The organism is Photobacterium sp. TLY01 (assembly GCF_021432065.1).
GTDB lineage: Bacteria > Pseudomonadota > Gammaproteobacteria > Enterobacterales > Vibrionaceae > Photobacterium > Photobacterium halotolerans_A.
Genome location: NZ_CP090365.1, coordinates 57,672 through 519,044 on the forward strand (window position 1 = coordinate 57,672; position 461,373 = coordinate 519,044).

Sequence of the window (461,373 nt, forward strand, 5' to 3'; positions counted from 1 at the left end):
TTTTCACACCATGCTTGACGATTTGTCACAATTTGATTTCTCTCTGCAATGAATACGGAGAGATTAACACTCATAAGTAGCTGAATAATTGACTTTGGCTATGAATAAGCAGCTAACTCATGCCCGGCCAGCCTACACGCTGGTTTTAAAGCACCAAATATTGACGAAACGTCACTCATGGAGATTGTGATGAAAGACAGTATCTACGCTTTACCGATCAAACGTGCTTATATCGTCCTGGCGATAATTACAGCACTGTTGATCGCCGCCACTATCGGCGCCAAAAACCTTTATTTCCGGGGGGATTACAACATCTTCTTTGACGGAAATAACCCTCAGTTGCAAGCCTTTAACACTATCCAGAACACCTTCAGTAAAACAGACAACATCAGCTTTGTCATTGCCCCCAAAAACGGCAATGTCTTTACGCCTGACACCTTGTCTCTGATCCGGGATCTGACCAACGACAGCTGGCAAATTCCTTTTTCAAGCCGCGTCGACTCACTGGCTAACTATCAGCACACAGAAGCCATTGAAGATGATCTGCTGGTCGAAGATTTGCTGTTAGATGAATATCCGCTAGATGCGAACCGCATCGCGAAAGTGAAATCAGTCGCCATACAAGAGCCTTTACTCCGTGATTCACTGATTTCATCCAGCGGTGATGTTGCTGTTGTTAACGTCACTTTACAGATGCCTAAAGTTGACGAAACGACAGAAATTACTACGGTTACCGATTATTCCCAAAACTTACTGGCAAAATACCGGGCAGAATTTCCTGAGGTTGATTTTTATCAGGCCGGCATTGTCACCATGAACCGGACTTTCATGGACATGGCGATGAAAGACAGCAGCACACTCGTGCCGACCATGCTACTGATTGTGCTGGTTTTTCTGATACTTATGCTGCGCACTGTAACTGGTGTGCTCGCCACACTTATTGTGATTATCGGTTCAGTGGCGGCTACTATGGGTTTGTCCGGCTGGGCGGGCATGTTCCTCAGCACAGCCACAGTTAATGTACCAACCCTGGTTCTCACGCTCGCCGTTGCTGACTGTGTGCATGTTATCGCCACTATGCGGCAAGGTATGCAGAGGGGCATGCTCAAAAATGAAGCCATAGGCTATAGCATCAGGCTCAATGCTATGCCGGTCCTGATTACCTCGGTAACAACGGCGCTTGGCTTTTTAATGATGAATGCCTCTGATTCACCGATTCTGCGCGATTTAGGTAATCTGGCCGCTCTGGGAATCATGATTGCCTGCTTCCTGTCAGTCTCCCTGCTGCCGGCTTTGCTGTCTGTACTGCCTTTACGTGCCCCGGCCGTTAAAACGACCGACCAGCACACCTGGACAGATAAATTAGGCAACATAGTGGTTAACCACCGTAAGATCATCTTGCCTTTGTCCGTCATCATTCTGAGCGCCGCCACCCTGCTGCTGCCTCGCAATGTGGTCAACGACGAGCCTGTCAAATACTTCGCCACAGACAGCCAATTTCGCCAGGCAGCCGACTTTATGGCAGACAATATCAGCGGTATGACCACCATCAGCATTGCGATTGATTCAGGCCAGCCCCAGGGGATCGCGGATCCTGGCTTTCTGAACATCCTGAATCAGTTTACCGACTGGTTGCGGGAACAGCCGGAAACCGACCATGTTGCCAGCCTGAGTGATGTTTACAAACGCCTGAACAAAAACATGCATGGTGATGATGACAGCTGGTATCGCCTGCCGAACGACAGAGAACTGGCCGCACAATATCTGTTGCTGTATGAGATGTCCCTGCCCTACGGCCTGGACCTTAACAACCAGCTCAATGTGGATAAATCATCCGTCAAACTGACGCTGACCACCAAGAATATCGGCAGTAAAGAACTGGTAGCCCTGGAAGCTCGCATTAATGACTGGTTTGATGCCAATGCGCCGGGTTACGCCATTATGGCGTCCAGCCCCAACCTGATGTTCGCTCATATTGGCGAAACCAATATGGCCAGCATGTTATCAACATTACCGGTGACGCTGGTATTAATCTCCGTATTGATGATTTTTGCTTTGCGTTCACTGCGACTGGGCGTGATCAGTCTCATTCCCAACATCGCCCCGGCCATTCTCGGATTCGGACTCTGGTCACTTTTGTCTGGTGAAATCAATCTGGGCCTGTCAATAGTGGTCACTCTCACACTCGGTATCGTTGTCGATGACGCCGTGCACTTCCTGAGCAAATATCAAATCGCACGCAAAGAAGGCCGCAATGCGGAAGAAGCGGTTCGCTATGCCTTCAGCACTGTTGGCCGCGCGCTATGGATCACCACCGTCGTTCTGGTTGCCGGCTTCTCGGTACTGGCCAGCTCCAGTTTCCGCCTGAACAGTGACATGGGCCAGCTCAGTGCCCTGATCATTTTCATTGCCCTGGTGGTGGACTTCTTGCTGCTGCCCTGCATGTTGATGCTCTTTGACCGTCAGCCGGTGGAACAGGCTGACACTGAGACAGCCAGAGCGGAGACCAAGAACCCAATGAACCCAAAACCATTGGCTCAATAACCATTTAGCCAAAGATGAAGGAGAAAGCTCATGACAGATAAAACAGCACGAATCACACAATGGCTAGCGTCTATCGGCATGATTACCGCACTGGGTATGGCGGTCATCCCGGCGGTATGTTATGCGGGTAACGAGCAGGGATTAGAGATTGCCAAGGAGCGAAAACTGCGTGATACCGGTTGGGGCGACAGCGTGGCAGTCATGACCATGCTGCTATCCAACGCACAAGGCGAAAGCAGCACCCGGAAAATGCGTATCAAGACACTGGAAGTGGCTGACGACGGCGATAAAGGCCTGACGATTTTTGATCAGCCACGCGATGTACAAGGCACAGCCTTTCTGAATTTCGCCCATACAACCAAGCCTGATGACCAATGGCTGTATCTGCCAGCGCTAAAGCGGGTCAAACGAATTGCTTCGCGCAACAAATCGGGCCCTTTCATGGGCAGCGAGTTCGCCTACGAAGATTTGAGTTCATTTGAACTGGAGAAATACGACTTCACCTATCTGGGTGATGAAACCATGCAGGATCAGACTGTTTTCAAAGTTCAGCAAATCCCGACGGATGAGTACTCCGGCTATACCAAACAACTGGTCTGGTTGGATAAAGAGCATTACCGTCCTTTGAAGGTGGAGTTCTATGACCGGAAAGACAGCCTGTTGAAGACGCTGACCTTTGACGACTATCAGCAGTACCAGGACAAATACTGGCGTGCTCACACCATGACGATGAATAACAGCCAGACCGGTAAAACAACGGTGCTGACCACCCATGAACTGACGTTCAATAACGGCCTTGATGAAAGCGATTTCAATAAGTCCAGCCTCAAACGCGTCAAATAATCTCAGGCAGGAGCAAGCATGATATACCGATTTTCTGCATTGCCCCTGCTTCTGGCTGCCTCAGTCGAGGCAGCTGGCATCAGCGGCCAGATAAACCTTGAACAACGTCAGTTTCTGCACCCGGGTCTTGAGGGCCAGGACAAAAGCCAGACCTCTGTGGTGATAGAGCCCGAGTGGTACACAGAATGGCAGGACGGTGACGCCCGGCTGACCATTCAGCCCTTCTATCGCTGGGACAGCATGGATGATGAACGGACCCATTTCGATCTTCGTGAATTCATGTATCTGCAGCTGATCGATGACTATGAACTCAGAATAGGCGTCGGAAAAGTTTTCTGGGGCGTGACTGAGTCCATTCACCTGGTCGATGTGATCAACCAGACCGATAACGTCGAATCTGTCGACGGCGAGCAAAAACTCGGCCAGCCAATGATCAATCTTGCAGCCGTCAAAGACTGGGGCACAGTGAATGCCTTCATCCTCCCCTATTTTCGTGAACGTACTTTCGCAGGCAAAGACGGACGGCTGCGGCCGCCGCTGCCGGTAAATGACAATGCATTGTATGAATCTTCATCGGAGCAGGAGCATATCGACTGGTCATTGCGCTACAGCCACTATTTTGGCGACTGGGATGTCGGCGCCAGCTTTTTTCAGGGCACCAACAGAGATCCCTACTTTCTGCCGGGACGCACCAGCCTGACCCCATACTACGCCCAGATGGATCAGACCAGCGTGGATGTTCAGGGTATTTTTGGCAGTTGGTTATTCAAACTGGAAGCGCTTTACCGGGACAGCCTGGAAAATCACTCCGCCGTGGTCACAGGGTTTGAATATACCCTGGTCGGTGTCTTCGATACCTATTGGGATCTTGGCCTGATTGCCGAGTACCAATACGACTCCCGATCACTGAGTCTGAATCAGAATGACCTGTTTCTGGGTACCCGATTTGCCCTCAATGACATAGACGGCACAGAAATTTTATTCGGGATTAATCAGGATCTGGACCACAGTCAGGAATCGACCGGCAGAATTGAAGCCTCCGCACGGATCAACAATAACTGGAAATGGCGGGCGAATGCCTGGTGGTTCAATGCCAGTCAGCTTGACAGCCCACTGTATTTTGTCCGTAAAGACGACTTCATTGAACTGGCACTGGAATATTACTTCTGAGCCAATTTGCCATTTCATTGGAAAAACCTGCCGGAACAGGAAAATTCTGCGTTCCGGCTTTTACAATCGCCATTTCTGTTTTTCCGACTGGATATGCCCTGCCCTTACATCAGTGCTGTGTCTGTCATCAAACTTGGTGCCATCCAGTCTCTTATGATTCACCAGCCTGAATCAAACAATCCATCATGATTAAAAAAACAGTCGACACATTCAACAACCCAATCATTCAGGAAAATTAAAACGATTCCACGAATCATATGAATTGAATTAGGATCACAAGTCTTGAAAATATCAGAGACTTTTCAGCTGAGCCGCAGACATTAAATTGACGTTTTGACCTCGTTCACTTCAATCCCAACGACATTTTTCATAATAAATGAACTTGTTAGTAGCAGATAAGTTATTGAAGCCACAAATCGACAGAATATTAAACGCATTATTTAGCTTTTACTAACTTTTCAGATGCTCGAAAAATATCTCTTTTAAACATATTTCTCTGTTCTATATTCAGCTAGAGGGCATATATCGACAAGGACTGCGACATGTTCGGGTTATCTAACAAAAATAACATCACTCAAGACGCTTACAACACACTTCAGCAACAACTCCAGGAAGCCAGGCATACTTTAGCGGCAATCAGTGATTCCTTCGCATCCATTGAATTTACACCTTCAGGAGAAATCATTCGTGCCAACCAACATTTCCTGAACACCATGGGCTACAGCCTGAATGAAATCCAGGGCAAACACCACCGGATATTTTGCACTGATGAAACCAAAAAAAGTCAGGAATACCAACAATTCTGGTCTCAGCTCAGCCAGGGTAAACAGTTAAAAGGACTATTTCAGCGTATCACCAAGTCAGGTCAGGATATTTGGCTGGAAGCCAGCTATTGTCCGGTTTTCGACCATGAAGGGATCGTTTACAAAGTCATTAAAATTGCTTCTGACACCACAGCAAGGGTTGCAGACCACCACGAACTGGCCAGCCAGACACAGGCGGTTTCCCGATCAATGGCAGTGATTGAATTTGATCTCAATGGCACGATATTGCACGCCAATGAAAACTTTCTAGCGACAGTCGGCTACACATTGGATGAAATCAAAGGAAAACATCACCGTCTGTTTGTCAGTCCCGCCTATGCACAAACCAGTGAATACCAAAATTTCTGGTCTCAGCTCAATCAAGGGCAGTTCATGGGCGGTAAGTTTGAACGGGTGAATAAAGCCGGCCAGCCTCTGTGGCTGGAAGCCACCTACAATCCGATCTTTGATGCCAGCGGCAAACTCTATAAAGTGATTAAGTTTGCCACAGATATCACTCAGACGGTGATTCTCGGTCAGGAAAACAGCCAGCTGGCTTATGATATGTCGGTCAAAACCCGGCAGTTATCCGCCGAGGGCAGCAGTTCGGGGAATCAGGCGATCGAGCAGATGTCACAAATGGTCGAGGCGTTAAATTCAACTTCAGATGTAATATCCCAGCTTGAGGAACAATCCAAATCCATTACCAAGATGGTGGATACCATCTCCGCCATTGCCGATCAAACCAACCTGCTGGCGCTCAATGCGGCCATTGAAGCCGCCAGAGCGGGCGATCAGGGACGTGGCTTTGCCGTAGTTGCCGATGAAGTCCGTCAGTTAGCATCGCGCACCAATGAGTCGACTGTGAAAATTGATAATGTGGTGAAACAGAACAGTCAGTTTACAACCCAGGCCGTCACGTCCATGGCGGAAATTATTGCCCGCGCTGAAAGCAGCATGGAAAAAGTGAAAGAAGCCGGCACATCCATTCAGGACATTGAAGCCAGTATTAACGATGTCGTCATGGCGGTGCAAAAAATGTCTGAAGTCAGTTAACGCCACCCCCGCCGATATCCTGTCTCTTGGGCATCTTTCTCTGTTCAAGAGACAGGGGCTGGAAAAGCAGGTGTTCAGAGACATGCGCTCTGAAACAATCACCCGCCCCTGTCAACGATACGGATTAATGCGCCAGGCGTTTCGGATAATCAAAATACAGCAACTGGCAATTTTCCGGCCCGAACAATTCCCATGTTTCAGCCTCAATCGCAAACACCACCAGACCGCAGGTCGGCACATTGTCTGTCTTTAATCCCAAACGAACCACTAAATCATTGATGGCGGGATTATGGCAGACCACCATCAGCCGTTCGACCTCATCGGGTACCGACTGAATAATGCTGACCACTTCATGGGCAGAATCGGTGTACAAGCCCACTGTGGTGGCCAGCTCAGTCGGATGCGGATGCAGTGCCTGTTCAAAAAATTGCGCGGTCTGAAATGCCCGTTCAGCAGTACTGCATAAAATTCGCTGCGGCAGTGCCTGCCAGGCGGCAAACCGGCTGGCCATCTCAGCGGCATTTTTCAGCCCCCGTTCATTGAGTGGGCGATCATGATCATCCAATTCCGGGTCATCCCAGGATGACTTGGCATGACGAACGATATAAAGCAGTTTCATAGCCGCAAACTCCCCGTTAGTGTTGCATCAATCCTGTTTGTACTAATCCTAGCGCAAACAAAACGGCTTATCACAGGCGAGGCAAAAGTGCTTTATCGTGCTGATTTCACAGCTCTGGCTAACTGATTCGCGGCTTTTTCCGGATCAGCCTGCTTACTGTGGAAAAAGTCAGTGACCACATCAAAAATCGCCGCCTGCACATAGCTGGTACTGGCCAGCCCCTGAGAAATACTGGGGACTAATGTCTTGTTCTGCTGGTTGAGCTGAAACGCGGTCGATGACGCCAGTGAACAAGTGTCAAAACCCGTCAGATCCACATCGGTACGCACCGGAATCGAACCCTTCGCGAGATTGAATTCACGCTGGAAAGCAGGCGTAAGTATGGTCTGTGCCATCGTTTCCTGTGCCTGAATACTCAGGTCATCACTGTGCTTAAAAAAAGCAAAACTGTCGATGTTGTAGGTAAAGAAACCCTGGGTGCCCGGTGCAGGCACACACAGAATCTCTTGACCCGGCGCTTTCCCCAGTGCAGAAAACTCGCCCTTCGCCCAGTCTCCCATGAACTGCATCGCGGCTTTCCCTTCCACCAGCATGGCACTGGCGTCGCTCCACTCCAACGCCTTGGTTTTCACATCAATGTATTGGCGCATCCGCTCAAACTGGCGGAAAACATCCACCATCGATTCACCGGACAGCATGTCAGGATCTAAATCCACAAAGGCACGACGGTAACCCTGAGGGCCCAACACTGCCAGCGCCACGGATTCAAACAGAGTCACTTCCTGCCAGGGATCGCTGCCCAAGGCAACGGGCACAATATTGGCCTGCTTCAGCTTTTCTGCGGCGGCAAAAAATGACTCAAGCGAATCCGGCACCGTCGCTCCGGCTTTCTCCAGCAGCTCCGGGTTAATCCATAACCAGTTCACCCGGTGAATATTCACCGGCACGGCCACATAATGACCCTGATATTTCATGATCTGGCTGATCACCGGCGGCAAAAGCTGATCCCAGCCCTGAGTGTTTGCCACCGCATCCAGGTTGGTCAGAAAACCCAGCATGCCCCACTCTTGCAAGTCATAGCCTTTGAGCTGTGCCGCTGAAGGGGGGTTGCCCGACACAGCACGGCTTTTCAGCACTGTCATGGCACTTTCACCGCCACCACCGGCGATTGCAAAATTCTTCCAGCCGATATGCTGCTGTTCAAGGCTCCCCTGTAACACTTCCGCGGCTTTTATTTCACCTTTGGCCGTCCACCAATGAAGCACTTCAACCTCTTGCTCTGGTTGCTGAGCTGCATCCGGTGCACTGATGGCCGGCGCAGACATGAATGCCGAGATCGAAGCCGTGATGAAAACGGCTGCCAGCGACAGTGAGCGATTACAACCCGCGGAAAAACTTTTGTTCATTTAGGCTCTCTTACTTTACGCCGCACCTGCTGTGAGCAGAGGCGGCTATCATCAGTCCATCAGGCGAGGCAGGATCATCGTCACTTCCAGCCCCCCTTGCTCCATATTGCGGATAGACATTTCGCCGCCGTGGGCATGTAAAATGTTGCGCGTGATCCCCATACCAAGGCCATGGCCTTCGTCATCGGTCGCCAATCTGACATAGGGTTCATACACACTGTCCATTTTATCCTCTGGAATACCCGGCCCTCTGTCTTGCACCCGAATGACCAGGCTCTCTGCTGTGTCTTCGGCCAGTACCCAGACTTCGTGCCCGTATTTGACCCCATTATCAATGATATTGCTCAAACAGCGTTTCAGCGCCAGCGGTTTCCCCATCAGCGGCGCAATCTCTGCAACCGGCAGATGTACTTTCGTGCTGTTTCTGTTATGCCCTTCGGCAATACTGCGCATCACGTCAGCCACATCCACCTGAGCCAGATTTTCATGCAGATCAGTATCCCGCACGGTCTGCAGCGCGCCTTTGACCATCATTTCCAGTTCATCAAGATCTTTATTGAACTTGTCGATCTTCGTGTCATCTTCCAGCAGTTCAGCACGCAGCCGCAGGCGGGTGATCGGGGTTTTTAAATCATGGGAAATGGCGGAAAACAAATGCTCCCTGTCATCGATATAACGGCGCAGCCGCTGCTGCATCCGGTTAAAAGCCCGGGTCGCAGTGACCAGTTCACTGGCACCTTCTTCTTTGAGCTGCGGCTGATAAATATCCATGCTCAGGGCATTTGCCGCATCCGCTAACTGTCTGAGCGGTTTTGTCTGGCGCCGGATCATCGTATAAGTGAAGAACAGCAGTAAGGCAGTGATGAACAGCAGAAACAGCACTTGCTGCTTAGTAATAATTTCATCTTCCAGCGTGGAATAAGGCGCAGGCAGCAAAGCGGCGATATACAGCCACTCATTGTCCGCCAGTTCCAGCTGCACCACCAGAATCGGCGGATTCAGCGGCTCCAGGCTCAGCGTGTAATGCGCCCAGGAACGGGGTAAGTCACTCAGCAGAATGTCATTCTTCAGGACATGCAGGGTTTCGGGGCGAGAGAACTCTACCCGAATCACATCCAGGCGCGGCAGCTTGTCATGTAGCACTTCCTGTATCGCTTTGACCGCGGTGTTTTTCATGCTGGAGCCGGGAATCGGATCGATCAGTATTTCTTCTTCGTTGAATGAAACAAAAAAACGGGTGCCACCCATGTTCCGGATCTGATCCAGCACGATATGCCGGTACTGCAAAGGCAGGGATTCAAAAAAAGTGACCGTGGAAGCAAACATGGTGGCCATACTGGTGGCCGCCGATTCCAGCCCGGCCAGATCCCGACGTTTAGACTGCCCGTACCAAATCAGCGTCGCAATCATTTGTGCCAGAAACACAGCCAGCAAGGTAAACCACAACGTGCGGGCCATCAGTGACTTCGGCCACCATTTTTTCCAGTTCATCATCTGCCTGATTTTCCACTCAGTGATCCGTTTCGTAGGTGACGTCGGCATTAAACAGATAGCCGTTGCCCCGCACAGTTTTGATTAATCGCTGCTGGCGCCCTTTGTCACCCAGACGCTGGCGTAACCGGCTCAGCTGAACATCGACCGCACGTTCAGAGGGCTGTGCATCACGCCCGCGTGTTGCAAAGAAAATCGTATCCCGGTCGAGCACTTCATTGGGACGACTGAGAAACAGCAGAAGCAACGCATAGTCACTGTTGGTCATTTCATAGGTGCGCTGCGTCTGGGTATCCTGCAGAGACTGAGCAGCGGTATCCAGACGCCAGTGATCGAACAAAAAGGCTTTTGGCAACGACGGGTTCACAGGCTGGTTTGATTCTGTTGGCTGCACTCTTCGCAGCAGCGCTTTAATCCGCGCCATTAACTGGCGGGGGCTGAATGGCTTGGCAATATAGTCATCAGCGCCGAGCTCCAGCCCGACAATCTGATCCATCTCGTCCGAGACGGCAGTCAGCATAATAATCGGCACGGCAGAGGTTTTCCGGACATGCTGACACAAAGTGAAGCCATCTTCACCGGGCAGCATAATATCCAGCAAGATCAAATCCGGCTCACTGATGGTCAGCTCCCGTTTCATGGCCACACCGTCTTCTGCGGTGACCACCCGGAAGCCCTGCTTACCCAAATATTCGCCCAACAGTTCACGAATCTCCTGATCATCATCCACGACCAGTACTGACTTGTCCGCAACCATTCTGATTTCCTCACTGCGGCCGTATCCGGCATGGTCAACAGGTACGCATGACAGAGAAAGGCAGCATCTTTACACATATACGATTCAAAAATGTAAGATACCAGACTCCGGCCCAAAACGCTTGGGGTTCAATGTAACGCTAAAGTAACAGTCATTGGAATGACCGGCTCATCACAGTACATTGCACCAGTTGAATATGCCCCTTTGCCCGAAAGGCTCGAAAATTCATAAACTAACAGGCTACCCATACACATTTTGTGGATAAGGTTACATTTTTGGCTGGCCTGCCGTCATACTATAAACACCGGTATCTTTATGGGTCCGTTCTGTTTTATGCCGTCGCCCAGACCATGCAAGGAAGTCAATCACCATGACAGTGAAAAAGTACAAAGGCTCAGCCGGTGGCTGGGGAGCGCTCGCAAGCACCACCCGTCACCTGGTGAAAAGTGAAAATATCACCCGAAACATTCGCAACCTGCTGAAAACCAATCAGGATCAGGGTTTCGACTGTCCGGGCTGTGCCTGGGGTGAAACCGAAGAGCCGGGACATTTCCGCTTCTGCGAGAACGGGGCCAAAGCCGTGAACTGGGAGGCAACCAGCCGTCGGGTGACCCCGGATTTCTTTGCCCGGTACCCTGTCGGCTGGCTACGTCAGCAAAGTGATTATTTCCTTGAGTATCAGGGCCGCCTCAGCCATCCGGTGCGTTATAACCCACAAACGGATCATTATGAGTCCATCTCTTGGGACGATGCTTTTTCACTGATTGCGAAGCATCTGCAATCGCTGGACAGCCCGAATCAGGCCGAGTTCTACACCTCTGGCCGTGCCAGCAACGAAGCGGCTTTCCTGTATCAGCTTTTTGTCCGGGCTTTTGGCACCAACAACTTCCCGGATTGCTCCAACATGTGCCATGAAGCAAGCGGCGTCGCGCTCAAGCAATCAATCGGCATCGGCAAAGGCACAGTGCGAATAGATGATTTCGAAAAAGCCGATGCGATATTTGTGTTCGGACAAAACCCGGGTACCAACCATCCGCGCATGTTAGATACGCTTCGCAAAGCCGCCAGACGCGGCGCTGCTATTGTCACTTTCAACACCCTGAAAGAACGCGGTTTAGAGCGCTTTACCAACCCGCAGTCTCCTGCAGAAATGCTGACCGGCGGAGCAACAACAATCAGCAGTCATTACTTCACACCCAAACTGGGTGGTGACATGGCTGTTGTGCGCGGCATGGTGAAATCACTGATCGCCATGGATCACAGCGCAATTGAGCAGGGCAAGGGCTCTATTTTTGATCACGACTTCATTCAGGCCCACACCCAAGGCCTGGAGGCTTATCTGGCAGAAGTAGACGCTACAGACTGGTCTCTGATCACAGAGCAGTCCGGTCTGTCGCAACAAGATCTGGAGTATGCGGCAACTCTGTACCGGCATTCTGAGCGCGTGATCATCACCTGGGCGATGGGAATCACTCAGCACAAACACTCAGTGAATACCATCCAGGAAATTGCCAACTTACAGCTACTGTTCGGACAGTTAGGTAAACCCGGTGCCGGTCTTTGTCCGGTGCGCGGCCACAGTAATGTGCAGGGTGACCGGACCATGGGAATCAATGAGAAACCCACCTCTGCGTTTAATCAGACGATAGAAGCCACCTTTGGATTCACCCCACCGGTGCCGCACGGTCACAACACAGTGCAGGCGATCAAAGCCATGCTGGCCGGTGAGAGCAAAGTCTTTATCGGGCTGGGTGGCAACTTTGCTTCTGCCACGCCGGATACCCGGCTGACTCAGCAGGCGTTAGCCAGCTGTGATCTGACGGTCAACATTGCGACCAAACTGAACCGCAGCCATTTAATCACAGGGAAAGACAGTCTGATCCTGCCGTGTTTGGGCCGCACAGATGTCGATCTGCAACGCTCTGGCCCGCAGTCAGTGACCGTTGAAGACTCATTCAGCATGGTGCATGCCTCAGGCGGTGTAGTGGAAAGTGACACTGCAGAAATGCGTTCAGAACCGGCAATTATTGCCGGTATCGCCAAAGCGACGCTGGGCAATCATCCGGTCGACTGGGACTGGCTGATCGAAGACTATGACAGAATTCGCGATCTCATCGCCAAAACGATCCCTGGCTTTACTGACATGAACCAGAAACTGAAACAGCCGGGTGGATTTTATCTGGGCAACAGTGCGGCAGAGCGTATCTGGCATACCGACTCGCAAAAAGCCGCCTTTCGAGTGCATCCGCTGCCGACTCACTTATTGCCTGCCAATCTGCGTGAGCTGAGCGACGATCCTGTTTTTGTGCTGCAGACGGTCCGCTCACACGATCAATACAACACCACCATTTATGGGTTTGAAGACAGATACCGCGGAATCTCCGGCGAGCGCAAAGTCCTGATGATCAACCCCACTGATATTGAAGCACTTGGCATGGCGCCGGGTGACAGGGTTGATGTGACATCACTGTCAGCCGATGGCGCAAAGCGCACGGTTTATGGTTTTAAACTGGTGAGTTATGACATTCCCGCCGGCAATATTGCCGCCTATTTCCCGGAAACCAACCCATTGGTGGCATTAGACAGTGTCGGTGACCTGAGTGATACCCCGATCTCCAAGGCAATTCCCATTGTCCTCTCACCCAGCCAAATTGATGAAGAGCGTATCGATTTATCACCCTACTGATCCTGAATCTCGCCCTTGCATAACGGAAATCAAGGGCCATATCAGCCATCAATACACCGGGCACATAACAACGGCCCGGTTTGTTATTACTCGGATGTGTCAGGGGGAACTGAACACGTCCGTTACTGCAAATTACAATAGGTCGACTGGCAATGCGCATGCGACTGCAGTGCGCTGTATGTGGTTTTATCCCACTTATAAATGGTTTCGTAATCAGTGCTTTCCAGAGGCGGGATGTAACCCAGATCATATTGACTCAGATAAAACTCCTTAAACGAGTCAATTTTTTGCTGTTTATCAATCCAGAACGTCATTGGCGTGATAGCGTTCGCCGGCAAGCGAGCCTGAATGCTGTTCACCTCATCCATAGCATTGTCTGGATTCGAGCCTGTGTATGGCTGATCTTCACCAAAATAAATCTGACACTTCGCCTCTGACCCCAGATCATGCGCCGCTTTCATTACCGCTTCACGAACGATGAAATGATCGATGTGGCTGCCATTAGCCAACAGCACAAACGCGGCGCAATTCTCCTGTTTCAGGATCGGAGTCACGTCTGCTGCGATGCGCTCATAAATGCCGACTTCATCCTGACGGAAATCGGCAAAAGTACCGGCAGGGCCACCGCCTGCGGTCGGAGAACCTTCATATTTACGCAATGGTGCATCATAAAAACCAGCGGTCTTATAGCGGAAATGATCCCATTTGGAGAACATCTTGATATGTGCTTCAAAATCTTCTTTGTAACGCATGGTCGATACATCAAATACACGCTTGTTGGTCAGCTCATTTAAATGGTTGGTCGTATAGTTTGACAGTGAAAAGTACACCTCGGTGACATTTGTTTTTTGCGCCAGCGTCCCTTCTTTAGACAATTTATTAATCAAACCGCCAAAAGTAAGCAAAATATCATCCGGATGCGGACTGAGAAAATAAAGATTGTCCTGATTGACATCCAGTGGCGCCGCCTGAGCAACCGGAACCATGCAGCTTGCTGTTGCCAGTAAACCAGCCACCAGTGAAGTAGTTTTGAAACGCATTTTCTATTCCTTTTCTTCAACGAACAAAATTAAAAAGGGCGGAATCAACCGCCCTGACTTGTATCAGTTTGAAGCAACGAGAACGGCATTCATCTCAGTTTTAATGTTGTCTGACTGGGTACCGAAAATCGCCTGCAGATTATCGCCAACCACCAGCACTTCACGCGCCCCCAGTTGTTTAATTTTCGGAATATCGGCGCGACTGATATCGCGCACGCTGACACGCAGCCGGGTAATACAGGCATCAACATTTTTGATGTTATCCTTACCGCCCAGTGCCTGAATCAGCGTATGCGCCAGCTCATTGCCGATGTCAGACAGATGACTGACCTCAGACGCTTCACTTTCCCGACCCGGGGTCATTAAATTCAGCTTGGCGATCAGCACACGGAAAATGGTGTAGTACATCAGCGCCCACACAGGGCCAATGAGAATGAACAGCCACGCATTTTGCGACAGCGGGAAGTAAATCAGGAAGTCGATTGCGCCATGAGCGAAGGTTACACTGTGGTGAATATCCAGGCTGGTAATCAGCGCAAAACCCAAGCCGGTCAGAATACAGTGAATCACATACAGTACCGGCGCGGCGAACAGGAATGCGAATTCCATCGGCTCAGTGATACCCGTCAGCCAGGAGGTTAATGCTGCTGAAGCCATGATACCGCCAACCAGCGCGCGCTTTTCAGGACGGGCCGAGTGGTAAATCGCCAGACCAACCGCAGGCAGTGCCCACATAGAATACAGGTAACCACCTGCCAGATTGCCCGCCGTCGGGTCACCAGCCAGATAGCGCTGAATTTCGCCCTTAATGACTTTACCCGTTTCTGGATCGACATACTCACCTACTTCGAAGAAGAAAGGTACATTCCAGATATGGTGCAGACCGAATGGGATCAGCGAGCGCTCCACCAGGCCATAAAGGCCAAATGCTGTGGTCGGGCTCTGGTAGGCCGCCCAGTGTGAGAAACTGTCAATCGCATTTCCGATTGGCGGCCAGACATAGCTCAGGAAGATCCCCAGGAAGATGGCTGTGATACCGGTGATAATGGGAACAGAACGTTTGCCGGCAAAAAACCCCAGGTATTCAGGGAGTCTGATATTGTGAAAACGATTAAACAGATAAGCCGCCACGGCACCTATCATGATCCCGCCAAACACCCCGGTGTTCAGGCTTGGGATCCCGATAATGGTGGCCGGCTCAATGCCATGGAGTTTTGCCATCACGCCCATGGTCGCTGTCATAATCGCGAAACCCACTGTCGCTGCCAGACCCGCAGCGCCGTCATTATCTGACAGACCCAGTGCCACGCCAATGGCAAAGATCAGTGCCAGATTACTGAATACGGCATCGCCCGACATCGCCATAATGTCTGACACCAGGCCCGGCAGCCAGGAGAAGTTCGCTGAACCTATCCCCAGCAGTAAACCCGCGACAGGCAGGACAGCAACAGGCAGCATCAGCGACCTGCCTATCCGTTGTAATAACCCAAAGGTGCTACTTATCATTTTTCGATCCTTCATGTATTGGTAGAGGTACCAACACAAGATAATGAAAAACAGCGTGCCCAAGGTTACAAAAACCTATGAGTTTGTAAGTAGCCTGTTACATACACAGATTGCGCTGTGCGTGAAATTTGCGCTATACAAGTAGCCTTGCCATACGAAATGATGTATCAGATACAGTATTGAGATATGCAACTTGGTCAGGTATGAAAAACCTCAGGGAAATGAAAACCATACTCGTCGTCGACGATAATCAGGAACTCCGCGATGCGCTTACCGAATATCTGGGGCGTTCAGAATTCCATGTGCTGACCGCCAGTGACGGCGAAGAAATGTGGGAGCATTTCCATCGTGGCGAACCGAATCTGATCATCCTTGACATCATGATGCCCGGAGACGACGGGCTCACCTTATGCCGGCAAATCCGTCAACGTTCGAATGTGCCTATCATCATGCTCACCGCCGTCACCGACGAAATTGATCGCATTGCAGGTCTTGAAATTGGGGCGGATGATTACATCACCAAAACCTTTAGCCCCAGGGAGCTGCTCGCCCGCATTAAAGCTTTGTTGCGACGTACGCAACCCGCACAGGGTGAAACAGCGGCGCATCAGTTGCAGTTTTCAGGCTGGACGTGCGATCTGATCAAGCGGCGGCTCATCAGTCCGCATGGCGAAGTCGTACCGCTTTCAGGCGCAGACTTTAACCTGATCAGCCTGATGCTGGATAAACCCCATCAGTTACTGAGCCGGGACGACATCGCACGTTGTATCTGGGGACGGGACGCAGATCCGTTTGAGCGCGGTATTGATGTACAAATCAGTCGTCTGAGAAAACATCTGCACGACGAAGATCGCTCGCTGATTCTGACAGTCAGAAACAAGGGCTATATGCTGGCCAGCGATGTTCATAGTGTATGAATACGCCCCCTTTGCTAAAACTGACCAGCCTGCAATCGCTTTGTTCATCCATTACGTTTCGTATTGGGGCAACCTTGCTGATCATCATTATGATCGCCGAGCTGATTGCCGGGTTGATCTGGTATCAGTCCAGTGCCAAAAAAGAAGTCGAGAACCTGCAAAAGACCATGGTCAGCATGATGTCGAATGCGGCCGACACGTACAATTATTTTCATGCGCTGCCGGTCAATTATCGCTACCTGATTCTGAACCAGATCCGTGAAATGGGCGGTACCCGTTTCTTCATCTCGATTAATCAGCACCCATTACCGGTTGTGCCTCCTGCCAATAATGCACGCACTGATATTCTGCTGTCCGCGGCACATGACGTACTGAGCAAAAAAATACCCCATGCAGAGCAGGCCAGTGTCTCTCTGAGCCGCCGTCAGGATCTGCGGGTGTTTAACTCAGGCATCAAACTTGATGCCCTGCCGGAAATATGGGCAGGCTACAGTCTGGCGCTGGGGGATATGGATTTACCGATAGTCGTCATGCAAATCCAGATGTCAGAACAGGAATGGTTCTATCTGGCTGCGACATTACCTGTCCCCTTCTCAGCATTGTCACCTCAGTTTATCGATCAAAAGCAGTTAATGTTCCTCGGTATTTCCTCTTTGTTACTGGTGCTCTGTACCGTGTGGTTATTACGCCTGGAAATCCGCCCGATTCGCCGGCTGGCAAAAGCCGCCACGTTAATGAGCGGACAGCTCTATGTGCAGGAAGTCGAAGAAGAAGGCAGTAAAGAAACCCGGGCAGCGGTTCGCGCATTCAACAAAATGAACCGTCGGGTTCGCGCTTATATCCGGGACAGAGAAATGCTGTTCGGCGCAATTTCCCACGATTTGAAAACGCCTCTGGCCTGTCTCAAGTTACGCACTGAAATGCTTGATGATGAACACGTGAAAGCCAGATTCGAGAAAATACTCGATGAGTTTGATTTGATGTTAAAAGGTGCCTTGCAATGTATACGAGACACAGACATACACGAAGAACCTGAGTGGATTGATGTCAGTCAGATGATTGAGCAATGTGCCTGTTACTACAACCGGAATACCCCAAAAGTTCAGTTCATATCCGGAGAACCGGTTCACTACCTGGGCAAACCACTGGCGGTCAAACGTTGTCTGTATAACATCGTAGATAATGGGGTGAAATACGGTGATAAAGTCGATATCGAGCTGACATCCACAACTGACAGTATTGTGCTCAAGTTCAGAGATTACGGTCCGGGTCTGGACAAAAAATGGACCGAAAAGGTCTTCGAACCTTATTTCCGGGTGAACCCGCAAGATGAGCTGGGTTCCGGTCTTGGGCTCACCATCTCCCGCAGTATTGCACGCAGCCACGGCGGCGATCTCACCCTGCAGAACCACCCTGAACAAGGGCTGATTGTTCATATTCAATTGATGAGAGACGAATGAAGTTTTTCTTTTTCATGAGCTTGCTGGTGCTCACTGTCTCCGGCACAGGAATCAAGGTAAAAGCCGAAACACCTCACGCTTCCACTTTGCAGGAAGTGGAATTTCTGCACTGGTGGACCGCCAAAGGTGAAGTCGCCGCATTCAATCTGGCGACACAAGCCCTGCAGGATGCCGGCGTGTCGATTCTGGATCTGCCTGTACAAGGTGGCGGCGGCGACACAGCGATGTCTATCCTTCAGGCCCGCGCGATTGCTGGTACGCCCCCCGATATCGTGCAGCTGGAAGGCCCGTCAATTCAGTCTTGGGCCGCTCTGGGGTTTCTTCATCAACTGGACCAGGTGGCTGTTGACGAAAACTGGCAGCAGAACCTGCTGCCGATCGCACAGGACATTAACCAGTATCAGGGTCACTATGTGGCGATCCCCATCACAGTCCACCGGCTGAACTGGATGTGGATCAATCGCAAAGTCCTGCGCCAATACGGTTTAGCCGTTCCGACCAGTTGGGACGCATTGATTGACGTATTTACCCGGTTAAAACAAAACGGGGTCGAGCCACTGGCGCTTGGTAAAGACCCGTGGCAAGTTGCACTCCTATTTGAGAACCTCGCCTTTGGTTACGGCGGAGCAGACTACTATCGGCGTGCCTTTATCAATATGGAGCCACAGGCACTCAACAGCCAGACCACCTACGACATCCTGGCGCGTTTTCGTACACTCAGTCAGTTAGTCAAACCCGGCATGTCTCACATGCGCTGGGATGAGGGCACACAATTACTGATAGAAGGCGAACGGGCGTTTCAGATCTCTGGTGACTGGGTACTGGGTGATCTGCTCGCCAATAATATCGCGGTTCCTTCAGCCATTGGCTGCTATCCAACCCCATCCAAACAGACAGGCTTTATTTATAATATGGACAGTTTTGCCCTGTTCGACAGCCCGCGCACCCATGCGGACACAGCTCAAATCGTCAGTAAAACACTGTCTTCACCGCAGTTTCAGCAATCCTTTAATGCCTTGAAAGGCGCCATTCCGGCACGAAACGATATCAGTCTGAAGGGATATAACAGCTGCTCTGTGAATGCCAAAGCCGATATGGAAAAAGCGTCAAAATCTGGTCAGTTAATTCCCAGCATCGTGGATTCTATGGCCGTCAGTTTAATCGCACAGCGTGCCACTTCCAGCGAAATTTTTCGCTACTTTAATGATGAAACAATGGCTCCGGAAGATTTTATTCTCCATTTGCAGAATATTCCGCGTGGTGAGTCACTCTGAATGATACATGTATCAATCCTGCATTTGGGCTGTGTTGAAAAACCCGTATATAGTTATTCCAATAAGGGATGACCGTTGCCGGGAATGGTGAGATGATCAAGGTTCAGATTTGTCTGTTTGCATACAACCTGGAGGAAAGCATTGCCAGCTGTATCGAAAGCGTGATGGAAAACTGCGGCACTTATCAGTATGACCTGTTTGTTATGATCAACGGCTGCACCGATCAGACTTACGACATTGTGTCCTGTATCGCTGATACCCATGCCAATGTACACCCGGTTCATATCGCAATCGGTGATAAATCAAACGCCTGGAATACCTTTATTTATCAATATTATGACGGCCACTCGGTGGCCGTTTTCGCTGATGGCGATCTGACATTTGGCCAGAATGCCTTTCAACATATCGTGGACTGTCACCTCGCCCAACCACACTACAATGCCATTACGGGTTTCCCCTGGGATCGGGGAAGAAACAGTAAGCAGATGCAACACAGAATGCAGCAGAATCATGATTTAGCCGGTGGCTTATACTTACTTTCCCCGTTATTTATCCAAACATTAATCAGCCATACCGTGAAATTGCCCGTCGGATTAATCGGTGACGACAGCATGCTGGGATTTCTCTCAGCCACCAATATTTGCAGCGGGACTGATTTACCCAAACAACGCATTGGCGTTTGCGTGAAAGCTGTATTCATTTACGCCCACCTCAGTCCGTTACGCTGGCAGGACTACAAGCTCTATTTCAGACGCCGGGTTCGTTACTCACTGCGTTATTTCCAACAACTCAGTATTGTCACAGATCTCAAGCAACAAGGGATTTCCGCGATGCCAGCAGTCGCCATTCATGGTACGTCTGCATCCCTGCATCAGGTGCGCTGGCGCAGCAGTCATCTGATTTTTGACCTGATCTCCAAATGGATGATCGACAGACAAAAAATGCGTTTACATCCGGACTCAGAGAGTGCCAGCAAGTCGCTCAGCTAGCCGTCGGTTGCCGATCTTACCGACTATCTGCTGCTGAACCGCTCTGTAGCCACATGCCTTCAGCGGTGAACCAGAATGACTCTCTTGTCGCATTGCGCCCCCTGACAGGCTGTCAGAGTCACCTCTCCCTGATAGTGCGTCAGATTAAGCAGACTGCCGCTAAATGGCTGGTGATTGACATACCAGAACACCTCAGACGGTTTTTTGTTACTTTTCAGTGGGATCGCGTCTATTTGTGACAGGTAATAGTGCTGACCATGATTCACCGACATGATCCTGATACCTGCTTCTGGCTGCTTCTGATCAGATGACGACGGCTCAGAAAGTTCCTGGCTCATCCTGCCCTTGTGTTGCTGCCAGACACGCAGCGCTTCGGGCCAGCTATCCGTGACAACAAAATCACCATGACTTTCCAGCGTCGGCGGTGTCAGGCCATTGCGGGTATAGGCATATTTCTGATACGCACAACTGGCAGCTTCTGTGACAGCTTTCGCTCTGCCGCCAGGCCAGCAGATCAGCTGCCGCTTCACAGTGACCGGCTGGTTTACCCGACGGTTGTCTTCGGGTAGCTGATCAAACACATCAAACATGATGGGCGCAGCCTGTGTTGCCCCGAGATAACCGACCACAGGCGATGAATCCGGCCGGCCGACCCAAACCGCCACTGTGTAATCTGCACTGACGCCAACTGACCAGAAATCGCGGTATCCATAACTGGTGCCTGTTTTCCAGGCAACTTCACGGCGCACCCGCGGCACGACTCTGTCCGGCGCACTGATCGCACTGAGCGTATGAAACATCATCCAGCTGCTTTCAGCACTGAGGAGCGTTTTATCGGGATCTGCCGCTGGTTGATGATCGCTCACCATATTCAGTGCGCTGTATTTCCCCTCAGAGGCGAGCGAGCGGTACATTTCAGCCAGTGTCTGCAGATTGGTTCCTGTCCCGCCTAATCCAACGGTCAGATTGGCCTGCTGGTGCTGCAACTGCACACCCGCCTGGCGTAAATCCTGTTCAAATACAGCTGGCGTCAGCGCATGAAATACCTGAATCAAAGGTATATTTAATGATTGCTTCAGCGCATCGCTCGCACTGACGGCGCCCTGAAAGCGCTCATTCAAATTCTGCGGCTTGTAATCAGAAAAACGGGTCGGGATATCACTCAGCAGACTTTCGGTATGAATGATGCCGCGATCGATCGCCATGCCGTAGATAAAGGGCTTGAGTGTCGAGCCTGGCGAGCGGACCGCCTGAATCATGTCGACATGGGCAAAGCGGCTGTTATCCTGAAAATCCACCGAGCCCTGATACGCGAGCACATTGGCTGTTTGGTTATCCACCACCAATACCGCCGCAGAGGAATGCGCAGGCAGCTGGCGTTTTACTTTTTCCAGTAAGCGGGCGACCCGCTGCTGAATCACACCGTCCAGCGTTGTCTGAATCACATGCCTGTCCGGATACTGCGCTCTGAGCATGCGACTGAGCAAAGGGGCCAGCGTCGTGTTGTCCGAGCGCTTCAGTTCAACCGCTTCCTGCGTGAGATAAGCTGTGGCCTGATCACCCAGTAACCCGCTGTCGTGCAGACGATCCAACACTTTATTGCGCATCGCTCGTGCGGTGTCCGGGTATCGGTCAGGACGGTACAGTGACGGTTTTTGCGGCAAGACCACCAGTAAAGCGGCTTCGTTCTTCGTCAGGTGGCCGGCTGAGGTATTGAAATACCGCCGGGAGGCAGCTTCAACGCCGGCGATATTGCCGCCAAAAGGCGCCAGATTCAGATAAAAAGTCAGTATCTCGTCTTTACTGTAATACCATTCAAGCTGTAAAGCCCGCCAGAGCTGTTTCAGCTTGCCGGCAATGGAGCGCGCATGCGGATCAATCAGTCTGGCCACTTGCATGGTCAGCGTAGAGCCGCCAGACACAACGTAACCATTGCTCGCCCATTGCCAGGCGGCCCGGACAACGGAGACAGGGTTAAACCCCGGATGCCAGTAAAACCAGCGGTCTTCATAATTGAGCAATGCCTGAATATAGAAAGGATCGACATCAGTCAGTGTGACGTTGTAACGATGAACGCCCTGTCGGTCCCCAAATGAGCGCAGTATCTCACCATCCCGGCTGACAACCACTGTCGCGGGGCCGTCCGGGTACAACGGCGGCAGAGGCCACACTTTGTTCAGTACACAGACTGTCAGCCAAAAGAAAACAAACCACCCTGCCATTTTCACGGGCAGAGTGGCTCGTAGATTGGGCAATAATCGTTTCATCTGAAATGATTATCCTGAGTCTTCACGGTTACTTTTCCACTGTGATGGTTTGCGGCGTCTGCCAGTACGCCAGATGTTTTTCCGGACGATACATCGACTCAATAAAGACAGGCGGAACCGCGAACGTGCCCGGCACTTCGGCGCGCAGAATATAGCCATAACGGGATTGCTGGCCTTTGCGCATTTCATCGGACAGCACAAAACGATCATTGCGGTATTCCTGATGATCGGCAGCCTTGAGCTCAATCCCTGCCGGCAGTACCCGTTCAATCGGCAAACCTTGGTTCAGCGCCGGGTTCTCCAGCACAAAACCGGCCGGGATCTTATCAACCAGCAAGGCATCATTGACGCGTTCGTTTAATGCGACAGTGAGTACCACAACCACCCGCTCCCCCACTTTCACACGGTTCGATGCCAGCGGTTCGCCTTTCATGGTATAGAGTTTGCGCTCGACCTGGTCGGCATCCAGTGTATTAAATCGGTTCGCTTCATTAGCAATCCCACGATTTAACATCTGATAGCCTTGTGCCAGCACTTTCACATACACAGGCTTGTCATCCAGATTCTGGATGGTCATGTCACTCGCCAATGGCTGACTGAACATCCCTGTCTGGCTCAACGCATGACCGCTGAAAGACAGATTGAAAATCTGGTCGCGGTTTGCCGCGTTGGTCAGGGCGGATGCCTGCACCAGAGCCGCGCGTTCCTGGGTGCTCATCCAGGGTGTATTCGCCAGATCGATCAGCTGCTCCAGATACTTGGTCTGCAGTTCCTGTGCGATGGCTTTGAGTGAGTGATCACCGGCCATTTCCTGCAGTACCGTGACCGATTTCGCAACATCACGCAGGTTCGACCCGTAATCGCCGAAGTATCTGTGCCTGCGGTTGTAATCCCGGATGTCATCGAGCATGTCTTTCGCCTCATCACTGGCACCGACGTTGGCATAGCTGGCCGCCAGATGCAGATAACTGAGCTGGGTCGGCAGGCTCGTCAGTTTCATGCTGTCGAGATCACTCCACTTCAGCTTACCCTGCTTGCTCATCAGGTAGGCAGCATAGGCACGCGCCACTTTGGCTGATTCTGTGTCATAGGCCAGATTTCGGGTCACGGATTCATTTCGCACATACACCATGAGGCGATTTGTGGCTTTACTCAGCATAGAAGCCGGCACCACCTCCGGAAAACGTTTGTCGGCCGCGAGCAGAAAATCGGTCACATAGGCGCTGAGCCAGGGATTTTCCCGCCCGCTGCTGTCCCACAATGAGAAACCGCCACTATTTTTCTGCATGGTTTTCAGCCGCTGCACGGCTTTTTCGATCAGCTGTTTGTCTGTTGATGACGCATCGCTTCCGTCATCATCACTGTCATAACGCGTCTGATGGGCCTGCGCTTTAAAGCGCCGCAGTTCCGGCTCATCCAGCAGAAATGGCCAGGCTTTACTGGTGGTTTGTTCGGCGCAACCGTACGGATACCGAAACAGCCCGCGAGCATGCTCCTCGGTATTGAGTACCGGTGTCCGGCTGAAGTAAGCGTGCCCCATGCTGCCACGCACCACATCCAGGCCAGACCAAAGCTGCTCGCTGACATTGTATGTCTCTTTTGAATCCAACAGCACAGACTGCGCCTGTGTCACCCAGGGCATCACCGGGCGAACCGGAATCCCCCATGAGCGATCAACCGATATCTCCTGGTTGTTCACACTCAGTGTCAGCGAAGCGCGGTCGGTGATCGTGGTATCTGACACACCAAAACGATAACTCTGGCTCCAGTGTTCGCCATCTTTCAGCACCAGCTCAGTCGCTGGCTGCTGGTTGAAGTTCAGTGTTTCTGAGCCCGTAATCGCCACTGACAGTGTCTGAGAGTGACCACTCACATTGTGAAGATCAACGGTAATACTGGATTGGTCGCCAGGTACCAGAAAGCGCGGCACACTCAGTTCAGCCACCACAGGGGCGCTGATGGGTTTATCCAGTACCGCTTGCCCGACTTGCGAGCCGTTAAAGACGGTCGCCACAATCTGTGCTTCGCCGTTGTAGTCCGGGATGGCCATGTCGACCACCGCTTTGCCGTCGACCAGTTTCACCGGCCTGGTCATGAGAATGATCGACTTGCTTTCAACCAGGCCGTCATTTTTGTTGTCTGTGTCTTCGTTGGCATCACTGCCAAACCGCGACTGTGCAAACGGATCGGGCCGCAGATCATATAAACGCGAATACATGTCGATGACATCGGCACTGTAGCGGCGCTGACCAAAGAAATAGTCATGCGGATTCACCGGCTTGAAGCGACTCAGATTGATGATCCCCTTATCGACCATAGACAGGGTGACCCAGGTGTCGCCACCCTGCTGGGCATCAATGTTATCGACAGTTACAGGAACAGAAAGTGTTTCTGAGGGCTGAATCAAATCGGGCAGATCCAGCGCAACATTCAGTTGTCTGCTGCTGCGATCCAATTTAAGCGGTGTGATACCGAAGTAGCGCTTGGGTGTCTGTCCATCTCTTCCCGTCAGCGTGGTGGTCAAAAAGACATCGTGACGGGCCAGCGATGCCGGAACAGGGACAGTCACAGTAACCTTGCCTGCCTGAACCGGGTAGCTTTCCGACCAGACCAGTTGATCCGCTTCCAGTGTGACCAGCAAGCTTCCGGACAGCGGTGCAGTCACAGTGACTGTGGCCTGCCCGCCGGCGGCATAAGCCGGTTTATCCGTTTGGATCACCAGATGATCCGGTTTGGCTTTCAGCTGTTCATTACCCTCATACCAACCAGCATAAAAACTGTAGCTGGACGACACACCGGTTGAGACATCCGTTACTGTCAGCAGATAGTCGCCCCACTTGGTGGAAAACGCCAAGCTTTCCGGCTGCTCACCGACTTTGATTTTCTGGCTCGATACACGCTTCCAGCGTTCCTGTTTTTTGCGCTTCCAGCCAATGCCATCCTCATAAACCCAGTAATAGGGCCCCTGGTCATAATCCATGGTGACTTCCAGTTCACCGCTGGTCAGTGATTGTCCATCGGCACTAAGCAGTGCAAGCTTGAACAAAGCATCAGTATTGTATGGCACAGAGACAAATTCAGGTTTAATGCCGGGAACCGGCTGGTTTTTCCATGACACGTAACTGAGCTTACGCTGTACTGCTGCGCCGCCCGACTCCAGCAAACTGAAATTGGCCACGGTTTTGACCGGACTTTTGATCTGTTTCGGATCAGGCGTTGGGAGATTGACGGTTAAGCGTCCTTCTTCCGACAGGGCGGCCTCTTTCAGTTCCTGATAATTGGCATCCAGCGTAAAAGGCACGCCGACAGTATAATCGTCGAACTTGCCCGGAATATGAGTGACGGGCGCATAAGTCACCGCCGATTTCACTGTATTGCCAGCCGCCGGGCTGCCAAAAAGATAGCGGCCATTCAGCTCAACCTTATTCGCCTGGCCCGCGAACACAAATGGCGCGGCGTTTTGGAATGTCAGATCCATACGCTCAGGTACAAATTCTTCGAGCTGAAATGACAATTCGCTTATCGGGTCTGGCGCGGTCGGATCTAAACGGACTTCGATACGGTATCGCCCGGTTTTCCAATTCGCTTCTGTCTCAAGCTGACGGAAATAATACCCCTCGGCCTGAGGCTGTAATTGCTCCTTTAAAATTTCTTCATTCCAGGGATTCACCACAGACAAGGAAACAGGTCGCGAAGATAATGCCTTGCCGTCTTTATCACGCAGCAGAATGTTTACTGGCAGGCTCTCACCGGGTTTTACCAAATCGCGATTACTGTAGATATAGGCTTCTGTCGCCTGATATTTTCGTCCGCCAACAGCACTGTCTGCCAAATCCAGCGGCGCTTCTCGCAATGGTAGAATCGCTATTTCTTCTTTCGCCGTTCCGCTATCATTGCGGCTTGTCACCCGGGCGATCACAATATCTTTGCGCTGAGTCTGGATATCGAAACGGGCAACCCCGTGCAGATCAACAGGCTGGCTGTCGAGTAAGGCGTTGTTGCGGTAAATCTCTACCACACCTTGTGTCAGCGCATCGCCCGTTGAGAGCCTGGCAAGGCTAAAGGCGGCCTGTCGGGTATTGATTCTGGCCTGAATACCAACATCAGTCAGCAGCATATGCTTGGCTTTCACGCGGTAAAACGTTCCTGGCGCTTTAATCACCACTATGTACCAACCGGCATCCAGGGAATGCGGGATCGGCAGTCGGGCTGGAGTCTGGACGTCTTTCTCGCTGGGCGGCAGTGTATAGCGATCTGAAAACACACTTTTATAGGCATGCTTAATATTGTCCAGATCATAACTGGATAATTTGTCTTGAAGATAATGCCTGTTCAGCAATTGTCCCGGCTCCGTTACCTGTAATATCTCGATATCCACATAATCAAGATTGATAAAATTAACAGGAATTGATTGCTGACTGGATTGCGGAACCAATGGCCCGCTGCCAACAAATAACACATCCGGTGTTTGCTGTGATGTTTCGTTATCCGTTTCCGCATAACTGAATAACGAAAAGAGCGACAGACACAACAACAGCCAACCTTGCCGCCATTGCGCTAAATGAATTGATATAACCATAAATTATTATTCTGTCCTTACCAACGTGAGTCGTGAAATATTGCTTTTATGTTCGCTATGCGCGTTATTCTATCCCGAGCTGAATCAACAATGCTGCGATTAATAATAAAAACGACCACTGGCCCGCAAATACAAAGCCGGTCATTCGCAATCAGTTATGACGATCGAAAAAACGCTGGCACAGTGTCCAGCGTCTTTCGCTGTTTATGAACACGACCGCCATTTCAGCCCGGCCTGATGGACCATGTCGTCAAGTTCATTCAACACAACCGTCGCGTGAGGGTGAATGTCATGGAAAAGCACGATTCCCTTGCGCCATAACAACATCAATGTCATGACACGATCCGCAACCTGCCGGGATGACAGACGGGCATTCCAGTCCTGGCTGTCAATCGTCCACAGATAAACAGGTTTGCCCTGACGTTGTAACCACTGTGACAGCGCCAGGCTGCGCATACCATAAGGCGGGCGGAAAGCGGAGTCTGAAGGCAGGGAAGCCAATTGCGCCATGACCTGATCCGTGCTGTGAATGGAGTCTTTCGATTTATCCAGCACCTTGTGTGCATGGTGTCGCCACCCGTGCGAGCCAAGACACTGCGACTGATACCAGTGCTTTTGTTCAGCCGGAACCAACTTACTCCCCTGCACAAAGAAATAAGCCTGAATACCTCTGTAATTCAGCTGATGAATCAGTGTCTGGGTGCGGGTCGGATGCGGGCCGTCATCGTAGGTCAGCAGAAACTCGCCGTCTTCAAAGCGTTCACCCGTCACCTCATTGTCATTATGAGTCAGAATTTCACTGCTGATGCGGGGAAACAGTGCCGCCAGACGGACCTGCTCAAACAAATAATAGTGATAGAACTGCTCACTGGATTCACGCCATTTACTGTTAAAAACCGGCAGGCGTTCCTCCGCGATCCTGACCAGATCGTCCCAATGCTTCACTGACTGATTGTGAGCGGCTAAGCGATACCCTTGCAGCATTCGCAGCTGCGTTTTGGTACGCCATCTTGCAACAGAGTCAACACTCACCTGCTTCACACCGGTAAAACGAGAGATGTCCTCTTCGCTTGCCAGCGGTACTTTCGCCATCACATGGACAAACTGCAGTATCTCTGCGGCAGAAGCCCGGTCAAAGGCCGCTTGTGAGTGAATCACTTCAGGCCATAAGTTTCTGTCTGTTGTGGCAACTTTATTTGGCCCGGCAGCATAAAGCAAACCCGGCCATAAACAGACCAGCAACACCAAGCGAATAATTTTCATGAGATATCCGACCTAATTACATCATGACGACTTGCGCCGAAAAGCAGATCTGGACACGTTAGCCAGAAAGCACATCCCAAGCGACTTCAGCTCGCTGGGTATAATGGTATAAACGGCATAAGCATGCAGACACTTAAGAATTTCCTCAAGCAATGCGAGAAATTGCTCACGGCTCAATTCAGGCAACGCTGTTCAAGCGCTTCAAAAACTTCCTGGCTTAAACTTTGCCGGGTCATCCCGGAAGTGCCTGCATTTCGCTCGTAGTCAAAAATCACATGTTCGAGCCTGCCATTTTTCGTCAGAATCTGAATTTCATACTGAGTATTGCTGATACGGTGCAGACCGCACACCAGCTTTCGCCGCGGGTTCAGATGTAATCCCTTCATTTCCCAGTCCGCTTCCTGAGAAAACAACCGCGCTTTCGGATCATATAAGAACACTTCAGATAACTGATTGGCTCCCAGGTTATCGTCAATCACCAAATCAGGATGCCCGTCAAAGTTGATATCCAAAAAGCGGGCACTGTAATCCAGATACTCAATGTCGTGGGGCACCGGGATGGATTGCATCCGCCCATCAGCAAACTGAACGCTGACCGCATGCTCACCAATCTCGACTGACCTCACCAAAGCCACCGGTTGTTTCCCGGCTGTGGTTTCAGACCAGACAACAGCACTGAACATCAAACTCAGCGTCGTGAATAAATGCTTCATGGTGAACTACCTGCATGCCGATTCAAAAAGCCATTGTGATTGCAGACTGACCCGAAGCTGGTGCGCTTGCGAATCAATCTGGTACTTGTAATGACCGCGCTGGAACGATAAGTCAATCGCACCGGGACTGGTCAACGTTTTTGCCACTGTGAGTTCCTGCGTGCCCGCTTTAGAAAACCTGTAAATCAACGCCTGATCTTGCTCACAGAAACAAACGCTAGCCACACGCTCACGCCCGATCTCACACAGATAGACATAACTTTCCCCATCCAGACAACCTGCGTTGGTAGCATGCCCGATACGATTCAATAAAGAAAAATTTTGCTCGTCAAAGAGTTGGGCCGGAGAATAGCGGCTGATATCCAGAGGCAAGTTGTACAGCGTGGATAAAAGATTCACATCCCTTGTGGAACGTATTCGATCCAAATCCACAGCCAGAGGCTCCAAAACCTGCTGTTCAAGCATTCGGAAATCTGGCAGGAATGGATGCCGGGTGAAAGACACTTGTGCAGCAATAGCAAGCGGACCGGCCGTATTGATGTAATAGCCGGTTGAATACTTGCCCCGGTCATGCACCACAGTCAGCTTTTGCAGTTGATCACTGTCACGATACACCGCTTCTGTTTGAACACCGCCACACCAGGTTCCCCATAATTGCGTTTCAAGCACTTGTCCCTGTGAACTGAGCTGTATCGCACAATAGGGTTCGCCATTGTCGCGGCGATTCTCTGTTTGTACTTCCAGCGCTGACGCCGGCGCTGACAACAACACAATGCCCAGCCAGAAGATACGTAACATCATCCTTCGTCACCGAATTCACAGGCATCAAACAAGACTGGCAACAGGTAATCCTGTGCGCCTTCTGTCCCGCAAATCACGGCCATTCTTTAAATCCCTGATAGGCTTTTCCGTCAAATTTCAGTGTCTGTTCAAAACTCCAGGCTTTTTCATAAACATCTGAAAAATATTGATCGCTCATCTTATCTTTCACTTTTGTCGTCAGTTTTAAATCACGGTATCCATGGGAGATTTTATTTCCGATATTGATATAGACTTTGGCCTGATGAATCGGGACAGGCTCATCGGTCACTGAAAAATGGCCTTCCTGATTCGTCCAGTAATTCATCGGCAAACTTTTCAGTACAGGCTGTAACTTTTCCTGCTCGCGCACAAAGAGCGTCATATAGCCAGACGCCCCACCCTCTGCATACCGGGAAGCATGGCCAATATCTAACCGAACCCCGAAGGCTCTGGTCTCATCGTTCAGATAATAACGCGCGGTATCCAGCCAGATCTGATCACTATCAATCCGAATTCCCCCTTCATCGCCAACTGAACCGGTATAAGCAGAAACCACCTGATGCGTTGTTGTATCAACCAAGACAACGCGCCAGAGGTACTGAGATGAGTCATCGAGCGGATCCATAAAACGGCGCTGAAAATTTGACCCCAACATGATGTCTGGCTCTCCCGGTAAGCGCTTACACGCAACCGAGCTGAAATTATCCTCATTCCATTCAGAATCATTCTGATTGCGGGCATCAGACTTCAATACCGACATCATGGCATTACTGCATAACTGGGTTTGCGCGGCCTGTGCCGAACCCGCCCACACCGAAACAAAGAGGGGGGCAGACACCATCAATTTCAATCGTTTCATGATTTATTGACCTTCAAAGCTTGAATGTGCTGGTAGAGCGCAGTCACCCGCTTGATATCCGGCACATACTCGCATTCCAGAAATGCATCCTTCACGGTATCACCTTCTGTAAACACGTGATTCACCAAAAGCGCCTCATCATCGATAAAGCTGAATGTATAATAGTTATATTCTGCAGTTGCTATTTTCAGAAAACCTAAGGGATCCATGGTGACTGATTCGGAAGTCACCTTATTTTCGACGGCCAATGCATCATTTCTGTAAATCTGTAGCTCTTTTCTTTTCAAATCGAAGTGTCAGATCTGGTCTGAACTAGTACAACTAAGTCATGCTTTTGATTAATGGTAGAGCGAGTTTCTTCAACAACAGATAAATGTTCAATGAGAGTCATATTTGTGTAGGGGTTACTGCAAAAACCCATTAGATCAGTAACATGGCATGCTCTCAACTGGTATTAACGAAGTGTGATCCCACCTTGAAATTCACCGTACCACTTCACCGTCGAAATGACAGGCTAATAAGTAATTTAATCAGGCGGATTTCATGTGACTTAGCCAAAATCGACCAGGGCGAGAGCACTTATGCTCATTTTTTATCCAAACCTTGGATTCCCGCCAATATTACTTGCTCCAAATAGGCAATATTCATGGCAGCTATTTTCTGCTTTCGCCTAATACTCGCCTTTTTGCTTGTTACTAATCAAAGCATGTTAAGAGCCATGTGACGTACACCAGCCAGAAGTTCGGCGGCATTGCCGCGATAGATTTGGCAAGCATCTTCATTCATTGTGACATCGAGCACCCAGTGCAACCGATTTTCGATTTCCCAGTGACCTCGGACTGCATCGGCAAAACGCTCGGGGGTTAGCACCGCAGAGCTAATGTAGTAGCGGTACTCCAGCGACTCTTTCCCAGTTGAGTCAATACGATAGCCAATACCAACACCGATGCTTTGAAGCTCTTTCCAATCAGGGAAATCTGTCGTCAGCTCCTGCGCTGACATGACATGGTACTCGCGCGCTTCAATACGCCCATGTCTGCGCTTGATGTCACACGCTGAGCTTTTTTCGAGCAATGACGCCAATACTTTTTGTACCGCTTTAGCCAGGCTTTTTTGGGTGCCTTTGACTGCCAATAGGTAATCGCCACCTTGCTCAACTACCTGCTTGGCGATATCGGTTTGACAACCCATCGCATTGATAGAGACAAGACAACCTTTGATATCTAACAGCTTGAGCAGCTCAGGGATGGCGTTGATTTCATTGGACTTATCTTGGGTTTTAACTTGTCCCATGACAACGCCGTTGGCTGTCGCAAAAGCACTGACCATGTGGAGCGTTGATTGCCGATCTTCTCGGTTGTAGGAGCTGCGTAACACCTTGCCGTCAATAGCAATAAGCTCGCCATTCGAATGGACGTTGGTTGCCTGCATCCATTTTAAAAAGCAATCTTGAAACTGGTCAGGTTCAATGGAATAAACAACCCTGGCAATAGTGCCATGGACTGGGATGCCCTGGCGAAAAAGTCCTTGTCCTGTAGTCAATCGAGGTGAGCTTCGCCAAAGTCTTCGATATCTTCCCAGCCCTCCATGCCTGCAATAGTGGCGCATACGGTCAGAAACAAAATGTCGAACAGTGGGTACGATATTTTTGCTGACTGTCGTGGGTCTTGAATAACTGAAAAGAATTGAGAAAAAGCATCGATACGCATCAGGAACTCCCGTAAAAATGGGAGTATATGATCACAACCAGCCCTGATCGTCAAACTGATCTATTTTGTTCAAAAAACGTTCGTGATCTTGCCCTGCAAAATCGACACTTCTCAACGTCTATAAGCCCAGTAAAATGTCTTTTTAATGGCTATATTTGTGAGCTGTTCACCAAGCTTGTATACCGATAACTAATTTAGTGCAGAGTGCTGATGATAAATTCACCGTATCTGACGCGCGATCCACGATTCACTTCATCCTATCTGACAATATCCGGCTCCCGAATCAGGTTATTGATCCACTTTTTCGACTGAATGCGCTGGGTGGTCAGCCCTATCTTGACCACTTCTTCGAGCAAAATGACCGCCAGTACCCAGTCCAGCGACCAGCCCAGCACCAGACCTGTGTAATAGCCCAGTGGAATCCCTATCGCCCACTGGGCAAACAGATCGATAAAGATGCTGTAATTGATGTCACCGCCGCTGCGCATCACGCCGCCTATCCCTACCATGTTGAAGACTTTCAGTACCATGCCAAATGCCATCACCAGCGTCACATTGACTGCCAGGTCTTTGTGTTCGACCGGACTTAACCCGATCAGAAAAACAATGACCGGCTGCGCCAGCCAGCAGGCGATGGCCAGCAATAACGCACAACTACAGCTGATGATCACATACCACCAGGCTGTGCCTTCCACTCTTGGGTAATTATCTGCCCCGATGTCATTGCCTAAAATAATCGACGCGGCTACCGCAAAGCCCAAAAACGCCGAAATGAGCACGCTTTCAACCGGTGACAGCAGGGAAATAATCGCCAGTTCACTGACGCCTAACTGACCGACCAGTACGTTATAGACTACCAACCCGGCTGCCCAGCCAGTGTCGTGGACAAACATCGGCATCGCAACTTTAAAGTAGCGCCGTAAATGATGACGCTTCACCGCGTCAACCCAGTGAAAACGTTCAGGCAGCAGATGCGGATAGCGGCGAGCCACCACCCAGAAAAGCAGCGCGGTTTGCACCAATCTGGAGATGATTGTGCCAATCCCTGCGCCCAGCACGCCCAGTTCCGGCAATCCCCACAGGCCGAAAATCAGCAAGGCGTTCAGTAACGCATTGATGGCTATCGCAAAAATACTGATGGTGGTGGGCAGTCTCGCATCCCCGACTGAGCGCAACGCCGATTCCAGTGGCACAACCATTGCCGTAAAGATAATACTCGGCCCGGTGATCCACAGATAATCCGTTGCCAGCTGTACGTAGTGCGGATCGGAAGCAACCAGTGCCACCAAAGGCTCTGGGATGATCAGATACAGAACGACAAACGGCAGAACCACCAGCCCGGACAGCATCCATGACTGGGCCAGCGTGCGGCGAACGCCCTCCATATTGCCGGCACCAAAGTATTGCGAGGCTAGTACATTGACCGCCCCACTGGCGCCGACCACCATGATCAGATTAAAGAAGAAGATCCGGTTGCCCACACCAACGGCCGCTGTTGCCTGCTCGCCCAGCTGGCTGACCATGAAAATGTCCACAACGCCCAGCAATGAAAACAGCATCGCCTGCAGCGAGACAGGCAAACCAATAGTCAGCAATTTCTGCCAAAACGCGCGATCGATATACTGGGCTGAAAGCAACATCACAATTCTCCACCGGTGATTATGCACACAGTGTAAATCTCTGACTGAATCCCGTATTCTTTCAGCTCATCCAAAACCTTTGCCAGACTCTCAAAATGAACGACAAGCAAGAACGGTTTCTGATCTCTGAGAAAACGCAGCAAGAGTTCCTGGATCAGACCAAAGTGCTGCTGCTGGAAGAACATGGCCTGGTGCAATGCGGGATAGCGCACTGCCGCGAGCAGTTTTCCGTGTTCAGGAAACATCCGCAGCGACACATGCTGATCTACACGATCGGCGGCAAGGGATGGCTGGAAAGCGAAGGACGCCGCTGGCTGCTCGAGCCAGGGTCGTTGATCATCGTACCTGCCGGGATGGAGAACGGGTTCGGAATTGAAGAGGACGGCTGGCAAATTGCCTGGCTGTTTCTGGATACCACCAAAGATTGGTCGGCTTTGGTCACGGACGAGATCAGCTACCTGCTCACGCCGACTGCCGAAGTCATGTACGCCTGTATTCAGACGCTGCTCAGAAGCTTGTCGCTGCAGATGGATTTGAGCGCTGCCGTTATCGCACACAGCGTGCAGCAAATTGATTTACTGCTCCGTACGCCGGGCATCGCAAGCCAGCCGCGCCATCAGGTTCGGTTAAAAAGGGTTTTTGACCGCGTCCAGCGCCAGTTGCATAAAGAGTGGGATGTTCAGCAGCTGGCTGCGCTCTACCCCTGTTCCGAACCGCATTTGCATCGCTTGTGCCAGCAGTACTTGGGGCGCAGTCCCATTGCCCATTTGACCCGGATGCGGATGGAGTACGCGGCTCGGTTGCTACGCTCTTCTGAATGGTCTGTGCAACAGGTCGGGGAAATTGTCGGCTACCCGCTGCCGGCCAATTTCAGCACCCGCTTCAAGGCCTGGTCTGGCATGACACCGAGACAATATCGCCGGCAGCCGTCTCAGACTGATCAAAGCATCAACATCAAGAATTACTCTGTTTAAGGACAATCCTATGCGTGAATCACTGCGCCAAAAAATCATTCAGATCTGTCACAAAAAAATTGATCAGAAGGGCGACAATGTGGGCGTGTCTTTTTATGCCTTTTTCGCCAATAAAAACGATGACCCTGAGCTGCTGATGGAAGCCGCAATCTGGTGGATTCAAACCCATCAACTGGATCACTTTGAAAAAGCCTGGAAGATCATAGACATGGTTGAGGCTGGCAGATAGCCATTCAAACAGCTTTCATGTCGCGGATACCGTCGTAGACGGTAATTGCAGACAACAAAGCTGAGTTGGTATGACACCCGATAACAGGGGGGCTGGTTAGCATTGGCAGTCTGGAGATAACTGCCTTGCCTATTTCCTGGGCGGGCAAATGAATGGCTAACCAGCCATATGAGCAAAGGTAACAAGCGCACCTGGTGTCAAACTGTGTTCAGATCATTTAGCTCATCATCCACAAGGGTACGGTGGACTCAAAAAGCAGCTTCTTAGTGACGCCACCAAATACTTTTTGATGCAGCTTCTGATGAGCAAATGCGCCAGACACAATAACATCGGCGCGAATCTCATTGGCGATTTCAAGCAATTGCGTTCCAGTATTACGATTTCTGTGCTCAAACGTGATGCATTCCACTTCAACCTGATGCCGGTTGAGGTAGCAGGCCAAATCAAGCTGCGTGGGTTTTTTCGCGATTGAGCGTTCACTGGTGACAACCACCACCTGCTTTGTCCGTTTTAACAGGGGAAGTGCGCTGCTTACTGCATTTGCCGCGGCTTTGTCTCCATTCCAAGCGATCATCACGGTTTCTGGCGAAAAGTGCGTTTGCGTACGCGGCATGACAACCACTGGTTTACCGCCATCACTGATCGCAGATTCAAAGCTGACGCTTGTCTGCCCATTGAGCGACTTTGGAATGATGATCAGATCAGCCACTTTTCCCCATTCAGCGACAATTTCACCTCGATAACCAAAAATGTCATGCCAGCTGGCGCTCGCCTGTGGCGATGTGGATTCCCCCTCTACGATGTGGGAAGCGCGACACCATTGCTCAAAAACCTGCTTTGCCTGAGACATATCAGAGTGAATGTAATCTCTCACAATCTTATCGATTTGATCATAAAACTTTCTGGACACTAACTGTTTTTCAGTTGGCATTAGCTGCTCCGATCCCATCTGGGCATGAAGCACGTCTAAATGCGCACCAAAATATTGAGCAATGCTCAGCGCGCCTTGCAACCGCATTTCTCCATTTTCCTGCGAAGCAAAAGGCATAATGATTGTGTTAATTGACATTTTTCACTCCTCATTAGCCTAACGGCCAGGGTAAAGGCACGGTATCTTGCAAAATACCAAGCGGCAGATCCAACAACATGACATGGGTAAGCGCCAACAAAAAGCACGATGCCGCAGCGGTCAGGGTCAGTGATCGTCCAAGACTTAACCCGGCTTTTGACATGAGAAACGCACAGAAAAAGATCGTAATCGAGATGACATACCCCACCAGATAGCTGCCTACAATCAAACCCGCGAGCCAGTAAAGGTAGTGCATCATTGACGCTGTGTTGCTGTCGTAGGCATACCCTTGCACGTACTCATTGTCGAAACATACCGGTGCGTCGTTCGGGCTAGTTAACAATTGAATAATCACCACAGCCGACAGTATCCACATACCACTCGCGACAACGATGGGGAAAATGCCCCCCAGAAAGCTCTGCTGATAACCATCGTAAATCCCGTAGGCAAAAACGAGGTTCACCAAAAGTGCAAAAATCACCTGTGGCCGACGATGACCCGAAGGCGAGGATACGTCTTGTGCTGGCTTCGTTTTAAGAGACTGACGAATCATTAACGCCAGGGATACCAAGGTAATCATGCCAATGATGAGGACACCGGGACGGAGTAAAAACGCCACACCGTCAAACTGAATGGCTTGATACAAATACGTTTCCATTCCTGCTGACAGTACAAAGCCAATTAAGAAAGCCGGTCTTGGCCAGTCAAAGCGTTTCATCAGCACTCCCAGCACGCCAATACCAAGCAAAGTCACGAGATCCCCTAAGTCACGTGTTGCCTGAAACGCGGCAAAGCAGATCACCATCACCATAAATGGCGCCAGCAAGGCATAGCGAATGGTCGTCAGTTTCGCAACCCATGGCGAGATAAGCATACAGGCCGCGGCGCCAAACACATTCGCTAACGCAAGTGACCAAACGATAGTATAAGTAACATCTAAATCGGTACTGACCATTGCTGGTCCGGGTTCAAGGCCGACCAAGACCATTCCACCGAGAAAAACAGCCATACCACCAGAACCGGGAATCCCAAACAGCAGGGTTGGCACTAGTCCCCCGCCCTCTTTGGCGTTGTTTGATGACTCTGGTGCAATCACGCCCCGCACATCGCCATGTCCAAAGTCAGGCTTATTTTTGGTGGTTTGTACCGCATGCCCATAAGCAATCCAATCGACAACGCTGCCGCCTAAACCTGGCAGTGCCCCTATGATGCAGCCAATCACACTGCACCGCAGCGCAAGCCAGCGATGCGCGATAAAATCTTTGACTCCAGCCATCCAGCCAGACCCTAAGCGGCTCGCATTAGAAATCGGCTTGTTTTGTCTTAATAGATCGATAATTTCAGGCAGTGCAAATATGCCTAAGCCCACCACCACTAAAGGAATACCATCCATCAGATAAAAATTGTCAAACGCCATGCGATATTCGCCGGTTGCAGGCGCACTTCCTACACTGCCGAGCAACACCCCTAATCCACAAGCGGACAAGCCTTTCACCAGGCTTTTACCTGCCAGCGAACCTACCATGGTTAGCCCCAGTAACGTCAGCATAAACAATTCGCCTGAGCCAAAGGCCAAAATCACCGGTCTTGCCACTAAAACAAAGCCAGTCAGTACTACGGCACCGAACAAACCGCCAAACAATGAAGAGGTGAAGGCAGCCGAAAGTGCACGCGCAGCTTGCCCTTTTTTCGCCATCGGAAAACCATCCAGTACGGTCGCTTGAGAACCGCTGGAGCCTGGTATCCCCATCAGCACCGAAGTAAAGGTGTCAGAAGTTGGGATCACGGCGACAAGTCCAATCAACATCGCCAGCGCAGAAATCGGGTCCATGCCATATAAAAATGGCAGTAATAAGGACAGCCCAGCTATCCCTCCCAATCCAGGGAAAATGCCAATCGCAAGCCCAAGTAAAACACCCCCCATCATATAACTGATGTGCTGAAGCGTTAGTATGGTATGCAAGGCAGCAAGTAAATCACTAAACATCCTTGAGTCCTTGTGAATCATTGAAACCGGCTCTGGGTTTCAACCCGAAGCCCAGAGAGTCTGTAGAAATGAGAGAAGGGGGTGGCGGGTTTGTTTGCCGAGAACAAGAGCCCGCCACAGACCGATCGTGTTACAACCTGGTGTTGTATTTCTCTTTCAACCAACTGGTCACCCATGCTTTGCTGGTGTCGTCGAGTGACAAAATACTTTCAACCGCAGCATCGGCTTTTACACCCGTTAAAGGCTCGTAGTTTCCCAGAACGTCCTCGGCTCTGGCCTGAAATTCTGGTTGGGTGATAAGTTTGCTCATGGATTCTCGCCACGCCTGTTTGATCTTTTCTGGCGTAGACTTCGGCAAGAAGAAAACTTTTTGTGCGACAAATCCAGCGATAAAGAATGATCGCCAAACCTGAAAGCCCTGAGAGGTTGTCGTGTCACCTTTTGCCATGGCATACACTTCGCCGAAATGCGGCAAATCCGGGAAGTTAGGATCGCGCTGTATGCGGCCTTCATCATCAATCACACCAAAACTGAACAGTGGTATCGCCTTTCCTTCTTCAACCAATGGCGCGACCTTTTTTAAATAGGCCGAACTGGTTTGCGAATCTAAATTCACCTCTCCACGCTCGAACGCGAGACGCCCGGCTCCACGGCCTTTCATTCCAAATACAGCCTGAACGTCTGCACCGAGGAGATCAAAGGCCAATAATGGCACCAAATCGATCGAAGTCGCCCCCTGGCTCGCGTATTTGAATGATAAGGTATCCAGCTTATCAACAAATTCTTGTGCATTGGCCACCCCTACATCCTTGGACACATAAACCACGCCACCTGTAGGAGATGCCAATACTGGCGACCACTCGTGGTAGTCGTACCTCACTCGGCGATCATTCAACAAATAGGTGTAATGCGTTGAAGCAGAGCTTGCGAGCACATCCAATCCATCATCTTTCGCTTGTCTGGCAAACTGGTTAGCCCCCTTTGTCGACCCTCCGCCAGGTATATTTTTGATCATCACGATCGGCTCGCCCGGAAGCGCCTGAGTGAAATAAGGGCCAAAAAATCGCCCCCAAGTATCGGTACCTCCACCTTCTTTATATGGCACAGTCACTTGTATACGCTCTCCCTCAAAGCTCACAGACTGAGCATAAACAGGCGACATGAAAGGCATCGTCATCAGTGCAGTGGATACAAGCGGGCAGCTGAGGCATAACTTGGCTTTATTAAAAAAATCGTTCAGTAACATAGGATTTTCCTCAATTCTGTCATGGCAGCATCGAATTCAAATCGCGTGAGAGCGATGTTCACACCCTAAGACGCAAAACTGTCACCAAACTGACACGTCACTTTTTATTAACAAAAGTGTTACAGAGATCGCGTGGTAAGCATGTTTGCGGATGTAACAGCGCTGCAAACAGGCCTTATCCGATAAAAACTTCTCCTTTAAAGAGCGGGCGCGCTGTCCTCACCAGTGCAGCTTGCGCAATTATGGGTTCCTCACCCCCTGGTATCAGGGCAATTTTGACTTCGATTTTGCCACTCGGATGCTCAATGCAGACTGCACTGTCATTTGTTAGACTCGCCAATTGATGTGCAATGGTGTTTTCAATAAGCGCAGCCGCCCCTACGCAAATGGCACCGGTAACGGCATGACTGGCATGACAATTGTGTGGCACCAGGTAGCGTGAGGTGATAGTGCCGCCCTGTTTGGGCGCGGACAGAATCGCCACTTTTGGGATCACACTGCCTGAGACATCCCCTAGCCCCATGCGCTCTCCGGCAATCAAGCGAATGGCTTCAACTTTTTCCAAAAGCGGGCGGTTGTTATCGATGTCTTGCTTACACTCATCGCCATTGATGCCCAGTTCATGCGCGGCAATGTGTACCATAGGAACGGCTGCGTCCACGCAGCTGACCGTGAAGCCGAGAATGGTTTCTGTGGTGTAGCCGGTCGGGAACAACCTGCCCGTTTTTGCTCCGCCAACGTCTAAGAAGTTAAGTAATACGGGTGAAGCCGTTCCCGGTACGCCATCTATTGATGTCGAACCATCAAAACGCAACGTTCGGTTTGGTGTTTCTGCGGTCACTTCGATGATGGTGTCTGTATTGAGGTTTCTCACGCGTACGGTTGTGCTCGTTTCATCAAGTTGGATCAAGCCTTTTTCTACCGCAAACGCCAACACGCCAGACAGAATGTTTCCGCACGAAGGTTTGGTATCCACGACCTGTTCTTCAACGCCTACCTGGGCAAACAAATAATCGAGATCGACCCCCGATGCCGGTGAGGGCGAGATAATGCCAACTTTACTGGTGAGTGTCGTGCCGCCACCAATACCGTTAATTTGTTGAACATCACCGGAACCCATGATTTTGATGAGCATCTGGTCTCGCAACGTCGGCTCGTCGGGCAGATCGCGGGAAAGAAAATAAACACCTTTTGAGGTGCCACCACGAATCAGCATACAAGGGATAAATTGACTATCAAACATGATGAGAGCTCCTTACCATTTACCCACTTTCACCCTTGAAAGTGGTGGTAAGACGCTACAAAACGAACCTGTCATATCACTGACTTACTGACAGGAAGAGGAAGGAGTTGTTAGGCGTTAGTCGTAATTTTTAAGGGCGTTTTCCCACTCAGTGATCACTATCTCTTTTTTACTCTTATCAGCAAACACCAATAGCCGAACGTCCAGAGGCAGCGGCTTTAACTGATCTGCAAACGCTTCTCTCATATATTGGGCGGACTTCTTTCCCGTCACATCCAAACGGATAGGTGGCATATTGGTCTGCTCTGCCATCACCCATTGACCCGGTGATGAGAGCAGATAGCTGATGAACTGTTTCGCTTGCTCCGTGTTTTGGGTCGTGCGGTTAATGAATGCGGTACGCATAATAACCGGTGTGTAATCTTCCATCGGCACCACCACGATATCGTCGTGTAATTTTAACCAACTGTTGGCATAAGAGCCGACGACTTGGTAGGACATGGCAATTTGACCCAGGCTTACTGCTCTGAGCATACTGCGCGTACTGTCAAAGGTACGAGCATAGTGATAATTAAATAACTCGAGGAATTGACCATAATTACGCGCTTGTTGGCGTTCAAAGGACCACAATAAATAGCCAACTCCCACTTTTCTTATGTCAAACAATCCGATGCGCCCCATCAGTTCATCGCTGTGCTGCCGAATAAAACCGAGTAACTCAGTACGATTGGTGGGTAGCTCTTTGTCTTGCATAAACGCTTTATTGAACACCACGACAGCAGGTTCGAAGCTGAATCCAAACAAAGCGTTTCTCCATTGACTCCAGATTGGAAATGGGCTGTTTTCTGATGTCTCTTGAGCAAGGAGTTGATCATGCTCTAGCGCATAACCATCGTTTACCAGACGTAATTGCAAATGCATTACTGAGCTGATCGTAATATCAGGCTGTGGTTCGGCATTGGAGCGAATGTAGCTATCGAGATCTTCACTGCTCATCCAGCGGTACTGCACATTAATGTCCGGGTTTCGCATCGAAAAATCATCCAAAAGCGGTTTCATTTCCGATAAGTATGCAGCGCCAAATACCCTTAACGTAACAGGAGGGCTGTTGGTTGGTTTCGCATCCACCAGTGTGCTCGCAAAAAGCAAACACACCCCAATGATGCCCTTCAATAGCGTCATTCAGCCTCCTGCCATGTTTTGTAAGGAAATTGAATTTCCACTGTCAGCCCGTTCGGGACGGTGTCTTTAAGCAAAAGCAGAGCCCGACAATGCTCAGCGACATCCGCGGCGATACTCATACCCAGCCCAGTCCCCGATTGTTCACCGCCAGGAAGCCGGTGGAAACGCTCAAACACCAAAGACTTGTCTTTATCTGCGATACCCGGACCAAAATCCCGGATCACGATACTGGCTTTCGAACCTCGCCGTACCACTTCCACCTCCACTGACTTACCGCCAGGGGAATATTTGATCGCATTCTCGATAAGATTTAACAGCATTTGCTCGACACCAAAGGCATCACCGACAATCGTAAATTGAGCGTCTTGTTGCAAGCTTAATTCAATATCTCGTGCCAATGCTTGTATGGCTAAAGAACGGCACACGTTTTCAACCAATGCGTTTATGTGAATGGTCTGAGGTTCGATGCTGCGATATCGATGTTTAATGGTGGCTTGATTGAGTAATTGTTCGATCGTGCGTTCAAGCACATCACACGCCTCCAGCACACGGGCCAAAGCACGTTCCGTTTCGGCGGTCGTTTCCCGACTGTGCAGTAACTCAACTTGTACCCGCATTCCCGCTAATGGGGTTTTCAATTGATGCGCCGCTTCGCTGGTGAAATTTTTCAGATTAGACAGCGTTTCGTCTAACTGCCCCATGAATATGTTGATGCTTTTGACCAGGTGACTGACTTCTTCTGGCACATCCAGATCAATCGGTGTCAGATCTATGTTCGATCGCTTCATCATTTTTTGATTGAGCAATTTTACCGGCTTAAGCACCTGATAAATCAAAAGAACAATGACAATGATGGTGCAAAGAATCACAGCGGTGATCAATTTTAACGCGACGTCTGAAAGTTGGTGCTCCCACTTTGTACGCGCTTCAGCCGTCTGCCCCACCAGCACCAACACTTGTTGCGGACCATTTCGCGTGTAGATCACTCGCCCCACAAGTGCAGCACGTAAGTATTCGCCTCGAAACTTAAGATCAAAATACTCAGGTGACGTTTCCAATTGCATGGTATATGTCTGAATTTTTTGACGTACCGTGTCATTGGCCAGTAATTCTTGATAACCGGTTACATAGGCTTGCTGTTTGGTGGCGATCAGATAAAACACCTTGTCGCGAGGCGCATCAGCGAGTCCGCTAAACGCAGAAAAAGGCATATCAATAGCCAGCTCCCCACCTTCAAGCCGCACTTCTTCTAATAGTTGCAACGCAGAATTGGCCAATGGCCGGTCAAATGTGCTTTGGGCTGTTTCAAACGCAAAACGCTTTACAACCATCAATGCGAGCAGACCGATGACCAAAAGTAAGCCCGCTGAGTACACCAAGAGCTGAGAACGCAGCGACCTGGTCGAAAACCGAAATGGAACGGCAATCATGGTTGTTTCACAGAGAGAACATACCCTAAGCCGCGCAGCGTTTTTATTTCGACACGACTTGCACTGAGCGACTTACGTAACCGGCCAACGTACGTTTCAATGGCGTTCTGATTGGGAGGATTATCATAGCCGTACAAGTGATCGATGATTTCATCTTTACTTAAAACACGATTAGGATGACTCACAAACACTTCGAGTAGACGATATTCTCGGTTTTTTAAATCAATCTCCTGCCCTTGGATTTGCACACGGGCACTCGCGCTATCAAAGGTGATATCACCAATCTCTATCACGTTTTGATCGTTACCTTGACTACGGCGCACAATAGAACGACAGCGGGCTTCCAGTTCCCCCAAATCAAAAGGCTTTGTTAAGTAGTCATCGGCCCCTAAGTCGAGCAATTCAATCCGATCAAACACTTCATTACGTGCGGTCAATATGAGGATCGGCGTATTACCGTGCTGACGAATTTTTTTCGTGATCGCCTCTCCCGAACGGTTCGGCAAATTGAGATCCAGAATCACGAGATCATACCGTGTGTGTGCTACCAACGAATACGCAACTTGCCCATCATAGGCGGTGTCCACCCCATGGCCTAAGTCTTTAAAACGCTGTTCGAGGGATTCACTGATCAGTCTGTCATCTTCTACAATCAAAACTCTCATCATATCACCGTCTAACTGCCTGTTTTAATCACGATGAGTGCTTGGAAAGACTATCTGTATCTTGTACATACATTAAATCTGAAGCATTCACAGCCATACTTTGCATTATGAACCCTTCCCAATTTCCACCCCTTATGACTTTATATTACCTGATTAGTGGTGAATCCAAATGCCACACATAACAAGCCATTTGCAACATGTGCGAAACATAGATCGCAATCACGATATATGAATGTCTTTTTCTATTTACCTGCTTTTTATCGGTCATTATTGAATGCAAAGCTGAAGATCTCAAACAGGCGAGCATTGCCAGCTTCGCAGGACAAACAAAATAAGCCCCCGCAACCGGGGGCTGTAACACGTAAAGCGATACATCAATCAACACACGAACATCGCAGCTTAATTACTGGCGGCGACCTCTGCTGCCGGTTTACTTTGCGACTTTACGAAGTAGATACAACCCGCCAGGAACAACAGTGGTACAACCGGGTCGAACACACTGCCCTGGCTGCCGAAGATCAGGTTCAGAATCATCACCAGCGAACCGCCGATTGACCAGGCGATGGTCGTCGGTACCGTCCAGATCACCAGTTGCTTACGCACTTCGGTCACACCCATCAGACGGTTCACGATGTGGAACAGGCTGTCGTTGAAGTAACCGGCAAACAAACTGCCCATGGTCGCGGCAGATGCGGCAAAAAGCATGTTGATGCCTTCCATTTCAGCCAGAACCGGCGCAGAAATCGATGCTGCGGTGATCATGGATACCGTGCCGCTGCCCTGAATCACACGGACCAGAGTCGCGATGATGAACGGGATCATGATGGGTGAAATAGACAGTGCCGCAATCTGGTTGGCGATTTCAGTACCCGCACCCGATTCACGCAGTACGCTGCCCAGCGCACCACCTGCACCAGTCACCAGCAGGATAATCCCTGAGGTGGAAATCCCTTCTTCCAGCTTGCGGGTCGTGGTTTCTTTGTCCAGATACGGTGTCAGGGTATAAACCGCCAGCAGCGTACTGATAGACAAGGCAATCACAGGATGGCCGACAAAGTTGATCACCGCGCCCAGCGCGCTTTCCGACAACCCGTCAAATCCCAACTGTTTTTCCAGCAGGCTTGCCAGCGATTTCACCAGAATCAGCAGAATCGGCACCGCAATCGGCATGATAGATTTCATCAGCGAAGGCAGATTTTTCGTGGCTTTGGATGCCATGTACTCGTCATGCACTTTCTTCAGGTCATCAGATTCCTGCGGCAGAGAAACAGGTGTCGCATATTCCGGGAAGTGCTTTTCTAACCAGCGGGCATACATCACAATGCCGTAGATAGATGGCAGCGCAATCACCAGACCCAGACCCAGCATAGAGGCGATATCAACACCGAAAATACTGGCAACGCCCAGCGGACCAGGTGTCGGCGGAATACAGTGGTGCGCTACAACCAGACCACCAGCCAGGGCAACAGTCAGTGTCAGAATGGAACGGCCAGAGGTTTTAGACAGTGACTTCGCAATCGGATACAGGATGATCAGTGCACTGTCGACGAACACAGGGATACTGACGATATAACCGGTAATCGCCAGTGCCATCTCCTCTTTCTTCTTGCCCAGCCATTTGATGAAGTGATAGGCAATGGACTCACCGGCACCGGAAGTTTCGAGAATGGCACCCATCATGACACCCAGACCAATCACGATACCAATACCGCCCAGCGTACCGCCGAACCCTTTACTGATCGCCGACATGGTGTCGTCCACACTCAGCCCGCCAATCAAACCGGCAATACAAGCCGCAGCCAGCATCGCGATTAAGACGTGAACACGGGTTCTCAGCACCAGAAAAATCAGTACAAAAACCGCAATAATTAAACCTATAACAGAAATGGGTAACATTAGATCGCCTCCTCTTCGCGTACCGGATACTTAGCTAAATACGCCTTAAGTACCGACTGGAAATCCTTATCCGCTTTAAAACCCAACGTCAGTTCCGACGCATTATTAAACCCTTTCGGCCAGCTGCCGACAATCCGGGCAATCGCGGCATCCGCCTCGTAGCTCACACGCTCAGCAAACCCGGCGCCCACCGTCTCTGTCATGGCCGCGATCATCTCTGCAGGCGTCACCTGAATACCAGGCAGATTAAAGGTACGATAACCTTTGATGGCGTCAGCCGGTAACTGGCTGGCATGGATAATGTTATCGATCACTGTTTCCGGGCTGGAAATCCACAGTGGCAGCGTTGGCTCAACCGGGCAGTTTGACGTTTCGCCTTTCAGCGGTTCACGGATGATCCCGCTGACAAAAGACGACGCCGCTTTGTTCGGCAAACCCGGGCGAATACAAATAGTCGGCAGGCGCACAGTAATGGCATCGACAAAACCTTTACGGCCGTAGTCGTTAACCAGCAACTCACCGATGGCTTTTTGCGTCCCGTAAGAAGAGCTAGGTTGAGTCGCCGTCATAGGCTCAATCAGATCCGGCAGCTCGCCACCAAACACCGCCAGTGAACTGGAGAACACAAAGCGGATCGCCGGATTCACCTGACGGCATTTTTCCAGCAATAGCTGGGTGGCCAGCAAATTCACTTTCATACCGAGATCGAAATCTTCTTCGGCATGGCTCGACACAATCGCCGCCAGATGGAAAACATGGGTGGTGTCGGCATCAATCAGCGAATCAATATCTGCCGGGTGAGTAATGTCGCCCACAACCGCACTGACACGGCTGTCGAACTGACTCAGATCCGGGGCGATGCGATCCACTATCTTGATTCGCTCGATGTCGTCATAACGTTGTAGCAGGGTGTCGGTAAGCATGGCTCCTAAAAAGCCTGCCCCGCCTGTAATAATTATTTTCATAGGGGATGTCCTTGCTCTCTTCTATCTTGTCTTAAGTCTGTTGACGAAATTGTCGATGTCGGCTTCCGTTTACAAACAGGTCCGTTTATTCATTGCTCCGTTTACAGATAAGGTGTTACCCAGCCCAGGCCTTCTAGTGTGCCTTGTCGCGGGTTGTACTCACACCCGATCCAGTCCTGATAACCCGACTTGTCCAGCTCGCCGAACAGGAAGGGGTAATTCACTTCACCCTCGTAGGGTTCATTACGGCTTGGCACAGATGCTATCTGCACATGGCCGATGTAATCCGCGACCTCTTTGATCAGAACAGACAGATCGCCGTCCATGATTTGCGCGTGATACACATCGAACTGCAGTTTCACATTCGGTCGGTCGATAGCTTTAATTAGCGCGACAGCGTCACGCTGATGGGCCACGAAATAGCCCGGCACATCACGGCTGTTCAGCGGCTCAATCATCACGCAGATACCGTGTACGGCAAAGCGATCAGCGGCATAGCGCAAATTACGGATAAAGGTTTCTCTGTGTGCTTCAACCGAGAAGTCAGGACTGAGAATACCTGCCATGGCATGCACCTTTTTACAGCTCAGTGCCTGCGCGTAATGAAGGGCAATCTCAACACTTTGCTCAAACTCTTCAATGCGATCCGGCAGAGCGGCAATGCCACGCTCACCCGCCGCCCAATCGCCCGGCGGCATATTAAAGAGTGCCTGCTCAAGCTGATGTGTTCTGAGCTGTTCTGCCAACAATTCCGCTTCATATTCATAGGGAAACAAAAATTCAACGGCTTTGAATCCGGCTTTGCTGGCCTGACCGAAGCGCTCTGTAAAAGGCACTTCAGTGAACAGCATGGTGAGGTTGGCTGCAAATCTGGCCATTATTTGCCTCTCCCTTTCAGATCGCTGACTTCCGCATCGGTCAGATAACGAATGGCTTTGCCATCGAGCATCAGCGCCAGTTTAGCGGTTTCTTCCAGCTCTTCGGCGTTATCCACCGCATCACGCAGATCTGTCCCGGTAATGACCGGGCCGTGATTGGCTAGCAGGAATGCACGGTAGTCAGCCGCACGATTGGCCAGTTCCGTTGCAATTTGCGGATCGCCCGGACGCAGATAAGGGATCACCGGCAGCTGACCAACCCGCATCACGTAATACGGTGTGAAGGGTTTAATCGCATTGTCAGGATCCAGTCCTTCCAGACACGACAAAGCCGTCAGGTAAGTGGAGTGCAAATGCACAATGGCATTACAATCCGGGCTGTTGCGGTAAATCGCCAGATGGAATGCAATCTCTTTTGAAGGGCGATCTCCCGACAAATGATTACCGTCGATATCCACCACCGACAGACGTTCCGCCACCAAACGTCCGAAGGAAGAGCCTGTCGGCGTGGTCAGAAAATTGCCGTCAGGGAGTTTAAGAGACAGATTCCCTGCCCCACCGGTGGCATAGCCCCGCTCAAACATCGAACGGGCAAGCGTCACCATGTCTTCTCTTAACGCTTGTTCAGTCATGGAAAAATCCTTGTGCAGTCGTAAAAAATGATTCGTCACCAAAGTTGCCGGATTTCAGTGCCAGCGACAGCTCCTGATCGATTGCCGTCACCCAGGGCACCCCCGGAGCGATTTGCGGGCCAATATGGAAACCTTTCACGCCCAGACTCTGAGTGACCACCCCGGATGTTTCACCGCCAGCCACAATAAAGTTACGCACACCCTGTTCACGCAGCCGGTGTGCCAGCTGGCTGAAGAACTGCTCCACAGCCTGGCTGGACGCCTGTGCTCCGTATTCGGCCTGAATGATTTTCAGCATTTCAGGGTTGGCGGTCGCGAACACCATAGGCGCGTATTCACCGCCCAGGTTCTCCAGCACCCAGTCACACACTGTGTTACCGTAATTGTCATCAGTCAGGCAGGCTTTGACATCCAAAGCAAAGTGCGGCGCCACACGTTGATACTGTCCCACTTGCTTGTTGGTCATCACGGAACACGACCCCGACAGCACCACGGTTTTACCGGCTTGCGGATGACCAGCTGACAGTGCTTCGGCCTGCCCGGACTGCGCCGTTACCCAGTTTCGGGCGATACCGGCAGCCAGCCCTGAGCCACCTGTCACCAATTTGAGGTTTTTACAGGCTTCACCAATAGTGACCAGATGCTGATTGTTGAGCGTATCAAGCACAGCGTACTGCACGCCCTGAGCTTGCAGCTGGTCAAAGGCTGTCACTACCGCACTTGTGCCTTGATCTATGGTCTGATAATCCACCAGTCCGCTCACACCCTGCGCCTGGGCATTCATCAGTCGCATCAGGTTGGCATCCGTCATGGGGGTCACCGGGTGATGACGCATACCGGATTCGCTCAGCAGCTCTCCGTTGACAAACAGGTTGCCGTGACAGACGGTACGGCCGTTGACCGGAAGCGATGGACAAATCACAGTAAAAGATTCATTCAGTTCCGCCAGTAAGGCATCGGTGACCGGTCCAATATTGCCGTCGGCTGTACTGTCAAAGGTTGAGCAGTATTTGAAGTAAAACTGCTGACAACCGGCAGCTTGTAACCAGCGTAATGCCGCCACAGAATCGGTGACAGCCTGATCCACAGGGCAGGAGCGGGATTTCAGGCTGATGACCACGGCATCGGCGTCTGCGCTCAGCGCATCAGCAGGCACGCCATTGAGCTGAATGGTCTTCATGCCGTTGGCAACCAGAAAACCTGCGATGTCAGTGGCACCGGTAAAATCGTCAGCAATGACTCCGAGTAACATAATTAACGCTCCTTTTTCGGCAGTTCGATGCCCGAGAAAATCTTGATGACGGCGCTGTCGTCTTCCTGACCAAAGCCAGCATTACTGGCCTCGGTAAACATATTGAGCGCGGTGCTGGCAAGCGGCAGCGGGAAGTGCATCGCTTTTGCACTGTCGGCCACCAAACCCAGGTCTTTGACAAAAATATCGACCATTGAGGTTGGGGTGTAATCCCCCTCCACCACATGCTTCATGCGGTTTTCAAACATCCAGGAATTGCCAGCCGCGTTGGTGACCACGTCGTACATCAGATCCAGCGGAATATCGGCACGCGCTGCCATAGCCATGGCTTCGGCTCCCACCGCAATGTGAACGCCAGCCAGCAACTGGTGAATAATTTTCACCGTCGAGCCTTTCCCAATCTCCGGCCCCACGTTGTAAACCTTGGCCGCAACCGCATTCAGGACAGGTTCCAGGTGGTCAAACACACGCGGCTCACCGGATGCCATCACTGTCAGCTCCCCGCTGGCCGCTTTGGCTGCACCGCCCGACACAGGGGCATCGAGCATGCATAAGTCGTACTGTGCCAGTTTGGCTGCAATCGCTTTGGCATCGTCGGCAGAAATCGTGGCGCACACCATGACAGGCGTACCGGCTTTGAGTGAGGCAGCCAGTCCCGACTCAAACAATACAGCGTTCACCTGCTTCGCATTGACCACCAGCACAATCACGGCATCAAGCTGAGCGGCAAAATCCGTGCATTGGTGAGATGTGCCCTTTGCACCCGCAGTAGCCAGTGCCTGACGAGCCGCATCGCTCAGATCAATACCGTAGACATCAAACCCGGCCCGGATACAGGACGTTGCAACGCCCATCCCCATAGAACCCAGTCCGATCACGGCAACAGAATGCATTTTACTCATTGTGCAGGCCCTTTGTTATATTTTGTGAATTAATGTTCATGTTTGTGATTCTAGGTGCTGACTCAGGATCATTCTGCCGAGTTCGTCACAAAAATTAACACAGGCAGACACCTCCGATCTGATCTTCTCGATGAAAAAATCAATAAATTCACACCTAATTGATAAAAATCAGTCGGTTATGTTTCACACATTCTCACCATGACTAACAAAAATTCACACCAGTGACGTGCTAACGTGTTAGACTTGATGCCGTTATTGATCAGTGTGAGCGAAAAACCCCTATGATTCCTGCTGAACGTCAACGCGCCATCCTGGCCTTATTAGGAAACCAACAAGTCATCAGCATCAATGAGCTGACCCAACACCTGGATGTATCGCACATGACGATACGCCGTGATATTGCCAAGCTGGAGGCCGATGGCCGGGTGATGTCTGTTTCAGGAGGCGTGCAGCTGTCTGAATCGATTCACATCGAGTTGCCCCACGACGATAAAATCGCCCAGCAACGAGATGAGAAAGCCAGGATCGGGCAGCATGCGGCCAGCTATATCAAGCCGCACAGTACGATTTATCTGGATGCAGGCACCACAACGCTGGAAATCGCGCACCAGTTAAACCAAAGAGATGATCTGACCGTGATCACCAATGATTTCGCCATTGCCGCGTATCTGATGGCGCACTCGGATTGCATGCTTTATCACACTGGCGGAAAAGTCGATCGCCATAATCAATCCTGTGTGGGAGACAAAGCGGTGTCCCTGTTAAGGGAAATGAATGTAGATATGGCCTTCATCTCATCGTCGTCCTGGAATCAACGCGGCATCTCTACGCCCAGCGAAGACAAAGTCACGGTGAAACGGGCGATTGTGGCGGCAGCCAAAACCAATTATCTGGTTACAGACGCGTCAAAGTACGGCAAGGTGGCGACCTTTCATGCGCTGGACATCAGTAGCTTTGACAAAGTCATCACTGACCAGGCCCTGTCGGACAGCAGCCTGCATGATTTTGCCGAAAAAGGCATTGAGATAGACAGAGTTTAGGGTTCTTGCTCACACTGGCGGATTACGAAAAGTCAATTTCGTACAAAACAGCCCGCGGACAATTAAGATAAAGTGCCGGATAACACGGGTAGACAAAGGCAGGATCATGGGCAGGCAGAAAACGAAGATCACATACGGCCATGTGAATGAACTGGATGGTCTGGCATATCTGAATGCTGATTATATTGAACAGACTTTTTCCCGCCATGCTCACGAAGGGTATTGCGTCGGTGTGATCAGTGAAGGTGCTCAGGGCTTTTACCACAACGGCGCCGAACACCTGGCCCCGCAAAACACCATTATTCTGGTGAACGCAGACGAGATTCACACAGGCTATTCCGCTACGGAAACGGGCTGGAGTTATCGCGCCCTGTATCCGTTACCTCAGCATTTTGAACAAATCAGCCAGGATTTAGGACAGCCTGAATACGGCGCGCCTTACTTCCGGCAGTCCGTGGTGAAAGATGATGCATTAGCCGCCAGTTTACGTCACTTGTTCAATACGCTCGACCACTCTGAGGATACCCTGCTCAGAGAAACCCTGATCTACACCACACTGACGCAGCTGGTCCTCAAGCATGGCGGCTCCCGGCTGAACATCAAACCGACCAAAGGTTCAGCACAATCGCTGTATCTGGTGAAAGAATTTCTGGATGAGTACCCGCAGTGGCCGGTCAGCCTGACTGAGCTGGCAGCCCTGGCCTGCATGACGCCTTTCAGCCTGGTGCGGGCCTTCAAACGCCAATTTGGTTTACCGCCGCACGCCTATCAGATTCAGGCCAGACTCAGAGTTGCCCGGCAAATGCTCAAACGCGGATTGTCGATCAAAGATGCTGCCGCAGAAGCCGGGTTTCACGACCAGAGCCATTTTCACCGTCATTTCAAAAGTGCCATGGGCATCACGCCCGGCCACTATATGAAACACGTATAATTGTTTTTCCTGCTACATTCATGAACACCACTGACAAATTGATGTCGTTTTTCATCCGATCATTTGGCGTGGTTTTAGTCACCAACCAGTGAAAGTTTTCTCAGCAAGGAAGGCTGTTATGATCATTGCATCCGCGTTTTCCCTCGTCTTTCTGGTTCTGGCCTATACCCATGTGTTTGTCGAGACCATCGATGTCGATGCCATTACCATTGTCCTGATGGTCTTAGCCACCCTGCCCTGGGTATTTCCTTACCTGAAATCGCTGGAGTTGCCAGGGGGAATTAAAGTTGAAATGAAAAACGCGCTGGAAAAAGTAGAGCAGGCTGCTGCTGAAATCGATGACTCCGGGCAATCCAGTGGGTATCAGGGTGTGGATACAGCCCTTGCCTTTATCGCCTTACGGGTAGAAATAGAAAAAATCGTCCGCCGCTATCACCCGGATTTGCGCTCAAGCCCTTATTCTCTGCCTGCGAGGCTGCACAAACTGGCAAAAGAAAACGTGATTAATCAGCACTTGGCCGATGCCCTGCTCGATATCGTTAAGCTAGGCAACGCCGCCTCTCAGGGGCAATTTGTTCCCTCAGAAGAAGCAGAGTTGATCTTGATGCGATCCGGACCGTTACTGGACAAACTGGAACATAACCTGAGCCAGTCCAGTATGGCGCAGTCTGCAGTGATTTAACCGGTTAAGGCAGTTGGTCTATGTCTTCTTTCACCTGATAGCCCTTGTCGGTAATGATCTTCTCCAGTACCGACAGCCGCTCTCTGAGTTCGGTCATTTCCGCTCGCAAAGCTTCCGCTTCCTGACTGGCAAGACGCTCCCTGTCCTTCTGTTTCGCCTGCAGACGAAGGTATTGCTGGACAATCAGCGCACCAAAGATAATGGCAATAATCCAAACCGCTGTCATGACACCTCTCCTGATTCATTACCGACAACAGAACTGAAGTTGAGCGTAACACCCGTGATACGCTCAACTGTAGTACCTGATTTCCCTGGTGTGACACACAAGTACTAAAAAGCCGCCTTTTGAGAGGCGGCTCAATCATTTAGTGGCTCACGGCCATCGCTTGCTGCTGATCCGTCTGCGGTGGCAGACGATAACGCCCTTCCCGATAGAGTTTGCCGCCCAGCAAAGCATGGGCCAGCGCACGCTGGGATTCCTGCTCGGTAATGTCTGAAGGGAGTAACGTCTGCCGGGAAAAATCATACTGGTAGCCAATAGGCGCTTTACCCGGTTGCAGCACAACCAGTTTATCTCTGGTCAGATACCCGAAGTTTTTGTCGAACTGCATCATTGCACGCTGATATTCCGGCGCGATCTCTTTGGTCATGTCATGGCCAATCATCGGCGAGGTGTTATCTGCACCAATCAGTGACAGCAGCGTCGGAGCCATATCGATGTTGCTGGCCAGGCGGTCGTCCTGACGAGGCTGAATATCTCCACCCAGAATAACGGCCGGAATATGAAAGCGATCGACCGGAACCGGGACATTGCCTTCGGCACGGGCATCATGATCGGCAATCACAATAAATACCGTGTCTTTCCAGTATTCCGATTGCTTGGCTTTGGCGAAGAACTCGCCTAAAGCTTTATCGGAATACTTCACCGCATTATTGCGGGTATGCTCAGGTTGTTCGTACAGTTCGATTTCACCATCAGGAAATTCGTAGGGTGAGTGGTTACTACTGGTGAACACTAAGCTAAAGAAAGGCTGACCCGTTTGATGCAGCTTGGTGAATTGTTTATCTGCCATGTCATACAGATCCTGATCGGACGCGCCCCATGAGCCGACAAATTTAGGATTGACGAAGTCAGGCAAATCCACAATATCTTCAAAGCCATTACCCAGGAAGAAAGACTTCATATTGTCAAAATGGCTTTCTCCACCGTAGATGAACTGGGTGTGGTAACCCTGGCGATCCAGCAGCTCGGCAATGGTATAAAACCCAGTCTGGCTTTTGCTTAACTTCACAACCGCACGGGAAGGCGTGGGTGTAAAGCCGGTTGTCATCGCTTCAATCCCCCGTACTGAGCGCGTTCCTGTGGCATACACCTGAGTGAAATTCCAGCCTTCTTGCATCAGGGCATCCAGATTCGGCGTGAGCGGCAAGCCACCTAAGCCACCGACAAAACGTGCACCCAGACTTTCCTGAAGCAGAATCACCAGATTTTTCTGACCTTCAACTGTTGGCAGATTAGTATTCAGTGTTGGAATATCATCTGATAAGAAAGCCTCGGGACGGCCAGACGACGCACGCACTGTCGCAATGATGTCCTCAAGCGGCATGGATCCGTAAAACTCTTCCGCATTTTTTTCTGAGGCCATATTCTTGGCAGCAAAAATGACCGAATAAGAGGAGTTCAGTGTCAGATCGTTCAGCAGCGGATCGGTAGAAAACGCCACCATGGCCGGATTCAGCGGCCGGTGCTGGAAAGTTGAACGGGCGCCCATCACACCAAGAATGACCACAAAAACAGCCAGCACAGGACGCCAGTACCAGCGGGGAGCGTTCAAATCACGCACAGCATAGCCACTGAGCAACCAGCCAAGGCACAGGGTGAGTACTGAACCAATCAGTCCGACAGCCAATTCCAGCTTATAGCCCACCCACAACATGCTGAAGACTTCTTTCGGATAAACCAGGTATTCAATGAATAAACGGTTTGGACGCAAATTATATTCGGTAATAAAGCTTGGGGTCGCCAGTTCCATGTAAACCAGAATCCACAAGCCCGCCACCAGCCATAGCCGGAGAATAAACAACCAAATCTGGCCCAGAAGCCCTTTCGTCGGCAGCAATGCCAATAGCATCGAAGGAAGAATCAACAGCCAGCACAGTGTCGCGACATCGACTCTGATGCCGGATAAAAGGATTGATGGCCAATCTTGCCAGCTGGTAATGTGATCAACCTGCCAGAGAGTGAGCACAACGCGGGACACACTGAGCAGAATCAGAGACAGCAGAGCAAAGAGGACGATGGGAAACATCACCCCGGTTAGAGATTTAAGCTTTTGCATTACAGAAAGATCCAAATATTTGGTATCAGAGCAGGATTACCAAAACAACTTCAGGACGATCGCCAGCCAGATGCCACCGGCCAGCAGCAGAGAAACAAATACCGCCGCAGAGCCAATATCTTTCGCCCGGCCGCTTAATTCGTGAAGTTCACTGCCAATTCGGTCGACCACTGCCTCAATCGCTGAATTAAGCAACTCAACAATCACAACCAGAAACAGACTGGCAACGAGCAAGATGTGCTCGATAAAACTGACCGGCAGGAAAAATGAAATGGTTGTCAGTACAACAAGCAGAATAATTTCCTGTCTGATGGCCGCTTCATGCTGCCAGGCAGCTTTCAGGCCCTGTACAGAATAGCCCGTCGCTTTCACGATACGTACCAACCCAGTATTACCCGGTTTCATAGTGTTCCTTGCTTAATCATTAGGACGGCTGAAAGTAGTGAAATATTGCTCTGCCGACAATCGGCAAAAACCCAGTTATGATGTTGCTCCCGCTTCCAAACGGACAAGTTTTTCAATCTGTGAGGTTAAGCACTTTTCTGTCACCATCGCTTCAGAAAACCCTTGATATCAATACTAAAGATACAGTATGACTCGCGTTTCTTAAGAAAAACTTAAGAAATGCGAGCAATATATTGACTTTTGGGGTTAGAAAGCGCTGCTAGATAGGCAACTGCTGGCCGGTTTTGACGGTTCGGATCGCCAGGTTTGTATGAATATCTTTGACCATGGTCAGGGTCTGTAATTTGCGGATGAAGGATTCGTAATGAGGCAGATCTCTGGCGACCACTTCTAACAGGTAATCGTGTGCTCCGGAGATCACATGCGCGCTGATCACTTCAGGCATCCCTGACATCACCAGCTCAAACTCATCAATGGGTTGGTCCCTGTGATTATTCAGGCTGACATTGACAAAAAAGGTCATCATCAGTCCCAGTTTCTGTCTGTCCAGAGTCGCCTGATATCCCGCGATAATCCCATCGGATTCCAGCTTCTTTATCCGTCTGGCACAAGGTGACACCGACAAGCCAACCTTATCGGCGATTTCAGCGGTGCTTTGACGTGCATCGCGCTGTATTTCAGTCAGAATCTGCTTATCTTTTTTATCCATTACGCCCGCATCCCGCCTCTTTGTGACTCACCACTAAAACAAATTGGTAAAATAAGTCATCAATTTAAATAATGTTGGAAAAAATAACCAATAAATAATAGTTAGCCGGTTAACTTTGCCAACTATTATCACGTGCTTTTGCCGATACTAAAGTCACTTCAATCGCACGGATGACACTGATGCAAAAGAACACGCCCGCTATGCTGACCGGACTATTCGCCATGACGGTCACTTTACTGATCTGGTCCGGTTTTTTTATTTCACTGCGGGCCTCCAGCCAGTCAGATCTGACCATCGCCGATATTGCTCTGATACGCTTTGTGCCCGCCGCCCTGCTGTTTGGCTGGCTGTGCCGGCATAAAGTCAGACACATATTTCAGACCCCAAAGCGATACTTAGCCCTGATATGCTGGGGCGCCGGTCTGCCTTACCTGTTTATCGCCGGATACGGTTTGCATTATGTGCCTGTTGCCGATGGCGCTTCCTTAATTCCGGGCATATTGCCGCTCCTCGTATCAGGGATTGCACTTGTCTGCTACCGGGAATCGATCTCACCCATGCGGCGGACAGGTTTAGCATTGATTGCACTCGGGGTGGTGTGCTTTGTCGCCAAATCGCTGGCCTCCGGCCAGCCCGGTATGCTGACTGGCTATGCCATATTGATACTGGCCAGCTTGAGCTGGGCCTGGTTTACCATCGCCATGCGTGTTTCAGGCTTGTCCGCAATGGAGGGGGCGGCTGTGATTGCTGTATCAGGGGCAGCCTTGCTGCTGATAGGATTTCTCAGCCAGACCATGACGTTTCATTTAATGTCAGTGGATACTCAGGAAGTGATGTACCATTTTCTGGTGCAGGGGGTTGGCGTGGGGATCGTTTCCAGCCTGTGTTATACCTTTGCTATTTCACGTTTGGGGGCTGAAATGAGTGCCGCACTGGGGGCTTTTACGCCGGTTTTCGCGGCACTGATGGCCATTCCACTTTTTTCTGAACCGCTGAGCGGGCAAACCATGATTGCCATGGCGTTCATTGTGATCGGCGCGCTCACAGCCAGTGAAGTCATCGCCATGCCCGTCAACAGAAATAAGGCAGTGAAAAAAGCCATGCGTTGAATTGCGGATTGATCAGACAATGCCCATCTGGTTTTTGTATTTCTCAACGGCTTTTTCATAGAAAGCACGTTCGTCATCATCAGAAATACTTTGTGCCTGGTTCAAGAACACTTCAGGCCCGGCTTTGCCGTTTTTTAACTGCCAAACGGCGTAAGCCGCCTGCTTATCCAGCTCAATACGGTTTTTCTCGGCAGCCGATAATAAAGAAAGATTATGCATGGTTTTCCTTACAATTACGGAGTCAACGCTTGGATCTGGCGACATAGTAACGAATTCAGCGTTAAAGGAAAGGCCTGCTTGCTTTGCGCCGGTAGACGCGTCACGCTGAATATCTCGCCGTTCTGGTCAGAAACCCAGATGAGAGGTCACCACCCAGGTAAAGACGACGACCACCATCGCGATTAGCGTCACACTGAGGAGCGGATTCAGGGTACGCCGGTTAGGATGGCGGAGCGCATCAATGACACTTGGCTCATCGCTTTTGCTGTCCGGTTGCATGAACTGGTCAAAGTAAGCTTGCCCTGCGCTGACACAGTCCTGTTCGCCATCGATGACCTGCGCATCAAACCATCTGGGCCTGTCGACTAAACGTTCAGCAGGTACATTCCGTGGCGAACCAAATTGCCCGGTTCTGGGCTCAATGATACTGATCACCAGCAGTTGTTTTGACTCGCCCCACACCCAACAGGGAAGAAAATTGCCCTGAATATCAACCCGGCACGGAAAAGGATAAGTATCATCGTTCAATAGCTGAGAAACTGGCATCCCCGGAGACTGCAGCGTTTGCTGCGCATTTTCAAGCCAGGGAATCACCGCCTCTCTGAAGATATTTTGTCGTAAGGGTAATAAGCGGGACAGACCGCGCAAAATGAACGCCCGACAATCCGGCCGAATCTGATACGTTTGCCAGTAATCCTGCACCGGACCAAATTCAGACAGCGCCAGAAAAACAGCCCGACAGGTTTTCTCATATCGTTCAAAATTGGTCATGAACACCTCCGCCGCAATCGGGCGTTGCTTATCCTCACAGATCACCGGATAAACAACCCCATATACAGAACACAGTACTTGTTGCAGGCAGAACAGGTGTTGATCTCACGACTGTTTTCGCGCTGAATTTCGCCTTCACCAACAATTACAAGCCAAACCCTACGCTCAACAGAATCGCGTTACTGTCCACCTCGCCCATATCCCGGTATTCATAGCCGAGTGTCAAATCCAGCAAAGGGATAATCCCCAACACGAAACCGGCCCCGCCGGCAAATCCCCAGCCGTCATCCTTGTGTGTCACCCCGGATAATTTGCGATCAACATCGTAATAGTTCGTCCCGGCTCTGGCATAAACACTCCCCACCAGCAGTGGAATATCAGCCTGAAGTGTCAGCGGTACAGAGGTATAGTCAATGTCATTTTTTGCCGACGACAGCCTTGAATCCACTTCCGCGCTACCAATGGCTAATCCGGCGTTGACACTAAAAATACTGGTGACCTGATAAGACGCATTGACCCCATATTCATAACCATAATCAGAGTTACCGTCATACTCCAAGCGGGATGCTCCTGCATTAGCCCCGACAGATAAGCCCAGAATTTCAGCGCTGGCTGGCAGGCTTAACACTGCCAGCGCCGCGGATAGCATCAATTTCTTCATGTTCACGTTCCTTCGTAGCAAAAGAGTTCAAACTGTCGTTGCAGACTGTGCCCAATTAATCAATAGCCCATATCCTTGTTTTCGCCAACTAAACACATCTAAAAAACAAGCAGATACTTATCTTTGCCTGTGCTGTTCCTGCTTGCATTACCTCACCTGGATAAACGCTTCAAGCCATGATATCGATTACATTGATTTTAGCCCTGACAGCAAGAAAAAAACCCAGGCTGCATTCCTGAAAAGCAAAAACAATTCACTCAACGTACTGTTATATAAATATTTATACCAATACTCATTGCTTTATTCACCCTGTTGAATAATTCAGCACAACAATAAAAAGCAAACGATTAACCTCCTGTTTTCAACAGATTTAGTAAATAACACTGGATTGAGGGTCGAACAATCAATAAAATGTGACTCAGTTCAAAAGTTGCTCTGGGTTACTTCACTAGACTGGCCCCCTGATTCAGCAACAGCGCTTCACTGGCGCTCATTGAGTGTCTGCTGTGCTGGTGTTTTTTTCAGATAAGACGTACCGCTGAGTGCGACATACAGAGGGTAAACACATGAACGAGATTCTGCTTGCAACCATTGCAGGAGTCGTTGTCGGTCTCTTCTTCAGTGCAGTCAAACTGCCATTGCCTGCGCCGCCTGTGCTGTCTGGCATCATGGGAATTGTGGGTGTTTACCTGGGTGGTATGGCATACCAAGCAGTGGTTGAACGTTTCTTCTCGTAATTTTTTCAACGAATAACTTGTCAGGAGTCCGCTATGGCTACCCCGCATATCAATGCCGAATTTGGTGATTTCGCAGAAACAGTGCTGATGCCAGGTGACCCGCTGCGTGCGAAACTGATCGCAGAAACCTATCTGGAAGATGCCAAAGAAGTCTGCAATGTACGCAACATGTTTGGCTACACAGGTACGTATAAAGGCAAAAAAGTGTCTGTGATGGGCCATGGTATGGGTATCCCGTCCTGCTCTATCTACGTTCACGAACTGATTAAAGATTTCGGTGTTAAGAACGTCATCCGTATCGGCAGCTGCGGTACTGTGAGTGACGACATCAAACTGATGGATATTGTGATTGCGATGGGTGCATCTACCGACTCCAAAGTGAACCGTATCCGTTTTAACAATCATGACTTTGCCGCCATTGCCGATTTCCACCTGCTGGAAACAGCGGTAAACCAGGCGCGTGCGCAAAACGTGCCTGTCCGTGTCGGTAACGTGTTCTCTGCTGATCTGTTCTACAGCCCTGAAGCAGACCTGTTCGATAAAATGAACAAGCTGAACATTCTGGGTGTCGACATGGAAGCCGCCGGTATCTACGGTGTTGCAGCTGAGCTGGGTGCGAAAGCGCTGACCATTCTGACTGTGTCTGACCACATTACCCGTGGCGAGCACCTGAGTTCTGAAGATCGTCAGAAATCATTCCACGCCATGATGCAGGTTGCGCTGGAAACAGCGATCACAATCTGATGGCTCTGATCCGGCCTGTCACATACAAGCCGGATTGAACATTGAAGGCCGGCTTTCTTACCCGGCCTGACTAAAGGATTAGTCAGCTCAATCAGGGGATTTGCCTGTCGCAGCTCAAAAATTGGTAAAATGTGGCGTCTTACACAATTTGAAGCGGGTTTACCCGGGCGACAATGCGATGCCTGGCAGTTTGGGCCAACTAATGGGTGTCGGGTCATCGTATGCGGTCATGACTCGGCACCTTTTTCCGGATCTGTTTTCGGTATCGTCCGTACACGAGGAAGGTGGCAAGCATGATGACACATCAAAAACAGTCTGCAACCTTGCCGCCTGCCAGCGGGCAATGGCAGTTGAATCATTGCAAAACCGTCCATTGCCAAAATTTTGGTTCCCGCGATCCAGACGACTATATCATTCAGAGGGCCAATCCCAACCGCCCTGCCTTCATCTGTAAAGAATGCGGCGCCTTTCCCCCTCTGATCAGCAATCAGAATGTCATCGCAGAATGGCGTTACCTGAAATTACAGCAAAGTCACGGTTTACCGGCCTGCACTAATCTGGACTGTGACAATCTGGGTTTGCCTGTGCTGACACATCGCCATCTTTATCATGCTTTTGGCTACAGTGGTGATCGCCAGCGTTATCGCTGCAAAAATTGTCAGGCGACCTTTGTCGACAAATGGTCTGGTTTTAATCCTAAACACCAGATTCAGCAAAAGCTGCTCGCCCTGCTGTTTACCGGCCATCCCATCCGGGATATCTGCCGGCGGCTTGGGATGAATCCAAAAACGTTTTATGACCAGCTGAACCACATTGCCAGTCGCTGCCGCCGGCAACTCTCGGTTTTTGATGCCCGTTTGCTGCAAAACCGATCCCAGCTGGCCTTGGCCAGTACACTCAGTCCGTTGCAGCCCCATGCTGCGAATGGCGTTTACTGGATTGCCAGCTGCGAAGCGCATTCCGGGTATGTTCTCAGCCAGCATATTAACTATCACCCGGAACAGACAGGCACCTCAGAGACGCATCATGACCCTTACAGTCCCAATGCCCGTTTCCATGCCCGGCAGCTACACGCCGCAAAGCCTGCCGTGCAGACTGCCCCTCAGGGCTTGCTGGCAAAAGTCGATGCAAAATACCGCGAAGTATTATCAAGACCGCATCTGGAAGATCCAAGCAGTGATCAGAACATTGAGTATTTCCCGGCCAAAGGCAATCTGATCAGACCGCAATATGCAGTGTATGCTCATTTTTTACAGCTCAATGAACAAGTCAGTGAGACCAGTCAGCTGATGCTGTTCATGCCACAAGAGCCCTTATTACGTTCAGCTTGTCTGTCTGTATTTCTGGACAGAATTCGCGCAGGTACCATTGAGCCTGTGTATGTAGAAGAAGATCCGGACTGGCCACAGGGCAATGCCGCCGGACGTATCGACATCGTGCTGCTGGGATGGTGGCGCGACCGCTGGGCATTTACCCGCCATGGTGAGGTTGGCAAAGGCATCTGCCATTTAGGTGGCGAAAAAGACAATGAAGCCCGATGGCTGCAGCTGGCGACTCACAGAGCCGTCGATGAATACCAACAGCGGTTTTACCAACAGTTTGCGCAGTTGGTTGATGAACCCAGAAGAAAAGCCAGACCTGGCGGGTTACTGCCGCTGCTGGATATTTACCGCGCCTGGCATAACCTGTGCAGACAAGATCGCAACGGATTAACACCCGCCCAGCAATTGGGAATAATGAGCTCGCCATTCACATTGGAACAGTTACTGAACTAATTCAGCAGCCTCGTTTTTTTCAAGGCATAACACATCACGCAAAAAGGCATTTTTGTTAGCTCAGCGTCACTCACCTATCACACTTTGGCATATAATCTTCAGTGCGTAATCTTTATTGACAAGTTACACAAATTTCTGAGGTGATGTGGTGATACGGATTGTCCCCAATCGAATCAAACCGATTTTACTGGTGAGCATGCTTGCGGTAGGCATTCTCCCTGCCTATATCTATGGCTGGATCAGCAGCGAGAAACTGAATGACGTCGCGTTGGACAGAATTGCAGATGGCATTAACGCCCGCAATAATATCGTGGCCCAGAGCCTGGACCAGACACATACGCTGCGATTGAAAAACCTGGATTTATTAAGCCACTCCCCTATTTTTTCCCGACCACCTGAAGAGATTGGGCAGTTTTTTCATAACTTCGGGCAAACTGACCCTTCATTTTCAGCAATGCATCAGGTTCGCAACACAAACGGCGGTTATTATCTTAATGCGACCTCAGGTAAAGGATTTACTATTCATGAAATTGGTGCCCCGGATTTAGAGAATATCGAAAAAGCGTTGGCCAGAGATAATACCTACATATCCCATCCTTTAATCAAAAATGGTGACCTCACGGTATTTCTGGCAAAAAAAATCAAACAACAGCCTGATGGGTTTCTGCTGATTGAATACAAAATGGATGACATCAAACAGCAGCTTAAGCAATTAGGGAGTGAGGTTGCCCCAAGCGACGATGTGTATCTGACCGATATTGATGGCAAACTGCTGCTGAGCAGCCATACCACAGAACACTCCCTGCATCATTTCAAACAATTCTACAAAGCCAACCTGATCCCAGGGTCAGGTTCACTGTCCTCCTTTTTCCCGTTCAAACCCGGAATCAATAACTACATCGATGATGATGGCGAAGCGATGATTGCGGCGGTGGTCCCTTCACAGATCAAAGACACAGAAGGCATGCCGATCTGGTCGCTGATCACTGTGACCTCGCAAGACAGCGCCATCAGTGTTATTGATGAATTACACCATTTCCTTCTGCTTGCGCTGGCAATGATCAGCGTGTTCATCCTTTTACTTGCCATCGGCCTGACGAAGCGAATTACCGGCCCGATTGCCAAACTGACTCGGTTCGCCTCCCAGTTCCGTTTAGGAGATTACCAGCCAAACCCCTCCTTTGAAGGCCCTTATGAGTTTCAGTTACTCAATGATGCCCTTAATCAGGGGGCTGATAAGATTTCAGCTGATACTAAGCGGCTCAATCAGGCGCTGGAGAAAGCCAAATCGGCGGATAGAGCCAAATCGGCATTTCTGGCCAATCTGTCCCATGAGATACGCACCCCAATGAACGGAATGCTGGGTTTGTCGCAATTGTTGTTGAAAACCAAATTAACGGCAGAACAAGAACATCATCTCAACACCCTGCTCGATTCGGGCAAGCACATGATGTCATTGCTGAACGATATTCTGGATTTCTCTAAAATTGAGCAAGGCCAGCTAAAACTGGATAAAACGCACTTTTGCTTTAGCGACCTGGTCGGCACGATTGAAAGTACCTACTACTCGCTGGCGAAAGAAAAAGGCCTGGCTTTCAACATTGACTGTGGCTTTGATCAGGAAACCTGGTTCTATGCCGACAAATCCCGTATCCGTCAGATTCTGTTTAACCTGATCAGCAATGCCATTAAATTCACAGACAAAGGCCATGTCAGAGTGCGTATGAGGCGGGCGCTGCTCACAGGAGGGCAGCAACAGCAACTGACGATTGTGGCTGAAGATAGCGGCATCGGCATCGCACCGGAGCGTGTCGCCCTTGTTTTCGACCCTTTCGCGCAGGCGGAAGTCTCTACCAGCCGGCGCTATGGCGGCACCGGACTCGGGTTGAGTATTGTCAAACAGTTGGCAGAATTAATGGGCGGCAATGTCGAACTTAGCAGCGAGCCTGGCATTGGAACATCTGTGACCGTCAACCTCTGCCTTGATACTGGCACCCCTCAGGAAGAGCTGATCGAAGACATTGAGATCGACAGAGAAGCTTTTGCCGGATTACACGTCCTGGTTGTTGAAGACAACCACCTCAACATACTGATTATGGAAAGTTTTCTTAAGCAGTGGGGATTTCATACCCACACGGCAGAAAACGGCCTGGAAGCATTAGAAATGATGCAGCGCCAATCCTACGATTTGATCCTGATGGATAATCACATGCCGGTTATGGACGGTCTGGAATCAACCCGCCGCATTCGTTCCCTGCCGGAACCTTACTGCATTGTCCCGATCTTCGCTTGCACCGCAGATGCCTTTGAGGAAACACAGAAGAATATGCTGGATGCCGGGGTTGACTGTGTTATCACCAAACCTCTCGACGAGCGAAAATTACTGGATGCGCTACAACGCTTTCGCCACCGTATTGACTACATGGCCTATCTGCGCCGCCATACGCTCAAACAGCCTGATTTTCGGGATCCGTCTATTTTAGGCGATCACTCCCTTAATCAGATGCCGCTATCCGCAACACTTTCTGCATTCGACCTGGACCAAGTCACACAGATAGACATGGAAGAGTTACTGGAACTGCTGGATCAGGATAAAAATATGATTGCGCATTTCCTCACTATCTTTGCTGATGATCACCATGATTATGACCAAAAAATCCGTCAGGCCATTAAGGAGAACGATCTCGAGCAGGCAATGTTACTCAGTCATACCCTTAAAGGGGCCTCCGCCAGTCTTTGTGCGAAGCGGATCAGTCACAGTGCCATGATAATCGAGAAGCAACTGAAATCTGCGCAGATCCCCTCGGAATCTGAACTTGATGCGATGTCACAAGCTTTATCAGCACTTTGTCACGAAATTCGCAGCCAGCAACACACTGTCGATATTGGCTAATCCCTTTATGTTTATCAAACCAAGGATATCAGTATGAATGATCACCATGCCGCACTTTCCAACGTTCGCTGTATCCTTGGCGAGGGTGCCGAAAGAATGTTTGACAAAACCGTTCGAATTGGGCTTCGCGATTGACATCGACACAGAAAAATTTAATTATCGGGACATCAAATATTTTGCTTCGATCCATATGTTCAGAGCATCGGACATGGCTTCAAAAGAACAGTCAACAGACCAAACTTAAGGTTTGTACAAACACAGCAAAGGACAATAGATATGAGCACCAAACTGGAACAGCTGCGCGCACTTACTACTGTTGTTGCCGACACCGGCGACATCGAAGCGATTAAGAAATACCAACCGCAAGATGCCACCACCAACCCTTCCCTGATACTGAAAGCCGCAGAGATTGAACAGTACGCTCCGCTCATCGACGATGCGATTGCTTATGCCAAAGCGCAAAGCAACGATAAAGCACAACAAATCCAGGACGCGGGCGACAAGCTGGCGGTGAACATCGGTAAAGAAATCCTGAATGTGGTACCGGGCCGTATCTCCACTGAAGTGGACGCGCGTCTGTCCTACGACACCCAAGCCAGCGTGGCCAAAGCCCGCAAGCTGATCAAAATGTACAATGATGCCGGTATCAGCAACGACCGTATCCTGATCAAACTGGCCTCGACCTGGGAAGGGATCCGCGCGGCTGAAGTGCTGGAAAAAGAAGGCATCAACTGTAACCTGACTCTGCTGTTCTCTTTTGCTCAGGCCCGTGCCTGTGCTGAAGCCGGTGTCTACCTGATCTCCCCCTTCGTGGGCCGCATCATGGACTGGTACAAAGCCAAAGAAGGCCGTGACTTCGAAGCCTCTGAAGATCCGGGCGTGCTGTCAGTCACAGCTATCTACAACTACTACAAAGCCCTGGGCTACAACACTGTGGTCATGGGCGCAAGCTTCCGTAACACAGGTGAAATCCTGGAGCTGGCCGGCTGTGACCGCCTGACCATCAGCCCGCAGTTGCTGCAGGAGCTGTCTGAAGCACAAGGCGACGTGGTGCAGAAACTTTCTGCTGACGTAGCGTCTGAAGAGCGTCCGGCACCGATGACTCACGCTGAGTTCCTGTGGGAGCACAACCAGGATCCTATGGCGATTGAGAAGCTGGCGGAAGGGATCCGTAACTTCGCCATCGACCAGGGTAAGCTGGAAACCATGATCGAAGCGCGTCTGTAATCCCGTTTCAATTTGAGAGCAGCACAACGCTGCTCTCACTCGTTTTATGTCCAACCTGTATTGAGTAAGAAGAATTAATTATGGATCGTAAAGTATTAGCCAATGCTATCCGTGCCCTGAGCATGGACGGTGTACAACAGGCCAACTCCGGCCACCCGGGCGCCCCGATGGGGATGGCTGACATCGCAGAAGTACTGTGGCGTGATCACCTGAACCACAACCCGCAAAACCCGAACTGGGCTGACCGCGACCGCTTCGTGCTGTCCAACGGTCACGGCTCCATGCTGATTTACTCCCTGCTGCATCTGTCTGGCTACGACCTGGCGATTGACGATCTGAAAAACTTCCGTCAGCTGCACTCCAAAACCCCGGGTCACCCGGAGTACGGCTACGCGCCGGGTATCGAAACCACCACAGGCCCACTGGGTCAGGGCATCACCAATGCGGTGGGTATGGCGATTGCTGAGAAGTCTCTGGCTGCTCAATTTAACCGTGACGGCCACGACATCGTTGACCACTACACCTATGCATTCCTGGGTGACGGCTGCCTGATGGAAGGGATTTCTCACGAAGCCTGCTCCCTGGCCGGTACCCTGGGTCTGGGCAAGCTGATCGCCTTCTGGGATGACAACGGCATCTCCATCGACGGTCACGTGGAAGGCTGGTTCTCTGACGACACGCCAAAGCGTTTTGAAGCCTACGGCTGGCACGTGATCCCTGCGGTTGACGGCCACGATGCGGCCGCTATCAACGCGGCCATCGAAGCGGCAAAAGCCGATCCACGTCCAACCCTGATTTGCACCAAAACCATCATTGGTTTCGGCTCGCCGAACAAAGCCGGCTCTCACGACTGCCATGGTGCCCCGCTGGGTCACGATGAAATCGCCGCCGCCCGTGAATTCCTGGGCTGGCAGCACGGTCCGTTCGAAATCCCTGCCGACGTTTACGCGCAGTGGGATGCCAAAGAAGCGGGCGCAGCCAAAGAAGCCGCGTGGAATGAAAAACTGGCCGCTTATGAAGCCGCACATCCGGAGCTGGCTGCCGAGTTCAAACGTCGTGTAAACGGCGAACTGCCGGCACAATGGGAAGCAGAAGCAAGCAAGATCATTGCTGATCTGCAAGCCAACCCGGCCAACATCGCTTCCCGTAAAGCCTCTCAGAACGCGCTGGAAGCGTTCGGCAAGATCCTGCCTGAATTCATGGGCGGCTCTGCAGACCTGGCCCCTTCGAACCTGACCATGTGGTCTGGCTCCAAGTCGCTGACCGCGGATGATGCATCCGGTAACTACATCCATTACGGTGTGCGTGAATTCGGCATGACGGCCATCATCAACGGTATCGCCCTGCACGGTGGTTTCGTGCCTTACGGCGCCACCTTCCTGATGTTCATGGAATACGCCCGTAACGCCATGCGTATGGCTGCGCTGATGAAAGTGCAGAACATCCAGGTTTACACCCATGACTCTATCGGTCTGGGTGAAGACGGTCCGACGCACCAGCCAGTTGAGCAAATGGCGTCTCTGCGCCTGACGCCAAACATGAGCACCTGGCGTCCGTGTGACCAGGTTGAGTCTGCCGTGGCCTGGAAACTGGCGATTGAGCGCAAAGACGCGCCAACCGCGCTGATCTTCTCGCGTCAGAACCTGGCTCAGCAAGAACGCAGCGAACAGCAGGTAGCTGACATCGCCAAGGGCGGTTACATCCTGAAAGACTGCACCGGCAAGCCTGAGCTGATCCTGATTGCCACCGGTTCTGAAGTGGAGCTGGCGGTCAACGCTGCCGCTGAACTGAGCGCCGAAGGCAAGCAGGTGCGTGTGGTGTCTATGCCATCGACCGATGCATTCGACAAGCAAGATGCGGCTTACCGCGAGTCTGTACTGCCATCAGATGTGACGGCCCGTATCGCGATTGAAGCCGGTATCGCCGACTTCTGGTACAAGTACGTGGGCTTTGACGGCCGCATCATCGGCATGACCAGCTTCGGTGAATCTGCACCGGCTGGCGAGCTGTTCAAGCTGTTTGGCTTCACCACTGAAAATGTGGTCAGCACCGCGAAAGAACTGCTGTAAACCGATCGGAAACCATCATCACTATCATGGCGATGGTGCAATGATTCAAAGGCCTGGCATTCATGCCAGGCCTTTTTTATCACCCCGGTCATCATCGGATCTCTCTCCGCAAACCCAGCGAAAAAAAGCCGGCAGATTAATGCGGCAATAAGAAGGCTGAACAAAGTGCATGGCGGCTAACATTTGTTTAGCACTTCTGAATCCATTACACTGACGCCTCATCTGTGTATGGAACACCGCTATGACCACTTCACCGCCGACCGCTTCTTTTGATCCTCAGCTGGAAGATACAGACCTGCTCACTGAGATTGCCATCTTGTATTACCAGCAAAGTGCCACGCAGGAAGAAATCTCGAAAAAATTTGGGATCAGCCGTCCTAAAGTCAGCCGGTTGCTCAGAAAAGCGCGCGAAGAAGGTATCGTAGAAATTACCGTCAAGTTTCACCCGGTCCACAGCGCCCAGCTTGAACAGCGACTCATGGACAGATTTCACCTGAAACGTGCCTTGATTGCATTGGATCAGCCCAGTGCGCAAGAGCAGCGAATGCAAGTTTCGACGCTGGTTTCAGCCTATCTCGACGGTTATCTGAGAGACGATGTCGTTGTGGCCGTCGGTCAGGGACAAAATGTTGCGGCTGTCGCCGATCACCCCGGTATTGTGTCCCATCGCAATGCAAGATTTGTGTGTGCTATCGGCGGAACCCACCGCAGCGGTGATACCATCAATGCGGATCATATCTGCCGTCGGCTGGCCAAAAAATTTGGTGGCACCAGCGAAACACTCTACGCACCCGCCTATGTCGACAGTGAAGTCACCCAGCAGGTGTTTATCACGCATCCCAATGTCAGTGAAACCCTGAATCAGGCCCGAAAAGCGGAATTTGCGTTAGTCGGTATTGGTGATATGGACGAAAACAGCCATATGGTGAAGTTGGGCTGTTTTACGGCGAAAGAGTTTGTGGAAGCCAGACTCAATGATGGCATTGTCGGCGACATCGGCGGTTTTGACTTTTTCCGCCTGGATGGTCAACAGGCTGGGACGCTGATGCGGGGACGGGTTGTCGGGCTTGAGATGTCTGATTTGCGCCGCATCCCAAATGTGATCGCGATGGCCAGTGAAAGCCGAAAAGCACTGGCGATTCTGGGCGCGTTAAGAACGGGCGTGATTGATGTACTGGCGACCAGCGCAAGTTGTGCGATGGCATTGCTGAACATGTCAGATTCATAAGTACAGCAAACAGCAGATCCGCTCTGCAGGGTGAACAAAATTACATCTATACTATTTTTGTTCACCTTGAGCCTGATGCACTGAGACAGCCGATGCATCGTTCTCGCCTTCTCCCTGCGCTGAAAAGACGCCAAGCTTAACCTGAATTCTCCATCCTGCTGATAAATAGCAATTTTTCATTTCCCCTCTGTATCCTTACCGCTCAAGTGTATTGAATTCAGCACATTGACCTGCGTTCATCTGGGTCAGACGCTGTTACAAATCAGGCAAATTTCTCTGTGATCAACGGCAACGTAGGGTTTGACATTTGTATCAAAAAGCTCAACTATGAGCACTTCATTTGCTCAGGTGCATTACATTCGTTCATGAGACATGAACCGCAACAGAGCAGAAACGTCATTTCTTACCACATATCAAAAAGGTTTTACTGAGATGAGCACCAAACTGGAACAGCTGCGCGCACTTACTACTGTTGTTGCCGACACCGGCGACATCGAAGCGATTAAGAAGTATCAACCGCAAGATGCCACCACCAACCCTTCCCTGATCCTGAAAGCTGCTGAAATTGAACAGTATGCGCCGCTCATCGACGATGCCATTGCGTATGCCAAAGCACAAAGCAACGATAAAGCACAACAAATCCAGGACGCGGGCGACAAGCTGGCGGTGAACATCGGTAAAGAAATCCTGAATGTGGTACCGGGCCGTATCTCCACTGAAGTGGACGCGCGTCTGTCCTACGACACCCAAGCCAGCGTGGCCAAAGCCCGCAAGCTGATCAAAATGTACAATGATGCCGGTATCAGCAACGACCGTATCCTGATCAAACTGGCCTCGACCTGGGAAGGGATCCGCGCGGCTGAAGTGCTGGAAAAAGAAGGCATCAACTGTAACCTGACTCTGCTGTTCTCTTTTGCTCAGGCCCGTGCCTGTGCTGAAGCCGGTGTCTACCTGATCTCCCCCTTCGTGGGCCGCATCATGGACTGGTACAAAGCCAAAGAAGGCCGTGACTTCGAAGCCTCTGAAGATCCGGGCGTGCTGTCAGTCACAGCTATCTACAACTACTACAAAGCCCTGGGCTACAACACTGTGGTCATGGGCGCAAGCTTCCGTAACACAGGTGAAATCCTGGAGCTGGCCGGCTGTGACCGCCTGACCATCAGCCCGCAGTTGCTGCAGGAGCTGTCTGAAGCACAAGGCGACGTGGTGCAGAAACTTTCTGCTGACGTAGCGTCTGAAGAGCGTCCGGCACCGATGACTCACGCTGAGTTCCTGTGGGAGCACAACCAGGATCCTATGGCGATTGAGAAGCTGGCGGAAGGGATCCGTAACTTCGCCATCGACCAGGGTAAGCTGGAAACCATGATCGAAGCGCGTCTGTAATCCCGTTTCAATTTGAGAGCAGCACAACGCTGCTCTCACTCGTTTTATGTCCAACCTGTATTGAGTAAGAAGAATTAATTATGGATCGTAAAGTATTAGCCAATGCTATCCGTGCCCTGAGCATGGACGGTGTACAACAGGCCAACTCCGGCCACCCGGGCGCCCCGATGGGGATGGCTGACATCGCAGAAGTACTGTGGCGTGATCACCTGAACCACAACCCGCAAAACCCGAACTGGGCTGACCGCGACCGCTTCGTGCTGTCCAACGGTCACGGCTCCATGCTGATTTACTCCCTGCTGCATCTGTCTGGCTACGACCTGGCGATTGACGATCTGAAAAACTTCCGTCAGCTGCACTCCAAAACCCCGGGTCACCCGGAGTACGGCTACGCGCCGGGTATCGAAACCACCACAGGCCCACTGGGTCAGGGCATCACCAATGCGGTGGGTATGGCGATTGCTGAGAAGTCTCTGGCTGCTCAATTTAACCGTGACGGCCACGACATCGTTGACCACTACACCTATGCATTCCTGGGTGACGGCTGCCTGATGGAAGGGATTTCTCACGAAGCCTGCTCCCTGGCCGGTACGCTGGGTCTGGGCAAGCTGATCGCCTTCTGGGATGACAACGGCATCTCCATCGACGGTCACGTGGAAGGCTGGTTCTCTGACGACACGCCAAAGCGTTTTGAAGCCTACGGCTGGCACGTGATCCCTGCGGTTGACGGCCACGATGCGGCCGCTATCAACGCGGCCATCGAAGCGGCAAAAGCCGATCCACGTCCAACCCTGATTTGCACCAAAACCATCATTGGTTTCGGCTCGCCGAACAAAGCCGGCTCTCACGACTGCCATGGTGCCCCGCTGGGTCACGATGAAATCGCCGCCGCCCGTGAATTCCTGGGCTGGCAGCACGGTCCGTTCGAAATCCCTGCCGACGTTTACGCGCAGTGGGATGCCAAAGAAGCGGGCGCAGCCAAAGAAGCCGCGTGGAATGAAAAACTGGCCGCTTATGAAGCCGCGCATCCAGAGCTGGCTGCCGAGTTCAAACGTCGTGTAAACGGCGAACTGCCGGCACAATGGGAAGCAGAAGCAAGCAAGATCATTGCTGATCTGCAAGCCAACCCGGCCAACATCGCTTCCCGTAAAGCCTCTCAGAACGCGCTGGAAGCCTTCGGCAAGATTCTGCCTGAATTCATGGGCGGCTCTGCAGACCTGGCACCTTCCAACCTGACTATGTGGTCTGGTTCGAAGTCGCTGACCGCGGATGATGCATCCGGTAACTACATTCACTACGGTGTGCGTGAGTTCGGCATGACGGCCATCATCAACGGTATCGCCCTGCACGGTGGTTTCGTGCCTTACGGCGCCACCTTCCTGATGTTCATGGAATACGCCCGTAACGCTATGCGGATGGCTGCGCTGATGAAAGTGCAGAACATTCAGGTTTACACCCATGACTCTATCGGTCTGGGTGAAGATGGCCCGACGCACCAGCCGGTTGAGCAAATGGCTTCTCTGCGTCTGACCCCGAACATGAGCACCTGGCGTCCGTGTGACCAGGTTGAGTCTGCCGTGGCCTGGAAACTGGCGATTGAGCGCAAAGACGCGCCAACCGCGCTGATCTTCTCGCGTCAGAACCTGGCTCAGCAAGAACGCAGCGAACAGCAGGTAGCTGACATCGCCAAGGGCGGTTACATCCTGAAAGACTGCACCGGCAAGCCTGAGCTGATCCTGATTGCCACCGGTTCTGAAGTGGAGCTGGCGGTCAACGCTGCAGCTGAGCTGAGCGCCGAAGGCAAGCAGGTTCGTGTGGTGTCTATGCCATCGACCGATGCATTCGACAAGCAAGATGCGGCTTACCGCGAGTCTGTACTGCCATCAGATGTGACGGCCCGTATCGCGATTGAAGCGGGCATCGCCGACTTCTGGTACAAGTACGTGGGCTTTGACGGCCGCATCATCGGCATGACCAGCTTCGGCGAATCTGCACCGGCTGGCGAGCTGTTCAAGCTGTTTGGCTTCACCACTGAAAATGTGGTCAGCACAGCGAAAGAGCTGCTGGCATAAGCCCAAAACAGGCAAACCCCCAAAGCCAGTCGCAAGACTGGCTTTTTGTTTATGGGTATCTCCCGTCACTGCGTCTGAAAACAGACTCCGTTTCAATTCGCTGTCAGTATGCGCTGCATCTATTTGCTCCATCTATTTACCATCAGCCAACGCTTTTCGCAGTTCTGCTTCAACAATGTGCCTATCCAGCCCGATATCATCCAGCAAGTAGTCTGGCAACTCACTCAAATGACGCAAGTCACGCTCACGCTGCCGCCAGCGTCGATAGGAAGAAAAGCCAGACTTAATCAAACTCACCATGTCTTTGCGCCCGGTAAACGCAAGCTTCTCTGTTGTTATTCCCATGACCGCCCCCTATTATCATTCAAGTACAGATTTATCTTCGTTCAGCAACCGCAAGTGCTCAAACGATAGATCCTGACAGTCAGTTAAGGAAAACTAATGTCACAACCCAATGAACTCCGACACCGTATGCCACCACTGCAAGGCCTGTATTATTTTTATCAGGCCGCGCATTACGGCAGTTTTAAAGCCGCTGCCGAACACCTGCATGTCACTGCAGCTGCGATCAGCCAGCAGATCCGGCTATTAGAGGACTGGCTGGGCGCCGCCTTGTTTTATCGCCAGCACCGCCAAGTAGTGCTGACCCCGGAGGGACAAACGCTGTTTGAACACAGCCAGAAAGGCTTCAAACACATTCAGAATGGGGTTTGGCTGATTCACAATGACCCGGAGCCCCAGCGTTTATCCCTGTCGACACTGCCCTCTTTTTCCGTCCACTGGCTGGTGCCGCGCATGACAGACTTTCGTTCTGCACACCCCGATATTTCTGTGTTAGTCGAATCGAAAAATGAACTGGCGGATTTTGAGCAGTCTTCGTTAGATCTTTGCATTCGTTACGGTGAGGGAGTCTATCCGAACGTCACCAGCCAGTGGTTGATGGATGACTTGCTTTATCCCGTCTGCCACCCGATCTATCAAAAAGAACAGCAGATTTTTACCCTTGAGGATTTGCAACGTGCTCATCTGATTGGTGACCTTTTACCGGATATGGACTGGGAGCGCTGGATGTCGCTTGTTGGGGTTCAGGGCGGCTCCACCTCATTGGTTTACGATGGTGCCAGTTATGTGCTTGAAGGGGCGCTGGCCGTGCAAGGCGTGGCGCTTGCCCGGCACAGCCTGGCACACAGATTTGTTGAAGACGGCACCCTGGTGCGGATTGGCAACATTGCGGTCCGGCCCAATTACAACTATTACCTGTGCGCGCCGGAAGGTTATTTTAAACGTGAAAAAGTCAGGTTATTCAGCGACTGGATTCGCCGGCAGGCAGAAGCGTTTCAGCACACCCGGCCTGTCGATCTGATCATCAAAGAGGCGTGAAGGCAGCAAACAAGTGGTCGTACTGACAGTGTTCGCTGCCTTGGTCCGCACAGTTTGCTCCCTGCTATTTTTTCAGCGCCGCCTGGATCAGGTCTATGACCACTTCAGGGGCCGGTAACGAGGGATGGCCAACCATCCGATTGAGCGACGCATCAAAATTCTCATGCCAGACTGGTTCAACGACGTCATAACCGTCTTCACGCAGTTGCTGAACATTACGCTGCACCGCTGGCTTTTTCCACATTACAGCGCCCATCACAGGCAAAAAGTACACTGGGAAATCTGCCGTCAGAATTACAGTGGTGAGCCGGTTGGTCGCACCACCCTGTGCTGCAGTCGCGAGGGTGTTTGCTGTCGCCGGCATCACAAACAACACATCATGATCGGCAACGATCCGGGACGGTTTATCTGTCGGCCAGTCCCGGGGCTGCTCACCCTCAATCACCCGGTCACAATACAGTGCCATACTGGATGCCGGTATGAATGTTTCTGCCGTCGGCGTCATCAGAACGGTCAGCTCACAGTTGATCCCCCCTTTTATTGCCTGTAAATATTTTGGCAGCAGCATGATATCCACAGAACCTGATGCGCCGATCAGTATCTTTGGTTGAACCGTTTGTTGCAGAAGAACCTTTTCCATATTGAATTTCCTTATCAGTCACTAAATTTTCCCCTGGCACAGCGCCATGAACCAGCCGACACGACCTGAGCCGGAACGCTACATCAAAAGCGTATCGAGCACCGTCAACATGCAGTACGCATCGCGGCCTTGCCTGTCTTTTGGGTAGCCCAAAGACACTTCAACGTGCGGTATTCCGTCTAATACACTGTGCCCATGCCTGTGAAGATGTCCGTACACAACCAGACAAACCGGAAAACGGCTGAACCAGGTCTCAACCTGCCGTGTACCACACCAGATTGAAAACTCCTGCGGTTGCACCGATTCAGTCAGGGTCTGCAGCATGGGAAAATGGTTAATCAATATCATAGGAAGCTGTGCTGAGACGGCATTCAGCCGGGCTTCCGTGTACTGAACACGTTCACTACACCAGCTTCGGATATCCGGATAGGGATACGTTTTCAGAAAAAACTCGTCTGAGCACACCGCACCGGCCCGTCTTGCTCTTTCCAACCCCTGTTGCGCTGTGAAATCAGAAGGGTGTCGAAACGAGTAGTCATACAGTGTAAAAAGCGGGGCAAGCAAAAATGATTGCCCGTTTTCAGCGGTATACACCGGATATTCATCCTCCGGGGTCAGGACGCCATATTGGTGGCAAATTTCGATAAGCTGTCGATACCGCATCTCACCCGGCAATGCCATTGGCTCTTTGGGCGTACACCAGAGCTCATGATTACCGGGTACCCAGATGACCCGGTAAAACTGCGCAGCCACTGTTCGGATAACCCACTCGAAATCGTTCAGATCATCAGCCACATCACCGCCCAGAATCAGCCAATCACTGTGGTATTGCGTACACATTGCCTCAACTGCCCGTCGGTTTTCCGGGTGAGAGACATGCAAATCACTGACAGCCACCAACATGGTTTGTCTCCTAAAGTGTTCCCGGAGGCGCTTCTCCCCAGCCCCATCTGGGCACAGTATCCCGCTTGGAAGGCTTAGCATCCGGTTGTGAATTGGCCATGGCTCTGCGCGATCCCCACTCTATGTATGCCGTAAACGCGGAACGAAATTCCGGGTCGCTGGGTAATTCAATTTCATCGGCACTTTGCATCATCAAAGAGACCCAGCGTTCTCGCTGCTCCGCCTGAATCGAACGTCCTCTGTGCTTACGGATCATATTTTTGAATCCGCCTCTGTCATTGGTATACAGAGGCTCACCACCGAAGACCTCTTCAAACCACATCGCCACATGGACATGGTGATCTGGCGGCATATGCTGAAAAAGAGGCTGAAGTAAGTCATCTTTTTCGACTTTGGCGTAAAATACCTGCAGCAAATGGCGGATCGCATCGCGTCCCCCCATCCACTCCAGTAATGTGGGTGTTGATGGACTCGTCGCCTGGCCTTTTTCAACTTTCTCGACGTTCTCAGTCATGGTTTCTGTCATCGTTTCTGTCATCGTGTTTTCACTCATGATTAGCCAAGCTCCAATGACGCAATGCACCAAACCTTGTGTTCCTGCTCTTTCGGTGGTTCACCGCGATACATGCGAAGTGTCTGGAAGATGGATTCAAATCCATGGGTTTCGGCCAGACTGATCAAAGTGCGATCTGTCTTTTCAGGGACATCCAAGGTGACTTTCCCCCCCTGTGGCACAGCGGATAATGCCGCGATAAACAGAGGTTCCACCAGGTCTGGGGAACTGGCGAACAACGGACCAACCCGGTAACCCTCTTGCGACTGACGAACGCCGATAATGCCAGTCACTTCCTGACCACTCCGGCAAATGAAGCCGTAACGTGTTTCCCCGATAAACCAGTGTTTCAGTAAGGCACTGCGGTCGATACCCGTACAGCTTTGATCGTATGCGATGAGAGCGTCGATATCCGCAGCCTGTACCAACGCAATATGATCGGGGCAGTGGTAATCCTGTTGTACCTGGCCCACCATGCGCAGATTATATCTGTCCCCGGCAAACCCCCATTTTGCATAGTTATCAACCTGGGCCGGCATGCCATCCAGTCCCATGCAACGTTCCCCACCGTGGTAGAACGCACTTTGACATAACTTCAGGCCATAGCCTTGTCCACGGTACGCCGGGGAAACCAAGTAATGCCCGAGGAAACTAAAGCGGGACGAATAATTCACGACTGACATCGCAGCAACAGGCTCTTTACCCAGATAACCGATAAAGAAGCCTTGATCATCCACCTCAAAAAAGGCATTCGCATCACCGATGCCCATGTCCCAGCCTTCATCTTTTGCCCACGCAATCACCGCTTGCCACTCCGCCAGATTCGCGGATTCAACACGCCAGACGCTGTTTGATGTTTCCGTTTCCGTTTTGTTTTTGACGATATCCATCATTTCCTCTCTAAAGCCCCATGGATTTACTGACGACTTCCAGCATGATTTCACTGGTGCCGCCATAAATTTTCTGAACCCGGCTGTTGACCCACAATTTGCCGATCGACGAATCGCTCATATAAGCACTGCCACCATGCAGTTGCAGACATTCATCCGCCACTTTGTTCTGTACTTCTGTTGCCCACCATTTCAGCCGCGCCGCATCTTCCAGGCTGAGTGAGCCGGCATTAAAGCGCTCAATGGCGTCATTGAGATAACTGCGGGTCACTTTGATCTGGGTGTCCAGTTGCGCCAGCAAAAAGCGGTTGTACTGAAACGCCCCGATCGGCTGACCAAACGCCTTACGCTGTTTCACGTAAGCCAGCGTCTCTGCCATCATGATTTCAGCGCTCACCACAGCCACGGTACTGATACTTAAGCGTTCGCGTGTCATCCCTGTCATAAAGTAATAGCTGCCAAGATTTTCACGCCCAAGCAGGTTACTTTTGGGCACAACACACTGGTCAAACGTTAAATTCGCCGTATCGCTGGCATGCCATCCCAGTTTTTTCAGCGCTTCGCCCTGAGAAAAGCCAGCCATGCCTTTTTCCACCACTATCAGGCTGATTCCCTGCCCCCGTGGCCCGGCGTCAGTCTTCACCGCGACGATAAACAGATCCGCATTCACCCCATTGGTGATAAATGCTTTCCGGCCATTGAGCACATAGTTTTCGCCGTCTGCTGTCGCTTGCGTGCTCATCCCGGCCGAATCTGAGCCACCGCCTGGTTCAGTGATGGCAATAGCGGCTATTCGCCGGCCACTGCACAAGTCCGGTAACCAGCGCTGTTTCTGCGCTTCGGAAGCAAACTGGTTGAGATAACTGGCAATGACATCGTTGTGGGAAATCACGATTGGCGCTGTCATACCCACGGCCAGCATTTCTTCCGTGAGCGCCAGCGCAAAGCGGTAATCCGATTTATCTTGTCCGCCCAGCTCCTGGCTGACGCCCATCCCCAGCAAGCCATGCGCTCCCATGGTCTGCCAGAAATCACGATCCACCAGACCTTGCTCCTCCCATTTTTCAAGATGGGGCTTCGCGTAATGGTCAAAACATTCCCGGCAAGACAGCCGGAACTCCTTTATCTCATCTGTGGTTGTATTCACTGAAACACACTCCAACTGTCCATTTTGTTTGTCTCCGCAAGCCTGAACGAGGCTTCGCTATCCATTGCCTGCTGAATCACAGACCAGTGCCGGTAAACCGCAAAATGATCGCCATTCACCCGGATCATGCTTATCCGATCCACTGTGTGCCGCCGCCATTGCTGAAGCTGTTCCTCAGTGACATGCGGATCGTCCGATGCGGCCACCAGCAGCAGGGGCTGCAAAACGCGCAGATCCCTGAGTGAAGGAAACTGGCTGCGCACCAGAAAATCACTGCGTAACTGAGCCACATAGCGCCTGGCAAGCGCCGGTTCATTCAGCACCGTATTGGGTGTTCCCTGATCCTCACGCATTTTTTGCAGCAGGGATTCGTCCGACCACAAGTGCAAATCATCAATATCTTGCTCACAGGGCGGAACGGATCCCGAAACCATGCTGTACGCAGGTTTGATCCCATATTTTTTATGCATGACGTCTGTGACTGCCACACTGAGCACACCGCCAAAGCTGTGACCAAATGTCGCCCAACGCTGAATTCCCTGCAGCTGCTTTTGCCGAAAATCGCTACAGAGGGTATCTGCCAGTTTCTCAGCCAGCGTATGCAGGCAGGTCACCTCAGGTTCACGGCCCAGCACACCACGTCCGGGCATTTCAACCGGATGTAAAAGTGCCGTCCCCTTGTCCTGATGAAGCTTGCAGAAAGGTCGATAGACATTGGCACTGGCGCCGGCATGCGGGAAGGCATACACAACCAGATTTTTATTCGCTGACATCCAGACCTCCTGTTCTCAATGCGTGCGAGATACGCTCTGCCAGCATGATGGTGGTTAAATTGGTCGGCATGGAGGGGATCACAGGAAACAGCGAAGCATCGGCAACGGTCAGGCCGGTGACACCGTACACCCTGCCGTTCTGATCTGCCGCGCAATCCGGGTTGTGTTCAGGCCCCATCCGGACGGTTCCGGATGCATGCCAGCCCGGGTTGAGCATGTTTTTGACCGCGCTGTACATCACCCGATCACTGTTGATCATGGCCTCAGACCAGAACTGAATCCCATCCAGAAAGCAGGCAACCGCCGGGTCATGCAGTGCGCGCCACATTTGCCGTACCGCCCCGACCATGCGGTGAACGTCCTGCTCGTTTTCACGTAAGGGAAGCTGTATGGATGGCAGCACTTCGGCCTCGCGACTGGTGATAAAAACCTGACCCCGCGCAGCAGGCTGCATCAGCATGGCAGAAGCGCCAACGATCATGGGATACTCAAGCCTGTGCCTGAATTTGGGCACGGTATGACTTTCGACATTATTGAGCAGGCCAATCTGGACATCGGTTTCCTTGCCTGCACCACTGCAAATTCGGGCTGCAATCTGACGCCACGGCAAGCCGCGACGACAGACACCGGCTTTGGGAAGCGCCCAGATCACCAGCGAGGCATGATCCTGCAGATTGCGGCCAACGGCAGGCCGGTCGACCCGTACAGGAATATCCAGAGACTGCAAATGCGCCGGATCGCCAATCCCGGAGCGCTGTAACAAAGCCGGGGTGCCGATGGCGCCTGCCGCCAGGACCACTTCACCGGCTTCAAAGCGATGAAAGCGCCCCTGATAAATGGCTTCAATGCCTGAGACCGTCGTCCCGCTGAATGTGATGGCGGAGACAAGAACGTCAGTCAGTACCGTTAAGTTCGGCCTGTCCTGAACCGGTGCCAGATACGCCTGATAGACATCCAGACGCCGGGCGTGCTGTTTGACATTGGAAGGTACAGGGCCGACACCGGGTGCTTCTCCGGCATTCAGATCTTCGGTATATGGAATCCCTTGTTTCTGGCAGGCGGCAGAGAAAGCCTGATCTAACGGATGCAGACTGTCAGCATCAGGACGACGCAACACCATAGGCCCCTGATCGCCGTGCAAGTCATCGCCCGGAAAATCCGTATCGGTTTCCAGACGGCGATACCAGGGCAGGACGTGTTGCCACGACCACTGCGGACACCCCATCTCAGCCCAACGCGCAAAGTCCCGGGGAAAAGTCCGCAGTGCAACGGCGCCATTCACGGCGGATGAGCCGCCCAGCACTTTCCCCACTCGGTAATCAAAGGGAGGCGGATGTTTATCCTTCGGTTGATCCGCAAACAACTGACGAACCTGATCACTGGCCGGGCTAAGGCTGCCTCTTAACTGCGCCTGATACGACCAGTTATAACCTTCCAGTACCAAACGGGATGCATCAGCAAGCGGACTGTCAGCAAGGTGGGCATCTGACTCGGGCCCGGCTTCGAGCAACAACACCCGTATGTGACTGTCTTCCGACAGGCGGGCCGCGAGCACACAGCCCGCAGACCCGCCACCGACAATGATGAAATCAAACTGGCTCTGAGCCAGTGGTTCTTCGGCTAGCGCACTCATCCCAGACTGACTCCATCCAGTTGTTTCATCGATTCAATGATCTGGGCAAACTGACGGATGCTGGTATTCATGAAGAGACCTTCGATCAGATCCTGCTCCTGAACAGCCGTGACCTTGAATTCTTCACGCAGTGTGCTCAGCAGTGCCACAGCAATCAGCGAGTCGCCGCCAACATCAAAGAACCCGGCATTCACATCCAGATCATCGTGTTGTAACAGCTCCCGCCAGAGATTGAGTAACCGGCTTTCCGTAGCAGAAACAGGTTTGGTCTCTGCTGTTTGCGTCTGCTCTTCCGGCCAGGGTGCCGGTAATGCTTTTCGATCGATCTTGCCGTTTGCGGTAAGTGGCATGTAAGGCAAAATAACGAAGTAAGTGGGCACCATATAAGGTGGCAAAGTGCTTTGTGCCTGCTCCCGGCAGCGCTGTTTCAGGGTTTCATGATCACAATCAGCGTTCTCGTGCAGTACCAGATAGGCCACCAGTTGCCTTTGTCCCGATTTAGGGTGAACCGGCGCATCTATCACAACATGATTCACGGCTTGCAGACTCAGCAAAGCAAATTCCACTTCACCCAACTCCACACGGTAGCCATTGATTTTGACCTGGTTATCTTCCCTGCCCAGAATTTCTATCAAGCCATTTTGGATATACCGCCCTAAATCCCCAGTCTTATACAGACGTTCACCGGTTTTCGGGTGAGTGAAAAATCGCTGCGCCGTTTTTTCCGGATCGGCCCAGTAACCTTGAGCAACCCCTTCACCCGCGATATTGTAGTGGTCAACTAATTCCGGACAGTAAATTAGGTTGGTATTCTGCCTTTGCAGGCGGAATACCATCATTGTAGCTGTGTGGCCTTTCCCAGTTGTAGTAGTCCATCAGATAACGACTGATATCTTTGGTTGAGTCTGTCAACGATGTATAGCCTGTTGCTGGTATCCACTCCGATTTCAGACTTCTAAACAACCGCTCCATGGGTGCGTTGTCCCAACAATTACCACGACGACTCATACTTTGAGTCATGCGATAACGCCATAGATGTTGGCGAAACAGACGACTGGTGTACTGACAGCCTTGATCTGAATGAAACAGTACATCTTGTGGCCGGCCTCTTTGCTCATAGGCCATGGTCAGAGCCTTTGCGGCTAATGAAGCATCTGGTTTATCTGACATCGCCCAACCGACAACACGACGACGGAACAGGTCAATCACAGCAGCCAGATAGCACCACCGATTACCAGCCCAGATGTAAGTGATATCACCACACCAAGCCTGATTAGGTCCACACGCATGAAATTCTCGGTTGAGACGGTTCGGAACATCAAGCCGCTCAACGGTCGCATTCCTGTAAACATGTGGACCTGGCTGCTTACTGATAAGTTGCGCTTCTTTCATCAGCGCTCTGACTTTGAAACGACCGATGGAATAACGGCGTTCACGCATCATCCAGGTGATCGTACGACTACCGGCAGCACCTCGGCTGAGTGTAAAGAGTCGATTGACTTCGCTACGAAGTTCCATGCGTTCAACATCAACGCGTTGTTGTCGTTGCTTGTAGTCGTAATAACTGGATGAAGAAATATCGAATACTGAACAGACCAAGTGAACCGATTCATGCTCCCTCAACTGGTCTATCAGCGTGTACGTTCGAGTTCGTCCGACATTAAGAGAGCTGTGGCCTTTTTTAGAATCGCTTTTTCCCGCTCTAAGCGATTAATTCGTGCTTCAAGCTCCTGAATTTTTTGCTGTTCTGACGTGAGTGCTTTCGATGTTGGTGTTTGGCCACCGCGCTCAGCTCTGAGCTGATCAACCCAACGTCTAAGTGCCGTCTCTCCGACGTCAACGGAGCGGCATGCCTCAGGAATTGAATAATTCTGGTCGAGTACCAAACTTGCAGTATCACGTTTGAACTCAGGACTAAATGAGCGTCGTTTTTTGGTCATTGAACACCTCTTTCTTTGGTGGCTACTTTACCACCTTAAATGGTGTCCGGGTTCATTAAACCACTACATATACAGCTCACCGATCCCCCATTTGGGACAGTCTTCCAGCCACTCGTTCAGCACATGAAAGCGCTGGTTCGCCAGAGGTTTCCCATAAGGAATGCTGACCCAGTCTTTTTCCACATGCGCAATGGGATAGCAGATAGACCAGATGGAGCCTTCCGTGGCACCGCCCAGACTGATGACCTGAGCATCCGGCAGTGCGTTGCGGATCGCATCCGGCAAATCCACCGGAATCCAGTCGCCGCTCATTAAAATCAGTCTCAATTTGCTGCTGGCGAGCAGATCACTGGCCCGATCCACCATGACTTTGACCGGGGCAGGCACGCTATTCCAGATGGTGATGCCGTGATGAATCAGCGTCTCACACCAGATTTTGGGATCGTTTTGGGCATCTGCGGCCAGGAACACCAAACGGCCGCCTGCCCCCAACACCCCGAAGTAGTCATAAACCGATAAATCAAACCCTGCCGGCGCAATAGACAGGACGGCATCGTCGGCTGTCACCCGAAAGCGGCGATTGATGTCATCAAGGGTATTGACGGCATTGCTGTGACTGATCATGACGCCTTTTGGCTCGCCGGTTGAACCGGAAGTGAAAATCACATAGGCCAGATCATCAGCGCTCTGAATAGGTGACACAGTCTCTAAAGGCGCGTCATCCGGCAGGATATCCAGATCTACTCTTAAAAAAGGCTGATACTCTTCAGGATTGGTGTAAATCTCTGTGGTGGTCACGACCGCTTTGGCCTGACAGCGGTGCAACAATTGCAATCGTCTTTGCTGCGGTAACGCGGGATCGATCGAGACATAGGCGCCGCCTGACTGCAAAATCCCTAAAATACCAAGAATCAACTCCGGTCCTTGCGGCAAAGACACCGCAATGATATCTCCGGCTTCAATATGCGCAGATTCCCTTAGTTTCGCCGCCAGATGGGTAGATTTTGCGACCAGTTCACCATAAGTGAGGCGTTTATCCCCCTGTTCTATGGCAACCGCATCCGGACGATTTTTCGCCGCATCCAGCAAGCTGTCATGCAGCAATCTGGGGCGGATATCGACAAATGTATCATTCGCCGCACGCCGCTCTGCCTTATCTGACTCAGGTATGCTCACCACAGCACCGGTTTTCTGCCAGATGGTTTGCTCTGAGAGCGCTTCATCTGAAATCACCTGATTCAGCAAATCCAGATAAGCGTCCATCATGTCTTGTGCCAGATTGGCCGGGAATAAGCCATCCACATAATTAAAATGAATGCCCAGCCCTTGCTGTTCAAGGGTGATCTGGTTTTCCAGCCAGATCTGTGGGGTTTGATTGCTGGCATACACCTCCCTGCTGCCGGGTCCGCGCCAGTCGGGCACCCACTCTGCTAACTCAGGCGTCAATGTATTACTGAACACCACAGGCATTGAGATCGCGCGGTTTTCCTGTTTACGACTGGTCAGCTCGCGCAACACCTGAATACCATTAAATGAAGCATGCAACTTTCCCTGATAAAGCAAGGTTTGCACTTCTAACATCCGCTCTGAGAAAGTACTTTCCGCAACACAAGAGACTGGTAACAGCTGAGGCTGAAGAAAATTTCCTACCGTCTGATCAATTCCCTCTTCGTAAGGCCTGCGCCCCATTTGGGTCAGTGTCAGGGTGAAATCCTGCCGTTTTGACCACTGACGGATAACCTCGGAATAACACCCCAGCAGCAAAGCTTCCGCTGTCAGGCCATGCTTATCAGCCGCTTGTTTGAATGACACTAAGGTCTGCGTCGGTAACAGTCTGGAAAGGCGTTGAATATTGGGGTGTTCAATTTGTTGCGGGGAAATATTGAGTGGCAGTTCAGGTGCTGGGGGAAGATGATGAATACGTTCAAGCCAGTATTGCTGGTCGTTCTGGCCCTGTGCCTCCCCCTGAAGTATGCGCTCTGCGGCGACATAATCCAGGAAATCCGGTAACTTCACCGGTGTGGTATCTCCCTTCAGTTGATATTCACGCCAGATATCTTTCAGCACTAACCTGACACTGATCACATCAAGAAACATGAGATCGAAATGGCAGTGCAGCCGCCATGTGTTATCCGCTAACCGGGTGATTCGCATTTCAAATGATGGCGCTTCGTCTAGCGTCAGCCGTTGCTTTTCCATGCTTTGGCGCAATGTGGTGAGATAGGTGTCCTGATCTGAAGCTTCCCAGGCACGAATATCTTTTGATTTCATGCAATACAAACTGCAAGCCGGCACAATTTTTTGTTTGCCGCCAGCAACAGCCACAGCCCTGAGCATGGCATGCCTGCCAATGGTCTGATTTACCGCATATTTGAAACGCGCTTCATCCAGTGCGTCGACATCCAGTTCCAGATAGTAACTGCTGGATAATCCGCCGAGTTCCAGACCCGTGTTTCGCCCAATCAAATACGCATACTGAATATCCGTTAATGGCTGTTCATGGGGTTCAGATACAGCCGTCATTTGCTCGGCCAGTGGCTGATGCAAAGGCAACTGGCCACGATACAGGGCATCAAGCGATGCTTCGTCCTGGCCTGTTTGGTGTAACACCTCTCCTCCGTGTTCGAACGTCAGGCGGCCGTTTAACTTAACTATCTGTTTTTCAATGATTAGTTTGCCAACTTGATCACAGTTCATAATGGGTCATGTGTCCTTAGTTTGTCTTTCAATCATTTGCATTTAATAAAATTGTTATTATCTAAAACGCAAAAACCTGCCTACTCGTTACTATGCAACAAGTAGACAGATTACAAACTAGAAGGCGATATATTATTCGGTCAAGCGATCAATTGATTGTTTTGTATTCACCTTAGGCATATATGATCAAAGACAATATTTACAGCAACTCAAGATGTCGCTCTATAAGCAAATTGTTGCTCATTGTCACATTTATCCTGATTGCTCACTCGCTGTGCGTGCCGTTGCTTGATATCGATGCCTGGTGATCAACCAGGCCAGCAAAGCTGCCGCCACATAAACACCTGCAGCTGTGGCAAACGCCAGGCTATATCCACCGACCACATCAGAGGCAATGCCCGTAATGGCCATCAAAGAAGCCAGCCCGAATGTGGGACCTAATTCCATGGAAGTATTCATCACACCCCCTGCCAGACCGGCCTGATGCTGAGGGACATTCATGGTGGACAGCACAGCGGACCCCGAAAACATCAGCGACGTCCCCAACGTCAGAATAACAATGCCCGGCAGTAGTCCTGACACATAGGCGACCTCCTGATGAATGCCCGCGAGCAGACTTAACCCGACAGCGCCAACCACTAACCCACTGATTGTTACTTTCAACGGCCCCAACCACCCGACAATGCGACTTGCCGCCTGATTCATGATCAGTAAGGTTAAGGTGTAGGGCACAAAGGCACCTGCTGTTTCAAGCGGCGTCCAGCCTTGTTGGATCTGGAGAAACAAGGACAACAGAAAAGTGACCAGCCCCATACTGGCGGCAGCCAGAAGAATTCCCACCAGTCCCACGATACGATTCGGCTCTCCGATAAACCCTTTTGGCAGCAACGGATCACTGACACGTCGTTCAACCGCCAGAAACAGGACGATGAGGCAGAGACCCACCAGTACAGGAACGAGAACAACAGGGGTTGACCAACCCAGTTCGCCGCTGGCGATCAGCCCATAGCTACCAATAGAAATACCCAGTGTAGCCAGCAAGGCACCGAATGGATCCAGTCCAATCTTATGGCTGACCGCCTGGGCGTGCTCTTCTTTCGGTAAGACCCATTTCACGGCCATTAATCCGATCACGGCGATCAACACAGGCACAACAAACATCCAACGCCAGGAAACCCAAGTCGTTACCACGCCAGAGGCCAGAAAGCCCACGCCACCACCCAGCACGGACACTCCTCCCCAGGTTGCCATGGCTCTCATGAAAGCGCTCGGGTCCGGAAACAGTGTACGCAACACAGCCACAGCGGCGGGTGCTGTCAAAGCGGCGCCCACTCCCTGCAAAAAGCGCATCGCAACCATCATGTTGAAGTGGGTTGAAAAAGCCGCAATCGCAGAAGCCAGTCCAAAAACACACAGGCCTAGTGTGAATAATTTCAATCCGCCAAATCTGTCTGTCAACCGGCCGCCGAATAACAACAATCCGCTGAAAGGCAGCCCATATGCCGTGCTGACCAGAAGCAAATCTGAAGCCTGCAGGCCGAATTCTCGTCCAATATCCGGCAGCGGAATGCCAATCATCACGATGGTGAAAATCAGTGTCGCCTGCACCACAGCGAGCAGGGGGAAAGCAAGTTTAGATGCCGGCGACACCTGAGTACCCTGTGTCACCGGTTCATCCTGTTGTTCCTCGAGAGTCATCCCGGAATCCTTTTTATAAGTAGCCAACTAACATTGTTTGAATTTAAGAATAACATTCAATTGAATTATTGAATGTTGATTAGCATAGGATACGAATCACCTCTATGTCAACGTTAGACAGATATTAAAAATGCCTGATCCGAGCGCCAGAAAGAAAGGTTCCTCACAGATAGCAATCTGTGAGGAACCCTCGCAAAAACGCTGAACTTACTCAGAGAGCGTCGATTTTATAGCCAGCCGCTTTCCATTCGGGCACACCATCGTTTAAACGGCGGGCAGATAAGCCTTTTTCTTTCAGCGCATTCACCGCTGTAATCGATAAAGAGCAATAAGGGCCACGGCAATAAGCGACAATCTCCTGCTCTTTCGGCAGTTCTGACAATCGCGCTTCCAGCTCGCCGAGGGGAATATTGATCGCACCGGGCAAATGCCCTTGCTCGAATTCTTCTTCCGGGCGTACATCCAGTAAGGTCACACTGTTTTCCTGCATCCGGACCAGTAGTTCCTCCCGCGAAATGGCTTCCACATCCTGCTGATGATGCAAAGTGCCTTTTACCAGCTTTCGGATCTCAGAATGGTTGAACTCGGCAAACTGACGCAATGCCATCAAGAGCTCAACAACAGGTGCGTCTGCAAGACGATAAAACACATGCTTGCCTTCGCGGCGGGTCTGGACATAGCCATTTCGCTTGAGCTGCTGCAAGTGTTGGGACGTATTGGCCACTGTCAGAACCGCCAGTTCTGCCAGCTTTTCAACAGACTTTTCCCCTTGGGCGATATGCTCCAGCAGTATCAAGCGGTGGGCGTTTCCTAAAGGTCGGGCAAGATCAGCCAACTCCGAATAAATATGATACTGATTGTTTATTGTTGACATAGAAGATTAACTGCCCCATCATTCAATCGATTTATTGAATTATATAGCATTATCAGTGGATTGATACCGCAGCCGTCTCATTTGCTGACATTGTTATAGTTAACCGCATGATTGTCCGCGCAAAAAAAGGAGAGAACCAAGATGGAACCTGATTTCATACTACGCGCCATTGCTCTGGGTGTCGGTGCCACCCTGGTCATGGATCTGTGGGCACTGTTCCTGAAAGTCTGTTTCAAGATCCCTTCTCTGAACTATGCCATGGTTGGTCGTTGGATCGGTCACTTTCCTAAAGGGCAATTCACCCATGCCAATATCGGTCAAGCTCAGCCCGTTGCCGGCGAAACTTTGCTGGGCTGGACCGCTCACTATGCGATAGGTATTTGCTTTGCTGCCGTACTGCTGTGGGGCTGGGGATTAGAATGGGCGGCCTCTCCGACCTTACTGCCCGCGTTAATTGTGGGTGTGCTGACTGTGGTTGCACCGTTTTTCCTGATGCAACCAGGCATGGGAGCAGGCGTCGCAGCATCAAAAACCCCTCAGCCCAATACCGCCCGATTACGCAGCCTGCTGGCTCATACCTCATTCGGTGTGGGGTTATATCTGACGGGAATGATATTGTCAGTTTTTTGAATACCATTTCAGGACGAGACAGACAGAGTCAGCAAAAAGCCCCCGAACCATTCGGGGGCTTCTTCAATTTGAATCAAACGGTTGCATTTACGGTGTGACTATCCCGAAATCATTGGCGAAAGTATCGAAAACGCCCATCAGCTCATTCAGGGTCTCGCGGTTTGACACCTTGAATTTTCCGGCTTTGACCAGATCGTCAAGTGAGGCTTTCCGGGTAAGCAAGTCGGCCAGATCAGACTGACTGAACGTGAGCGTTAAATCGGCATGATCCAGTTGGCGATCCGGATATGTTTTCAACACTGAGTTCGACAGCAACATCGCGTATTCACCCGACTGCGTATTCTGATCATCCGCAACCTTTAAGTTCACTGCGATAGTTTTACCCGCGGCTTTTTCCGGGTTCACCCGAACGGTCAGGGACTCCAGCACAGAGCTTACCGGCATGTTCTTGGCGATAGCCGTGGTATCTGGCGTCGGTGCAGGTTTAAATCCTTCCCGTAACTCTTTTGCACCAATCAGGTAGTTATTGCGCCACGGACCAGACTCAGACTGATATCCCAGCTGCTCCATCGCATCGGCTTCCAGATACCGGGCTTGGGTATTCGACGGGTCCGAAAAGACCACGTGATTGAGCAAAGTCACCGCCCAGCGATATTCACCGCGATCCACCGCTTTTTGCGCAATCTGAATGACCTGATCAGCCCCGCCCATGGCTTCGACATATTTCGCGCCGGCTTCTTCCGGCGGCAGCGGATTCAGATTGGCCGGGTTGCCATCCCACCAGGCACCAAAATAGAAGTCGTACGTTGCGCGGGCATTATGCGATACCGTGCCGTAGTAGCCACGGTTGTACCATTCTTTATCAAGCGACTCTGGCAGCTGAATGCTGGCTGAAATCTCATTGGGTGTGTAGCCCATATTCGCCAGACGCAGCGTCTGATCATGGACGTACTGATACATGTCACGGGTTTTCTCCAGCTGATCTTTGATCTTCGCTTTACCCCAGGTTGGCCAGTGATGCGATGCAATCATGGTGTCGGCTTTTTCACCATACAGCTGGATGGTTTCATCAATGTAGGCCGCCCACTTGCTGGCGTCCCGGGTCTGCGCACCACGCAGAGTCGAAATATTATGGATGGTATGTGTCATCACCTCGGCCGCCAGCAGGGTTTTGTATTTCGGCATATACGCCATAAACTCTGCCGGGGCTTCTGAGCCGCTCGCCATCTGGAAATCAAACTCGATGCCGTCAATGGTGTGCTTTTCACCGGTTTTGTGAATCAGCAAGGTCGGCTCAACAATTCCCGGAACGCCGGTCGACGTCGTCTTGCCTAAACCGGCATCCACCAGACCCCGCGGTCCTGGCGCAGCGAGGTTACCGTACATGAAACTTGCACGGCGCGACATCAGATTCCCCGCAAGCACGTTTTCTGAAATGGCGTGCTCATAGAAACCTTCCGGTGCAACGACCTCAACCTGACCGGCCTCGTAAGCTTCTTTGGTCGTAACCCCCCAGATACCACCAAAATGATCAATGTGAGAGTGCGTGATCACAACGGCTGTGACCGGCAATTTTTCAACATGTTGATTCAGTAGTTCCAAACCCGCTCTTGCCGTTTCTTCAGAGATCAGTGGATCGATCACGATCCAGCCTTTTTCACCCCGGATAAAAGACATCACAGACAAATCAAATCCGCGTATCTGATATACACCGTCGCTCACCTGAAATAAGCCCGCTTTATTATTCAGCTGAGCCATGCGGTGCAAAGATGGATTGATCGTGTCGATCTGCTTCTGCGCATTCACAAACTGATAGGCATTAAAATCCCAGACGACATTGCCTGCTTTGTCGCGAATCGTTTTCTCCGGCCAGGTGGCAATAAAGCCTCTGCTTGCTGCACTAAAATCATCGCGATTCTCAAAATTCAGGTAATTCCTGAGTGCTTCATTTTTTTCAATGGTATAAGTGCTGGCAGGCTTACTGTCCGGCGTAATTTCCATGGAGGCCATGACGGATTGCGATATCAATGCAATCGACAAATAAACAACTGAGTTTTTCAACTTCATTTTTCTTTCCTTATTTCCAGCAGCGCTTCAATCGTCTTGCTTCAAATAGGTCGGACATCCGTATTTCCCGATTCAATACCGCCAGGAAATCACGGATTCAGCCGAGGTTCTGTTGACGCTCTTATGATGTCTGTTTAGTCTATCGGCTCTTCGTTGAACTGTCGGAAAGGCGTAATTGACTGAATGGAAAGTCATGTGGATTTAAACTTGTTAAGAACTCTGGTTCTGGTTTGCCAAGTGAAGAACCTGAAGCTGGCATCCGTCCGGCTGGGGATTTCTGAAAGCGCCGTCAGCAAGCAACTTTCCCGCCTGAGTGAACAGTTAGACGAAATGCTGTTTGAACGGACGCCGAGTGGACTGGAGCCAACCCCCTATACGCAGCAGCTTTTACCACAGCTGCAATCGTCACTGTCTGCCCTTCAGACAACCCTCCGGAAGAAGTCGTTTGATCCGGCACACTGTCACGATACCCTGACGATCGCCTTACCGATGATCACGCTGGATAAATATGGCCAGCAAATTTATCAAAGCCTCAAACGCGCTTTGCCGAACAGTAAGGTCGTGCTCTCAAGCTGGAATCCGACCACGCTTACCGCCATGGCTCAGGGTGAAATTACACTGGGCGTGCATTACTGGAATGCTGAGGTTTCGGGTGAGATTTATCAGCGGCAGATCACCGGGGATGAATTTATCGTGGCGATCGCGCAGTGTCATCGCACGGCAGATTTCGATGAGGTTCGAAACTGGCCGTTTATCATGCTGCGAAGCAGTGGCTGGAATGATTACAAATCGCCGTATTATGAAAAATTCGTGGCTTTGGGGCATCACTTTGATTTTGAATATCAACTCGATAGCCCGCAGCTTGCTTATCAGTTTATGAAGAATGAGCGTGTGGCGATTCTCACCACGCTGAAAAATCTGCCGGACGGTTTAAAGCGTATCCCGACACCAGACGCATCCCGTTTTCAGGTCAGGCTGTCCAGCTACACCCAACTCGTCAATCGTTCAAACCCTTTACACCTGTTTCTGCATCAGACGCTGGTTGATATTTTCACGGCAGCCGAGTGATTCCTCTTGCCGCGGGGCCAATTGCACTCACACCGAAAACATCGGAGACAGACCGGTATCCTGCCCGTTCATGAGCAATGCGCCGATCGCCATCAGCAACACGCCGCCAAGTAACTGAAGATAATAACCGGTTAGTTGCCAGCCTGCCTTGCTGTGACTGTTGTCTGTCATCAGATAGCGCTGCACCAATTGTTTCCCTGCTAGTGTCATGATTGCAATCACAGACGTTGTGAATGCAGTCCCTGCGGCCATCACGATGGCACTGACAATCCCTATCCAGTAAAGCCCGGCAAGGTTGGCAAACAACAGCACCATCACAGCTCCCGTACACGGCCGGATCCCAATGGATGCCACAATCCCGACATACTCCCTCCAGGTTGAGGCCCGGTTGATCGCTTCCGCATCTGCGACATGGGAGTGTCCGCATCCGCAGTCCGCATGGTGATCATGACCGTGTGCTGCTTGTCTTGGCGCAGTGGCAAGAATCACCGGGCGGTGAATCGCTGATGTGAATGCGGACTGGTGCGGCGTGGCTGAACGCACCACAGAGAACGCAGATGACACAGAGGACAAGGATGAAGCGTGACGCTGAGCACCACGTACTGAATGATAAATTTGCCTGATTGCTTTCCAGCAGATCAAGCCGCCCAGTACCGCAACCAACGTAAAGCTCAACGACACGAAAACGGTAGCCTGCTCATTCACAACGCGCATCGACGCCTGAAAGCCCCAAACCAGCACACTCACCAGAGCGACTGCGACCAGGGCCTGAAAAAATGCTGAAATGGCAGTCAGCATCAAACTGGCTTTCACCTTTGTCGGATGTGTCGCAAGGTAGGTTGTCACAATCACTTTGCCATGTCCCGGACCCAGCGAATGCAACATGCCGTAAAGAAAACTGAACCCTGCCAGCGATCCGCCGGCGATCAACGGGTTAGATTTCGCATCGTATAACAAGTCAGCCAGCTGGGCGTTGACTTCCCGCTGCCACTGAATGCTTTCCACCACCAGGGTTGGCCACACAGACCACAACTGATAAAAGATAAGAGCCATGACGCATACAAACGTTGCGCTGACATACCAACGACGCGGGTCTATTTTGCTTTGTGCCATTTACTTTATCTCTTCAACTGACTCAAGGATTTCACCTTGCTCTGTATCCGGCTGCTTGATGAATCGATTCATTTTCCGGCTGCAGTGTGCTCACAATGCATTTGCACGGTTTGCGTAAACAACTGCCCCAACGTGTTATCCGGATTCGCATCGGCTGGCAGAGACATGGCATAGCTCACCTGCTCCGGCGTCGGATTCGGCTCAATAAGTTCAACCCGGCAATCACGGGCAAGCGCATCGGACAACACAACATCCTCTGCACTATTCCATGTCATCCCGAGATAAAAACTCGGCTCAAACACTAACAGTCGCAATGTATCGGGTGTCATTCGCTGAGGACTGGACAGGGGAAGCACGAAACTAAGCACCAGTTTTGCCCGGTCACGCGTCAGTTGCCCGCTATGCGCCGGTTTGTAGTGAAGCGGCTGATCACCGTCATAAAAATTAGTGAAATACTGTTCACCCTGAATATTTTCCAGCATGGATGCCGCCATCTTCCGGAAGGTGTTCTGCTCGTTTTCAGGGGAAGTATCCTCACCGTCCAGCATATAAGCGGACGTCATCGCATCAAACGTCCATTCCATTTTAAAGCCGGTGATCACGCCATCCTTTCCCTGGATGTGCGTCTTCATATCCGCAAAAGAATGAGGGTGCGCCTGTACTGTTGGCGCGACCAAAAGCGCAAACACCCAGAAGCACCGCTGGATACCTTGCCTGAATCCATCAAAATGTTGCCGTAATAAGTGAATGTGAACCATGTGAGTACTGCTGATCGACCTAAAAAAATTGTCATAACATAACGCATGTGAATCACAAGATTGCCGAGGATGCATAAAAGGCACTGTCCACTTCGCCTTTAGCGAGACAATGCGCCAGACGCACAGCGTTTTCTGTGTTGATATGGGACTCGACCGCCCGGATCACCACGACGATATGCGAGATCCTTGCACGGAAAAAAACGTCATCACAATCTTTCAGTCAACTTCTGAAGAAAGGTAACAGATCGGGGGGGGATGTCGTGGGATTGGGAGCGTTCAAACGAATCAATCGTTTTTGGACATTTCCGAGTTAAAGCCTTAACTCTAACTCGTCAGTTTCGGATTAAAACGTTAACGTTGCCAACACGCGCCGCTTTAGCGGTCGCCGTGCTTGGCTTTGTTATGCGCTTCTTCGACTGCGATGTCAAAATGGAGGATATTTTCACGCACTCCGAGCTTCGTATAAAGCGCGATCGCGGGTTCATCTTCGATGCCCTGATCGGCCTGAACGAAGATCACATAGGCGCCACGTTTTGCCGCGACCCCTTTTAGGTTTGAGATTAGTTCTGTCGCGATACCCTCTCGTCGATGGCCTTCTAGTACAGCTAAGTCATAGATATAGACTTCGCTGCGCTCTTGCTCAAATTTTCTTAACTCATATGCGGCAATACCACCTACCACCTTCCCGCCCTTCAAAGCTGCCAGTGCGATGAAAGAGTCACCGCCCAACAGTCGGCCCAGGTAGCTCGCGCGTGGGCGATTCCCGGTGTAAGTATCCATATCGCCGAAGGCTTCACCGAACATTACCAACATACTTTCCATCAAGCCGATGTCGTCGGGGGCGAGATGGTGAATTACAAGCGACATGGCGCTCTCCTAATCCGCTTAACGAATGACATGGACTCCCCCTCATCAGGCTCTGCCACACTAGGTAAGTCTGACTACGAAATTACCGGAGGCCACCATGTCACATTCTATTTATGGCATTGATTTAGCCAAACATAGCGTCAGTGTCCACGGTGAAGATCATCAAGGCAAGGTGTTGATTCACGGACCACTTTAAAAGGACATCAATTCTTGCTGATCATATGTCGCGCTTGAGTTCAGTGCTTCTCTCATCATTGTCTGACGCGCGCCAGTTACTCTTTGCTGGCACAATGTATGGCGAAGCTTGGATCATCTGGTCGTGACTGAGAAATAATATTGAGTACCAAACGATTTAAAACGGAACATTTTTTCAACTGAGTCATTTGCTTCACCGGGTCATTGCAATCACCAATGATGATGTAAGGTTCAGTCCTTTTGCGGGAAAACCTGATAGCGCGGCGGGCACTTTCGATGCCGTCTAACGAATGAGGAACCGCAACCGCGTAGTGTCATCAGGGTCATGGCATGAATGCCAGTTAACAGACCGAATGTAGAGCGGCAGTCCCAAACCTTGCATTACCTGACGCTGTTGTTGACAACCGGGGGAGTCCATGTAGCTTTGCTAAGCGGCAATAAAATAGCTGGCTAAAATTAGCGAGGAACGAGCAAAAGCCAACTGTTTTTTGTCCATTTAAGCAACTTGTTAGCATTCAATGTTACTTGAACGGCATGTCGCCATAGCCCCAAATAACTGTACCTAAAACAATGAAAAATATAGCTACACTTTGTTTTTGACTCTTTTGTGTAATAAGTTCATGAATTTCAATAGAGAAGTTACGAGTTTTAGCAAGCTCTTGATATATGCCAGACATGCTAATGCCGTTACCTTGGGCTATTTTAGCTTCAAGCTCTAACATTTCTTTTTCTCTGCTTTTAGCTTTAGCCCAGTTACTCAGTATTGATGAGTATTGTAATTCAGCACCCGCTAGAACAATTAATGCACCTGAACGTTGAAACCAAAAATTTGGATTTGAAGTTATAAAGTCAGCAATTAAAGAAATAACCGCTATAAGTATCATTAAGAAAGAAAAAGACACTGAGAATCTATTGTTTTTAATTAATTCCATAGTCGAAAATATACTCTTTGAATGCTAACGCCCGCAACACCGGACAATTTGGAGCGTAGCGGAAAATTGTTCCGCGTGCTTGCGTTTGTTAGGCATGGATTGCCAGCTTTTCTTGAAGAGCTTGATCATCAATGCTCATAAGCTCCTGTTTTGTAATAATGCAAACTAGATCTTTTCCTTTTCGACCTTCTGACTCTCCAGACAGTCGATTTATTAACTGATTGTACTTTTCTTCATTGTAAGCCTCCGAATCAATAACGATCAGGAGAAGTGTATTGGGTAATCTATTTGTCACCTGATAATATACACTCTTCGCATATATGTTCTTCAAATATACTTCGCGAAGCCAGCCGAAGTTAAACCCCTTTCTTATATATTTAACTTCAACTATATAGTCTTTGGTTAAAATGGCCTTACCACGAAGTAATATATCCAATTCAACGTTAGCCACCATTTTGTTGTGACTGACGTCAAACTTATTCCCATACACCTTTGATAACTTGCCGTAGACAAGCTCTTCCACTTTTGAGTATTGCGATCTAAACGAATTAACAATGTAGGAATCCGAATTTCCAGACTCTGCAACCTGAAGACTCTCGTACTCTGACGTTTCTTTCTCTTCTATTTCATCTTTGGTTGCGTCGCGAAGTGATTGCTTCTTGATTTCGACATCGAGCATTGTTTGCTCGTCAAGATGAAGCTGGTTTTTCCGCCAGTTTTTCAGACCAAGGAAAATGAATATCATTCCTACAGCAGAACCGATAGAGGAGAACCATGGAATAAAGCTGACGATAAACGAAACTGCGTACTGCCTTTTAATTACCACTGCCTTGGCCACATCTGACAGTGCGTTTATCTCTGATTCTGGTCGGAATAGATCGAAAGGCTCCCTAAGAAACATCCAAGGAGCCAAAATAGATAGGGTTATCAATACTACACCCAGAGATACTATAAATTTATATAGATCTCCAAATTCAAACTTCATCCTCGCTCCTTTTGATGTCTAACATTTTATTCAACGACACCATGTCGTATAACTCTGTCATATAACTTTTTCAATCAGAAATAACTTAAGATATTGATTATATTTAATTAAATACGCTTAACCAGATGAATCTATCAGTAAGATACACGACATCATGTCGTGTATCTTACTCAATCGACTTAAGCTATCCAATTGATATTATTTGTTTTTTTATTTCATGACTTACACCAAAAATCAGCGACGCATAAGCTTGTGAGAAAAGCGACATCGGTCACTTACCCTGCACAAAGAAGCCTCAGCATATCCACCCAGCTACAGAAACTGCACTCGTTGTATGGATTGCCGCCTGCGCGGCAATGCCAGAAGTGAATAATGAATGCCTAGCTGAAAACACACTGTACAATAACAACTACAAGATCCAAGAAATCTTCTTCCCCAGGGAAAAATTCATGGACGAATTTTTAGGTTGTCGGCGCCGGGAGCGCCTACAACCGTCCCGGACCACACCAAAGAACAAAAAGGGCTTTCTGGGCACTCTTTGCCCCTGCAAAGAGTGTCTGGCGCGCATCCGGAAATGGTGAGATTGCTACTAAACGTAAGCGCGACATACCCGCAAAACCCTCAAAATTACCCCAAACCACGCTACCGCCAAAACGCTCTATCAAAACCCCCAAACATCCCGTTTCCAAGATGAAAACACGGTTTCAGGGTTGCTGTCTTGAATCACCACAGTGTGATTTCAGGCAAAAAATCAGTACAACGGCTTCGTTTTGCAATGTCTTCACCGCAAACGAACGACCTGAACGTACGCTCGTCTGGGTTAACTCAACCTGAAAGGTTTGCCCGCTTTGCCGGGCCACAAAAAAATGCCCGGACAAGCACTGCACTGTCCCTCTAAACCAACAATGAGGCAAAAGCCAGTCACACATTCCCTCCCCAATACATGACTTACTTCAACCGTTCAGGTTGTGCCTGGCACGGGACTCAGACCAGATGGAAAAATTTCGATTTTAATATCATGTAGTTAAGTCGTCATTCCCGCGAAGGCGGGAATCCATATCGCTAGGTATCAGAAGCAAACGAAGATCGGATGCATTCATCCACCGTCACTGGATCCCCGCCTTCGCGGGGATGATAGTTTCCAGATAAATATCAATCATTTAATCTTGGTCCATTGCAAGGAACGGATTCCATACGACTCAGCATCCAACGCTGGCCGCTAAGCCAGCTTAAAGCGGTTGATCATCTTCATCAGATCCGCCGACACATGCAGCAGTTCATCGCTCGCCTGCGCCATCTGGTTCGACTCCGTCGCCACCGACAGGGACATATCCTTCAGGCTGACCACATTGCAGTTAATGTCGTTCAGGGTCAGGGTTTGTTGCTCTGTGGCGGTGGCGACATGCTGGTTCATCGCCTGGATCGTCTGCACTTCAGCGTTAATATTATTGAGTGCGACGCCAGCTTCTGCTGATATCTTCGAAGCATTTGTGGCTTTTTCTGTCCCTGTTGCCATCACTTTCACCGCATTTTCTGCGCCGTGCTGAAGTTGCTCGACGATTTTCTGGATTTCCAGCGTCGATTCCTGAGTGCGCTGTGACAGCGTCCGGACTTCATCAGCAACGACGGCAAAGCCACGTCCCGCTTCCCCGGCACGGGCGGCTTCAATCGCGGCGTTCAGGGCCAGCAGGTTGGTCTACCCAGCTCTGCCCCGCCTTCATCGGTGACAGTAAACGGTGCATTGGCCAGCGGGGCCCCCGTTGGGTATCGGCAACTCAAGGTGACGTCAAACGTCGCTGCTTCATCTGGCGGTACTTCGACGCTGGCTTGGGAGACACCCGACAGACACATGGTATTGGCTTTGTTCATGGTCATCATGTCAGACAAGCGGGCAACCCCTTCGCCTTCGATTTTGACGGTTGCAGAAGCAGTAACGAAAGCCGCTTCACCCTGAATGACACCAGAGACGATGCCTTTTTTGTCTCCGCCTTCATCGCCGGTACTGGTCGAGAACTTACTGGGTTTGATCGCGATACTGTTACCACCGTCCATGGTCACCGTCGTCGTTCCATCCACCAGATCGGCTGATTTGGCTTCATTGGAATACGGAATCGGCACTACGGGTGGCCCACACTGTGTCATACAGACATCCGGAATATCGGCGTTGGCCACGCCCTCCGAGCCCTGGTGAACAATACTCAACCCATCTGCACTTACTGTTACCGGCATTACCCGTCCTCATCTCATCAATAATCTGACTATTTTATCAACCAGACCGGATTGCTTTCTCACTGGAATTTCAGTGATTCAGACGGATTTCCCTGTCGATTTAACGGTTTAGCCCGAAGTGAGAACCGGATTCCGTTTCTGCCCTGCTGGCTCGCGTGTCTTTTTCAGGTCATTATTCTCGGCTTTTACTTTGCTGCTCATAGCGCAAAGGATGGCCATGAAACAGCCCGGTTATCCAGTACTGAACCAGGTGAAACAGATTTTAATTTTGCAGTTATGGCGGCTAAGTAGCGTGATTTCCTGAACTGATATGAAACAATGTACTAATCTTGTATGTGAATATGCTCTGTCAGGGAAGGCGAGGCCTATGTTGTTATGCCACCACGCTTTTTTAATCATTGACGACAGCAATACCGCTATCGCACTGACGCGCTCCATGCTGAATAAAGCCGGTGTGTCCAACTCACACATTCAAACCACCACAGACAGCCTGAAGGCGCTGCGGCTGCTGCGAACTAACCAGTACGATGTGGTGCTTTGTGATTACAACATGCAGCACCATATTGATGGCGGACTTATTTTCGATGAAATCAAACATAACCATCTGTTATCACCCGGCAGCGTATTTATCTGTGTGACAGGCGATAACAGCCAGCAGGTCGTGACCCATTTTCTGGAACTGGAGCCCGACGATTACCTGATTAAGCCGTTTCGGTTTTCTGATTTTATTTCGAGGATCGAATACGTACTGGAGCGAAAAACGGCATTAAAAGTGTTGCTCACCGCCATTGACGAAAAACAGTACGAACAAGCTCTGCATCTTGCCTCGGCGCTGGCTCAGGACGTCCCCAAGTATAAAGGCTACATCACACGCTTACAGGGTGACTGCCTGTTGCGGTTGCAACGTCACCAGGAGGCTGAAACCTTTTATTTACAGGCCTGTGCGGAAACTCAGCATATCTGGCCCATGATTGGGTTCGGTAATGCACTTCAGGGTTTAGGCAAACTCAAGCAGGCAGAGGAGATTTTCCATGAAATTCTGGCAAAACATCCGCACCATCCCAAAGCCCGCCAGGGGCTGGCTAACTGTCTGATCAGACAAGACGAACTGCCGCAAGCCTTACAGCACTTTCTGATGCTGCATAAAATCAATCCGGCTAACCCGATCCGGGAACTGATCATTGCGAACCTGTACGCTCGCCAGCAGGACCATAACAAAGCCGCAACCGGCTATCAGCGTTTCACACGCAAAGTCACAGACACCAGCCAGTACAGTTACGGGGTGGAAGTGAACGCCTCCATCTCACTGCTGCTGGCCAGCATCTATTCCCGTGATGCAAAACACGCCACAAAGCTGATTGATGAAGCCCGTAACGCGCTTGTCCAGCTTAATCAGAAAGCCGCGAAAGAAGATAAACAGCTCGAAAATCATCCCAGTCTGCTGGTTGGGCTGGCGATACTCGCCTGTATGCGCGGGGAGATCCAGAATTGCTACAGCATCGCAAGCCAAATTGACATGGATAGCGTAGCAGCGGATGACTTTTACACCGCGCTGAACCTGGCACGTATGTATGGATTTTGCGGTATGCCGGACATGTATGAAGCAGCCATGGTCAAAGCGCGCAAAATCTGCGGCCAGACAGAAGACGAGGGGCTGATGCTCAGCCAGATTGAGCTGCTGAACGGCTTTCAGGATGAAATTTACCAACGGCTGAAACTGGGGGGCGCTCTGGTTAAGAAAGCGCAGTCATACCGGCAGCAGAACCTTGCCAATAAAGCCCTTAAACACGCTTATCGCGCCTTTTTCATTGTGCCGTTTCACCATGAACTGTGTTTTTTAATTCTGGAGCTCACCGCGCTGGCTACCCCGGCCTGGCTGCAACATGATGAAGTCAATGAGATTCTGAAATCCTGCTACTGGCTTTACTGCCATGATAAACGCCCGACTGAACAGCAGAAACGACGCGCGCTGGATCTGTACCGGTTAGCGACTATGCGGGTGGCGTAATCATGGCTATCGACACCTAAAGTGACGGTGAACTGTCCGAACATTCGCAGAAACCTCACAATTCCACACTGATGACCGCCTATGCCAGAAGACAGTCTGATGAAAGACACGTCTGATTACACGTTTTGGCAGACAGAGGTAAATATGCGAGTGTTAGCTATCCGGGCAATTCAGGGTTACCAAAGGTACCTTTCTCCTCACAAGGGTTTTCGCTGTGCGTATGCGGCGTTTCACAATGGACCCAGTTGTTCAGGGGCAGTCATCACGATTCTGCAAACCAGCCACTGGACAACAATCGGGAAAGAGATTTCCCAGCAATTCAAAGCATGCAAAGCCGCGTCGTTACAATTACAGGCCAGCAGATCCCGTCGCAAGCGCCGGCGCAAAGAGGATGACATTGATTGGTGCGACCCGATTGCCACGTCTTGTTTATGTTGGTCATGTTAACTGCGATGACTGCGCTTCAGTGGCTTGCTTATTCATCAACCTCTAGGGATCCAGGTTAAACACATTATTGTCGAACAGGGAGGTGACAATGTCTGTGGCGCTTGAGCTGATATCCAGTCCCAGACCACCCAGGTCCAGATTTTCCAGCACCACATTGTGTTCACCGTCCGCCGTGTTCAATGTGAGGTTAACGCTGTCGCTGGCATCAATACTGGCGTCAATGTTATCCAGCAGACGGGTGAGCTCATCAGCACCGTCGTCCGGCAACACATCCGACAGGGTCAGCACATCTTCACCGGGATTCAGATCTGTAATCACATCGGTGTTGGCCGGTGTAGTGACAGAGGCAGTATTGATCACAAAATTATCGGCGCCTTCCCCGCCGGTTAAGATGTCATCACCGGGGCCGGCTATCAGAGTATCGTCACCCGCCAGTGCGCTCAGGGTGCTGCCCGCCGTTTGTGCCGTCAGCACATCATTGGTTGCGGTGGCAAAACTGATATCCAGCAGCAGGGAACCATTGCTGAACAGGGTTTCCAGTTTTTCTCCGTCGGTTAATCCGGCCGGATCTTCCCCGAGTAAACTGGCCTGACTGACGCCTTCCAGCACTATGCTCTGCACAAGAGCGCCGCCGTCAAGAATATTGAGCAGCGTATCACTGCCACTGTCGGCCAGTTGGATCTGCGCAGCCAACTCATCAAAGGAGGTGCTGCCTGAGGTATCGACCGCTTCGGTCAGGTCAATCCCGTCAATACCGGATTCGAAATCTTTCACTGTATCCGTTGCGGCACTGCCCGCGCTGCCCAAATCCGCCGCTATCCATTTGAACAGGTCGCGTACCCCGTCGCCAGAGCCGCCCTCTTCACCGCCCCAGAGAATATCATCGCCTGCGCCGCCAATCAGAATGTCCGCACCTAATCCGCCGATCAGAATATCATCACTGTCACCGCCAAACAGGGTGTCGTCACCGTCACCACTGATCACCAGATTCGGCTCGCCGCCATCACCAGCACCAATTTCACCACCAGTGGTTGCCGGATCATCGATACGAATTTCAATCGCAACCGGAGCTGATTCTGCCTGACTGCCGTCGACTTCTTCCGAGACAGCCACCGCCTCCAGATTGCTCGTGCCTTCCGGTAAACCAGCCACAAACAAATCGGCCAGCAAATCTGTGGTCACTGTCCAGCTGCCGTCCCCGTTATCAGTACCAATCACGGCACCTGTGCTATCGACCAACTGACCGGCGCCCAGATTACGAATTTCAACGGTCAGGGTTTCATTTGGATCAGCCGCAACTGCTTCCAGCCCGACTAAGGGGATCATCACGCCAAGCGCACCACGCATGACTGCCGTTTGCGGCACAGCAAGCGTCAGTGATGGCGGATTCGCCACGGGCGACACACTGATATTGACTGTGGTTGAAGCCGATTTCGGGCCATCTGTGCCCACATTGCCATTGTCATTCACCGTCACGGTCACGGCGTCATCGCCATTGAAACCGGACTCGCCCTGATAACTGACCCCCGCCGCCAGAATGGCATTGATCTCATCCAGGCTGCCTTCCAGGGTGACATTGCCCGTACCGTTATCAGTCACGGATGCGCCTGACCCGCCTGGGACAGTCACGGATAAGGTGCCATTGGCCGCACTCAGGGTCACCGTCATCACGCCGGTTGATCCGGCGTCATTAAAATCAACGTCTGTCACCGACAGGCCGTTAATCATCAATGGCGTATCTTCGTCGACCGTCTGATCCGGGATCACTGGCAATTCAGGGGCATCGTTAATGGCCTGGACCTGGATGGTGACAGTATCCGTGTCTTCCAGCGCCCCGCCTGTGCCGGTATTGCCCTGATCATTGGTGGTCATCGTCAGGGTGACATCACCACTGAATTCAGCATCAGGAGTAAAATTGATGCCACTGCTCAGCAAGGCATTGATATCCGTGATAGAGCCTTCCAGCACTAAGGTACCTGAGCCGTCGCCGGAAATACTCAACGCGCCGGTATCACTGCCGGGAGGGATCGCCAGTACGCCGTCAGTCACAGTGAGGGTCACTGTCATCGTCCCTTCGGTGTCTTCATCGACATCGACGTCTGTCACCTGCAGGGTATTGATCAGCTGCGTCGTGTCTTCGTCGACGGTCAGCGGATCAGCAGGTACGACATTGACCGGCGCGTCGTTGACGCTGTCCAGTGTCACCGTAATGGTTTCAAATACCGCCAGCTCATCCGTGGCTTCATCGTCTAAATCGACAGCGCGGATATCCAGATCCAGCACACCGTTCCAGTTGCTGCTGTTGGCATCACCCGGCACGAAAATCAGGCTGTCCAGCGAGGAACTTTCCACCTGCACCGTCCAGCTGCCATCACCGTTATCCGTCACATTACCGGGTACACCCGGTGGCAGTTCAATGCTGCTGGAATCCGGCACGTTGGATACGATGATCTGCAGCATTTCAGGACCGGTTTCATTGACATTGGGTGCTTCTGCCACGCTGAGTTCATCATCAATGGCCTGAATATTCAGGAGCAGCTCGACATTCTGATCTTCCGTGCCTGTGGCTGTGGTTGTAATGTCCGTATCCACCCCGTCAGCCACCGGGATAATCACCAGATTAAAGGTATCCCGGAACTCCACCGGATCAGCCAAACTGTCTTCTTTGGTGAACACCACAATGTCGATATCCACCACACCACTGAAGTCTTTGGGAGGAACAATGGTGATATTACTGCCTTGTCCTGCCGCAAATGACCACTCACCGTTCCCGTTGTTCGCCGCCCCCAGCACGACAAAACCTTCCGGTACATTCTCCAGCTTGGCCGACACAAACTGCTCTGAGCCATCAATATCCAGCGCCGCCCCGGAGATCCCCCCCAGAATAATTTCAGTTGCGTCTTCAAACTGCACGATAGGGATATCGGTTCCGACGAATTCGACCTGATCGTTGACGGCAATAATTTCAAAATTCAAACTGCCATTCACGCTGGCCGTATCCGTTTCAGTCGGTGCGCCCGGGGTTTCATCAAAAACCGCCAGATCCTGTACATCGGCGCTCACCAATAATTCCACAGTACCGCTGTAATCTTCGGCGCCCTGGAACTGGACCGCACTGAGCTGGCTGGCATCGGTAATCGTGATGCTGGTCACCAGGTCGCCATCGGCATCCACCAATAAGCCCGTTGCCGGATCCGCGACCGTCACAGTGACCTGAGTAAAGGTTTCCAGGCCTTCTTCTGGTGTTGTGCTGATATCGCCGACCACCCCGCCTAAATCCAGCGTAATCAGGCCGTCTTCATAGGCCGTGCCTGAGACGATGACTTCCGGCTCACCGGATTCCGACACCGGTTGGCGATCGGCATCCAGTCCCTGAGTGTCGACCACCGAAATATTGGTGCTTGGATTGTCCACCACAGGCGAGACACGGATAGGAATGCTGTCTGTCACCTGGTTGCTGTCACCACTGACGATGTCTGTGTTGACGTAACGGACCTCCAGCATAAAATCACCGGCAAAATCCTGCGGCAGGTTGAGTGTTACGCCGGTCAAATCGACGGTTCCGTCCGGGCCAACTGTGGTTTTGATCTGGTACTGGCCTGTGGTGAAGTTGAATTCCATACCGGATATCGAGGCACCCGGCGGCAATAAACTGGCATCAATCACCAGAGAGAATTCATCGTCGTCCTGATCGCCGGATGCCGTGTCTACCTGCACAATTTGCAGCAGGTAGTCGCCTAGTTCGACCTGTGTGTCTTCCGTGCCCAGCACCACAACAGAATCATCCACGACAATTTCACCGGCGAACTTATCAAAATCCCCCTGACTGAAATTTACGGTGATCACATCAGAGACAATCACAATGGCACTGGGATCGCCGTCATCACTGAGATCCTGGACTTCGCCGGCGATTTCAATTTGCGCCGAGCCGACAAAATTCGGTGGCGCAACAATGCGAACCTGGTCAATATCCCCGGCTGGCACGACCCAGCTGCCGTCCCCGTTGTTAATCCCGCCGATCACCACAAATCCGGCATTGGGCTGATCTAAAAAGGTAATGACCACATTGGTGATCACCTCATCACTGCTGGGATCAAAATCTTCAAACGCGACGATGCCGACGGAATCCGGGCCGCCGGTTAGGTCCAGTTCGCCATCGACGGTAATTTCGTTGTCCTCAAAGATCGGATTGCCGCTGCCGTCCGTGCCAATCTGAACGCCAATGCCGGCATCCGGTTCGACAACCGCCCTGATATTCAAGGTGAGCGTGCCCGTAACCTGACCGGTTGCCACAGCAGGCGAGTCAACATCATCTTCCTGCAGGTCCACCACTGTGGTCAGGGTGACATCCAGATCTGAGTCTTCCGGTGCCAGCAGTTGCAGCTGTGCCCCGCCCTGCAACAACGCAAATTCTGCCGCGCTGAGTGTCACCGAGCCACTGCCATCCACAGTCAGAGTCGTGATGCTGCCGCCATCATTGATTTGCAGTGAATAACCCGGGTCTGTCGGAATGTTCTGAATCGTCAGACCGGTGGCAAACTCCTTGCTGTCTGCCAGCACCGGCTGCCAATTGATTGTGACCGCTTGATCTTCCAGGCCCTGACTGGTTCGGGTGTAATCACCGCTGTTGATGACAGGTTCAATATGAATAATCAGATTGGTGTCATACACCAGTTGATCGCCATCGTTTTCTGTCACCACATAACGCACATCCAGCACCACATCTTCAGTCGCATTGGGTGGCGGCTGAATCACAATTTCGCCAGCGGTCACTGTACCGTTCAGGCTCAGCTGATACCTGGGCAAGCCGGTGACCGGGTCTGTCCCGGCAAAAATCAGGGTTTGTTCATTACCCGAGGCATCAAAGATCACCGTACCTTCAGGAATGTTGGCCACCAGAACCGACAAAATCTCAGAGTCGTCATCCGGGGCATTGGGTTTTTCTCCCGACGACACCATGAAATCGACCGTAGCCTGACCGCCTTCCTCTATGGTGGTCTCAAGCGCATCCTCGCCGGGCACTTCAGTCCAGATGGAACCTGTGGTGTCAATGAACGGCTGATCAGCCACACCGGTGAGCGCAACATTGATGGTTTGCGCCGGGATCACCCGCTCATCGGTCGCCGTGGTGGTGGTGCCGTCTGCCAGCGTGATCGTCACTTCGTCCCGGACAACCCCTTCCACAGTGAAAGAAAAATCGACATTGCTTTCCGGCACCGGCTGTAACGCAATCTCGCCGATATCGGTGTAAGCAAATTCATAGACGCCATTGGCATCCGGGCTGAGGGGTGTACCGTTTTGCAGCAGGACAGCGCCATCCGGCAGGCCAGAAATACGGACAAACAGGGTTTCTACGCCAAAATCATCGGCGGTGTCGTCCAGCTCGGTCAGCGTAATATGATCACTGAGCGGAATCGGTTCATCTTCCAGCCCTTCCACCCGTGTCACTCTGAGCTGTGCATCATCAGCCACCGGCAGCACGTTGATCACCACTTCCTGAACCACAGACTGGGCGGTTTCCGAACCGGCCAGCGGGTTCAGGGTTTCCGTACTCTGGGCGATCAGTTCGAGGCGGATATCGCCACTGAAATTATCCGCCGGATCGACAGCCACAGTATTGATCTGGCTGACCGGGACTAAGAAAGACCCGTCGCCCTGATCAATCAGCCCTTCACCGACGATCTGGCCTTCCCCTTCGACAATACGCACGATATACACCAGCTCTTCGGAGCCGTCGGTATCTTGCAGCAAGGCATTGAATGACGGGCCGATATTGATGTTATCACCGTCTTCCTGCCCGTTGCCGTAATGAACCTGTGCCGCGCCGTCCCAGACAGGCACATCGGCAATCCCCTGCACATCAACGGACAAAGTACCGGTCAGTTGAGCCGGCGGCGTGCCTTCTGTGACATTTACCTGAGCGGTCACCGTGAAATCCAGCAAAAAACCAGGCTCGGCAGCCGTCGAATAATCGGGGTCAGGCACAAAGGTGACCCCTTCCAGCTCAAACACGCCGTCCCCGTCGGGATCCGTAAAGGCGCTGGCCGGAATTTGGACCTGACCGCCGGTCGGGGTAATCAGCACGCCATTAAGGTAAAAGTCCCCGTGCGGCTCAGCAGGCAGCACGATAAAAACATCCCCAATGGTTTCGCCTCTGTCCTGATCGCCCAGATCGATCGACATGGAGACAGGAATCCCCAGCGTCGGATCGGCCAGACTCTCGTCCGGGTCCGGATTGCGCCCCTGCTCTTCCACGCCTTGCGCAGGATCGACCGTGAGCACAGGGCTCTCATCTGTGATGGTCAGGTTGATCAGGCTGGTATCCAGATCGTTATCGCCATCCAGCACTTCGAACGTCAGCGTGCTGCTCAGGGCGGTGTCGGCATGATCGATATCAGGTTGCGAGACAAAAAACGCATCGCCTTCGGGATGCACGAATAGCTGGCCAATCAGCTGGCCGCTTTCAAATATATCGACCGCGATAAATCCGTTGGCATCCGGCGTCCCGCTGGCCAGCTCAGTCCGGTTGCCGTCTGCGTCAATGATAGCCGTCACTTGCGCATCATCGGCCCCTTCCTGACTGACGGCCAGCAGATCCAGCGTGCTGCTTGTCTGTCCTTCCACTAAAGTCCCGAAGGTGATATCAGTCGTGATTGGCGTATCATCATTGACAGTCACAGACAGCGTCACCGCAGCGCTGGGATCCTCATCCTGATCGACAGCGGTCACCGTGAAATCCAGTTGCAGACTGGTATCGTCATCCGGTTGCTGGTGATCAAGCGCCCCCGTCAGGGTAAAGGTATAGCTTGCTGTCGCTACATCAAAATCCAGAATGAAGACGGTGACGCCATTGGCCTGACCCAGATAAGTGTCTGTCCCGACATCATAGACCAGAGTCACAGGATTGCCGCCTGAGGTGAGTCCGGCATTGGCCGCATTGAAGGCATCGACATCGACAACAAATTGCGTCACTTGATCCGAGCCGGAATCGAGCGTGATCTGACCGGTCGCAGATTCGCCGTCACCGCCGGGATTGGTGCCCGGATGGACGCTACTGCCGCCATCCAGATCAGCTTCTGTCACAGTGACCGCTTCAATCGCAGTCAGCACCGGATCATCGCCGTCTTGAATTGTCACATTGACCGGCACCAGATTATCGAGAAAATCACCATCAGTGTCCTGCACCTGAACCGGTAACTGGAATTGGATCTGATCATTCTGCGACACCACCAGGTCTGAAGTGTCTGTCCCTTGATGATCCAAAGGAGCAAGCTGCTCAACCACCAGACTGACATCCAGCCCTGCGCCATCAGCGTTCTGGGTCGCCACCAGCGTCGCGGTCAGTACAGTCGCCCCACCGGCAGTCAGGGTCAGTACCTTGGTTGCATCGTCCCAGTTTGCCGTCACAGGCTGGCCGCCTGCGGTGATTTCAGCCTCCAGTTCACTGATTAGTTGTGCAAGCGTGGCAGTGTCCAGGGTGACTGTGGCCGGGTCGAGCCGGTCAACCCCCGGATTGATCGTGAACTCTGTCTGTCCCGAGACCGGATAACCATCGGCCGGATCAGCCGGGGTGAGATCGCCTTCCGTCAAGACGATGTCAGTTACACCAGTAAAGCTGCCGTCGGCGTTAGTCCCGTCGGCGATAGTGAGCGTGATGGTAGCCGGCGCACTGGTATCACTATCTCTGTCCTGCGCCAGGACCGTCAGAGTCAGGTTGTTGTTATCCGGCGCATCAAACTGATCGAGCGGCTGAGTCTGGTTCACCACATAATTACCATCGAGATCAATCGTGATGGTCAGCACAGTGATCGCAGGGTCATCAGTACGCGTGACAGTAATGGTATCGCCAGTCACGGCATACTCTGTCTCAAAGCCATTGCTGGTCAGATTGTCCAGCGCAGCCTGAACCGGATCGAAAAAGACACTCACCACATCGTCGCTGCCGGTATCGATCTCTATCGTACCGTTCGCTGATGCGATGCCGTCATCACCTTCATTGAGACTGGCGCCGGAATCGCTGCCGAATGCCGGCAGATCCCCGTCAATAATCGCAATCCGGGTCACATCCGGCGTGGCCAGTAAATCGCCGTCACTGTCGGCGACCTGCAACGGCACATCGATGCGAATATCGCTGCCATTGGCCAGCACGATCTCGCCATTGAGATCGACATGCTCTAAAGGACGGAACTGCTCCACGCTGGCGGTGACATCGACATCACTGCCATTCTGGCTGGCCGTAAAGGTCACGGTGAGTACCGGGTCATTCCCGCCCGCTGTCACCAGGGTAATCGTGACCACGCCATCGACGGATTCGTCGACAAGTGCCGTTAACGTTTCACCGTTTGAGGTCAGTGCAGCAAGTTCAGTTTGCAGCGTGTCTGCCGCACCGGCTTCCAGCATCAGGGTACTGGCGACTAAATCATCCGTAACCGCAGCAATCGCAAAAGTGGTGGTGTTATCCACCGGATAAGTCTCTGCCGGATTCGCGGTTTCCAAATCGCCTTCGGTGATACTGAGGGTACGGTTGCCGCCTTCCGCATCCGGACCGTCGGTGATATTAATGATCAGGTTGCCCTGATTGCTGCTGTCTCCATCCTGATCAACCGCAATCAGCGGCAGCACCAGCTCGGTGATATCGCCGTCATCCAGCTGCTCCAGCGGTAAATGCTGCACAACCGTGTAGGTGCCATCGCTATTCACGGTGACCGTCAGCACAGGCGTGCCGTCTGTGTCTGTCACCAGCTCAATGACATTGCCTGTCACCGTATAACTGGTGTTTACCCCGTTGGAGATCAGATCCTCCAGCGATGGCTGATTGTCGGCAAATTCCAGCGAGGCGATCGCATCACTGCCGATGTCCAGCGGTATACTGCCGTTGACTGTCTGTTCATCCAGAGTTTCGGTGAAGTTGGTGCCGCTGTCTGTCCCGAGTGATGGCAGAACGCCATCGGTAATGGTGACTTGTGCATTGACGGGCTGCTGCAGCGGATCGCCGTCCACATCTGCCAGCTGAACCGGAATACTGACCACCAGATCTGTACCGTTCACCGAGACCAGCCCGGTGTCATTGCCGGCTTGATCATGATCCAGCGGTAAATGCTGAGTGGTTGAAAAACTGACGGTTACATCCTGGCCGTTGGCAGCCTGCGCTGCGGTCAGGGTGATTGTCAAAGCAGGCGTACCGTCAGTCAGCGCACCGGTCAGTTCGCCCGTGGCGGCGTTATAAGTGAAGGTCAGTGCCTGTCCGCCGGATGTCAGCTCGGCTTCCAGCTCATCAATCAAATCCTGAAGCTGGGCAGGGTCGATTTCAATCGTAGACGGGTCAAGCCGGTCTTCCCCTGCCACCACATCTGCCGTGGTTGCGTTGGTGGCCGGGTAACCGCTGGGAGCCAGATCGGGCTCGGTCAGCGACAGGGCAATGGTGCCGCCACCGGCGGGATCATCGCCATCGGTGACCGTAATGGTGATAGTGCCGGTATTGGTGTCCCCATCTTGATCAGTAATGATGAGATTGAGCGGCAAATCAAGACTATTGCTGGCATCCTGATCCAGCGTGCCGGTCAGCAGTGTCTCGTAGCTGCCGTCTTCCGCAATGGTCACCGTCAGAATCAGGTTACCATCGGCATCACTGACTGTGATTTCATTGTCATTGACCGCAAAGGTGACTGGCTCGCCATTGCTGTTAATCCCCGTCAGGCCGGGCTGGTCAGGCGAAAAATTCAGGCTTGCCAGAGCATCAGAGCCAATATCCACACGGATGCTGCCCGCGTTGTTCACCACACCGCTATCGGTGGTTTCATTCACGGTCACCCCGATTTCGTCGAACAGTAGCGGGATCTCGCCATCGCTGATGGTGACGGTTGCCGCCACCGGTGCGATCAGGCTATCGCCGTCTGCATCGTTGGCCTGGACGTTAAAGTTGATGGCAATACTGTCACCGCTGACAGACACGAAACCGTCGCTGTTGCCAGCCAGGTTATGATTAAGCGGCAGATTCTGGGTGACGGCAAGATTGAGCGACACATCATTGCTGTCAGCGACCTGAGTGGCCGTCAACACAATACTGACAGCGACGGTGCCGTCAGCCAGTGCGCCCTGTAACACCCCCGTGGCCGGGTCGTACGTAAAAGTCAGCGGCTCTGTACCTGAGCCCACTTCTGCATTGAGTTCAGTGATCAATGCCTGCACGTCGGCCGGATCAATTTGTACTGATTCCGGCACTAACCGGTCGGCACCGGCGGTAATCACCACATCCTGGCTGTTGCTTTCCGGATATAAAGTCGGATCTGAATCCGGCTCTCTTATAGCAACAGCGACACTTCCGCCACCAGCGGCATCACCGCCGTCGGTGATATTGACAGTGATCGTGCCCGGCGTGCTGTCTCCGTCATCATCAGTCAGCAACACATTCAGCGGGATCACCAGCGGATCAGAATCGGTCTGATCAAAAGTGCCCGTCAGGGTGACATCGTACGCACCACTCTCGTCAATATTGACCGTCAAAATGACAGTACCGTCTGCGTCAAGCACCTGTAGCGTATCGTCATCGACCAGATTCACCGTGACATCTTCGCCATTGCTCTGTATACCCACCAGGCCTGGCTGAGTCGGCAAAAATGTCAGACTGGCAACCGCGTCACTGCCGATATCAATCCCGATGCTGCCGGGCAAAGTCGCACCCTGATCATCGGTTTCATTCACGTTCACCTGGGTATCGTCAAGAAAGGCCGGCAGCTTACCGTCAATGATGGTCACAGTCGCAGCGACCGGTACTGCCAGTGGGTCTCCATCGACGTCGCTGGCCTGAACAGGCAAGCTAATCAGAATCGTTCCCCCGTCGACCGCGACAAAGCCGTCGGCATTCCCGTTCAGGTGATGATCAAGCGGCGCATTCTGAATCACCGCCAGCGTCAGGCTGATATCATTGCTGTCCGCCACCTGCACTGCCGATGGCAAAATACTCAACACGACCGTGCCGTCTGCGAGCGCACCTTCCAATGCGCCCGTTGCCGCATTGACAGTGAAGGTCAACGCTTGACCGCCTGAAGTCAGCTCCGCATCCAGCTCAGTAATCAGCGCCGCCAACTGACTCGGATCGATTTCGACGGTTTCTGGGACTAATCTGTCTTCTCCTGCTGAAACCGCCACCGTTGAGCTACTTTGTGCGGGATAATTACTGGGATCCAACTCCGGCTCATTCACGGTCACCGCAATCACTTCACCGCCCGGAGGATCATCGCCATCAGTCACACTCACAGTGATCTGCCCCGTATCCTGATCACCGTCATTATCAGTAATGACCAGGTTCATCGGGATATCCAGCGAATCGCCGCTCAGATGATCTAAGGTGCCGGTCAACACCACGTTATACTGACCATCAGAGGTGATCGTGACCGTCATGATCACAGTGCCATTACTGTCTTCCAGCGTGATCTGATCGCCATTCGGAACCAGGGTCACCGGATTACCGTTACTGGTGATCGTTAAGGCTGGCTGGGTATCATCAAACACCAGCGAATCAATGCCGTCGCTGCCGATATCCAGCCCAATCGATCCGGTCAGGGTCTGGCCGTTATCCGCCGTTTCATTGGCCGTCACCCCGGTATCTGCCAGAAACGCAGGAAAATCGCCGTCATTGATCACCACAGTGATCGCTGCCGGTGTTACTAAGCTGTCACCGTCCGTATCCTCGGCATTCAGCGGCAGGGTTAATGCAATCGTCTCGCCGTTGGTGGTGACGTAAGGCGAGGTGACTGTGCTGTCAATATGATCTAAGGGCACATGCTGGGTTACTGTGATGCTGACCGCCAAATCTTTCTCGCCGGACTGCGCCGTGGTAAAGCTGACTTCTAACGCCAGTGAATTGTCGGGCAAACGGCCTTCCAGCACACCGGTTGCCGGATTAACCGAGAAAGTGATGGTCTGCGTATCCGAGGTCAGAACCGCGCCCAGATCAGCCAGAATCGCTGATAATTGCGCCGGATCCAGCGCCAGTGAATCGGGCACTAAGCGGTCAGCACCAGCCAGGATCACAATGTCATCCGTCCCGGTCTGCGGATAGTTATCCGGATCGGAATCCGGCTCGGTGAAGGTAATGCTGCCCGCTTCTCCGCCTGCGGCATCGTCACCATCCTGAATCGTCAGGGTGATCTGCCCCTGCGCTGTATCGCCGTCGTCGTCGGTTGCCAGCACATCTACCGGCAAGATAATCTGGTCATCGGCGCTCAGCTCATCAAACGAGTTGGTGATGGTTACTTCATAGCTGCCGTCTATGCTGATGGTCGCAGTCAGGATGACAGCGCCGGATGCATCCAGTATCTGCAGTTGGTTGTCACTGATGCTGTAAGTCACCGGATTGCCATTACTGGATAGCGCGCCGATTGCGTCAGCCAGTGCCTGATTATCAATGATGGTAACAGAGGCAAGATCATCACTGCCGATATCCAATGCGATCTGGCCGGTGACGGCATTACCATCGTCTGTTGTTTCATTGACAACCACCCCACTGTCATCCCCAAACGCTGGGAACACGCCGTCGGTAATCGTGCTGGTCACTAATACAGGATCATTGAGAAAATCGCCGTCTGTGTCGCGTGCCTGCACCGGGACAGTGATCACGATCGTGTCGCCGGACACAGCAACCAGCCCTTCGCTGTTACCGCTCTGGTTGTGATTTAAGGGAAGATATTGGGTCAGCGTAGCGTTCACCGTCATGTCCAGACCGTTGGGCGCCTGAACAGCAGACAAGGTGATTTCAAGGGCCAGAGTGCCATCAGGCAAACGCCCTTCAATCGCATCGGTTTGCGCGTTATAAGTAAAAATCAGGGGCTGATCGCCCGACTGCACTTCGGCGGCCAGTTCCGCCAGCAAGGCATCAAGCTGCGTGGCATCCACCTCCAGTGTGGTCGGATCCATGCGATCAGCCCCGGCGATCACTGTTACTGAATTGCTGTTGGAAACCGGGTAATCATCCGGGACCAAATCCGGCTCAGTCACCGCCAGGCTGATGGTTTCTCCGCCGGGAGGTGTATCGCCATCAAATATCCCGATCAGGATAAACCCCTGACTGCTGTCACTGTCGAAATCAGTCGCGGTGACACCTATCAGCAAAATCGCATCCAGCAACGATGCCTCATCAACGGCCAGAAACTGGGTCACGGTATAACTGCCGTCCGTATTGATGGTAATCGTCAGGACATCGGCGTCCGACGAATCGAGCAAGGTCAGTTGATTGCCATTGACCACCAGTGTGGTGGGATTCCCGTTACTGGTGACATTGGCGAGAAAAGGCTGCTCGGCATCAAACACCAGGGTGTCAATCGCGTCACTGCCGACATCCAGCCTGACCTGTCCGGTAAGCGGAATCCCCAGCTCAGAGGCTTCATCAATAATGGTGATGCCGGCACCCAGTTGCGGATCCGCACCATCCAGAATGGTGGCGGTTACGCTGATCGGCGCATCAAGCGCATTGCCGGCCACATCGGCCCCCTGAACATCGGCCCGTATCGACAGGGTATCCCCGACAATCGATACCCTGCCGCCCGCGCCGCCATCAAGGTGATCCACCGGGCCTGTCAGCACAGTTGTCACCGTCACCGTTACATCGCGGCCACTGGATTGCGCCGCCAGAGACAACGTAACAACCGTCTGCCCCTGACTTTCACCAACAATGGCATTCTGGCCAGCATCAAAACGGAAAGTCACAGGCTGACCGCCAGAGGTGACTTCATTTGCCAGTTCTGCCAGTAAGACATTCAGGGTGGCCGGATCAAAAGTAAATGCCGCAGGGTCAAGCGGTAAGGTGCCTGCTTCCACCAGCACTGTGGCTGTTGTTTCGGTTGGATACGTGGCAGGGGCTAAATCCCCTTCCGTGACAGAGACAGAGACGCTGGCGCCGCCGCTCGCGGCATAGATAACATCGGTTTCATCCTCGGTGTCTGCCTCGGCGAATTCGTACTCAGTATCAAAACCGGTTTCAGTCAGCACACTGTCGCCGTCATAATCAATCACCACAAAACCGCTGTTGGCAGCGACACTGGCACTGCTGCTGCCCAGGGCGGCCGCCTCAAACACTTCCGTCGGGTCTTCCCCGGCCAGGATCAGCGCCTGCAGCTGTTCAATATCCAGCGCAACCGGCGGTGGCTGCTCGCTGTCGGGCTGTTCAAACTGAACATTATCGGCCAGATCTGACACCCAAACCCCGGCGCCATCAAGCAAAACACAGGTTGGACAGGGACGATCGATCAGCACTGGCTCACCGTTTTGCATCATGACATAACGGGCATAGCCGTTCGCGACCACCAGTTCATCTGCCTGAACCTGGTAGGCGAAGTCGACCGGTTTTACCGATCCATCGGGTTTGATAACAAACACCACCCCGTTTTCAACGGTCAGGGTTGCAAGACCGCCTGAGACAGACTCTGCCATAACGCCTCACTGACGCAGGGAAGCAATGACCTCACCGTGAGCAACAAACATGTCGCATTTGCGTGTTCACCGGCGGTCATTGTTCCTCATCTGATAATTAAGAATTGTAGAATAGAAGTGATACACATCACCTTTTCTTGTTCTATCCTTGTCAATATTGGGCAATTCAGTGAGTTAGTCTCACTCTTTTAACGATCTCGAATCAGGACTGATCACCAAACTACTGAAGTCGAGCCGGAAAGTTGAGTGCTGAACCGGGTTAATGATTCCCAATCTTGCTAATGAGACAATTTCGCAGCGACAGCAAGAGCGCCGACAACTATGAAGACGCCGTCAGTGGATCGTAAACATCTTGATTTTGTGGATGATAAAACCGCCGCCCTGCTGCTCAACACACCGGGCAGCGCCAGAGTGATGCTCTGGGTGATTGTCATTTTCTTTATTGTGGCAGGCGTCTGGGCATCCCGCGCCCAGCTGGAGCAAGTCACAACTGGCAACGGCAAAGTGATCCCTTCCTCTCAGCTTCAGGTGGTCCAAAATCTCGAAGGCGGCATCGTTAAAGCCCTGATGGTCAAAGAAGGTGAACAGGTACTCAAAAATCAGCCTCTGCTGCTGATTGATGACACCCGTTTCCAGTCTGATTTCAATGAAAGGGCGCAAGAACTGGCCAGCGCACAGGCCGATGCCATTCGGCTGGATGCCCTGCTGGACAATGTCAGCGTGAATCAGAAAAACAAAGCCGTGTCTGTTTCCCGCACGCCCCTGGTTTTTCCTGATACCTTTCTCAGTGCCTATCCGGATTTGGTCAAACGTCAGCAGGCTGAATACAGCGATAATCTGTCGACCCTTGAAAGTCAGCTTGCTGTGGCCGCACAACAGATTCAGCAGAAACAGCAGGAACTGGTTGAAGCCCGCTCAAGGCTCAGCGGACAACGGCAGGGTTACAACCTTGCCAGCCGGGAATACAAGATCACCAAGCCGCTGGCCGATGAAGGCGTCGTCCCTGAGATTGAACTGCTGAAGCTGCAACGCCAGCTCAACGATACCCGCAAAGACATGCGCTCGACTGAGCTGCAAATCCCCGTGATTCAGGCAGCCATCCGGGAAGCCGAACTCAAACGGCTGGATGTCGCACTCAAATTCCGCTCAGACATTCAGGCCGATCTCAATCAGGCCACGGCTAAACGTGATGCCCTGAACCAGTCCAGCGTGGGTCTGGAAGATAAAGTCGAGCGAACTCTGGTGCGCTCACCGGTCAATGGCACAGTGCAGACCCTGTATGTGAATACCATCGGTGGTGTGATTCAGCCCGGCATGGACATCGTCGCCATCGTCCCGACAGAAGATAACCTGGTGATCGAAGCAAAAGTGCTGCCACAGGATATTGGCTTCTTACGCCCAGGTCTCAAGGCAATGATTAAATTTTCGGCTTATGATTACACAGTCTATGGTGGTTTAGAGGGCACACTGGAGCAAATCAGCGCCGATACGATTCAGGATGAAGAAGGCAATAGTTTTTATCAGGTAAAAATTAGAACAGAAAAAAACAATCTTGCGGATAACAGCGGTGAGCAGCTGCCGATCATACCGGGAATGACCGCGTCGGCCGATATCATCACCGGCAAACGTACCGTGTTGCAGTATTTACTGAACCCGATACTGAAAGCCAGCAATTCCGCCCTGAGGGAGTAAACCCATGCACTATCTGTACACCAAGGTATGTACTGCACTGACCCTGGCGCTGTTCACCGGACTGGCCTCGGCACAATCGCTGGAGCAGGCGGTTGCTCAGACTTTGTCTTCCAACCCGGAAATTAAAGGGGCCTATAACGATTTCATGAGTCGCTATGAGTCAATTCGGGCATCGAAAGGGCAATATCTGCCTTCTGTCGATCTGGAGGCTGGCATTGGCTACGAAGACTACGATGACACCACCAATAGCACGGGCGATTATAATCCGTCAGATGCCACCATCAGCATCAGCCAGCTCATCTGGGATGGCTCCATCACCTATCACGATATCCAGCGCAATAAGTCCGAAGCCGAAGCACAGCGCTACCAGCTACTGGCCGATGCACAGGACAAAGCGCTGCGGGTGGCTGAAGTGTATCTCAATGTGCTGCAGGCGCAGGAAGTGCAGTCTCTCTCGGAATCGAATTACCAGATCCACCAGCGAATTTACACCGATATCAAAAAACGCACCGATGCCGGTATTGGCTCGATTGCCGATCTGTCACAGATCGAGGGCCGGCTGGCCCGGGCAGAGTCCAACCTGATCGCTTCCCGTAATAACGTACAGGACAAGGTGACAGAGTTTTACCGGGAAGTCGGCGAACAGCCGGTCAATCTGGTTCAGCCGGAAGTGGATATCAATTTCCTGCCTCCCTCGCTGGATCGGGCCATTGAAATCGCCAGGGAAAATAACCCGACCCTGAAAACCGCCAGCAATGATGTTGATGCGGCCCATTATCAGTACAAGCAGGAGCGCGGTGATTTCTGGCCAACGTTCTCCATTGAAGCCTCTCAGGAATGGGGCGAAGATCTGGAAGGCACACCCGGCCATACTGACGAATTAAAAGCCGGGTTACGGATGCGGTATAACCTGTATAACGGCGGTACAGACATGGCCGAAAGCCGCCGGGCAGCCTACCAGATCAATAAATCCAAAGACATCCGCGACAGAGCGCACCGTCTGCTGGATGAAAGCACCCGGCTGGCCTGGAGCGCGCTGGAACTCTCTGAACGCCAGACCCAGTATTTACAAAAACATGTGGATGCCTCGGCCCGTACCGTGATCGCCTATGAGAAACAGTTTCAGATTGGGCAGCGCACCCTGCTGGATGTGCTGAACACGGAAAACGAGTTGTTCGATGCCCGTAAAGCCTATTTACAGGCCTTTTATGACGGGATTCTGGCAAGATACAGAGTCCTGAATGCCACGGGTAAATTGCTGGATGAAATGCGGGTCGATATTCCGGATAAATGGGCTGAGTCGGTACGCTGACGAGTAAGGAGGTGACATGCAACGACAAGTGATGTGTTTCTTACTGATACTCGTGCTGGCCAGCTGCTCAACCACAGTAGAGGATCCGCCTGTCGCCGAGCAATCGCGTGATCTGCTGGATCAGGATTCAGACGGTGTAATCAATGCGCGGGAGCGATGTGCTGACACACCGATCCCTGCGGTCGTCAACAACGATGGTTGCCCGCAACTCGTTGAAAGCAAGCGCACCAATCAGCTGCATATCCTGTTTGCCAACGATTCTGATGTGATCCCGTCCGGTTTTCGCAGCCAGATCCAAAAAATGGCCGCCTTTCTGAAAGCGTACCCGGAAACAGCGATTGAACTGAAAGGCTATGCCAGCCCGGTGGGAGCATCGCCACATAATCTGGATTTATCCAAGCGCCGCGCTGCAAATGTGCGCACACTGCTGATAGATGAAGGTATCGCGCCTGAACGGGTCAGAACGGTTGGCTTCGGTGATAACGAACCGGTACGGGGACAGACACGGGAACAGACCAATATTCTCAGCCGTCGTGTGACGGCAACCGTGACAGGCGCCGACGCCGGGGTACTGGAACGCTGGACTATCTTTACCACAAGGAATCAATAACAGTATGACACTAGGGTTCACTCAGACTCCCGACCGACAACGCCAGTGACGCGGTGGCTGTTGATGACATGGCTATTCCTTTCGCCCCCGCTGAGTGCCTTCAATGAACAGGAACAAGCGGCGTTTGATCGCGTCACGGCTTTTTATGGTGAGCGCGCAGGCAAGCGGATGATCGCCTGGCGGCAACTGCTGACTTCCGTATCCCATCAGCAGGAATGGCAAAAACTGGAACAGGTCAACCGCTTCTTTAACCAATTCACGTTTCTGAATGATATTGAAATCTGGGGAGAAAATGATTATTGGGCGACGCCCTCTGAGTTTCTCGGCGCGGCAGGCGGCGACTGTGAGGACTTTACGATTGCCAAGTATTTTTCGTTGCGGGAACTGGGTATCGACGATCAGAAACTGCGCCTTGTCTATGTGAAGTCGCTCAATCTGAATCAGTTCCATATGGTCCTGGCCTATTATGCCAGCCCAAGTGAGGTGCCTGTCCTGCTGGATAATCTGGTTCCTGACATCAAACCCGCGACCGAACGCGCCGACTTGCTGCCCGTTTACAGCTTTAACGGCAGTCAGTTATGGCTGATGAAACAACAGGGACAAGGGCAACTTGCCGGTCAGTCTTCACGCCTGAAACGCTGGACCAACCTGAGAGAGCGGTTTGAAGCGCAGACACTGGCGCGCCCTGTCATCAATCTGGACCAGCCATAGGAGGAAGGGACGCATGACACTCTACCGGCAACTCATTCTCTGGTTATTCCTGGTCTTTGTGCTGCTGCTGGTGAGCGTATTCTCGGTTCAAATCCACAATACCCGTGCCTATCTGCTCAACCAGCAAACCATCGAGACAGACAATGCCGTGAATGCCGCCGGACTGGCTTTAACCCCCTATCTGGCGATGAAGGATTTGGTTGGGGCGGAATCTGTCATTAACGCCATGTTTGACGGTAGTTTTTACCAGCGGGTTTCTCTGAGTATCATCACGCCTCAGAGCCAGATTCTGAGGGAATACCCGCCGGGTGCCTTTGCCGTACCTGAGTTTTTCCGCCGCTGGCTGCCTATCGAGCCGCAGTCACGTTCAGTGACACTCACCAGCGGCTGGATGCAAACCGCCGAGCTGTCGGTGACCAGTAATCCGGCTGCCGCTTACCAGCAGCTCTGGCAAAGCGCTGTTCAGTTGTTTCTGGTTCTGTCCGCCATACTCGGGCTGGGCGCAGCGGCTTTACTGCTGGGCCTGAATCTGATTATCCGCAAACCGCTGAACCGGCTTCGGACCAAAGCGCAGGCCATTTCCCGCAATGACTTCGGAGCGCCGCTGCCCTTACCGGCCACCAAGGAACTGCGCGATGTGGTGGACGCGTTTAACCACATGAATCAGCAGATACGCCACCATTTCAGACAGCAAGCCGAAGCTGCAGACAGACTTCGTATCCAGGCTTATCAGGATCCCGTTTCCGGGCTGGCAAACCGCCGTTTTCTGCTCTCAAAGCTCGCTGCGCTGATCCCGGATAAGGGCCACGGGGGGATTGTCCTGTTGCGGGTCGACCTCATTAAAGAGACCTATCAGCAGCAGGGATTCCGCGCTGGCGACAGCCTTGTCTCAGCCCTGTCGCGTCAACTGACAACATTGCTTGGCCCGAAGGCCACCCTGGGCCGGCTCAGTCAGTCAGAATTTCTCTATGTCGGACCGGTTCGGTCGCGAACAGACCTGACTGACATTGCCGGACGCATGCTCGCCATCACAGAGAAATGTCATCCGGTGCCGGAGGGCGTGGCTGAACACAACAGCAGCGTAGCCGTTGTCATGAAAGGAAAAATGCAGACAGTGTCTGATTTGCTGGCAGCGGCAGACAATGCCGTGAATCTGGCATCTGCCCAGACAGACTTTCCGCTGTGCGTTATCGGCGACGATACCCATTTACCCACTTTTGGCCGCCAGCAATGGCAGTCGCTGGTTGCTCAGGCAATCAAGTCAGATCAACTGACATTCAGTTTTCAAACGGCCATTGATCAGAAACACCAGCCTTTATTCAGAGAAGTGTTTACCAGTGTGGAACATCAGGGCCAGTCTTACCGGGCGAAATTTTTCCTGCACGCGCTGGATACGCTGGAGGATGGCGCCAGCCTTGACCGTTATGTACTGAGCAAGATGGCAAAACACTTAGGCTATCGTGACGATACCTCATTGGTGCCGTTAACCGTCAACCTCAGCCTGAGCAGCATTCGCGCCGCAGGTTTTCTCCGCTGGCTGGCAGGGTTTATGGCAATGCACCGTCACATTAGCAGCAAACTGTTGTTAGAAATTCCTGAGGCTGCTTTTGTTCATCATTATGAATTTTCCAGCCTGCTTTGCAGCATCATTCGTCATTACGGATTTCGTTTCGGCATTGATAACTACGGCCATCATTTTAGTACTTTAGGCTATCTGCAGCGATTTAAGCCCTACTATGTCAAGCTGGACTACGCCTATACCGGCCAGTTAGATCAGGAAATAAAAACCAATGTCCTTCGCGCGGTTACCCGGACCGCAGATAATCAGAATATTCTGACCATAGCCACCCGGGTTGAAACACAAGCGCAGATGAATAAACTGGCAGCACTTTCAGTCACGGGCTTTCAGGGTTATGTGGTCGACAGTCTGTTAAGGGCATCTCCATGACAGATCCTTTACTGCTCGCCCTGATTGTCGTCAGCCGCCACTATGGGGTGGCCAACACACCCGATGCGTTAATTGCCGACCTGCCGCTGCCAGACGGACAGCTCACTCCCTTTCTGCTGCCCAGGGCCGCAGAAAAAGCCGGGCTAGAAGCCAAAGAAGAAAAACTGGCAATAGAAAAACTGCCACCCATGTTGCTACCGGCCATACTGCTGCTCAAGGGCAACAGCGCCTGCGTAGTCGCCAGCATCGATCATGAAAAACAACAACTTGCTGTTATATCACCTCAGTTTGACAGTGAAGAGCGCTGGATATCTTTTTCAGAATTCAATGAGAGCTATACCGGCCATCTGTTTCTGCTCAAAAAGCGGTTTCGCTATGACGAGCGATCACCTGAGCTGCTCAAACCGACAAAAGGACACTGGTTCTGGGGAACGCTCTGGTTATCGAGAAATATCTACCGCGATGTATTTATTGCCTCCATTCTGATCAACTTGTTTGCTATTGCCACCCCGCTGTTTACCCGGCTGGTTTACGACAAAATTGTCCCTAATCAGGCCTTTGATTCACTCTGGGTGCTGGCAAGCGGCATCACGCTGATCTTTGGCTTTGACTTTGTGCTTAAGTTAATGCGCAGTTATTTCATTGATGTGGCGGGCAAAAAATCTGACATTCTGATATCTGCCAAGCTTTTTGCCAAGGTCATGGGCCTGCGGATGGAAGCCCGGCCACCATCAGTCGGTGCCCTGGCCCGGCATCTGCAAGAATTTGAAGCCATCCGGGAGTTTTTCACCTCAGCGACCATCACTTCCCTGATTGACCTGCCCTTTGCGATATTGTTTCTGGTGGTGATCTGGCTGATTGCCGGGCCGCTGGTGATCATTCCGATTGTCGCTCTGGCCTTTCTGATTCTCTACAGCCTGCTGGTGCAGCGGCCTTTGCGAAGAAGCATCGAAGAAGGCTCGCGCCTGTCGTCGCAAAAACACGCCAACCTGATTGAAAGCCTGTCCGGACTGGACACTATCAAACGGTTCGAAGCACAAAGCCAGTTTCAGTACAAATGGGAAGAAGCAGTGGCGCACATGGCCAACTGGAGTATCAAATCACGGCGCCTGACCGATTCAGTACAGAACACTGCCGGATTCTGCCAGCAGTTTGTCACAGTCGGCATGATCGTGTTCGGCGTGTATCAGATTGCCGCCGGCGAGCTCACCATGGGCGGTCTGATTGCGGTCTCTATGCTCAGCAGCCGCGCGGTCGGGCCCTTGGTGCAACTGGCGTTGCTGTCGACCCGCTACCATCAGGCAAAATCGGCCAAGACCATTATCGAGCAGCTCATGGCCTTACCGGTCGAGCAAGAAGCTGATAAGCGGTTTCTGCATCGCGCCGCCTTACAGGGCCGGATTCAGTTCAGCCAGGTCAGTTTTCAATATCCCGGCCAGCAGCGCATGGCGCTCAAAGATCTGGATCTGACCATAGAACCGGGTGAGAAAGTCGCCATCATTGGCCGGGTCGGCTCAGGCAAAACCACCATAGAGCGTTTGATCATGGGGCTCTATAAGCCCTCGGCAGGTTCGATCAGCCTTGATGACACGGATATCGGTCAGCTGCACCCCACAGACATCCGACGCAATATCGGCAGTGTGCCGCAGGATCTGATGCTCTTCTATGGTTCCGTCCGCGATAACATTGCATTAGGCCGCTCGCAAGTCAGTGACGAGGCCATTCTTCGTGCCGCAGAGCGGGCCGGTGTCACCGCCTTTACCCGGCAGGATGAAGCCGGGCTGGATCGCCAGGTCGGCGAAGGCGGGCAAGCACTCTCCGGTGGCCAGAAACAAGCCATCGCCATCGCCCGTGCCCTGCTCACTGAGCCCAAAGTCCTGGTGATGGATGAGCCCAGCAGCAGCATGGACAACAAAGCCGAACAGGTACTCAAACAGGTATTAAACAGGCTCGACAATGACGAAACCCTGATCCTGTTCACTCATAAAACCAGCATGCTGGATGTTGTCGACCGCATCCTGGTTCTGGAGCAAGGCCAGCTCGTCGCCGACGGACCCAAAGAGCAGGTGCTGCAGCAACTCAGGAAAGGCAATTTAAATGGCGGAAAAATGGGCGCTGGGTAATATTTGCTTGGGTGTGTGGTAGAGTACTGATCAATTGCCGGACACCAACATATTGAGAGAATGATGAATGACCTACAACGATTAATCTTATTATACAGGACGTTAGACAATGCACCTGAAGAGGAATTAATCAGTACATGTCGTCTCGCGAGTCATATTGAATCTCTGGTTACACTGATCCCTGATACACAAGATGATTTTCAGCAATCGTACTATCAATTGTGGGATGCACTGGAAGTGGCTTATGTTCAGCATACTGAGTTGGCAATACCATTCAACGAATCAGTCAAAATGGACTTAATACATTTCCTGGATATTTTCAAAGTTCACGTGCTGCATGAGATCAATCGACGGTTTTCTGTCTGTTTCAGAGTAATGAAAAATTGAGTGAGTTAATAGTTAACAACTAAAGCCCGCCATCTCTGCTGGGCTTTAGTTGCTAATTAGAGCGTACCCATTCACATGACCGGATTATCTATCCGACGCCAGAAACAAATTTTCTGATTGTTGCGCTGATCCACCAGCCAGGTATAGCTGCAGTTATCGTCGTAGCTGTAACGCCCGGTCTGAACCTGATATGGCCCAAAGCTGGTGCCTTGCATCGACTGGAAACGCCCCTGATACAGCAGTGAAAAATGCAGATGCGGCCCGGTTGACGAACCTCCCTCACACAAAGCGGTCGAGCGATTATTGGCGTAAGTACCCAGCTTGGTATTTTTGTTGACCCATTGGCCGTTGGAGACCTGAACACCATCCATGTGATAGTAATTGGTCGCCCAGCCATTCGGGTTGGTGACCCGCACCTGACAGCGTGATAACACAGTCGCATAGCCATCATGGGCTGCGGTGACGCTGTAGGTCGCTCCGCCCCAGGCCGGCCAGTCGTACGAGACATCTATCGAAGAAAGCGGAAAGCCTGATCCACTGTGCGCATGCGGCCCGTTGGGCACCCAGCTGTACCCCTGATACCAGGGCATCTGCATAAAGCCGGCAGGGGGAGCGAGCGTACTGGCGACACGAGATTCCGCACGGCTCTGGCGTGTTGACGCCGGTTCACCGAACCAGGCCACATAGTGCTGCGACCATTCTGCTGCACGCTGCGGATCATTGAGTGTACTGAGAATGGCCAAAGTAGACGTATTGGTCGGAATGGCGGTATCAGCCTCATACCGGTAAAAATACTGCGAAAGATGATTAGCAACGCGTTTGATCGCTTCTTTGAACTGAATGTCTTGCGCTTCGTTAACATCCGCGTCCGGTTGCCAGTCTTCCGTCAGCAGGACAGTGACCAGGATGACTCTGGGATCAACCCCAGTCGCGCCGCTCCAGTGCATCAGAGTTTCTTTCAAAGACGTCCAGTTCGGGGCAAAACTGTCAAAGAACGCCTGTTCATCAAACGGGTTCTGATAGGGTCTGAACACAAAGTTTTCGTCAGACACCAAAGGCTGAACGTCCGTCCCCTGATCAATGATTTGCTGAGTTACCGGTGAACTGGGTACCGCAGGATAAAGGTCATGAGCCAGCGCGACAGAACTGGCAATGAAAGGAAAAGCCATGAACAGTATCGATTTTTTCATCACTATTATCTCCAATTGCTTATATGCAAAGTGGAGTTTGGCAGGCTGAGTTTACTTCAGAAAAATAATCTGTCGGTTTGCGAGTTAACAGAAGATTGAATGTAAGTATGTGCAATTGACAGACAATACAATTTGACTCTGCGTGATTAGTAACCGCAAGTGCGGCCACGTTTCTGGCTGGACAACCGCGACTGGATCAGCCCTTACAAGCGCATTACCATTCGCAGTGTCCTTCTAATCATGCTCTCTATGGCAATTACAGACGCTCTTCAACCAGGAAGCGTTTGAAGAAGTCCGACAAATCGATTTTTGCCAGATCCTTGAACTCTCCGGCATCGTAAAAACGGCCTTTACAGGTCGGGCAGCTCTCAAACCAGATATGAGGCTGTTTCGGGTCGACCAGCCTTAGCAACTTATTGCTTGGACAGACAGGGCATTCGATCTGATCTATACCGTTAAAGGTTTTACCGATCCCGGCATCCCCGATATCGACGGCATCAGCCAGCGGCTTCATTTTTTCGATTTCATACGCATCCAGCCATAAACCTTTGCAAGCGGAACAGCGCTCAATATCACCCAGCGGGGTATTAATATGCTCAAACTTCGAATGACACTTAGGACATTGCATTCGAGACTCCTTTTATTATTGTCTTTCAATTCAGTTGCATACTACATTCATGCCGCAATTGAATCATAGACAATTTGTTTTATATCCTTCTGTTTTGTGATTCTCATGGAAATGTCACCGATTGAGAGCGTCAACGGTATGATGCTCGTCCGGCAACCACCCCAAAAAAAACCGCTCAGGCGAGCGGTTTTCACTGTCACTTTCCCTGTCGGGGCTGGAGAATTTGCTGCAACGCATCCGTCACCAGTTGATGATCTTCTTCCTGGGGTAAGCCAGATACTGTTACCGCGCCCACCAGCCCGCATCCTTGAATGCGCAGCGGAAAAGACCCGCCATGCGCACAGTATTCACGCGCATCGATATGGGGCTGGCTCTCAAACTCACGCTGCTTGCGGGCGTTGTACTGTCCAAGGTAATAAGAGCTTTTACCAAACCGCAGTACGCTGTTGCGTTTACGGCGAATCCAGTCCTGATGATCCGGGTTCGTTCCCGCCATTGCATAGCTAAACAGAATCTGGCCAAACGCGTACACTTCGATCGCAACAGAGGCTTGTTTCGCTTCTGCATGGTTTTTTAGCAACGATCCCAGCGCCCAGGCGGTCTCGTGATTAAACTGCTCAAGCTGCAAATCTGCTTCCTGTTGTACCAAAACGTCCAGTGTCAGGCTCATGCATCCACCTTCATGGTTTGCCCTAACCGGCTGCTTTCCAGCGCCAGTTGAATCAGCTTAATATTCAGCAACGCTTCCTGTGCCGGTACCGGATTCGGTGTGCCGAGGCGAATCGCGTCTGTTACGCCGGCAAAGTAATGCTGATAGCCACCCAATTCAGTAGGAATGATTTGCGAGCCGTCTTCCTGATGAAGCTGACCAGAATGGGCTGCGTCTTCTGCTGCCCATGCTGGCTGCTCGGGTTTTACGCCGGCTTTCAGGTAATCTTCTTGCGGATCGAGACCATATTTCTCGTATTTACCCAGTGAACCCAGCACTTTAAAGCGCAAATTCGGCTCAGGACTGTACAGGTTCGAATGCAACTGAACCAGATGCTCAGGGTACTGAAGGATCAGGTTGTAATAATCAATGGTTTTCGCACCCGGCCGCATAGCCATACACTGGGCCGTCAGGGCCTGAGGTTTGCCAAACAGTGCCAGGGCCTGATCCAGCAGGTGCGGCGCCAGATCAAACAAAATGCCGCCACCGTCTTCGGCCATTTCACGCCAGCGCTGACGGACTACAGGGCGAAAACGGTCAAAGTGTGATTCAAAATACTTCACCTCGCCCAGCCTGCCGTCTTCCACCAGCTTTTTCACGGTCAGGAAGTCGCCATCCCAGCGGCGGTTGTGGAAAACACTCAGCACCAACCCTTTTTCTTCGGCTAACGCAATCAGGGCTTCGCCGTCTTCCACTTTGGTGACAAAAGGCTTTTCGACGATGACATGCTTGCCGTTTTCCAGCGCCAGTTTCGCCAGACGGAAGTGAACATCGTTGGGCGCTGTGATGATCACCAGTTCGGCGTCACTGTCGGTCAGCAGGGAATCGGCATCGCTGAAACAGGTCACGTCAGGGTAATCGGCTGTAACCGCCGCCGTCTGGCTGCTGCTGATAGCGGTCAGCACAAGCTCATCCATCGCTTCAATGAAAGGCAGGTGAAAGGTTTTTGCAGAAAAACCGTAGCCAATGACGGCTGTTTTTACCGGAGAATATCGCATATCAAAGCTGTCCTTGTGTGGTGGAAGCCACGATCACTTGAATATCGTGGCTGTCAAAACGTTCGGCGTAAGTGTTTGTAAGTGGTTGGTCTGTGATTAATACATCAATGCCATTCAGGTCGCAGACATGATGAAAATTATTCTGGCCCAGTTTGTGCTGCTCGCACACCACAACCACTTGCTGCGCCTGCGCCATCATCGCCTTTTTCAGCGAGGCTTCCTGTTCATTATTGGTCGACAAGCCATGTTCTGATAAAGCACAGACGCCGATAAAAGCTTTATTCACCCGATAGTCAGCCAGCTGCTTTTCGGCCTGATGGCCTAACACGGCGCGGTGGAAAGCATCAAATTTGCCGCCCAGCAAATGCACGGCAACATGAGGGTTGTCCGCAAGTTGCTGCAAAATATCGACGGAGTTCGTAATGACAGTCGCAGGCCGGTGAATGTAGCGCGCCATTAATGTCAGTGTCGTGCTGGTATCGAGTAACAGATGATCATCGGCGTCAATCAGTTGTGCCGCGCACTGAGCAAGCTGTTGCTTGGCTTCACTGATCACTTTACCGGAATAGGGTTCAAGACGGCCCGATACCGAGGTTCTGACTGCGCCGCCACGGATACGCTGGATACCCGGCTGCTGAGTAAGCTTCACCAGATCGCGACGGGCAGAATCGCGCGAGACGGTAAATTGCTCGCAGATGTCATTGAGGGTCACCTTTCCTTGCTGTTCTATCAGCGAAGTCAGGTGAATAAGGCGTTCTTCCTGGGTCATACACTCAAAACCACTTAAGTAATTTTAAGTTATTCTGACAGAGACTCAGCCAAATGCCAATCAAATACTGTCTCGAGTCATGCGTCACTGCTCATTTTATCTGTGTTCTGTCACCTACGTTTCGTCTGTATTCATCCGGTGTAACGCCCATCAGGCGACGAAACATAGCGATAAAAGCTGACGCACTCGCATAACCCAGATCGTGTGCAATATTTTCTACTTTCTCGCCTGCTTCCAGCAGTGGCATGGCCCGAACGACCCGTAATCGTTGACGCCACTCCGACAAAGATATCCCTAAATCGCGCTGCGCACGGCGCATCAGTGTGCGCTCAGTGGTATGAACCCGCTTTGCCAGCTCAGCCAGCGAAGCGTTACAACCTGGAGCAGATTCCAGCCAACCCAGCACTTTTCGCAACAGAGGATCCGTCGAAGTTGGCAGATAGCTGCCCAGAGTCGTCGCCCCGTAAAGCTGATCCACTAGCACGGCCAGTAGCCGGCTCTGAGCTTCTGAATAAGGCAGCACTGTGCTGGTTACCCTGAGATGATCCAGCATTGCTTTCACCAGCGTACTGACCTCAAGTGCACAGGTCGTCTCAGGCATCTGACCACACAAAGCTGCGTCAAGATACAGAGAGCAATGCGTCGTTTCATAACGGTTCAGCCCCTGATGTTCCACATCTGGCGGCAACCATAATCCGTACTGAGAAGGCACTAAGTATTGTCTGCTGCCGATTTTCACTTCCATAATGCCACTGAAAGAATAGACAAACTCTCCCCACGGATGGCGATGTAAAGGATAAGCAGCATCCGCCGGCATGCAGGCGGTACGAAATACCACAGGCGCAGGTAATTCAGTGCTGTAAGGCGGAATATGAAGCTGTTTACCGGGAAGGCTCATTGTGCATTCTGTCGTTTCATCGTTATCGGTTGTCACATTCTAGCTATATGCAATATTCACGACAACGCATAATGTTAACAAGATGTCACAGCCTGTAGGGAGTAAGAGATGAGTGAACGCAAACCTGTCGATGTCACCGCATTAAGCATTATGGTGGTCTTTTGCTTTGTCATGGGGCTTCAGCAGATATTTCTGAAAGCGACAGGGGAAGACATCGCGCCGATCTTGCAGATTGGCATCCGCTCAGGGATTGCCGCTGTGCTGGTCTGTTTATACGTCGTTCTCCGTCGAAAACGCCTGTTTTTTGCCGACGGTAACTGGAAGCCAGGTATTATCGTCGGGATTCTGTTCGCACTGGAGTATCTGTTTCTCGGCGAAGCACTTCGCTACACTTCTGCGTCTCATGCCGTGGTGTTTCTCTACACCTCACCTGTTTTCAGCGCGCTGATGCTGCACTTTCTGATTGATTCAGAACGGCTGTCCAAAACACAATGGGCCGGTATCCTGCTGGCATTTTGCGGCATAGCCGTCGCGTTTCTTTTTCATTCAGACGACAAGAGTGCAGTCACTCAACCGGATCAGCTGTGGGGCGATTTTCTCGCCTTGTTGGGCGGCCTGGCATGGGCGGCAACGACCATCCTGATTCGCAGTACCAGACTGGCTCGGATATCCTCGGAACAGACTTTGCTCTATCAGTTAGTCATCGCGTCCATCGTCCTTATCACAGCAGCAGTTTTGATGGATCAATCTCATATCAACCCAACACCACTCGCCATTGCCAGTGTGGCTTTCCAGACGCTGATCATTTCCTTTGCAGGCCTGCTACTGTGGTTCTGGATGCTGAACACTTATATTGCGTCACGGTTGGGCGTGTTGTCTTTCATGACGCCACTTTACGGTGTCGTTCTCGGTGCCTGGCTGCTGGATGAAGCCATCGAACCCGGCTTCGTTTACGGTGCCGCCATGGTGATTACCGGCATTGTACTGGTGAGCGGACACAGTTGGATAAAACAGTGGCTGGCAGGAAAGCTGCTGAAAAAGGAACTGCCGGTTAACAAATGATGAGCAGGAGAAAAGGTTCAGGAAAACTCTTCCTGAACCTTATTGGTGACTCACAAAAATTACGCATTCGACATGGCCAGCCGGGCAGCAAAACCGATAAACAACGTCCCCATTAAGGCATTGCCTATCTTCTGCATACTTTTGCTGGCACGCACCAATTGGGTGATATAGGCGCCCGCAATAATCAGCACACTGAGAAAGATCAGGCTGATCATTTCAAGTACCGCAGCCAGAATCAGAAATGGCACCCCAGGGCTGGCGTAGCTCATATCAATAAACTGCACAAAGAAAGACACATAAAACAGAATGGCCTTAGGATTGGTCAGGCTGAGTATCAACGCTTTGCGAAACACCTTTTTACCCTGTAGTGCCGGAGAGATATCTGCCGATTCACGGGATTGAAAAGCGCTGTATACAATCTTGCCACCCAGAAACAGCAGATACACCGCGCCAAGATACCGCACCAGGGTAAACAAAATCGGCGTTGTCTGTATCAGGGTGGCAACACCGGCATAGGCACAGAAAATTAAAACGGCATCGCCAATAAACACGCCCGTTGCCGCCAGATAACCTTGTCTGATCCCCTGTCCCATGCCCGTTTTCAGCACAAACAATGAGTTAGGCCCGGGCAGCAGCACAATAAAGATAGCGCCGACCACATAGGCCCAAAAATTCAACACCCCGTATTCCGCAAACATTCCCCCTCCCTCTGAACGACTTCAGACCATACTGATATACCGCAATATATACGTTTTCATATTGTATGCAATCAGAGCATAAAATCGCCTGTTTGGAATTCTGAGCAGCAGGCTTTAAAACATTATGCCCAGTGTTGCCAGATTGGATTATCAACCAGCAGCCAGATGGCGACGATCACCAAGGATGCGAAGTAAATATAGCCTTGTACTTTCTGGTTCTTACTGTCCCCGGCCAGTTTGGCTAACAAACCGCCGGCCCAGATCCACACCAGATGCATCGAAATATTTAGGATGGCAAGCCACAGCACTAACACCCACACCGAATGTTCACCGTATTCCTGATATGCTTTCTCTGAAAACAGGGAGAACATCAGTAAGACCAGAAGCCAACCTTTGCTGTTGAGCAATTGAATGATCACGCCATCATAAAACCCTAAGTGCTTTTGCTGCCCGTTGTGCTCTAGCAGGCTGGTTTTCAGAAAACCGGCGGCCAGATAAATAATATAAAGGGCTCCCGCGCACTGTAGTAACTGCAGCGCCAGCGGATACTCTTGAATGAGTGCGCCCAGCCCCAGCCCAATCAGTAAGGACTTAATCAAAAACACCGTGTCTATTCCCAGCAGTAATGGCAGTGACCGCCTGACCCCGACACTGGCACCAGAGGCGGCAAACACGATATTGGCCGGCCCCGGACTGAACACTAATGGAAACATCACACCCAACCACAATAATAAGAAACTCATCGGTTTATCTCCGTTTCATTCAACACATGTATTTCCAGCAAATATCAGGAAACTGGAGACAGGTTAAACGTCGCAGAGAGCAGCTTCTTGTATGAAATTGCAGTTGCTAAGGTTGTATCGCGTAATGCTTGGGAGGAACGCCAAAAGCGCGTTTGAAGTTGCGGGTGAAATGGCTTTGATCAAAGAAGCCACAGTTCAGTGCAGTATCGACACAACTGTGACCGTCCAATAACAGTTTTTTCGCTTTCTGTACTTTTGTAAGAAGCAAAAACTGGTGCGGCGTCAGTCCGTAATGAGATTTGAATGCCCGGATGAGTTTAAATTTCGTCAGGCCACTGACAATTTCCAGCTCATCCAGAGTGACGTTAGCCTGCCAGTTATCGTGCAGGTAATCCCGGATAACGCCCGTATGCTTCTGAGTATGCCCGATCTTGCCAGCATCATGACCAGCATTGCCGTATTGAGAAAACAACGACTCCAGCGCCACAGTCAGTAAAGAGTGTTTGGTCAGATCAAAACTGGCGGCTTCAAATGCCATATGCAGTTGAAGCAGCAAATCAAACAGTGCCGGATTGTTAATCACAGAGCGGTCGATAACAGGATCAACGGCTTTCTCAGTGTCAGCAAAATGCTGTTCTATCATCTCAGGTGCGAAGTAAAACATCCGGTATCGCCATCCGTGTTCACTGCCCGCAAAACCTGTATGCACTTCAGCAGGATTAATAGCGACAATATGGCGCTGAGGCACCACAATATTGCTGCCACGATAAAATAACCCTTCTGCGCCAGCTTCTATCACCCCAATGGCAAGCTCTTCATGCCAGTGACGGGAGAATTCAAACTGAGTAAACGAGGCGGACAGCAGTTCGATACCGGAAAATCGCGCTGGCCGCCAAAGTGTCGAAAATTCCCTGTTTCCTGCGCCCAACGTCGCCCCCTACTTTGAATGATCGGCTCTTGCCTTTACGCAACAAACGACATAATCACACCAGCAAGATCAGATTACAATGACCGGCCATCAAAATGCTTCACCGGAATTGCATCGAGATCGATATCGTCAAGACAACGAATATTGATGGCCGCTATGGCGTTACCCTGCGGGTCAGTTCCTTCCCCATAAGGATGAATGCCGCACGTCGGGCAAAACCTGTGCTGAATAACATGCTGGTTAAAGGTGTAAGTACTTGCTGCGCTCTCTGCCGACAGCAGCTTTAATTCACTGCGGGGCACAAACCACAATAACGAACCTTTTCTCTGACAAATAGAGCAGTTGCAAGCCAGTGCTTCCTGAATATCGCCTTCGACCTCAAAAGCGACATTGCCGCAGTGGCAGCTTCCCTGGTATTTCATCATCTTTCTCCCATCGGTTTCATTTCATGCCCGTTTGACCGCTACCGCTGTTTTGCAATCGGTATGAGTATAGCTGGCTGAAATACGGGATTAGTCAAATCGCTTTTCCATCCAGAGCGAGCTGATGTACTCGCCCTGTTTTCTGGCATAGTTATGAAAAACACCGACCTCACGAAAGCCGAATTTCTGATGCAGCGCCACCGATGCATCGTTCGGCAAAGCAATGCCAGATAAGGCACAGTGCACCGGCTGAGTCGCTAAAGCATCAAGTAAGGTTTTCATTAATGCACTCCCCAAACCCTGCCCCTTCGCATCGGGGTAAAGATAGATGCTCACTTCAACGGTTTCTGCAAAAGCGGCGCTAGGCCGGTAAGGTTGGCTGCAGACAAACCCTATCACCTGATGGTTTTCCAGGACAACGAAAAGCTGATGCGGAGAATCGGACCGAAACTGCGTAAACCACTCATTACGATTACCCAGCGTCATCGGCTCGGTTTCAAATCTGGCGTTCGTGTGCTCAATGTAATGATTAAAAATAGCCTTGATCGCGGGGATGTATACACTTCAAAGACTTATAATATTTTATTAGTGCGCATGCGCATTTACTACGTTAGACCAGTGAAAACGAACACAGTTAACTATCTGTATGTAAAGAACTTATAAGCTTTCTATTAAATACACCATCTAGAAAAAACGCGCAAACTATTGAGGTTAAAAACGCAAAAAGCTACTTAAATTAGAATATGACTGTATACACATCCAGTTCCGCTCACTCATGAAGAGGCTCTAAAAACAGGGTTAATCAATAAGAACTGTCAGGGCAAGTAGTTCGTTAATTTTCGATTCACTAAACGAGTACTAGAAAGCTTTGGAGCAAAAGCCTGTCACACATTCCCTCCCCCAATACATGACTTACTTCAACCGTTCAGGTTGTCGCCTGGCACGGCGTTCAAAGAAGACGGAAATTTCTATTTTAATATCATCATGTTATGCCGTCATTCCCGCGAAGGCGCAATACTGTTCGATTAAGGAGATTCCTTCTTCTTTCGGCTACTCTTTAAAGGATATTTATTGGGCCTTATCTTGACCGCCCGTTGATAATTTGGGCGGTCTGGTTTGGGGAGAACTAAATCTTTCAGATCATCAGTTAAATCTTTGAGTCGTGCTGGTATCGACTGTAAGTTTCTCGTCTGACATATCGCTGTATAGTCATACAAAACCACCTTAAAACCGAGTTTAAAGCTAATTCTCAGGGGACTGACTTTCGCTTCCTTGGCCGCTCATTTCGTAGCGGATCAGGTTATAGGCAAGCAACAACCCATATACCTCCTGATAAACTAAAGTGATTTTCTTGCTTCTTAGGGCGATGGCTTTACGAAGCATCGTACATTTTATTTCACGATACCCAAGTTCAATTTCCCAGCGCTGATGGTAAAGTTCGACGATTTTAGCTGCATCATAATGATTTTTTGGCAATGATGTCGCAAGGAAACGTTCAGGGAAACCATCAACTGATAACGAATGACTCGAAAGTACCATTCTTTCGGTAACGATGGTGACTGCTTTTGCGCATGGGAACTCAGCTTTCGTTTCACAAGCCAGTCGTTATCATCGTATTCATCCACTATTTCATAGTTGATATCTTTCTTTAATGGTGTCACCGAATGGCGATTACTTCCTTTATTTTCAACGTGATGAAGTAGCTCTGCGCCGTGATAGAGTTTGTCCATTAGTAGCACTGAATTATCGTCGATGCTGTCCACCAACTGAGATGCTTGAGTAATTTCAGCCTCCCGGTAAGGGCCGGCCGCCGCTTTAAGTATCAATCGTGTGGCGGTATCCATTAAACAAGTCAACTGCATTACCGGATAACCGGACTGATATTCAGAAGCAGTGTTTGCAGAACCGAAATGTTCTCGGCACTCTGGGGTGTCTTCAACACGAAATTGAGTCCCGTCAATGGTATAGACTCTGAGACCTTCCCATTTATCCACCTCAACCTGTCCGGCCCAATGACTGGCACTTTGATGGAATAACCACTGTATAGGCTCAACACCCAACCGTTTACGAGCTTCGATGAGAGAGCTTTTAGCTTTTAGCTTTTAGCTTTTAGCTTTTAGCTTTTAGCTGATAGCAAAGCGTTGTCTAATTGCTTGGAATTTAACGCTAATTGTTCAGCAACAGTATGGATAGACTCCTGTCTCAGCAATGACATGCCAATCACGAGTCTGAGAACATCTTGCGGCTGAATTTTTCGACGTCGGACCGTCGCATGGGATGTCATACTCAATGCGTTGTTTACCCACTCAATAGGCAGGTGAGTATTCAAGACATGTAAGTAATCGCTCTGCAGTGGGTAGCTTGAAGAAAAGTCTTCTAATTCAGCAGCAAACATACGGGCTCCTTTCAGTCGAGCCTGTAGTTTGCTTGAATTTAAGGATCGTTCAAGTTCTTCATTTTCCTTAAACGATCAGCATTGCGCGAAGGCGGGAATCCAAAAGACTTAGAATCCACAGCTGGCCTCTAAGCCAGCTTAAAGCGGTTGATCATCTTCATCAGATCCGCCGACACATGCAGTAGTTCATCGCTCGCCTGCGCCATCTGGTTTGACTCCGTCGATACCGACAGGGACATATCCTTCAGGCTGACCACATTGCAGTTAATGTCGTTCAGGGTCAGGGTTTGTTGCTCGGTTGCGGTGGCGACATGCTGGTTCATCGCCTGGATCGTCTGCACTTCAGCGTTAATATTATTGAGTGCGACGCCAGCTTCTGCTGATATCTTCGAAGCATTTGTGGCTTTTTCTGTCCCTGTTGCCATCACTTTCACCGCATTTTCTGCGCCGTGCTGAAGTTGCTCGACGATTTTCTGGATTTCCAGCGTCGATTCCTGCGTGCGCTGCGACAGGGTTCGGACTTCATCGGCAACGACGGCAAAGCCGCGTCCCGCTTCCCCGGCACGGGCGGCTTCAATCGCGGCGTTCAGGGCCAGCAGGTTGGTCTGCTCGGCAATCCCGCGGATCACTTCCAGTACGGTATCCACGTTACGGCTGTCGGTCGCCAATTGTTCGACCACCTGACTGGCCTGCGCAATGTTGTCGGCCAGCTGATTCGCTTCTTCGACATTTCGGTCCACAATCTGCTTTCCGCTTTTGGTTCCTTTGGCCGCCGACAAACTGGCGTCGTTGGCTTCGACCGTGCGGCGGCTGACCTCTTCTACCGTCGCCAGCATCTCGTTCATGGCGGTTGCCAGTTGCTCAACATCATTTTGCTGCTGGTTCAGGTTATGGTCGACGGTATGGATCGACGATGAAACCTGATTCGCCGCAGTCGCCACCTGAGTGCCGGATGTATTGATCTGCTGCAAAATCGACTGGATTGAGGCGACAAACTGGTTGAAATACTTCGATAAGGTGGCCAGTTCATCCCGGCCAGATTCATCCAGCCTCTGTGTCAGATCGCCTTCACCCCGGGACAGTGCTTTCATCGCATCCACGGTTTGTTTTAATGGCGCAGTAATCGAGCGGATCATCAGTGCAATCAGGACAGACAGTACCACCAGCATGATACCAACATTGGTCAGGGCGATCATTTCCGCTTTCCGGACATCCGTCTGCAGCGCCTGCATATTCATGCCACTGCCGATTAGCCATTGCCACGGGCCAAATTCCAGCACATAACTGGTTTTCGGCTCAGAGGCATTGGTACTCTGGCCACTGTGCCAGGCATAATCGACAAAGCCCCCGCCGTTTCTGGCTTCGACATATAACTGGCGCACAAACCGGAAGCCTTCCGCATCTTGCAGATCCATCGTATTGGTGCCAACCAGAGACGCCACACCCGCCAGTTGGATTCCGTTGCGATCGTTGACAAAGATATAGTTGCCCTGATCAAAGCGCATCGCGGCAATGGCCGCAATGGCGTCAGACTTGGCCTGAGATTCGCTCAGAGTGCCGGACTGACTGAGCCCGTGGTAGTATGCAATCACGCTGACGGCACTCTCGACCAGATTCACCACTCCCCGTTCATAATTGTCTCGCATAAACTCACGCGATTTACTGGCATTGACAAAGGTATTCACCACTAATCCTGCGGCAAACAACACCAGCAGCATCCATATTCGTGCAGCAATACTGAAACCAGAAAACCAGGTTTTCATTCTGTCCTCTCCTTGTCCTGTCATGACTGACTGTCATCTGGGGTACTCAATTCCTGCTGACCTTCCAGACAGAGATGCGCTAACGAATACAGTTCGCGTAATTTGGCCTGAGTCAGTTTCAAGTCTTCACTGTGATTTGCGGCAAAATGATCCACAGCCTCTTCAAAGCTGGTCAGTAGAATGTGCGACTGCGTTTGCGCTTGATCAGCCGCTGTTTTTTCCGAGTGGTTCGTTGCTTGTTGCATGTCCCTGGCCTGCTGAAATACCTGATTCATAGAATTTCCTTGTGATGATAAGGTTCGAAGCAATCAGTACCCTTTCCACCTGCGTATGACGTGACCGGCTCCAATCCGCTGTTCTGCTCATCTCTTTGTATGAATAGATGAGCATAAATGGATTGGATAAAATCACTGTTCTAAACTTTGATAGTGTTCAAAATTCACACAAAAGGTCTCTGTTGGCAGGTAATTAAGCTGGTAATTCCCGGAATGATGAATATTGACCAGTGTCAATTTCCCGACAATGTAAGTCTTTGAATAAAAAAGCCAGCCATGAGGATTCCCCCTGGCTGGCTCGTGCCGCGTCACACCATGATGCGCGGCTTTTTTTATTTTTTGAGTGCGATACAGTGTGTCGTTTTTAACCGGGTACTGTTATGCGGTTGTGTTGACCCACACCTCCCCTTTCTCTACCTTCACTGGCCAGACAGGCACACTGACGTCGGGCTGTTCCAGACACTGGCCGGTTTGCAGGCTGAAATGCTGTTTATACAGGGGGGAGGCCACGCACACTTCCCCTTTGATATCCCCTACTATGCCTCTGGCTATTACAAACGCCTTGCCGATGGGATCCCAGTTATCCAGCGCAAAGACCGCTGGCTCTTGGGTTGGCAGATAAAAAAGGGCCAGTTGTCGTCCTTTTACCAATGCGCCCATGCCTGAATTGGCGATCAGGGCATCCAGATCGCAGACTCTGTTCCAGCTCATGCGCCCTCCTGTTCTGTGTGCTGAATGAATTCGGCCTTCGGATCCACCATCCGGACCGGAATACGCTGACCGCGTTCACGCCGGTAATCCGGTGTTGCAGCGGCATCACCTTCATTGACAAAGCGGCGGAAGCGGGCCAGTTTTTCCGGCGTTGACAAGGTGGTTTTCCATTCGCACTGATAAGTGTCCACCACATGATTCATTTGCGCTTCCAGCTCGGCGTTGAGGCCCAGGCTGTCGTCGACCACCACACTGCGCAGGTAATCCAGACCACCTTCCAGATTTTGCAGCCACACCGAAGTGCGCTGCAGCTTATCGGCCGTGCGGACATAAAACATCAGCACTCTATCGATCATGGTGACCAGCTCATCGGTCGACAGATCTGACACCAGCAGATCCGCATGGCGCGGACGCATGCCACCGTTGCCGCACACATAAAGATTCCAGCCATTTTCTGTCGCAATCACGCCGATATCTTTACTCTGAGCTTCAGCACATTCCCGGGTACAACCGGACACGGCAAACTTGAGTTTGTGCGGTGAGCGAAGCCCCTTGTAACGATTCTCCAGCATAATGGCCAGGCCCATGGAATCGTCCACACCATAGCGGCACCAGGTGGATCCCACGCAGGATTTGACGGTTCTCAATGACTTGCCGTAGGCATGGCCGGTTTCAAAACCAGCGTCAATCAGAGCCTGCCAGATATCCGGCAACTGCTCCAGTTGCGCACCGAACAGATCGACACGCTGGCCGCCGGTGATCTTGGTGTACAGGTCATATTTTTTCGCCACTTCCCCTAACACAATCAGTTTATCCGGGGTGATCTCGCCAGCCGGTATCCGGGGCACCACGGAATAACTGCCGTCTTTTTGCATGTTCGCCAGGAAGGCATCATTGGTGTCCTGTAACGGCTGATGTTTGGCATCCAGAACATGCTCATTCCACAGGGAAGCAAAAATCGAGGCGGCGGCGGGTTTGCAGACATCACAGCCCATTCCCTGACCATGGCGGGCGATCAGCTCATCGAAACTGCGGATTTGCTCGACCCGGGCCAGATGGAACAACTCCTGACGGGTATAAGCGAAGTGTTCACAGATGTGGTGATTGACTTCCATGCCCAGGGCGGCCAGTTCTTCATCGAGGACAGATTTCACCATGGTGCTGCAGCCGCCGCAGCCTGTGCCAGCCTTGGTACAGCTTTTTAATTCAGACAACTCGTGTGTGCCGGCCTGAACCGCGGCAGCGATATCGCCGCGTGTCACGTTATGGCAGGAACAAATGATGGCACCGGCGTCTTTACTGCCCTGCAAAGAAGAACAATCAAACAGCAGCTCGGCCGGATGCGCAGGCAGCGGCATGCCATTGAGGTAGCATTGCAGCAAGGCATCATAGTCCTGATTATCACCAATCAGGATCGCCCCCAACAGTTTGTCACCGGTGTCATTCACCACCAGCTTCTTGTACACACCGGCACGCATGTCCTGCAGCACCATCTCCTGACAACCTTCGCCCTGACCCAACGAATTACCGATGGCAGACACATCAACGCCCATCAGCTTCAGCTTGGTGCTCATGTCAGCCCCGCTGAACCGGCTGTCTCCGCCCAGAATCTGATCGGCTGTAATGCGCGCCATTCTGTAACCCGGTGCCACCAGCCCAAAGATTCGCTGCTGCCACAGAGCACATTCGCCGATGGCGTAGATATTCGGATCGCTGGTCTGGCAGGCATCGTTAATGACGATGCCGCCGCGCTCGCCAATCTCCAGGCCACACTGGCGCGCCAGCGTATCCTGTGGCCGGATACCGGCAGAAAAAACAATCACATCCACTTCCAGCGGCTCATGATCGCTGAAATTCATTCTGTGATATGCGGTTTCACCGTCGGTGATTGCCGTAGTGGCACGCTGGGTGTGAACCTGCACTCCTAACTCGGACACTTTGCTTTTCAGCAGCGCACTACCTGCATCATCAATCTGCACCGGCATCAGGCGGGGCGCAAATTCCACCACATGGGTTTCCAGGCCCAGCAAGCGCAATGCGTTTGCCGCTTCCAGCCCCAGCAGACCACCGCCCACCACGGCACCGGTTCTGGCGCCGGCACAGGCGGTTTTGATCGACGACAAATCATCTAACGTCCGGTAGACAAAGCAATTGTCCCGATCGCTGCCCTGCACAGGCGGCACAAACGGGAATGAACCGGTTGCCAGCACCAGCTTGTCATAGGCCAGCTGGGTATCACTGGCCAGGGTTACCCTTTGCTTGTCGCGGTCAATGGCCACAACCTGCTCACCGAGCAATAACTCAATGCCATTGTCCTGATACCACTGCTCACTGCTGAGCAGCAGATCCTGATGTTCACTACCGGAAAACAGCGATGACAGATGCACCCTGTCATACGCGACAAAACGCTCTTCCCCCAGCACGATGATCTGATAATGCTGATGGGCGTTCTTCGCCACCAGCTGTTCAATCAGGTGATGGCCGACCATGCCGTTGCCCACCACCAGTAATTTTTCTCTTTGCATCAACATAATACTCTCCTGCACATTCGCGATGTCACTGCTGCGCCCGATCAGGCCACTTTCTGGGTGCTTTTCTTGTCCGGGATCGGCGCCACTTTGCGTTGCTTCTCGTAAAGGAAACGCAGCACGCTCTGTCGCAGGCGCTGGTATACCGGATCATCGGCCAGCGCAACCCTGTCTCTTGGCCGCGGCAAATTGATATCCAGCACTTCGCCGATCGTCGCCGCCGGGCCATTGCTCATCATCACGATGCGGTCTGACAGCAGCACCGCCTCATCGACGTCATGGGTGATCATGATGACGGTGTTATTGAGCTCGGCCTGAATCGCCATCAAAGCATCCTGCAGATGTGCACGGGTCAGCGCATCCAGCGCGCCGAAAGGCTCATCCATCAGCAGTACTTTTGGCTGCATGGCCAGCGCCCGGGCAATCCCGACCCGTTGTTTCATCCCGCCGGAAATCTCATCCGGCCGTTTATCATGGGCGTGATCCATCTGCACCAGTCTCAGGTAGTGCATCACCTCATCGCGGATAGCCGCCGAGGCTTTACCTTTGCAGACTTGCTTCACCGCCAGTTCGACGTTCTGGTACACCGTCAGCCAGGGAAGCAGGGCATGGTTCTGGAACACCACGGCCCGCTCGGGTCCCGGCCCGTCAATTTCACGGCCTTCCAGGATCACCCCGCCGTCTGTTGCATCCAGCAAGCCCGCAACCAGATTGAGCACAGTCGATTTGCCGCACCCTGAGTGACCAATCAGAGAAATAAACTCCCCTTTATTGATGGTGAAGTTGACGTCTTTCAGCGCCACAAACTCGCCATTTGGCGTCGGAAAACGCATTCCCAGATAACTGAGCAATAAATATTCGCGTGACATGGTTCTCTCCTTGTCTTCAGCTGACTCAGCGCAGGCTCAGCTGTTTATTCCATGAAAAATGTCGTTGCAGGCTGAGCATGCCGCGATCGAGCAGCAAACCAATCAAACCGATGGTCACAACAGCCACCATGATTCTGCCCAGGGATGCTGAGCTGCCGTTTTGAAACTCATCCCAGACGAACTTGCCCAGCCCCGGGTTTTGCGCCAGCATTTCTGCGGCGATCAGCACCATCCATGCCACACCGAGCGACAAGCGCAGGCCGGTGAAGATCATGGGCACGGCAGAGGGCAGCACTATGGTTCTGACATGCTGCCAGCGTGACAGCTTGAGCACCCGGCTGACGTTGAGCAGATCGTGATCGACTGCTGTCACGCCGACTGCCGTATTGATCAAGGTTGGCCACAGGCTGCACATCGCCACGGTAAACAGCGAGTTGAGAAACGATTTCGACACCAGCGGGTCATCGCTGACATAGAGCGCACTCACCACCATAGTGACGATGGGCAGCCAGGCCAGCGGCGACACGGGTTTTAACAGCTGAATCACAGGGTTAAAGGCCGCGTACAGGCTCTTGTTCAGTCCCAGCACGATCCCGGCAGGTATGGCTAAAGCAGAAGCCAGCAGGAAACCGGCGGCTACGGTCAGCAAACTGGTACCAATCTGATCAAAAAACGTCGGTTTGCCTGTGTAATCCCGGGTTTTCACCTCTGCCTGCGGATTTTGCGCCAGTATGGCGGTATTGCGCTGTTCCTGACGTTCGTAGAACGCGGCTTCGCGGCTGCGTTCACGCTGATGTTCGTCCACCAGACCGGTGAATTGCTGCCAGGTCTGCGCCGGGCCGGGTAAGGTGCCCAGCGAGGTATTGACCTGACTGGCCGCCAGATGCCAGATCACCAGAAAAACCAGCAATCCCAGCGCAGGCAAAGCCAGTGCGCGGCTGAAGTGAATCACGTGGGCCGGTTTGGGGATCGCCGGTAATGTGAGAATCGATGCCATGAGCGGTACTCCTTACAATGTGTCGTCGCCTTTCAGACCAATCGCAAACTTGTTGAGGTAAGCGTTGGGCTGCTGGCCATCAAAAGTGATCTGATCGATAAATCCTTGCTGGGGCGGACGAAAACCGTCTTCCCGGTCAAAGTCAGGAAAATCAGCCGCAGTCAGCTTGCCTTCTTCGATTAAGGCTTCAGCGGCCTGACGGTAGATATCCGGCCGGTAGACTTGTCTGGCGATCGACATATACCAGTCATCGGATTTCGCTTCCGGGATCTGCCCCCAGCGGCGCATCTGGGTCAGGGTCCAAACGGCATCGCTGTAATACGGATAAGTGGCGTGGTAGCGGAAGAACACATTGAAATCCGGCGCCGGGCGGATATCGCCTTTCTCATATTCAAAGGTGCCCGTCATGCTGTTGGCGATCACTTTGGCATCCGCCCCCACATACTGGCTGCGGGCGAGTAAAGCCACCGCTTGCTGCCGGTTGGCATTGTTTTTTTCGTCCAGCCAGTGCGCGGCGCGGATCAGGGCTTTCACCACTCGGATATGAGTATTGGGATAGGCATCGGCCCAGGCTTTGCTGACCCCGAACACTTTCTCCGGGTTGTTCCGCCAGATGTCGTAATCGGTAATCACCGGCACGCCGATGCCTTTGGAGACGGCCTGCTGATTCCAGGGTTCACCGACGCTGTAGCCCTGAATGGTCGCGGCCTCCAGCGTCGCAGGCATTTGTGGCGGCGGGGTGACACTCAAGAGCACATCCGCCTGACGCTGGCCGCTGTTATCACCATGGGCCGGTGCGTAATACCCCGGATGGATTCCCCCGGCGGCTAACCAGTAACGCAGCTCATAGTTATGTGTTGAGACAGGAAACACCATGCCCATGTTGAACGACTTGCCTTGCGCCTGATACGAGGCAATCACAGGTTTGAGCGCACTGGCACTGATGGGGTGCCGGGGTTTGCCGCTGTCCGTTTTCGCGATGTTCGGCTTGATGGCATCCCAGACATTGTTGGCCACCGTGATGGCATTGCCGTTGAGATCCATGCTGAACGCCGTGATCACTTCGGCTTTAGTACCTATGCCTATGGTGGCGCCAATCGGCTGCCCGGCCAGCATGTGGGCACCATCCAGCTCGCCGTCAATCACCCGGTCCAGCAGCACTTTCCAGTTGGCCTGCGCTTCGAGTGACACGTACAAGCCTTCGTCTTCGAAAAAGAAGTTTTCATACGCCACGGCCAGCGGGGCCATATCAGTCAGCTTGATAAAGCCGAACTTCAGCTCATCTTTTTCCGGCGGGCCGACCTGGGCCTGTGCCTGCAGTGATATCAGACTGGCACTGGCGATGCCGGCTATCATCCATCGATTGATCGATTCCATATCCAAACCTCTTCCATAGATAAAAAACAAAACGTTAAAAACAAAAAACGCCGCCCTCCCCGAAAGGAGCAGCGACGTTGCTGTATTGATCAATTTTTCAGTGGCGTGTGACGTGGCGCCGAATCACATACGGTTCAGGCTCAGCAGCAGGTTTTTCGCTATCTGGCCTAAACTCTGGCTGTTGTGCATCGCGGCCTCACGAAGCAGGCGATAAGCCTGAGCCTCATCCAGCCCCTGATGCTTCATCAGCAGTCCTTTGGCCTGCTCGACCAGCCGCCTGTCTTCAAGGCGGCGATTCAGCGTCGCCAGCGCACTTTCCATCTGACTTTGGCTGTCCCTGACCTGGCATGCCCTTGCTACCCAGACACTCAGCGCCGTTGCTGAGTCTGCCGGTAAAAGCACATAGCCGTTTGGTGCGGGGAGCCTGTCAATATCCTGATGCTCAAGCTGTCGGAGCAGGACCACCAGCGGCCACCGTTGGCTGTCTGCATGGTCTGCCAGCATCCTCAGCTCAGCATCCGCTCTGGCCCAGCTGATCACCAGCACATTGTCCTGTGTCTCTGTGGTCAGTGCCGCAAGCTGGCTGAAGCCACAGCCGATCACGTTGTCATAGCTGACCGCCAGCTCGCCGGTCAGCTTTGCCTGTTCCCGGGTGCAGTCGCTGCAAACCAGTATCTGACGGGTGTCTTGATGGTTGGCGGCGACTTGCTTTCGATCTGACTTTTCTGGCTTTGCCATTGGTCTGTCTTCCCTGTACACAATGGTTCAACACGCATTCATCCATAAAGAAGCAAGCCATCAGCCACTTAGTCAAAATCAGCCGTAAAATACCTCTTTAGGGTTAGTCTCAGGAGCATCCTTGCAGTTAAGTGCTTGATTCAGCGTGGCACGCAGGGCAACCACATCGCCGATAATCAGCAATGCCGGCGACTGTCCTTTGAGTGCCTGCCCCAGTTTGGTGAGCTTGCCCAATGACGACACATGGACTTTCTCCTCCGGTGTGCAGCCTTTCACCACCACAGCCAGCGGTGTGTCTTTACTCAGGCCGCCCAGAGTCAGACCGCTTTGGATCTCTCTGGCCTGCTCAAGCCCCATATAAAAGACAATGGTCTGCCCCGCGCCAATCAGTTGCGCCCAGGCAGGTAACGCACCGGACACCACATGGCCGGTGACCAGAGTGACGGAACGGGACATTTCTCTGTGCGTCAGCGGTATTGAGGTGGATGCCGCGCAGCCAATGGCCGCGGTAATGCCGGGCACGAAATCAAACGGGATTGCCTCTGCCGCCAGCGCCAGTCCTTCTTCCCCGCCACGGCCGAAAATCAGCGGGTCGCCGCCTTTTAGCCGCACCACATAGCGGCCTTGTCTGGCCTGCTCAATCAGGACCTGATTAATGGCTTCCTGCTTCATGCTGGGCTGACCGCAGCGCTTCCCCACATAGATACGTTCGGCATCCGGGTTCGCCATTGCCAGAATCGCATCGCTGACCAGACGGTCATACACCAGCACTTCGGCTTGCTGAATGGCTTTGAGGGCTTTTAAGGTCAGCAATTCAGGATCGCCCGGCCCCGCTCCCACCAGACTGACGGAAGGGCGATGCGGCGCGGGCTGGAGCCGGGTGACCGTCGCTGCGCTGTGTGTCGATGTCATTGGTTTTACTGTACTCATCCCTGTTCTCCTTCCGTTACTGCTTCTTCCGTGTTCACTTGCGTCTGCTTGAGCAGTGCCTTGACTTCGCCAAGACAAGACCCACAGTTCGAGCCACATTTCAGTTGTGCTTGTAGTCCCGCCAGACTGGTCAGCCCGTGCTGTTCAATCGCGTGCATGATCTGTCTGTCCGTGACCCTGAAGCAGCTGCACACCAGTTTTGAGGGGGCCTGTCCCTGCATCGCCAGTGCCAGAAAAGCACTGACCGAAAACGCCTTGTCAAACAACGCAGTATAGGGCTGAGGATCAGATCGAAGTGGCTGCTCGCTCACCAGACACATGGCGGTTAACCGGGTGCCGGCTGTCATCAGCGCCGTCCAGCCGCCGTTGCCTGCATCGTCAATCACCAATGCCTGAGGGGTGAGACCGTACAGATGGGATTTAGACAGCGGCGTGCTGCAGGCAAAGCGCCAGAGATTAACCTTGTCTCCGGTCTGGAAACTGAGGAAATCTGTCTCAAACGGCGGTGGCTGATCGCCCATCCAGATCCCGTAACTGGCAGCCCGGGCCGGTGACAGCGTCACACCCGCCGATTTGAAGGCTGGCTGGCCCGACACAGGATCCACCTCTGGCGCCACCATCTGATTAACCCGGCTGGCAAAACCAAATGCGCCGGCCCAGTGCATCGACATGTAGAGCTGGTTTGACGACAGGCCATCATCAACCGCCAGCTTGGCCAGCATGCTGTTGCCGTCATAACCGAGTGACACCAACTGTCCTTCACTGAGCTGGGATTGACTGGCCGACAGCGGATGCATATACACAGTCGGCTCCGTTTCGCTCTCGGCCAGTCTGGCAATATGGCCGGTGCGCGTCATAGTGTGCCACTGATCGCGTTGCCGTCCGGTATTGAGCCACCAGACCCCGGGCCGGGCCGCTTGTTCGCGATGACGAACGGTGATCAGATTGGCGCGGCCGCTGGCGGTCGGGAACACCCCGTCACTGAACAGGTGTGACTCCCTGCCCAGCGGCCAGCGCTGCGGCTGCCAGTCGGCATACTCGGCATCTGTCATTGACGCTAACGCTGAAATATCAAACAGATAAGGTGAGTCCCGGTTAATACGGCTCAAGGCAGCGTATTCGCGATACACATCCGCCACAGTGGCAAAATCAAACCCACTGAAGCCCATTTTCTTCGCCACTTCACAGATTGCCCACCAGTCTGCTTTGGCCTCACCGGGCGGAGACAGAAATGCCCGCTGACGGGAGATCATCCGCTCTGAGTTGGTCACCATACCGTCTTTCTCGCCCCAGCCGGCTGCCGGCAGCAGCACATCAGCAAATGCTGCCGTGTCTGCCTCGGGCGAGATATCTGACACCACCACGCACTCACAACGCGCCAAGGCTTCCGCCACTTTGCGGCTGTCAGGCAAAGACACCACAGGGTTAGTCGCAATCACCCAGACAAATTTAATCTTGCCCTGATGAATCGCCTCAAACAGCTCGAGGGCTTTCAGGCCCGGTTGAGTAGCCATATTCGGCGCCTGCCAAAAGTCACCCACAGCAGCAACTGACTCTGGGTCAAAGCCTCTGTGGACCGCCAGCTGGTTTGCCAGCCCGCCGACTTCGCGGCCACCCATGGCGTTGGGTTGTCCGGTCAGCGAGAATGGCCCGGCGCCCGGTTTGCCAATTCGTCCGGTAGCCAGATGACAGTTAATCACCGCGTTGGCTTTGTCGGTGCCGTTGGCCGACTGGTTGATCCCCTGACAAAACAGAGTCAGAGTGTTCGGGGTGTCTCGGAACATCGCATAAAAAGTATTGAGCTGTTCCCGGCTCAGCCCCAGCGATTCCGCGCAACGGGCCAGACGATATTGATCGCGGCTGATTTCCGCTTTCAGTGAGTCAAAGCCCTCACAATGCATCGCGATAAACTCATCATCCAGCGCATGATGATCGGACAGATAACGCAGCAGGCCATTAAACAGCAGCACATCGCCGTCGTTCGCGATCGGCAGATGGAGATCGGCCTGCTCTGCCGTTGTCGTGCGTCTGGGGTCAATCACAACCAGACGCAGATCCGGGTTGGCTTCACGGGCCTGCTGAATACGGCGAAACAACACCGGATGCGTCCAGGCCGTATTGGCACCGACGATGACGATGAGATCCGATGTTGCGATATCGTCATAGTGCACCGGGACCAGATCTTCGCCAAACGCGCGGTTATGCGCCGCCACCGCCGAAGACATACAGAGCCGTGAATTAGTATCGATATTGGCCGTACCAATGAAGCCTTTCATCAGCTTGTTGGCGACATAGTAATCTTCTGTCAGCAACTGACCGGAGACATACAGGGCCACACTGTCCGGGCCGTATTTGGTAATCGTCTCTTTCAGCTTCTGTGCGATATACCCGGTGGCATCCGGCCAGCTGACTTCCTTGTTGCCCAGACGCGGATACAGCAGGCGACTGGGGATGCTCAGGCTCTCTTTCAATGCCGAGCCTTTGACACAAAGCGCCCCATGATTGGCCGGGTGGGAAAGATCACCGACAATTTCTGGCTGCTTGGTCAGACTGCCGGGCTGAAATCTGCCGTTCACCGCCACACCACAGCCGACGCCACAATAGGGACAGGCTGACTTCACTGCTTCACCTTGCTTACATCCTGCAACCTGACCGGCTGTGCTGCTCATATTTTTCTCCTTCACGTCCCGCTTCGCGCCGGTTTCAGACATAAAAAAAGCCACGCCCCCGGGAGAGGACGTGGCTGCAATGCCTAAAACCAAAGTATCAAGTGTTGAATGTCGTGTACCTTAGTTGTACTGCATCTTGTGTGCCAGTTTTTTCCACACTGATAAAATCGTTTTATTTCATATTATTACAATCCATCACTATCCAGTTGTCTGCCTTTGTACGGATGAAAACAGCCAATCTTAGTGCACCGCTGCACTGAGTTGGGGAGCCGTTTACCCGAGCCGCGCCTGCCGCTGCCTGAGCCATACCGGACCGAAGGTATTGAGCAGGGTCGCCAGCACAATCAGGCTGATGCCCACCACTTTGTTCCACATCAGTGTCTGTTCAAAAAAACTGACTTGCCAGAGAAACGCAAACAGCAGATTGGTGAGAATCAGCGGTGCCAGACTGGAGCCGGATTCCACCAGGCGATAGGCTTTGACCCGAAAGACCTGGGTATTGACGATGCACACCGCCAGCAACAATAGCGACGGTAACAGCAGCGATTGCAGATCGGTGAGCTGCTGCCAGCTGGCTGCCAGCCTGTCCGTGCTGTGGGTGAAGAGGACCAGAGGCAGCAACATCAGGCTGGCGAGCGTAAAGCACCAGGCATTCAAGCCAAAGGCCGACATACTGCCTTTGCTGACCCGGTAGAGGCTGACCTGAGAGCCGGCATTGAACACCCCTGCCGCGACCCCGACGATCAGTTCCGGCCGCAAAGAAAAACCGCCGGCATTGCCTGCCATCAGCACCACACCTAAAAAGGTGATCGTCAGATTCATGACCGTCATCGCCGGAATCCGGGTGTGAAATAACAGTTTTTCTAACACAGGAATGAACAGCGGTCCGGTACTGAACAACACCACAGTTTCCACCAGGCTCAAGTGGCTGAGCGAATAGAGAAAACACAGCTGCGCAGCCGCGACGCAGAAAGCCCGGATCCCCAGAGACTGCCAGAGCTTTTTGCTGTCTGGGACCGCCCACTGGGTCAGAGACATCAGCCACATCAGTAAGACAGCCGGCAGCGAAAATCGCAGAAAACTGAGCATTTCCACACTGATGAAATCCGTGAGCAATTTGGACACCAAACCGTTCACCGACAAACTGAAAGTGGAAGCCAGCATAAAAAAGAGAGGGCGCAAATCTGTTGTCATTCAGTACTCCTTAGCTGGTAAGAAGTCTAGAGAGGTTACAAATGATAAAAAAGCGAATAATATTAACCAAAACTGTTAGAAAAACTTACAGATGAGAAAGCTCGTTCCGCTGAAATCACTCTATGCGTTTGTGGCTGTCGCAGAGACAGGCAGCATGACAGATGCCGCCGAAGTCCTGCATGTCAGTCATTCGGCTGTCAGCCAGGCGATCAAATCGCTGGAAAGCCAGTTGGGTTTAGCGTTATTCCACCGGACGGGCCGCCGGGTAGAGCTGAACAGAAATGGCCGCAGATATTACCGCCAGGTGGCCCCGGCGCTCGAACAGATCGTCTCTGCCGGTGAAGCCTTGCAGCGGCAAAACCCGCACCGGCTGACGCTCAATATGGTGAACTCGCTGGCCCTGCACTGGTGGATCCCCAGAGTGCCCGATTTTCAGGCACTGGCACCGCATCTTGATATCCGGATTTCGACCCTGACCCATGTATTTGATCTCGATAAAGAGGGCGTGGACGTGGCTTTGATCCACGGCCGTCCGGATGACTGGCAAGGCTATCATTGCGAACAACTCGGTGACGATGAGCTGATTCTGGTCTGCGCACCGTCACTGCTCGACACAGACACAACGCGTACCGCAGCAGCTTTGTTATCGGCCCACCAGCCCATTTTTGTCACCAACCCAAGGCGAGAAAATGACTGGCAAATCTGGTGTGAAGCCAATCAGCTGCCGGTACCGGCACAGCGCCACAACCTTTGTTTTACTGCGTCCGTTCAGGCGGTGCAGGCCACGCTGAGGGGGCTGGGTATTCTGGTCACGCATCGTCTTTTCGTCCGGGATGAAATCCGGCAGGGACTGCTGAGTGAAATCGGCCCGTCGGTGCGCAATCCCTATCAGTCCTTTTATTTTGTCTGCCAGAAAGACAAGCTGGTTCAGGAAAGTGTCTTAACCCTGCGGGCCTGGCTGCATCATGAATTCCGGCAGGCCGGTGAATCAGAACGCTTGCCCTGATTACTCTTCTTCCGCCAGCCGCAGGTAATCGGAGAACAGAAAATTGCCCAGCAGCATGGACTGGTTTTCAGCGCCGTCGGAATAATCCAGATAAAAGCGCACCAGCAAGTAACCGGGCGAATCCCCCTGGCCGAGATCTAAAATATTGAGCGGCACTTCCAGCGCTTTATCCTGCCCGGACTGAAGGACGACAGGCTCGGTCAGGCTCACAGTCTCATCACGCTCCGGTCCCAGGCTCATCCCTTGTGCAGGCACCGTGACCCTTGGCGGAACCTTCTCGCCGGGATACCCTGTCTGAGCCGGCGCCGTGACAACAAAAACCCGCTCACTGCGCACAGCTTTCAGGCTTGCCTCTCTTGCCCCGCTGTTGGTAAAGCTGAAACGCAGCGTCGGCTGTAACCCGGCATTCACCTCATCTTCGATGTACGCCACAGGCTGGGGCAAATCACTTAAAGGCAGGTTGGAGAGCTTTCCCAGTTCATCGTACCGGTAGTAATGCGGTACGCCGTCATCGTGGATATATACATCCAACCGAGACAGTAGACTGCCCGTTGCGTCCGGATCGCGTTTGATATGGTAAATATACAGGGTATTCTGGCGGGCATTCCCCGCTAGTAAGCCTTCCACCACCAACTGCGAGGGAGAAGCAAACTGCTTCATCTGATCGGTATGCTGAAGGTAACCGGGATCGCCACAGAGCAACCAGGGGGGCAGGATGGCTGACCAGCGCTGGCACTCACCAGACAAGCGCTCCTGTTCGCCCGTCGTCTCCCTTTCAGCGATCAGTGCCTGATATTCTTTCTGACTCATGATGAGCAACTCGGGCAGCAGAAATGCCGACTTTTCCTCCGAAAACGGCGCCAGTGCAATGCCGGACAGATGCAACTCAGCGGGGCGGGTATGATAGGTGTAAATATTGAGCACAATGGCCCCCAGGATCATGGCGAGTAACAGCGGCAGTATGAACCGCAGCAGCAGATTTTTTTTGGTCATGGCAGCAACTCAGCAATCAGCACCAGGAGATTGTGCTAAGTATAGTCTTGATACGGGTTCTATCATTTGCCACTCTGGTGGTTCAGCGCACCCAAATCGCGTCGCAACGGATTGAACAGTATCAATCACGTATTGTTTCTTCAGGTGCATATCACAAAACAACACCATAAAAGGCAAAACCCGCATTCAATTATGAGCAGAAGGGCATACTCAGTCGCTCATTTAACTTATATTAGAGCACTCACTGGTACCTTTATGTTGCTGTCCTGTCACACCATTTTCAGGAACTTCATCAGGTAGCCACAGTCGAATTTTTTGTGCGACTGAATAACAGGTTTAATTTCTCTTAATCTAAGGATGCTGACTATGTGGCAACTTTCCGATCTGGCTCCCCTGCTGTCTGACCATGACGGCTGGGCAGTCGACATTCAGGGTCAGGCATTACTGATCCGCAATGAAGACAATATCGAAGCGTTTCTGGCGGTCTCAGGCGAGCAGATTCTGGTTGAAGTCTTACTCTTTGACGCCGCACAGGTGAAAGATACCGATGCGCTGAACCGGGAAATACTGCGCACCCATAAGATGTTCCCGCTCTCGACCATAGGGATCAATGCAATCAACGGCAACGACTACTATGTGGCCTTTGGTTCACTGTCCTCCCAGTCCAAAGCAGAAAGCGTTGTCATTGAAGTCGCCACGCTTTTCCGTAATGTTGAAGCATTTATTGATTTGTACCAGGACTTCCTGAAGGAGCAAACGGCATGAGTGTCTGGAAGAAACTTTTCACCGCAATCAAAGGCGGTGCCAACGAAGCCGCAGAAGCCGTCGCTGACAGCCAAGCGCTGCGTATTCTCGATCAGGAAATCCGTGAAGCCAAAGCAGAGTTGCGCCGCTCTGATGAAGCACTGGTTGGCATAGTAGCCAAACGGAAAATGTCTCAGCAAAAAGTGGAAAGTTTTAATCTGGGCATTACCGAATACGAAACTTACGCCCGTAACGCGATGGAAAAAGGCCAGCAGGACTTAGCACTGGAATGTGCCCAGAAAGTCGCTAACCTGCGCAATGAACAGCAGGCAGAACAGACCTATCTGGATCAGTTCACTCAGTCTGAGCAGACGCTGAGAACCAACATCGCGCAGGCCAAAGACAAGCTTCGTCAGCTGGAACAGCAAGTAGACGTGGTGAAAGCCAATGAAGCGGTGCAAAAGGCGCAGTCTGCGGTGTCATCCGGTCATGTCGGTGCCAACGCCAAAATGCATACCGCCGCCTCGTCGCTGGAGCGTATCAAGCAGCGTCAGGCGGAAAAAGCCGCTCAGCTGGAAGCATCTGCAGAAATGGCTGCCGAGCAATCTGGCAGTGCATTGGACAAGAAACTGGCCGACGCCGGCATCAAGAGCAGCGGCACAGCCTCTGCCGAAGATGAACTGGCACGCATTCTTGGTCGTCAGTAAGCGGTAATTCCAGGGGCTGATGTCAACGCGATGACCGGTCAGCCCTTTGGATTGAGGAGAAATGCATGTCTATCTGGTTGTTGGTCCGCCGCTGGGCCCATCAACAATTTAATCAACTCAATGGTCGAAACCTGCTCATCACGCTCCTGTGCTATATCGGCTTGTCCTGGCTGCTTCTTGAACTTGCGGGTGAGCAGGCGCTTACACACTCATTAACCCACTTTTTCTATTATCTGGTCGTGACGGCTTCTACCGTCGGCTACGGTGATTATTCTCCGGAAACCCAAGCCGGAAAGTGGGTGGTCGCCCTGTTCGTCATTCCTGGCGGTCTGGGTCTGTTCGCCATTGGTATAGGCCGCCTGGCGACGCACTTTATTGGTTATTGGAAAAGTGGCTTGCTCGGAAAACGGAGAATTAACGTGGAGAACCATATTCTGGTACTCGGCTGGAATCACCAGCGAACCTTGCACCTGATTAAAATGCTGCAGCACGAAGAACGCAAACGTCGTCACATTGTCTTATGCGTGCGCCCTGAAATGGAAAACCCGCTGCCGGGTGAAATCGACTTTGTGCGTGTGGTCAGCTTTACCGATACCACAGACATGGACAAGGCCGGTGTCAGCAAGGCGAGCTGCATCATCATTGATAACGAACAGGACGATGTGACGCTGGCAGCGGCACTCTATTGCTCCAGTCGCAACCCCGATGCGCATTTGCTCGCCTACTTCACCGATGAAGGTCTGAGCGACTTGCTGAAATCACATTGCCCTAAAGCAGAATGTATTCCGTCCGTGGCGGTTGAAATGCTGGCCAAGGCCGCCGTTGATCCGGGTTCCAGCGAACTGCACCATGAACTGCTGAGCACCCATCGTGGCATGACGCAGTATGCGGTGCGCTTTCCTGAGACCGCTGCACCAACCCAGATCAGCCGCCTGTTTACCCTGTTTAAAGAAGAGCACGAAGCGACTCTGATCGCCATTGATCGCGGACAGGGCGTGGAATTGAATCCGCCGTTGGATCTGGATGTTTTGCCCGGGGCCAACCTGTTCTATATCGCCGATGAACGGGTCGATAATTTCAACTGGCCGTCTTAAACCGGCAAGGAGTCGCTATGTTTGACTGGTTAAAAAAACGCAAGCAAACCGCAACCACTGAGCCGGCAGCCCCTGAGATCATCGGGCTTCGCTTAGGCGGGGCCTTTGAGCTGGATGATTTGAAACTGCGTCTGACCGAACCATCGCTGATGATTGAAGGGGCAGCGCGTACCCAGCTCATTCAGGCGGTCGGTGAGGTTTGGCTCGATGAACAAACGCGCCTGATCCGCTATTACACCGATGACGAGGGGTTTGTGCAGGTGCTGACCCACGGTGCCGGTGACGCCGATGTCAGCGAGGTGAAACTGTTTTACTTCTATGACAGCAAGCCTGTTGATACCGACAGTGAATGGCAGCATTTACTGGACAAAGGCATCGTCAAAGGCCAGTGGCAACTGGAAGACTTCACTTATCAACAAGTGTGGGAAAACAGTCGCCCTGTTGCAATGACCGAAAAAACCTGGCTGCAGAACGGGACGACCAGCGCGACCGATCAGTTTGTCATGGTCTACGAGAGAGACGCAGAAGCCGCGGTGAAAGAAGTGCTGCTGGTGTCTGCAGAAGAGAAAATATTCAACAACAGAGCCGAGCGCAGCCTGGTGTTGAGCACAGGATTTGACCTCAGCCCGACGGATTTTAAACTGATTGGCTGAGTCAGATAATCACCACTAAATATTGATAATTTCAGGGATTTCCATGGATCTTTTGACACAATCACTCGCCGGGCTAGGCTCGTTTATCATTTATTTCGCTATTTCTATCGTGTTCTTGATGCTGTTCAAGGTCATTTTTGTTCGCATTACCCCCTACGACGAGTGGAAACTGGTCAAAGAAGAAAAAAACACCGCTGCGGCCATTACCCTGTCCGGTTCTATTCTGGGTTACGCACTGGCGATCTCCGGGGCTGCCAGCAACTCAGTCAACTTCATTGACTTCTCGATCTGGGGTGTCGTGGCATTACTGGCACAAATGCTGGCCTATGTAATTGTCCGGGTGGGTTTCATGCCCCGTATTGCTGAGCGCATTGAAGCAGGAGAAATTCCTGCCGGCCTGCTGATGGCGGCGACCTCAGTGTCGGTTGGCCTGCTCAACGCGGCCTGCATGACCTATTAAGGGGGACTGTCATGAAACGGACAAAAGACGTCAACCTTGCCGGCATGCGAAAACAATGGCGCCCCTTCGCCATTGCGCCTGTGACCGCCGCGATTACCGCGGGACTACTGACCGGTTGCAGTGACCCTCAGGAAGATGCGGTCATTTATCACACTGTGAATGATTGTAAAGATGACAACCCCGGCTATTCCGAACAGTGTGAAGCGGCCTATCAGAATGCGCTGAAGGAAGCTGAGCGGACTGCGCCGAAATACAAAAGCTTGCAGGAGTGTACGACTGAGTTCGGGATGAACTCTTGCATGAGAACGACTGAAAACAACTGGTTCATGCCTGCCATGGCTGGCTTTATGTTTGCCCGGCTGCTCGACAGTAACCGCGGTTACTACAGCCAGCCGATGTTCAGCTCCTATTACCCGGGCAGCCGTTATTACGGACGCTGGACCACAGCCGACGGCTACGACTACGGTTCCTACCGCTATAAAAAGTCAAAGATCAAAGTCGGCCCGGATCAGATGAAACCTAAACCGACCGTCAGCCGTACCATCTCGCGCGGCGGTTTTGGGTCCAGTGCGGCGGCAAAATCCAGCTGGGGCAGTTCATCAAGCAAAAGCTGGGGCGGATAATCTGACCTCATCAAACCCTGAGCGCCTGTTGGCGCTCTTTTTTCAACCACAAACTTACACATCAAAACAATCGCACCCGAATTTTATCAAAAACACCACAATAAACATTATTATCAACAAAAACAGATATTTAGACAAAACATTAGAGCTACAAATCAAATACAGACACAGATCACACTTTGAACACTAAGCAAAAAATTGATAATATCCTCACGTTTTTCATAAGCAGAAAATCTGGAATCCCTGCTTAACAAAAGGTCATAGCGCAAAAAATCGCTTTTAACATGGCCTATTTCACTGTCCGTTGAATTGATTCACATCAATTTTCACTAAAGCCTCTGCCACTAAGATGGCGCACCACTGAGCGGACATAGCAACCGTATGATTTGAAGGATTTATGGAAATTAAGTCAGATTTAAATAAACCGGTATTTTTTACCTCGGCAATCTTCATTGCCGCACTCTCTTTTATAGGTGTGATGTGGCCGCAAGCCATGGAAGCCTATTTCAAAAACATTCAAGGCTGGATCATCACTCAGGCGAGCTGGATCTACATCCTGGCTGTCGCCATCTTTTTGATTTTCCTTATTCTGGTCATGTTCAGCCGGCTGGGTGATATCAAACTCGGGCCCGATCATTCCGAACCAGATTACAGCTACAGCTCCTGGCTGGCGATGCTGTTTTCCGCGGGTATGGGTATTGGCCTGATGTTCTTTGGCGTTGCAGAGCCCGTGATGCATTTCACCTCTCCCCCGGTCGGTGATCCGCAATCGGTCGAAGCAGCGCGTGAAGCGATGAAGATTACGTTCTTCCACTGGGGTCTGCACGCCTGGGGGATTTATGCGCTGGTTGCACTGGCGATGGCCTATTTTGCGTACCGCCATAAACTGCCACTGTTACCACGCTCGGCCCTGTACCCGATCCTGGGTGACAAGATCTACGGTCCGATTGGCCATGTGATCGACATCTTTGCCGTGATCGGTACGCTGTTCGGTGTCGCGACTTCCTTAGGCTTTGGTGTGGTTCAGGTCAACGCCGGCTTCAATTATCTGTTTGATTTGCCACAAAGCACGACCGTTCAGGTACTCCTGATTGCCGCCATCACCCTGATTGCCACTGTTTCGGTGGTCATGGGTCTGGACGGCGGTATCAAACGTCTGTCGAACATCAATATGTTCCTGGCTGTGCTGCTGCTGGCCGTAGTCATCATTGCGGGTCCAACCGCGCTGATCATGAAGTCGTTTGTGCAAAACACCGGGGCTTACCTGAGCGACATCGTGAATAAAACCTTCAACCTCTATGCTTACGAGCCGAAGGAAGACTGGATCGGCGGCTGGACCCTGCTGTACTGGGGCTGGTGGGTATCCTGGTCACCGTTCGTGGGGATGTTTATCGCCCGGATTTCACGTGGCCGGACAATTCGTGAATTCCTGGTCGGTGTCCTGCTGATCCCATCGCTGTTCGGCTTCCTGTGGTTCACCGCCTTTGGTAACACAGCCATTGATGCCATCATGAATCATGGTGCGGCTTATCTGAGCCAGGCCGTGAGTGACAATGTGCCCGTTGCCCTGTTTAAGTTCTTCGAGCACATGCCGATGTCAACGATGCTGTCCGTCATTGGTGTCGCACTGGTGATCACTTTCTTTGTCAGTTCCTCCGACTCCGGCTCGCTGGTGATCGATACCCTGACCTCAGGCGGTGCGGCTGAGCCACCGGTCTGGCAGCGTATCTTCTGGGCCGTAATTGAAGGTGTGGTGGCCGCTGCGCTGCTGGCGGCTGGTGGTCTGTCTGCTCTGCAAACCATGACCATTGCCAGCGCCTTCCCGATCATGATTCTGATGCTGCTGTTCTGTTACTGCCTGTTCAAGGCACTGCGCAATGACTACATGCTGCAAAACAGTATTCAGACGCACAACACCAGCGTGCAATACGCTCAGGCCAGTGTGAGCTGGAAGTCCCGCATTTCGGCCATGGTGAACCATCCGAAGCAGGATGAAGCAGAGAAATTCATGACTTCAACGGCCATACCGGCGCTGACAAACCTGGTCGAAGAAATGAAAGTCCAGGGCCTGGCCGCCAAGCTTCAGGTACTGGATGAGTCGCGGGTGCGCTTGGTTGTCGAGAAAGAAGAAGTGGAAGATTTTGCCTATGGTATTCGCCTGCGTCACTTCGCACTGCCAGCCTATGCCAATGAGTCGTATGACGATTACTACCGCGCGGAAGTCTTCCTGCTGCAAGGTGGCCAGCAATATGATGTGATGGGTTACAACCAGGAACAGATCATTGCCGATGCCTTAACCCAGTACGAGCGCCACATGCACTTCCTGCATCTGGCCACCTCGGAAAACATTCAGGAAGAACCTGTCCTGTCATAAGGTTTGCCTGACTGAAATAACAGCAAAAGCCAGCTTCGCAATGAAGCTGGCTTTTTTTATCCCCACGCTCTGTAAATCACGATCGGCTCACTGGCTGTAAGCACCGCTGGCGTAATGCAGTTCATAGCTGTGGCTGTAGATTTCCAGAATATTCCCGAACGGGTCTTCCATATAAATCATGCGATACGGTTTCTCACCCGGATAATAATAGCGCGGTGCTTTCATGCGCTTTTTGCCGCCTGCAGCAACGATTCGCTCTGCCAGCTCCTCGACATTCGGGTCCTGCACACAGAAATGAAACACACCGGTTTTCCAGTATTCAAAGTTGTCTTCCGGCTGCTGCTGATTGTCGAACTGAAACAGTTCCACCCCAATGCGATCCCCGGTAGAAAGATGCGCAATCCGAAAACGTCCCCAACCCTCGCCAAACACATCGGTACACATTTCACCGATGGCGCTGTCATCCTCGACAATCTCCGTTGGTGACATGATCAGATACCAACCGAGCACCTCGGTATAAAACTTCACCGCCGCTTCGAGATCCGGCACTGAAATACCAATATGGGAAAACGTTCTTGGATAAGGCATTTGTTCGCTTGTCTTCATGGGTGAACCCCTCTTGTTGTTGAGTGCTTCACTTTAATTCGCCAAAATGCGAATTAAAAATTATCATTTATTCTTATTTCCATCACGATTTGTTATCCATGAAGCTCAACAGGCAATGGCTCCATACCTTCGCCACTCTGGTCGAGGCCGGCCAGTTCACTGAAACCGCCGCCCGGCTCCATATGACCCAACCGGGTGTCAGCCAGCATATCCGAAAACTGGAACAGCAAGTCGGACAGGCACTTCTGGTTCGGATAGGGAAAAAGTTTGAACTGACCCATGCAGGCACAGTGCTGTATCAGCACTCTCAGGCTTTGATGGCAGAAGAAAAACGCCTGCAACAGGCGCTGTCACAGGATAACCCGGAAGCCGGTCCGTGCCGGTTTGCCATGTCCGGTACGCTGGCCAATCAGCTTTACCCGCTTTTTGTTCAGCGCCAGCTTGACCATCCGGGACTGGTGGTTGGCGTTGAATCCGCGCCGGATCAGCGTGTGCTTCACTTATTAGAAATGGACGAGATCGATCTGGGTATTGTCACCGAGCCACCCGCGCAGGCGCGTTTTCACCGAGAGCGAATTGGTGAAGAAACCCTGTGCCTGGTTTTTCCTGCCACACAGCCTAAATCTGAGTTGTCGCAAGCCTTACTCGCAGAAACCGGGTTTATCGATCACCCCAACGCCCGCCGGTATCTCGACAGTGTATTGTTGGATCTGCCATTTTCCATACCGCACGATTCGCTGCCGGTACGTGGTTACATTAATCAGCTCAGTCAGATTTTACTGCCGGTTTCACTCGGGCTCGGTTTTACCGTCCTGCCGGAGAGTACCATTCTGGAATCCCCGTACGTTCAAGATCTGCGTATTCTGCACCGCAGCATTAATGCCAGAGAGCCTTTGTATCTGATCCGGAAACGCCATCGTGAGCTGGCCTCACGTTATACCTGGTTTATCGACTGCATCCGGCAGACGCTGCAGTCTTCCTGAGCAATCAGGAAAAGCACCCAAACGCGCTGCATCCAGCGCATTTCACTCAGTACTCATTTGTTTTTTTAAGGTTTTTTTGCAGGTGTTCAATGAAAATCGTGATCTTTTTGGCCAAATGTTTTCGCCCGGCATAGAAAGCGTAGAGGGCCAGGGGCTCAGGTTCAGCGTCTAACACTATATGCTGCAAGGTACCTGCGTTTATTTCATTGGTGCACGACTCCTCAGGCAATATCGCGAAGCCAAGACCTGCCAGCGCACCAAATTTTGCCATGTTGCCGCTGTTGACTTTAAATGACGATTTCACATGCTGCGTAAGCAACTGACCGTTTGAATGCCTAAATACCCAGGGGGTGCCATTTAACGCCGTTAAGCTCGTGATACAAGGCAAGTGGGACAAATCGGCCAGTTTATCAGGACGGCCATGCTGTCTGATCAAGACCGGTGCCGCGACCACAATGCTTCGCAACCTGACGATCTCTTTCGCCACCCAGCCACTATCGGTTAATTTTCCTCGCTGATAACTCAGAATCAGATCAAACCCATCCAGTAAGCCCTCTTTGGGGCTCAGACTGGTTTCGCAGGATAACGATATGGCTGGATGCTCAACACAAAAATCGACGACTGCCTTTGCGAGTACCGGAATATCCGGCATCAGAATTCTGAGCGAACCTGCTACCGTTTGAGCGTGCTGATTCACTGCTTCAAGTGCATCGTTCAGCGCCGCTAACAAGACATGTGTCGTCGCGTAAAGCTGTTCACCCGCCTCGGTTGGGGTCATACGACGCGTTGTTCTTTCCAGTAACCGGGTATCCAGCTTCTCTTCAAGTAAAGCGACATGACGGCTGACATTTGATGTGGGTAAATTGAGCTGTTCTGCTGCCTTTTTAAAGCTGTTGGACTCATAAACGCAGTGAAAACTTTTCAGCCATTGCTGCTCGATCTGCTCAATCATTTATTATCCCGAAACGTTGGATTATCAAACCAATAAGCCGCACTTTATTACTCAATTCGGGCGAATACAATCAAGTCTTTCTTAAGAGTTCCCCCTCAAGACCAGAAGGCTTAACAATGCTCACTTCATTTTTTTCATCACGCCGCATCTCTGATTACAGTCTTTATCTCTGCTTCATAATTCATTTTCTGGTTGCACTGGATGCTTTAGTGATTGTGCCTTTCAGCTCGGTCATGGCACTGGAAGCGAGAGTTCCGGCATCACAGTCTGGTTATCTGACGTCTGTTTACGCGATTGCTGCAGCGATGACTTGTCTGATTATTCAAGGCTCACAGGATGTGACGCGTGAACGAAAGAGAATCCTTTTTTATCTTGCTGGGATCGCGATGACGACGCTCATTACCTCAACGCTGGATAACTTTAATCTTTTACTTTTGGCTCGGATAGTGACAGGATTTTTTGGGGGTGCGTTGGCTGTTGTCAACCTGAATTATTTAATCTTGATCTCTGATGAACAGAAAAAAAAAAGAAACACCGCAATATTGGTCAGTGCATTTCCGTTAGCCCTCGCGCTTGGTGTACCAGGTCTCATCATGGTGTCCGCCGGCACTCACTGGCAGTTTGGATTTCAGCTGTTAAGCATGGCTTTGATATTTTCTGCCATCTTGCTTTTAATCGTTCATGTTGCTTCTCCCAAACCATTACTGGCATCAGGATATACGAAGGACACGGTGCAAAATACGTCAGTGAACCCACTCAGGAATTACAAACGATTACTTTTCTTTGCTGCACTGATTTTCACCACCATTTTGAGCACTTTTGTCGTTTCAACCCAATACCCTGTCATGCTAACGGTAAACCTCGGTATCTCTGAAAAACTTCTGAGTTTTTGTTACATGGCAAGCGGCCTGGGCTCTTTTGTGTTCATTCAATATTACGCAAGAGCGAAAATGAGCGATGTTGCGGTTGGCAAGTTAATCGCAGGACTATCATTTGTGATGGCGATTGCTGTGGGAGTAGGTTTTTATACAGAAATTGTCAATCTTGCCGCACTGGCCTTTGTGATGTTTATCATTGTCAGCTCTGCGCGAACACTTATCTTAATTACCGAATTAATCAGCGCTCTCACGCCACAAGATCGTGTGATTTTCATCGGTTTGCAAAACGCTCTCCAGCATTTCGCAGTCGGTCTGGGCGGCGCATTAGGTAGCCTGCTCGTTACCTCGCAAGCGGATTTATCTGTCGATTTTACAGCAATGACGTACGTGGCAATCGCCTTAACTACCTGCACACCAATACTGTGGAAAGGCAAGTCACTGATAAAATTCGATAAGGTCAATCAGACGTGATGAGTTGTATACCATCGGTAAATAACCGGCTCTCACGAATCGTCGATATAGATAAAACCACAATACCCCAGGCCGTGGCTGTCCATTCAGCCACTTTCAAAGTCACCCTCGTTTCGATTCAAATCTGAAATTCACATTTGCGCAACATATTGCTTATTCGCACCTATACTCCTTCCAGACTCACGCTCAAAGCGTACGACAAGGACGTCAATCTCATCAGACAGGAGTTCAGAATGTTGCACACTCTGTTACAACGTTTATTGACATTTACATTGCTGTTTTCTGTTTCAGCGCACGCAACAACCGTGCTGCTGCCGCCATTGAATGCGCAAGCCAATCAAACCTCGATTTCCGGTCTGTCGTCCGGTGGCTTCATGGCAGCGCAATTTCATGTCGCCTTTTCTGAATCGCTGGTCGGAGCAGGAATTGTGGCGGGAGGTCCCTGGAATTGCGCGGGTAACAACCCGTTTGTGAACCCGCTGATCAACGCGACAACCACTTGCATGAACCCCTGTGAAAATAGCCTGAATGGCTGTTCATCAAGCCTGTTTCCCAACAGCGGATACTTAGCTGAGTTAGCGAAAGTAACTGCAAACAACGGCCGGATAGACGATACTCAGCACCTGAAAAATGATCAGGTTTACCTTTTTTCGGGCCGGCTGGATGAAACAGTCGTCACAGGTGTGGTCGATTCCGCAGTCAACTTTTACCGGAAACTGGGGATGCCTGACTCGCAGATCCGCTATAACAGCAGCGTCAATGCCGGCCATGCCTTTATCACCAGCGATCCGGCAGATACCCCCTGCGATCTCACGCAATCCCCTTATATCAATAACTGTGATATCCCACAGGCACAGCGAATTCTGGCACACATTTATGGTCCGCTGAATCCCCCTGCGGCAACGCCAGATGGAGACTTAGTGGCATTCGATCAGAGTGAATTCATCAGCAGTTCCACCACCAGCATGGATGACACAGCGTATGTCTATATTCCCGCCAGTTGCCGCTCGGTATCCTGTAAAGTACATGTCGCTGTCCATGGCTGTCGCCAGGGTATTTCGTTTATTGGTACCACTTACATCAGAGAAACCGGTTATCTGGAAATTGCCGATACCAACGAGATCATCGTACTTTTCCCGCAGGTGAAAAAGTCTGATTTTATCCCCTACAACCCACGTGGTTGCTGGGATTTCTGGGGATACGGCACGCTGAACAACCCACCTTATAACTATTACACCAAAGACGCCCCGCAGATGAAGGCGATTAAAGGAATGATTGATCGTTTGGTCAGTGCCGGATGATCCGAACCACTATTAAATACTGTATCAATATCCCATCATTGGTAGCTGCTCACAAATGATGAGGGCGAACAAAGAGAGCACAGATGCATACGCTTTTGCAGCGGAAGCGTATGCACTGACACTGTATTTAACTTTCAATATTTCAATTGCTTACATTTAATACGCCACGACAATCACGATTTTTCTCTCCCAACACTCTACTGCATAAATGCAACAAGACACCTATTAATTCTTGCCATAAAATAATCACGAATAGTATCAGGGCTACTCATAACCCACCGTGGGGCCTATTTCTGCAAGAACAGAAAACATAAAAACAGGACTAAGACATGCAAGGTCAACTCCCTTTATTAACACCGATTCGCGGTATTGCTGCGCTCATCGTTACCTATTTTCATGCCCGTTTAATTTTGTTTCCGCAATGGCGGGACAGTATTGCGCAATCCACTCATTTTTTGGAAAACGGTTATCTCTGGGTGGATATCTTTTTTATCTTGAGTGGCTTTGTCATGATGCATGTTTATCAATCAACTTTCGCCACAGGCAGTAGCTTCAAAAAATGGCGAGGGTTTATGTGGTTGCGTTTCAGTCGTATTTATCCTCTGTTCTTTGTCACTCTGGCCGTACTCTTTAGTTGGGAATATTACAAATCGGTACACCACATAGGCTTTTATGCCGGCCCATTATTTGATGCTTGGGGTGCCACGGGAATTCCTCCTTTTACCGGCCCGTTTAACCGAACCGAGACCCTGTTACCCAATTTGTTCCTGGTAAATGGTATTCTTTCCCAGCCTTTAAGCTGGAACATTGCGGGATGGTCACTGAGTATTGAATGGCTGTGTTATATGGTCTTTCCGTTGCTAATATCAGTGCTTTTGCGATCAGCAAAAAGCAATGCCTGGCTGCCAGTCCTGATTATGCTGGTACTAAGCGGTATGGTGAACATGCATGGAACATTGGATATCACTTCAACACTGAATGCATTTGTCCGTGGCCTTTGCGGCTTCACATTAGGTCTGTGGTTATCCCGGATCTCATTCGGTCCCAGAACGAAAAGCTGGATCAATCACGATGGGATACTGTTTGCGCTCATCATTGCGTTAATCACAGTACTTCAATTCAGCATCAGCTACACAGTCACTATGGCGACTTATGTACTGTTTGCAATCTTAGTACTCGTTGCGGCCAATCAGGAAAAACGATCTTCGTTGTTGCTCAGCTTACTCGATAATAAAGTCACGCAATTTTTGGGCGATATCTCTTATTCCATTTACCTTTGGCATTCTGTCTTGCTATTAGCTGGGGTGGAAGTTATCCATCACATTAACCCAGACTGGACCGCATGGTGGTATGCACAAACATCTGCTGGTATTGTATTGACCGGTATCCTTTTGTTTACCGCTGCGCTGATCTGCATTTCCACATTCAGTTACTACTTATTCGAACGCCCATTGATGACATGGATGCGGGGAATGGCAGGGAGACGCACCCCGCCAGAAGTGTCTAAAGCATAACTGTTGATTACAATTACAGTGGCTGAGATTCAGCCACTGTTAACTTAATCAGGCTATGTTAAACAATTCATTATTCGCTCAATATCATGATATTTCACTAATGTAGGACGACAGGATACCTGTAAGAAAAGTCATTTTTCCCAATAATTATGTGATAATGTCCTAATAAATAAACTTAAGATAATACCATACGTTTTATATGGTCGCCTAATTTTCCTTTACTTTCAACGAGAAAGTGTATCGCTATCTTGCTTCCGGGCTAATCATAGGAAATACCGTGTCTAATACTAACATGAATCAATTTAAAAGTTTTTCTCTCATTACAATACAAGGGTTTCTTGTTTTCATCCTCGTTGCTGCAATCGCCTTATTGATTTCAATATCATTTTCAGAGATATTTTTTAGTAATTATAATGAAAGCAGCCCGGCAGGAGCGACATTCTTTATTTCCGGTATGTACTTAACATTATTCATCACCAAAAAAACATGGCATTCATCGATCAATAAAGATTTAAAAAAAACTTTACTAACAACTTCATTGATATGTTCAACTATTATTTACTCAGTCTATTGCATCATTAAAGAAATTAAAGACTTTGATAGACTTTTAGACCAATACATTTTATTACAAGTGGTAGCAGTATTATTAACACTGATATTGCAATACTTCATATACAGCAAGAAATAAGCTATAAACTCGACATTCACTATCCCCATCCTTATCTAAATCACATAGAAGAATTCATCCCTACATGTCAGGTTGTCGGCGCAAAAAGCGCCAACAACCTCTTCAACCGTACGACTTCAGCCACCGAATGTGTGTCAAGACAAAACAAACTGGCAGATCAGAGCCAACCAGCCATACTGTTGCAACCTGTCAGGCAATGTTAGCCTTTAAATGTTAACCCAACAGCAAGACATTGGACTTCTTGAAACAGTAGGAAAATTGTATGAAAACATACCTTACGAATAGTAAATTCCTGAATCTCTTACTCTACAGTTTATTCCTGATGTCCTCGGTTGCGGTAACTGCCGATGATATTCGCACTGAACGCGTTCAATTTCAGAAAGGCACGAACGGCGCCGTGATCGAAGGGAGCATCAAGGGCTATGAGGTTGTTGATTACGTGTTGAATGCCAAAGAAGGCCAGCAGATGAACGTCAGCATGGCAACCAAGAACACCGCCACCTATTTCAACATACTGGCACCTGGTGAAAACGAAGCTGCCATGTTTAACGGTTCTGTCAGTGAGAACCAGTATGAGGGAAAGCTGCCTGCGTCTGGTGATTACAAAGTCCGGGTGTATATGATGCGATCTGCCGCACGCCGGAACGAAGTCGCTGACTATCGGTTAGAAATGATGATCAACAGCGGAAATTAATGTCTGCAGGACGGGAATTAGGCAGTGCAAGTACATGCCAATGCCTAATTCCTGTCGCCCATCATCCGGCTTTCTCTGAAGGTAAAATACGCCAGGACCCGGCATCAATGACAGCTACAAAACGCTTCAGCCAATCTGGCTGTCAGTCCTGCTAGCGCATTCATTCGATTGTCAAATGGATAATTTCTGAATATGCGCTTTTGGATTTTCCTATTCCAGTTTATTGTTTCGACAATCTCTGAATATTCAAAGTGATGGTTTTGATGCATACGCAAGAATTGAAGCTTGAATTGAATGCGATACAACAAGGTTTTGTCAGCTTAGTGCCTATTTCGTTGTTCGTATTCGTCTTTGGTGCCGCTTTTGGTTTGGCTGCGGCTCAGGAAGGACTGAATGACGCTGCCGCCGTATTGATGAGCGCCCTTGTGTTTGCCGGGGCTTCGCAGTTCGCGGCTTTAGACCTTTGGGGAACCCAGGTGCCAGTGCTCCCGTTAGCCATCACAGTCTTTGCCATTAATGCCCGGCATTTGCTCATCGGAGCAACCTTGTATCCCCATATTCGTTCCCTGAATCCGGCCACCCGCTATGGCGTGATGCTGGTTGCCTCCGATGCCAACTGGGCGCTGTCGATGCGGGCTTTTGCTCAAAATGAGACGGCCAAAGGACTGGGTTTACTGTTCGGCGGCGGCATCGCCATTTGGTTTTTCTGGATGATTGGGACCTGGGTTGGTTTTTATTTCGGCAATGCCATCCAAAATCCGTCCGCCTTTGGCGTAGACATGGTGATGGGGTGTTTCCTGCTCACCATGGCGCTGGGAGGCAGCAAAAACAATAAAACGTACGTGATCTGGGCTGCGGCGGCCGCCTCATCGATTGCCGCTTACCTGTATCTGCCAGAAAACAGTCACGTGATTGTTGGTGCACTCACAGGTGGCATCACGGGCGTATTCCTGAAAGGAGATAACCATGAGCATTGATACCTCGGAAATGGGCACACTGTTACTCGTCATCATCATGGCGGTGGTGACAATTGCAACCCGCTGGGGAGGTGTATTCATTATGTCTTACATTCCCATCAGCCAGCGTGTTCAGCAGTTTATCTCGGCGATGTCAGGCTCTGTGCTCATTGCAATTATTGCGCCCATGTTCATCAAGGGAGATACGGGAGCTCAAGCGGCACTCCTGGTAACCGCTGTGGGTACCCTGGTGCTGAAAAAACCGCTGCTTTCTATTGCTGCCGGCATAGCAATGGCTGCACTGATGCGACAGATGTAGATATTCAGAGGTTCCTGAGTACCACCCGCACTCAGGAACCGCCTACACTGCCTCGTACCCCATCACCCATTCTCCTTCGCCGGTATGTTCATCAATATTACCGCCAAGAACACGAAAGCCCTGAGAAAGATAGAAGCGATAGCTCGCATCATTGCGTTTATACACATTCAGCGACAGCGACTCGCGCCGTTTTTTGGCATGGTTGAGCAGTGCTTTCCCTATCCCTTTGCCCTGCACATCGGGTTTGACGAAAATGGCCGCCAGCTGGTTTTGGTACAGGGCATAGAATCCCTTTACTGTCCCGTTTTCAGCCCAGACGTACACTTCTGAAGCCGGCAGATACATGTTTCGCATGTTATCGAGCTGTGACTGCCAGAAATTCGGGGAAATAAAATCGTGCGCTTTGAGTGAAGCATTGAGCCAGATATCCAGTACCGGCTCCATGTCTGTGTCTGTAAATGCTCTAATCATTGTGTCTTTATGTTGTTTGCGTTCACAGGAGTATCCCAGTTAACACGGTGGCCTTGCCAGAACAGAGATCCCAGAATGAAGGAAAGTAGTCGGTATGCGTCGCAAAATCTCGCCCCGGCACGTCCGCATCTCTCCTTCAGACCTCTCGACTTTCACCTACTTTCGTTAGAACCCCGAGCCCATATTGAAGTAAAAAGCGCTTTCTTCGTCACTGAAAGCAATATCGATATGCAGGCCGTACCGGCGGGCGATCAGGTAGCGAAAGCCCGTGCCATAAGCGGTTTCACTGACCTTATGATTGGACACACTCATTTCCGTTTGCGGCCAAAACTTAGCCCCAGCAATCGTGGTGTATCCTGAACCAGGAACTGGAATTTCTGGATTGCCGCAGTCCTAACAAAGGACCCATTCACCGTCCTGATGTATCCGAATGTCGCGGCGGTAAATGTCCGTACCGCGCAGGCTGCCATCCTCGCCCACACGCTGCCAGCCCCAGCGACGGTAATGGCGTAACGCCCTTTCGTTGGTGCGGCTGACCGTTAACAACATTGCCTGACAGCCCGCCTGAGAAAGCGTATCTGCCATAAACCGCTGTGCGGCATCGGCCACACCGGAGCCACGGTATTCAGGAATAAGGTAAATCAGGTGGATATAGCCTGTTTCGGCTTGATCGGAATAAGACTTAAACTCCAGCTGGCCAATAATCTGGTCATTCTCCCAGATATGAATGTAATACCAGCGGGGGTCCACCAGCCGGGCACGCATTCTTTCTTCATAACCGCGAATAAAGGGCGCAAAGCCGTGGTCAGACTGAAAGGTGCACACAAAAGCATCTCGCCGGAAGGCCATGCAAACTGAAAAATGGTCATCAACATTAACTGGACGAAATTCAGGTTTCACATGGCCTCCCAGTTAGGTGCAATCTCGTCAGTTCAGACGCCAACGGCCGCATTATAGTGAATCAACCGTGTAAACTGCGATTCAGAAGGTTTAAAACGGCAATCCAGATCTTTCCCGACACGTCGAATACGCTGTGTGTTCATTCTCATAGAAGGTGGTCAGTCAAATAATATCTGAAGTGCTCGACTGTCAAAATGATCATTCGCATCTTCACTCATGCACCGAATTGGCACCATCCAGTCAAGGTCATATAGCCGAGCATGTTCAAAAATCATGCAAGACTGATAATTCACGAAATAATCTTCTATATTTTCTTCAGACAGCGTTCCATAACGTTTGATTGAATCTGAAGCACAATAATTCGAAGCAGGTGATATTTCAACGGTACACGCACCTTCAGAAATATTCATACATTTCTGATATAACGGATTCGCACAGATGACTTTACCGCCATTCTTCTCTATTTTCCCCGCGACCAGTTCCAGCCAAGCATGATGGAGAGCGGGCTCCTCTTGCGGTTTACTGGCACAACCTGTCAACAGACTCACCATCAGGCTCACTCGAATGATTTTATTCATTATTTTCTACGCTGTTTTCGCCATCGTCTTCACGGCTTTTTTGACTTTCTTCATCGCCATTTGGCGTTTGAATGGCGACAGATAATCAATGAACAGATTTCCGCTCAGATGGTCAATTTCGTGCTGCATCACAATAGCCAGAAAATCATCACGCTCTATCGTTACTGGATTTCCCTGCCGATCAAGTGCAGTCACCACCACAGATTGATAACGCTCAACATCGGCGTAATAATCCGGCACTGAAAGACAACCTTCCTGTCCCATGGCTTTATTTTCACCACGCGCCACGACCGGGTTAATCAGCACCAAAGGTTGATCTCTGGTCTCTGAGATATCAATCACCACCACAGCTTCTCGGCGACCAACCTGAGTCGCCGCCAGGCCAATACCATTCGCGGTGGCATACAGGGTCTCCAGCATGTCATCCACCAGCGTCTGAACAGCAGTAATATCCGTCACAGGAATGGCCTGCTCTTTTAAACGGGGATCCGGGGCGGTGAGAATCTCTAATCGTGCCATCTTGTTTCAATTACCTTAACGTTAACGACAATCAGGTTCAGCATTCTCTGATACTTTTGTGCTCACCGCATTATCTTATGGGTTTTCTTTAATTTTCATAAGTCACTGGTGCAGTAAAAATATAGCCGTTGCCCCGCATGGTTTTGATGTACTTGGGATGCTTGCCGCTGTCACCCAGTCGCTGTCGCAACCGGCTCAGCTGAACATCAATTCCCCGCTCAAACGGCAGCGCTTCACGGCCCCGGGTGGCATTGGAAATGGTGTCCCTGTCCAGCACTTCATTGGGACGGGATAAAAAGAGCATCAGCAAACTGAAATCCCCGCCCGTCAGTTCATAGTCCTGCTCTGTCTGCAGGTCATAGAGCCGGTGAGATAGCGTCTCCAGACGCCAGTGTCCGAACCGGATCGATCGGGGCAAGGCCGTCGGTTGCACGATTTCCTCCGGACCGGCAGGGCGTGTGCGACGCAACAGTGCCTTAATGCGCGCCAGCAACTGACGCGGACTGAATGGCTTGGCGATATAATCATCAGCGCCAATTTCCAGCCCCAGAATCTGATCCATTTCATCCGAGGCAGCGGTCAGCATCATAATCGGCACTTCCGATGATTTCCGCACAAACTGGCACAAGGTAAAGCCGTCGTCCCCCGGCATCATCACATCCAGCAGGATGACATCGGGCGAATGCACTTCAAGCTGCTGCTTCATGGCAATGCCATCTTCTGCGGTGATCACCTCATAGCCGGATTTCGCCAGATACTCCTGTAATAACTCGCGGATTTCGACATCGTCATCCACAACCAGAATGGTCTTTGTCGACATGGTGGTGTTCTCTTTCTGTTCGTACACGTCATTATCGTTATGATTTTTCACTGCTAACTTTCATCAAGCGCTTTGCAAGTCGCTTCATTGATCCCTGAAAGTAATTCAGCCGCTAGCAGTGTTATTCATTACCGGGATGAAATCACGGTTCAGGCGACAAAAGTTTGAGGCGGATAAGGTTTTACGGCCTGGTTGCAGGTGAAATTTTGCTGCCAGCTTCCACTGATACGCCATTCATGCATAATGCTTTTAAAGCAGTCTGTTCAGAGAAAAACTCCCTTATGCTCACCATTGATTACGCCATCTTTGACGATCATGCCGCGATTACCGATCTGCATGTTCGCAACTGGCAGGCCGTGTATTGCAACGATCTGTCGGAGCAATACCTGACGCACGATATCCATCAGGACAGGTTTCAGACCTGGTATTCGCGCTTAACTCAGCCCATGAGCAAGCGTCATATTCTGGTTGCAAAACAAAACGGGCAAATGTGTGGATTTATCTGCATCGAGCTGGATGCGCATCCTGAACTGGGCACACTGGTGGATAACCTGCATGTGAACCCTGAAATCAAAGGGCAAGGCATTGGCAAGCAACTGCTTGCTGCGGCCAAAAAGATTATGGCTGAGCACGCGCAGTCAGACGGTCTGTATCTCGAAGTGCTGGCGTCTAATCTGCCGGCCATCGGCTTCTATCAGCGGATGGGCGGCACAGCGTACTGTGCGCAGACCTGGCAGGCACCGGACGGCACTGTGGTTGATGAGTATGTTTACCATTGGCCCCGACGCGAACATTTAACGTTCTAAACGCAGAATTTGCAGTGCCTGTCACGACCCTGTCTGTCCAACGGGTCGTTTTGCAGCAATCATGAAAGAAGAGCGACCCCAGCTCTCTCCATCTCAGAGAGAGCTGAGAAGAGAGCTTAAAACAACAGATGCGCAATGCCGACTACGATGGGCAGGGAAATCAAGGTGCGCAACAGAAAAATAGCCACCAGATTCAGAAAATTAAGCGGTATCTTGCTACGCAGGATAACGGTGCCGACTTCGGACATAAAGATGAGTTGGGTAACCGAAATGCAGGCAATAATAAAGCGGGTCATTTCGTTCTCGATGCCAGAGCCGAGTACGGCAGGCAGGAACATGTCAGCGAAACCAACGACCATAGCGGGCGCAGCGGCTGCCGCTTCTGGTACCTGCAGCAGACTCAGTATCGGTTGAAATGGCATCCCCAGATACCGGAACAGTGGTGTGTATTCGGCCAGCAAAATCGCCAACGTACCAAACGCCATGACCACCGGCATGATCCCCACCCACATTTCCAGAACGTTGCGAGCGCTTTGCCTCAGTATGACGCCAGGGCCAGTGACCGTTTGCGACTGCGCGAGGGCGCGTTCCAGACCGTAGGACCAGACAGATTTTCCCTTGGGAGGTATTTCCTCATTATCAAGGGTTGGTGCCCCTTCGTAGTATTCGTCTCCAATCCGCGATAGTGGCGGTATGCGGGGCATGATAAAGGCCAGAGTCAGGCCAGCAACCAGCAAGGTCAGGAAGAAGGGACCAATCATGTGAGCAAGGTTCAGATAAGTAATAACAACAATGGAAAAGGTGACCGATACCAGTGAGAAGGTGGTGGCGATGACGGCAGCTTCCCGCTTTGTGTAGTGGCCGTTTTCGTATTGCAGGTTGGTCAGAACCACTCCTATGGTCGCATCACCGACCCAGGAAGTCATGCAGTCGACGGCAGATCGTCCGGGCAACTTAAACAAAGGTCTGAACAAACGGGTGAACAGTGCACCGACGAATTCCAGCAGGCCGAACATCAACAGCAGCGGCAGAAAAATGGCAGCGAGTAGGAAGATCACCAACAGCAGCGAAACCAGATCGTTCAGCATCAGACCACCGGTGTTTTCATGCCACAGTAGTTCTGGCCCCCATTGGAAATAGACCATGGTTGCGAACACAGCACCGACACAGCGTACCAGGGTCCAGAACATACCGGCGGAAAACAACTCGCGGTAGAGTTCGGTCCTAAGCAGTGTCGGCGGTGCTCCCAACTGCCCCAGCACGCTCAGTACCGCAAACAGGTTGATCAGGATCATCGCGAACAGAGGAGCATCGCCGAGTGCGTTCTGCAATAAGCCTGCAAACCAGGCGATAAGCACAGTTGGTTCGCCGTCGAACTGCATCGGCACGAGAAACAATAGAATGCCGAGCAGAGACGGCAATATAAATTTGGCGTAATCCATAAAACCTGCCGTGTTTGGCTGGGTTTGGATTTGGGTTTGAGTGCTCATGGTCGCTCTCCTGTTCATTGTTGTAATTATTAATGTTGTGTTTAATATCTTTTTTGACAGCGGGTGCTCACCTTTGCAGGGGCTGGTGCTTTATTCGACACTCCTGGGGGCAGCTCGATGACGGTGCCCCCTATCAGCCTGAGCATCGTGGATAAATGTTTTGCGAACATAGGGCGACAGAATGCCCTGGACTGAAGCTCCGTAGCCGAGATCAAAGCTGAGTGAATCGCCAACGCGCCAGGGCCGGCTCTCAGTCAAATCCAATACCAGGTGGTCCGAAGAGGCGCCCAGGACTTCAACACCGGGGTCGCGCGGCAAAAGGGTGGCCAGGTCGGTGTCCAGGCGTCCAAAACCGACGATGCCGCGTATCCGGTCGCCGCGATCCTCGAACTGAGGCACGTGGCCGAAGGCGTCGACAACAATATCTCCCTCGGGCATGGACGCCTTCGTCTGAATCTCAATCAGTTCGGCGTTTAAAGTGAATAGACCGGTGTTCAGACCGGACAGGGGTTGATCGGTGAAAGGATTTTTTCCCTGCAGGATGGTAAAGCCAATACGTAGGTGATTGATGCGTTCTGGAATCCGCTGTTGCAGCAACAACGGCAGTGCGCCCGAATTGCCGCCGGAGATATAGCGCAATGAGCGCTGAAGTTGTTGCTCGACCCGTTCGGCACATTGCACCAACTGCCCAAGGTTGTATTCCGTGGTACGCACACCACCAATGCAACCGAGGTTGGTCCCGATACCGACCAGATCCAATCCCGGCAAGTCCTGAATCCGGTCCACCATATCCGGCAGCCGCCCAGGTAAAATGCCTTCCCGCCGATCCCCCAGTTCCACCATCAGAATGACCGCGTGACGTTTGCCCAGTTGTTCAGCAGTAGCGGACAATGCACGCAGCGAGGCCAGTTCCGAATTCAGACTGAGGTCGCATTGCTCAACCACTTGTGAAGCCTGGCTGGGAGAAGGAGAACGCAGCAACAACATGGGTTGTTGCAATCCTGCACGCCGCAGCCGGTCGATGTTCTCCAGGCGGGAGTCTGCCAACATATCAATACCACCTTGGGTAAAAGCATGGGCAATACGTGCGTCACCACAGGCTGCTTTAACGACCCCTGCAATCTCGATTCCCGACTGGTGGCACCAGTCGGTGACGGTCCGGGCATTCTCGGCCAACTGTTGCAAATGTATATCAAGGCGGGCGGATGGATTCATGTGTATTCCCCAGGCAGAAAGATACGACTAGGGTTTAAAGCTAAGTGAAAAACAGCTATTAATCTAAATGTTAAACTCTATGTTTGATATAAATTTGGTCTATGCATAGACTAACAACCGAATCATTGGAGATCCTGCTCATGGACGAGTCATCCGCACACTACAACCAGCTTGAGCGCTTCGCCTCTCGTCTGGATTGGAATTTGCTACGCACCTATATTGTGATCGTTCAGGAGCAAAGCATCACCGCAGCTGCGGACCGACTCTGCCTGCAACAGCCAACCATCAGCGCTGCCCTGAAGCGGCTGGAATCAACACTGGAGCGGAAACTGATCGAGCGGCGACCAGGCCGTTTCGAGTTAACCCATGCAGGTCAAACACTCTATGACGAGGCCATGTCGATTTACCGCACTGTATCCCGGTTGAAGGAATTCGTCAGCGAATCCCAGGCGGATACCCTGGGGCACATCCGCATCATGACCATCAGCCATGTGGTCAGCGATTATCTGGATGAACTTCTGAGTCGCTTCTTCAGGGATCACCCCAAGGTGACTGTATCCTGTGAGGTCTCGACCACAGCCACCATTCTGTCGGAGTTGGAGAAATGCACCATCACTCTTGGTGTTTGCGATGGCGTCGTACCTGAATCGCTGGAGAGCCGCTTTTTGCTGCGCGAGCAGTACGCTCTCTATTGCGGACCCGGCCACGCCCTGTACGGGCGTAAAGGATTGAAGCTGGAAGACCTGCGGGGTGAGGCCTATGTGGCGTTTACTTCAGACGTGCTTGGCGGCGAACACATGGGGGCGGTGACCGCCATCCGTGCCCTCGCGTCAATCGGACAACATGTACGTGGCAGTTCCTGCCATGTTGAAGAAGTGACCCGAATGATCATTAACGGAGTCGGGATCGGCGTTCTCCCGTTGCATTTGGCTGAGCCACATGTAAAGCGCTCTCAGTTATGGCAGTTACCGCCCTACCATGATTTACCCGAGTCGGATATACAATTGCTGTTCAATCCCTTGTCACGCTTTAATGATGCCGAACAGGCTTTGGTGGACAGTTTGAAGCAACGGTGAAATCAAAAATACTCAATATCTGCCATCGACCCGGCAAGGATCAGATGAAGTTCTGATTGCTGACACAGCCGTACAACACGGCCGTATCCAGCGATACGGCCGTGAAAGCAATTAAAGCTCGACGATCAACTTACCTTTATTCTCACCGGAGAACAGCAGGTTTATCCCTTCAATCGCACTGTCCAGGCCATGCAACGTATGGGCGCGGTACTGCAGTTTGCCGTCCATCATCAGTGCTGCCAGTTTCTGGCCGTATTCGGCAAACCGATGGAAATGATCCGGCATCGTAAAGCCTTGGATCATCAGTCGTTTACGCACAATATTCATCCAGTTTGGACCCGGTTGTGGTGTCGCCGTGTTGTAATCGGCAATCATACCGCAGACAGCCACGCGGCCATGGGCATTCATGCGTTGATAAATGTGCTGCTGCGCAACGCCACCGGTATTTTCGAAGAATAAGTCAATGCCGTTGGGGGTTGCGGTTGCCAGTTTCGCCGCGAAATCCTCATCGTGGTAGTTGATGGCAGCATCAAAGCCCAGCGTTTCTGTCAGCCAGTGGCATTTCTCATCGCTGCCGGCCACACCGACGACAGTCACGCCTTCCAGTTTCGCCAGCTGGCCCACCATGGATCCCACTGAGCCTGCTGCGCCTGTCACCACCAGTGTCTGTCCCGCTTGTGGTTTCAGCACTTCATACAGGCCGTGATAGGCCGTCACGCCCGGTAAGGCCACCACTGAGAGCAAAGCTTCCTGAGGCACAGACGTCGGCACTGGCGACAAGCCGCCTTTGGCGACAAAGTATTCTGTCCAGCCCATCATGCCCATCACACGGGTGCCCACAGGAAAATCCGGATGTCGGGATGCCACCACATCACCAATCCCGCTTGAGCGCATCACTTCCCCCAGCTCCACAGGCGGGATATAGCTTTCACGATCGGCACTCATCCAGCCACGCATGGCCGGGTCCAGTGACATGTGGGTTTGCTTGACCAGAAACTCGCCCTCTGCGATTTCCGGTACTGGCTTCGACACTTTTTCAAAGATATCTGACGTGATGGTGATGTCAGGACGTTTTTTCAGAAGAATGGCACTGTAATTCATGATCTTGTTCCTTTCGTTGTCTTGAGGCACACTCTAACTCTTGCTGAAAATGAAAATAAGACAGCAAAACAAAGAAACACTTTTGCTCAGAATGGGAAAATAAGCATGGATAAACTCAAAGCCATGGAAGTATTTGTCACCACATTACAGTGTGGCAGCATTTCTAACGCCGCAAAGCAATTACATCTTCCCGTCTCCAGCGCCTCGCGCCAGCTGAGCTGGCTTGAAGCACAGCTCGGTACTGAGCTCATCAAACGCAGTACCCGAGCCATTAACCTGACTGAAGTGGGCAGAGCCTACCTGACACAATGCCAGCAGGTTCTTGAGCAAATTCGTCAGGCGGAAGAGCTGGTGAGTTCCTATCAGCAAACCCCGTCGGGCATTCTGACGATCAGTTGCATGAGCCACTACTTTGACAATCAGGTACTGCCGCATCTGAGTGAATTCGAGGCACTGTATCCTGAGATCAAACTTGATATCGATGTCTCTGACCGCCTGACCGATTTGTCAAAAGCAGAAACCGATATCGCGATTCGTGGCGGATACCTTCCCGATGAGCGGATTCACGCGCGCTGGTTATGCGATAACACGCCCCATCTGTGTGCGACACCTCAGTACATAGAACGCTATGGCCTCCCAGCGGATCATACCGAACTGCATGCACACCATCTGGCGTACTACCGGAGCCCGAAACACATTTTAACCTGGGGTATCGTCAGAGAAGGGCAATGGCTGCCTCTGGAACTGAAGCCGTATGTAGTGACCAATTCCGGTCGCTATATTCGTGAGCTGATGATGGCAGGAAAAGTGATGGCGCTGCTGCCTGACTGGTCAACCCAGGCAGACAGGGATGAAGGCAAGCTGATCAAGGTCGATCTGCCCGCGCCGATCTGCCTGTCTGCCGAGCGTCTGGGCCTCTATCTGCTGTATTACACGCCCCGCTATCAGGTGCCGAAAATCAGGGCTGCGGTCGATTTTTTCAGCCAGAAACTGGCCGTAAGCAGGTAGCAGTTAACAGATAGCAGGCACAACATTCATGTTTGACTCTGGTTGGCCTGATGTGCCAGCACTCACTGGGTTCAGACGCCCAGCTTGCTGCGGAACATAAAGAACACCGCGCCCAGCATACACAGCCCGGCCCAGAGATAATCCAGCTTCAGCGGTTCCTTCAGATAATAAAACGCAAAAGGCACGAAAACAGACAGGGTGATCACCTCCTGCAAAATTTTCAGTTGCCCGACACTCATCACTGTAAAGCCAATGCGGTTTGCCGGCACCTGCAACAGATATTCAAACAGCGCAATCCCCCAGCTCAGGAACGCAGCAATGACCCAGGGTTTACTGTTCAGATCTTTTAAATGCCCATACCAGGCAAAGGTCATAAAAACATTACTGCACAGCAGCAGAAAAATGGTAATCAGTGTCGGTTGCATAAAGAAAGTGACTCAGCTCAACAGCCGGAGAATGCGCGGATTATAATCAGCACGTTTCGCCTTGTCATTGAAAATATACACTCAACCCAAAACACACATAAGTTACTGTTTATTATTCATTTTTATAGCAACACCGCTCCATTTCCCTCATCGGCCAGCGCATCATCGGGGTTACGAAGCTGACACCGGCCCAGAGACAGACAACCGCAGCCGATACAGTCGCCCAGTGAATCCCTGAGTTTTTGCAGTTTAGTGATGCGTTCATCCAGCTGATGTCGCCATAAACTCGCCATCGCCTGCCATTCTTCTTGCGTTGGTGCGTGATCCAACGGCAGGTGAGACAGAGCTTCGCCGATTTCCTCCAGCGACATGCCCAATTGCTGCGCGGTTTTAATCACCGCAATCCGGCGCAGCACACTGCGATCATAGCGGCGCTGATTTCCTGCGTTTCGCCAGCTCTGAATCAGTCCTTTTTGCTCGTAAAAATGCAGCGCCGATACTTTTACGTTGGCACGTTCAGCGACCTGCCCGACTGTCATTTCCATCACCCATCCTTACCTGCTGATAATCTGTATTTTTATCCTTGACCTCAAGTTTACTTGAGGTTTTACCCTCTGACCATCACTAACAATAACGAATAAGGAAACACGGATGTCTCGCACTGCAACTTATCTCACAAGACGTTTAGATCGGATTCATGGGCAATCCGTAATAATGCTTTTCTGAGAAATGAAAATACCGATCAGGGAGTTTATCATTTATTAACGGACTAAGTGCGGCATCATACAGACGCGATAACCTTTTACGACCATGCTTATTATATCACCAGAAGCAATATCGCGTAGTGTGATAAACCGGAGGTTAACATGGACAGAACCCGTAAACCCAACCAACCCGAGAAAAAAAATGTACCTCAAGATCCCCAACCAAAACGCAACCAGGGAGAAAATGATCTAAAAGCACAAGGTAAGCATGATGCTCAACAAAAAGAACAACAAAAAGAACAAGAACAACAACAACAACAACAACAAAAAGAACAACAAGAAAGAAAGTAACGTTGGTAAGTATTAACAGGAAATCGGACTTAGACTTTCATCGTTAATGCTAGCTGTTAAGTTAATATATTGGGATCCCGTCAATAACGGGCTCCCTTTTTATCGTTCTTTGCAGAACTTCCCTTTCGAATTTAATTCACACTTTGGATAAAATACAAACATCAAGAATGGCATTAAACTTTATAACCAATGCGCGACCCGAAATCCAGATGCAATCCGACTTCGCTTTTCCTTTCGCAGTCGGCTGAACTTTATTGCTTTGCTGGCCTGGGTAACAGGCGATCTGTCTCCTTCTTGACCACGGCATAACACTCACAACACTGCTTCTCAAGTTTAGTTCGGTCCAACACTGTGATGTGACCACGGTGGTAATTGATTATACCTAATCTTTGCAGGTTACCTGCCGCTTCAGTGACACCTTCCCGACGCACACCCAACATGTTGGCAATCAATTCCTGGGTCATGGTCAATTGATTGTTCGGCAAGCGATCCAGGGAAAGTAACAGCCACCGGCAAAGCTGCTGGTGGATGGAATGATGTCGGTTACAAACCGCTGTCTGCGCCATTTGGGTAATAAGCGACTGAGTATAGCGCAACATCAGAATCTGCATTTCTCCATGCCGGTTAAATTCATCTTTAAGACGTTGCGCAGAAAGCTTATAGGCAGACCCCTCGCTTTGTACAATGGCCCGGCTTGGAGTACTTTCTCCGCCCATAAACAAAGCGATACCAAGCAGACCTTCATTACCCACAACAGAGATCTCTGCCGATGCGCCATTCTCCATAACATAAAGCAGCGACACAATAGAATCGGTAGGAAAATAAGCATAATGCATTGAGGAGCCGGATTCATACACCACTTTACCCAGCGGCAAGGTAACTAGTCTAAGATGAGGAAACAGACGATCCTGAACGTCGGGGGATAGCGCAGCCAACAAGTGATTTTGTAGAGGGCTAGGTAAGTCTGTCATGCAAACCTCGAAGCTAAAAGCATAATAGGCAATTTTACTTTAAAAAGGCGTTTTGGGGGGTCGTCAGGTAAAGATAGCCTTTAACAGCTTTTTTGCCAGTGTTCGCTATTGTAAGGCGTCTCGATTGCGCAGCGACTATATCTGTTGCGCTAGCGCCGCAATTAATAAAACAATCAATTATATGCAATCATCAATACAGATTAATGAAAGTGACTGAAAAGTGATTAATGCCAATAGGCAACTACGTTTATATCAATATCCTCGATACCACTTACTTTTCTCATTAATAATACTTTTACAATACCCGATAATATATAGCCGTTTTTTCCCAACATGATAAAGACCTCAATGTGGATACTTAAAAGTGGCTGTGATGTTGAGGTTTTCTTGCATCTAATTTTAAAAGCACGGCTGCCATTTATTGGCCATAAATGATCACCCCTTGACCTCAAGTTTACTTGAGGTTTTAAGCTCTCCCCATCACTAACAATATCGAATAAGGAAACACGGATGTCTCGCACTGCAACTTATCTTACCGGGCGTTTTTTTGATGGCATTTCTTCAGGGATGTTCATGCTGGCACTGCCTTGGGTCATGCTGAATCAGGGCGACATGGGGGTCTTTGTGGCGGCTGTCGCGCTCACTTGCACCGCCTTGTCATTTATCGCCACCCCTTTCACCGCCACACTGATTGACAGGCATTCACGCAAAGCCATTCTTATCGTCATTCAGGTTATACAGTCACTGACCGCGCTGTCTGTCCTGCTGGCTTTCCGATTTCAGGTCGACTCGGTTTGGTTGCTGGCACTGGCGCAACTGATATTCTGGCTGACCAATGATGTCGCCTGGAGCACTAATAATGCCTTCACCCAGGAAAATTATGACAAGGCAGACTACGCCAGAGTCACCGGCCAGCAGGAAGTGGTCATGCAGCTGACGACGCTGAGTGCCGGGGCGGCGGGAATCGTGCTGCTGGCGTCCTGGTCGATGAACGAATTCGCCTTGCTGGCAACGCTGGCCTCTGGCATTGCTGCACTTAGCTACTGGCTCACACCCTATCGCCGCCAGCTATCGTCCCATCAACCTCAGGCGTTTTTCAGACAGCTGGCAGAGAGTAAAACTATCTTTACCCGCCAACCCGCGTTTTACCTGTTTCTGGCGTTATCCTGCCTGACCTACCCGATGCTCACTTATCTGGCAAAACTGGTGCCTGTGTATTTCTCTGAGCACAATATCAGTGGCAGCTGGTTTGCGTCCTGGTCGCTGAGCTATGGTATCGGCGCCTTGCTCACCGGTCTGTTAGTCACCCGTTTGCTGGCCCGCATCAGCCATGAAAAAGCCATGATGTACTCCGTACTCGCAATGGGAAGCCTGCTGATCAGCATGGCCGTCTGGTTAACACCTGTCGTTCTGGTCTCACTCACCGTGATTCTGGGCTTTTTCAACGCACTAAACCGTATCGCCCGTACCAATAAACTCAACTACGAAGTGAATGTGCATGAACGGGGCCGGATAGAAGGGGGACTAAAATTATTCTCTACACTTAGTCAGAGCCTGAGCTATGTATTGATTGCAGCATTAAGCTACTTTCAGATCACTGAAATGGGTTTTATCATGATGGGAGCCATGGTGATACTATCTGGCATGATCATGCAGTTATTGTACCGGAAAGGTTCCCATATTCAGGTTTCAATAGCCTGAAGCCAAGACAATCACTGTGGCGACTTCCCTGTAGCGAACCCAGGGAAGTCTTTTCATTTTTTCATCCAGTCGTTCAGAAACTGCGCGAAGGCGATAACCTGTCTGGGCTGAAATTTCCTGCCGGGATACACAAGCTGTAAAGCGACCGATTCGGTATCACTGAGGCTCAACCCTCTGACCTGATGATCAAAAAGCAAGTTTAGCCGACCGTCCAGCACATCCTGCCTGACATCCCACCAGGACTTCATCGCGATACCACAGCCTTCCACGGCCCATTGACGCACTAAAGCCCCGTCCGTACAGATCATGGCTGGCTCGACTTCCACCGTCATGGGCCCCTTATCCGTGACAAAGTGCCACGCATTCATCACCTGTCCGGCCCACTCCATTACCAAACATCGGTGATAAAGCAAATCATTGGGATGCTCCGGACATCCCGATTTCGCCAGGTAAGCCGGCGATGCGCACACCACACGGCGATTCTGTACTAACGCCTTAGCCACCAGGTTGCTGTCGGGCAGATTACCCAGCCTGATCGCAATGTCTATACCTTCATCCACCAGTTTTACCATGCCATCTGTCAGATAAAGATGCGGTGCAACCTTAGGATGGGCCTCTGAAAACGCAGCCAGGGCCGGCGCCACATATTGCCTGCCAAAATCCGATGGCGCGGTGATGCGCAGGGAACCTGACAGTTCCGCCTCACATTGCGTGAATACCGCTTCTGCTGCTTCAACTTCTTCCACTACTCTCAGACAAGCCTCGTAAAATCGATAGCCCGCTTCCGTCATCGAAATATGCCGGGTATTTCTGTTGAGCAAACGGGTTTGATATCTGTGTTCCAGCTGATTCATCCGGGCGGTCATACTGGCAGGTGACAGCCCCAGCTTACGCCCTGCAGCCGCCAGTCCACCCGATTTCACCACCTGAACAAACAACGCCATGTCATCTGTCTTTGCCATATTATTCAGCTTTTATGAAGTATGTTTTCGTATTTACGCTAATTATAAATATTTTCCGAATCAATACACTAAAGACCACTTAATTGCAGAATCCGAATCGCAGAACCCGATTATCCTTATGACAACCCATATACTCGAGGAAGCCCTAATGAAAGCTGTCGCACTGACCCAGTACTTGCCTGTAACAAACCCAGACAGCCTGATGGATGTCGAACTCCCGGCACCGGCGGTATCAGGCAGAGATATCCTGGTGAGAGTGGCGGCCGTTTCGGTCAATCCGGTTGATACCAAAGTAAGAGCCCCAAAAGAGAAGATTGAACCTCAGCCGCGTGTACTGGGCTGGGACGCGGCAGGCACGGTCGTCGCTGTGGGTGATGACGTGACCCTGTTTTCCGTCGGAGACGAGGTATTCTACGCCGGCGACATGACCCGTCCCGGCAGCAACAGCGAATACCAGCTGGTTGATGAGCGTATCGTCGGACATAAGCCGCAGTCTCTGTCGATGGCGGAATCGGCCGCCCTTCCGCTGACCAGTATTACCGCCTGGGAGGGTCTGTTTGATCGCCTTAAAATCGATCCTGACGTCCCACAAGACCAGAAAAGCCTGCTGATAATTGGCGGTGCTGGCGGTGTCGGCTCAGTGGCCATTCAACTGGCCAGTCAGATTGCCGGATTGACTGTCATCGCCACCGCATCACGGGAAAACACACAGCGCTGGTGCGATGAAATGGGTGCCGATCACACCATCAACCACCGGCAGGATATGGCGGCACAGCTGGCCGAGCTTGGTTTCCCGGCTGTGGATTATATTTTTTGCCTCAACGACACAGCAGGCCACTGGGCAACAATGACGCAAGTCATCAAACCTCAGGGCATGATTTGCAGCATTGTTGAAAGTGATGTGCCATTGGATATGGAACCATTGAAAAGCAAAAGTGCCGGTTTTATCTGGGAATTCATGTTTACCCGCTCCATGTATCAAACCGATGACATGGCTGAGCAGGGTAATCTGCTCAATCAGATCAGCAAGCGGATGGATGCCGACTCCTTGCAAACGACGTTGACGGAACACCTGACACCGATCAACGCTGAAAACCTGCGCAAGGCCCATGCCATGGTCGAGCAAGGAAAAATGATAGGAAAAGTGGTGTTGTCTGACTGGGAAAATTAACCCAGCCACACAGCTCCTCTGCCCTGCCCAATCAATATTGAGCAGGGCAGGAATCATATCACTGGATCACTCTCACTTTATTTATTCACCGAGTCTGGCTTTCACGGGTTGCAGGACCAGGATTGCAGCACCAAACAAGGCGATAGCGAGCAGCGCCATACTGTATGGCCCGGCACTGTACGCGACACCGGCAACACCAGACCAGATCGCCACGCCCAAATGCATCATGGTCATGGCCAGTGACATAAGAACACCACGGTGAGTCACTGACAGTTCCGCGATATAGCTTTGCAGCGCCGGAGAGCCAACTCCGCCGGCCAAAGCCCAGAGCAGCAGCAGTGGAATAACTGCAATCAGATTCTCCGCAGAAGACAGATAAAACCAGACACTGACAACCACACAAACGCCCAGCGCAATTCGCATCACCTGACGCCCACTCTCCAGCCGACCGGTCAAACGTGGCATCAGCATATTACCGATAACACTGATCACGCCAAGACCGGCATACACACTGCCTGCGACCCACATAGAGACACCCTGCGTATCCCGTAAATGCTGACCAACCAGATTAAACAACCCGATGCCGCCTCCCAAGCCAAAGCACATAGCCAGCAAGGCACCCGCAGCACCGGGAATCGCCCAGAGTTTAACTTGAGCATCTTTGTGCTCAGTCATCTGCCCGGCCCGGTGTGGCTGCCTGCCTGACACATACCACAACGTTGCGGCAACAAGCCAGGCACAGATCCCCAATACGACAAAGGCGGCTCGCCAGCTTACCGTTTCGGCCAGGGCAGCGCCTAAGGCCGGGCTGGCAATCATTCCCAGCGTCAGACCCGACTGCACCCAGGCAATCTTTTTCATGGCATCTTCCCCTGCGGAGTCTGCCGCCAGAGCAAAAGCCACAGGCAACATTCCGGCGCTGGCCAGTCCCGTGGCGACCCGGGTCGCTATCCCGGCCTCAAATGTCTCCACAAGCCCTGTTGCGATCGACGCCAGACCAAACAGGACAGATGCGGGAATCATCACGGCCAGGCGTCCATGCCGGTCAGAGTACGCCCCCAGTACTGGCGCTATCAATGCCAGGGCCACGCTGTAAGCGGTAATAAACAGGGTGACGCGCTCAGGAGCAACGCCCAGATCATGGCCGATGGGGGCCAGTATCGGCCCTAGCATCAACTCATCAGCGCCTACCAGAAACGCAATGCAAAACAATACAATTTTCATCATTATTCTGTTCTCACCTCAGGCCAGAGTCGCTTTTGCCATGACCCCGGCAGACTGAATATCAATCACCCGGTCCGGCCAGCCGGCGACAAAATCCCGCTCGTGCGACACTAAAATGACAGTCCCGTTAAAGTCGATCAGCGCTTGCTTCAGCGCCGCTTTCACCGTGGCATCCAGATGGGTGGTTGGTTCATCCAGCACCAGTAAGTTTACCGGCTGCAATGCAAGACGGCACAACTTCACTTTGGTCTGCTCTCCTCCGCTGAGCGAGCCGACTGGCTGCAAGGCCAGCTTGCCGGACAGTCCAAAGCGCGCTAACTGCTGCCTGGCCGCTTTGTCATCCAGACCGGGACAGACAGACTTCACCAGATTTACAGGTGTCGCGTCCTGAAACGGCCAGTGCAGTTCCTGCTCAAAGTACCCCAATCTGAGACCTTGCGATAATTCCAGCCGGCCGGACATGACGGCCAGCTCGCCTACCAGAGTTTTCAGCAACGTCGATTTTCCTATGCCGTTAAATCCGGCAATCACCACTTTTTCACCACGGCGCAGCGACAGATTCATGGGTGGCAGCAAAGCACGCGTGTATCCGATTTCCAGTTCGGTGGCCGCCAGCACAGTCTGGGCACTCAGAGCCGCAGCCCGGAAGGCAAATGACACCGATTTCTCCGGCTCAGGTGCTGCCAGACGTTCAATGCGCGCCAGCTGTTTCTTGCGCCCATTGGCAATGCTCGCATTCACACCGGCGCCGTTTTTGGCAATGAACTGCTCGAGCTTATCAATGTGCTTTTTCTGGGCCTGATACTGCTTGGCGTGTGCCGCGTCGTCGCTGGCTTTCTGTGCCATCGCTTTCTCAACATTGCCTTTATATTTGCGGATTTGCTGTCTGTCGACATCGCAGATGCCGGTCGCAATCCGGTTCAAAAACGCCTTATCGTGCGACACCACCATGAAGGCGCCTTTAAAGTTATTCAGATAATCTGCCAGCCAGTCAACATGTACGGTATCAAGATAGTTGGTCGGCTCATCCAGTAACAATACATCCGGCGATACCAGCAGCAGAGTAGCCAGCATGACTTTGTGACGCTGACCGCCACTCAGGGTGCCGAGCGGTGTTGCCATACCGAACTGGGTGATCCCCAGTCCTTCAGCCACCGCCTCTATTTTGTGGTCAGTAACATAAAAGGACTGGCTTTCCAGCGTGGCCTGAATGGAGGCGGCACGGGTCAGGAAACTGTCGCGGGCGCTTTTCTCCGGGCAGGCGTAAATGGCCATCATTTCGGCTTCCAGTGTGTACAAATCGGCAAATGCCGATTGCAGGTAACCACGTACCGTCAACCGGGGATCCAATTCTGCATGCTGGTCCAGATAACCGATCTGCACTGCTGGCTGCCAGAGAATATCGCCGCTGTCGGGCAGCAACTCGGATTGCAGCAATTTCAGCAGGGTACTTTTCCCTACCCCATTCTTACCGGTCACTCCGATATGCTCGCCGGGAAACAGAGTGAAATCGGCCTGCTGATAAAGGGTTTTGTCGCCGATGTGGTAAGTCAGATTTTGAATTGTAAGTAAGCTCATTGTGTTACATCCATAAAAAAACGAGGGGCGGTACAAGGCATACCGGCCCCTCGCTTCAAGCAATCTTGAAACTAGTTTCTGACTGATTCGCGGTCAGAAACTAAAAGGCCGACGATGAAGGTCATCGTCGGCCTGTTCTCTGCATTCATCAGATACACTCACCCCTCCCTTTTTCAGGGAATAGCGGCTATATCTGATGAAGATTCAGAAGACATTCAGCTCCGAGCAACACTTCACCGTGTTAATGCGCGGAGCACAGTCGCCTGACAAAATTCTTGAATAGGATGTAAAACATTGCAGAGTGGTCCAAAAACATAATTCGGTCGCAAAATACGCAATTTTCAATCCTGAGTCAACCACATCTATTCCCGTATACCACTCATATAGCGCATCTGCAGCAGGGCATCGCTTTACGCCCCTCAGCCAAAAAACGCGACCAATAGCGCAATCACAACAGCCAGAGCCAGTGTCGCTTTCACCAGCAAACCGATATTATTACTGCCGCCATCAGGCGGCTGATTACAACATCCCACTGTTACCTCCAACATGGCAATCATGCAGCTCAAAACGGACAGACTAATGCTTCCCCCAAGTGGAAGGTAAAGCAAAACTGTTACCCGCTGCACATTTCCCTTTGCCCGAACCCTAATTGGCGGGAATACTCAACCAATAGCATTTATGTTATGCATATGCGTTATCACCTTGTCATTGGAATGTCATATGCCTGTCCGAGCGAGTATTGCCCGAGTGAGTATCATCTCTGCCGGCCTGCTTTTTATTTCTGCCTGCAGCCAGAATGCCAGTAATGATGTCGGTTTGTATGCGCAAGCCAGTAATCAGCTCACCAGCCAGCTGGGCGAGATGATGCAGGAAACCAAAACTTTACAGACAAAACGGGCCACCAATACGCTGGCACTGGAGCTGGAACGCCCCAGCACCCTGCTGACCTCAGACCGGCTGACTCAACAGGCAAAAACGTATGCCGATATCACCCAGCAGCAGTTCGCGCTGTACGCCCTGAACCGTTCCCTGCAGGACTACAGCCAAGCCCTCAGCGAACTGGCAGACGCCAAATACCGCGGCGACATTGACTATGCCGCCGCCAAATTAAGCGGTTCTCTGATCTCAGCGAACAAGCAGTATCAGGCCCTGACCGATACGCCCCTGCTTGATGCGAGCGATGACACCTTCCATATTCTGTCATCTGCCATTGCGGGAATCGGCGCCACCGTCGCGGAATCTCAGCGACGAAAAGCCCTCAAAGACATCATTATCAAGGCTGACCCGACCATCAGCACAATTTGTGACACCATCAGCCAGCGACTGTCATCCGGCAGGCTGTATGCCGCCCTGCTGTCGGAACGCCGGGATATGCTCAGTACCGATATCCGTCGTTTCAACATCATGAAAACACAAGGAAAGCTTAGCCATGAGGCAGTGATCGCCCAGATTGAAAGCCTGACTCAGCGCTCAGTGGATATCGCCTCAACAGCGCTGATTTTCAAGCAAATGGCCAAAGCCACGCAGACGCTGAAAGAAAAGCACCACGCGATTACCGGACTGGTTGCTAACAACGAGTTCAGCGGTAAAGCCTTCATCCGCATTGCTGGCGAGCTCAGCGAAACCGGCCGCCATTATTCATCCCTGAACAATTTGCTGGGTAGCTGCGAAACCGGCTTTGAGCTCAGAGAAGATCAACTTGTTTGCAAGGAGGGGTAAAATGACGGACAAACCATTAGGCCACTACCTGGCTGAAGCCATCGACCAGCTACGCAAGGTGAAAGAAATCACCCTGGATTATGAGCAGGCGCTGCAATTACAGCAAGACATCAACAAGCTGTTGACTCAGCTCAGTGACGCACTCGCCTTGCCGGATTTAGGGGTTACACGTACCCAAAGTGCGGTGACGGATCTCATCTCCCTGACCTCGCTGGCCAAAAAGGCCAAACACGATCCCAGCAAAATTGCCGATGTCATTCACACCACCTCAAAAGTGGTTCGAGTGGTTGAAAAAGTGCTGAAAGGGACAGGTGAAGCGTTGCTGTAAACGCGAGTGGCGTATACAGGCTTGTTGCGAGCTGGATCTGGAAAAGGATCAATCCATCCTTGTTATTAATAGCGATAATAATAGGGAAGGAAGGATGAGTCTGCTAGAATCCCGTGCCCTCAAACCTTCATGGCACATGATTAATCATTCGTGCCGTTCTGATATTAAATTGAAGCGTTGAGCGAATACCACCCAACCCAACCTGCACAGGCACGTGAGAAACTCAGGAACGCGTTATGATGACAGATGAAGAAAGAATTGAATTACAAAAAAATAACCCATTACACGGTCTTAAGTTAGAAACCTTACTGCAAGAGCTGGTCGATTTTTACGGATGGGATATTCTGGATACGGCTATGCGTTTTAACTGTTTTCACGTCAATCCATCGATTAGCAGCAGTGTGAAGTATTTAAAGAAAACGGACTGGGCGAGAGAGAAGCTGGAAAACTTTTACCTGTACCGCTTCAAACGCATGCCTCGCGCAACGAGCGAAGAGTTCGAGTTGCCGCCACGCGCCCGTACTTTCCCGCACGGTCTTCAGCCGAAAGAGCCGATGGAACTGACGGTTGAATCCATACTGAAATCGCAAGCCAAAGCCGCATCAGCCCATAAAGAGCGCTCATCACGGGGTCGTCACTCGCGCCGTTAACCAATTAGCTACGACTTGATTGATCAAATTGCGACACATCAGGCATGGATGCCTGTGTTTGCTATTGGGATATGTTCAACACAATTTTCAGGTGCCATCTACCATCAAAATTTGACGATGATTCCTTGCTGTCAGAGCCTGAATGTCGTGGTGTCAACTACGGACTGCGGATAATAGATAATGACCCAAATAATTCACGGCAGCGGGTATGATGCCTTTCGGATTTACTGGCGGGCAATGTCGGTTTGTTAAAAACTGCAACAGTTTGTCTTAGTGGCTACCCGTGTCCTTTCCATGTAGATATCTTTCTGTCTGGTGAATAGAACCGACTAATTCGTCTGTTTAAATAATCTCTTAAAAAATAACGCTGGCTTACCCAGCGTTAGTTGATGCCACCTGACAAGTCAGGCCAGACCTGAGGCGCTACCCCCAAATCCAGCGCTGCCATCATCTGGTGTAATAAGACTCAACACTGGAATTCCAATTGGCGTCCGCCATATCCGGCCATTTGTCCTTGTCAAAACCAGGCGCGTTTTTTAGGCGCTCAATATCGACGTCGAGCATGAAACGCTTATTTTCTCTGTCCAGCGTCAAAGCCTTCCAAGGAATGGCAAACAGGCGATCGCCTATGCCTAAAAAACCACCCGCCGACAGCACAGCATAGCGAATATTGCCCTCTGTCATATCCAGCATAATATCCTGGATTTTACCCAACTTTTCATCCTGCATATTACAGACATCATCGCCGGTAATGCTGGAACTACTTAGTAAGGTTAAGGTAGTAAAGCCACTGTTGGATTGCGTCATTGAATTGTCCATTTTGCCCCCCTTCCACTATCGTTATTAATATTACCTAACACCACGCCATCTTTGCCGTCACGCTTGCCGACTTTGCTTTTTTGCTCGGGTCTTTGCCATCGTTCACCTTGTCGACAAGTTCCCGCTCCTTCCTTTACTTTTTGTTTGAACTGCTTTTAGCCTGATTCTTGCTGATGAGTGGTGTTTAGATTCATGGTCACACTCAGGTTCTGCCCCTTCTCCAAAGACGGCTCAAAGATGCAGGGTGACACTTATACGTTAGTAGAGACCAGTAGCTTGTTCTGTACGCTAGCTAACGTAGCCAACGCATTTGTTCTGCGCCTGCCTACTCTTCAGCCTGTGGCGCACTGAACGCTTTGCTGTAGAAACCGGACGTATCAAAGCAACACACTCTCTTCTTCCCCGAAGCAAGCATGTCGCATGCGTCATGAATGCGTTTCGTGCGGGTCTTGGCCTGCTTGGCAGAAACAATCCAGTGGATCCAGTCTACGCGGGCAATGGTCGTCGTTGCGTTCCAAATCGCACGCGCCTCAGGTGCCGCCTCCAGTGCGTTAGCCAGATCATCCGGCACGTCCGGTTCGGGTTCATCCCCGGCGAAAATCTCGAAGTGTGCCGTGTCACCCACGCTGGCCCCAGAAGCCACAAGCAGTGACTTATCAATACGCAGCCAATGACTTTTCTTGCCATCCGGTTCGAGCAAAACAGTAAAACGGTTACCGTTTAAGGTGCCAGACACAGTGATACGCCCACGCCTTGGCAACGTCGCGCTTGCCTCCTTAGGCAGCACCACAAAAGCCCACTCACTGTCACCGCCCAGATCTCTGGGGCGAAGCAAACGCACGTCGAATTCAGCACGGCTGTTTTCTTTTTCCATGATTTGATGCTCTCCCTATGAAAATTTTCCCTGAGCGAACGACATAGTATTTTAGCAGACGAGTATGTTGGTGGGAGTGAGTTTAGTCTCCAGCCCCCATTGCATCACTTTGTATGTCGCGCTTAAAGTCAGCGCCTTCTCAGCATTCTGCGTTGCGCGCCAGACACTCTTTTCTGGCTCAAAGAGTGCCCAGAAAAGCCTTTGATTTCGCTGGTGTTATCCGGGCCGGTTGTAGGCGCTCCCTGCGCCGACAACCTAAAAATACATCCCTGTATTTTTCCCTGGGATTGTGACTGACTATCCTGTTGATGATGCTCAGCCTACCGATATGACAGTTGCTTGTGCCAACCGAACCATGGAAAGTAACTCGGCGCTGAACCAGGATATGCCTTAATAATGCTGCTGCGGACTTGACCAAGAGCCGAATAAAGCATCGGCGGCAGAACACGTACCCTTCAGTGTTATAAGCGCATTTTTGCGTAGATCACTGTGTTATCTAACTCTCCTGAAGGTAAACGTCTGGCATTAGCTAAACTAGCCTCAAACTGGAAGCCGCAACGCTTTGCAACAGCCTGGCTTTTCAGGTTTGAACTAGCCATCTTTATTTCTAATCGTTGGGCTGCATTGTCATTAAAAGCATATTTCTCAACAAGTTTTACGGCTTCGGTTATGTAACCCTTACCGGTTTCAGATGTGCATAACCAATATCCAATTTCAAAATAAGGAACAGATTTATCCCTGACAATAAAGCCGACAGCACCAATAAACCGCCCTGTTTCTTTTTCAATGACATTAAACCAAAACTCACCAGTAAAGTTTGAAAAATGATCAAGAGCCTCTTTGGTGTTTGCTTCGAGATCACGCTTCGTTAATGACTCCGAAACCCAGGGTAAAAACTGAGAAAGCTCTGCTTTGCTCTCCTCAATGACAGCAAACATTGATTCAGTATATTTCAATGATGGCGGAACTAATTGAAGTCTCTCACTTTCCATCTGAGATCCTATTTATGACGTGCTTACAACGAATGAGGAACTGCAACCGAGAAGTAGCATAACATCAAAGCCAGTGAACAAACTCAATGCTAAGCACCATCGTCGTTTATCTTGTTTTAGTCACCGACGCCGAGCTAGGGAAGGCAAACCACCATGGGTGGCTATCATCGCCTTCAGTATGTTGTCGTCCTGATGAGAGCTGGTTGTGTCTCGCACCGTAAAGCTCTTAAGCAGACTCATGACGAAAAACAACGTCATCAATTTCGCTTTTACAGTGATTATCCTTACACCAACAGCAACCGGTTAATCACGAATTTCCTCAGGAATCAGCGCCAAGAGATCTGTGACCCCAATATCTTCACCGGCCTGAGAAAGTAAAGCAGAGACCTGCCCACGATGATGGGTCTGATGGTTAAAGAGGTGAAGAACCAGACTTGAAAACCGTTTATTGGCAGAAACGCCTTTGGTGTTGTGATAACTAAGCAAAAGATCCAAATCTGTTTCAGTGAGTTTATTTATCCAACCAACAATCTGACAATCTAACCAAGCTCTTTGTTCGGATAAAGCAGGTAAATCATCAAAAAGTATCTGATCCAAACTACTCGGGTTTGGAAGATTAGCGACCTCACGTAAAGAGGACTTGCAAGACGGATGCGAGGAAAATCGCTTGAGCCAAATAATATCGCCCACAAGAATGTGATTCAAAGTACCCAAAATAGAGCCAAAAAATGCGCCACGATCCTTAGTCAGCTCTTTTGTATCTAAACGACTCGCAGCCTCGTAGACCTTTGTGTTCATGCTTTGGTTGTAAGCGGCCAGCAATATAAAGTGTTCTTTCAGGCTCATCTGTATTCCTCCTTGTACATTTTGGATAGCATGAACTCCCTCTTCAGGCTTTGCCACTCCTTAATAAAGCCATTTCGGGCTTGTCCATATTTGCTATGCACGTTTTATAGCGACCACTGAATATAAATGCCAGTGCTACATTTTACCCAACGAAGTCTTTGCCGTTTCGTCACGTTCGAAGTACCTGACGACTTCAAAATCCGAGAACAAAGCCTTAACCTCAGATTCAGATAAAGGTGTTGTTGGACTAAGGTGATTTTTAGCCCAGCTGTCTCTTGTCCCCATAAAGTCACCGGCAAAGACACCACCAATTTCAATCGACGATTTAATATTGCCCCAAGTTGCCTCAAAGAAATTCGGATCAGCAAAGAACAAACTAGAATTAGCGATGACTAGGCCAGCCTTTGGGTAGACAAAAGACTCAAATGAAGACTCTGAAATTTCCACCTGAGATTTAGCTCCAAATCGGTCTCTGCATATCGCTACAGAGTCAGGATTAATATCAAAGCCATGTACCTGATAACCTTGCAGCTCCAGATAGTGGATATCACTTCCAGTACCACAACCACAGTCAGTCGCTATTTTGAGGTTTGATGCATTTAAACTAGCCGCAAATTCCGTACGTTTTAAATGAGAGCGAGATAATGCCTTTTTGTAGTACTGACGCCAGATCTCAGCATTTTCATCCATAAGCTTATTATTTCCTTGAAAGTACATGACATTTTATTACACGACCCACTACCCGGTATCTTACCCAAACAACTTATGCAACCCAATTTATACTCTCCGCTTTTGTCGCACTTTATGATCTACCTAAAGTTCAGCGTCGCAGATGCTGGTGAAACACGACAACGATCACTGACCGTTTTGAGGGTCGTTCATGATCTGATATTCACTGTGGTGGTCAGAAAACCACGCTTTTATGGCTTGGCGCGATAGTTTGATGCCTGTTTGTGGCTGTTGCGGCATGGGGAAAAACGCATCGGGGATTTTGAAGCGGGTGAGTTTGTCTGTCAGCCAGAGGGGCAGTTGCAGGGCTGACAGGTCGCAGGCACTGTTGATCAGGGCTATCGGGCGGGTGCCGTAAATTTCACAGGCCACGGGGATGACCATACTCTGACGGATCGCCGGATGGCGGTTCAGCACGGCTTCAATTTCCTCGCAGTGGATGTTCTCGCCGCCGGAGATAAACTGATTATCAACACGGCCAATGATGCGGAGTTCACCATCGACCCACTGGCCGACATCTTTGGTATCAAACCAGCCTTGCTCATCCACCAGTGGGATAAGTCGGCCCTGATGATAGTAACCGCTCGCTAAGGTATCGCCTGCGATATAAATCCGCTTGTTTTTCAGCTGAACCTGACGGTTGGGCAGCACGCGCCCGGCGCTGGCAATGTCGTCTGTCGGTTTGGCCGTCACAGTCGACGCGGCTTCTGTCATGCCGTATCCCAGCCAGGTTTCAATGCCGCTGTCTCTGGCCTGCTGACACAGCGACAAAGGCACGTCACTGCCGCCCAGTAACACATGGCTGAGCTGCAGTGGCTGGCGATGATCCAGCAGTCGCCTGAGCTGCGTGGCCACCAGCGACGCATGAGTCACCCCCTCAATATCTTCTTGCAACCGACCGCTGCCGATTTTCAGGCAGGCTCCGGCACTGAGCCAGCGGTACAGAATCGACAAACCGGAAACATGGTACATGGGCAGACTGAGCAGCCAGCAATCGTGCTGCTGAAACGGAAACACCGCCAGCAAACCGCGGGCCGAGGCCAGATGCTGGGCCTGGGTATGGGCAACCGCTTTGGGTACGCCGGACGAGCCTGAGGTAAAGACAATCGAGACGATTTGTTTTTTATCGCATTGTTTTGCATCGCGTCGTTCTGCATTGCGGGCAAGGCACGATGTTGAAGCGGCAACTGGCACTTGCAGGTTCAATATCTGGCAGCCTGTGAATAAGCGCTGCCTGTCCTGTTCAGACAAACCGGCGACAACAGATTCACTCAGCCACACAAACTGCCGCTGCCCTTCGCCATACAGCACACGCAGTTTGTCCTCCAACACCTGGCAGGGCTGCGGCATCATCAGGGCCGTGATCGCCCCCAGCTGGATGCAAGCCAGATGAAGCATCACCACATCCGCCGAGTTTTTGCTGACTACCGTTACCACAGTCCCTTCGCTCACCCCCTGAGCGGCAAGCACGCGCGCCAGATGGTGAATCTGCTCAGTCAGCGCTTGCCAGGTGTATTCCGTGTCAACCGTGATCAGAGCGATGTCGTCAGGCCGCGTCTGAGCCCAGGTGTGCCAGAGGCAAGGCCGATGCAGACTGTGCGGATTCATGACTGCCATACCTGTATGTGTTGCTGTAACGAGTGGAGCGGTAGCGTGCTGCCCGGCCAGGGGATTTCAAGCTGCGCACTGAACAGATGAAGTGTATCCAGCCCGGGCAGACTCTCTGGCAGCAACCAGTGAGAGAGGCGTGCGAGCTGCGTCAGTCCCAGGCTGGATTCAAGCGCTGAGCTTATCACCACAGACATGCCCGCGGCTTGTGCGTCCCCAATCAATTGCGCACAGCGCTGCACCGAACCGATCAAGGTCGGTTTCAGGACAAGCGTCTTTGCACCGGACAAACTATTGACCCTAAAGTCTGCTTGTCTGACGGCATGCTGCAGAGTTTCATCCCACGCCAGGGCGATACCGGATTCCCGGGCAAAATACAGGCTATCCGACGGGTGACGACAAGGTTCCTCCATAAAAGCAATGCGCGGAAGATGAGCCGTATTGACCGCAGAAGAAAAATCAATCGCCTGTTCCAGAGTCCAGGCCCGGTTCGCATCCAGACGTAAGCTCAGATGAGGAAAGCGACACAGCAACTGGTTCACCTGCTCGGCCTCCTGTCCCGGCACAGCCCGGCCGACCTTTACTTTCGCCAGGCGGCACTCTGCCAAAGCGCCCATTGCTGCCGTATCTGCCATTGACCCGGCACTCAGCAAAGGCACAGTGTGATAAGGCACCTGCGATGGCAACTGGCCGCTCAGGCACATCAGTGCCATCGAGAACCCGAAAGCCACCGACGGATACAGCGCCATCTCAGCACTATCCTGACCGCCAACCCAATTTGTCAGTAAGGAAATAGCCTGTTGTTCCGCCTGTTCACTGCTTTCCACGCTCAAGCCCACCAGCGGGGCAATTTCTCCGCAGCCCACGCATGCGCCATCACGCAATTGAGCAACATAACCCACACGTTCATCTAATTGCTGGCCGCTTAACACTATCCCGCTGTCTATGGGTAGCCTGTAGCGAAACAATCTGGCTGAACGCGTCATGTTATCCGCTCCTCACGCCAGTCAGCCCGCTAGGGGTTACGCGGAAACTGGCTGAAATCCGGCGGACGTTTCTCATTGAATGCATTACGGCCTTCCTGACCTTCTTCGGTCATATAGAACATCATGGTGGCGTTGCCTGCCAGTTCCTGCAGCCCGGCCTGTCCGTCGCAGTCGGCATTCAGTGCAGCTTTCAGGCAACGCAGTGCCATTGGGCTGTGCTGAAGCACTTCACGGCACCATCTCACCGTTTCCCTTTCCAGCTCAGCCAGCGGCACGACCGTATTGACCAGTCCCATATCCAGCGCTTCCTGCGCATCGTAAAAACGGCACAGAAACCAGATTTCGCGGGCCTTTTTCTGACCGACAATGCGTGCCATATAAGAGGCTCCCCAGCCGCCATCGAATGAGCCGACTTTCGGGCCAGTCTGGCCGAACCGGGCGTTCTCTGCCGCAATGGTCAGATCGCACATCATGTGCAGCACATGACCGCCGCCCACCGCCCAGCCGGCTACCGATGCGATCACAGGTTTCGGGCAGGTGCGGATCTGACGCTGAAAATCCAGCACATTCAGATGATGGGTGCCGGCATCGTCCCGGTATCCGCCATAGTCACCGCGTACTTTCTGATCGCCGCCTGAGCAGAAGGCTTCCTCACCCAGCCCGGTGAGAATGATCACGCCGACGGACTCATCGTAGCGGGCTTGCGACAACGCATGGATCATTTCTCTGACGGTCTGCGGACGAAAAGCATTGTGCACCTGCGGACGGGCAATGGTGATTCTGGCGATACCATCGCTTGATGTGTGGTACTGAATATCTTCATATCCGCTGCTGCCGTTTACCCATTCGATCGGCGCATAAAGTGCCTCTTCAGACAAACCCAGGCTCATTGCCATATTATCCTCACTCTCAGATCACAGTATCATTTCAAGGTGTTGGTTCAGTTGACGCCTGAGCGCCATCGCAAACGCCTGCGGTTGCTCTTTGTGGGCGTTGTGCCCGGCATTGGCGATACAGGTTGCCGGCACCCGGCTGTCATTCGCCATTCGCGAAAATTTGCTGTCGTGCTCGCCGTAAAAGTAATGCACTGGCACCTTCTGCGACTTGATCGCATCCGCCAGGTAAGCTTGCCGGGCCAGTGATGTCGCGAGCAGCATGCCGGCAACACTTGCCCCGAGGTTATCACTGCGGTAATCAATCAAACTTTGTTTTTGCGCATGATTCAGCGAAGAAAAGACAGGTTGCTGATACCAGTCTGCCAGTACCACATCAACTGGCTCACGGCGAAACCGGCGGGCCCAGCGACAGTCCTGCCGCCACCGTACAACGCGTTTCTGTTTGGAAGTCAGGCCAAAATGACCGCCTTCCACCGCCAGCAGCCGGATATTCAGCGGCGCAAACAGGCCACTGGCCACGCCGTGCATGGCGATACGCGCGCCCAGTGAGTAACCTGCCAATATCAGGGGACGGGCAGCGAGCTGATGCTTGATCAGGGTATCGCGGACCTCTTCTGCCGCCTGATCCAGTGAGTGGCAGGCAACAGCGCGGCTGCAGCCATGGCCGGGCAAATCCAACGCGATACAGGGATAAGCTTGCAGCCACTGAGCGCAGTCAAGCCAGTCTGCTCCGCTGCCCAGCAGGCCATGGAGAAACACCATCACCGGCTGTTCAGGCTGATCACTACGGGTAAGATATCGGCTAGAGAGCATGTAAATCTCTGATGAACTGGCTGAGCTGCTCACCGGCTTCTCCCGGCGGCGTCTGAATCTCCACCAGCAGCGCGCCTGTTCCGGCAATCAAATGCTCGCTCACAACCGATTGATAAGCCGACAGGGTCGCAGTTTTGCAATACGCCAGTCCAAACTGACGAGCGGCATGTTCAAACTGGAAACCATGCGGCATCTGGTACAAATGCGGTTTACTGTCCGGCGAAACAGGCAGCAGATCAAAAATGGCCCCGCCGTCGTTGTTCGTGACCACAATGACCACAGGTGTTTTGCCGTGGGTCAGTAACGCCAGCGAATTCAGATCATGCAGCAGCGAAGTATCCCCCAGTAACAGCATCAAAGGCTGCCCGCTGGCACGCTGCACTCCTGCTGCAGTGGCGACCAGTCCGTCAATTCCCGAAGCGCCCCGGTTAGTGTAAACAGTACGCCCGTCAAACACGCTAAACATATCAACCAGCCTGGCCATCAGGCTGTTCCCCAGAAAGAGCGCCGCCTGCTGACCCCTGTGGCTCAGATCCATCGCCAGTGCCAGCTCCGACATTGCGCCACAGGCCGCTAAATAGGGGCCGACCCTGGCATGAACCTGCTGCGCCGTGTGCCGGAGTGCCTGCTGCCACTGCTGATGCGTCTGTCCGGACAGCGGATCATCAGCGGTGGTCTCTGCTAATGCTGCCAGGGCCTTGTCTGCCCAGCCGGCAATCCTCGCAACAAAATGGCGTTGCGGCAGGTGGTCCGGATTGTGACGCGCCCTGTCAGCCGACACATACCAGTAATCGCTCTGTCTTTCACTGACCTGTCGCGCTATCCACTGGGTCAGGCGTTTGGAAATCAGGCGAGAGCCAAACTGAATGATCAGATCGCAGTCATTCAAGGGCGCGGCCAGCGCGTCAACCTGCAGCCAGAGATCGTAATGCGCCCAGTCGCTGCCGAGCCCCGATTGCGGATCGCACAGCAGCGGACATGCCAGTGCTGCCGCCAGAGCAGCCACCGCCTTAGCGTCATTCGCCGGCATGTCGCCGGCGATAATGACTGTCTTTTTGCTGCGCAATATCTGAATTTCATCAGGCACAGAGATCTGTGCAGGTTGCACAGACACACAGGTATAAGGCTGTGCAGCACTTCGCCAGTCAGCAAGCAAACCTGTGTAATAGCGTGATTCGTCCGGCGGGTCTGGCGAATACAAAGGCTCAGGAAACGGGCAGTTGATGTGCACCGGGCCACCCTGCCGGCGCTGGCGAAGCAGCAGATCATCCACTGCTGTCAGCAGCCAGCTTAACGGGACAGACACAGAAGGGCTGGGCAGATCCAAGCGGGCCGTCACGTGAGAAGAGAAGATGCCCGGCTGACAGATCGCCTGATTGGCGCCGCAGCCAATCAGTTCGACAGGCCGGTCGGCGGTGAGTAACACCAGTTGTTCGCCGGTCAGCCCCGCTTCAACCACTGCCGGTAACAGATTCGCCACAGCCGTGCCGGATGTCACGATCACCGCCACAGGGCGGCCGCTGGCTTTGGCCATACCGAGCGCAAGAAAGCCCAGTCCGCGTTCATCAAAATGGGCATGCAGATTCAGTGTCGGATGCGCGTCGGCTTCCAGTGCCAGCGGTGTCGAGCGTGAACCGGGGGCGAGACAGACATCAGTCACACCCAGGCGTGACAATTCTTCGAGCAGGGTTCGCGCCCAAATCCGGTTCAGGTGAGCCGGATCGACAAGCATCAGGCCACCTCCGAGACTTGCGGCGCGCCGTGAACACCTTCAATAAGCGCACTGATTGTCTGACAAAAATACGACACCTTGACCTCACCGAGCAGAATAGGAAATCAGCCGAACTTGCCCGCATTTTACTGCCGGGGCCATAAACCTGAGATGCACCAGATCAATATTGTTTTCGTTTCTTATCGTGATAAACAAATAACCTGAGTACAGAGACTTGAAGTCCGCTTTTTCGACCTTATATCAATCACAAGAGAGCCATTAGCCTTACTTTAAGTGCGTTTATTTTTTTGAGGGATGACAGGAATATTCCTGCTTGTTGATTGAGGTGAGCATGCTGACGCAACTGCCCAGGCTGCATCTGGAATTCACGGAGTGCAGCCCAACATTCATTGAGTCCAACCGTGACCCATTGACTCCGCCCCATTGGCCAGCCAGCCAGGTCTTTCCGGCCCTGCCGGTCACAGACAGCACGTTTCGGCTGCCCACAGTGCGATTTGTTCTCGTGGTGTCTGCTGAGTACATACTTGAACAGCTGAATAAAGCCATCACCCGGCCTGTGCTTCACTGACAGGTGATCTCCCACTGGCAATCATAAAAACCGGCGCTCAGGCACCGGTTTCTGTACTTGTCAAAGAGACTGCCAGCGCATCAGTTGATGGTCAGCAGCGCCATGAACTCATTGACCGGCGTTGCTTCCAGCGTCGCCTGATCGCTGCACAATGCAAAAATCTTCTCACTCTGCCCGGGGGGAAAGCGGGTCAGCAAGTGACGTTTGAACTTACGCTCCAGTAGCGGAATCCCTTCTTCACGACGACGGCGGTGCCCAATCGGGTATTCGACTGACACTTGCTCGGTACAAGTACCGTCGCTGAAGAAAATCTGAATAGCATTGGCAATCGAGCGCTTGTCTGACTCCAGATATTCGGCGCTGTAACGCTTGTCTTCAATAATTTCCATTTTGCTGCGCAGCACATCGATGCGGCTGTCGCCACGGTGGAAGTCATCTTCGTAGTGTTCAGCAAGCAGATCCCCGTAAATCAAAGGTACAGCAATCATGTACTGCAAGCAGTGATCGCGGTCGGCCGGATTGGCCAGCTCACCGGATTTAGAAATGATACGAATGGCAGATTCATGCGTCGTCACTGTAATGCGTGCGATGTCATCCAGTCGGTCTTTCACCTGATCATGCAAAATCACCGCGCACTCAACTGCGGTCTGGGCGTGGAACTCGGCCGGAAATGCAATTTTAAACAGCACATTTTCCATCACATAGCTGCCAAAATCCTGATTCAGCTTAAACGGCTTACCGTTGAACAGTACATCATAATACCCCCATTGCGGTGCGGTCAGCACAGAGGGCAGACCCATTTCGCCTTTCATAGTGATCATCGCCAGACGTACGGCACGGGAGGTGGCATCACCCGCTGCCCACGACTTACGGGAGCCGGCGTTCGGCGCGTGACGATAGGTGCGCAAGGCACAGCCATCGACCCAGGCCTGAGACACAGCATCGATGATCTGATCCCGGTTTCCGCCCAGCATCCTGGTCACCACAGCCGCCGATGCCACACGGACCAGCAAGACATGGTCCAGCCCGACCCGGTTATAACTGTTTTCCAGCGCCAGTACCCCCTGAATTTCATGAGCTTTGATCATGGCCGTCAGCACGTCGCGCATGGTCAGGGGGGCTTTGCCTTCCGAGACAGAAACACGGCTCAGATAATCGGCCGTGGCCAGAATACCGCCCAGATTATCGGACGGATGGCCCCATTCTGCGGCCAGCCAGGTGTCATTAAAATCCAGCCAGCGAATGATGCAGCCAATGTTAAACGCTGCGGTGATCGGATCCAGCTCATGCGAGGTACCCGGTACACGCGCGCCGTTCAGGACCATCGTCCCCGGTACAGTCGGGCCAAGGTGCTTGGTACATTCTGGAAAACGCAGCGCCAGCAGGCCACAACCCAGCGTATCCATCAGACAGTAACGGGCGGTGTGATAGGCCTCTGCAGAATCAATCCCGGTATTAGCGACGTAATCGGCAATGTTGACCAGCAGTGCATCCGGCTGCGGGCGTTGGTTCAGTTCAACGTTGCGCCTCATTCATCTCCCCTTTTCGTAGCGGGTCATGCGTGTTGCGATTCCCTTTTCAAGGGAGGGAATATTCGTAACCGCAACAAACCCGGGCAGTCCCTCCCCCTTTTCAAGGGGGAGGCCAGGTGGGGGTTACTGAGCACAGAGCCAAATCCGTACGCGCTGTTCGAACCCCACCCTAACCCTCCCCTTGCCAAGGGGAGGGGATATTTAGCGGCGTTGGTCTATCGGCAACCAGTCCTGATGATCCGGGCCGATATAATCTGCACTTGGCCGGATGATACGGTTATTCTCACGCTGCTCAAATACATGCGCGGCCCAGCCGGTCACACGGCTCATGACAAAAATCGGCGTAAACAACTTGGTGGGGATCCCCATAAAGTGATAGGCCGAGGCATGGAAAAAGTCGGCATTGGCAAACAGACCTTTTTCGCGTTTCATGACCGTTTCGACGCGCTCAGACACCGCATAGAAATAGCCATCATCAGCATCGTCCGACAACTGACGCGCCCACTCTTTGATCAATGCATTGCGCGGATCTGAGTCGCGATAAATGGCATGGCCGAAACCCATGATTTTCTCTTTGTTTGCCAGCATGCTGAGAATATGGCTTTCTGCTTCATCCGGAGTTTTCCAGTCTGCGATCATCGCCATCGCTGCTTCGTTCGCCCCGCCGTGCAGCGGGCCACGCAGACTGCCGATTGCCGCAGTGATGCACGAATGCAGATCAGACAGGGTGGAAGCGCAGACACGCGCGGTAAAAGTCGAGGCATTAAATTCATGCTCGGCATAGAGGATCAGCGAGCAATGCATGACCTGTTTGTGCAGCTCTGACGGAGTCTTGCCTGTCAGCATTTCCAGGAAATAGCCGCCGGTGCAATCTTGCTCAGAACTAGCGGTATCGATGCGCTCCCCGTCATGACTGTAGCGATACCAATAACAAATCATCGCAGGCAGCATGGCCAGCAACGTATCAGCTTTATCCGCCTGCTGGCTGAAATCAGTTTCCTGATCCAGGTTCCCCAGCATGGAGCAACCGGTGCGCATCACATCCATCGGATGAGCACTTGCCGGAATCGCTTCCAGCACAGTTTTCAATGCATCCGGTAAACCGCGTCTGGCTTTCAGTGTGGCTTTATACTGATCCAGCTCAGCCTGAGTCGGCAGTTTGCCTTTCAGCAACAGATAAGCCACTTCCTCGAACTGGGCGTTGTGGGCCAGATCGGTAATATCATAACCACGGTACGTCAGACCGGTGCCGGTTTTGCCAACAGTACACAAGGCGGTACTGCCGGCACTCTGACCACGCAGACCTGCGCCGCCCAGGGGTTTATTGAGTGAACTGTCCTTGTTTGCCGTGTTTTCGTTGTCCGCTGTCACTGATTGTGTCGCAGTCATTACAGGCTCCTTTTGTCACGATGAGTCACGGGGAGCGAATATCCGTGCAAACTTCACACGCATACCGTTTCTCCCCCTTGCGCTCATATCATGATAGACAAGATATATAGCGCTAAGCGGGTTTGTCTCAATATCCATCCGAAGCAAGTTGACAGGCTGTCACGTTCCGGCGCACGTCTTGCGGCTAAACGTATTCGGCTGAGGTTCAGCCCTGTTTTAACTGGCTTTCAATCAGTGTTCTGCTGCGCATGATGTGACGGCGCATTAACATTTCGGCCAGCTCTCCATCGCGGTCCTTTATCGCTGCCAGAATCTGTGTATGCTCATTCAATGCCCGTTCGGGACGCGAATGTGAACGGGGCGACTGGTAGCGGTACATGCGCAGCAGGTGGTACAGCTCATCACACAACAAGCTGATTAATTTACTGTTTCGACTGGCTTTGATGATCCGGTAGTGGAAATCGAAATCACCATGCTGGTGAAAATAGGAGGCACCATCGACCTGTTCAATATGGGCCTGATGGGTTTGCAATAAACTTTCCAGTCCGGCAATTTCCTCATCCGTCATTTTTTCACAGGCCTGACGCGCCGCCATGCCTTCCAAGGCTTCCCGAACTGCGTAAATTTCCGCCAGTTTCTGCGGACTGAGATCAACAACCCGTGCGCCAACATGGGGAATGCGCTCAACCAGACCCAGCGCCTCAACCCGCATCATGGCTTCACGCAGTGGCCCGCGGCTGACGGCAAATTGACGGGCCAGCTCAGGTTCAGAGATCTTGCTGCCGGCAGGAAAAACCCCGGTGACAATGCGCTCGACCAGGACTTCCAGCAAACTGTTGGATTTGGTCGGTTCTTTGACAGCATCAGCTTTACTGCGCATCGCAAACGTGGCATCTTGCACACTCTCTACCGAATCAATACTCACCGCACTCTCCACCGATTCAACTCACACTGTTAACAATATTTAACTAATAAGGCAAAAATAGCCCTATAAAAGATAAAAAACAAATCAATTGTCAACATATTATGAAGTAAACACGATATGATGCAGCAGTAATGTGAGGAGGATTGATTCAGAGAGAGGAAGTACGGCTGATCAATAGCTAAGGCTTCATGGGCCCGGCATGCTGTTCAATATGCTTTTCCAGCGATGAAAACCACCCCAGCAAAAAAAGCACTTCAGCCAGGACAAACAAAGGACCAATGATCAAACCGGCCAGATCATCGACAAACGCCGGTTTCTTACCCTCGAAATAATGGCCAATAAACTGAATCACCCAACCCAGAAAAAACACACTCAGGCTAAAGCCCAGCCATCCCAGGACAGGCAGTGCAGCAATTGGTAAAGCTGCGATGATCAGGAGTGACAACCCCCCTGCCATCATCAAACCCATCGGCAGGCTGAGGCGCAGGTAGTACAGCACAGCCAGAAACACAGCAACATAAGCCCCATTGAACTCAATACCGCCCAGTGGAAACACCACTCTGGCAAACAGGCAGATCACAGCAAAGACAATCAAGGGGATACCGACAAAGTGTGTGTATAAATTGCGCTTTGAACGATGATAGCGCGCATACTGGGTCAATTGCTGTTCCAACGTTTTCATTCCATTGTCCTGATATTGTCACCAAGTAATCACTCTAAAACACCGCACAATGTTAACGAAGTGTAAACAATGAATTCTGTGATTTAGACTCGGGTCAGGATAACAATGCGAATTGTAAATAACGATTTGATCAGGTCACGGTCACCTCGGTTTCGCGCTCATTTTTGCATTTACAGGTTAGACAATATGCAATAGTGTTAAATCCAACGTTTAACCGGTTGCGAATAACAAGGAATGTTTAATGCGTCAAATACACGGCAGTTGCCTGTGCGGCACAGTCACCTTTTCACTGGATGACGATTTTTCTCATTTTTATTTGTGCCACTGCGATCAGTGTAAAAAGCTGACAGGTTCAGCCCACGCCTCGAACCTCTTTACCCAACCGCACAATCTCCGGTGGGATCAGGGCGAACAGGCCATCGTGCGATACAACCACCCGACACGTACTTTTTCCAATGCCTTTTGCGGCCAATGCGGCGCGAATCTGCCCTATTTATCCCAAAGCGGAAAAGCCATGATCGTCCCGGCAGGCTCCCTGAACGAGTTACCTGCCAAATCCCCGGACTGTCAGATTTTTTGTGATGAACAGGCCCCCTGGCACAAAGCCGGTATGCAAACCAAACACCTGCCGGGTTTTCCGGAATGATTATTTGGCTTTGAGAAAATATCCATGAATCTTTGTGCTGTTATTTTTGCCGTGGCTGTCTATCAACTCATTGAAGCATTCACCGGGTTTGATGTGAACGTGTTTACCGGTTCCTCTGACTGGCAACAGCTTGCTTTGAAATTGCTCATTTACATGGCGCTGTATGCCGTTTTTGATCAGATTTGGCGTTGGTACAAACGCTCTTTTGTCACCCCCCCATCACGGCTGACCGTCAAAAGCAGAGAGCCTCATTCTTGAGGCTCTCTGAGTTTATCTCATCGAACTGAGCTGAAGAATCTGGCTAAAGCCGGAATGTCAATCTGGCCGTCTTTTCTTACTGGCAAACAGTGCCTGTCATGGGCGTATTCTGCGTGCCATGACCTGCGGACACCTTTCCTGAGCATTTTCTGATTATTTTTGCATCCCGCGCTTGATCTGAGATGCACTCATCTTCATATCAGAAGGGTGCTCGTTTTCTGAGCATCACCCGACACCACGAATATCCGATTCAGCCCAACAGGAGCACTTACACAATGGACTATCTCTACGCTATGGTTCTCTTTGCCGTGTCATCTTCCGTCACGCCGGGACCGAACAATATTATGGTGATGACTTCGGGCCTGAATTTCGGGGTGAAAAAAAGCCTGCCGCTGCTAAGTGGAATCTGTATGGGTTTTGCGATCATGCTGCTTTTGGTGGGCATTGGATTTGGTCAGTTATTTGAGCTGTTTCCCAGCCTGCATTTCATCATTAAATGCCTGGGCGTGCTTTACTTAGTGTATCTGGCCTGGCTGATTGCCCGCTCCGCTGATGTCGGATCGTCCGGCTCACAGGCCAAACCCTTGAGTTTCATCAAAGGCGCACTGTTTCAGTGGATTAACGCCAAAGCCTGGGTGGTCGCTACCGGTGCCATCGCGGCTTTCACCACAGTGGGAGCGGATTTTTACGGTCAGAATATGATGCTGGCGCTCACCTTTTTGCTGGTTTCCTTTCCGTGTGTCGGCGTCTGGCTGATGTTTGGCTCTCTGCTGAAAAAAACACTGACTCAGGACAAATATCGCCGTCTGTTTAACTACACCATGTCCGCGTTGCTGGTTGTCTCAGTACTGCCTGTGATGGGCGAAATTTTAAATCATCTGGCGTCATCACATGGCTGATCGGGAATTAACACAGATGGGGAGCGCTCGGGTATTTCTGAGAACCCACAACGGTAGGCCCTACATTGAAAAACACTATGTCAGCGCTGTTGAGATACGCTTTTATCAGGACATTGCCCCGCACATGAAACTGTGTGGCATTCAAACCCCTGAGGTGTACCACTCTGATGTACTCAGTCGCCGATTACGCCTTGAATATATTCCCCACTCAATTTCTCTGGAAGCATTGAATGCCGACAGGGAAACATTTCGCCAGCTGGCGGCCATTCATTATTTCGCCATACCCGCACAACAGCCGGTTCACTCACACCAATGGACATCCCAGCAGACGGAACAAGCATTGGAACACCTGCAATTACCCGCCGCTGCCGAACAGCAACTGTTGCGTCTTCAGGCAAACTCTGCCGACCTTTTTCTGCCGGTTGCCTGTTTATCCGGCGACAGTAACGCAGGCAACTGGGGGCGGCGCGTTCAGGGTGAGCTGGTTTTATTTGACTGGGAACGATTTGGCCGGGGCAGTCCGGCCATCGATTTAGCCCCCTTGGTGAAGGGCATGGGAAATATCGCCGACTATCAAGCCATTGCCCGTCGATATCTGGCGTATTCAGCATTATTGCCGGAAGACCAGTTAATCCGAGAGATTATCCTCGCCAAAGCCTGGATTGTAGTGGAGGTGGTCAATCTGCTGACAGACAGGGAAAAAGCGTCTGCGCAACAATATCTGAGCTGGTTTCGCCAGGTCGTTCCCGGCTGGCTCAACTTAGCTGCATGATCCGAAAATCATGCCGTCATGGACGAAACACTCGGACAATTCCTCCCCCCTTTTCAAGGGGGAGGGAAATAAAAATCACCCAAAGAATCGTGCGAGTGTCGGGACCCGGCTGAAGATCAAACGGTCGGCGAGCAGCACAATGAAAATCGTGATTCCGGCCAGCGGGAAGCACACGCCCAGAATGGCAATCACAACCATTGCGCCTTTCCACAGTGTCATATTTTTCGGTGCTGGCGGGGCAGAAAGCACACGCTTGCCTTTCGGCCGGCGCAACCACCACATCACGATACCGCTCAGGCTGATCACAATGAATGCCAGGCAGAGCACAGTGTTTGCGGCTTTGTTCCACCAGCCAAAGTCGCCCTCGTGCAGTGCAATGCCCCACGCCATGACTTTTGCCATCGGAGAGTATTGATCGTACCTGATGTCAGCCAGAATCTTGCCTGTGTACTGGTCGATGTGCAGGGTACGGTCCTGCGTCGCATCGTTAATATCGCTACTCATGGTGCTTTGCAGCACGCTGTATGCGCCCAGCTCACCTTTCGGCAGATTGACACGAAATGACGTAAAGCCCTGCTGCCTGGCAAACGAAACAACCGACTCCAGATTCACCTGACCCGCAATACCGTGATGGCCGGCATGAGAACCTGACATCGGCATTGGCGTTTGCTCCAGGTTCCACGGCACTTCTTCCAGCTCGCCGTGGTTCATCTCAGCATGCTTGGCATCCGAGAGCGGCACATCCCCAAATACTCCCGCAGGAAAGCTGTTCCATGCCTGCACCATCTTGCTGCCCCAAATTCCCGACCACGACAGACCCGACAGCAGGAAAAGCAGCAAAAACAGAGATGTTATCACGCCAAGGTTTGCGTGCAGATCGCGCCAGAACGTACGCTTGCCGCTGGCCAGACGAATGCGCAATGCACCGGCTCTGCTCGCGTTGTCTCGCGGCCACCACATGTAAGCACCACTCACAATGAGGATCACGGCAAAACTGGCCGCCAGCTCAATCAGACGATCCCCCAGATCGCCAATCAGCAAGGTGCCATGAATTTCATTGGCCAAGGTGTACAGGTTGTTATCGCGATCTAGCGAGCCCAGCACTTCAGCAGTGTAGGGATTCACGGTGACGAACAAGCCTTGTCCATCGGCTGTCACCACCGCAAAACGAGCAGCATCCTCAGGCTGTTTTGGGGTTAGATATTGATGAATCGTGGCCTGGGGATAGGCTTGCTGAACGGCATTGAGCTGCTGAGTGACAGGCAGGCTTTGAGCAGCCGGTTCGACAAAAAGCAGGTCTTTAAAACGGAGGTTATCGATCGTTCCCGCATAGAGCATCATCAGGCCAGTCACCGCCAGCATGATCAAAAAAGGCACCACATACAACCCAGCATAAAAATGCCAGCGCCAGGCCGTCATGTAGCCGTTACGTTGTTGTGATGGCAGCTTATCCTGCTGCGCCAGAGTCTCGTGATTATGTGTCATTGAGTTTCCTTCCAGTGCGAAAAAATACGCACAATTACACTGTTTCTGTCTGTAAAGCAGAAACAACCAGCATAGAGAAATGTTTGGGAAATACGTAAACCGGGGATCAGGCAGATCGATCCCGGTCAGACCACTGGCGGTGCTCTGGAAGGTGAAAGAAAATAATGCCACTGGCGAGGCATAAACTGATAGGCGCTGACGGGTTGTTCGATCCCTCGTTCACCCAGCCCCAGCCATCTCTCATCAATATGCGCCAGGCTGAAAACACCGATAGGACAGTGCCCCTGGGTATCATGCTTGAGCTGATCTTGACCATCGGCCAGTTTGACGAGTTTGAAACCGCCCAGTGTACACAGGCTGGCCCAGGTGCCCGCAGGCTGATGATGGACATTGACCACAGGCATCGCAATGATCAACAGCCAGCTCAAAAAGCTGGCAACAATCATCATTCTGTGCAGTGGATTCCCGGGGCGCATTGGTACTCTCATCCTTGGTAGCGATTGAATACTAGTGGCTGATAATTCACTTAACAAGAATAAATCGGGAATGATTGATTCATCTGGCAAAAAATGCCTGTGTGGCAGATGGGTTGTCTTCGATGAAGTGCGGCAATAAGTAAAGGGTAGAGGTATGTCGCGCTTGAGTTCAGTGCTTCTCTCAGCTCTGTACTACGCGCGCCAGACACTCTTTGCTCGCCCAAAGAGTGCCCAGAAATGCTTTTGAGTTCTTTGTCGCTGCCCGGGTCGGTAAAACATCAATATGTAGCCCCTCATACCTTGATGGAAATCGACGCGTTTCATCAAATTCGGAAAGTTCATCGCCTTATTCAAAGCAGGAATGTTCGTGCAGAAACCAGGTTCTAAGCCGATATGTAAATCACAACATGATGAATTACTGCAGCTTTAATCCTCTACTCACACATTGGAAACATGCTGTTGTTTTCGGATACCCATGCACTATTTTTATGCTGACTCTCTTAGAGCAATCGCCAGTTCGTGGTTATAAGTTGTCAGCGATAATTCTAGGATTCTTAAACTTAATTGCATTTTAAGGAGCTTACATGGCTTACGCACAATGGGTCAGCTATACCGTCATCGCAGATAACTGCAACCTGCAAGTGAAAAATGCGGAACATAGCTGGGGTAAATTTTATAAGTATGACAATAAAGATGATGAACTGTCGCCTGAAGAAGTGAATGGGCAAGTCGTCGAAATTGGGCAGGAAGGTTTTAATATCGTAAGCTCCTGTGGTCGCTCTGATTCAGCTTCCGGTACCCAAGGTTCGTTTGATCTGTTCGACGGTTCAACAAAAGTCGTGACTCTGGTTTGGGATTGTCCCTGGGGCAGTAAGTCAAACAGCTGGTCTCAAACTGGCCAGAACCGCAATTATGTTGTGTCTGTGACAGGCGGCTCCATGAACTCTGGCGCCATTGGTGTCCTGACTGTGGAAGTGATCAAGAAACACGTCAGCTAAAATAGAAGGCAGTGCGCAATTGTATCGTCCGCACTGCCTTTCTTTTATTCACCGGATAATGACACATCGCAATCACGCTTTGCTGCGCCAAATCTAAATCGCTGCATACATATTCCCCAAATGGCAATCATAAAAAAGCAGCGTTTCCGCCGCTTTTCTTACTACTCATTTGGCTGATTCGCCGTTATGCCGTGACCAGCTTGCTTCGACGGGCTTTCAGTCTCAGCTGGGCAACCGCCACGCCGCAAAGCACCATACCACCGCCGATCAAGTGCACCGCTTCCAGCTGTTCGTTCAGCAGAACACTGGCGATGATAGCTGTAATCACAGGCATCAGATTCATGAACATGGCCGTTTTATCTGCACCCAGCATCTTAATGGCTTTCATCCAGCACCAGGGGGCAATGACCGAGGCCGGAATCGCAGCAAACAGGATCAGCGGCAGCGACTCACCGGTAATGCCGGTCCGCTGGCTGATGAAGAGCATAGGTAAAAGAAACAGGACGGCAAACATGCCCTGAACATACACAGATTGCCAGTTACTCAGCGGCATGTCCCAGCGTTTGATCAGCACGCAGTACAGTGCATACACAAAAGCTGCCAGCAGGAGTAAAGCATCCCCTTGACTCATGCCCTGAGACAGCAACTGAGACGGTTCGCCGTGGCTCAGCATTAATACCAGCCCGCCAAGCGACAGTACAGCGCCCACCATGGCCAGCGGTGACAGCTTTTGTTTCAGGAGCGGTACACTCAGAAACATACTCATCAATGGGACCAGCGACATAATCAGGGCCATATTGGTCGCTGTGGTGGTCGGCGCGGCAAAATACCCCAACGACTGGTTCAGCACCATGCCCAGAAACGCCAGCAATGCCAGCTTTGACAGATACGGTTGAATGACTGACCACTGACGAATCACAGAAGTAATCACAAAAGGGGTCAATGCCAGCATGGCAAAAAACCAGCGGTAAAAGGCGATCGCTCCCGGATCGATTACGCTGTAGGAAAGTTTGTTAACAATGGCATTCCCTGCCCAAATTGAAACTGTCAATAAGGGAAATAAGTAGATCATGCGTTGCCTTCGCTGAGATTACAGAAAAATACGCTGTACGTATGTCTTCATTGTCTCAGGTCAGCTCAGAAATACATATCTCTAATCGGACACACGACCCTTAGATTCAGACAGATCAGTCATTATCGGCAAGAACTGAAATCGTAATACAGTTTCGCCACTCTCTGCATCGGTACAGGAGCCTGAATCACGACAACCGTTCAGCGGCGTATCCCAGTGCCAGATTTCAACAATGACATAAATAAAATCAATCACTTAAAATAATACGCCGCCATACTCCTTCAATTGCACTGGTCACTCTGTCTGGCTGGGTGGTACATTGTTCCCTGAACTGACGCTCAATGGACTGAATGGCAATGAAACATGCCAACCCGAATACAACGCCGATAGATATCTTTTTCCTGCTGACCCCTGACGTACATTTACTCGATCTGGCTGGCCCCTGTCAGGCTTTTCATGAAGCCATCAGCTATGGCATGGATCTGAATCTGCATTTCATCAGTGATCAATGCACCCTGAGCAGTCATCAGGGGCTCACGCTTGGCGGCATACAGCCTTTGCCGTCTGTCTTGCCAGAGAATGCCATCGTGGTTGTATGCGCCTCGAAATACCATGAAGGGATATACCGCAATCAGGCCAGTGAGCGATGCATTGAATGGCTCAGGCGCACCCCGAAAGCTGATACCCGGATTCTCGGCATTTGCACCGGGGCTTTTTTACTGGGGTTATCGGGCTGGCTGGATAACCGTCAGTCGACCACGCATCACAAACTCACACAGGCGCTGTCGCAGCACTTCCCTGCTGCAGACGTGTTACCGGAACGAATTTTTGTGCAGGATGGTCAGGTCTACACCACCGCAGGTGTGACAGCCGGTATTGATCTGGCCCTTCAGCTCATCGAGGAGATCAGCGGCAGCCGGTTTGCCATGGAAGTGGCACGGGAGTTGGTGGTTTACCGGCGTCGTATGGCAAACGATCCGCAGATCTCCAAACAACTCAGCTACCGCAGCCATATTTCACCGCTGGTGCATTCCATTCAGGATTATCTGCAGGCCAGGCTGCATGAAAAACTGGCGCTGACTGATATCGCAGACGCTTTTCGGGTCTCTTCCCGCCATATGCAGCGGGAATTTAAAAATGCCACCGGCCTGACGATAAGAGAGTTTCTGGTCGAGCTGAGATTGGAAGAAGCGAAGAGCTACATTGAAAATGGTGACACCATTGAAGTCGCAGCGTTTAAGTCCGGTTTCCCCCAGGCCAGCTCATTGCGGGCCGCCTGGAAGAAAAAGTATAAAACCCTGCCAAAAGAATCCGCCGCTAAAGTGGATGCGGCGGCCGAAAGTACAGGGAGATACCTGTTCAATCGCTCAACCGGGTAACAAAAAACTGAGACGCCAGTTTGAGAGCATGTTTGGTGGCTTCAGGGTTATAGCGGATGGGGACATTTCCCCCCTTGCCCTGAAAAGCATACGGGTCGAAGAAAAGACTTTCGGCTCTGGGTAACTCAAAAGCATGCGTTGCACCGGGCAGTGTCACCAGTTTCACCAAGGACTGGTTAGACGGTGGCAGCTGGCTGACTAACGTCTTGCAATCATCCGGGCCATCATATTTGTCGTCTTCACCCGACAAAATCATCAGGTGGCGGTCTGCAGCAATGCCGGTAAACGGATAACCCGGCACCTTGTTATAGGCCCAGCACACGGGATAATTGGCTACCAGCGCTTTCAGTGTGCCAGTTTCCTGTTCACCCGCCATCAGCATGGCCACCACACCGCCCCAGGAGAAGCCAATCAGGCCCAGTTCGCTGGCATTGATATCCTGTCGGGATTTCAGATAATCAATCGCTGCATACACGTCAGGTAAGGTCTCTTTGACATGCTTGGGACGAGACAAACCGCCATCCAGCCCGCGCGCGGCCCACATGTCGATTTCCAATGTGGCGAAACCCTGTCTGTTCAGCACCTGGCTGTAGAGCTCACCGCGCTCATCCACCCCCCCAGAACCATGCACGATGATGACCGCTGGCAGCGGTGTCTCTATGCCAGCAGGCTTGGTGAACCGTGCAGCCACAGTCACCGGATGATCAGTCGTTTTTCCGGACTGGAAAGCGACATAATTGTGTTTAGACAAAGCATTTGCCGTATGGCTCTGCGCCGCATTGACTGTACTTGTGACCAGTACAGAAACAGCCAAAAGCGCGGCGTTTCGGAATGTTTTCTTCATGACAGCGATACAACTTCCCTGAGTGAGTGTTTAACCTGAGAGGCAGCCAACGCCTGCCCCAAATCCTGAATGATGTCCTGACTGGCTTCCAGCCCGACACACAGTCTGACCAGGCCGTCTGAAATACCATACTGCAACTTCTCTTCCTGAGAATACCGGCAGTGAGTCGTTGAGGCCGGGTGCGTCACCATGGATTTAGTGTCACCAATATTGGTACAACGGGCCACCAGATTCAGTGCGTCAATACAGCGCCAGGCCGCTGCCTGACCCCCTTCCACGATAAAACTAATCACCGGGCTGTGGCCAGTTTGCTGCTTAGCGATCACTTCAGCCTGCGGATGTACAGGACTGAAGGTGGAAAAGACCTGCTTCACACAAGACTGCTGACGCAACCAGGCTTCTACTTTTCTGGCATTCTGTTCATGCATGGCCATTCTGGCTGTCAGCGTGTCCAGACCGTGACTCAGGACCCAAGCCGTAAAGGCATTCATGCAAGTTCCTGAGCTGCGCAGATAGTTTTTCAAGGGCTGGATCACGTCTTTACGTCCGGCAATGACACCGCCAACCGTTCTGCCCTGCCCGTCCATAAACTTACCGGTTGAGTGCAACACCAGATCAGCCCCGTGATTTAACGGCCGCTGATTGACTGGCGACAGCAAAGTGTTATCCACCACTAACAGGGCATGATTTCGTTTTGCCAGCCCGGACAGCCAGCTTAAGTCAGCCACTTTCAGCAGTGGGTTGGTGGGTGACTCAACCAGTATCATGCGGGTGCGGTCACACATAGCAGCTTGCCAAGCATGCTGGTCATCCAAATCCACACAAGTCGCCGTGATGCCGAACTGGCCAAAATACTGACGGAAAAGATGCGTTGTGGTACCGAAGATGCCGCTGGCCAGCACAACATGGTCGCCCTGCTTCAAGAACGTCATGGCCAGTGCCAGGTAAGCGGCCATGCCTGAGGCAAAGGCCACCGCCGCTTCAGCGTTTTCCAGCGAGGCCAGTTTGCGTTCAAAATGTTCGACCGATGGGTTGGTAAAGCGGCTGTAAATATTGCCTTCTGTGACCCCGTTGAATCTGTCACTGGCTTCCTGCGCCGAGGTAAAGTCATAGGCCGATGTCATGGCAATGGCAGCGGCATGGGAGTCATCCAGTGCAGGAAAACCCATGTGTATAGCCCGTGTTGATTGCTCCATGCTTTTGATTCCTTTCATCATTGAGTCGGCGATTAAGAGGGCGTAACAATCTGCGATTGCGGCTTCTCTTTAAAGGCATCAGAGAAATAGAAAACCAGCCCCATGGCGACAGAGACAAAGCACAAACCGGTCACCGCGAGTGTGATAAAGGAGTAACTTTGCGTCGCATCATAGGACAGTCCCCCCAGCCATACCGTACCGAAGACGAAGACCTGGTGAACGGTAAACAGGCAGCCAAAAATCTTGCCTTTTACTTTCTCGCCGTAAGCTTTGAGGCACATCAGTGACGTGACGATGACGGTGCCCATATAAGTCAGGCCAAACAGCACGGCAAAAATCATGCACAGCAACAAACTGTCTGCTGAGAGCACAATCAGCATCGAGGCACCACGCACCGCATACAACAGAGCCAGCATTAAAGCCGGTGCCGAAAAGCGCAGTAAGTAACCCACCAAAAACGCGCCAATCAGTTCTGCGGCACCCAGCACGCTCAATGATGAGGCAACGATGGTGGCCTCCCCTTCTCCCCCGGTAAAACGTTCCTGCAACATAGGAACCAAATGCACATCGACATAAGCCATTGAGGCACCGCAACCGCCAAATGACAGCGCCAGCAGCAAAAACAGCGGCTTTCTCAGATGTTGATGCCATTTCAGATCATCTTCATGGCTCTCGGCTGCAGTCTCAGAGACAAATTCCCGGCGCGGAAAAACGCGGCACAACCAGATACAGGCAGGCAGGATCACCACGGCAAACACACCGAAGATGATCAGACTGATGTCCTGCCAGATCACAAAGGTATTCAGCCACACCCAGAATGGCGACAGCACCATAAAGCCAATCGCGGTCCCGTTGGTGATGGCAGCGTACGCCATCCCTTTGTTCTGGCTGTCGAAGATCCGGTCGACCAAAAGGGCCAACGGCACAAAAGTCATTGCCGTTAATGCATAGGCCGCCAGCACGCCGAACAGCACCAGAAACAGCCAGAAGTTGAATGCTACTGCCATCAGCAGATAGACAAACACCGCAACCACAGCGCCAGACAAAATGGTCAGCGCCGGGCCAATGCGGTCGCATATCCAGCCAACCACAGGAGACAGAATACCAATCGACAAGCCAAACAATGCGCTGGTGAGCGAGAAGATACCCCGCCCCAAGCCGCACATGCTGGCTAAATCGAGAAAATAAACCTGATAGCTGCCTTTGATCGATGACGCCCAGAAGGTCACCAGCACGCCGACGGTGATGGCGATGATCTGTTTATTACGGGATATATCCATCAGGCCTCCTGAAGCGACTCCGCTTTCACCTGTTGATCTTTCTTGTCGTAACCAAAGTGTTCATAGACCCCTTGATACATCCCATAGAACAGCTCGCAGGTGGTATTGATTGCCTCAATCGCTTCCTGTTGCTTTTTCGGGGTATCGCAGAGATCTGCCAACAGCGCCAGACCTTGCTGGACATGGCCGACATCTTCTTCCTGGTGAACCGAGAAGAACAGCAAATCGGCTTCTTTCAGGTCATACACTTTACCCAGAATATTATGGCGGGCTTCATCTCCCACACTTTCCAGGTTCTGCCCCTCACTGGCGACCATGACGGCCGCTGCACCGATGTGGTACAAATCCGGGTTTTTACAGGCAATCAGGCGATAATCAATCAGCGCCTGCGTTTGAGGTAAAGCAATCGCTGCGTCACGCTCAGTGTCTGAAATGCCCAGTGCCTTGATAAAATCCTGCATCAGCTCAACATGATTTTTGGTATTCGATAACCGGCCGGTTTCTTCTTCATACATATTGTGCAACAGCGCCCGCTTATGTTTTGGCAAAGGGCAGTGAAAGAACAGATGCTCAATATAGGTCAGGAAATGTTTCGTGAGCTGATACCCCTGCAACGTGGTGAACTTTAATAAATCGGGATTCGGGTTATTTTCATCCAGCAGATATTTAAACAGGGGATGACCTAAGGTCAGGTGATTTTCTAATGTCTCACGCATTAATTCGCGAAAATCTTTTTTATGAATAAGTTCAGCGCCAACTGACATCGTTTGACTTCCTTGTTTGTAGAATGTTTTAAAACGGTTCCAGAGATCAGCGGTTCGTTGTTTCATGAAATGCCCGTCGAATGACTGTCCCTGATAGCGACTGTAATCATTCAGGATTCCATAAGTTTCAAAACCACATTTATTCCAGATTCGATGAGCCTTCGAGCCGCCCCGCACATCCAGCGTGAGCAGTTCAACGCCTTGTGCCATGCAAGATTGTGCGATCGCTGCCAGTGTCTGTTCCAATATGCCCTGGCTGCGGCAATGGGGATGAATCATCCCCTTTTGTAAATCACATATATGTCTGGTGGTTTGCTGATGGCTTTTTTTAAAGAAGCAGCAAACCACCACTGTGTCGTTTTGCACTCCAATCAGGATCTGCAACACCTGACTGGCGATATCTCTTTCCAGTGACGATAAATACCGGCTTGCTTTCTGTTCATCAAAGCTGGCGTCAAAACCTAAAATAGCATCGTCAGCCTGGCTGAGTTTCAGCAGTTCAATCAGCGACTGCTGGTAGTCCGAGAACAATTCAACACTATTAATCAGCACGTAAGAAAGAGATTCAGACACAACAATTTCCTGTGGGTGTGGTTATCAATCGAATGATAAATAAGTTGCGTCAATGCTATTAACCATTGAATCAGTTTCATAGCGTAAAAAGAGACATTTTTTCACCAGAAAAGTGACATTTCAGCGCGATCCGGCTGTCCCTCTCCAGCGCCAGAGTCCTTTATTGACCAGTTGACCAACCAGCACCATCACCACTGCGCCAATCAATACCGGCGTGATCAGAAACGACCAGCTCTGCCCGGTCAGCATGATCAGAAGCGGATTCGCACCCGCTGGCGGATGAGTCGTTTTGGTCAGCAACATGACAGAAACCGCCAGACCTGAAGCCAGTGCCAGCGTGAATGGCGTGACGCCGATAAAGCTGACAAAAAACACCCCAATTAATGCTGTTAACAAGTGGCCGGCGATTACATTCCTGGGCTGTGCTAACGGGCTGTCCGGCACCCCGAAGACCAACACCGCCGTCGCCCCAAAAGGGGCCATCAGCCACAATCCGGCCGACGTCAGGTTCTCTGCCAGCGACAATAATCCGATAGCCACCGCCGCACCCAGCCCGGATATCAACGCAATCCCGTATTGATTCATTTTTTACTCCTTCTCCGATAAAAGGTAGACCGATCTGTCTACTCTGAAAAAGCAGAGTAGACAAGTCAGTCTACTGATGTCAAGATGCTTTTCAGTACAGGAGGATGCATGAGTACGACAAGGTCATTGAAAACAGATAAAAAACAGCTGCTGACAGATACCGCACTCAGCCTTTTTTACCGTCATGGCATTCATGCAGTGGGGATTAACGAAGTGCTGAAAGTCTCTGGGGTCGCAAAGAAAACGCTCTACAGTTATTTCAGCAGTAAAGACGACCTCATACTCGCGGCACTGGCAGCACGCGACGAAATTTTTATGACGTGGCTGGCACAGCAATTAGCGCCGGCAAGCAATGATGAAGAAGTGATCACCTTTCTGTTCAAGGGCTTGAGCGATTGGTTCCATGGACGGGTGCCGGCATTAAGCCCTTTTCGCGGCTGTTTTTTTATCAACGCATCGGCTGAATTCAGTGAAGAAAACACCGCGATTACCGACTATTGCCGCGAACACAAATGCAAAGTCCGGGCGCTGATTCAGCAACACCTTCACGCACCGGACGACATCTTGCTGGATACCATTTGCCTCTTGAAAGAAGGCGCCATTGTGTCGGCATTTGTCGGGAAAGATCTGGATGCGGCAGAGAAGTGCGTGGGTGTACTAATGACGCTTATCCCAAAATCAGGCTAAGCAGAAACACACGGCTGCGTCGTATTGTATTGCGTGCCACCACCTAATCAGAGAGATAGTACTCAACCGTCGACACCACTCTGACTTTCTTAATATGCGGATTATTTTTATCGCGCGCACTGATTGAAAACTGTCCCTGCGACGCTTTACGGATTTTGCCTAGTGTGCTGTCAGAGTCCGAGGCAAATTTCTGCGCCACTTCGCGGGCGTTTCGGGTAGCTTCTTCGATCATCTCAGGTTTAATGGCGTTCAAACGGGTGAAGAGATATTCAGTCTGGGTTTGATAGGCATCACCGGTAAAAACAATCCCTTGCTTACCCAGTTCAGAGAGTGAACCCATGACATTACGTACTGTATCAATATGGGTGGAGTACACAGTGACGGTCTGCATCGCGGTATAACGATACTGCGCCTGCACATCGCTGCCATATTGCTGGGCGGATTTATCCGTGATCGCAGGAGTGGAGACAGAAATCTCATCAACACCGATGCCATTGCCCCTCAGGTAAGATCGGATCTGCGATGTCTGGCCATCCAGCATCTGATACAGTTCGGTGAGATCATTACTCGCGACATTGTACTGAATCGGCCAGATCACAATATCGGCCGGATATTCTCTTTCCGATAAACCTTTCACCGTCACACTGCGATCAAGCTGCTTATAGCTCAGCGCAGCATGACCAAGCAGATATCCCAACAGCGCCAGCCCGAGTAAAATACACACTCCCAGCACCGCAAAACCAATTCTGTCCTGCTCTTTTTGCATGTCGATTCCTTGTCTGAAAATTGGCAGCAAGTACCAGCCAGTTTTTTCTCATGTAAATGAAATATAGGAGGAAAACATTAACCGTGAGCGACCAAGATCAAAAAACGCAGCCGAAGCTGCGTTTTTCCATCCAAAGGCAGGGACGGCGGGATCAGGCATAAGCCAGGGTGAAGCGGCGGTTGATGAAGGCCGGAGATTCCAGCTCATCAACCATGGCTTTTGCGTAGTCTTCAACTGAAATCTGACTGTTACCTGCCGCGTCCGTGAGCAACTGATCTGTGCCCAGCTGATACTGGCCGGTCCGCTCGCCCGGTGCAATCATGGCCGCCGGAGACAGCATGGTCCAGTTCACGCCTTGCTGGGCACGCAGGGCATTCAGTGCGTATCTTGCCCCTTCTGCCGTGGCTTTGTATTCTGCCGGAAACTCTGGCGTATCAATCAGTTGTACACCGGGTGCAACTTCCAGAGAGCCCGCGCCACCCACAACCATCAGGCGATTGGCCTTTGCAGCTTGTGCTGCCGCCAGAATGCTGTCGAAACCCTGAGCAAAGTAACCGGCGACATCCGTTTGTGCGTGTCCGGAAAATGCGCTCAGTACGGCATCGTAACCGGCCAGTTGCGCCGTCAGTGCCTGGGTATCCTGCACATCGGCTTTTAGAATCGTCAGGCCGGGTTGTGTTGCCAGACGCTCTGGACGACTGACCAGTGCGGTCACCTGATGACCACGGCTCAGTGCTTCTTCACGCAGGGCTGAACCAATAAAACCACTTGCGCCAATGATTGCAATCTTCATGATGTTGTCCTCAATTGTTTTCGTTGATGGACACATTGTGCGATGAAAGATTGATTTGAAAAATACGCCGTTGGATAATTCACTGTTATTGATTCCATAACAGTCAGCAAGATGAGCCACGCACTTGATCTCAATACCCTGCCCTTATTCATTGCCACCGTTGAGGCAGGATCATTTACGGCTGCGGCCGAGAAGCTGGGCTGTACGAAAACCAAAATCAGCCTGAATATCAAAGCGCTTGAAGCTCATCTGGGTTCTGCGCTGTTTAACCGGACCACACGACAGGTCACCCTGACGGAAGCAGGACAACAGCTTTATCTGGCCTGCCAGCCATTGCTGACAAAGCTGGACGAAACACTCAGCGAAGCCAGTACCAGTGCGCAAGCTCTGTCTGGCACCCTGCGGATCACGGCGCCTGTGGATCATATGGCACTGATGCTGGCTCCCGCTGTGGCCGCTTTTTCAAAACGACATCCAAAGCTCACGGTTGAGTTGCGGGGCGGCGATAAGGTGTCGGACATGGTGCGTGACGGGATTGATTTAGCCATTCGGATGGGATGGCTGAAAGATTCCAGCCTTCGGGCGCAGAAACTGGGCGAGTTTGAGCAGCGTGTGATGGCTTCTGCCGGATATATGCAGGAAATGGGCAGACCACAGCATCCGAGCGAACTGAAGCATCATCGCTGGATTGAATTTTCGCCCCTGCCAAGCGCGCTGACCTGGACGTTCACCCGGGCAGACGAACAGGTTCAGGTTCAGATGCAAAGTCATGTTCGGGTCGACAACACCAGTACCATGCGCAGCCTGATCAAAAGTAACGCGGGATTGTCGGTGATTGCGACCCATTTTGGCGAAAACGATCCGGAATTAGTGCCCTTGTTCACCGACTGGCAATTACCCAGAGGCGGGATTTACGCCGTATTCCCGCCGGGCGCTTTTATTCCGGCGAAAGTCAGAACCTTTGTTGAATTTTACCGGAGATGGCTGACGCAGCGGATGAATAAAGCTCCGTCATGACAAGCATCAGGCGGACCATAAAGTAACTCACCCATCATGCCACAAGCCCAATTGCTTCAAGCGTTTATAAACCGTATTGCGGCTCACGTTCATTGCTTCAGCGGTTTTGCTCACATTGCGTCCCAGCGCTTTGTAGACTTTTGGCAAAGCAACCTGCCAGTCATCTTCCAGCAGATCGGATTCGAGGATTTCCGCATCTCGGGTAATGCCTTTAAGATCCCAGAAAAAATCATCCGGAAGATGCTGAGGTTCTATCACTTTGCCCTCCGCCAGCACAGTGGCCACCCGCAGTACATTATGCAGCTGACGAATATTGCCGGGCCAGTGGTGCGAATTGAACAACTGCATGACCTCATCACTGATAGTGACAGAACGACCGCCTTCACTCACTTCACCGACCACTGACAGTACCACCTGGGCCATATCCTGTCTGTCGCGAAGGGCAGGCAGAGCCACAGTCAGTCCATTGATCCGGTAATATAAATCTTCTCTGAATTGCCTGGTTTTGATCTCATCACGCAGCGACTGATGCGTGGCACAGACCAGCTGAAAATCCACCGGATAGCTGTCACTACTCCCTAAAGGCGTGACCCGCTTTTCCTGCAGCACGCGTAGCAGCCTGGCCTGAGTGGCCAGTGGCATATCACCGATTTCATCGAGAAACAGCGTGCCTTTATCGGCACAGCGGATCAGTCCCATGCTGCCTTTGGGATTGGCGCCGGTAAAGGCACCCTTGACGTAGCCAAACAATTCGGATTCTACCAACTCGGAAGGAATGGCAGCGCAGTTCACCGCCACCATCTCAAACGCAGCCCGATGCGAAGCAGCATGAAACGCGCGCACAAACCGCTCTTTTCCCACGCCGGTTTCGCCGTGTATCAATAAGGGAATGTCACGGTTGAGTACACGTATCGCCTGGTGAACGGCCTTTGCCATCTGCTTATCACCCGTATCCAGATCCGTCAGTGAGGACTCACACTGTGGTGCTTCCTGGGTGGCATTACGGGGAAAAGCTACCCCAGACGGTACAGTAGCAGACGGTTCAGCCGGGGCGTTTATCCGGGCAAACAAGGGAAAAGACGTCAATCCGCTGAATGTCAGCGTAGCGTCCTGCTGCGTTGCCATCAGCGTCTGCAGTGACATGCCGGCTACCATGTCGATGGTGATGCCAGCCAATGGCTTACCCAGCAACAAATCAGCCCGGCGGTTGGCCGAGACAATTTGTCCCTGAAAATCAAACACCAGCAGTCCGGCCCATTGGCTGTCCAGATTATCCGGGCTGGTATTGAAGACAAACTGCCAGAAATGCTGACCGTAAGCGGCAAGAATCAGCTGATTTTCAATCGCCTGAGCCATGACTTTCACCATGCCGTGTACCTGAGTCGTTGGCAGGTAAGCATCGCTGGATATGTTAAGCACCCCCACTGTCTGACGATGGGGATCCACAATGGGCGAAGCCGAGGCGTTCATAAACCGGTTTTGCAGCAGGAAGTGTTCATCACGGCGGATGTCGGTGATCTGCTGCGTGTGTAAAGCTGTGCCTATCGCATTGGTGCCTATCTTTTTTTCCTGCCAGCAGGCCCCGGGTTCAAATAATGCCGGTGCCATTTGCTGTATGAAAGGCGGATTGCCCCATCGCTCCAGCAAATACCCCTGATGATCCGTGAGAATGACTAAACTGCTGCTGTTGGCGAGCATGCTCTGAAAACCGGGTAATACCTTCTCGCGGGTGACCGAGACCATCACTTCTGCCAGTTGCCGCTTCTGCTGCCAATGCGAGGGATCAGGAAAATGAAGTGCAGGTGTCTGGTGACTTTCCAATCCGTAATCCCGGCAACGCTGCCAGGATTCGCAGACAAGGCGATCATCGCTTTGCAGTCTGTTGTCCATGTCGACCTTTGATTTCCGCATTGATTGCTATCTGGCCGCAGCCAGCCCATTCACCTATTCCTGAACGTTAACTATTGTTCACACTATATTAACAATCAACAGTTCCAACCTGTTTTTCACGAATGACAAACAAAACAATAAAGACAAAAAAGACTGTGAATCATAAGGATAGTCAGAATTCAAAGATGTTAAAAAAATGTGGCATATTTTTAGCGTAGTGCTGGTGAGTAACGCACAGGGAGCCAGAACAGCCATGTCGCTCATTTTGGATAAGATCACCCGCACGGTAGACGGGCTCGATTGGATAAAAGCCGCCAGCCTGGTGCTTGAACCTGGCTCTTTTAATGTATTACTGGGCCGCACGCTGGCCGGAAAAACCTCCCTGATGCGCCTGATTGCGGGTTTGGATAAACCCACGTCCGGAAACATCTCTTTCAATGGCCGGGATGTGACTGGCATTCCCGTCCGTGAACGAAATATCTCCATGGTGTACCAGCAATTCATTAACTACCCCAATCTCACGGTATACGAAAACATCGCCTCGCCGCTGCAACTGGAAAAACTGCCAAAAGCACAGATTGATGCGCGTGTGATGCAGACCGCCCAAATGCTGCATATTGAAGATTTTCTCAAACGCTACCCGCTTGAATTATCCGGCGGTCAGCAGCAGCGCACAGCCATGGCCCGTGCGCTGGTCAAAGATGCCGACATCATTTTGTTCGACGAACCTCTGGTCAATCTCGATTACAAGTTACGTGAAGAGTTAAGGCAGGAAATGAGGGAGCTGTTTGCCTCCCGCAATACCATCGCGGTTTACGCCACCACTGAGCCCAATGAAGCCCTCGCACTGGGTGGCAATGTGGTGCTCATGCATGAAGGGGAGATCATTCAGTCGGGACAGACCCCTGTGGTTTATCACAATCCGGCCAGTGTGACCTGCGCAGAGCTGTTCGGCGAACCGCCGATCAATCTGATCAAAGGACAAATCAGTGCGAACAATGTGTCGTTTTCCGAACACGTCCATTTTGCCCTGAACGATGACTTAAGCGATCTGCCACCCGATCACTACGTCTTCGGCATCCGGCCGAATCACCTGACTTTAGTGCCAAACAACGATGACGATCTTGAGCTGGCGGTGGATGTCGAACTGGCCGAAATCAGCGGCAGTGAAACCTTTCTGCATGTGTCTAACCGGGAGTTGTCTATGGTGCTGCACCTTCCCGGCGTGCATGAATACGCGGTTGACAGCCGTATCAATATTTATGTGCCCACCCATAAGCTTTATGTGTTTTCAAAGGAGCGGCAACTGATCCAAGCGGCCCGTTCAGGCTGGGAGCAACAATAATGGCAGAAATTCGTCTGGAATCATTAGCGCACAGTTACACGGCACATCCTGCCAGCGATGCAGATTACGCCATACGCCGTATGAACCACGTCTGGGAGGACGGCGGTGCCTTTGCATTACTTGGCCCGTCCGGCTGCGGAAAAAGCACCATGCTGAATATTATTTCCGGCCTGCTGACCCCCTCGGAAGGCGCGGTAAAGTTTAATGGCCAGACGGTGAACGGGCTGGAACCGCAGGAACGCAATATCGCTCAGGTTTTCCAGTTTCCCGTCATTTACGACACCATGACGGTGTTCGATAATCTGGCCTTTCCGCTGCGCAACATGAAGACACCGGCAGCGAAAATCCGCAGCAAAGTACAGGAAATCGCCGATATTCTGGAGCTGACGCCTGTACTCGACAAAAAAGCCCGTAACCTCAATGCCGATGAAAAACAGAAAGTCTCGATGGGACGAGGGCTGGTTCGTGATGATGTCTCGGCCATTTTGTTCGACGAACCGCTGACCGTGATAGACCCGCACCTGAAATGGAAACTGAGGCGCAAGCTCAAGCAAATCCATGAACAGTTCAATATCACTATGGTCTATGTCACCCACGACCAGCTGGAAGCGGCCACCTTTGCCGACAAAATTGCCGTGATGTACGACGGTGCCATTGTCCAGTTCGGCACGCCACGCGAATTGTTCGAGCAGCCTAACCATACCTTTGTCGGCTACTTTATCGGCAGTCCTGGCATGAATTTACTGCCGGTACAAAGAACCGCAGGTTCAGCAGACGTTACTTTCAAAGGATTACCGATTGCGCTGAGCGCCAGCCAGCAGCACGCCCTGTCTCACACCCAGTCAGAGAACATCAAAGTCGGAATACGCCCTGAGTTCGTTCATTTACGGGACACACAAAAAGAGGCCAGTTTCGCCGTCACTGTCACCCATACCGAAGATCTGGGCACCTACAAAATCGTCACCGTGATGCTGGATGATACGCCGATCAAAATCCGGCTTGCCGAAGGTTCCCCCGTGCCTGCCCGCCATGGCTGGATCAATTTTCCCAGCCGCTGGCTGAAGCTGTACATCGATGAGTATCTGGTCGGCGAAGACAGTGAAAACGGCGATGACGACCGTCAGGGAGGCAGCGACAATGCAGCATAAAACCGTGAATAACAAAGCATGGTGGCTGGTATTACCGGTTTTTCTGCTGGTGGCTTTTTCTGCCATCATTCCTTTGATGACAGTGGTGAATTACTCCATCCAGGACATCTTCGATCAGAACACCGCCTATTTCGTGGGCAGTGAATGGTATAAAGAAACGCTCAACGATTCGCGTCTGCATGATTCGCTGCTGCGCCAGTTTATCTATTCGGCCTGCGTGCTGCTGATCGAAATTCCACTCGGCATTCTCGTCGCACTGACGATGCCAAGCAAAGGGATCAAAGCATCACTGGTGCTGATCGTGCTCGCGATTCCGCTGCTGATCCCCTGGAACGTGGTGGGCACCATCTGGCAAATTTTCGGCCGGGCCGACATCGGCTTGCTCGGCTGGTTTCTGAGCAGCATTGGGGTTGATTATAACTATGCATCCAACCCGGTCGACGCCTGGGTCACAGTGCTGGTGATGGACGTCTGGCACTGGACTTCACTGGTCGCGCTGCTGTGCTATTCCGGTTTACGCGCCATTCCCGATGTCTACTATCAGGCGGCAAAAATAGACCGGGCCTCCAACTGGGCGGTGTTTCGCTACATTCAATTGCCCAAACTGAAAAACGTGCTGCTGATCGGCGTGCTGCTGCGCTTTATGGACAGCTTCATGATTTACACCGAGCCGTTTGTCCTGACCGGCGGTGGCCCGGGCAACTCGACCACTTTTCTGTCACAAACCCTGACCAAAATGGCAGTAGGACAGTTTGATATCGGCCCTGCCGCGGCGTTCTCCATTATCTACTTCCTGATCATCCTGCTGGTGTGCTGGTTGTTCTACACCTCAATGACAGTGATGGATAAGGAGAAATAATCATGCATAAGCGGAAAACGTTCATTTTGCTGCTGTACATACTCTTCTTGCTGCTGCCAATTTACTGGCTGCTGATGATGTCATTCAAAACCAATGAAGAGATCCTTGGCGGACTGACCTTCTGGCCGACGGAATTTACCCTGGCCAATTACAAAGTGATATTTACCGATCCCTCCTGGTACAGCGGCTATATCAATTCGCTCACTTACGTCTCAATGAATACCGTGATCTCTTTGCTGGTCGCCCTGCCGGCTGCCTATGCCTTTTCGCGCTACCGCTTCATTGGCGACAAGCACATGTTCTTCTGGCTGCTCACCAACCGGATGGCGCCGCCTGCGGTCTTCCTGCTGCCCTTTTTCCAGCTTTATTCGTCGGTCGGACTGTTCGACACCCACATTGCCGTTGCACTGGCGCACTGTCTGTTCAACGTGCCGCTGGCGGTGTGGATTCTGGAGGGCTTCATGTCGGGCGTGCCGAAAGAAATTGATGAAACGGCTTACATTGACGGCTACAGCTTTCCGCGCTTTTTCATCCGTATTTTTCTGCCGATGATCCGCTCGGGGATTGGCGTCACCGCCTTCTTCTGTTTCATGTTCAGCTGGGTCGAACTGCTGCTTGCCCGCACGCTGACCTCTGTCAATGCCAAACCGATCGTTGCCACCATGACCCGGACTGTCAGTGCCTCCGGCATTGACTGGGGCGTGCTGGCCGCTGCTGGCGTGCTGACCATCATTCCGGGATTGCTGGTGATCTGGTTTGTTCGCAACCATGTCGCCAAAGGCTTTGCCCTGGGGCGTGTTTAGCATGAGACCGCAAAGGAGATTCCCATGAACTGGATGGCCTGGACCCTACCCAGCGCACTCTTCTTTATCACTATCGCCGGCATCTTGCTGACGATGACCGTCTTCGAAATCCTCAAACCTTGTGTTGAACGCAAAGGCTTTTTGCCGATCAGCACAACCCGGGGAGATCGACTGTTTATCGGCCTGCTCAGCAGTGCCTATATCCACCTGCTCTTCCTTGGCATTACTGACCTGTCGATCTGGATACCGTTTGCGTTATCTGTGTTTTGGCTGGCCATTTTGCTGCGTTGGGGATAATACAAAACTAAGGAGTTCACGCATGAACCGCACACGCTTTGTACCTAAACCGACTACATTGGGGTTGATCATCGCACTCTTGCTGTCGCCGGCAGCCTTCGCTGATCAGTACAGCGATGCCGCGAAGAAATGGATTGATGATGAATTTGCTCAATCCTCTCTCAGCAAAGACGATCAGATGAAAGAACTGGCCTGGTTTACCGAGGCCGCCAAACCCTTCCGCGGCATGGAGATCAAGGTGGTGTCGGAAACCATCACCACCCACGAGTACGAATCAAAAGTGCTTGCCAAAGCCTTTGAGGAAATCACCGGCATCAAGGTCACCCATGATTTGATTCAGGAAGGGGATGTGGTGGAAAAACTGCAAACCGAAATGCAGTCCAACCGCAGTATTTATGACGCCTACATCAATGACTCCGATCTGATTGGGACCCACTTTCGCTACGGTAAGGTCATTCCTATCAGCGATTACATCACAGGGGAAGGGAAAGACGTCACCCTGCCCACACTGGATCTGGACGATTTCATCGGCCTGAGTTTTACCACAGGGCCGGACGGCAAAGTCTATCAGCTTCCCGATCAGCAATTTGCCAACCTGTACTGGTTCCGCGCCGACTGGTTTGAACGCGAAGATCTGCAGAAACAGTTCAAAGAGATCTACGGTTACGATTTAGGCGTGCCGGTTAACTGGTCTGCCTATGAAGACATTGCTGAATTCTTTACCGTGCATGTGAAAGAAATCGACGGCAAACGCGTCTATGGTCACATGGATTACGGTAAAAAAGATCCCTCGCTTGGCTGGCGTTTCACCGATGCCTGGTTCTCCATGGCGGGCGCAGGGGATAAAGGGTTGCCGAACGGTAAACCCGTCGACGAATGGGGCATCCGGGTCGAAGGCTGCCGCCCGGTTGGCTCCAGCGTTGAGCGGGGCGGTGCCACCAATGGCCCGGCGGCTGTCTATGCCACCACCAAGTATGTCGAATGGCTGAACAAGTATGCGCCCGCTGAAGCCCAGGGCATGACCTTCTCTGAAGCCGGTCCCGTTCCCGCACAAGGCAATATCGCGCAGCAAATTTTCTGGTACACCGCTTTCACGGCCGATATGACCAAACCCGGGCTGGAAGTGGTGAATCCGGACGGCACACCGAAATGGCGTATGGCGCCCTCGCCTAAAGGCCCCTACTGGGAAGAAGGCATGAAGTTAGGCTATCAGGATGCCGGTTCATGGACGCTGATGAAAGCCACCGACCCCGAGCGCCGTAAGGCCGCCTGGCTGTATGCGCAGTTCACCGTCGCCAAAACCGTCTCGCTGAAGAAAACCCTGGTCGGCCTGACCCCGATTCGTGAGTCAGATATCAACACAGACATCATGACAGAAGCGGCGCCGAAGCTGGGCGGCCTGGTCGAGTTCTACCGCAGCCCGGCGCGTGTTCAGTGGACGCCTACCGGCACCAATGTGCCTGACTATCCGAAGCTGGCTCAGCTCTGGTGGCAGTACATAGCCGAAGCGGCGAATGGCGAGAAAACCCCGCAGCAGGCACTGGACGGGCTGGCAACGGCACAAGATCGCGTGCTGGAACGTCTGGAACGCGCCAATGTGCAGGGTGAATGTGGGCCTAAACTCAACAAGCCCAGAGATGCCGCCTACTGGCTGGCCCAGCCCGGGGCACCGAAAGCCAAACTGGCTAACGAGAAGCCCCAAGGTGTGACCATTCAATACGCTGAACTGCTCAAATCCTGGCAGCAGTGATGAGCCGGTAACACAAACCCTCAGGGAGGCATCATGCCTCCCTGACCTTAAAATCAGCTAAATGTTGAAATATATAACTTTTCCACTTTCGCTCTCGCCCAGTCCGTTTTGCGTAAAAACTTCAGTGACGATTTAATGGAAGGATCATTTTTAAAACAATTAATATCGATTTCGCACGCCAGAATCGTCCACCCATAATGATCAACCAGTTGGGTTAAGATTTTTTCCAGGGTCAGGCCGTGCAGAGGGTTATTCGGTTGTTCGCGGGTCATAAGCTTTTCTTCGGTGGCAGTGTGAGAACGGGGATGAGTATACAGAATATTTCGCCATCCGGCATGGCGACAATGCCTCAGCGCCAAAGTATTCCTTTCACTCTGGTCAGTAAGCTGAGAGAATGCCGCGGTCATTTCAAATAAAACGACCCATCATGAAACTTCTAGTTCGTAACCTGTCTCGCTCAACCACTGAACAAGACATCCGTAAATTGTTTTCTGAACACGGCAAAGTCACCGAGTGTACACTGGTGCTCGATCAGGAAACCGGCCATTCCAAAGGCTTCGCTTTCGTCGAAATGCCGGATCAGGATCAAGCCAAAGCAGCGATCGCCAGCCTGAACCTGACCTCGCTTGCCAAAAGCAACATCCGGGTGAAAAAAGCGCAATAAACCGCTTATCCGATAGCCAGAAAACCAGCCTTTTCTGGCTATTTCCTCTCTGTTTACCGGCGATGAAACTCAGCGTTTAACATCGCATACAAATATTCATCTCCCCAGGCACCTTTGAAGAAAATATTTTGTCTGAAGTGGCCTTCACGACGAAACGCCAGTTTCTCCAGCAACCGCGATGACGCCCGATTATCAGCATCCGTGACCGCAATCACTCTGTGCCTGTTCAGGGTATCAAACAGATAATCCAACAAGCAGTTCACGGCATGAAACGCAATATTTTTTCTCTGATATTGGGGATCGACAGTAAAACCAATCTCCACTTGCGCATCATCGATAAAATGCACCGCTAAATCGCCAAGCAACACATCTGTTTTTTCATCTGCGATTGCCAATTGATACCAGTTGCCTGTTGTTCCGAATGTCGTGTAATCCATCCGCTCAAACAGGGTGACGGCATCCCGGTAGGTGTACTCCGTCCAGCTTTGATAACGGGCAACGTCGGGCTGCGCGCGATAACGTGTAAACGCCGCCAGATCCTTTCTCTCAAAAGGTCGGATCATCAGCGAATCAGTTTTCAGTACAGGTGCCATTTGAATTCCTTGCTGCTAAACCATCACTGCCTGTCATCTTTGCATATATTTCTGATCAGGCAGAAAAATTATCACCTGATACCCCTATTATTTCTCAGTGTTTATTAGCACTAATTGAGACTAGACTGAGTTGAACTCCAAAAACGAAAGGAAATTACCATGATTCAACAAGGCCAGACTCTGCCAGCTGCGACTCTGAGTGAACTCACCAAAGACGGTATGGTCAACCATGAGGTTACAGAACTGTTTGCAGGCAAGAAAGTGGTGTTGTTTGCGGTTCCCGGCGCCTTCACGCCAACTTGCTCGGAATCTCACCTGCCGGGTTATGTGGTGCTGGCAGATCAACTGAAAGCCAAAGGCGTGGATATCATTGCTTGTGTGTCAGTCAACGATGCCTTCGTGATGCAAGCCTGGGGCGAAGCACAAAATGCTTCAGAAATTATGATGCTGGCAGACGGTGACGGCAGCTTCACCAAAGCGCTGGGTCTGGAGATGGACACCGCAAAGTTCGGCGGCCTGCGCTCGCAACGCTATGCCATGATCATCGACAACGGTGTGGTGACACAGCTGAACGTTGAAGCGCCGAAAGAATTTGAAGTCAGCAAGGCAGAAACCATTCTGGCCAGCCTGTAATTTCAGATCATACACAACGGAAGCGAACGCTTCCGTTGTTCTCGGATTCACTTGATCTCTGTCATCGAAAAGTGGTGGCTGGCAATGTGAAACCCTTCACGCAGATAGAACTTATGCGCCGCAAAGCGCTGCACGCCAGAATCCAGATGCAGTTGCTTACACCCCTGCGCCTTTGCGTACGCTTTCAGCCAGTCAATCAAACATTCGCCGACACCCTTAGAGCGGTGTTGCTCAGCTGTCACCAGATCATCCACATAAATGGCTTTGCCCCAGGCCAGCTTTTCTGACACCACAAACCCGGCGACACCCATCACCTGATCGCCTGACTTCACATAAACCACCTGATAGCCCTGCGCCATCTGCTTGGTGATCTGCGCCTGTAAAGCACCTCTGTCGTACTGGGGGCGCAACTGACGCAACACATCCAGCACCAAAGGGACGTCCTGATTATCTTCAAAAAAATGTACTTTCATCGGGTTCCTATGACTTGCTGTTCAGACCTTAATGTCGATGTCTGTTTATAACGTTTTCAGCCACAACTGCACAATGGTTTGATGGATAGAAATGCAACCATCCAGTTTGTTTTGCGAACAACAGTTCAGAAGCGGTGCGCTTTAATTCTTTGCCTGCGCCCCGCTACCAATCCAGACTTTGATATCATCCAGAACACGTTCAACCTGACTCTGACCCTGCGCATCATTGAAAGCATGATCAAGGCCGGCATAGGTACGGGGCTGAATATGAGGGGCGGTTTTCTTCAGCGCCCTGACCATAGATTCGAAAGCGTGCGGATCCACATTGGTATCCTCTTCCGACTGAATCAAAAGAACAGGAACATCAATCGTTTGCAGTATCTGCTGCTGATCAGCCGTCAGCATCGCTTTCCACCATTTGAAACCGTGCCCACTGACAGCCGTGTCCATCTCGTTACTTTGCAGCACAGCTTCAGCAAACTGCCTGAACCCTTGTTCTGCTTCACTGAATGCCTGCGGTGACATCTGAGATTGCATGTTGTAGAGCACATCATCGATGAAAAAACGCCCACCGCCATTTAACGCCACCACACCTGTCACTTTATCACTCTTCGCAGCCAGCAGATTAGCCACCAAAGCCCCTTCACTGCCCTCCAGCAAGACAATCTGGCTATAACGATTATCCTGATCCAGTTTATCCAGCACCGTCAGGTAATCAGCCACACGCTGTGACGGAGAATCCTGTTTCAGATAGGCATCGGGACAGTCCGCTCGCTGCGGATCGGTATTCCAGCTCAGCCCGTTATCAATCCCGTATTTTTCGACCGTCAGGGTGTCTGCATCGTCCATAACCCGGCTGAAGTTGTCATTGATATTTTGATTATGAAATACACTGTTGCAGTCTGAGCCCTGAATCAGCACCAGCAAGCGGTCGCTGCCACGCCCGCTCAGGTAATAGGTAATGTCTGAACCATCACTCCGTCTGAGCTCTTCCGTTACCCTTGATAAAACCGGCGAAGGCACCACTGAACAGACGGCGGTCACCACAAACAATAAGGGCTTTAACATCCGTTTATCTCCTGTAATCCAATCCTCTTCTTTGATAGCGCTGTTGGCATCTTGTTCCCGACAAAATGAAACCAAGTGCACATAATTTTGCATTATTCCGTCAAATCAAGTCATGCCATGATCCCTAAGAGAGGCAACTGAAAAACATCGCTGTCCCGTTTATACCTGTACCGCAACACGATGATGTCAGATAAAGATGGCAGGCATAATCATGGATTTGGTAATCTTATCCGGCAAGTGCTCTTTCTGAGCCGTTCATACAAATGATTATTCGATAAAACAGCCACTTAAATAATGAAAAATATCGAAACGAAATGGTTACAGGATTTTCTGACCCTGGCCGAGCTGCGTAACTTTTCCCATGCTGCCGCTGTGCGTAATGTCACGCAGCCAGCTTTCAGCCGCCGGATCAAATCCCTTGAGGCCGAGCTGGGGCTGAATTTAATCGACCGCAGTAAAACCCCCATCGAGCTGACCCTGAAAGGCAAGCAGTTTAAAACGACTGCATTGTCGATTCTTCAACAGCTGGATGACGAAGTGAACCGTCTGGCTGGCAGCTCATTTCTGGGGCGTCATACCGTACGGATCAGCTCTTCGCATTCCATGGCGATCAGTGTGCTGCCGAAACTGCATGCCTGTTTGTTTAACCCGACCTTGAACACCCAGCTTTCTGTGGTGGCCAATGAAGTGGATGATGCGGTCAAACAGTTGATCGACGGGAAATGTGATTTTCTGTTTTCTTTTTATGAGGACAGCCTGCAGGTGGCACCTTACCGCTCTGTCTATCTGGGGCGTTCTTATCTGTACTGTGTGTCGGCGGTGGATGAGCACGGTAAACCGCTCTTTGATCCCGCAGACAATGACACCGTGCCCTCGCTGGACTATACCCCGGAAAGTTACATGGGCCGGGCGCTGCAACGGGCCAACCGGCGATTAACGCAAAATACTGTCTGTACCTCATCAATGACAGACTTTATCAAAGCCCTGGTGATGCAAGGCAAAGGGATCAGCTGGTTACCGGATTATGCCATCAAAGATGAACTGGCCGCCGGACGTTTGCAGATCCTCACCGCACGGGAACCCGTGCCGCTGGATCTGTACATTTACCGTTATCACTCCCGACTCCATCCCACTTGCGAAGCCATCTGGAGCGCACTGAGCAAAATCAGCCCGATTGATGGCCTGATGAGCAGAGACTGACAATCCCTGCCCCCAGAAATAAAAAAACCTCCCTTGCAAACAAGGGAGGAAAAGGATGTAGGGTTTCAAGACCTTTTATTGATTGTTCTTCAGATTCTTTGGGTTATTACATGGCTTAGCTGTACAGCTTGGCTTTATAGGTCGGGCGCATCAGGTTCTGAGCCGAGAAAATATCGTTCAGCTCTTCTTCACTCAGCAGGCCACGCTCCATCGCCACTTCTTTCACGCTACGACCGGTTTCAGCACAAATCTTGCCGACGATATCGCCTTCATGATGACCGATATACGGGTTCAGGTAAGTCACGATACCGATTGAGTTGAAGACGTAATCTTCACAGATCTGGCGGTTCACCTTGATACCCGAGATACATTTGTCTGCCAGGTTGATACAGGCATTGCTCAGCAGTTCAATCGACTCGAAAATCGCCTGACCAATCACAGGTTCCATCACGTTCAGCTGCAGCTGTCCGGCTTCTGCCGCAAAGGTCACTGTGGTGTCGTTACCAATCACTTTAAAGCACACCTGATTCACCACTTCCGGGATCACCGGGTTGACTTTGGCTGGCATGATGGAAGAGCCCGCCTGCATTTCCGGCAGGTTAATTTCATTGAGACCCGCACGCGGACCGGATGACAGCAAACGCAAATCGTTACAGACTTTCGACATCTTCACCGCCAGACGCTTCAGTGCGCCGTGTACGGTCACATAGGCGCCACAGTCAGAGGTCGCTTCAATCAGATCTTCTGCCGGTACACAATCCAGACCTGTTGCTTCTGCCAGATATTTGACCGCCAGTTCCTGATAACCGGCCGGGGCATTCAGGCCGGTACCAATCGCGGTGGCACCCAGATTCACTTCCAGCAGCAAGGCCGCGGAATATTTCAGGTTTTTGATTTCTTCTTTCAGCAAGACACTGAAAGCGTGGAATTCTTGTCCGACTGTCATAGGCACGGCGTCCTGCAACTGGGTACGGCCCATCTTCAGCACATCACTGAATTCTTCGCTTTTGGCATCGAACGCCGCCTGCAGGTGCTCAATCGATCCCACCAGCTTGATAATGCTGTTGTAGACAGCAACACGGAAACCAGTCGGGTAAGCACAGTTGGTCGACTGGCTCTTGTTCACATGATCGTTAGGGTTAATGATGTGATACTCGCCTTTGGCATGGCCTTTCAGCTCCAGCGCAATGTTGGCGATCACTTCATTGGTGTTCATGTTAACCGACGTACCGGCACCGCCCTGATACACGTCTGAAATGAACTGATCCATGCATTTACCTGTCTCCAGAATCAGATCGCAGGCTTGAATGATGTACTTGCCCACTTCCGACGGAATGCTGCCCAGCTCCATATTGGCACGTGCAGCCGCTTTCTTGGTAAAGACCATGCCGCGAACAAACTCTGGCACGTCGGAAATACGCATTGAAGAAATATTGAAGTTCTCATAAGCGCGAAGAGAATGAATGCCGTAATAAGCAGAAGCGGGAATTTCACGCTGGCCTAACAGATCTTCTTCAATACGTACTTGCTGGACAGTATCAAGCATAGCGGTCACCTTAAACTCATGGGTAGGAAAGAGATACCACTTCGCCGCTTATACGAGCCATCTTCAGCTTCTTATGGCGGCTAAGTGATTCATACAATCGTCGTTTTGAGTCACAAAGGGAAATGCATAAAAGTAAGCCACAATGCAATTAATGCATAGCTGAATAGATTGCAAAAAAAGGCTATTTATTCTTATAAGCGCCGAATGCGTAATTACCGGCGCTTTATGCAGCGCTTATGCATGAAACCAATAAACACCTGTATCAGCAGCATGTTAGCCTGCACTCTGGCGAAATCGCGCAATCGGCAGGAATATGATCCGGGTCTGAATATTGGGTTTTACCCCTCCCAGTGAAAATGTGCTGCCAACCTGATGAAATTCACAAACTCCTGCGCGGTATTCTTTAGTTTTTGTCTGCAAAACCGATTTGCGTGTATAAAAAAAGACCAACCTCGCGGCTGGCCTTTTTCTCTTTGCAGACGTATTAAAGATTAAGCGATATCTTCACTCGCCGTCAGGGTCGTTTTCTCTGTGCTGCGGTGATACACCTCAGTGTCCAGCTCGTCTTCACTGCGGCCCACCAGCACAGCAACCATCAGGTCGCCACAAACATTCACCGTGGTACGCGCCATATCCAGAATACGGTCAATGCCGGCAACAATCGCCAGACCTTCCATCGGCAGACCAACTGTGGTCAGGACCAGCGACAGCATGATCAGGCCAGCACCCGGTACGCCAGCGGTACCAATCGAAGCCAGCGTAGCTGTCATCACGATAGCCACATAGTCGGCAAATTCCAGGTTAATGCCAAAGGCCTGCGCCACGAACAGTGCCGCCACACCCTGATACAGTGCCGTACCGTCCATGTTAATGGTCGCGCCCAGCGGCAGAACAAAACTGGACACGCCTTTCGACACACCCAGCTCTTCACGGGCACATTTAATACTGGCAGGCAAAGTGCCTGAGCTGCTGGTGGTGGTAAAGGCCACAGCAGCCGGCGTCGCAATTCCTTTGATATAAGGCATCGGATTCAGACGACCAAAGACTTTGATCACTGCCGGATAGAACAGCAGCACATGCAGCAGGCTGCCGATGTACGCCACGGCAATCACTTTGAACAGCGGCAGCAGGATCTCCAGACCATATTTACCGGCCACCCAGGCCATCAGACCGAAGATCCCGTAAGGCGCCAGCTTCATCACCAGTTCAGTCAGTTTGTACATGGCTTCAGCCAGACTTTCGAACACCTGAACTGCCGGTTTGCCTTTCTCACCACACAGGTTCAGTGCCACACCCAGACCCAGGGCAAAAACGATGATTTGCAGAATGTTCCCGGTTGCCAGTGCACTGATAGGGTTGTTCGGAATGAGACTGAGCAGTGTCTGAACCAGAGTCGGCGCTTCTTTCGCTTCGCTCGCCGCCGCGGTTGCCGTCATCTCCAGGCCGGCACCCGGTGCCAGAATCGTGGACAGACCCAAACCGATACTGATGGCCACGGCTGTGGTCGAGAGGTAAATCACAATGGCTTTGGCACCAATGCGTCCCATCTTGCGGGTATCTTGCATCGAGGTGACACCGACCACCAGAGAGCAGAACACCAGAGGCACGATCAGCATTTTAATGGCATTGATAAACAAGGTGCCGATAGGTTTGAGAATTTCGGCATCAGGGCCGAGCAGGCTGCCCGCAATGACCCCAAGGATCATACCGACCAGAATTTTCTTCCATAAGGCGAGTCCGCCCCACAGTCCTTTCGGAGTTGGCTTCTCGTGAGCTTGTTCCATGTTATTTCCTTATCCAATTGACAGAAGTCGGGTGCATCCCCGTTTCTGCTTCGCTGTCATTGTTTACACGTCAGGATGGGCTGCGCCCATACATACAGGAGCAAGGTTATTGCAAGCATGATGCCAAACAATGAACACAAACTAAGTCATTGTTATTCATAAAAAAGAACAGAAGAAGAGAGATCGAGCAACGCAAGAAGGGGTATAACCAAAGGAATAGGCACGAGCAGTAAACCCACGCCTTTCCTTTGCAAAACATCATCTTATTGACTATTTACAAAGTTATAACCTTTCTTTTGGTTATAGGGGTTCCGTCAGCCCGTCCCAGTGTGGCCTGATGCAAAGTGTTTATTCCGGCTGAGATTTTTTCAGTCGCTTGCTGAGTGCGGGCTGCGAGATGCCGAGAAACTTGGCCGCCAGCGACTGATTGCCCTCCGCCCGGCGCATGGCTTCCTGGATCAGTAAGTCGCCCATTTCCTGCAGGGTCGGCAGGGACTGCTCCGGGTCGAACATCGTCAGGGGACTTCCTGCGCTCATCTCACTGACGTCATTGTCCTGATCCAGCACCCGGCGAAACACCGCCATGGATAACATCCGCGAGCGGTGCTGACTCATGGCATCATACGCCAGTGCCCTCAGCTCACGGATATTGCCGGGAAAGGCATAGTTCGCCAGCAGCACCGGCAGCTCTTTCGGGATGGTCGGCTTGGTTTTACCCAGCTCATCGGCCGCTTCCTGTAAAAAGTGCTCCAGCAGCAAAGGAATATCCTGACGGCGCTGACGCAGAGGCGGAATGTCCACCTGATGGGTTTTCAACCGGTAATACAGGTCTTTGCGGAACTCACCGCTTTGCTGCTTTTGCACCAGATTCTGATGCGTGGCCACCACAATCCGCGCGTTCAGACGTTTCGGCCTGTCACTACCGAGGGGATAGTATTCCCCTTCCTGAATCAGGCGCAGCAGCTTGACCTGTGAGGCCTGGCTCAAATCACCGATTTCATCGAGAAACAGGGTACCGCCGGCCGCTTGCTCGATCAGACCCGCGCGGGGTTTGTCGGCGCCGGTAAACGCGCCGCGGTGGTGGCCAAACAAAGTGTCGGCAAACACATTGTCGTCCAGCCCGGCAACATTCACGCTGATCAGCGGTCCGGCACGCTCACTCAGGGTATGCAGCGCGCGGGCGATCAGCTCTTTACCGACCCCGCTCTCACCGCACACCATCACAGGCTGGCTGCTTGGCGCCACCGATTCGAGATACTGGAACACAGAGCGCATGCCTTTATCCCGGGTAATGATGTCGCCAAAAGCCTCCGGCCGCTCCAGGGTGTCGGTCAGGAACCGGCGCCGCAGTGCATTGTGTTCCTCGCGCATTTCCTGCAGCAAAATGGCCCGTTTCACACCTTCGATCAGCCGGTTTTCCTCTGTGGTTTTCACGAAGTAATCGTACGCGCCAAGGCGGATACAGTTGACGGCGGTTTCCACCTGATTCAGCCCGCTGATAATAATGACGCCGACTTCAGGAAATTCAGTCTTGATCTGCTGCAACAAGGCTTCGCCGGACAGGTGCGGCATGGTGAGATCCAGCAGCACCAGGCCGATATTCTCCTGCTCTATCAGAGTCATGGCATCGCGGCTGTCCTGACACTGGATGATATGGTTGATGCCGCCCCGCCGCTCCAGCACGATACTCAGGCTACGCAGAAAGGCCGGTTCATCATCCACCAGCAAGACACCAAATGCAGGGTAGCGATTTGTCTTCATGAAGCAATTGTCCCTTTCAAGGCCGGCAGCGAAAGTGTCACGCAGGTGCCTTGTTGTCGTCTGGATTCATAGTTCAAGGTGCCGCCATGTTCACTCACAATGCTGAATGAGATCGACAGCCCTAAGCCCGTCCCGCCCTGCTCACGCTTGGTGGTAAAAAAAGGATCACTCAGGTGCGGCAGGTGCTCTGGGTCGATACCCTGCCCCTGATCGCAGATTTCCAGGATTAGCAAATTGTCAGCCGGGCTGAAACCCGTCGTCACCCTGATGCTTTGCGTTTGCGAGGTCAGCGCCTGGCAGGCATTGATGATCAGGTTGATAATCACTTGCTCAATGCGCTGGCCGTTGCCTTCAAAACACGGCAGCGGATCGCCGTATTCAACCGAAAAGTGATGAGTCGATGCCGATAGGGTGCTGTCGACCAAACGAATGGCCGCAGCCGTGACCTGATTGAGATCCACCACCTCATTCAGCGCGCTGGGTTCCTGACGGGCAAAATCCCTCAGGTCATCGACAATGCGGCGGATCCGCTGCGTCCCTGACTGCATATCATCCAGCATGGAGGGAATTTCCTCCCGCATCCGGCTGTAGGCCAGCCCGCCTAAGGTGAAATCACCATACTGCTGGTAATGGGCGTCCAGAATGTCTTCCGCGTCCTGATACGCCTCTTTGAGAATGGGTAAATTCAGCAGCAACAGACTACTGGGATTATTAATTTCATGGGCCATGCCAGACACTAAAATACCCAGCGAAGTCATTTTATCGGCCTGAATCAGTTGCTGTTGCTGGAGCTGCTGCGTTTTGGTCCGCCGGGCCACTTCCCGGCTCAGTGCCCGGTTCCAGATCATGATTCCCCCCAGCACCAGCAACAGAAGGGCAGACACGGTGGCCGCCGCCATACCCAGTTTCTTCCAGCTGATCCCCGGCGTTTCCAGCGGACCCAGCCATTTATCGTAAATCGCCTGCTGGCGGCCGGTATTTTTCAAAATCGCCAGCCCTTCGCTGAACTGGGCCAGTAAATCTTCATGGCCTTTTTGCACCGCATAACCGTAATGCTGGGCACCGAAAGGTTTTCCGGCCGGAATGATATTCGACAACTCCAGCGCCTTGCCGGTATACAAACCCGGCAAGTTCGCCACCAGCGCGTAGTCGTGCTGACCGGAGGCCAGCAAGCGCAATCCGTCGGCGTGAGAGTCCACCAGCACCAGGTTTGCCCCCGGCTGCTGGTTGCTCAGATAATCGTGCATCGCCCCGCTGCGCTGAACAATCACAGATTTGCCCGCCAGATCCGCAAGACTGGCGACGAAGGGGCTCCCCTTTCGGGCAAACACCGACTGGTGCACGATGGCGTGAGGCGGCGAAAAACTGTATCTCGCCTGCCGGGCACTGGACTGGATCATGCCCTGGACAATATCAATCTCGCCCTGATCAAACTGACGGCGGATCTCATCCCATGCCCCCATTCTGATCTCGATATGGATGCCCATCAGTTCAGCAATCGCCAGGGTCAGCTCGGTGTTGTAGCCATCCGGCTCACCGTCTTCATTGATGAATTCATAAGGCGGGTAATTGTGATCCGCGCCGACAACAATGACCTGGCTGTCTGGTGCAGCCATCACACTAAAGGTGCAGAAGAAAGACAGTCCGACACCGAACCATCGCATCCAGGCACTCCATACGTCACGACAGCCTGTCAGCTTTTGGATCATGCACTCTTCCTTCATCAGCCCGGCCTGACCGGCAAAGCAGTCAGTCAGCCGGATTTGGCGACACCGGGCAGAATGTGATATTCCGCTCAACAAACGAAGGGGCTATTTTATAGATTTGCCAACAATAGCCAAGGAAAGAAAGTGGGGCTGTGGGGGAATGCCTTTTTGTGCTTTGGTGTTGTGCCTGGGGTTTTGGTACAGCTGAGGTATGTCGCGCTTGAGTTCGGTGGCTTACTTGGCATTCATGAATGCGCGCCAGACACTCTTTATGGGGATAAAGAGTGCCCAGAAAGCCCTTTTTGTTCTTTGGTGTTGCCCGGGCCGGTTGTAGGCGCTCCCGGCGCCGACAACCTAAAAATTCGTCCTGAATTTTTCCCTGTGGGAGTGCCATCAATGTACATTTTCAGCCCGTCAATTCCGCGACAGGCGGGAATCCATGTGGCGAGTTCTCTTTTTTTGGCTGGGTGAGTATGTCGCGCTTGAGTCTGGAGTCTTTCTTGGCATTCATTGATGCGCGCCAGACACTCTTTATGGGGATAAAGAGTGTCCAGAAAGCCCTTTTTGTTCTTTGGTGTTGCCCGGGCCGGTTGTAGGCGCTCCCGGCGCCGACAACCTAAAAATTCGTCCTGAATTTTTCCCTGTGGGAGTGCCATCAATGTGAATTTTCACCGCGTCATTCTCGCGACAGGCGGGAATCCATGCAGCAAGTACGATTCTATGGCTTCTTTGTACAAGGTAAGTGACCGATGTCGCTTTTCTCACAAGCGTATGTGTCGCTGATTTTTTGGGGTAAGTCATGAAATACAAAAAAAATCAATAATATCAATTGGGTAGCATCAGGCGATTGAGTAAGATATACGACGTGATGTCGTGTATCTTACTGATATGTATATATGTTTAAGCGCAGTTAGTTTAGTACAATCAGATGTTTAAGTATTTTTTTGATTGAAAGAGTCATATGACAGAGTTACACGACATGGTGTCGTTGAATAAAATGTTAAATGGCAATCATGAATATCGAAGTTATCAAACAAGTTGTGAAGTCTTGGTTAGAAGAAGGCTACCTCGAAGGTGAGTTAGCAGTAGAGCCAGAATGGTATGTCTTGTGGCGGCCAGAAGAACTGGAAGAATTCAATCGCGACTATCAGATCGACGAATATGCTCCTGGCTTTTTAGCATTCGGCGGCAATGGTGGAGGTGAGCTTTTGGTTGTTAATAAATCCAAGGAGGTGTTTTACATGCCGTGCATTGGCATGGCACCAGATACGGCAATTAAAATTGCAAATAATCTGCAAGAATTTAAAGGCTACATGCAGCAATGAACAAGCCATTTAACAAGGCCAATCAGCATCGCGCACTACGTGCGCTGGACCTCGCTACGCTCGGCCGCTGTTGGCGGCGTTAGCCCTTTATACAAAAAATTGAGGTTTAGATGGAATATCCAAATGTTCAGTATCTTTCAAAGTATCGTATTTTGCGTAACCCAGATGGGACACTAAATGAAAATACATTGAATATATTGCGAAATAAAGCTGTGTGGTATGCCGCACCTCATACCTTTAATGACCCTTTTGATTGCAAGATTAGGCCGCTAAAAGTTCCAAATGACGGTGAGTTTATTGGTGACTTTGATGATATGGATCAGCTTGAGTATTACCTAGCATCAAGAGCAAAAGAAGCCTCTGAGCAAGGTAACGTTAGTGAGTTCAACGAGTTTCTGTATAAGTTAACTCAACGACGAAATGACAAACTTGAAGAGCAATCCAAAAATTACGCTGTAATGTGCTTTAGTGAGATTCACGATCATGGTTTGATGTGGTCGCATTATGCCGATGAGCACAAAGGTATAGTCATTACGTTTGAAAGAACTGAAGACAATATGCTTGGTCGTTCTAGTTGCCGACCAGTTCGTTATAGTCGCCATTATCCTCGTATTACTCACGAGGAATACTGGAAAAGTCGCCAGTTTGCAACAGGTGAACATCCACAGGATCATGATGTTCTCTCTATGTGCTTATTTACTAAATATGAAGATTGGTTTTATGAAAAAGAGTGGCGGGATGTAATTCATAATTCAGATGGTACAGGGCAACTTATTGAGCTAGATGCAAAAATAAAAGGTGTCTTTTTTGGGTGTAGAACTCCCGAGGAAGACAAGAAAATTGTAAAAGACATTTTGGGCGATTCTGTAGAATATCTGCAAATGTTTCAGGCTGAGTCAGGCTTCCAGTTAATTCCAATGCAAGAGCAGCAGTGGGTTGCAGAAACTGAACGTCTAGAAAAATTAGGGCAGTACGACAATTTTGATGGCTTAGAAGTAATGACAAGATACCACGGGAAACCGAATTATTTTATTCCGCAAGAAATTGCTGAACAGCTGCTAAAGACTATGAAATTCAAATAGTTGAGCACAGGGCTAACAAACAATTTAAGAGTGATTCCCCACGCTTGGCATTTTTGGTTTGGGTTTACTTTAGTGTTTACGGCGTCCAAATTGAGTGTTGTGGTAGCGTGGCTCACACCTTAATTGGGCGTTAGCAATCAGGGAGAAATTGAAGTTGAGTGGTTATCAATTGAATTTAGAAAGTCAGCTGAACATGCTCAATGAGACTTGGGCTTCACTAATAAGTAATGGAGTCACCAACGAAACAGAGTTAGTTCTAGAATTTAGCTATTTATGTCCAAATAAAGCATCAGCCATTCAACTAAACAATGCTCTCGAAAACTATGAGTCACTGATCAGAAGTGAGGGGTTAATTAACCGCTCATGGTTTGTTGAAGGATATTCTCACCCGACAACGGTAACCAAAGACATACTTGCTCAATGGTTAGACTTTATGGTTACAAAAGGTTGGGAGTTTCAATGTACCTTTGATGGTTTTGGGGCCTCGTTTAGTTAAATTGCTAACAAACTGTTTAAGAGTGATTCGCAACGCGTGGCACTTTCACTATGCGTTGCATTTAGTGTTTAAGGTTGTATGCGGCGGCTTAGGTATTGCGTTGCTCACACCTTAACAGGGCGTTATACGGTTTTTAAAATTCAGAGGTATTTATGGATTTAGGCTTAATTTTCTCAGAGTTAAATAACAACTCTGAGTATCGTTTTCATCTAGCAAAACAAGAGCCCGGTGGAACTCGCCCTATTGATGTGCTAGCTCGAAGCCATGAAGAGTGGGCTGGTTGGCAAGTATATAGAGGAACGAAAAAGGAACGTTTTGTTAAAGACAAAATAGTTAGCTTTGCCCAAATATCTGGCACAAAATTTTTGTTTGGTGGCGTTTTCGATATTACTAGCCGTGATTCAAAGCACTATGAAGTAAAATTAAACAGTCAGTTTTCTGAACTTATTGGTCGCTTGACAATTGATTACCAAGGCGACAATACGAGAGGTACGGTCTTCACGCCTGATTATATTTTCTCACACTCAAAAGTCTCCTCGCTTTCACAGTATTCATATCAGGGTGAGCGCTTTACATCCTATGATAACGTTAACCATAGCTTTGAAGTAATGAGCATAGTTATAAAAAATGAACTCAATGACTGGAAAGTAGCGTTAAGTAGTGTTTTTGGTGTTTATTTGCTAACTGATACTAAAACAGGAAAGCACTATGTTGGGTCGGCTTACGGAGCTAATGGTATCTGGGGACGTTGGTCTGACTATATTTATGGCTGCCACGGAAATAATAAAGAGCTAAAAGAGCTTTATGCCATAAATACTCGCGATTACTTTGAAAAGCACTTTAAGTTTACAATTCTTGAAGTTCTCTCTTCATCTCTGACTCCTGAACAAGTCATTCAGCGTGAGAGCTTATGGAAATCAAAACTTCAGACTGTAAAGTTTGGGTATAATGCGTCATAAACCGTATAACAAACGACTATGGCGTCAATCGTTAAAATCATGCTGATTTTTCATTCCATAAGACGCCATCGCGTAACATAGAATTGAGGATGATAACCATCTTCCTGACACAGGCAATTATGGCTACTTTTTTCGGTTTTCCTTCAGCCAGTAGTTGTTGATGGTGGCCCGGTAGTTACAGGATCAGACTGGCCAAGTGTGGCAGCTCCTGATGAGGAGGAGTCTATGTCATTCATTAGCACACACAGCCAGTAAGTGATGGTCGCATCCTGTTACGGTATTTTTGTTCATTGCTTCTAAGCCTTCGTTTAGTATCGACATCCCTTTTTCACTCAGAGGCTTAAGATGAAAAAATCAGTAATCACATTAACTTTAATGCTCGCTCTAGTGGGTTGTGATGATGCGAGTAAAGCGATTGATGAGGCTCAAGCAGCAGCGAACAAAGCGGTCGATAGTCTGCAGCAGAAGGCAGATTCGCTCGATTTGAATCATCTCAATCTTGAAGTGTTTGGTGATGCGAGCCAAAAGGCTCAAGATTTTGCTCAGTCGATAGACACATTGATCAACACAGATTTCACTGACCATCAAGCGGTTGTAGCAGCAACTGATAAAATATCTCACAGTTACAGTTGCTTGGTTGATGTTTCTTCTGAGGCGACAGCAGAAAATTTACTCGATAAAATCGTATCTTCAGTGAAGAATGATCAAGTATTGGCAATCATCGAAAAAGGTGTCGCACAAGCGAAAACTGCGACAGAGTGCATGATGTAGCCACGTGTGCTCACAAACATCTCATGAGGGGCTGCCATGTGCACTGGCTTTGAGGCCAAATCCTGAGAACAGGCGCGATTGCGGTTCCTCATTCGTGATAACGCAGCATCAACTTCTTGCTCATCACCGCTGGCTGAACTATTGTTTGTACGTTATTTTGTACCAAATAGAGTTCAACATGAGTCGTATTCATTTCGATCAAGATATTCAACCGTTGTCTGAATTTCGCGCAAGTGTCGCTTCCTACATCAAACAAATCAATGAGACTCGTCGTCCATTAGTAATTACACAACGTGGTAAAGGTGTCGCTGTGGTTCTTGACGTTACAGAGTACGAGGCAATGCAAGAGAAAATCGAATTACTGGAAGAAATGCGCACAGCAGAAGCTCAGTTAGCTTCCGATCTGGGTGTTTCTCATGAAGATGCACGCGTCCAAGTGCTAGCACGCATTAAGAAATGAAAGTAGTTTGGTCTCCTTTAGCGCTTCAGAAGCTTGGTGACGTAGCAGAGTTCATCTCTTTAGATAATCCATCTGCTGCAGAAAAGTGGGTCAATGATGTTTTCGACAAAACGAAGTTACTCGAAAGCATGCCTGTTTAATTACGAGCAACAAACCAACGTAACCCACTCCCCCAGAGGAAAATTCAGGACGAATTTTCAGGTTGTCTGCGCCAGGAGCGCCTGCAACCGCCCCGGACACAACAACTCGTCACCACTAATTTAAAGCCCCCTTCAGCAATCAAAATCTCCAGAAAGAACAAGAGACATTGATAAAGATCCTAAATTCCCGCAAAGAACAAGTTGCTCAGTCAAAACTGTTTTAAACATCCCCACAGAACTGTGTGATAACGCAGCCGCAGCACTTGCCCGCAAATTGAAACCAGTATCATATGGTCGATATCCAACAATGAAGGAATCAACAATGAAGATTCAATCTGCTTTCAGATGGTGTCATGTCGCGCTTGCGCTGATGGCTGCAAGCACTGCTGCCTATACTCATGCCACTGAGCCCGATCTGTTCACCGGCACCCACGGTGAATTTCAGCAAAACAGCGGCCATGTGGTGGCCACTTATGTGGCGAACTGGTCGAATCCGACCAGTATCAGCCAGATCAACGGGAATAACCTCACGCATATCCTCTACGCATTTCTAGATATCTGCGGTCCGGGCCAACGGGCAGGCCACGAAGCCACCTGCGCCGGCAAACCAGATTTTACGCTGGCGGAAAATAACAGCACGGTTGATAAAGCCTTCTCGGCCCAATTCAGTGAACTGAAAACCCGCTTCCCGCACCTGAAAATTCTGCCCTCGATCGGCGGCTGGGGTGGCGATGGTCCGTTCGCTCCAATGTCTATGAACAGCAACAACCGGCAGGTTTTCATTCAAGCCATCGTGGATTACCTGAAATCAAATCCAGCCTTTGATGGTGTCGACATTGACTGGGAGTGGCCGCAAAACCGTGCAGAAGGTGAAGCCTATGCGGACCTGATGATCGATCTGCGGGCCGCCATGGACAGACTCAGCGCCGAAACCAGTCGTGAGTATCTGGTGACATCAGCCATTGCGACAGCAGAGTCCTATACCGCTAAAGTCAATTATCAGCGGGCAGAGCCTGCCATGGATCTGATATTCCTGATGACCTATGACTTTTTCGGAGCCTGGTCATCTGACAATGTCGGCCATCACACCGCGATCAGTGCCCACAATGGCAACTTAGCCAAAGGGTATGGCTATGGTGCTGAAGATGCGGTTCAGAATCTGCTTGGTTTAGGTATGCCCGCCGAGAAACTCGTCCTGGGCGTTGCCAAGTATGCCAAGGGCTGGGACGGCGTCACCCTGAATCCACAAGGCTCGCCCTTTGGTGGTGTCGCAATCGCCGGTTTTCCAAAACCAGTGAATCCTTGGGATGTCGAAGGTATCGCGACCTATACCCGTGTCTCAGAAGAGATCCTCGGGCCGGACGGACAAGGTGTGAACGGCTTCGAGATTCGCTTCGATCAGGACTGCCAGTGTCACTATGCATGGCGCAGCTCGGATGCGGCGTTTGTCGGCTTTGATCACCCGGCAGATGTCATCGCGAAAGGCCAGCTCGCTACCCGTCAAAAACTCGGCGGCCTGTTCTCATGGGAATACGGTCAGGACAACGGCGATCTGCTCAATGCCATGAATATCGGTGTCGGTAATCTGGACATGAATACTCTGCCGGATGTGACAGACTGGCAACCAGATGCCGTCTATCTCGCCGGTGATCGCGTCAAATTCAATCACTTTGTCTATCAGGCCAAATGGTGGTCCAAAAACGACGAACCCGGTCAGCCCTACGGACCATGGGAAAAGATTGACTTCACCCATGCGGCCAGTTGGTCTGCAGAAGCCACCTATCAAACCGGTGATCGTGTCACTCACAATGGTGTCATCTACCGAGCCATGTGGTGGACGCTCAATCACGAGCCGGGTACACCGGACACCCCGTGGGCGGTGTTGTAATCGTATCTATCCAGGCGGGAACACATGTCCCGCCTTGCACCATGGCTGAATACGTGGGGTTGTTCAATAAACCATCTGGTGATTTAGCCTGCCGCAAAAATGACGGAGATGAAACCATTGATGTATGCCTGAAAACACTTCTGCTCAACAGCAATCATTGAATCCAAGCAACCCACTCCCCCAGAGGAAAATTCAGGACGAATTTTCAGGTTGTCGGCGCCGGGAGCGCCTACAACCGCACCGGGCAACACCAACGAACAAAAAGGGTTTCTGGGTACTCTTTGACCCACAAAGAGTACCTGGCGCGCATCAAACAAGGTCAAATGAACCACCAGACTTAAGCGCGACATACCATCAATACAACAACTGGTCACCGTACTCGCTGTATGGATTGCCGCCTGCGCGGCAATGACAGAAGTAACTGAATGAATGCAGGCCTAATCATGCTCTATTCAACAACGATTCAGAGAACATAGTTACCCACTCCCCCAGGGGAAAATTCAGGACGAATTTTCAGGTTGTCGGCGCCGGGAGCGCCTACAACCGCCCCGGACCACACCAAAGAACAAAAAGGTTTTCTGGGTACTCTAATGATATGGTCCGCCCCAACCTCACCCCTAGCGACGTCAGTGGCTAAGCTTGAGGAAACCGAAACCACTGAGGTGTGCCATCATGGACAATTTACATATTCTTGGTATCGATCTAGGCAGACATACTTTTCACTGTATCGGGCATGAGGTGTTTCGTAAGAAATTCAATCGGGCTCAACTGCTTTTATGGCTCTCTAATTTACCGCAGACAACTGTGGCATTTGAGTCTTGCGGCGGCGCGCATTGGTTAGCCCGAAAATGTGAAAGTTACGGGCACGAAGCAAAGCTCATCCCACCTCAATATGTAAAGCCCTATGTGAAATCGAATAAAAACGATTTCATTGATGCAGCGGAGATTGCTGAAGCTGCATCCCGCCCATCAATGCGCTTTGCTGCCGTGAAATCAGAGAGTGCTCAAGTTATCAGTATCATCAACCGGGCAAGAGATGCCTATATCAAAGAACGTACGGCGACCATGCTCAGAATTGGTGGGATTCTTGTTGAATTCGGACTCAGTCTTCCCAACGGTCATTCAACGATGAAAAAGTTATTCCAATGGATTGCAGAGCAAAACCAATCACTACCTCAAGCTTTACTCTTGGAATTAAAAGAACTTCACGAGCACTACCTGTACCTCACTGAGCACGTTCAGCTGCAAGAACAGAAATTAATCAAAATGACATCTGAAAATGAAATCGGTGAATTGCTTATGTCGATCCCTGGTGTTGCTCATATCACAGCGAGTTCATGCTTGGCTGAGATTGCCTCTCCGGGAAATTTCAAGTGTGGCCGTGATATGGCAGCATGGATAGGATTGGTTCCGAGACAGTACTCTACAGGTGGGAAAACCACATTATTGGGGATAAGCAAGCGAGGTAATAAAAGGCTCAGAACATTATTTATTCATTGCGCCCGTGCTGTCTTATCAAAGCCAGAAACAACGGGAAAATGCTTCGAACCCTGGCTTAGTAATCTGAGGGCAAGCAAGCCTTTTAATGTTGTTGTTGTCGCACTGGCTAACAAGCTAGTGCGGATCGCCTGGGCTGTGATGCACTCACATCGAGCGTTCAACGCCAACAAACTTGCTTGCCAATAAACTCATTCACCCATTTTGCAATGACAATGATGACGATAACGGTACATCGGCCAGATAGATAACCTGACGGTCCAAATAGCACTGAGATGCTTGCACTCTTTTAAGGATTATCTGGCGCAGATATCATCGTGGAGCTGGAATGCGAGAGCTTCCAAGAGAGACTCCGAATACATTAGCGTAAACCACTCCCGTTAAAATTGTAGTTGCAAAAACGGGGCGGACCATACATTTGACCCACAAAGAGTACCTGGCGCGCATCACACATGGCCAAGCAAACCACTGAACTCAAGCGCGACATACCATCAATACAACAACTGATCACCGTACTCGCTGTATGGATTGCCGCCTGCGCGGCAATGACAGAAGTAACTGAATGAATGCAGGCCTAATCATGCTCTATCCAACAACGATTCAGAGAACATAGTTACCCACTCCCCCAGGGGAAAATTCAGGACGAATTTTCAGGTTGTCGGCGCCTGGAGCGCCTACAACCGCCCCGAACCACACCAACGAACAAAAAGGTTTTCTGGGTACTCTTTGACCCACAAAGAGTACCTGGCGCGCATCACACAAGGCCAAGTAAGCCAACGAACCCAAGCGCGACATACCTCAGCCGTACCAAAATCTCCCAGCCACAACATCCCAAAAAACCAAAAGAAACCCACTTCCCTAGGGGAAAATTCAGGACGAATTTTCAGGTTGTCGGCGCAGGGAGCGCCTACAACCGACCCGGACCACACCGAAGAACAAAAAAGCATTTCTGGGTACTCTTTGGGCTAACAAAGAGTACCTGGCGCGCATCCCACATGGCCAAGTAAATCACCGAACTCAAGCGCGACATACCTTCAGACTCAGACATCACAGCTCGTCACCACACTGGAAGTAAGCCGTTATAACGCCAACCTCAACCGCAGCATATCCTGATGCTGAATACCCTGCTCAAAAATTGCCTCATCATAATGATCAAGAAAGAAATCTTTGCCGACACCCTCGACCCGAAACCCCAACCGCTGATAAAACGTCAGCTGATAGCCGAACGTGCCGGTCCCCAGCACCACTGACTGAACGCCCTGCTCTTTCAGCCGGGGAAATAATGCAGATAACAGTTGCGAACCGATACCCTGCTGCTGAAATGCCGGATAGACCGCCAGATTGAAGATTTCGTATGTGTTTTCTGCGATGGGTTTAGCAACACAAACCCCGATGATTTCGCCGTCAGCCACAGCGGCCAGGCAATAAGCCCCGTTCAGATAACGCAGGATACAGGCCTCAGAGGGATCTGCTTCCAGCAGCAGTGACATCGGTATCTGTGTCGCATCCAGATGCTGAATCTCTATCATGGCAACCTCAGTGTCATGATCAGCTCGTCTGCGGTCTGGTCCGTCACCTGAAAACCGGCTTGCTCATAACGCCGCTTTGCCGCCAGATTATGCGGATAAACATCCAGTTCAATGACGCGCGCATGATGCTTTTCGGCTGCCGTGTGTTTGGCCACATCGATCAACGCCACACCGGCACCAGTGCCCTGGCACCGTCTTTTCACATACATTTGTGTCAGCTGTGCCACCTGGTTTTCCAGTGCAGACACACCGCATAAACCAATCAGTTCTTCCCCCTCAAACGCCCCCAGCATCGTGTGGTGCGGGCTTTGGCAGGCAATGTTGCGCTCAAAATGCATGGTTGGCTGCTGACGCTGCTCCTCATAGTTGGCACCAAAGCAGTCTGGATGTAACCGCAGGCTTTCCAGGCGAATGTCGCGATATGCGGGGATATCAGCAGGGGTTAAAGCACGAATGGTCACTGCCATGTCTTTGTCTCTCCATTTCTTTGTCTCTCCATGTCTGCGCATCTCTGACTCTCATACTTCCTTTCACCGCAGATAATCACAATTTCAACCTGTTGTATAGCCTGTTTCCCCGCTTAGCCTCTGACAGGCGAAACCTTCAGTAACTGGGTTATAAATGATGTTTTCATTGACCAACTGAAACGATTCAGCAATCATACTTTGCCAAAGAAATGTTTCTGTTTTGGGGAGATAGAATGAGCATAATATGGGTGACCGGCGATGCAGTCGTCGACTTGATACCAGACAGCGAAAACCGCTATCTGAAATGCCCGGGCGGTGCACCGGCGAATGTTGCCGTGGCAATTGCCCGTCTTGGCGGCAAGGCTGCATTTTTCGGCCGGGTGGGACACGATCCACTGGGCCGCTTTATGAAGCAGACTCTGGCCAGTGAGCAAGTCAATACCGACTACATGACCCTGGATGAGGCACACCGAACCTCAACCGTGATTGTCGATCTGGATGACAGCGGCGAGCGCAGTTTTACCTTTATGGTCCAACCAAGTGCAGATCAGTTTATGCAGATCTCCGATATTCCTGAATTCTCTGCCGGTGAATGGCTTCATGTCTGTTCTATTGCGCTGGCGAATGAGCCCAGCCGCAGCAGCACACTGGAAGCCATGCGCCGTATAAAACGCAGCGGTGGATTTGTCAGTTTTGATCCGAATTTGCGTGCGGAAGTCTGGTCAGATACTGACGCCATCATTCCTGTGGTCCGCCAGGCGATAGAATTGGCCGACGTCGTCAAGTTTTCCGATGACGAATTGCTGTTTCTGACACAGACAGGGAACCTTGAGCAAGGTCTGGCCGCCATTCAACCTTACAACCATCCCTTAGTGTTGATCACTCAGGGAGCAAAAGGGGCTCTGGTGCTTTTCGACAACACCCGCGAGCTGATCACAGGTCAGGCGGTCAGTCCCGTGGATACGACAGGCGCCGGGGATGCTTTTGTCGGTGGGCTACTGGCGAGGCTGGCTCAGTCTCCGGCGTGGACAAACAGCGAAACCATTCGAGACGCAGTCAAGTGGGCAAACGGCTGTGGCGCACTGGCGACCACGCAAAAAGGCGCCATGACCGCATTACCAACCCGGCAGACGTTACTTGCCTATATTGGATAAATAGTTAAACAGACTGCCGGGGTGAACCGGGCAGTCTGTTTTCTTGGCTCTCTGTTTTCTTGGCTAATTGCTTTGTGCTAAGACGGGAATGGCGCACTGGCCGGACGGTATGTCCGCAACAGCGCTGATCGCGCCTCGCCGGACAGTGAAATGCAGGTCGCTCTGGAGTCAGTAAAAACCCGGGAACTCATCACGGCTTCGCCGCCGTTGACAAAGATTTCGACCGAGGACGTGTCGGCCAGGATACGCAACTGCACCCTTTCGGCATCCAGGGGCAGTTCGCGAACCGTGTCCTGAGCACGGTTCAGGGTATGGCATCGATCCAGGATCAAAGCTCGGCGCTGGCGGTCAGCCCGAATCACAAGGTGTTGCGATTCATTCTGAAACAGCCGCAATTCATCTCCCCATCGCAGGCTGAGAGACAGATCAAACGCTTTGGTTGCCAGATCCAACGGCGTTGCAGAGAGTTGGATCGTCTGCTCTGCTGCCACCAGTTTTTCCTGCTCCCGAACGGGCCACTGGCATAACTTGCCATCGCGTACCGTCAGTTCTCTCATGCAGGTTAACTGGTGCACCCAGCCGTTATCGGCGCTTGGCTGATCAACTTCATCGGGCAATCCCATCCAGCCGCACAACACCCGGCGGCCATCAGGGGTCAGCAGGGTCTGAGGGGCGTAAAAATCAAAACCGTAATCCAGCGGCTGAAACCCGGCAAGCGTGAGCTGGCCTTGCCCGTCCCAGCAGGCTTTGGCAATGCCATTGTGATGGGGAATGGTATTGTGCGCTGAAAATGACGCAATACCCTGCGGCCCCAGCACCACAAAGTGCTGATCGCCCAGTTCAAAGTAATCCGGGCACTCCCACATATAGCCAAAGTCGCCCAGCTCCTCGCCACAGAGCCGGTCAAACGTCCATTGCTTCAGATCGTCAGACTGATAAATCGCCAGCCGGCCTTTCAGATCTTCAGTTTGCGCGCCCAGCAGCATGAGCCAGTGATCCTGATGGCGAATCACTTTGGGATCGCGGATATGCGGGGTCACCCCGGGCGGCAATGCATGAATCACCGGGCCATGCTTGGTAAAGTGCACACCATCGGCTGAAGTTGCCAGACATTGCGTGGTCTGCCTGTCCCTTTGTGCTCCGATGCGGGTGTTGCCGGTATAAAACAGCAGAAGTTCCCCGCCGTGACTGATGGCATGGCCCGAAAAGGCACCATGGCTGTCAAACCAGTGGGAAGGCGTTAGCGCGATGGGCTGCCAGCTCCAGTTGATTAAATCCAGGCTGGTCAGATGCGCCCAGTGCTTGTCGTTGTGAGTACAGGCATAAGGAAACCACTGATAAAACAAATGATAACGGCCATCATGAAAGATAAAACCATTGGGGTCATTCAGCAGCCCCTGAGGCGGAGAAATATGCCATGAAGGACGAAATTCGCACGGCACAGGTCGGGCAAAATCCTCAGACCTTGCCTGTTGTCTGACGGCAATGAGATTCCCCACCGCCAGCAAATCTTGTTCAGAGACATCTTCAGGCCGCCTGAAGGTGACCTGCAACTTACCCTGTACCGGCCCGATATGCTCAATCAGCCCGGATTCGCTGACCAAATCGGCATTCAGCACTTCAACAATGAGTGTATCGTCCGTTATGAGTATCCGGGCGATATTATCCATGCTGCCACAGAGATCGACTAAGGACTGAAGAGACATAAATGCAAACCTAAATTGGGAACGTTTGCAAAAATTACATCAAACAAGGCTGGCGGACAAGTAAAAAACGGGTATTCCTGTGCGTTTGCCACGCTCACAGCTGCAAAACCCGGACACTGCCGGGTGATATGCCATCAAAGTGGCCTAGCAGGTTTCACGGTCGATGTTCTGGAAAGTTAAAACGACTTTGCTCATCACCTGAGGCTTGCCTTCGATGAGTTCCAGCAAAACCCTGGCAGCACTTTCTCCTGCCTTATCAAAAGCATAGTTAAATGTAGACAGGCTTGGAGCGCAGACAGCACTCAGCTCGTCGTTACCGACCCCCAGTATTTTGATCTCCTTGCCAGCGGTTATCCCGGCGTCTCTCAGCGCGTTAATCGCACCGATCGCAATCCTGTCGGTGGCGCAAAACACCCCGTCGGTTTGGGGGAAGCGCTCGAGCAGCTGTTTCATCTGGCTGTAACCGGATTCAATCGTAAATTCGCCATGGCTGTGAAACAGCAGTGGCTCAGCCTGACGCATTTGCAGAGCCTGCTGCAACCCCTCTGAGCGCATTTTGTCGACGGCCACGTCTGAATCCGCAACGCCAATAAAGCCAATCTGCCGGCAACCGGCATTCAATAACCGGTTGCCGGCTTCAAACCCGACGCGAAGATCATCATGGATGATGCTGGGAATATTAAACAAGGAACCATCCTGCCCCACCAGAATCACCGGGGCATAGGACTGCTGAATGGCGTGCACCAATTGCTGATCAATATGTGTGGCGTAAAGAACAATTCCCTCTACTCTTTTCTTGTTAAAGAGTTGAATATATTCAATTTCTTTTTGAGCATTCTGCTGGCAACTGGCTAAAAGGACATGCTTTTGCGCAGCGTCAAACACCAGGCTCAGCCCGTCCACGCCCTGTGCTGTGGCATGTGAGGAGACTCGCGGTACAATCACCCCGACTAAATGAGTTCTCTGTGACTTCAGATCTTTGGCGACCTGATTGACCACATAACCCACTTCTTCTACGGCTTTCATGACCTTGATTCTGGTCGCTTTTTTAACGCCATATTCATCGTTGATCACGCGTGAGACGGTCGATTTTGAAACGCCAGCCAGCTGCGCCACGTCATGCAAACTTGCCATTGGCCTTCGCCTTGTCTTCTAACTGATTGGGATTGTTTGCAAAATTACCAGAATCTCATCGGATTACCAGAGAGGCCAGCAGCTTTCTGCTGCGCAATTAGCAGATCAATCTCACATAAAGACGGAATGTGCTTTGACGGCACCGGTTTCTTCAAGAAAAATGATCATTGCAAACGTTCCCGAAATTATAAAACACCATAGATAGTACATCACGATTACAGCCAAATACCTACCGGGGGATGAAATGGACTACCCAACCATTGCCAAAGCGCTTCTCAAGCAGCTTGGCGGTAAAGAAAACCTGCAAGCGCTGGCGCATTGCGCAACGCGTCTTCGTCTGGCACTGAAAGATGATGCCTTGGTCGATGAAAAAGCCATTGAGTCGCTTGATGGCGTCAAAGGCCAGTTTCAAGTGGCCGGTCAGTACCAGATCATTTTTGGTTCAGGGATTGTGAATCAGGTCTACGCTGAGCTGGCCAAACTCACCGGCATGGCCGACATGTCGACAGCGGATGTCGCCAATACAGGCGCGCAGAAACAAAATATCGTGCAGCGGGCCGTGAAAGGCCTGTCTGACATTTTTGTCCCGATCATCCCGGCCATCGTGGCCGGTGGTTTATTGATGGGGGTATTTAACCTCCTGACCGCAAAAGGCCTGTTTCTGGATCAGATCTCATTGATTGATGCGTATCCAGGCCTGGCAGATCTGGCCAATATGCTCAACACCTTTGCGAATGCTCCTTTTGTGTATCTGCCTGTTTTGCTTGCATTCTCGGCCAGTAAAAAATTTGGCGGCAACCCTTTCCTGGGCGCTGCGCTGGGCATGCTGATGGTCCATCCTGATTTGCTCAACGGCTGGGGATTTGGCAGCGCCAGCGTTTCCGGTACGGTGCCGACCTGGAATATCTTCGGCTTTAGCATAGAAAAAGTGGGCTATCAGGGCTCTGTCCTACCGGTATTAGTCTCGGCATTTATTCTGGCGAAAATTGAAAACGGCTTACGGAAAATTGTCCCGTCCGTGCTGGATAACCTGCTCACGCCTATGCTGGCGATATTTATTACCGGGTTTCTGACCTTTACGCTGGTTGGTCCGGTGACGCGGGATATTGGCTTTCTGCTGGGCGATGGCCTGAACTGGCTCTATGATTCCGCGGGCTTTTTCGGCGGTGCCTTGTTCGGGTTTATTTATGCGCCTTTTGTTATTACCGGGATGCACCATAGCTTTATTGCCATCGAAACCCAGTTGCTGACCGATATTGCGGTCACAGGCGGCACCTTTATCTTCCCGATTGCGGCCATGTCGAACATTGCCCAGGGCACGGCAGCCCTGGCGGTCGGCTTCTCAACCAAAGAGACCAAAACCAAAGGTATCGCCCTGCCGTCCGGTGTCACTGCGCTACTGGGGATTACTGAACCGGCCATGTTTGGCGTGAATCTGAAACTGCGTTATCCCTTTATCGCGGCGATTATCGGCTCGGCCGTAGCAAGCGCCTGGATTACATTATTCAATGTCAAAGCTCAGGCACTTGGCGCAGCAGGTTTGCCCGGCATCATTTCCATCAGCCCCGGCTATATCGGTTACTTCGTGGTTGGCATGCTGATCTCGTTTGCTGTCACCTTTGTGCTGACGCTGCTGCTCGGCATTCGTCAAAAAGCCAAAGCGGGCGCTCTCGCAACGGCTTAATCTTCATCACAAACCTGGTTTTCAGGACCAGACCAAGCCACTGGCAGACGCTTTCTATCGTAAAGCGTCTGCCCCTTCAATTACCTTCCAGCAAAGAGTACCTGGCGCGCATCAAACAAGGCCAAGTAAGCCACCGAACTCCAGCGCGACATACTTACCCAACCTCAGAAATCGTAATCGCTGTATGGATTCCCGCCTCACGCGGGAATGACGGCTTGAAAATGTGCATTGATGGCACTCCCCCAGGGGAAAATTCAGGACGAATTTTCAGGTTGTCGGCGCCGGGAGCGCCTACAACCGCCCCGAACCACACCAGAGAACAAAAAGGTTTTCTGGGTACTCTTTTACCTCAAAAGAGTACCTGGCGCGCATCAAACACGGCCAAGTAAGCCACCGAACTCAAGCGCGACATACTTACCCAACCTCAGAAATCGTAATCGCTGTATGGATTCCCGCCTCACGCGGGAATGACGGCTTGAAAATGTGTATTTGATGGCACTCCCCCAGGGGAAAATTCAGGACGAATTTTCAGGTTGTCGGCGCCGGGAGCGCCTACAACCGACCCGGACCACACCAAAGAACAAAAAGGTTTTCTGGGTACTCTTTGACCCACAAAGAGTACCTGGCGCGCATCAAACAAAGCTAAGTAAACCACAGAACCCAAGCGCGACATACCTTCACACTCAGACATCACAACTCAAACCCACATACCTATAAGTACTGCTGATAATCCTTCGGTGGTGAAGGCAATGATTCCAGCCCGATATCTTGCTTCATGTGCGGTGTGAGAGATTCAACCGGCGCTTGTGGCTTTTTCTGCCGGTTTCCCCATAACCAGGGCTTTTTCTGTTGAAACAGCTGTATTTCGACTTCCCATTGCAGTGCTACTCTGATCATTTTCTTCTCCTTCAGTCACAGTGCCTGCAGGAATTATGCGTATAATGAGTGCCAGTCACGAACGATGATTCATTACACCAACTATAAGCTGAGATTATGGACAATCGACTACAGCACTTATCCGGATTACGCTACTTTGAAGTGGCTGCCCGTCGCCAGAGCTACAGCAAAGCCGCCGAAGAACTGTATGTCAGTCAGGCTGCTGTCAGTCAGAAAATTCGTCAGCTGGAGAACGTCCTGGGCTGCAAACTCTTTGTCCGCCAGGGACGGAACATGATCCTGACTACGCAAGGCGCCAGCCTGTACACCGATGTCTCCCGCGGATTCGATCAGATTCTGTCAGGACTGAACCGGATTCAGGCCGAGCCTCTGGAAGGGATCCTGACCGTCAATACTTCCCGATCATTTGCCTCCCGCTGGCTGATGCCCCGCTTGTGGAAGTTCACCATGATCCATCCGGATATTTCGATCCGGGTCGATGCCACCGCCGATGCGCCGGACATGAAATACGGCAATATTGATCTCGCCATCAGGCAGGGACACAAGGTACATCTCGGTGACAGCATTCAGTCCTGCGTGCTGTATGAAGAGCCCGTGTATCCGCTCTGTTCCCCTGAACTGGCCAATTCGATGAAGTTTACCCATCCAGAGCAACTGCTGAATTGCTGGCTGGTTCACTGGGCTGAAACCTGCAATTTAACCTGGGAACGCTGGTTTCATACGGCGGGCATTGACGTCCCCGAAGGTAACCTGCAATGGATGGAAGTCAGCACCTTTGAAATGGGCCTGAATGCCGTGATGGCGGGTCACGGCGCTTGTCTGGGAACACTGAGTCTGGCGGGTGATTTGATCGACAATGGCCTGCTGGTTCAGCCGTTTGACATTGGCTTGGTGCCGGGTATCCGCTACACCTTGTTTTATGATCGCAGCTCACCGCGCATTCTCCGGACTCAGGCGTTTATCGACTGGCTGCATCAGGAAGTCCGGCAGTCTCAGACACAGCCTGTGCCGACTTGAACCTCTGGTATTTTCCCTTCCGCTTACCGCGCTCGCTTTGACCCCGCCACTCTCCCGTTCGCAATAAATAGCTCATTTGGTGTTGTCAGAATCATTTTGAACCTCTATCATAACCATTAAATGAACCACACCAAATGAACCCTTCCTGTTGTTCCTGACTGAAGCGGTTCTGTGAAGGAGTCGCGATGTCGACCATATACGGCTATATCCGTCTGTCGCCCAAGATGAGTGATCCGGAAACGTTAATCGGGCAAATAACCGGGTACAACCCAGAACTGAAGCTGTTTCGGGAAACCGGGATCCGCGGCAATGTTCCGGCTGAAGATCGCCCGCAGTACCGCGCTTTATTCGACGCACTCAAACCGGGCGATCAGCTGATCGTCCGCTGGGTAACGGATCTAGGCTTTCATTTCGATGCCTGCCACCAGACCCTTCAGCACTTATTGGACAAAGGCGTGATCGTGCACACGGTGAACCAACCGCTGACTTTCAAACCTAACTGCCCTGTCACCAATGCCTTACTGCTGATGCTTAAGGGCTATGCTAACTCACACACCCAGCATCGGCTGTGGGCCGCCGAGGCGGGCCGGGATTCACTGCGCCAGGACAAAGCCGCGTGGAAAGAAAAATTTCGCGGGCGCCGTGCCAATCATGAAGTGCACCGCCAGATTGCCCTGCTGCTCCAGGCAGGGAAAACACTGCAGACCGTGGCCGACGAAACGGGTGTCAGTCTTTCCACGGTCAAACGTGTGAAAGCCAAGATGCAGCACCACAACCACGATCAGTAACCCCCGAATTCAAACAGAGACCAACCCATGCAAAAACGACTGCAACCCAAAACATTCACGGTACAGCAAGCCTTTGATATCACCCCGAACATGCGCCGCGTGATTCTGACCGGCGAAGATATCCGGCTGCTTCCGACCGACAGCGCCGGTCAGTATGTCAAACTGCTGTTCACCCCGGCCGGCAGTACCGACCTGAGCACTTTGTCTGACGGCCAGAAACCTGTGCTGCGCACCTTCACTATCAGTGAATTTGATGCAGAGCAGGGCACCTTGTCGCTGGATTTTGTCAAACATCAGTATCAGGGCGAGCACCAGCACAAAGATGAGATCACGCCGGAACAGGGCGGTTATGCGTGTCACTGGGCCATGCACACTCAGCCCGGCGAGCAGATTTCTCTTGGCGGACCGAATACCATTCAAGGCCTGGCCGAAGACTGTGACTGGGTGCTGATCATCGGTGATATGACCGCACTGCCTTCCATCCAGCTCAAAACAGACCGCCTTGCTGCTAATAGCCAGGGTTATGTGGTGCTGGCACTGGGCAGCGCGCAGGATCTGCCCGCGCTGCAGTTGCCGGAAGGCGTTGAACTCATCACGGTGATCGAGGGGGAGCACGCGGGCAACGCACTGGCAGAGAAAGTGGCGGCGCTGCACTGGCTGGAAGGCAAACCAGCGATCTGGTGCGCCTGCGAATTTAACAATATGCGCGCCATTCGCCAGCACATCAGCCAGCAAGAACAGTTTGATCGCAAAACCTGTTACATCAGCAGTTACTGGAAACACGGGGTGACGGAAGACGGACACAAAGTCATCAAACGCGATGATCAGGACAGCTACCATGGCTGAACCGGATACAGAAACGGTGGCGGGAGCAGCAGATCAATCCGCAGTTTCAGTCGCTTTTTCCTGGCGTCCTGTTCTGCTGGCCTGCCTGGTCATCAGCATCGGTCAGTTTGGCATGGGACTGGTATTCCCTTCCCTGCCCTGGATAGCCAAAGACTTTGGTATATCCATTGATCAGGCGCAGTTGCTGATTTCGGTCTATCTACTCGGTTTCGGCCCCTCGCAATTCATCTACGGCCCGATCTCAGATGCCTTAGGCCGCCGCCGGGTGCTGTTAGCTGGGATCTTGCTTGCCGTGGCCGGTCTGATGCTGTTGATCTTTGCCAGTGACAGTTTTTACGGCTTAGTGGCCGGGCGCCTGATGCAGGGGCTGGGTGCGGGTTGCTGCGCCGTGCTGGCCCGCGCGTCGACCCGGGATTCCTACACAGTTGAACAGCTGCCGCAGGCGCTGTCTTATCTGACCATGGTGGCCTCTTTTACACCGATTTTTGCGCCCGTGATTGGCGGTTTCATTAACCATCACTTTGGCTGGTTGTCGGTCTTTATCGTACTGGCGAGCTATATCACCCTGGTGTGGTTTGCACTGTATCTGATGTTCAAAGAGACCATGCACGACAAACAGGCGGTGCCTTCGGTGAAGAAAATCGTCGGGGATTACCGCTCGTTGCTTTCGTCGCGTTATTTTCTGAGTTTTGCCAGTATCGGCTGGCTGAACTTCAGCCTGGTTGTCACCACCATCTCGCTGATGCCCTTTATCATGCAGGTGCAAATCGGCATGACCTCAGACGAATACGCTATCTGGGCACTCCTGCCAACCGCAGGCTTATTTGCCGGTGGCTTTCTGGTCAGCTGGCTGCGGCCCAAAATCGGCACCCAACGCATGCTGTACCTCGCACCTGCCGTCCATCTCATTGCGGCGTTCTGGTTCATCCTGGCACCGCTGACACCATTGATGATGATGCTGGGCCAGTTTCTGATGGTCTTCGGCAATGGGATCGCTATGCCTTGCGCCCAGTCGCAGGTGATGCTGCCTTATCGCAAGCAGGCAGGCACAGTGGCCGCCCTGTCTGGTGGCGGGCAGATGCTGCTTTCCGCCCTGGTCAGTATGGCGCTGATCAAACTGGGCATTCATCAAGCCTGGCAGCTTGGCTGTGTGATCGGCGTATTTGCGCTGATTGTGACCCTGAATATCCGCAGCGGATTTCGCACCCCATTCCCTGACAGCCAGTAAGAAAAAACTGCCCCTGTTTGTGTAAACAGGGACAGATGTTCAATCACAATAAAGCGATTGGGTTAGGATGCACGCAAGAAGTCCAGCATCCAGCGGGTGACTCGTTCACTGTCGATCGGCAACGCCAGTGAGGTCAGTCCGGTATCCAGTACATTGGCCGGTAACAACGCCTTTCTGGCCAGCATCAGGTCCCGCGAATAGGCCTTGCTGAATTCAGGGTGACCCTGAATGCCAAGAAAGTGTTCTCCCACCTGCAGCATGGAATAAGGGCAAAAATCACTCCCGGCCAGCACAGCCGTATCCTCCGGCAACCTGACGACCTGATCCTGATGACTCACCAGCAATGACAGCTCGGCTGGGCGTTCGCCGCTTTCCTGAACGCCGGCCGGCAGTGCATGCAGCGCATGTGTCGCCACGCCAACGCCCCAGCCCTGCGGCGCCTGAATCACTTCGCCGCCCAGTGCTTTGGCGATCAGCTGATGACCGAAGCAGATCCCCACCAGCTTCTTTCTGCGGGCATGCAGTTCCCGCACAAAGGCCAGCAACGGGGGGATCCAGGGCAGATCATCGTTGACACTGTGACGGCTGCCCGTCGTCATATACACATCGCATTCATCGGCATGTTGCGGCAACTCACCGTCCAGCGCCCGGTAAAACACCAGTTCCAGCGCGTCACCGGTATCGCGCAGCAGCTGAGTGAACATCGCCGGATAATTGCCGTGGTCGGCCTGCAGATCCTGCCTGACATCATCGCACTGCAGAATACCCATTTTTACCGTCATGAAGCCTCCTGATGTCAGTGCTGCGGCAAGCGGCCTGTCACCGCATCCACAAAAATCCGGCTGTATTGCTCGGCGCTCAGTGCGATTGGATTTCCGCCCGCCGACGGATCCTGCACCGCCATACTGCCCACACGCTGCGCTTCTTCAACCGTAATATCGATATCCGCCAGCGTATGGGGGATCTGCAGGGCGGCACGGAAATCCAGAATCCAGTTGAGGAAACTGTCAAAACCCGGCTCAGGTAAATCCAGATAGCGGGCCAGATGGGTCAGCTTATCTTCAATCGCACTGCGGTTTGCCACCAGCACATAAGGCATCAAAATGGCATTCAATAAACCGTGGTGCTTGTCGTATAACGCCCCCAGCGTGTGGGCAATGGCGTGCATGCCGCCCAGGCCACGCTGAAAGGCGGTCGCACCCATACTGGAGGCCACCAGCATTTGGGTGCGGGCCTCAAGGTTACTGCCATCGGCAACCGCTTGTGGCAGATAAGCTTTAATCAGCCGGATCCCTTCCAGTGCGATACCCTCAGCCATCGGGTGATAGCCGTTGGCGCAATAGGCTTCAAGGTTATGTGACAGCGCATCCATGCCGGTCGCGGCTGTGATATGCGGCGGCAATCCGGCAGTCACCGCCGGGTCAAGCAGCACACGCACCGGCAACATTTTGGGATGGAAAATGATCTTTTTGACGTGATTGGCCGTATCTGTGATCACCGAAGCACGCCCTACCTCAGATCCGGTGCCGGCTGTGGTCGGAATGGCAACCACAGGGGCGATGGCGTCCGCATTGGCCTGCAACCAGTTATCGCCCACATCTTCAAATGCCCACAGGGGCAGTGACTGTCCCGCCATCAGGGCAATGGCTTTGGCAGCATCCAGACTGGAGCCGCCCCCCAAAGCAATCACACCGTCGAAACCGCCCTGACGGTACACAGCCAGACCGTCTTCGACATTCTCGCCGGTCGGATTGCCCTGAATCCGGCTGAACACCTCACAGCCTATTCCGGCTTCACGGCATAAGGCGACTGTGTCTGTCACCATAGGCAGGGCTGCCAGCCCGGGGTCCGTCACCAATAATGCCTTGCTGATCCCGGCGCTCTGACATGCCTGTGCGATCTGCTGTAAACAACCTTCGCCCACGGTGATCGGCGTGGGATAATTCCAGTTTCCTTTCAGCGTCATCTTGCTCTCCTTATCCGCCGGTTCAGGCCAGTGTTTGAATATGAAATGATTTCGGGCGAGTCAGCGCCGCAAAGCCCAGGGCCGACAAGGTACAGCCGCGGCCAGACTGTTTCACCCCGGTCCAGGCCAGTGCCGGATCGAGATAATCACAGCGATTGATAAAGAAAGTGCCGGTTTCCACCTGCTTCCCTAACGCAATACCCCGCTCAATATCGCGGGTGAAAATGCTGGCGGTCAGACCAAAATCGCTGTCGTTCATCAGGGCGACGGCTTCTTCATCACTGCTGACTTTCATGATGCCGACAACCGGCCCGAACGATTCTTCATGCATCACCCGCATTGAATGATCCACATGAGTCAGGATTTGCGGCGCCAGATAAGGCGTTCCGGCCTGACTGAGCGGAAAGGTCTTTTCGTCGATATGGGCTACCGCCCCCTGGGCAATTGCTTCCTCGATCTGGCCACGGACAAAATCCGCAGCACGGGTGCGGACCAGCGGCCCCAGCGTGGTGGCCGGCTCATCCGGGCGACCCAGCTGATATTGGCGAACGATCGCGACTGCTTTGTCGACAAAGGTGTCATACACGGAGGCGTGCACATAAATACGCTCGATACCGCAGCACGACTGACCGCTGTTAAAAAACGCCCCGTCGATGACGGTGTCAGCCGCATGATCCAGATCGGCATCCTCGCGCACGTAAGCCGGATCCTTTCCGCCCAGCTCCAGTCCGACCCCGATAAAACGGCCCGCAGCGGCTTGCTCAACATGCGCGCCGGCCGGTACAGAACCGGTAAAAGCGACGTGATTGACCTCATCCGACTGAATCAGTTGGGTGGTGTCCTCATGACTCAGGTGCAAATACTGAAACACCCCTTCCGGCAGACCGGCGGCATCAAACGCCGATTTCAGCCGCTCGGCACACAAAGGCGTCTGCGCAGAATGTTTGAGGATGACACTGTTGCCAGCCAGCAAGGCCGGCACAATGCTGTTGATGGCCGTCAGGTACGGATAATTCCAGGGTGCGATCACCGCCACCACACCAACAGGTTCACGGGTGATAAAACGGCTGAAACCTTTTTTGTCCGGCAACGTAATCGGAGCCAGCGCGGCATCGCTTTCTGCGATCATATGGCGGGCGCGTTCAGCCAGACCGGCAATTTCGCCCTGCGCATAGCGGATTGGCCGCCCCATCTGCCAGCAGATTTCCAGACCCACTTCGGCCTTATTGGCTTCAAACCAGTCAACCGCTTTGCTGCAGATTGCCTGACGCTCAGCCAGTGCGACGCTCGCCCAGCTTTTCTGAGCACTTTTCGCCAGGCTGAGCGCTTGCTGAATCTCAGCATCCGAAGCAAGCGGACGCGTGACATACACACTGCCGTCTACCGGCGATATCGTTTGTTGCATTCGAGTCATTGCGCATCTTCCTTAAATAATTTCGAAATACCGATCCATTTCCCAGTCAGTCACATGTTTTCTGAATTCCCGCTCTTCCCACTCACGGCTGGCCGCAAAATGCTCAACGAACTCATCACCAAACATGGTCCGGGCCGCTTCTGACTCCTTAAACCGCTGCGCGGCATCCCAGAGGGTACGAGGTAATTGTAGTTCCGGGGCGTGCTGCTGGTCGTAAGCGTTACCTTTGACCTGATCGAACGGTTCCCATTCCTGCATGATGCCGTACAGGCCGGAGGCCACCGCCGCCGCCAGTGCCAGATACGGATTGGCATCGGCCGCCCCTAAGCGGTGTTCGATTCGCTGGGATTGCTCACTGCCGGGGATCACCCGCAGAGCCGTGGTGCGGTTTTCTACCCCCCAGGTGGCATCCGTCGGCGCCCAATAGCCGGGGATCATCCGGGTATAACTGTTGATGGTCGGCGCAATCAGACACAAAAATTCAGGCATCAACCGCTGCTGGCCGGCCAGAAAATGGCGCTGCAGTTTGCTCATATTGTGCGTTTGGGACGGATCGTAAAACGCCGACGAGCCGTCTTTGTTTTTCAGCGACACATGAATATGGCCGCTCTGGCCCGGATAATCCCCCGACCATTTCGCCATAAAGGTCGCCAGCAGATCCCTTTTCTGGGCCAGCACTTTCATGAAGGTTTTGAACAAGGCCGCTTTGTCGGCGGCGGCCTCTGCACTGTCTACTGCGATGGCCGCTTCCAGAACACCCGGACCGGTTTCTGAGTGAATCCCTTCAATCGGAAAATCCATCTGCTCACTCATGCCCAGAATGGCTTCATACAAGCCGGAATGGACAGAGTTGCGGATCATCGAATAACCAAACCAGTCCGGTGTAATGGTTTCCAGATTGCGAAACCCTTTCTCTCTGGCCGAGTGCGGGGTTTCATTGAACACGAAAAACTCATATTCAAGGGCGGCAAAGACGTCAAAACCCATGTCATCAGCTTTTTGCAGCACTTTGCGCAAGGTGCCGCGCGGGCAGACTTTCTCAGCTTCATCGGTGAACTCGGCAATAAACAGCAGCATGCCCTCTTCGCCATACACCTCCCGGCATGTATGGGGCAGAATACGCACCGGGGCATCGGGATAACCGGTATGCCAGCCGGTATAACGCGTATTGTCGTAGAGCTGATCTTTAGAATCCCAGCCCAGCACCACATCACAAAACGCAAATCCCTTTTCGAGCGATGAAAAGAACTTGGATTTAGACATATATTTGCCGCGCATGATGCCGTCGTTATCAAACAAGCCGACTTTCACGTGGGTCAGTGCGCGCTCTTCTACAATGGCCATGGCATCGGCAATCGTCTTCACTTCTCTGGCTTCCATGTGTACCTCTTTTTTCAAGATGACTCGTTCCTGAGCCTGTTTGGACATAGGGTGATTCCGGACGCGCTGCACTGCACAGATCAGCGCGTCCTCAGATGACATTAACTGAGTTCAGACTCTGCACCGGAAATCAGCTCAAACTCTTCTTCCGGCGCATTGGCCACAATGCGATGACGGCTGTACAGCGCAAAATAGGTCAGCATCACTGCATAGAAAAGGGCAGACCACAGCGCGGCTTGCAGGCTCACCACAAAAGTGGATGCCAACGCCACCAACGACAGTCCCAGCGCAATGCCCGAAGTCAGCGTGCCACCCGGCGTCCTGTAAGGGCGATCCAGCGCTGGTTCTTTGCGGCGCAGAATAATATGAGACAGGCTCATCAGGGCATAAGACACAGTCGCGCCGAATACCGCCATGGTGATCATCAGATCCCCCTCGCCGGACAGCGACAACAAAAAACCGATCACACCTGGCACAATCAGTGCCCAGACCGGCACTTTACGCTCGCCCGACAGCGACAGAAAACGGGGCAGGTAGCCGGCACGTGACAGCGCAAACACCTGACGGGAATAGGCATAGATAATTGAGAAGAAGCTGGCAATTAAGCCGAACAGACCAACAAGATTCACAAATTTGGCCGCCAGCGATTCTGTGCCGTACACCGACTGCAGTGCACCGACCAATGGCGCACTGTGTGATTTCATGGCTTCGGCCCCGGCACCGCCCGGTACCAGGATCAACACCAAAGCGGCAAACACGATCAGGACCAGCATGGAAGCGATAATGCCTCGCGGCATATCTTTGGCCGGATTCGTCGCTTCTTCTGCCGCCAGCGGCACACCCTCAACCGCCAGGAATAACCACATGGCAAAGGGCAGTGCCGCCCAGATCCCCATGTAACCTTCCGGCAGAAAAGCACTGGCACCAGCGACATCAGAGTTCACGGCAATATCAAACAGGTTGTTGCTGTCAAAATGCGGCAGCATCCCCAGCGCAAACACAATAATCGCAATCACTGCCAGCAAGGTGATTCCCATCATGATGCGCAGCGCTTCTCCGGCGCCCCACAAATGAATGCCGACAAACACACAGTAAAACGCCGCATAGACTACCGGGCCGTCAATGCCGATTAACTCATTGACATAGCCACCGATAAAAATCGCAATCGCGGCCGGGGCAATGGCATATTCCAGCAAGATCGCGGTGCCGGTTAAAAAGCCTCCCCACGGGCCCAGGGCGCGACGGGCAAAGCTGTACCCGCCACCCGCCGTAGGAATAGATGACGACATCTCGGCCAGACTCAGCACCAGGCATAAATACATCAGCCCCATCACTAGGGTGGCCAGTAACATACCGCCAAACCCGGCTCGCTCTAAACCAAAATTCCAGCCGGCAAAATCACCGGAGATCACATAGGACACCCCCAGGCTCGCCAGCAGTACCCAGCCTGCCACGCCTTTTTTGAGTTGTCGTTTACTTAAGTATTCGTCCGAAACCGTATGGGTTTCGACGGCTTGATCCTTGCTGCCAGACATAACTTTTCCTTTTCTACAGTGAATGAAGTTAAATCGCACATCTTGTTAAGCTTTTGTTAACTTAATGGCGGTATCCCTCAGCGGGCAACAAGAATCAGTCAGGTTAAAACTAAGGTATAAGTTTTCTTAATAGTAGGCGGTAAATCCATGATTACCCGCCGTAATGTGGTGAATACAAAAAGAAAACAGAAGGATGTTGGAGTCGCTGCTGCCAGAGCCAGTCACATTCACTCACAATGACGTGACAGAAAAACCGGGAAGACGGAGAGAGAAAAAGGCTTCAAGACAGGTCGGAACAAACAAGGGGGCTTCAGCAAGGGAGAACTGGCTCCCTTGCCAAAGAGCGGATGAACACAAAGCAGTTACCGGGCCTGCCTTGCCAGCTTGAATGCGCCGACCAGCCGATCCAGTTTTTCAGCCAGACCCGCCAGATCCTGGCTGGTTTTTTCCAGTTCCATACTGGCATCCAGCCCGGCCTGAACCGCCTGATTCACTGTATCCATGTTGAGGTTGATTTCGTTGGCCACACTCGATTGCTGTTCTGTGGCCGTGGCAACCTGCGTGTTCATATCCAGAATCGCAATCACCTGACCTGAAATTTCATCCAGCGCACTCAATGCGTCTTCCGTCGCTTTGGTGCCTTCTTCTGTCAGGGATTTGCTGCTTTCCATTGCAGACACTGCGTTTTTGGCTTCATGCTGCAACTGGTCAATCATACGCTGGATTTCATCGGTCGACTGGGCCGTTTTGGTGGCCAGATTACGCACTTCATCCGCAACGACCGCAAATCCACGACCCGCCTCACCGGCACGGGCTGCCTCAATGGCCGCATTCAGTGCCAGCAGATTGGTTTGCTCGGAAATGCCGCGAATCACATCCAGAATTGAGCCGATCGACTGAGTTTTGTCTGCCAGTGTTGCAATCACAGCAGACATGTTATTCATTTCACCGGCCAGATGATTGATGGTGTTGGTTGCCGCTTGCAGCGTCTTGCGTCCGGCCTGAGTTTGGCTGTTCGCGCTACCTGCCGATTCAGCGGCACCGGCTGCGTTATTGGAGATTTCATTGATTGTCGCGATCATTTCATTCATCGAGGTCACCACCAGCAGCGTCTGTTCGCTCTGGTCCTGCCCACGCGACAAAGCATGTACCGACTGATCACGCAGCGACGCAGCAGAGCGTCCCAAGCCAACACCGGTATCAACCACCTGAACGATAATGTCGTTGATCTTGCTGACAAAGGTATTGAATGCCTCTGAAATACGGGCGATTTCATCATTGCCTTTTACCGGCAGCCGTACCGTCAGGTTGCCATCGCCTTTGGAAATATCTTCCAGCGCCTGCTGCAATCCGGTCAGCGGCATGAACAAACGGTTCAGTATCCACATCAGAAAAACCGCGCAAATGACAAAAATAATGATGATGGCGGTCAGCTGGGCAATCACAATTTCACTGGCGGCGTTATCGACTTCTGTAATCGGAATACCAACGTCAAACGCACCATAAAGCGATCCGTTCACGTACACAGGCATCATGATGTCGTATACCCACACTTTCTGAACATCCGCATACCACTTGGAGTGTTTCGGTTTACCTTGTCCAGCCCCTTCCACTGTGTAGCTGTCGTCATAGACTTTGTTCAGCTTTTGCGGATCACTGTGGGCAATGGCCGTGATGTTTTTATTAATCACCACAGCATAACTGATATCACTGCGCTGCTTGAGCGACAACACCAGTGCCTGTAAATCCTTCTCCGGCTGCTGAGAATTCTCGAGCACATACGCAACATTCTTTGCCAGTAACTCTGCCTGAGCCTGCGATTTTTTCAGAATAATACTGTCTATTTCCTGATGAGAAATATACGAGGTCGACCAAATACTCGCTATCGCTGCAATGGCAAACATTGCACAGACAACCATCACTATAAATTTTTTCATTCAACGTTAACCCTGACTGTGTGGATTTGTAAAAAACATCAATATCAATGAAATAGATACACTCACGAACTTATTTTTGTTGTGCTGAAAAATCCAACATGTAACAAACAGTGGACGACAGAAATGAGAAGACATAATGCGCACCCGATTTCATCAAAGATGACGGGTGTTAATCTATTTTTTTAACGCTTTATCTGCCTGTTTTGAGGTGAATGCACATTTTCACATCACCGTATGCCCATAAGGTATTTAGCTTCATCTGCAAACAGCAAACAGGGACACGTTTTTGTTAGCCGCTCCCCCGATACTCTTGCTGACATATGACACACGTTCCCAGCAGATGAAGGTGAACTGAATGAAACTGCTTGTCCTGTTCTTCGTCCTGACTCTTTCTGCCTGTTCGTCAGAAGAAAACATTGTTTTCCAGAGCGGCGAACATCAACTATCCGGGGTATATTTGCCACCAACAGGGGGTAAAACAGGCAAAGCTGTGCTGCTGTTCGTTCATGGTGACGGTGAAATGCCCCATGACGCTTACGGATATTACCCTTTGCTGTGGGATCAGCTCCGTGCCGAAGGTTACGCGATAATGAGCTGGGATAAACCTGGCGTCGGGCAATCAACCGGAAACTGGCTTGAGCAGTCGATGGCAGACAGACAAGCCGAAGTGCTTGATGCCATTCAATGGGTACAATCCCGCTATGGCTTTACGGCCCAGCAAACCGGTTTAGTGGGGTTCAGCCAGGCTGGTTGGGTGCTGCCGTCTCTGGCCGTCGATCACCCGGCACAGTTTGGCTTTATGGTTGGTGTTGGCTTTGCGACAAACTGGATTGAGCAGAGCCGTTACTATACCCGGATCAAACACACAGAAGCCGGGGCGACAGAGGCAGAGATTCAGGCAGCCCTCCTGGCGTTTGACGAGGAAATTACCTTTTTGCTTCAAGCACCCGACTATACAGACTATCTGCAGGCGATGGGTGAGCACGCCATGCCGGAAGACAGGTATCACTTTGTTCTGAAGAATCTGCAGTCAGATGCCAGCCAGGATTACCCGCTGATACACACACCGGCTCTGTTCATCTGGGGAGAAGATGATCTCAATGTCGATGCCCGGCTTGAGTTTGAAAGTAAACAGCGCGCTTCAAATCCCTTTGTCTCAACCCGGCTGATCGCAAGCGGTAATCACGGGCTGCTGAATTCAGCCTATTTTCCCAGACAGAGCATGGATACAGGGGATCTGCTCAAACTACACTGGCTAGGCGAATCGGCGCTGGCACCCGACGCCGTTCCGACGCTAATCCACTGGCTGAACCAGCAGACACAACAAACCGCTCACTCATCCTGGCTGAGCCTGCTGCGGGCTGACAGCCCGCATAAACCCATGCCAGTAACACTGCAGCAGTAGTGAGCAAGGCTATCGCGAGCAAATCAGGACCCGTCAACACCTTGCAAATCATTGCATCGAGGTGCATAGTGACACCCACTTTCACTTCGCCCTTTCAGCCATGAAACAGACGACGGATTCTTTTGATACCTTAACGGCACTCTATGAACTCGTGCCCGAGAGCACCCTGCTTGCACCTTTGGCTGACAATGTGCGAAAGCGCTTCGAAATGGCCTTACAGCTTATGCACAGAACGCTCAGTGAAAGATTGACCTGGGAGCAAATTGCCAGCAGAAGTGCGATCTCCCCCTTTCATTTTCACCGACAATTTACTCAGTTATTCAATGAAACGCCGGGGCAATATTTACACCGTATCAGGCTACAATATGCCATCTCACAGTTGCTGATGTCGCGAAACAGCACAATTACCCATATTGCACTGTCTTCCGGCTATTCCTCGTCGCAGGCACTGGCGAAAGCCCTGAAACGGGAAACCGGTTATCAGGCAAAACAAATCAAAGCATTCGGACAAACGGGCACGCCAGACGAAACCATCGCTTTACTCAGTAAACTGGCTCATCCCAGCCAGCATCGCACCTGCGAAGTGGTACAACCGCCCATTGAACAGCAGTTGGCTTCATCTATGCCGTGTGAATTAATCTGGTTTCCGGCAAGAGGGATTTACACGCAGACAGCTCACAGAGGAGACTGGCACAGCCTGTTCAATCAACACGGGCAGCAGACGGCCAAAATGCTCTGCGCCACACCCGTGCTGGAGCTGGATCGCCCCTGGCATGACATCACATCCGTCACAGGAAAATGGCGAACACCGCCAGAGCCAAACGACCATCTGATTGCAGAAGGCTACTATTTATGTACCAAAGTTCGTGTCGCCTCTGACATTGCTTACCTCAATGCCCTTGAGAGCCTATTCCGGCAAGCCGAATTATTTGGCTATCACCTCGACAATCACGGCAGCCTGATCGAAATACTGCTGGATATGGATACCCGTATAACGGGTACAGCCAGTTTTCATTTTCAGATTCCGGTCCAGTTGGCGCAAATGCAAGATGAGTGATTGAGGAAAACGGCCAGCCATCCAAAACCCGAATACATTTTTAAACACTAGCCTACCGGAAACTTATTGTTTTCAATAATCTCGCAAAATGGGAAGCGGGCAGTGCTTCATCGGCTTTCAGCAACGTACTCGACATTCTGAAGCCCAAGTGCCGGGAGTATATAATCGGCCAAGAGCTGTATCGGGTAATCTTCATCCTGATTAAAATAAGCCCCGGAAGTCATGGCAAAGATCAGGCGATATTCGGGCACTACGAACATTTCCTGCCCACCACTGCCACGCATCCCTGCGATCGTCACTTTCTGTCCGTCAACACGAATATCCGGCAGCCACCAATTGTAGCCATACTCAATCGACTTCCACGACCAAAACTTACCGCGTGAAATAAAACTCTGTTTTACCCATTGCGGATCGAGCAGTTGCTGGCCCTGCCACTCACCCTGATTTAAATAAAGCTGTCCAAGTTTAGCTAAATCACGAGTTCGCAAATACAAACCTGACGACCCTAAATACTGGCCGGTCACTTCGTGCGCAAACCATTCGTAATTCGTAATGTTTAACGGTTCAAACAAGGCTTTTTCCGCGTATTCACGCAAATTCTGCCCAGAAACCCGTTCAATCACTCCCCCTAATAAAACACTCGCTCCGCCCTGATAAATAAACCTTTCGCCGGGTGCAAAGGCCATAGGCCGCTCAAGAATATAGGCATAGGGATCGGGGGATAACCACATCTTCATGGCATCGCTGTTCTGAACACCCCATTCCACCCAATCCAACCCCACATTGAACATCAGTGCATTTTCTAACGTAACATCCGATTTGTGCTCCCAATCTGCAACACGCTCCTGCGGAAAATAGCTGAATAATGGCTGTTTCAGATCCGGAATATCACCAGATTGTAAAAGGCGGCCGATCAAAGTCGCCGTGACTGTTTTTGTCACCGAACGCATCTGATGAGAAGTATCCGGGCCCGGCGGATAATGCGTCGGCATCGGGGTTCCGGTTGGCGAGTTCACAGCTGAATAATATTGTTCAAACACCAATTGACCATCTTTGGCAATCAGCAGGGAATGCACATTCTTCCGCTGACTACGACTCACAAATTGATGAAGTGAAACCAGTTTATCCTCATCAAAACCCAATGCCTCGGGTTTGTTTTCGGGCCAATCTTGCTGGCTGGAAGCCTGAACCCAACTGAAATCACTCATATCCACGTAGTTTTGAATATAAAACGAGACAGCGATCGCTCCCAGAGTAAGCAATATCAATTTTTTCACAGCACGTCCTAATCACCGTTCAGATCAAAAGCGATAGTGAATAGCAAGCTTACTTAAGCAGTAAAAGGCACAAAGTGGGGTTTTCAGCGCTGAAACACATAAATTTTTTTCAGATAGAGAAACAGATCGAATCATTCAGTGAACTCAATCACAGTTCAAAACGCTCAAATTAGACCAGTAATGTCTCAGATCCATTTTATTATCCGAAGGGAATACAGACACGACTTATATTGCACAAACCACTCTTTGAATTTTCCTCCACTGAATTGACGATTCGAAGTAAGCCGGGAATCCATTTGAACACGGAACGAAAAACATTCTCAGCAGGTCATTATTCAATCAAACCACCACCATCCACATCAATTGAGGTGACGAATACGTCGGCTGTGCCGACTTGGATGCCGAGGACTTTGCTTAATAGAACATCATCAAGAATTGGAGTTATCGCTTTCAGCACGATATCACCCACTAACGTTTTTACAATCGGGACTAATGCACCTGTTACCAGATTTAAAATGCTAGTTAAGTTTGATAGAACATTCTCTTCATCAGTATCAATGGTTATTGTTAATTCCAAATTACTAACACCACTTGAAAGCGAACTTCCCAAACCATTTCCAACACCTTTTTCTACAAAAGGAAGGTCTTCTTCTTTTACGTTTACGTAATGAGTAATATAGCTACTTTCCTCTACTTTTATCGCAGCACCAATCTTAATAACAACGGGGACAGTTACATCTAAAAACAAAGCTTGAAGTTTTACCTCCGCTCTGATTTCTATTGGTTTACTTGCATCTAAATCACTTAAATCTCCAGAAACACCACCATCTCCAATATAAACGTTGGCAATGCTTGGCTTAGTTGCAAACTTTAATTTAACCCCATCACTATTCAATGAACATCCATCAGCATCAAGTAACTTAGTTTCAGCTTGAGCTGCTACAGTTTTCAAGCCAATAACTCCAGGCTCTAGCTTAATACCGATATTTAACAAAGGTATTAAACTCACTCCAAGATTCAAACCTCCATCTAATAATGTTGCCTCAGTATACAAGTCCACTTGAGCCGTCTTGGCTGAAGCAACAAATTCACTATCCTCCTCTGCAGGTAAAACGCCAATATTAAATTGCGGAGGCTCTATTACTTTCAATCCAGTATTTAACCCAACGATACCTGCATCTACATTCAACTCAGGAACATAAATAAAATTCTCTTTATTAGAAGCATAAATAGCTGCGGACACTAAATCATACAATGCAATTTGGCTTGCCAGAGCGGCACGTTTCACTTCGTTATTCATTGAATCATCTGCGCCAGCAGCTAACTTTAAAATTTCTGACAAAGAAAACTCTAAACTACCCACATTGGGTAGTTTATTTAAAACCGCTAACCCCTCAGCAGCATCAACAGCAAGCACTTGTGTATCATCAATTGCCTCAATACTCGCTGAAATAAAATCGGAAATACTTATTTTTGTAGCCAAAGCATCAGTGAGTGTGCCAATAGAAATATCAGCATCAAGAAGCCCTTCTTCTCTCATGACATACAACAACTTACTTAATCTTATTTTTGTTCCAACCAGACCTTCATACGAGGCTACTGATATATCTAATACATCACCTAGGATTGCACCTAATATCGAATCAGTTGAATCCTTAAAATTAGTATCTATTAGCTTTGAACCAACACCAAATTCAACATTCGTTGTTTTATACACCGCCGCCGACGCGCTCAAAGTAACATCATTGGGGTTATACAGCTGGGAAATCAAACTGCCGGGCACGGTTTTACTGAGGGTGACTCTGCCGGCACTTTTGACGGCAGCATTCGCAGGTTCGAATTGCCACTGGTTGCCGGTAATCTGTGCGGCACCAAATTCAATGGTGGGGTTGGATGCTGTGGTATCAAAGCCATTGGCAGCCAGATTCTGTTTGACCAGGGTCTCCAGGGCTTCTTTATTGTTGATTCCATCTATATAGCAGGCACTTCGGCCTAAGCTGAGCGCTGCTAAATCGGCCTGTTTCTGGAGCTTGCGTTTTTCCATGTAGAGGCGGCCGGTGTCGACGGCCATTGCCAGAAACAGCACCATGCTGACCATGAGTAAAATCAGACCGATCCCGACCGCGCCGCGCTGACGGGATATCCGGGAATAACGACCAGGCGATCTCGATGGACTCAACATATCCTCGCTCCTCAGGACGGCATTCAGTGATCACACGGATAGACCCTTGTGCCGCCAGTGCTGATGGATCAGCCTCATGTTCCGTAAAGTGGATTCCCGCCTGCGCGGGAATGACAAGTTCATCCGCGGAAATGACAAGTCATGCGCGGAAATCTGGCGTTTCGTTCACCCTTAACTGCCGCCAAAATTATCTTGAATAAATTTATCCGGAATCGGGTGACTGAAGCTTTGCTGCATGCGCTCTTGTGTGGCCTTCGCGGCTTCCGGCGTCAGGGTATCAGTCTGGGATGTTGCCATCTGGCCGCGCGTCTGCATATTCAGCCAGAGCTGTGTCATGTTCTTGCGCTCGCTTTTCATCACAGGTTTTAACTGCGCTGTGCTGGTTGTTGCCGGGTACGCGCTGATTTTTCCCGCATCTGTCGCTGAACGTGTTTCTGCCATAACTGGCGCGGCAGCGCCTGCAAGCGCAAACGCCATCGCAGTGATCAAAGAGGTGTATGTCCTTTTCATCACAAAGCTCCTGTACTTTCTTTGCCCGATTGAGAAGGATCCAGCTGCAACGGCCTGAAGGCAGTAATGGCATCCATCATTTCCTGCTGATCGGCATAGTCCCATTCAAACCGGGAAGCCAGCGTCGCAGCCGCTTGTTTCTGGTTGGTTTTCAGTAGAACAAACCACAGATTTTTCGCCGCATTCGGGTGCGATGGATTCAGCTCCAACGCGGTTAACAATTCATCTCTGGCTTTCTGATCCTGCCCTGTGACCAGCAGCAGAAAGCCCAGATCATTACGGACATCGGCTTCAACCGGGGCGGCTTTGGCGGCTTTTTCCATCCACTTCATGGCGTCCTGCATCTTGCCCTGATACGAAGCAATCAAGCCCAGTCCGTGATACGCACTGCCGGCCAGGCAGGTGTTCAGCATCTCTTGATACAAAGCGGACGCTTCATCCCATTTGCCCAGTTTGCGGTAACTATCGGCGCGCATGATTTTCACACTCAGGCCATCCTCGTCCAAATCATCCAGTGCCGCCAGCGCCAGATAATACTGGCCTTGATCCATTTGCTGTTTCACCATCGACAGCTTCATGCCGTCTTTGGCGATCAGTGTTTCACCACAAGCGCCGGACTGTACGGCCTTGTTGGCTGTTTGCTGAGCCGTTTCTTCCTCAGGCGAGCCGGCACATGCCATCAGCGTCATTGCCAGCAGGCCGCTAGCCCAATAGCGGCCATGTCTGAACGATCGGTTCCTGAACGGGCTTTTCATATGCGCATCCTTGTCATTTTTATTTTTTTCTTGACGGCTACAGGCCGAAAGCAAAAAGACTTAACTGCCTATCGCCTTAATGAGGGCCATGAAGCCCGGTCCGGCTAATACGACAAACAAAGCCGGAAACAGAAACACCATCATGACCACTGACATTTTCCCCGACAGCTTGGTGACTTTTTCCTGCAGCTGCGTCCGCCGTCTGTCCTGCAACAACTGAGACAACTGATTCAGGGAAGCCGACATATTGCCGCCGGTTTCAGAGACCTGCGCCAGCATGGTTAACAAATCCTGCATGCCGGTTGAATCGTTCACACTGGCCACTTCACTGAATGCCGAGGCGCGTTCCTGGCCCGCTTCAATTTTGCTGAGTACCAGTTTGAGTTCTTTATTCAGTTCAGGAGTCAGTTCCGACAATTCACGGGTCAGAGTGCGTAACAGGCTCTCCAGCGACAGACCGACATCCCACAAAATTTTCATCACTTGCAGACCGATAATCATTTCTTCATCGATGATCCGGGTGCGTCTGGCGGCTTTTTTCTTCAGCCATTGAATGGTGAGATAGGCCGTCCCGAGCGCACTGATAAAGACGAAACTGATTTTATTGTTTACCGATGCCTCGGCCTGAATGAGCTGACTGGCAACCACCAGCTGAACGGCACACCACACGGCAGCCATCCTGAATACGGCCAGTGTCTGTTCACGGTTGGAGATGTATCCGGCTTTGCGCATCATCTCCAGAATTTCGCTCAGAAATGAGGCGTTGCGCCGCTTGGTTTTGCCCCACAACATCTGGCCGGTTTGAATCACGCGCTCACCGGGTGTCTTCCCCAGCGATTTGGCAAGGTTTTGCTCTACACTCCGTGCTTTTTGTAATTTCACTGACCAGTACATCAGACCGGCCCCGCCTGCCGTGAGCAATAAACTGGCCATGACCCAATACGCGGTGACTGTCATTGTGTTTCCCTACCTGTACTTCTGAACCACTGAAACTGGCGGCATGAATCCCGCCCAACCCCTTTATAGCGACCGAACCATGCGCCACAACACCAGGGCGCCCATTACCTGGGCGCCAATGCCCAGCATCAGCGCCTGTCGGCCGGACTCATCTGCCCACATCGACAACAACTGCTGAGGATTCGACACCAGCATATACATCGCCATAGCCGTTGGTGCCACGCCCATCACCCAGGCCGTCACCCGGGTTTCGCCTGTCATTGATTTCAGTTCGCGCTGACTGCGCTCCTGCTGATGCAGCAGCTCAACCAGATTTTCCAATGCCGCGGTCACGCTGCCGCCAAACTGGTGATTCACCTTAAACACAGAGCCAAGCAAGGCAAACTCCTGCACACCCGTGATCTTGGCTTCTTTATAGAAGGAGTCGTAAAGCTCTGTACCCAGGCTGGTGCGCTGAACTGCCCGCTGAGCAGCACTGCGTAAAGGGTTATTCATGGCGGGCAACACCTGTTCAACCGCTTTGTTGAGTGACATACCCACATGAATACGGCGATTGAGATGATCAATGAATCCCGGTAACTGCTGCAGGATTTTCCGCCGTTTATTGCTTTTTCGGATCTGCCCCAGCAGAAGAATCAACCCCACAGACACACACAAACCAATGCCCAATCCACCGATACCTGACAGGCGCGCCAGCAAGAAAGGCCCGCACAACAGGCAAACTGAATAAACCACCAGCATATAAGCCGATGTGCTCAACCCCAGTCGCTGCCAGTGCTCCAGCATGCGATCCTTGCGCTGTACCGGTCGTTCGCCAGCGCCCTTTTTCTGAGCTTTCTCTTTCGCAGCTTTTTCTGTCGCAGCTTTGGGACGCCGGGTTGCAATCACCATCAACACGCAACTGGCAATCAGCAATACACCCGCGATAAAGATCGCGCTGTTCATAGCCCTTCCTCCAGCTTTTTCCGCAGGTGGGCTGACATGGCATCCACAGGCAGGAAATCTTCCGTTTGCGGGTTGTATTGATACAGTTCCTGAATACGGATCTGATCGTCCGCCACATCCTGCACCTCAACGATGTGAGTAATGACCCGCTTACCGTTTGGCAGGCGTGAAACCTGAATAATCATATCCAGTGCGGTGGCAATAATTTGTTTGATCAGCGATTCCGTGGAAGTAAAACCGGCCAGGGTCACCATCATTTCCAGCCGCACCAGTGCATCACGCGGTGAGTTCGCATGCAGAGTACTCATCGACCCCTGGTGGCCCGTGTTCATTGCCTGCAGCATATCCAGCACTTCGCCACCACGGCTTTCACCCAGAATGATGCGGTCGGGCCGCATCCGCAGGGCATTTTTAAGCAAATCCCGGGCGGTGACTTCACCATGGCCTTCTGAGTTCGGCGGGCGGGTTTCCAGACGAACGACGTGTCCGTTCCTGAGCTGCAGTTCGGCGGCATCTTCAATGGTTACAATCCGCTCGCCGGTATTGATGTACTGGCTGAGAATATTGAGCAAGGTCGTTTTACCTGACCCGGTTGACCCGCTGATCAGAATATTAAAGCGCGATTTCGCACAGCTTCTCAGCAATTGATGCATGGCAACGCTCATGGCGCCATTTTGAATTAAGGTATCTGCCGTCAGGCCTTCTTTTTTGAATTTCCGGATCGACAGACAAGGGCCGTCAATCGACAGAGGCGGGATCACCGCATTGATCCGGCTGCCATCGGGCAAACGGGCATCCACCATGGGATTGGACTCGTCAATCCGCCGGCCGATCGGCGAGATCATGCGGCGAATGACCCGTAAGACATGCTGATCGTTCATGAACCGCAGGGAAATCCGGCTTAACTGACCACTGCGTTCAACATAAATGTTTTTCGGGCCGTTAATCAGAATATCGTCGATGTTTGGGTCATCCAGCAGGTTCTGTAACGGGCCAAAGCCGACGATTTCATCCATCAGCTCCGCGACCAGCTCCTGCAGGTTCAAATGCTGACTCACTTCCTTATGTTGCTGAAAATACTGACGAACATAATCATGAACATGCGGCTGCATTTCCTGACGTTCCATCTCAAACATCAGGCCGTCTTCTTCCAGCTGCTCGATGATGTAGCGGTGTAATTCCGCTTTCAGCGCCAGGGTCGATTCTTCTTGCTGAATCACCAGTTCCCGGCTTGGCCACATCATTTCATTTCCCATACCGACTCCTTGATTTGAGAAATCACCTGAACCTTTCTACCAGCCCAGCGAAAACTGCCAGCGTGATTTTTCAGTCGGCAGCCAGAGCAATTTCTCAACCGCCTTGATATACAATCTGAACTCGCCGCTGGGCGGAAACAGTGCGTTGGCATTGATGTCAGTGATGACAGCAAAGGTGTACGGCAAATCGCCGCGAACCAGGACCGGAAGCTGATTCTGAATCATCTCTTTGCCTGGCATGACTTCCGGGGAAAAAGGTGCCAGCACTAAATTCACGCTGCCCGGCCTGATCCCCTGGAGATACAGTAATTCCGCCAGATCACAGGCACTTTTCAGACTGACATTTTTCTGATCGGCCAGCAGCCAATGCTGATCGCAGCGATTGACCATAAAAAACAGCAAAGGGCTGGGTGGCATACCGGTGAGGTTAATGACGATATTGCTGTACATGCCTTCCAGCAGATCCATCACGTCCACCAGCGCTTCCAGGGTCACAGCACTGTAATTGTCTGCATCCGGCATACCGATCACATGAATACCAGCTGCGGCGTCCAGATCCTGCTCCTCCAGCCACTGCGCACTGAGATAATCTTTCTTTTCCAGCAAGGTGAGAAAATCAATCCGGTCACCGCTCCCCAGATATGAAGACACATCGCTGTAAGGTCGCCCCAAATCCAATAACAGGACAGACTGTTTGTGCTTTCGTTGCAGTTGAGACGCTGTCGCAATGGCCAGCAAAGCACCATCACAGTCATTACGCGGTGATAGCAGCGCTAAACGCGACCCCGGATCAAATGAGGTCATCTGCGTCAGTTGAACAATCAGATCGGTCAGTCCTTCCAGCTCACACCAATGGAGATGTTTGCGTACCTGCTGGTTTTGCTGGATACCATGCCAGTGCGCTTCGGGGGTGAGGTCCACCAGAATGACGTGCCGGGGTGCAAAGTTATCCATCAGGCTGTCGATATCCGGCATTGGCCAGTCAGAGGCCACGAGGATCAGAATACGCGTCTGCTTCCAGGCCAGATTGGAGCTCAGATGAGATGCATCTTCTATCCAGGTCAGCGTACACCCTTCAGGGATCGCTTCAGACACATCCAGTTTGGCGTGATGATCCGCCGTATAAGCCATGAGCTGCATCTTAACCCTCCCCTGCAAAACCCATTTTTACGGGCAATTCTCTGGGTTCAGCATCCAGAAAAATTAATTCGAAAAAGTTGGGTTTAAACTGACGATACATTTCGCCCGGTAACGGTGGCAGCGGCGCATTACTGGCAAAGGGTTTCACCAGATGCGGCGTTACAACCATCATCAATTCTTTATCATTCTCTTCTAAACGGGTTGAGCGGAAAAAGGCGCCAAGAATCGGAATATCCCCTAAGCCCGGGAAACGGTTGGCATTTTTGATCGTGCTGCGGCTGACCAGCCCGCTGATCACAAAACTTTCGCCGTTGCCCAGCTGGACTGTGGTGTCTGTGCGGCGTACTGACAATCCCGGCACGATGACGCCGGATGCCTGTACACCCTGGGCATAGTTCAGCTCACTCACTTCAGGGGCGACTTTGAGCATAATGCGATCGCCTGACATCACAGTTGGCGTCAGATTCAGACGAACCCCGAATTCTTTAAACTCGATGCTGATATCATCATCACTGGTGCTTTTCGGATAGGGAAATTCCCCGCCGGCCAGAAAGGTTGCCGTATGGCCAGACATAGTCACCAGGCTGGGTTCGGCCAGCGTGTAGGCAAAGCCGTTGCTGTCCAGCGCACTGATTGTCCCAAGAAAATGATCCGCCACATTCCCGATCACCAGATTGAACGCATCACCACTGGATAAGAAGCTGCCCCGAAAACCATTAAACGAAGCGCCAGTGATCGCACTTGAATTTCCAATGCCCCAAAACGTACCGCCAGTGCCCTGTTTACCGAAAAAGAAGCCAGCTTCTTTGAGCGCACTTTTACTGACTTCGACCACTTTGATGTCGGTCTGCACCTGAATATTGGATGTTGCAACCCCCCCGGGATTGACAGAAATCCGATGGCGGACAGGCTCTTCAGAACCTCGCTCCCAGATGAGCAGCGATGTCGAGCCGGTTTGCTTTCCTGTCACCAGTAACTCAGAGGTACTCAATACTTTGACACCCGCCACAGAGGGCTCGCCAATCGCTGCCCGCTGGATGCGCTTGCCAGAGTGCACAGTCACCTGCTGGCCCACATCCATTTGAACATCACGGGCATCAACGGACACACTCAGGCTCAAAGCCAGAAACACACATAATCGATTCACAAAACGCAGCATTCACTCTCTCCCTGTCAGTGACTGGTGCGAACCAGAGTTCGGTTCTCGCCCTGGTACACCTCAACCCGAGGGGCAACGTAACGGTATTTCACCGGAGCCGGTTTTTTCACTTCCACTTCAGCTTCGCGATAACCACCCAATGTTTTTAATGAGATGACATAACTGTCGTCTTGCTTGGCATCCTCTGGTTCTTTCACGGTTGAATGACTGGGTGCCGTGACCATGACGGCCGGGGCGCCCTGTGAAGTACTGGCTGTTTTCTGCGAAGAAACAATCACTTTCGGTGTCGCAAGCACAGGTGCTGTTGTATTGGCGCCGGGTGTCTGGCCGGGAACAGGTGAGTAGGCCATCCGGCTTTCCGGGTCGGCCGTGAACTCAACCACCGGCGCCAGCTCCTGAGTGCCAACTACTGCCAGCCTGAGCTGACCTGTGGTTTCTGCCAGTAGAAGCTGAGGCGTATCCGTGGCAGGAACAGCCAGCACGACGGTTCTGGCTTTATCGTTCACTTGTTTCTCGGTTTTTTTACCGTCGAAGTTCAGTTGATCCCCGACGGCCAGCACTTCGACGTTACTCAGAATACGCCGGGCGGTACTGTTGTCGCCCGATTCCTTATTCGCACGAAGCAGGTAAATCACATCCACCCGATAGCCGGGTTGAACATGTCCGCCGACTGTCGTCAGCTCGCTGGCTTGAATCGCAATCGCGCGGTATCCCTGAGGCAAAGATTGTGCAATGGGTAACTGGCCCAGCAAGAGCGCAGATTTGAGGCGGGTACCCTTCACAACAGACAATTTCAACTGCCTGCCGAGAAAGGGGGAATAGTCACGAATGTCTTCGGCGGTGGCATCGGTCACTTGGGTGGCAACCAGCATGTCTTCGGTCAGCACCGCCTGTTTCGGGACGTCATTCGCGAATGCCCAGACAGTCACCACAGGCTTGGAAACAGACACCGCTGGCGATGAGGTTTGCGGTGCGGTTCGGCCACTCAGTGTCACCCCGTACCAGCCAATTAAGAGCGCCATCACCAATAAGACGGCAGCGGCAATTTTTAACGTGCGTCCCTGCATTTTTTACCCTCACTGTTGCTCTCTGGCAGCATCGTTTCAGAAATACTGACTCAGCGCATTGCTACAAATTCAATATTGCCGTCGATTTTAATTCGTCCGGAACAGGCAAACCGAAAGACGGTAAGAATGGTTTATTCTTATAGTTATAGATGATGGTAACTTTACAGCAAAATGTATCTGAATCGATATTGATAGAAAGGTTACCATCCAGGCTCTGGCCAAAGAGCGAACCATACCCAGAGTTTGAATCTGTATAGTTTCTAATGAGTGACTCTGCAGAACCTCTAATATGGTTTTTCAGTTCAGTGTTATCACAAGCACCGCCGTAATAACAATTCTCATCTACATAAGAAATACTCTTACGAAGTGCTTCTTCTGAAACATAATTCAGCATCTGAATGGAAACAAAGATCAGGCTGTACTGAGCAACGGCATAAAATATCATCAGGATGACAGGTAAAAGAAATATCGTTTCCAGTGCTGCAGAGCCCTGCTGTTTTATTCGTTTGATCCTGAATCGATTTTTTCTTATAGAATCCATAACGATACAACCACCCCAACCAACAGGCTTGGTACAAAGGGAGCTTCTTTCTGGCCGCGGGCAAACAACCACCAGTACACTGCGAAGCAGACAAATGAATATAAAAGAACATCCAGCATCTGAGTGAAAGACAATGTGAATGCCATGATTAACAGTATCTTCACGTCAGATGCACCAAACACATTCTTCACAAAACCAGGGAACGTTATCAAACTCACTAATAGAATTGAAATGAAAGTCTCATCAAAATCAACATTTGATATTAGTAAATAATAAAGAACAGAAATACATAGCATTGTGACAATGAGATAATTTGACACTTTCCTTTCATATATATCTTGGACAGCACAAAATAATAATATGACAACCAAGACACTCATTAGCACTTGATTAGTTACCTCAAGGGGCAGCACTAATAGCTGAGTTTAATTTTCCTGCTGCTGAAGTGAACACATCATCCAAACTTAGCAAACTTATTGCACCAACAACCACAGCCGCAATCAACACATACTCAATCGCAGAAGCACCTTTCTCTTCTTTGATCAGGCGATGAATAAAGTTCGTTGTGTGAATCCAGGCTAATACGAAATACTTCATGGAACATCCCTCACTCTGGTTAAGCATTCTTGTAGAATAGTTTTTCTCTTCTATGTCTCAAATATTAGATACTGTACAAATTTTGTGTGAAAAAATTATTGTCTCAGTTGAACTTTTTTTTCATAAGCACTGTGTTTTTTATCTGATCCAGGCTTAATAAAATGTAATTCGTCAATAAGATGACGCACCCTGCTTATCCTATCGCCTGCCGGTTTTCTGGCAGTTTCTCTGCCATATCAGCCTGTTGTCCGTTTTCTTCGCGCGGTTCGGGCGCCGGGTCATAATGTGCGAACTGGCGTTTTCCCTTTCGCTTGGCCTGATACATGGCAGAATCGGCTCGCTTGAGCAGCGCCGTTGCATCTTTCGCGTGCACCGGGTATCGGGCAATGCCGATACTGGCAGAAACACGACACTGGTTATCACCAAAATTAAAAGGCACGGTCAGGGTGTGCAGTAGTTTTTCTGCAATGGTTTCCATTCTGAACGTCAATTCTTCGTCGTTATCCCCCCAGGTGAGTATGGGCGGATCACGACGCTCAGACTCATCGTATTCTAAAACACTGTCTTGAGTGGGTTTCTTAATTTTCACTGCGTATTCACCTAACGGCACCCAGACGACAAATTCGTCGCCGCCCAGACGAAAGACTTCATCTTCCACCCTGAGACAACCACGCATCCGTTTGGAAGCATGCTGCAGCAAAGCATCACCCACATCGTGGCCCAGCGTGTCGTTGACCTGCTTAAAACCATCCAGGTCGATAAACATCAGGCCGAATACTTTATTCTCGACATCCGGTGCAGCAAAGGCGGCTTTGAGCACCCGGTTCAGTGCCCGTGTGTTGGGCAAGCCCGTCAGTTTGTCCTGCAAGGCTGCCTGTTCCATCTGGCGCTGCCGTTCAATGACATCTGAAATATCCCGCTGGGTGCCAATCAGGCGCGACGCGTCATTGACTAACCCCTGTACCACCAACTCCAGCACTCTGGGTTGTCCATCCAGCGGATCGATCATGTCGATGAGCAGTGTCTGTTGCTTATTTTTACCCGCGATCTGTTTCAGCAGTACCACTTTGTCGCCGTCGCCACTTTTCAAGCGCGACACCCAGTCTGTCAATGCCAGTTTGCTGCCGACACGAATACCGTAGAGATCATACAGATAAGGGCTCCATTGCAGGGTGTCGGAATTCACGTCCCATTCCCACACGCCAATCCCTGCCACAGAGGTTGCCAGACTCATTCTTTGATTGGCGCGGGCAAGTTCACGGTGAACGCGGGAACGACGGTTGTGCTGTTTCCACAACAAGCTGACCACAGACAATAACAATGCCGCCAGTACCAAACCTGTCAGTACCAGCCAGAAGAAAGGAAAATTGACATGAAGCGAAAATAGATCTCCCCATACCGATGTGAGATCGGACAGGCTCCCAATGCCGTTTAACACAGAGCTCAGAAAAAATTCCAGCGAATTCATGATAGGTACACACTTCCGTTTGTGTCTGCTGCGATAACCTCTGAAATATCAGACCCGTTTTACCCGATAGCGGTTGTCATCGTGATTGGTACTCAGATCACTTTAGTATTTTTTTGCCGCTCTCGATAAGTTCAACCTAGTCCACGCTGTTGATAATTACCAAAATAGAATGTGACCATCATTTTATATGCTGGGTGGGAATCACACTTATTCTGTTAAGAATCAAACATTCGCTGGTTTTTAACCGGCATACAGTTCTTTATCCAGCCAGGGTAACGCATCCCGAATCTGAGGGAAAAATCGTTCGTTGATAATTTGACGGCTGTCTTCCGCCAGAATGTGCGGCAGATTTCCCAACTCGTTGTGACGGCAGACCAGCGTCAGATTGCGGAAAAAAGGTTCTTCACGGGGAAGGGGAAGGCAGGTGAGTTTTTCATTGCACAGCCCGTACTGGAACATACAAAGCGGTGTGGTGATCGTCCAGCCAAGCCCGGCTGCCACGCTGGATAACACAGCAAATGTATTATCCAGTTGCATCCTGACGGGTACGTTCATCCCCAAGCGTCTTAAATAACGTTCAATCGTCACACCGATGAGCGAATCATTGGAATACCGGACAAAATCAAGCTTTTCTGCCACCTGCGCTAATCCCTGAGACTGACTGGCAAACTGGCTGGGAATGACCAGCACAAAGGGTTCGCGTAACAGACGGTAGCGGCTGAGGTGATCGTTATTTTCCAGCGCATCGTCAGAAATAATCATATCCACGTTGCGTGAAAGCAGCGCCTGAGCATGCATGTGAGAACGGCCGGTATTGATCGTCCAGTTTTCGGTGTGGCGTTTTATCACCTCGACCAGCGGTTGCCCTAACGAGGTGGCCAGTGAGTCGACCATGGCGATGCGTAACAAATGCAGTTTCTGAAAGCTGCTTTTGGTCATCACGCCGTGTGTTTTTTCTGCTTCAGCAAGCAGATGGCATGACTGGTCATAAAAATAGCGCCCGGCAACAGTCAGCTCAACCGGGCGAACGCTTCTGTCCAGGAGCGTCACTTTCAGGTTGTGTTCAAGTGAAGAGAGTGTTTGAGAAACGGAAGACTGCGTAAGACCAAGCTGGCTTGCCGCCATCGTCATATTGCCAGACTGCGCGGTCGCCACAAAAACTTCTAACGAACGAAGATCAAAACCCAATCCTTTCAATGCAGTCATCCTTTACTTCACGAACATCCACCAAAAAACGATTCACGGCAGTCACACAGGGTTGCAACTGACAGGGTTGAAACTGAGTGTTCAATACCAAGGCAAGCGCATGCAATACGCCTCAATAATAACCTACGGACATCACGGACAAGTGACTATGCCTAATCAGCAAAGCTATCAGTTTTAATCATCTGAGAACAAGAGGTAAGAAACAAATCGCATGACAATCGATGGGAAATTCCAAACCAGCATCGCGGCGAAGTCAGAAAGGCCGAGAATCAGTACAAATGAATGGAATCAAAACAGGAGGGGAAATTGCCACCTTTTCAGCAAAAAGATGGCAAAATATTCTCTACTTACCAGCAGCGGCAACAAAAGCAATCTCGACCAGATAATCCGGATCAGCCAGTTCTACTTTCACGCAGGCACGGCTTGGCGCAGCGCCCTCTGGCAGCCAGGCATCCCAGGCCGCATTAAAAGCAGCAAGGTTCGCCCAGTCGGTGATATAAATCGTGACTGACAGGATACGCGACTTATCACTGCCCACGCTGGCCAGCATGGCTTCTGCCTGTGCGAACACCTGTTCGGCCTGACCTGTGATATCAGCACTGGTATCCGATTCAGGGACTTCGACAAAGTGAGCAATACCATTGAACACAGTGACATCAGACCAACGTTTTGTTGGGTTAATTCGCTGAATATCCATTTTAATTCCTTAACTGACGTGAAAAGCCCAACAATGTAAGTTTTCTGCCGGGATGAATCAATCAATGATGCTGTTTTTTGCCGGATGGCAGAAAATCCACGTCAGTCAGGAGACTGACTGGCAAGCGCTCCCGGTATGAACCGCGAAGGCGTTTGCAGCGGTACGCTTTGCCATTCATATTCGTGCTGCGTATGCGCAGGCAGAAATAAGTCACTGGTATAGAATTTCCCAATCCGTTCCACCGGATAAAACATAGCATCCCCATAATGCTGTTTCACAAAATCATGTTCATAGCCCAGAATTTCAAGCACTGTCGGGAACACATTGAAATGGGATAACTGATGGAAGTTGTCCGCCTGTGAGGATTCAAATCGCTGACGCAGTTGCGGATGCGTTGTCAGCACCAGCATGGGCACCATCCCCTGATAAGCAGAGCCGCTGTTACGATTGCAATGGGTCAGCAGCCCTTTGCCTTCTTCCAGTAAATCCTGCCCGTGATCAGAGGTATAAATCACCACCGTATTGTCTAAATCAATGCTGTTGAGCAAACGTTCAAAGAAACCGTTCACATTCCAGGCAATGGCATTTTGATAAGAATTCATCAGCGCCTGACGACTGCTGTGACCAATCGGTTCAAATAACGTCATCGCAGGCTGAAATCGGGTCGATGAGGCCGGGTATTTCCCCTCATAGGGAAAATGGACGCCGAGTTTATTGATATAGATAAAGTCAGGTTTATCATCGCCCACCAGCGACACCAAATGGTCGACAATATCGAAATCAAGTCGCATAAAAGCCTGATGCCTTTCAATTTGTTCGACATTGAGCTGTTTTACCTGATGGATGAAGCCCAGCTCATCGGTATTCATGAAGTTGGTCAGCGTACCCGGCGGTTTCTGGGCGTCAATATAGGTACTGGTATACCCGGATGCCTGACTGTATTGCCAGATGGTCGGTAAATGGAAGGCTTGCTCAAAAGATCCGGGAACGACACCCCAGCGCAATACCGCATTGCTGTAGCTGCTGCAGTTATGCGCCGAGGTCGCGACACCGTAATTGATCACAGCATCAGCATGTGCCTTTAAGCTTGGCACAAGAGAATAATCCGAATCCTGCCCGAAAAAATCAGCGCTGACACTCTCGTCGACCACAACAATGACATTGCTCACCAGCGGCTGCCGGGCAATGGCCGTGACCGGCTGCCTTTGCGGTCGTTCATCCACAATCTGCTCGAAGAGTATCACGCTGAAAAAGCCGGGCAGAGTATAAATACCGGCCAGTCCCTGCGCGGCAGCCGGGCCTTTCATCACCACCATGGCAGCCAGGATTCCGATGACAACCGCAGGTAATCCGGCGGCAACGTAAGAGGAGGACGGAGAATACCGGGACAGCAGCCAGATTCTGACTCTCAGTAAAGACAGGCTGAATGCCAGAGCAAAGAGCACAGGTAACAGTAGCTCTGACCAGTAAAACAGCAAGGCGGCACCTGCCTCGCCACGCTCAATCCACATCCGTCGGATATCAAACAGCGTCAGGTTCTCCGCCAGAATCAAAAAAAATGACAAATGGACAAAAACAACCCCTGAGAGAAAGACATTCCAGAAAACATGGACTGCCATTTGTCTGGCTGTTAATACCGCTTTGAGCGAGGCGAGTGTCAGCAACCAGAGCACTGCAAAAACTGCCACATTGCGCACCGGATTTTCTGACTGGCTGAGAAAACTCAGTTGAGCAAAAAAATTCCGGGTCAGAAATAGCAGCACACCCACAACCACAATGCCAGACACCAGCGTCACCAGTGTGTTTCGCACTGGGTTGCGTGCAGCGTTTGGTCTATAGCTCCGACGGTTGTGACTGACAGGCATAGGCGCTTCCCTTCTTTCTGAGAAAGATCTCCGGGTACATATTTGATTTAAGCTTGCCCGGGCAGGAAGTCAAAATAATCCTGAAAGCGCTATTTTGTCCTGTGACTAATCTGGGGAGACAGTCCCCAATGAGAGGGATTGAGAGGAAACAGAAAATAAAAGAGAAGAAAGAGAAGAGAAAAGCACAGGCAGCAGATCATCACAGACGGCTACCTGTACCCTAAAAGTTAGTGCCAGCTTACCGGCAGATCTTACTCAGCCGGACAGAGCATCACACGCGCTAACCGGGCCAGATTATAGGCATCAACATAACCTGAATGCTGCCGGCCTTCCCACGCCAGTCCGCTCATGTTCATGGCGGCACGCAACCCGATGCGTTTATTTTTCACGTGCGGCTGCAGTTTAAACAGGGTCGCCAGATTGAGATATTCTCTGAACGGCACGTTCAGATCTTTCGCTTTGCACTCAGCACGCAAGATGGCATCGTCCCGTCCCCATGCCGCATAAATTTTATGCCGGCCACCAAATTTTTGCTCTATCGCGGTCAGAATACTAGCCAGGGGCTTACCGTTTTGTGCGACAACCTCCGGCTTGATGCCCGTCAGTTCGGTACAGAATGGTGATATTTCGTCGTTTTCCGGTTGAACATAGTATTGCGCCCGGCGTGAAATCGTGCCCTTTTCCAGGTTCAGCTCAGCCACACCGATCTCAATGATTTCGCCGGTTCGGGCAACACCCTCTTCATTCCAGCAACACATTTCAAGATCAAAACAAACGATACGGTTAAAATTCATGATGTTCCATTATCCGTCATACCAAACTTCATAATCATCAGGCCTGATAGTACAAACTTACCAACACGGATGATTATTGAGTTTGAACGACACGCTTTCAACAAAGCGGCGAAGGATAACATGGATGGCAATCCGCTTCAGCCCCTTGCCAACAACAACCCATCGGAATTACTCTTGTGGCTGCTTGTACGAAAGGATCCCGCGATGAAAAACGTCTACCGTCCGCTGTTTGACGATAACAACCCGCCCGGCGAGGTGTTTTTCGGCCATCAGGCATTCCTTCCCCATACCACCACACCCAAACATACGCATCCCTGGGGACAGCTACAGCTCATCAGTGGCGGTATTCTGGAATTAAACGCTGAAGGGAAACGCTTTTTGTCACCGTCACAGTACGCGATCTGGATACCGCCCAGCATAGAGCACGAAAGTTACATGCGTCGCAGCATGAATTACTGCTCCATGAACCTGATCCAGCCGCTGGCTGAATCGCTTCCAAACTACCCCTGCCTGCTTGAAGTCAATCCGATTATTGAAGCGATCGTCAATGACCTGCGGGCCCGGCAGTTGCAGGTCGCGGAAACCGCTGAAGATAAGCGTCTGATCGACGTCTTGCTGGATCAGCTCAGGCACACCCGTATCCATGATCAATTTCTGCCCAGCAGTGAAGACAAGCTCCTGCAACCGATATTGCGGACGCTGGAAAAACATCCGACCGACAGCACGACACTGGCGGCGTGGGCAGAAAAGCTGCATACCTCAGAGCGGACGCTGGCCCGCCATTGTCAGGATACGCTCGGAATGAGTTTCATTGAATGGCGACAAAGGAGAAAATTTATCTACTCTTTGCATTTGTTGAGGAAAGGTTTATCTGTCAAAGAAATAGCACTGACCTTAGGTTATCACCAGGCTTCGCCTTTTATTAACCTGTTCAAACGGCATGCGCAATGCACACCGGAACAGTACAGGCAAAAGCAAATCCGGCCCCAGTAACACCGGCAGCACAACAGCCGGCTTCAACTGCCCACAGCTTTATCCGGTAAATCCACCAGCAAGCGACCGGCAGCATGCCTGCTGAGCGGGTGTCCTAACAGGAAACCCTGGCCATGCTGACAACCCAGCGATTTTATCATCGAGAGCTGAACCTCATCTTCGATCCCGACCACAGCCACCTGAACGCCCAAACTCTCGCTCATACCCACGACTGACTGAATCAGCGCCTTGTTCGCATCAGATCCCGGCAGCGTACCCACACAGGCGCGTGCAATTTTGACTTTATCGAAAGGGAAATCACGCAGTATGGTTAAACAGGCGTTCCCGTTCCCGAAGTCATCCAGCACCAGATTGACACCGATATGTTTCAGATCGTGCATCATGGCACGCACTTTCGGCGGATCCTGCTGGACGGTTTTGGCGGTCAGTTCTATTTCAAGGCGTCCGGGCGCCAGTCCGGATTCCTGCAGCGCTGCCAGCACTGTCTGGCAAAAAGTGTCCGGTTTCAGTTGCTGGGCAGAGATATTCACCGCAATGCTCGTGCCTTCCGGCCAGTCCCTTGCGGCCATGCACGCCTGCTTCAGCACCCAGTCACCCAGCGCCTGAATCAAGCCGGCATCTTCAGCAACAGGCATAAACTCCTGAGAAGACACCATGCCTTCACGCTGATGACGCCAGCGCAGCAAGGCTTCAAATCCCTGCAGCTGATTGTTTTTCAGATCGAACACCGGCTGATAATAAGGTTCGAGCAAGTCTTGCGCCATGGCTTTGCGTAAATCTCTTTCCAGCAGTTGCCTTTGTTTTAACTGCTCATCCATTCGGGTATCAAAGAAACAAAACGTCGAGCCGCCGTCCATCTTAGCGCGATACATGGCGGTATCCGCGGCCCGCAGCAGATCCACAGGTTCAATGTCATGATTCGACATAGCAATGCCGATGCTCACACCGGCCAGAATCTGCTGACCGCGAATGTGGTAGGGCTCAGACATCGCCTTGATGATACGAGAGGCCAGCGCCGATGCTTCATCCGGCTCTTGCCCGCCGACATGAATCAGCGCGAATTCATCCCCGCCCAGCCGGGCAATGGTGTCATGCATCCGCAGCAGATGCTTCAGCCGTCCGGCCGTGGCCACCAGCAGTTCATCGCCCACTATATGGCCGTAAGCATCATTGATTTGCTTGAATTTGTTTAAGTCCATCATTAACACAGCAACACAGGCATCGTTATCGCCTGCATGCTGAAGGGCGGTCTCAAGCTGCTGAGAAAAATACAGCCGGTTCGGCAGGGCGGTCAGTGCGTCATGCATCGCCAGCTTGTACATGGCGGCTTTGTCCCGTTCGCCGGCTTTCAGCATGTGATTCATCTGACTGAGCCGACGCCAGCTCAGCGCCACAAGCGCAAACGGCAAAACGAACAACAGTGAGATGAACGCCCCCAGCCCGAATTGATGGTATTGCTCAACCCACAGCGTAAAGCGTTCGAAAAACGCGAACTGACTGGCTAAAAGCAACCAGATAGCGGCAAAGACAGCAAGTTTAATCAAGGTTCGCTTCAGGAACATTGAATGAAAAAGTGATAGCAAGCCAGCCTCACGACCAGCCCTACCCTGCGCAGAATGGCTCATAAATGGATTACCTCGTCCCAAATGATCACTGTCACGTCCATCGCCAACTCAGGAAAATATGTGATTGTTATCGTGTTGTTTTGTTTGAATGCGGCCATTTGATGGTCTGGCTCTGCGATAAGACTTATTAGTTAACACGATCACATTTACGTGAAAATGACACTTACATTTTAGGCAAATTTCCCTTTCATGTGGCACTTCTTTGCTGAGTATTTCGTGATATCGCTGCAACTCCTTGCGTCGTTTACAAAAAAATCCGGCGAGCATCATGCATCGCCGGCACATCAAAACATTTCACCGAGATGAAAGGTAGTGCTGAACGCGGTTTAAGCCGGCAAAGGCGCTTGCTGCCCGGCCCCTTTACGGCGTGTGCGCCAGCCCAGCAGTCCCAGACCTGTTGTCAGCAACAGCAAGCTGGCGGGTTCTGGAATCGGATTGCCCGGTCCGCCGGACGTCATGTAATCAATCCCGGCCAGGAAGAAATCTGACAGCAGGACACCCGACAGGATGATATGTCTGACATTATCTTCACCATCCAGATCCCAGTAATTGCCCTGAAAGTTCAGCTCGTTTGGCGTGAGGGCGGTCAGTAAATCGTCAATCCCCAGTAAATTGGTATTGATGTTCAGCTCAAATTCCGGAAAGCCGTCGTCGATCAAATACGCAGTGGCCGATTCCAGCAGATTCAGGTTGTTCAGATACAAGCCTTCGACGGTTGAAGGCTGATCAAAACTCAGCACCAGAAACTCATGACCATCCACTTTGTAGTAATCATCGAACAGCACCACACCGACACTGTTGATGCCTATACCTTGCTCACTGTGTGTCAGGTGTACCAGTGACTGATCGCCGGTAATAATGCCATCCTGAAACAACCCGGGGACATAATAACGGTACGAAGAAAACGTGATTCCACCAACAGTGCCGGTTTGATTGCCATTCAGGCTTGAATAAGCACCATCAGTAAAGTCGATTTGTGCTGCCGACACACTCATCGAACCACCCAGCAGTGCAAGGGCCGCGACCCCTGTCTTTATAAGCGATTTCATCATCTTGCTCCCTACTTGTGTTATGTCGTGTTGATTTATGTTCGTGTTTTTGTGTTCGTACAAGCCATTGCATCTTGCATGCCAAAACATAATGCATTGAAAATAAACAAGATTTATCAACACCAAAATAACGATGTAAAAAACACCGACACGATACGGGGAAAGCTGGACACTGAGTGTAAATTTCTCTGACGGGAAAAGCAGACAGTCTGGTTTGCTTATCTGCCTGGCTGTCTGCAGTCGAAGGACATCAAGCGTGAGACCAGCGGCAAAGATTCAGCGGCGGCGGGAAGTAAGCCGTCATACCCCGCCGCCACGATTGTCACTGGTGATGTTGTTTGGTCAGCACATACATATCCGCCAGACTGCCGGTAATGCGCTGGCCCTGACGATCCAGCCGGAACAGCTGGTTCTCTCCGACAAAAAACTGAATGCCTTCACCGCTGTTATTGTTCAGGGTGATGGTATTGCCAGCGTCATTCCAGCTGAATTGTCCCTGATCGGAAAACTGCTCGCCATCCTTGCCCAGATAGGTTTCCGTCAGTTGAAATGTTCCCTGCGGATCCAGGACCAGCACAGTTTCAATCCCTTCACAGTCTGCACAGGGAATCGTACCGACATAAGTCCCATTCCAGTCCAGCGAATTCCGTGCATTATGTGCTGTGTCCACATACGCCGTCGTCTGCTGTTCGGCCGCTTGTGTCTGAGCGGGGGCAGCATTTGATGACATCTCGCTGTCGGGAGCCGGTTTATCACAGCCTGCCAGCGCACCGGCCAAAGCCAGACTAATCGCAAGAGACAAGAGTCGCTTTGTATTCATACTTTCTCCTGATACTGAACCACCTCAAAACGGCCCGACTTCAGCCAAGTATTTTCAGCAAAAAGTCCTTCGGGGCCGCTGATGAGGGGTTGGACTGATAAATATCCGAAAAGTGCCCGACTTTCCGTTTTTTGTATGGGTGAATCCTGACAGTCGGCGTGACACGAGACAGACCTCGGATAACCACGTCTGGCCCACAAACTCTTGGCGCCCGGCAACGCCTGCTCAACAAAATTGTATCGCGCCGATCATAAAATCGTTGCATATAAAAAGCATACATTTCCGATGTCATTAATCTATGCACCGTCTGGAATAAAAGCAGCTTTATCAACCAGACACATCAAACACCCGCGTCTTCATCCCACAAAAAAAGGATTTTTATGTTGAACTCAAAACAGCAACGCGTAAAAGGCATCGCCCGCTCTCTGTTCAGCGCCGCTTTCACCGCGTCCGTGATAGCTTCACTCCCGCTTCAGGCCAATCCGATAACGCCGGAAGCCATGCCGGATGACACACAGCGCGCGCTCTATGCTGACCACAAGCGCAGCGTCAGCAAAGCCAGACAGCTGTCACTCAACTGCCACCGTCAACCCGACGCCCTGAAAAAGGCACTCGAGAAGAAAACCTGGCTGGCTGACAAGATAACCATCACTATCACAGGTCGCTGCAACGGCCCACTCCTCATTGACCAGCATGGCATTGAAATTATCGGTGATGATACCCGTCGCGGGGCCATCGTGCTGGATCAGCAACCGCCAGCCGAAGCTGCGATTGTCATTCAGTCTGCTGCCGTCACCCTGCGAGATCTCGACATTGCAGTGCCCGTCGATGTACCAGCCGTGCTGGCGAAGGCCAACAGCAGCGTGACACTGGATAAGGTCACGACAGATGCCGTCAGCTCAACGGACACTCCGCTGGAACAGTTGATTGTCAGTGAAAGCAGCAGCCTGACCCTGACCAATATGACAGGCAATGCGATCCGGGTGGCCGGTAATTCATTTGCCGATTTTAAGGACAGTAACCAACTGCATACTCTGAATGTCAGCGACACATCCTCCGCTCAGTCCAGCGCGGCCAATCAGTTTCATTCAGTACAAGTATCCGGCAACGGCTATTTTCTGGCCGACAATGGCACCCAGATAAACGTCCTGATGATCTGGAGTAAAGCGGCGGTGGATATCAACAAGCAAAGCTCAGTCGCACATTTGATGATGGGAGGCCAAACCCTGTTTGGCGCCTATCGCAACTCCTCAATCACTGGTCCCTACGATCTGTGGGGCAATGTGGTGTTTGAGTTAGAACACTCAACGGCAGAGAACTGGAAAGCGGTTGATAAACCGCATTCGATTATTTCGGGCAACAATGCCACTGTGAATGGTGTGCTTTACCCGGGCTGGACTTGGACAGGACAAGATGGCCGCTGAGTCGCACCACTGACCTCTGAGTCACACTACTGAATAGCTGCGTATCACTCACAATGCAGCGAAGCACGGCTGCATTGTGAGCTTTTCTGCACCACAATCATGACCTCCGCTCACCCCAGCCGTTTCTTTTTCAGCAGCACGGTATTGTCCTGCGCCAGTTCTTTCTCGAGCTGGCGGGTGACAAATTCCGGGCTGTTGGTGTGGCGGGCCAGCAGATGGTACACAACAGGAATCACCAGCAAGGTAAAACAGGTGGCGACACTGATACCGCACAAGACCACGATCCCGATCACCAACCGGGTTTCGGCCCCGGCGCCGGTCGCCAGAATCAATGGAATCGCCCCGGCAGCCGTGGTGATGGCGGTCATCAGAATCGGCCGCAGACGCGCACAGGCTGCATCAATCACAGCATCTTCGTAAGCTTTGCCCTGATCGCGCAGCTGGTTGGCAAACTCGACAATCAATATCCCGTTTTTCGCCGCCAATCCCACCAGCATGATGATCCCGATCTGTGAATAGATGTTGAGGGTCTGTCCGGTAAAATACAGCCCCAGCAAGGCCCCGAAGGTCGCCAGCGGCACCGTCAGCATGATCACCAGCGGGTGAATATAACTCTCGAACTGGGCCGCCAGCACCAGAAATACCACCGCCAGCGCGAGGGCGAAGACAAAGAGAATCGAGTGGCTGGCGGTCTGAAAGTCCTGCGACGGGCCTTTATAGTTCACCACCGCATCGGCAGGTAAATATTGCCTGACCAGTCCGTTCAGGTAGGTTAATGCTTCTCCTAGGGTGTAATTATCGGCAAGATTCGCCTCTATCGTGACGGCGCGGATCCGGTTGAAGCGGTTCAGGGTTGGCGCATCGGCATATTCAGAGACAGTCACCAGGTTCGATAAGGGGATCAGCTCGCCATTCTGCTGCGACCGTACGTATAAATTACTGAGATCCTGCGGGGTATTTTGCCGCTCAGGCTGGCCTTCGATCAGTACATCATATTCTTCCCCGCGCCATTCATAGCGGGTCACCACCCGCGAACCCAGCATGGATTCCAGCGTCTGTCCGATTTCAGTCACCGAGACGCCTAAATCGCCAGCACGCTCGATGTTGATGTCCACCCCAAGCAGCGGCTTGGTTTCTTTGTAATCATGATCCAGGCCTTCAAGGCCGGGATTATTCGCGGCCTGCTCCATGATAATGTCACGCCACTGAGCAAGCTGCTCATAGGTGCCGCCGCCAATTACAAACTGCACCGGTTTGTTGACGCCGCGCCCGAACGGCTGCCGCATCACAGCAAATGCCGATACCCCGGCAAGATCGCTCAGGCGCTGCTGAATATCACGAATGATCACAAACGCATTGCGCCGCTCATCCCAGTCTTCCAGCACCACAATGGCAAATCCGTTGGAGAAATCTTCCAGCTGGCCCCAGCCCCGCGGTGCCCGAACCAGCAAGCGCATGATTTCCCCGCTCTCCACCATGGGCATCAGCCTGTGCTCAATCTCATTCATGTAGGGCTGCATATACTCATAACTGGCGCCCTGAGGGCCATTGATCAGAATAAACATGGCGCCTCTGTCTTCGCGGGGTGCAAATTCGGTCGGGATGCGGGTCGCCAGCCAGACACTGCCACACAGCATGACCACCAGCATACCGATCACAAGATATGGCCGGCGCAGCCAGTTCAACAGGGACGCGCGGTAAAAATCAGTCACCGCCCCCAGCACGGCACTGACCTGACGCACCAGCCAGGGTTCACTTTCGACCTGCTGCATAATTTTGGACCCCATCATGGGTGTCAGCGTCAGTGCCACCAGCGAAGACAGGATCACCGCGGTACTCATGGCGACCGAGAATTCCCGGAATAATTTACCGAGATCGCCCTCAAGAAAACCAATGGGCAAAAATACGGAAATCAGCACCACAGTGGTCGCAACAATGGCAAAACCGACCTGCCGCGCGCCCAGAAAAGCGGCTTTCAGTGGCGATTCCCCCAGTTCGATGCGGCGATGAATATTCTCCAGCATCACAATGGCATCATCGACGACGATCCCGATGGCCAGGATCAGCGCCAGCAGCGTAAGCAGGTTAATGGTATAGCCCAGGGCATAGAGAATAATGAACGTTCCGATCAAAGACACAGGGACCGTCAGCGCCGGGATCAGCATGGCGCGGACACTGCCGAGAAACAGATAAATTGTGATAATGACCAGGATCAGGGCAATAAAGAGGGTTTTATAAACCTCATCGATCGATGCCTGAATAAACACCGAGGAATCATAGGATTCTTTGATTTCCATCCCGTCAGGCAGGGTCGGATTGAGCTGAGCAACCAGCGCGTTCACCGCCTGCGCCACTTCCAGCGTATTGGCGGTCGATTGCCGGTTGATCCCCAGCCCTATCATGTCCTGCGTATTGCCGCGAAACATGATTTTTTCTTCTTCCGCCGCCAGCTCCACCGTGGCCACATCTGCCAAACGGATCAGATAACCGTCATCACCAATCCCGATCACCAGGCGGGCGAAATCCGCAGGAGCAAGAAAGCTGCGCTGCGTGCGGATAGAAAACTGGCGGTTTTCCGATTCGATCGATCCCGCCGGCAGCTCAACGTTGTCGGCCCTGAGTGCGTTTTCCACATCGGACACGGTCAGCCTGCGGGCGGCCAGTTTTTGCCTGTCGATCCAGATTCGCATCGCATATTCTTTGCCGCCACCAATCCGAACTGCCGCCACACCGTCCAGCACAGAGAAGCGATCCACCAGATAGCGGTTGGCGTAATCCGTCAGCTCCAGGGTATCCATCCGGTCGGACACCAGATTGAGCCACATGATCACTTCAGAGTTGCCCTCCGCCTTCTGCACTTCAGGCGGATCCGCTTCGTCCGGCAGATTATTGAGAATGCCGGAAATTCGATCCCGCACATCGTTCGCGGCAGCGTCGATATCACGCCCGATGCCAAACTCCAGCGTCACATCCGACCGGCCGTCGCTGCTGGTGGAACTGATATTGCGGATCCCCTCAATACCAGAGACCCGATCCTCAACAATCTGGGTGATCCGGCTCTCGACAATAGCTGCCGATGCCCCCCTGTAATTGGTTGAGATCGTCACAATTGGCGGATCGATGTCCGGATACTCGCGCAACGGCAACCTTTCATAAGCCACCAGCCCGAACGTAATTAACAGCAAGCTGATCACTGAGCCAAAAACAGGCCGCCGGACCGCCAGATCAGTCAGAAACATGGGCAGCCTCCCGGAATGTAAAATGCTCGACCGGCTGGGTGGTGACCGTTTGCCCCGGCCGCACTTTATCCATCCCCCGGGTGATCACCTGCTCGCCTTGCTGGACGCCGCTGAGAATTTCCACTTCCCCCCGACGACGAAAGCCCAGCTCAACCAAACGCTGCTCGACCACGTTGTCGTCATTGACGACCATCAGAAAATGCTCCGCCTGCCGCGGGATCACCGCTTCTTCAGGAACAACCAGCCCCTCACGGGATTCTAACGTCAACGCCAGTGTCATCAGCATACCGGGCCGCAGCAACAACTGGGGATTATCGACTCTGGCCCGCACCTCGACGGCCCGCGTCTGCGGATCGACCCGGCTGTTGATCGTGGAAACTCTGCCGGAAAAAACCTGATCGGGAAAAGCAGCGACACTGCCTTCCACCGGAGCACCCGGTGTGATCTGGCCGAGAAAACGTTCAGGCACAGAGAAATCAAGCTTCACCGTATCCAGAGCGTCCAGCGTGGTGACCACCATGCCAGGCGTCACCAGCGCCCCCTGGCTGATCTGGCGAAATCCCAGCACACCGGAGAAAGGTGCCAGTATCGTTCTGGCTTCCAGTTCGGCCTGATTCTGGGCCAGAATGGCTCGTGCAACTTCAATCCCCGTCCGCAGCTTGTCCAGCTCAGAACGCGCCACAGTATTGCGTCGAACCAAGCCTTCAATCCGCTTGTATTCCCGCCTTTGTTCATCCAGATTGGCCTGCGCCGCCCTGACTTTGGCCTGCTGTTCACCCGAGGTCAATGTGAGCAGCAACTCCCCCACCCTCACCTGCTGGCCGTCTTCAAAATGGATCTGATCGACTTTTTCCGTCACTTTGGCGGTGATCTGAACTGACTCACGCGATTTCACCGTTCCCAGTGCTTCGACAAGACGGGCCACCTTCTGCCGCACGACCGGCTGAACCACGACATTGGGGACAGGACGTGACTGTTTCACCTGGGTCTGAGCACGTCGCTGGTATTCGGTGTACCCGATGCCAAAAACCAGAGCCAGCAGTAAAACCGTGCCGACGATCAGGGTGACTTTCATCCATGTGCTCCTGTGAACAAAGGCGAAACTGCATGATGTGTCGATTCCAGTTAAGTATAGCCAGCAGCGATTTTTTGACGTGTTGTCAATTGTAAGGAGAGGATCAGAAATAGGACGCAGAAGCAGAACAGACCCGGTTTACAGTGTAAAGCGGGCCTGCGACCGATTACACCAGCGTAAAAAATCCTTTCAAGCGGAACAATGATCAAGGCTGAACGGGGAATAACAGCGGCTGGCTTGAGAAGGCGTTGCCTCCGATTCGCACCTGCTCTGCGGGGGGATAGCCTACAAGCCTGAAAAACAGATAAAAAAAAGCGAGCCGGGACGGGCTCGCAACAAACTCACATATTGCATTTTCGAGAGACTCACAAGATAACTGACCCGCCATCCTTGCCAGGGGTTACCTTTCTCATCGAAAGGGACAAAGGTTATATCAAGATTCATTTTGGCTTTTTTTCTGCAACTAATGTCATCGCAATGTCAAAACATATTGATTTGGCTCAGATTTGACGGAAATCTTTGATCTTGCTTCCTATCTGCCGCTGGCTATGTCATCCAGTGCCGTCAGCACCTGTTCATTCATGTGTCCTTCAAACACCAGCTTGCAGACTTTACGACGCACGGCTAAGCCGGAAATCAGCTTTTCTATCGACAGGTGTCGCTCATCGTGCTGGCTGTTAAACAGCTCGACCGTTTTACTCAGGGTTTCATAGGGCATCACCTCGCCACCGACACGCAGCCAGTCCAGCTTGTCCATAAAAGCCTGACACTCTTCTGTGATGACGCTGACAGGATGGCCTGACATGGCAGACAGTGCTGTGATACTGCGTTGTAAGGCTTCCTGCGAGGTATATTTCGACAGGACGATGGTCAGCTCATCGGCATTGATTTCGACCAGATGCTTTCTCAGCTTCACCCGCCGGCCCAAACGTCCCTTCGGGCGTCCCTCTTTCCGCTGGATCGGTTCAAACTCGCCATCAATGATCTCAGACAGCTGATCCAGCTCCTGACGGGGCAGGATCTCGTTACGAAGCGGGTTGGGCATCGTTGGGGCCATGGAGCGCTTCCCCTCATTGTACATTTTGGCCCGGGAGAAACGGATCACTTCATCGGCATCACATTTGATCTCAACCTGATAATCCTGATAGCGGGACGCCTTGCCTTCTGCCGGGCTGATCGTCAGGTGATAGCCCCACAGATTGACGGCAAACAGGGATTCAGTCACCTTGCCTTCAGCCAGCTTTTTCAGCTCGCGGATCAAATCAGTCGAAAAACGGCGCCATTCAATATTCCGGGCCAGTTTCTGGTTCAGCTCACTCAGCAGCATACTGTCATGGCCGCGGCGCGACATCCGGCTGCGGAAAAAGGTATATAGCTGGAAAACCAGCGTGTGCTGGCGAAGAATCTCTGGCGGAAACAGGAAAAAATAGTCCCGGGTCAGCAACTCTTCAAAAAACGAAGGCTCCCAAACCAGAATGTACAGATTCGGTTTGATACGGATTTCGCCATCTTCCCCTTCCTGTGGCGCTTCTTCCGATGCCGTGATGGTCCGGGCCAGAAAACGAAAACGATCACTTTTAAAGCCTTCCGGCATATTCTCGCTCAGCCAGCGTCCTGTCAGCTCATGCAGCTGAAAATCGGTGAACTCGATCCTGTCGATACTTTCGCGGATCGAATCACGGGCCGGTCCGCTGTCTTTCTTGCCGCGCAATGCCAGAATGTCTGTGATATAAATTGGGGTTTTATTGCTCATATGGCGCGATTGCAGTTCATAATCCGCCAGATGATGATCATGATACTGCACTGTCAGGGTAAACAGCGCGAACAGGGTCATCATGTCGTCGACCGTCATGATCGCTTTCGATGATCGTGTTTCGATAATCGCGCGGGTGCCTGAGATGGCGACCATAGATTTTTGATAACTTTTTTTGGTGCGAGGCGGCGCCAGTGCCTGGTCAATAATTCCTGCCCAACTGGTGGGTGAGACAACAATCTGATCGGCTTCATCAGGCATCATCGGTGGCGTGCCCAGGCCATATTCATTCAATAATCGCTTATTGACCTGATTTTGGGCTAAGGCTTTGGAGCGCTTTTGTTTTTCCTGCTCCTTACTTTGGGCAGACTGCAGGCTGGCAGTCCCCAGCTGGGAAATCAACAGCGCCGGATTGATGAAGTGATGCAACATGGTCTTGCCTGCCAGCCCTTCTTCGAAGCGCACCGGTTGCTGGTTAAACAAGCCGATACTCACTGCAGCACGTAAACGTTGCTGTATGGCTGCTCGGGTCAGCTGACCTTCGGTAGCTTCCACCAGTTCAGTGGTTGAGACAATCCCGTCCTGGCTGGACAATCCACGCAAGGAGATCAGGTTCAGCAATTCGATGATGCTTCGGGTGACGCCTTTGAAATGCTGATATTGAGGTAACCAGTCAACAAGAGCAGGCGGAATTGCAAATAAATGGCCGTCTTTGTGTGATCGTGGAGCTGAGATCAGGATCTTTTCATCATACTTATCATCACGTGTTACCGTAGATTTCATTTGCCATTCGCCGTAATTTGACCATCTTTCCGAAAAGAATAATAAAAAAATACCGAGAAAGAAAGCTTTTTTTACTGAGGCTTTTTAATCATGATCTTTTTGATTTTAATGATCTCATTGATAGAGTGATCTTATGATCCGGCAAATAAAATAGCCATAACATACTGATTATAAGAAGCTATTTTTCAATACGATCCGGAAGTATGATCATTGTGCTTTCGGAGTCATGATCATGAGATGCCAGTAAGCATGATCAAATACCCCCCAGAACGATGATCATTATTGTCCAGTAAGCATGATCAATGACACATCAGAACAATGATCAATGTATTTTTACAGGTTATCCACAGGGTTATCCCTGAGGTCTGATCGCCCCGTGGGCAAAATCCACGATTCAACCTGCTTTTTCAGGGTTTCTTCCTGTGTAGAGGCCCAGAACAATGATCAAGTTATCGCATTTGGACTGGAAGCTATCCCTTTTTCTCTGCTGACTCTCGTCTGATGCTGCAGATTTCATTGATTTCAAAAAGACAATCACCGTAATAAGTCAGCGCTTTTATATGTGTCCGGTAATGGAAAAATGATCAAGCAAGCTGTTTTGTCATTTCAACCTGTTGATGAGACGAGTTCCCGGACAATCAAGGGTAAGTTTAAGAAACGGAAAGCCAATCGGATTCAGGTATAACGGGCATTGACCGTAAATTAGCGGCCGATCACTATGCTTCCGAAGCGGGTCAATAGGATGCCAGAGAAGGATCATTTACTTGATCATTGATCCGATCTTTACTGACCAAAAATACCCGATATTCTGCTTACTCTTTCACCGACATCTCCCTTGATCATTGTTACGTCTTTGACGATGTATGCCTGAAGCATGATCAAGGAAAGCGGCGCAATTTTTGTACAATGACATTGACCCGGGTCTGGTTTGCTTGTTTGACAGAGGAAAGACCTGAGTTTTTCGCACTCGCGCAGCTGGTTGACGAGTTGAAATGACAGTGACTGTAGATTAGCCATCTTTTTTCAGGCTTCCAGCCGAGATTGGGGAAAATTACTTTACATTGTAAATTTGTGACGCTGTGACATTTTAAATTCTTGCCTGTTCTCTGAGTCTTTACAGACGGAAATGACGCGCGAATTTGTAAGGATTTTGTCAATTCGTACGGCTTTTATCTTAACTGGCATGGTTTTTACTTGAGCGCTTTATCACAGTTAGTCGTTCAGCTTTTTGTTGTTTTTGTATATTTATGTTGTACAATTTTGACAAATACTCTGTAGGGTGATGAACAAGATGAATCGGGTAGAAACAATAGAAAATTTGCTCAAAATCGCTGAGCAGACAAAACAGGTACAGGCTGACCGAATTGAAATCGTGCTGGAAGAGCGCAGGGATGAACATTTTCCGTCGATGTCAAAAGCGCTGATGGAAACCCGCTCTGGTCTGACTCGCCGTAAGCTGGATGAAGCGATTGCCCGCATGGAAGAAGCCGGACATCAGTTCACTAAAAATAATGCCAATCATTACTCCATCACACTGAATGAAGCACATATGCTGATGGAAGCGGCTGAACGTCCTGCTTTTCATGAGCGTCAAACCGGCAAGCGTAAACCTTGGGTCGTGAATGTACAAAACCAGAAAGGCGGAACTGGTAAATCGATGACAGCGGTGCATCTGGCGGCTTGTCTGGCATTAGATCTGGATAAACGGTATCGCATCTGTCTGATTGACTTAGATCCCCAGGGCTCGCTTCGTTTGTTCCTGAACCCGCAAATCAGTATCGGTGATCAGGAAAATATTTATTCAGCGGTGGATGTGATGCTGGGAAATGTGCCGGAAGAGCAGGCTACGGACAAAGCATTTCTGATGAATAATGTGGTGATGCCAACCCAGTACCCTAACCTGAAAACCATTGCCGCCTTCCCGGAAGACGCTATGTTCAATGCCGATGCCTGGCAGGATTTGGCGGTGAATCAGAACCTGGATATTGTGCAATTACTGAAAGAGCGCGTGATCGATCAGATTGAAGATGAGTTTGATGTCATCATGATTGATACCGGTCCGCACATTGACCCGCTGGTATGGAATGCGATGTATGCGTCAAATGCCCTGCTGATCCCTTGTGCAGCGAAACGCCTTGACTGGGCTTCGACGGTGAATTTCTTCCAGCACTTACCGACAGTGTATGAAATGTTTCCTGAGGACTGGCATGGGTTGGAGTTTATCCGGTTGATCCCGACCATGTTCGAAGATGATAATAAAAAACAGGTTTCGGTCTTAACGGAAATGAATTATCTGCTTCAGGAGCAGGTGATGATGGCGACTGTGCCTCGCAGCCGTGCGTTTGAAACCTGTGCCGATACTTACAGCACCGTTTTTGACCTGACAACCTCTGATTTTGAAGGCGGTAAAAAAACCTTATCAACGGCTCAGGATGCAATTCAGCGGGTTGGCCTCGAGCTGGAACGTGTCATGCACAGTCACTGGGCTAATTTGAACCAGGAGAAATAACAGGTGGCGATTAAAACAAACGATCTGAATGCCCGTCTGTTTGGTAAAGCAGATAAGCGCCGTGCAACCACTGTGGCCGAGGCACAGAGCGCAGCAAAAGATAAAGCCGCAGTCATTGAGCTGGCGGTGGCCGGCGAAACCACGGTCGCGTTTGAATTGGTCAGCGTGAAAGCCAGCGAGATTGGCGAGAAGACGCAAGTGTTTGCTCAGAACGCCCGTGAGCAGGCATTTTTAAATGAACACGCATTAGCCGATATTCTGACAACGCTCAAAGACAGGGGTCAGCAATATCCGGCCGTTGGCCGCTGGCTGGATGACGGTCGGATTGAAGTTCTGGATGGTAGCCGGCGGCGGATGGCCTGTTTGTTGTCGAAACAGGATTTTCTGATTTATGTGGCCAAAGGCATCAACAGCGATCATGCCAAGTTTCTGTCTGATGTTGCCAATGCACACAAGCCGCTGTCATTGTTTGAACGCGGCAAAGAAATGCAAGCGCTGCTTGCTTCCGGCAAAGTGGCTGATCAAAAAGCCCTGGCGCGCTTTTGCCAGTGCAGCGAGGCCCTGGTCAGCGGGGCATTGAAAGCAGCCAGTTTACCGATGGAACTGCTCATGGCTTACCCGAGCGTGGGCGAACTTGGCCGGCCGACGATCGTGAAACTGCATAAGCTGTATTACTCACTCAATGATGAGCAGCAGAAAGCCTTTGTGAAGTCGCTGGCTCAGCAAGATAAGCCTGTCTGGCAGAGCGTTGATGCTCAGGGTATTACGCGCATTACCCGTGAAGTCACCAATCACATTGAACATCTTGGTGAGCAGGTGCGCCCGAAAGTGCAGCAGGAGAGCAAACCACAGCCGGTTGAACTGGTACGTGGGCAAGCAAGTTATGTCAGAGACGGTGACAGACTTCAGCTTAAACTCAGCAAACTCTCTGAGCAGCAGGCTGAGCACATCCTTGCCTATTTGGCTGATTATCTCAATTAACAATTCTCTTCTCTATAAGCCACGTCTGATGACGTGGCTTTTTTTATTCTGCTTGGTAGTATACAGACCTGTTTTTTCTATCCAATGTCGCATCATCAGAGGTCAGTATGACTGAACTGTCTCGTTTCATTTCTGACTTAGTCAGTCGTGCCGAACAATCCCGCCATCGTTATCTGCTCTGTATTGAAAGCGAACGTCATTGGGGTATTCAAACCGCTCAGCTCGTTCAGGCGCATTACTCGGCTGGTCTTTGGTTGAGCGACAAGGCGCCGCACAATGAGCAATCGGTATCGGTCAGCAAGTCACAGGCCTGGTTAGGTCAGGAGAGTGAATGTCTGATTGTCGATTTGCACCAGGAATTAGCGATTGAGGCCATGGCCGCTTTGGTTGGGACGATCCGTGGCGGTGGTTTGATGGTGATATTGCTGCCTGTCTCCGAACACAGATCAGCTCACTGGCAGTCCCCTTTCATGCAGCGCTTGTTATCTCAACTTTCCAGCGCGCAGGTGCTGACGATCAAACCCGATCAGGATGGCAAGTTCAACAGGCCTGCGCTGCCAGCATTACCTGAAACACTCTCTGTTGCTGACGACAAAACCGAGCGGCAATACGGATGCCTGAGTGATGAACAGCGCGATGCGGTTGAATACATCTGTCGGGTCGTCACCGGCCACAGACGTCGTCCTTTGGTGATTACGGCTGATCGCGGCCGAGGAAAATCCTCCGCTTTGGGGATTGCGGCCGGTCTGCTGATGAAGGAGAAGAAACGCAAAATACTGGTGACAGCGCCCCGTTTGCGCAATGTGCAAACCGTCTTTCAGCATGCCGCAAAGATTTTGGGACTACCGGGTGATGCCTCTTCCCGACTTGAACTGGATGGCAGTCAGCTCTGTTTTATGGCGCCGGATCATTTGCTGGTTGAGCGTCCGCCTGCCGATCTGCTGATTGTTGATGAAGCCGCGGCTATCCCTGCCCCGTTGTTGCAAAAGATGTTGTCGAGTTATTCAAGGGTCGTCTTTGCATCGACAATCCATGGTTATGAAGGCACCGGCCGCGGGTTTGCGATCAAGTTTAAATCTGTGCTGGATACCATGACCCCACAATGGCGAGCTTTTTCTATGACCTCACCTGTCCGCTGGGCGGCGGGAGATCCACTGGAGCATTGGCTTTTTGAAACCTTGTTGCTTGATGCCGAGCCGGCTCCTCTTACTGCGCCTGTTTCTGTTGCCGATGTTGAGTTTAAGCAAATCTCGCCATTATGGCTGACTGAGCGTCCGGGGCGTTTATCTCAGTTGTTTGGGCTGCTGGTGAATGCACATTATCAGACCTCTCCGGCTGACCTGAAGCAATTGCTGGACGATCCGGACCTAGCCCTATTTGTCGCGCTGAAAGATGCGCTGATTGTCGGCTGTGTTTTACTGTCCCGTGAGGGGGGCTTTTCGGCTGAACTTGCCCGGTCTGTTTGCCTTGGCCAGCGCCGGCCCAAAGGGCATTTGCTCGCCCAGTCCGTTGCTGCGCATCTTGGTCTGGCCGAGGCAGCCAGTCAGCATTGTGGTCGTATTTTACGGATTGCCGTTCATGATCATGCCCGTGGCATGGGGATAGGTTCTGCGTTACTGGCACAGGTTCAGCATTGGGCTGTTGCAAATCAATTGGACTTCCTGGGCACCAGTTTTGCAGCCAGCAGTGAATTACTGCCGTTCTGGCGACAAGCAGGTTATGCGCCGGTTCGCTTAGGCATTGTGAAAGACGGCGCCAGTGGCTGCCACTCGCTGCTGTCAGTTCTGCCAATATCTGATGCGTCCAAGTCCTGGTTTGAGCTGGCAACGGCCTCTTTCTCTGTCAGTTTTCTGGCTCAGGCGTGTGAACAGTTCAGGTTACTCGATAAGGCTGTTTTTTTGCCTCTGTATTCTCTGAGCCTGTTGCAAACACACTTACCCCTGGTTTCAGAGACGGTATATCGTCAGTTAATCAATTTCTCTCAGGGTGGATTAGGTTATGACTTGCTCGTTGGCCAGCTGTCACTCTGGTTGCAACACGGTATCAAATCGGGCGAGCTGATCGATCAAAGCGGTATTGAAGTGATGGTGGCAAAAGTGATTCAGCGCCAATCATGGATGGAAGTTCAGGAGCAGTTTGGTTTCACGGGCAGAAAACAGGCGGAACAATTTTTGCGTCATTTTGTTGCCAAAGCGCTGCCAAATCCCCCTCATTGATTGTAATTTACAGTGTAAATAGGTGACAGTGCCTATTTACACTGTAAATCACTGTATTTTGGTGAGAACCGATTGAAAGCTTCGTTCTGAGAGTACATTTACACGATTGTTTTCGTGCTCTGCGAGGTTGGTAAACACTAACACCTTCCGACAAGCCTGATCGAAAAAAGTTCAAGGTAGTACCACTGAAACCACAAAATTAGACTAGAGTTATTTTACCTGAGCATGAAAAACGTCCTGCTGATAACAAGTACAGGATAATTATTAGAATGCCGTTAAGGGGTAGGATATGAGTTTAGTGAAGGCACAAAGCAAGGCAGTGAGAACCTTGGTGGAACCCGGTGTACGCATTGCCAAACCTAACATGACATTCAGCCTGGTGGCTGGCGGTTTTGCTGCGCGCTTATTAAAAAAAGCGAACAGCATGTCCGTGCAAACGGCTTCTGAAAGCGGTAACTTGGGTTTGAAAGTACGACTGAATAAGTTAAGTAAAAATTGCATCTATTTCGCAGCTATGGTGCCTCTGGATTTGTCTGCGTCTTATCAACTGCAAGTTCAGGGGCTAAGATTGCTCGATGGTTATCTGACGTCTGAATCTTGCGATGATAACGATCATCAATTGCCGTGCATTTATCAGTTCCACCCGAATGACTGGCTGACTGATGAGGATTTGAATTGGTTAGGGATAGATTAACTTTTTCTTGAAACGCATTTTGCGGGCGAGCAAGGTCTATCCTTGCTCGCTTTATTCTTCATGTCTTTGCCATCAGTCAGCATCCTGATAAAACCCGCCTGTCGAGAATGCTTGGACATGCCGGATCAGTCCGCGCTAATTTGTCTGCCGCGGCTTTGACTGGCTCTTCATTTTTGCGCTTATCTGCCCAGTGTAAGTGCATGGTTTCTTGTTGTGCGAAGTGTGACTCCCTTCTATGTCTACTCGATTGAAATTTCTGTAAGATTTAAATTCAAACAGCCTGCAGGCCAGGAAGAAGGAGCCTTCCATGACGGATTCGGGACTGAAGTTGGAACCAGACGGTTCGCAACTGCGTCTGGTTGTATCCAAACAGATGGAAAATACTTGTCAGTCGCTACAGCATGCGGATATTGAGTCGTTACTGGAAGCGTCTGAATTTTATTCATACTGTCGTCTTGACGATGCGATTCAAGATGCGCTGGATTATTACAATCATTCGGCCTCAGAAACTGAGTCAACGGCATTTATTATTGCTGAGCGAAAAGACGTCGCACTTGAAATGTCGATTTCAGACGATTGCATGTTCGCTTATGTGACGCTGACGGGTGCTTACGGTGGTGAGCGTTTAACGGCTCAGGGGCTGATCGCCACGCTCAAGCAACAGCGTATTGTTCGGGGAGTTAGCAAGAAACGTCTGCAATATCTGCTGCAGAAGTCCTGGGAGCTGGAACCTGGTGAAACCTTCACATTGAAAATAGCGGCGGGTCGGCCCGCAGTTGCCGGTACTGATACCCGCTTTGAACCGCTTGTTCCGGATGCTTCTCAACGCATCTTAGCCCCTCAGGACAGTGATCACGGCAAAGTCGATATGCGTGATTTAGGGAAGCTGATCACGGTCGAAATCGGTCAGCCGCTGATGCGGCGTATTCCTCCTACTTCCGGCGAGCCTGGTTATGATATTCATGGCAATGTGGTGCATGCGGTGGCGGGCAAAGCCATTGCTTTCGAGGTCGGTATTGGAACCCGGATTTCAGAATCTGACAGCAATGTCTTGCTTGCAGATAAAGAAGGCATGCCGCGGCACGGTCAGACAGGTATGGCGGTTGATGACCTGTTGACGGTTGAAAATGTCGATGTGTCCACCGGCCATATTGATTTCAATGGCGCAGTATTGGTACTGGGTGATATCAGCTCAGGCATGAAGGTCAATGCCGTAGGCAACATTACTGTGACTGGCGTTGTGGAACTTGCTGATCTACATGCCGGCGGTGATATTACGATTGCCAATGGGGTGATCGGACGAATACAGGATGGCAAACCGGCATACTGTCACCTGAAAGCGCTGGGGAAAGTCTCGGCCAAGTTTGCTCAGTACACTCAGATCGAATCCGGAGCAGATACCGAGTTGCATCTTCATTTGGCACATTGCGTGGTCACAGCGCAAGGCGCCGTCAAAGTGATTGACCCTGTGCAACGGCACGGTACTGTGACAGGCGGTATTATCTCCGCTGAGAAAGGGGTTTGCACCCGTATATTAGGCGCTGAAGCTGGTATTGAAACTCAGCTTAAGCTGCTGAGTCAGTTTGATGATCTTCGTACTGATATAGACGCCTTGAAGGCCGAAATAAAAAATCAGGAAGAGCGGCTGCATCAAGTGGTGCTGTTGCAGATGAAGTTATCGAAAGTACCAAAACAGAAACGCTCACATGAGCTCGCTGAGAAGGTGGCTGAGAGTAAAGTGCAGTTTATGTCGACGTTAGCCGAGATGAAAAGTCAGCATCTGTCTTTGCAACAAAGCTATCAGCAACAGCTGGCTGCAGCTCAGGTTGAAGTCAGAGGCTTGATTTATCCGGGGGTCTCTGTGCGTATCGCAGACAAAGAGTTTGCTGCCGAGCGAGAAATGGCAGCCTGCCGGATACAGTTAGAGCAGCACAAGATAGTCTGTCTGCCACTAAGTGCCACATGAAGCCGGGAATGGGATAAGGAATTTACAGTGTAAATAGCGAACTGATTGCTGACATCGGATGCGTCTATTTACACTGTAAATCAAGTTACAGGTCTCTGAACCCTGCTCTCTTAACTGTTATTCTTTAAAATCTTGCTTATCCAATCCGTGTTTTTTCATTTTGTCATACAAGGTCTTTCTTGCCAGAGCTAATTCTGATTGCACGTCTTTCAAACGGCCATTGTGCCGGCGGAGTGCGTCACTGATTAAAGTAAACTCGAACTGGTGCACGCGTTCACTTAATGACGGAAGAGGAGCATCCAGCTCAAAGGTTTGCTGTGTGTCAAACTGGCTGCCAAGCAGGACCAGCCTTTCTGACACTGTCCTTAATTCCCGAACATTTCCAGGCCAGTTGTAAGCAAGCAATTTGTTTTTTTGCTCGGTACTGAGGAGCGGCGCTTCAATGTTATACCGAGAAGCCGCAGTACGAATAAAGTTCTGACACAGTAATTCAATATCTTCTTTGCGTTCACGCAATGGCGGCAAGGACAGGGTGCAGTGCCTCAGGCGCTGAAAAAGCGCATCTGAAAACAAACCTTGCGCGGTCAGTACATCAAGCGAGTGACTGCTGCTGACGATGAGTCGTGTGTCGGATGCTTTGAGGTGAGAACCTTGCTGCGTGGCCTGACCTGCCTGCGTTAGCTGATCAAGCAAACGTTGTTGCGAGGCGGGCGCCAGACAGTCGATATGCTCAAGGTACAATGTGCTGCCCTCGGCGTCTGCCCATTTACCGCCATCGGGAGAGTGTCCGAAACACATCTCTTCAAATTGCTGCTCTGTCAGATCCTGGCACTTGAGTGAAATCAAAGGTAAATGCTGCCTTGGACTGTGGTCATGAATAAACTGAGCAACCAGACGTTTCCCTGTCCCTTCCTCGCCTTCCAGTAACACCGTTGTTTCGTTTTCTTGCAACTGGTACAGGCTGCGCCTGAGTTGCTTGATGGCTAAACTGTTGCCCAAAATACGAGGCCCAGGACTGCTTTGTGATGCCAGCTCTTTTTTCAGTTCACGGTTCTCCAGGATCAACTCACGCTTGTCACATGCTCGTTTAAGCACATCAAGCAAATGTTCAGTTGAGAAGGGTTTTTCAAGGAAATCGTAAGCGCCGATCCGCATGGCATCGACGGCGGTCGAAATATCGCCGTGTCCTGTCAGCATGATGACTGGCAGCTCTGCGTCTATCGTTAATGCTTGTTGTAAAAAAGTCATCCCATCCATGCCCGGCATATTGATATCTGTGATGATGACGCCCGGGAAATGATTATCGAACTGACTGAGCGCCTGGCGAGCACTGGAGAATAGTTGAACCTGGTAATCTTCCAGTTCCAGAGTTTGCCCGAGTGAATCCCGGATCGCTTTTTCATCATCAATAAAGATGACCGGAGGTTTCATGCTTGTTCCTCTTTGCTCAGGGGTAAACTGATTTGAAATTCGGCGCCACCCCCTGTGTGGTTGTGAACGGTTAAGCTGCCGGAGAACAGATCAAGGATCCGGCGACAGATGGTCAGCCCCAGTCCCAGCCCATCGTGCTTGGTACTGAAAAAGGGGGTAAAAATTCGTTGTTTTTGTGTGTCATCCAATCCGGGGCCATTATCCCAAAGGGTGATGACAGCGCGCTGGCGACCGGCATGCAGGGCGATACCGATTTTCTTCTCGCTGACATCTTCCTGGGCCTGAATGGCATTCTGCAGCAGGTTAATGATCACTTGCTCAAACTGCACCGCATCGATACGGACAAAGACATCATCACTGAGACTGAGCTGCAGCGCGACCTGATGCTTGGTCAGTGGGGCATGCATCAGCTGAATGGCATTGCGAATCGATTGGGCGGCATCGGTTGTGCTGTTCACGGACTGCCCTTTACGGGCAAAGATTTTGAAACGGGCGATAATCGTGGCGATGCGCTCGTTTAAATCAATCACCTGTTCAAGATTGCTGGCGACGGACTGGTAGCGTTCTTTCTCTAACAGTTTCAGGCCATTTTCACAATAAGTCCGCATGGCAGCCAGTGGCTGGTTAATTTCGTGATTGATGCTGGCTGACAGCTCGCCCAGCATGGCCAGCTTGGCCGCCTGGATCAATTCGGTTTGTGTTTCTTTCAGTTGTACCTGGGTCAGTTCATATTGCTCAATCGTGTGCCACAGTTCCTGGTTGGCCAAATGCAAATGCTGGGTTCTGTCTGCAACCTGATGTTCCAGGGTATCGTTCAATGCGGACAGCGCCTCTTTGGCACTGACCGTCTGCCACCAGTAGATGATGACAAGAATCAGCAGCACGTAAAATGCGATAAACAAAAGGATGCTTTCAAAAACATTGGTGTAGATATGCAGACTGGGTGTGAAGCCATAAATCACCCAACCTGCCGTGGCCATGTCATGGTGAGCCTGCAAGAATGATTGGCTGCGCTGCCGATGTGGTAAATACATGTCAGCCTGGTGATTGGTATTGAGTGCCGTCAGACTTGGAAACCCAGTCAGCGGACTCAGTATTGGATGACCATACTGGCGGCTTTCTCGGATCTGTTGTTGTTGCGTTGGCGAAAGGGGAACCAGAGTGTGATAAAGCCAGGCATCGATTGAGCTGTAAAAGACCACGCCCTGCTGATCGCTGATTACATATTCCAATTCTTTGTATTGCCAGATTTCATCGACCAGATTGAGATCTATCTTGATGACAATCACGCCCTCGATTTGCTTCTGGTTATTAAAAACAGGGGCCGAAAAGAAATATCCCCGTTTCCCCGAACTGACACCAAGCGCAAAAAACTGACCGAGCGAACCTTGAATCGCATCACTGAAATAAGGCCGGTAGGCATAGTTATTGCCGACAAAGCTATCAGCTTGCCGCCAATTGCTGGCTGCCAGCGTATCGCCTTGTGTATTAAGTAAATAAATGGTGTCTGCGCTTAATGTCTTCGCCCAGTAAGCCAGTAGCAAATTGGTTTGCAGCATTTTTGCATCCCGTTCGCGCTTGGGACTTGATTCGGCATGCAGTGAATCCAATAGCCTGGGATCATGAGCCAGCAGTTGGGGTAACTGCTGGTAGCGTGTCAGTCGCTGGTCAAGCTTTTCACCGAGTAACCGGATATCAGAGGTGATTTGTTCTGACAACGTCCGTGTGAAATGCTGCTGGGTCAGAAAACCAATCAGAACAGAAAGTATGATGCCCAGCCCTGCAATCAGGCCTAAGGTACGAGATTTTGGCACAATCGGCGCCCTGTTTAAGTCAACATCGAATGAGCAAAATTAGCATTTTTCGCTGTCTGGCACTAAAGCTTATGTTGAGCTAATTGATCGTGATCTTTGTATCGTCGTTGATTCTGAATAAAAACCGCTTACTTTGCAGGAGGTGCTTGTTTTTCCACACACTAAGACGGACAATTTGGCGCATGAATCAGTCCAGCCTTAGGTCACTGAACTTTCGTGTCAGCGAACCATGGCAGTCAGTCAACGGAGAATACAATGGAGCTGTCTGATATTCGTCGCGAGTATACTCGGGGTGGGTTACGCCGCCGCGATCTGCCCGAACAACCGATTGAGCTTTTCAATCATTGGCTGCAGCAAGCCATTGAAGCGGGTCTGACCGATCCGACGGCAATGACGGTCGCGACCGTTGATGCAACCGGTCAACCTTTTCAGCGCATTGTATTGCTGAAACATTTTGATCAGCAGGGGTTTGTGTTTTATACCAATCTAGGAAGCCGTAAGGCTGCTCAAATCGAGCAAAACCATAAAATCAGTCTGCATTTTCCCTGGCATCCTCTGGAGCGACAAGTACACATTACAGGAGTTGCTGAAAAACTGACGACGCTGGAAGTGATGAAATATTTTTCATCCAGGCCGAAAGAGAGCCAGATAGCAGCCTGGGCCAGCAAGCAAAGCAGCAGGTTAACCGCACGTCAGGCGCTGGAAGGAAAATTCATGGAGTTGAAGAAAAAGTTCTCCGCCGGTGAAGTGCCTTTTCCTACATTCTGGGGTGGCTATCGTGTGAGAGTGACATCCATGGAATTCTGGCAAGGTGGCGAACACCGTCTGCATGACCGTTTCTTGTATGAGCGCGAAGATGATCATTGGCATATTGACCGCCTGGCACCGTAAATAGAGACAGAAAGGCCACCGCTAAGGTGGCCTGCTATAGAAGGTTATTCTTTCAAAATGATGGATAACTGACTGGTCAGCATGCTTTCAGGTATGTGCGAGCCAAAGCCAAGATCTAAAGCTAAATCGATCAGTTCATTTTTTGAATTCGCATTAAACTTTTCGCGAAGCTTAATGACGTAGTTTTCAACTGTTTTCACTGAAACATTAAGCACTTTGGCAATGTACTGTGGCTTTTTACCGTAAAGCAGTAAGAACAGCACTTCAGATTCACGCGTATTGATCTGAACCTTTTGCCGGTGAAGATCCAGACTAAAGGATTTTTGTTGCTGATCATTCAGACCGGCAGCCCGGCAAATCCAGTGGCCAACTTCCAGAATGGCGGTATCTTTCAGCTCTATGCCTGAAAATATAGTGCCGACCACTTCATTTTCTTCATTACGCCAAGGCATCTTCGTGAATAAATGTGCTCGCCAGTTCCCATCTGAGTATGGGTGGATGTCCAGCACCCGCATGCGTTTTTCACTGAGAATCACTTGATGGTCCTGCTCTCGAAAGCTTTCCGCACACTCAATGGTGGGGCTTGGCATGTCGAAATCAGTGCGCCCGACACAGTCTAAATGGTGCTCCACACCGATGATTTTGCCATATTCATGATTGGCATAAACGAATACAGAGTCTGTATCTTTACAACCCCAACATCCAGGAAGCTGATTAAACATATGTAACAGATTGGGATCGAGTGAATCTTTCACGCTTTTAGCCAGAGTTTATTATTTTGATGGGCGGATGAGGTCTGAGTTTAATGGAAGCGCAGAATGTTACAATATTAGCTGACTGAAAAATTAGACAAGTATGGAATAAAATAGAAAAAAATGCCGACCAAACTGGTCGGCAAAGACAAGAGTTTAACTCCGAAGAGTTCAATCCTGTACGACGTGTAGAAGAGGTATCCAATCAAGTTTGCATCTTTGATAAGAGGGTATATATCAAAGAACCTCATTGGGATGTATCCGGTTAGGATACTGCAGACGGTTTTGGAAAGGGACTCTTCAACCGCCTACAGTTGCAACTATAGTGAAGCGGTTACTTTTCGTTAAGGGGGGAAATCACCTATTGACAATAAGTGAATGTTGTGATTTGAGATTGATTACCGTTTTCAATATGACACAGATTGCTATTAAACGGTAAGAATTGAGCGCTTAAGATAATAAAAAATCGACCTGAGGTCGATTCTTTTTGCGTCTTATCTCGAATAAATATGCCGGTAGCTCATAAATATGTAATAAGTCAGTAATACCTGATGTGAAAAGTGATATTACTCAAAAAAATAATAGTAACTGTAAGCAACAAATAAAGCGGGCAGGCTGGAATAGACTGTCGCTATCAAAGCAGCTTTGGGCGCGAGTGCAATGGCGGGAAAGAGCGCATCCCCATCATTGCTCAGTGCATTGCCTAATTGTGCCGACAGAGGGATTGCGCCGTGAAGATAAAAGCTGGTGATAAGAATCTGCGGTCCACAGCCAGGAATCAGGCCAATGAGTACCCCGGCTAATGGCAGCGCTGCACGCCAGTGGCTAAGTGACGCTGCGATATCCCAGCCGGTCAGCTTCATGGTGACTTCGAAACAGAGAAACGCACCAATCACCCAGGTTGTGACAAAATTCGTGTCCTGAGCCACACGCTGAAACAGGCTCGCTTTCTCCGATTTAGCATCTTCAGAAACCGTCTCCTGATATCCCTGAATGTCACGACTGAGTGACCAGAGCAACATGGCTGCCAGCGCAAAAAAAGCACCCAGTACAGTGATGCTACCTTCAGGTAAATGTAACAATGCATCTGTGTTGAGTTGGAACGAACCCATCACAGCAATCACAGCACTGGGAATCAGCAGCCATTGCCAGAAGGCTCCCTGTAAGCGAACTGCAGTTGCCTGTTCATGAGAGGAAAACTTGCGGCAGCAAGATGGTGCACTTTCCTGACGTTGGGGATGTAAGTAAGTGCGGCCATGGATCGCATCGACCAGCCATCCACTGAGCATCCCCACGACTAAGCCGATCATTATCATGAACAGCCCGGTTGCCGGTTGAGCGGCGAGCAACAGAAAAGCGGCATCCCCCATGGTGGCAGTCAGCACAGCGACCACAGATCCAAAGCTCAGCTGGCCGCGGACAAATTGTGTGATCACTATGATTGCGCCGCCACAACCCGGCAAGGCCCCCATGACAGAAGCAAAAATAACCTGATAGTGCCGGCTGTTTTTGAGCCGCACGGTGAACGCGGACTGATGGTTCAGCTTTTGTGACAGCCAGTGATACAGTGCGAGCGTGATGGCGACGTAGGCGGCGACCTGCCAGAATGCATCTGCAAGCACACTGATGGTCAGTTCACGTGTCGCAGGCGCTGCCAGCATGGCCATCAGTACAACGGGAAGAATGAGGCGCTTATTGGCGAGGCGCCAGCGAACACCCAGTTTTTGCAATGGCGCGGATTTAACCTGAGATGTCATCGTCACTCTCAATTACACTAAATAGGAATAGTTCTTATTTAATATTAAGTGAGAGTGATTATCAATTCTATTATTGGTGCACAAGTCAGATCATCGAGAAAGTTTTGAGCAACGTCAGGCCCAGGCTGCAGGTGAACATAGAGCCCAGTGTGGTCATCGCAATGATATTGGCCGCCAGACTGGCGTTGGCTCCCATGGCTCGCGCCATCACATAGCTTGCCGCCGCAGTGGGCGCAGCGCTCATCAGAAAGATGATCCCCAGTTCCATGTCGCGGAAGCCATAGCAGTAACCACCGAAGGTGATCAGCAAGGGCGCGATGATCAAGCGGGCGCTGGTTGAGAGATTCGCATGACCCGATTCCTGCTTGAATTGCCGCAGATCCAGGCTGGCGCCAGTACACAGCAGCGCCAGCGGCAGGGTCATGTCGGCAAAGTAACGGCCCGACTGCATGACAACATCCGGCAGGCGGAGATCCAGAAAAGTAAAAGGCAGCGCGCTGCAGATACTGATGATCAGAGGATTGGTGATGATCGACTTCAGTACGAAACGATGATCAAGGGAAGCATTGGCGGCACTGGAACGGCTGAGGGTGATCACCGCCATGATGTTATACAAGACAGTGATCACGGCCACATACAGGGCACCGACCACGATGCCTGGCTCGCCGTACGCATTGGCCACGTAAGCCAGACCGATGATCCCCGTATTGGCCCGAAATGCGCCCTGGACTACAACACCCCGCTCAGATGGTTCCTTGATCATCTTTCCGGCCAGGATTTCAAATACCAGAAACACCGCAATGTTTGCGAGGGCGGCAAAGATGAAAAGCTCCCCGCTGCCCAGTTGATGGACGTTGGCATTAACCAGATTGAGGAAGAGTAGTGTGGGCAGGGTCACGGTGAACACCAGTCTGGAACCTGCCTGAATAAAGGCATCATTGATGATTCCCCAGCGTTTTAAGGCAATTCCTAACGCCAGCATAATGAAAATTGGGCCTGTGACGGTAAATGAAAATGAAAGCTGCGTGAGAAATTCGCCCATTGTGTGTCCTTTCCACTCGGGTAAACGGCTCTACGTTTTATCACAAAGCGTGTCAGGCAACAGCAACTAACCGATTTATCTGTAACATATTTTCTGTCTTTCCATCTTCTTCTTCTGCCAGCACGCGAAAGGCTGGGAAAATGTGTGTGACCAGCCGGGATACACAGGCTGTTTACACTGGAAAGATGATCAAGCAGGGATAGATAACGGCCTTTGTCATTTCAACTGGAAAGATGATCAAGCTGGATCCTTGATACCGAAGGGAACTAAAGAGCAATTTCAGCGGCAAATACGGGAAGTATGATCAAGGTGAGTGGAGCCAAAAGCTGATGCTTTGGCCCGTTCGGCGTGAGCTGAAACAAGCAGAGCGGATCGATGATCAAGCGATATGGAGTTAAGTTGTTAATTTATAATTGTTTTTTGTTTTATTGGTGAAGGGGGCAGATTTTTCTGTCTGTGTTGCTTTCTGGCTGAATGCCTGATGCTGCAGTGCCTGAAAAGTCAGCGGGATAAAATTGAAATGACACCGACCGTAAAAAGTTGAGTCTTGATCACGCTTCCGAGGTATTTTTGATCGAAATAAGGCTGGATCTGAGGAAAGATGATCAAGGTGAGCCGATCCAAGATCAACAGAAATCAGCCCGCCTCTTTTCATGACCGGGGCTTATCTATTATGATTCGCCCTGATACGCGCCAGATGGCGGCCTCAATTATTGACGCAGGAAGAACAGATGAAGGATAGTCCCCATCCGTCAGGGTTCAAACCGGCGGAAATCATGAAGTTGCCAGAACAGATGGATCATCACAACCATGGTTATAATCAGGTGGTGATTGCGCTGTCCGGGCAAACTGAGTTTGAAATTGAAGGTTACGGTAGTCTGGTCTGTCCGGGGCAGGGGTGCCTGGTGACGGCAGAATCTGAACATGGTTTTTCCGGCGTGGGCAACAACGAGATTCTGGTGCTGAATGTGTCTGTGAATGACGCCGTACCGGATTATGGTGCCGAACGGATGCAGAGATTGTTCGAGCAGTCTTCCTATTTTCATCTTGATAATCAGGCGCAGACACTGATCCGTGCACTCTCCGCAGAAATGCTGAGTCACCCGGACGACTGGCTGCTGAGCAAAGCCTGTACTGATACTCTGATGTGCGTGCTGCAGCGCCATTTCAAGCCGCTGGCGTCTGAGCGTTATCTGCCGCGTCTGAATATGGATGTGATTGATCATTACATCCATCAGCATCTTTCACGCAAAATCACGGTCGCCCAGCTGGCCGGACTGGTTTTTCTCGGCGAAAGCCAGTTTCATGTGGTTTTTAAAGAGCAGACAGGTGTCACGCCGCATCAGTATGTGCTGCAAAAGCGTCTGGAGCTGGCCCGTCATCTGATGGAAGAATCACGTCTGAGTCTGGCCCAGATTGCTCAGTCGTGCGGATTTTCAAGCCAGAGTAATTTCACTCAGGCTTTTTCCCGTCAATTTGGGGCATCACCCGCCAAATACCGCCGTCAGTGGGGCTGACCGCCAGATCGCTGCAGCCTTCAACACACTGGGGGCGCATTCTGAGCCGACAGTTGCTTATCTCACTCTTTTCAACCACAGTTTTTATGACTTCCCCTGTTCATTGAACCGTTTAGCGTGTGTCAGGGTCAGCTGTTTGCTGTTTCTTACATCAATTAAATAGAAAACAGCATTTTTTGCTAAATACTTGGGTCTGATTTTGTTATAAAGCGGACCTTTTCGATAAATTATCGGAGTTTTTGGTAAGACTCTGCGACAGGTACGAAATAAAATCCCCCGCTAAAGTAACACTGGTGTAACATTTATCCTGAATCACATGACAAACTGTGTTGATGGTTATTCAGGTCCACTATATTGAGGGAATGACTATGTTCAATGCGGCAGATGCCCTTCAGCCATCTTTTATTGAGCAACCTTTAGATGCACTATGGCAGCAGATTTCACCGTTATACTCGGTCGAAGAATCTGCCTGGCTGGAACAACTGTTGCCTCTGGCTGAGCCTTCTGAACAAGAACGCCAGTACACCGTCGAGAAGGCGACCAGCCTGATCGAGCAGGTGCGTGCAGATCGTACCGCGATCCAGATGATTGATGCCCTGTTGCTGGAATACAGCCTGGATACCAAAGAAGGCATTTTGCTGATGTGTCTGGCCGAAGCGCTGATGCGTATCCCGGATGCGGCAACCGCCGACGCGCTGATCCGCGATAAGCTGAGCGTGGCGGATTGGAAGTCTCACCTGAAAAACTCTGATTCCCTGTTTGTGAATGCGTCAACCTGGGGCCTGATGCTGACCGGTAAAGTCGTCAGCATGGAGTCGAAAGAAGATGGCAGCCCGGCCCGGGTGATCAACCGTCTGACCAATAAGATGTCTGAACCTGTGATCCGCAAGGCGATGCATCAGGCGATGAAAATCATGGGTCACCAGTTCGTACTGGGACGCACCATCGGCGAAGCGATGAAGAACGGTCAGGCCAAACGTGATAAAGGCTTTACCTATTCCTTTGACATGCTGGGTGAAGCGGCGCTGACTCAGGATGACGCCCAGAAATACTTCAACGATTACATTGAAGCGATTGACGCCGTCGGTCTGGATAACAAAAAGCACTCCAAATCACCTTGCCCGACTGTGTCGATTAAGCTGTCGGCACTGCACCCGCGTTACGATGTCTCCAATGAAGGCCGTGTGCTGACAGAAATGTATGACACCGTGCTGGAGCTGCTCAAGCGCGCCCGTGCACTGAACGTGGGTATCACGATTGATGCTGAAGAAGCCGATCGTCTGGAACTGTCGCTGAAACTGTTCGAGAAATTATACCGCTCAGAAGTTGTGAAAGGCTGGGGCCGTTTTGGTCTGGTGGTTCAGGCCTATTCAAAACGTGCTCTGCCTGTGCTGGCCTGGCTGGCGGCGCTGAGCAAAGAGCAGGGCGACGTGATCCCGCTGCGTCTGGTGAAAGGCGCCTATTGGGACAGCGAACTGAAAATGTGCCAGCAGAGCGGTTATGCCGGTTATCCGGTTTATACCCGTAAAGAGGCGACGGATACCTCTTATCTGGCCTGTGCCCGTTTCCTGCTGTCTTCCCATGTGCGTGGTCTGATTTTCCCGCAATTTGCGAGTCATAACGCCCACACAGTGACGGCGATTCTGGCGATGGCCAAACACCGTGATTTTGAATTCCAGCGCCTGCACGGGATGGGGGATGCCCTGTATAACCATGTGATGGATATCTACGGCGTGAACGTACGTATCTACGCACCGGTCGGCAGCCACAAAGACTTGCTGCCGTACCTGGTACGTCGCCTGCTGGAAAACGGTGCCAACAGCTCTTTTGTACACCGCCTGGTCGATGCGCGCTGTCCGATTGACTCTCTGGTGCAGCACCCTGTTGATGTGCTGCGCTCGCGTCCGACGCTGCATAATCATTTAATTCCGCTGCCAAAAGATATTTTCGGTGCCGACCGCAAGAACTCGGCCGGTATTAACATTGAGATCGAATCTGAATGGACGCCTTTCCGTGATTCGGTCGAGGCTTTCAAGACCCATCACTGGACGGCTGGTCCGATTGTGAACGGTGAGGTGCAATCCGGTGACATCTTCCACGTCACGGCCCCTTACGATCGCCGTGAGGCCGTGGGTGAAGTGGCCTTTGCTTCCAGCGATCTGGTCGCAAAAGCCATTGATGTTGCAGCGGACGCTTTCCCGGCCTGGTCTGAAACCCCGGCGGCTGAGCGCGGTGCTTGCCTGCAGCGTCTGGCGGATTTGCTCGAAGCCAATACCGGTGAGCTGGTTGCCCTGTGTCATCGTGAAGCGGGTAAAACCATTCAGGACAGCATTGACGAAATCCGTGAAGCGGTCGACTTCCTGCGTTTTTATTCGCACCAGGCGGCCACAGAATTGGCACAAGGCAAATCAATCGTCACATTTGATGGCCAGTCACGTACCTTGTCGTATCAGGGACGCGGTGTCTTTGCCTGTATCAGTCCGTGGAATTTCCCTCTGGCGATTTTCCTGGGTCAGGTATCGGCGGCACTGGCTGCGGGTAACACAGTGGTGTGTAAACCGGCGGAACAAACCTCGCTGATTGCCTTCCGGGCGATTCAAATGATGCTGGAAGCTGGCGTTCCTGCCGGCGTGATTCAGTTCGTTCCCGGTCGTGGTGCCGAAGTGGGCTCAGTGCTGACTTCTGATGAGCGTATTGCCGGTGTGGCCTTTACCGGTTCAACCGAGACCGCGCAGCGGATCAACCGCACGCTGGCGGCGCGTGACTGCGATCCTGTGCCTTTCATCGCGGAAACCGGTGGCCAGAATGCCATGATTGTCGACAGTACGGCGTTGCCGGAGCAGGTGGTACGCGATGTGGTTCGCTCTGCCTTTGCCTCTGCCGGTCAGCGTTGTTCGGCGCTGCGTGTGCTGTTTGTGCAGGAAGATGTCGCGGATCGGATTATTACGCTGATCAAAGGCGCGATGGCCGAACTGTCGGTGGGTCGTCCTGAACTGCACAGCACGGATGTCGGTCCTGTGATTGATAAAACTGCCAAGCAGAAATTGCTGACCCACATCGGCGCGCTGAAAAATCAGGCTAAAATGGTCGCTCAGGCCGCATTAAGCCCAGATTGCACCCATGGGGACTTTGTCCTGCCGACGGCGTTTGAAATCCGCGGTATCCATGTGCTGCAGAACGAAAACTTCGGCCCGATTCTGCATATCGTGCGTTTCAAGGCAAACGAGCTGGATCAGGTGATTGACCAGATTAACCAGACGGGTTTCGGCCTGACCATGGGTGTTCACAGCCGTAACGAGCGGACTTACAGCCATATCGAGCGCCGTGCCCGCGTGGGGAACTGCTACATCAACCGCGATCAGGTGGGTGCCGTGGTGGGTGTGCAGCCATTTGGCGGTCAGGGTCTGTCGGGTACAGGTCCGAAAGCTGGTGGACCGCACTATCTGTATCGCTTTACGAAAGATGTATTCACTGCGTAATGGCTGCCGGAATTGGGAAGGAAAGAGAGATGACAACAAGTATTCAAGCGCTCGTCGATCAGAGCAATGCAGCCTGGGAAAACTGGAACGGCCAGGGCTATGAAAAACGTATTACCAGGCTGACTCAGTGGAGCAGTACGCTCGATGCAGATGTGGCAGCCATGGTGGCGTTTCAGTGCCGCAATGCCAACGATCATGTGGCAGAAACGGAATTAATGCCGGGACCAACCGGTGAAACCAATGAACTGTATTGCGCCGGCCGCGGTATTTTTGTGGTCACAGCCGAAGCCTCTGCACCTCTGGTGGCGGTTGCCGGCCAACTGACGGCTGCGCTGGTGACAGGTAACACAGTGATCTTGTCTCTGCCGGAAGGGTACGAGAAATCAGCTCAGCAAATTGTCACTGAACTGGAAAAGGCTGAACTGCCTAAAGGTGTTGTACAGTCAGTAAGCACTGACGAACTTGACGTGTTAGTCCGTCATGCCGGTGTAGCCGGCGTGGTGTTTGCAGGAAAGCGCGAGACAGCTTTGTCGCTGTCCCGTGATTTAGCCGCCCGTGACGGGCTGCTGGGCCAGTTAATTGCAGAGTCGGATTTTGAATCTTATCCTGTGATTGGCAGCCCGACTTATTCGCTGCGTTTCGTAACAGAAAGAACACGTACCATCAATATCACAGCGGTGGGCGGAAACGCGACGCTGTTGGAATTGGGGAGTGGCGAAGAAGCACATTAATGTTGATGGTGACTGTTACCCGTGACTCGTAACCTGAACCGTCAATCGATGGATTGGCGGTTTTTTAACAAGGACTCTCAGGTACGTTGTACGAGGTGGAGCAGAACCCAGTCAGCACAGAGGCTGAATAAATCAGCATCATTCAATAAGCTCTTGCAACGACGGGAGCAACAATAATGAGGGAACTCAAACATGATAGAAAATAGCTTTGCTATCACAGGCACGTTTATCGTGTATCTGATTGCTATGCTTGCAATCGGTTATTACGCCTATAAGCGTACTGCAAACTCATCTGATTACTTTCTTGGTGGCCGTTCGTTAGGTCCTTGGCCAGCAGCACTGTCTGCCGGTGCATCGGACATGAGTGGCTGGCTGTTACTCGGACTGCCGGGCTATGCCTTTGCTGCAGGTATAGAATCACTGTGGCTGGCCGGTGGCCTGCTGTTAGGTACTTATCTGAACTGGCTGATTTGTGCCAAACGCCTGCGTACCTATACCATTACCGCGAATAATGCGATCACCATCCCTGAGTATCTGTCGAACCGTTTTAAAGATACCTCTAAGTTAATTCAGACAATTTCAGCCTTCTTCATTTTGTTGTTTTTCCTCTTCTATACCAGTTCAGGCTTAGTGGCAGGCGGTAAGTTGTTTGAAACTGTCTTCGGTATGGATTACAAAATTGCCGTTGTGGTCGGTACGCTCTGCGTGGTGTCTTACACCCTGTTTGGTGGCTTTCTGGCGGTATCCTGGACTGACCTGGTACAAGGCCTGCTGATGGCGGCGGCACTGATGATCGTACCGATTGCGGCAATGCAGGGTGGTTTTGGTGATCTGGCGGCGTCTCTGGAAGCCAAGAATCCGGAATTGATGACCTTGTTTAACGACGTAAAAGGTGAGCCGCTGACGGCCATCAGTATTATTTCTCTGGCTGCCTGGGGACTGGGTTACTTTGGTCAGCCCCATATCCTGGCGCGTTTTAACGCCACCCGCTCTAACCGTGATATCACAACAGCGCGTCGCATCGCTGTGATTTGGTCTGCTCTGTCTATGACCGGTGCGATCCTGGTGGGTCTGGTTGGTATTCTGTATGCCGATAACCAGCTGGGCGGTAACCTGGAAGATGGCGAAAAAATCTTCATGCTGCTGGTGAATGCGATTTTCCATCCAGTGATGGCCGGCATTCTGCTGGCGGCGATTCTGGCGGCGATCATGAGTACGGCTGACTCCCAGTTGCTGGTGTCGTCTTCTGCGCTGGCAGAAGATTTCTACAAGCAAGTGATCCGTAAAAACGCCTCTTCAGAAGAAATCGTGACTGTCGGTCGTGTTGCGGTTATCGCACTGTCGATTATTGCACTCATGCTGGCAATGAATCCTGACAGTACAGTTCTGGGTCTGGTGTCTTATGCCTGGGCTGGCTTTGGTGCCGCATTCGGTCCTGCTTTGCTACTGAGCCTGTACTGGAAAGACATGAACCGTAACGGCGCATTGGCGGGTATTGTTATTGGTGCGCTGACTGTAGTTATCTGGAAGCAGCTGACTGGCGGGATCTTCGATATGTATGAAATTGTTCCCGGATTTGTCTTTGCGACCATTGCCATTATTGTGGTCAGCAAAATGACAGGCGGTGCACCGTCCGAACTGCACGCACAGTTTGATACGTATGAGAAAAATCTGAGAGAGTTTGATTAATTTCTTTTTCAAACCCTGATTACCTGAATGCGCAGCTCCGGCTGCGCATTTTTTATGCCTTGGATTCTATGGCGCTCAGCTGCGTATATAAAGCGTCACAACTGGCTTTCAGGGCTTTAAGCGACTCCAGTGGCATTTCAACCTGACAAACCAGTGATGCCGGAACCTGCGCAGCCTGTGTCTGAAGGGCTTTGCCTGCCTCTGTCAGGCTGATCTCACGGACTCTTTCATCTGTTTCACTGCGCCTGCGGCTGACCAGTCCTTTTCCTTCAAGGCGCTTGAGCAGAGGTGTCAGTGTGCCTGAATCGAGATGAACTTTCTCGCCCAACGCTTTGACACTCAGACATTCCTTTTCCCACATCACCAGCATCACTATGTATTGTGAATACGTGAGGTTTAGCGCATCCAGGAGCGGGCGATAAGCCCGGATCATGGCGTTAGAGGCACTGTAGAGCGAAAAACAGATCATGTCATCCAGGGTGACGTTGGAAGGTATGGCGGGAGCGTTGGACATGAGCACGGTCCTGATTGGGAGTGATTAATTTAAATTGTGCACAATATACTTGCGTTCTACCTGAAAAGCGATCTAAGATTGCGTGAAATTAAATTGCGTACAACTTAAATAGACAAGGGGAATCTGATGAAAACAATTTATACCACTTCTGCAAAAGCCAGCGCTGGTCGCAATGGTCAGGCGAAGAGTGATGATGGTTTGCTGGATGTTTCACTGAGCTATCCCAAAGCATTGGGTGGTAGCGGGGAAGCGACGAATCCAGAGCAGCTTTTTGCTGCAGGTTACTCAGCCTGTTTCTCAAATGCTGTGCTGCACATTGCAGGCCTTCAGAAACTGGGGCTGCGTGAAGCACCGACAGAAGCCAGTGTCCGGTTGCTGGCGAAAGAAAATGGTGCTTTCGCGTTGGCAGTGGACTTGTCGGTTGATCTGGCTATGGAGAATGATGCTGCCATTGAACTGGTCAAATCCGCCCATCAGGTGTGTCCATACTCCAATGCTGTCCGCGGCAATGTGGACGTCAGCCTGAGCGTGAACGGCATTTCGCTGGATTAAGCGTCACAAACTGTGGCTGTTTTCTGTCCCGGTTTTCGCAGAATCTCTGCTGAAACCGGGATTTTTGTACTGTTTTCGGTGCCCTGATCTGACCAGCTTCAAAATCAGAGAAAATTTAACTTTAGATTTATCTCAAAATGCCGTTATTACAAAGAATACAGATTTGTTTTAAGAGGGGTTATGTCACAACTCGGTTTAGGCGTTTGCCTGGGCATTGTATTGCTGATTGTGGCGGTTTCCCGGTATTTTGCACTGATGAAAGACGTTCGTGAGGCGGCCAGAGAGCAGGCACTCAAGGATGAAAAATACCGACAGGTATTAGAACAGGCAAAGGCTGTTGAACACGAAGAAAAAGTCAAAAAGGCGCAGTCAGGTCATCTTCCCAGCATTTTGTCGTTAGCGAAGGAAAATGAAATTGGCAATCTCCGTGTGGCATTAAGCTGGTACCAGAAAGCTGCTGAACTCGGGAATGAAATCGGACAGAATGCGTTGGCACGGTTAAGCCGGCAGGACGTCGATGACCCGCACGGCGAAGCCAAGTCACGCTATTGGGAGTGTCTGGTGAAAGCCAATAACAATGAACCCGAAGCGTTGTTTGAACTCGGTCGTTATGAGATCCGAGGCTATGGGACTGCCATCAATACGGCATCCGGGGTTGGGCACCTGATCAAAGCGGCTGAAATGGAATATGTGCCGGCGCAGCTGTTTCTCGGTGACTGGTACGTGGTGGAATCGAACCCCACCCCTTCGCCGCGCCGTGCTTTTTTCTGGCGTTTAAAGTCAGCCGTAAATAACGATGCGATGGGCTGTATTAAAGTCGCTTATTGTTTTCAGACCGGGGTGGGCGCGACGCGAGATCGCCGGCGGGCTATCTACTGGCTGGAAAAAGCGGCCGAACTGGGGAATCTGGAAGCGCAGTACCTGGCGGGGAAAATGCATCTGAACAATGATCAGCCCGTCACCAATGTGACTGACGCTGCTGTGGCCTATATCTGGTTTTCTGTGGCATTTGCCTCAGGGTATCTGGATGCCAAAAAGGAGCGGGATATGGCGGTTCAGCATGTGGGGATTGAATCGATTCTGAATGTTCAGAAAGTGGCCAAGCAGATTTATAAATTCCTGCACAACCCGCCAGTACCGGTCCATTCCACCATGGATCTGCTGGACAAAATGTACGACCGATCAAAATACCGTCCGACTGATGCTGAGCTGGATGCGGCGTTGGGGCGTATCAATGAAGACATTGATATAGATGTCGCAGGACAAACAAATCCTGCTCCTGCTGCATCCGGAATGGGAAATGCTTCCATCAATAGCGTAAAAAAAGACTGGAGCGGTGAAATGATCGCGGCTGAGTCTGCGTCATCCGGATAAACGGAATTTCTGCAATATTGAGCCGTTGCTGTGGTGTTGTCTTAGTTGGGTGACAGCATAGCGAGGCTGCTTCCAGACAGTTACAGTATACTGACATAAAAAGTCGCATTTTTTTGCGCATGTTTGAGTATGAGGTAATGATGGCGACTATCTTTCCTTCCTGGCTTGGCGGCTACGAGCTGAATAAACAAGTGACGAACCCGAATATTATCGTCGGGGATTTCACTTACTACTCTGGCTATTATCACGACAAACATTTTGAAGATCATTGCGTACGTTACCTGATGGGCGATCATTCCACTAAAGCGGTGTGGGAATCCGGTATTTTTGGTGAGGTGGATAAGCTCATCATCGGTAAATTCTGCTCGATCGCCTCAGGTGCCATTTTCATGCTGGCAGGGAATCAGGGACACAGGCACGACTGGATCTCCTCATACCCGTTTGAGGCCAGTGAATTTGGCGACAAAGTTAAATCAGGCTTTGCCCGGGCGGGTGATACGGTGATCGGCAATGATGTCTGGATCGGCAGTGAATGCGTCATTATGCCGGGGGTACAGATCGGGGATGGTGCAGTCATCGGCGCGCGGGCCGTGGTCACTAAAGATGTGCCGCCCTACAGTATTGTGGTCGGCAATCCAGGCAGGGTTGTGAAGTCACGGTTTAACGACAGCGAAGTGGCCAAGCTGCTGGAAATCAAGTGGTGGGACTGGCCCTTATCCATGCTGAAAGCCAATATGGACGTGATGTGCAGTAATGACGTCGAGGCGATGTACCAAAGGTATCTGGCTTCGTCTGAAGCAAGCTAAGCGTTTCGCCGCTCGCGGTGAAGCGGGTGTACATCTCTTCTCTTTGTTGAACTATCGCTCAATTTTTTGATTCATTGCAAAAAAAATTTATGTTTTTACATTAAATTTGAATGTTGTATTGAATCATTCAAAAAAAATTGAGTATTATGGTGCAGCACAAGATGCTATGAATACGTTGCTCCACATCAATTTCTTAGCATCTGTGCCGACAACATCTGTTGTCAGGGGGCACTCAGTGCCAAATCAGCCGACAATCTTCTGGTGGAATCCCCATGCGCCATTCACTTGTACTCGTTATTAATTCCGGAAGCTCTTCGCTTAAATTTGCTTTGATCGATGCCGTTAGCGGCGATGCAAGACTGACAGGGCTGGGGGAGTGCTTTGGTCTCAGCGATGCGTCCGTCAGTTGGAAATATGACGGAGAGAAATCCAGCTTCGCGCTGGAAGCGACAGGTAATCACCATCAGCAGGCGATTGATCGCCTGGTGCTATTGCTCGATGAACTGGGCCTGAAGCAGGACATTATTGCGGTCGGGCACCGCGTGGTTCATGGCGGCGAGCGCTTCAGCGAAACCGTGAAAATTGATGACCAGGTTCTGGCTGAGATTGAAGCGCTGAGCGAACTGGCGCCCCTGCATAACCCGGCGCATGTGATTGGCATCCGTGCGGCCATCAGTGCTTTCCCCTATCTGCCCCAGTACGCCGTGTTCGACACCGCGTTTCACCAAAGTATGCCTGCCAAAGCGTATCGCTATGCGTTGCCTGAGAAGCTTTATCAGGACTTTGGCATCCGTCGCTACGGCTTTCACGGCACCAGCCATTTCTTTGTCAGCCAGGAAGCGGCTAAGCAGTTGGGCAAGCCAGCAGAAAAAACCAATGTGATCACAGTGCATTTAGGCAACGGCGCCTCGATTTGTGCGGTGCGCAATGGCCAGAGTGTTGATACCAGCATGGGCTTTACCCCAACAGCCGGTCTGATGATGGGCACCCGTTGCGGCGATTTAGATCCAGGTATCGTGGATTTTCTGATCAACAAAGGCTGGAGCCAGGCTGAGGTGCAGCAGGCTCTGAACAAAGAAGCAGGCTTTCTGGGGGTTTCCGGTTTAACCAGCGACTGCCGCGGCATTGTTGAAGCCATGGAAGCAGGCCATGCCGGGGCGAAACTGGCGTTTGAAATCTTTACTTACCGGGTGGCGAAATACATTGCTTCTTACATGGTGGCGCTGGACGAACTGGATGCCATCGTATTTACCGGCGGTATCGGTGAAAACTCCCTGCCGGTGCGCAGTGAAGTGCTCAAGTACCTGAAAATTTTCGGCTACCGCGAAGATGTCACGGGTAATGCCAACGCCCGCTTCGGCGAAAAAGGCGTGATTACCAAACCCAATACTCCGATGGCGATGGTCATTCCAACCAATGAAGAGTGGGTGATCGCCAGAGAATCCATGGCGCTATTGCATGCCTGATTGAACAGCCTTTCTTTTGTAAAAACGGCTCTGAGTTTTGCTCAGGGCCGTTTTTGGTCATTATTACTTTATAACCATGATTGATGACGATTTTGAAATAATTCTTGGGATCTGGCCAACTTGACAAGTGTCACAATTCATAATGAACAACGAAGCTTTGAAGTAAACCTTCTTGATTCTTCGTGATTTTATTAGTAATTTTACAAAAAAATTAACTAATAACCCCATCAATAATCAAGGATTTTTCCATGGACGGATTAAAATCAACCCACTTTCCGCTTAAGATCACCTCCCTTAGGTATATAAAGATTAATTCTATTTAGTCATTAATAAATGACTATAAAAAAGGTTTTATTTTTAATAGCCGTTTTATCTGCTGTTGTAATTTCTTATGCCTTTTTTTACCTTTTCCTCAATCTGAATGTCGCCACTATGCAGGTGAAATGCTCATAGGTGAAGAAATTACAACTTTCAATTTTTCGCTCAGAGCGAAAACCGTCGAACTAGCGACAACATTTAACCTACCGTTACAAAAGCTAGGTATGCCGAGTGAAATATTATATAATTTCAAATACTTGATGTTACTCATCAAGAAGGCGTTTGGCGCTATCACTTAAAAGAGTCAAGCAGTAATTTGCTGCAAGAATTTGAAATCACGCCAGATGGTGATCGTTATTCAATTCGTTGGGTCAATGATCGAGTAAACAACATAGTTTACAAATGCACGGAATTAGATGATGCAGCACTTTAAAAAAGTAGCAATCGCGGTAAGTATATCCTTAGCAGTTACTAGCTGTTCAAGCACAGGAGATTATGGTGACATTAGTACCACTACTGTAATTGGTTGTGCTGGCGGGATGATCGTGGGAGGTCTTGCAGGCAAGGCGATTGGTGGGAAACAAGGAATGTGGATCGGTGCTGGTGTTGGCGCGCTAGTCGGTTGCTCGGCTGGTTATTACTGGGCACAACGTGAAGCAAAACTCGCAGAAGCAGCAGCAAAACATGACGTTGAGGTCGAGTTTGAACGTATCGGTTCGCCAGATGACGACGAAGTCGACAGTATGGTTGTTGTACAATCAAAAGCGATTATTGAAGCTGAAGAGACTGGCAATACCGAGCAAATCGAAAAAGTGGTGGGTGACTCTGAAGTGGTTGGCCTTTCTGCAACAGTCAAAGGCGATATCTTCCGCTCAGGACAAACAGATATCTCTAGCACTAAACATAAACGCTTCTTTAGTAAGTACGCTGAGACAGTTAAGTCAAGTGGTAGTGCAGTATTGATTGTGGGTCATACCGATAATACTGGCTCGGCAAAAATAAATGCTGATGTTTCACTTAAACGAGCTAGCAGCGTGGCGCGTGAGTTGATTCGTAATGGTATCCCTAAAGAGAATATTTACATTTATGGTGCGGGTGAATCTCAGCCGATTGCCTCCAATAACTCAGCCAAAGGCCGAGCTGACAACCGCCGTATTGAAGTCGTAACACTGGATAACAAACCTGAATACGTCACCAACTATGTACGATACAAAGCGACGGAGCCTAGCTATGCCAAGCTAAGAACCACAGATAATATTGCCAAACGTAGTAAAACTGTAAGCCAGCAAGTCGCGAAAGGACTGGCAACCTCTACGCAAAGTACTGCTGCAGTTCATGATTTGATAAATACAAACAACCGTCGTAGCAGTAGCAATCGTTCTTATGTCGATTTCGGCGGTGAAAACTATCGCGGTGGGGACGAAAACCTATTTGTCTATATCGGTGCACGCGAGAGCAATAGCTTCTCGCTTATCGGCCAAGCGGTGGCAAATACACTTGAAGAATCATCATGTGTTTATGATGAGCCAAGTGTGACGACACTAGTTTTCAAGATCACAGATGATAGCCGCAGCACAACAGACTACCTACCGGGCATGAACCGCACGGCATGGGGCGGCGAGGTGAATGACCACCTTGTCGCTCTTGCACCATTAGCCGTTGACCGAAGTACATTAGAAGCGACTGAAAGCCCTTCGATTTATGTTTATGAAGATTACGCATCCAACAAGAAAGTTAAACCTCAAAAAACACAAAGACCCGTTGATGTCAACATTTACAACGGCTCAGAAGGGGTTATCTATCGTGCCTTTGTTCAAGACAAGAACTACCCAATCAAATGCATTGATATCGTAGTAGACAAAAAACATAACAAAGGTGTGTTTAGTGCATTTGCGGGAAAAATATACTACCAGGGCCCTAAAGGCCTGATGATAGCAGACTATAAACCAGGAAAAATAAAATCATGAGTGAACTAACAACTTGGCTATTACTCAATCGTATACTCGTGGTGGGTATCAGCTCAATTATTGTCGCTACCGTTGTTTACCTAAGTAATCGCGATACCATCAACCTATATTTAAAAACGCTGTACTACCGTCTGCCGTTAATTGGTAAAAACGCTCGCCTATCGAAAAGACTGGAGCTTGATGATCAGCGCTGGTTTAACTCAGAGCGTGAAGTATGTAATAGCTTTTTGCCTTTCTACGACCAATACAATGCCGACGAGTACCATTACGAGCAATCGAGCCGTTACCTAAACAAAATCGGCGACACAGGTATTTCGCCAATGAAATGGTACACTTGGCTTGGTCTATCAATCATGGTTCTAATTGAAGCCGCTGGTTTTGCTTATGTACTTGCGGGTTTCACTATTCAAGATGGCAGTGAGTCTATTCAAATTCAAGCAGCTGTTGGTATTGCGCTGTTGATCAGTGTGCTGTTGGTTGGTTTTACCCATGCGATGGGTGGTGAACTATACCGCAACCAACAGATCGGCAAAGTACGTTTGCACTGGAATCATGACCCACAAAAGCCAGGTGTGATTGCCCCTGATCTAAACATTGGTTTGAAGTCTAAAACAAATGCACTAGATGACAATCAGCCAAGCTGGCGTCAAATGGCGAACCGTTTAGCAAAAACGAATGCTGGCTTCTCTAAGTCTTGGGCAATGAGCATCGTCACAGTTGTGTTTATCTCAATTGTTGCCGTTGGTGCGACATATGTGCGTGGTCAAGTACTTGAAAAACTCGCTATTGAAGAGATCAGCGGTCATGAGCAAGAAGGCATGGGTAGCGCGTTTGATATTCAAGACCCATTCGCTGAGAGTGCTCCAGCTGAACTAACTGCTTATAACGATGAAGCAGAAAACAAAGCATTTAGAGACGCGATCAACGCACACAAACGTGGCGGTTGGATGACATTTATCATGCTCGCGGTAATTTTTGCAGCGATGCAAGCATATAGTATTTACCTTGGCTTTAAGACAACTTTCTCAGGTAAAGAGTCGCCTGCCGCTTACGATGCGACCTATAAGTTCTCTAACGTTAACGCATACATTGAGTACTACGTGGCACAACAAGCCAATGTTGAACGTGCTGCACAAAGCGTTCTATCGCACCTGCAGAGCAAAATCGCGATCAATGCGCAGAGAAGTGCCGGCGAGCAACATGTTATTTATGCAGCAAATAACCCTTCGAGCCGTAACTTCTTGAACTACTACAAGCTACGTGCTTTGAAGAACGCTGAAACACCTGAATTAATCAAAACCCAATACCCAGACTATCAGCCAGCACAACAAGCTGCACCTCAGCCAATGGTACAACCGACAGCTCAGTCAGCAGTTGAACCTGTTTATCAGCCTGTGCCACAACCAGAAGTGGCATCTACTACTGAATCGTTCCTAAGCGATGTTGATATCATCAATAAAGTGAAAAACAACGATCTTGATGGCCTGACAGACGAGCAAGTAATTGCAGCGCTAAAGGCCATTAGCAACGAGCCTAAGCCAGAAACGGCAGAAGAACGTTTAGCTCGCCTGCAAAAACAAGCGATGACATCATAAAAGAGATATACATGAGAAAAGTAACCTTAGCCATATGCGCGGTTCTTGTTGTGAGTCAATTCGCGAATGCCGCCACATTGCGAAACGATGTTCCAAGCTGTACCAATGAAGTACCGGGTGAATACTATCAATTACCAAATGAGCGTGAACTGTTTATCCTCGTAGATAAAACAATGGCTCACTCTCTGGATCAGGAAATCAAATCAGAGCTGTTCCAGAGTGTGAAACGATTTATTCAACCGGGCGACAAAGTTCAACTGGTGGAGTTTTCGTCGTTTGCGCAGGACAGCTATACCAAAGTGGTATTTAATGGGCAACTTGATACTCAGCTAAGTGATGACCATCGCAGTTATGTGAAGAAATCTGTCCTTAAATCGCTCGATAAGTGTCTCGATAAGCAGCACAATTATATGCTGAACAAAGTTGGTATCTCACTGAAAGCAGCGTTTCAAGCGCAAGAAAAGCCCACCAATACCGAGTTAGTTGGCACGCTTAGCGACATTAGTAAGCAAGTGCTAACGCAATCTACTGCAAAGCGCAAAGTGGTACTTCTCATCAGCGACATGCTTGAAAACTCAGATATTACGTCGTTCTACAAAAACAACCAAACTCGAGTTATCAGCCCAAAGCAAGAGTTGGAGCGTATCTCAACGTCGCAAATGTTTGCCAATTTTAATCAGGCTGATATCTATGTGATTGGTACTGGTGTTATTCCTGGTAATCAGCAGTATATCTCTGCGCAAAAGATGAACAAGCTAGAGTCTTTCTGGAAAGATTACTTCAAGCAGAGTAATGCTAAGCTACTCGGCTTTGGTAAGCCTATGCTACTTGGTGACATTCGCTAATTTCACTCACTTCCAGGGGCAACTTAAGTTGCCCTTTTGTTGTCAGCCCTAAACCACCGCCTTGGGCGGTGGTGACTGTTCCTTGGGGCTATTGCCCGAAGGAGTGTCCATTTTAGAAGTAAATCTCCTATTCACCACAAGTGAAAGGAAACTAAAAACACGGGTGATTACAGAGGTACATCACATGTATATTGGCGATGTAAATACCACATAATGTGGACGCCGAAGTGTAACCCTCCCCGAAAAACATGTCGCTAGTAATTAGAGTTTTACCGCTCAATCTACATTTTGTGCAATATGAAAGATTGAAATAGAGCTAAATGTTTAGCCAGATCATGTTCATCTGGTTGCGATAGTGTCACCGAAAGTTTTGATATCGACATTAATGGGGGTATTGAAAGTGAATAGCCACCGACTTGATAGACACCTTTTAGTTAGACAAAATGACTAGCAGAGAGGTGCTTATGAGCAGCAAGCGATACCCAGAAGAATTCAAAGTTGAAGCCGTCAAACAGGTTACTGAAAAAGGTCATAGTGTAGCCGATGTGGCAAATCGTTTAGGGACTACCACGCATAGCCTTTATGCGTGGATTAAACGCTACGGCCCAGATTCCTCCCAGTATCAAGCCAAGTCCGATGAAAGTGCCGAAATTCGTCGACTCAAAAAGGAGCTGCAAAGAGTCACCGAAGAAAGGGACATATTAAAAAAAGCCGCGGTGTACTTCGCAAGCCAGTCCGACTGAGGTACGCCTTTATCAAAGCCAATCAAGCTGTTTGGCCTGTTCGACGTATGTGTAAAGTCCTTAGCATCCACCCAAGTGGTTATTATGCTTGGCTTAAGCAACCCGATAGCAGACAGGAGAAACGGCGTAAATACCTCCTCGGACTCATCAAGCAGTTCTGGCTGGAATCTGGTGGCGTTTATGGCTATCGAAAAATATACAGTGATTTACGTGATGAAGGTGAATGTTGCGGTATCAACCAAGTTCACCGCTTGATGAAACGAGAAGGCTTACAGTCGCAAAGAGGATATCGAAAACCCAGGGCCAAAGTGGGCACAGAGAATGTCGTTGTTGCGAATAAGTTGGCCAGGGAGTTCAACCCGACTGCTCCAAATCAGTCTTGGGTGACCGATATCACGTATATAAAAACTCACGAAGGTTGGCTATACCTCGCAGTCGTCGTTGATCTGTTCTCTCGGAGAGTGATTGGTTGGTCGATGAAAAGCAGAATAACGAAAGAGCTGGTGTTGGACGCGCTCCTGATGGCGATATGGCGACGCTCACCGTCAGATAAGGTACTCGTGCATTCCGATCAAGGAAGCCAGTATACAAGTCATGACTGGGATAAATTCTTAAAGCAGCATGGTCTGGAATCAAGCATGAGCCGTCGGGGCAACTGCCATGACAATGCAGTAGCTGAAAGTTTTTTCCAGTTACTGAAAAGAGAAAGAGTGAAGCGAAAGATCTATTCCACTCGGGAAGAGGCGCGGATGGATATCTTCGAATATGTCGAGATGTTCTACAACGTCAAACGCAGACACGGTTCCAATAATCAGTTGTCACCAGTAGAGTATGAAAAGCGGTATGAAGAAAGGTTAATTAGTGTCTACTGAGTCGGTGGCTATTCAATTGCCGGTGCCACAGATACCATCGACATGACAGGACGCGCCTATTATGGCCCTTATCTGGACGATCAAGCGACCACTTCGCAACACCCGCTGTATCAGCACATCAAACGCCTGAACCAGATCCGCAAGGCGGTGCCGGCCTTGCAGAAAGCGCCGACCAGTCAGGTGAATGAATGGGGGGCTGGCATGAGCTATATCCGGGACTATAACAATGGAGAGAGTTATGCCGTGGTGGGATTAAGCAATGCCGGGCAGCAAACCATGACCATCACAGGCGTGCGAAACGGAACCTACCGCGATGCCGTGACAGGTAACCAGCTGACGGTATCCAACGGTACGATCAGTTTTACCGTGAAAGGCTACAGTGCCGGGATTTACGTGCTGAATGGTCCCGGGAAAATCGGCAGTGACGGTGAGTTCCTGCGTTAAAACGAAACAGCCTGCCAGCGATGGCAGGTTTTGCTCTGAAACACGGGCATGTGACTGATACAAGGGTGAAAAAAAATAATGGCAGGTTCAATCCTGCCAACTGTCATCACCCTGTATGACGGCGAGCGATCAGTGCTCGCCGTCGATTCACTTACTCACATTTCGACACCATGACGGCGTCGGGTAAGCCGTTATCCTGGAAAGTCAGGCTCCATACATAGCGTCCTGCTTCAGGGAGCATGGCAGCCGTGTCTTTGCCATAGCTGCCTGCCGTGAGAGGCGTTTCCTGACCCGGCCGGAGTTCCAGCCCTTCGGCCGTATACTGAGGCGACCAGTCCTGACTGGCGTACTGCATCCGGAAGCTGCCGGCCTGTTCACTGACCACGACCTGATACAGGTTCTGGCCTTTGTATTCGAACTGCCGGTTGGCTTTGTGCTTCCACCCTGAATCGGTGAAATCACCCACCACATACAGCGGTTTGCTGACCGGGCCTTGCTCATTCACTGTGGGATTATCACACTTTGCCATCAGGCCTGTGCCCGTCACGCTCAGGGCTTTGGCTGTCAGATCGACAGCAGGTTGTACCGGGGATGCAATGCGCAGAAAGCGTGCTTCAAAGCCATTGAGCGGAATATTGTAGTGTCCGCTGCTGAGGGGGAAGCGCTCACCGCTTTGCAAGTCAATCAAATCTCCGGCTGATCCCAGCGTGTCCGCATTTAAAGCCAGTTGTTGCGAAGCGTCTGTGGTGCTCACCAGATAAACCACGGCGTCCTGATCTTTTTGCTTGCGATCCACATAGACTTTGTCATTGGCCACAATGTTCAGGCGTTCACCTTGGGATAACGCCGGGTGCGCCGCCCGCATGGTCATCAGCTCAGTGACATAGGCTTTGAGATCGCGCTGGCGCGCATTCAGTGTGGTACTGACACCGTCAATTTTGCCACTGGAGCGGGCCACATGATCATCACACAAGCCCTGAATGGCGCAGATATCGCCCGGCACTTTCTCGGCAAAATCGTCAACCTGATCGCCAATTTCATCGCCGTAATACAAGGTGATGGGGCCGGTGTACGCGGCGAGGAAGGATAAGGCGGCTTTATGGCGCTGCCAGTATTGATCGTCGGTGGGCTCTGCAATATTGCCCCGTTGCAGTAAATCACCAAAGCGGACGAGATCATGGTTGCCCAGCATCAGATTGGGTCTGGCATGATCGGGATACAGACGATGTAAATCCATGCCTTCTGCCAGCCAGCTTCCGCCTTTGCCGCCGTTGCTGTTTTCATTCACGGCGAAGGTTTCCACTAACCGGTAGCGGACCGGGAAATCAAAGGCTGAACACAGTCCCGGTGCGCCTTGCGGGCCATAACCGGCCTGATTGATGACGTTCTCGTTATTCCATATTTCAGCCACCATGTAACCCAGCGGATGCACAGTCTCGCCACGGTGATTGACGTAAGTGACCGACTGCGAGGCTTCATCCACGGTCTTGCGAATGTCCTGCCAGGCATCAAGAGGCACCTGATAAGCCTGATCGAGTCGCCAGCCATCGATTCTGAGTGTTTTGATCCAGTAAGCTGCCACTTCCTGATAAAAAGGCAGGCTTTCCGGGTAGCTGACCGGATTGCTGCTGCCCACGGGCAGCTTTCCGGTTGGGGATGGCACCACATTCTCTTTGTGGTGGCCAAACACACCGTCAAAGAACACAGACAAACCCCGGGCATGGGCCTGATCGACCAATGCTTTCGCGGTCTCTAAGGTGCCAAATTTCGGATCAATCGAAAAATAATCGGTCGCATAATAGCCGGTTGCATCCAAACGGTCCGCCCAGTGATCCTGACCATTGATGGGTACCGAAGCAAACACAGGCGTCAGCCAGATCGCATTGACTCCTAACGACTGGATATAGTCCAGAGAGTCGATGATCCCCTGTAAATCGCCCTGATGATGACTGGTGCCATAGCCGGTGCCATGACCACGATTCGGGTCACCATCGATGAAGCTCTCGACCATGACCTGGTAAATTCGTAGCTGTTGGCTTTGCTCGGCAACGTTTGTGTTACAGGCATAAGGCGCAATGGTTGGGTTTTCGTCCGCAGATGGGGTTGAGCTTCCGCATCCTGCCAGGGCTGCTGCTATCAGTAATGAGAGTGTGGAATGAGCAATCCTTTTGTTCACGTTTCAATTCCTGTCGTTATTTTTTTGAATGTTTGATCTCTGTGTGTTTGTGGATACGTGCCCCTTCACATTCAGGGACACGTATCAAGGCAATTAACGGGGTTGGGTAAACACAGTCACGGCAGTGCCTTCAACCACCACACTGCCGGATAACCCCGTCTGATGACGGGCGCCTGAGGCATCGGCAACCAGTGTCCAGTCACCTGCAGGTAAGCTGATGGTTTGATTGTTGCCGCTGTTGTACACCACAAACAGCTGATGGGTGTCTTGCGGGTAGGTGATCAAACCTGTAACCAGTTGCCCGCCAAATTCAGCCGGCCGGGAAACTGTGAGGTAATTGGCGATGTCCTGATTGGAGGTCATACGCAAACCGGCGTGATTGCGGCGCAGTGCGATCAGTGCTTTGAAGTAATCGTAGGTGGCCGCATTGTCAGCTCGGCGCTGCCATTTAATGCTGTTAAAGCTGTCGGGCGCATTGTAGGTATTGTGGGTCCCGCCGTGTGCGCCGAAATTCCAGGCATCCGGATCACTCATTTGCTCGTTGTCGGTTTTGGTTCGCAAGAACTCGTCCCCGGCATGGACAAACCCGATGCCCTGGCTGGTCAGCACCATGCCCATACCAAAATTCACGACCCGTTTGGCGTAATCGAGACTGGCCGGTGGCGTCAGGCTGAGAATCTGGTGTGAGCTGTTCTGGACAACATTGCCCGACAGGCTCAAATACACCTTATCCCACAGCCCGAAATTATCATGGGCAGAAATATAGTTGATGCTTTGCTCCGGATCGGCGGCAAAGTTTCTGAACCAGGTGCTGTTGCGGCTGTCATTGGGATCGTAGGCTGAACCGCGCATGCCATCGTAAACAGACCAGCCCGCATCGGCGCTGTCCAGATTATTGAACATATAGCCGGTCCGGGTATCATCATTTGACCCTTTCAGGGCTTCGCGATACGCGCCGTTAAAGACGCCGACATGTTCTTGCACCATGTGATGCGTTGTGCCGTAGCGGACACGTTGTGCTTCTTTCGGATCGCTGGCGTAACCATTCCAGGGTTCACCGTAAAGCAGCAGATTGCGATCCGGGAATTGCTGGTTCAGCGCGCGTCCCCATTTCTCCACTTCCTGATAAGAGAAAATGCCAATCAGGTCGAAACGAAAACCATCAACGCCATATTCATCCACCCAGTAGGCCAGTGAATCCTGAATCATGCGGCTGACCATAGGCTGGTCGGCATCAATGGAATTACCTGTGCCGGACAGATCCGTGGGGGTGTAATAACTGTTGCTGATGTTTTCAAACATCTCTTTGGCGTAGGTGTGGTTGTAGACCACATCCATGATGACCCGGATCCCGGCTTTGTGAAATTCATTCACCATGGTTTTAAACTCGCTGGCACGTGCCTCGTAGTCGGTCGGCACCTGTGAATAACGCTCTTCCGGGACGTTGTAATTGCGCGGATCATAGCCCCAGTTGTAACAAGGATCGCTGTCAGGGAGTCCGTCGCAGGTGGCAAAGTCATAGACGGGCAGCAGCTGAACGTGAGTGATGCCCAGATCGACCAGGTGATCAATGCCCGTTTTCAGCCCGTTGTAACGGGTGCCGCTTTCAACCATGCCCAGAAACTTACCGCGCTTGTCTGCGCTGACGCCAGAGCTGGCATCGATAGTGAAATCGCGGACATGCACTTCATAAATCACGGCATCTTCGCGGTTCACCAGTGCAGGACGCTCAGCCCAGCCGCCAGCAGGGCCCGTGCGTGACATGTCCATCACAATATTGATGGCTTCACTGTCTCCTGTGCCGGGTTTTGCCATTTTGCCGTAGGGATCGCGCACCGGAATGCCATTGATCTTAAAGGTGTATTCGGCAAGGTGCAGATCGCCGCTGACGTCAACCTGATAGATATCGGTGTAGCCGTTGGCATCGCTCGCTTTACTCAGCGGATATTCGATCCCGTTTACGGTCACAGTGACATCGCTGTGATCCGGCGACCAGATCGAAAAAGTGGTTTTATCTGGCTGATAGTGTGCGCCGAGAGTAGGAGGTGTGGGGCAATCTGAGGTACAGGGATTTACGGGGGTGAGGGTATAGTGCAGTGTCTGGTCGTTCACCGTGACCAGGTATTCGCCGTTGGCCTGGGTATAGATATCATCGCCGGATGTGTCTAACACGCCGTCATTTTGATTGTCACCATAGTTTTGTGACCAGTCTCCGGTCAGATCAAACTTAAAACGCTGATTGGTTTGTCCGTCAAAATCAACCAACAGCGACCAGGTGTTGTTATCGACCAGGGTCATTGCCTCAGCGGCCCATTGATTTGCCGTGCCGCGAAAGTGCAGTGCCGGGAAGTTTTGCGCCAGAGACTGGCTGTCGCAACTGGCCACCGGCGTGGTGAGAATCGTCTGGCTGTCGGTGTAAAAGTCGATCCGGTAGCTCTGATCGCCGGCAACCGTGTAATCGCCGGCCGGGTAGCTTTCCTGCCAGTCGCCGTAGCGGTCGATTTTAAACCGCGGGCCGCCTGTGGCGTCTCCTTGCTGAAATGTCTGGCACGTCTGATAGTGAGTGGTCGCTATCTGTGTCATTGCTGCCGCATTCCACTGATTCGGGGTACCCCGGAAATACCAGTCGGCGAGTGCGGGGGTGCTTAACAGCGCCGCACCCGCAATAAGTGTAGGTAAGGTTCTCATTTCAATTTCCTTTTGCCGTCCTTTGTAAGAGAGAAAACTCCCGAACGGATCGCGTTATTGTTGATGGCGATTTGTTCGCTGACGGTGAGATTTCATCCAGCCAGGTGAGTTGTAAATAGCACAAAAAATAACGCTGAAAATGCCGTTTCCGGTGAAATTGAAGTGAAATGTGAACCGATTAACTCATTGTATGGCAAGAAAAAATTGAACTGTGATCCTGTTATCTCAGCCCCGGCCTACGCCCCCTTTTCTACGCCCTGAATGGGGAGAGACGATTGCTGGAGATTTGTTTCGGGGGCTGTTGTCTTTACATTGCGCTTATCCCACGCCCCGATAGGGACGTGGGTCATGCCAGAGAATATCTGCGGTTATTTTGCCGGGTATTCAGACCAGTTGCTGCCATCCAGGGTGACATAGTTTTTGCCCTGGACTCTGATGACCGTCGAGCCTTCGTTCTGAGCCACGACAGGCGTCGCAGGCAGATTCCCGATCAAAGCGGCCGGGTCAAAGTTGCCACTCAGGTATGGGTTTTGCTCCAAAACATTGGCAATGAGCTGAGATAACGCCAGATAGCTGGACGGTGCTGTTACGCGGGCTGTCTCGCCGGTACGGACGATGTCTTTGCCAAAGACTCTTAAGCCCACCGGGGTATGCACAATCGACGGTGACGGGATTTCCCGCATGCCGGTGATCTGCATCCGATCGCCTTTCATGCCGGCACCGTGTTCCGGCACCAGCACCACCACAATATTCCGACCCGATTGTTCCAGCGACTGGAAGAAAGCGTACAGATCGTCGAGCAGATTTTTCAGCCGCAATTTGTAGCTCACCAAGCCGGTGGATTGGTTGCCGTGAATGATTCGGTTACCGTCATGCAAAGAAATGGTGTTATAGAGCGCCACAACTTTGTCGCTGCCTTCCTGCTGGCGCTGCTGCCACCAGTGATTCAAGACGTCTTTGTCGCGGTAAATCGGCGCCCCGTCAAACGACTTCTGGTACGGGGAGAAATCCGTTTGCGGCATCAGATCTGCTGTCACGTTTCCTTCGGTTTGAATCAACTCAAGGAAATTGTCGAAGACCCCGTCGTGGTTCATCACCAGATTTTCTTCAAAACCCAATTGTTTCAGGTTGTCGAACAGGTAGCACTGCTGTGACGGCGCGCCCGCAAAAAGCTGGCTGTGGTTTTCCTGGCCGCAACTGGCTCGCAGCAGACGGATCACCGCGGGCCCGCTGTAGGAGGTTGCGGCATTAAACTGATCAAAAAGGACATCGAACTCTTTTAATAAGGGATGATCTTCCAGTCCGGCGATACGGATATCGTCCCAGGCCACCGAGCAGATGCTCAACAACAAAATATCGAACGGGGCCGCCTGAACGGCGCTGTCTTCAAAAAGAACCTGTCGCTTCGCTTCACGGGAAAAGAACTCAGAAACGTATTGGTTGAGTGAGGCATCATCGGTGCCCGCCGGCATGTTGGCAGCCGTTGTGTTGGTATTGCCGGCAGGTCGGGTGATCGGGGGATTGTTCTCAGATGTTCCCTGATCTGCAATCACAGGCGCTATCTGGCTTGAGGGCAGGCTGATGAACAGCATGGCCGCCATCACCAGTACGGAAACACGTAAAAAGCGATTGAGCAGGTGATAACCGATACAGACAGCAAACAGGCCCAAGAGTGCCTGGACAGAGATAAAACGCCCTGCCAGTTCAAACAGATAACCCCATTCGAAATGCATCAACTGGTTCATTTGCGCCCACAGACGATCCAGCGGCGGCAGAAAAGAGTCATAATGCAGCAGCCAGGCTGCCGTAGGCACAGCAATGATGAGCCTGACAGCGGCCAGCAGACGAGAACGCAGTGGCAGTAATAGAAACAGCGCCAGTGCGACGTTTTCCAGCGGGTGAAAATCAATTGTGCCCTGCAGATACAGGGCGAATTTTGCAATGAAATACACATTCCACCACCCCAGTCCTTGAACCGGTTGTGGTGAATGAGAAGCGAGTGGAATGGTCATAGTCTCTGCTTAATACTCGAGATTCAATCTTGGTCGAAGTAGCGGGGGCGTGCGAAATATCTGCGATAAAAACGCTTCCCCAGAGTGTTCAGGCGATTCAGGTAATAGCCCAGTACCATGCCTGTGAACAGGCTCAGCCCTGCCGTGAGCAGAAAATCATCGATGTTCATGATTCACCTTTGATTCGGATGGGTTTCGGGGTGGCAAAAAGCGCCGCCGCCTCAGGCTGGCGATTGCCTGTTGCTGCAAAAATGGCCGGCTCTGTGGTGATTTTTTTGATTTCAGCAGATACCGGCAAGGCTTCTTTGCCAATCACTTCCAGCTCTTGTTCAAGTTCATAGGGTGTCGTGATGATGTGAACAGCCCGGAAGAGATCCCGGACCGGAACATCAAAAATATGATTGAGCGCGGTCTGAATATCCGTCTGGCGAATGGCGCTGAACAGCACATACAGCGCGTGGTTGCAGGCGGTAATTACATCGCCGTCACGGCGGATATGGCACAGCCGCAGACATTCCTCCGGCTGCATGCCCGACAGCAATTTGAGCTGAATCAGCACTACACCCAGACGCGGAGAGGTAAACTGCTGCATCACGGTATGGCAATACTGGATAAATGTCTGATTATCCAGATAGCCCCTGGCGTGATAGTTCGGGTCATGGAACAAGAGTTCTTCCGTATTATCCGGCAGCGGGCGCGTCATGTACTGCCCCTGCATGGCTTCAACCTGGCTCATCATCCTGAGAAAGGGCAGGTGATAAGGCACGATTAGGTTCACACCGGCCAGTAACAGAAAGGTCTCATCTGTATATCGCAGGCATTGTCTGACTTCTCTGATGATGATCTTGAGCTGCGGGCCGGCTTGTTGCCGTAAGTGTAGGCAGTCGGCAGCCAGCTGACGGACCGCTTCCGGCGACTGACAGGACAGGATGACGGTGGCGGCATGCGGAATCTGTGGATCACGGATGATCGCGGCATTATTCGCTGCCAGCTGAACATGCGCAGGATGCGGTATATCTTCATCCAGCACATCCTGGCTCATGATGATCAGCGTTGAGTCATGCGGGTTGCTGAATGCAGGCATACCGGGCGCGGACACCTGCACCTCGGCCAGCGCATCCTGGGCTGTTTTCTGTAACACAAACCTTCTGTCGGACTGAATACCGTCCGGGTCCGCCCAGAAATGTACCTGGTAGCTGTATTTGTTGTCACTGATCATCGTCATGGACGCCAGTCCCGTCAGATGGCGATTCAGCGACAGCAAGGCCGGTGTGAATGAGCTTGCCGTCACCGAACCGTATATGAGTAATTGGATAGACAGCTCATGCTGAGTCGCGTATGCGTTCAGCTTGTTTAAAACTATAGTGAGATTATCTTTATTAATATGAGTGAAAAATATATCCGGTACAAAAAGAATAGCGAGTGATTTTTTGACACCTTTTAATTTAAGGATGTCATCCAGAAGCAAATGAAAATGGATACCATTTTTTGTTTTGTTCCTGTTCAGAAATAATCGCCGCTTACATTTTTCTTTTAATGTCGATGCGAGTTGTTCACCTTGCTCTGTGTTCAGGCCAGAGTAAAAGTTATCTTTATTAATAAAGCCGATGAACTGATTGTTTTTATTCTGTTTAATAATTGATTTCAGATAATCGATTGCCAGAGTTTTCTGGTCAAAAAGGTTCACATAAAGCGACGGAAAATTGTTTATTTCGATAAAGTGTGTAAAGTCTGGATTTGTAGACATATAAAATACCAGTTGCTCGCGATCGGCACTTTTCCCCGCTGTTTAAAGCATGCAGAGGCACTATCATTGTCAGAACGCGACAGAAAAAGATGTTACTAATATAATCAGATCATATAGAATTCGCTCAAAAAGTCGAATCATTCATCGGTCTCATCAGTCTATTGTCTGAAACTCAGAAGGAACTGTCGAGCTGCTTTGGGGTCAATGAATGAATCACGATATTTGATTATGAACTGAAAGGCATACATAATGAACTGAAATATGATCATGAAATCCCGGTCTTATCCGTCAGTATTTGTGTCGTCAGTTTTCGCTGATCAAATTAAAAATATGATTTTTTTGTGGATGAATGTTAATCACGAACAGTCATAAATATAATACAAATAAGTACTTGTTTGTTTTATTGAATATCATGTACTTAAATTAAAATTTGTATGAATGGCATTGATAAATTCTGTTAAGTAGTGGTGAATTATTGTGGTCATGCCAGCAAAAGATGTTGATGCAATTTATGCATCGTACAACATGACAAATCATGATTATGTTGAATTAAATGAAACTGAAAGTTATCGGAAAGTGAAAAACAAGTGGTTGATATTAAAAAGCAAAAAATCACTTCACGGGACCAACCAAGCGAATACAGAAAGCAGTCGTCAGGCTGATATTGCATGAAAAGGATCGGGATTCTCAGCTTACGTGGCGGTGCCGGGGCGACAACAGTCACAGCGAATCTGGCTCAGGCATTCGTGCACATGCAGAAAAATGTGCTGGCTGTGGATGCCGTTCCGGCCAATGTGCTGCGTCTTCATCTCGGTCTGCCGCTCCCCAGTGTGGCGGGGTGGGCCGGACACATGTGTGCAAATACTGACTGGCAGTCAGCGGGCTTTGAAAGTCCGCATGGTGTGACATTTTTACCTTTTGGCCAGCTCAGTTCACAGAATGCGCGGCAGTTTGAAGCGAACCGCAGTCATTATCTTGCTGAGATCATCGACGCGCTCGGGCGTGTTGACCTGGGTGACAATCAGGATCACTGGCAGCTGATTCACCTGGCCTCGTCGGATCTGATGAGACTGGAAGATGACGCTCTTGCGTCTTTGTTTGATGTCGTGCTGGTGGTGCTCACACCGGATGCCGCCAGTTACAGCGTGCTGCAAGATGTTGCTGATATCCAGGCGACGATCAACCGGGCTGCTGTCACTGCAAAAGTGCGTTATGTGCTGAATCAGTATCAGCCAGAAACCGAGATCAGCCGCGATTTCATGCTGGTGATGAAAAATGAGCTGGGCGCTGATCTGTCACCTGTCCTGTTACACAGAGATATTGCTTTGATGGACAGTGTGGCAAATCTGACGACAGTGCAGTCGTTTGCTCCAACCAGTCAGGCAGCAAAAGATTATCAGTCACTTGCCTTCTGGTGCATATCGCAACTATCAGCCTTGCAGCTTGTGTCCTGAGTTTATGTTCAACAGCTTAAATCTGATTTTTAAATCCTGGGTCATTGAGCAGTTTCAAGTGCAGACGCTTGCTTTTGAGCGCGAGCGCAATACGCCTGTCTCACGCACCGGACGTTTGATTCTCGGGTTGTGGTTCAGCTTTGCATTTGTGTGTCTCAAGCCGCAGATTGCCGGCGTACCGGCATGGCGTCTGCCTTTGATTTATTACCCGCATATCAACTTTGCCTCCCCCTCCTTGCTGGATCCGGTGCGTTTTGTCCTGCAGAGCCTGTGGCTGCTCTGTGTCAGGCCACAGTCGCCGGGTCATCTGAAAGCCCAGCTGCAAGCGGGAACACAGCAACTCATCCGCCGGGTGAAAGCGGTCTTTTATTTACCGTTCGGACGCATTTCCGGTCTGATCCAATGGCTGGAAATGAAAGCGACCGAGGCTGACACGGCCGATCTCAAGGCGGTCTTAAGAGAAACCAAAACCGGTCAGGTGATCAACATCCTGCTGCTGATCGCCGTGATCTTGCTGGCGCTGATCTGTTTCACCGTACCGTTCGGGCTGGAAGCCCAGATGGTTTTCGTCTTATTACTCTGGGCACTGGCCATGATGTGCCGGCGGATGCCCGGCCATTTTCCGACCCTGCTGCTGATCATCCTGTCGGTCACGGCTTCCTGCCGCTATTTGTGGTGGCGCTACTCATCCACCCTGAACTGGGACGATCCTCTGGCGTTCATGCTGGGTGTTTTGCTGTTACTGGCCGAAACCTATTCCTGGATCGTGCTGATTTTAGGCTACTTTCAGAATATCTGGCCGCTGAACAGAAAACCGGTTGCACTGCCGCCAGAGACCAAAGATTGGCCTACAATTGACGTGATGATACCGACTTACAATGAAGATCTGGATGTGGTGCGTGCCACAGTGTACGCCTCGCTGGGTGTCGACTGGCCAAAGGATAAGCTGAATATTTATATTCTTGATGACGGAAAGCGGGACAGTTTTCGCGACTTTGCCCGGGAAGTGGGCGTACATTACCTGCGACGGCCAACCAACGAGCACGCCAAAGCGGGCAATATTAACTATGCCCTGCAGCGCTCTCAGGGTGAATACGTCGCCATCTTTGACTGTGACCACATTCCGGCCCGAGCCTTTTTCCAGCTGACCATGGGCCTGTTTCTGAAAGATCCGAAACTGGCGCTGATTCAGACCCCACACCACTTTTTCTCGCCGGATCCGTTTGAACGTAATCTGGCTAATTTTCGCAATGTGCCCAATGAAGGCAACTTGTTTTACGGTCTGATTCAGGACGGTAACGATCTGTGGGATGCCACCTTCTTTTGCGGCTCGTGCGCTATTTTGCGCCGCGGGCCACTGGAAGAAGTCGGGGGTATAGCGGTAGAGACAGTCACTGAAGATGCGCATACCTCACTGCGGATGCACCGCTTAGGCTATCACTCGGCGTATCTGAAACAACCGATTTCAGCCGGTCTGGCGACGGAAACACTGTCGGCGCATGTTGGCCAGCGGATCCGCTGGGCCAGGGGCATGGCGCAGATTTTCCGGGTCGATAATCCGCTGACCGGCAAAGGACTTAAGCTGTCTCAGCGTTTGTGTTATGCCAATGCCATGCTGCATTTTTTGTCGGGGATTCCCAGAATTATCTTCCTGACCGCGCCGCTGGCGTTCCTGTTGCTGCACTCATTTATTATTTATGCCCCGGCGCTGGCGATCATTTTGTACGTGCTACCGCACATGGTGCATGCCAGCATGACCAATTCCCGGATGCAGGGAGAGTTTCGCTATTCATTCTGGGGCGAAGTGTATGAAACCGTTCTGGCCTGGTATATCGCCCGGCCGACCACGGTTGCACTGTTTGCACCCCATAAAGGGCAGTTCAATGTCACCGCCAAGGGCGGGCTGGTGAAAGAATCTCACTATGACTGGGTGATCTCCCGGCCTTATCTGGTACTGGTTCTGCTCAATATTATCGGACTCGGCATGGGGATTTACCGGCTGGGGTGGGGGCCGGAGAATGAAATGGCCACCGTGCTGGTCAACATTGTCTGGACCCTGTACAACCTGCTGATCCTCGGTGCGGCCGTGGCGGTGGCTGTTGAAGCCAAGCAGATACGCCGGGACCACAGGGTGGAAGTGTCTATGCCGGTGGCCGTCAGGCTGAAATCCGGACACCTGCTGCAGGCAGAAATGAAAGATTTCTCGCTCAGTGGTCTGCGGGTCCAACTGGGCGAGCGGGACAGTGAGCGGCTCAATGTCCAGGTGAATCAGAAACTGGAGGTTGTGCTGAGTCGTGGTCATCAATCCTATGTATTTCCGGCGACCATCGCCTTTAGTGGCAACGGCATATTGGGGCTTCAGCTCACTGAACTCAGCACACAGCAGCAAATCCAGTACGTGCAGTGTACATTTGCCAGAGCAGATATCTGGGCGAAGTGGCAGCAGTCTTATCAGTCGGATAAGCCGATGTCGAGTATGAAATCTGTGTTGCAGGTCGGCTGGAACGGATACCGCCGCCTGATTCAGCACAGCCCGGCACCAGTCGCTGCGCTGGCGCAGGGATTCTCTATCTTTGGCGGCCTGATTTGGTCGCTGAGACCCCGAAATGTCCCCAACAGGGCTTAAAAAATGAAAATCAACAAAACAATAAAAATAGCGGCCGCCATACTGAGCAGTCTGGGGATGGCGGCAATGGCCAGTGCGCAGGTCACCGTTTCTGACACCGATCCAGCGGGAACGGCGACTCCTTCACATACGCTTTCACCCGTTACCCAGCGGGCGCTGCCATTCTCACAATTGGGCTTCAATGGTTCTATCGGCATTTATGGCAGTGAAGCCAGCGCCACGGTCGGTTTTGGCTCGCGACTGGATGAAGTGATTGCCAAAGCCAATTTGCATTTTGATGTCACGCCTTCTCCGGCGCTGCTGGCCCTTGTGTCGCATATCAAGGTGTACCTGAATAATGAGCTGATGGGGGTTGTGCCGGTCACCGATGGCCAGCAGGGCAAAAAAATCAGTGTGTCGATGCCGCTGGACTCACGTTATTTCAGCAACTATAACCAGATTCGCTTTGAGCTGATTGGCAACACCCATAAAACCTGCTCGAACCCCAATGATGCCAGTATCTGGGCGGAGATCAGCCAGAGCAGCCGGGTCGAACTGTCTGTGCAGAAAACCCGGCTGGAAAGCGATTTGAGTTTATTGCCGGCACCCTTTTTTGATCCCCGTGATTTTGGCCAGTTAACCCTGCCGGTTGTGATGGGCGCTGACTATGATCTGGCGGAAATCAAAGCGGCAGGCGTGCTGGCGTCCCACTTTGGTTCGCTGTCCGGGTGGCGGGGGGCGCAATTTTCGCTCTTGTTCGATCAATTGCCAGAGCAGCATGCTGTGGTCTTTGTCACCAATGACAATAAACCTGATTTTCTGCGTGACTTCCCGGATGCCGACGGGCCGTATTTACAGGTGATCACTCACCCGACCAACCCTTATGTCAAACTGCTGCTGGTGCAGGGCCGCGACAGTCAGGATCTCAATACCGCGGTTCAGGGGCTGGCACTGGGCACCCAGTTGTTAACCGGCCCGATGGCGAAGATCAATCAGGTGGTTCAGGTCAAACCCCGCGTCCCATATGACGCGCCCAACTGGGTGGATACCTCAAGGCCCGTGGCGTTCACTGAGCTGGTGGAACAGCGCAGTCAGCTGCAGGTGGAAGGCCGTACCCCGCCGCCGGTCCGGCTGAGCTTTCAGCTGCCGCCGGATTTGTTCACCTGGCAGAGCCGCGGTATTCCGATGGATCTGCAGTACCGTTATTCGCCACCCATGAAAGATAACTCGGGCTCACGGCTGACACTGGGGATTAACGATGAGTTTGTCGAAGCGTTCAACCTGACCACAGCCGGTCAGGGCGGCGAATCCAAGCGGGTGCGTGTGCCATTGCTGGATGACGGCTTGCTGGGCGGCAGCGACAGAGTAAGAATTCCGGCGTTCAAAGTCGGCAGTAAAAATTTCATCGATTTTGAATTCGGCTTTGCCTCAGTCACCGAAGGGAACTGCCAGATCACCCAGCCGAGCAAACAGTATGCCGTGGTGGATGGCGACTCAACCATTGATTTCAGCGGCTTCCCGCATTATATCCAGATGCCGAACCTGCGTGCTTTTGCCACCTCCGGCTTCCCGTTTACCCGCATGGCAGACTTGTCGGATACGGCTGTGGTGCTGCCGGCGTCTGCGTCAGCCGAAGCGCTGCAAACCTTTTTAAATGTCATGGGTCGGCTGGGTGCGGATGCCGGTTATCCGGCGATTCAGGTCACGGTGACAGATCAGTGGGACAGCGCCACGCTGAAAGGCAAGGATATTCTGAGCATCGGTGTGGCACAGGAACTGACTCAGGCGATCGGGAAGCCGGATCAGGTCAATCTGGTATTGCAGTCCGGACAGCGCCAGATCCGTCTGCCGGGACGAAATGAAACGTCGCCGGGTGCCCACTGGCTGGACAGAACGTCTGACAATCCGGAGGCTGCCGATCTGGTGTCTGTTGATGCCAGCGGTCAGTTTGCCGCCATCACAGGCATGGAATCCCCGTTCAGCAAAAAACGCAGTCTGGTGGCGATCATGGCTGCCAGCCCGCAGGCATTCAATCTGGTGGATCAGGCCATCATTGATTCGGGCAAAGTGGAACACATGTCCGGCTCTGTAGTGATCCTGCGTGAGCAGGACGTGGCCAGTTATCACGTCGGTGCGCACTACTATGTCGGCCAGTTACCTGTGCTGAAGTTGATCTGGTATCACTTCTCTAACCATCCGGTGCTAGTCGCCAGTCTGGCGGTGTTGCTGGTGGTGATTGTCACTGTGTTCCTGTGGCGGGTGCTGCGCAAAATTGCCGCCAGACGGCTGGCACGAAGCGGAGAAGATGAATGAAAAGCCTGATCCTTGTGCTGGGCTTATTGATCTTCAGCACCCAGAGCCTGGCCGCAGGCTGTGAATGGCCACAATGGCAGCAGTTTAAATCGGTTTACCTGGTCAATGGCCGCGTGATCGATGGCAGTGACGAGCGCCGGATCACCACATCCGAAGGCCAGTCATACGGCTTGTTCTTTGCCTTGATCGCCAATGACAGACCGGCCTTTGCGGCGATGCTGGACTGGACACAGAACCAGCTGGCAGAAGGCGATCTGACGGCGCGCTTACCGGCCTGGTTGTGGGGACAGCAGCCCTCGGGGCGCTGGGGCGTGCTGGATGATAACCCGGCCTCAGACTCTGATCTCTGGATTGCGTACACGCTGGCAGAAGCGGGTCGTCTCTGGAATAACCAGTACTATCAGTCGCTGGCGCATTTGATGGCTAGCCGGATACTGCGCGAAGAAACCGTCACGATCGACGGCCTGGGCACTGTGCTGCTACCGGGTTCCGTGGGTTTTGCGCTGGAAAATGGTCAGTACCGGGTCAATCCGAGCTATGTTCCGTTGCAGCTGATGGCCCGGATGGCGCACCTTTATCCGCAGTACAATTGGACATCCTTATACCGCACCAGTCTGGCCATGATTTTGGGCACCATGCCCGCCGGTTTCAGCCCGGACTGGGCCACGCTGGCCAACGGCAGCTATATTGCAGATCAGGAAACCGGGCCGGTGGGCAGCTATAACGCTATTCGGACCTACTTATGGGCCGGGATGCTCAGCGACGACTCGAAAGACAAAGCAGCACTGGTGAAGGCCATGCAACCCATGGTGGCGGCGACGGCGGCTTTGTCGGCGCCGCCACGCACGGTGAACACTCAGACGGGCCAGTATCAGGCGCAGGGCAGTGCCGGATTTTCCGCTGCCATGCTACCTTTGCTGGCCGCGTCAGGGGAAACCGCGCTGTTGCAGGCGCAGGCCGAACGGGCGACAGCAGCTCTTGTCACACACCGGGATGATCATTATTACGACAATGTGCTGGCACTGTTTGGCCAAGGCTGGCACCAGCAAAGGTATCGCTTCGGCGTACAGGGTGAACTGGAGCCTGCATGGGAAAAAGGATGTCAGTAACTGTTTCGCTCAACGCCAGTCTCCTGACGGCGCTCAGTCTCAGCGCCGTCAGCCTGTCTGCTGGCGCGGGTATTGTACCGACGACCCCCCTGACACCGCAGCAGCTTGAGCAGGTCTATCAGCCTGTCGGCTCGGCGACCTCATTTTCCAGCGTGCCATCGGAGAGCGATTCGGTGGATTTTCTGCTCAATCAGATTGAGCTGGCCACCGCCTTAGGCCGTGATGATATTGTTGCGAGTGCGCTGGAGCGATTACTGGCGATTGACAGCCAGCACCCGGATGGCCTGTATTATCAGGCACGGCTGCTGATCAAACAAAACCAGCTGCAGCAGGCGCAGGCAGTCAGAAATCAGCTTAAAGCCAGCGCGCCGCAGTCGGTACAGCTCAAAGCGCTCAATGATCTGATTGCCATCAACGGCCGCAAAAAAGCCGAGTTGCAGCAAGCCAGATTACTGGTGCGCGCCGGCCGGTATGAACAAGCGTTGAACGCCTATGATGCGCTCTTCCCCTACGGGATGCCTTCGGCCGAGTTGCAGCTGGAATACCTGCAGGCTGAAGGCAGTCTCAGTGAGCGCTGGGACAGTGTGAAGCAGGGGCTGGAGCAGCTCAATGCCGCGTATCCCGGCGTGCCTGCTTTTCAGCTGGCGCTGGCAAACCACATTCGCCGCCGCGACCCTGCCGATCCCTGGATTCTGGCAACTTACCGCCAGCTGGCACTGCGTTCTGATATCGGCACGGTGGCGGCCAGTGCCTGGTTGCGAGCGCTGGATCAGCAGCCAATCTCGGCACAAGTGGTCGAGCAATATGCCATTGTTGCCAGCTATTTTCCGTCTGATACAGCCATTCAGCGCGCCAACCGCAATGCGCAGGCTCGCTGGGAAACCGAGCAGACCTTACGACAAGACCCCACCTATCAGGCCAAGCGTCAAGGCCTGGCGCTGATCGAGCAAGGGTCATACCCGCAAGCCAAAAAACAGCTGGAATATGCCTTAACCACCCGCCCGGACGATCCTGAGATCCTGGGTGGACTCGGCATGGTGTACCTGCGTCAGGGCCAGCAGGGCAAAGCCCTGGAATATTTCAAACAGGCACAACAGCTGGATGAGGATCCGGACAATGTCAGCAAATGGCAATCGCTGGTGGAGGCTTCTTCTTACTGGGCGTATCTGGATGAAGGTGATGCACTGCGACAAAAAGGCCAACTGAGTCAGGCCGAGCGCGCCTATCGCAAAGCTATCCCGGTCAATGACGCAGAACCTTATGCCTATCTCAAACTGGCAGAGCTGTATCAGCAACAGCAGCAATTTTCTGCCGCCGAGCAGGCCTACCGGCAAGCCTTGCAGCGTGATCCCGGCAATGCGCAGGCTGTGCGTGCGCTGGTGAACCTGACTCAGGAAAGCCAGGGGCTGGCGGCGGCGATTCGCTTTGCTGAGCAGTTATCGCCGGCCCGGCAACGGCTGGTACGTGACACCATACTGGAGATGAAAACCCAGCTCACAGTGCAGCAACTAAGCCGCGCGCTGGCAGACAATGATACGCAGGCCGCAGCGCTGTTCGCCAAACAATTACTCCAATTGGATCCCTCCTCGCCCTGGCAGCGCCGCGATATCGCCGATGCCTTAGTCGCTGCCGGACAGCGCAGCCGGGCCGATGCCCTGATGCAGCAATGGGCCGCCGACAGCCGCGATCCTGAGATGCAGTTTGCCTACGGCTTATACCTGAGTCAGGCCGGTCGCGATGATGAGGCCATTGCCGTCATGTCACGTGTGCCTGCCGCCCGGCGCAGTGAGGCGATGCAGAATAATTTGCTGCGGCTGCGCCTGAATCAGTCACTGGCTGATCTGCCTGCCCGCTATCAGGCCAACCCAGATGCGGTGCGCCAGCAACTGCATTCGCTGGCGCAGCAGTATGCCGATCAGCCGGCCGTGCTGGCGCGGCTGGCCATGAGCTGGTCCGGTTTAGGGGAACGTCAGCAGGCTGAGTATATTTACCGCCAGTTAACCCCGAATGACAGCTGGCCGCCAAGCGCCCGGCTTGGCTATGGCGAGCTGATGATTGCGCTGGCGCATTTCAGCGCCTTTGATCTGTGGCTGGCGCAGCAGGGACAGGCACGTGTCAACGCAGAACAAGGAAACGCCGTCTCGCAGGCCGAACTCGATGCGCTCAATACCCGGCGCTTGCTGGCAGAAGCGGCAATCCTGACTGAACAGCGTCAGTACAGCCGGGCGCAGGCGCTCTTCCAGAATGTGCTCAGCGACGCTCAACCTGCCCCCGAACCTTACCTTACCGAGGCCCGGCTGGGCCTGTTACAAACCAGTGCTGCGCTGGGCGATAAGGCGGTCTATCAGCCGGTCTCTGATCAGCTCTATGCCAGCCGCGCCCAGCTGACAGCCAGGCAGTTCATGCTGGCCGCCCCTGTGATGCAACGTCAGGGCGAATACGCTAAAGCCCGTGAACTGAACCGCTTACTGGACCAGCGACCAGACGCGGATGCGATGGATTACCGCAATAGTATGGCGCTGGCGATGGAGAATCAGCAGTGGTCGCTGGCACAGCAGCGTGGCTATCAGGCACTGAATGCGGATCGCATCGAAAAAAGTGCGGATGCGCAGGCCGCACAGGCGCAATCACCCGATTTGCGCACCCTGTATCAGGAGGCCGATGATTACTGGCTGACCCGCAATGTCAAAGCGGACATCGATCGTCTGCGTGATCGCAGCGACGGCCACATTCTGATTGGCTGGGATTACAGCGCACGGGACGGGGAAAACAAGGCCAGTCAGGTGCCGATTGAAGCGCGGATCCCCATCGAACAATGGGACGGCCATCTGATGGTACGGGCCGATTATGTCTCGCTCGACTCCGGCGATCTGGACTATTTCGACAAGTTTGCCAATTCCAATGCGCAATACGACACGCTGCGCGCCCGTGAGAGCGGACTGGCCCTGGGCATCGGCTGGCAGGCGGCCAACTGGCAGGCCGATATCGGCACCACACCGCTGGGTTTTGCGCAGTCAACCTGGGTGGGCGGCGTTACGCTTGAGGGAGATATCGGGGATTTCGGCGTGTCCGGCACCTTGTCGCGCCGGCCCGAGACCAGCACTGTGCTGTCCTATGCCGGGATGAGTGTGCCCCAAGTGACGGCTGGTTCTTCTGTCGATCCCGCCGGGACACAATGGGGCGGTGTGGTCAGCACAGGCGTTAAGCTCAATGCCAGCTGGGACATTGGCGGCCCGTACGGGTTCTGGAGCAGTGTGCAACATCATCTGATCACCGGCGAAAAGGTGGCCGATAATACCCGTCTGGCCCTGCTGGGCGGCGGCTATTACAAACTGATTGCCACCGATGATCGGCGTTTAAGTATCGGCACCAATGTGCTGTATTTCGACTATGACAAAAATCTGAGCGAGTACACGCTGGGCAGCGGTGGGTATTACAGTCCGCAGCGCTACCTGTCGCTGTCGCTGCCGGTGAATTATTACGGCCGCTACAACAGCAGTTGGTCATATCTGGTCAGCGCTTCTGTGTCCAACTCCTGGTCCAGAGAAGATGCGCCTTACCTGTCGGACGGTGAGTCAGACACAGGCGGCGGTTTTGGCTATTCGCTCGAAGGCGCACTGGAAAAACGGGTCAGCAGCCGCTGGTATGTCGGGGTCGCCCTGGACTTGCAGCGCTCTGATTTCTACGAGCCAAACCATTTTATGCTCTATACCCGGTTTACCTTTAACGATCGCTGGCAACCGATCGATTACCCACCGGCTGTGCCCCGCCTGTACAGCGATTTTGATTAAGGTTTGCGGCCTTCACGCAGATTGGAACAAATAAAAACAGGCGCACGTGAGTGCGCCTGCTGTTAATGGTTTCAGTTCCCGTTATTCATCCGGTGTGCAAACCCGGATTCTGTGCCCGTCAGGATCCAGTGCCACAAAAGTCAGACCAAAAACCGCGTCATGCAAAGGTTGCTCAATCACGACACCGGCAGTCTGCCATTGGTCATACAGCGCTTTGACCTGATCGTCATCCGGCACCATAAACGCGAATTCACTGCGATGGCCCTCGCCGCCGGAGACAAAATTGCGTGCTTGCTCTGACCACAAACTCAGGTTAAAGCCGTTTTCAAACTCAAACGCCACGTAAGTCGGCAGTGCGGCCACAGGCTCCCGGCCAAGTAGTTGGCGATAGAAATCTGCGCTTGTTTCCGGGTTTTTCACATACAGCAGCAATAGGTTCGGTATCATTTTCTCTTTCCTTTTGTGTTCATCCTCGTTGGGTAGATCAGAGCTTACCCCGTGACACTGTCAGAAAGTGGCAGTATCATGTTGCTTATGCGTACCGAACGATTACTCCAATTACTGCAGATTCTTCGCCAGCACCGGCTGCCCGTCAGCGGACAGCGGCTGGCCGATGAGCTGAATATCAGTATCCGCACCCTGTACCGGGATATCGCCACACTGCAGGCCCAGGGGGCGCAGATCGACGGCGAACCCGGTATGGGCTATGTGCTGAAACCGGGATTTTTCCTGCCGCCGTTAATGCTCACCGAAGACGAAATCAGCGCCATCATGCTGGGCGTCCGCTGGGTCTCGGCCTTTGGCGATGTGCCGATGGCCAGCGCCGCCGACACTGCACTGGCGAAAGTCACCGCCGTGCTCCCCGCCGATCTGGTGCAGGGTGCCAATGAGGTTCCACTTCGCGTCGGCCCGCCCGGTGAGCTTGCCACGGAAGATCTGACCCTGTTCAGAACGGCCATCCGGCGGGAAAGAAAACTCGCCATTCGCTATCGCGCGGCCGACGGACAAGAGAGTACCCGGGTGATCTGGCCGTTTGCGATCGGCTATTTCGCCCAGGGCAGAGTGCTCGCCGCCTGGTGCGAACTGCGGCAGGATTTTCGCCACTTCCGTACCGAGTGGATTGCTGATCCTATGATGATGGATCAGGCGTATCCAAGGCGGCGTCATGGGTTGTTTCAGGAGTGGCGGGAGAAGGAGTTAAGACTGCGTCAGGGCTAGGGTGAACAAAGGGACGGCTGAGGATTATGGTACGGCGGAGGTATGTCGCGCTTGAGTTCTGTGGTTCATTTGGCATGGTGTGATGCGCGCCAGACACTCTTTGTGGGGCCAAAGAGTGCCCAGAAAGCCCTTGTTGTTCTTTGGTGTGGTCCGGGACGGTTGTAGGCGCTCCCGGCGCCGACAACCTAAAAATTCGTCCTGAATTTTTCCCTGTGGGAGTAGGTATCTTTTGGGCTTTTTGGTGTGGTTTGATTATGGATTCTGGTGCAACTGAGTGGAGCACGACTTCTGAGGTAAACCGGTGTCGGTGAAGAGTAAAGCTGCCTAAAGTTCGGAGATTATACATTTATTGTTTTAAATCAGCGATGCAGTGATAGGGTGGATGTCATCCCCGGAAAATGCGTATATCTGGCCTGAGCTCAATGAGTCCGGGTCGGTATAAGTTTATTGAATTTTCGGTGCTGTAGATAAGCGGGACAGGTAGTGTGCCGTTCGCTTGTTTTCATACCAGGTTTCGGTTGCCGTAATCTTTACAACCGGGTCATCCCTTTGGCGCTCAGTTGCTGGTTGCCGGTGCTGCTGAGAATCCACTCTTCCAGGCGCTCTATGATTTGCTGCTCGCTCAGGCGTTCTTTCCCTTGCAAGGCGCAGCCCCATATCACCAAGATGCGCCACCCTGTTGCCATCAAAGAGTCGATGTTTTTTTTGTCACGCTGTTGGTTATTTTGGATCTTATCGCGCCAGAACTCAGTGTTGGTTGCCGGGAGTTGAGCGCGGCGGCAGTCATGGCCGTGCCAGAAGCAGCCGTGAACGAATATGAGCGCTTTATATTTGGGGAGGGTGATATCAGGTTTGCCGGGAAGCTTTTTGTTGTGTAGACGGAAGCGAAAGCCGCGGGCGTGAAGCAACCGGCGAACGAACATCTCCGGCTGTGTATCTTTGCCTCGTACCGCCTGCATGTTACGGCGGCGTGTCGATTTATCGTGCACGTCCGCCATAAGAATCAGGCCACTTTGCCGTCCTTGCTGCTCTGACAGTGCTCAAGGATATGGTAGGCATATTTCGCTATCTGACAGGCAAAGGTAACCGGTACGGCGTTACCGATTTGCTTGGCGATTTCTGTTTTGGTACCGCAAAACTTGAAATCATCCGGGAAGCTCATGATCCGGGCAGCTTCACGGTGGGTAATCGGGCGATGCTTCTCCGGGTGTAGGTAACGGCCTTTCTCCGGTTTGAAGAACTCGGTCCGGATGGTGACGGACGGGCGGTCCCACCACAGCCGGCCGAACAGGTCTGTGCCGCCGGTTGGTTTGTTCAGCCAACATTTCGGGGTGATTTCCGGTGCGTTTCTCTGCAGATCGAATCGGTTACCTCCAGGCGGGACTACTTTATACCGTTGAAGGCTCAGTTCCGTCGGGTTACGTCCGAAATGCAGATCATACGGTGCTGCAGCGTCGCGGATCTCCGTGCCGACCGGATCCCCTAAATCACTGATGGCAGAGCGAACGTCTTTCCACGCTGGTAGCAGAGCATCAATGCCTTCAACGTGTTTTTGGTGGGTCGGCTCCGGCGGAAACTTCGGCAGCTTATCGGCATCGAAGCGGTCGGTTTTGAGTCCGAGAACGATCGCGCGCTTACGGGTTTGCGGTACGCCGTAATCCGCGGTATTGAGTAGCTCGAATTGCACGTCAAAACCCAGGGATTCCGCTTTGACTTGGATATCCTGAAACTCCTGGCTTTTCAGAAGTCCCTGGACATTCTCCATGATGAACATCTTCGCCCCTGAACGCTCGACGATATCCATATAGGGTTCCCACAGGGCACGTCTCTCGTCACCATCACGTTTTTTGTTCAGCAAGCTGAAGCCTTGGCAAGGCGGTCCGCCGATCACGATGTCGGCTTGAGGGATCTCATCCTGCTGCGCCAGCCATTCTTCAATGTTGACGTTGATGCAGTGATCGCCGGCAAAGTTGGCGTTGTAGGTATCGCAGGCATATTGGTTGTTATCGATCGCCAAAATCCCCACGAATCCGAGGTTGTATCCTTTGAACATGAAGCCAGCTGATAAGCCGCCTGCTCCGCAGAAGAGATCGATAATTTTGTAAGCCATATCTTGTTATGCCGTGCTTGTTGTTCTGAGGTTGTGGATTCTACCTGCTCTTGCCGGATTTCTAAAGCAAGAAATACTGTTTAAATATACATATAAATGCTCAGCAGTTTGTGTTTTTCTTTGTGATGCTTATCAATATTTATCCTGTGATTTATAAATTTCCTTTATTTTTATGAGCTTATATGAATGATCGTCTTGGTTACTGATCATCTTATTAGTGAGAGGCTCTATGTCACAGGAACATCTGCTGGAAAACGATGAGGAGTTACGGATTGTCGTTGAACGCTTATCAACTGAGAAACGTTTGCAAGAACGCTTCATCACGACAATGAGAAAATCCATCGATGAAGTTATCGATGGTCCGAGAACCGGTCGTTTTGCATATGCTCAGCTTGAGAAAACGGAAAAGACTTATCTGGGGACTAAGGTTGAGATTTTGTTGCGCTCAGAGTTCAGGTTCGAGCACGGTAGTAAAATGGACTACAGCATCGAAGGGATTGAAGTTGACTGTAAATACACCGGTAATCGTTGGGGATGGAATATCCCGAAAGAAGCTGTCGGAGAACTATGTTTGCTGGTCTCTGCTGATGATGAAAAAGGTATTGCAAGCCTCGGGGTGATCAGAGCTGTGCCGGAGGTCATGAATAAAGGGAAAAATCAGGACGGCAAAGGGACAATCAGTAAAGCCGGAAGAGAACACATTTACTGGTTGCTTCAAGATGTTGAAATGCCCTTCAATCAGCTGTTTTTATGGCCCTCAACGTTGATAGATATAATCAAGCAAAAGCCATCCGGTCAACAGAGGCTTAATGAAATGTTCCGCCTGAAACAGGAAGAGCTGATTGATAGAGAAACCATCGCGACAATTGCAGAATCTAAAGATGATCCGATGAAGAGAGTCCGAGCAAATGGAGGTGCCCGCTCTATGTTGGCTTCAGAAGGCATCATTATCCTGGGTCATCAAAATGACCACCCCCGTATCTGCCGAGAGCTTGGTTTGCCCGTACCTAAAAAAGGTCAGGTTGTGGCTGTACGGGTTGTTCCGGGAAATGTTTGTGAATTTTCGGGGAATAGCTGGCAAAAAGCGTCAGAGAGTGATCCCTGTTATCCGGTTCCGGAGGGTTACTGATAGAGTCAATGAGCTCGGATCTGCTCCGAGCTCATTCGGCCAATACAAGCTAAAAGGGGCTTGTTTATCGGCCCCCTACTTATCGCTATTGCTTTTTTACTTCGCTTTCGGGCAAAGTGCTTTGCCGATAATGCAATGTTGACATGCACTCGGCGGGCAATTTTTGGTTCGTACCCCATTTTGAATATCACTGCCTATTGCTGAGAGTTTCGAGCGGGTTTTCTTCAGCATGTCGTCTGTAACCATTTCTCTGCTAGATAAGTCGCCGCTTAGGTTATCCGGCTGTAGATAGATTGCACTGATGGTATCAGGTTTGGATCCCGTGTTTTGCTCTTCTGCAAGCGCATATCCTGCCAGTTGCAGTTGAACTTTACGTTGAATTTCTATTTGTTCATCACCAGTGGTGTTTTTTGATAGCTGGCCGCTCTTGATATCGATAACTTCTTTTTTCCCGTCCCGGTAGCGTAGCAAGTCCATCCTGCCGGTAATTCGTAAATTATCGTTGATCATGAGATTCAGTGATTGTTCTACATGAGCGATATCCTTGAGGTATTTCCCCTTGCTATTGTGGTAATGAAGCAGGCGTTTTTGGATCCCCTGCTTCATCTTTTCTCTCAGCTTAATTTCGAATTTTTTCGTATGAGGAAGATGGAAGTGGCGATCAATGGCCTTTATGATATCTGCTTCTGTCGGCTCCTTGCCTTGCTTCTTCATCTCGTGATAATCGTACAGACAGTTATGCATAATTTGCCCGTAGCCCATTTCCCTGCGGTAGGCCTCGTCAAACCCGCATACAGTTTTGAGGAAGTAACGGTACGGACATACATCATATTCCACGATATCCGTGAACGGGATATTGAGAACTCCTTTGCTGCTTCGCATTTCCGGTCTGATCTTATCAAGCGACAAATGTTCCGTGTAGTTTTTGTCGGTGATAATGCAGTCAACAAGCTGTACCTCATTAAAGAACAGAGAGGGTTTGTTTTGTCCGCGCTTGCCGGTATTGCTCCAGGACAGGTGGAGATACTTTTCCGCACGGGTCATTGCCACAAAGGCAAGCCGCCGCTCTTCATCTTCCGGCGTTCTGAAAGCTTCTGCATTCTTAACACATTCTCTGGGCAGGATATGGAACATATTCGCTCCACCTGCCGGTTTGAGCGGAAATTTCCCGTTAACCATACCGGGTATAAATACAGCTGGCCATTCCAGTCCCTTGGCGGCGTGCACGGTCATCACGGACACGGCGTTAATATCATTGTTCGGTAATTGTTCTTCCTTGAATAAACCGTCTGCGGCATAAAACAAGAATCGGCAAAAATAGTCGTAGTTGCGGTGCGGTGTGCTGTCGAAGTTATGTTGTTCATATTGAGTGATCAGTTGACTGAATTGTCCGAGCAATGAAAACACTTGTTCACCATAGCTGCGCAGCATACTGTTTCCCGCTGCGGGAATTTTATCCTGGTCAATATTGGCGGCTTCAAGAAAGGCCAGGAATGCCCGTTGAAGAGACCATTCGGAGTGGTCTTTTCCCGTCCGTGTACCTTCCTGCGGGAATTGCGCTTTGAATGTGTCCAATCGGTCGATACCGCGACAGATATCACTTTTCGTCAATCCGAGGGCAGCTTTTTCCCAGGCTTCAAGTAATTGCTTCCGTCCGAAGACTTCTTTCGTAATCTTGTTGTCTTGCCGGCGATACGTATGGCCGTGGATATAGTAAAAAATACCGGCGGCAGCTTGTCCGACAGATGAACTGGTAATCAGGCCCGGTCCGCCTTTGAACTCATAACGAATACCATGTTGTTCCAGCGCTTTTACAATCGGCTCTGCCTGTGCTTTGGTCCTTACCAGTATGACAAAGTCGCTGTAGGTCAGACCCCGCTCAGGTTTTCCGGGTTTGTCCTGATAAGGGCAGCCGATCATGTCTTCGATACGTCGGCAAATCCACTCACTTTCATCTTGCGGGTTGGGGAAAGTCAGGGCTGTGATATCTCCGTCTGTGTACGAATGAATGCTTGCTGCTTTCCAGTCTTTCTCAACTCGTTTGGCATTTTCTCCGACTAAAGCATAGGCGCATGTGAGAACACCACGGCTGGAGCGGTAATTATGGTTGAGTTCGATTTTCTCTACGTTTTTGTATCTCTGATGAAATGTCAGAATGTTGTCGGTATCTGCATTGTTCCACCCGTAAATGGACTGATCATCATCGCCCACGACAGACAAGTGAATATTGTCGGGATCCAGGTTAACAATATTTCGAATCAGCCTCTCTTGCAGGTGGTTCGTATCTTGGTATTCATCGATGATCAGGTAACGTAATTTTTCCCGAACGGCATTGCGGAATGCATCGTTGTCTTCCAGCGCTTCCACAATCGTCAGAAGAAGACCGCTGAAATCCATTTTCCGCATTTCATGAAGCTTTTTCTGATAACGAGCCAGGCATTCCAGAACTTCCGAATCTTGTACCTGGCTTTTGTCTATTTCAGCCTCGCGAAGAACGTTAAAAATTTGCGGAGCCAGGCGCATGGCTACCGGCATCTTATAATATCCGCCTTCCTCTTTGGGGAGGCCGTTGGGACAAATCTCGGAGAAGTGCCGCTGGATAAATATGTATTGCCCGATACCATCCAGTAGTTCAAAGCTCAGATACTCCGGTAGGTAGGTATCTCTTAACTCCAGACAGTATGAGTGGATGGTACCGACGAACATATGGTCCAGCCGTTTTTCGTGCCCGAATTTCGAGCGGTAGCGCTGGCGGATTCGATGAGCAACCTCCGTCGCAGCTTTTTCAGTAAACGTCAGGACGGCAATGTTTTCCGGTGATATTGCATGTTCGCTGATCAGTGATACGGAGCGCTCAGACATGACTGCAGTTTTCCCTGAACCTGCCCCGGCCAGAATTTGCAGGTTAGAGGGCGTGTGGTCAATCGCTTGTTGTTGAGCAGGACTGTAGTTGAATTGCTCTCCAACAGCTTTGGCTATCGGGGTCTCTTTCAGCTCTTTTATGACCGGGGTGGTGTCAGCTTGTATCGAGTCAACTTCCACATTTAATGCATTAGCAAGCCTTCGCATATTTCTGGCTGAGCACGTTTCTCCTCGTTCAACCCTGGCGATAGTTGCTCGACTGACGCCGGAAGCGAGAGCCAGAGATTCCTGAGTAAAACCTTGTGCGTTTCTGAACTTTTTCAGGTTGGGTAGTAAAGTACTCATCCAATGCTCCGTGTGGTGGCTGTTTGCATTTATATTTAGGACCCGAGCAGCAAAAAATTCAAAGATTTTCTTGTGTCACTTTTGTATCAAAATGAAGAGTAAATCTGTTTGATACAAAATACACTTGTATCAAAACAATATAAATCATTGATATTTAAAGCTTATATTTATGGTTGTTTTTTTGTATATGGATTAAATCGATACAAGAAAGTACCTGTGCGGGAATGATTAGATTCCAGACAAAGGCGCTTTGTTCACAGTTTGGTGAAGTCTATTTGATGCTGGTTGCATATTGCGTGGTAGGTGCGGTAATTATAACTAACTGAAAAATTGTTCGTTATGGTCAGAAACCAGGCGTGACAGGGAGTGATTATCGATGGGGCAAAGCGGGTATCATCGCGGTTGGGAGATTTTGTCGGGTAATCATTCCCGACCGGTTCCGGCCTGGTATTTAATCGAACAGATTAAAAAAGGTTCGGATTTAACCAATGGTATTATCCGACATCAGATCGCCGAGGAAAATGGTAGTTACCGTTGCGCCCACTGCCGGGTACCGGTGCGTCTGGCCGGCGGAAATGGAGGAACACAATGCCTCCACTTCCGGCATTTCACTAAAGATCCCGAATATAAGCAACAGGCCGAAGGTTGCCCTTTTTGCCATCCTGATAGCGAACAGCGCAAGCTGTACAGCGAAGTTTTTCGCGGTGAGGGACAATGGCATTTGAGCCACAAGGAAAAGGTTGCTGAGATTTTATCCCGCGATCCGCGTATTGATGCGGAGTCCGTAACAACGGAGCACTATATCTTCAGCAAGGATCACGATACTAATATCCGCCGGCAACCGGATATTTACTGCCGCGATTGGGACGGCAACCACTGGGTCTTTGAGCTGACCCGTTGGTGGCTCCATCCCGAAACGGCGGTGGAACGCCAGCGTGCCTATTGCCGGCTGGGTTATAACCTGGTGTGGCTGTTCAGTCCGGACTGCCAGGAGAAGAACCGTTCGACTTTTCAACTGCTGCTTTACGGTGCCAACTACCGGGAAGATGCTCCGCCGGAAACATTGGGGGGAGGCGGGGCCCAGTTCAATGCTTTTGAGCTTTCCGAAGCGGCATTGGTACAAAGCGACAAGGCGGGGAGCTTACACTTGGAAGTGGTTTATCCTCACTTTGCCGTCAATAACTCCCTTGGCTCGATTGATATCTGCTATCAGCGAGAAATCATGAGCATGCATTCGATGCCCCTCGCACCTGAAGAAAGGCTGCCGTACGGGGTAAAAACCGCACTTCAGTTGCAACAGGCAAAAGATCATCTGGAAGCGGCTCGTCAGGCCATTGCCCGGCGTGAAGAAGAGCATCAACGAATGCAGCAAGCGTCCGTGATGAAGGCTGTCAGGCAGGAACTCGGTACGCTTCGGTGCTTGCTTCGCAGCGAGCATATGACTGATGCGCTGGCCGAGCGGTGTCGGAAGCTGATCAGGCAATGCCGTGGAAATTACCTGAACGAGCTGTCACCCTCGCAGGCTTTACGAGTCGGTTTGGTGGTCGCAAAGGCTGAAAGCAAGATGCTGGCAGCTGTTAATCGCTATCTCAGGGAAAAAGCTGCTCTGGAATCACACCGGCAAACGCTAAAGGAAATGGCTCTGGGTTATATTGACCAGATAAGGGGCAGGTCGTTGGCGCCCGAGAGTGAGTCTAGTCACCAGGGGCGTGAGCTTTACAGTCAGCTGAACCAGTATGAACTGTCTGAGCTGGCGAGACGGGTGGAATCAGCCAGCCATGCCTGTCACCAGCGCTATATTGCTGAATATATTGTTTCGCTGGGGAAGGCGTTAATCAGTTACCAACCGGTGCAGTGGATGCTGGATAGCCGCCTGCGAGTACTGTCGTTGATCAGCTATACTCGGTCTGTTTCTGAGCACCAGTTACAGTTACGACTGGAAAAGTATCTCCCCATTATCGATAACCATACTGTTTATCTTCGTTACTGCCGGTCGGCCGATGAACTGGCCCGGGCTGAATTACGCACTGGTTTGATTGATGATGTGATTAAAGTACGGGAGTCACTGATGGATGCCGGGCTGGATGAGCTGGCTGATTGTCTGCAGACAACATTGGTAAGCCGCTATCAAAATAAGGCCCGGGATATTTTTTCTATATTCTCGGCGTGGAGTTCACAAACGGATTATCGGGATATTCTTCCACTCGTTATTCAGGCCTCTGAAGATCAAGCGAGGGCCATTGCGGACTTGCTGGGTTGTCGGGAAACCTCACTGGCATTGCTGCCCCAGTTACGGGACTTTTATGTTCGTCAGGCAGATGAAGCTGCCTTTAACTTCTTCAACGCTATCGGTATCGCATTAAACCGCTTACTTGAAGTAACAGCTTCCGTTAGCAACAATAGGAGGGACTGTGACTCTGAGGCGGCAAAAAAAATACTCGATGATTGCGTTCTCTATGTTTCTTCGTTTTACAACGAGGAGCAACAGGCGAAAGCCAGAGGATTGTTTGATGAACTCTATGGTAAAGAGCTTGATAGATTATGTGATGTATTTTCCTGTTTTGCGGGGGATTAGTGGGCCTTGGGATCCTGATATTATAGGTAATAACATCCAACAACCATGCCGTTTAAGATGAGTAATACGGCAATATTTACCTGTTATCGGATGGGAATGTTATGGCATACAAGATATTTAAATATTGTTCTTATCGTCATTGCGGCAATAACTAAACCACGCAAAGATGTGGTGGTTAACTAATTCAGGACGAATTTTTAGGTTGTCGGCGCCGGGAGCGCCTACAACCGTCCCGGCCCACACCAAAGAATCAAAAGGCATTTCTGGTTACTGTTTGTGCCAGCAAAGAGTAACTGGCGCGCGTCAATCAATGCCAAGAGAAGCACCGAACTCAAGCGCGACATACTTTCTGCTTTACCTGAAATCGCTTGTTTATCGTCTGCGCCACATTGAAGTAATCCCCAACCTCAGGGAAAAATTCAGGACGAATTTTTAGGTTGTCGGCGCCGGGAGCGCCTACAACCGCCCCGGCCCACACCAAAGAACAACAAGGCATTTCTGGTTACTGTTTGTGCCAGCAGTCGGCGCCGGGAGCGCCTACAACCGTCCCGGCCAACGCTAAAGAACAAAAAGGCATTTCTGGTTACTGTTTGTGCCAGCAAAGAGTCACTGGCGCGCATCACACAATGCCGAGAGATACACAGAACTTATGCGCGACATACCATCAGAACCAGATTCGCCGCCAGCCCTGCACAGGGCAATTCCCCCTTACTGATATCACACTTTTTAGCATCTCTTTAACATCCTATATCACTGATAATAAATGAAAATAACCATGATGTTACGTACGTGTTACGTTCGAGTTTCCTTTTGTTACAGTGCCGTTTCCTTGCTTGGGTAGACTCTACACAACCGGCGCTCTGTACCCTACACGCCGGTCATATCCCTGATAAACAAGGAAGAGCATAATAATGACAAAGCAAGGTACCTTTACTCTGAAAAAATCGCTGATCGCTATGACATTCGCGGCAGCCAGTTCTGTGGCCAATGCCGGTGAAGTGGAAGTGCTGCACTGGTGGACATCGGGCGGTGAGGCGAAATCGGCCGCTGTGCTCAAGCAAATGTTGGAAAAGCAGGGCGATAGCTGGAAAGACTTCGCCGTGGCCGGAGGCGGCGGTGAGAGTGCGATGACAGTACTCAAAACCCGTGCGGTATCGGGGAATCCGCCTTCTGCGGCGCAAATTAAAGGTCACGATATTCAGGAGTGGGGCGATCTGGGTTTTCTGACCTCGCTGGATGATGTGGCAGAAGCCGGTCAATGGGACAAGGTGCTGCCAGCCGTGGTGACCAAAGTCATGAAGTATAACGGCGACTACGTGGCCGTGCCGGTGAACGTACACCGTGTGAACTGGCTGTGGGCCAACCCTGAGGTATTCAAGAAAGCCGGTGCGAAAGTGCCTGCCAACATGGACGAGTTTTTTGCCGCGGCAGAGAAGATTAAAGCCGCAGGCTTTGTGCCTCTGGCGCATGGCGGTCAGCCTTGGCAAGACGCAACGCTGTTTGAAGCGATTGCGCTGGATGTTTTAGGTTCGCAAGACTACAACAAGGCGTTTGTTGATCTGGATATGGACGTGCTGTCCGGTCCGAAAATGGTTGAAATCTTCGCGACCTTCCAGCGTATGCACGACTACATCGACGAGAACTCGCCGGGGCGTGACTGGAATATCGCCACCTCCATGGTGATCAATGGTGAGGCTGCCATGCAAATCATGGGTGACTGGGCAAAAGGTGAATTTGCGGCGGCCGGTAAACAGCCGGGCAAAGATTACATCTGCGCACCTGCGCCGGGCACAGCAAACCAGTTTACCTTCAACATCGACAGCTTTGCCTTCTTCAAACTGAGCAACAAAGACAATGAGCAGGCGCAGAAACATCTGGCCAAAACCATTCTCAATAAAGACTTCCAGGAAGTGTTTAACCTCAACAAAGGCTCGATCCCAGTGCGTCTGGACATGAACATGGACAAGTTCGACAAGTGTGCGCTGGATTCAATGGCCACCTTCAAAGCCTCAGCGCAAACGGGCGATCTGGTGCCGAGTATGGCCCACGGTCTGGCCACCACCAGCTATGTGCAGGGTGCGGTCTATGATGTGGTGACCAACTTCTTCAACGATACATCTGCCGATCCTAAACAAGCCGCGCAACAGCTGGCTCGTGCAGTAAAAGCAGCCATATAACCCTGTCGGCGGGCTGGGTGTTCAGCCCGCCGGTTCACCTGCGCTTTTTTTACCTCTGCGGCGAATGAATCCGATATTCAGGCCGGGGCACGCGCGTGCCTGAGAGGTGATCATTGAGACACAACCAGAATCAAGGACGCACTATGGAGCAAACCTTGTCGCTCACCAAACAGAAAGCGGCCCGGCCCAGCCTGGCGGACAGATTACAGAAGTGGCTGCCGAAAATCGTGCTGGCCCCGACCATGCTGGTCACTGTGGTGTGTATTTATGGCTTTATGTTTTGGACATTTTATCTGTCGCTGACCAATTCCCGCTTTCTGCCCAGCTTTAATTTTGCCGGGTTGATGCAATACCAGAAGCTGATGGACAACGACCGTTGGATCACCTCGGTGACCAATCTTGGCATTTTTGGCCTGATGTTTATGCTGATTGCGATTGTACTGGGGGTCGGTCTGGCGATTTTGCTGGATCAGAATATCCGCCAGGAAGGCGCAATCCGGACGATTTATCTCTATCCCATGGCGCTGTCCTTCATTGTCACCGGCACGGCCTGGAAGTGGATTCTCAACCCGGGTCTGGGGATCGAAAAACTGATGCACGATTGGGGATTTACCGGCTTTGAATTTAACTGGCTGGTGGATCAGGACATGTCGGTGTACACCCTGGTGATCGCCGCGGTGTGGCAGTCGTCGGGTTTTGTGATGGCCATGTTCCTGGCGGGCCTGCGCGGGATCGATTCTTCGATCATCAAAGCCGCCCAGATCGACGGGGCCAGCATGCCGACGATTTACTGGAAAATTGTCCTGCCATGCCTGCGTCCGGTCTTTTTCAGTGCGGTGATTATCACCTCGCACATTGCCATTAAGAGCTTCGATCTGGTCACCGCGCTGACCGCGGGTGGTCCGGGCTATTCGTCCGATTTACCTGCACTCTTTATGTACGCGCATTCCTTTACCCGCGGACAGGTGGGTCTGGGGGCAGCCAGTGCCATCATGATGCTGGCGGGCGTTCTGGCGATTCTGGTGCCTTATCTCTATTCCGAATTGCGGGAGAAGAAATCATGAATAAGCATGTCACTCTGGGCCGGATGGCGATTTACAGCGGGCTGCTCTTTTTCTGCGTTGTGTACCTGATGCCGCTGTTTGTGATGGTGATTACCTCGTTCAAGACCCTGCCCGATATCAAAAGCGGCAACCTGATGTCTTTGCCGCAGGAATGGGTGGGGTATGCCTGGAATAAAGCCTGGTCCGGTGCTTGTACCGGGGTGAGCTGCGACGGTATCAAAGGCTATTTCTGGAATTCCTTCCAGATGGTGATCCCGGCGGTGGCAATTTCTACGCTGCTGGGGGCCTTTAACGGCTATGTGATCAGCAAGTGGCGTTTCCGGGGCTCTCAGCTGTTCTTCAGTTTGCTGCTGTTCGGCTGCTTTATTCCGTTTCAGGTCATTTTGTTACCCATGGCGGCGTTGCTGGGCAAACTGGGACTGGCCAATACCACAGCCGGTCTGGTGACGGTGCACGTGATTTACGGTCTGGCATTTACCACACTGTTTTTCCGTAACTTTTACGTCGGCGTGCCTGATGAGCTGGTCAAAGCGGCCAAGCTCGACGGGGCGGGGTTCTTTACCATTTTCTTCCGGATTCTACTGCCGCTGTCGACCCCTATCTTCATGGTGACAGTGATCTGGCAGTTTACCGCTATCTGGAACGATTTCCTGTTCGGCGTGGTGTATTCCGGCGCAGAAACCCAGCCGATCACGGTGGCGCTCAATAACCTGGTCAATACCAGCACCGGGGTGAAAGAGTACAACGTCGACATGGCCGCCGCCATTATTGCCGCATTACCAACGCTGTTGGTGTACGTGCTGGCAGGGAAGTATTTTGTTCGCGGTCTGACCGCGGGATCAGTGAAAGGATAACAAGCATGGCTACACTCGCGTTAAAACAGATTCGTAAAACCTACCGTAATGCCGAGATTGAGACCCTGAAAGGAATTGATATCAGCATTGATTCCGGTGAATTCCTGATCCTGGTCGGCCCTTCCGGTTGTGGCAAATCCACCCTGATGAATACCATCGCCGGGCTGGAAGATATCACTTCCGGTGAGATCCTGATTGATGGTGTCGATGTCGCTCAGGTGGAACCGAAAGACCGCGATATCGCTATGGTGTTTCAGTCTTATGCCCTGTATCCCAACATGACGGTGCGGGACAACATCGCTTTCGGTCTGAAAATCCGCAAGATGGATAAAGCCAAAATTGCGCAGGAAGTGGATCGCGTTGCCGCCATGCTGCAGATCGATCACCTGCTGGATCGCAAACCGGCACAGCTGTCAGGCGGCCAGCGCCAGCGTGTTGCCATGGGACGGGCACTGGCGCGTCAGCCTAAGCTGTATCTGTTCGATGAGCCTTTGTCGAATTTAGATGCCAAGCTGCGGGTTGAAATGCGCACCCAGATCAAACGTCTGCACCAGCAGTTGGGCACCACCATAGTGTATGTGACGCACGATCAGATAGAAGCCATGACCCTGGCCGACCGCATCGCGGTGATGAAAGACGGTGAACTGCAGCAGCTGGGCACACCTAAAGAAATCTACAACCAGCCCAACAACATGTTTGTCGCCGGTTTTATGGGCTCGCCGTCCATGAATTTTATTCAGGCCAAAGTGGATCTCGATGCCCAGGACAAGCCGGTTGCCAGCGTAACCGTTGCGGGAGAGCCGCACCTGCTTGCGTTGCCTGCAGCGCTGCGTGAACGTGATGGTCAGTCAATTGTGATCGGCCTGCGTCCGGAAAACATCACAGAGCAGCGGGTGGAAGGCGAAGGCTGTACCACGCTACCGCTGACGGTGGATGTTCTGGAACCGACAGGCCCGGATACCATTGCCATGGTGACCATGAACGGGCAGGAAGTGGCGTGTCGTATTTCACCGGACTATGAGGCTAAAGTGGGCGAAACCATGCCTTTCTACATCGATTTGTCGAAGGCGGTCTTTTTCGACGCGCAATCCCAGCAACGCATTATCTGATTTCTTGGGGAAGGCTCACTCGAGCTGTTTTGCCCGCTCTGGTCTGCGCCAGAGCGGGCTTTTTTGTCTGATCTCAGAGCAGAAAGCCCTGATCTGCAAAGTACAGCAGAGAAACACAGTGCCATAGCCGGTATCCGTCTATTCCATTCCCGCCTGAGCCGAATGACAGGTATTCTGTTAGTCTTGGCAGTACAGACAGAGACTAATAAGGAGCAGACAGGATGAAAGCCAGAATCAGTGTCCTGACACTCGGTGTGGATGATCTGGAACAAGCGGTCAGCTTTTACCGGGATGGCCTGGGGCTGCACACAGACGGCATTGTCGGCCAGGAATTTGAGCACGGTGCGGTGGCATTTTTCGATTTACAGTCGGGGCTCAGATTGGCGCTCTGGCCGCGCAGCAGTATCGCGCAGGATACCGGCTTGCCTCAGACAAGCCCAGCACCCACCGGGTTGACACTGGGGCACAATGTCAGCTCGAAAGCAGAGGTTGACAGTGTCATGCAACAGGCAGAATCTGCCGGAGCCACTGTGATCAAAGCTGCGCAGGAGACTTTCTGGGGCGGCTACGCCGGCTATTTTCAGGATCCGGATCAGCATGTGTGGGAAGTGGTGTGGAATCCGCATTTTCTGCCAGATGAAGAAGTATAACAATCACCAAGGATGTACCCGTGAAACACATTGAAAATGACGAGCAGTACTACAATGAAACCTTTGAGAAGCTGTCGTTGCCTTATTCTGAGTTTGCAGGCATTGAATTTGAAGACTGCGAATTCAATGACTGTAACTTTACCGAATCCGTCTTCAAACACTGTAAGTTCATTAACTGCCAGTTTCATCAATGTAACCTGAGTTTGCTCAAGATCCCGCACACACGCTTTTTCGACGTGCATTTTCTCGACTGTAAACTGGTGGGAGTCGACTGGACGCAGGCCAACTGGCCTTCGTTTAATATCGATCATGAATTGCGGTTCCGGAAATGTATTCTCAATGACGCGTCTTTTTTCGGCCTGACATTGAATGCGCTCAAGCTGGACGATTGCAAACTGCACGATGTCGATTTCAGGGAAGGCGATTTTAAAGACTCAGCCATGACCTACTGCGATTTTACCCACAGCCTGTTTATGCGATCCGATCTGCGACGGGTCGACTTCACTGAATCGACCCATTACCACATTCACGTGCTCGATAATCAGGTTGAAGGTGCCAAATTCTCCCGATTTGAAGCGCTCCATCTGCTGGAAAGCCTGGGTATTGAGCTGGTGGACTGAACAGAGGTAACGGAAAACTTCAATTAAGCGGGTCGGTGAAATGGGAGCAGTGCGTCAAACTTCTTTGTAAAGCTTCTTATTGCAAACTAATTTATTGAGCCGAATATGATAATAGGTGCATTATGACGCTTTTATGACAATGCAGCTTTTTCTTCGCTTTTATCATAAGCCGACACAATCCGGGACGGAATCTTGTCCGGCCAACGCTGGCTTGCCAGTCCCGGCTGATTGTCTGAGGTTAGGGTTTAGATGAAGTTTGGAGAGAAAATGAAAAAGCACCCTGTTTTAACGATGTCATGTCTGATTGCTGCAATTCAGGCCGGTTTGGTGTTTGCGGCCGAGAAGCCGCACTGGAGTTACAGCGGGCAAAATGGCCCGGAACATTGGTCGACGCTGGATCCTGAATTTAACGTCTGCGCGGCTGGTAAAAATCAGTCCCCGATCAATGTAACCGCTACCGTTCAAGGCGTATTAGCGCCGCTAGCCCTCAGCTACCGGCCTTCTGCCGCCAGTGTAGTGAATGATGGTCACACAGTGCAGGTGAACTATCAGCCCGGCAACTATCTTACGCTTGATGGTGAGCAGTTTGAGCTGAAACAGTTTCACTTTCATGCCCCCAGTGAAAACCTGATCCACGGTGAGTCTTTTCCGCTGGAAGGGCATTTTGTCCATGCCGGCAAAGACGGCAGTCTGGCCGTGATTGCGGTGATGTTCAAAGAAGGCAGAGTCAATGATGAACTGGCATCGATCTTGCCGCAAATCCCGGACAACGTCGGCGAAACGGTGGCGCTGAATCAGCCTGTCGATGCCAGACAGATACTGCCGAAACAGCCGGACTATTATCGTTTCAGTGGTTCACTGACGACACCGCCCTGCTCGGAAGGGGTACGCTGGCTGGTGATGAAAGCGCCCCAGACCCTATCGGCGAAGCAGATAACAGATTTCAAGAAAATCATGAAGCACAGCAATAACCGCCCTGTGCAGCCTTTGCATGGCCGTGTGGTGGTGGCTTCCTGATTCTCTTTGTCGTTTGAAGGGTTGTGTGAGCGTTATCAGAACTGTGAATAGTCCTGCACACTGCTTAGTCATTGACCAATTGATTATGCTGCTCCTGATTCTGGTAAAGCCAGAACTGGTGATATAGCTCTTGCTGGCTATTAATCTGCAGTTTTTTATAGATATTTTTACGGTGGTTCTTCACCGTACCTAACTGAATGTTCAGCTTACCTGCAATCTGCTTGCTGGCTAAGCCCTGAAGGATAAGCTGAACCACCTGTCTTTCACGCGCTGTCAGGATTTCTGCTGCGAATTGGTTGGAAACGTAAAGCGGTTCCCCTTCCGACATATTGTCGTGGAGACTACTGCTCAGCCAGTACTGCTCAAACAAGGCTTGCAGAACAGGGAACAGATAGACAATCAGCTCCAATGCCTCGTCTCGTTTACAGCGCTTTCTGTGATTGTAAAACCCAAAGGAAACAGCAATACACTGTTGTTCTGAAAGGGGAAAGTATGCCATTACTTCATCATACAGGCCCAGTCTGGCGTAATAGTCGTTATAAAATGGGCTGTGATAAAAGTCGGCTGGAATGACATCTTCCAGTGTTTTCAGGCAGGGTTTGCGATTGGACTGCCAGAACTGAAAGAATGGGTCATCCTGATAGTGTTTTTCCAAGGCAAAAATAGCGTTGATCTCCTGTTCATAAGACAGATTATGAACCAGTGTGACAGGGCGTTGATCTTGCTGGTAGAAAAAAACCGCTAAGTTGATGCCTGGAAAGTAGTTATCCAGTAAGCGTCCAAAAGCCGGCAAAAAGTCAGGGGTTCTGATTTTTGCCGCTAATTCAGCCAGAGGTTGCAAACTTGCAGGATACACAGGCATCAAAATCACTTATAGCTTTAACCGATAGCGTTTAACAATGGGACTATCTCGGATAGTAACGCTTGTTGGTGGGGCTGCAAAGATTGTTGTCCCCAGTTCGCAATGTCTGAACCCAGCGGATCAGGCACATGCAGGGTTGAATTGCTCAACGCTTCCATTACTGCGTGTCCGCAAAATGGCACATACCCTTCGGAATAGCCGCCTTCGTGAATCATTGCTATTTTTCCACCGCAGTGTTTCTCGGCGAGCAGCATCAGGCGTTTTGTCATCCAACCGTATGTCTCGGCATTCAGTATCATACAGCCTAAAGGATCCATGGCACTGGCATCAAAACCGCAGGCAACCACAATGAGTTCAGGTTGAAAGCGCTCAATGGCGGGTTCAACAATTTGCATCATGGTTGCGTGATACGCACCTATACCCGAGCCGGCAGGCAAAGGAACATTCAGGTTATAACCTACACCGGGTCCTTCTCCGCGCTCATGGATTGCTCCTGAATTTATCGGGTAGTTATTGTCGTGGTGGATGGAAATGGTCAGTACGTCTTTATCCTGATAAAAGGCTTCCTGCGTACCATTGCCGTGATGGACATCCCAGTCAACAACCGCAACGCGTTTCACCATGCCTTTTGCCTGCGCGGCTTTAATGGCGATAGGGATGTTACCTAACAGGCAGAATCCATTACCCTGATGACTTTCAGCATGATGACCGGGTGGCCGGGTCAGGCAGTAGGCGTTTTTAACGTCTCCTTTCAGCACACTTTCAACGGTTGCGATAGCCATGCCTGCCGATAGTCTGGCGATATGAAAAGCATCCTGACGAAAGGGTGCGCAGACCCCGGCATCACCACATTGCTTATCGCTTGCCGTCGCCAGTCGCTGAATATACTCATGCGTGTGGAATCGCAGTAAATCTTCATGGCTAGCCAGATCACCTGTGATGGGGGTCAATGTTGCATATAAGCCACTGACATCCAGTAAGTTCTTGAAACGCCGCTTGGTTTCCGGGTTTTCTGCTGCCGTACCCGGCTGGATGAATCCTCCCGGTGCGTCAAATACACTACACGGGCCAGTATCGTGCCACATGCACTGCTCATGAAAGGCAAAACCTGTTTTGTTCATGATGCTAATCCTTATGCAAGTACAATGAAGATAATAGAACTGATCCCTGCTGCTATCAGAGTATAGGGAAGCTGAGTGAGGGCATGCTGTATAGGGGAAATGCCACAGCCTTTTGCGGCGATGACGGTGGAATCACCAAAGAAGCAGGCGTGACTGCCAAAGGCACCGGCTGAAATCAGTGCGCCCAGGGTCAATGGCATATTGGCATCCAGAGCCTGAGCCAGAGGCACAAGGATAGGGAACGACACTGCATAAATTCCCCAGAATGAGCCGGTAGAAAAGGTAAGTAAAGACAAGACAATAAAAGAGGTTACGGGCAGCCAGTCTGCGGTTATGTAAGGTGTAACCGTGTTGATAAGAAAGTGAGTCAGTCCTAATTTATCATTGACGATTTGCAGAATAAAAGCCGTAAAAACAATACCAATGGGTACCAGCATGGTTTGTAAACCATGCATCATTTCATCAAACAACCGGCTGAAAGTCGCGATTCCCTGCAGTGTATAAAGCACAAAACATGTTGCGAGGGCACAGCCGACACCAATCAGGGCATCAATGTTGAAGTACCAGGTTGCGCCAATCAGGATCAGAATAGGCAGAATAAAGTTGATCACTCTGGGCGTCTGGTGGAGCTCAGCAGTGAATGTTTCTTTTGGGATCTCTGGGTGGGCTTCTGCTTGTTTCATGGCGCCCAGAGGAGGAATGATGCCTATCGCAACGAGGGGGATGATCAGCACGGCAATCCAGGGATACACCACATAAGGGATAAGGGTGAAGTAGTAAGCAATACCGCTTCCGGCTTCCGTCACACCGTTAGTTTCTATCAGCCCGGCAATGAAAATAACCCAGGTTGAAAACGGCACTAGCAGGCAAACAGGTGCCGAAGTGGAATCCACCACATAAGCCAGCATTTCTCGCGAGATTTTCAGTTTGTCAGTGACTTTTTTCATAGCGGCACTGACCGTCAGCGCGTTCAGGTAATCGTCGATAAAAATCAGTAAACCCAGCACCCAGCTCGCGAGCAGCGCCTGTCGGCGTGTCTGAATGTAAAGCTGCAGTTTTTCACTGAAAGCCAGTGTACCGCCTGATAAATGCAGCAAGGCAATCAGTCCGCCAAACAGACCGGTCAGGAGCAGTATCCAGCCCATTACCGGGCCTTGCATCACTTCTAAGGCCGCACCGGTAAAATCCTGCAATGCAGATGCGGGAGAAATAATCAGAAAGCCAATAAGGGCGCCGGCAATCAAAGGCTCAAGTGTGCGTCTGGTCGCCAGCGCTAACAGTATGACAGTCGCACTTGGCAGTAATGAGGCGGGGCCAAAGTCGCCCTGATCCGCAAAAAAGACATGGCTCATCACAGCGACGATAACGAGGCCACTGATCGCTAATAGCCAGGACACTGGCAATGCTCTCAAGCGTTCTTTTGTAATGGCGTATTCCATAACCGATATCCTTCCTGGAGGTTGTTATGGAATTGTTATTGAAATGGCCGGGGCTGCACATGTCCCTAAAGGGACAGTGTTATTGTGAAGTCGCACAGTACCTGAGCGAAAGGCCAAACACACAAAACGTGATGGGAGACGGCCCAATGTACAACGACATAGTCAGAAAACTGAAGCTATGCCGTTGATATTATTTTAGTAACGAGAATATGGCGTTAACGTTATTTGATAACAGCACCTATCGCCGCTTCGGCGCAGGCCACATCCAGATGGCCACCAGGCGCGCCACCGACGCCAATGGCCGCGACGACCTGATTATTCACGCTAATGGGCAGGCCGCCGGCCAGAAACAGTAAATTGTCATCCATGTCTTTCAGCGGTGCCATCAGCGGCTTGTCGTTCACCAGTGTCATCAGGTTCGCTGTCGGCTGCTTCATGCTGACCGCCGTGAAGGCTTTCTTACGCGAGCTGTCCAGGGTGTGCGGGCCGGCACTGTTCTGGCGCAGTTGTGCCAGTACCCGGCCCGAACGGTCAACCACAGTGGCAGTGACGGCATAATTGTCTTTGGCGCACTGTGCAACAGCGGCTTGTGCAAGTTCAAAAGCCGTGCCGGACGAAAGCTGGGCCTCTGCAACTGTTGTTGCAGCCGAAGCAGAAGCGCCGAATACAGCGCAGGCCAGGTAAAGCGGGGTCAGGTTTTTCATGTCATATCCTTTGATGGGATGGGGGAATGACATGACTTTACTGGTTCTGGATTGCCACAGACTTGCCTGAAGATTACCAGTTTGTAATCTTCAGGCCATGTGCTGCCATGGTACTATCAGCGTTTTGGTTAGCACGGGTTCGATCAGGGATAAGCATGCATATCTTAGTGATAGAAGATGACACCTCGATACGTGAGTTTGTCCGACAAGGGCTGGAAGAGCTGAATTTTCAGGTCACAGTCTGTGCCGACGGCAAACTGGGGTATCAGCTCGCCTGTCAGGAATCCTATGATCTGATCGTTCTCGATTTGATGCTGCCTGTGATGGATGGCATGACGGTTTTGCGGCAACTGCGTGGCGAAGGGCACCGTACCCCGGTCCTGATCCTGAGTGCCCGTCATTCGGTGGATGAACGGGTACTGGGCCTGCAGTCCGGTGCCGATGACTATCTGGTGAAACCGTTCGCGTTTGCTGAGCTGGCGGCCCGTTGTCAGACTTTGCTCAGACGTCAGCCCGCGGCGTCCGGAACAGAGGTCCTTCGTTATCAGGGGCTGACGCTGGATTTATTATCGCGCGAGGCCCGGCGGGACGGCGAGCCGATTGCGTTAAAACCGCGAGAGTTCGCGCTGCTGAAATTGCTGATGACCCAGCCGGGGCGGGTGTTATCAAAAACCGTGATTCTGGAGCAGGTGTGGGGATTTCAGTTCGACCCGCAAACCAATGTGGTGGATGTGCTGGTCTGCCGTCTGCGCGGAAAAATCGACAAAGGCTACGCGACACCGCTGTTGCATACGATTCGCGGAGTGGGTTATGTGCTCAGACATCAGGGCTGAACAGGCCACACGTTGTGCACAGCGCGCATTGTTTCGCCGTTTTTTGTTGACTCTGTTTGCCTGCTTTTTGCTGATTGTGATTGTGATGTCGCTGGTTCTGACGTATCAGCTGGATGATCAGGAACGAAAGTTACTCGAATCGTACGGGCAGGAGTATCAGCGCATACTGACGTTTGAGTCGGACGCTAAGTTCGAGCATGTGGTGGTCAGCAACCCGAACCGGCTGATTGAAAACGCCGTCAGTGTGTCAAAAGAGACAAGTACAGGTCAGCTTGAATGGATTAGCGGTGCAGCGCCTGCCGTTTTGCCAGATGCACCGTCAGCTTATCGGTTACCGGAACGCTTGTGGTATCACTTGTTCAGTGATGCGCCCTATCTGACGCTGGAGCTCAGCGGCAAACCGGCCCGCTACTGGCTGGTGATGGACGGCGGCCCGCGGCGCAGTCAGTTACTCAGGCAAGGCAGCTGGCTGATTGTGGCACTGGCTGTCATGGTCGCTGTGATGTCACTGGTGGTCTGGCAATTACTAAGCCGGACACTGCTGCCTTTGCACAATCTGGCTAAAAGCGTGGATCAGATCAGCAGCGGCTCTTTGGATGCCATGCTGGACACGGATTTGCCGCCCCCCGAAGCCAAAGGGCAGTTCGGACAACTCAGCCGGAGTGTGCAGCAGGTGCTGAACCGCCTGAAGGAGGCTGTCCGCGGCATGGATAATACCGTGGATGCGATTGCCCATGATGTCAGAACACCGCTGTCCCGTATTATCCTGACTACAGAAGCGGCACTCAGTGAAAACAGCGCAGGCAATGAGAGTGAGCAGTCACAACAGAATCTGGCTGCTGCCTTGTCTGACTGTGCCGAATCTGCCCAGAAAGCCAGCCAGATGCTGACCACCCTGATGCGGATCCATGATGAGCAGGTTGGCCGTCATCCTTGTCAACTGGCATCGGTCGATTTGGCAGCATTACTGACCGAAGTGGCTACCTGGTATGAGGAAGTCGCCGAAGAGGCGGGCTTGTCTTTAAATACATCAGGCCTGCAGCCAGTGATGCTGCACTCTGATGCCAAACGTCTGACACAAATTGCGGTGAACTTGCTGGATAACAGTCTGAAATACAGTCAGCCCGGCGGTGAAATTACCCTGATGTGTGGCGAAGCGCAGGGCAGGGTATGGTTCAGTGTCTGTGACCAGGGTGTCGGGATTGCCAAGGCCCATCACGCGCTGATATTCAGGCGTCTGTACCGGGTTGAAGCCAGTCGTCACCAGCCTGGCTACGGTCTGGGCCTGCCGTTCGTGGCGGCGATGGTCAAGACATTACAGGGATCGGTCGATCTGGACTCGGAAGCAGGCAAAGGCAGCCGGTTTACTGTCCGGCTGCCCAAAACGACAGAGGGGGATATCAGTCCCACTCAGGAGAGAAATCCGGATTAGCGACCCGATGGTCACGATCCAGCGCTGCGATATCGGCAAAGTCGGTGGCGTCCAGCGTGAGTGAATCCGCTTTCAGATTACTTTCAATATTAGCTTGCCGGGTGGACGAAGGGATGGTGACATAACCCTGCTGACGCATCCATGCCAGCACCACTTGTGCCGCGGTGGCACTATGTTTTTCAGCAATCGCCTGAATGACAGGATCTTTCAGCACCGCGCCGTATGCGAAAGGCATATAACCGGTCACGATCAACCCCAGTTCTTTGCATTTCGCGACCACTTTGTGGTTTTGAAGATACGGATGAACTTCAAACTGATTGGTCAGCAGCGCCCCTTTGCCGAGAATACTGACGGCTTGTTCGGCTTGAGCGACGGTAAAATTCGAAACGCCTATGTGACGGGCCAGACCCATGTCCTGCGCCTTTTTCAGCGACGACAGGTAATCGGCCATCGCCACGTCATGGTTGTTCAGCGGCCAGTGTACCAGCAGCAGGTCAACATAGTCAGTGCCGAGTTTCGCCAGACTGGCTTCGACACTGGGAATGAAGGCATCATGGTTTAAATTGTCGGTCCAGACTTTGGTGGTCAGGAACAGCTCTGCTCTGGCAATCCCGGAGGCTTTGATTGCATCGCCAACCGCTTGCTCATTGCCGTAAATCTGTGCCGTATCTAGGTGCCGGTAACCGGCGTTCAGCGCCATCGTGACTGCGTCGAAGGCGGTTTGGCCTTCCAGCCGGAAGGTGCCGAAGCCCAGATGTGGCAGGGGAGTCTTCATCATGTGTTTCCTGTATGAGATCAGTGAATCAGTGCCGCTTAGCTTAGGCTTTTCAGCCACCGGAAAAAGACCACATCTGACAAAAGACTGTCTCATTTTTTGCAATAATTTGAGCTAGAGACAAAGTTTTTCTGCAATAAAATCCAGAAATGCCCTGATGCGGGGTGATAATGCAGAGTTCCTGTAATAGACCGCCTGCACCGGCTCGCGGTTATTCGGGCTGGCGATCGCCTCATCCATCACTGAAACCAAGCGGCCGGCGGCCAGATCCCGGCACACCATGAAATTCGATAGCAGCGCCAGTCCGTTGCCTTCAAGGCACAACTGGCGCACTGTTTCACCGCTGCTGGCTTGCAGTGACATCAGCGGTGTAGCCGGCCCTGAGATGAGCGGCCACTTATTCAGATTGGGTTGTCCGGCAAAGCCGAGACACTGGTGCTGCGCCAGATCAGCGGCGGTGTGTGGTGTGCCGAATGCCGCGAGGTAGTCAGGGCTGGCCACGATCCGCAGTGCACTGCGGCCCAGAAATTTGGCATGAAGATTGGAGTCTTTCAGTTCGCCAATCCGGATCGCCAGATCGGTGCGTTTTTCGATTAAATCAATAATGCTTTCGCTGGAGATCAGCTCAATCTCAATGTCGGGATACTGCGTGCGGAATTCGGCAATGTGAGGCACGAGCTGATGCAGAATAAACGGGCTGGCTGAATCAACTCTCAGGCGGCCCGCCGGTTGTCCTTTGAGCCCTCGCAGCTTTTCTTCCGCATCTGAAATCTGACTGAGTCCGTTGCGGATATGCTGCGCAAAAAAGCGGCCTTCTTCGGTCAGCTCTACCCGTCGGGTGGTGCGGGTCAGCAGGCTGACCCCCAGTTCGGCTTCCAGTCGGGCGATGGCTCTGGAAACTTTAGCCACCTGCAGATCCAATTGGCTGGCAGCCGCAGAAAACCCGCCGCTGTCCACCACAGCAAGGAAAATCTCCAGCTCTTCTGTGCGCGATATTATTGTCATAATCGATAAAGTCATTTGTCGTTTGCGGTATTTTTAACAAAAATAAGCCCGGGCATACTCGCCGTCAACCTTTTGAGACGGAGATAAGTTTTATGCCTTTAGCCTTATGGGCGCTCACGCTGAGCGCTTTTGCCATCGGAACCACAGAGTTCGTGATCGTTGGGCTGGTTCCCACCATCGCGCAGGATTTAAGTGTCAGCTTGCCCTCAGCGGGGTTGCTGGTGAGTTTGTATGCCCTGGGTGTCGCGATTGGCGCACCGGTACTGACGGCGCTGACCGGCCGCTGGCCGCGTAAAATCGTCCTGTTATCCCTGATGACACTGTTCATCGCGGGAAACCTGATGGCCTGGCTGGCGCCTGGTTATGAATCCCTGATTGCGGCGCGCATCCTGACCGGGCTGGCCCATGGTGTGTTCTTCTCCATCGGATCAACCATTGCGACCAGTCTGGTCAGCAAGGAAAAAGAAGCCAGCGCCATTGCGACCATGTTCACCGGGCTGACCGTGGCATTGGTGACGGGCGTGCCGCTGGGAACCTGGATAGGCCAGTTATTCGGCTGGCGGGCTACCTTCCTGATTGTGGCTTTGTTGGGTCTGATTGCTCTGATCGGCAGTGCCTTACTGGTACCGGCGAACCTGAAGCAGTCCCCATCGGCCAGGCTGAAACAGCAGCTGGCGGTGTTAGTGAATCCGCGGCTGTTACTGGTGTATGCCATGACAGCTGTCGGTTACGGCGGCACCTTCGTGGCGTTTACATATCTGGCTCCCATACTTCAGCAGGTGACTGGTCTGGCGGAAGGGGCAATCAGTGTGATTTTGCTGATTTACGGTGTGTCTGTGGCGGCAGGGAACATCTGGGGTGGAAAACTGGCCGACAGCAAAGGGCCGGTGAACGCTTTGTTGTGGATATTTGCCGCACTGGCGTTGGTGCTGCTCGTCTTTACCTTCACTGCGCACAACCCTGTGCTGGCGGTACTGACTGTGTTGGTGTGGGGCGCTTTTGCCTTTGGCAATGTGCCGGGCCTGCAGGTGTATGTGGTTCAGCTGGCCAAGCGTTACACCCCTCAGGCTGTGGATGTGGCTTCCGGGCTGAATATTGCCGCATTTAATGTCGGGATTGCGCTGGGGGCGTTGATCGGCGGTGTGGTGGTTGAGCAGATGTCGCTGACTGACGCACCCTGGATTGGCGCTGTGATTGTGATGCTGGCATTTGCCTTAACCTGGGTTTCCGGCAGGCTTGATAACAATGGCGTGGCTGTTACACAACCGTCTGTTTGACAGACCAGATCAGAAAAGGCCCTTGTGGGCCTTCTCTTGTTTAGTGGCTGACTCTGGAAGGCTCTCTGAAATAGGAATTCCAGTAATGCAGCGCATAGTTCGCGCCGACCCAGCACACCAGCAGGGTCGCCACGCTGATTTCGATCACCCCTGTCAAGTTCAGGTACTTTGACAGCGCATGGTCATCCGGCAGCCACTCTGTCAGCCGGTGCATGGCAACCGCACTGATCACCGAAGGAAAGGTAATCGCTGCCATGGAAGGCTGGAATCTGTATTTAAGGATGTCGATATAACACAGGTAGACAAAGATCGTCATCGTGATGCCAATGCCTGCCAGCGCACCGGTCAGAATCGGGTCGGGACTGGTCAGATTCGTCAGGTATGCCGTCAGCGACAGGTTCACCGGGGCGGCCATGATGGTCAGCGTGGGGCGAGCGACCCGGGGCAGACGACCGGCAAAACAAAGGCGGTACAGCACCACGGGCAGCATAAAGAAGTAAATTGCCACACAGGCATTGGTCATAAAAATCGAAAATTCAGCATAACCCAGCTGGGAGCCAGCCAGCGTGCCACTGATCGCGCCAACGGGATAAAGGAACCAGCTCGGATACAAATGTATCATGCGGAAATTATTGATTTGAAAGCTGAAAAACAAAACCATCATGGTGAGGTGCAGCATCAGCGCCGGATACCAGATAACACGGGCACTGGCCGGGTGAACCCCTGCCAGATAATCGGCCAGCACCAGCATGGTCATCGACATTGGTGCCATCAGGCTACCGTACAGCGGATGGTGCAAATCGGATAAGAACAGCTTGGGGTTGAGCAGGTATTTCATGACGACAGGAATGAGCAGGCAGGCGCCGATCAGCGCGCACACGGAGCGGACATGCATTCCGAATGCAGGATAAAACAGGGACCAGGCAAGCCCGGTGCCCGTAATGGCTAATGCCAGGGCTGCCTGGGCGGTGGGAACCTGAATAAATGCTTTGCCGAGTGCCACAATCTCTCCTCTTTTTTTGTCCTGCTGTCGGGTGTTGACCCTGAAGTGAAGCGAAGGATTCTACACTATCTCGTGTAAAAATGATGCTGATTGCTGTCGGTGTCTGAAGGCATTGTCAGTTGTTTGCGCTGTCTGTGAAAGACAGCCACTGACCAGGAAAAATAACCAAACTCACGCTACAAAAGTTGCGAAATACAGGATTTGATCCCATAGTAATAGGGAAGCGTGTGAAGTGAGAGAGTTTCATGCTCTAGCTTCTGGAGGATTAAGCTGTTCTTCAACCCTCTCATCATTCCTGCTTCATGGTTGTTTCCGGCTTCAGAGGATGCAACTGGTAAAGCGACAAGACACTAAGACGGTGAAAACTTAGTGTTACAATTTGGAATGCAACACCACAAGATAATTGATACTTCTTCGCCAATAACCACAATGCTCGATTGAAATGAATGACGATTATCGAGTACGGCATACTCAACGTAATGAGTGGCGAAGCCCGCGTTAAGAAAGGCCATCAGTGTGCTGAGTAGGTAGACTGAGGTAGTAAAAGAGTACACAAGCCGCACGCAACGTGCGGCTTTTCTTTTGCACGTCACAGCTGGAATTTTCCTTTAAACGCCTGTTTTCAGTTGTCTTCAAACAAATCGCAATGAATTTCTCTTCTACTGGGCGCGATTGAACAGAGACCGTAGTGATTCAATGTCATGATGAAGGCGGTAGCGGTACGGATGAACAGAGAAAGAATACGAAAGTGCCGTGCCAACGTGACAGAAAGGGTCATCTCCATTCGCACGCGCCAATGGAGATGACGGAGTAAAGTCTCAGATCTTCGGGGGTCAGACAGTGAGATCTTTGATCTTATCGGTTGGGCCATTTTTTTGTACCGACTTAATACCGTTGTCTGCACCGGACTTGGATTTATACATCTCACTGCTGCCAATCACCTGGTGGTTCTTGGCCTTGAGATTGAAGTGAAACTGACCGTTTGCGGCTTCTTTTAGTTCGTACTGCTCTGCATTGGGAGAATTGGTCTGAACAGACTTGATCCCATTATTCGCCGCCGCCTTGGTGGTATACATTTCACTTTTGAGGATAACCTCGCCATTCGCTGCCTTCAGCACAAAATAGATCTGATCATTTTTGGCTTTTTTCAGTTCATAACTGCCCATGTCCAACCCCTTGTTGTGTCGTGAATTTAGATAAAGATTAGTCTTGTTTTCACAAAAAAGAGTGATATTTGTCGAAAACCAGTCCATGACGAATGGTTTCTGGTCAGCGCTTGGTATTGGGACTCAGGCAGAGATCGGCAAAGCCACAATCTTCAGTACATTCTTCGGTAAAAAAAGATTCATGATTTTGACGTAAAAGGCATTTGCATTTTTTAAACGACTGTTTTGGAAAGAAGAAAAAAGTTTATCCACAAAAACAGTGGGTAACTTTGGGGATGACGGGCGTCGTTGTTGGCGATAAATTCATCAGTTGAACCGGTGCATTGTGTTGAGGCGAAATGTTGGTCTTTCAGATGATCTAAGTCTATTAATTCGCGGGTTTTTATACTTGTCCTACACTTGTAATCAGTCGTTTTTCAACAAGATGAGGATAATCGCATGAAAAGAACGGCAGTGCTTGGAGCTACAGCGATATTGACAAGTGCACTGATGGCATCGGCTGCGATTGCTGATGAAGGGAAAGCTGTGCGTTATACAGTCGATGGCGCTGAGTACGAGGGATATTACATCTCACCAGCCAAAGATGCACCGCTGGTGTTGATGATCCACGATTGGGACGGCCTGACCGACTATGAAGTCAAACGGGCGCAGATGCTGGCCGATAAAGGGTATGCGGTGTTCGCGGCTGACTTGTTCGGTGCCGGTGTACGTCCGGAAAAAATGGAAGACCGAAGAAAGCTGACCGGCGAGTTATATCAGAACCGAGATAAAATGCGCAGTCTGATGCAAGGGGCGATTACACAGGCCAAACAGATTGGCGGAAATACTTCAGATGCGGTGGCCATGGGATACTGTTTTGGTGGCGCTGCCGTGTTAGAGCTGGCCCGTTCCGGGACAGACATGAAAGGGTTTGTCAGTTTCCACGGTGGCCTGGATACACCGCAGGGTCAGGATTACAGCAAGACGAAAGGGAATGTTCTGGTGTTCCATGGTGCGGCCGACACAGCCGTAACGATGGAAGAGTTTGTCAGTCTGAACAAATCGCTTGAAAGTGCCGGCATTGAAAATGAGATGATCGTTTACAGCGGGGCGCCTCATGCTTTCACTGTTTTCGGATCGGATCGTTACCGTGAAGATGCCGATAAAAAATCCTGGCAACGTTTTCTGGAATACCTGAGTGAACAAAAATAACGCCTTGTGGTTCAAGTCATTTCATCTGAAAATAAATTGCTCTAAATAACAATAATTGGGGCAGATTTTTCTGCCCTTCACCGATTGAGGGCTTTCTATGTTATGTGTAACAACACCAGATGTGGCGCACCGTCCCATTAAAGAAGTACTGGGTACCGTCAGCGGCAGCGTGGTGCAATCCAAGCACGTCGGTCGCGATATCATGGCGGGTTTTAAATCCATTTTTGGCGGAGAAATCCGTGGCTACACACAAATGCTGGTCGAGGCCCGTGAAGAAGCCATGCACAGAGCGATCGCGGAAGCGGAGCATATGGGTGCGGATGCGATTGTGAATATGCGTTTCACAACCAGCACGATCATGCAGGGCGCTTCTGAAATTCTGGTGTATGGCACCGCGGTCAGGCTGAGCTGATGTGACCGTTTTACCTTCCTATTGAGTTCCGATTCTGGCTAGTTTTGTTCAGTCAGAGGCGTACACTGAGCGTATGGATGAAGCGTAGCGTGATGCAAGAGATCGCGTCTGCACAAACAGGCTGAGTGTATGAGTTTATCGCCAACCCAGTGTCAGCAGGCCAGACTGGCCAAAGACCCCCGCTATGACGGGCTGTTTTTTACCGCGGTGAAAACCACTGGTATATATTGCCGCTCGGTCTGTCCGGCGCCTGCCCCGAAAGAAGTGAATGTCGAATATTTCCGTACCGCCATTGAAGCGGCTCAGGCAGGCTATCGTCCTTGCCTGCGCTGCCGTCCGGACAGTGCTCCCGGTTCCCCGGCCTGGCTGGGAACCGGGGCCACAGTGCAGCGTGCTTTGTCACTGTTGGATGAGGGGGCTTTAATGTCTCAGTCCACCGAGCATCTTGCTGCACGCCTGGGCGTGACCGACCGTTATCTGCGCCAGCTGGTCACTCAGGCCACAGGGCTTTCTCCTAAAGCTTACAGCCTGTATCAGCAATGTCTGATGGCCAAAAAACTCCTGCATGAAACCCGGTTGCCCGTCACGGAAGTAGCGTTTGCCAGCGGCTTTCACAGCGTACGCCGGTTCAACGACTGTTTTCAGAAACAGTTTTCGCTGTCACCTTCCCAATTGCGTAAGCAGGGCAAAGCCGATCAAGGGGTCGGGCAGGGCATTCGTCTGCAACTGGCCTACCGGCCGCCTTATGACTGGCGACAAGTGCAGGGCTTTTATGCCGCCCGGCTGATTCCCGGGCTGGAGTGGCAAACAGAAAACAGCTATGGCCGTACTTTTTATTCACGTAACTGTGATGCAGCGGCACATTATCAGGGACACTTTACGGCGACCCATCGTCCTGACAAGTGCTGTTTTGATGTGAATATCCGGATTGATAACCTCAGCGGGTTGATCCCTGTGATCCGAAACATCCGCCGCTGTCTGGACCTGGATGCGGACAGTGAACGTATCGCAACCGCCATTTGCAAGGCAACCGCTTCTGTGACAGCTTCAGAGCCGGATGCCGGCATCCGACTGCCCGGTATCTGGAGCCCGTTTGAAGCTGGCATGCGTGCGGTACTGGGGCAACAGGTATCGGTGAAAGCGGCGCGGAACCTGGTCGAAAAACTGGTTACGCTGAATCCGGACAGCGCTGAAGATCTCAAGTATTTTCCCACGCCAGCTCAGGTGCTTGAGATGGATTTACAGCAGCTTGGCATGCCACAGAAACGCAGGGATACCCTGAAGAATCTGGCCGGTTTTGCGCAGGCACACCCGCTGGGTATGGACGCCCCTGAGCAAGAACTGCTGGCGCTGCCCGGGATTGGCCCATGGACGGTCCATTATATGCGCATGCGGGGACACAGCGATCCGGATATCTTTCTTTCCGGTGATTTAGGTGTAAAAAAAGCGCTGGCCACGCTGGAAAAACCGGTTCATGAAACGGCCGCAGCCCCCTGGCGCAGTTATCTCACTTTGTATTTATGGAGTTTGTTATGACCTCAACCCCAATGCGCACGATTCAGCGATTCCGGCAACGGATTGATACCCCCATTGGCTGGCTGGCCGTGGTGGCCGATCATCAGGCCATCACGACCATTGAGTTCGACGCCCGGCCCGCGCCTGACGATGTCAGTAACGCCGTCACCGAGTTAGGTGTGCAGCAACTGAGTGAGTATTTTTCCGGCCAGCGTAAGCACTTTGATTTGCCGCTCTCGATGCCGGGCACCGCTTTTCAGCGTGAGGTCTGGCAGGCACTCACGGATGTGCCTTTTGGTGTCACCTGCTCCTATTCAGATGTCGCGCGGCAAATCGCCCGCCCTAAAGCCGTCCGGGCCGTGGGCGCCGCAAATGGCAAGAACCCGATACCAATAGTGGTGCCTTGTCACCGGATTATCGGCCGTTCCGGCACCCTGACCGGTTATGCCGGTGGGCTGGATAAAAAGCGCTGGCTGCTTGAGCATGAAGGGTTAAGCATTAAAGCGTAATTTACAATGTAAATGGGGCGCTGCTCGCCCCTTATGTTGTCTTTGCGCGGCTTTTTATTCGATAAACTGTATATCTGATTCAAAAAACGAGTAAATTTTCCAATTTCTTGGAAAGCCTTATCTTGCCAATCCTGTAACATACTGATTTATAAAGCGCTGGTTATTGGCGCGAAAATTGCTGGAATCCTTGGATTAAACAGCATTCAATCAATATGAGCGTCAGCATGGCAGATTCCAATTTCCCGTTTCCACCCCGGCATTCCATGTACTGGGAAGACCACCCGTACACCTACGACGAAGCAAAAGCTTTGTATGAGCAAGGAACCGTCCCTCATCACCACCCGGTGGATATGGAAACGAATGGCGGTCAGCCAAGGACTCAGCCGCCGGAACGCTCCATGATGTGGCAGGATGAAAAACTCAAGCAGGAGCCTCTAGAACCCAAAACACCGGCGAAGAAACGCAAAAAGAAGCCGGTGACGCCCTGTCACCTGTTTCCAGTTCGCTACGCCCTGGATGAGAATGATGAAAACGAAAAGCCGAAACATGGTCTGCCGGCAGGCTGGCGCGGGAATGGTTTTTTCTTTGGCCAGACAATCGCACCTTATCAATACACCTTGCGCCAACTGCGTGATGGCTGGTTGTATGTCTATAACGAGACAGACAAAACACTGGATGAGTACGAGTTCAATGGTATCACCCTGACGAAATACGAGCAGGAGGATTATGATTTTCCCTCGTTAGATGAGATGAATGGGCCAACCGAGCGGGGTCAGCCCGGCAGCAGCAAACCTTTTCTTACTTATCAGAGCGACGCCTCTCTCCGTATCGCCTGGAGCAAACAGCGCTGGTCCTGGCCAATGTTTTATCAGTTTGCGACCAGCCCGCTCGCCCGCTTTTATGCGCGTCATGTGCGGCTTTCAAGCTTAGCCAGGCATCCTGATGAGCATGTTGCCAGCCTGGACTTACTCGAGCAAGTTGCCGACATCGATCCGCAGGGCGGTGAAATCGAACGTTTTTCAGGTTTAGTGCATACCAAAACGCCAGACGAAACCACGGTTGAAGTTGAAGACCCGGATCGCCAGGAAAAGATAACGGTTCAGTTAGAACATGAGCTCAAACCCGTTGCTGAAGCAGGTGAAATCAAAAATCAAATGCCAGCCAATGAGGCTGCTTATCTTGTGGCGATGAATGACCCTTTAAGCGATATCGCAGAAATGGGTTTTCGTTTTTCACATGTGGTCGGTGAATGGCAAGACTGGTTTGAATATGAAGCTGCGCCTAAACAGCTGATGGACGCTGTGTTGCAACTGACTGCGACAGACATTCCTCAGGATCTGGACATCCGCTATCCGTACCTGCTGGATGACATGCCGCGCAGTGAGCAGGTTGCCGTGTATCAGGAAATCAACGACCTCTTCGAATTAAGACGAATCTACGAAAATGATAAAGCAAATTCTTCGGGGATCACCGCAGGGGCTGGCTCGTTTGCCCGGCTGTCGCAAGCTGAACAGGCATTTAAGAAAAAACACGGCAACATAGCTTACAGAAAGTATTTCGAGGACTGGAATAAGCTGAGTAAAAACCGCCGGATGGTCGATCTTGACAAGCTGTTTGAAGACAATATTGCCTATCTTGAGCAGGAAGAAAAACGCTTCCCGGCCGTGGAAAGGCACAGAGACATGGCACTGAAAATGCTGCAAGTGTTCGGGAAAGATTTCATCAGAAAAGGCTTTGCCGACATTTATTCGGTCCCGGTACAGCTCTATCTGGCAGACATTTATGCCAGTATTGAAACGCCACTCGTCTTGTGCCCGATGACAGCGCCACAGCGTGAATGGCTCGCCAGAGAGTTTGAACAACCCACCACAATGATCCCGCTTCGTTTCGCCGGATTCAGCAGCGAACTGTATGATACATACCATTTGTATCTCAGAAGCGGCGGAGACTTTTCACTGATCTCCAAAGATGAGTTAGCGTTAGAAGAAAGCGGCGCCACCCCAGGGAAAGATTTCACCGTCAGTTACGCCGCCTTCCTGACTTTTGTTCACGATCCTGGCGCTCAATCCCATAAGGTACTTGGCAAACTCGCCACACAGCTGAGCCAGATTCATGACAGTTTCACTCAAGTGATCAGTGCGCCCCTCAAAGCGGGCGCGACTCAAACTGTGAGTGGTGCTGCGCACGGTATTACCGCCACACTTTCTCTGGTGGGGGGAACCGCCTTTACCAAACGGGCACTTGAGACCGCCATGATGGCTGAAAGCTTTGCCACAGACACAGACATTGAGGTCGACACAAAATACAGGAACAAACTGAATGACTGGCAGGATGAGCTGAATCAAATCAACAAGAAACTTCGGGCAACCGGCAGAATTTATGCGGCAAAAGCCAATAAGCTCAATCAAGCTCACCATAATCTGATGGCCAGACGGACAGGCCAGCCAATTGAAAGTATGGCCGATGAAACTGACGCACTGTTAAAAGAGCGAATACAGCTGACAAGGGAAAAAGAGGCTCATTTTGATAAAAAACCAAACAGCGTTCAAATCAGAGCCAAACATCTGAAAGACGAAGGCATCAGAGTGGTCACGGAAAACATCAACCAGGCCGCCAAGAAAGCCGGCTCTGTGGTGGCATCCAGCAGTGTGGATTTACTGGTGGTAATTGTTACACTAAACGACCTGCTGGATTATATGGACAGTCTGAAATCCAATAATGTCCTCACTTTTGACGAAATTCTGGGCGCAGGACAGCGCGTATCAGCCACCGGAGCAAGTCTGGCCGCGGTATTTCAGGCTCCGGCCTGGAGTGCGTTTGGGGTAACGGATAAAACAAAGAACCTGAGTTTAAAAAGATTGAAAGGCTTAGCGAAATCGGCCGACCCAACCCTAATGTCAGCGGCTCAGGTGAAGGCGGGTATGCGGTTTGTTCATATCACAAGGTATGCGGCAACTTTTACGATAGTGGCTTCAGCTGCGGATGCTTTCATGGCTTTTAAGTCTTCACAGGCTAGTAAAGGAGAATTGAATAAGCTTTATGTTACGAAGACAGCCATAACTGGTGTACAAACATTGATTGGAGGTTGGCAAATTCTGAATGTCACGCTTTTACGGGGTGTCGTGCCATTGGCATTTAACCCCTGGGTGTTGGCAGGACTATTTCTTTCAAACTTTGTGTTGATGATAATCAATGAACTCATTAGTTATCATGAAAAGAATGATTACCAGCAATGGTTGTTCAATGGTGCCTGGGGGGTTGAAAAATCGCCCAAGTGGCTTGCATTAACGACACCAGAAGCCAAGAGTCACGCATCCATTCTGGCATTCAATGAGCTGAAACATATTCAGATGCAGCCTGAAATTGAAGTGATCCCACATGTTCATGAGGAATATCCGGAGACTGAAACCTATACCAACCGAAATTCAATCAGCCAGGTTTTGAAAGGGGTCTATCTCAATTTCTCTGTCCCGCCATATGCCGGAGGTAACACTTTAGGGGTGATGTTTGAAGAAAAAATCAAGAATCAATTTCCTGTCACTGAAAGTTTAGAAAGCGGGTTGTGGAAACAGGATGAATCAACCGGCCGGATGAGTTACCAGTGCTATCTGCCGCTGGATGAGAATCAGAGAGAGATGTCGCTTGTATTGGGCTATTGTCAGTCAAAACACAGCGATGAAAGTCAGAATACACAACTCTATCATTTTAGCTTCGATATTCGGGGTGCGAAACTGACTTCCAAGAAACTGACAAGTAAAGAGCTGGAAAAAAAATATAGTGGGTTATTGCCTGCTTTTACGCCAGACAATCGTATTTTTATAGAAGGTTAACAAGAAATGGAACAGGTTAGCAGGCCATTGACAAAAGCTCAGATACCAACAGAAACCGAGGTTAAAGATCTATATGAAAAAATAACCTCGGATCCGGATAAAATTGAATGGGAAGTGATAGCTTTCCAACAACCGTATCCAAGTCGGCGTAAATATTACATTATGTTAATGACACTTGTCTCAATGCTTATGATGTTTTTGATTGCATTTGCTGCAATGGAATTTGATTTTATTGCTGCAATTTCAGAGTCTTTAACTTGGATTTTATTTGGTGTCGCAATTTTATCGAGCTTAACTATTGGAAAGATCACTTTATTCGCCAGATTTCGTCATCACTACATCTTGAGCCGTTATGGTCTGATTACTGAAGATCACGTTCATTCATCAAAAACAGGCAACGCGATCCTAAGAAAGTTGCTGGCTGTTGCCGCTGTGGGTTCACTGGCTGCTGTGTTTATCATTGGCCCGTCGGCGTTAGCGGGTTTTGCCGGGCTGGGGGTAACCTGGCTGGTATTGAGCGGAGCAAACTTAGACAAGTACATGCTCTTACAGCGCATCAGTACCTATGATGACATCTTTTTCTTAAGAGAGCATGATGATTCTGATGAGCCAAGGGATTTGTTTTTATTATTTCACCGTTTTATGAAATTCTCAGAAACGGAAAATAATGAAATTGAGTTTAAAGAATATAAGTTTTTTTCTACACAGATATACTGTCAGCAAGGGGATAAAGATAAAATTATTTCTATGATTAATGGTTTCTATCCTTATGGTCAGATACCGAGTGATAAAAAAGATATTTTTGATGAGCTGTATGAATATGTGCCGCCTCAGGAGATTAAAGACATAGTCGCACAAACCTCACCGCATCTTGATAATGCTGAGCAATGCAGTTAATTGGTGGATAAGGAATTGAGCATGGACGCAGTTACCAGGCCATTAACGAAAGCTCAGGTACCAACAGAAACCGAGGTTAAATAACTGTATGAAAAAATAACCTCGGATCCGGATAAAATTGAATGGGAAGTGATAGCATTTCAGCAACCTTATCCGAGTCGGCGTAAATATTACATTATGCTGATGACAATCATAAGCAATTTCATAATATTTTTTGTTATTTTAACAGCTGAATCGTTTGATTTTATTAAGACTATCACAAACGTATTTACGTGGGAGATATTTGGTTGGATAACTTTCCTAAGTTTAACTATTGGAAAAATTACTTTATTTCCAAGGTTCCGCCATCACTACATCTTGAGCCGTTATGGTCTGATAACTGAAAGTCATGTTCATTCATCAAAAACAGGAAATGCGATCCTAAGACAGTTGCTGGCTGTTGCCGCTGTTGGGTCACTGGCTGCTGTGTTTATCATTGGTCCGTCTGCATTAGTCGGATTTGCCGGGCTGGGCGTGACCTGGTTGGTATTGAGCGGAACGAACTTAGACAAGTATATGCTGTCGCAGCGGGTCAGTAAGCATGAGGATATTTTTTTCTTACGAGAACACAATGATTATGACGAGCCAAGAGATTATTTTTTAATATATCACCGTGGATATATCTTCGAAGAATCTGAAGAGTCCGTTATTAAATTAGAGCAATATAATGTCACATCAACTGATATATATTGTTTGCAAGCTGATAAACAAAGAATTATGAATAAGTTTAATGATTTTTTCCCTTATGGAAAAATTCCAAGTGATAAAAAGGACTTGTTTAAAGGTGCTGCCAGATATTTACCACCTCAGGAAATCATGGATATAGAAACACAGACCTCACCATATCGCGATGATGTTGAGCGCTGTAATTAATGGATTTATGAGGAATGATGTGAGGTATTCATGCATGTAATTAAATTTATTTTTATTATTTTAAAACTCATCATCATAATATCGACAATTGAGACTAATTATAAAAGACGAAAGGAAAAAAGAAATTAGTTAAAGATCTCTACGAAAACAACAAGCATTCTCATTGTTTGTCTGTAGAGAGCATGAGTGTGATGAAGAAAGTTTATAAAAAAAGGTTCAAAGATAATCGTGTATTTTCTATTTCAGGGAAACTGCATGATTTTCCGTTAGGGTTAGGTTTCAGAAATCGATGGTATGATCGATGTATTGACAGAATGCGTATTGAATCAGCGTTTTACCCTGGCGACGTCATTATTAGTATCGACGATGAAGAGCTAAATGAACTGAGTGATACTTATGTTGAAGGTATTGTTTATAAAGATGCAATTTATGTTACGCGAATAAATGATTTTAATGTTTTGCATGAAGTAAATAAACTGTACTCGCTTCTGAAAGTGAAAAAGAACAATCCAAGTTCACAGGATGAGTGTTTGTTGCTTTATTTTTGTATGGCGTTTTGTCTTGTATTCCTTTTTCAATTGAAATATGGCCTTCATCCAGCAAGTATTATTTACATTACTCTTTTGCTCTCGCCCATGTTGATATGGCAGATAAAAATTAATTATGAACACTCGAAGTTGTATGAAGTTACTGGCGCTTTTTCGCTTGATGATTCGATGTCTATGGAAAGTCGTACTGAGGTTGGGACAATTAATGGTATACCGATTCGCGGCTTTGAGGATAAATTTAAAGATAGTGAAATATGTACGGTTCATGGTTTGATCGAACATTCTCCATATTTTGGTCTTCATCCCGAAATAATTAATGATTGTCATATGCACTTTTGCTTAAAAGAAAAGAAAGAATCTCTGGTGAAGTCAATCAGAATCTGGGGAATATTCTCTTTTGTTTTAATTTTTCTAAGTGTGGATTATGTTTATAACTATGCTTTTGGTTTACATAAACAATCAATTCTATATGAGTTTAGCATGAGCAACATTACGTCCGTTGATTTCAATCAATTGACCAAGCTGGACGCTGGACAAAACATTAAATTGAGTGAAATGAAAATATCTCAAAGCGTGGATAAGACTCAGTTATATATTTCAGATAAGGTTTATAACCAGTCTGTTATTGAGCATGTATCGAAGAGTATTGTGGATAGTATTCATAAGTCAATTGTAGATGAAAATAATATTGTATCATTTAACGATGAAGACATGGCTCAGACTATCAACGCAATTTCTGATATCCAGCATAAGAAGGGAGAGATTTATCACTGGCTGAATGCAGCTAAAATTGAAACAGCGTCTGAAGCATTGCTATATATTGATATCGGTTACAGACCGCATGGATTAAATTTATTTACATTACGTGATTTTAGTCAGTTGTTAGTGCATGATTTAAAAAGTTTTCAGGGTGAAGAACTTACTTATGATACTTTGTTAGAGAGAGTCAGCCTTTTAGTCACAAACTACTTAAATGGGCAGGAAGGCACGCTCTATGCAAACGTCAGTTTCGTCGATCCCGATGTAAGAAAACTTGTTGTCTATGTGTATGACAGGCAAGAATCGGATAGTCAGGTCGGAGAAGTCTTATTATCTTGTTTAATGTATTTTTTATTTACAGCCTTTAGTTTATTTATGACAGGCTATGTTATGTACTGTTACCGCAATGCCGAGAAACGTTACCCGAAGCTTTACAGGACATTGCATGATCAGGTTTAAAAAGTAAGCTTCACGACAGCGCCTTGCCAGTATCTGAACTGACAAGGCGCGAGTAATATCAGCATATTTTCGCAGCTGTGGCGGTTCAGCCCTTAGCCGGCTCTGCATCCGGTAAGGAGAGCACCAGAATCGCGGCGAAGACCAGAAAGCCAGTCATCATCATGAAAATATCGTTATATGCCATGATGTAGGCGTCGGTTTGCATGCTTTGCGCCAGACTGGCTTTGGCTTTCAGCATCGCGGTTGTCGGATCGGTACCCTGCTGCAGGTAATGTCCGGCTTGCTGTGCCAATTGGTGCCATGCATCGTTACTGACGCTGGGTAGGCTGGCCTTGATATGAGCCAGGTGTTCCCGCGCTTTGTTGTCCAGCATAGTGGCTATCAGTGCGATGCTGAAGGCGCCGCCCAGATTACGTAACACATTGGTGATGGTGGAGGCATCCGGCGTCTGGTGCTTTTGTATGGTCTGCATCGCGACCAGCGACAACGGCACAATGATAAAGGGGCTGCCAATGGCCCGCAGCAACATCGACAGTATCATCTGCTGGCCACCAAAATCCTGATTCATGTGGGTATTCACATAACAGCTGATGCCGAACATGATGAAACCAAATGCCACCAGAAATTTAGGCTTCACCACGCGCGTCAGTTTGGGGATCAAAGGGAATAGCAATAATTGAGGAAACCCCATCCACATTAGGACTTTTCCGATCTCCAGCGCGTTGTAATGATGAATTTGCGTCAGATACATGGGCAGCACAAAAATGGAGCCCAGCAGCGCCATGCCCAGAATTAAATAAGCCAGTCCGGACATTGCAAAATGCGGGTTACTGAGCAGCCTCAGGTTCACCAGGGGTTTTGGGTGTCTGAGTTCATTGATGACGAACGCCACTAAGCTCAGCACAGCGATCACGGTTAACCCGATGATAAAGTGCGAACTGAACCATTCTTCCCGGTTTCCTTCCTCCAGCATGACTTCCAGACACCCCAGACCCACCGCCATGGTGGCGATGCCAACCCAGTCGGCATTTTTCAGGATGCTGATATTCATGGGCTGATCATCCAGGCCATAACGGAGCATGGCCAGCATCAGCAACGCCGGCGGCAGGTTGATGTAAAAAATGTAATGCCACGACAGATGCTCAGTCAGCCAGCCGCCCAGCGTCGGGCCGATCGACGGCGCAAACGTGGCCGTGACGCCGAACATTGCCATCCCGATGGCGCGTTTATGAACCGGTAACAGCTGGACCACCAGTGAAAACGCCATCGGAATCAGCGCGCCGCCACTGAAACCCTGCATGGCGCGAAAGGCAATCATGGAGCTCATACTCCAGGCGACAGAACACAGTAGAGACGACACGGTGAAAATCACTGTGGTGCCAATCAGATAGCGGCGTGCTCCCAGTGCTGTTGATAGCCATCCGCTCAGCGGGATCGCGATCATTTCTGCCACCAGATAGGAGGTGGAAATCCACGAGCTTTCATCCAGCGTGGCGGACAGCGCGCCCTGAATATCTTTCAGGGATGAGTTGGTGATCTGAATATCGAGAATTGCCATAAACGCGCCCAGCATACCGCCCAGCAGGGCAATCCAGTGCCGGAGTGGGACGTCATTTTCGGAACGCTGATCAAGGGCAGGGTTTGCCTGAGGCAGGGCCTGTTCACTCATGAGCGACCTCAGCTTTTGCCAGTGTCTCTTCCTCCTGCGCTGACTCTGAACGGGTATCTATGGTCGCGACCACAGATAACCCCGGCAGTAGCTGACCGGCGAGCTGCTCAGGATGGGGGATCACAATTTTGACCGGCACCCGCTGAACAATTTTGGTGAAGTTTCCCGTGGCATTCTCAGGCGGCAGCAAAGCAAACTTTGCACCGGTGGCAGGAGAAAAACTGTCTACCACCCCGTCTAAGGTCTGACCCGGATAGGCGTCCAGTTCAACTTCTACATGCTGGCCTTGATGGATGTTGGCGAGCTGGGTTTCTTTGAAATTGGCTTCTATCCAGACGTCGCGGCTGGGCACCAGACTGAGCAACGGCATGCCCGGCTGGACATACAGTCCAATCCTCAGGCTGCGTTTGCCGACAATGCCGTCAACCGGGGCATAAATACGGGTGTAACTAAGATCCAGCTCAGCTTGTTTCACCTGCACTCTGGCTTCTTGCACCGAGGCTTCCGCCTGGCTTTTCTGGCTGTTCAGGACCAGAAGCTGATCTTTTGCTGCCTGCAGGCTGGCTTTTGCCGCTTCAAACTCTGCAGCAGAGACTTTGAGGTGTGAGCTGGCATCGTCGACTTCATCCTGAGACGAATAGTTTTTTGCCAGCAGGGAACGGGCGCGACTGTCTTGCTGCTTTGCACGTTCCAGCGCTGCCTGCGCGGAGCTGACCTGGCTGGCGGATTGACGAATCACGGTTTTCTGCAGTGAAAACTGGGCATTCAGGTGGGCGACTGCAGCTTGTGTCACCATCAGGTTGGCCTTGGCTTTTTCCAGCGCGGCCTGATAATCGCGATCGTCAATGGTGGCCAGCAGTTGTCCTGCTTTGACACTGTCGTTATCGCTCACATAACTTGCCTGAATATAGCCAGCCACTTTGGGGCTGATGTTGGTGATCTCACCCTGCAAATAGGCATTGTCTGTGGTTTCAAAATAGCGGCCGTAGCCGTACCAGTAACTCCCTGCTGAGACGGCGATCAGACCCAGCGTCAGCGTAATAATCAGAGGAAGGCGTGAAGATGTCTTTGAGGCTTGCTCGGTCATGAGAATTCGTATTGTTGTCATTTATGTTTGGGCGTGAATTGTAAAAAATTATGAATTAGTTTATTAGATAGGAAAAATCGAAAACACTGTTGCGAATTTTTCACTAATAGTGTTCTTGCTTGCTGCATTCGTGCAGGCAGTGTTCTGATGAATTGAGGATGGAATGGATTTAAATGCAATGGTGATGTTTGCCCAGGTGGTGGAATGCGGGAGTTTTACGCAGGCCGCCGCGGCAATGGACATGACGAAATCGACGATCAGCAGGAAAATTGCGGATCTGGAGAAAGATCTGGCAGTGCGCCTGCTGACTCGCAGCACCCGCAACCTGGTGCTGACCCATGAAGGGGAAGCGTTCTATCGGTCGTGCCGTCAAGTGGTCGAAATTGCCAGTCAGGCCGAACTTGAAGTCACGGCAAACCAGGACTTGATCCGAGGCAGGCTGAATGTGGTGATGCCTGTCGAAGTCGGCCAGAAAGTGTTCGGCAAGAGCATCAACGCATTTTTGAAACAGTACCCGCATGTCAGCCTGCACCTTGAGTTAAGCAACCGGGAAGTTGATCTGATTGCTGAAGGCATCGATCTGTATGTGCAGGTGGGCGATATCAACGATTCGGGCATGGTGGCAAGACCGTTTCATTCTTCGCGGCGGATCCTCGTTGCCAGCCCTGAGTATCTTGCGCTGAACGGAAACATTGCGTCGCCGGCGGATTTGGCTGCGCCTCATCATCAGATCAAAATCTACAACGCTGTGAAGATACCGTATTGGGCACTGGAAAAAGACGGACAGCAGGTGCAGATTGAACTGCCGTATCGTTTCAGGGTGAATACGATCACCTCGGCCGTGTCAGCCTGTCTGGATGGCCTGGGGATCGCCTTGTTACCGGAGTTTATCTGCCGGGAGCACATTGAGCGGGGGGAGTTGATACAAATATTGCCAGGCTGGGTGTCGCCGGTTGTGCCGATCAGCTTTGTTTACCCGCAGCGGGAATTGATCCCGAACCGGCTTCGTTTGTTTATTGATTTCTTGCTCGAACGCTTTGAGGTGATCACCAACGTTGCCGATAGCCAAGCGTAATCGCCACATCCGGACTGTTATCCATATTGAATACATTTTCTGTCAGGACCAGCTCCACCACGCTGGTGGGAAAATGGTAGCGATATCCTGCCAGAATTTCGTTGGACGCTTGAGACAGCGCCGAGGTGGCTTCTGAGGCGCCTTCATAATAATGGTATTCCAGCAAGACTCTGTGGGGACCATTGAACTGATACTGCCAGCCGGCAGCTGCGGCATAGGTCAGCGTGTTATAGGGAATGAGTGCTGCCGGGTCATGGCGATACACCCCGCCAAACATAGCGTGGAAGCGGTGGCGGTCCAGGTGATAGCTGTAATTAAGCTGTAAAGCCTGCTCCAGGTTATGGTTGTGGAACGGGCCGGCGTCGACATAGTTGTAATACAGGGAGGCGCCGATAGAAAGCGCTTCCCTTGGGCGATCCAGTATCTGCCAGCCGCTGTAGAGGGTCAGCGTCCGTGTCAGTGTCTCGCCTTTGAAATCTGTATACTCCACCCCGTATTCAGGGATAGAAAGATCAAAGCTGTGTCTGGGCACATCTTCACGGCCGTTCAGGCTGATGCCGAACAGGTTATGAAAGCCAAACGTCAGGTTATCCAAATGACTGTCCAGGGCAATTCGCCAGCTGGCGTCCAGCTCAAGTTGCCAGCCCGCTGTGACTTGCCACATGAATCCGGTACTGAAGGTCGACTGATAGTAGTCGGCCCGGTACTCAGGGGTCTCCGCCCAGATACTGGCTGTGGCCGCCGTGGCGTAAAATTCCACTGTTTCTTCGGGTAACGCAAAACCGCTTCTGAGCTGCGGACTCAGGCTGTTAGACTGCAGCGGCGATTGGGCATAGGTTTTCAGCGGACCAAAATCCTGCGGGTGCGATTGTGCTGCAAAAGCGGTGCGCCAAAGGAATAAGCCGATGAAGAAACTCACTGTCACAGCCGGATACTGGCGGCATATCATGCATTTCTCCGGGTGCCGGATCATCCGTTTTTATCCCAACTGATTGGTATCGTATTCAGCTAAGTTGTTGTGCAATATAACCAATCTGTCACTATAGTCATGAGATAAGTCGTGATGAGATAAAATAGAGTCATCAGATAAAGTCAGGATCAATTGCTTTCAATAAGAGCAGTATAAGTGAAGATTTCTGTGCAACTTGCCTCACATTTGCAACCCTCAGGCGGAGAAAGCCGACCGTTATCTGATTGACTACACTGAGACTATTGTAGCCGGCTCTCAGTCTTATGGGCTGTTGGGCGGCATTCTTGTGTACCGGCTGGCACCGTCAGCGGTTGTCCCGGTTGTGATTCTGACGTGTAACACCTGTTTATGCATTTTTTGGAGTGACAATGAAAATTGGTATCCTTTCCCGTAATTCAAAGCTGTACTCAACCCGTCGTCTGATTGAAGCCTGCCGTGAGCGAGGGCATGAGGCACAGGTGATTGATGCGTTACGCTGTTACATGAACATCAATTCCGATCAGCCTTCGATCCACTCCAAAGGCCAGGATTTATCCGGGTTTGATGCCATTATTCCGCGCATCGGCGCCTCGGTAACTTTTTATGGCTGCGCCGTGCTGCGCCAGTTTGAAATGATGGGCGTTTTTCCGGTCAATGAATCTGTGGCAATCACCCGCTCCCGGGATAAATTACGCTCTCTGCAATTGCTGTCGCGCAAAGGGGTCGGGATGCCGATCACCGGTTTTGCCAGTAAACCGGACGACATTGGCGATTTGCTTGAAATGGTGGGCGGTGCGCCTGTGGTGATCAAGCTGCTCGAAGGCACGCAAGGCATCGGTGTGGTCCTGGCTGAAACCCGTAAGGCGGCAGAAAGTGTGATTGAAGCCTTTCTGGGCCTGAAAGCGAACATCATGGTGCAGGAATACATCAAAGAAGCCGGCGGTGCGGATATCCGCTGTTTTGTGATCGGCGATAAAGTGATCGCCGCGATGAAACGCCAGGGCGCCGAAGGGGAATTTCGCTCTAATTTACACCGGGGCGGATCGGCGTCACTTATCCGGATTACGCCGGAAGAACGGAAGACGGCAGTGCTTGCTGCCAAGGTGATGGGGCTTCGTGTCGCCGGTGTGGATCTGCTGCGTTCTCAGCGCGGGCCGCTGGTGATGGAAGTGAACTCCTCCCCAGGTTTGGAAGGGATTGAACAAGCGACTGGTAAGGATATCGCGGGTATGATAATCAAATACATAGAATCAACCGCAAAACCGCAGAGGACGCGCACCAGTGGCAAAGGCTAGATTAAATAAAGTCATCGAATTTATGGGCACCGAAGTGCCGCCAGGACAATCAGCCACCATCGATTTAGAAGCCGCCCAGCTCTATACCCATTCACCACTGCACATTCCGGTTCATGTGGTGAACGGGCGTTATCAGGGCCCCGTACTGTTGGTCAGTGCGGCGATTCATGGTGATGAGCTCAATGGTGTGGAAGCGGTCAGACAACTGCTCAACAAAGTGGATCCATTAAAATTGCACGGTACCTTGGTGGCCGTGCCAGTTGTGAACGTGTTCGGGTTTATCCATAAATCGCGCTATTTACCTGATCGGCGCGATCTCAACCGGTGCTTTCCCGGTTCTGAACGGGGATCCACGGCCGCCCGGATGGCCTATCAGTTCAGTGAACACGTCGTGAAAAAATGCACGCATATTATTGATTTGCATACAGGGGCGATCCACAGAGGGAACCTGCCTCAGGTCAGGGCAAATCTGGAGGATGAGGCAAGTGCGGAAATGGCGCATGCCTTCGGCACCCCTGTGATTCTGGATGCCGCGATTCGCGATGGCTCATTGCGAGCGGTCGCGGATGCTGCGGGTATTCCTGTGATTACTTATGAAGGCGGGGAAGCATTGCGGTTCGAACCGCTTGTGATTGCCGCGGCGGTGAAAGGCATTGTGAGTGTCATGCGGATGCTGGGAATGATACGCCGGGTGAGCCGGAAAAAAGAACAGGCATCGCCTTTTATTGCCCGCTCCAGCAGCTGGGTGCGGGCTGAGCAGAACGGTATTGTCCGTTGTGTGGTGGCACTCGGTGAGCGGGTCATCAAAGGGCAGGTCCTGGCCTATATCAGTGCCCCGCTCGGCCATGGTGAAGACACCATGGTCGCCCCCAGAGACGGCATTGTGATCGGCCAGCAAATGCTGCCCCTGGTCAATGAAGGGGATGCGGTTTTCCATCTGGCTTATTTCAGTAAAGGCGCAAGTTCAGAAGTTGAACAACAAATCGAATCGTTTCTTGATGAAGTCAGTGATGAAGTCGATATCACCTGATCAGAGATTGAACTCACCCTTCTTATTTCTTGTTTTTGCGCACAGGAGGCGCACTTTATGGGCAATTCAGAACCCGGCACTGAGTGGTTTATCGACGGCTGGCAATTAGGGGAGACGCCGCGCCATCTGACGTTGGAGGATTGCGAGACGCTGGAGAAAGATTGCTGGTATCACTGCCAGCGGGATGCTGTCGGACTGAAACACTGGCTGTCCAGAGTGGGCGTGCCATCGTCTTTGGCTTCTGCTTTACTGGCGGATGATACCCGTCCGCGTTTTGAGCAATTGGGAGATGACACTTTCCTGCTGATCCTGCGTGGCATCAATCTCAATGAAGGCAATAATCCGGATGACATGTTAAGTATCCGGTTTCTCTATTTCAAAGGCTGCCTGATTTCAACCCGTAAATACCCGTCGCGGGCCATTGCGGAGGCACGGCGCCAGTGTGAGGAAGGAAAAGGACCGTCAAGCTTGCTGGCGATGCTGGCAACCATTGTCGATAAGCTGAACCGCAATATTGAAACCTTTCTCGACCCGATTGAAGAAGATATCGAATATTACGCCGAGCATCAGGATGAAGCCGATAGCCAGTCACTGGCTCACCTGAATAAACGCTTGCTGAAAATTCGTCGCTTTCTGACGCCCCAGCGTTATGCACTGGATGATTTGCTGCAGTCAGAAATGGCGGGTTTGGAATCGTTGCGTATGCCCTTGCTGAACTGCCGTGATCTGGTGGTCCGGATTAACGAGTCGATTAACTTTTATATCGACCAGATCCAGGTGATCAACCAGCATCTGGCTCAGGTGCAGTCTGAGAAGGTCAACCGAAACACGTATCTTATCTCAATGATCTCTATTATTTTCCTGCCGATCAGTTTTCTTACCGGCTTGCTGGGCGTTAATATTGGCGGCATGCCAGGCGTGGACTCAACGATGGCATTTTGGGCGTTTTGTATCGCTTTGCTTGTGATCACTGTGTTTGAGATTATTTTGTTCAGAAGGATGAAATTCATTTAATGATAGAAACCGTTCTACAAAGTCGGTTGGCTTATAACCTGTTTATTATTCTGGTTTTTCTGATCGTTTACACCATTGCGAAACGTGTCATTAACCTGTGGCTGACCCGGCTGGGTAAAACCAAGATGGTGAGTGACGCCAGAGTGCGCTTTATCTCGCGCGTGTTATCGTCTGTGGTGTTTTTCGTGTTGTTCAGTGTGGCAGTGATCAGCCTGGGGCTGGGATACAGTGATATTTCACTGTTCTTCTCTTCGGCCTTCGCGGTATTGGGTGTCGCCTTGTTCGCACAATGGTCCATGCTGAGCAATGTCACGGCCAGTGTGCTGATCTTTTTTGTGTTTCCGTACCGTATCGGCGATCGGGTCAAAGTGGTGGATAAAGACGATGACATCAGCGGGGTGATTAACGATATCACCATGTTCCATGTGATTATTGAACGGACCGATGGCAGCTTGGTCACCTATCCCAATAACATCATTTTGCAAAAACCCGTGATTAAACTGACTCAACTGGTGGTGAACCCTAAGCCGGATAATGAGCAGCCTGAGGCGGTCGACACAGCTCAGGCAAGTACGCAGCAGTAACGCATGCAGCAGTAATCCATGCAGTAGTAACCAATGTAAGAAAAACTATGAATGAAGAACAAGACAAAGCCGCGGTGAAAGATCTTTTGCCACAACAGGAACTCAGTCAGTGGGTTGAAGATCTGAACCGGGTTCATGACGAAGAGCAGGAACGGGTCTTCTCCGAAGCTTCGGAAGTGCTGGAAACATCAGAGCTGGGTTTACTGCTGGAATCTTTGCCGATTGATGAACGTCTGGCCCTCTGGCAAACCGTGGCGCCGGAAGAGCGGGTCGAAGTTCTGGTCGCCATGCGTTCCGATGCCCGGGGTGTGCTGATCGACAACCTCAGCATGCCGGATCTGCGGGCCATGCTGCATGGGCTGGATGCTGAAGATCTGATCGAACTGTCGCAGAGCCTGTCAGACAAGCTGGTGGATTTTGCACTGGCGAAGATGAGCCAGGATCAGAAGTCCTGGTATGAACAGAGTCAGCAGTATGACGAAGATCAGATAGGCCGCTATGTGGATCACAGCCTGGTGATGCTCACCCCCAATACCCGGGTGTTCGAAGCCTTGCGTGCGGTGCGGCGTGCTGAGCATCCGATGCTGGATCGCGTTTATATTGTCGATAAAAAAGGGCACTACAGAGGCGAAGTCTCATTACCTGTCCTGCTGGCGGCTGATGGTCAGGTCAGGGTCGACAGTCTGGAGGATGATATTGCATCGCCCCTGAAAGCCGAGATGGACGTTTATGACGCGGCAGAGCGCCTTGAGCACTCAGATCAGGCGGCGATGGCGGTGGTGGATGATGCCGGCCGCTTTGTCGGCCGCGCCACACTGCGGCTGGCGATGGAAATTACCCGGGAAACCTATGAAGCCAGACTGATGGCGCGGGCGGGTCTGGATGAAGATACCGACCTGTTTGCCCCGGTCTGGCTCAGTGCCAAACGTCGTGCCTTGTGGCTGGGGATTAACCTGCTTACCGCATTTCTGGCGTCCTGGACGATCGGATTGTTTGAAGCCACGCTCAGTCAGGTGGTAGCACTGGCGGTCCTGATGCCAGTAGTGGCGTCTATGGGGGGCATTGCCGGTAGTCAGACCTTAACCCTGATTATCCGCGGTCTGGCGATGGGGCAGATCACCTTTGGTAACGTCTGGTCGCTGGCCAAGAAAGAGTTGCTGGTCGCCTGCCTGAACGGCGTGCTCTGGGCCGTGGTGATCGCCATTGTGGCGGCTGTCTGGTTCAGCAGTGTGGCGATTGGCGGGGTGATCGCTGCTGCGATCACCATTAACATTGTAGTTGCAGCCATTGCCGGTGTGGTGATTCCGGTGATCCTGGATAAATATGAGATTGATCCGGCCCTGTCGGGCTCAGTCATCTTAACCACAGTCACAGATGTGGTGGGCTTCTTTACCTTCTTAGGGCTGGGCAGCCTGTTTTTGCTGGGCTAAAACTAAAAATATTCCCTCCCCTTGGCAAGGGGAGGGTTAGGGTGGGGTTCGTGAAGCGGGCACGGATTTGACGTTTGTGCCTTGTAACCCCCCGCCTGACCTCCCCCTTGAAAAGGGGGAGGGACTGATCGAGTTTGCTGCGAGCACTGAATATTCTCTCCCCTTGGCAAGGGGAGGGTTAGGGTGGGGTTCGTGAAGCGGGTACGGATTTGACGTTTGTACCCTGTAACCCCCGCCTGACCTCCCCTTTGAAAAGGGGGAGGGATAGTCAAAAGCAAAATAAACGGAACCGGAGCGGTCAATGGATTGGAAATTCAACGCAGAAGATTTGGGCCAGCTTGTGATCGGCTCCTTTGCCCTGGGCGTGCCCATTTCCTTTTCTGAAGAAGCCTGGCAACTGAGTGAATCCCTTCCACTGCTGAATTTGTCTGTCCTTGTTGTACTCACTTTGCTTTTCATGGGTCTGTACGCTTACCAGTCGATGTTCGGCCAGAATATCCGTAAGCGTGTGCCCGTTTTTCTGGCCAGGGTGCTTGGGGCCTACCTGATCACCTATCTGGTGGTTTGCCTGATTCTGTTTTCGCTGAACCAGTTCCCGATCATTGATAACTGGGTCGTTGCTGTTAAACGTGCATTAATCATTGCCATGCCTGCTTCTATGGGAGCGATCATTGTGGACAGCTTCGATAAAGAATAACGGGCGCTTTCTGAAGATATATTCAGCCGGTCAAATCTGATGGCGGTAATGATTCTGCAGCTTAATTGAACGTTGTTTTTTAACTGAACCTATGCTGAATCCTTGTCAGATTTAACAAGCCACTGGTTTTCATTGCTGAGCGCATGGCTACAATTAAACCCTGTTTTATTTATGGGTACAGAAAAATGAAGAAAATGGCTTTTGTTGCTATCTCGCTCGTGTCTTTATTAACGGGTTGTGCGGGCCAGATGGCGGCCACGAACGCCACCATGAAATTCAATATGGATGCCGTGGACAACCGATATGCCCGTGGCGGCCTCACCATCTTGATGTCACCGGTTTACGCGATCACAACGGTTGCAGATTATGGTGTACTGAACCCGATAGAATTCTGGACCGGCGAAAATATTGTGACGCAAAAACCGTCTATCTATGATGTGAAAGGTGAAGACTACATCAAGATTAATGATCAACTGGATGATGATCTGAAAACAGCACCAATCAAGCCGCTGAACTAAATGCCTCATGCAATACCGGCCTGTCTTATGATGAGGGGCCGGTAAGGTACTCACGCCTTAAAACATGCGATATCATGGGTTTTCTGAAAACATTCTGGATAACGTATGACTCAGGCAAGCAGCATGTACTCATCACCGAAAGTGGCGGTTCTCGCCGTTACCTACAAAGACGATCAACTCATTCTGGTTCAACGCAAAAACGAGCCGCAAAAAGGTGGTTGGGGCTTTCCCGGTGGTTCTGTCTGGCCGGGCGAAACTCTGCGTGAGGCAGCCTTGCGTGAACTGAAGGAAGAAACCAGCGTGATCGCAACGGCTGAACAGTTCCTGGAAGTGGTTGAAGTGAATGAGTTCGATGGCGAAAACTGCCACCATCACTTTATTCTGGTGCCAGTACTCTGCCGCTATGTGGCGGGGGAACTGCTGCCGGGGGATGACGCCAGTGCTTGTCGCTGGATGTCTGTTTCAGACATTGTCAGCGGTCAGTCCGCCCTGATTGAAAAAGTGGCCGACGTGGCACTGGAGGCAAAGCAGAAGTTCTCCCTATAGCCCGTTGTTGAGCCAGGTTTGCAGGCCCAGCTCAGCATCTCGTAAAGAAGTGCATGCCGCGCATAACAATCTCTGGCCTCTGAAAGCCGTCGCTTATAAAATCGCACCAGCTTTGGACATTCAGACGGAACCCGATGATGCAAACCCTGTTCAGAACCTTTCTGTTCTGCTGCTTTTTTGTGTCGCTCACTGCGACAGCGGCGCCTAACCTACTGCTGAGCAATACGACAGACCCGGCAACCTCTGCGGCTGGGCAAGCGGTGAATGCGGCCTATGATTACAAAGATTCTCTCGATCGGGATACCCCCAGAGGAACGCTGAAAGGCTTTCTGGAAGCGGTATACGAGCAGGACTACACCAAAGCGGCGAAATATCTGGACTTGCGTTACATGCCCAAAGGAATGAGCGCCAGCAACGGGGAAGAATACGCCAGAAAGCTCCATGCCATCATTGAGCGAAATCTCTGGATCAACCTGCAGGATATTGATGACAGTCCGGCAGGGGATCTGGATGATCTGCTGCCCGACTATCGTGAGTCGTTTGGCAATATCACGGTTAAAAATGCTGAAGTCTCACTGCTGTTGCAGCAGGTTCCGAGTAAAAAGCTGGGCAAAATCTGGAAGATCTCCAATGCCACGGTTGCCCTGGTCCCGAGTTTGTATGAAGAACTGGGTTACAGTCCGCTGACAGAATGGTTCATTCAGAATGTACCGGACGGGTATATTTTCAAACTCAGCCTCTGGGAAATCGTCTTTCTCTTTACTTGCCTGTTCGCCTCTTTTGCTGTTGTTACGCCAGTTTGTCTGATCACGGCCTGGCTGGTTCGCAAAACAGACATCAAGATGAAAGAAGACTTGGCGGGCTTGATCGCCAAGCCGCTGCTGTTCTTTACCGCACTGGGGCTGGATCATTTGTTGCTGTCGAGCGCGACGCTGACGGCCAACGCCAGAGCTTTTCTCAATAATGGTTATCTGCTGTTTGGCACCAGCCTGTGGCTGGGCTGGTCTGCCATTGGGCTTTTTCAGTACATCATCCGTGAACGTTTAATCAACAACGGGAATAAACAAGGCGCGGCCATGGTTCGCCCTTTCCTGACCTTTATCCGTATTATTTTGCTGATCTTTGCGGTGCTGTCCTGGATGGAATACCAGGGTTTCAATGCCACAGCTTTGCTGGCCGGTATGGGCGTGGGCGGTGTTGCCCTGGCTTTGGCCTCTAAACAAACACTGGAAAACTTCATTGGTACCATGATGCTCTATTCTGCGGCGCCGGTAAAAGTGGGAAATCTGTGCAATTTCGGCGGCATTCGGGGCACAGTTGAAGAAATTGGCCTGCGTTGTACCCGCATCAGAACCATAGACAGAACCGTGATTCATGTACCGAATGCCAAGTTATCGGAAATGGAAATCGAAAATATTTCGATGCGGGAAAAGATCCGCTTTAAATCGGATATTCGTCTGGATTACAGCACATCAACCACGCAGTTAAAGCAGATTATTGATGAGATAAAACTGCTGCTGGAAAATCATGACAAGGTTGATAAAAAGCCGCTGCGGGTGACGTTTCGTGGCTTTGGTGCGCACGGATTGGAAATCAATGTCTTTGCGTACATTGGCACCAAAAGCCTGCCTGTGTATCAGGTGGCCGCTCAGGAAATCCACCTAGGCATTATGGAAATCGTCGAAAAGCAGGGCTCCCGAATTGTCCCGGCCACGTTTGATGCTCAGCTATTGTCATAATGCGCCACACCGACAGGGGTGACCCGTATTGTCACCTCAGACGGTTTGGACATGGACGTTCAGATGAAAAACCAAGGAGAGAGCAATGTTTGCAGTGATTTTCAGGGCAAAGACTGGTGAGCAGGACGGTCAGTATGCCGAGATGGTCAAAGTGATGCGGGATCTGGCCTTTGAAAAATATGGCTGCCTGGACTTTATCGCGCTCACGGCAGCAGGCAGAATGCAGTGTTTGGCCCGGCTGATCGCTGCCTAAGGCCGCCATGCGCTGTTCATCAGCGCTTGAATCAGATTCTACTATTCGGCAGCCTGGACAGTTTGCCCACATTGGCCTGATCTTTAAGCCACAATCATTGCCAGAAACTGGCTTCGCCAAGCAACTCTCACCCTGGTTTTATTTGATGACTTGTCACCTGATGTAAATCAATCGTGAGTTTTATGATTTAGTGACGGCTAAAGGGACACTGAATATCGGTATTCCAATCGACGTTGCAGCCGTTCGATTTCATCCAGTAGATCAAGGACCACAGCGACTCCGGGGACATTCAAATCCAAATCTTGCTGTATACGACTGGCGCGCAGAGCACGGCGCAGATTGACGGTGGCAAAGCGCCAGTGAATTGGCCGATCACCCTGAGGATCCAGAACCCCTTCTTCAACCAGGGCGATCACCCATTCAGCGGGTTGACCACAAGCGCGACAAAACTCTGCCAGGTTAAGCGTCGGCTCATGCTCTGCAATGACCGTAATACTGAGCTGGCTTGACGTAATTTTTTTCTTCATGACTCAAATCCAAATTGATCACGAGGGTTAAAGGACATCAGATCCTGCATCTGCCGGTACAGAGCTTTTTCCTGCTCGCTTTTCACCTTGGGCTGGACAATATTCAGAGTGATCAGCATATCCCCGGGTGAGGCTCCGGGAAGTCCCCGGCCGCGAAGCCGCAGTATTTTCCCTGAAACCGAATTGGCCGGCACCGTCACCTCAATGGGGCCTGTCGGAGTCGGTATCTTTATTTTAGCGCCCAAGGCTGCTTCCCATGGTGTGACGGGGAGGGTCATATACAGATTTTTCTGCTCAAGCCGGTAATACGGGTGCGGACGAAAACTGATTTCAAGATAAAGATCGCCCGCCGCGCCGCCGCCATGGCCGGGCATTCCCTTGCCGCCCAGACGCATATGCTGACCTTCCCGAACCCCTTTAGGAATTTTTAAATTCACGGTCTGAGGGTGCGTGCCGTCGAGGGGGGATGATGGCAGGGTGAGGGTGCGTACCGCGCCATGAAAGCTGTCTTCAATATCAATTTGAACCTTGGCGTGGATATCTTCGCCCTTGGCTGTGAAATGTTGATGTGCTCTGCGAGCGCGATGATGGCGTCCTGCGCTGTGATCAAAGTGATCGCCGAACAGCGATTCAAAAAAATCAGAGAATGCAGATGCATCCCCCTGGGAAAAACCTTCACTGGAAAACTGATAATTGCGTTCCCAGTTTGGTGGTACATGAAAATGCTCTCCGGAATGCCAGTCTTTACCCAATTGATCATAAGCGGCCCGCTTCTGGGGATCCTTGAGCACCTCATAGGCCTCTTTGGCCTGAATAAACTTCTCTTTGGCGTCGGTGTCCTTCGACACATCTGGGTGGTATCTGCGCGCACTTTTCTTATAAGCTCGTTTGATATCCGCCAAAGTTGCATCGCGGGAAATTCCAAGGATGGCGTAATAATCACGATATTCCATAACACCAGGATTCAGGCTGAAGTTTGAGATTGGTTCACCCGGGCGTGTCGCTGTTTACCCGGTGACTGGTAGCTCTGACGTGGCAGGACATCACGGCTCCCGTCTGCGCCCATTCCATTATAGCTCAGTGCAAAATAGTGCAGGTTTCATGAGAGAGACAACACAAGACACGCGTTGATGCTGACAAGCAAAGATAAACTGCTCACCACTCATCAGCGGGTTCGAGGAGGCACCATCGTGCTATGAATCGCCACACTGCAGCTACTGATGTTACTCTTTGTCAGCGCTTTGATCCTGATGACAGGACATGGACGTTCAGATGAAAAACCAGGGAGGGAGCAATGTTTGCAGTGATTTTCAGGGCGAAGACAGGTCAGCAGGACGGTCAGTATGCCGAGATGGTCAAAGTGATGCGGGATCTGGCCTTTGAAAAATATGGCTGTCTGGACTTTATCGCGGTGACAGAGGGAGATCAGGAAATTGCGATTTCCTACTGGAACGCCGAAGCGGATATCCAGAACTGGCACAGAGACAGCCAGCATGCACTGGCCCAGCAATTTGGCCGTGAAAAATGGTACGCTTCCTACACGGTACAGGTTGTGGAAGTGAAGCGGCAGTACAGTTTTAATCAATAATTCTATCAGGTTGAATTCAGCTGTGCTGTTAACGATTTCTTGCAGCACAGCTTGATATATCTATTCAGGATAAATCATCCTCTAGCGCCTCCTGCGCAGGTAAACTTTTTTCTTCGCCTGCGGCATCGATGAGTTGGCTTTACGCTTCACTACAAGCCGATTTGGTGCCTTAAAACGGCAAAATCGGGGTGGTTTAAATTGTTGTTTTATAATGGTTTGTTTTTCTTAATTCTATACATTCTAAATGCTAGACTCTGAATCAAATGAGTGGAGATGATGATGTATCAAGAGAATAAACTATTTAATCAGGTTAATTTTTCCCGCCAGGATTTATCAGAAGCTGTATTCAAGAATTGTCAGTTTTATCGTTGTGACTTTAGCCGATCAAATTTAAGGGATGCAGTGTTTGAAAACTGTAAGTTTATTGAGCCGGGAGCTTTCGAAGGCTGTCATTTTGACTATTGCGATTTGCGCGATGCGAGTTTTAAAGACTGTCAGCTAGCTTTAGCAAACTTTAAAGGTGCAAATTGTTTTGGTATTGAATTGCGGGATAGTGATCTGAAAGGTGCCAATTTTATTCAGGCAAGCTTTGTGAATCAGGTTAGTCATCAGATGTATTTCTGTTCGGCTTATATCACAGGGTGTAATTTGTCTTATGCCAATCTGGAGCGGCAATGTATTGAAAAATGCGATTTGTTTGAAAACCGATGGGTCGGAGCAAATTTGCAGGGAGCCTCTTTTAAGTCGTCTGATTTAAGTCGAGGGTCATTCTCTGAAGATTGTTGGGGACAATTTTCTATTCAGGGGGCTGATCTCAGTCATTCAGAGCTTGATGGGTTAGATCCCCGAAAAGTCGATTTAACGGGTGTGAAAATCTGTGACTGGCAGCAAGAGCAATTGCTGGAGCCTCTCGGTATTGTTGTTCTGCCGGGTTGACTTACATCGTTTGTATTCGATGAACCAATAATGACCCTATGTTTCGGCTGTTGATGATTCAGTTGATCGTTCAGGAAATGAGCAGGAGAAGTATTTATGCTTGATGCCAAGCCTGAATCGATACGCAAGGAAGGATAGAACCCAGGCCTGATTGTTTTATTGTCAAAGAGACTGATTCGAATAAGCGGCGGAATTATCCGCCGCTTTTGTCCCTGCCGGTTTAATCCAGAATGATATGCGGAATAAACATTGAAGTATCTTTGGTGATGTAACCTGTATCTTCCCGGATCGTCAGTCCGGCGGGTTCATCATTGATCAACCAGCTGCCGATCAGCATATGGTTGTTACCGAAACGCGGTAAATGGGTATATTGCTGGATGATATAGCCTTCGTCGCCGTACGGGCCGGGTTCATGCTGCAGTATTTCACCGGCACGATGCACACTGATGTTGGCTCCTTCGCGGCTGAAAATTGGTTTTTTCACGAAATCTGTCAGGCTTGCGGCTTTCGGATCATCGGCAAAGTAGGCGGGTAACAGGTTCGGGTGGTGAGGAAACATGTCCCACATCAGCGGCAGAATCGCTTTGTTTGAGCTGATGCTTTTCCACATCGGTTCCAGCCAGTTAACATTGGCGCTGTGCAGATACGCGGCATACTCTTCCCGGAACATAAACTCCCACGGATAGAGCTTGAACATCCAGCGAATCGGGTTGTCGTCCAGATCGGTAAACTCGCCGTCCTGATTGATGCCGATGTCTTCAATGTACACAAAGGCGATTTTCAGCCCGGCTTCTCTGGCGCAGTCTTCAAGATACTGCACAGTATCTCTGTCTTCCACGCTGTCCCGGCAGCAGGCGAAATGCAATGTTTGTCCTGGCTGGTAGCTGCCTAATGCTGCCATGCGCTGGATCATCAGCTCCTGAATCAGATTGTACTGATCGGCGCGCCTGGGTAGTTTGCCTGCATTGACCTGATCTTCAAGCCACAACCATTGCCAGAAACTGGCTTCGTAAAGTGAGGTTGGTGTGTCACTGTTCAATTCAAGCAATTTTGCCGGATGCCGGCCATCGTAGGCAAAATCCAGTCGCCCATACAAACTGGGTGCTTTTTGTTTCCACGAGCTGGCAATCAGATCCCACATGGTTTCCGGGATCTGAAATTTTTTCAGCAAGGCTTCATCGCGGATAACTTTATCGACGGCTTCCAGGCTCATTTGATGGAGCTCGGCGGTGGGCGCTTCCAGTTCATTTTCAATCTGCTGCAAACTGAACTGAAAGTAGCGATCTTCGACCCAATAGGGTTCGCCTTCCAGAGTATGGAAACGAAATCCAAATTCATCGGCCAGCATTTTCCAGTTTGGGCGTGGGGTAATCGGAACCTGAATCATAGTACTGCTCGAATGGACAACAGGCCGACATTATCAGGGGGGACGGATGAGAAAGTAAAGATTCCCTGTGTCTGAAAAGGCCGACTTGGATCATGATCGCATTACATTGATGTGAATATACGTTTCGTATACACTTCGCATATTCTATGTATATTATTCAGGCCGACGAATGGGGATAGTCAAAATATCGGATGACCTTCATGAAGAGATCCGAAAAGCCAGCAGCACGATGTCGCGTTCTATTAATGCCCAGGCAGAGTTTTGGATAAAAATGGGTCTGCTGGCGGAAATGAATCCGACACTGACATATAACGAACTGATTCGTAAGCTATTACTGAGCGATGCGGGATCGGTACAGGAATTAATGAGTGAACAAAATTAATATCAAAACCGCGCAGGAAATTGAACTGATGCGCGAGTCTGGCCGCTTATTGGCCTCAGTCTTTTCCATGCTGGATGACTTTGTGGCTGCCGGTGTATCGACCATGGCGATTAATGACAAGGTCGAGGCCTTTATTACGGATGCATTGTCTGCAAGACCTGCCAGTAAAGGCCAGTACGATTATCCGTACGTCCTCAATGCGTCAATCAATGAAGTGATTTGCCATGGCATGCCGGACGAAAACCGTCTGTTGAAAGAGGGCGATATTATCAATCTGGATATCACCCTGGAGAAAAATGGTTTTATTGCTGATTCCAGCAAAATGTATTGCATCGGCCGGGTTCAGCCACGTGCGTCCCGGCTGGTAAAAACAACCTATGAAGCCATGTGGCAGGGGATTGCGCAGGTGAAACCTGGCGCGACTCTGGGTGATATTGGGTATGCGATTCAGAAGCACGCCGAAAGTCAGGGTTATTCTGTGGTCCGGGAATATTGCGGTCACGGCATCGGCCGGGAAATGCATGAAGAACCACAAGTCCTTCACCATGGGCTGAAAGGGCGCGGGTTGCGGCTGCAGCCAGGCATGACATTCACCATTGAACCGATGATCAATGAAGGCACCTACAAAACCAAAACCAAGAAAGACGGCTGGACTGTGGTGACCAAAGACAAAAAACTGTCGGCGCAGTGGGAGCACACCATACTGGTGACGGAAACCGGTTATGAGGTGCTGACGCTGAGAGAAGAAGAAAAGCACTGACGGGTAATGCCAACGCAACAGAACCCCAGTCTCGTCTGACCGGCTGTTTTATGACATTGGAGCACTCTCCGGATAGCCGGCTCTTCATGGTTACATCAATATCGGAATAATGAGCATGGTAGCAATCACCACGGAACGTCTGACGATCAGGCCGTTAACGGCGGCAGATGCTGATTTCATTTTTGAACTGTATAACACGCCAGGCTTTCAACGTTTTGTCGGTGATAAACAGCTTCATACACGTCAGGATGCGTTGAAGTATCTCGAAACATCACTTATCAGTCTGTATCAGACAACAGGTTTGGGGCTACAGCGTGTTGCATTGAAAAGCGATGACACACCGATTGGTATCTGTGGCCTGATTAAACGTGATTCCCTGAAAGACATTGATTTAGGATATGGCTATTTGCCGGGCTTTGAGGGGCAGGGCTATGCCTTTGAAGCCGCTCAGGCAATCTTGTCTTTTGCCCGTGAAACCCTGGCACTGAAGCGTCTGGTCGCGATTACCGATGCCGAGAACCACAGATGCATTCACCTGTTGACCAGGCTGGGTTTCCACTATGAGTTAAACCATGAAACCTTGCCTGACGGCGGGTTGCTGGTACGGTTTGGAATTGCGCTGTGAATGAATGAAGGAGTACACAGTGTCTGAGTTTATGACAGAAAAAGAAAAAATGCTCGCAGGTCTGGCTTACAGCGGCAGAGATCCCGAACTGGTCCATGACCGTCAGGAAGCCAAAGTCATGTGTCACCGTTTTAATCTGGCTGATCCGCGCGATACGCAAGCCAGAATGGCGATTCTGGCAGAACGGGTACAATTTTGCGGCGATGCTCATATGGAACCGTCTTTTTACTGCGACTATGGTTATAACATTGTGCTGGGCGCGAATTTTTATTCGAACCATAACCTGACCATTCTGGATGTCTGCAAAGTCACGATCGGTGAGAATGCGTTTATTGGTCCGAATGTGATGATCTCCGCGGCGTCTCACCCGATTGATCCTGTTGAGCGGTTGCATGGGGAAGACGGTGCGCCGGTGTGGATCGGTGACAATGTCTGGCTCGGAGGCAACGTAGCGGTTTTGCCGGGCGTGCGCATTGGTCACAACTGTGTCATTGGCGCCGGCAGTGTGGTGACCAGAGATATTCCGGATAACAGCGTTGCCGTAGGGAACCCGTGCCGGGTTGTCAAACAAATCACACCGTCTGAGCCCTCAGTTGTGCTGGCCGGTGACTGAGCAGGGAGAAGTGCCGTGGCACAAGCGATTCTGACCCATCTGATGTTTGAAGGGGATGCCGAAGAGGCGATGAATTTCTATGTCAGTCTGTTTGCCGGATCTGACATCCTTCACATTGAGCGTTACCCGGATGGCGATTCAAAAGGTATGGTCAGGCAAGCCCGTTTTGTGCTTGCCGGCCGGGAGTTTATCGCCATTGATTCCTTCATTTCGCACAATTTTACCTTCACCCCAGCGATGTCTGTTTTTGTAGACTGTGAATCGGCAACCGAGTTTGAGCGGGTCTATGCCGCGCTCACCGAAGGTGGTAATGCACTGATGCCTGCGGAGAATTACGGTTTCAGCCAACGCTTTGGCTGGGTGACGGATCGGTTTGGGGTGTCCTGGCAGATCAACCTGCCCTGAATCCGGGTTGACACGAACCATGAAAAAAGCCGCTGAGTATCAGCGGCTTTGCAGCGTAAAACACAGCGTCGTCTGTGCTTATGGCGTCGCAATCTTAAACCAGAACGGGAATTCGTCCATCATGCCCATCAGCTGACCAAAAGCCTGAATATTACCCTGGGTTTTGACCTTACCGTCCTGCAACAGTTGCTGGAAGCTTTGCTGTTTAATCAGCATTTTGTCCATATCGCTGCGGTTTATGGTGATAGTGACATCGGCGTTATCGCTTTGCTGGCCTTTGATGTTGTTCAGGTGGCTGTTTTCCAGCTCTAGCAGATAGTGCTCATCCCGATCCGGGAAGACAAAGTTCAGTGTGAGTTTTTTGCCTTCTGCCTTTTCTGCGTTCAGGCGCACACCCAGAAAGTCGAAAATCAGATCTGTGCTCATGGCACTGACAAAGTCTGGGCCAACACGGGTTGCGCGCGCATTGGTGGGCATGCCGTGACGCAATTCGTAAGCGCCGACCAGATAGGTGTTTCGCCAGCCAGCTGATTCAGACTGATAACCCATCTGCTCGAAAATATCAGCCTGAAGCAGGCGAGCCTGCTGGTTATCAGGATCGGCATAAATCACTTTGTCCAGCACCTCTGCCGCCCAGCGGTATTCGCCTTTGTCAAAGCTGGCTTTTGCCCGCTGGATGATGGCATCGGCCCCGCCCATTGCCTCGACGTACTTGGGTGCCGAGTCAGCCGGACTGAGCTGGTTCAGGGTTGCCGGGTTCATGTCGAAGAAGCCCAGATATTTGTTGATCACAGCACGGACATTGTGCGAATACGAACCGTGATAGCCGCGGTTGTACCATTCATTGGCGAGTGAGTCCGGTACTTCAAATTCGTTATGGATCTCATTGATGGTCACGCCTTTATTCGCCAGGTTCAAGGCATGGTCATGAATGTAGCCGTACATATCACGTTGCTTTTTGAGTACGTCCATCAAATAGTCATTGCCCCAGCGCGGCCAGCTGTGTGACGCAAACATCACGTCGGCTTCTTTGGCTACGCCATGGATCAGGCTGTTAATGTACTTACTCCAGCCCTGGGCATCCCGCACTTCAGCGCCGCGCAGGGTATAGACGTTGTGCATGGTGCCAATGACGTTTTCAGCCGTCCACAATGCTTTGAATTGCGGAAAATAGGTGTTCATTTCCGATGGTGATTCAGTGTTTGGTGTGTTCATGAAGACCATCTCAATGCCGTCAATCGTCACGGTTTCGGTATCCTGACTGATCTCCCGGGTTGGGGTGATTAGACCGATCATGCCCAGTGATGTGCCTTTGCCGATGGCGGCATCGACTAACCCTTTCGGGCCGATAGGCAGGGCGTTGCCATATTGATAGGTTGCGCGGCGTGTCATGGCATTCCCGGCCAGTACGTTTTCTTTGATCGCGTGCTCCATGAAATGACGAGGGGCAATCACCTGAACCTCACCGCTGTCAACTTGTGCCTGAGAGACAATCCCTTTTACCCCGCCGAAATGGTCAACGTGGGCATGGCTGTAGACCACAGTGTGAATCGGAAAATCGCCCAGCTCCTTGGACACCAATTCAAAAGCGGCTTTGGCAGTTGGCGGGGTGAGCAACGGGTCAAACACAATCCAGCCGGTATCCCCTTGAATGAAGGTGATGTTTGCCAGGTCATAGCCACGCACCTGATAAATACGATCTGTGACTTTGTACAAGCCGTAGGCCATGTTCAGCTTGGCCTGACGTTCCAGGCTGGGGTGAATCGTGTCGATTGATTGATCACCCAGCAGAAAATCATAGCTGCCTAATTCCCAGACCGTAGTGCCGTTCTCATCTTTGATGGTGACTGCCTCAGGGCGCTTGATCAGGCCTTTTTCAACCAGTTCAAAATCTTTGGTATCGGAAAATGGCAGGATGTCTCTCTGCTGCTGTTGGTAAGCTTTCGTTGAGGCGCTGGCATCTTTTGTTGCTGTGCTGGGATCGGCTGCAAAAACGGATTGAGAAAAGACAGCCACAATGATACTGGCGACTAAAGTTTTATGGCGCATAGTTCGTCCTTGTTATGTGTCGTAGAGGTCAGGCGTTCAGGGGGTGATTGCGATACACCCTGACAGGCCACACAGGCTCATTCACTCACTAGCTTATAGGACGACTGTCTTATCGAGTTCTCAGTTCACGCCATTTTATGTTGCGCGGATGCTGGTTGTTAATAAAATGTGTCATTGATGTGGGGTGTATCAAAGGTCAGGTCATCATCAGGTTTCGTTTTCCGCTGGCTTTTGGCATACCGTTTTTATCGGCGAAAGCACGAGTCTGCCAGAAAAGCTGACTGAGTGGTCAGTCCACAAAAATGGCGATTTATGGCTAAATGACAAGGTCAAATGACACGACGCTTACGATGTGAACAGTGAGGCGATAGACGCGTATGAATGCTTATTACTCAACCCTGAGTGGCTGGTTGATCCCTTTTAGCCGTATGATGGCTGCGAACCAGATTAACGAGCAACAGGCATTGTCGGCTTGCGGGATTTCACCCAATGAAGTGTTGCATCAGGAAAGCCGGATCGGCATAGAAAAAATCACCAAGCTGCTGGAGTACTGCAATCAGCGCTTACCCCGGCAGGATGTCAGTGTGCAGGTGGCCCGCAATTTTCATCCCAGTGTGTTTTATGCGCTGGGCTACGCCATGATGTCCTCCAGCACACTGAGAGACGCGCTGGAACGAATCGCCCGTTATAAAAGAGTGGTGTCCAATACCTGTTCGATCGAGTTGATTGAGTCGGCCGAGCAAGTCGTTTTCCGAATGAATATCATCTGCCATGAAGGCAGCCAAAAACCTGTTATTCCTGATATTGTTGCTGAAACCTTTTTGGCGACTATGGTGCAATTTGCCAGAGATATGGTTCCCGGCCATTTGCACCCGGTCAGCGTGTGTCTTACCGCACCTGATCAGGGGCAGAGGTTTCTGAGCGAGTTTATGGGCTGTGAGATCGTATATGGTCAGGCAATGAATGCAGTGGTTTTTGACAGTGAACAGGCTTCGCGACGGCTCATGACGGGGAATTCATCACTGGCGCAAACCCATGAAAAAATGCTGGATGAGTTTTTGACGCGTATGGATAAGAATGATCTGATTCAGATTATTCGTAACAAGCTGTGCCAGTTATTACCGATGGGCGTTCCGACTCAAACCGAGATTGCGGACTCGATGGGGATCAGCCTGCGCAGCATGCAGCGAAAGTTACAGGATAAAGGAACATCCTTTACCGATATTCTGGAAAGTACCCGTAAAAAGCTGGCGCTGGAATATATTGAGCAACCGCATCTGTCACTGGGTGAGATTGGCTATCTGGTGGGTTATTCCAGCGTGGGGAACTTTAACCGCGCATTCAAGCGCTGGACGGATGAAACACCGGGACGCTACCGAAATCAACTTTCTGAGCAAATCCGGTAGCGCGTTCATCACCTCGCTGCAGCAAACAACCGGCTGAATATCGCAGCCGGTTTTTAACCGCAGGTGTGTTGTGAATTAAGCAGTGATGCTGTCTGTCTGAGGTTGCTGCTGGTGGCTTTGTTGTCCGTTCAGGATCAGCTCTGCGGCTTTCTCTGCAATCGCGATGGTCGGTGCATTGGTATTACCGCTGATCAGGGTCGGCATCACAGAAGCGTCCACCACTCGCAAGCCTTTCACGCCATGCACTTTGAGCTCGGTATCCACCACAGCCATCTCGTCACGGCCCATTTTGCAGGTGCCGACCGGGTGATAGACCAAACCGATGTGCTGTTTGATCTTGTCAAAGATCGCATCGTCTGTCTCTGCTTCTATGCCGGGATTCAGCTCTTCTGCCCGGTAGTCATCGAAAGCTGGCGCGGCCAGGATCTTACGTAGTTGGCGAATGCCGTCGACCAGTACCTTTTTATCTTCTTCATGGGCGAAGAAATTAAAATCAATGTCAGGCGCTGCGACCGGATCTGCCGATCTGAGCTTCACCGTCCCGCTGCTTTTCGGGCGCAGTACACAGACATGACAGGAATAGCCATGCTGAGCCATCAGTTTCAAATCACGACCGCTGTCGTCAAAGAGCAATGGCAGCATATGCAGCTGGATATCGGGGCGATCCAACTCATCCCTGGATTTGATAAATCCGCCGGCTTCAGTGATTGAATTTGACAGCTTCCCTTCCTTTTTCAGCACGTATTTCAATGTATCGGGAGCCATACGCAACAGGCCGCCAAGAGATGCGGTGAAGCCATCTTTCTTCTTACTTTTGACCAGCACACAGGCATCGACATGCTCTTGCAGGTTTTCACCGACGCCCGGTAAGTGGTGCTGGCAGTCGATACCATGCTCGGCGAGGTGCTCCTGATGACCGATTCCCGACAGCATCAGCAGCTGTGGTGAGTTAATGGCACCACCACTGAGAATGACTTCCTGATTCGCATGGAAAGTGAGCTCTTGCCCCTGATAGGTAAAGCTGACACCTATCGCTTTTTTATCTTCAATCACGACTTTTTTTACAGTGGCTTCAGTCAGCACGGTCAGGTTTTTTCGTTCCATGGCCGGGTGCAGATAACCACGGGCCGCACCACAGCGCTGGCCGTTTTTAATGGTGCACTGGTAATAGCCCACGCCTTCCTGATCAGCGCCATTGAAATCCGGATTGAATTTGAACCCGGCCTGCTGGCTGGCCTCAATAAAAGCTTCTGTCAGCGGATACTGGGCCTGACGGTCACTGACATGCAGTGGTCCGCTGTCACCATGGAAGGCATCGGCACCGCGTTCATTGCACTCTGATTTTTTGAAGTAAGGCAGCAGATCATCAAAGCCCCAACCGGTATTACCCAGTGATGCCCAATGATCGTAATCCTCTTTCTGACCCCGAACATAGAGCATACCGTTCACGGAAGAGCTGCCGCCCAGCACTTTGCCGCGTGGTACAAAGACGGGCTGCCCGTTTCGGAGGGCAGGATCGGGTGTTGCGTTGTAGGCCCAGTTGTATTTCTTCGAAAACATGAAATACGCGAAGGCACCGGGTGTGCTCACAACAGGTGTTTTGTCCGACGGACCTGCTTCCAGTACCAAGACTGAGTATTGTCCATTGGCCGTTAAGCGGTTTGCCAGCACGCAGCCAGCAGAGCCGGCACCGACAACAATATAATCATAGCGAGATTTCATAGTGCCTCCTTGCAAGCAACTGAGAATATTTTATCAAACTGTTAACATTTGCCGTTTGCTGAGAGCGCCAAATCATTATCATTTGGCCGTTTTTATCAATTATGTCAAATTAATGAAAATTAATTGCTTAAAAATCATTGATTTATGAAAATTTTCTTACCTCTGGCACAGGATCACATTTCTTAACATTATCTGTTTATCATCAGTGCAACATGGTGCATTTGCGATTAGGATTTGACTATCTGGTAAGCGGATTACCCTGTGGATAAGGATATCACTGTGTGGAAAGCTGTCTCTGGGCTGATTGCTCTTTCGATGTGGATCATGATTGCAGCGACGCCTGCGATATTTGGTTTGTTACTTGCCGGCCCTGTTTGCTTAGTGCTGGGTGAGGTCAATGGGGCGGTTGTGGTGAGCTTCAGCGTCATCGGCCTGATGATTGGTGCGCTGTGGGCGGAGAAAATCCGGGCGGGTGAAGGTCTGTCGGCATTCTGGAGCAATCTGGTGGCCAGCCCGGAGCTGGACAGGTTTTAGTGTATGCCGCTTCAACAGGGCATGGGAACAGCCAAAGCGCAAGCGGCAGGAACGAATACCGATCTCAAAAAGCACGCTCGAAAGCGTGCTTTGAATTTCAGAAGAAAGGCACCGAGATTAAGCCACTTTCGCCTCAAAGTGTTTCCCGAGTAAGGCGTGGTAAAAGTCCTGATCAGACAGTACACCCACTAAGGTGTGTTTATCGTTGCCGTTGCGTTCGGTCAGCAGCACGGGCTGGCCCGTGCGATAGCGGATTTCCAGCGCATCCCGCATCGAGATATCCGGGCTGGCTGTCACGATATCTGTCTGAGACAGGCGGTCGAGATCGTCACCCTGCTGCCAGAGTTGCAGGGCCAGATCCTGTTCCTGACGGCGAGCAGCTAACACTTCTCCCGCATCATTGGTGTTCAGGCGTGTGCCTTCATGACGATTCAGAATCAGCATGTCTTCCAGGCTTTCAAGCTCGCTGGTTGGCGTCATCAGCGAACGGCCACGGAGCACGTTCAGTGGATTGGTATGGGCGACAAAGTCTTTCACATACTGCGTATTGGGTTTGAGGACGATGTCTTCCGGCTTCCCGTGCTGGATCAGTTCACCGGATTCCATGATCGCGATGTTGTTACCGATTTTCAGCGCTTCGTCGAGATCGTGGCTGACAAAGACGATGGTCTTATTCAGTTTACGTTGCAGATCGAGCAACTCGTCCTGCAGCTGGCTGCGGATCAGCGGGTCCAGTGCTGAGAACGGTTCATCCATCAGCAGGATGTCGCTGTCCATGGTAAACGCACGGGCCAGACCGACACGCTGCTGCATCCCGCCAGACAGTTCGTGCGGGAATTTATCTTTCCATTCAGCCAGACCGACCATCTCCAGCTTTTCCATGGCCCGGCGACGGCGTTCTGATTTGCTGATGCCCTGCATTTCCAGACCAAAAGCAGCATTGTCGAGCACGGTCAGCCAGGGCATCAGGGCAAATTTCTGAAACACCATGGAAATCCGTTCGGTACGCATATGGCGCAGAGTGTTGGCATCACAGGAAGCCAGATCCACCATGCTGTCGCCATCCTGTACTTCCAGTTTACCGCGCGAGACCGGGTTCAGGCCGTTGATGGCGCGCAGCAGGCTGGACTTACCGGAGCCCGATAAGCCCATTAGCACACAGATTTCACCCTGTGCCACATCCAGGCTGACTTTGTTCACACCAACAACATCGCCGGTTTCATCAATAATTTCCTGACGGCTTTTGCCCTGATCCAGCAACGCCAGTGACTGCTCGGTATTTTTACCGAAGATCACGTCTAAATTTTCAATTCGAATGGCAGTCATGATTAGCCCTCCTGGTTATTGCTGGCTGGGGTTTTACACAGGCGGTCGAGAATAATCGCGACCAGAACAATGGCCAGACCGGCCTCAAAGCCCTGCGAGATGTTCACGGTATTCAGGGCGCGGATCACAGGTTTACCCAGACCATCGGCCCCGACCAGTGCGGCAATCACCACCATCGACAGTGACAGCATGATGCATTGAGTGATCCCTGCCATGATGTTTGGCATTGCCGCCGGCAGTTCTACTTTGAACAGCAGTTTGGAGCGGGTTGCACCGAAGGCCTGACCTGCTTCAAGCAGTTCTTCCGGCACGCGGCTGATCCCCAGATAGGTCAGTCGAATCGGAGCAGCAATGGCAAAAATAATGGTGGAAATGAGCCCGGGGACCACGCCCAGACCAAACAGCACCAGAGTTGGGATCAGATACACAAAGGTCGGAATCGTCTGCATCAGATCCAGAATCGGGCGCATCAGGGTGTACAGCCAGGGGCGGTGCGCTGCCATGATGCCAATCGGCACGCCAACCAGCACCGAAATTGAGGTGGCCGTGAGTACCAGTACGAAGGTTTCCAGCATTTCCGGCCAGTAACCCAGATTCAGAATCAGCAGCAGGGCGGCGACCACAAAAGCGACCAGAGAGAAGCTGCGATGCAGTGCCCAGGCCAGTGCCGCGGTCATCAGAATCGGCACTGCGGGTGGCATCCACTTGAAGACATCGACCAGCATCATGATCAGAGATTCCAGGCTGTAGGAGATGGCGTCGAAAAATCCGGCCGCATTGTAAGTCAGCCAGTCGACCAGGTTTGCCATCCATTCACCCAGTGGGATCTTATGATCGGTAATAAAATTCACATTAACTCCTTAAAAGGGGTACAACAAAAGCAGCTGCGGGCACAGGCAGGCCGATGCCCGCAAAATAGGATTAAATATTCAGGTATTGCTTCACGGATTCCGTGCCCTTGCTGCCATCAAGGGACTTCACGCCCTGCAACCACTGGTCCAGCACTTCCGGGTTTTTCTGCAGCCAGGCTTTGGCCGCTGCGGCTGGTTTTTTCTGTTCGTTGAGAATGTCGCCCATCAGCTCGTTTTCCATCTCCAGGCTGAACGAGAGGTTTTTCAGCAACCGGCCGACGTTCGGACAGGTTTCCATGTAGTCTTTGCGGACATTGGTGTAAACACTGGCACCGCCGTAGTTCGGGCCGAAGAAGTCGTCACCGCCGGACAGGTATTCCAGCGCAAAGTTGTTGTTCATCGGGTGCGGTGCCCAGCCCAGAAAGACCACCCACTGCTCGCGGTTCACGGCGCGCTTGACCTGAGAAACCATGCCGGCTTCACTGGACTCCACCAGACGGAATTCTTCCAGACCGAAAGCATTCTGGTCGATCATGTCCTGAATCAGGCGGTTGCCGTCATTGCCCGGTTCAATGCCGTAGATACGGCCACGGAATTGATCTTCGAATTTCGCCAGATCGGCAAAGCTACGGACACCCGCGTCGTACACATATTTCGGTACCGCCAGGGTGTATTTGGCACCTTCAAGATTCGCGCGAACAGTTTCAACGGTGCCGTTGTCGCGGTACTTCGCGATATCGCCTTCCATGGTTGGCATCCAGTTGCCGAGAAAGACGTCGATGTCGCCATTGGCCATGGAGGAGTAGGTGACAGGCACAGACAGCAGCTGTGTTTTGGTTGTGTAGCCCAGACCTTTCAGGACTTCGCTGGTCACGGCTGTGGTGGCGGTAATGTCGGTCCAGCCCACATCAGAGAAACGTACCGTGTCGCACTGGGCTGCCATCACGGGCTGAGCGCCAGCAGCCATCAGCGTTGCGATTGCAGTGTATTTGATTGTCTTATTCATTGTCGTCATGACGTGTCCTTTATCCATTTCGTTTGTGGTTGAGCCTCGTGTTCGGGTGAGGCGTGCATCATAAGGGCTTGCTGTTCCTGATCTCAGGGGTGAGCGGGCCCGGTGGCGGTGAAATTCACCACCACGAAAAGGTGCTGTTGTTCATTGTTGCGCGTTAGTTCGCGCCAGCCGTTTCGGGTTCTTTGCTGCGTTGCTTGTTCTGCCAGTTATCGGCGATCCAGACTGGCACGTGTGCTGCAGGCAGGGCAGGTTTGCCCAGAATTTTATCGGCGGCTTTTTCTGCCACCATGATGGTTGGCGCATTCAGGTTGCCGTTCGGGATCGTCGGGAAGACAGACGAGTCCACCACGCGCAGGCTGTCGATACCGCGGACCTGACAGTCACTGTTCAGCACGGCCATGACATCGTCGTCGCTGCCCATTTTGCAGGTGCAGGACGGGTGATAGGCACTCTCGACGTTCTCGCGAACCCAGGCGTCAATGGCTTCATCACTCTGAATCGCTTTCCCCGGCTGGATCTCTTGTCCGCGATAGGCAGACATAGCTGGCTGGGTCAGAATCTCACGGGTCAGGCGGATAGTATCGCGCCAGTCCTGCTTGTCCTGTTCGGTGCTGATGTAGTTGAATTCAATGACCGGTTTGGCTTTCGGATCGGCAGAAGTCACCCAAACCCGGCCGCGGCTCTCTGGCTTGTTCGGACCAACATGGACCTGAAATCCATGGCCGTCGAACGCGGCCTGACCGTCGTAACGCATTGCGGCGGGCAGGAAGTGATACTGCACATTCGGCCATTTCAGACCCGCGCGGGAGCGAATAAAGGCACAGGATTCAAAGTGGTTGGTGGCACCCAATCCGTCTTTGAACAGAATCCAGCGGGTGCCGATCAAGCCTTTGCTGATCAGGCCCAGTTTGCTGTTCAGGGTTACCGGTGCTTTACACTCATACTGGAAATAGACTTCCAGGTGATCCTGCAGGTTTTCACCCACGCCCGGCAGGTCGTGTTTCACTGCAATTCCTGCTTCTTCCAACACGGTTTTCGGACCAATGCCGGACAGTTGCAGCAATTGCGGCGAACCGACAGAACCAGCAGATAAGATGACTTCTTTGCGTGCTGTGGCTGTCTGGACTTGTCCGCCACGCTCAAATTCGATTCCGGTGGCTTGTTTGCCGTCCAGCAGGACTTTCCGGCTCAGCACACCGGTCAGTACAGTGAGATTGCTGCGCTTCATGGCACGGCGCAGGTAAGCATTGGATGTCGAAGCCCGGACACCGTTGTCGACAGTCATGTGCATCGGGCCGAAGCCTTCCTGCTGATAGCCGTTGTAGTCGTCCGTTGCCGGGTAACCTGCCTGCTGACCGGCATCAATGAAGGCCTGATACAGCGGGTTCAGCGCCATATCGTTTCCGTTACAGGTCGCGACCGGGCCGTCTCCGCCCCGGTAGGCATCTTCGCCATCTTTCCATTGCTCAGCCCGGCGGAAATAGGGCAGGCAGTCGCGATAGCTCCAGCCGGACGCGCCGTGGGCTTCCCACTCGTCGAAGTCACAGGCGTGACCGCGCACGTACACCATGCCGTTGATGGACGAGCTGCCGCCGAGCACTTTCCCGCGCGGACAGTGCAACTGACGGCCATCCAGACCAAATTCCGGCTGGGTTTCAAACTGCCAGGCATATTTATCGCTGTTCATTGGGTACGACAGCGCCGTTGGCATCTGAATGAAAATACTCTTGTCGCTGCCACCGGCTTCCAGCAGCAGCACCTGATGCGCACCGCTTTCGGTCAGGCGGTCGGCCAGCACACAACCTGCTGAACCGGCACCAACAATGATGTAATCAAATTCTTGCTTCATGGCGTTCCCTTTACGTCTGTTCTCTTTGGTTTGGCGTGCTTTGTCCAGATAGGTGGTTACAGGTAAGGGCATTCAAGATCACCCAGTTCAATCAGCACGCTCTTGGTCTGGGTGTAATGATTGAGCGTTTCCAGACCATTTTCGCGACCCACGCCTGAGTGCTTGTAGCCGCCGACCGGCATTTCAGCCGGAGAGCCGCCCCAGGTGTTGATCCAGCAAATCCCGGCTTCAATCTGAGCAATCAGGCGATGGGCGCGTGAGAGGTTCTGAGTAAAAATACCCGCAGCCAGTCCGTAATCGGTGTCGTTGGCACGACGGATCACTTCCTCTTCATCACTGAAACGCAGCACAGACATGACCGGGCCAAAAATCTCTTCTTTAACCTGTGGCATGTCATCGGTGCAGTCCGCAAAAATGGTCGGTGCGACGAAGTTGCCTTTGTCCAGACCGTTTTCGGTCACGCGGTGGCCACCGGCCAGCAGACGGGCGCCGGACTGCTTGCCGGTTGCAATAAAGCCCAGCACTTTTTCCAGATGCTCGGTAGAGATCAGAGCGCCAATCTGGGTGTTGATGTCGCTCGGGTCGCCGACTTTCAGCTTGGCGGTGCGCGTTGCCAGACGAGTTAGGAACTCGTCATAAACCGCATCGTGAACAAATACACGGGTGCCGTGCGTACACACTTCGCCCTGAGTGTAGAAATTTGCCATCATGGCGGCGGACACTGCGTTATCGAGCTGCGCGTCGTCAAAGACGATCAGCGGTGACTTGCCGCCCAGTTCCATGGTGACGTCTTTCAGGGTACCGGCGGCATCAGCCATGACCTTTTTGCCGGTGCCGCATTCGCCGGTAAAGGACACTTTGGCGATCTCAGGATGACGGGACAACATCTGACCGACACGGTAATCACCCTGAACCACGTTGAATACACCATCCGGCACACCTGCTTCGGTGTAGATTTCCGCCAGTTTCAGGGCCGTCAGCGGGGTTTCTTCAGACGGTTTGAAAATCATGGCATTCCCGGCTGCCAGCGCAGGGGCAGATTTCCACATCGCGATTTGAATCGGATAGTTCCAGGCACCGATACCGGCACAAATGCCCAGTGGTTCACGGCGTGTGTAGAAAAACTGACCGTGGCCGAGATCCTGTTGCTGACCCGAAAGACTGGCTGCCAGACCGGCATAATATTCAATCACATCCGCACCGGTCACGATGTCGACTTCCAGCGCTTCCTGCAGCGGCTTGCCCGTGTCCTGCACTTCAAGCGCTGCTAATTCATCATTCCGTTCCCGCAGTAAAGCCACCGCTTTCATCAGGATCCGGCCACGTTCTGCACCGCTCATGGCAGACCAGATGGCAAAACCTTCTTTGGCCGAAGCAATGGCACGCGCCATATCGGCCTCAGAGGCCTGACCGACCCGGGCGATCACTTCGCCGGTCGCTGGATTACGGGTTTCAAATTGCTCGCCTGAAGTGGCTTGCGTGGCTTGGCCGTGAATATACAGGGATGTCATGGTCATACTGCTTCTCTGCTCCTGTGTCGTGGCGGATAGGGTTTCATCAGCCGCGAGAATGAAATTGTGTCTGTGGTTCGGAAAATGCTGACGTTTCAACCCGGTGTTACAAATAGGGTGCCAGTTGCTTTTCCAGATAATCGGTAATGATCGACTGCGCTTGTGTCGGGCTGATTCCGCCCGGGGTCAATGCCCCCCGCAGCCAGATACCGTCAATCAGTGCGGCTGTGCCCTGGGCAACAAACTGGGCCTTGTCGGCAGGCAGCACTTGTTTTAATTCATGGCGAAGATGGGATAACAGGCGTTTTTCGTTCACCCGTTGCAAGCGGTGCAGTTGCGGGTCATGCATGGCCTGCGCCCAGAACGACAGCCAGGTTTTCACCACCTTGTTGTCGACCTGATAGCTGTCGAAATTACCGGCGACAATGGCTTTGATCCGGCCCGGCACATCATTTTTGTCGACACTCGCCAGATGCTCGATCACGGTATGGGAAAGCTGGCGCAGCACGGAGCGCATGGTCTCTTCCAGCAGACCGTGCTTGCCGCCAAAGTAATGATTGATGATGCCCGGTGATACACCGGCTTTTCGGCTGATCAACGCCACACTGGCTCCTGCCAGCCCCACTTCATCTATGGCTGCCATAGTGGCTTCCACCAGTTGTGGTTTGCGGATTTCCGGCATTCCTACTTTGGGCATGATCAGTCACCAATGTTTTTAATTGAACGGTTAATTAAAAATAAAATGACACATCCGATGATCTAAGTCAAAAAATGTTTAGTGTTGTAATGTTTAGTTGTGTGATTATTTGGAGGGTGATTTTAGTTTAAGTTGTTGTTTTTGTTTGGTTGTTTTTGTTCTTTGTCATAGGTTAATTTTGTTTTTATTGGGATTTGGTTTGCCGTCAAATCTTTCGTGTTTGCAAGGAAATTGTCCGTGTTCTCACTTTATGAACATCGCAGACTGTTCTGCGTCAGCAGATCGCCTTGGACTTTTGGGTGCGATGAGACCGGGCTATCCTGACGGCAATGGGCCAATCTGCCGGACTTGGAGTCTTACTATTCAGAAAACCTCGCGCCCACTCAACTGCTACTGTTTTCATTAGGCGGGGCCTACACCGCCGGATTCCTCGACGAATAACAACAAATGCAGTGGTTAGGCAGAGGTGTGACCATGAAGTATTCACATGTCTTTTTGCTGGCTGTGGCAATCACAGCACTTGCGGGATGTAATGATGACGATGAACCGGTAAACGACCAGCCCTCAACAGTGATACCGGGGGGCGACGGTTCGCCAGTAAACAGCCCTGATGTGGGTGACGGTTCCGGTGATGGCCAACCTCCCGGCAACGGTGATCCTGATCCGGAACCGGAACCCAGAGTGGATATTGATGGGCTGCCATTGCCCGATACCGAGACCAGTCCGGATTTTGAAACCTATGTGGCAGGTCAGCCCGGTTATTACACCAGCCTGTCCAGCACCGAATTTAACAACATTCGCTTTACCAGCGTGGCGACGGAAGACAATACGCCCAATGATAACGAGTTGAGCAACCCTGTCGCCAAGTTGGGTCGGATCTTGTTTTATGATGTGCGTTTATCGGCCAATAACACTGTGTCTTGTGCCTCCTGCCATCAGCAGGAACATGGTTTTACTGATCCGGCGCAACTGAGTACAGGATTTGAAGGTGGCCATACCGGGCGTCATTCAATGGGACTGACCAATTCACGTTATTATGATCCCGGCCGATTCTTCTGGGATGAACGGGCGGCGACGTTAGAAGTTCAGGCGCTGATGCCGATTCAGGATCCGGTTGAAATGGGCATGAACCTGTTCGATCTCGAAACCAAGCTGGGCCAGACCAGTTTTTACGGCCAGTTGTTTACCGAGGCGTTCGGCGATGAGGCGATCACCAGCCAGCGAATTTCCTTTGCGATGTCTCAGTTTATGCGGGCCATGGTGAGTTATGAGTCCAAGTTTGATCAGGCGGTTCAGGCCGAATTAAACAACGACCCGACACCTGTGCTCACCGAGCAGGAACTTCGCGGACTGGATTTGTTTGATAGCCTGAATTGTATTGATTGCCACACCACCACCGCCTTTGTGCTGGACAGAAACCACAACAATGGTTCGGTCACGAATAATGATCCGGATCAGGGCGTGGGCGGCAACCTGGCCGGATTCTTCAAAACAGGCTCGCTGCGTAATATTGCCGTCGGTGCCCCTTATTTCCATGACGGGCATTTGCCTGATTTGATGTCTGTGATTGAGTTCTACAACAGCGGTATCAATAACCACGCTAACCTCAGCCCCGACCTGAGAGATCGCTCCGGACGCGCTGTTCGAATGGGATTAACCCAGGCCGACAAAGAAGCCCTGGTGGCCTTCCTTGAAACTCTGACCGATGATGGTTTTCTGAGTAATCCAATCTTCAGTGATCCTTTCCCGCCGGAGGAAACAGGAACGAGCGGTGAGTGACATTCACTGACACACGCTTGAATCAGCATAAAAAAACCAGCCCGAAGGCTGGTTTTGTCTGTTTGAGATGAGGATCGGGTTACTTGGCCATTTCTGCTTCTGGCTGGCTTTCTTCCAGATCACAGGCGATAAAGCCGCCGGTCTGGTGCGCCCACAGATGGGCATAAATGCCATTTTTATTCAGCAGTTCCTGATGGCTGCCTTGCTCAACAATCTGGCCCTGGTCGATGACGATCAGGCGATCCATGGCTGCAATGGTAGACAGTCGGTGGGCAATCGCAATCACCGTTTTGCCTTCCATCAGCTGGTACAGGCTTTCCTGAATCGCGGCTTCGACTTCTGAGTCCAGGGCTGAGGTCGCTTCGTCCATTACCAGAATCGGCGCGTCTTTCAGCAGCACGCGAGAAATGGCAATGCGCTGGCGCTGACCGCCGGACAGTTTCACACCGCGCTCGCCGACCTGCGCATCGTAGCCGACATTGCCGTGCGGATCGGTCAGGGTTTCGACGAACTCATGGGCGTGCGCCTGACGGGTCGCCGCCAGCAGCTCTTCTTCTGTGGCATCCGGTCGGCCGTAAAGGATGTTTTCACGAATCGAACGGTGTAGCAGCGACGTATCCTGGGTGATCATCCCGATATTGCCGCGCAGTGAATCTTGCGTGACATCGGCGATGTTCTGGCCATCAATGCGGATGGCTCCGGATTCCAGATCGTGGAAACGCATCAGCAGGTTGACCAGGGTCGACTTACCGGCGCCGGAGCGGCCGACCACACCCACTTTTTCACCAGGTTTGATCTGCAGGTTCAGCTGTTCAATCACACCTTTATCTTTCTCGCCATAGTGGAAGCTGATGTTATCGAATTCAATGCTGCCCTGAGTCACCTCAAGCGGTTGCGCATCGACTTTGTCTTCTATCGATACCGGTTTCGACAGAGTTTTCATGCCGTCGACCACTGTCCCGATGTTTTCAAACAGCGCACCGATTTCCCACATGATCCATTTCGACATGCCCTGCACGCGCAGCGCAATACTGATCGCCACGGCAATTACACCCACAGTCACGGCACTGTTCATCCACAGCCCAATCGAGACAGCAGCAATCACGAACAGCAGCAGGTAGTTAATGGCATCGACACTCAAAATGAATTTGGTGGCCAGGCGCATCTGACGGTAGACCGTATCCAGAAAACCCTGCATGCTTTCTTCGGCATATTCGGTTTCACGGTTGGTGTGCGAGAACAGTTTCACCGTGGTGATATTGGTATAGCTGTCGACAATACGACCGGTCATCATGGAACGGGCGTCTGCCTGCTCAGTGGCGATCGCTTTCATTTTCGGTACAAAGTAGAACTGAATACCGACATAGGCCATCAGCCAGACCAGAATCGGCAGCATCAGAACGAAATCTGCGCTGCCCATCATGACAATCATGGCGGTGAAATAGACACTGATGTACACCAGCACATCCACCATTTTCATCACGGTTTCTCTGACGGCCAGTGAGGTTTGCATCACTTTGGTCGCCAGACGTCCGGCAAAATCATCCTGATAAAACGAGACGCTCTGGCGCAGCAGATAACGGTGTGCCAGCCAGCGGATCGACATCGGATAATTCCCCAGCAGGGTCTGGTGCATGATCATTGAGTGCGTGAACGCGAGGAAGGGGATCACCACCACAATCAGCAGACCCATCATCCAGAGTTTTCCGCTCTCTTCAGCCAGAAAAGTATCAGGTGAGTGTTGAGCCAGCAGGTCGACCAGCTGACCCATGAAGCCTAATAAAGTAACTTCAACAATGGCAATACAGGCGCTGAGAACAGACATTGCCAATAAAGGCCAACCGAAACCACGTGTATAGTAGCGGCAAAATGCCAGCAGACTGCCCGGGGGCTGCTGAGGCGTTTCGTCCGGGAAAGGCGCCGTCAGTTTCTCAAAGAATTTAAACATAAATTATTGATTCCAATTGTGCATGTGACGCAATAGGCGATAGCCTTAAAGGATGGCCGTAAGCAATACGGCTGAACACTGTTTACTGTTTGAGTGCTCTTTAATGTGTCAGAAATAACGGCAATATTTTATCAGAATCTGACCATAATGATGCATCAATTTTAGATGTCCGGTGTGAATAGGCGAACAGAATGTCTGACAGTCAGGTTGAGTTAAAGATAAACATGTTGCGGTCGGGATATGAAACATCCCAGGAGCAGGCATTGACAGTAAGTTTGCCCGCAGGCAAACACCTTGCCCTTTCCGGCCGCTCAGGCAGCGGAAAAACGAGTTTGTTACAGGTACTGGCTGGTTTACAACCGGCCAGTTCAGGCCATTTTCTGTGGCAGGGGCAGGAAATCAGCGCCGCTAATTTGCGCTGGTGGCGTCAGCAATTCTGCTATTTACCGCAAACGCCAGTGATGGGGGGCGAATCGGTGGTGGATGCCTTGCGGCTGCCATGGGCCCTGAAAGCCCTGAAAGACGAGATGCCCGACGATCAACGCTGTGTGGATGTGCTGTTGTCACTGGATATTGAGCATGATCTGGAAAAAGCGGTGAGCGAGTTGTCCGGCGGCGAAAAGCAACGGGTGGCCATTGCCCGGGCGCTGTTGATGGATCGGCCCGTCTGGTTGCTGGACGAGCCAACCTCGGCGCTGGACAGGACCAGCCGTGATCAGGTGATGGCCCAGCTGGCGTTACAGCCACTGACGTGTGTCTCTGTGTCCCATGATCCTCACTGGCTGGCATCGGCAGAATATCAGATTGAACTGGGAGGGCGTGATGAATGATGCTGTAGCGATTTCAAATCTGTCGCTGGCCGGGTTTTATCTGTTGCTGCTGGTGCCGCTGGCGTTGTTTTACCGCTGGCAATTGGGGCTGAGCAAGTCAACCGTCACTGCTGTGCTCCGAATGACCTTGCAGCTGGCTGTGGTGGGTTTGTATCTGCAAACCCTGTTTAATTTCCAGCATCTCGGGCTGAATCTGTTATGGCTGGGGATCATGGTGACCGTGGCAGGTTTCAGTATCTGCCGCCGCGCGGGGATTGCGCTCGGAAAAGCGACACTGGCCGTGATCACTGGCTTGCTGGTGTGCTTGCTGGTGGTGCTGCCACCCATGCTGGTCGGTTTGATTCATGCTGAACCCTGGTGGCAGGCGCAATATCTGATCCCAGTCGCCGGCATGATTCTCGGCAATGCCCTGACCGCCAATGTGCTGGCGCTGGAGCGCTGGTATACCAGCCTGAAAGAGAAAAATAACGAGTACCAGTTTTATCTGGCGATGGGCGCGCCGCATCCTGTTCAGCCGTTTCAGCGAGAAGCGGTCAAAGCGGCTCTACTGCCGCAGCTAGCCAGTATGAGCACACTGGGAATCGTGGCCTTGCCGGGGATGATGACAGGTCAGATCCTTGGTGGCACAGAGCCTGTGCTGGCAGTGAAGTATCAACTGGCGATCATGATTGCCATTCTGGTTGCCGTCTCTGTGAGTGTTGCGGCCACCTTAGGCATGATGAGCCGGTTTGCCTTCAACCGCTATGGCCAGTTCGTGCTCTAGCGACATCGAATTTATCTGTGCTCTGAGCCATTGCACAAAACAGTCGATGGCCGCGGAATGGCGATGGCTAATCAGGTAATAACCGGCATTGGCCTGCAGGGGGGCAAACGGAGACACTAAACGGCCTTTTTTGACATCATCACCTATCAATGCCTGCCGCGCCATGGCAACGCCCAGCCCGGCTTCGGCTGCTGCCATCGCCATGTCTGTCCGGTTAAAAAAGTGGCCGCGCCGGCTGTCGGCCTGGATATGCATGCTGTGAAACCAGTAGCGCCACTCGGTATCCCGCTCCGCATTGCGCCACGGCATGGCATCATGCAGTAACGTCACCTGGTGCCAGGCCTGCGGATGCAACCAGTCAAACTTTGCCTGATAGTCAGGGCTCATGACCGGCAGCAGGGATTCTGCCATCAGCAGGCTGGTTTTGCCGTCATCTTTAATTTCTTCATGGCGGCGGTAATCAATCACTAAATCGCAATCTGTATCCCGGCTGTCGACCAGCGCGCCATCGGCAAAGGTTTGGATATTAATATCCGGGAAGTGCTGATAGAAATCATGCAATCTGGGTACCAGCCATTTAAAGGCAAAAGAAGGGGTCAGCCTGAGGCGAATTTCCCCTTCGGGCTGGGGCTCAGTCTGAAGCTCCCGAATAACCTCGGCAATATCAGTCAGGCTCTGGCTGACAACCTGATGCAACCGCAGGCCAGGCTCGGTCAGCGTGATCCCTCTGGCATGACGTTGAAATACCGGGAAGCCAAGCTGTTGCTCCAGCTGACGTATTTGCTGGCTGACCGCACCGGTTGTGATATGTAACCGACTGGCTGCACCGGTAAAGCTGGTGGTTCTGGCGGCAACATCAAACGTAGCCAGCGCCGCCAGCAGGTTGCCCTTTATGACTGACATCTTCTCTATCTCTTCGGGTCGCGCTGACATGTTCTGTCAGCTAGGCTTTAACGATGAGCTTATAGAAAAACTATACGCTGGTGTTAATAATTATCGATTGTTAAGGCGATGTAAATCCCGCAATCTGCGCTTTTATTCAGGTGCGGAGAGTACCTTGATCACTTTCCCACCGGTATCAGCCACAGCGAAGCGAGAAACGTATGGAAGTCATTGTATTAGGAAGCGGTGTTGTCGGGTTGACGTCAGCCTGGTATCTGGCGCAGAACGGGCATCAGGTGACGGTGATCGACCGTCAATCCCGCAGCGCGGAAGAAACCAGTTTTGCGAATGCCGGGCAGATTTCCTACGGCTACTCTTCACCGTGGGCAGCGCCGGGCATTCCGGCAAAAGCTATAAAGTGGCTGGTCCAAAAACATGCGCCATTAAAAATCAAACCGTCGTTATCGCCGGATTTGTACAGCTGGATGGGTAAGATGCTGGCCAATTGCAATTATGTCAGCTATCAACGCAATAAGGCCCGTATGTTACGGGTTGCAAATTACAGCCGGGAAAGTCTGATTGAGTTGCGTCAGCAGCATGATTTGCAGTATGAAGGCCGTCAGCAAGGCACCTTGCAATTGTTACGGACTCAGGCGCAGCTTGACGCTGTCGGTAAAGATATTCAGGTACTGGAAGAAAGCGGTATCCGCTTTGAATTGCTCGACGTGGCCGGATGTATTGCTGCAGAGCCTGCGCTGGCGAAAGTGCAGGAGAAAGTGGCGGGTGGTCTGCGGTTGCCGGATGATGAAACCGGCGATTGCTATAAATTCTGTCAGCAACTGACAGCTCTGGCCGAGCAGGCCGGTGTCACTTTTATGTTTGAGACTCAGATTAAAGGGCTGCGCCATGAAGCGGGGCGCATTGTGGCTGTCGATACCGACAAAGGCGAGTTCAAAGCGGATGCTTATGTCGTGGCGCTAGGCAGTTACTCAACAGCCATGCTGGGATCTCTGGGCATGCAGTTACCCGTTTACCCGGTCAAAGGGTATTCGCTGACCATGCCGCTGAAAGACAGCGATGGCGCCCCTGTATCGACCGTGATTGATGAAACCTATAAAGTCGCCATGACACGGTTCGATAACCGTATTCGTGTCGCCGGCACAGCTGAGCTGGCCGGTTTCAATCTGCATCTGACTGAGCAACGCAAAGAAACCATTGCGATGGTGGTCAATGATTTGTTCCCTGACGGCGGCGATCTGAACCAGGCGGAGTACTGGACGGGCCTGCGGCCAATGACACCGGATGGCACCCCGGTGATCGGGAAAACGCCTTTCGATAATCTTTACACCAATACCGGGCATGGCACGCTGGGGTGGACCATGGCCTGTGGCTCGGGTCGCCTGCTGGCCGATATTGTCAGTGGCAAAGACACGGATATCGATACAGACGGCTTATCGATTCACCGCTATCTGCACACTGCAGGTTAATGTTTTTACCCGGTCAGGCTGTCAGCACCTGACCGGGATATTTCCTCTTCCTCCCTCTTCATTAAGCTTCATCTTTTCCTGCTCAGGGACCGCCACAGGTTTCCCCTTCTACGCCTTGCTGTCCTGGCGCATGAGTGCTTCAGCGTCAGTTTCCAATTCATCTCAGTCATTTTAATTCGCCTCTGGTAAAGCTTTGATATGACATCAGTTGTACTGTATCTTTACGGGCTTTATCACCTTGAGGCGCAGGAAATCCTGGCGTCACCGGGTTATTAAAATTAACAAATAAAGGCAGTGCGCCGCTCTGTTTCTGGGAAAGAGTGTCAGGGGAAAGCGAGTGGCGTACTGTGAAACAGGGATATTTGAATCAATGCATAAACGATTTGTGATGCCAGCTGTGGCAATGATGCTGGCCTTGTCGGGCTGTTCTTCCATCAGTGAAGAAGAATGCCGGCTGGGTGATTGGTATCAGATAGGATTGGCCGATGGTCAGAAGGGGAAAAAGAATTACTCGGCCATTTACAGTGAAGAATGTGCTGAATATGGCGTATCTGTGGATCTGAAATCCTACCAGGAAGGTCGCCGCGAAGGATTAACCACATACTGTACTTACGAAAATGGCACGCTGGTGGGTCAGTCCAATGCAAGTTATGACAATGTCTGTCCGGCTGATTTAGCCAGAGATTTTCTGTCGGGCTATACCCCTTACTATAATCTGGCACAAGCGCAATCCAGATTCAGCGCAGCCGAAAGCAGTGTGAGTAGTTATCAAGCGAAGCTGGAAGAGGACACCTTATCCAGTGATGACAGGAAAACGTTTAAAGCTGAGCTGAAATCGGCCAAGTCGCGGATGGAACGTGCGGAGTTCGACGTGAATCGTTTTGAATATGAACTTGCCGTTCATAAGATTGACAGAGAAATAGGTCAGATTCATCACCAGTTGACCTCGGATAAACTGCCTCAAGCGCAGAAGGCAGCGCTGAATCAACGTCTTGCCAGTCTGAACAATCAGCGCAAATACTACGAGACCCTGTCTACCACTGAAAATACGATTCAGAATATCAAAAACATTGCTGATTTATTTTGAATGTGACTGAGTGGCTTTTCACTATCAAGCATGTTGTCATGCCCGTGTATGTCAGAGCGCAGTATGTGACCTTTCAGATAACACGTCATTGCCTTGGTGCTTATTATCGCTGAATTTCGTTTGAATGAATTTAATGTCTGCTTTTCGTCAGAAAAGCAGCTTAAATTAATAGCTTTATCACTAGTGCTAGTGTTTTCTTGAAGTCAGTCATGTGATCTTGAGTTAAAACTTTAATTATTGTTGCATATCATCTGTGCGCATATTTTGAGGTCTGCCGGGATCTGACAAAACAATTTGAATTTAACATTCTTGTAACCTTGTGTTTCGTCAACAATGTGTGGGCGAACAACACACAAGGAGTCACACATGCAAGTATGCATTACAACAAAAAAGACGCTTCTCGCCACGCTCATCAGCTCAACCATGTTGACCGGCTGTTATTGGGATGACCCGAAAGAAGCAGCGGCTTACGTCAGTAGCGAAATCGAACATGAAGATGTGGTCGAGCATTTGGTCGAACTGGAAGCACGTGCCACGCCGACATCCGATGGCAGCTCTGTGACCCGTGCTGCCGGCTCAGACGGATACCAGTACTCGGTTGATTACATCATCGAAGTGATGAAAGAGCATGGCTATAAAGTGTCGACGCAGGAGTTTGATTTCCGCGCATGGGAAGAGCTGGCCGGCACAAAACTCAATGTTGACGGCACCGATCTGATTAGTACGCGTGAAGCCGGTGAAGGTGTTGAAGCAGACTATGCAGTGATGTCCTATTCGGGCAACTCGAATGGCGAGCTCACGGGTGATCTTGTCTTTGTGACGCCGGATTTCAATTTTGACAGCCCGAATTACGATGATACCGATGGCTGTGAAGCTGCTGATTTTGACGGTAAACCGATCGCCGGAAAAGTGGCTGTGATTCAGCGGGGTGGCTGTAACTTCACCACGAAGGTGGAGCATGCGCAAAATGCCGGTGCGAAAGCGGTGATCGTCTTCAACCAGGGTAATGATGAAGGCCGCAAGGCTGTGGTGAATGGGACGCTGGGCAGCGATACAGCGGCGACTGTACCGGCCTTTGGTGCCCGGTTCGACATTGCCAAACAGTGGTTTGATGCCAGCCAGACTCAGACAGTCCCCGTGGTACTTGCTGTGGATGTGAAAGATGAAATGGTTGTGACCCAGAACGTGATTGCGGAAACCAGACGCGGTAATCCGAATCAGGTGGTGATGCTGGGGGCGCACCTGGATTCTGTCCCGGAAGGTCCTGGTATCAATGATAACGGTTCAGGGACAGCGGGTTTGCTGGAATATGCAGTGACCCTGGCTGACACCAGAGCGCCGGTGAAGAACAAAGTCCGCTTCGCCTGGTGGGCGGCAGAGGAAGCAGGCTTAGTCGGCTCTGAGTATTACACCAACGAGTTGTTTGCCCCTATCTATGATCAGGCTCAGAACGAGATTCTGGCAGAGCTGGGTCTGGAAGATCCCAGCCAGTTGACAGAAGAACAGATTGAGCTGGTCGAAGCTCGCTACACTAAGCTGAACAAAGTGAAGCTGTATCTGAACTTTGACATGATTGGTTCGCCAAACTACATCTTCGGTGTCATGGACGGCGATTTGTCGGATACCAAAGACAGCCCGGACAATGCCTATACCGGTGACTTCAAACCGCCATATGGTACGTCTGATATTGAAGCGACATTCAATGAGTTCTTTACGGCCAAATCTGAATTCACTGTGCCTCAGGCGCTGTCAAAACGGTCCGATTATGCCGGATTTGCCGATTGGGGCGTAGCGTTTGGTGGCCTGTTCACCGGCGCTGAGAAAGTGAAAACCGCTGAAGAAGTAGATCAGTTTGGCGGTGAAATTGATGTGGCTTACGACAGATGTTATCACCAGGCCTGTGATGATCTGAACAACGTCAGTCAGAAAGCCTTGTTTGTGAATACCCAGGCGCTGGCCTATGTCACGACTTACTATGCGTTCAGCAAACCACTGTTCCCTGAAGTGGAAGCACCTGCCGCGAAAACCATGACGCGCATGCAGAGCGATCTGAAACCAACGCAGAAACTGCGTATCGGCGAGAAGCTGAAAGCCGCAGAGAGCCATTCGGATCACGGTCATTTCCACGGTGACTTTGATCAGGATCGCCAGTAATCATCAGCCATTCACCCTGAACAGAAACAGCCACGCATTTGCGTGGCTGTTTTTTTGGTGAAAGCATGATTGTACGCAGTGTTATTGGGCCGTAATAATATCCATCACCAGCTTGCCGTCTTCACGGATCGGGCCATCTTCTTTCGCGCCCAGAGTATATTCAAACACGCCGGTTTTCATCCCGCCATCTTCACCGTGGAGCATCAGCATCAGCATTTCACCGGTGTCGACAGGTTCCATGAGAATCGCGACGACATCCTGGTTCATCCCTTTTTTGACTGGCGCATAACCCACTACAGGTCCGGGCTTCATCTCTTTATTGGTGCGATGCACAACCAGCCAGCCATTCGCATCGGATTCGATCATTGCCGCCGTGACTGTGCCTTCAGAGACATCCTGATTCGCGCCTTTTACGCTGTTGGCGGCATGTGCTGCGGCCGTTGTCCCTAAAAATGCGATTGCCAGAGTCAACATCAGTGATTTTTTAACGATTGTTTTCATCAGTTCTTCCTGTTTTTTGTCATGTGATTGATTTGAAGAGCAGTAAGCTGTGTTGTCTGTGAACTACCTGAGTATGGTCCAGGGTTTGGCATGGATCACAAAATACGGGTGAATGAAGGGGTTATAAATGTAAGGAATTGTTTCTTATGGCGTTGGTGTCAGCGGTGAGCATGGTGGCTTTTTAGGTTCTGTTTGACGGTGCAATGGGTATTGGCTTGCACCTGAATCAGTGAATGTTTTCAAAGAATTGAATAATCAACCTGTTTGACATGATTGAAATGCCATACAGTCCGTTTGCAATAATGATTATGTGTAGCTCACGATGGATAATATGAATGTCTGAAAAATATCAGTTTTTCTGTGTTCCCAATACAGAGAGAAAAGAATTCACTTACCTGAATATGTCATCTTCAAGCTTTATTGAAGAGAAAAAGGCATTGCTCCGGCAGGGATTTGAAGTTGAGGATGATGTGATTTACGCAGAGAATCCGGAGGAAGCCGTCAAAAAGTTTCGCTCTAACTATGTCTATCATCTGGAAGAGTACAATGCGTCAACAAACATCTTTTATACGCTGCTCCACGCTTTTCAATGGCTGAAAGGCAAGCTGACAGGTAAAAGCTAGTCACCATCATCTCGGTCAAGTCACTGAATATTGCCGGTGTGGGATAAGCCGCTGAATTAACAGCGGCCTTTTTTGGCTTGTCCTGGCGGGCAGAAACTGCCGTTACCGCCATGGTGGTGATCATCATAGTCGCCATTGGTGGTGGCTTTGATGTTGACACCGTCTACTTCGCCCTCAACATGCGTCAATTGGCAACCGGTCAGAGACAAGCTGACGGCCAGTAAGCCAAACAGAGTGAATGATTTCATGATTCATGCCATCAAATGGGAAAAGCGGGCACTCTAAATGATTTTCGCAAGGCTTGTGTTAGCCCGGTGTCAATGATTGCTGATCCTGCCAAAATCCACTTCTGGCAGGATAATCTGACAATATTGCGAAAAATTAGTTTTAACTCTGGCGAAAAGTTCTGCAAAGTGCTTGTAAACTGATAGTAACCTTTGAAATTAGACTTTCTTTGTTGGCTACCTGTCAGGAGGCAAACATGAAACGGGTCTTTTATATCAGTGATGACCTGGATGAGCTTGAGCTGGTGGAACATGAGTTGGAACTGAGTGGTTTTACTTCTCCGCAAATCCATGTTCTCAGTAACAAAGATGCTGATGTGTCGAGCCACAAGCATTTGCATCCGGTGCAATCTGTGATGCGCAATGACGTTGTCCACTCCACTGAAATTGGCGCGGTGATCGGGGCGATTGCCGCAGCGGGCATCTTAATTGCGGCTTACGCATCGGGCGTGACGGATGCGGTTGGCTGGGCACCGTTCATTTTACTGGCGATTGCAATTTTGGGATTCATTACCTGGGAAGGGGGATTGTTTGGCTTCCAGGAGCTGCATTATCAGTTCCGCCGGTTTAAAAACGTCCTGAAATCCGGCAAGCATGTCTTAATGGTGGATGTTGAGCCGGAGCAGGAACTGCAGCTGGCCAGTATTACGCTGGCGCACGACAAACTCAAACCGGCCGGAACCGGCAAATCACCGCCGCACTGGGTGGTTGCCATGCAGCAAAAATGGCAGCGTATGATGAAAACCCTGCCTTAATCATCTGGTTCTGATTCTGGTGTTGAGAAGCGCTCTGCCGGGTCATTATCCGCCCGGCAGACTGAAAAACCATTCTCTGAGGGCAAAAATATAGTTTGCTTCGCTGGCCATCAGCCCTACCAGAACCAGCAGGACTAACGGCGGCAGGAAAATGGTATACACCAGAGCGAGCCTTTCCCAGCGCATGTGCATGAATACGGCAGCAATCAGTCCGGCCTTCAGTGCCATAAACAGCAGAATGAGGCTCCACCGTAACATGCCCTGTAAATGGAAATAGTCGACCAGATATGAAAGGGTACTGAGCACAAAGAGCAGCCCCCAGACTTTAAGATACAGGCTGATTGGATGCTGCTGCTTGACTGAATCATGCGTGAGTTCAGAGTTTGCCATCATAGCCTCCTTGACGGTTTGCCTGAGTTACCACAGATAAAAAAAGGCGAAGATAAAGACCCACACCAAATCAACGAAATGCCAGTACAGTCCGGTAATTTCAACAATTTCGTATCGGCCGCCCTGGATACCGGCGGCATGGGGATCCACTTGCTTCTTGTCATATTTCCCCAGAGCGACCCGAATAGCGACGATCGTCAGATACAGCACGCCCACACTGACATGCAAGCCGTGAAACCCTGTGATCATGAAAAAGGCGGCGCCAAATTGCGAGGCGCCTTCTTCATTTCCCCACGGGCGGATCCCTTCAGCAATGAGTTTGCTCCATTCGAACGCCTGCATACCGACAAAGGTTAGTCCCAGTAACGCGGTGATCAGCATCAGTGAGGCGGTGGACCAGCGTTTTCCCTGATAGCCGCAGTTAACGGCCATCGCCATGGTGCCGCTGCTGGTGATCAGCACAAAGGTCATAATGGCAATCAGGATCAGCGGAATGGAATGGCCAGCGATCGTCAGGGCGAAGACTTCACTGGTGGGTGGCCAGATTTCAGTTGTGGTCATACGCACCGACATATAGCCCACCAGGAAACAGCCGAACACAAAGGTGTCGCTGAGCAGAAAAATCCACATCATGGTTTTGTTTGCCGAGACGCGAAATGCGGCCCGATCACCGGCATAGTCGCTGACAACGCCTGTCCAGCCTGTTTGACTGCCCAGGGTCGGCGTCCGGGATGGTTGGGTGTCACTCATAATCAAAACCTCTTGTTCTGCTGGCTGTGCGGATCAGGTCAATCGCAGTAAGCCCAGCAGAAACAGCCAGATGAATAACAGGAAATGCCAGTACCGTGCGCAGAGCTGCAGCCATACATGCAGGTGGTCCCTTTGCCCCTGCCAGACCTGATACACCAGCATACCCAGGGCCAGTACCCCACCGAGAATGTGCAGGGCATGCAGGCCAGTCAGGAGATAAAAAAAGCTGTTCGCCGGATTCGCCAGCACGCCCTGATTGATCTGAACCAGCGCCAGCCAGGCCCATAACTGCACGAGAACAAAACCGAGCGTGAAACAGACCGCCATGATCAGTTCTGTCTTGCAGGCGGCAAGGGCCGGCAGCAGGCGGGCTTTGCGCCCGGCCAGGTGCATGGCCACACAGCTCAGTATCAGCAGTAAGCTGCTCAGCATCAGTTGCCATGGCTCGTTGAGCGGTTGCCAGTCACTCAGTGTGTGGCGGATGTAATAGGCCACAGTAAACAGGAAAAACAAGGCGGCAATCACGCCCATGAGTACCCACAAACCGGTCGAGGCGATCGTGTAGGTACTGGCTGGCTGGTAGCGGGCATTCGGGTCCGGACTCAGGTGGCCCGACGCCAGTGTGGTGAGTACAGGCTTACGGCTCATGTTTTGGACTCCTCAGCTTCGCTGCCGGGCGCATCCATCGGGATATCGTCGGGCGGCAGGTTCTGCGGCAGGTAATCTTGTTTGGCGCCGGGCACGCTGAAATCATAAGCCCAGCGATACACCACAGGGAGCTCATCGCCCCAGTTACCGTGTTTAGGAGGCGTGTCCGGAGTTTGCCACTCCAGTGAGGTGGCACGCCAGGGATTGCCGCCCACAGCCTGTTCATGACGCCAGCTCCAGTACAGGTTGAAGATAAACAGCAATTGCGCCGCGCCGACAATCAGGGCGGCAACGGTAATGAAGGCATTGAGGTGCTGCGCAGATTCCGGAATAAAGCTGTAATCTTCCCAGGCAAAATAGCGCCTTGGCATTCCCATCACACCCAGATAGTGCATCGGGAAATAAATGGCGTAGGTTCCCAGGAATGTGAACCAGAAATGAATATGGCCCATGGTGTTGTTCAGCATTCTGCCGGTAACTTTGGGATACCAGTGATAGAGCCCGCCGAAAATGGCCAGGATCGGTGAGACACCCATCACCATATGGAAATGGGCCACCACAAAATAGGTGTCCGACAAGGGAATATCGACCACCACATTGCCCAGAAATAAACCGGTTAAGCCGCCGATCACAAAGGTGCTGATGAAGGCCAGCGCGAACAGCATCGGCAGTGTGAGATGAATATCGCCTTTCCAGAGCGTAAACAGCCAGTTGTAGACTTTTATCGCGGTCGGTACGGCGATCACTAGGGTGGTGATGGCAAAGAAAAAGCCGAAGTACGGGTTCATGCCGCTGACATACATGTGGTGCGCCCAAACGACAAAGCTCAGGATCCCGATGGCCAGAATCGCCCACACCATCATCTTGTAGCCGAAGATGTTCTTGCGGGCATGGATGCTGATGAGATCTGACACGATGCCAAACGCAGGTAAGGCAACGATGTAGACTTCTGGATGACCAAAAAACCAGAACAGGTGCTGGAACAGGATCGGGCTGCCGCCACCGTGCTCGGTGAGCTGCCCCATAGAAATCACCGCAGGCATGAAGAAACTGGTGCCGAGCAGTTTATCGAACAACATCATCACCGCACTGACAAACAGGGCAGGGAATGCCAGCAAGGCCATAGCGGATGCCGTAAAAATGCCCCAGACAGTCAGTGGCATGCGCAGCAGCGTCATCCCCCGGGTCCGGGCCTGCAGTACAGTGGTGACATAATTCAGCCCGCCCATGGTGGCCGCGATGATAAAAACCGCCAGCGAGATCAGCATCAGCACGATGCCCCAGTCGGTACCGGGGGTACCGGGCAAAATGGCCTGTGGCGGATAGAGGGTCCAGCCAGCGCCGGTCGGACCGCCGGTCACAAAGAAACTGGCCAGTAATATCAGTGAGGCCAGCAGATAAAACCAGAAACTGAGCATGTTCAGGAAAGGGAACACCATGTCTCTGGCGCCCACCATGAGCGGGATCAGATAGTTCCCGAATCCGCCCAGAAACAGTGCCGTCAGCAGGTAAACCACCATGATCATGCCGTGCATGGTCAGCGCCTGATAATAGCTATTGGCATCAATGAAATCGAAGGTGCCGGGAAAGCCCAGTTGCAGGCGCATCACCCAGGACATGACCAGGGCTATCAGACCCATAAAAATAGCGGTCAGAGAATACTGAATGGCAATGACCTTATGATCCTGACTCCAGATATACTTGCGCCAGAACGATTGTGAGTACCCGGCGCTGTGTTGGTGAGTCTGTACTGTCATATCTCCTCCTGTCGCGAGCACTACTGCGCCAGAGACTGGATATAGGCGATCAGGGCATCGATTTCCTGATCATTAAACGTATACGCAGGCATGACTGCAGGATAGCCTTTTACCAGTTCGGCTTTTGCATCTAAGATTGACCGTTTCAGATAAGCCTTGTCAGCCTGAAGCTGCGTATCATCCGACAGGGTTCGTACATTGCCGTACAGTCCCTGCCAGGTCGGGCCGACACCGGGTTTACCGTCGTGGCTGTGGCAGGCAATACAGCCATTGACCTGAGATAAGGTTTCGCCCATCGCAATCAGATCGGCTTGGGAGAGGGCTTCACCACTGGTACTTGTGTCTGCGGGGCGCTGGGTTTGGGCAAACGTCGGCTGTGCGGCCAGCCAGTTGCCAAACTCTGCTTCGTCTTCCACGACCACGCGTCCACGCATATTGAAATGCCCGACACCACAGAGTTCAGCGCAAAGGATGTCAAACTGCCCTCGTTCTGTGGGCCTGACCCAGAAATGGGTGACAGTGCCGGGAACCAGATCCATCTTTGCCCGGAACTGGGGCACGTTGAAATCATGCAGAACGTCTTTGGAGCGCAGCAGCACTTTATAGGGTGCGTAAAGGGGCAAGTGCAGTTCGGGTAGCAGAATTATCCGGTCATCTGCCCCGGCCGGATCATCCGGGTCAATACCTAATGGGTTGGTATTGGACACAAACCGGGTGTCACTTTTGCCCAGTTGTCCGTCATCACCAGGAAAACGGAATCGCCAGCGCCATTGTTCCCCGACGACTTCAACAATCCGTGCCTCATCCGGCACGCTGACAAATTGCCCGTACACTACTAAGCCCGGGGCCAGTAAAGCAATAATGCCGACTGAGGTAATGCCGATTAGCCAGGCTTCGAGTTTTTTGCTGTCAGGCTGAAACTGGGACTGGCGGCCGGGTTTGTGTCTGAAGCGAATGATCAGCCAGGCAAGCACCAGATTCAGCACGATAAAAAACGCCCCGGTAATGATGAGCGTCAGATGCAACGCACCATCTATCTCCCCCCAGTTCGACGCCGCAGGCGTCAGCCACCAGGGGCTGTAGAGATGAAAGGCAATGGAAGCAATGACAAGAATGATCAGGGCAATGGCAATTGCCATATATCACCTTCTACCGAAATTGGTCGCATCCATGAGAGGAACAAAAATCGGTAACCCGAACCCTGAAAGTCAAACGGTATTGATGCCCGCGCAGCGAAGGCTTTATCCACAGCGGTCAGTCAGAAAAAAGACAAAGTCGCTGTGCCTGATAGTCATACTGATTAAAAGCTTAGTGGACATCATCATGCTGTGCGAGTGCTTTGCGGGGTTTCTCAGCAGACGGTTCGTAAATGAGAAAACTGGGTTTCACTGAAAAATGTCTTACTATGAAAGAAGTTACTCAGGCACAATCGTCTGATAGTCAATAAGTTAAGCTTTCCCAAAAATGAGGAGGGGATGTGGCTGGTGCAAGTTTGTTAACCTTGCTGGATGATATCGCAACCGTACTTGATGATGTCGCTGTGATGAGTAAAGTCGCGGCCCGAAAAACCGCAGGCGTACTCGGCGACGATCTGGCCCTGAATGCCCAGCAGGTGGCCGGGGTCAGAGCGGAACGTGAAATTCCGGTTGTGTGGGCGGTGGCAAAAGGTTCGTTTAAAAATAAGCTGATCCTGGTGCCGGCGGCGCTGTTAATCAGTGCCGTTGCCCCTTGGCTCATTGTGCCATTGCTGCTGATTGGTGGTTTGTTTTTGTGTTTTGAAGGGGCTGAGAAAGTCATTCACAAACTCACCCATGATGATGCGGAAGAAGCGCTGAAGGATCACGACCAGTTGCCAGAAGGCATGGATCTGGAGGAATACGAAAAGAACAAGATTAAAGGGGCCATCCGAACCGATTTTATCCTGTCAGCTGAAATCATTGTGATTGCACTAGGCACGGTTCAGGGCATGTCCCTGATGACGCAGTTGCTGGTGGTCAGTCTGATTGCTGTCACCATGACCGTGGGCGTCTATGGTCTGGTGGCGGGTATCGTCAAACTTGACGATGGCGGTTTTTATCTGGTGAAACAGCATCAGGAGAAAAGTCTGTTGCACGGCTTTGGTCAGCTGTTGATCGCGGCTGCGCCTAAGTTGATGAAGTTTCTGGCTATTGTCGGCACTATTGCCATGTTTTTGGTCGGTGGCGGCATAGTGGTTCACAGCATTCCCGATTCGCATCACTGGCTGGAATTGTTAACTGAGCGGTTGCATGCTCTGCCCGGGTCGTCATGGCTGGTGCCCATGATGACCAACATGGTAGTCGGTATCGTTGCGGGCCTGCTGGTACTGGCTGTCGTTTCCGCCTGGCAGCGTTTGCGCGGTAATCAGGCAGCATAAATCATTGACTTAAGGTATGCTGATGTCAGCTTGAGATGTAAGTATAAGAATGAAGATGACCAAAAAGCCAAGATGCAGACCTTTTGTGATGCTCAACCGCCTGCCTTTGCTGGCGGTTTTGCTTCTCCCTACTATCGCAGCAGCCAGCAGCGAGCCGGTAATTGCAACCGTTCCGGAAGCGGTATCATCCCAGAACACCGCCTCGGTGCTGGCTGATGCATTCGAACAGTCAGCCCAACTGTGGCGGCGGGATGCTATCGCTTATGCCCGGTTGCCCAGCCGTGATGACATTGGCCGGATGCTTACGACCTACGGGTTAGATGCTGCCGGAAAGCCTGTTGCGATTTCGCAGCAAGAGATTGTTCAGGAAAGTGTTGTGGTACGTGACATGCAACCCTTGGTCGGGGCCGTATATCGCGAATACCTGATGACCAGAACGGCATGGTTCGAAGACTACGGCATGATGCCAGATACGTTGTCATTCCACAGTTATCAGTCGTTGCGTCAGATACAAGTATTGACGGTAGATGCACAGCTCCTGTCAGCGCTTGGCAGCCTTGACGGTAAAACTGTGGAGATAGAAACCCGTCATTTCCCGGCGTTATTTCATGATAACCAAGATGCCGAGACTGAGCTTCCCACCATCACCCTGAAGCTAGGCGATCGGGTGACAGACGCTGGTGAAGTGATTGCGACCGAGACACTGCAAGAACGCTACAGCCTCCAGGGCGATCTCCCTAAAACCTGATAAAAACCAGCCTCAGGGCTGGTTTTTTCATTTCTGATCCCGTCAATACCGCAGCAATGTCAGTGTGGAATTTTTTTGACTGATCATTTTGATAATAATTGTTATTATTCTTCCCATTACTTTCCAGAGTGTCACGACAACGCTGCTGTGATTACACCGAAGCAGTACAAAGGAATTTGCCCCAAAAAGATAATTAAACTTGAATGATAATACTTATTATTTATTCTAGTGTTATTGGCCTGGAAATAATTTGCGTTTGCTCAAGATGCAGCAAGCGAGTCCATGATAGTTTGGTGAATGGATGACAACAGCGTTGAATACAAAACAGAGTTCTGAACCTAACCGCTTCCCCGGCACCATTGCGCGTGCCGTCCAGCCGGAAAACCTGATTCGGCTGTTCAATGATGCGGAGCGTTTGATACCCATAATGAAAGGTGTTTCCGCGCCAGACACCTTGTTTTGTATCACGCGTGATGGCAATAACGATCAGTTGCTGGCCAGCCTGTATCAGTACTGGCAGCAGAACTATCCGGAAGCGGGGCAGCCTTACTGGACGACACGCAGCTGGTCGATGCTGACCTGGCAGCCGCTCTACCTGGCTTTTGTCTGTGTATACAGTGTGCAGGCCGTACCGCCACTGAGCCGTATCGTCCAGCTCTACAACAACCAGGGTTGGGTAGCAGGCTACAGCTTCAGCCAGAACAGTAGCTGGTGTGAAGGCAATCCCCGGACACTTATTCAGTGTGCGGGTCGTGAGCTGGGCGAACTGTATGACGATCTGCGTGAGCAGATGGAGCGCCATACCCGTATTCGTCCCGGTTTTACCCGTCAGTTACTGGCAGATTCTGTTCTGGCCGTTTTACTGCGCTATCACAATGAGTCGCCGGATACGATGCCGGCGGACGATGTTCCTCAGCATGCCGCGTGGTGGCTGGAAAGTCTTGGCCTTCCCGCCAAGCATATTGAGACACTGTACCGCTCAGAAACCGATGGTCAGTGGCAGCAATTACGGGTGAGCTGCTGTATGCATTACCGGCGTGATGATGGCAGTTATTGCGAAAATTGCCCGAGAAATAAACTGTAAGCCTGGTTGTGCCACAGGCCGATGCGCCGGTCACAAGCAAGCAGGTTACGTAATAAGAAAAAATTATGTTTGAACTCAACAATATCCTTGTACACCGTGGCGGACGCGATATTTTGCGTATCGATCAGCTCACGATCGACAGCGCGGCATTTACCATGGTGCTGGGCCACAATGGCTCAGGTAAATCAACACTGGTGAATTTGCTTGCCGGACAAATGGCGCCCGATGAAGGCGATATTTTGCTTAACCAACAGCCACTGACGGCGCTGTCAGCCAAGGCGTTGGCACGAGAAGTGGCTTTTCTGCCGCAAAAGCTGCCAGATGTTGCCGGGTTAACGGTCAGAGAACTGGTCAAACTGGGCCGCTTCCCCTGGCGTGGCACATTCGGTCGCTGGCAAAAAGACGATGTCGCTTTCATAGAAGCGGCCATGCATAAAACCGGCACTTTGCGTTTTGCCGACAACCTGGCCGACCAGCTCTCAGGGGGCGAACGCCAGCGCGCCTGGGTGTCTATGCTGCTGGCACAGCAATCGCCTGTCCTGATCCTCGATGAGCCGACCTCGGCACTGGATATTCATCATCAGTACCAACTGATGTCTTTGCTGGCCGATCTGAATCGTGAAACAGGCTGCGGCGTGATCGTTATTTTGCATGATCTGAATCTGGCGCTGCGTTTTGCCACGCACGTGGTGGCGCTGAAGCAAGGGCGCATTGCCTTCACCGGCCCGAAAGAGGTTTTACTGGATGAGCCAAGACTGTCTGCACTGTATGAGACGGACATTAAACTCATTGATCATCCGGTTAATTCCAAACATCTGACGGGTCAGAAAGTCGCTGTAGTGTGTGAATAACAGTGGTCTGTGAATAGCAGTTGCATGAAAAACAGAGAAGTTGTCGTTTTATGTTGAAGAAATGGTTGAAAGAAATGGCCCCGATGACACGAATGAGTAAAGGGGTTGCCTTGGCAGCTTGCCTGTTCTCTGGCCAGGTGTTTGCCGACATCACTGTCACCGACAGCAGAGGTGAGCACACATTGGCTGAGCCACCTCAGCGTGTGGTTGTCCTTAACTGGGATCTGGCTGAACAGGTACTGGAACTGGATGTCACGCCTGTTGGTATGCCAAATATCAGTGGCTATCAGGAATGGGTAGTTCAGCCGGCTGTACCGGCTGGGGTCGCTGATATCGGCACCCGTACTGAACCGAACCTGGAGAAAATTGCAGAGCTGAAACCGGATCTGATTCTGGCCGCCTCACCGCAAAAAGATCTGATCCCCCGCCTTGAAGCTCTGGCACCTGTGTTGTACTACGAAACCTACAGCCAGTCGCTGAACAGTGCAGAAGCTGCCATTGCGAACTTCCGCCAACTGGCTACTGTTTTCAATCAGCAAGCACTGGCTGAGCAGAAACTCACCGCCATGTCTGAACGTTTTGCTGAGCTGAAAAGTCAGCTTAATCAGGCGTTTAATGGTGAGTCTCCCAGCGTGGTCGCGATGCGATTTGCCAACCAGACTTCAGTGTATATTTATGGCCAGAATTCCACCACTAACTATGCGCTTGAGCAGTTAGGTCTGACTCCGGCCATGCCTTTACCTGCCACCGAATGGGGCATTGTGCAGAAACGGCTGACCGATCTGCAAAAAGCGGGTAGCAGCTACGTGCTCTACTTCAGGCCTTTCAATGAAGAGAAGCAGTTGCAGCGTTCGGTTATCTGGAATGCCATGCCTTTTGTCCGCGCCAGGCACGTCAACAGCGTCGCTTCTGTCTGGAACTATGGCGGGGCCATGTCGATCCGCTATATCGCTGAAGCCATGGCTGACAGCCTGTTTGAGATTGCGCCGAATCAGGATGTGGTTGCCTCCGTTAAGGGCGGGCAGGACTGATTCATGACCCGCTCCTTGTCCTTCTTTCCCATACTGCTGCTGTTATTGTCAGCCGTTGTTGGCAGTCTGCAGATTGGCTCTGATCTTTCACTGTCCCGCCAGCTTGCCATTGTCACCGGCACCCAGGCTGAAGAATTTGCCGACATCATGTTCAGCTATGCCCAGCTTCCGCGCCTGGTAATGGCACTGATGGTGGGTGCTATGCTGGGACTGGTTGGCAGTCTGATGCAGCAACTGACCCAAAATGCGCTGACCTCACCGCTGACACTGGGCACCTCTTCCGGTGCCTGGCTGGCGCTGATCATCGTCAACGTCTGGTTCCCTGAGCTGGTGGGCGATCACAGTGCCCTGGCTGCCATGGCGGGCGCCATGCTGTCTCTGTTTCTGGTGATTTTCATTGCCGGCCCGAAAAACATGACGGGGCTGCCCCTGGTGCTGTCGGGCATGGTGGTGAATATTCTGCTTGGCTCAGTGGCAAGCGCGATCATTTTACTGAACGCGGAATACGCTAAAAACGTCTTTATCTGGGGCGCCGGCGATCTGACTCAGAACGGCTGGGAATCTGTGCAGTGGTTGCTGCCCCGATTGTCCGTTTCATTTCTGCTGCTGGTGTTTGCACCACGGATTCTGACCCTGATGCGTTTGGGCCATCAGGGGGCGGCAGCACGCGGTCTGAATGTCGTCCCTGCTTTTATTGTGCTGATGGCTGTCGGCTTGTGGCTGGTGGCTGCGTCCATCACCGCGGTCGGTGTGATCAGCTTTATCGGATTGCTGACGCCAAACATTGCGCGGGCACTGGGTGCCAGAACACCCAGGGTTGAGCTCACCATGAGTGCGTTGCTCGGGTCGTTGCTCTTAGTGGTGACAGATGCTGCCGCTCAGCTGCTCAGCCAGCTGACGGTCGATGCAATTCCGAGCGGCACCACGGCAGCGGCCATCGGTGCCCCGGCCCTGTTGTGGTTCAGTCGTCGCAAGATGAAAGCGCAGGATCAGGTATCGATAAAATTGCCGCCGAGCCGGGATCGTCTTGCCGCTTTGAGCCTGCCAGCCCTGATGCTGCTTGTCGCTGGCATCCTGTGCCTGACTGCGGTATTTGTCACTGACGGCCACAACTGGCATGTTGCGCTGCCAACGGCTTATCAGTGGGAACTTCGCTGGCCGAGGATGCTGACCGCACTCAGTGCCGGAGTCGGGTTAGCCATTGCGGGAACCGTGCTGCAACGCTTGATCTATAACCCGCTTGCCAGCCCGGATATTCTGGGGATCTCTGCCGGCGCAACCTTTGCTCTGGTGGGCGCCAGTGTTTTTCTGGGCATGAACATTTTTGCGGTTGGCTCTGCGCTGGCATTTGCGGGCAGTATGTTGGTGCTGGCTGTGTTGCTGATATTGGGTCGCCGTCATCAGTTCGCCCCTTCCAGTCTGATTTTGATCGGGATTGCCCTGACTGCCCTGATCGACGCCTTAGTGCAATTTGCGCTGGCAAAGGGCACGCAGGACAGCTACAGCATACTGACCTGGCTGGCAGGCTCTACGTATCGGGTGACGGAAGGCAAAGCGATCTTTCTGTTTATTGGCGTGGCCACCTTGCTGGCGTTCACACTGGCCACCTCACGCTGGCTGACACTGATCTCCGCCGGCAGACAGTTTGCGGCGGCACGTGGCCTTAATGTTCAGCTGTGCAGTGCTCTGCTGCTGGGTGCCGTGGCTTTATTGTGTGCTTTGGTGACTGCGACCATGGGGCCGGTGGCGTTTGTCGGTTTGCTGGCGCCACATATGGCGGTGATGCTGGGCGCGAAACAGGCCAGAGAACAGTTGATAGTCGCGTCACTGGTTGGCGCAGCCGTGATGCTGATTGCTGACTGGGTAGGGCAGACTGTGTTGTTCCCGGCTCAAATCGCAGCTGGAACTCTGGTCTCTGTGATAGGCGGCAGTTATTTTCTGTTTTTGCTGATTCGCGGCAGAAGCCGATAGCAAAACAGCCTCTCAAAATACGCAGAAAAAAAAGCCGGGTCAGCAGTGATGCAACCCGGCTTTTTTTGCAGTCTGGTTAAGGGATTAACCTTCGATTTCCGCGTTGTGGTAAACGTTCTGCACGTCGTCGCAGTCGTTCAGCATATCAAGGAATTTTTCAAACGTGGCCACATCATCGCCTGTGACAGGATGCATTGCCTGAGGAACGAAGGTAATTTCTTCTACTTCCATCGTCACGTCAGGCATGGCATCGGCCAGGGCGTTTTTCACTTTGAAGAATTCAGTGTGCGGTGCGAAAACAGTAATCATACCGTCTTCCGCTTCGATGTCCGTCACATCCGCATCACCCATGATCAGAGCTTCCATCACGGCTTCTTCGTCATCGCCTTTGAACTGGAACACCGCCTGGTGATCGAACATGTGAGCAACCGCACCTGGAGCACCGATTTTCGCGTTGTTCTTTACAAAGCACTGGCGAACATCCATGTAGGTTCGGTTGTTGTTGTCGGTCAGACAGTCAACGATGACAGAGCAGCCGCCAGGGCCAAAACCTTCGTAACGCGCCGTTGCAAAATCTTCACCGCCGCCACCGCTTGCTTTATCAATGGCTTTTTCGATCACGTGGCTCGGCACCTGATCTTTTTTTGCTTTTTCCATCAGACGGCGCAGAGACAGGTTGCTGTCCGGATCTGTACCGCCGTTTTTGGCGCTCATATAGATCTCTTTACCGTATTTGGAATAGACCTTGATTTTAGCGCCTTGTGTTTTAGCCATTGAGGCTTTACGAACTTCGAAACTGCGTCCCATGGGGAATCACTCTCTGTAATTGATACTTTCGATATGTAGGGGCTGATTTTATCAGCACGGTCTGTATTTAGGCTAGTGCCTCGTTTCGCATTTACCAGCTGAAACGACAATTTGGCAGGATCTGACCTGTGAACACGGGCCATTTTACCCTGATTTTTGCGCGGTTAAGCGAAAGAGATGATGAAAATACACGTGTTGGTGATTAAAAATAGTTCAGATACATAAAAAATACGGTTTATGGCTCAAAAAATAGACATTTGAATGGTTTGGTACTTTACAGTGTAAATTGAGCTGGTATGATTCACCGCACTTACGGAGAGATGGCTGAGTGGTTGAAAGCACCGGTCTTGAAAACCGGCATACGTTAATAGCGTATCTAGGGTTCAAATCCCTATCTCTCCGCCACAACAACGAAGCCTCAGCAGAAATGCTGGGGCTTTTTTGTGATGTTTCAGATCGATATCCGCCCTGCGGTCGGACGAGTCCCGGTCGTGTGCGACCCCAGCCGTCCGCACGACACGAAACCCTAGCCGAAAGGCTGGTTTTTTTTGTATTTAAGCGCTCCGGAAAGTGCTGCGCACTTTGGTCGCGGACCGGAATGCCGGACCATCGCGCCCCGGTCGTGTGCGACCCCAGCCGTCCGCACGACACGAAGCCCTGGCCGAAAGGCTGGGGTTTTTTGTATCTAAGCGCCCCGGAAAGTGCTGCGCACTTTGGTTCGCGGGCAGGAATGCCGGTTTTTGTGATGCGGTGGTTGCTTGTCTTGAAAGGTTTGACGGCAAAAGCGAACTGAGGCGGTGCTGGAAGAAAAACCCTCTTCCTGGCAGAAGAGGGTTGTGCATGATGTGGATGGGCTGAAGCGTTACGCGACGCGATTTACAGCTTGAAGCGGCCAACCAGTTGATCAAGTTGCTTCGACAAGGCCTGAAGCTCACCGCTGGATGCCGTGAGTTCGTTGGCGATGTCGGCGGTTTCTGAGGTTAACTGGTTGATGTCTTCAATATTGCGGTTGATTTCATGCACCACAGAGGATTGCTCTTCCGTTGCGGTGGCCACCTGAATGTTTTGCTCACTGATTTGATCGATATAGGTCGCGATCTGGGCTAGAGAACCGGTAGCCAGATTCGCTTGCTCTGCGACATCAGAGCCTTGCTGGCGTCCCTGAGAGATAGCGTTCACGGCTCTGGCCGATTCATTCTGCAGCCGGTTGATCACTTCCTGTATCTCTTCAGTGGAACCGGCAGAACGTGAAGCCAGGGTTCTGACCTCATCGGCGACGACTGCAAAGCCGCGGCCCTGTTCACCGGCACGGGCCGCTTCGATGGCAGCATTCAGTGCCAGCAAGTTGGTTT

At 51.3% G+C, this 461,373-nt stretch carries 390 protein-coding genes, 1 tRNA gene and 7 pseudogenes (1 of these 398 cut by a window edge); 179 read left to right on the forward strand and 219 right to left on the reverse strand.

Translation table 11 applies throughout. The features are described from left to right. Positions 1-189 precede the first annotated feature (189 nt). From LN341_RS15925 to LN341_RS15940, 4 genes are all read left to right on the forward strand, one after another. Positions 190-2,544, forward strand: a complete 2,355-nt coding sequence (locus LN341_RS15925) for an RND family transporter (RefSeq protein ID WP_234205910.1) — start codon at positions 190-192, stop codon at positions 2,542-2,544. 78 nt (positions 2,545-2,622) lie between these two features. Next, positions 2,623-3,387 carry an outer membrane lipoprotein-sorting protein gene (locus tag LN341_RS15930; RefSeq protein ID WP_046220277.1) on the forward strand — a complete coding sequence of 255 codons (765 nt, stop codon included), beginning with the start codon at positions 2,623-2,625 and terminating at the stop codon, positions 3,385-3,387. A gap of 18 nt (positions 3,388-3,405) precedes the next feature. Next, on the forward strand, positions 3,406-4,557 hold the full coding sequence (locus LN341_RS15935) for a hypothetical protein (protein WP_234205913.1): 1,152 nt from the start codon (positions 3,406-3,408) through the stop codon (positions 4,555-4,557). Between the two features lie 542 nt (positions 4,558-5,099). Continuing rightward, the gene (locus LN341_RS15940; protein WP_234205915.1) at positions 5,100-6,416 is read left to right on the forward strand and encodes a PAS domain-containing methyl-accepting chemotaxis protein; all 1,317 of its coding nucleotides are present in this window, start codon (positions 5,100-5,102) and stop codon (positions 6,414-6,416) included. 124 nt (positions 6,417-6,540) lie between these two features. Here LN341_RS15940 and LN341_RS15945 read toward each other — a convergent pair whose 3' ends face one another. The 4 genes from LN341_RS15945 to LN341_RS15960 all read right to left on the reverse strand — a co-directional run bounded on the left by LN341_RS15945 (position 6,541) and on the right by LN341_RS15960 (position 10,689). Then, a complete protein-coding gene (locus LN341_RS15945) occupies positions 6,541-7,035 on the reverse strand; it encodes a histidine phosphatase family protein (RefSeq protein ID WP_046220156.1) in 495 nt (164 codons plus the stop codon). 92 nt (positions 7,036-7,127) lie between these two features. After that, positions 7,128-8,360, reverse strand: a complete 1,233-nt coding sequence (locus LN341_RS15950; protein WP_370643797.1) for an ABC transporter substrate-binding protein — start codon at positions 8,358-8,360, stop codon at positions 7,128-7,130. Between the two features lie 132 nt (positions 8,361-8,492). After that, positions 8,493-9,932, reverse strand: coding sequence for an ATP-binding protein (locus LN341_RS15955; RefSeq protein ID WP_046220155.1), 1,440 nt, complete (start codon positions 9,930-9,932; stop codon positions 8,493-8,495). Positions 9,933-9,951: 19 nt separating this feature from the next. Beyond that, positions 9,952-10,689, reverse strand: a complete 738-nt coding sequence (locus LN341_RS15960) for a response regulator (RefSeq protein WP_046220154.1) — start codon at positions 10,687-10,689, stop codon at positions 9,952-9,954. Between the two features lie 370 nt (positions 10,690-11,059). On the opposite strand from LN341_RS15960, the gene LN341_RS15965 reads away from it, so the two are divergent. After that, complete coding sequence (locus tag LN341_RS15965; RefSeq protein WP_234205919.1) at positions 11,060-13,375, forward strand: FdhF/YdeP family oxidoreductase; 2,316 nt, start codon at positions 11,060-11,062, stop codon at positions 13,373-13,375. A 122-nt stretch (positions 13,376-13,497) separates the two neighbouring features. Here LN341_RS15965 and LN341_RS15970 read toward each other — a convergent pair whose 3' ends face one another. Then, positions 13,498-14,415: a PIG-L family deacetylase gene (locus LN341_RS15970; RefSeq protein WP_234205921.1), complete on the reverse strand. Its 918-nt coding sequence runs from the start codon at positions 14,413-14,415 to the stop codon at positions 13,498-13,500. A 63-nt stretch (positions 14,416-14,478) separates the two neighbouring features. Beyond that, the gene (gene ptsG / locus LN341_RS15975) at positions 14,479-15,921 is read right to left on the reverse strand and encodes a glucose-specific PTS transporter subunit IIBC (RefSeq protein WP_234205923.1); all 1,443 of its coding nucleotides are present in this window, start codon (positions 15,919-15,921) and stop codon (positions 14,479-14,481) included. 221 nt (positions 15,922-16,142) lie between these two features. On the opposite strand from ptsG, the gene LN341_RS15980 reads away from it, so the two are divergent. From LN341_RS15980 to LN341_RS15995, 4 genes are all read left to right on the forward strand, one after another. Next, positions 16,143-16,838, forward strand: a complete 696-nt coding sequence (locus LN341_RS15980) for a response regulator transcription factor (protein WP_234205926.1) — start codon at positions 16,143-16,145, stop codon at positions 16,836-16,838. Beyond that, a complete protein-coding gene (locus tag LN341_RS15985; RefSeq protein WP_234205928.1) occupies positions 16,835-18,298 on the forward strand; it encodes an ATP-binding protein in 1,464 nt (487 codons plus the stop codon). The genes LN341_RS15980 and LN341_RS15985 overlap by 4 nt, the downstream gene beginning before the upstream one ends. Next, positions 18,295-19,572 (forward strand): ABC transporter substrate-binding protein, encoded by a 1,278-nt coding sequence (locus LN341_RS15990; RefSeq protein WP_234205930.1) that lies wholly within the window; start codon positions 18,295-18,297, stop codon positions 19,570-19,572. The genes LN341_RS15985 and LN341_RS15990 overlap by 4 nt, the downstream gene beginning before the upstream one ends. Positions 19,573-19,664: 92 nt before the next feature. Continuing rightward, positions 19,665-20,561: a glycosyltransferase family 2 protein gene (locus LN341_RS15995; protein WP_234205931.1), complete on the forward strand. Its 897-nt coding sequence runs from the start codon at positions 19,665-19,667 to the stop codon at positions 20,559-20,561. 59 nt (positions 20,562-20,620) lie between these two features. On the opposite strand, the gene pbpC is transcribed toward LN341_RS15995, so the two are convergent. The 9 genes and pseudogenes from pbpC to LN341_RS16040 all read right to left on the reverse strand — a co-directional run bounded on the left by pbpC (position 20,621) and on the right by LN341_RS16040 (position 34,392). After that, on the reverse strand, positions 20,621-22,828 hold the full coding sequence (pbpC, locus tag LN341_RS16000; protein ID WP_234205933.1) for a penicillin-binding protein 1C: 2,208 nt from the start codon (positions 22,826-22,828) through the stop codon (positions 20,621-20,623). Between the two features lie 28 nt (positions 22,829-22,856). Continuing rightward, positions 22,857-27,407: an alpha-2-macroglobulin gene (locus LN341_RS16005; RefSeq protein WP_234205935.1), complete on the reverse strand. Its 4,551-nt coding sequence runs from the start codon at positions 27,405-27,407 to the stop codon at positions 22,857-22,859. Positions 27,408-27,611: 204 nt separating this feature from the next. Next, positions 27,612-28,670 carry a polysaccharide deacetylase family protein gene (locus LN341_RS16010; RefSeq protein ID WP_234205937.1) on the reverse strand — a complete coding sequence of 353 codons (1,059 nt, stop codon included), beginning with the start codon at positions 28,668-28,670 and terminating at the stop codon, positions 27,612-27,614. A 173-nt stretch (positions 28,671-28,843) separates the two neighbouring features. After that, a complete protein-coding gene (locus tag LN341_RS16015; protein ID WP_234205939.1) occupies positions 28,844-29,383 on the reverse strand; it encodes a hypothetical protein in 540 nt (179 codons plus the stop codon). 6 nt (positions 29,384-29,389) lie between these two features. Then, on the reverse strand, positions 29,390-30,184 hold the full coding sequence (locus LN341_RS16020; RefSeq protein ID WP_234205941.1) for a hypothetical protein: 795 nt from the start codon (positions 30,182-30,184) through the stop codon (positions 29,390-29,392). A 73-nt stretch (positions 30,185-30,257) separates the two neighbouring features. Continuing rightward, the gene (locus LN341_RS16025; protein ID WP_234205944.1) at positions 30,258-31,043 is read right to left on the reverse strand and encodes a hypothetical protein; all 786 of its coding nucleotides are present in this window, start codon (positions 31,041-31,043) and stop codon (positions 30,258-30,260) included. Further along, on the reverse strand, positions 31,040-31,330 hold the full coding sequence (locus tag LN341_RS16030; protein ID WP_234205945.1) for a hypothetical protein: 291 nt from the start codon (positions 31,328-31,330) through the stop codon (positions 31,040-31,042). The genes LN341_RS16025 and LN341_RS16030 overlap by 4 nt, the downstream gene beginning before the upstream one ends. A 298-nt stretch (positions 31,331-31,628) precedes the next feature. Next, positions 31,629-32,752: pseudogene (locus tag LN341_RS16035) on the reverse strand (ISAs1 family transposase). 257 nt (positions 32,753-33,009) lie between these two features. Beyond that, the gene (locus LN341_RS16040) at positions 33,010-34,392 is read right to left on the reverse strand and encodes an MATE family efflux transporter (protein ID WP_234205947.1); all 1,383 of its coding nucleotides are present in this window, start codon (positions 34,390-34,392) and stop codon (positions 33,010-33,012) included. A gap of 95 nt (positions 34,393-34,487) precedes the next feature. Here LN341_RS16040 and LN341_RS16045 point away from each other — a divergent pair, with 95 nt between their 5' ends. Beyond that, positions 34,488-35,366 (forward strand): AraC family transcriptional regulator, encoded by an 879-nt coding sequence (locus LN341_RS16045; protein ID WP_234205949.1) that lies wholly within the window; start codon positions 34,488-34,490, stop codon positions 35,364-35,366. Positions 35,367-35,376: 10 nt separating this feature from the next. Then, a complete protein-coding gene (locus tag LN341_RS16050) occupies positions 35,377-35,595 on the forward strand; it encodes a DUF6500 family protein (RefSeq protein ID WP_234205951.1) in 219 nt (72 codons plus the stop codon). 217 nt (positions 35,596-35,812) lie between these two features. On the opposite strand, the gene LN341_RS16055 is transcribed toward LN341_RS16050, so the two are convergent. The 13 genes from LN341_RS16055 to ltnD all read right to left on the reverse strand — a co-directional run bounded on the left by LN341_RS16055 (position 35,813) and on the right by ltnD (position 50,942). Further along, a complete protein-coding gene (locus tag LN341_RS16055; protein WP_234206624.1) occupies positions 35,813-36,613 on the reverse strand; it encodes a universal stress protein in 801 nt (266 codons plus the stop codon). Positions 36,614-36,677: 64 nt separating this feature from the next. Next, positions 36,678-38,651, reverse strand: coding sequence for a tripartite tricarboxylate transporter permease (locus LN341_RS16060; RefSeq protein ID WP_234205953.1), 1,974 nt, complete (start codon positions 38,649-38,651; stop codon positions 36,678-36,680). A 130-nt stretch (positions 38,652-38,781) separates the two neighbouring features. Further along, positions 38,782-39,897 carry a tripartite tricarboxylate transporter substrate binding protein gene (locus LN341_RS16065; protein WP_234205954.1) on the reverse strand — a complete coding sequence of 372 codons (1,116 nt, stop codon included), beginning with the start codon at positions 39,895-39,897 and terminating at the stop codon, positions 38,782-38,784. A gap of 175 nt (positions 39,898-40,072) precedes the next feature. Next, a complete protein-coding gene (locus tag LN341_RS16070) occupies positions 40,073-41,140 on the reverse strand; it encodes a 4-oxalomesaconate tautomerase (RefSeq protein WP_234205956.1) in 1,068 nt (355 codons plus the stop codon). Positions 41,141-41,257: 117 nt separating this feature from the next. Then, entirely contained in the window at positions 41,258-42,322 is a 1,065-nt protein-coding gene (locus tag LN341_RS16075; protein WP_234205958.1) for an ABC transporter substrate-binding protein, read from the reverse strand. Further along, entirely contained in the window at positions 42,319-43,752 is a 1,434-nt protein-coding gene (locus tag LN341_RS16080) for a sensor histidine kinase (protein ID WP_234205959.1), read from the reverse strand. The genes LN341_RS16075 and LN341_RS16080 overlap by 4 nt, the downstream gene beginning before the upstream one ends. After that, the gene (locus tag LN341_RS16085; protein ID WP_234205961.1) at positions 43,749-44,420 is read right to left on the reverse strand and encodes a response regulator transcription factor; all 672 of its coding nucleotides are present in this window, start codon (positions 44,418-44,420) and stop codon (positions 43,749-43,751) included. The genes LN341_RS16080 and LN341_RS16085 overlap by 4 nt, the downstream gene beginning before the upstream one ends. Positions 44,421-44,816: 396 nt before the next feature. Further along, positions 44,817-46,313, reverse strand: a complete 1,497-nt coding sequence (locus LN341_RS16090) for a GntP family permease (RefSeq protein WP_046222445.1) — start codon at positions 46,311-46,313, stop codon at positions 44,817-44,819. Further along, on the reverse strand, positions 46,313-47,278 hold the full coding sequence (gene denD, locus LN341_RS16095; protein WP_234205962.1) for a D-erythronate dehydrogenase: 966 nt from the start codon (positions 47,276-47,278) through the stop codon (positions 46,313-46,315). The genes LN341_RS16090 and denD overlap by 1 nt, the downstream gene beginning before the upstream one ends. A gap of 101 nt (positions 47,279-47,379) precedes the next feature. Continuing rightward, on the reverse strand, positions 47,380-48,156 hold the full coding sequence (gene otnI / locus LN341_RS16100; protein ID WP_234205964.1) for a 2-oxo-tetronate isomerase: 777 nt from the start codon (positions 48,154-48,156) through the stop codon (positions 47,380-47,382). Then, entirely contained in the window at positions 48,156-48,788 is a 633-nt protein-coding gene (locus LN341_RS16105; RefSeq protein ID WP_027254286.1) for an aldolase, read from the reverse strand. Before LN341_RS16105 ends, otnI begins: the two co-directional genes overlap by 1 nt. Continuing rightward, positions 48,781-50,040: a 3-oxo-tetronate kinase gene (otnK, locus tag LN341_RS16110; RefSeq protein ID WP_234205966.1), complete on the reverse strand. Its 1,260-nt coding sequence runs from the start codon at positions 50,038-50,040 to the stop codon at positions 48,781-48,783. Before otnK ends, LN341_RS16105 begins: the two co-directional genes overlap by 8 nt. 2 nt (positions 50,041-50,042) lie before the next feature. Further along, positions 50,043-50,942, reverse strand: a complete 900-nt coding sequence (ltnD, locus tag LN341_RS16115) for an L-threonate dehydrogenase (protein WP_234205968.1) — start codon at positions 50,940-50,942, stop codon at positions 50,043-50,045. A 281-nt stretch (positions 50,943-51,223) separates the two neighbouring features. Here ltnD and LN341_RS16120 point away from each other — a divergent pair, with 281 nt between their 5' ends. From LN341_RS16120 to LN341_RS16130, 3 genes are all read left to right on the forward strand, one after another. Further along, positions 51,224-51,982: a DeoR/GlpR family DNA-binding transcription regulator gene (locus LN341_RS16120; protein WP_234205970.1), complete on the forward strand. Its 759-nt coding sequence runs from the start codon at positions 51,224-51,226 to the stop codon at positions 51,980-51,982. A 106-nt stretch (positions 51,983-52,088) separates the two neighbouring features. Then, positions 52,089-52,913, forward strand: coding sequence for an AraC family transcriptional regulator (locus LN341_RS16125; protein WP_046222452.1), 825 nt, complete (start codon positions 52,089-52,091; stop codon positions 52,911-52,913). A 118-nt stretch (positions 52,914-53,031) separates the two neighbouring features. Continuing rightward, positions 53,032-53,595, forward strand: a complete 564-nt coding sequence (locus LN341_RS16130; RefSeq protein ID WP_046222453.1) for a DUF4145 domain-containing protein — start codon at positions 53,032-53,034, stop codon at positions 53,593-53,595. 4 nt (positions 53,596-53,599) lie between these two features. On the opposite strand, the gene LN341_RS16135 is transcribed toward LN341_RS16130, so the two are convergent. From LN341_RS16135 to LN341_RS16150, 4 genes are all read right to left on the reverse strand, one after another. Further along, a complete protein-coding gene (locus LN341_RS16135) occupies positions 53,600-53,821 on the reverse strand; it encodes a hypothetical protein (RefSeq protein WP_046222454.1) in 222 nt (73 codons plus the stop codon). Between the two features lie 139 nt (positions 53,822-53,960). Beyond that, entirely contained in the window at positions 53,961-55,934 is a 1,974-nt protein-coding gene (locus tag LN341_RS16140) for an LTA synthase family protein (RefSeq protein WP_234205972.1), read from the reverse strand. A 36-nt stretch (positions 55,935-55,970) separates the two neighbouring features. Beyond that, on the reverse strand, positions 55,971-56,339 hold the full coding sequence (locus LN341_RS16145) for a diacylglycerol kinase (protein ID WP_046222456.1): 369 nt from the start codon (positions 56,337-56,339) through the stop codon (positions 55,971-55,973). A gap of 259 nt (positions 56,340-56,598) precedes the next feature. Then, the gene (locus tag LN341_RS16150) at positions 56,599-57,048 is read right to left on the reverse strand and encodes an Lrp/AsnC family transcriptional regulator (protein WP_234205974.1); all 450 of its coding nucleotides are present in this window, start codon (positions 57,046-57,048) and stop codon (positions 56,599-56,601) included. A 179-nt stretch (positions 57,049-57,227) separates the two neighbouring features. On the opposite strand from LN341_RS16150, the gene LN341_RS16155 reads away from it, so the two are divergent. Continuing rightward, positions 57,228-58,157, forward strand: a complete 930-nt coding sequence (locus tag LN341_RS16155; protein ID WP_234205976.1) for a DMT family transporter — start codon at positions 57,228-57,230, stop codon at positions 58,155-58,157. Positions 58,158-58,169: 12 nt separating this feature from the next. Here LN341_RS16155 and LN341_RS16160 read toward each other — a convergent pair whose 3' ends face one another. The 3 genes from LN341_RS16160 to LN341_RS16170 all read right to left on the reverse strand — a co-directional run bounded on the left by LN341_RS16160 (position 58,170) and on the right by LN341_RS16170 (position 59,808). Beyond that, a complete protein-coding gene (locus tag LN341_RS16160; protein WP_046222458.1) occupies positions 58,170-58,376 on the reverse strand; it encodes a DUF3283 family protein in 207 nt (68 codons plus the stop codon). Positions 58,377-58,502: 126 nt separating this feature from the next. Beyond that, a complete protein-coding gene (locus LN341_RS16165; protein ID WP_144409120.1) occupies positions 58,503-59,147 on the reverse strand; it encodes a hypothetical protein in 645 nt (214 codons plus the stop codon). A gap of 145 nt (positions 59,148-59,292) precedes the next feature. Then, the gene (locus LN341_RS16170; RefSeq protein WP_234205978.1) at positions 59,293-59,808 is read right to left on the reverse strand and encodes an outer membrane beta-barrel protein; all 516 of its coding nucleotides are present in this window, start codon (positions 59,806-59,808) and stop codon (positions 59,293-59,295) included. Positions 59,809-60,374: 566 nt separating this feature from the next. Between LN341_RS16170 and LN341_RS16175 the strand changes: the two genes are divergently transcribed. The 9 genes from LN341_RS16175 (at position 60,375) to tkt (LN341_RS16215) (ending at position 73,936) form a co-directional block, all read left to right on the forward strand. Further along, positions 60,375-60,545: a XapX domain-containing protein gene (locus LN341_RS16175; RefSeq protein ID WP_036760236.1), complete on the forward strand. Its 171-nt coding sequence runs from the start codon at positions 60,375-60,377 to the stop codon at positions 60,543-60,545. A gap of 33 nt (positions 60,546-60,578) precedes the next feature. Then, on the forward strand, positions 60,579-61,289 hold the full coding sequence (gene deoD / locus LN341_RS16180; RefSeq protein ID WP_046222461.1) for a purine-nucleoside phosphorylase: 711 nt from the start codon (positions 60,579-60,581) through the stop codon (positions 61,287-61,289). A 293-nt stretch (positions 61,290-61,582) separates the two neighbouring features. Beyond that, complete coding sequence (locus tag LN341_RS16185; protein ID WP_234205980.1) at positions 61,583-63,064, forward strand: lactate dehydrogenase; 1,482 nt, start codon at positions 61,583-61,585, stop codon at positions 63,062-63,064. Positions 63,065-63,212: 148 nt separating this feature from the next. Beyond that, positions 63,213-65,957 (forward strand): ATP-binding protein, encoded by a 2,745-nt coding sequence (locus tag LN341_RS16190; protein ID WP_234205983.1) that lies wholly within the window; start codon positions 63,213-63,215, stop codon positions 65,955-65,957. A gap of 276 nt (positions 65,958-66,233) precedes the next feature. Then, a complete protein-coding gene (tal, locus tag LN341_RS16195) occupies positions 66,234-67,184 on the forward strand; it encodes a transaldolase (RefSeq protein WP_234205985.1) in 951 nt (316 codons plus the stop codon). Between the two features lie 80 nt (positions 67,185-67,264). After that, the gene (gene tkt, locus LN341_RS16200) at positions 67,265-69,253 is read left to right on the forward strand and encodes a transketolase (protein ID WP_234205987.1); all 1,989 of its coding nucleotides are present in this window, start codon (positions 67,265-67,267) and stop codon (positions 69,251-69,253) included. 241 nt (positions 69,254-69,494) lie between these two features. After that, positions 69,495-70,481 carry a sugar-binding transcriptional regulator gene (locus tag LN341_RS16205; protein WP_046222629.1) on the forward strand — a complete coding sequence of 329 codons (987 nt, stop codon included), beginning with the start codon at positions 69,495-69,497 and terminating at the stop codon, positions 70,479-70,481. 432 nt (positions 70,482-70,913) lie between these two features. Next, a complete protein-coding gene (gene tal, locus LN341_RS16210; protein WP_234205985.1) occupies positions 70,914-71,864 on the forward strand; it encodes a transaldolase in 951 nt (316 codons plus the stop codon). An 80-nt stretch (positions 71,865-71,944) separates the two neighbouring features. Next, positions 71,945-73,936: a transketolase gene (tkt, locus tag LN341_RS16215; protein WP_234205989.1), complete on the forward strand. Its 1,992-nt coding sequence runs from the start codon at positions 71,945-71,947 to the stop codon at positions 73,934-73,936. 132 nt (positions 73,937-74,068) lie between these two features. Here the strand turns inward: tkt (LN341_RS16215) and LN341_RS16220 are convergent, their stop codons facing one another. Continuing rightward, positions 74,069-74,281 carry a DUF1127 domain-containing protein gene (locus tag LN341_RS16220; RefSeq protein WP_234205991.1) on the reverse strand — a complete coding sequence of 71 codons (213 nt, stop codon included), beginning with the start codon at positions 74,279-74,281 and terminating at the stop codon, positions 74,069-74,071. 96 nt (positions 74,282-74,377) lie between these two features. Here LN341_RS16220 and LN341_RS16225 point away from each other — a divergent pair, with 96 nt between their 5' ends. Then, positions 74,378-75,316, forward strand: coding sequence for a LysR substrate-binding domain-containing protein (locus LN341_RS16225; protein WP_234205993.1), 939 nt, complete (start codon positions 74,378-74,380; stop codon positions 75,314-75,316). A gap of 64 nt (positions 75,317-75,380) precedes the next feature. On the opposite strand, the gene LN341_RS16230 is transcribed toward LN341_RS16225, so the two are convergent. The 12 genes from LN341_RS16230 to LN341_RS16285 all read right to left on the reverse strand — a co-directional run bounded on the left by LN341_RS16230 (position 75,381) and on the right by LN341_RS16285 (position 89,064). Further along, positions 75,381-75,956 carry a flavoprotein gene (locus LN341_RS16230; protein WP_234205996.1) on the reverse strand — a complete coding sequence of 192 codons (576 nt, stop codon included), beginning with the start codon at positions 75,954-75,956 and terminating at the stop codon, positions 75,381-75,383. Positions 75,957-76,034: 78 nt separating this feature from the next. After that, on the reverse strand, positions 76,035-76,859 hold the full coding sequence (locus LN341_RS16235) for a metallophosphoesterase (protein WP_234205998.1): 825 nt from the start codon (positions 76,857-76,859) through the stop codon (positions 76,035-76,037). Between the two features lie 10 nt (positions 76,860-76,869). Then, positions 76,870-77,412 (reverse strand): group II truncated hemoglobin, encoded by a 543-nt coding sequence (locus tag LN341_RS16240; RefSeq protein ID WP_234206000.1) that lies wholly within the window; start codon positions 77,410-77,412, stop codon positions 76,870-76,872. Between the two features lie 2 nt (positions 77,413-77,414). After that, the gene (locus LN341_RS16245; RefSeq protein ID WP_234206002.1) at positions 77,415-78,305 is read right to left on the reverse strand and encodes a GNAT family N-acetyltransferase; all 891 of its coding nucleotides are present in this window, start codon (positions 78,303-78,305) and stop codon (positions 77,415-77,417) included. Between the two features lie 7 nt (positions 78,306-78,312). After that, complete coding sequence (locus LN341_RS16250) at positions 78,313-79,449, reverse strand: acyl-CoA dehydrogenase family protein (RefSeq protein ID WP_234206004.1); 1,137 nt, start codon at positions 79,447-79,449, stop codon at positions 78,313-78,315. Then, positions 79,446-80,222 carry a thioesterase II family protein gene (locus tag LN341_RS16255; RefSeq protein ID WP_234206006.1) on the reverse strand — a complete coding sequence of 259 codons (777 nt, stop codon included), beginning with the start codon at positions 80,220-80,222 and terminating at the stop codon, positions 79,446-79,448. The genes LN341_RS16250 and LN341_RS16255 overlap by 4 nt, the downstream gene beginning before the upstream one ends. Next, the gene (locus LN341_RS16260) at positions 80,209-81,855 is read right to left on the reverse strand and encodes a GMC family oxidoreductase (RefSeq protein WP_234206008.1); all 1,647 of its coding nucleotides are present in this window, start codon (positions 81,853-81,855) and stop codon (positions 80,209-80,211) included. The genes LN341_RS16255 and LN341_RS16260 overlap by 14 nt, the downstream gene beginning before the upstream one ends. After that, on the reverse strand, positions 81,852-82,694 hold the full coding sequence (locus tag LN341_RS16265) for a phosphopantetheine-binding protein (protein ID WP_234206010.1): 843 nt from the start codon (positions 82,692-82,694) through the stop codon (positions 81,852-81,854). Before LN341_RS16265 ends, LN341_RS16260 begins: the two co-directional genes overlap by 4 nt. Further along, positions 82,633-83,795 (reverse strand): IS3 family transposase gene (locus tag LN341_RS16270; RefSeq protein WP_234203679.1). Its coding sequence is split into 2 segments (ribosomal slippage): positions 82,633-83,540 and positions 83,540-83,795, totalling 1,164 coding nucleotides; the frame shifts between segments, so codons are not numbered across the junction. The genes LN341_RS16265 and LN341_RS16270 overlap by 62 nt, the downstream gene beginning before the upstream one ends. Before the next feature lie 63 nt (positions 83,796-83,858). Next, positions 83,859-86,405 carry an AMP-binding protein gene (locus LN341_RS16275; protein WP_234206012.1) on the reverse strand — a complete coding sequence of 849 codons (2,547 nt, stop codon included), beginning with the start codon at positions 86,403-86,405 and terminating at the stop codon, positions 83,859-83,861. Between the two features lie 339 nt (positions 86,406-86,744). Beyond that, complete coding sequence (locus LN341_RS16280) at positions 86,745-88,190, reverse strand: MFS transporter (RefSeq protein WP_234206014.1); 1,446 nt, start codon at positions 88,188-88,190, stop codon at positions 86,745-86,747. 211 nt (positions 88,191-88,401) lie between these two features. Continuing rightward, positions 88,402-89,064 carry a metalloregulator ArsR/SmtB family transcription factor gene (locus tag LN341_RS16285; protein WP_234206016.1) on the reverse strand — a complete coding sequence of 221 codons (663 nt, stop codon included), beginning with the start codon at positions 89,062-89,064 and terminating at the stop codon, positions 88,402-88,404. 141 nt (positions 89,065-89,205) lie between these two features. On the opposite strand from LN341_RS16285, the gene LN341_RS16290 reads away from it, so the two are divergent. Then, positions 89,206-89,694 carry a DUF2938 domain-containing protein gene (locus tag LN341_RS16290; RefSeq protein WP_234206018.1) on the forward strand — a complete coding sequence of 163 codons (489 nt, stop codon included), beginning with the start codon at positions 89,206-89,208 and terminating at the stop codon, positions 89,692-89,694. A gap of 87 nt (positions 89,695-89,781) precedes the next feature. Here the strand turns inward: LN341_RS16290 and LN341_RS16295 are convergent, their stop codons facing one another. Continuing rightward, on the reverse strand, positions 89,782-91,761 hold the full coding sequence (locus LN341_RS16295; protein WP_234206022.1) for an alkyl/aryl-sulfatase: 1,980 nt from the start codon (positions 91,759-91,761) through the stop codon (positions 89,782-89,784). A 195-nt stretch (positions 91,762-91,956) separates the two neighbouring features. Between LN341_RS16295 and LN341_RS16300 the strand changes: the two genes are divergently transcribed. Continuing rightward, positions 91,957-92,829 carry a LysR family transcriptional regulator gene (locus LN341_RS16300; protein ID WP_234206023.1) on the forward strand — a complete coding sequence of 291 codons (873 nt, stop codon included), beginning with the start codon at positions 91,957-91,959 and terminating at the stop codon, positions 92,827-92,829. Positions 92,830-92,856: 27 nt separating this feature from the next. Here the strand turns inward: LN341_RS16300 and LN341_RS16305 are convergent, their stop codons facing one another. The 7 genes and pseudogenes from LN341_RS16305 to LN341_RS16335 all read right to left on the reverse strand — a co-directional run bounded on the left by LN341_RS16305 (position 92,857) and on the right by LN341_RS16335 (position 99,908). Then, positions 92,857-93,882, reverse strand: coding sequence for a nickel/cobalt transporter (locus LN341_RS16305; RefSeq protein WP_370643798.1), 1,026 nt, complete (start codon positions 93,880-93,882; stop codon positions 92,857-92,859). Positions 93,883-94,010: 128 nt separating this feature from the next. Next, on the reverse strand, positions 94,011-94,700 hold the full coding sequence (locus LN341_RS16310) for a DUF1007 family protein (RefSeq protein WP_255783145.1): 690 nt from the start codon (positions 94,698-94,700) through the stop codon (positions 94,011-94,013). 375 nt (positions 94,701-95,075) lie between these two features. Continuing rightward, on the reverse strand, positions 95,076-95,567 hold the full coding sequence (locus LN341_RS16315) for an AAC(3)-I family aminoglycoside N-acetyltransferase (RefSeq protein ID WP_234206027.1): 492 nt from the start codon (positions 95,565-95,567) through the stop codon (positions 95,076-95,078). A gap of 716 nt (positions 95,568-96,283) precedes the next feature. Further along, positions 96,284-96,694 carry a hypothetical protein gene (locus LN341_RS16320; RefSeq protein ID WP_234206029.1) on the reverse strand — a complete coding sequence of 137 codons (411 nt, stop codon included), beginning with the start codon at positions 96,692-96,694 and terminating at the stop codon, positions 96,284-96,286. An 88-nt stretch (positions 96,695-96,782) separates the two neighbouring features. Next, on the reverse strand, positions 96,783-97,679 hold the full coding sequence (locus LN341_RS16325) for a hypothetical protein (RefSeq protein WP_234206031.1): 897 nt from the start codon (positions 97,677-97,679) through the stop codon (positions 96,783-96,785). Positions 97,680-98,898: 1,219 nt separating this feature from the next. Beyond that, a pseudogene (locus LN341_RS16330) lies at positions 98,899-99,375 on the reverse strand (methyl-accepting chemotaxis protein); the annotation flags it as partial. Next, a complete protein-coding gene (locus tag LN341_RS16335; RefSeq protein ID WP_370643776.1) occupies positions 99,357-99,908 on the reverse strand; it encodes a DUF4150 domain-containing protein in 552 nt (183 codons plus the stop codon). The pseudogene LN341_RS16330 and the gene LN341_RS16335, both read right to left, overlap by 19 nt. A 367-nt stretch (positions 99,909-100,275) precedes the next feature. Here LN341_RS16335 and LN341_RS16340 point away from each other — a divergent pair, with 367 nt between their 5' ends. Further along, complete coding sequence (locus LN341_RS16340) at positions 100,276-101,916, forward strand: tetratricopeptide repeat-containing response regulator (RefSeq protein WP_234206033.1); 1,641 nt, start codon at positions 100,276-100,278, stop codon at positions 101,914-101,916. A 144-nt stretch (positions 101,917-102,060) separates the two neighbouring features. After that, entirely contained in the window at positions 102,061-102,363 is a 303-nt protein-coding gene (yidD, locus tag LN341_RS21900) for a membrane protein insertion efficiency factor YidD (protein WP_120512811.1), read from the forward strand. Between the two features lie 42 nt (positions 102,364-102,405). On the opposite strand, the gene LN341_RS16345 is transcribed toward yidD, so the two are convergent. Then, on the reverse strand, positions 102,406-116,790 hold the full coding sequence (locus LN341_RS16345; RefSeq protein WP_234206035.1) for a retention module-containing protein: 14,385 nt from the start codon (positions 116,788-116,790) through the stop codon (positions 102,406-102,408). 321 nt (positions 116,791-117,111) lie between these two features. On the opposite strand from LN341_RS16345, the gene LN341_RS16350 reads away from it, so the two are divergent. The 6 genes from LN341_RS16350 (at position 117,112) to LN341_RS16375 (ending at position 125,186) form a co-directional block, all read left to right on the forward strand. Continuing rightward, a complete protein-coding gene (locus LN341_RS16350; RefSeq protein WP_046220135.1) occupies positions 117,112-118,482 on the forward strand; it encodes an HlyD family type I secretion periplasmic adaptor subunit in 1,371 nt (456 codons plus the stop codon). Between the two features lie 4 nt (positions 118,483-118,486). Further along, positions 118,487-119,794 (forward strand): TolC family outer membrane protein, encoded by a 1,308-nt coding sequence (locus LN341_RS16355; RefSeq protein ID WP_052729935.1) that lies wholly within the window; start codon positions 118,487-118,489, stop codon positions 119,792-119,794. Between the two features lie 16 nt (positions 119,795-119,810). Next, positions 119,811-120,404, forward strand: coding sequence for an OmpA family protein (locus LN341_RS16360; RefSeq protein ID WP_046220134.1), 594 nt, complete (start codon positions 119,811-119,813; stop codon positions 120,402-120,404). A gap of 63 nt (positions 120,405-120,467) precedes the next feature. Then, positions 120,468-121,115 carry a transglutaminase-like cysteine peptidase gene (locus LN341_RS16365; RefSeq protein ID WP_046220133.1) on the forward strand — a complete coding sequence of 216 codons (648 nt, stop codon included), beginning with the start codon at positions 120,468-120,470 and terminating at the stop codon, positions 121,113-121,115. A 13-nt stretch (positions 121,116-121,128) separates the two neighbouring features. Continuing rightward, positions 121,129-123,063, forward strand: coding sequence for an EAL domain-containing protein (locus LN341_RS16370; protein WP_234206037.1), 1,935 nt, complete (start codon positions 121,129-121,131; stop codon positions 123,061-123,063). Then, positions 123,060-125,186 carry a type I secretion system permease/ATPase gene (locus LN341_RS16375; protein WP_234206039.1) on the forward strand — a complete coding sequence of 709 codons (2,127 nt, stop codon included), beginning with the start codon at positions 123,060-123,062 and terminating at the stop codon, positions 125,184-125,186. The genes LN341_RS16370 and LN341_RS16375 overlap by 4 nt, the downstream gene beginning before the upstream one ends. A 458-nt stretch (positions 125,187-125,644) precedes the next feature. Here LN341_RS16375 and LN341_RS16380 read toward each other — a convergent pair whose 3' ends face one another. From LN341_RS16380 to LN341_RS16405, 6 genes are all read right to left on the reverse strand, one after another. Continuing rightward, positions 125,645-126,763, reverse strand: coding sequence for a M23 family metallopeptidase (locus LN341_RS16380; protein WP_234206042.1), 1,119 nt, complete (start codon positions 126,761-126,763; stop codon positions 125,645-125,647). 256 nt (positions 126,764-127,019) lie between these two features. Then, entirely contained in the window at positions 127,020-127,391 is a 372-nt protein-coding gene (locus LN341_RS16385; RefSeq protein WP_120512804.1) for a zf-TFIIB domain-containing protein, read from the reverse strand. Positions 127,392-127,587: 196 nt separating this feature from the next. Then, positions 127,588-128,061, reverse strand: a complete 474-nt coding sequence (locus LN341_RS16390) for a heme-degrading domain-containing protein (protein ID WP_234206044.1) — start codon at positions 128,059-128,061, stop codon at positions 127,588-127,590. Continuing rightward, a complete protein-coding gene (locus tag LN341_RS16395; protein WP_234206047.1) occupies positions 128,058-129,098 on the reverse strand; it encodes an oxidoreductase in 1,041 nt (346 codons plus the stop codon). Before LN341_RS16395 ends, LN341_RS16390 begins: the two co-directional genes overlap by 4 nt. Before the next feature lies 1 nt (position 129,099). Further along, positions 129,100-129,867, reverse strand: a complete 768-nt coding sequence (locus LN341_RS16400; protein ID WP_234206050.1) for a DeoR/GlpR family DNA-binding transcription regulator — start codon at positions 129,865-129,867, stop codon at positions 129,100-129,102. A 91-nt stretch (positions 129,868-129,958) separates the two neighbouring features. Beyond that, a complete protein-coding gene (locus LN341_RS16405) occupies positions 129,959-130,765 on the reverse strand; it encodes a helix-turn-helix domain-containing protein (protein ID WP_046220125.1) in 807 nt (268 codons plus the stop codon). Positions 130,766-130,873: 108 nt separating this feature from the next. Here LN341_RS16405 and LN341_RS16410 point away from each other — a divergent pair, with 108 nt between their 5' ends. Then, on the forward strand, positions 130,874-131,827 hold the full coding sequence (locus tag LN341_RS16410; RefSeq protein ID WP_234206051.1) for a DMT family transporter: 954 nt from the start codon (positions 130,874-130,876) through the stop codon (positions 131,825-131,827). Between the two features lie 59 nt (positions 131,828-131,886). Here the strand turns inward: LN341_RS16410 and leuE are convergent, their stop codons facing one another. From leuE to LN341_RS16500, 19 genes and pseudogenes are all read right to left on the reverse strand, one after another. Continuing rightward, complete coding sequence (gene leuE / locus LN341_RS16415; protein ID WP_234206053.1) at positions 131,887-132,525, reverse strand: leucine efflux protein LeuE; 639 nt, start codon at positions 132,523-132,525, stop codon at positions 131,887-131,889. Positions 132,526-132,647: 122 nt separating this feature from the next. After that, complete coding sequence (locus LN341_RS16420) at positions 132,648-133,268, reverse strand: LysE family translocator (RefSeq protein ID WP_234206054.1); 621 nt, start codon at positions 133,266-133,268, stop codon at positions 132,648-132,650. Between the two features lie 106 nt (positions 133,269-133,374). Next, on the reverse strand, positions 133,375-134,196 hold the full coding sequence (locus LN341_RS16425) for an AraC family transcriptional regulator (protein ID WP_234206058.1): 822 nt from the start codon (positions 134,194-134,196) through the stop codon (positions 133,375-133,377). A gap of 74 nt (positions 134,197-134,270) precedes the next feature. Continuing rightward, positions 134,271-134,621, reverse strand: a complete 351-nt coding sequence (locus LN341_RS16430) for a GFA family protein (protein WP_370643778.1) — start codon at positions 134,619-134,621, stop codon at positions 134,271-134,273. Between the two features lie 87 nt (positions 134,622-134,708). Then, positions 134,709-135,173 carry a GNAT family N-acetyltransferase gene (locus LN341_RS16435; RefSeq protein ID WP_234206630.1) on the reverse strand — a complete coding sequence of 155 codons (465 nt, stop codon included), beginning with the start codon at positions 135,171-135,173 and terminating at the stop codon, positions 134,709-134,711. 687 nt (positions 135,174-135,860) lie between these two features. Next, complete coding sequence (locus tag LN341_RS21905; protein ID WP_370643799.1) at positions 135,861-136,094, reverse strand: transposase; 234 nt, start codon at positions 136,092-136,094, stop codon at positions 135,861-135,863. Further along, positions 136,010-136,699, reverse strand: a pseudogene (locus LN341_RS16440) (IS4 family transposase); the annotation flags it as partial. The gene LN341_RS21905 and the pseudogene LN341_RS16440, both read right to left, overlap by 85 nt. Before the next feature lie 35 nt (positions 136,700-136,734). Next, on the reverse strand, positions 136,735-137,013 hold the full coding sequence (locus tag LN341_RS16445; protein WP_234206062.1) for a transposase domain-containing protein: 279 nt from the start codon (positions 137,011-137,013) through the stop codon (positions 136,735-136,737). A 128-nt stretch (positions 137,014-137,141) separates the two neighbouring features. Beyond that, a complete protein-coding gene (locus tag LN341_RS16450) occupies positions 137,142-138,776 on the reverse strand; it encodes a methyl-accepting chemotaxis protein (RefSeq protein ID WP_234206065.1) in 1,635 nt (544 codons plus the stop codon). 20 nt (positions 138,777-138,796) lie between these two features. Beyond that, the gene (locus LN341_RS16455) at positions 138,797-139,051 is read right to left on the reverse strand and encodes a hypothetical protein (RefSeq protein ID WP_046221608.1); all 255 of its coding nucleotides are present in this window, start codon (positions 139,049-139,051) and stop codon (positions 138,797-138,799) included. Positions 139,052-139,429: 378 nt separating this feature from the next. Beyond that, a complete protein-coding gene (gene nirD / locus LN341_RS16460) occupies positions 139,430-139,762 on the reverse strand; it encodes a nitrite reductase small subunit NirD (protein WP_046221609.1) in 333 nt (110 codons plus the stop codon). Then, a complete protein-coding gene (gene nirB / locus LN341_RS16465) occupies positions 139,759-142,287 on the reverse strand; it encodes a nitrite reductase large subunit NirB (protein ID WP_234206632.1) in 2,529 nt (842 codons plus the stop codon). The genes nirD and nirB overlap by 4 nt, the downstream gene beginning before the upstream one ends. A 47-nt stretch (positions 142,288-142,334) precedes the next feature. Beyond that, positions 142,335-143,159, reverse strand: coding sequence for an ABC transporter ATP-binding protein (locus tag LN341_RS16470; RefSeq protein ID WP_234206067.1), 825 nt, complete (start codon positions 143,157-143,159; stop codon positions 142,335-142,337). A gap of 25 nt (positions 143,160-143,184) precedes the next feature. Further along, the gene (locus LN341_RS16475; RefSeq protein ID WP_234206069.1) at positions 143,185-144,156 is read right to left on the reverse strand and encodes an ABC transporter permease; all 972 of its coding nucleotides are present in this window, start codon (positions 144,154-144,156) and stop codon (positions 143,185-143,187) included. Between the two features lie 12 nt (positions 144,157-144,168). Further along, entirely contained in the window at positions 144,169-145,512 is a 1,344-nt protein-coding gene (locus LN341_RS16480; RefSeq protein WP_234206634.1) for a CmpA/NrtA family ABC transporter substrate-binding protein, read from the reverse strand. Positions 145,513-145,656: 144 nt separating this feature from the next. Further along, a complete protein-coding gene (locus LN341_RS16485; protein ID WP_052730048.1) occupies positions 145,657-146,271 on the reverse strand; it encodes an ANTAR domain-containing response regulator in 615 nt (204 codons plus the stop codon). A gap of 78 nt (positions 146,272-146,349) precedes the next feature. Then, a complete protein-coding gene (gene cobA, locus LN341_RS16490; RefSeq protein WP_370643779.1) occupies positions 146,350-147,300 on the reverse strand; it encodes a uroporphyrinogen-III C-methyltransferase in 951 nt (316 codons plus the stop codon). Beyond that, a complete protein-coding gene (locus tag LN341_RS16495) occupies positions 147,198-149,870 on the reverse strand; it encodes a nitrate reductase (protein WP_234206073.1) in 2,673 nt (890 codons plus the stop codon). The genes cobA and LN341_RS16495 overlap by 103 nt, the downstream gene beginning before the upstream one ends. Before the next feature lie 273 nt (positions 149,871-150,143). After that, positions 150,144-151,064, reverse strand: coding sequence for a DMT family transporter (locus LN341_RS16500; RefSeq protein ID WP_234206075.1), 921 nt, complete (start codon positions 151,062-151,064; stop codon positions 150,144-150,146). A 91-nt stretch (positions 151,065-151,155) separates the two neighbouring features. On the opposite strand from LN341_RS16500, the gene LN341_RS16505 reads away from it, so the two are divergent. Next, on the forward strand, positions 151,156-152,070 hold the full coding sequence (locus tag LN341_RS16505) for a LysR substrate-binding domain-containing protein (RefSeq protein ID WP_234206077.1): 915 nt from the start codon (positions 151,156-151,158) through the stop codon (positions 152,068-152,070). Here LN341_RS16505 and LN341_RS16510 read toward each other — a convergent pair whose 3' ends face one another. Further along, entirely contained in the window at positions 152,071-153,063 is a 993-nt protein-coding gene (locus LN341_RS16510; protein WP_234206079.1) for a hypothetical protein, read from the reverse strand. Between the two features lie 366 nt (positions 153,064-153,429). Between LN341_RS16510 and LN341_RS16515 the strand changes: the two genes are divergently transcribed. From LN341_RS16515 to LN341_RS16545, 7 genes are all read left to right on the forward strand, one after another. Then, entirely contained in the window at positions 153,430-153,828 is a 399-nt protein-coding gene (locus LN341_RS16515) for a DUF2170 family protein (RefSeq protein ID WP_234206081.1), read from the forward strand. Next, on the forward strand, positions 153,825-154,514 hold the full coding sequence (locus LN341_RS16520) for a PspA/IM30 family protein (RefSeq protein WP_234206084.1): 690 nt from the start codon (positions 153,825-153,827) through the stop codon (positions 154,512-154,514). The genes LN341_RS16515 and LN341_RS16520 overlap by 4 nt, the downstream gene beginning before the upstream one ends. A 65-nt stretch (positions 154,515-154,579) precedes the next feature. Continuing rightward, entirely contained in the window at positions 154,580-155,608 is a 1,029-nt protein-coding gene (locus LN341_RS16525) for a potassium channel protein (RefSeq protein WP_046221620.1), read from the forward strand. A gap of 17 nt (positions 155,609-155,625) precedes the next feature. Continuing rightward, entirely contained in the window at positions 155,626-156,261 is a 636-nt protein-coding gene (locus tag LN341_RS16530) for a YjfK family protein (protein ID WP_046221621.1), read from the forward strand. 43 nt (positions 156,262-156,304) lie between these two features. Continuing rightward, positions 156,305-156,721 carry a DUF350 domain-containing protein gene (locus LN341_RS16535; protein ID WP_046221622.1) on the forward strand — a complete coding sequence of 139 codons (417 nt, stop codon included), beginning with the start codon at positions 156,305-156,307 and terminating at the stop codon, positions 156,719-156,721. Positions 156,722-156,732: 11 nt separating this feature from the next. Beyond that, a complete protein-coding gene (locus LN341_RS16540; protein WP_046221623.1) occupies positions 156,733-157,344 on the forward strand; it encodes a DUF1190 family protein in 612 nt (203 codons plus the stop codon). Between the two features lie 397 nt (positions 157,345-157,741). Then, positions 157,742-159,718, forward strand: coding sequence for a BCCT family transporter (locus tag LN341_RS16545; RefSeq protein ID WP_234206086.1), 1,977 nt, complete (start codon positions 157,742-157,744; stop codon positions 159,716-159,718). Between the two features lie 87 nt (positions 159,719-159,805). Here LN341_RS16545 and LN341_RS16550 read toward each other — a convergent pair whose 3' ends face one another. Beyond that, positions 159,806-160,324, reverse strand: a complete 519-nt coding sequence (locus LN341_RS16550) for a lactoylglutathione lyase family protein (protein ID WP_046221625.1) — start codon at positions 160,322-160,324, stop codon at positions 159,806-159,808. Between the two features lie 98 nt (positions 160,325-160,422). Here LN341_RS16550 and LN341_RS16555 point away from each other — a divergent pair, with 98 nt between their 5' ends. After that, the gene (locus tag LN341_RS16555; protein WP_234206087.1) at positions 160,423-161,307 is read left to right on the forward strand and encodes a LysR family transcriptional regulator; all 885 of its coding nucleotides are present in this window, start codon (positions 160,423-160,425) and stop codon (positions 161,305-161,307) included. A 46-nt stretch (positions 161,308-161,353) separates the two neighbouring features. On the opposite strand, the gene LN341_RS16560 is transcribed toward LN341_RS16555, so the two are convergent. Continuing rightward, on the reverse strand, positions 161,354-162,259 hold the full coding sequence (locus tag LN341_RS16560) for a LysR family transcriptional regulator (protein ID WP_234206090.1): 906 nt from the start codon (positions 162,257-162,259) through the stop codon (positions 161,354-161,356). Between the two features lie 116 nt (positions 162,260-162,375). On the opposite strand from LN341_RS16560, the gene LN341_RS16565 reads away from it, so the two are divergent. The 6 genes from LN341_RS16565 to LN341_RS16590 all read left to right on the forward strand — a co-directional run bounded on the left by LN341_RS16565 (position 162,376) and on the right by LN341_RS16590 (position 169,080). Next, positions 162,376-163,608, forward strand: a complete 1,233-nt coding sequence (locus LN341_RS16565) for an MFS transporter (RefSeq protein ID WP_234206092.1) — start codon at positions 162,376-162,378, stop codon at positions 163,606-163,608. A gap of 233 nt (positions 163,609-163,841) precedes the next feature. Beyond that, on the forward strand, positions 163,842-164,909 hold the full coding sequence (locus tag LN341_RS16570; RefSeq protein ID WP_234206094.1) for a poly(3-hydroxybutyrate) depolymerase: 1,068 nt from the start codon (positions 163,842-163,844) through the stop codon (positions 164,907-164,909). 329 nt (positions 164,910-165,238) lie between these two features. After that, entirely contained in the window at positions 165,239-166,423 is a 1,185-nt protein-coding gene (locus LN341_RS16575) for an acyltransferase (protein WP_234206096.1), read from the forward strand. Between the two features lie 950 nt (positions 166,424-167,373). Further along, the gene (locus LN341_RS16580) at positions 167,374-167,805 is read left to right on the forward strand and encodes a hypothetical protein (protein ID WP_234206098.1); all 432 of its coding nucleotides are present in this window, start codon (positions 167,374-167,376) and stop codon (positions 167,803-167,805) included. Positions 167,806-168,068: 263 nt separating this feature from the next. Then, positions 168,069-168,782, forward strand: coding sequence for an AzlC family ABC transporter permease (locus LN341_RS16585; RefSeq protein WP_234206100.1), 714 nt, complete (start codon positions 168,069-168,071; stop codon positions 168,780-168,782). Beyond that, positions 168,772-169,080: an AzlD family protein gene (locus LN341_RS16590; RefSeq protein WP_046221628.1), complete on the forward strand. Its 309-nt coding sequence runs from the start codon at positions 168,772-168,774 to the stop codon at positions 169,078-169,080. The genes LN341_RS16585 and LN341_RS16590 overlap by 11 nt, the downstream gene beginning before the upstream one ends. A 42-nt stretch (positions 169,081-169,122) precedes the next feature. On the opposite strand, the gene LN341_RS16595 is transcribed toward LN341_RS16590, so the two are convergent. From LN341_RS16595 to LN341_RS16620, 6 genes and pseudogenes are all read right to left on the reverse strand, one after another. Beyond that, positions 169,123-169,551, reverse strand: coding sequence for an N-acetyltransferase (locus LN341_RS16595; RefSeq protein ID WP_082095824.1), 429 nt, complete (start codon positions 169,549-169,551; stop codon positions 169,123-169,125). A gap of 165 nt (positions 169,552-169,716) precedes the next feature. After that, positions 169,717-169,836, reverse strand: a pseudogene (locus LN341_RS16600) (glyceraldehyde-3-phosphate dehydrogenase); the annotation flags it as partial. Positions 169,837-169,944: 108 nt separating this feature from the next. Further along, positions 169,945-170,451, reverse strand: a complete 507-nt coding sequence (locus tag LN341_RS16605; RefSeq protein WP_200896222.1) for an N-acetyltransferase — start codon at positions 170,449-170,451, stop codon at positions 169,945-169,947. Between the two features lie 158 nt (positions 170,452-170,609). Further along, complete coding sequence (locus LN341_RS16610) at positions 170,610-171,029, reverse strand: hypothetical protein (RefSeq protein WP_046221630.1); 420 nt, start codon at positions 171,027-171,029, stop codon at positions 170,610-170,612. A gap of 6 nt (positions 171,030-171,035) precedes the next feature. Beyond that, the gene (def, locus tag LN341_RS16615; protein ID WP_046221631.1) at positions 171,036-171,548 is read right to left on the reverse strand and encodes a peptide deformylase; all 513 of its coding nucleotides are present in this window, start codon (positions 171,546-171,548) and stop codon (positions 171,036-171,038) included. 88 nt (positions 171,549-171,636) lie between these two features. Further along, the gene (locus LN341_RS16620) at positions 171,637-172,368 is read right to left on the reverse strand and encodes a response regulator (RefSeq protein WP_234206636.1); all 732 of its coding nucleotides are present in this window, start codon (positions 172,366-172,368) and stop codon (positions 171,637-171,639) included. 281 nt (positions 172,369-172,649) lie between these two features. On the opposite strand from LN341_RS16620, the gene LN341_RS16625 reads away from it, so the two are divergent. Then, entirely contained in the window at positions 172,650-173,174 is a 525-nt protein-coding gene (locus LN341_RS16625; RefSeq protein ID WP_234206101.1) for a GNAT family N-acetyltransferase, read from the forward strand. Between the two features lie 116 nt (positions 173,175-173,290). Here LN341_RS16625 and LN341_RS16630 read toward each other — a convergent pair whose 3' ends face one another. After that, the gene (locus LN341_RS16630) at positions 173,291-174,664 is read right to left on the reverse strand and encodes a YjiH family protein (RefSeq protein WP_234206103.1); all 1,374 of its coding nucleotides are present in this window, start codon (positions 174,662-174,664) and stop codon (positions 173,291-173,293) included. Between the two features lie 90 nt (positions 174,665-174,754). Then, positions 174,755-175,879 (reverse strand): alanine/ornithine racemase family PLP-dependent enzyme, encoded by a 1,125-nt coding sequence (locus LN341_RS16635; RefSeq protein WP_234206104.1) that lies wholly within the window; start codon positions 175,877-175,879, stop codon positions 174,755-174,757. A gap of 140 nt (positions 175,880-176,019) precedes the next feature. On the opposite strand from LN341_RS16635, the gene LN341_RS16640 reads away from it, so the two are divergent. Then, complete coding sequence (locus tag LN341_RS16640) at positions 176,020-176,955, forward strand: LysR family transcriptional regulator (protein WP_046221634.1); 936 nt, start codon at positions 176,020-176,022, stop codon at positions 176,953-176,955. A 111-nt stretch (positions 176,956-177,066) separates the two neighbouring features. On the opposite strand, the gene LN341_RS16645 is transcribed toward LN341_RS16640, so the two are convergent. After that, complete coding sequence (locus tag LN341_RS16645; RefSeq protein ID WP_234206106.1) at positions 177,067-178,056, reverse strand: NADP-dependent oxidoreductase; 990 nt, start codon at positions 178,054-178,056, stop codon at positions 177,067-177,069. Between the two features lie 105 nt (positions 178,057-178,161). On the opposite strand from LN341_RS16645, the gene LN341_RS16650 reads away from it, so the two are divergent. After that, positions 178,162-179,064 carry a LysR family transcriptional regulator gene (locus LN341_RS16650; protein WP_046221636.1) on the forward strand — a complete coding sequence of 301 codons (903 nt, stop codon included), beginning with the start codon at positions 178,162-178,164 and terminating at the stop codon, positions 179,062-179,064. Between the two features lie 71 nt (positions 179,065-179,135). Here LN341_RS16650 and LN341_RS16655 read toward each other — a convergent pair whose 3' ends face one another. Both LN341_RS16655 and soxR read right to left on the reverse strand, forming a co-directional pair. After that, positions 179,136-179,489, reverse strand: a complete 354-nt coding sequence (locus LN341_RS16655) for a DMT family protein (RefSeq protein ID WP_027250786.1) — start codon at positions 179,487-179,489, stop codon at positions 179,136-179,138. 122 nt (positions 179,490-179,611) lie between these two features. Next, a complete protein-coding gene (soxR, locus tag LN341_RS16660) occupies positions 179,612-180,034 on the reverse strand; it encodes a redox-sensitive transcriptional activator SoxR (RefSeq protein WP_234206108.1) in 423 nt (140 codons plus the stop codon). Between the two features lie 321 nt (positions 180,035-180,355). On the opposite strand from soxR, the gene LN341_RS16665 reads away from it, so the two are divergent. Beyond that, positions 180,356-180,544 carry a hypothetical protein gene (locus tag LN341_RS16665; RefSeq protein WP_234206109.1) on the forward strand — a complete coding sequence of 63 codons (189 nt, stop codon included), beginning with the start codon at positions 180,356-180,358 and terminating at the stop codon, positions 180,542-180,544. 251 nt (positions 180,545-180,795) lie between these two features. Here LN341_RS16665 and LN341_RS16670 read toward each other — a convergent pair whose 3' ends face one another. After that, complete coding sequence (locus LN341_RS16670) at positions 180,796-181,515, reverse strand: Crp/Fnr family transcriptional regulator (protein WP_120512701.1); 720 nt, start codon at positions 181,513-181,515, stop codon at positions 180,796-180,798. Positions 181,516-182,025: 510 nt separating this feature from the next. Between LN341_RS16670 and LN341_RS16675 the strand changes: the two genes are divergently transcribed. After that, entirely contained in the window at positions 182,026-183,216 is a 1,191-nt protein-coding gene (locus LN341_RS16675; RefSeq protein WP_234206111.1) for an MFS transporter, read from the forward strand. A 53-nt stretch (positions 183,217-183,269) separates the two neighbouring features. Here LN341_RS16675 and LN341_RS16680 read toward each other — a convergent pair whose 3' ends face one another. After that, on the reverse strand, positions 183,270-184,178 hold the full coding sequence (locus LN341_RS16680) for a LysR family transcriptional regulator (protein ID WP_234206113.1): 909 nt from the start codon (positions 184,176-184,178) through the stop codon (positions 183,270-183,272). 148 nt (positions 184,179-184,326) lie between these two features. Between LN341_RS16680 and LN341_RS16685 the strand changes: the two genes are divergently transcribed. Then, positions 184,327-185,349: a zinc-binding alcohol dehydrogenase family protein gene (locus LN341_RS16685; protein ID WP_234206115.1), complete on the forward strand. Its 1,023-nt coding sequence runs from the start codon at positions 184,327-184,329 to the stop codon at positions 185,347-185,349. Between the two features lie 81 nt (positions 185,350-185,430). On the opposite strand, the gene LN341_RS16690 is transcribed toward LN341_RS16685, so the two are convergent. The 3 genes from LN341_RS16690 to LN341_RS21810 all read right to left on the reverse strand — a co-directional run bounded on the left by LN341_RS16690 (position 185,431) and on the right by LN341_RS21810 (position 188,699). Further along, positions 185,431-186,576, reverse strand: coding sequence for an MFS transporter (locus LN341_RS16690; protein ID WP_338048223.1), 1,146 nt, complete (start codon positions 186,574-186,576; stop codon positions 185,431-185,433). Positions 186,577-186,591: 15 nt separating this feature from the next. Further along, entirely contained in the window at positions 186,592-188,151 is a 1,560-nt protein-coding gene (locus LN341_RS16695) for an ABC-F family ATP-binding cassette domain-containing protein (RefSeq protein ID WP_234206116.1), read from the reverse strand. 419 nt (positions 188,152-188,570) lie between these two features. Then, positions 188,571-188,699, reverse strand: a complete 129-nt coding sequence (locus LN341_RS21810) for a hypothetical protein (RefSeq protein ID WP_255783147.1) — start codon at positions 188,697-188,699, stop codon at positions 188,571-188,573. Positions 188,700-188,871: 172 nt separating this feature from the next. Here LN341_RS21810 and LN341_RS16700 point away from each other — a divergent pair, with 172 nt between their 5' ends. The 3 genes from LN341_RS16700 to LN341_RS16710 all read left to right on the forward strand — a co-directional run bounded on the left by LN341_RS16700 (position 188,872) and on the right by LN341_RS16710 (position 190,848). Next, positions 188,872-189,870, forward strand: coding sequence for a hypothetical protein (locus LN341_RS16700; RefSeq protein WP_234206118.1), 999 nt, complete (start codon positions 188,872-188,874; stop codon positions 189,868-189,870). A 1-nt stretch (position 189,871) separates the two neighbouring features. Next, the gene (locus LN341_RS16705; RefSeq protein WP_234206120.1) at positions 189,872-190,198 is read left to right on the forward strand and encodes a hypothetical protein; all 327 of its coding nucleotides are present in this window, start codon (positions 189,872-189,874) and stop codon (positions 190,196-190,198) included. Between the two features lie 239 nt (positions 190,199-190,437). Beyond that, positions 190,438-190,848, forward strand: a complete 411-nt coding sequence (locus LN341_RS16710) for a VF530 family DNA-binding protein (protein WP_205576936.1) — start codon at positions 190,438-190,440, stop codon at positions 190,846-190,848. Between the two features lie 447 nt (positions 190,849-191,295). Here LN341_RS16710 and LN341_RS16715 read toward each other — a convergent pair whose 3' ends face one another. The 10 genes from LN341_RS16715 to menD all read right to left on the reverse strand — a co-directional run bounded on the left by LN341_RS16715 (position 191,296) and on the right by menD (position 201,143). Further along, positions 191,296-191,667: a PRC-barrel domain-containing protein gene (locus tag LN341_RS16715; protein ID WP_120512691.1), complete on the reverse strand. Its 372-nt coding sequence runs from the start codon at positions 191,665-191,667 to the stop codon at positions 191,296-191,298. Between the two features lie 325 nt (positions 191,668-191,992). Further along, the gene (locus tag LN341_RS16720) at positions 191,993-192,541 is read right to left on the reverse strand and encodes a YdeI/OmpD-associated family protein (protein ID WP_234206121.1); all 549 of its coding nucleotides are present in this window, start codon (positions 192,539-192,541) and stop codon (positions 191,993-191,995) included. A 461-nt stretch (positions 192,542-193,002) separates the two neighbouring features. Further along, positions 193,003-193,533 carry a GNAT family N-acetyltransferase gene (locus LN341_RS16725; RefSeq protein WP_120512689.1) on the reverse strand — a complete coding sequence of 177 codons (531 nt, stop codon included), beginning with the start codon at positions 193,531-193,533 and terminating at the stop codon, positions 193,003-193,005. Positions 193,534-193,836: 303 nt separating this feature from the next. Beyond that, positions 193,837-194,379, reverse strand: coding sequence for a DinB family protein (locus tag LN341_RS16730; protein WP_120512688.1), 543 nt, complete (start codon positions 194,377-194,379; stop codon positions 193,837-193,839). Positions 194,380-194,514: 135 nt separating this feature from the next. Continuing rightward, positions 194,515-195,069, reverse strand: a complete 555-nt coding sequence (locus LN341_RS16735) for a bifunctional 2-polyprenyl-6-hydroxyphenol methylase/3-demethylubiquinol 3-O-methyltransferase UbiG (protein WP_234206123.1) — start codon at positions 195,067-195,069, stop codon at positions 194,515-194,517. Positions 195,070-195,234: 165 nt separating this feature from the next. Next, a complete protein-coding gene (gene menE / locus LN341_RS16740) occupies positions 195,235-196,716 on the reverse strand; it encodes an o-succinylbenzoate--CoA ligase (RefSeq protein WP_234206125.1) in 1,482 nt (493 codons plus the stop codon). Continuing rightward, positions 196,713-197,702, reverse strand: coding sequence for an o-succinylbenzoate synthase (menC, locus tag LN341_RS16745; protein WP_234206127.1), 990 nt, complete (start codon positions 197,700-197,702; stop codon positions 196,713-196,715). The genes menE and menC overlap by 4 nt, the downstream gene beginning before the upstream one ends. A 29-nt stretch (positions 197,703-197,731) precedes the next feature. Continuing rightward, positions 197,732-198,598, reverse strand: a complete 867-nt coding sequence (gene menB, locus LN341_RS16750; RefSeq protein WP_234206129.1) for a 1,4-dihydroxy-2-naphthoyl-CoA synthase — start codon at positions 198,596-198,598, stop codon at positions 197,732-197,734. Positions 198,599-198,616: 18 nt separating this feature from the next. After that, a complete protein-coding gene (gene menH, locus LN341_RS16755; protein ID WP_234206130.1) occupies positions 198,617-199,411 on the reverse strand; it encodes a 2-succinyl-6-hydroxy-2,4-cyclohexadiene-1-carboxylate synthase in 795 nt (264 codons plus the stop codon). After that, complete coding sequence (gene menD / locus LN341_RS16760; RefSeq protein ID WP_234206132.1) at positions 199,401-201,143, reverse strand: 2-succinyl-5-enolpyruvyl-6-hydroxy-3-cyclohexene-1-carboxylic-acid synthase; 1,743 nt, start codon at positions 201,141-201,143, stop codon at positions 199,401-199,403. The genes menH and menD overlap by 11 nt, the downstream gene beginning before the upstream one ends. 331 nt (positions 201,144-201,474) lie before the next feature. On the opposite strand from menD, the gene LN341_RS16765 reads away from it, so the two are divergent. After that, positions 201,475-201,711 carry a hypothetical protein gene (locus tag LN341_RS16765; protein WP_234206135.1) on the forward strand — a complete coding sequence of 79 codons (237 nt, stop codon included), beginning with the start codon at positions 201,475-201,477 and terminating at the stop codon, positions 201,709-201,711. Between the two features lie 80 nt (positions 201,712-201,791). Here the strand turns inward: LN341_RS16765 and LN341_RS16770 are convergent, their stop codons facing one another. From LN341_RS16770 to LN341_RS16785, 4 genes are all read right to left on the reverse strand, one after another. After that, the gene (locus LN341_RS16770) at positions 201,792-203,243 is read right to left on the reverse strand and encodes a bifunctional 2-methylcitrate dehydratase/aconitate hydratase (protein ID WP_234206137.1); all 1,452 of its coding nucleotides are present in this window, start codon (positions 203,241-203,243) and stop codon (positions 201,792-201,794) included. Between the two features lie 201 nt (positions 203,244-203,444). Further along, on the reverse strand, positions 203,445-204,632 hold the full coding sequence (gene prpC / locus LN341_RS16775; RefSeq protein WP_234206139.1) for a 2-methylcitrate synthase: 1,188 nt from the start codon (positions 204,630-204,632) through the stop codon (positions 203,445-203,447). Positions 204,633-204,837: 205 nt separating this feature from the next. Beyond that, the gene (locus tag LN341_RS16780; RefSeq protein ID WP_082095832.1) at positions 204,838-205,512 is read right to left on the reverse strand and encodes a GntR family transcriptional regulator; all 675 of its coding nucleotides are present in this window, start codon (positions 205,510-205,512) and stop codon (positions 204,838-204,840) included. A 223-nt stretch (positions 205,513-205,735) separates the two neighbouring features. Next, positions 205,736-206,239, reverse strand: coding sequence for a DUF962 domain-containing protein (locus LN341_RS16785; protein WP_234206141.1), 504 nt, complete (start codon positions 206,237-206,239; stop codon positions 205,736-205,738). 241 nt (positions 206,240-206,480) lie between these two features. Between LN341_RS16785 and LN341_RS16790 the strand changes: the two genes are divergently transcribed. The 4 genes from LN341_RS16790 to LN341_RS16805 all read left to right on the forward strand — a co-directional run bounded on the left by LN341_RS16790 (position 206,481) and on the right by LN341_RS16805 (position 208,814). Further along, the gene (locus LN341_RS16790; protein WP_234206142.1) at positions 206,481-206,885 is read left to right on the forward strand and encodes a GFA family protein; all 405 of its coding nucleotides are present in this window, start codon (positions 206,481-206,483) and stop codon (positions 206,883-206,885) included. 24 nt (positions 206,886-206,909) lie between these two features. Beyond that, positions 206,910-207,143, forward strand: a complete 234-nt coding sequence (locus LN341_RS16795) for a hypothetical protein (protein WP_234206144.1) — start codon at positions 206,910-206,912, stop codon at positions 207,141-207,143. A gap of 275 nt (positions 207,144-207,418) precedes the next feature. After that, positions 207,419-208,042 (forward strand): LysE family translocator, encoded by a 624-nt coding sequence (locus tag LN341_RS16800; protein WP_234206147.1) that lies wholly within the window; start codon positions 207,419-207,421, stop codon positions 208,040-208,042. Beyond that, complete coding sequence (locus LN341_RS16805; RefSeq protein ID WP_234206149.1) at positions 208,035-208,814, forward strand: phosphotransferase; 780 nt, start codon at positions 208,035-208,037, stop codon at positions 208,812-208,814. The genes LN341_RS16800 and LN341_RS16805 overlap by 8 nt, the downstream gene beginning before the upstream one ends. 75 nt (positions 208,815-208,889) lie before the next feature. Here LN341_RS16805 and LN341_RS16810 read toward each other — a convergent pair whose 3' ends face one another. After that, the gene (locus LN341_RS16810) at positions 208,890-210,299 is read right to left on the reverse strand and encodes a PepSY domain-containing protein (RefSeq protein WP_234206151.1); all 1,410 of its coding nucleotides are present in this window, start codon (positions 210,297-210,299) and stop codon (positions 208,890-208,892) included. Between the two features lie 125 nt (positions 210,300-210,424). Next, complete coding sequence (locus tag LN341_RS16815) at positions 210,425-210,775, reverse strand: hypothetical protein (RefSeq protein ID WP_234206154.1); 351 nt, start codon at positions 210,773-210,775, stop codon at positions 210,425-210,427. Between the two features lie 584 nt (positions 210,776-211,359). On the opposite strand from LN341_RS16815, the gene LN341_RS16820 reads away from it, so the two are divergent. Continuing rightward, positions 211,360-211,773 carry an aegerolysin family protein gene (locus LN341_RS16820; protein ID WP_046221659.1) on the forward strand — a complete coding sequence of 138 codons (414 nt, stop codon included), beginning with the start codon at positions 211,360-211,362 and terminating at the stop codon, positions 211,771-211,773. A gap of 184 nt (positions 211,774-211,957) precedes the next feature. Here LN341_RS16820 and LN341_RS16825 read toward each other — a convergent pair whose 3' ends face one another. Next, positions 211,958-212,845, reverse strand: coding sequence for a DMT family transporter (locus LN341_RS16825; protein WP_234206156.1), 888 nt, complete (start codon positions 212,843-212,845; stop codon positions 211,958-211,960). A gap of 350 nt (positions 212,846-213,195) precedes the next feature. Here LN341_RS16825 and LN341_RS16830 point away from each other — a divergent pair, with 350 nt between their 5' ends. Next, positions 213,196-214,224 carry a GlxA family transcriptional regulator gene (locus LN341_RS16830; RefSeq protein WP_234206159.1) on the forward strand — a complete coding sequence of 343 codons (1,029 nt, stop codon included), beginning with the start codon at positions 213,196-213,198 and terminating at the stop codon, positions 214,222-214,224. On the opposite strand, the gene LN341_RS16835 is transcribed toward LN341_RS16830, so the two are convergent. From LN341_RS16835 to LN341_RS16855, 5 genes are all read right to left on the reverse strand, one after another. Beyond that, a complete protein-coding gene (locus LN341_RS16835; RefSeq protein WP_234206162.1) occupies positions 214,205-215,068 on the reverse strand; it encodes a dienelactone hydrolase family protein in 864 nt (287 codons plus the stop codon). The two genes, LN341_RS16830 and LN341_RS16835, sit on opposite strands and share 20 nt — an antisense overlap. Next, the gene (locus tag LN341_RS16840; RefSeq protein ID WP_234206165.1) at positions 215,065-216,264 is read right to left on the reverse strand and encodes a PLP-dependent aspartate aminotransferase family protein; all 1,200 of its coding nucleotides are present in this window, start codon (positions 216,262-216,264) and stop codon (positions 215,065-215,067) included. The genes LN341_RS16835 and LN341_RS16840 overlap by 4 nt, the downstream gene beginning before the upstream one ends. 32 nt (positions 216,265-216,296) lie before the next feature. After that, a complete protein-coding gene (locus LN341_RS16845; RefSeq protein WP_046221663.1) occupies positions 216,297-217,544 on the reverse strand; it encodes an MFS transporter in 1,248 nt (415 codons plus the stop codon). Next, the gene (locus tag LN341_RS16850) at positions 217,544-218,881 is read right to left on the reverse strand and encodes an iron-containing redox enzyme family protein (protein WP_234206168.1); all 1,338 of its coding nucleotides are present in this window, start codon (positions 218,879-218,881) and stop codon (positions 217,544-217,546) included. Before LN341_RS16850 ends, LN341_RS16845 begins: the two co-directional genes overlap by 1 nt. Before the next feature lie 120 nt (positions 218,882-219,001). Then, positions 219,002-219,466 (reverse strand): HPP family protein, encoded by a 465-nt coding sequence (locus LN341_RS16855; RefSeq protein ID WP_234206171.1) that lies wholly within the window; start codon positions 219,464-219,466, stop codon positions 219,002-219,004. A 108-nt stretch (positions 219,467-219,574) separates the two neighbouring features. Here LN341_RS16855 and LN341_RS16860 point away from each other — a divergent pair, with 108 nt between their 5' ends. Next, positions 219,575-220,153: a TetR/AcrR family transcriptional regulator gene (locus LN341_RS16860; RefSeq protein WP_234206174.1), complete on the forward strand. Its 579-nt coding sequence runs from the start codon at positions 219,575-219,577 to the stop codon at positions 220,151-220,153. Positions 220,154-220,196: 43 nt separating this feature from the next. On the opposite strand, the gene LN341_RS16865 is transcribed toward LN341_RS16860, so the two are convergent. Together LN341_RS16865 and LN341_RS16870 are read right to left on the reverse strand one after the other, a co-directional pair. Continuing rightward, on the reverse strand, positions 220,197-220,919 hold the full coding sequence (locus LN341_RS16865) for an SIMPL domain-containing protein (protein WP_234206176.1): 723 nt from the start codon (positions 220,917-220,919) through the stop codon (positions 220,197-220,199). 151 nt (positions 220,920-221,070) lie between these two features. Then, complete coding sequence (locus LN341_RS16870; protein WP_234206178.1) at positions 221,071-221,712, reverse strand: NAD(P)-dependent oxidoreductase; 642 nt, start codon at positions 221,710-221,712, stop codon at positions 221,071-221,073. Between the two features lie 111 nt (positions 221,713-221,823). On the opposite strand from LN341_RS16870, the gene LN341_RS16875 reads away from it, so the two are divergent. After that, the gene (locus LN341_RS16875) at positions 221,824-222,729 is read left to right on the forward strand and encodes a LysR family transcriptional regulator (RefSeq protein WP_234206180.1); all 906 of its coding nucleotides are present in this window, start codon (positions 221,824-221,826) and stop codon (positions 222,727-222,729) included. Positions 222,730-222,756: 27 nt separating this feature from the next. On the opposite strand, the gene LN341_RS16880 is transcribed toward LN341_RS16875, so the two are convergent. Beyond that, entirely contained in the window at positions 222,757-224,619 is a 1,863-nt protein-coding gene (locus LN341_RS16880) for a sigma-54-dependent Fis family transcriptional regulator (RefSeq protein ID WP_234206181.1), read from the reverse strand. Positions 224,620-224,872: 253 nt separating this feature from the next. Here LN341_RS16880 and LN341_RS16885 point away from each other — a divergent pair, with 253 nt between their 5' ends. Genes LN341_RS16885 through LN341_RS16910 form a run of 6 tightly spaced genes read left to right on the forward strand, consistent with a single transcriptional unit; the run spans position 224,873 to position 230,821 of the window. Next, positions 224,873-225,964 carry an ABC transporter ATP-binding protein gene (locus LN341_RS16885; protein ID WP_234206637.1) on the forward strand — a complete coding sequence of 364 codons (1,092 nt, stop codon included), beginning with the start codon at positions 224,873-224,875 and terminating at the stop codon, positions 225,962-225,964. Then, the gene (locus tag LN341_RS16890; protein WP_234206183.1) at positions 225,964-227,112 is read left to right on the forward strand and encodes an ABC transporter ATP-binding protein; all 1,149 of its coding nucleotides are present in this window, start codon (positions 225,964-225,966) and stop codon (positions 227,110-227,112) included. The genes LN341_RS16885 and LN341_RS16890 overlap by 1 nt, the downstream gene beginning before the upstream one ends. Next, a complete protein-coding gene (locus LN341_RS16895; RefSeq protein WP_234206185.1) occupies positions 227,102-227,971 on the forward strand; it encodes a carbohydrate ABC transporter permease in 870 nt (289 codons plus the stop codon). Before LN341_RS16890 ends, LN341_RS16895 begins: the two co-directional genes overlap by 11 nt. 2 nt (positions 227,972-227,973) lie before the next feature. Continuing rightward, entirely contained in the window at positions 227,974-228,774 is an 801-nt protein-coding gene (locus tag LN341_RS16900) for a carbohydrate ABC transporter permease (RefSeq protein WP_046221671.1), read from the forward strand. A 24-nt stretch (positions 228,775-228,798) separates the two neighbouring features. Beyond that, positions 228,799-229,071: a DUF2160 domain-containing protein gene (locus LN341_RS16905; protein ID WP_046221672.1), complete on the forward strand. Its 273-nt coding sequence runs from the start codon at positions 228,799-228,801 to the stop codon at positions 229,069-229,071. Between the two features lie 22 nt (positions 229,072-229,093). Then, positions 229,094-230,821: an ABC transporter substrate-binding protein gene (locus LN341_RS16910; RefSeq protein ID WP_234206186.1), complete on the forward strand. Its 1,728-nt coding sequence runs from the start codon at positions 229,094-229,096 to the stop codon at positions 230,819-230,821. Positions 230,822-230,874: 53 nt separating this feature from the next. Here LN341_RS16910 and LN341_RS16915 read toward each other — a convergent pair whose 3' ends face one another. Beyond that, the gene (locus tag LN341_RS16915; RefSeq protein WP_027250724.1) at positions 230,875-231,093 is read right to left on the reverse strand and encodes a VF530 family DNA-binding protein; all 219 of its coding nucleotides are present in this window, start codon (positions 231,091-231,093) and stop codon (positions 230,875-230,877) included. Between the two features lie 155 nt (positions 231,094-231,248). Between LN341_RS16915 and LN341_RS16920 the strand changes: the two genes are divergently transcribed. After that, complete coding sequence (locus LN341_RS16920) at positions 231,249-231,485, forward strand: RNA recognition motif containing protein (protein ID WP_046221674.1); 237 nt, start codon at positions 231,249-231,251, stop codon at positions 231,483-231,485. Between the two features lie 53 nt (positions 231,486-231,538). Here the strand turns inward: LN341_RS16920 and LN341_RS16925 are convergent, their stop codons facing one another. After that, positions 231,539-232,078 carry a GNAT family N-acetyltransferase gene (locus LN341_RS16925; RefSeq protein ID WP_234206189.1) on the reverse strand — a complete coding sequence of 180 codons (540 nt, stop codon included), beginning with the start codon at positions 232,076-232,078 and terminating at the stop codon, positions 231,539-231,541. A 159-nt stretch (positions 232,079-232,237) separates the two neighbouring features. Here LN341_RS16925 and LN341_RS16930 point away from each other — a divergent pair, with 159 nt between their 5' ends. After that, on the forward strand, positions 232,238-232,711 hold the full coding sequence (locus tag LN341_RS16930; RefSeq protein WP_046221677.1) for a peroxiredoxin: 474 nt from the start codon (positions 232,238-232,240) through the stop codon (positions 232,709-232,711). Between the two features lie 47 nt (positions 232,712-232,758). Here the strand turns inward: LN341_RS16930 and LN341_RS16935 are convergent, their stop codons facing one another. Beyond that, positions 232,759-233,184, reverse strand: a complete 426-nt coding sequence (locus tag LN341_RS16935; protein WP_046221678.1) for a GNAT family N-acetyltransferase — start codon at positions 233,182-233,184, stop codon at positions 232,759-232,761. 141 nt (positions 233,185-233,325) lie between these two features. Next, a complete protein-coding gene (locus LN341_RS16940) occupies positions 233,326-234,252 on the reverse strand; it encodes an alpha/beta hydrolase (protein WP_234206191.1) in 927 nt (308 codons plus the stop codon). 294 nt (positions 234,253-234,546) lie between these two features. On the opposite strand from LN341_RS16940, the gene LN341_RS16945 reads away from it, so the two are divergent. Next, positions 234,547-235,452, forward strand: coding sequence for a LysR substrate-binding domain-containing protein (locus LN341_RS16945; RefSeq protein WP_234206194.1), 906 nt, complete (start codon positions 234,547-234,549; stop codon positions 235,450-235,452). Between the two features lie 115 nt (positions 235,453-235,567). Here the strand turns inward: LN341_RS16945 and aspA are convergent, their stop codons facing one another. The 4 genes from aspA to LN341_RS16965 all read right to left on the reverse strand — a co-directional run bounded on the left by aspA (position 235,568) and on the right by LN341_RS16965 (position 242,252). After that, the gene (gene aspA / locus LN341_RS16950; protein ID WP_234206196.1) at positions 235,568-236,998 is read right to left on the reverse strand and encodes an aspartate ammonia-lyase; all 1,431 of its coding nucleotides are present in this window, start codon (positions 236,996-236,998) and stop codon (positions 235,568-235,570) included. A gap of 491 nt (positions 236,999-237,489) precedes the next feature. Continuing rightward, positions 237,490-238,782 (reverse strand): dicarboxylate/amino acid:cation symporter, encoded by a 1,293-nt coding sequence (locus tag LN341_RS16955; RefSeq protein ID WP_046221682.1) that lies wholly within the window; start codon positions 238,780-238,782, stop codon positions 237,490-237,492. A gap of 348 nt (positions 238,783-239,130) precedes the next feature. Beyond that, a complete protein-coding gene (locus tag LN341_RS16960; protein WP_046221683.1) occupies positions 239,131-240,543 on the reverse strand; it encodes a sigma-54 dependent transcriptional regulator in 1,413 nt (470 codons plus the stop codon). Then, positions 240,540-242,252 carry a transporter substrate-binding domain-containing protein gene (locus tag LN341_RS16965; protein ID WP_234206198.1) on the reverse strand — a complete coding sequence of 571 codons (1,713 nt, stop codon included), beginning with the start codon at positions 242,250-242,252 and terminating at the stop codon, positions 240,540-240,542. Before LN341_RS16965 ends, LN341_RS16960 begins: the two co-directional genes overlap by 4 nt. Positions 242,253-243,262: 1,010 nt before the next feature. Between LN341_RS16965 and LN341_RS16970 the strand changes: the two genes are divergently transcribed. The 4 genes from LN341_RS16970 (at position 243,263) to LN341_RS16995 (ending at position 246,111) form a co-directional block, all read left to right on the forward strand. Then, a complete protein-coding gene (locus tag LN341_RS16970; RefSeq protein ID WP_234206200.1) occupies positions 243,263-243,574 on the forward strand; it encodes an SMI1/KNR4 family protein in 312 nt (103 codons plus the stop codon). 110 nt (positions 243,575-243,684) lie between these two features. Next, positions 243,685-244,656 carry a DUF2971 domain-containing protein gene (locus LN341_RS16975; protein WP_234206202.1) on the forward strand — a complete coding sequence of 324 codons (972 nt, stop codon included), beginning with the start codon at positions 243,685-243,687 and terminating at the stop codon, positions 244,654-244,656. A 154-nt stretch (positions 244,657-244,810) separates the two neighbouring features. Beyond that, positions 244,811-245,152, forward strand: a complete 342-nt coding sequence (locus LN341_RS16985) for a hypothetical protein (protein WP_234206205.1) — start codon at positions 244,811-244,813, stop codon at positions 245,150-245,152. Between the two features lie 152 nt (positions 245,153-245,304). Then, complete coding sequence (locus LN341_RS16995; RefSeq protein WP_234206207.1) at positions 245,305-246,111, forward strand: GIY-YIG nuclease family protein; 807 nt, start codon at positions 245,305-245,307, stop codon at positions 246,109-246,111. A 37-nt stretch (positions 246,112-246,148) separates the two neighbouring features. Here the strand turns inward: LN341_RS16995 and LN341_RS17000 are convergent. Continuing rightward, positions 246,149-246,274 (reverse strand): annotated as a pseudogene (locus LN341_RS17000) (IS110 family transposase); the annotation flags it as partial. Between the two features lie 182 nt (positions 246,275-246,456). Between LN341_RS17000 and LN341_RS17005 the strand changes: the two are divergent. The 4 genes and pseudogenes from LN341_RS17005 to LN341_RS17020 all read left to right on the forward strand — a co-directional run bounded on the left by LN341_RS17005 (position 246,457) and on the right by LN341_RS17020 (position 249,370). Beyond that, positions 246,457-246,882, forward strand: coding sequence for a hypothetical protein (locus LN341_RS17005; protein WP_234206209.1), 426 nt, complete (start codon positions 246,457-246,459; stop codon positions 246,880-246,882). 178 nt (positions 246,883-247,060) lie between these two features. Further along, positions 247,061-247,342: a type II toxin-antitoxin system Phd/YefM family antitoxin gene (locus LN341_RS17010; protein WP_234206211.1), complete on the forward strand. Its 282-nt coding sequence runs from the start codon at positions 247,061-247,063 to the stop codon at positions 247,340-247,342. Next, positions 247,339-247,476, forward strand: a pseudogene (locus LN341_RS17015) (type II toxin-antitoxin system RelE/ParE family toxin); the annotation flags it as partial. The gene LN341_RS17010 and the pseudogene LN341_RS17015, both read left to right, overlap by 4 nt. 328 nt (positions 247,477-247,804) lie before the next feature. Continuing rightward, a complete protein-coding gene (locus LN341_RS17020; protein ID WP_234206213.1) occupies positions 247,805-249,370 on the forward strand; it encodes a glycosyl hydrolase family 18 protein in 1,566 nt (521 codons plus the stop codon). An 83-nt stretch (positions 249,371-249,453) separates the two neighbouring features. Here LN341_RS17020 and LN341_RS17025 read toward each other — a convergent pair whose 3' ends face one another. Beyond that, complete coding sequence (locus LN341_RS17025; protein WP_234206215.1) at positions 249,454-249,693, reverse strand: hypothetical protein; 240 nt, start codon at positions 249,691-249,693, stop codon at positions 249,454-249,456. Positions 249,694-250,042: 349 nt separating this feature from the next. Between LN341_RS17025 and LN341_RS17030 the strand changes: the two genes are divergently transcribed. Beyond that, positions 250,043-251,056, forward strand: a complete 1,014-nt coding sequence (locus LN341_RS17030; protein WP_234206217.1) for an IS110 family transposase — start codon at positions 250,043-250,045, stop codon at positions 251,054-251,056. Positions 251,057-251,946: 890 nt separating this feature from the next. On the opposite strand, the gene LN341_RS17035 is transcribed toward LN341_RS17030, so the two are convergent. Next, positions 251,947-252,396 (reverse strand): GNAT family N-acetyltransferase, encoded by a 450-nt coding sequence (locus LN341_RS17035; RefSeq protein ID WP_234206219.1) that lies wholly within the window; start codon positions 252,394-252,396, stop codon positions 251,947-251,949. Further along, on the reverse strand, positions 252,393-252,863 hold the full coding sequence (locus LN341_RS17040) for a GNAT family N-acetyltransferase (protein ID WP_234206221.1): 471 nt from the start codon (positions 252,861-252,863) through the stop codon (positions 252,393-252,395). The genes LN341_RS17035 and LN341_RS17040 overlap by 4 nt, the downstream gene beginning before the upstream one ends. A gap of 233 nt (positions 252,864-253,096) precedes the next feature. Here LN341_RS17040 and LN341_RS17045 point away from each other — a divergent pair, with 233 nt between their 5' ends. Continuing rightward, positions 253,097-254,017: an aminoimidazole riboside kinase gene (locus LN341_RS17045; protein ID WP_234206224.1), complete on the forward strand. Its 921-nt coding sequence runs from the start codon at positions 253,097-253,099 to the stop codon at positions 254,015-254,017. Positions 254,018-254,094: 77 nt separating this feature from the next. Here the strand turns inward: LN341_RS17045 and LN341_RS17050 are convergent, their stop codons facing one another. Next, positions 254,095-255,723 (reverse strand): glycoside hydrolase family 32 protein, encoded by a 1,629-nt coding sequence (locus LN341_RS17050; protein WP_234206227.1) that lies wholly within the window; start codon positions 255,721-255,723, stop codon positions 254,095-254,097. A 144-nt stretch (positions 255,724-255,867) separates the two neighbouring features. Beyond that, positions 255,868-256,857: a LacI family DNA-binding transcriptional regulator gene (locus tag LN341_RS17055; protein WP_234206229.1), complete on the reverse strand. Its 990-nt coding sequence runs from the start codon at positions 256,855-256,857 to the stop codon at positions 255,868-255,870. A 244-nt stretch (positions 256,858-257,101) separates the two neighbouring features. Here LN341_RS17055 and LN341_RS17060 point away from each other — a divergent pair, with 244 nt between their 5' ends. Then, entirely contained in the window at positions 257,102-258,541 is a 1,440-nt protein-coding gene (locus LN341_RS17060; RefSeq protein ID WP_234206231.1) for a sucrose-specific PTS transporter subunit IIBC, read from the forward strand. Between the two features lie 711 nt (positions 258,542-259,252). Here the strand turns inward: LN341_RS17060 and LN341_RS17065 are convergent. Next, on the reverse strand, positions 259,253-259,438 hold the full coding sequence (locus LN341_RS17065) for a hypothetical protein (protein WP_046220956.1): 186 nt from the start codon (positions 259,436-259,438) through the stop codon (positions 259,253-259,255). Positions 259,439-259,534: 96 nt separating this feature from the next. On the opposite strand from LN341_RS17065, the gene LN341_RS17070 reads away from it, so the two are divergent. From LN341_RS17070 to LN341_RS17085, 4 genes are all read left to right on the forward strand, one after another. After that, a complete protein-coding gene (locus LN341_RS17070; RefSeq protein ID WP_234206234.1) occupies positions 259,535-260,455 on the forward strand; it encodes a LysR substrate-binding domain-containing protein in 921 nt (306 codons plus the stop codon). Between the two features lie 185 nt (positions 260,456-260,640). Beyond that, positions 260,641-261,243, forward strand: coding sequence for a recombinase family protein (locus tag LN341_RS17075; RefSeq protein ID WP_234206236.1), 603 nt, complete (start codon positions 260,641-260,643; stop codon positions 261,241-261,243). Positions 261,244-261,270: 27 nt separating this feature from the next. Then, a complete protein-coding gene (locus tag LN341_RS17080; protein ID WP_234206238.1) occupies positions 261,271-262,089 on the forward strand; it encodes a siderophore-interacting protein in 819 nt (272 codons plus the stop codon). Continuing rightward, entirely contained in the window at positions 262,082-263,317 is a 1,236-nt protein-coding gene (locus LN341_RS17085) for a multidrug effflux MFS transporter (protein WP_234206240.1), read from the forward strand. The genes LN341_RS17080 and LN341_RS17085 overlap by 8 nt, the downstream gene beginning before the upstream one ends. Before the next feature lie 62 nt (positions 263,318-263,379). Here LN341_RS17085 and LN341_RS17090 read toward each other — a convergent pair whose 3' ends face one another. The 6 genes from LN341_RS17090 to LN341_RS17115 form a co-directional block, all read right to left on the reverse strand. Beyond that, complete coding sequence (locus LN341_RS17090; protein WP_046220960.1) at positions 263,380-264,099, reverse strand: gamma-glutamyl-gamma-aminobutyrate hydrolase family protein; 720 nt, start codon at positions 264,097-264,099, stop codon at positions 263,380-263,382. A 14-nt stretch (positions 264,100-264,113) separates the two neighbouring features. After that, the gene (locus LN341_RS17095) at positions 264,114-265,283 is read right to left on the reverse strand and encodes an iron-containing alcohol dehydrogenase (protein ID WP_234206242.1); all 1,170 of its coding nucleotides are present in this window, start codon (positions 265,281-265,283) and stop codon (positions 264,114-264,116) included. Between the two features lie 22 nt (positions 265,284-265,305). Then, on the reverse strand, positions 265,306-266,697 hold the full coding sequence (locus tag LN341_RS17100; RefSeq protein WP_234206245.1) for an aldehyde dehydrogenase family protein: 1,392 nt from the start codon (positions 266,695-266,697) through the stop codon (positions 265,306-265,308). A gap of 12 nt (positions 266,698-266,709) precedes the next feature. Next, positions 266,710-268,125, reverse strand: a complete 1,416-nt coding sequence (locus tag LN341_RS17105) for a glutamine synthetase family protein (protein ID WP_234206247.1) — start codon at positions 268,123-268,125, stop codon at positions 266,710-266,712. A gap of 53 nt (positions 268,126-268,178) precedes the next feature. Beyond that, on the reverse strand, positions 268,179-269,612 hold the full coding sequence (gene eat / locus LN341_RS17110; RefSeq protein ID WP_234206249.1) for an ethanolamine permease: 1,434 nt from the start codon (positions 269,610-269,612) through the stop codon (positions 268,179-268,181). A gap of 362 nt (positions 269,613-269,974) precedes the next feature. Next, a complete protein-coding gene (locus tag LN341_RS17115; protein WP_234206639.1) occupies positions 269,975-271,516 on the reverse strand; it encodes a methyl-accepting chemotaxis protein in 1,542 nt (513 codons plus the stop codon). Between the two features lie 388 nt (positions 271,517-271,904). Here LN341_RS17115 and LN341_RS17120 point away from each other — a divergent pair, with 388 nt between their 5' ends. Together LN341_RS17120 and LN341_RS17125 are read left to right on the forward strand one after the other, a co-directional pair. After that, positions 271,905-272,954: a S9 family peptidase gene (locus tag LN341_RS17120; RefSeq protein ID WP_234206251.1), complete on the forward strand. Its 1,050-nt coding sequence runs from the start codon at positions 271,905-271,907 to the stop codon at positions 272,952-272,954. 100 nt (positions 272,955-273,054) lie between these two features. Continuing rightward, positions 273,055-274,011, forward strand: coding sequence for a helix-turn-helix transcriptional regulator (locus LN341_RS17125; protein ID WP_234206253.1), 957 nt, complete (start codon positions 273,055-273,057; stop codon positions 274,009-274,011). 107 nt (positions 274,012-274,118) lie between these two features. Here the strand turns inward: LN341_RS17125 and LN341_RS17130 are convergent, their stop codons facing one another. The 18 genes from LN341_RS17130 to LN341_RS17210 all read right to left on the reverse strand — a co-directional run bounded on the left by LN341_RS17130 (position 274,119) and on the right by LN341_RS17210 (position 292,427). Further along, the gene (locus LN341_RS17130) at positions 274,119-275,288 is read right to left on the reverse strand and encodes a serine hydrolase (RefSeq protein WP_234206255.1); all 1,170 of its coding nucleotides are present in this window, start codon (positions 275,286-275,288) and stop codon (positions 274,119-274,121) included. A 331-nt stretch (positions 275,289-275,619) separates the two neighbouring features. Then, on the reverse strand, positions 275,620-277,470 hold the full coding sequence (locus LN341_RS17135) for a pilus assembly protein TadG-related protein (protein WP_234206258.1): 1,851 nt from the start codon (positions 277,468-277,470) through the stop codon (positions 275,620-275,622). A gap of 171 nt (positions 277,471-277,641) precedes the next feature. Next, positions 277,642-277,980, reverse strand: a complete 339-nt coding sequence (locus LN341_RS17140) for a DUF3613 domain-containing protein (protein WP_046220967.1) — start codon at positions 277,978-277,980, stop codon at positions 277,642-277,644. Further along, on the reverse strand, positions 277,980-278,735 hold the full coding sequence (locus LN341_RS17145) for a M48 family metallopeptidase (RefSeq protein WP_052729994.1): 756 nt from the start codon (positions 278,733-278,735) through the stop codon (positions 277,980-277,982). The genes LN341_RS17140 and LN341_RS17145 overlap by 1 nt, the downstream gene beginning before the upstream one ends. A gap of 60 nt (positions 278,736-278,795) precedes the next feature. Further along, complete coding sequence (locus tag LN341_RS17150; RefSeq protein ID WP_234206259.1) at positions 278,796-279,692, reverse strand: type II secretion system F family protein; 897 nt, start codon at positions 279,690-279,692, stop codon at positions 278,796-278,798. 63 nt (positions 279,693-279,755) lie between these two features. Then, a complete protein-coding gene (locus LN341_RS17155) occupies positions 279,756-280,637 on the reverse strand; it encodes a type II secretion system F family protein (RefSeq protein WP_234206261.1) in 882 nt (293 codons plus the stop codon). Then, positions 280,634-281,893, reverse strand: a complete 1,260-nt coding sequence (locus LN341_RS17160) for a CpaF family protein (RefSeq protein ID WP_234206263.1) — start codon at positions 281,891-281,893, stop codon at positions 280,634-280,636. Before LN341_RS17160 ends, LN341_RS17155 begins: the two co-directional genes overlap by 4 nt. Positions 281,894-281,929: 36 nt before the next feature. Then, on the reverse strand, positions 281,930-283,033 hold the full coding sequence (locus tag LN341_RS17165) for a hypothetical protein (protein WP_234206265.1): 1,104 nt from the start codon (positions 283,031-283,033) through the stop codon (positions 281,930-281,932). A gap of 1 nt (position 283,034) precedes the next feature. Then, a complete protein-coding gene (locus LN341_RS17170; RefSeq protein ID WP_046220970.1) occupies positions 283,035-284,192 on the reverse strand; it encodes a type II and III secretion system protein family protein in 1,158 nt (385 codons plus the stop codon). A 14-nt stretch (positions 284,193-284,206) separates the two neighbouring features. Next, positions 284,207-285,259, reverse strand: coding sequence for a Flp pilus assembly protein CpaB (cpaB, locus tag LN341_RS17175; RefSeq protein ID WP_234206266.1), 1,053 nt, complete (start codon positions 285,257-285,259; stop codon positions 284,207-284,209). Positions 285,260-285,320: 61 nt separating this feature from the next. After that, positions 285,321-285,800 carry a TadE family protein gene (locus tag LN341_RS17180; RefSeq protein WP_234206268.1) on the reverse strand — a complete coding sequence of 160 codons (480 nt, stop codon included), beginning with the start codon at positions 285,798-285,800 and terminating at the stop codon, positions 285,321-285,323. Next, on the reverse strand, positions 285,788-286,180 hold the full coding sequence (locus LN341_RS21910) for a prepilin peptidase (protein WP_370643803.1): 393 nt from the start codon (positions 286,178-286,180) through the stop codon (positions 285,788-285,790). Before LN341_RS21910 ends, LN341_RS17180 begins: the two co-directional genes overlap by 13 nt. A 19-nt stretch (positions 286,181-286,199) precedes the next feature. Beyond that, a complete protein-coding gene (locus LN341_RS17185; RefSeq protein WP_234206270.1) occupies positions 286,200-286,397 on the reverse strand; it encodes a Flp family type IVb pilin in 198 nt (65 codons plus the stop codon). Between the two features lie 193 nt (positions 286,398-286,590). Then, a complete protein-coding gene (locus tag LN341_RS17190) occupies positions 286,591-287,865 on the reverse strand; it encodes a GGDEF domain-containing protein (protein WP_046220975.1) in 1,275 nt (424 codons plus the stop codon). 240 nt (positions 287,866-288,105) lie between these two features. Next, entirely contained in the window at positions 288,106-289,071 is a 966-nt protein-coding gene (locus LN341_RS17195; protein WP_234206272.1) for a LysR family transcriptional regulator, read from the reverse strand. A 343-nt stretch (positions 289,072-289,414) separates the two neighbouring features. After that, positions 289,415-289,768 carry a RidA family protein gene (locus LN341_RS17200; RefSeq protein ID WP_120512607.1) on the reverse strand — a complete coding sequence of 118 codons (354 nt, stop codon included), beginning with the start codon at positions 289,766-289,768 and terminating at the stop codon, positions 289,415-289,417. Between the two features lie 101 nt (positions 289,769-289,869). After that, positions 289,870-291,633, reverse strand: coding sequence for a sulfatase-like hydrolase/transferase (locus LN341_RS17205; RefSeq protein ID WP_234206274.1), 1,764 nt, complete (start codon positions 291,631-291,633; stop codon positions 289,870-289,872). Positions 291,634-291,884: 251 nt separating this feature from the next. Continuing rightward, complete coding sequence (locus tag LN341_RS17210; RefSeq protein WP_046220978.1) at positions 291,885-292,427, reverse strand: 3'-5' exonuclease; 543 nt, start codon at positions 292,425-292,427, stop codon at positions 291,885-291,887. A 204-nt stretch (positions 292,428-292,631) separates the two neighbouring features. On the opposite strand from LN341_RS17210, the gene LN341_RS17215 reads away from it, so the two are divergent. Next, entirely contained in the window at positions 292,632-293,420 is a 789-nt protein-coding gene (locus LN341_RS17215) for a helix-turn-helix transcriptional regulator (RefSeq protein ID WP_234206276.1), read from the forward strand. 23 nt (positions 293,421-293,443) lie between these two features. Here LN341_RS17215 and LN341_RS17220 read toward each other — a convergent pair whose 3' ends face one another. The 3 genes from LN341_RS17220 to LN341_RS17230 form a co-directional block, all read right to left on the reverse strand. Further along, positions 293,444-295,045: a bifunctional diguanylate cyclase/phosphodiesterase gene (locus LN341_RS17220; RefSeq protein WP_082095768.1), complete on the reverse strand. Its 1,602-nt coding sequence runs from the start codon at positions 295,043-295,045 to the stop codon at positions 293,444-293,446. Positions 295,046-295,371: 326 nt separating this feature from the next. Beyond that, a complete protein-coding gene (locus LN341_RS17225) occupies positions 295,372-296,097 on the reverse strand; it encodes a PEP-CTERM sorting domain-containing protein (protein ID WP_234206277.1) in 726 nt (241 codons plus the stop codon). Between the two features lie 319 nt (positions 296,098-296,416). Beyond that, positions 296,417-296,914, reverse strand: a complete 498-nt coding sequence (locus LN341_RS17230; RefSeq protein WP_046220980.1) for a copper resistance protein NlpE — start codon at positions 296,912-296,914, stop codon at positions 296,417-296,419. A 380-nt stretch (positions 296,915-297,294) separates the two neighbouring features. On the opposite strand from LN341_RS17230, the gene LN341_RS17235 reads away from it, so the two are divergent. Beyond that, the gene (locus tag LN341_RS17235; protein ID WP_234206279.1) at positions 297,295-298,338 is read left to right on the forward strand and encodes a hypothetical protein; all 1,044 of its coding nucleotides are present in this window, start codon (positions 297,295-297,297) and stop codon (positions 298,336-298,338) included. A 110-nt stretch (positions 298,339-298,448) separates the two neighbouring features. Here the strand turns inward: LN341_RS17235 and LN341_RS17240 are convergent, their stop codons facing one another. From LN341_RS17240 to LN341_RS17250, 3 genes are all read right to left on the reverse strand, one after another. Continuing rightward, the gene (locus LN341_RS17240) at positions 298,449-301,577 is read right to left on the reverse strand and encodes an efflux RND transporter permease subunit (RefSeq protein WP_234206280.1); all 3,129 of its coding nucleotides are present in this window, start codon (positions 301,575-301,577) and stop codon (positions 298,449-298,451) included. Next, entirely contained in the window at positions 301,564-302,652 is a 1,089-nt protein-coding gene (locus LN341_RS17245; protein WP_234206282.1) for an efflux RND transporter periplasmic adaptor subunit, read from the reverse strand. Before LN341_RS17245 ends, LN341_RS17240 begins: the two co-directional genes overlap by 14 nt. 532 nt (positions 302,653-303,184) lie before the next feature. Further along, positions 303,185-305,188: a replication initiator protein RctB domain-containing protein gene (locus LN341_RS17250; RefSeq protein ID WP_046220984.1), complete on the reverse strand. Its 2,004-nt coding sequence runs from the start codon at positions 305,186-305,188 to the stop codon at positions 303,185-303,187. A 1,291-nt stretch (positions 305,189-306,479) separates the two neighbouring features. On the opposite strand from LN341_RS17250, the gene LN341_RS17255 reads away from it, so the two are divergent. The 5 genes from LN341_RS17255 (at position 306,480) to LN341_RS17275 (ending at position 313,554) form a co-directional block, all read left to right on the forward strand. Beyond that, complete coding sequence (locus LN341_RS17255) at positions 306,480-307,697, forward strand: AAA family ATPase (RefSeq protein ID WP_046221061.1); 1,218 nt, start codon at positions 306,480-306,482, stop codon at positions 307,695-307,697. Positions 307,698-307,700: 3 nt separating this feature from the next. Next, a complete protein-coding gene (locus LN341_RS17260) occupies positions 307,701-308,678 on the forward strand; it encodes a ParB/RepB/Spo0J family partition protein (protein WP_234206284.1) in 978 nt (325 codons plus the stop codon). Between the two features lie 107 nt (positions 308,679-308,785). After that, positions 308,786-310,894 carry a tRNA(Met) cytidine acetyltransferase TmcA gene (locus LN341_RS17265; RefSeq protein ID WP_234206286.1) on the forward strand — a complete coding sequence of 703 codons (2,109 nt, stop codon included), beginning with the start codon at positions 308,786-308,788 and terminating at the stop codon, positions 310,892-310,894. Positions 310,895-311,183: 289 nt separating this feature from the next. Further along, positions 311,184-311,588, forward strand: a complete 405-nt coding sequence (locus tag LN341_RS17270; RefSeq protein WP_234206288.1) for a hypothetical protein — start codon at positions 311,184-311,186, stop codon at positions 311,586-311,588. Positions 311,589-311,895: 307 nt separating this feature from the next. After that, on the forward strand, positions 311,896-313,554 hold the full coding sequence (locus LN341_RS17275) for a DUF342 domain-containing protein (RefSeq protein WP_234206289.1): 1,659 nt from the start codon (positions 311,896-311,898) through the stop codon (positions 313,552-313,554). A 117-nt stretch (positions 313,555-313,671) separates the two neighbouring features. Here the strand turns inward: LN341_RS17275 and LN341_RS17280 are convergent, their stop codons facing one another. Further along, on the reverse strand, positions 313,672-314,985 hold the full coding sequence (locus LN341_RS17280) for a sigma-54 dependent transcriptional regulator (RefSeq protein ID WP_046220988.1): 1,314 nt from the start codon (positions 314,983-314,985) through the stop codon (positions 313,672-313,674). Continuing rightward, positions 314,982-316,799, reverse strand: coding sequence for an ATP-binding protein (locus tag LN341_RS17285; protein WP_234206291.1), 1,818 nt, complete (start codon positions 316,797-316,799; stop codon positions 314,982-314,984). Before LN341_RS17285 ends, LN341_RS17280 begins: the two co-directional genes overlap by 4 nt. A gap of 255 nt (positions 316,800-317,054) precedes the next feature. Here LN341_RS17285 and pdxH point away from each other — a divergent pair, with 255 nt between their 5' ends. After that, entirely contained in the window at positions 317,055-317,690 is a 636-nt protein-coding gene (gene pdxH, locus LN341_RS17290) for a pyridoxamine 5'-phosphate oxidase (RefSeq protein ID WP_046220990.1), read from the forward strand. 44 nt (positions 317,691-317,734) lie between these two features. On the opposite strand, the gene LN341_RS17295 is transcribed toward pdxH, so the two are convergent. The 3 genes from LN341_RS17295 to LN341_RS17305 form a co-directional block, all read right to left on the reverse strand. After that, positions 317,735-318,445 (reverse strand): PAS domain-containing protein, encoded by a 711-nt coding sequence (locus tag LN341_RS17295; RefSeq protein WP_370643783.1) that lies wholly within the window; start codon positions 318,443-318,445, stop codon positions 317,735-317,737. Between the two features lie 563 nt (positions 318,446-319,008). Continuing rightward, positions 319,009-320,199 (reverse strand): putative manganese transporter, encoded by a 1,191-nt coding sequence (locus LN341_RS17300; protein ID WP_046220991.1) that lies wholly within the window; start codon positions 320,197-320,199, stop codon positions 319,009-319,011. Between the two features lie 85 nt (positions 320,200-320,284). Then, positions 320,285-321,241, reverse strand: a complete 957-nt coding sequence (locus LN341_RS17305) for an AEC family transporter (protein WP_046220992.1) — start codon at positions 321,239-321,241, stop codon at positions 320,285-320,287. Between the two features lie 731 nt (positions 321,242-321,972). Here LN341_RS17305 and LN341_RS17310 point away from each other — a divergent pair. From LN341_RS17310 to putP, 4 genes are all read left to right on the forward strand, one after another. Then, on the forward strand, positions 321,973-322,758 hold the full coding sequence (locus tag LN341_RS17310; RefSeq protein ID WP_046220994.1) for an AraC family transcriptional regulator: 786 nt from the start codon (positions 321,973-321,975) through the stop codon (positions 322,756-322,758). A gap of 368 nt (positions 322,759-323,126) precedes the next feature. After that, positions 323,127-326,237, forward strand: a complete 3,111-nt coding sequence (gene putA, locus LN341_RS17315; protein WP_234206293.1) for a bifunctional proline dehydrogenase/L-glutamate gamma-semialdehyde dehydrogenase PutA — start codon at positions 323,127-323,129, stop codon at positions 326,235-326,237. Between the two features lie 29 nt (positions 326,238-326,266). Next, positions 326,267-326,968 carry an aldehyde dehydrogenase family protein gene (locus tag LN341_RS17320; RefSeq protein WP_234206296.1) on the forward strand — a complete coding sequence of 234 codons (702 nt, stop codon included), beginning with the start codon at positions 326,267-326,269 and terminating at the stop codon, positions 326,966-326,968. Between the two features lie 192 nt (positions 326,969-327,160). Continuing rightward, a complete protein-coding gene (putP, locus tag LN341_RS17325; RefSeq protein ID WP_234206300.1) occupies positions 327,161-328,657 on the forward strand; it encodes a sodium/proline symporter PutP in 1,497 nt (498 codons plus the stop codon). A gap of 52 nt (positions 328,658-328,709) precedes the next feature. Here putP and LN341_RS17330 read toward each other — a convergent pair whose 3' ends face one another. After that, positions 328,710-329,171 carry a MarR family winged helix-turn-helix transcriptional regulator gene (locus LN341_RS17330; protein ID WP_234206302.1) on the reverse strand — a complete coding sequence of 154 codons (462 nt, stop codon included), beginning with the start codon at positions 329,169-329,171 and terminating at the stop codon, positions 328,710-328,712. Positions 329,172-329,297: 126 nt separating this feature from the next. Here LN341_RS17330 and LN341_RS17335 point away from each other — a divergent pair, with 126 nt between their 5' ends. The 10 genes and pseudogenes from LN341_RS17335 to LN341_RS17380 all read left to right on the forward strand — a co-directional run bounded on the left by LN341_RS17335 (position 329,298) and on the right by LN341_RS17380 (position 340,153). Then, complete coding sequence (locus LN341_RS17335) at positions 329,298-329,723, forward strand: organic hydroperoxide resistance protein (RefSeq protein ID WP_234206303.1); 426 nt, start codon at positions 329,298-329,300, stop codon at positions 329,721-329,723. A 180-nt stretch (positions 329,724-329,903) separates the two neighbouring features. Next, positions 329,904-331,097, forward strand: coding sequence for a tetratricopeptide repeat protein (locus tag LN341_RS17340; RefSeq protein WP_234206306.1), 1,194 nt, complete (start codon positions 329,904-329,906; stop codon positions 331,095-331,097). Between the two features lie 140 nt (positions 331,098-331,237). Then, complete coding sequence (locus LN341_RS17345) at positions 331,238-331,903, forward strand: CatB-related O-acetyltransferase (protein WP_046221065.1); 666 nt, start codon at positions 331,238-331,240, stop codon at positions 331,901-331,903. Between the two features lie 272 nt (positions 331,904-332,175). Beyond that, positions 332,176-333,369 carry an acetate/propionate family kinase gene (locus LN341_RS17350; RefSeq protein ID WP_234206308.1) on the forward strand — a complete coding sequence of 398 codons (1,194 nt, stop codon included), beginning with the start codon at positions 332,176-332,178 and terminating at the stop codon, positions 333,367-333,369. 734 nt (positions 333,370-334,103) lie between these two features. Beyond that, on the forward strand, positions 334,104-335,654 hold the full coding sequence (locus LN341_RS17355; RefSeq protein ID WP_234206310.1) for an OmpA family protein: 1,551 nt from the start codon (positions 334,104-334,106) through the stop codon (positions 335,652-335,654). Next, on the forward strand, positions 335,651-337,249 hold the full coding sequence (locus tag LN341_RS17360) for a hypothetical protein (protein ID WP_234206312.1): 1,599 nt from the start codon (positions 335,651-335,653) through the stop codon (positions 337,247-337,249). Before LN341_RS17355 ends, LN341_RS17360 begins: the two co-directional genes overlap by 4 nt. 11 nt (positions 337,250-337,260) lie before the next feature. Then, complete coding sequence (locus tag LN341_RS17365) at positions 337,261-338,094, forward strand: hypothetical protein (protein ID WP_234206314.1); 834 nt, start codon at positions 337,261-337,263, stop codon at positions 338,092-338,094. Positions 338,095-338,307: 213 nt separating this feature from the next. Further along, positions 338,308-338,503: pseudogene (locus LN341_RS17370) on the forward strand (transposase); the annotation flags it as partial. A 55-nt stretch (positions 338,504-338,558) separates the two neighbouring features. Further along, positions 338,559-339,709 (forward strand): IS3 family transposase gene (locus tag LN341_RS17375; protein ID WP_234206316.1). Its coding sequence is split into 2 segments (ribosomal slippage): positions 338,559-338,796 and positions 338,796-339,709, totalling 1,152 coding nucleotides; the frame shifts between segments, so codons are not numbered across the junction. Between the two features lie 42 nt (positions 339,710-339,751). Next, positions 339,752-340,153, forward strand: a complete 402-nt coding sequence (locus tag LN341_RS17380) for a hypothetical protein (protein WP_234206317.1) — start codon at positions 339,752-339,754, stop codon at positions 340,151-340,153. 151 nt (positions 340,154-340,304) lie between these two features. On the opposite strand, the gene LN341_RS17385 is transcribed toward LN341_RS17380, so the two are convergent. The 5 genes from LN341_RS17385 to bcsE all read right to left on the reverse strand — a co-directional run bounded on the left by LN341_RS17385 (position 340,305) and on the right by bcsE (position 348,776). Then, complete coding sequence (locus LN341_RS17385; RefSeq protein WP_234206319.1) at positions 340,305-342,329, reverse strand: alpha-amylase family glycosyl hydrolase; 2,025 nt, start codon at positions 342,327-342,329, stop codon at positions 340,305-340,307. A gap of 93 nt (positions 342,330-342,422) precedes the next feature. Further along, on the reverse strand, positions 342,423-345,017 hold the full coding sequence (locus tag LN341_RS17390) for an alpha-amylase family glycosyl hydrolase (RefSeq protein WP_234206321.1): 2,595 nt from the start codon (positions 345,015-345,017) through the stop codon (positions 342,423-342,425). Between the two features lie 368 nt (positions 345,018-345,385). Next, entirely contained in the window at positions 345,386-347,029 is a 1,644-nt protein-coding gene (bcsG, locus tag LN341_RS17395) for a cellulose biosynthesis protein BcsG (protein WP_234206323.1), read from the reverse strand. Between the two features lie 23 nt (positions 347,030-347,052). Beyond that, the gene (locus LN341_RS17400) at positions 347,053-347,199 is read right to left on the reverse strand and encodes a hypothetical protein (RefSeq protein WP_234206325.1); all 147 of its coding nucleotides are present in this window, start codon (positions 347,197-347,199) and stop codon (positions 347,053-347,055) included. Beyond that, the gene (gene bcsE / locus LN341_RS17405; RefSeq protein WP_234206327.1) at positions 347,196-348,776 is read right to left on the reverse strand and encodes a cellulose biosynthesis protein BcsE; all 1,581 of its coding nucleotides are present in this window, start codon (positions 348,774-348,776) and stop codon (positions 347,196-347,198) included. The genes LN341_RS17400 and bcsE overlap by 4 nt, the downstream gene beginning before the upstream one ends. 483 nt (positions 348,777-349,259) lie before the next feature. Here bcsE and LN341_RS17410 point away from each other — a divergent pair, with 483 nt between their 5' ends. From LN341_RS17410 to LN341_RS17435, 6 genes are read left to right on the forward strand one after another with little or no spacing between them, the layout of a single operon-like run. Further along, complete coding sequence (locus LN341_RS17410) at positions 349,260-349,448, forward strand: hypothetical protein (protein ID WP_046221019.1); 189 nt, start codon at positions 349,260-349,262, stop codon at positions 349,446-349,448. Next, positions 349,445-350,230 (forward strand): cellulose biosynthesis protein BcsQ, encoded by a 786-nt coding sequence (gene bcsQ / locus LN341_RS17415; protein WP_234206328.1) that lies wholly within the window; start codon positions 349,445-349,447, stop codon positions 350,228-350,230. The genes LN341_RS17410 and bcsQ overlap by 4 nt, the downstream gene beginning before the upstream one ends. 4 nt (positions 350,231-350,234) lie before the next feature. Beyond that, a complete protein-coding gene (bcsA, locus tag LN341_RS17420) occupies positions 350,235-352,856 on the forward strand; it encodes a UDP-forming cellulose synthase catalytic subunit (RefSeq protein ID WP_234206330.1) in 2,622 nt (873 codons plus the stop codon). 3 nt (positions 352,857-352,859) lie between these two features. Beyond that, positions 352,860-355,148 (forward strand): cellulose biosynthesis cyclic di-GMP-binding regulatory protein BcsB, encoded by a 2,289-nt coding sequence (gene bcsB / locus LN341_RS17425; RefSeq protein ID WP_234206332.1) that lies wholly within the window; start codon positions 352,860-352,862, stop codon positions 355,146-355,148. Further along, entirely contained in the window at positions 355,145-356,257 is a 1,113-nt protein-coding gene (gene bcsZ, locus LN341_RS17430; protein ID WP_234206334.1) for a cellulose synthase complex periplasmic endoglucanase BcsZ, read from the forward strand. The genes bcsB and bcsZ overlap by 4 nt, the downstream gene beginning before the upstream one ends. Next, complete coding sequence (locus LN341_RS17435) at positions 356,248-360,048, forward strand: cellulose synthase subunit BcsC-related outer membrane protein (protein WP_234206335.1); 3,801 nt, start codon at positions 356,248-356,250, stop codon at positions 360,046-360,048. The genes bcsZ and LN341_RS17435 overlap by 10 nt, the downstream gene beginning before the upstream one ends. A gap of 81 nt (positions 360,049-360,129) precedes the next feature. On the opposite strand, the gene LN341_RS17440 is transcribed toward LN341_RS17435, so the two are convergent. Beyond that, positions 360,130-360,495 (reverse strand): VOC family protein, encoded by a 366-nt coding sequence (locus LN341_RS17440; protein ID WP_120512535.1) that lies wholly within the window; start codon positions 360,493-360,495, stop codon positions 360,130-360,132. A 78-nt stretch (positions 360,496-360,573) separates the two neighbouring features. On the opposite strand from LN341_RS17440, the gene LN341_RS17445 reads away from it, so the two are divergent. Continuing rightward, a complete protein-coding gene (locus LN341_RS17445; RefSeq protein ID WP_234206337.1) occupies positions 360,574-361,266 on the forward strand; it encodes a YafY family protein in 693 nt (230 codons plus the stop codon). 530 nt (positions 361,267-361,796) lie between these two features. Here LN341_RS17445 and LN341_RS17450 read toward each other — a convergent pair. Together LN341_RS17450 and LN341_RS17455 are read right to left on the reverse strand one after the other, a co-directional pair. Further along, on the reverse strand, positions 361,797-362,264 hold the full coding sequence (locus LN341_RS17450; protein WP_234206339.1) for a very short patch repair endonuclease: 468 nt from the start codon (positions 362,262-362,264) through the stop codon (positions 361,797-361,799). Positions 362,265-362,269: 5 nt separating this feature from the next. After that, positions 362,270-363,376: a DNA cytosine methyltransferase gene (locus LN341_RS17455; protein ID WP_234206340.1), complete on the reverse strand. Its 1,107-nt coding sequence runs from the start codon at positions 363,374-363,376 to the stop codon at positions 362,270-362,272. Positions 363,377-363,605: 229 nt separating this feature from the next. Here LN341_RS17455 and LN341_RS17460 point away from each other — a divergent pair, with 229 nt between their 5' ends. Then, the gene (locus tag LN341_RS17460; protein ID WP_234206342.1) at positions 363,606-364,505 is read left to right on the forward strand and encodes a NaeI family type II restriction endonuclease; all 900 of its coding nucleotides are present in this window, start codon (positions 363,606-363,608) and stop codon (positions 364,503-364,505) included. 96 nt (positions 364,506-364,601) lie between these two features. Here LN341_RS17460 and LN341_RS17465 read toward each other — a convergent pair whose 3' ends face one another. Then, positions 364,602-367,712, reverse strand: a complete 3,111-nt coding sequence (locus tag LN341_RS17465; RefSeq protein ID WP_234206344.1) for a UvrD-helicase domain-containing protein — start codon at positions 367,710-367,712, stop codon at positions 364,602-364,604. Positions 367,713-368,088: 376 nt separating this feature from the next. On the opposite strand from LN341_RS17465, the gene LN341_RS17470 reads away from it, so the two are divergent. From LN341_RS17470 to LN341_RS17505, 8 genes are all read left to right on the forward strand, one after another. After that, the gene (locus LN341_RS17470; RefSeq protein ID WP_234206347.1) at positions 368,089-370,287 is read left to right on the forward strand and encodes a hypothetical protein; all 2,199 of its coding nucleotides are present in this window, start codon (positions 368,089-368,091) and stop codon (positions 370,285-370,287) included. A gap of 956 nt (positions 370,288-371,243) precedes the next feature. Next, positions 371,244-372,464, forward strand: a complete 1,221-nt coding sequence (locus LN341_RS17475; RefSeq protein WP_370643804.1) for an ABC transporter substrate-binding protein — start codon at positions 371,244-371,246, stop codon at positions 372,462-372,464. 143 nt (positions 372,465-372,607) lie between these two features. After that, a complete protein-coding gene (locus tag LN341_RS17480; RefSeq protein WP_234206351.1) occupies positions 372,608-373,528 on the forward strand; it encodes a carbohydrate ABC transporter permease in 921 nt (306 codons plus the stop codon). Beyond that, positions 373,525-374,382: a carbohydrate ABC transporter permease gene (locus tag LN341_RS17485; RefSeq protein WP_120512529.1), complete on the forward strand. Its 858-nt coding sequence runs from the start codon at positions 373,525-373,527 to the stop codon at positions 374,380-374,382. Before LN341_RS17480 ends, LN341_RS17485 begins: the two co-directional genes overlap by 4 nt. A 5-nt stretch (positions 374,383-374,387) precedes the next feature. Further along, the gene (locus LN341_RS17490; protein WP_234206352.1) at positions 374,388-375,491 is read left to right on the forward strand and encodes an ABC transporter ATP-binding protein; all 1,104 of its coding nucleotides are present in this window, start codon (positions 374,388-374,390) and stop codon (positions 375,489-375,491) included. 221 nt (positions 375,492-375,712) lie between these two features. Then, positions 375,713-376,141, forward strand: a complete 429-nt coding sequence (locus tag LN341_RS17495) for a VOC family protein (RefSeq protein ID WP_234206354.1) — start codon at positions 375,713-375,715, stop codon at positions 376,139-376,141. 20 nt (positions 376,142-376,161) lie between these two features. After that, a complete protein-coding gene (locus LN341_RS17500; RefSeq protein WP_234206356.1) occupies positions 376,162-376,761 on the forward strand; it encodes a pentapeptide repeat-containing protein in 600 nt (199 codons plus the stop codon). A gap of 267 nt (positions 376,762-377,028) precedes the next feature. Beyond that, entirely contained in the window at positions 377,029-377,778 is a 750-nt protein-coding gene (locus LN341_RS17505) for a carbonic anhydrase (RefSeq protein ID WP_234206359.1), read from the forward strand. A 64-nt stretch (positions 377,779-377,842) separates the two neighbouring features. Here the strand turns inward: LN341_RS17505 and LN341_RS17510 are convergent, their stop codons facing one another. The 4 genes from LN341_RS17510 to LN341_RS17525 form a co-directional block, all read right to left on the reverse strand. After that, positions 377,843-378,640, reverse strand: a complete 798-nt coding sequence (locus tag LN341_RS17510) for a response regulator transcription factor (RefSeq protein WP_120512525.1) — start codon at positions 378,638-378,640, stop codon at positions 377,843-377,845. Between the two features lie 17 nt (positions 378,641-378,657). Further along, positions 378,658-379,761: a class II histone deacetylase gene (locus LN341_RS17515; protein ID WP_234206360.1), complete on the reverse strand. Its 1,104-nt coding sequence runs from the start codon at positions 379,759-379,761 to the stop codon at positions 378,658-378,660. A gap of 11 nt (positions 379,762-379,772) precedes the next feature. Further along, positions 379,773-381,200 carry a Na+/H+ antiporter NhaC family protein gene (locus LN341_RS17520; protein WP_234206362.1) on the reverse strand — a complete coding sequence of 476 codons (1,428 nt, stop codon included), beginning with the start codon at positions 381,198-381,200 and terminating at the stop codon, positions 379,773-379,775. A gap of 221 nt (positions 381,201-381,421) precedes the next feature. Further along, positions 381,422-381,904: a heme-binding protein gene (locus LN341_RS17525; RefSeq protein ID WP_120512522.1), complete on the reverse strand. Its 483-nt coding sequence runs from the start codon at positions 381,902-381,904 to the stop codon at positions 381,422-381,424. Positions 381,905-382,059: 155 nt separating this feature from the next. On the opposite strand from LN341_RS17525, the gene LN341_RS17530 reads away from it, so the two are divergent. Together LN341_RS17530 and LN341_RS17535 are read left to right on the forward strand one after the other, a co-directional pair. Next, positions 382,060-382,737 (forward strand): response regulator transcription factor, encoded by a 678-nt coding sequence (locus tag LN341_RS17530; RefSeq protein WP_234206364.1) that lies wholly within the window; start codon positions 382,060-382,062, stop codon positions 382,735-382,737. Continuing rightward, positions 382,715-384,169: a sensor histidine kinase KdpD gene (locus LN341_RS17535; RefSeq protein WP_234206366.1), complete on the forward strand. Its 1,455-nt coding sequence runs from the start codon at positions 382,715-382,717 to the stop codon at positions 384,167-384,169. The genes LN341_RS17530 and LN341_RS17535 overlap by 23 nt, the downstream gene beginning before the upstream one ends. On the opposite strand, the gene dkgB is transcribed toward LN341_RS17535, so the two are convergent. Both dkgB and LN341_RS17545 read right to left on the reverse strand, forming a co-directional pair. Further along, on the reverse strand, positions 384,138-384,944 hold the full coding sequence (gene dkgB, locus LN341_RS17540; protein ID WP_234206642.1) for a 2,5-didehydrogluconate reductase DkgB: 807 nt from the start codon (positions 384,942-384,944) through the stop codon (positions 384,138-384,140). The genes LN341_RS17535 and dkgB overlap by 32 nt on opposite strands. A 114-nt stretch (positions 384,945-385,058) precedes the next feature. Then, a complete protein-coding gene (locus LN341_RS17545) occupies positions 385,059-385,943 on the reverse strand; it encodes a LysR family transcriptional regulator (protein WP_234206644.1) in 885 nt (294 codons plus the stop codon). 98 nt (positions 385,944-386,041) lie between these two features. On the opposite strand from LN341_RS17545, the gene LN341_RS17550 reads away from it, so the two are divergent. After that, positions 386,042-387,226: an MFS transporter gene (locus LN341_RS17550; protein ID WP_234206370.1), complete on the forward strand. Its 1,185-nt coding sequence runs from the start codon at positions 386,042-386,044 to the stop codon at positions 387,224-387,226. Positions 387,227-387,266: 40 nt separating this feature from the next. Here LN341_RS17550 and LN341_RS17555 read toward each other — a convergent pair whose 3' ends face one another. After that, the gene (locus LN341_RS17555; protein WP_234206645.1) at positions 387,267-388,232 is read right to left on the reverse strand and encodes a TDT family transporter; all 966 of its coding nucleotides are present in this window, start codon (positions 388,230-388,232) and stop codon (positions 387,267-387,269) included. A gap of 830 nt (positions 388,233-389,062) precedes the next feature. Then, positions 389,063-389,395: a YegP family protein gene (locus LN341_RS17560; protein ID WP_082095773.1), complete on the reverse strand. Its 333-nt coding sequence runs from the start codon at positions 389,393-389,395 to the stop codon at positions 389,063-389,065. A 438-nt stretch (positions 389,396-389,833) separates the two neighbouring features. On the opposite strand from LN341_RS17560, the gene LN341_RS17565 reads away from it, so the two are divergent. The 8 genes from LN341_RS17565 (at position 389,834) to LN341_RS17600 (ending at position 400,427) form a co-directional block, all read left to right on the forward strand. Then, on the forward strand, positions 389,834-390,586 hold the full coding sequence (locus LN341_RS17565; RefSeq protein WP_234206372.1) for a dienelactone hydrolase family protein: 753 nt from the start codon (positions 389,834-389,836) through the stop codon (positions 390,584-390,586). A gap of 97 nt (positions 390,587-390,683) precedes the next feature. Further along, positions 390,684-390,998: a YbjQ family protein gene (locus tag LN341_RS17570; RefSeq protein WP_046221044.1), complete on the forward strand. Its 315-nt coding sequence runs from the start codon at positions 390,684-390,686 to the stop codon at positions 390,996-390,998. Between the two features lie 129 nt (positions 390,999-391,127). Further along, on the forward strand, positions 391,128-392,534 hold the full coding sequence (locus tag LN341_RS17575; protein WP_234206374.1) for a DNA-3-methyladenine glycosylase 2 family protein: 1,407 nt from the start codon (positions 391,128-391,130) through the stop codon (positions 392,532-392,534). Next, positions 392,531-393,022, forward strand: coding sequence for a methylated-DNA--[protein]-cysteine S-methyltransferase (locus tag LN341_RS17580; protein WP_234206375.1), 492 nt, complete (start codon positions 392,531-392,533; stop codon positions 393,020-393,022). The genes LN341_RS17575 and LN341_RS17580 overlap by 4 nt, the downstream gene beginning before the upstream one ends. 224 nt (positions 393,023-393,246) lie before the next feature. Next, complete coding sequence (locus LN341_RS17585; RefSeq protein ID WP_234206377.1) at positions 393,247-396,852, forward strand: toxin VasX; 3,606 nt, start codon at positions 393,247-393,249, stop codon at positions 396,850-396,852. Between the two features lie 6 nt (positions 396,853-396,858). Then, positions 396,859-397,749 carry a hypothetical protein gene (locus LN341_RS17590; protein WP_234206379.1) on the forward strand — a complete coding sequence of 297 codons (891 nt, stop codon included), beginning with the start codon at positions 396,859-396,861 and terminating at the stop codon, positions 397,747-397,749. Positions 397,750-397,878: 129 nt separating this feature from the next. Next, complete coding sequence (locus LN341_RS17595) at positions 397,879-398,661, forward strand: hypothetical protein (protein WP_234206381.1); 783 nt, start codon at positions 397,879-397,881, stop codon at positions 398,659-398,661. Between the two features lie 191 nt (positions 398,662-398,852). Continuing rightward, positions 398,853-400,427: a hypothetical protein gene (locus LN341_RS17600; RefSeq protein WP_234206382.1), complete on the forward strand. Its 1,575-nt coding sequence runs from the start codon at positions 398,853-398,855 to the stop codon at positions 400,425-400,427. Between the two features lie 85 nt (positions 400,428-400,512). Here the strand turns inward: LN341_RS17600 and LN341_RS17605 are convergent, their stop codons facing one another. Continuing rightward, positions 400,513-402,096, reverse strand: coding sequence for a DHA2 family efflux MFS transporter permease subunit (locus LN341_RS17605; protein WP_234206385.1), 1,584 nt, complete (start codon positions 402,094-402,096; stop codon positions 400,513-400,515). Then, positions 402,089-403,183, reverse strand: a complete 1,095-nt coding sequence (locus LN341_RS17610) for an HlyD family secretion protein (RefSeq protein WP_234206387.1) — start codon at positions 403,181-403,183, stop codon at positions 402,089-402,091. The genes LN341_RS17605 and LN341_RS17610 overlap by 8 nt, the downstream gene beginning before the upstream one ends. 163 nt (positions 403,184-403,346) lie before the next feature. Between LN341_RS17610 and LN341_RS17615 the strand changes: the two genes are divergently transcribed. Beyond that, the gene (locus LN341_RS17615) at positions 403,347-404,258 is read left to right on the forward strand and encodes a LysR family transcriptional regulator (RefSeq protein ID WP_046222555.1); all 912 of its coding nucleotides are present in this window, start codon (positions 403,347-403,349) and stop codon (positions 404,256-404,258) included. On the opposite strand, the gene LN341_RS17620 is transcribed toward LN341_RS17615, so the two are convergent. Further along, positions 404,230-405,207 carry a DUF3187 family protein gene (locus tag LN341_RS17620; RefSeq protein ID WP_234206389.1) on the reverse strand — a complete coding sequence of 326 codons (978 nt, stop codon included), beginning with the start codon at positions 405,205-405,207 and terminating at the stop codon, positions 404,230-404,232. The two genes, LN341_RS17615 and LN341_RS17620, sit on opposite strands and share 29 nt — an antisense overlap. A 389-nt stretch (positions 405,208-405,596) precedes the next feature. Between LN341_RS17620 and rimK the strand changes: the two genes are divergently transcribed. From rimK to LN341_RS17670, 10 genes are all read left to right on the forward strand, one after another. After that, positions 405,597-406,502 (forward strand): 30S ribosomal protein S6--L-glutamate ligase, encoded by a 906-nt coding sequence (gene rimK / locus LN341_RS17625; RefSeq protein ID WP_027251250.1) that lies wholly within the window; start codon positions 405,597-405,599, stop codon positions 406,500-406,502. Beyond that, a complete protein-coding gene (locus tag LN341_RS17630; RefSeq protein WP_046222554.1) occupies positions 406,489-407,532 on the forward strand; it encodes a succinylglutamate desuccinylase/aspartoacylase family protein in 1,044 nt (347 codons plus the stop codon). Before rimK ends, LN341_RS17630 begins: the two co-directional genes overlap by 14 nt. Before the next feature lie 57 nt (positions 407,533-407,589). Next, positions 407,590-408,546, forward strand: coding sequence for a zinc transporter ZntB (locus LN341_RS17635; RefSeq protein ID WP_052730085.1), 957 nt, complete (start codon positions 407,590-407,592; stop codon positions 408,544-408,546). Continuing rightward, the gene (locus LN341_RS17640) at positions 408,546-409,130 is read left to right on the forward strand and encodes a mechanosensitive ion channel family protein (protein WP_046222553.1); all 585 of its coding nucleotides are present in this window, start codon (positions 408,546-408,548) and stop codon (positions 409,128-409,130) included. The genes LN341_RS17635 and LN341_RS17640 overlap by 1 nt, the downstream gene beginning before the upstream one ends. Positions 409,131-409,177: 47 nt before the next feature. Continuing rightward, positions 409,178-410,560: a magnesium transporter gene (locus LN341_RS17645; RefSeq protein WP_046222552.1), complete on the forward strand. Its 1,383-nt coding sequence runs from the start codon at positions 409,178-409,180 to the stop codon at positions 410,558-410,560. Positions 410,561-410,861: 301 nt separating this feature from the next. After that, a complete protein-coding gene (locus LN341_RS17650) occupies positions 410,862-411,257 on the forward strand; it encodes a DUF2391 family protein (RefSeq protein ID WP_234206392.1) in 396 nt (131 codons plus the stop codon). 185 nt (positions 411,258-411,442) lie between these two features. After that, positions 411,443-411,775, forward strand: coding sequence for a DUF3332 family protein (locus tag LN341_RS17655; protein ID WP_234206394.1), 333 nt, complete (start codon positions 411,443-411,445; stop codon positions 411,773-411,775). A 105-nt stretch (positions 411,776-411,880) separates the two neighbouring features. Then, positions 411,881-412,321: an NUDIX hydrolase gene (locus LN341_RS17660; RefSeq protein WP_046221792.1), complete on the forward strand. Its 441-nt coding sequence runs from the start codon at positions 411,881-411,883 to the stop codon at positions 412,319-412,321. A 134-nt stretch (positions 412,322-412,455) separates the two neighbouring features. Then, positions 412,456-414,060 carry a mechanosensitive ion channel family protein gene (locus tag LN341_RS17665; RefSeq protein WP_234206397.1) on the forward strand — a complete coding sequence of 535 codons (1,605 nt, stop codon included), beginning with the start codon at positions 412,456-412,458 and terminating at the stop codon, positions 414,058-414,060. Positions 414,061-414,145: 85 nt separating this feature from the next. Beyond that, positions 414,146-414,313 carry a hypothetical protein gene (locus LN341_RS17670; RefSeq protein ID WP_234206398.1) on the forward strand — a complete coding sequence of 56 codons (168 nt, stop codon included), beginning with the start codon at positions 414,146-414,148 and terminating at the stop codon, positions 414,311-414,313. 197 nt (positions 414,314-414,510) lie between these two features. On the opposite strand, the gene LN341_RS17675 is transcribed toward LN341_RS17670, so the two are convergent. Both LN341_RS17675 and LN341_RS17680 read right to left on the reverse strand, forming a co-directional pair. After that, positions 414,511-414,840: a chaperone modulator CbpM gene (locus LN341_RS17675; RefSeq protein ID WP_046221790.1), complete on the reverse strand. Its 330-nt coding sequence runs from the start codon at positions 414,838-414,840 to the stop codon at positions 414,511-414,513. Continuing rightward, entirely contained in the window at positions 414,837-415,793 is a 957-nt protein-coding gene (locus LN341_RS17680) for a DnaJ C-terminal domain-containing protein (protein WP_234206400.1), read from the reverse strand. Before LN341_RS17680 ends, LN341_RS17675 begins: the two co-directional genes overlap by 4 nt. 341 nt (positions 415,794-416,134) lie before the next feature. On the opposite strand from LN341_RS17680, the gene LN341_RS17685 reads away from it, so the two are divergent. Continuing rightward, positions 416,135-416,428 (forward strand): antibiotic biosynthesis monooxygenase, encoded by a 294-nt coding sequence (locus LN341_RS17685; RefSeq protein WP_046221788.1) that lies wholly within the window; start codon positions 416,135-416,137, stop codon positions 416,426-416,428. 279 nt (positions 416,429-416,707) lie between these two features. Next, positions 416,708-417,364 carry a Qnr family pentapeptide repeat protein gene (locus LN341_RS17690; RefSeq protein WP_046221787.1) on the forward strand — a complete coding sequence of 219 codons (657 nt, stop codon included), beginning with the start codon at positions 416,708-416,710 and terminating at the stop codon, positions 417,362-417,364. A 220-nt stretch (positions 417,365-417,584) separates the two neighbouring features. Here LN341_RS17690 and LN341_RS17695 read toward each other — a convergent pair whose 3' ends face one another. Continuing rightward, positions 417,585-418,751, reverse strand: coding sequence for a glutathionylspermidine synthase family protein (locus LN341_RS17695; RefSeq protein WP_234206402.1), 1,167 nt, complete (start codon positions 418,749-418,751; stop codon positions 417,585-417,587). A 169-nt stretch (positions 418,752-418,920) separates the two neighbouring features. Between LN341_RS17695 and LN341_RS17700 the strand changes: the two genes are divergently transcribed. The 5 genes from LN341_RS17700 to LN341_RS17720 all read left to right on the forward strand — a co-directional run bounded on the left by LN341_RS17700 (position 418,921) and on the right by LN341_RS17720 (position 421,536). Next, the gene (locus tag LN341_RS17700; RefSeq protein ID WP_046221785.1) at positions 418,921-419,133 is read left to right on the forward strand and encodes a ParD-like family protein; all 213 of its coding nucleotides are present in this window, start codon (positions 418,921-418,923) and stop codon (positions 419,131-419,133) included. Positions 419,134-419,161: 28 nt separating this feature from the next. Next, positions 419,162-419,893 (forward strand): type I methionyl aminopeptidase, encoded by a 732-nt coding sequence (gene map / locus LN341_RS17705; RefSeq protein WP_234206647.1) that lies wholly within the window; start codon positions 419,162-419,164, stop codon positions 419,891-419,893. 115 nt (positions 419,894-420,008) lie between these two features. Then, entirely contained in the window at positions 420,009-420,518 is a 510-nt protein-coding gene (locus LN341_RS17710; RefSeq protein WP_046221783.1) for a GNAT family N-acetyltransferase, read from the forward strand. A gap of 31 nt (positions 420,519-420,549) precedes the next feature. Continuing rightward, positions 420,550-421,131: a sugar O-acetyltransferase gene (locus LN341_RS17715; RefSeq protein ID WP_234206649.1), complete on the forward strand. Its 582-nt coding sequence runs from the start codon at positions 420,550-420,552 to the stop codon at positions 421,129-421,131. A 15-nt stretch (positions 421,132-421,146) separates the two neighbouring features. Beyond that, positions 421,147-421,536: a VOC family protein gene (locus LN341_RS17720; RefSeq protein ID WP_234206404.1), complete on the forward strand. Its 390-nt coding sequence runs from the start codon at positions 421,147-421,149 to the stop codon at positions 421,534-421,536. A gap of 78 nt (positions 421,537-421,614) precedes the next feature. On the opposite strand, the gene LN341_RS17725 is transcribed toward LN341_RS17720, so the two are convergent. Beyond that, entirely contained in the window at positions 421,615-423,585 is a 1,971-nt protein-coding gene (locus LN341_RS17725) for an alkyl/aryl-sulfatase (protein ID WP_234206406.1), read from the reverse strand. Positions 423,586-423,962: 377 nt separating this feature from the next. On the opposite strand from LN341_RS17725, the gene LN341_RS17730 reads away from it, so the two are divergent. After that, positions 423,963-424,991, forward strand: a complete 1,029-nt coding sequence (locus tag LN341_RS17730) for an AraC family transcriptional regulator (RefSeq protein ID WP_234206408.1) — start codon at positions 423,963-423,965, stop codon at positions 424,989-424,991. 75 nt (positions 424,992-425,066) lie between these two features. Here the strand turns inward: LN341_RS17730 and LN341_RS17735 are convergent, their stop codons facing one another. Beyond that, entirely contained in the window at positions 425,067-426,713 is a 1,647-nt protein-coding gene (locus tag LN341_RS17735; RefSeq protein WP_046221780.1) for a GMC family oxidoreductase, read from the reverse strand. Positions 426,714-426,974: 261 nt separating this feature from the next. On the opposite strand from LN341_RS17735, the gene LN341_RS17740 reads away from it, so the two are divergent. Further along, positions 426,975-427,247, forward strand: coding sequence for a hypothetical protein (locus LN341_RS17740; protein WP_234206410.1), 273 nt, complete (start codon positions 426,975-426,977; stop codon positions 427,245-427,247). A gap of 117 nt (positions 427,248-427,364) precedes the next feature. Here the strand turns inward: LN341_RS17740 and choV are convergent, their stop codons facing one another. The 6 genes from choV to betI form a co-directional block, all read right to left on the reverse strand. Continuing rightward, positions 427,365-428,573 carry a choline ABC transporter ATP-binding protein gene (gene choV, locus LN341_RS17745; protein WP_234206412.1) on the reverse strand — a complete coding sequence of 403 codons (1,209 nt, stop codon included), beginning with the start codon at positions 428,571-428,573 and terminating at the stop codon, positions 427,365-427,367. A 2-nt stretch (positions 428,574-428,575) separates the two neighbouring features. Then, a complete protein-coding gene (choW, locus tag LN341_RS17750; protein WP_234206414.1) occupies positions 428,576-429,424 on the reverse strand; it encodes a choline ABC transporter permease subunit in 849 nt (282 codons plus the stop codon). 70 nt (positions 429,425-429,494) lie between these two features. Then, on the reverse strand, positions 429,495-430,439 hold the full coding sequence (locus LN341_RS17755; RefSeq protein WP_046221775.1) for a choline ABC transporter substrate-binding protein: 945 nt from the start codon (positions 430,437-430,439) through the stop codon (positions 429,495-429,497). A gap of 154 nt (positions 430,440-430,593) precedes the next feature. Beyond that, positions 430,594-432,288 carry a choline dehydrogenase gene (gene betA / locus LN341_RS17760; RefSeq protein ID WP_234206651.1) on the reverse strand — a complete coding sequence of 565 codons (1,695 nt, stop codon included), beginning with the start codon at positions 432,286-432,288 and terminating at the stop codon, positions 430,594-430,596. Positions 432,289-432,344: 56 nt separating this feature from the next. Continuing rightward, the gene (gene betB, locus LN341_RS17765) at positions 432,345-433,805 is read right to left on the reverse strand and encodes a betaine-aldehyde dehydrogenase (protein WP_234206415.1); all 1,461 of its coding nucleotides are present in this window, start codon (positions 433,803-433,805) and stop codon (positions 432,345-432,347) included. Positions 433,806-433,905: 100 nt separating this feature from the next. Next, the gene (gene betI / locus LN341_RS17770; protein WP_046221773.1) at positions 433,906-434,496 is read right to left on the reverse strand and encodes a transcriptional regulator BetI; all 591 of its coding nucleotides are present in this window, start codon (positions 434,494-434,496) and stop codon (positions 433,906-433,908) included. 474 nt (positions 434,497-434,970) lie between these two features. On the opposite strand from betI, the gene LN341_RS17775 reads away from it, so the two are divergent. Further along, positions 434,971-436,275: a cytochrome c peroxidase gene (locus LN341_RS17775; protein WP_234206418.1), complete on the forward strand. Its 1,305-nt coding sequence runs from the start codon at positions 434,971-434,973 to the stop codon at positions 436,273-436,275. 79 nt (positions 436,276-436,354) lie between these two features. Here LN341_RS17775 and LN341_RS17780 read toward each other — a convergent pair whose 3' ends face one another. Continuing rightward, complete coding sequence (locus LN341_RS17780) at positions 436,355-438,223, reverse strand: ABC transporter ATP-binding protein (protein WP_046221772.1); 1,869 nt, start codon at positions 438,221-438,223, stop codon at positions 436,355-436,357. A gap of 263 nt (positions 438,224-438,486) precedes the next feature. On the opposite strand from LN341_RS17780, the gene LN341_RS17785 reads away from it, so the two are divergent. Together LN341_RS17785 and LN341_RS17790 are read left to right on the forward strand one after the other, a co-directional pair. Beyond that, entirely contained in the window at positions 438,487-439,053 is a 567-nt protein-coding gene (locus tag LN341_RS17785; RefSeq protein ID WP_370643784.1) for an ATP-binding cassette domain-containing protein, read from the forward strand. Further along, on the forward strand, positions 439,046-439,816 hold the full coding sequence (locus tag LN341_RS17790; RefSeq protein WP_234206421.1) for an ABC transporter permease: 771 nt from the start codon (positions 439,046-439,048) through the stop codon (positions 439,814-439,816). The genes LN341_RS17785 and LN341_RS17790 overlap by 8 nt, the downstream gene beginning before the upstream one ends. Here LN341_RS17790 and LN341_RS17795 read toward each other — a convergent pair. Then, positions 439,763-440,719 carry a LysR substrate-binding domain-containing protein gene (locus LN341_RS17795; RefSeq protein ID WP_234206423.1) on the reverse strand — a complete coding sequence of 319 codons (957 nt, stop codon included), beginning with the start codon at positions 440,717-440,719 and terminating at the stop codon, positions 439,763-439,765. The genes LN341_RS17790 and LN341_RS17795 overlap by 54 nt on opposite strands. Before the next feature lie 200 nt (positions 440,720-440,919). Here LN341_RS17795 and LN341_RS17800 point away from each other — a divergent pair, with 200 nt between their 5' ends. From LN341_RS17800 to LN341_RS17810, 3 genes are all read left to right on the forward strand, one after another. Further along, positions 440,920-442,185, forward strand: a complete 1,266-nt coding sequence (locus tag LN341_RS17800; protein WP_046221768.1) for a D-amino acid dehydrogenase — start codon at positions 440,920-440,922, stop codon at positions 442,183-442,185. 370 nt (positions 442,186-442,555) lie between these two features. After that, positions 442,556-443,272: a DUF2799 domain-containing protein gene (locus LN341_RS17805; RefSeq protein ID WP_234206425.1), complete on the forward strand. Its 717-nt coding sequence runs from the start codon at positions 442,556-442,558 to the stop codon at positions 443,270-443,272. 366 nt (positions 443,273-443,638) lie between these two features. Beyond that, complete coding sequence (locus LN341_RS17810) at positions 443,639-445,426, forward strand: M28 family metallopeptidase (protein ID WP_234206427.1); 1,788 nt, start codon at positions 443,639-443,641, stop codon at positions 445,424-445,426. 81 nt (positions 445,427-445,507) lie between these two features. On the opposite strand, the gene LN341_RS17815 is transcribed toward LN341_RS17810, so the two are convergent. Further along, on the reverse strand, positions 445,508-445,927 hold the full coding sequence (locus LN341_RS17815) for a hypothetical protein (protein ID WP_046221765.1): 420 nt from the start codon (positions 445,925-445,927) through the stop codon (positions 445,508-445,510). Between the two features lie 335 nt (positions 445,928-446,262). Between LN341_RS17815 and LN341_RS17820 the strand changes: the two genes are divergently transcribed. Continuing rightward, entirely contained in the window at positions 446,263-446,550 is a 288-nt protein-coding gene (locus LN341_RS17820; RefSeq protein ID WP_234206429.1) for a hypothetical protein, read from the forward strand. Between the two features lie 56 nt (positions 446,551-446,606). On the opposite strand, the gene LN341_RS17825 is transcribed toward LN341_RS17820, so the two are convergent. After that, complete coding sequence (locus LN341_RS17825) at positions 446,607-446,798, reverse strand: hypothetical protein (RefSeq protein WP_046221763.1); 192 nt, start codon at positions 446,796-446,798, stop codon at positions 446,607-446,609. A 233-nt stretch (positions 446,799-447,031) separates the two neighbouring features. Between LN341_RS17825 and LN341_RS17830 the strand changes: the two genes are divergently transcribed. Then, positions 447,032-447,589: a hypothetical protein gene (locus LN341_RS17830; protein WP_046221762.1), complete on the forward strand. Its 558-nt coding sequence runs from the start codon at positions 447,032-447,034 to the stop codon at positions 447,587-447,589. Between the two features lie 45 nt (positions 447,590-447,634). Here the strand turns inward: LN341_RS17830 and LN341_RS17835 are convergent, their stop codons facing one another. The 5 genes from LN341_RS17835 to LN341_RS17855 are packed head-to-tail and all read right to left on the reverse strand — an operon-like array spanning position 447,635 to position 452,273. After that, the gene (locus tag LN341_RS17835) at positions 447,635-447,979 is read right to left on the reverse strand and encodes a cytochrome C oxidase subunit IV family protein (protein ID WP_120512470.1); all 345 of its coding nucleotides are present in this window, start codon (positions 447,977-447,979) and stop codon (positions 447,635-447,637) included. Between the two features lie 27 nt (positions 447,980-448,006). Then, positions 448,007-448,729, reverse strand: coding sequence for a heme-copper oxidase subunit III family protein (locus LN341_RS17840; RefSeq protein WP_046221760.1), 723 nt, complete (start codon positions 448,727-448,729; stop codon positions 448,007-448,009). 33 nt (positions 448,730-448,762) lie between these two features. Next, positions 448,763-449,377, reverse strand: coding sequence for a cytochrome c oxidase subunit 3 (locus LN341_RS17845; RefSeq protein WP_046221759.1), 615 nt, complete (start codon positions 449,375-449,377; stop codon positions 448,763-448,765). After that, the gene (ctaD, locus tag LN341_RS17850) at positions 449,374-451,134 is read right to left on the reverse strand and encodes a cytochrome c oxidase subunit I (protein ID WP_234206431.1); all 1,761 of its coding nucleotides are present in this window, start codon (positions 451,132-451,134) and stop codon (positions 449,374-449,376) included. The genes LN341_RS17845 and ctaD overlap by 4 nt, the downstream gene beginning before the upstream one ends. A 20-nt stretch (positions 451,135-451,154) precedes the next feature. Continuing rightward, positions 451,155-452,273 (reverse strand): cytochrome c oxidase subunit II, encoded by a 1,119-nt coding sequence (locus tag LN341_RS17855; RefSeq protein WP_046221757.1) that lies wholly within the window; start codon positions 452,271-452,273, stop codon positions 451,155-451,157. A 338-nt stretch (positions 452,274-452,611) separates the two neighbouring features. Here LN341_RS17855 and LN341_RS17860 point away from each other — a divergent pair, with 338 nt between their 5' ends. From LN341_RS17860 to fhuB, 6 genes are all read left to right on the forward strand, one after another. Further along, positions 452,612-453,529 (forward strand): DUF808 domain-containing protein, encoded by a 918-nt coding sequence (locus LN341_RS17860; protein WP_234206433.1) that lies wholly within the window; start codon positions 452,612-452,614, stop codon positions 453,527-453,529. A gap of 49 nt (positions 453,530-453,578) precedes the next feature. Then, positions 453,579-454,277, forward strand: a complete 699-nt coding sequence (locus tag LN341_RS17865; protein ID WP_234206436.1) for a hypothetical protein — start codon at positions 453,579-453,581, stop codon at positions 454,275-454,277. A 301-nt stretch (positions 454,278-454,578) separates the two neighbouring features. After that, positions 454,579-455,361, forward strand: a complete 783-nt coding sequence (locus tag LN341_RS17870; protein WP_120512463.1) for a siderophore ferric iron reductase — start codon at positions 454,579-454,581, stop codon at positions 455,359-455,361. 65 nt (positions 455,362-455,426) lie between these two features. Further along, complete coding sequence (locus LN341_RS17875) at positions 455,427-456,212, forward strand: ABC transporter ATP-binding protein (protein ID WP_234206438.1); 786 nt, start codon at positions 455,427-455,429, stop codon at positions 456,210-456,212. A 74-nt stretch (positions 456,213-456,286) separates the two neighbouring features. Next, the gene (locus tag LN341_RS17880) at positions 456,287-457,243 is read left to right on the forward strand and encodes an iron-siderophore ABC transporter substrate-binding protein (RefSeq protein ID WP_370643807.1); all 957 of its coding nucleotides are present in this window, start codon (positions 456,287-456,289) and stop codon (positions 457,241-457,243) included. Positions 457,244-457,246: 3 nt separating this feature from the next. After that, positions 457,247-459,214 carry a Fe(3+)-hydroxamate ABC transporter permease FhuB gene (fhuB, locus tag LN341_RS17885; RefSeq protein ID WP_234206441.1) on the forward strand — a complete coding sequence of 656 codons (1,968 nt, stop codon included), beginning with the start codon at positions 457,247-457,249 and terminating at the stop codon, positions 459,212-459,214. 84 nt (positions 459,215-459,298) lie between these two features. On the opposite strand, the gene LN341_RS17890 is transcribed toward fhuB, so the two are convergent. Beyond that, the gene (locus LN341_RS17890; protein WP_027251202.1) at positions 459,299-460,021 is read right to left on the reverse strand and encodes a YebC/PmpR family DNA-binding transcriptional regulator; all 723 of its coding nucleotides are present in this window, start codon (positions 460,019-460,021) and stop codon (positions 459,299-459,301) included. 314 nt (positions 460,022-460,335) lie between these two features. Between LN341_RS17890 and LN341_RS17895 the strand changes: the two genes are divergently transcribed. After that, a tRNA-Ser gene (locus LN341_RS17895) sits at positions 460,336-460,426 on the forward strand. A gap of 471 nt (positions 460,427-460,897) precedes the next feature. Here LN341_RS17895 and LN341_RS17900 read toward each other — a convergent pair. Further along, positions 460,898-461,373 carry the end of a methyl-accepting chemotaxis protein gene (locus tag LN341_RS17900; RefSeq protein WP_234206442.1) on the reverse strand. Its footprint extends 1,171 nt past the window's final position, so 476 of the gene's 1,647 nt are visible here — the last part of the coding sequence; its start codon lies off the right edge, out of view; its stop codon occupies positions 460,898-460,900.

Excerpts from the sequence above, each read along its gene's own strand:
- choV (WP_234206412.1), bottom strand. The coding sequence starts at position 428,573 with ATGACTGCCATTCGAATTGAAAATTTAGACGTGATCTTCGGTAAAAAT.
- LN341_RS16690 (WP_338048223.1), bottom strand. The coding sequence starts at position 186,576 with ATGATGAAAATTGTATTGTTTTGCATTGCGTTTCTGGTAGGCGCTGAT.
- LN341_RS17640 (WP_046222553.1), top strand. The coding sequence starts at position 408,546 with ATGATAGAAACCGTTCTACAAAGTCGGTTGGCTTATAACCTGTTTATT.
- LN341_RS16055 (WP_234206624.1), bottom strand. The coding sequence starts at position 36,613 with ATGCGGTTGCAAGGCGCGCTGAGCATTGCTCAATATTTTGGTGCGCAT.
- LN341_RS16335 (WP_370643776.1), bottom strand. The coding sequence starts at position 99,908 with ATGCCGGTAACAGTAAGTGCAGATGGGTTGAGTATTGTTCACCAGGGC.
- LN341_RS16780 (WP_082095832.1), bottom strand. The coding sequence starts at position 205,512 with ATGCGCAGTAAAGCTGATGCTGTCAAAGAACCGACCAAATCCAACAGT.
- LN341_RS16075 (WP_234205958.1), bottom strand. The coding sequence starts at position 42,322 with ATGACGCTATTGAAGGGCATCATTGGGGTGTGTTTGCTTTTTGCGAGC.
- LN341_RS16565 (WP_234206092.1), top strand. The coding sequence starts at position 162,376 with ATGCTCACTTCATTTTTTTCATCACGCCGCATCTCTGATTACAGTCTT.
- LN341_RS16710 (WP_205576936.1), top strand. The coding sequence starts at position 190,438 with ATGACAGATGAAGAAAGAATTGAATTACAAAAAAATAACCCATTACAC.
- LN341_RS17100 (WP_234206245.1), bottom strand. The coding sequence starts at position 266,697 with ATGACTCGAATGCAACAAACGATATCGCCGGTAGACGGCAGTGTGTAT.
- LN341_RS17410 (WP_046221019.1), top strand. The coding sequence starts at position 349,260 with ATGCCAGCAAAAGATGTTGATGCAATTTATGCATCGTACAACATGACA.
- LN341_RS17840 (WP_046221760.1), bottom strand. The coding sequence starts at position 448,729 with ATGAGTGACACCCAACCATCCCGGACGCCGACCCTGGGCAGTCAAACA.
- LN341_RS15990 (WP_234205930.1), top strand. The coding sequence starts at position 18,295 with ATGAAGTTTTTCTTTTTCATGAGCTTGCTGGTGCTCACTGTCTCCGGC.
- LN341_RS16695 (WP_234206116.1), bottom strand. The coding sequence starts at position 188,151 with ATGAGCTTACTTACAATTCAAAATCTGACTTACCACATCGGCGACAAA.
- LN341_RS17710 (WP_046221783.1), top strand. The coding sequence starts at position 420,009 with ATGGTAGCAATCACCACGGAACGTCTGACGATCAGGCCGTTAACGGCG.
- tkt (WP_234205989.1), top strand. The coding sequence starts at position 71,945 with ATGGATCGTAAAGTATTAGCCAATGCTATCCGTGCCCTGAGCATGGAC.
- map (WP_234206647.1), top strand. The coding sequence starts at position 419,162 with ATGCGCGAGTCTGGCCGCTTATTGGCCTCAGTCTTTTCCATGCTGGAT.
- LN341_RS17380 (WP_234206317.1), top strand. The coding sequence starts at position 339,752 with ATGACAGGACGCGCCTATTATGGCCCTTATCTGGACGATCAAGCGACC.
- LN341_RS16700 (WP_234206118.1), top strand. The coding sequence starts at position 188,872 with ATGCCTGTCCGAGCGAGTATTGCCCGAGTGAGTATCATCTCTGCCGGC.
- LN341_RS16385 (WP_120512804.1), bottom strand. The coding sequence starts at position 127,391 with ATGCAATGTCCTAAGTGTCATTCGAAGTTTGAGCATATTAATACCCCG.
- LN341_RS16495 (WP_234206073.1), bottom strand. The coding sequence starts at position 149,870 with ATGAGCAGCACAGCCGGTCAGGTTGCAGGATGTAAGCAAGGTGAAGCA.
- LN341_RS16500 (WP_234206075.1), bottom strand. The coding sequence starts at position 151,064 with ATGACAACAGATTTGCGCCCTCTCTTTTTTATGCTGGCTTCCACTTTC.
- LN341_RS16090 (WP_046222445.1), bottom strand. The coding sequence starts at position 46,313 with ATGTTACCCATTTCTGTTATAGGTTTAATTATTGCGGTTTTTGTACTG.
- pdxH (WP_046220990.1), top strand. The coding sequence starts at position 317,055 with ATGGAGCTGTCTGATATTCGTCGCGAGTATACTCGGGGTGGGTTACGC.
- LN341_RS17105 (WP_234206247.1), bottom strand. The coding sequence starts at position 268,125 with ATGTCCAAACAGGCTCAGGAACGAGTCATCTTGAAAAAAGAGGTACAC.
- LN341_RS16280 (WP_234206014.1), bottom strand. The coding sequence starts at position 88,190 with ATGACTCTCGAGGAACAACAGGATGAACCGGTGACACAGGGTACTCAG.
- LN341_RS16365 (WP_046220133.1), top strand. The coding sequence starts at position 120,468 with ATGACATGGCTATTCCTTTCGCCCCCGCTGAGTGCCTTCAATGAACAG.
- menE (WP_234206125.1), bottom strand. The coding sequence starts at position 196,716 with ATGAATCCGCACAGTCTGCATCGGCCTTGCCTCTGGCACACCTGGGCT.
- LN341_RS16045 (WP_234205949.1), top strand. The coding sequence starts at position 34,488 with ATGAACGACAAGCAAGAACGGTTTCTGATCTCTGAGAAAACGCAGCAA.
- LN341_RS16350 (WP_046220135.1), top strand. The coding sequence starts at position 117,112 with ATGAAGACGCCGTCAGTGGATCGTAAACATCTTGATTTTGTGGATGAT.
- LN341_RS17670 (WP_234206398.1), top strand. The coding sequence starts at position 414,146 with ATGTTTGCAGTGATTTTCAGGGCAAAGACTGGTGAGCAGGACGGTCAG.
- LN341_RS16245 (WP_234206002.1), bottom strand. The coding sequence starts at position 78,305 with ATGATGGATATCGTCAAAAACAAAACGGAAACGGAAACATCAAACAGC.
- LN341_RS16515 (WP_234206081.1), top strand. The coding sequence starts at position 153,430 with ATGTGGCAACTTTCCGATCTGGCTCCCCTGCTGTCTGACCATGACGGC.
- LN341_RS16155 (WP_234205976.1), top strand. The coding sequence starts at position 57,228 with ATGCAAAAGAACACGCCCGCTATGCTGACCGGACTATTCGCCATGACG.
- menC (WP_234206127.1), bottom strand. The coding sequence starts at position 197,702 with ATGACGCGTTCAGCCAGATTGTTTCGCTACAGGCTACCCATAGACAGC.
- LN341_RS16170 (WP_234205978.1), bottom strand. The coding sequence starts at position 59,808 with ATGAAGAAATTGATGCTATCCGCGGCGCTGGCAGTGTTAAGCCTGCCA.
- LN341_RS15980 (WP_234205926.1), top strand. The coding sequence starts at position 16,143 with ATGAAAACCATACTCGTCGTCGACGATAATCAGGAACTCCGCGATGCG.
- LN341_RS17235 (WP_234206279.1), top strand. The coding sequence starts at position 297,295 with ATGTTGAACTCAAAACAGCAACGCGTAAAAGGCATCGCCCGCTCTCTG.
- LN341_RS15955 (WP_046220155.1), bottom strand. The coding sequence starts at position 9,932 with ATGAACTGGAAAAAATGGTGGCCGAAGTCACTGATGGCCCGCACGTTG.
- LN341_RS16840 (WP_234206165.1), bottom strand. The coding sequence starts at position 216,264 with ATGGAGCAATCAACACGGGCTATACACATGGGTTTTCCTGCACTGGAT.
- LN341_RS17560 (WP_082095773.1), bottom strand. The coding sequence starts at position 389,395 with ATGGGCAGTTATGAACTGAAAAAAGCCAAAAATGATCAGATCTATTTT.
- LN341_RS17400 (WP_234206325.1), bottom strand. The coding sequence starts at position 347,199 with ATGAACATCGATGATTTTCTGCTCACGGCAGGGCTGAGCCTGTTCACA.
- LN341_RS17440 (WP_120512535.1), bottom strand. The coding sequence starts at position 360,495 with ATGATACCGAACCTATTGCTGCTGTATGTGAAAAACCCGGAAACAAGC.
- LN341_RS17505 (WP_234206359.1), top strand. The coding sequence starts at position 377,029 with ATGAAAAAGCACCCTGTTTTAACGATGTCATGTCTGATTGCTGCAATT.
- LN341_RS17275 (WP_234206289.1), top strand. The coding sequence starts at position 311,896 with ATGACGGATTCGGGACTGAAGTTGGAACCAGACGGTTCGCAACTGCGT.
- LN341_RS17515 (WP_234206360.1), bottom strand. The coding sequence starts at position 379,761 with ATGAACAAAACAGGTTTTGCCTTTCATGAGCAGTGCATGTGGCACGAT.
- LN341_RS17125 (WP_234206253.1), top strand. The coding sequence starts at position 273,055 with ATGAAACAGACGACGGATTCTTTTGATACCTTAACGGCACTCTATGAA.
- LN341_RS16675 (WP_234206111.1), top strand. The coding sequence starts at position 182,026 with ATGTCTCGCACTGCAACTTATCTTACCGGGCGTTTTTTTGATGGCATT.
- LN341_RS17270 (WP_234206288.1), top strand. The coding sequence starts at position 311,184 with ATGAGTTTAGTGAAGGCACAAAGCAAGGCAGTGAGAACCTTGGTGGAA.
- LN341_RS16945 (WP_234206194.1), top strand. The coding sequence starts at position 234,547 with ATGAAAAATATCGAAACGAAATGGTTACAGGATTTTCTGACCCTGGCC.
- LN341_RS16395 (WP_234206047.1), bottom strand. The coding sequence starts at position 129,098 with ATGCGATATTCTCCGGTAAAAACAGCCGTCATTGGCTACGGTTTTTCT.
- LN341_RS17215 (WP_234206276.1), top strand. The coding sequence starts at position 292,632 with ATGAAAAACGTCTACCGTCCGCTGTTTGACGATAACAACCCGCCCGGC.
- LN341_RS16450 (WP_234206065.1), bottom strand. The coding sequence starts at position 138,776 with ATGAAAACCTGGTTTTCTGGTTTCAGTATTGCTGCACGAATATGGATG.
- LN341_RS16650 (WP_046221636.1), top strand. The coding sequence starts at position 178,162 with ATGGATAAACTCAAAGCCATGGAAGTATTTGTCACCACATTACAGTGT.
- LN341_RS16955 (WP_046221682.1), bottom strand. The coding sequence starts at position 238,782 with ATGGAACAAGCTCACGAGAAGCCAACTCCGAAAGGACTGTGGGGCGGA.
- tal (WP_234205985.1), top strand. The coding sequence starts at position 70,914 with ATGAGCACCAAACTGGAACAGCTGCGCGCACTTACTACTGTTGTTGCC.
- LN341_RS17755 (WP_046221775.1), bottom strand. The coding sequence starts at position 430,439 with ATGACGACAATGAATAAGACAATCAAATACACTGCAATCGCAACGCTG.
- LN341_RS16530 (WP_046221621.1), top strand. The coding sequence starts at position 155,626 with ATGTTTGACTGGTTAAAAAAACGCAAGCAAACCGCAACCACTGAGCCG.
- LN341_RS16890 (WP_234206183.1), top strand. The coding sequence starts at position 225,964 with ATGGCAGAAATTCGTCTGGAATCATTAGCGCACAGTTACACGGCACAT.
- LN341_RS16295 (WP_234206022.1), bottom strand. The coding sequence starts at position 91,761 with ATGAAGTTGAAAAACTCAGTTGTTTATTTGTCGATTGCATTGATATCG.
- LN341_RS16925 (WP_234206189.1), bottom strand. The coding sequence starts at position 232,078 with ATGGCACCTGTACTGAAAACTGATTCGCTGATGATCCGACCTTTTGAG.
- LN341_RS16935 (WP_046221678.1), bottom strand. The coding sequence starts at position 233,184 with ATGAAAGTACATTTTTTTGAAGATAATCAGGACGTCCCTTTGGTGCTG.
- LN341_RS16620 (WP_234206636.1), bottom strand. The coding sequence starts at position 172,368 with ATGTCGACAAAGACCATTCTGGTTGTGGATGACGATGTCGAAATCCGC.
- LN341_RS17475 (WP_370643804.1), top strand. The coding sequence starts at position 371,244 with ATGACATTCGCGGCAGCCAGTTCTGTGGCCAATGCCGGTGAAGTGGAA.
- LN341_RS17445 (WP_234206337.1), top strand. The coding sequence starts at position 360,574 with ATGTTGCTTATGCGTACCGAACGATTACTCCAATTACTGCAGATTCTT.
- LN341_RS17795 (WP_234206423.1), bottom strand. The coding sequence starts at position 440,719 with ATGTCAGTCATAAAGGGCAACCTGCTGGCGGCGCTGGCTACGTTTGAT.
- LN341_RS16235 (WP_234205998.1), bottom strand. The coding sequence starts at position 76,859 with ATGTTGGTGGCTGTCAGTGATTTGCATGTCTCTCACCCGGAAAACCGA.
- LN341_RS17575 (WP_234206374.1), top strand. The coding sequence starts at position 391,128 with ATGAGTTTATCGCCAACCCAGTGTCAGCAGGCCAGACTGGCCAAAGAC.
- LN341_RS16730 (WP_120512688.1), bottom strand. The coding sequence starts at position 194,379 with ATGAGCCTGAAAGAACACTTTATATTGCTGGCCGCTTACAACCAAAGC.
- LN341_RS16655 (WP_027250786.1), bottom strand. The coding sequence starts at position 179,489 with ATGCAACCGACACTGATTACCATTTTTCTGCTGCTGTGCAGTAATGTT.
- LN341_RS21810 (WP_255783147.1), bottom strand. The coding sequence starts at position 188,699 with ATGTTGGAGGTAACAGTGGGATGTTGTAATCAGCCGCCTGATGGCGGC.
- LN341_RS16085 (WP_234205961.1), bottom strand. The coding sequence starts at position 44,420 with ATGATGAGAGTTTTGATTGTAGAAGATGACAGACTGATCAGTGAATCC.
- LN341_RS16940 (WP_234206191.1), bottom strand. The coding sequence starts at position 234,252 with ATGTTAAAGCCCTTATTGTTTGTGGTGACCGCCGTCTGTTCAGTGGTG.
- LN341_RS16125 (WP_046222452.1), top strand. The coding sequence starts at position 52,089 with ATGGGCAGGCAGAAAACGAAGATCACATACGGCCATGTGAATGAACTG.
- LN341_RS16285 (WP_234206016.1), bottom strand. The coding sequence starts at position 89,064 with ATGTCAACAATAAACAATCAGTATCATATTTATTCGGAGTTGGCTGAT.
- LN341_RS16580 (WP_234206098.1), top strand. The coding sequence starts at position 167,374 with ATGAAAACATACCTTACGAATAGTAAATTCCTGAATCTCTTACTCTAC.
- LN341_RS17480 (WP_234206351.1), top strand. The coding sequence starts at position 372,608 with ATGGAGCAAACCTTGTCGCTCACCAAACAGAAAGCGGCCCGGCCCAGC.
- LN341_RS17170 (WP_046220970.1), bottom strand. The coding sequence starts at position 284,192 with ATGCTGCGTTTTGTGAATCGATTATGTGTGTTTCTGGCTTTGAGCCTG.
- LN341_RS17210 (WP_046220978.1), bottom strand. The coding sequence starts at position 292,427 with ATGAATTTTAACCGTATCGTTTGTTTTGATCTTGAAATGTGTTGCTGG.
- nirD (WP_046221609.1), bottom strand. The coding sequence starts at position 139,762 with ATGAGCTGGAACAGAGTCTGCGATCTGGATGCCCTGATCGCCAATTCA.
- LN341_RS17075 (WP_234206236.1), top strand. The coding sequence starts at position 260,641 with ATGTCGACCATATACGGCTATATCCGTCTGTCGCCCAAGATGAGTGAT.
- LN341_RS16150 (WP_234205974.1), bottom strand. The coding sequence starts at position 57,048 with ATGGATAAAAAAGATAAGCAGATTCTGACTGAAATACAGCGCGATGCA.
- LN341_RS16225 (WP_234205993.1), top strand. The coding sequence starts at position 74,378 with ATGTCACAACCCAATGAACTCCGACACCGTATGCCACCACTGCAAGGC.
- LN341_RS17520 (WP_234206362.1), bottom strand. The coding sequence starts at position 381,200 with ATGGAATACGCCATTACAAAAGAACGCTTGAGAGCATTGCCAGTGTCC.
- bcsQ (WP_234206328.1), top strand. The coding sequence starts at position 349,445 with ATGAAAAGGATCGGGATTCTCAGCTTACGTGGCGGTGCCGGGGCGACA.
- LN341_RS16820 (WP_046221659.1), top strand. The coding sequence starts at position 211,360 with ATGGCTTACGCACAATGGGTCAGCTATACCGTCATCGCAGATAACTGC.
- LN341_RS17350 (WP_234206308.1), top strand. The coding sequence starts at position 332,176 with ATGCGCCATTCACTTGTACTCGTTATTAATTCCGGAAGCTCTTCGCTT.
- ptsG (WP_234205923.1), bottom strand. The coding sequence starts at position 15,921 with ATGATAAGTAGCACCTTTGGGTTATTACAACGGATAGGCAGGTCGCTG.
- LN341_RS16050 (WP_234205951.1), top strand. The coding sequence starts at position 35,377 with ATGCGTGAATCACTGCGCCAAAAAATCATTCAGATCTGTCACAAAAAA.
- LN341_RS15960 (WP_046220154.1), bottom strand. The coding sequence starts at position 10,689 with ATGGTTGCGGACAAGTCAGTACTGGTCGTGGATGATGATCAGGAGATT.
- LN341_RS16420 (WP_234206054.1), bottom strand. The coding sequence starts at position 133,268 with ATGAGTTTCTTATTATTGTGGTTGGGTGTGATGTTTCCATTAGTGTTC.
- betI (WP_046221773.1), bottom strand. The coding sequence starts at position 434,496 with ATGCCCAAAGTAGGAATGCCGGAAATCCGCAAACCACAACTGGTGGAA.
- LN341_RS16070 (WP_234205956.1), bottom strand. The coding sequence starts at position 41,140 with ATGTTTGATAGTCAATTTATCCCTTGTATGCTGATTCGTGGTGGCACC.
- LN341_RS17230 (WP_046220980.1), bottom strand. The coding sequence starts at position 296,914 with ATGAATACAAAGCGACTCTTGTCTCTTGCGATTAGTCTGGCTTTGGCC.
- LN341_RS16715 (WP_120512691.1), bottom strand. The coding sequence starts at position 191,667 with ATGGACAATTCAATGACGCAATCCAACAGTGGCTTTACTACCTTAACC.
- LN341_RS17305 (WP_046220992.1), bottom strand. The coding sequence starts at position 321,241 with ATGGGCGAATTTCTCACGCAGCTTTCATTTTCATTTACCGTCACAGGC.
- LN341_RS16975 (WP_234206202.1), top strand. The coding sequence starts at position 243,685 with ATGGAATATCCAAATGTTCAGTATCTTTCAAAGTATCGTATTTTGCGT.
- LN341_RS17140 (WP_046220967.1), bottom strand. The coding sequence starts at position 277,980 with ATGAAAAGGACATACACCTCTTTGATCACTGCGATGGCGTTTGCGCTT.
- LN341_RS16770 (WP_234206137.1), bottom strand. The coding sequence starts at position 203,243 with ATGAGGCGCAACGTTGAACTGAACCAACGCCCGCAGCCGGATGCACTG.
- LN341_RS16060 (WP_234205953.1), bottom strand. The coding sequence starts at position 38,651 with ATGTTTAGTGATTTACTTGCTGCCTTGCATACCATACTAACGCTTCAG.
- LN341_RS16340 (WP_234206033.1), top strand. The coding sequence starts at position 100,276 with ATGTTGTTATGCCACCACGCTTTTTTAATCATTGACGACAGCAATACC.
- LN341_RS15950 (WP_370643797.1), bottom strand. The coding sequence starts at position 8,360 with ATGTCTGCGCCGGCCATCAGTGCACCGGATGCAGCTCAGCAACCAGAG.
- LN341_RS16390 (WP_234206044.1), bottom strand. The coding sequence starts at position 128,061 with ATGAGCCTGACACTGGACGTTTTGGTACAACAGGAAGCAGATTTGCAG.
- LN341_RS17735 (WP_046221780.1), bottom strand. The coding sequence starts at position 426,713 with ATGAAATCTCGCTATGATTATATTGTTGTCGGTGCCGGCTCTGCTGGC.
- LN341_RS16610 (WP_046221630.1), bottom strand. The coding sequence starts at position 171,029 with ATGAATAAAATCATTCGAGTGAGCCTGATGGTGAGTCTGTTGACAGGT.
- LN341_RS17340 (WP_234206306.1), top strand. The coding sequence starts at position 329,904 with ATGTCACAACTCGGTTTAGGCGTTTGCCTGGGCATTGTATTGCTGATT.
- LN341_RS16680 (WP_234206113.1), bottom strand. The coding sequence starts at position 184,178 with ATGGCAAAGACAGATGACATGGCGTTGTTTGTTCAGGTGGTGAAATCG.
- LN341_RS17220 (WP_082095768.1), bottom strand. The coding sequence starts at position 295,045 with ATGAGCCATTCTGCGCAGGGTAGGGCTGGTCGTGAGGCTGGCTTGCTA.
- LN341_RS16995 (WP_234206207.1), top strand. The coding sequence starts at position 245,305 with ATGGATTTAGGCTTAATTTTCTCAGAGTTAAATAACAACTCTGAGTAT.
- LN341_RS17335 (WP_234206303.1), top strand. The coding sequence starts at position 329,298 with ATGAAAACAATTTATACCACTTCTGCAAAAGCCAGCGCTGGTCGCAAT.
- LN341_RS16970 (WP_234206200.1), top strand. The coding sequence starts at position 243,263 with ATGAATATCGAAGTTATCAAACAAGTTGTGAAGTCTTGGTTAGAAGAA.
- LN341_RS17470 (WP_234206347.1), top strand. The coding sequence starts at position 368,089 with ATGGGGCAAAGCGGGTATCATCGCGGTTGGGAGATTTTGTCGGGTAAT.
- LN341_RS16310 (WP_255783145.1), bottom strand. The coding sequence starts at position 94,700 with ATGGTTCACATTCACTTATTACGGCAACATTTTGATGGATTCAGGCAA.
- LN341_RS17050 (WP_234206227.1), bottom strand. The coding sequence starts at position 255,723 with ATGTCTCTTCAGTCCTTAGTCGATCTCTGTGGCAGCATGGATAATATC.
- LN341_RS17005 (WP_234206209.1), top strand. The coding sequence starts at position 246,457 with ATGAAAAAATCAGTAATCACATTAACTTTAATGCTCGCTCTAGTGGGT.
- LN341_RS16160 (WP_046222458.1), bottom strand. The coding sequence starts at position 58,376 with ATGCATAATCTTTCTTTATTATCGGCTGCCGAGAAAAACCGTATTGAG.
- LN341_RS16735 (WP_234206123.1), bottom strand. The coding sequence starts at position 195,069 with ATGGATGAAAATGCTGAGATCTGGCGTCAGTACTACAAAAAGGCATTA.
- LN341_RS17715 (WP_234206649.1), top strand. The coding sequence starts at position 420,550 with ATGACAGAAAAAGAAAAAATGCTCGCAGGTCTGGCTTACAGCGGCAGA.
- LN341_RS17675 (WP_046221790.1), bottom strand. The coding sequence starts at position 414,840 with ATGAAGAAAAAAATTACGTCAAGCCAGCTCAGTATTACGGTCATTGCA.
- LN341_RS17265 (WP_234206286.1), top strand. The coding sequence starts at position 308,786 with ATGACTGAACTGTCTCGTTTCATTTCTGACTTAGTCAGTCGTGCCGAA.
- LN341_RS17185 (WP_234206270.1), bottom strand. The coding sequence starts at position 286,397 with ATGAAGTATTTCGTATTAGCCTGGATTCACACAACGAACTTTATTCAT.
- LN341_RS16315 (WP_234206027.1), bottom strand. The coding sequence starts at position 95,567 with ATGTCGCTTGTAATTCACCATCTCGCCCCCGACGACATCGGCTTGATG.
- LN341_RS17890 (WP_027251202.1), bottom strand. The coding sequence starts at position 460,021 with ATGGGACGCAGTTTCGAAGTTCGTAAAGCCTCAATGGCTAAAACACAA.
- LN341_RS16930 (WP_046221677.1), top strand. The coding sequence starts at position 232,238 with ATGATTCAACAAGGCCAGACTCTGCCAGCTGCGACTCTGAGTGAACTC.
- LN341_RS17685 (WP_046221788.1), top strand. The coding sequence starts at position 416,135 with ATGTTTGCAGTGATTTTCAGGGCGAAGACAGGTCAGCAGGACGGTCAG.
- LN341_RS17590 (WP_234206379.1), top strand. The coding sequence starts at position 396,859 with ATGGAACAGGTTAGCAGGCCATTGACAAAAGCTCAGATACCAACAGAA.
- bcsE (WP_234206327.1), bottom strand. The coding sequence starts at position 348,776 with ATGTCTACAAATCCAGACTTTACACACTTTATCGAAATAAACAATTTT.
- LN341_RS16430 (WP_370643778.1), bottom strand. The coding sequence starts at position 134,621 with ATGATGAAATACCAGGGAAGCTGCCACTGCGGCAATGTCGCTTTTGAG.
- LN341_RS17870 (WP_120512463.1), top strand. The coding sequence starts at position 454,579 with ATGACAACAGCGTTGAATACAAAACAGAGTTCTGAACCTAACCGCTTC.
- LN341_RS16240 (WP_234206000.1), bottom strand. The coding sequence starts at position 77,412 with ATGAGTGAAAACACGATGACAGAAACGATGACAGAAACCATGACTGAG.
- LN341_RS17195 (WP_234206272.1), bottom strand. The coding sequence starts at position 289,071 with ATGACTGCATTGAAAGGATTGGGTTTTGATCTTCGTTCGTTAGAAGTT.
- LN341_RS17255 (WP_046221061.1), top strand. The coding sequence starts at position 306,480 with ATGAATCGGGTAGAAACAATAGAAAATTTGCTCAAAATCGCTGAGCAG.
- LN341_RS17155 (WP_234206261.1), bottom strand. The coding sequence starts at position 280,637 with ATGAACAGCGCGATCTTTATCGCGGGTGTATTGCTGATTGCCAGTTGC.
- LN341_RS17485 (WP_120512529.1), top strand. The coding sequence starts at position 373,525 with ATGAATAAGCATGTCACTCTGGGCCGGATGGCGATTTACAGCGGGCTG.
- LN341_RS17550 (WP_234206370.1), top strand. The coding sequence starts at position 386,042 with ATGCCTTTAGCCTTATGGGCGCTCACGCTGAGCGCTTTTGCCATCGGA.
- bcsZ (WP_234206334.1), top strand. The coding sequence starts at position 355,145 with ATGAAAAGCCTGATCCTTGTGCTGGGCTTATTGATCTTCAGCACCCAG.
- LN341_RS17730 (WP_234206408.1), top strand. The coding sequence starts at position 423,963 with ATGAATGCTTATTACTCAACCCTGAGTGGCTGGTTGATCCCTTTTAGC.
- LN341_RS17280 (WP_046220988.1), bottom strand. The coding sequence starts at position 314,985 with ATGAAACCTCCGGTCATCTTTATTGATGATGAAAAAGCGATCCGGGAT.
- LN341_RS17145 (WP_052729994.1), bottom strand. The coding sequence starts at position 278,735 with ATGAAAAGCCCGTTCAGGAACCGATCGTTCAGACATGGCCGCTATTGG.
- LN341_RS17055 (WP_234206229.1), bottom strand. The coding sequence starts at position 256,857 with ATGGCAAGTTTGCATGACGTGGCGCAGCTGGCTGGCGTTTCAAAATCG.
- LN341_RS16040 (WP_234205947.1), bottom strand. The coding sequence starts at position 34,392 with ATGTTGCTTTCAGCCCAGTATATCGATCGCGCGTTTTGGCAGAAATTG.
- LN341_RS17580 (WP_234206375.1), top strand. The coding sequence starts at position 392,531 with ATGACCTCAACCCCAATGCGCACGATTCAGCGATTCCGGCAACGGATT.
- LN341_RS17345 (WP_046221065.1), top strand. The coding sequence starts at position 331,238 with ATGGCGACTATCTTTCCTTCCTGGCTTGGCGGCTACGAGCTGAATAAA.
- LN341_RS17010 (WP_234206211.1), top strand. The coding sequence starts at position 247,061 with ATGAGTCGTATTCATTTCGATCAAGATATTCAACCGTTGTCTGAATTT.
- LN341_RS17655 (WP_234206394.1), top strand. The coding sequence starts at position 411,443 with ATGAAGAAAATGGCTTTTGTTGCTATCTCGCTCGTGTCTTTATTAACG.
- LN341_RS16255 (WP_234206006.1), bottom strand. The coding sequence starts at position 80,222 with ATGTCAGCGAATAAAAATCTGGTTGTGTATGCCTTCCCGCATGCCGGC.
- LN341_RS17495 (WP_234206354.1), top strand. The coding sequence starts at position 375,713 with ATGAAAGCCAGAATCAGTGTCCTGACACTCGGTGTGGATGATCTGGAA.
- LN341_RS16795 (WP_234206144.1), top strand. The coding sequence starts at position 206,910 with ATGAATCTTTGTGCTGTTATTTTTGCCGTGGCTGTCTATCAACTCATT.
- LN341_RS17680 (WP_234206400.1), bottom strand. The coding sequence starts at position 415,793 with ATGGAATATCGTGATTATTACGCCATCCTTGGAATTTCCCGCGATGCA.
- LN341_RS17835 (WP_120512470.1), bottom strand. The coding sequence starts at position 447,979 with ATGGCAAACTCTGAACTCACGCATGATTCAGTCAAGCAGCAGCATCCA.
- LN341_RS17880 (WP_370643807.1), top strand. The coding sequence starts at position 456,287 with ATGGCCCCGATGACACGAATGAGTAAAGGGGTTGCCTTGGCAGCTTGC.
- LN341_RS16875 (WP_234206180.1), top strand. The coding sequence starts at position 221,824 with ATGAGCCACGCACTTGATCTCAATACCCTGCCCTTATTCATTGCCACC.
- LN341_RS17665 (WP_234206397.1), top strand. The coding sequence starts at position 412,456 with ATGATGCAAACCCTGTTCAGAACCTTTCTGTTCTGCTGCTTTTTTGTG.
- LN341_RS16960 (WP_046221683.1), bottom strand. The coding sequence starts at position 240,543 with ATGAAGACAAATCGCTACCCTGCATTTGGTGTCTTGCTGGTGGATGAT.
- LN341_RS15935 (WP_234205913.1), top strand. The coding sequence starts at position 3,406 with ATGATATACCGATTTTCTGCATTGCCCCTGCTTCTGGCTGCCTCAGTC.
- LN341_RS16870 (WP_234206178.1), bottom strand. The coding sequence starts at position 221,712 with ATGAAGATTGCAATCATTGGCGCAAGTGGTTTTATTGGTTCAGCCCTG.
- LN341_RS16910 (WP_234206186.1), top strand. The coding sequence starts at position 229,094 with ATGAACCGCACACGCTTTGTACCTAAACCGACTACATTGGGGTTGATC.
- putP (WP_234206300.1), top strand. The coding sequence starts at position 327,161 with ATGATAGAAAATAGCTTTGCTATCACAGGCACGTTTATCGTGTATCTG.
- LN341_RS17240 (WP_234206280.1), bottom strand. The coding sequence starts at position 301,577 with ATGTTTCTGACTGATCTGGCGGTCCGGCGGCCTGTTTTTGGCTCAGTG.
- LN341_RS16360 (WP_046220134.1), top strand. The coding sequence starts at position 119,811 with ATGCAACGACAAGTGATGTGTTTCTTACTGATACTCGTGCTGGCCAGC.
- menH (WP_234206130.1), bottom strand. The coding sequence starts at position 199,411 with ATGCTCTCTAGCCGATATCTTACCCGTAGTGATCAGCCTGAACAGCCG.
- eat (WP_234206249.1), bottom strand. The coding sequence starts at position 269,612 with ATGTCTGGCAGCAAGGATCAAGCCGTCGAAACCCATACGGTTTCGGAC.
- LN341_RS16885 (WP_234206637.1), top strand. The coding sequence starts at position 224,873 with ATGTCGCTCATTTTGGATAAGATCACCCGCACGGTAGACGGGCTCGAT.
- LN341_RS17605 (WP_234206385.1), bottom strand. The coding sequence starts at position 402,096 with ATGAGTGAACAGGCCCTGCCTCAGGCAAACCCTGCCCTTGATCAGCGT.
- LN341_RS15925 (WP_234205910.1), top strand. The coding sequence starts at position 190 with ATGAAAGACAGTATCTACGCTTTACCGATCAAACGTGCTTATATCGTC.
- LN341_RS16145 (WP_046222456.1), bottom strand. The coding sequence starts at position 56,339 with ATGAAACCGGGTAATACTGGGTTGGTACGTATCGTGAAAGCGACGGGC.
- LN341_RS16535 (WP_046221622.1), top strand. The coding sequence starts at position 156,305 with ATGGATCTTTTGACACAATCACTCGCCGGGCTAGGCTCGTTTATCATT.
- LN341_RS17030 (WP_234206217.1), top strand. The coding sequence starts at position 250,043 with ATGGACAATTTACATATTCTTGGTATCGATCTAGGCAGACATACTTTT.
- LN341_RS17205 (WP_234206274.1), bottom strand. The coding sequence starts at position 291,633 with ATGCCTGTCAGTCACAACCGTCGGAGCTATAGACCAAACGCTGCACGC.
- LN341_RS16685 (WP_234206115.1), top strand. The coding sequence starts at position 184,327 with ATGAAAGCTGTCGCACTGACCCAGTACTTGCCTGTAACAAACCCAGAC.
- LN341_RS16175 (WP_036760236.1), top strand. The coding sequence starts at position 60,375 with ATGAACGAGATTCTGCTTGCAACCATTGCAGGAGTCGTTGTCGGTCTC.
- LN341_RS16520 (WP_234206084.1), top strand. The coding sequence starts at position 153,825 with ATGAGTGTCTGGAAGAAACTTTTCACCGCAATCAAAGGCGGTGCCAAC.
- LN341_RS16635 (WP_234206104.1), bottom strand. The coding sequence starts at position 175,879 with ATGAATCCATCCGCCCGCCTTGATATACATTTGCAACAGTTGGCCGAG.
- LN341_RS17700 (WP_046221785.1), top strand. The coding sequence starts at position 418,921 with ATGGGGATAGTCAAAATATCGGATGACCTTCATGAAGAGATCCGAAAA.
- LN341_RS17805 (WP_234206425.1), top strand. The coding sequence starts at position 442,556 with ATGCATAAACGATTTGTGATGCCAGCTGTGGCAATGATGCTGGCCTTG.
- LN341_RS16470 (WP_234206067.1), bottom strand. The coding sequence starts at position 143,159 with ATGTCACGCGAATATTTATTGCTCAGTTATCTGGGAATGCGTTTTCCG.
- LN341_RS16825 (WP_234206156.1), bottom strand. The coding sequence starts at position 212,845 with ATGATCTACTTATTTCCCTTATTGACAGTTTCAATTTGGGCAGGGAAT.
- LN341_RS16905 (WP_046221672.1), top strand. The coding sequence starts at position 228,799 with ATGAACTGGATGGCCTGGACCCTACCCAGCGCACTCTTCTTTATCACT.
- LN341_RS17065 (WP_046220956.1), bottom strand. The coding sequence starts at position 259,438 with ATGATCAGAGTAGCACTGCAATGGGAAGTCGAAATACAGCTGTTTCAA.
- LN341_RS15940 (WP_234205915.1), top strand. The coding sequence starts at position 5,100 with ATGTTCGGGTTATCTAACAAAAATAACATCACTCAAGACGCTTACAAC.
- LN341_RS17365 (WP_234206314.1), top strand. The coding sequence starts at position 337,261 with ATGAGAAAAGTAACCTTAGCCATATGCGCGGTTCTTGTTGTGAGTCAA.
- LN341_RS16105 (WP_027254286.1), bottom strand. The coding sequence starts at position 48,788 with ATGACTGAACAAGCGTTAAGAGAAGACATGGTGACGCTTGCCCGTTCG.
- LN341_RS17525 (WP_120512522.1), bottom strand. The coding sequence starts at position 381,904 with ATGAAAAACCTGACCCCGCTTTACCTGGCCTGCGCTGTATTCGGCGCT.
- LN341_RS16900 (WP_046221671.1), top strand. The coding sequence starts at position 227,974 with ATGCATAAGCGGAAAACGTTCATTTTGCTGCTGTACATACTCTTCTTG.
- LN341_RS17695 (WP_234206402.1), bottom strand. The coding sequence starts at position 418,751 with ATGATTCAGGTTCCGATTACCCCACGCCCAAACTGGAAAATGCTGGCC.
- pbpC (WP_234205933.1), bottom strand. The coding sequence starts at position 22,828 with ATGAAACGATTATTGCCCAATCTACGAGCCACTCTGCCCGTGAAAATG.
- LN341_RS17855 (WP_046221757.1), bottom strand. The coding sequence starts at position 452,273 with ATGGCAATTGCCATTGCCCTGATCATTCTTGTCATTGCTTCCATTGCC.
- LN341_RS16135 (WP_046222454.1), bottom strand. The coding sequence starts at position 53,821 with ATGACAGCGGTTTGGATTATTGCCATTATCTTTGGTGCGCTGATTGTC.
- LN341_RS17355 (WP_234206310.1), top strand. The coding sequence starts at position 334,104 with ATGATGCAGCACTTTAAAAAAGTAGCAATCGCGGTAAGTATATCCTTA.
- LN341_RS15930 (WP_046220277.1), top strand. The coding sequence starts at position 2,623 with ATGATTACCGCACTGGGTATGGCGGTCATCCCGGCGGTATGTTATGCG.
- tal (WP_234205985.1), top strand. The coding sequence starts at position 66,234 with ATGAGCACCAAACTGGAACAGCTGCGCGCACTTACTACTGTTGTTGCC.
- LN341_RS17435 (WP_234206335.1), top strand. The coding sequence starts at position 356,248 with ATGTCAGTAACTGTTTCGCTCAACGCCAGTCTCCTGACGGCGCTCAGT.
- denD (WP_234205962.1), bottom strand. The coding sequence starts at position 47,278 with ATGAAAATAATTATTACAGGCGGGGCAGGCTTTTTAGGAGCCATGCTT.
- LN341_RS16505 (WP_234206077.1), top strand. The coding sequence starts at position 151,156 with ATGAGAAAGCTCGTTCCGCTGAAATCACTCTATGCGTTTGTGGCTGTC.
- LN341_RS16025 (WP_234205944.1), bottom strand. The coding sequence starts at position 31,043 with ATGAAACGATTGAAATTGATGGTGTCTGCCCCCCTCTTTGTTTCGGTG.
- LN341_RS17620 (WP_234206389.1), bottom strand. The coding sequence starts at position 405,207 with ATGATATGCCGCCAGTATCCGGCTGTGACAGTGAGTTTCTTCATCGGC.
- LN341_RS17570 (WP_046221044.1), top strand. The coding sequence starts at position 390,684 with ATGTTATGTGTAACAACACCAGATGTGGCGCACCGTCCCATTAAAGAA.
- LN341_RS17045 (WP_234206224.1), top strand. The coding sequence starts at position 253,097 with ATGAGCATAATATGGGTGACCGGCGATGCAGTCGTCGACTTGATACCA.
- LN341_RS16810 (WP_234206151.1), bottom strand. The coding sequence starts at position 210,299 with ATGACACATAATCACGAGACTCTGGCGCAGCAGGATAAGCTGCCATCA.
- LN341_RS16595 (WP_082095824.1), bottom strand. The coding sequence starts at position 169,551 with ATGATTAGAGCATTTACAGACACAGACATGGAGCCGGTACTGGATATC.
- LN341_RS17865 (WP_234206436.1), top strand. The coding sequence starts at position 453,579 with ATGAAGATGACCAAAAAGCCAAGATGCAGACCTTTTGTGATGCTCAAC.
- LN341_RS17040 (WP_234206221.1), bottom strand. The coding sequence starts at position 252,863 with ATGGCAGTGACCATTCGTGCTTTAACCCCTGCTGATATCCCCGCATAT.
- aspA (WP_234206196.1), bottom strand. The coding sequence starts at position 236,998 with ATGCTTGATACTGTCCAGCAAGTACGTATTGAAGAAGATCTGTTAGGC.
- LN341_RS17615 (WP_046222555.1), top strand. The coding sequence starts at position 403,347 with ATGGATTTAAATGCAATGGTGATGTTTGCCCAGGTGGTGGAATGCGGG.
- leuE (WP_234206053.1), bottom strand. The coding sequence starts at position 132,525 with ATGTTTGCGGAATACGGGGTGTTGAATTTTTGGGCCTATGTGGTCGGC.
- LN341_RS16355 (WP_052729935.1), top strand. The coding sequence starts at position 118,487 with ATGCACTATCTGTACACCAAGGTATGTACTGCACTGACCCTGGCGCTG.
- LN341_RS16965 (WP_234206198.1), bottom strand. The coding sequence starts at position 242,252 with ATGATCCAAAAGCTGACAGGCTGTCGTGACGTATGGAGTGCCTGGATG.
- menD (WP_234206132.1), bottom strand. The coding sequence starts at position 201,143 with ATGCTTGTCGATCCGGCTCACCTGAACCGGATTTGGGCGCGAACCCTG.
- LN341_RS15985 (WP_234205928.1), top strand. The coding sequence starts at position 16,835 with ATGAATACGCCCCCTTTGCTAAAACTGACCAGCCTGCAATCGCTTTGT.
- soxR (WP_234206108.1), bottom strand. The coding sequence starts at position 180,034 with ATGGAAATGACAGTCGGGCAGGTCGCTGAACGTGCCAACGTAAAAGTA.
- LN341_RS16220 (WP_234205991.1), bottom strand. The coding sequence starts at position 74,281 with ATGGGAATAACAACAGAGAAGCTTGCGTTTACCGGGCGCAAAGACATG.
- LN341_RS17660 (WP_046221792.1), top strand. The coding sequence starts at position 411,881 with ATGACTCAGGCAAGCAGCATGTACTCATCACCGAAAGTGGCGGTTCTC.
- LN341_RS16835 (WP_234206162.1), bottom strand. The coding sequence starts at position 215,068 with ATGAAGAAAACATTCCGAAACGCCGCGCTTTTGGCTGTTTCTGTACTG.
- deoD (WP_046222461.1), top strand. The coding sequence starts at position 60,579 with ATGGCTACCCCGCATATCAATGCCGAATTTGGTGATTTCGCAGAAACA.
- LN341_RS17780 (WP_046221772.1), bottom strand. The coding sequence starts at position 438,223 with ATGTTTAAATTCTTTGAGAAACTGACGGCGCCTTTCCCGGACGAAACG.
- fhuB (WP_234206441.1), top strand. The coding sequence starts at position 457,247 with ATGACCCGCTCCTTGTCCTTCTTTCCCATACTGCTGCTGTTATTGTCA.
- LN341_RS16475 (WP_234206069.1), bottom strand. The coding sequence starts at position 144,156 with ATGGCATCGATTCTCACATTACCGGCGATCCCCAAACCGGCCCACGTG.
- LN341_RS17360 (WP_234206312.1), top strand. The coding sequence starts at position 335,651 with ATGAGTGAACTAACAACTTGGCTATTACTCAATCGTATACTCGTGGTG.
- LN341_RS17460 (WP_234206342.1), top strand. The coding sequence starts at position 363,606 with ATGTCACAGGAACATCTGCTGGAAAACGATGAGGAGTTACGGATTGTC.
- LN341_RS15945 (WP_046220156.1), bottom strand. The coding sequence starts at position 7,035 with ATGAAACTGCTTTATATCGTTCGTCATGCCAAGTCATCCTGGGATGAC.
- LN341_RS17450 (WP_234206339.1), bottom strand. The coding sequence starts at position 362,264 with ATGGCGGACGTGCACGATAAATCGACACGCCGCCGTAACATGCAGGCG.
- LN341_RS17810 (WP_234206427.1), top strand. The coding sequence starts at position 443,639 with ATGCAAGTATGCATTACAACAAAAAAGACGCTTCTCGCCACGCTCATC.
- LN341_RS16830 (WP_234206159.1), top strand. The coding sequence starts at position 213,196 with ATGGCAATGAAACATGCCAACCCGAATACAACGCCGATAGATATCTTT.
- LN341_RS16410 (WP_234206051.1), top strand. The coding sequence starts at position 130,874 with ATGAGTGAACGCAAACCTGTCGATGTCACCGCATTAAGCATTATGGTG.
- LN341_RS16815 (WP_234206154.1), bottom strand. The coding sequence starts at position 210,775 with ATGCGCCCCGGGAATCCACTGCACAGAATGATGATTGTTGCCAGCTTT.
- LN341_RS16720 (WP_234206121.1), bottom strand. The coding sequence starts at position 192,541 with ATGGAAAAAGAAAACAGCCGTGCTGAATTCGACGTGCGTTTGCTTCGC.
- LN341_RS16560 (WP_234206090.1), bottom strand. The coding sequence starts at position 162,259 with ATGATTGAGCAGATCGAGCAGCAATGGCTGAAAAGTTTTCACTGCGTT.
- LN341_RS16185 (WP_234205980.1), top strand. The coding sequence starts at position 61,583 with ATGATGACACATCAAAAACAGTCTGCAACCTTGCCGCCTGCCAGCGGG.
- LN341_RS16575 (WP_234206096.1), top strand. The coding sequence starts at position 165,239 with ATGCAAGGTCAACTCCCTTTATTAACACCGATTCGCGGTATTGCTGCG.
- LN341_RS17200 (WP_120512607.1), bottom strand. The coding sequence starts at position 289,768 with ATGGATATTCAGCGAATTAACCCAACAAAACGTTGGTCTGATGTCACT.
- LN341_RS16375 (WP_234206039.1), top strand. The coding sequence starts at position 123,060 with ATGACAGATCCTTTACTGCTCGCCCTGATTGTCGTCAGCCGCCACTAT.
- LN341_RS17390 (WP_234206321.1), bottom strand. The coding sequence starts at position 345,017 with ATGAGAACCTTACCTACACTTATTGCGGGTGCGGCGCTGTTAAGCACC.
- LN341_RS16010 (WP_234205937.1), bottom strand. The coding sequence starts at position 28,670 with ATGAAAATTATTCGCTTGGTGTTGCTGGTCTGTTTATGGCCGGGTTTG.
- LN341_RS16785 (WP_234206141.1), bottom strand. The coding sequence starts at position 206,239 with ATGAAAACGTTGGAACAGCAATTGACCCAGTATGCGCGCTATCATCGT.
- LN341_RS17800 (WP_046221768.1), top strand. The coding sequence starts at position 440,920 with ATGGAAGTCATTGTATTAGGAAGCGGTGTTGTCGGGTTGACGTCAGCC.
- LN341_RS17120 (WP_234206251.1), top strand. The coding sequence starts at position 271,905 with ATGAAACTGCTTGTCCTGTTCTTCGTCCTGACTCTTTCTGCCTGTTCG.
- LN341_RS17080 (WP_234206238.1), top strand. The coding sequence starts at position 261,271 with ATGCAAAAACGACTGCAACCCAAAACATTCACGGTACAGCAAGCCTTT.
- LN341_RS17650 (WP_234206392.1), top strand. The coding sequence starts at position 410,862 with ATGGATTGGAAATTCAACGCAGAAGATTTGGGCCAGCTTGTGATCGGC.
- otnI (WP_234205964.1), bottom strand. The coding sequence starts at position 48,156 with ATGGCCAGATTTGCAGCCAACCTCACCATGCTGTTCACTGAAGTGCCT.
- betA (WP_234206651.1), bottom strand. The coding sequence starts at position 432,288 with ATGAAGCAAGAATTTGATTACATCATTGTTGGTGCCGGTTCAGCAGGT.
- LN341_RS16805 (WP_234206149.1), top strand. The coding sequence starts at position 208,035 with ATGGCTGATCGGGAATTAACACAGATGGGGAGCGCTCGGGTATTTCTG.
- LN341_RS16895 (WP_234206185.1), top strand. The coding sequence starts at position 227,102 with ATGCAGCATAAAACCGTGAATAACAAAGCATGGTGGCTGGTATTACCG.
- LN341_RS16860 (WP_234206174.1), top strand. The coding sequence starts at position 219,575 with ATGAGTACGACAAGGTCATTGAAAACAGATAAAAAACAGCTGCTGACA.
- LN341_RS17830 (WP_046221762.1), top strand. The coding sequence starts at position 447,032 with ATGAAACGGGTCTTTTATATCAGTGATGACCTGGATGAGCTTGAGCTG.
- LN341_RS16915 (WP_027250724.1), bottom strand. The coding sequence starts at position 231,093 with ATGACCCGCGAACAACCGAATAACCCTCTGCACGGCCTGACCCTGGAA.
- yidD (WP_120512811.1), top strand. The coding sequence starts at position 102,061 with ATGCGAGTGTTAGCTATCCGGGCAATTCAGGGTTACCAAAGGTACCTT.
- LN341_RS16305 (WP_370643798.1), bottom strand. The coding sequence starts at position 93,882 with ATGGCTCTTATCTTTTATCAGTTGTGGTCTGTGTGGCCAACCCTGGTG.
- LN341_RS17060 (WP_234206231.1), top strand. The coding sequence starts at position 257,102 with ATGGACTACCCAACCATTGCCAAAGCGCTTCTCAAGCAGCTTGGCGGT.
- LN341_RS16400 (WP_234206050.1), bottom strand. The coding sequence starts at position 129,867 with ATGACCCAGGAAGAACGCCTTATTCACCTGACTTCGCTGATAGAACAG.
- prpC (WP_234206139.1), bottom strand. The coding sequence starts at position 204,632 with ATGACTGCGACACAATCAGTGACAGCGGACAACGAAAACACGGCAAAC.
- LN341_RS16230 (WP_234205996.1), bottom strand. The coding sequence starts at position 75,956 with ATGGAAAAGGTTCTTCTGCAACAAACGGTTCAACCAAAGATACTGATC.
- LN341_RS17565 (WP_234206372.1), top strand. The coding sequence starts at position 389,834 with ATGAAAAGAACGGCAGTGCTTGGAGCTACAGCGATATTGACAAGTGCA.
- LN341_RS16140 (WP_234205972.1), bottom strand. The coding sequence starts at position 55,934 with ATGCAAAAGCTTAAATCTCTAACCGGGGTGATGTTTCCCATCGTCCTC.
- LN341_RS17775 (WP_234206418.1), top strand. The coding sequence starts at position 434,971 with ATGAAGTATTCACATGTCTTTTTGCTGGCTGTGGCAATCACAGCACTT.
- menB (WP_234206129.1), bottom strand. The coding sequence starts at position 198,598 with ATGGCAATGAGCCTGGGTTTGTCTGAAGAGGCACTTTATGCGCCGATC.
- LN341_RS16630 (WP_234206103.1), bottom strand. The coding sequence starts at position 174,664 with ATGAGCACTCAAACCCAAATCCAAACCCAGCCAAACACGGCAGGTTTT.
- LN341_RS17070 (WP_234206234.1), top strand. The coding sequence starts at position 259,535 with ATGGACAATCGACTACAGCACTTATCCGGATTACGCTACTTTGAAGTG.
- LN341_RS17180 (WP_234206268.1), bottom strand. The coding sequence starts at position 285,800 with ATGGATTCTATAAGAAAAAATCGATTCAGGATCAAACGAATAAAACAG.
- LN341_RS16570 (WP_234206094.1), top strand. The coding sequence starts at position 163,842 with ATGTTGCACACTCTGTTACAACGTTTATTGACATTTACATTGCTGTTT.
- LN341_RS16065 (WP_234205954.1), bottom strand. The coding sequence starts at position 39,897 with ATGTTACTGAACGATTTTTTTAATAAAGCCAAGTTATGCCTCAGCTGC.
- LN341_RS16555 (WP_234206087.1), top strand. The coding sequence starts at position 160,423 with ATGAAGCTCAACAGGCAATGGCTCCATACCTTCGCCACTCTGGTCGAG.
- LN341_RS17535 (WP_234206366.1), top strand. The coding sequence starts at position 382,715 with ATGTGCTCAGACATCAGGGCTGAACAGGCCACACGTTGTGCACAGCGC.
- LN341_RS17250 (WP_046220984.1), bottom strand. The coding sequence starts at position 305,188 with ATGAAATCTACGGTAACACGTGATGATAAGTATGATGAAAAGATCCTG.
- LN341_RS16525 (WP_046221620.1), top strand. The coding sequence starts at position 154,580 with ATGTCTATCTGGTTGTTGGTCCGCCGCTGGGCCCATCAACAATTTAAT.
- LN341_RS17610 (WP_234206387.1), bottom strand. The coding sequence starts at position 403,183 with ATGACCGAGCAAGCCTCAAAGACATCTTCACGCCTTCCTCTGATTATT.
- LN341_RS16550 (WP_046221625.1), bottom strand. The coding sequence starts at position 160,324 with ATGAAGACAAGCGAACAAATGCCTTATCCAAGAACGTTTTCCCATATT.
- LN341_RS17585 (WP_234206377.1), top strand. The coding sequence starts at position 393,247 with ATGGCAGATTCCAATTTCCCGTTTCCACCCCGGCATTCCATGTACTGG.
- LN341_RS16800 (WP_234206147.1), top strand. The coding sequence starts at position 207,419 with ATGGACTATCTCTACGCTATGGTTCTCTTTGCCGTGTCATCTTCCGTC.
- LN341_RS17530 (WP_234206364.1), top strand. The coding sequence starts at position 382,060 with ATGCATATCTTAGTGATAGAAGATGACACCTCGATACGTGAGTTTGTC.
- LN341_RS16485 (WP_052730048.1), bottom strand. The coding sequence starts at position 146,271 with ATGGCAAAGCCAGAAAAGTCAGATCGAAAGCAAGTCGCCGCCAACCAT.
- LN341_RS17245 (WP_234206282.1), bottom strand. The coding sequence starts at position 302,652 with ATGAAAGTCACCCTGATCGTCGGCACGGTTTTACTGCTGGCTCTGGTT.
- LN341_RS16345 (WP_234206035.1), bottom strand. The coding sequence starts at position 116,790 with ATGGCAGAGTCTGTCTCAGGCGGTCTTGCAACCCTGACCGTTGAAAAC.
- def (WP_046221631.1), bottom strand. The coding sequence starts at position 171,548 with ATGGCACGATTAGAGATTCTCACCGCCCCGGATCCCCGTTTAAAAGAG.
- LN341_RS17510 (WP_120512525.1), bottom strand. The coding sequence starts at position 378,640 with ATGCCTGTGTATCCTGCAAGTTTGCAACCTCTGGCTGAATTAGCGGCA.
- LN341_RS16590 (WP_046221628.1), top strand. The coding sequence starts at position 168,772 with ATGAGCATTGATACCTCGGAAATGGGCACACTGTTACTCGTCATCATC.
- LN341_RS16405 (WP_046220125.1), bottom strand. The coding sequence starts at position 130,765 with ATGAGCCTTCCCGGTAAACAGCTTCATATTCCGCCTTACAGCACTGAA.
- cpaB (WP_234206266.1), bottom strand. The coding sequence starts at position 285,259 with ATGCAGGGACGCACGTTAAAAATTGCCGCTGCCGTCTTATTGGTGATG.
- LN341_RS16920 (WP_046221674.1), top strand. The coding sequence starts at position 231,249 with ATGAAACTTCTAGTTCGTAACCTGTCTCGCTCAACCACTGAACAAGAC.
- LN341_RS16290 (WP_234206018.1), top strand. The coding sequence starts at position 89,206 with ATGGAACCTGATTTCATACTACGCGCCATTGCTCTGGGTGTCGGTGCC.
- LN341_RS16480 (WP_234206634.1), bottom strand. The coding sequence starts at position 145,512 with ATGATAGCCGGCATCGCCAGTGCCAGTCTGATATCACTGCAGGCACAG.
- LN341_RS15995 (WP_234205931.1), top strand. The coding sequence starts at position 19,665 with ATGATCAAGGTTCAGATTTGTCTGTTTGCATACAACCTGGAGGAAAGC.
- LN341_RS16725 (WP_120512689.1), bottom strand. The coding sequence starts at position 193,533 with ATGGAAAGTGAGAGACTTCAATTAGTTCCGCCATCATTGAAATATACT.
- LN341_RS16020 (WP_234205941.1), bottom strand. The coding sequence starts at position 30,184 with ATGATGTTACGTATCTTCTGGCTGGGCATTGTGTTGTTGTCAGCGCCG.
- LN341_RS17645 (WP_046222552.1), top strand. The coding sequence starts at position 409,178 with ATGAATGAAGAACAAGACAAAGCCGCGGTGAAAGATCTTTTGCCACAA.
- LN341_RS17490 (WP_234206352.1), top strand. The coding sequence starts at position 374,388 with ATGGCTACACTCGCGTTAAAACAGATTCGTAAAACCTACCGTAATGCC.
- bcsG (WP_234206323.1), bottom strand. The coding sequence starts at position 347,029 with ATGACCATTCCACTCGCTTCTCATTCACCACAACCGGTTCAAGGACTG.
- LN341_RS16510 (WP_234206079.1), bottom strand. The coding sequence starts at position 153,063 with ATGACCAAAAAAAATCTGCTGCTGCGGTTCATACTGCCGCTGTTACTC.
- LN341_RS16015 (WP_234205939.1), bottom strand. The coding sequence starts at position 29,383 with ATGAAGCATTTATTCACGACGCTGAGTTTGATGTTCAGTGCTGTTGTC.
- LN341_RS17875 (WP_234206438.1), top strand. The coding sequence starts at position 455,427 with ATGTTTGAACTCAACAATATCCTTGTACACCGTGGCGGACGCGATATT.
- LN341_RS16790 (WP_234206142.1), top strand. The coding sequence starts at position 206,481 with ATGCGTCAAATACACGGCAGTTGCCTGTGCGGCACAGTCACCTTTTCA.
- nirB (WP_234206632.1), bottom strand. The coding sequence starts at position 142,287 with ATGCAAAGAGAAAAATTACTGGTGGTGGGCAACGGCATGGTCGGCCAT.
- bcsB (WP_234206332.1), top strand. The coding sequence starts at position 352,860 with ATGAAAATCAACAAAACAATAAAAATAGCGGCCGCCATACTGAGCAGT.
- LN341_RS17035 (WP_234206219.1), bottom strand. The coding sequence starts at position 252,396 with ATGATAGAGATTCAGCATCTGGATGCGACACAGATACCGATGTCACTG.
- LN341_RS17165 (WP_234206265.1), bottom strand. The coding sequence starts at position 283,033 with ATGCAGCTCATGGCTTATACGGCGGATCATCACGCCAAACTGGATGTG.
- LN341_RS16260 (WP_234206008.1), bottom strand. The coding sequence starts at position 81,855 with ATGAGTGCGCTAGCCGAAGAACCACTGGCTCAGAGCCAGTTTGATTTC.
- LN341_RS16545 (WP_234206086.1), top strand. The coding sequence starts at position 157,742 with ATGGAAATTAAGTCAGATTTAAATAAACCGGTATTTTTTACCTCGGCA.
- LN341_RS16665 (WP_234206109.1), top strand. The coding sequence starts at position 180,356 with ATGGACAGAACCCGTAAACCCAACCAACCCGAGAAAAAAAATGTACCT.
- LN341_RS16165 (WP_144409120.1), bottom strand. The coding sequence starts at position 59,147 with ATGACCAATTTTGAACGATATGAGAAAACCTGTCGGGCTGTTTTTCTG.
- LN341_RS17090 (WP_046220960.1), bottom strand. The coding sequence starts at position 264,099 with ATGACGGTAAAAATGGGTATTCTGCAGTGCGATGATGTCAGGCAGGAT.
- LN341_RS16670 (WP_120512701.1), bottom strand. The coding sequence starts at position 181,515 with ATGACAGACTTACCTAGCCCTCTACAAAATCACTTGTTGGCTGCGCTA.
- betB (WP_234206415.1), bottom strand. The coding sequence starts at position 433,805 with ATGACCATGACATCCCTGTATATTCACGGCCAAGCCACGCAAGCCACT.
- ctaD (WP_234206431.1), bottom strand. The coding sequence starts at position 451,134 with ATGACAGTACAGACTCACCAACACAGCGCCGGGTACTCACAATCGTTC.
- ltnD (WP_234205968.1), bottom strand. The coding sequence starts at position 50,942 with ATGAGTAAAATGCATTCTGTTGCCGTGATCGGACTGGGTTCTATGGGG.
- LN341_RS17320 (WP_234206296.1), top strand. The coding sequence starts at position 326,267 with ATGACAACAAGTATTCAAGCGCTCGTCGATCAGAGCAATGCAGCCTGG.
- otnK (WP_234205966.1), bottom strand. The coding sequence starts at position 50,040 with ATGTTACTCGGAGTCATTGCTGACGATTTTACCGGTGCCACTGACATC.
- LN341_RS16540 (WP_046221623.1), top strand. The coding sequence starts at position 156,733 with ATGAAACGGACAAAAGACGTCAACCTTGCCGGCATGCGAAAACAATGG.
- LN341_RS16380 (WP_234206042.1), bottom strand. The coding sequence starts at position 126,763 with ATGAAAAAATCGATACTGTTCATGGCTTTTCCTTTCATTGCCAGTTCT.
- LN341_RS16645 (WP_234206106.1), bottom strand. The coding sequence starts at position 178,056 with ATGAATTACAGTGCCATTCTTCTGAAAAAACGTCCTGACATCACCATC.
- LN341_RS15965 (WP_234205919.1), top strand. The coding sequence starts at position 11,060 with ATGACAGTGAAAAAGTACAAAGGCTCAGCCGGTGGCTGGGGAGCGCTC.
- LN341_RS17115 (WP_234206639.1), bottom strand. The coding sequence starts at position 271,516 with ATGTTTGCCATTGCAGCGATAGCGAGTATTTGGTCGACCTCGTATATT.
- LN341_RS16865 (WP_234206176.1), bottom strand. The coding sequence starts at position 220,919 with ATGCAAAAAGAGCAGGACAGAATTGGTTTTGCGGTGCTGGGAGTGTGT.
- LN341_RS17635 (WP_052730085.1), top strand. The coding sequence starts at position 407,590 with ATGGGCAATTCAGAACCCGGCACTGAGTGGTTTATCGACGGCTGGCAA.
- LN341_RS17190 (WP_046220975.1), bottom strand. The coding sequence starts at position 287,865 with ATGAATTCGCTGGAATTTTTTCTGAGCTCTGTGTTAAACGGCATTGGG.
- LN341_RS16585 (WP_234206100.1), top strand. The coding sequence starts at position 168,069 with ATGCATACGCAAGAATTGAAGCTTGAATTGAATGCGATACAACAAGGT.
- LN341_RS16455 (WP_046221608.1), bottom strand. The coding sequence starts at position 139,051 with ATGAATCAGGTATTTCAGCAGGCCAGGGACATGCAACAAGCAACGAAC.
- LN341_RS17020 (WP_234206213.1), top strand. The coding sequence starts at position 247,805 with ATGAAGATTCAATCTGCTTTCAGATGGTGTCATGTCGCGCTTGCGCTG.
- LN341_RS17815 (WP_046221765.1), bottom strand. The coding sequence starts at position 445,927 with ATGAAAACAATCGTTAAAAAATCACTGATGTTGACTCTGGCAATCGCA.
- LN341_RS16265 (WP_234206010.1), bottom strand. The coding sequence starts at position 82,694 with ATGATGGTATTCCGCCTGCAAAGGCAGAATACCAACCTAATTTACTGT.
- LN341_RS17300 (WP_046220991.1), bottom strand. The coding sequence starts at position 320,199 with ATGACATCTCAGGTTAAATCCGCGCCATTGCAAAAACTGGGTGTTCGC.
- LN341_RS16705 (WP_234206120.1), top strand. The coding sequence starts at position 189,872 with ATGACGGACAAACCATTAGGCCACTACCTGGCTGAAGCCATCGACCAG.
- LN341_RS16855 (WP_234206171.1), bottom strand. The coding sequence starts at position 219,466 with ATGAATCAATACGGGATTGCGTTGATATCCGGGCTGGGTGCGGCGGTG.
- LN341_RS17095 (WP_234206242.1), bottom strand. The coding sequence starts at position 265,283 with ATGACGCTGAAAGGAAACTGGAATTATCCCACGCCGATCACCGTGGGC.
- LN341_RS17225 (WP_234206277.1), bottom strand. The coding sequence starts at position 296,097 with ATGATGAAATCGCTTATAAAGACAGGGGTCGCGGCCCTTGCACTGCTG.
- LN341_RS17310 (WP_046220994.1), top strand. The coding sequence starts at position 321,973 with ATGAAGGATAGTCCCCATCCGTCAGGGTTCAAACCGGCGGAAATCATG.
- LN341_RS17160 (WP_234206263.1), bottom strand. The coding sequence starts at position 281,893 with ATGGGAAATGAAATGATGTGGCCAAGCCGGGAACTGGTGATTCAGCAA.
- LN341_RS16325 (WP_234206031.1), bottom strand. The coding sequence starts at position 97,679 with ATGAAGTTTGAATTTGGAGATCTATATAAATTTATAGTATCTCTGGGT.
- putA (WP_234206293.1), top strand. The coding sequence starts at position 323,127 with ATGTTCAATGCGGCAGATGCCCTTCAGCCATCTTTTATTGAGCAACCT.
- LN341_RS16445 (WP_234206062.1), bottom strand. The coding sequence starts at position 137,013 with ATGTTTGCTGCTGAATTAGAAGACTTTTCTTCAAGCTACCCACTGCAG.
- LN341_RS17150 (WP_234206259.1), bottom strand. The coding sequence starts at position 279,692 with ATGACAGTCACCGCGTATTGGGTCATGGCCAGTTTATTGCTCACGGCA.
- LN341_RS17465 (WP_234206344.1), bottom strand. The coding sequence starts at position 367,712 with ATGAGTACTTTACTACCCAACCTGAAAAAGTTCAGAAACGCACAAGGT.
- LN341_RS17690 (WP_046221787.1), top strand. The coding sequence starts at position 416,708 with ATGTATCAAGAGAATAAACTATTTAATCAGGTTAATTTTTCCCGCCAG.
- LN341_RS16625 (WP_234206101.1), top strand. The coding sequence starts at position 172,650 with ATGCTCACCATTGATTACGCCATCTTTGACGATCATGCCGCGATTACC.
- LN341_RS17135 (WP_234206258.1), bottom strand. The coding sequence starts at position 277,470 with ATGTTGAGTCCATCGAGATCGCCTGGTCGTTATTCCCGGATATCCCGT.
- LN341_RS17600 (WP_234206382.1), top strand. The coding sequence starts at position 398,853 with ATGAAGAAAGTTTATAAAAAAAGGTTCAAAGATAATCGTGTATTTTCT.
- tkt (WP_234205987.1), top strand. The coding sequence starts at position 67,265 with ATGGATCGTAAAGTATTAGCCAATGCTATCCGTGCCCTGAGCATGGAC.
- LN341_RS16370 (WP_234206037.1), top strand. The coding sequence starts at position 121,129 with ATGACACTCTACCGGCAACTCATTCTCTGGTTATTCCTGGTCTTTGTG.
- bcsA (WP_234206330.1), top strand. The coding sequence starts at position 350,235 with ATGTTCAACAGCTTAAATCTGATTTTTAAATCCTGGGTCATTGAGCAG.
- rimK (WP_027251250.1), top strand. The coding sequence starts at position 405,597 with ATGAAAATTGGTATCCTTTCCCGTAATTCAAAGCTGTACTCAACCCGT.
- LN341_RS16845 (WP_046221663.1), bottom strand. The coding sequence starts at position 217,544 with ATGGATATATCCCGTAATAAACAGATCATCGCCATCACCGTCGGCGTG.
- LN341_RS17820 (WP_234206429.1), top strand. The coding sequence starts at position 446,263 with ATGTCTGAAAAATATCAGTTTTTCTGTGTTCCCAATACAGAGAGAAAA.
- LN341_RS17330 (WP_234206302.1), bottom strand. The coding sequence starts at position 329,171 with ATGTCCAACGCTCCCGCCATACCTTCCAACGTCACCCTGGATGACATG.
- LN341_RS16005 (WP_234205935.1), bottom strand. The coding sequence starts at position 27,407 with ATGGTTATATCAATTCATTTAGCGCAATGGCGGCAAGGTTGGCTGTTG.
- LN341_RS21910 (WP_370643803.1), bottom strand. The coding sequence starts at position 286,180 with ATGAGTGTCTTGGTTGTCATATTATTATTTTGTGCTGTCCAAGATATA.
- LN341_RS16880 (WP_234206181.1), bottom strand. The coding sequence starts at position 224,619 with ATGGACAACAGACTGCAAAGCGATGATCGCCTTGTCTGCGAATCCTGG.
- dkgB (WP_234206642.1), bottom strand. The coding sequence starts at position 384,944 with ATGAAGACTCCCCTGCCACATCTGGGCTTCGGCACCTTCCGGCTGGAA.
- LN341_RS16320 (WP_234206029.1), bottom strand. The coding sequence starts at position 96,694 with ATGGAATTAATTAAAAACAATAGATTCTCAGTGTCTTTTTCTTTCTTA.
- LN341_RS17845 (WP_046221759.1), bottom strand. The coding sequence starts at position 449,377 with ATGAGCCGTAAGCCTGTACTCACCACACTGGCGTCGGGCCACCTGAGT.
- LN341_RS16205 (WP_046222629.1), top strand. The coding sequence starts at position 69,495 with ATGACCACTTCACCGCCGACCGCTTCTTTTGATCCTCAGCTGGAAGAT.
- LN341_RS17825 (WP_046221763.1), bottom strand. The coding sequence starts at position 446,798 with ATGAAATCATTCACTCTGTTTGGCTTACTGGCCGTCAGCTTGTCTCTG.
- LN341_RS16130 (WP_046222453.1), top strand. The coding sequence starts at position 53,032 with ATGATCATTGCATCCGCGTTTTCCCTCGTCTTTCTGGTTCTGGCCTAT.
- LN341_RS16120 (WP_234205970.1), top strand. The coding sequence starts at position 51,224 with ATGATTCCTGCTGAACGTCAACGCGCCATCCTGGCCTTATTAGGAAAC.
- LN341_RS17455 (WP_234206340.1), bottom strand. The coding sequence starts at position 363,376 with ATGGCTTACAAAATTATCGATCTCTTCTGCGGAGCAGGCGGCTTATCA.
- LN341_RS16080 (WP_234205959.1), bottom strand. The coding sequence starts at position 43,752 with ATGATTGCCGTTCCATTTCGGTTTTCGACCAGGTCGCTGCGTTCTCAG.
- LN341_RS16765 (WP_234206135.1), top strand. The coding sequence starts at position 201,475 with ATGCTGACGCAACTGCCCAGGCTGCATCTGGAATTCACGGAGTGCAGC.
- LN341_RS16640 (WP_046221634.1), top strand. The coding sequence starts at position 176,020 with ATGGACGAGTCATCCGCACACTACAACCAGCTTGAGCGCTTCGCCTCT.
- LN341_RS17790 (WP_234206421.1), top strand. The coding sequence starts at position 439,046 with ATGAATGATGCTGTAGCGATTTCAAATCTGTCGCTGGCCGGGTTTTAT.
- LN341_RS17725 (WP_234206406.1), bottom strand. The coding sequence starts at position 423,585 with ATGCGCCATAAAACTTTAGTCGCCAGTATCATTGTGGCTGTCTTTTCT.
- LN341_RS15970 (WP_234205921.1), bottom strand. The coding sequence starts at position 14,415 with ATGCGTTTCAAAACTACTTCACTGGTGGCTGGTTTACTGGCAACAGCA.
- LN341_RS17085 (WP_234206240.1), top strand. The coding sequence starts at position 262,082 with ATGGCTGAACCGGATACAGAAACGGTGGCGGGAGCAGCAGATCAATCC.
- cobA (WP_370643779.1), bottom strand. The coding sequence starts at position 147,300 with ATGTGGCTCGAACTGTGGGTCTTGTCTTGGCGAAGTCAAGGCACTGCT.